This window comes from Pseudomonas poae (assembly GCA_028869255.1).
Classification (GTDB): domain Bacteria; phylum Pseudomonadota; class Gammaproteobacteria; order Pseudomonadales; family Pseudomonadaceae; genus Aquipseudomonas; species Aquipseudomonas poae_C.
This window is the reverse complement of the sequence record CP110972.1, coordinates 6,040,255-6,501,627: the sequence shown is the minus strand read 5'-3', so window position 1 is coordinate 6,501,627 and position 461,373 is coordinate 6,040,255. Positions and strand designations below refer to the sequence as shown.

The 461,373-nt window shown below is 61.0% G+C and carries 377 protein-coding genes, 7 tRNA genes, 3 rRNA genes, 1 other RNA gene, 45 pseudogenes and 1 riboswitch (2 of these 434 cut by a window edge); of the genes and pseudogenes, 192 read left to right on the top strand and 241 right to left on the bottom strand.

The features are described 5' to 3' along the window. The 30 genes and pseudogenes from rplB to tyrS all read right to left on the bottom strand — a co-directional run. A protein-coding gene (gene rplB, locus LRS56_29515; GenBank protein WDU65836.1) for a 50S ribosomal protein L2 crosses the window boundary here: on the bottom strand, window positions 1–621 show its 5' portion. The gene continues 135 nt to the left of window position 1, outside the view; only the first 621 of its 756 coding nucleotides appear in the window; the start codon lies at window positions 619–621; its stop codon lies off the left edge, out of view. An 83-nt stretch (window positions 622–704) separates the two neighbouring features. Then, window positions 705–1,004 (bottom strand): 50S ribosomal protein L23, encoded by a 300-nt coding sequence (gene rplW, locus LRS56_29510; protein ID WDU62775.1) that lies wholly within the window; start codon window positions 1,002–1,004, stop codon window positions 705–707. Next, on the bottom strand, window positions 1,001–1,603 hold the full coding sequence (rplD, locus tag LRS56_29505; GenBank protein WDU62774.1) for a 50S ribosomal protein L4: 603 nt from the start codon (window positions 1,601–1,603) through the stop codon (window positions 1,001–1,003). Before rplD ends, rplW begins: the two co-directional genes overlap by 4 nt. 12 nt (window positions 1,604–1,615) lie before the next feature. After that, window positions 1,616–2,251, bottom strand: a complete 636-nt coding sequence (rplC, locus tag LRS56_29500) for a 50S ribosomal protein L3 (GenBank protein WDU62773.1) — start codon at window positions 2,249–2,251, stop codon at window positions 1,616–1,618. An 81-nt stretch (window positions 2,252–2,332) separates the two neighbouring features. Then, window positions 2,333–2,644 (bottom strand): 30S ribosomal protein S10, encoded by a 312-nt coding sequence (gene rpsJ, locus LRS56_29495; GenBank protein WDU62772.1) that lies wholly within the window; start codon window positions 2,642–2,644, stop codon window positions 2,333–2,335. 158 nt (window positions 2,645–2,802) lie between these two features. Beyond that, entirely contained in the window at window positions 2,803–3,996 is a 1,194-nt protein-coding gene (tuf, locus tag LRS56_29490) for an elongation factor Tu (protein WDU62771.1), read from the bottom strand. Between the two features lie 30 nt (window positions 3,997–4,026). Beyond that, window positions 4,027–6,132, bottom strand: a complete 2,106-nt coding sequence (gene fusA / locus LRS56_29485; GenBank protein ID WDU62770.1) for an elongation factor G — start codon at window positions 6,130–6,132, stop codon at window positions 4,027–4,029. 30 nt (window positions 6,133–6,162) lie between these two features. Continuing rightward, window positions 6,163–6,633 carry a 30S ribosomal protein S7 gene (gene rpsG, locus LRS56_29480; GenBank protein ID WDU62769.1) on the bottom strand — a complete coding sequence of 157 codons (471 nt, stop codon included), beginning with the start codon at window positions 6,631–6,633 and terminating at the stop codon, window positions 6,163–6,165. A gap of 118 nt (window positions 6,634–6,751) precedes the next feature. Further along, window positions 6,752–7,123, bottom strand: a complete 372-nt coding sequence (gene rpsL / locus LRS56_29475) for a 30S ribosomal protein S12 (GenBank protein ID WDU62768.1) — start codon at window positions 7,121–7,123, stop codon at window positions 6,752–6,754. Window positions 7,124–7,339: 216 nt separating this feature from the next. Further along, window positions 7,340–11,538 (bottom strand): annotated as a pseudogene (gene rpoC, locus LRS56_29470) (DNA-directed RNA polymerase subunit beta'). Between the two features lie 64 nt (window positions 11,539–11,602). After that, a pseudogene (gene rpoB, locus LRS56_29465) lies at window positions 11,603–15,675 on the bottom strand (DNA-directed RNA polymerase subunit beta). A 219-nt stretch (window positions 15,676–15,894) separates the two neighbouring features. Then, window positions 15,895–16,260 carry a 50S ribosomal protein L7/L12 gene (gene rplL / locus LRS56_29460; protein WDU62767.1) on the bottom strand — a complete coding sequence of 122 codons (366 nt, stop codon included), beginning with the start codon at window positions 16,258–16,260 and terminating at the stop codon, window positions 15,895–15,897. Window positions 16,261–16,338: 78 nt separating this feature from the next. Further along, window positions 16,339–16,839, bottom strand: coding sequence for a 50S ribosomal protein L10 (gene rplJ, locus LRS56_29455; GenBank protein WDU62766.1), 501 nt, complete (start codon window positions 16,837–16,839; stop codon window positions 16,339–16,341). A 199-nt stretch (window positions 16,840–17,038) separates the two neighbouring features. Then, window positions 17,039–17,735: pseudogene (rplA, locus tag LRS56_29450) on the bottom strand (50S ribosomal protein L1). Continuing rightward, window positions 17,735–18,166, bottom strand: a complete 432-nt coding sequence (gene rplK, locus LRS56_29445; GenBank protein ID WDU62765.1) for a 50S ribosomal protein L11 — start codon at window positions 18,164–18,166, stop codon at window positions 17,735–17,737. The pseudogene rplA and the gene rplK overlap by 1 nt, the downstream one beginning before the upstream one ends. A gap of 117 nt (window positions 18,167–18,283) precedes the next feature. Beyond that, the gene (gene nusG, locus LRS56_29440) at window positions 18,284–18,817 is read right to left on the bottom strand and encodes a transcription termination/antitermination protein NusG (protein WDU62764.1); all 534 of its coding nucleotides are present in this window, start codon (window positions 18,815–18,817) and stop codon (window positions 18,284–18,286) included. 9 nt (window positions 18,818–18,826) lie between these two features. Beyond that, window positions 18,827–19,195 carry a preprotein translocase subunit SecE gene (secE, locus tag LRS56_29435; GenBank protein ID WDU62763.1) on the bottom strand — a complete coding sequence of 123 codons (369 nt, stop codon included), beginning with the start codon at window positions 19,193–19,195 and terminating at the stop codon, window positions 18,827–18,829. Window positions 19,196–19,240: 45 nt separating this feature from the next. Further along, window positions 19,241–19,315 (bottom strand) — tRNA-Trp (locus tag LRS56_29430). Between the two features lie 161 nt (window positions 19,316–19,476). After that, window positions 19,477–19,552: transfer RNA gene (locus LRS56_29425), tRNA-Thr, on the bottom strand. A gap of 26 nt (window positions 19,553–19,578) precedes the next feature. Further along, window positions 19,579–19,652, bottom strand: a tRNA-Gly gene (locus LRS56_29420). A gap of 24 nt (window positions 19,653–19,676) precedes the next feature. Beyond that, window positions 19,677–19,761: transfer RNA gene (locus tag LRS56_29415), tRNA-Tyr, on the bottom strand. Between the two features lie 142 nt (window positions 19,762–19,903). Then, window positions 19,904–20,350 carry a hypothetical protein gene (locus LRS56_29410; GenBank protein ID WDU62762.1) on the bottom strand — a complete coding sequence of 149 codons (447 nt, stop codon included), beginning with the start codon at window positions 20,348–20,350 and terminating at the stop codon, window positions 19,904–19,906. Window positions 20,351–20,357: 7 nt separating this feature from the next. Next, window positions 20,358–21,108: pseudogene (locus LRS56_29405) on the bottom strand (pantothenate kinase). After that, window positions 21,098–22,057, bottom strand: a complete 960-nt coding sequence (birA, locus tag LRS56_29400; GenBank protein WDU62761.1) for a bifunctional biotin--[acetyl-CoA-carboxylase] ligase/biotin operon repressor BirA — start codon at window positions 22,055–22,057, stop codon at window positions 21,098–21,100. Before birA ends, LRS56_29405 begins: the two are co-directional and overlap by 11 nt. Before the next feature lie 158 nt (window positions 22,058–22,215). Next, window positions 22,216–22,331 (bottom strand): 5S ribosomal RNA (gene rrf, locus LRS56_29395). A gap of 156 nt (window positions 22,332–22,487) precedes the next feature. Next, window positions 22,488–25,380: ribosomal RNA gene (locus tag LRS56_29390) — 23S ribosomal RNA — on the bottom strand. A gap of 248 nt (window positions 25,381–25,628) precedes the next feature. Continuing rightward, window positions 25,629–25,704 (bottom strand) — tRNA-Ala (locus LRS56_29385). A gap of 30 nt (window positions 25,705–25,734) precedes the next feature. Further along, window positions 25,735–25,811 (bottom strand) — tRNA-Ile (locus LRS56_29380). 82 nt (window positions 25,812–25,893) lie between these two features. Continuing rightward, window positions 25,894–27,430, bottom strand: a 16S ribosomal RNA gene (locus LRS56_29375). The 16S, 23S and 5S rRNA genes sit together here with 2 tRNA genes alongside, the layout of an rRNA operon. Window positions 27,431–27,983: 553 nt before the next feature. Continuing rightward, the gene (tyrS, locus tag LRS56_29370) at window positions 27,984–29,183 is read right to left on the bottom strand and encodes a tyrosine--tRNA ligase (GenBank protein ID WDU62760.1); all 1,200 of its coding nucleotides are present in this window, start codon (window positions 29,181–29,183) and stop codon (window positions 27,984–27,986) included. A gap of 209 nt (window positions 29,184–29,392) precedes the next feature. Between tyrS and LRS56_29365 the strand changes: the two genes are divergently transcribed. Continuing rightward, complete coding sequence (locus LRS56_29365) at window positions 29,393–30,811, top strand: peptidoglycan DD-metalloendopeptidase family protein (protein ID WDU62759.1); 1,419 nt, start codon at window positions 29,393–29,395, stop codon at window positions 30,809–30,811. A 3-nt stretch (window positions 30,812–30,814) separates the two neighbouring features. After that, the gene (locus LRS56_29360) at window positions 30,815–31,906 is read left to right on the top strand and encodes an anhydro-N-acetylmuramic acid kinase (GenBank protein ID WDU62758.1); all 1,092 of its coding nucleotides are present in this window, start codon (window positions 30,815–30,817) and stop codon (window positions 31,904–31,906) included. A 66-nt stretch (window positions 31,907–31,972) separates the two neighbouring features. Here the strand turns inward: LRS56_29360 and erpA are convergent, their stop codons facing one another. Further along, window positions 31,973–32,323, bottom strand: a complete 351-nt coding sequence (erpA, locus tag LRS56_29355; protein ID WDU65835.1) for an iron-sulfur cluster insertion protein ErpA — start codon at window positions 32,321–32,323, stop codon at window positions 31,973–31,975. A gap of 154 nt (window positions 32,324–32,477) precedes the next feature. Then, window positions 32,478–33,512 (bottom strand): N-acetyl-gamma-glutamyl-phosphate reductase, encoded by a 1,035-nt coding sequence (gene argC / locus LRS56_29350; protein ID WDU62757.1) that lies wholly within the window; start codon window positions 33,510–33,512, stop codon window positions 32,478–32,480. 136 nt (window positions 33,513–33,648) lie between these two features. Here argC and hemJ point away from each other — a divergent pair, with 136 nt between their 5' ends. The 6 genes from hemJ to coq7 all read left to right on the top strand — a co-directional run bounded on the left by hemJ (window position 33,649) and on the right by coq7 (window position 38,096). Continuing rightward, complete coding sequence (gene hemJ / locus LRS56_29345; protein ID WDU62756.1) at window positions 33,649–34,077, top strand: protoporphyrinogen oxidase HemJ; 429 nt, start codon at window positions 33,649–33,651, stop codon at window positions 34,075–34,077. Between the two features lie 24 nt (window positions 34,078–34,101). Continuing rightward, the gene (locus LRS56_29340) at window positions 34,102–35,064 is read left to right on the top strand and encodes a nitronate monooxygenase family protein (protein WDU62755.1); all 963 of its coding nucleotides are present in this window, start codon (window positions 34,102–34,104) and stop codon (window positions 35,062–35,064) included. Window positions 35,065–35,132: 68 nt separating this feature from the next. After that, window positions 35,133–36,095, top strand: a complete 963-nt coding sequence (locus LRS56_29335; GenBank protein ID WDU62754.1) for a DUF805 domain-containing protein — start codon at window positions 35,133–35,135, stop codon at window positions 36,093–36,095. Between the two features lie 62 nt (window positions 36,096–36,157). Further along, the gene (locus tag LRS56_29330; protein WDU62753.1) at window positions 36,158–36,946 is read left to right on the top strand and encodes an SDR family oxidoreductase; all 789 of its coding nucleotides are present in this window, start codon (window positions 36,158–36,160) and stop codon (window positions 36,944–36,946) included. Window positions 36,947–36,992: 46 nt separating this feature from the next. After that, window positions 36,993–37,331, top strand: a complete 339-nt coding sequence (locus LRS56_29325; protein ID WDU62752.1) for a histidine triad nucleotide-binding protein — start codon at window positions 36,993–36,995, stop codon at window positions 37,329–37,331. Window positions 37,332–37,448: 117 nt separating this feature from the next. Continuing rightward, window positions 37,449–38,096, top strand: coding sequence for a 2-polyprenyl-3-methyl-6-methoxy-1,4-benzoquinone monooxygenase (gene coq7 / locus LRS56_29320; protein ID WDU62751.1), 648 nt, complete (start codon window positions 37,449–37,451; stop codon window positions 38,094–38,096). Between the two features lie 54 nt (window positions 38,097–38,150). Here the strand turns inward: coq7 and LRS56_29315 are convergent. Next, window positions 38,151–38,572: pseudogene (locus LRS56_29315) on the bottom strand (OsmC family protein). Between the two features lie 246 nt (window positions 38,573–38,818). Here LRS56_29315 and crp point away from each other — a divergent pair. Continuing rightward, entirely contained in the window at window positions 38,819–39,463 is a 645-nt protein-coding gene (gene crp / locus LRS56_29310; GenBank protein ID WDU62750.1) for a cAMP-activated global transcriptional regulator CRP, read from the top strand. On the opposite strand, the gene LRS56_29305 is transcribed toward crp, so the two are convergent. The 14 genes and pseudogenes from LRS56_29305 to LRS56_29240 all read right to left on the bottom strand — a co-directional run bounded on the left by LRS56_29305 (window position 39,460) and on the right by LRS56_29240 (window position 54,662). Beyond that, window positions 39,460–40,155: a lipoate--protein ligase family protein gene (locus tag LRS56_29305; protein ID WDU62749.1), complete on the bottom strand. Its 696-nt coding sequence runs from the start codon at window positions 40,153–40,155 to the stop codon at window positions 39,460–39,462. The two genes, crp and LRS56_29305, sit on opposite strands and share 4 nt — an antisense overlap. 161 nt (window positions 40,156–40,316) lie before the next feature. Continuing rightward, window positions 40,317–41,153 carry an indole-3-glycerol phosphate synthase TrpC gene (gene trpC / locus LRS56_29300; protein WDU62748.1) on the bottom strand — a complete coding sequence of 279 codons (837 nt, stop codon included), beginning with the start codon at window positions 41,151–41,153 and terminating at the stop codon, window positions 40,317–40,319. Beyond that, window positions 41,150–42,199 carry an anthranilate phosphoribosyltransferase gene (gene trpD, locus LRS56_29295; GenBank protein ID WDU62747.1) on the bottom strand — a complete coding sequence of 350 codons (1,050 nt, stop codon included), beginning with the start codon at window positions 42,197–42,199 and terminating at the stop codon, window positions 41,150–41,152. The genes trpC and trpD overlap by 4 nt, the downstream gene beginning before the upstream one ends. A 9-nt stretch (window positions 42,200–42,208) precedes the next feature. Next, complete coding sequence (locus tag LRS56_29290; GenBank protein WDU62746.1) at window positions 42,209–42,802, bottom strand: aminodeoxychorismate/anthranilate synthase component II; 594 nt, start codon at window positions 42,800–42,802, stop codon at window positions 42,209–42,211. A gap of 9 nt (window positions 42,803–42,811) precedes the next feature. After that, a complete protein-coding gene (trpE, locus tag LRS56_29285; GenBank protein ID WDU62745.1) occupies window positions 42,812–44,293 on the bottom strand; it encodes an anthranilate synthase component I in 1,482 nt (493 codons plus the stop codon). Between the two features lie 68 nt (window positions 44,294–44,361). Continuing rightward, window positions 44,362–45,180: a phosphoglycolate phosphatase gene (locus LRS56_29280; protein WDU62744.1), complete on the bottom strand. Its 819-nt coding sequence runs from the start codon at window positions 45,178–45,180 to the stop codon at window positions 44,362–44,364. Next, window positions 45,177–45,851 (bottom strand): ribulose-phosphate 3-epimerase, encoded by a 675-nt coding sequence (gene rpe, locus LRS56_29275; protein ID WDU62743.1) that lies wholly within the window; start codon window positions 45,849–45,851, stop codon window positions 45,177–45,179. Before rpe ends, LRS56_29280 begins: the two co-directional genes overlap by 4 nt. Before the next feature lie 84 nt (window positions 45,852–45,935). After that, window positions 45,936–47,083 (bottom strand): annotated as a pseudogene (locus LRS56_29270) (iron-containing alcohol dehydrogenase). A 215-nt stretch (window positions 47,084–47,298) separates the two neighbouring features. Next, entirely contained in the window at window positions 47,299–48,123 is an 825-nt protein-coding gene (locus LRS56_29265; GenBank protein ID WDU62742.1) for an ABC transporter permease, read from the bottom strand. Between the two features lie 12 nt (window positions 48,124–48,135). After that, entirely contained in the window at window positions 48,136–49,383 is a 1,248-nt protein-coding gene (locus LRS56_29260; protein ID WDU62741.1) for an ABC transporter permease, read from the bottom strand. A gap of 209 nt (window positions 49,384–49,592) precedes the next feature. Further along, complete coding sequence (locus tag LRS56_29255; GenBank protein ID WDU62740.1) at window positions 49,593–50,633, bottom strand: ABC transporter substrate-binding protein; 1,041 nt, start codon at window positions 50,631–50,633, stop codon at window positions 49,593–49,595. Window positions 50,634–50,677: 44 nt separating this feature from the next. Beyond that, on the bottom strand, window positions 50,678–51,790 hold the full coding sequence (locus LRS56_29250; GenBank protein ID WDU62739.1) for an ABC transporter ATP-binding protein: 1,113 nt from the start codon (window positions 51,788–51,790) through the stop codon (window positions 50,678–50,680). Window positions 51,791–52,020: 230 nt separating this feature from the next. Further along, window positions 52,021–52,650, bottom strand: coding sequence for a response regulator transcription factor (locus LRS56_29245; GenBank protein WDU62738.1), 630 nt, complete (start codon window positions 52,648–52,650; stop codon window positions 52,021–52,023). 18 nt (window positions 52,651–52,668) lie between these two features. Continuing rightward, window positions 52,669–54,662, bottom strand: a pseudogene (locus LRS56_29240) (transporter substrate-binding domain-containing protein). Window positions 54,663–54,739: 77 nt separating this feature from the next. Between LRS56_29240 and LRS56_29235 the strand changes: the two are divergent. Beyond that, on the top strand, window positions 54,740–55,714 hold the full coding sequence (locus LRS56_29235; protein ID WDU62737.1) for an alpha/beta hydrolase family protein: 975 nt from the start codon (window positions 54,740–54,742) through the stop codon (window positions 55,712–55,714). 480 nt (window positions 55,715–56,194) lie between these two features. Here LRS56_29235 and LRS56_29230 read toward each other — a convergent pair whose 3' ends face one another. Genes LRS56_29230 through LRS56_29220 form a run of 3 tightly spaced genes read right to left on the bottom strand, consistent with a single transcriptional unit; the run spans window position 56,195 to window position 58,660 of the window. Next, on the bottom strand, window positions 56,195–56,962 hold the full coding sequence (locus LRS56_29230) for a TerB family tellurite resistance protein (protein ID WDU62736.1): 768 nt from the start codon (window positions 56,960–56,962) through the stop codon (window positions 56,195–56,197). Between the two features lies 1 nt (window position 56,963). After that, entirely contained in the window at window positions 56,964–57,638 is a 675-nt protein-coding gene (locus LRS56_29225) for a nucleotidyltransferase family protein (GenBank protein ID WDU62735.1), read from the bottom strand. After that, window positions 57,635–58,660 carry a phosphotransferase gene (locus tag LRS56_29220; protein ID WDU62734.1) on the bottom strand — a complete coding sequence of 342 codons (1,026 nt, stop codon included), beginning with the start codon at window positions 58,658–58,660 and terminating at the stop codon, window positions 57,635–57,637. The genes LRS56_29225 and LRS56_29220 overlap by 4 nt, the downstream gene beginning before the upstream one ends. Window positions 58,661–58,790: 130 nt before the next feature. Here LRS56_29220 and LRS56_29215 point away from each other — a divergent pair, with 130 nt between their 5' ends. The 11 genes and pseudogenes from LRS56_29215 to LRS56_29165 all read left to right on the top strand — a co-directional run bounded on the left by LRS56_29215 (window position 58,791) and on the right by LRS56_29165 (window position 72,836). Continuing rightward, on the top strand, window positions 58,791–61,604 hold the full coding sequence (locus LRS56_29215; GenBank protein ID WDU62733.1) for an LPS-assembly protein LptD: 2,814 nt from the start codon (window positions 58,791–58,793) through the stop codon (window positions 61,602–61,604). Further along, window positions 61,579–62,919, top strand: coding sequence for a peptidylprolyl isomerase (locus LRS56_29210; protein WDU62732.1), 1,341 nt, complete (start codon window positions 61,579–61,581; stop codon window positions 62,917–62,919). Before LRS56_29215 ends, LRS56_29210 begins: the two co-directional genes overlap by 26 nt. Then, window positions 62,916–63,905, top strand: a complete 990-nt coding sequence (pdxA, locus tag LRS56_29205; protein ID WDU62731.1) for a 4-hydroxythreonine-4-phosphate dehydrogenase PdxA — start codon at window positions 62,916–62,918, stop codon at window positions 63,903–63,905. The genes LRS56_29210 and pdxA overlap by 4 nt, the downstream gene beginning before the upstream one ends. Then, window positions 63,902–64,715: pseudogene (rsmA, locus tag LRS56_29200) on the top strand (16S rRNA (adenine(1518)-N(6)/adenine(1519)-N(6))-dimethyltransferase RsmA). Before pdxA ends, rsmA begins: the two are co-directional and overlap by 4 nt. A 103-nt stretch (window positions 64,716–64,818) precedes the next feature. Continuing rightward, entirely contained in the window at window positions 64,819–65,199 is a 381-nt protein-coding gene (gene apaG, locus LRS56_29195; GenBank protein WDU62730.1) for a Co2+/Mg2+ efflux protein ApaG, read from the top strand. Further along, complete coding sequence (locus tag LRS56_29190) at window positions 65,199–66,047, top strand: symmetrical bis(5'-nucleosyl)-tetraphosphatase (protein ID WDU62729.1); 849 nt, start codon at window positions 65,199–65,201, stop codon at window positions 66,045–66,047. Before apaG ends, LRS56_29190 begins: the two co-directional genes overlap by 1 nt. A gap of 9 nt (window positions 66,048–66,056) precedes the next feature. Further along, window positions 66,057–66,386, top strand: coding sequence for a thiosulfate sulfurtransferase GlpE (gene glpE / locus LRS56_29185; protein WDU62728.1), 330 nt, complete (start codon window positions 66,057–66,059; stop codon window positions 66,384–66,386). A 283-nt stretch (window positions 66,387–66,669) separates the two neighbouring features. Then, window positions 66,670–68,592, top strand: a complete 1,923-nt coding sequence (locus LRS56_29180) for a PrkA family serine protein kinase (GenBank protein WDU62727.1) — start codon at window positions 66,670–66,672, stop codon at window positions 68,590–68,592. A gap of 117 nt (window positions 68,593–68,709) precedes the next feature. Then, window positions 68,710–69,981, top strand: coding sequence for a YeaH/YhbH family protein (locus LRS56_29175; GenBank protein WDU62726.1), 1,272 nt, complete (start codon window positions 68,710–68,712; stop codon window positions 69,979–69,981). Then, window positions 69,978–71,543: a SpoVR family protein gene (locus LRS56_29170; GenBank protein WDU62725.1), complete on the top strand. Its 1,566-nt coding sequence runs from the start codon at window positions 69,978–69,980 to the stop codon at window positions 71,541–71,543. The genes LRS56_29175 and LRS56_29170 overlap by 4 nt, the downstream gene beginning before the upstream one ends. 63 nt (window positions 71,544–71,606) lie before the next feature. Next, window positions 71,607–72,836, top strand: a complete 1,230-nt coding sequence (locus LRS56_29165; protein WDU62724.1) for a multifunctional CCA addition/repair protein — start codon at window positions 71,607–71,609, stop codon at window positions 72,834–72,836. A gap of 34 nt (window positions 72,837–72,870) precedes the next feature. Here the strand turns inward: LRS56_29165 and folK are convergent, their stop codons facing one another. Further along, window positions 72,871–73,389 (bottom strand): 2-amino-4-hydroxy-6-hydroxymethyldihydropteridine diphosphokinase, encoded by a 519-nt coding sequence (gene folK / locus LRS56_29160; protein ID WDU62723.1) that lies wholly within the window; start codon window positions 73,387–73,389, stop codon window positions 72,871–72,873. Further along, a pseudogene (folB, locus tag LRS56_29155) lies at window positions 73,380–73,732 on the bottom strand (dihydroneopterin aldolase). Before folB ends, folK begins: the two are co-directional and overlap by 10 nt. Window positions 73,733–73,804: 72 nt before the next feature. On the opposite strand from folB, the gene plsY reads away from it, so the two are divergent. Next, window positions 73,805–74,374, top strand: a complete 570-nt coding sequence (gene plsY / locus LRS56_29150) for a glycerol-3-phosphate 1-O-acyltransferase PlsY (protein WDU62722.1) — start codon at window positions 73,805–73,807, stop codon at window positions 74,372–74,374. A 32-nt stretch (window positions 74,375–74,406) separates the two neighbouring features. Here plsY and tsaD read toward each other — a convergent pair whose 3' ends face one another. Beyond that, window positions 74,407–75,432: a tRNA (adenosine(37)-N6)-threonylcarbamoyltransferase complex transferase subunit TsaD gene (gene tsaD, locus LRS56_29145; protein WDU62721.1), complete on the bottom strand. Its 1,026-nt coding sequence runs from the start codon at window positions 75,430–75,432 to the stop codon at window positions 74,407–74,409. A 203-nt stretch (window positions 75,433–75,635) separates the two neighbouring features. Here tsaD and rpsU point away from each other — a divergent pair, with 203 nt between their 5' ends. The 14 genes and pseudogenes from rpsU to pqqE all read left to right on the top strand — a co-directional run bounded on the left by rpsU (window position 75,636) and on the right by pqqE (window position 93,107). Further along, the gene (gene rpsU, locus LRS56_29140; protein ID WDU62720.1) at window positions 75,636–75,851 is read left to right on the top strand and encodes a 30S ribosomal protein S21; all 216 of its coding nucleotides are present in this window, start codon (window positions 75,636–75,638) and stop codon (window positions 75,849–75,851) included. 444 nt (window positions 75,852–76,295) lie between these two features. Beyond that, window positions 76,296–78,266, top strand: coding sequence for a DNA primase (dnaG, locus tag LRS56_29135; protein ID WDU62719.1), 1,971 nt, complete (start codon window positions 76,296–76,298; stop codon window positions 78,264–78,266). Between the two features lie 67 nt (window positions 78,267–78,333). Further along, the gene (gene rpoD / locus LRS56_29130) at window positions 78,334–80,184 is read left to right on the top strand and encodes an RNA polymerase sigma factor RpoD (GenBank protein ID WDU62718.1); all 1,851 of its coding nucleotides are present in this window, start codon (window positions 78,334–78,336) and stop codon (window positions 80,182–80,184) included. A gap of 122 nt (window positions 80,185–80,306) precedes the next feature. Continuing rightward, a complete protein-coding gene (locus LRS56_29125) occupies window positions 80,307–84,050 on the top strand; it encodes an EAL domain-containing protein (GenBank protein ID WDU62717.1) in 3,744 nt (1,247 codons plus the stop codon). A gap of 17 nt (window positions 84,051–84,067) precedes the next feature. Then, window positions 84,068–84,144, top strand: a tRNA-Ile gene (locus tag LRS56_29120). An 88-nt stretch (window positions 84,145–84,232) separates the two neighbouring features. After that, a pseudogene (locus LRS56_29115) lies at window positions 84,233–84,678 on the top strand (Lrp/AsnC family transcriptional regulator). A gap of 168 nt (window positions 84,679–84,846) precedes the next feature. After that, window positions 84,847–86,529 carry an FAD-dependent oxidoreductase gene (locus LRS56_29110; GenBank protein ID WDU65834.1) on the top strand — a complete coding sequence of 561 codons (1,683 nt, stop codon included), beginning with the start codon at window positions 84,847–84,849 and terminating at the stop codon, window positions 86,527–86,529. 10 nt (window positions 86,530–86,539) lie between these two features. Next, window positions 86,540–87,334, top strand: coding sequence for a carbon-nitrogen hydrolase family protein (locus LRS56_29105; GenBank protein WDU62716.1), 795 nt, complete (start codon window positions 86,540–86,542; stop codon window positions 87,332–87,334). A 48-nt stretch (window positions 87,335–87,382) separates the two neighbouring features. After that, complete coding sequence (gene pqqF, locus LRS56_29100; GenBank protein ID WDU65833.1) at window positions 87,383–89,731, top strand: pyrroloquinoline quinone biosynthesis protein PqqF; 2,349 nt, start codon at window positions 87,383–87,385, stop codon at window positions 89,729–89,731. Window positions 89,732–89,890: 159 nt separating this feature from the next. Further along, entirely contained in the window at window positions 89,891–89,965 is a 75-nt protein-coding gene (gene pqqA, locus LRS56_29095) for a pyrroloquinoline quinone precursor peptide PqqA (GenBank protein ID WDU65832.1), read from the top strand. A gap of 71 nt (window positions 89,966–90,036) precedes the next feature. After that, complete coding sequence (pqqB, locus tag LRS56_29090; protein WDU62715.1) at window positions 90,037–90,948, top strand: pyrroloquinoline quinone biosynthesis protein PqqB; 912 nt, start codon at window positions 90,037–90,039, stop codon at window positions 90,946–90,948. Between the two features lie 11 nt (window positions 90,949–90,959). Beyond that, complete coding sequence (gene pqqC, locus LRS56_29085) at window positions 90,960–91,712, top strand: pyrroloquinoline-quinone synthase PqqC (protein WDU62714.1); 753 nt, start codon at window positions 90,960–90,962, stop codon at window positions 91,710–91,712. Next, entirely contained in the window at window positions 91,709–91,984 is a 276-nt protein-coding gene (pqqD, locus tag LRS56_29080) for a pyrroloquinoline quinone biosynthesis peptide chaperone PqqD (GenBank protein WDU62713.1), read from the top strand. Before pqqC ends, pqqD begins: the two co-directional genes overlap by 4 nt. Further along, window positions 91,956–93,107 (top strand): pyrroloquinoline quinone biosynthesis protein PqqE, encoded by a 1,152-nt coding sequence (pqqE, locus tag LRS56_29075; GenBank protein WDU62712.1) that lies wholly within the window; start codon window positions 91,956–91,958, stop codon window positions 93,105–93,107. The genes pqqD and pqqE overlap by 29 nt, the downstream gene beginning before the upstream one ends. Window positions 93,108–93,112: 5 nt before the next feature. Here the strand turns inward: pqqE and LRS56_29070 are convergent, their stop codons facing one another. Beyond that, entirely contained in the window at window positions 93,113–93,271 is a 159-nt protein-coding gene (locus LRS56_29070) for a YqaE/Pmp3 family membrane protein (GenBank protein ID WDU62711.1), read from the bottom strand. A 182-nt stretch (window positions 93,272–93,453) separates the two neighbouring features. Beyond that, window positions 93,454–94,716, bottom strand: coding sequence for an aminotransferase class III-fold pyridoxal phosphate-dependent enzyme (locus LRS56_29065; GenBank protein ID WDU62710.1), 1,263 nt, complete (start codon window positions 94,714–94,716; stop codon window positions 93,454–93,456). Between the two features lie 209 nt (window positions 94,717–94,925). Here LRS56_29065 and LRS56_29060 point away from each other — a divergent pair. Continuing rightward, a pseudogene (locus tag LRS56_29060) lies at window positions 94,926–95,826 on the top strand (LysR family transcriptional regulator). Window positions 95,827–96,052: 226 nt separating this feature from the next. On the opposite strand, the gene LRS56_29055 reads toward LRS56_29060, so the two are convergent. The 3 genes from LRS56_29055 to LRS56_29045 form a co-directional block, all read right to left on the bottom strand. Beyond that, entirely contained in the window at window positions 96,053–97,831 is a 1,779-nt protein-coding gene (locus LRS56_29055; GenBank protein ID WDU62709.1) for an acyl-CoA dehydrogenase C-terminal domain-containing protein, read from the bottom strand. 247 nt (window positions 97,832–98,078) lie between these two features. After that, complete coding sequence (locus LRS56_29050; GenBank protein ID WDU62708.1) at window positions 98,079–99,848, bottom strand: acyl-CoA dehydrogenase C-terminal domain-containing protein; 1,770 nt, start codon at window positions 99,846–99,848, stop codon at window positions 98,079–98,081. Window positions 99,849–99,938: 90 nt separating this feature from the next. Then, complete coding sequence (locus LRS56_29045; protein WDU62707.1) at window positions 99,939–101,228, bottom strand: GGDEF domain-containing protein; 1,290 nt, start codon at window positions 101,226–101,228, stop codon at window positions 99,939–99,941. 306 nt (window positions 101,229–101,534) lie between these two features. Here LRS56_29045 and LRS56_29040 point away from each other — a divergent pair, with 306 nt between their 5' ends. Further along, the gene (locus LRS56_29040; protein ID WDU62706.1) at window positions 101,535–103,130 is read left to right on the top strand and encodes a hypothetical protein; all 1,596 of its coding nucleotides are present in this window, start codon (window positions 101,535–101,537) and stop codon (window positions 103,128–103,130) included. Between the two features lie 75 nt (window positions 103,131–103,205). Here the strand turns inward: LRS56_29040 and LRS56_29035 are convergent. The 7 genes and pseudogenes from LRS56_29035 to bioB all read right to left on the bottom strand — a co-directional run bounded on the left by LRS56_29035 (window position 103,206) and on the right by bioB (window position 110,335). Then, a pseudogene (locus tag LRS56_29035) lies at window positions 103,206–105,010 on the bottom strand (phenylacyl-CoA dehydrogenase). A gap of 348 nt (window positions 105,011–105,358) precedes the next feature. Then, window positions 105,359–105,640 carry a pyrroloquinoline quinone biosynthesis protein PqqE gene (locus LRS56_29030; GenBank protein WDU62705.1) on the bottom strand — a complete coding sequence of 94 codons (282 nt, stop codon included), beginning with the start codon at window positions 105,638–105,640 and terminating at the stop codon, window positions 105,359–105,361. 120 nt (window positions 105,641–105,760) lie between these two features. Further along, on the bottom strand, window positions 105,761–106,441 hold the full coding sequence (bioD, locus tag LRS56_29025; protein ID WDU62704.1) for a dethiobiotin synthase: 681 nt from the start codon (window positions 106,439–106,441) through the stop codon (window positions 105,761–105,763). After that, a pseudogene (gene bioC, locus LRS56_29020) lies at window positions 106,438–107,249 on the bottom strand (malonyl-ACP O-methyltransferase BioC). Before bioC ends, bioD begins: the two are co-directional and overlap by 4 nt. After that, window positions 107,242–107,973 carry an alpha/beta fold hydrolase gene (locus LRS56_29015; protein WDU62703.1) on the bottom strand — a complete coding sequence of 244 codons (732 nt, stop codon included), beginning with the start codon at window positions 107,971–107,973 and terminating at the stop codon, window positions 107,242–107,244. Before LRS56_29015 ends, bioC begins: the two are co-directional and overlap by 8 nt. Beyond that, window positions 107,966–109,135 carry an 8-amino-7-oxononanoate synthase gene (gene bioF, locus LRS56_29010; protein WDU62702.1) on the bottom strand — a complete coding sequence of 390 codons (1,170 nt, stop codon included), beginning with the start codon at window positions 109,133–109,135 and terminating at the stop codon, window positions 107,966–107,968. The genes LRS56_29015 and bioF overlap by 8 nt, the downstream gene beginning before the upstream one ends. Before the next feature lie 144 nt (window positions 109,136–109,279). Beyond that, a complete protein-coding gene (gene bioB / locus LRS56_29005; protein WDU62701.1) occupies window positions 109,280–110,335 on the bottom strand; it encodes a biotin synthase BioB in 1,056 nt (351 codons plus the stop codon). 92 nt (window positions 110,336–110,427) lie between these two features. Here bioB and LRS56_29000 point away from each other — a divergent pair, with 92 nt between their 5' ends. The 5 genes from LRS56_29000 (at window position 110,428) to rarD (ending at window position 116,159) form a co-directional block, all read left to right on the top strand. Beyond that, window positions 110,428–111,165, top strand: coding sequence for a ComF family protein (locus LRS56_29000; GenBank protein WDU62700.1), 738 nt, complete (start codon window positions 110,428–110,430; stop codon window positions 111,163–111,165). Window positions 111,166–111,222: 57 nt separating this feature from the next. Beyond that, window positions 111,223–111,987: a TOBE domain-containing protein gene (locus LRS56_28995; protein ID WDU62699.1), complete on the top strand. Its 765-nt coding sequence runs from the start codon at window positions 111,223–111,225 to the stop codon at window positions 111,985–111,987. Between the two features lie 79 nt (window positions 111,988–112,066). After that, on the top strand, window positions 112,067–113,965 hold the full coding sequence (locus LRS56_28990; GenBank protein ID WDU62698.1) for a PhoX family phosphatase: 1,899 nt from the start codon (window positions 112,067–112,069) through the stop codon (window positions 113,963–113,965). Window positions 113,966–114,126: 161 nt separating this feature from the next. Further along, entirely contained in the window at window positions 114,127–115,101 is a 975-nt protein-coding gene (locus LRS56_28985) for a serine/threonine protein kinase (GenBank protein WDU62697.1), read from the top strand. Window positions 115,102–115,274: 173 nt separating this feature from the next. Next, entirely contained in the window at window positions 115,275–116,159 is an 885-nt protein-coding gene (gene rarD / locus LRS56_28980; protein WDU62696.1) for an EamA family transporter RarD, read from the top strand. Window positions 116,160–116,382: 223 nt separating this feature from the next. On the opposite strand, the pseudogene LRS56_28975 reads toward rarD, so the two are convergent. Continuing rightward, window positions 116,383–116,896, bottom strand: a pseudogene (locus tag LRS56_28975) (glycine cleavage system protein R). Between the two features lie 266 nt (window positions 116,897–117,162). Between LRS56_28975 and LRS56_28970 the strand changes: the two are divergent. Beyond that, window positions 117,163–119,340 (top strand): malate synthase G, encoded by a 2,178-nt coding sequence (locus LRS56_28970; GenBank protein ID WDU62695.1) that lies wholly within the window; start codon window positions 117,163–117,165, stop codon window positions 119,338–119,340. A gap of 90 nt (window positions 119,341–119,430) precedes the next feature. Here LRS56_28970 and LRS56_28965 read toward each other — a convergent pair whose 3' ends face one another. After that, a complete protein-coding gene (locus tag LRS56_28965) occupies window positions 119,431–119,877 on the bottom strand; it encodes a response regulator (protein WDU62694.1) in 447 nt (148 codons plus the stop codon). A 246-nt stretch (window positions 119,878–120,123) separates the two neighbouring features. Between LRS56_28965 and LRS56_28960 the strand changes: the two genes are divergently transcribed. From LRS56_28960 to LRS56_28925, 8 genes are all read left to right on the top strand, one after another. Beyond that, window positions 120,124–122,046, top strand: coding sequence for a DUF294 nucleotidyltransferase-like domain-containing protein (locus LRS56_28960; protein ID WDU65831.1), 1,923 nt, complete (start codon window positions 120,124–120,126; stop codon window positions 122,044–122,046). After that, complete coding sequence (locus LRS56_28955; protein ID WDU62693.1) at window positions 122,043–122,750, top strand: 3'-5' exonuclease; 708 nt, start codon at window positions 122,043–122,045, stop codon at window positions 122,748–122,750. The genes LRS56_28960 and LRS56_28955 overlap by 4 nt, the downstream gene beginning before the upstream one ends. Window positions 122,751–122,845: 95 nt before the next feature. Further along, window positions 122,846–123,364: an RNA polymerase sigma factor gene (locus tag LRS56_28950; GenBank protein ID WDU62692.1), complete on the top strand. Its 519-nt coding sequence runs from the start codon at window positions 122,846–122,848 to the stop codon at window positions 123,362–123,364. Then, a complete protein-coding gene (locus LRS56_28945) occupies window positions 123,361–124,329 on the top strand; it encodes a FecR family protein (GenBank protein ID WDU62691.1) in 969 nt (322 codons plus the stop codon). The genes LRS56_28950 and LRS56_28945 overlap by 4 nt, the downstream gene beginning before the upstream one ends. A gap of 207 nt (window positions 124,330–124,536) precedes the next feature. Beyond that, on the top strand, window positions 124,537–126,975 hold the full coding sequence (locus LRS56_28940; GenBank protein WDU62690.1) for a TonB-dependent siderophore receptor: 2,439 nt from the start codon (window positions 124,537–124,539) through the stop codon (window positions 126,973–126,975). Window positions 126,976–127,036: 61 nt separating this feature from the next. Beyond that, window positions 127,037–128,140, top strand: coding sequence for a PepSY-associated TM helix domain-containing protein (locus LRS56_28935; GenBank protein ID WDU62689.1), 1,104 nt, complete (start codon window positions 127,037–127,039; stop codon window positions 128,138–128,140). Next, window positions 128,137–128,319 (top strand): hypothetical protein, encoded by a 183-nt coding sequence (locus tag LRS56_28930; protein ID WDU62688.1) that lies wholly within the window; start codon window positions 128,137–128,139, stop codon window positions 128,317–128,319. Before LRS56_28935 ends, LRS56_28930 begins: the two co-directional genes overlap by 4 nt. Window positions 128,320–128,483: 164 nt before the next feature. Next, window positions 128,484–129,113, top strand: coding sequence for a glutathione S-transferase N-terminal domain-containing protein (locus LRS56_28925; GenBank protein ID WDU62687.1), 630 nt, complete (start codon window positions 128,484–128,486; stop codon window positions 129,111–129,113). Between the two features lie 233 nt (window positions 129,114–129,346). On the opposite strand, the gene creD is transcribed toward LRS56_28925, so the two are convergent. The 4 genes from creD to LRS56_28905 are packed head-to-tail and all read right to left on the bottom strand — an operon-like array spanning window position 129,347 to window position 133,389. Then, window positions 129,347–130,720, bottom strand: a complete 1,374-nt coding sequence (gene creD, locus LRS56_28920) for a cell envelope integrity protein CreD (protein WDU62686.1) — start codon at window positions 130,718–130,720, stop codon at window positions 129,347–129,349. 51 nt (window positions 130,721–130,771) lie between these two features. Then, window positions 130,772–132,211: a two-component system sensor histidine kinase CreC gene (gene creC / locus LRS56_28915; protein ID WDU62685.1), complete on the bottom strand. Its 1,440-nt coding sequence runs from the start codon at window positions 132,209–132,211 to the stop codon at window positions 130,772–130,774. Further along, window positions 132,211–132,879, bottom strand: a complete 669-nt coding sequence (gene creB / locus LRS56_28910) for a two-component system response regulator CreB (GenBank protein ID WDU62684.1) — start codon at window positions 132,877–132,879, stop codon at window positions 132,211–132,213. Before creB ends, creC begins: the two co-directional genes overlap by 1 nt. Before the next feature lie 9 nt (window positions 132,880–132,888). Then, on the bottom strand, window positions 132,889–133,389 hold the full coding sequence (locus LRS56_28905; protein ID WDU62683.1) for an ATP-dependent zinc protease: 501 nt from the start codon (window positions 133,387–133,389) through the stop codon (window positions 132,889–132,891). Between the two features lie 171 nt (window positions 133,390–133,560). Between LRS56_28905 and LRS56_28900 the strand changes: the two genes are divergently transcribed. Then, a complete protein-coding gene (locus LRS56_28900; GenBank protein WDU62682.1) occupies window positions 133,561–134,448 on the top strand; it encodes an acyltransferase in 888 nt (295 codons plus the stop codon). On the opposite strand, the gene LRS56_28895 is transcribed toward LRS56_28900, so the two are convergent. Continuing rightward, the gene (locus LRS56_28895; GenBank protein ID WDU62681.1) at window positions 134,445–135,017 is read right to left on the bottom strand and encodes a DUF2780 domain-containing protein; all 573 of its coding nucleotides are present in this window, start codon (window positions 135,015–135,017) and stop codon (window positions 134,445–134,447) included. The two genes, LRS56_28900 and LRS56_28895, sit on opposite strands and share 4 nt — an antisense overlap. 150 nt (window positions 135,018–135,167) lie before the next feature. On the opposite strand from LRS56_28895, the gene LRS56_28890 reads away from it, so the two are divergent. The 4 genes from LRS56_28890 to LRS56_28875 all read left to right on the top strand — a co-directional run bounded on the left by LRS56_28890 (window position 135,168) and on the right by LRS56_28875 (window position 137,407). Next, window positions 135,168–135,794 carry a sigma-70 family RNA polymerase sigma factor gene (locus tag LRS56_28890; protein ID WDU62680.1) on the top strand — a complete coding sequence of 209 codons (627 nt, stop codon included), beginning with the start codon at window positions 135,168–135,170 and terminating at the stop codon, window positions 135,792–135,794. Then, a complete protein-coding gene (locus tag LRS56_28885; protein ID WDU62679.1) occupies window positions 135,791–136,468 on the top strand; it encodes an anti-sigma factor in 678 nt (225 codons plus the stop codon). The genes LRS56_28890 and LRS56_28885 overlap by 4 nt, the downstream gene beginning before the upstream one ends. A 139-nt stretch (window positions 136,469–136,607) precedes the next feature. After that, a complete protein-coding gene (locus LRS56_28880) occupies window positions 136,608–137,009 on the top strand; it encodes a DUF3757 domain-containing protein (GenBank protein WDU62678.1) in 402 nt (133 codons plus the stop codon). Window positions 137,010–137,194: 185 nt separating this feature from the next. Beyond that, window positions 137,195–137,407: a hypothetical protein gene (locus LRS56_28875; GenBank protein WDU62677.1), complete on the top strand. Its 213-nt coding sequence runs from the start codon at window positions 137,195–137,197 to the stop codon at window positions 137,405–137,407. A 53-nt stretch (window positions 137,408–137,460) separates the two neighbouring features. On the opposite strand, the gene fdhA is transcribed toward LRS56_28875, so the two are convergent. The 8 genes from fdhA to LRS56_28835 all read right to left on the bottom strand — a co-directional run bounded on the left by fdhA (window position 137,461) and on the right by LRS56_28835 (window position 147,428). Next, complete coding sequence (fdhA, locus tag LRS56_28870; protein ID WDU62676.1) at window positions 137,461–138,660, bottom strand: formaldehyde dehydrogenase, glutathione-independent; 1,200 nt, start codon at window positions 138,658–138,660, stop codon at window positions 137,461–137,463. Between the two features lie 174 nt (window positions 138,661–138,834). Further along, window positions 138,835–139,692 (bottom strand): formyltetrahydrofolate deformylase, encoded by an 858-nt coding sequence (gene purU, locus LRS56_28865; protein ID WDU62675.1) that lies wholly within the window; start codon window positions 139,690–139,692, stop codon window positions 138,835–138,837. Window positions 139,693–139,848: 156 nt separating this feature from the next. Continuing rightward, window positions 139,849–140,481, bottom strand: a complete 633-nt coding sequence (soxG, locus tag LRS56_28860; GenBank protein WDU62674.1) for a sarcosine oxidase subunit gamma family protein — start codon at window positions 140,479–140,481, stop codon at window positions 139,849–139,851. A 122-nt stretch (window positions 140,482–140,603) separates the two neighbouring features. Beyond that, on the bottom strand, window positions 140,604–143,621 hold the full coding sequence (locus LRS56_28855) for a sarcosine oxidase subunit alpha (protein ID WDU62673.1): 3,018 nt from the start codon (window positions 143,619–143,621) through the stop codon (window positions 140,604–140,606). Continuing rightward, window positions 143,618–143,920 carry a sarcosine oxidase subunit delta gene (locus LRS56_28850; protein WDU62672.1) on the bottom strand — a complete coding sequence of 101 codons (303 nt, stop codon included), beginning with the start codon at window positions 143,918–143,920 and terminating at the stop codon, window positions 143,618–143,620. The genes LRS56_28855 and LRS56_28850 overlap by 4 nt, the downstream gene beginning before the upstream one ends. A 15-nt stretch (window positions 143,921–143,935) precedes the next feature. Beyond that, the gene (locus LRS56_28845; GenBank protein ID WDU62671.1) at window positions 143,936–145,186 is read right to left on the bottom strand and encodes a sarcosine oxidase subunit beta; all 1,251 of its coding nucleotides are present in this window, start codon (window positions 145,184–145,186) and stop codon (window positions 143,936–143,938) included. A 22-nt stretch (window positions 145,187–145,208) separates the two neighbouring features. Then, the gene (locus LRS56_28840) at window positions 145,209–146,462 is read right to left on the bottom strand and encodes a serine hydroxymethyltransferase (GenBank protein ID WDU62670.1); all 1,254 of its coding nucleotides are present in this window, start codon (window positions 146,460–146,462) and stop codon (window positions 145,209–145,211) included. A 237-nt stretch (window positions 146,463–146,699) separates the two neighbouring features. Then, window positions 146,700–147,428 (bottom strand): TraX family protein, encoded by a 729-nt coding sequence (locus tag LRS56_28835; GenBank protein ID WDU62669.1) that lies wholly within the window; start codon window positions 147,426–147,428, stop codon window positions 146,700–146,702. A 90-nt stretch (window positions 147,429–147,518) separates the two neighbouring features. Here LRS56_28835 and LRS56_28830 point away from each other — a divergent pair, with 90 nt between their 5' ends. Continuing rightward, entirely contained in the window at window positions 147,519–148,559 is a 1,041-nt protein-coding gene (locus tag LRS56_28830; protein ID WDU62668.1) for a low specificity L-threonine aldolase, read from the top strand. Window positions 148,560–148,717: 158 nt separating this feature from the next. Here LRS56_28830 and gbcB read toward each other — a convergent pair whose 3' ends face one another. Then, window positions 148,718–149,818, bottom strand: a complete 1,101-nt coding sequence (gene gbcB / locus LRS56_28825; protein ID WDU62667.1) for a glycine-betaine demethylase subunit GbcB — start codon at window positions 149,816–149,818, stop codon at window positions 148,718–148,720. Between the two features lie 282 nt (window positions 149,819–150,100). On the opposite strand from gbcB, the gene gbcA reads away from it, so the two are divergent. Beyond that, entirely contained in the window at window positions 150,101–151,396 is a 1,296-nt protein-coding gene (gene gbcA, locus LRS56_28820; protein WDU62666.1) for a glycine-betaine demethylase subunit GbcA, read from the top strand. A gap of 54 nt (window positions 151,397–151,450) precedes the next feature. Here gbcA and LRS56_28815 read toward each other — a convergent pair whose 3' ends face one another. The 8 genes and pseudogenes from LRS56_28815 to LRS56_28780 all read right to left on the bottom strand — a co-directional run bounded on the left by LRS56_28815 (window position 151,451) and on the right by LRS56_28780 (window position 161,883). Further along, window positions 151,451–152,230 carry a hypothetical protein gene (locus tag LRS56_28815; GenBank protein WDU62665.1) on the bottom strand — a complete coding sequence of 260 codons (780 nt, stop codon included), beginning with the start codon at window positions 152,228–152,230 and terminating at the stop codon, window positions 151,451–151,453. Between the two features lie 72 nt (window positions 152,231–152,302). Then, a complete protein-coding gene (locus LRS56_28810; GenBank protein ID WDU62664.1) occupies window positions 152,303–153,076 on the bottom strand; it encodes a hypothetical protein in 774 nt (257 codons plus the stop codon). 1,004 nt (window positions 153,077–154,080) lie between these two features. After that, window positions 154,081–154,851, bottom strand: a complete 771-nt coding sequence (locus LRS56_28805) for an electron transfer flavoprotein subunit beta (protein ID WDU62663.1) — start codon at window positions 154,849–154,851, stop codon at window positions 154,081–154,083. A gap of 10 nt (window positions 154,852–154,861) precedes the next feature. Next, window positions 154,862–156,081 (bottom strand): annotated as a pseudogene (locus LRS56_28800) (electron transfer flavoprotein subunit alpha/FixB family protein). Beyond that, complete coding sequence (gene dgcB / locus LRS56_28795) at window positions 156,081–158,024, bottom strand: dimethylglycine demethylation protein DgcB (GenBank protein WDU62662.1); 1,944 nt, start codon at window positions 158,022–158,024, stop codon at window positions 156,081–156,083. Before dgcB ends, LRS56_28800 begins: the two are co-directional and overlap by 1 nt. 218 nt (window positions 158,025–158,242) lie before the next feature. Next, window positions 158,243–160,302: pseudogene (gene dgcA / locus LRS56_28790) on the bottom strand (dimethylglycine demethylation protein DgcA). Window positions 160,303–160,318: 16 nt separating this feature from the next. Then, entirely contained in the window at window positions 160,319–160,849 is a 531-nt protein-coding gene (locus LRS56_28785; GenBank protein WDU62661.1) for a DUF5943 domain-containing protein, read from the bottom strand. Window positions 160,850–160,905: 56 nt separating this feature from the next. Beyond that, complete coding sequence (locus LRS56_28780; protein WDU62660.1) at window positions 160,906–161,883, bottom strand: dipeptidase; 978 nt, start codon at window positions 161,881–161,883, stop codon at window positions 160,906–160,908. 218 nt (window positions 161,884–162,101) lie between these two features. Here LRS56_28780 and LRS56_28775 point away from each other — a divergent pair, with 218 nt between their 5' ends. From LRS56_28775 to LRS56_28765, 3 genes are read left to right on the top strand one after another with little or no spacing between them, the layout of a single operon-like run. Further along, on the top strand, window positions 162,102–162,503 hold the full coding sequence (locus LRS56_28775; GenBank protein WDU62659.1) for a DUF1311 domain-containing protein: 402 nt from the start codon (window positions 162,102–162,104) through the stop codon (window positions 162,501–162,503). Between the two features lie 39 nt (window positions 162,504–162,542). After that, complete coding sequence (locus tag LRS56_28770) at window positions 162,543–163,025, top strand: hypothetical protein (protein ID WDU62658.1); 483 nt, start codon at window positions 162,543–162,545, stop codon at window positions 163,023–163,025. 40 nt (window positions 163,026–163,065) lie between these two features. Beyond that, window positions 163,066–163,482: a DUF3010 family protein gene (locus LRS56_28765; GenBank protein ID WDU62657.1), complete on the top strand. Its 417-nt coding sequence runs from the start codon at window positions 163,066–163,068 to the stop codon at window positions 163,480–163,482. A 124-nt stretch (window positions 163,483–163,606) separates the two neighbouring features. On the opposite strand, the gene LRS56_28760 is transcribed toward LRS56_28765, so the two are convergent. Both LRS56_28760 and LRS56_28755 read right to left on the bottom strand, forming a co-directional pair. Further along, on the bottom strand, window positions 163,607–164,785 hold the full coding sequence (locus tag LRS56_28760) for a hypothetical protein (GenBank protein WDU62656.1): 1,179 nt from the start codon (window positions 164,783–164,785) through the stop codon (window positions 163,607–163,609). 68 nt (window positions 164,786–164,853) lie between these two features. Next, window positions 164,854–165,798, bottom strand: a complete 945-nt coding sequence (locus LRS56_28755; GenBank protein WDU65830.1) for a GlxA family transcriptional regulator — start codon at window positions 165,796–165,798, stop codon at window positions 164,854–164,856. Between the two features lie 193 nt (window positions 165,799–165,991). Between LRS56_28755 and LRS56_28750 the strand changes: the two genes are divergently transcribed. From LRS56_28750 to LRS56_28730, 5 genes are all read left to right on the top strand, one after another. Then, window positions 165,992–166,936 carry a choline ABC transporter substrate-binding protein gene (locus tag LRS56_28750; protein ID WDU62655.1) on the top strand — a complete coding sequence of 315 codons (945 nt, stop codon included), beginning with the start codon at window positions 165,992–165,994 and terminating at the stop codon, window positions 166,934–166,936. 73 nt (window positions 166,937–167,009) lie between these two features. After that, on the top strand, window positions 167,010–167,897 hold the full coding sequence (locus LRS56_28745) for a 3-keto-5-aminohexanoate cleavage protein (protein ID WDU62654.1): 888 nt from the start codon (window positions 167,010–167,012) through the stop codon (window positions 167,895–167,897). Between the two features lie 145 nt (window positions 167,898–168,042). Next, entirely contained in the window at window positions 168,043–169,008 is a 966-nt protein-coding gene (locus LRS56_28740) for an L-carnitine dehydrogenase (GenBank protein WDU62653.1), read from the top strand. Between the two features lie 116 nt (window positions 169,009–169,124). After that, complete coding sequence (locus tag LRS56_28735; protein WDU62652.1) at window positions 169,125–169,601, top strand: thioesterase family protein; 477 nt, start codon at window positions 169,125–169,127, stop codon at window positions 169,599–169,601. 409 nt (window positions 169,602–170,010) lie between these two features. After that, entirely contained in the window at window positions 170,011–170,274 is a 264-nt protein-coding gene (locus LRS56_28730; protein WDU62651.1) for a hypothetical protein, read from the top strand. Window positions 170,275–170,359: 85 nt separating this feature from the next. Here the strand turns inward: LRS56_28730 and LRS56_28725 are convergent, their stop codons facing one another. Both LRS56_28725 and LRS56_28720 read right to left on the bottom strand, forming a co-directional pair. Continuing rightward, window positions 170,360–171,463, bottom strand: coding sequence for a GlxA family transcriptional regulator (locus LRS56_28725; protein ID WDU62650.1), 1,104 nt, complete (start codon window positions 171,461–171,463; stop codon window positions 170,360–170,362). 562 nt (window positions 171,464–172,025) lie between these two features. After that, the gene (locus LRS56_28720; protein WDU62649.1) at window positions 172,026–173,402 is read right to left on the bottom strand and encodes an L-serine ammonia-lyase; all 1,377 of its coding nucleotides are present in this window, start codon (window positions 173,400–173,402) and stop codon (window positions 172,026–172,028) included. A 416-nt stretch (window positions 173,403–173,818) separates the two neighbouring features. Here LRS56_28720 and LRS56_28715 point away from each other — a divergent pair, with 416 nt between their 5' ends. The 3 genes from LRS56_28715 (at window position 173,819) to choV (ending at window position 176,852) form a co-directional block, all read left to right on the top strand. Continuing rightward, on the top strand, window positions 173,819–174,766 hold the full coding sequence (locus tag LRS56_28715; GenBank protein ID WDU62648.1) for a choline ABC transporter substrate-binding protein: 948 nt from the start codon (window positions 173,819–173,821) through the stop codon (window positions 174,764–174,766). Window positions 174,767–174,831: 65 nt separating this feature from the next. Next, on the top strand, window positions 174,832–175,677 hold the full coding sequence (gene choW / locus LRS56_28710) for a choline ABC transporter permease subunit (GenBank protein ID WDU62647.1): 846 nt from the start codon (window positions 174,832–174,834) through the stop codon (window positions 175,675–175,677). After that, window positions 175,674–176,852 carry a choline ABC transporter ATP-binding protein gene (gene choV / locus LRS56_28705; protein WDU62646.1) on the top strand — a complete coding sequence of 393 codons (1,179 nt, stop codon included), beginning with the start codon at window positions 175,674–175,676 and terminating at the stop codon, window positions 176,850–176,852. The genes choW and choV overlap by 4 nt, the downstream gene beginning before the upstream one ends. A gap of 169 nt (window positions 176,853–177,021) precedes the next feature. On the opposite strand, the gene LRS56_28700 is transcribed toward choV, so the two are convergent. Further along, window positions 177,022–178,956 carry a BCCT family transporter gene (locus LRS56_28700; protein WDU65829.1) on the bottom strand — a complete coding sequence of 645 codons (1,935 nt, stop codon included), beginning with the start codon at window positions 178,954–178,956 and terminating at the stop codon, window positions 177,022–177,024. Window positions 178,957–179,345: 389 nt separating this feature from the next. Between LRS56_28700 and betI the strand changes: the two genes are divergently transcribed. From betI to yccS, 10 genes and pseudogenes are all read left to right on the top strand, one after another. Then, window positions 179,346–179,939: a transcriptional regulator BetI gene (gene betI / locus LRS56_28695; GenBank protein WDU62645.1), complete on the top strand. Its 594-nt coding sequence runs from the start codon at window positions 179,346–179,348 to the stop codon at window positions 179,937–179,939. Window positions 179,940–180,048: 109 nt separating this feature from the next. Beyond that, window positions 180,049–181,521, top strand: a complete 1,473-nt coding sequence (gene betB, locus LRS56_28690; protein ID WDU62644.1) for a betaine-aldehyde dehydrogenase — start codon at window positions 180,049–180,051, stop codon at window positions 181,519–181,521. A gap of 143 nt (window positions 181,522–181,664) precedes the next feature. Further along, window positions 181,665–183,368, top strand: coding sequence for a choline dehydrogenase (gene betA, locus LRS56_28685; GenBank protein ID WDU62643.1), 1,704 nt, complete (start codon window positions 181,665–181,667; stop codon window positions 183,366–183,368). A gap of 229 nt (window positions 183,369–183,597) precedes the next feature. Next, the gene (locus LRS56_28680; GenBank protein WDU62642.1) at window positions 183,598–185,040 is read left to right on the top strand and encodes a TldD/PmbA family protein; all 1,443 of its coding nucleotides are present in this window, start codon (window positions 183,598–183,600) and stop codon (window positions 185,038–185,040) included. After that, a complete protein-coding gene (locus LRS56_28675) occupies window positions 185,040–186,356 on the top strand; it encodes a TldD/PmbA family protein (GenBank protein WDU62641.1) in 1,317 nt (438 codons plus the stop codon). Before LRS56_28680 ends, LRS56_28675 begins: the two co-directional genes overlap by 1 nt. A 285-nt stretch (window positions 186,357–186,641) precedes the next feature. Next, window positions 186,642–187,533 (top strand): annotated as a pseudogene (locus LRS56_28670) (alpha/beta hydrolase). A gap of 36 nt (window positions 187,534–187,569) precedes the next feature. Next, window positions 187,570–188,997: a multidrug transporter subunit MdtD gene (mdtD, locus tag LRS56_28665; GenBank protein ID WDU62640.1), complete on the top strand. Its 1,428-nt coding sequence runs from the start codon at window positions 187,570–187,572 to the stop codon at window positions 188,995–188,997. Window positions 188,998–189,195: 198 nt separating this feature from the next. Further along, window positions 189,196–190,533 (top strand): ATP-dependent RNA helicase DbpA, encoded by a 1,338-nt coding sequence (dbpA, locus tag LRS56_28660; protein ID WDU65828.1) that lies wholly within the window; start codon window positions 189,196–189,198, stop codon window positions 190,531–190,533. A 161-nt stretch (window positions 190,534–190,694) separates the two neighbouring features. Continuing rightward, window positions 190,695–191,873 carry an NAD(P)/FAD-dependent oxidoreductase gene (locus LRS56_28655; GenBank protein WDU62639.1) on the top strand — a complete coding sequence of 393 codons (1,179 nt, stop codon included), beginning with the start codon at window positions 190,695–190,697 and terminating at the stop codon, window positions 191,871–191,873. A gap of 228 nt (window positions 191,874–192,101) precedes the next feature. Further along, complete coding sequence (gene yccS, locus LRS56_28650) at window positions 192,102–194,285, top strand: YccS family putative transporter (protein WDU62638.1); 2,184 nt, start codon at window positions 192,102–192,104, stop codon at window positions 194,283–194,285. Window positions 194,286–194,380: 95 nt separating this feature from the next. Here the strand turns inward: yccS and LRS56_28645 are convergent, their stop codons facing one another. Continuing rightward, a complete protein-coding gene (locus tag LRS56_28645) occupies window positions 194,381–195,118 on the bottom strand; it encodes a transporter substrate-binding domain-containing protein (GenBank protein ID WDU62637.1) in 738 nt (245 codons plus the stop codon). A gap of 202 nt (window positions 195,119–195,320) precedes the next feature. On the opposite strand from LRS56_28645, the gene LRS56_28640 reads away from it, so the two are divergent. After that, window positions 195,321–195,773, top strand: a complete 453-nt coding sequence (locus tag LRS56_28640) for a GNAT family N-acetyltransferase (GenBank protein ID WDU62636.1) — start codon at window positions 195,321–195,323, stop codon at window positions 195,771–195,773. Window positions 195,774–195,938: 165 nt separating this feature from the next. Here LRS56_28640 and LRS56_28635 read toward each other — a convergent pair whose 3' ends face one another. From LRS56_28635 to LRS56_28625, 3 genes and pseudogenes are all read right to left on the bottom strand, one after another. After that, the gene (locus tag LRS56_28635; protein WDU62635.1) at window positions 195,939–196,235 is read right to left on the bottom strand and encodes a winged helix-turn-helix domain-containing protein; all 297 of its coding nucleotides are present in this window, start codon (window positions 196,233–196,235) and stop codon (window positions 195,939–195,941) included. Between the two features lie 18 nt (window positions 196,236–196,253). Next, window positions 196,254–196,754: a M48 family metallopeptidase gene (locus tag LRS56_28630; protein WDU62634.1), complete on the bottom strand. Its 501-nt coding sequence runs from the start codon at window positions 196,752–196,754 to the stop codon at window positions 196,254–196,256. Between the two features lie 42 nt (window positions 196,755–196,796). After that, window positions 196,797–198,901, bottom strand: a pseudogene (locus tag LRS56_28625) (EAL domain-containing protein). A 310-nt stretch (window positions 198,902–199,211) separates the two neighbouring features. Between LRS56_28625 and LRS56_28620 the strand changes: the two are divergent. Beyond that, window positions 199,212–199,876 (top strand): annotated as a pseudogene (locus tag LRS56_28620) (polysaccharide lyase family 7 protein). Window positions 199,877–200,334: 458 nt separating this feature from the next. After that, window positions 200,335–200,628 (top strand): fructose-bisphosphate aldolase, encoded by a 294-nt coding sequence (locus tag LRS56_28615; protein ID WDU62633.1) that lies wholly within the window; start codon window positions 200,335–200,337, stop codon window positions 200,626–200,628. Window positions 200,629–200,687: 59 nt separating this feature from the next. Here LRS56_28615 and fba read toward each other — a convergent pair whose 3' ends face one another. From fba to tkt, 6 genes and pseudogenes are all read right to left on the bottom strand, one after another. Beyond that, complete coding sequence (gene fba / locus LRS56_28610) at window positions 200,688–201,752, bottom strand: fructose-bisphosphate aldolase class II (protein WDU62632.1); 1,065 nt, start codon at window positions 201,750–201,752, stop codon at window positions 200,688–200,690. A 272-nt stretch (window positions 201,753–202,024) separates the two neighbouring features. Next, window positions 202,025–202,356: pseudogene (locus LRS56_28605) on the bottom strand (MliC family protein). A 62-nt stretch (window positions 202,357–202,418) separates the two neighbouring features. Further along, a complete protein-coding gene (locus LRS56_28600; protein WDU62631.1) occupies window positions 202,419–202,646 on the bottom strand; it encodes a hypothetical protein in 228 nt (75 codons plus the stop codon). Between the two features lie 29 nt (window positions 202,647–202,675). Continuing rightward, window positions 202,676–203,839, bottom strand: coding sequence for a phosphoglycerate kinase (locus LRS56_28595; GenBank protein WDU62630.1), 1,164 nt, complete (start codon window positions 203,837–203,839; stop codon window positions 202,676–202,678). A gap of 26 nt (window positions 203,840–203,865) precedes the next feature. Continuing rightward, window positions 203,866–204,921 (bottom strand): erythrose-4-phosphate dehydrogenase, encoded by a 1,056-nt coding sequence (gene epd, locus LRS56_28590; protein ID WDU62629.1) that lies wholly within the window; start codon window positions 204,919–204,921, stop codon window positions 203,866–203,868. A 142-nt stretch (window positions 204,922–205,063) separates the two neighbouring features. Continuing rightward, window positions 205,064–207,061 (bottom strand): transketolase, encoded by a 1,998-nt coding sequence (gene tkt, locus LRS56_28585; protein ID WDU62628.1) that lies wholly within the window; start codon window positions 207,059–207,061, stop codon window positions 205,064–205,066. Window positions 207,062–207,334: 273 nt separating this feature from the next. Here tkt and LRS56_28580 point away from each other — a divergent pair, with 273 nt between their 5' ends. The 5 genes from LRS56_28580 to LRS56_28560 all read left to right on the top strand — a co-directional run bounded on the left by LRS56_28580 (window position 207,335) and on the right by LRS56_28560 (window position 212,331). Then, window positions 207,335–208,330: a metalloregulator ArsR/SmtB family transcription factor gene (locus tag LRS56_28580; protein WDU62627.1), complete on the top strand. Its 996-nt coding sequence runs from the start codon at window positions 207,335–207,337 to the stop codon at window positions 208,328–208,330. 19 nt (window positions 208,331–208,349) lie between these two features. Beyond that, window positions 208,350–209,540 (top strand): methionine adenosyltransferase, encoded by a 1,191-nt coding sequence (metK, locus tag LRS56_28575; GenBank protein WDU62626.1) that lies wholly within the window; start codon window positions 208,350–208,352, stop codon window positions 209,538–209,540. A 214-nt stretch (window positions 209,541–209,754) separates the two neighbouring features. Continuing rightward, window positions 209,755–210,105, top strand: a complete 351-nt coding sequence (locus LRS56_28570) for a hypothetical protein (GenBank protein WDU62625.1) — start codon at window positions 209,755–209,757, stop codon at window positions 210,103–210,105. A gap of 95 nt (window positions 210,106–210,200) precedes the next feature. Then, on the top strand, window positions 210,201–211,865 hold the full coding sequence (gene ligB / locus LRS56_28565; GenBank protein WDU62624.1) for an NAD-dependent DNA ligase LigB: 1,665 nt from the start codon (window positions 210,201–210,203) through the stop codon (window positions 211,863–211,865). Between the two features lie 70 nt (window positions 211,866–211,935). Then, complete coding sequence (locus LRS56_28560) at window positions 211,936–212,331, top strand: DUF1090 domain-containing protein (protein WDU62623.1); 396 nt, start codon at window positions 211,936–211,938, stop codon at window positions 212,329–212,331. Between the two features lie 5 nt (window positions 212,332–212,336). Here the strand turns inward: LRS56_28560 and LRS56_28555 are convergent, their stop codons facing one another. Then, complete coding sequence (locus tag LRS56_28555; GenBank protein WDU62622.1) at window positions 212,337–212,786, bottom strand: cytochrome c; 450 nt, start codon at window positions 212,784–212,786, stop codon at window positions 212,337–212,339. A 128-nt stretch (window positions 212,787–212,914) separates the two neighbouring features. Here LRS56_28555 and LRS56_28550 point away from each other — a divergent pair, with 128 nt between their 5' ends. Further along, window positions 212,915–214,096: a murein transglycosylase A gene (locus LRS56_28550; protein ID WDU62621.1), complete on the top strand. Its 1,182-nt coding sequence runs from the start codon at window positions 212,915–212,917 to the stop codon at window positions 214,094–214,096. Window positions 214,097–214,295: 199 nt separating this feature from the next. Here LRS56_28550 and LRS56_28545 read toward each other — a convergent pair whose 3' ends face one another. After that, the gene (locus LRS56_28545; protein ID WDU62620.1) at window positions 214,296–214,682 is read right to left on the bottom strand and encodes an MAPEG family protein; all 387 of its coding nucleotides are present in this window, start codon (window positions 214,680–214,682) and stop codon (window positions 214,296–214,298) included. A gap of 179 nt (window positions 214,683–214,861) precedes the next feature. On the opposite strand from LRS56_28545, the gene LRS56_28540 reads away from it, so the two are divergent. Next, complete coding sequence (locus tag LRS56_28540) at window positions 214,862–216,121, top strand: sodium:proton antiporter (GenBank protein WDU62619.1); 1,260 nt, start codon at window positions 214,862–214,864, stop codon at window positions 216,119–216,121. On the opposite strand, the gene LRS56_28535 is transcribed toward LRS56_28540, so the two are convergent. From LRS56_28535 to LRS56_28525, 3 genes and pseudogenes are all read right to left on the bottom strand, one after another. Continuing rightward, complete coding sequence (locus LRS56_28535; GenBank protein WDU62618.1) at window positions 216,115–217,002, bottom strand: formate/nitrite transporter family protein; 888 nt, start codon at window positions 217,000–217,002, stop codon at window positions 216,115–216,117. The two genes, LRS56_28540 and LRS56_28535, sit on opposite strands and share 7 nt — an antisense overlap. 71 nt (window positions 217,003–217,073) lie before the next feature. Further along, window positions 217,074–218,991: pseudogene (locus tag LRS56_28530) on the bottom strand (patatin-like phospholipase family protein). A gap of 97 nt (window positions 218,992–219,088) precedes the next feature. Next, window positions 219,089–219,502: pseudogene (locus tag LRS56_28525) on the bottom strand (acyl-CoA thioesterase). A 189-nt stretch (window positions 219,503–219,691) separates the two neighbouring features. Then, a riboswitch (S-adenosyl-L-homocysteine riboswitch) is annotated at window positions 219,692–219,798 on the top strand. Between the two features lie 21 nt (window positions 219,799–219,819). Between LRS56_28525 and ahcY the strand changes: the two are divergent. The 5 genes and pseudogenes from ahcY (at window position 219,820) to LRS56_28500 (ending at window position 226,382) form a co-directional block, all read left to right on the top strand. After that, the gene (gene ahcY / locus LRS56_28520; protein ID WDU62617.1) at window positions 219,820–221,229 is read left to right on the top strand and encodes an adenosylhomocysteinase; all 1,410 of its coding nucleotides are present in this window, start codon (window positions 219,820–219,822) and stop codon (window positions 221,227–221,229) included. 173 nt (window positions 221,230–221,402) lie between these two features. Further along, window positions 221,403–222,248 carry a methylenetetrahydrofolate reductase [NAD(P)H] gene (gene metF, locus LRS56_28515; GenBank protein ID WDU62616.1) on the top strand — a complete coding sequence of 282 codons (846 nt, stop codon included), beginning with the start codon at window positions 221,403–221,405 and terminating at the stop codon, window positions 222,246–222,248. An 82-nt stretch (window positions 222,249–222,330) separates the two neighbouring features. Next, window positions 222,331–223,412: pseudogene (locus LRS56_28510) on the top strand (hypothetical protein). A 63-nt stretch (window positions 223,413–223,475) separates the two neighbouring features. Beyond that, on the top strand, window positions 223,476–224,267 hold the full coding sequence (locus LRS56_28505) for a transporter substrate-binding domain-containing protein (protein ID WDU62615.1): 792 nt from the start codon (window positions 223,476–223,478) through the stop codon (window positions 224,265–224,267). A 222-nt stretch (window positions 224,268–224,489) separates the two neighbouring features. Beyond that, a complete protein-coding gene (locus LRS56_28500; protein ID WDU62614.1) occupies window positions 224,490–226,382 on the top strand; it encodes a DEAD/DEAH box helicase in 1,893 nt (630 codons plus the stop codon). A 226-nt stretch (window positions 226,383–226,608) separates the two neighbouring features. Here LRS56_28500 and LRS56_28495 read toward each other — a convergent pair whose 3' ends face one another. Together LRS56_28495 and LRS56_28490 are read right to left on the bottom strand one after the other, a co-directional pair. Beyond that, the gene (locus LRS56_28495; protein ID WDU62613.1) at window positions 226,609–227,187 is read right to left on the bottom strand and encodes a YceI family protein; all 579 of its coding nucleotides are present in this window, start codon (window positions 227,185–227,187) and stop codon (window positions 226,609–226,611) included. Between the two features lie 32 nt (window positions 227,188–227,219). Then, a pseudogene (locus LRS56_28490) lies at window positions 227,220–227,772 on the bottom strand (cytochrome b). A gap of 273 nt (window positions 227,773–228,045) precedes the next feature. Here LRS56_28490 and LRS56_28485 point away from each other — a divergent pair. Further along, a complete protein-coding gene (locus LRS56_28485; protein ID WDU62612.1) occupies window positions 228,046–229,452 on the top strand; it encodes an adenosylmethionine--8-amino-7-oxononanoate transaminase in 1,407 nt (468 codons plus the stop codon). 189 nt (window positions 229,453–229,641) lie between these two features. Beyond that, window positions 229,642–230,361: a 16S rRNA (uracil(1498)-N(3))-methyltransferase gene (locus LRS56_28480; GenBank protein ID WDU62611.1), complete on the top strand. Its 720-nt coding sequence runs from the start codon at window positions 229,642–229,644 to the stop codon at window positions 230,359–230,361. Window positions 230,362–230,461: 100 nt separating this feature from the next. Here the strand turns inward: LRS56_28480 and LRS56_28475 are convergent, their stop codons facing one another. After that, window positions 230,462–231,079 carry a hemolysin III family protein gene (locus LRS56_28475; protein ID WDU62610.1) on the bottom strand — a complete coding sequence of 206 codons (618 nt, stop codon included), beginning with the start codon at window positions 231,077–231,079 and terminating at the stop codon, window positions 230,462–230,464. A gap of 144 nt (window positions 231,080–231,223) precedes the next feature. On the opposite strand from LRS56_28475, the gene LRS56_28470 reads away from it, so the two are divergent. Beyond that, window positions 231,224–232,144 carry a LysR substrate-binding domain-containing protein gene (locus tag LRS56_28470; protein WDU62609.1) on the top strand — a complete coding sequence of 307 codons (921 nt, stop codon included), beginning with the start codon at window positions 231,224–231,226 and terminating at the stop codon, window positions 232,142–232,144. A gap of 106 nt (window positions 232,145–232,250) precedes the next feature. Here LRS56_28470 and madM read toward each other — a convergent pair whose 3' ends face one another. From madM to pilG, 19 genes and pseudogenes are all read right to left on the bottom strand, one after another. Next, the gene (gene madM, locus LRS56_28465) at window positions 232,251–233,015 is read right to left on the bottom strand and encodes a malonate transporter subunit MadM (GenBank protein WDU62608.1); all 765 of its coding nucleotides are present in this window, start codon (window positions 233,013–233,015) and stop codon (window positions 232,251–232,253) included. A 1-nt stretch (window position 233,016) separates the two neighbouring features. Further along, window positions 233,017–233,430, bottom strand: coding sequence for a malonate transporter subunit MadL (madL, locus tag LRS56_28460; protein ID WDU62607.1), 414 nt, complete (start codon window positions 233,428–233,430; stop codon window positions 233,017–233,019). A 67-nt stretch (window positions 233,431–233,497) separates the two neighbouring features. Then, complete coding sequence (gene mdcH / locus LRS56_28455) at window positions 233,498–234,397, bottom strand: malonate decarboxylase subunit epsilon (GenBank protein ID WDU62606.1); 900 nt, start codon at window positions 234,395–234,397, stop codon at window positions 233,498–233,500. After that, complete coding sequence (locus LRS56_28450) at window positions 234,394–234,990, bottom strand: malonate decarboxylase holo-ACP synthase (protein ID WDU62605.1); 597 nt, start codon at window positions 234,988–234,990, stop codon at window positions 234,394–234,396. The genes mdcH and LRS56_28450 overlap by 4 nt, the downstream gene beginning before the upstream one ends. Next, the gene (gene mdcE, locus LRS56_28445; GenBank protein ID WDU62604.1) at window positions 234,984–235,754 is read right to left on the bottom strand and encodes a biotin-independent malonate decarboxylase subunit gamma; all 771 of its coding nucleotides are present in this window, start codon (window positions 235,752–235,754) and stop codon (window positions 234,984–234,986) included. The genes LRS56_28450 and mdcE overlap by 7 nt, the downstream gene beginning before the upstream one ends. Continuing rightward, window positions 235,751–236,593, bottom strand: a complete 843-nt coding sequence (locus tag LRS56_28440; GenBank protein WDU62603.1) for a biotin-independent malonate decarboxylase subunit beta — start codon at window positions 236,591–236,593, stop codon at window positions 235,751–235,753. Before LRS56_28440 ends, mdcE begins: the two co-directional genes overlap by 4 nt. Next, on the bottom strand, window positions 236,586–236,885 hold the full coding sequence (locus tag LRS56_28435; GenBank protein WDU62602.1) for a malonate decarboxylase subunit delta: 300 nt from the start codon (window positions 236,883–236,885) through the stop codon (window positions 236,586–236,588). The genes LRS56_28440 and LRS56_28435 overlap by 8 nt, the downstream gene beginning before the upstream one ends. Then, entirely contained in the window at window positions 236,885–237,718 is an 834-nt protein-coding gene (locus LRS56_28430) for a triphosphoribosyl-dephospho-CoA synthase (GenBank protein ID WDU62601.1), read from the bottom strand. Before LRS56_28430 ends, LRS56_28435 begins: the two co-directional genes overlap by 1 nt. Further along, the gene (gene mdcA, locus LRS56_28425; protein WDU62600.1) at window positions 237,719–239,389 is read right to left on the bottom strand and encodes a malonate decarboxylase subunit alpha; all 1,671 of its coding nucleotides are present in this window, start codon (window positions 239,387–239,389) and stop codon (window positions 237,719–237,721) included. It lies immediately after the preceding gene. Between the two features lie 449 nt (window positions 239,390–239,838). Continuing rightward, complete coding sequence (locus LRS56_28420) at window positions 239,839–240,258, bottom strand: hypothetical protein (GenBank protein ID WDU62599.1); 420 nt, start codon at window positions 240,256–240,258, stop codon at window positions 239,839–239,841. Next, on the bottom strand, window positions 240,236–240,619 hold the full coding sequence (locus LRS56_28415; GenBank protein ID WDU62598.1) for a polymorphic toxin type 44 domain-containing protein: 384 nt from the start codon (window positions 240,617–240,619) through the stop codon (window positions 240,236–240,238). The genes LRS56_28420 and LRS56_28415 overlap by 23 nt, the downstream gene beginning before the upstream one ends. Window positions 240,620–240,775: 156 nt before the next feature. After that, window positions 240,776–240,973, bottom strand: a pseudogene (locus LRS56_28410) (hypothetical protein). Further along, a pseudogene (locus LRS56_28405) lies at window positions 240,936–241,268 on the bottom strand (nucleotidyltransferase domain-containing protein). Before LRS56_28405 ends, LRS56_28410 begins: the two co-directional pseudogenes overlap by 38 nt. 574 nt (window positions 241,269–241,842) lie before the next feature. Continuing rightward, the gene (locus LRS56_28400) at window positions 241,843–242,298 is read right to left on the bottom strand and encodes a chemotaxis protein CheW (protein WDU62597.1); all 456 of its coding nucleotides are present in this window, start codon (window positions 242,296–242,298) and stop codon (window positions 241,843–241,845) included. Next, window positions 242,291–248,109 (bottom strand): annotated as a pseudogene (locus tag LRS56_28395) (Hpt domain-containing protein). Before LRS56_28395 ends, LRS56_28400 begins: the two are co-directional and overlap by 8 nt. Before the next feature lie 176 nt (window positions 248,110–248,285). Beyond that, on the bottom strand, window positions 248,286–250,337 hold the full coding sequence (locus LRS56_28390; protein WDU62596.1) for a methyl-accepting chemotaxis protein: 2,052 nt from the start codon (window positions 250,335–250,337) through the stop codon (window positions 248,286–248,288). Beyond that, window positions 250,334–250,858, bottom strand: coding sequence for a chemotaxis protein CheW (locus tag LRS56_28385; GenBank protein ID WDU62595.1), 525 nt, complete (start codon window positions 250,856–250,858; stop codon window positions 250,334–250,336). The genes LRS56_28390 and LRS56_28385 overlap by 4 nt, the downstream gene beginning before the upstream one ends. Before the next feature lie 12 nt (window positions 250,859–250,870). Next, window positions 250,871–251,236, bottom strand: a complete 366-nt coding sequence (gene pilH, locus LRS56_28380; GenBank protein ID WDU62594.1) for a twitching motility response regulator PilH — start codon at window positions 251,234–251,236, stop codon at window positions 250,871–250,873. Between the two features lie 46 nt (window positions 251,237–251,282). Beyond that, window positions 251,283–251,690, bottom strand: a complete 408-nt coding sequence (gene pilG / locus LRS56_28375) for a twitching motility response regulator PilG (GenBank protein WDU62593.1) — start codon at window positions 251,688–251,690, stop codon at window positions 251,283–251,285. 238 nt (window positions 251,691–251,928) lie between these two features. On the opposite strand from pilG, the gene gshB reads away from it, so the two are divergent. The 7 genes from gshB to LRS56_28340 all read left to right on the top strand — a co-directional run bounded on the left by gshB (window position 251,929) and on the right by LRS56_28340 (window position 257,989). After that, a complete protein-coding gene (gene gshB / locus LRS56_28370; GenBank protein ID WDU62592.1) occupies window positions 251,929–252,882 on the top strand; it encodes a glutathione synthase in 954 nt (317 codons plus the stop codon). Between the two features lie 77 nt (window positions 252,883–252,959). Continuing rightward, window positions 252,960–253,865, top strand: coding sequence for an energy transducer TonB (locus LRS56_28365; protein WDU62591.1), 906 nt, complete (start codon window positions 252,960–252,962; stop codon window positions 253,863–253,865). A 241-nt stretch (window positions 253,866–254,106) separates the two neighbouring features. After that, window positions 254,107–254,676, top strand: coding sequence for a YqgE/AlgH family protein (locus LRS56_28360; protein WDU62590.1), 570 nt, complete (start codon window positions 254,107–254,109; stop codon window positions 254,674–254,676). Beyond that, window positions 254,676–255,113, top strand: coding sequence for a Holliday junction resolvase RuvX (gene ruvX, locus LRS56_28355; protein WDU62589.1), 438 nt, complete (start codon window positions 254,676–254,678; stop codon window positions 255,111–255,113). The genes LRS56_28360 and ruvX overlap by 1 nt, the downstream gene beginning before the upstream one ends. Window positions 255,114–255,185: 72 nt before the next feature. After that, window positions 255,186–255,692 carry a bifunctional pyr operon transcriptional regulator/uracil phosphoribosyltransferase PyrR gene (gene pyrR, locus LRS56_28350; protein ID WDU62588.1) on the top strand — a complete coding sequence of 169 codons (507 nt, stop codon included), beginning with the start codon at window positions 255,186–255,188 and terminating at the stop codon, window positions 255,690–255,692. A 24-nt stretch (window positions 255,693–255,716) separates the two neighbouring features. Continuing rightward, the gene (locus tag LRS56_28345; protein WDU62587.1) at window positions 255,717–256,721 is read left to right on the top strand and encodes an aspartate carbamoyltransferase catalytic subunit; all 1,005 of its coding nucleotides are present in this window, start codon (window positions 255,717–255,719) and stop codon (window positions 256,719–256,721) included. Next, complete coding sequence (locus LRS56_28340) at window positions 256,718–257,989, top strand: dihydroorotase (GenBank protein WDU62586.1); 1,272 nt, start codon at window positions 256,718–256,720, stop codon at window positions 257,987–257,989. Before LRS56_28345 ends, LRS56_28340 begins: the two co-directional genes overlap by 4 nt. A 135-nt stretch (window positions 257,990–258,124) precedes the next feature. Here LRS56_28340 and LRS56_28335 read toward each other — a convergent pair whose 3' ends face one another. Further along, on the bottom strand, window positions 258,125–258,553 hold the full coding sequence (locus LRS56_28335; GenBank protein ID WDU62585.1) for a TM2 domain-containing protein: 429 nt from the start codon (window positions 258,551–258,553) through the stop codon (window positions 258,125–258,127). A 249-nt stretch (window positions 258,554–258,802) separates the two neighbouring features. On the opposite strand from LRS56_28335, the pseudogene LRS56_28330 reads away from it, so the two are divergent. Next, window positions 258,803–259,441: pseudogene (locus LRS56_28330) on the top strand (C40 family peptidase). A gap of 78 nt (window positions 259,442–259,519) precedes the next feature. Here LRS56_28330 and LRS56_28325 read toward each other — a convergent pair. Continuing rightward, entirely contained in the window at window positions 259,520–260,554 is a 1,035-nt protein-coding gene (locus LRS56_28325; protein WDU62584.1) for a type IV pilus twitching motility protein PilT, read from the bottom strand. A gap of 57 nt (window positions 260,555–260,611) precedes the next feature. Here LRS56_28325 and LRS56_28320 point away from each other — a divergent pair, with 57 nt between their 5' ends. The 9 genes and pseudogenes from LRS56_28320 to LRS56_28280 all read left to right on the top strand — a co-directional run bounded on the left by LRS56_28320 (window position 260,612) and on the right by LRS56_28280 (window position 267,279). After that, window positions 260,612–261,298 carry a YggS family pyridoxal phosphate-dependent enzyme gene (locus LRS56_28320; protein ID WDU62583.1) on the top strand — a complete coding sequence of 229 codons (687 nt, stop codon included), beginning with the start codon at window positions 260,612–260,614 and terminating at the stop codon, window positions 261,296–261,298. A gap of 33 nt (window positions 261,299–261,331) precedes the next feature. Continuing rightward, entirely contained in the window at window positions 261,332–262,150 is an 819-nt protein-coding gene (gene proC / locus LRS56_28315; GenBank protein ID WDU62582.1) for a pyrroline-5-carboxylate reductase, read from the top strand. A 24-nt stretch (window positions 262,151–262,174) separates the two neighbouring features. Then, window positions 262,175–262,762, top strand: a complete 588-nt coding sequence (locus tag LRS56_28310; GenBank protein WDU62581.1) for a YggT family protein — start codon at window positions 262,175–262,177, stop codon at window positions 262,760–262,762. Window positions 262,763–262,920: 158 nt separating this feature from the next. Next, window positions 262,921–264,060 (top strand): homoserine O-acetyltransferase, encoded by a 1,140-nt coding sequence (locus LRS56_28305; protein ID WDU62580.1) that lies wholly within the window; start codon window positions 262,921–262,923, stop codon window positions 264,058–264,060. A 7-nt stretch (window positions 264,061–264,067) separates the two neighbouring features. Beyond that, window positions 264,068–264,689: pseudogene (metW, locus tag LRS56_28300) on the top strand (methionine biosynthesis protein MetW). Window positions 264,690–264,710: 21 nt separating this feature from the next. Continuing rightward, complete coding sequence (locus tag LRS56_28295; protein ID WDU62579.1) at window positions 264,711–265,148, top strand: DUF4426 domain-containing protein; 438 nt, start codon at window positions 264,711–264,713, stop codon at window positions 265,146–265,148. Continuing rightward, window positions 265,145–265,738: an RdgB/HAM1 family non-canonical purine NTP pyrophosphatase gene (gene rdgB / locus LRS56_28290; GenBank protein WDU62578.1), complete on the top strand. Its 594-nt coding sequence runs from the start codon at window positions 265,145–265,147 to the stop codon at window positions 265,736–265,738. The genes LRS56_28295 and rdgB overlap by 4 nt, the downstream gene beginning before the upstream one ends. Continuing rightward, window positions 265,735–266,937 (top strand): radical SAM family heme chaperone HemW, encoded by a 1,203-nt coding sequence (hemW, locus tag LRS56_28285; protein WDU62577.1) that lies wholly within the window; start codon window positions 265,735–265,737, stop codon window positions 266,935–266,937. Before rdgB ends, hemW begins: the two co-directional genes overlap by 4 nt. 18 nt (window positions 266,938–266,955) lie before the next feature. Beyond that, the gene (locus tag LRS56_28280) at window positions 266,956–267,279 is read left to right on the top strand and encodes a DUF3392 domain-containing protein (protein ID WDU62576.1); all 324 of its coding nucleotides are present in this window, start codon (window positions 266,956–266,958) and stop codon (window positions 267,277–267,279) included. 137 nt (window positions 267,280–267,416) lie between these two features. On the opposite strand, the gene trmB is transcribed toward LRS56_28280, so the two are convergent. The 4 genes and pseudogenes from trmB to LRS56_28260 form a co-directional block, all read right to left on the bottom strand. Continuing rightward, complete coding sequence (gene trmB / locus LRS56_28275; GenBank protein WDU62575.1) at window positions 267,417–268,142, bottom strand: tRNA (guanosine(46)-N7)-methyltransferase TrmB; 726 nt, start codon at window positions 268,140–268,142, stop codon at window positions 267,417–267,419. A gap of 9 nt (window positions 268,143–268,151) precedes the next feature. Next, window positions 268,152–268,945, bottom strand: a pseudogene (locus LRS56_28270) (thiazole synthase). 49 nt (window positions 268,946–268,994) lie between these two features. Next, entirely contained in the window at window positions 268,995–269,195 is a 201-nt protein-coding gene (thiS, locus tag LRS56_28265; GenBank protein WDU62574.1) for a sulfur carrier protein ThiS, read from the bottom strand. A 71-nt stretch (window positions 269,196–269,266) separates the two neighbouring features. Beyond that, window positions 269,267–269,644: a DUF423 domain-containing protein gene (locus LRS56_28260; GenBank protein WDU62573.1), complete on the bottom strand. Its 378-nt coding sequence runs from the start codon at window positions 269,642–269,644 to the stop codon at window positions 269,267–269,269. A gap of 74 nt (window positions 269,645–269,718) precedes the next feature. Between LRS56_28260 and mtgA the strand changes: the two genes are divergently transcribed. Then, window positions 269,719–270,441, top strand: a complete 723-nt coding sequence (mtgA, locus tag LRS56_28255) for a monofunctional biosynthetic peptidoglycan transglycosylase (protein ID WDU62572.1) — start codon at window positions 269,719–269,721, stop codon at window positions 270,439–270,441. A 184-nt stretch (window positions 270,442–270,625) separates the two neighbouring features. Here mtgA and rpoH read toward each other — a convergent pair whose 3' ends face one another. The 4 genes from rpoH to ftsY form a co-directional block, all read right to left on the bottom strand. Beyond that, complete coding sequence (rpoH, locus tag LRS56_28250) at window positions 270,626–271,480, bottom strand: RNA polymerase sigma factor RpoH (protein WDU62571.1); 855 nt, start codon at window positions 271,478–271,480, stop codon at window positions 270,626–270,628. 129 nt (window positions 271,481–271,609) lie between these two features. Next, window positions 271,610–272,635, bottom strand: coding sequence for a permease-like cell division protein FtsX (gene ftsX / locus LRS56_28245; GenBank protein ID WDU62570.1), 1,026 nt, complete (start codon window positions 272,633–272,635; stop codon window positions 271,610–271,612). Next, complete coding sequence (gene ftsE / locus LRS56_28240; protein ID WDU62569.1) at window positions 272,632–273,303, bottom strand: cell division ATP-binding protein FtsE; 672 nt, start codon at window positions 273,301–273,303, stop codon at window positions 272,632–272,634. Before ftsE ends, ftsX begins: the two co-directional genes overlap by 4 nt. Beyond that, window positions 273,300–274,664, bottom strand: a complete 1,365-nt coding sequence (ftsY, locus tag LRS56_28235) for a signal recognition particle-docking protein FtsY (protein WDU62568.1) — start codon at window positions 274,662–274,664, stop codon at window positions 273,300–273,302. The genes ftsE and ftsY overlap by 4 nt, the downstream gene beginning before the upstream one ends. A gap of 232 nt (window positions 274,665–274,896) precedes the next feature. Here ftsY and LRS56_28230 point away from each other — a divergent pair, with 232 nt between their 5' ends. The 4 genes from LRS56_28230 (at window position 274,897) to LRS56_28215 (ending at window position 279,605) form a co-directional block, all read left to right on the top strand. Then, a complete protein-coding gene (locus LRS56_28230; protein ID WDU62567.1) occupies window positions 274,897–276,252 on the top strand; it encodes a pitrilysin family protein in 1,356 nt (451 codons plus the stop codon). Continuing rightward, window positions 276,245–277,735 carry a pitrilysin family protein gene (locus LRS56_28225; protein ID WDU62566.1) on the top strand — a complete coding sequence of 497 codons (1,491 nt, stop codon included), beginning with the start codon at window positions 276,245–276,247 and terminating at the stop codon, window positions 277,733–277,735. The genes LRS56_28230 and LRS56_28225 overlap by 8 nt, the downstream gene beginning before the upstream one ends. Continuing rightward, the gene (rsmD, locus tag LRS56_28220; protein WDU62565.1) at window positions 277,735–278,352 is read left to right on the top strand and encodes a 16S rRNA (guanine(966)-N(2))-methyltransferase RsmD; all 618 of its coding nucleotides are present in this window, start codon (window positions 277,735–277,737) and stop codon (window positions 278,350–278,352) included. The genes LRS56_28225 and rsmD overlap by 1 nt, the downstream gene beginning before the upstream one ends. Window positions 278,353–278,609: 257 nt before the next feature. Further along, window positions 278,610–279,605: a hydrolase gene (locus tag LRS56_28215; GenBank protein WDU62564.1), complete on the top strand. Its 996-nt coding sequence runs from the start codon at window positions 278,610–278,612 to the stop codon at window positions 279,603–279,605. Between the two features lie 103 nt (window positions 279,606–279,708). Here LRS56_28215 and LRS56_28210 read toward each other — a convergent pair whose 3' ends face one another. Together LRS56_28210 and LRS56_28205 are read right to left on the bottom strand one after the other, a co-directional pair. Further along, on the bottom strand, window positions 279,709–280,563 hold the full coding sequence (locus LRS56_28210) for a sulfurtransferase (protein WDU62563.1): 855 nt from the start codon (window positions 280,561–280,563) through the stop codon (window positions 279,709–279,711). Window positions 280,564–280,596: 33 nt separating this feature from the next. Continuing rightward, window positions 280,597–281,268: a TetR/AcrR family transcriptional regulator gene (locus LRS56_28205; GenBank protein ID WDU62562.1), complete on the bottom strand. Its 672-nt coding sequence runs from the start codon at window positions 281,266–281,268 to the stop codon at window positions 280,597–280,599. 146 nt (window positions 281,269–281,414) lie between these two features. Between LRS56_28205 and LRS56_28200 the strand changes: the two genes are divergently transcribed. The 5 genes from LRS56_28200 (at window position 281,415) to LRS56_28180 (ending at window position 286,346) form a co-directional block, all read left to right on the top strand. Then, on the top strand, window positions 281,415–282,842 hold the full coding sequence (locus tag LRS56_28200; protein WDU62561.1) for a coniferyl aldehyde dehydrogenase: 1,428 nt from the start codon (window positions 281,415–281,417) through the stop codon (window positions 282,840–282,842). A 28-nt stretch (window positions 282,843–282,870) separates the two neighbouring features. Continuing rightward, window positions 282,871–283,416: a twin-arginine translocation pathway signal protein gene (locus LRS56_28195; protein WDU62560.1), complete on the top strand. Its 546-nt coding sequence runs from the start codon at window positions 282,871–282,873 to the stop codon at window positions 283,414–283,416. Window positions 283,417–283,562: 146 nt separating this feature from the next. Then, window positions 283,563–285,158 carry a GMC family oxidoreductase gene (locus LRS56_28190; protein WDU62559.1) on the top strand — a complete coding sequence of 532 codons (1,596 nt, stop codon included), beginning with the start codon at window positions 283,563–283,565 and terminating at the stop codon, window positions 285,156–285,158. A gap of 114 nt (window positions 285,159–285,272) precedes the next feature. After that, a complete protein-coding gene (gene coaD, locus LRS56_28185) occupies window positions 285,273–285,752 on the top strand; it encodes a pantetheine-phosphate adenylyltransferase (protein ID WDU62558.1) in 480 nt (159 codons plus the stop codon). 342 nt (window positions 285,753–286,094) lie between these two features. After that, window positions 286,095–286,346, top strand: coding sequence for a YfhL family 4Fe-4S dicluster ferredoxin (locus tag LRS56_28180; protein ID WDU62557.1), 252 nt, complete (start codon window positions 286,095–286,097; stop codon window positions 286,344–286,346). 123 nt (window positions 286,347–286,469) lie between these two features. On the opposite strand, the gene mutM is transcribed toward LRS56_28180, so the two are convergent. Continuing rightward, window positions 286,470–287,282 (bottom strand): bifunctional DNA-formamidopyrimidine glycosylase/DNA-(apurinic or apyrimidinic site) lyase, encoded by an 813-nt coding sequence (gene mutM / locus LRS56_28175; protein WDU62556.1) that lies wholly within the window; start codon window positions 287,280–287,282, stop codon window positions 286,470–286,472. 9 nt (window positions 287,283–287,291) lie between these two features. Continuing rightward, window positions 287,292–288,104 carry an HDOD domain-containing protein gene (locus LRS56_28170; protein WDU65827.1) on the bottom strand — a complete coding sequence of 271 codons (813 nt, stop codon included), beginning with the start codon at window positions 288,102–288,104 and terminating at the stop codon, window positions 287,292–287,294. A 276-nt stretch (window positions 288,105–288,380) separates the two neighbouring features. Here LRS56_28170 and LRS56_28165 point away from each other — a divergent pair, with 276 nt between their 5' ends. The 3 genes from LRS56_28165 (at window position 288,381) to LRS56_28155 (ending at window position 293,290) form a co-directional block, all read left to right on the top strand. Then, the gene (locus tag LRS56_28165) at window positions 288,381–289,577 is read left to right on the top strand and encodes a class I SAM-dependent rRNA methyltransferase (GenBank protein WDU62555.1); all 1,197 of its coding nucleotides are present in this window, start codon (window positions 288,381–288,383) and stop codon (window positions 289,575–289,577) included. Between the two features lie 332 nt (window positions 289,578–289,909). Beyond that, window positions 289,910–291,751: a dihydroxy-acid dehydratase gene (ilvD, locus tag LRS56_28160; protein WDU62554.1), complete on the top strand. Its 1,842-nt coding sequence runs from the start codon at window positions 289,910–289,912 to the stop codon at window positions 291,749–291,751. A 117-nt stretch (window positions 291,752–291,868) separates the two neighbouring features. Next, window positions 291,869–293,290, top strand: coding sequence for a hypothetical protein (locus LRS56_28155; GenBank protein ID WDU62553.1), 1,422 nt, complete (start codon window positions 291,869–291,871; stop codon window positions 293,288–293,290). A 198-nt stretch (window positions 293,291–293,488) separates the two neighbouring features. On the opposite strand, the gene LRS56_28150 is transcribed toward LRS56_28155, so the two are convergent. The 4 genes from LRS56_28150 to LRS56_28135 all read right to left on the bottom strand — a co-directional run bounded on the left by LRS56_28150 (window position 293,489) and on the right by LRS56_28135 (window position 298,814). After that, the gene (locus LRS56_28150; protein WDU62552.1) at window positions 293,489–295,936 is read right to left on the bottom strand and encodes a TonB-dependent siderophore receptor; all 2,448 of its coding nucleotides are present in this window, start codon (window positions 295,934–295,936) and stop codon (window positions 293,489–293,491) included. A gap of 130 nt (window positions 295,937–296,066) precedes the next feature. Further along, complete coding sequence (locus tag LRS56_28145; GenBank protein ID WDU62551.1) at window positions 296,067–297,023, bottom strand: FecR family protein; 957 nt, start codon at window positions 297,021–297,023, stop codon at window positions 296,067–296,069. Beyond that, a complete protein-coding gene (locus LRS56_28140; protein ID WDU62550.1) occupies window positions 297,020–297,553 on the bottom strand; it encodes an RNA polymerase sigma factor in 534 nt (177 codons plus the stop codon). The genes LRS56_28145 and LRS56_28140 overlap by 4 nt, the downstream gene beginning before the upstream one ends. Window positions 297,554–297,755: 202 nt before the next feature. Further along, complete coding sequence (locus tag LRS56_28135; GenBank protein ID WDU62549.1) at window positions 297,756–298,814, bottom strand: haloacid dehalogenase-like hydrolase; 1,059 nt, start codon at window positions 298,812–298,814, stop codon at window positions 297,756–297,758. Between the two features lie 242 nt (window positions 298,815–299,056). Between LRS56_28135 and LRS56_28130 the strand changes: the two genes are divergently transcribed. Then, window positions 299,057–300,448 carry an L-cystine transporter gene (locus tag LRS56_28130; protein ID WDU62548.1) on the top strand — a complete coding sequence of 464 codons (1,392 nt, stop codon included), beginning with the start codon at window positions 299,057–299,059 and terminating at the stop codon, window positions 300,446–300,448. A gap of 107 nt (window positions 300,449–300,555) precedes the next feature. Here LRS56_28130 and LRS56_28125 read toward each other — a convergent pair whose 3' ends face one another. Then, entirely contained in the window at window positions 300,556–301,068 is a 513-nt protein-coding gene (locus LRS56_28125) for a dihydrofolate reductase (protein WDU62547.1), read from the bottom strand. A gap of 90 nt (window positions 301,069–301,158) precedes the next feature. On the opposite strand from LRS56_28125, the gene LRS56_28120 reads away from it, so the two are divergent. Both LRS56_28120 and LRS56_28115 read left to right on the top strand, forming a co-directional pair. Beyond that, window positions 301,159–302,538 carry a DUF2868 domain-containing protein gene (locus LRS56_28120; GenBank protein ID WDU62546.1) on the top strand — a complete coding sequence of 460 codons (1,380 nt, stop codon included), beginning with the start codon at window positions 301,159–301,161 and terminating at the stop codon, window positions 302,536–302,538. Then, window positions 302,531–303,898 (top strand): DUF3482 domain-containing protein, encoded by a 1,368-nt coding sequence (locus LRS56_28115; GenBank protein WDU62545.1) that lies wholly within the window; start codon window positions 302,531–302,533, stop codon window positions 303,896–303,898. The genes LRS56_28120 and LRS56_28115 overlap by 8 nt, the downstream gene beginning before the upstream one ends. On the opposite strand, the gene LRS56_28110 is transcribed toward LRS56_28115, so the two are convergent. The 7 genes from LRS56_28110 to LRS56_28080 all read right to left on the bottom strand — a co-directional run bounded on the left by LRS56_28110 (window position 303,895) and on the right by LRS56_28080 (window position 312,914). After that, window positions 303,895–304,449: an HD domain-containing protein gene (locus LRS56_28110; protein WDU62544.1), complete on the bottom strand. Its 555-nt coding sequence runs from the start codon at window positions 304,447–304,449 to the stop codon at window positions 303,895–303,897. The genes LRS56_28115 and LRS56_28110 overlap by 4 nt on opposite strands. Further along, window positions 304,446–305,573 carry a TIGR03364 family FAD-dependent oxidoreductase gene (locus LRS56_28105; protein ID WDU62543.1) on the bottom strand — a complete coding sequence of 376 codons (1,128 nt, stop codon included), beginning with the start codon at window positions 305,571–305,573 and terminating at the stop codon, window positions 304,446–304,448. The genes LRS56_28110 and LRS56_28105 overlap by 4 nt, the downstream gene beginning before the upstream one ends. 117 nt (window positions 305,574–305,690) lie before the next feature. Continuing rightward, window positions 305,691–306,713, bottom strand: coding sequence for a putative 2-aminoethylphosphonate ABC transporter substrate-binding protein (locus tag LRS56_28100; protein ID WDU62542.1), 1,023 nt, complete (start codon window positions 306,711–306,713; stop codon window positions 305,691–305,693). Window positions 306,714–306,733: 20 nt separating this feature from the next. After that, complete coding sequence (locus LRS56_28095; GenBank protein ID WDU62541.1) at window positions 306,734–308,440, bottom strand: putative 2-aminoethylphosphonate ABC transporter permease subunit; 1,707 nt, start codon at window positions 308,438–308,440, stop codon at window positions 306,734–306,736. Between the two features lies 1 nt (window position 308,441). Continuing rightward, window positions 308,442–309,506 carry a putative 2-aminoethylphosphonate ABC transporter ATP-binding protein gene (locus tag LRS56_28090; GenBank protein ID WDU62540.1) on the bottom strand — a complete coding sequence of 355 codons (1,065 nt, stop codon included), beginning with the start codon at window positions 309,504–309,506 and terminating at the stop codon, window positions 308,442–308,444. Between the two features lie 281 nt (window positions 309,507–309,787). After that, the gene (locus tag LRS56_28085) at window positions 309,788–310,651 is read right to left on the bottom strand and encodes a LysR family transcriptional regulator (protein ID WDU62539.1); all 864 of its coding nucleotides are present in this window, start codon (window positions 310,649–310,651) and stop codon (window positions 309,788–309,790) included. Window positions 310,652–310,667: 16 nt separating this feature from the next. Next, entirely contained in the window at window positions 310,668–312,914 is a 2,247-nt protein-coding gene (locus LRS56_28080; protein ID WDU62538.1) for a heavy metal translocating P-type ATPase, read from the bottom strand. Between the two features lie 84 nt (window positions 312,915–312,998). On the opposite strand from LRS56_28080, the gene cadR reads away from it, so the two are divergent. Beyond that, window positions 312,999–313,448: a Cd(II)/Pb(II)-responsive transcriptional regulator gene (gene cadR / locus LRS56_28075; protein WDU62537.1), complete on the top strand. Its 450-nt coding sequence runs from the start codon at window positions 312,999–313,001 to the stop codon at window positions 313,446–313,448. Window positions 313,449–313,534: 86 nt separating this feature from the next. On the opposite strand, the gene LRS56_28070 is transcribed toward cadR, so the two are convergent. From LRS56_28070 to LRS56_28060, 3 genes are all read right to left on the bottom strand, one after another. Continuing rightward, the gene (locus tag LRS56_28070) at window positions 313,535–314,506 is read right to left on the bottom strand and encodes a thymidylate synthase (GenBank protein WDU62536.1); all 972 of its coding nucleotides are present in this window, start codon (window positions 314,504–314,506) and stop codon (window positions 313,535–313,537) included. A 51-nt stretch (window positions 314,507–314,557) separates the two neighbouring features. After that, window positions 314,558–315,370 carry a prolipoprotein diacylglyceryl transferase gene (gene lgt, locus LRS56_28065; protein ID WDU62535.1) on the bottom strand — a complete coding sequence of 271 codons (813 nt, stop codon included), beginning with the start codon at window positions 315,368–315,370 and terminating at the stop codon, window positions 314,558–314,560. A 64-nt stretch (window positions 315,371–315,434) separates the two neighbouring features. After that, the gene (locus LRS56_28060; GenBank protein WDU62534.1) at window positions 315,435–316,217 is read right to left on the bottom strand and encodes a sulfite exporter TauE/SafE family protein; all 783 of its coding nucleotides are present in this window, start codon (window positions 316,215–316,217) and stop codon (window positions 315,435–315,437) included. 121 nt (window positions 316,218–316,338) lie between these two features. On the opposite strand from LRS56_28060, the gene LRS56_28055 reads away from it, so the two are divergent. Further along, a complete protein-coding gene (locus LRS56_28055; protein WDU62533.1) occupies window positions 316,339–317,085 on the top strand; it encodes an NRDE family protein in 747 nt (248 codons plus the stop codon). 97 nt (window positions 317,086–317,182) lie between these two features. Here the strand turns inward: LRS56_28055 and ptsP are convergent, their stop codons facing one another. Continuing rightward, on the bottom strand, window positions 317,183–319,462 hold the full coding sequence (ptsP, locus tag LRS56_28050) for a phosphoenolpyruvate--protein phosphotransferase (protein ID WDU62532.1): 2,280 nt from the start codon (window positions 319,460–319,462) through the stop codon (window positions 317,183–317,185). A 22-nt stretch (window positions 319,463–319,484) separates the two neighbouring features. Further along, window positions 319,485–319,964: an RNA pyrophosphohydrolase gene (locus tag LRS56_28045; GenBank protein WDU65826.1), complete on the bottom strand. Its 480-nt coding sequence runs from the start codon at window positions 319,962–319,964 to the stop codon at window positions 319,485–319,487. Window positions 319,965–320,108: 144 nt separating this feature from the next. Between LRS56_28045 and LRS56_28040 the strand changes: the two genes are divergently transcribed. Then, the gene (locus tag LRS56_28040; protein WDU62531.1) at window positions 320,109–320,765 is read left to right on the top strand and encodes an HAD-IB family hydrolase; all 657 of its coding nucleotides are present in this window, start codon (window positions 320,109–320,111) and stop codon (window positions 320,763–320,765) included. Window positions 320,766–320,858: 93 nt separating this feature from the next. Here the strand turns inward: LRS56_28040 and LRS56_28035 are convergent, their stop codons facing one another. Both LRS56_28035 and ilvA read right to left on the bottom strand, forming a co-directional pair. Then, the gene (locus LRS56_28035; GenBank protein WDU62530.1) at window positions 320,859–321,272 is read right to left on the bottom strand and encodes a DUF2269 family protein; all 414 of its coding nucleotides are present in this window, start codon (window positions 321,270–321,272) and stop codon (window positions 320,859–320,861) included. A 40-nt stretch (window positions 321,273–321,312) separates the two neighbouring features. Continuing rightward, window positions 321,313–322,827 (bottom strand): threonine ammonia-lyase, biosynthetic, encoded by a 1,515-nt coding sequence (gene ilvA / locus LRS56_28030; GenBank protein ID WDU62529.1) that lies wholly within the window; start codon window positions 322,825–322,827, stop codon window positions 321,313–321,315. A gap of 136 nt (window positions 322,828–322,963) precedes the next feature. Between ilvA and rpiA the strand changes: the two genes are divergently transcribed. Continuing rightward, window positions 322,964–323,635, top strand: coding sequence for a ribose-5-phosphate isomerase RpiA (gene rpiA, locus LRS56_28025; protein WDU62528.1), 672 nt, complete (start codon window positions 322,964–322,966; stop codon window positions 323,633–323,635). 111 nt (window positions 323,636–323,746) lie between these two features. Here rpiA and LRS56_28020 read toward each other — a convergent pair whose 3' ends face one another. The 4 genes and pseudogenes from LRS56_28020 to LRS56_28005 form a co-directional block, all read right to left on the bottom strand. Then, the gene (locus tag LRS56_28020) at window positions 323,747–324,658 is read right to left on the bottom strand and encodes an SdiA-regulated domain-containing protein (protein WDU62527.1); all 912 of its coding nucleotides are present in this window, start codon (window positions 324,656–324,658) and stop codon (window positions 323,747–323,749) included. 120 nt (window positions 324,659–324,778) lie between these two features. Next, window positions 324,779–325,706 (bottom strand): annotated as a pseudogene (locus LRS56_28015) (SdiA-regulated domain-containing protein). A gap of 229 nt (window positions 325,707–325,935) precedes the next feature. Next, on the bottom strand, window positions 325,936–326,601 hold the full coding sequence (locus tag LRS56_28010) for a fumarylacetoacetate hydrolase family protein (GenBank protein ID WDU62526.1): 666 nt from the start codon (window positions 326,599–326,601) through the stop codon (window positions 325,936–325,938). A 22-nt stretch (window positions 326,602–326,623) separates the two neighbouring features. Next, entirely contained in the window at window positions 326,624–328,018 is a 1,395-nt protein-coding gene (locus tag LRS56_28005) for an FAD-binding oxidoreductase (GenBank protein ID WDU62525.1), read from the bottom strand. Between the two features lie 205 nt (window positions 328,019–328,223). Between LRS56_28005 and serA the strand changes: the two genes are divergently transcribed. After that, window positions 328,224–329,453: a phosphoglycerate dehydrogenase gene (serA, locus tag LRS56_28000; protein WDU62524.1), complete on the top strand. Its 1,230-nt coding sequence runs from the start codon at window positions 328,224–328,226 to the stop codon at window positions 329,451–329,453. A gap of 62 nt (window positions 329,454–329,515) precedes the next feature. Here the strand turns inward: serA and LRS56_27995 are convergent, their stop codons facing one another. Then, window positions 329,516–329,956 (bottom strand): DUF4399 domain-containing protein, encoded by a 441-nt coding sequence (locus tag LRS56_27995; GenBank protein WDU62523.1) that lies wholly within the window; start codon window positions 329,954–329,956, stop codon window positions 329,516–329,518. 134 nt (window positions 329,957–330,090) lie between these two features. On the opposite strand from LRS56_27995, the gene LRS56_27990 reads away from it, so the two are divergent. Next, the gene (locus tag LRS56_27990; GenBank protein ID WDU62522.1) at window positions 330,091–330,564 is read left to right on the top strand and encodes a transporter substrate-binding domain-containing protein; all 474 of its coding nucleotides are present in this window, start codon (window positions 330,091–330,093) and stop codon (window positions 330,562–330,564) included. A 43-nt stretch (window positions 330,565–330,607) separates the two neighbouring features. Here LRS56_27990 and LRS56_27985 read toward each other — a convergent pair whose 3' ends face one another. Both LRS56_27985 and LRS56_27980 read right to left on the bottom strand, forming a co-directional pair. Continuing rightward, complete coding sequence (locus tag LRS56_27985) at window positions 330,608–331,093, bottom strand: DUF523 domain-containing protein (protein ID WDU62521.1); 486 nt, start codon at window positions 331,091–331,093, stop codon at window positions 330,608–330,610. A 2-nt stretch (window positions 331,094–331,095) separates the two neighbouring features. Further along, window positions 331,096–331,728 carry a 2OG-Fe(II) oxygenase gene (locus LRS56_27980; protein ID WDU65825.1) on the bottom strand — a complete coding sequence of 211 codons (633 nt, stop codon included), beginning with the start codon at window positions 331,726–331,728 and terminating at the stop codon, window positions 331,096–331,098. A 131-nt stretch (window positions 331,729–331,859) separates the two neighbouring features. Between LRS56_27980 and LRS56_27975 the strand changes: the two genes are divergently transcribed. Continuing rightward, window positions 331,860–332,612 (top strand): DUF2059 domain-containing protein, encoded by a 753-nt coding sequence (locus tag LRS56_27975; protein ID WDU62520.1) that lies wholly within the window; start codon window positions 331,860–331,862, stop codon window positions 332,610–332,612. A 105-nt stretch (window positions 332,613–332,717) separates the two neighbouring features. Here the strand turns inward: LRS56_27975 and LRS56_27970 are convergent, their stop codons facing one another. Beyond that, window positions 332,718–333,659, bottom strand: coding sequence for an alpha/beta hydrolase (locus tag LRS56_27970; GenBank protein WDU62519.1), 942 nt, complete (start codon window positions 333,657–333,659; stop codon window positions 332,718–332,720). A gap of 99 nt (window positions 333,660–333,758) precedes the next feature. On the opposite strand from LRS56_27970, the gene LRS56_27965 reads away from it, so the two are divergent. Next, the gene (locus tag LRS56_27965) at window positions 333,759–334,334 is read left to right on the top strand and encodes a DUF6436 domain-containing protein (GenBank protein WDU62518.1); all 576 of its coding nucleotides are present in this window, start codon (window positions 333,759–333,761) and stop codon (window positions 334,332–334,334) included. A gap of 28 nt (window positions 334,335–334,362) precedes the next feature. After that, window positions 334,363–336,717: a penicillin acylase family protein gene (locus tag LRS56_27960; protein ID WDU62517.1), complete on the top strand. Its 2,355-nt coding sequence runs from the start codon at window positions 334,363–334,365 to the stop codon at window positions 336,715–336,717. A gap of 6 nt (window positions 336,718–336,723) precedes the next feature. On the opposite strand, the gene LRS56_27955 is transcribed toward LRS56_27960, so the two are convergent. Continuing rightward, window positions 336,724–337,689, bottom strand: a complete 966-nt coding sequence (locus tag LRS56_27955) for a GlxA family transcriptional regulator (GenBank protein ID WDU62516.1) — start codon at window positions 337,687–337,689, stop codon at window positions 336,724–336,726. Window positions 337,690–337,930: 241 nt separating this feature from the next. Here LRS56_27955 and LRS56_27950 point away from each other — a divergent pair, with 241 nt between their 5' ends. Further along, on the top strand, window positions 337,931–338,572 hold the full coding sequence (locus LRS56_27950; GenBank protein WDU62515.1) for an HD domain-containing protein: 642 nt from the start codon (window positions 337,931–337,933) through the stop codon (window positions 338,570–338,572). A 131-nt stretch (window positions 338,573–338,703) separates the two neighbouring features. Here the strand turns inward: LRS56_27950 and LRS56_27945 are convergent, their stop codons facing one another. From LRS56_27945 to LRS56_27915, 7 genes and pseudogenes are all read right to left on the bottom strand, one after another. Further along, window positions 338,704–339,588 (bottom strand): ABC transporter permease subunit, encoded by an 885-nt coding sequence (locus LRS56_27945; GenBank protein ID WDU62514.1) that lies wholly within the window; start codon window positions 339,586–339,588, stop codon window positions 338,704–338,706. Then, window positions 339,585–340,505: an ABC transporter permease subunit gene (locus tag LRS56_27940; protein ID WDU62513.1), complete on the bottom strand. Its 921-nt coding sequence runs from the start codon at window positions 340,503–340,505 to the stop codon at window positions 339,585–339,587. The genes LRS56_27945 and LRS56_27940 overlap by 4 nt, the downstream gene beginning before the upstream one ends. Then, window positions 340,502–341,644: pseudogene (gene potA, locus LRS56_27935) on the bottom strand (polyamine ABC transporter ATP-binding protein). Before potA ends, LRS56_27940 begins: the two are co-directional and overlap by 4 nt. A 63-nt stretch (window positions 341,645–341,707) precedes the next feature. Further along, complete coding sequence (locus LRS56_27930) at window positions 341,708–342,802, bottom strand: polyamine ABC transporter substrate-binding protein (GenBank protein ID WDU62512.1); 1,095 nt, start codon at window positions 342,800–342,802, stop codon at window positions 341,708–341,710. 147 nt (window positions 342,803–342,949) lie between these two features. Continuing rightward, window positions 342,950–344,059, bottom strand: coding sequence for a polyamine ABC transporter substrate-binding protein (locus LRS56_27925; GenBank protein WDU62511.1), 1,110 nt, complete (start codon window positions 344,057–344,059; stop codon window positions 342,950–342,952). Window positions 344,060–344,226: 167 nt separating this feature from the next. After that, window positions 344,227–345,591 (bottom strand): aspartate aminotransferase family protein, encoded by a 1,365-nt coding sequence (locus LRS56_27920; protein WDU62510.1) that lies wholly within the window; start codon window positions 345,589–345,591, stop codon window positions 344,227–344,229. A 59-nt stretch (window positions 345,592–345,650) separates the two neighbouring features. Continuing rightward, complete coding sequence (locus LRS56_27915) at window positions 345,651–347,009, bottom strand: glutamine synthetase family protein (GenBank protein WDU62509.1); 1,359 nt, start codon at window positions 347,007–347,009, stop codon at window positions 345,651–345,653. A gap of 608 nt (window positions 347,010–347,617) precedes the next feature. On the opposite strand from LRS56_27915, the gene LRS56_27910 reads away from it, so the two are divergent. Together LRS56_27910 and LRS56_27905 are read left to right on the top strand one after the other, a co-directional pair. Continuing rightward, entirely contained in the window at window positions 347,618–348,994 is a 1,377-nt protein-coding gene (locus tag LRS56_27910) for a glutamine synthetase family protein (protein ID WDU62508.1), read from the top strand. Between the two features lie 285 nt (window positions 348,995–349,279). Beyond that, window positions 349,280–349,909: a TetR/AcrR family transcriptional regulator gene (locus LRS56_27905; GenBank protein ID WDU62507.1), complete on the top strand. Its 630-nt coding sequence runs from the start codon at window positions 349,280–349,282 to the stop codon at window positions 349,907–349,909. Window positions 349,910–350,014: 105 nt separating this feature from the next. Here the strand turns inward: LRS56_27905 and LRS56_27900 are convergent, their stop codons facing one another. The 8 genes from LRS56_27900 to LRS56_27865 form a co-directional block, all read right to left on the bottom strand. Further along, window positions 350,015–350,230 carry a TOBE domain-containing protein gene (locus tag LRS56_27900; protein WDU62506.1) on the bottom strand — a complete coding sequence of 72 codons (216 nt, stop codon included), beginning with the start codon at window positions 350,228–350,230 and terminating at the stop codon, window positions 350,015–350,017. Between the two features lie 28 nt (window positions 350,231–350,258). Beyond that, window positions 350,259–351,065 (bottom strand): aliphatic sulfonates ABC transporter ATP-binding protein, encoded by an 807-nt coding sequence (gene ssuB, locus LRS56_27895; GenBank protein ID WDU62505.1) that lies wholly within the window; start codon window positions 351,063–351,065, stop codon window positions 350,259–350,261. Then, the gene (gene ssuC / locus LRS56_27890) at window positions 351,062–351,850 is read right to left on the bottom strand and encodes an aliphatic sulfonate ABC transporter permease SsuC (GenBank protein WDU62504.1); all 789 of its coding nucleotides are present in this window, start codon (window positions 351,848–351,850) and stop codon (window positions 351,062–351,064) included. Before ssuC ends, ssuB begins: the two co-directional genes overlap by 4 nt. Window positions 351,851–351,859: 9 nt before the next feature. After that, window positions 351,860–353,008, bottom strand: coding sequence for an FMNH2-dependent alkanesulfonate monooxygenase (gene ssuD / locus LRS56_27885; protein ID WDU62503.1), 1,149 nt, complete (start codon window positions 353,006–353,008; stop codon window positions 351,860–351,862). A 25-nt stretch (window positions 353,009–353,033) separates the two neighbouring features. Beyond that, the gene (locus LRS56_27880) at window positions 353,034–354,002 is read right to left on the bottom strand and encodes a sulfonate ABC transporter substrate-binding protein (GenBank protein WDU62502.1); all 969 of its coding nucleotides are present in this window, start codon (window positions 354,000–354,002) and stop codon (window positions 353,034–353,036) included. Window positions 354,003–354,096: 94 nt separating this feature from the next. Continuing rightward, window positions 354,097–354,690 carry an NADPH-dependent FMN reductase gene (gene ssuE / locus LRS56_27875; protein ID WDU62501.1) on the bottom strand — a complete coding sequence of 198 codons (594 nt, stop codon included), beginning with the start codon at window positions 354,688–354,690 and terminating at the stop codon, window positions 354,097–354,099. Between the two features lie 317 nt (window positions 354,691–355,007). Further along, entirely contained in the window at window positions 355,008–355,646 is a 639-nt protein-coding gene (locus LRS56_27870; protein WDU62500.1) for a peroxiredoxin, read from the bottom strand. Window positions 355,647–355,936: 290 nt separating this feature from the next. Continuing rightward, complete coding sequence (locus LRS56_27865; protein WDU62499.1) at window positions 355,937–357,307, bottom strand: OprD family porin; 1,371 nt, start codon at window positions 357,305–357,307, stop codon at window positions 355,937–355,939. A 370-nt stretch (window positions 357,308–357,677) separates the two neighbouring features. On the opposite strand from LRS56_27865, the gene tauA reads away from it, so the two are divergent. After that, window positions 357,678–358,664: a taurine ABC transporter substrate-binding protein gene (tauA, locus tag LRS56_27860; GenBank protein ID WDU62498.1), complete on the top strand. Its 987-nt coding sequence runs from the start codon at window positions 357,678–357,680 to the stop codon at window positions 358,662–358,664. Window positions 358,665–358,797: 133 nt separating this feature from the next. Here tauA and argA read toward each other — a convergent pair whose 3' ends face one another. Further along, window positions 358,798–360,096 (bottom strand): amino-acid N-acetyltransferase, encoded by a 1,299-nt coding sequence (argA, locus tag LRS56_27855; GenBank protein ID WDU62497.1) that lies wholly within the window; start codon window positions 360,094–360,096, stop codon window positions 358,798–358,800. A 133-nt stretch (window positions 360,097–360,229) separates the two neighbouring features. Further along, a complete protein-coding gene (argE, locus tag LRS56_27850; protein ID WDU62496.1) occupies window positions 360,230–361,378 on the bottom strand; it encodes an acetylornithine deacetylase in 1,149 nt (382 codons plus the stop codon). A gap of 158 nt (window positions 361,379–361,536) precedes the next feature. On the opposite strand from argE, the gene LRS56_27845 reads away from it, so the two are divergent. Next, complete coding sequence (locus tag LRS56_27845) at window positions 361,537–362,904, top strand: CYTH domain-containing protein (GenBank protein WDU62495.1); 1,368 nt, start codon at window positions 361,537–361,539, stop codon at window positions 362,902–362,904. A gap of 64 nt (window positions 362,905–362,968) precedes the next feature. Here LRS56_27845 and LRS56_27840 read toward each other — a convergent pair whose 3' ends face one another. Further along, window positions 362,969–363,439 carry an Lrp/AsnC family transcriptional regulator gene (locus tag LRS56_27840; protein ID WDU62494.1) on the bottom strand — a complete coding sequence of 157 codons (471 nt, stop codon included), beginning with the start codon at window positions 363,437–363,439 and terminating at the stop codon, window positions 362,969–362,971. Between the two features lie 127 nt (window positions 363,440–363,566). Between LRS56_27840 and LRS56_27835 the strand changes: the two genes are divergently transcribed. The 7 genes and pseudogenes from LRS56_27835 to LRS56_27805 all read left to right on the top strand — a co-directional run bounded on the left by LRS56_27835 (window position 363,567) and on the right by LRS56_27805 (window position 369,637). Further along, on the top strand, window positions 363,567–363,905 hold the full coding sequence (locus tag LRS56_27835; GenBank protein ID WDU62493.1) for a hypothetical protein: 339 nt from the start codon (window positions 363,567–363,569) through the stop codon (window positions 363,903–363,905). An 83-nt stretch (window positions 363,906–363,988) separates the two neighbouring features. Further along, window positions 363,989–365,668, top strand: coding sequence for a GspE/PulE family protein (locus LRS56_27830; protein WDU62492.1), 1,680 nt, complete (start codon window positions 363,989–363,991; stop codon window positions 365,666–365,668). A 77-nt stretch (window positions 365,669–365,745) separates the two neighbouring features. After that, window positions 365,746–366,666, top strand: a pseudogene (locus LRS56_27825) (SPFH/Band 7/PHB domain protein). 10 nt (window positions 366,667–366,676) lie between these two features. After that, entirely contained in the window at window positions 366,677–367,123 is a 447-nt protein-coding gene (locus tag LRS56_27820) for an NfeD family protein (GenBank protein WDU62491.1), read from the top strand. Window positions 367,124–367,189: 66 nt separating this feature from the next. Beyond that, the gene (locus tag LRS56_27815; protein ID WDU65824.1) at window positions 367,190–367,510 is read left to right on the top strand and encodes a DUF2388 domain-containing protein; all 321 of its coding nucleotides are present in this window, start codon (window positions 367,190–367,192) and stop codon (window positions 367,508–367,510) included. Between the two features lie 159 nt (window positions 367,511–367,669). Continuing rightward, a complete protein-coding gene (locus tag LRS56_27810; protein ID WDU62490.1) occupies window positions 367,670–368,335 on the top strand; it encodes an outer membrane beta-barrel protein in 666 nt (221 codons plus the stop codon). Window positions 368,336–368,494: 159 nt separating this feature from the next. Next, a complete protein-coding gene (locus LRS56_27805; GenBank protein WDU62489.1) occupies window positions 368,495–369,637 on the top strand; it encodes a DegT/DnrJ/EryC1/StrS aminotransferase family protein in 1,143 nt (380 codons plus the stop codon). Between the two features lie 112 nt (window positions 369,638–369,749). On the opposite strand, the gene gcvH is transcribed toward LRS56_27805, so the two are convergent. The 9 genes and pseudogenes from gcvH to LRS56_27760 form a co-directional block, all read right to left on the bottom strand. After that, the gene (gene gcvH, locus LRS56_27800; GenBank protein WDU62488.1) at window positions 369,750–370,133 is read right to left on the bottom strand and encodes a glycine cleavage system protein GcvH; all 384 of its coding nucleotides are present in this window, start codon (window positions 370,131–370,133) and stop codon (window positions 369,750–369,752) included. Window positions 370,134–370,182: 49 nt separating this feature from the next. Then, window positions 370,183–371,266: pseudogene (gene gcvT / locus LRS56_27795) on the bottom strand (glycine cleavage system aminomethyltransferase GcvT). A gap of 156 nt (window positions 371,267–371,422) precedes the next feature. After that, window positions 371,423–373,041 (bottom strand): annotated as a pseudogene (locus tag LRS56_27790) (iron ABC transporter permease). A gap of 161 nt (window positions 373,042–373,202) precedes the next feature. Next, entirely contained in the window at window positions 373,203–374,207 is a 1,005-nt protein-coding gene (locus LRS56_27785; GenBank protein WDU62487.1) for an extracellular solute-binding protein, read from the bottom strand. Window positions 374,208–374,516: 309 nt separating this feature from the next. Further along, window positions 374,517–375,734, bottom strand: a complete 1,218-nt coding sequence (locus tag LRS56_27780; protein WDU65823.1) for a 2-octaprenyl-3-methyl-6-methoxy-1,4-benzoquinol hydroxylase — start codon at window positions 375,732–375,734, stop codon at window positions 374,517–374,519. A 9-nt stretch (window positions 375,735–375,743) separates the two neighbouring features. Further along, on the bottom strand, window positions 375,744–376,229 hold the full coding sequence (locus LRS56_27775) for a DUF4442 domain-containing protein (protein ID WDU62486.1): 486 nt from the start codon (window positions 376,227–376,229) through the stop codon (window positions 375,744–375,746). Then, the gene (ubiH, locus tag LRS56_27770) at window positions 376,222–377,409 is read right to left on the bottom strand and encodes a 2-octaprenyl-6-methoxyphenyl hydroxylase (protein ID WDU62485.1); all 1,188 of its coding nucleotides are present in this window, start codon (window positions 377,407–377,409) and stop codon (window positions 376,222–376,224) included. Before ubiH ends, LRS56_27775 begins: the two co-directional genes overlap by 8 nt. Then, complete coding sequence (gene pepP / locus LRS56_27765) at window positions 377,406–378,728, bottom strand: Xaa-Pro aminopeptidase (GenBank protein ID WDU62484.1); 1,323 nt, start codon at window positions 378,726–378,728, stop codon at window positions 377,406–377,408. Before pepP ends, ubiH begins: the two co-directional genes overlap by 4 nt. A gap of 37 nt (window positions 378,729–378,765) precedes the next feature. Beyond that, window positions 378,766–379,323 carry a YecA family protein gene (locus LRS56_27760; GenBank protein WDU62483.1) on the bottom strand — a complete coding sequence of 186 codons (558 nt, stop codon included), beginning with the start codon at window positions 379,321–379,323 and terminating at the stop codon, window positions 378,766–378,768. A gap of 138 nt (window positions 379,324–379,461) precedes the next feature. Between LRS56_27760 and LRS56_27755 the strand changes: the two genes are divergently transcribed. From LRS56_27755 to LRS56_27740, 4 genes are all read left to right on the top strand, one after another. After that, the gene (locus LRS56_27755; GenBank protein WDU62482.1) at window positions 379,462–379,671 is read left to right on the top strand and encodes a TIGR02449 family protein; all 210 of its coding nucleotides are present in this window, start codon (window positions 379,462–379,464) and stop codon (window positions 379,669–379,671) included. Further along, complete coding sequence (locus tag LRS56_27750; protein WDU62481.1) at window positions 379,668–379,985, top strand: cell division protein ZapA; 318 nt, start codon at window positions 379,668–379,670, stop codon at window positions 379,983–379,985. The genes LRS56_27755 and LRS56_27750 overlap by 4 nt, the downstream gene beginning before the upstream one ends. Before the next feature lie 30 nt (window positions 379,986–380,015). After that, a non-coding RNA gene (ssrS, locus tag LRS56_27745) (6S RNA) lies at window positions 380,016–380,194 on the top strand. A gap of 57 nt (window positions 380,195–380,251) precedes the next feature. After that, window positions 380,252–380,881 (top strand): 5-formyltetrahydrofolate cyclo-ligase, encoded by a 630-nt coding sequence (locus tag LRS56_27740; protein ID WDU62480.1) that lies wholly within the window; start codon window positions 380,252–380,254, stop codon window positions 380,879–380,881. A gap of 7 nt (window positions 380,882–380,888) precedes the next feature. On the opposite strand, the gene LRS56_27735 is transcribed toward LRS56_27740, so the two are convergent. After that, window positions 380,889–381,038 (bottom strand): hypothetical protein, encoded by a 150-nt coding sequence (locus LRS56_27735; GenBank protein ID WDU62479.1) that lies wholly within the window; start codon window positions 381,036–381,038, stop codon window positions 380,889–380,891. Window positions 381,039–381,234: 196 nt separating this feature from the next. Between LRS56_27735 and LRS56_27730 the strand changes: the two are divergent. From LRS56_27730 to LRS56_27715, 4 genes and pseudogenes are all read left to right on the top strand, one after another. Next, a pseudogene (locus tag LRS56_27730) lies at window positions 381,235–381,683 on the top strand (EVE domain-containing protein). Between the two features lie 140 nt (window positions 381,684–381,823). After that, window positions 381,824–382,789 (top strand): efflux RND transporter periplasmic adaptor subunit, encoded by a 966-nt coding sequence (locus LRS56_27725; GenBank protein WDU62478.1) that lies wholly within the window; start codon window positions 381,824–381,826, stop codon window positions 382,787–382,789. Then, window positions 382,786–385,502, top strand: a pseudogene (rbbA, locus tag LRS56_27720) (ribosome-associated ATPase/putative transporter RbbA). The gene LRS56_27725 and the pseudogene rbbA overlap by 4 nt, the downstream one beginning before the upstream one ends. Then, complete coding sequence (locus LRS56_27715) at window positions 385,502–386,620, top strand: ABC transporter permease (protein WDU62477.1); 1,119 nt, start codon at window positions 385,502–385,504, stop codon at window positions 386,618–386,620. Before rbbA ends, LRS56_27715 begins: the two are co-directional and overlap by 1 nt. A gap of 217 nt (window positions 386,621–386,837) precedes the next feature. Here LRS56_27715 and LRS56_27710 read toward each other — a convergent pair whose 3' ends face one another. Beyond that, entirely contained in the window at window positions 386,838–387,245 is a 408-nt protein-coding gene (locus tag LRS56_27710) for a flagellar basal body-associated protein FliL (protein ID WDU62476.1), read from the bottom strand. A gap of 150 nt (window positions 387,246–387,395) precedes the next feature. Between LRS56_27710 and LRS56_27705 the strand changes: the two genes are divergently transcribed. After that, a complete protein-coding gene (locus LRS56_27705) occupies window positions 387,396–388,373 on the top strand; it encodes an NADPH:quinone oxidoreductase family protein (GenBank protein ID WDU62475.1) in 978 nt (325 codons plus the stop codon). A gap of 273 nt (window positions 388,374–388,646) precedes the next feature. After that, entirely contained in the window at window positions 388,647–389,984 is a 1,338-nt protein-coding gene (gene glpT / locus LRS56_27700; GenBank protein ID WDU62474.1) for a glycerol-3-phosphate transporter, read from the top strand. Here glpT and LRS56_27695 read toward each other — a convergent pair. Then, complete coding sequence (locus LRS56_27695; protein ID WDU62473.1) at window positions 389,981–390,634, bottom strand: gamma-glutamylcyclotransferase; 654 nt, start codon at window positions 390,632–390,634, stop codon at window positions 389,981–389,983. The genes glpT and LRS56_27695 overlap by 4 nt on opposite strands. A gap of 27 nt (window positions 390,635–390,661) precedes the next feature. Continuing rightward, complete coding sequence (locus tag LRS56_27690; protein ID WDU62472.1) at window positions 390,662–393,049, bottom strand: TonB-dependent receptor; 2,388 nt, start codon at window positions 393,047–393,049, stop codon at window positions 390,662–390,664. 325 nt (window positions 393,050–393,374) lie between these two features. Here LRS56_27690 and LRS56_27685 point away from each other — a divergent pair, with 325 nt between their 5' ends. Continuing rightward, entirely contained in the window at window positions 393,375–393,857 is a 483-nt protein-coding gene (locus LRS56_27685; protein WDU62471.1) for a sn-glycerol-3-phosphate transporter, read from the top strand. A gap of 55 nt (window positions 393,858–393,912) precedes the next feature. On the opposite strand, the gene LRS56_27680 is transcribed toward LRS56_27685, so the two are convergent. The 5 genes from LRS56_27680 to LRS56_27660 all read right to left on the bottom strand — a co-directional run bounded on the left by LRS56_27680 (window position 393,913) and on the right by LRS56_27660 (window position 399,146). Beyond that, the gene (locus LRS56_27680) at window positions 393,913–394,881 is read right to left on the bottom strand and encodes a CDP-6-deoxy-delta-3,4-glucoseen reductase (GenBank protein WDU62470.1); all 969 of its coding nucleotides are present in this window, start codon (window positions 394,879–394,881) and stop codon (window positions 393,913–393,915) included. Further along, window positions 394,881–396,347, bottom strand: a complete 1,467-nt coding sequence (gene ubiD, locus LRS56_27675) for a 4-hydroxy-3-polyprenylbenzoate decarboxylase (protein WDU62469.1) — start codon at window positions 396,345–396,347, stop codon at window positions 394,881–394,883. The genes LRS56_27680 and ubiD overlap by 1 nt, the downstream gene beginning before the upstream one ends. 158 nt (window positions 396,348–396,505) lie before the next feature. After that, complete coding sequence (rho, locus tag LRS56_27670; GenBank protein ID WDU62468.1) at window positions 396,506–397,765, bottom strand: transcription termination factor Rho; 1,260 nt, start codon at window positions 397,763–397,765, stop codon at window positions 396,506–396,508. A 233-nt stretch (window positions 397,766–397,998) separates the two neighbouring features. Next, window positions 397,999–398,328 (bottom strand): thioredoxin TrxA, encoded by a 330-nt coding sequence (gene trxA, locus LRS56_27665; protein WDU62467.1) that lies wholly within the window; start codon window positions 398,326–398,328, stop codon window positions 397,999–398,001. 122 nt (window positions 398,329–398,450) lie between these two features. After that, window positions 398,451–399,146, bottom strand: coding sequence for an FCD domain-containing protein (locus tag LRS56_27660; protein WDU62466.1), 696 nt, complete (start codon window positions 399,144–399,146; stop codon window positions 398,451–398,453). 255 nt (window positions 399,147–399,401) lie between these two features. Between LRS56_27660 and LRS56_27655 the strand changes: the two genes are divergently transcribed. Genes LRS56_27655 through LRS56_27640 form a run of 4 tightly spaced genes read left to right on the top strand, consistent with a single transcriptional unit; the run spans window position 399,402 to window position 402,241 of the window. Next, entirely contained in the window at window positions 399,402–400,187 is a 786-nt protein-coding gene (locus LRS56_27655) for a transporter substrate-binding domain-containing protein (GenBank protein WDU62465.1), read from the top strand. Between the two features lie 14 nt (window positions 400,188–400,201). Continuing rightward, complete coding sequence (locus LRS56_27650) at window positions 400,202–400,870, top strand: amino acid ABC transporter permease (protein ID WDU62464.1); 669 nt, start codon at window positions 400,202–400,204, stop codon at window positions 400,868–400,870. Beyond that, the gene (locus LRS56_27645; protein ID WDU62463.1) at window positions 400,867–401,517 is read left to right on the top strand and encodes an amino acid ABC transporter permease; all 651 of its coding nucleotides are present in this window, start codon (window positions 400,867–400,869) and stop codon (window positions 401,515–401,517) included. Before LRS56_27650 ends, LRS56_27645 begins: the two co-directional genes overlap by 4 nt. Next, the gene (locus LRS56_27640) at window positions 401,504–402,241 is read left to right on the top strand and encodes an amino acid ABC transporter ATP-binding protein (GenBank protein ID WDU62462.1); all 738 of its coding nucleotides are present in this window, start codon (window positions 401,504–401,506) and stop codon (window positions 402,239–402,241) included. The genes LRS56_27645 and LRS56_27640 overlap by 14 nt, the downstream gene beginning before the upstream one ends. Here the strand turns inward: LRS56_27640 and LRS56_27635 are convergent. From LRS56_27635 to LRS56_27625, 3 genes and pseudogenes are all read right to left on the bottom strand, one after another. Next, entirely contained in the window at window positions 402,213–402,764 is a 552-nt protein-coding gene (locus tag LRS56_27635; GenBank protein ID WDU62461.1) for a hypothetical protein, read from the bottom strand. The genes LRS56_27640 and LRS56_27635 overlap by 29 nt on opposite strands. Then, a pseudogene (locus tag LRS56_27630) lies at window positions 402,748–405,169 on the bottom strand (fimbria/pilus outer membrane usher protein). The gene LRS56_27635 and the pseudogene LRS56_27630 overlap by 17 nt, the downstream one beginning before the upstream one ends. A 94-nt stretch (window positions 405,170–405,263) precedes the next feature. After that, window positions 405,264–405,868: pseudogene (locus tag LRS56_27625) on the bottom strand (fimbria/pilus chaperone family protein). Between LRS56_27625 and LRS56_27620 the strand changes: the two are divergent. Then, window positions 405,797–405,946: a hypothetical protein gene (locus tag LRS56_27620; protein ID WDU65841.1), complete on the top strand. Its 150-nt coding sequence runs from the start codon at window positions 405,797–405,799 to the stop codon at window positions 405,944–405,946. The pseudogene LRS56_27625 and the gene LRS56_27620 sit on opposite strands and share 72 nt — an antisense overlap. A gap of 138 nt (window positions 405,947–406,084) precedes the next feature. On the opposite strand, the gene LRS56_27615 is transcribed toward LRS56_27620, so the two are convergent. Continuing rightward, the gene (locus LRS56_27615) at window positions 406,085–406,732 is read right to left on the bottom strand and encodes a DUF1120 domain-containing protein (protein WDU62460.1); all 648 of its coding nucleotides are present in this window, start codon (window positions 406,730–406,732) and stop codon (window positions 406,085–406,087) included. Window positions 406,733–407,212: 480 nt separating this feature from the next. Between LRS56_27615 and ppx the strand changes: the two genes are divergently transcribed. Beyond that, a complete protein-coding gene (ppx, locus tag LRS56_27610) occupies window positions 407,213–408,715 on the top strand; it encodes an exopolyphosphatase (GenBank protein ID WDU62459.1) in 1,503 nt (500 codons plus the stop codon). Window positions 408,716–408,843: 128 nt separating this feature from the next. On the opposite strand, the gene ppk1 is transcribed toward ppx, so the two are convergent. Together ppk1 and hemB are read right to left on the bottom strand one after the other, a co-directional pair. After that, window positions 408,844–411,066, bottom strand: coding sequence for a polyphosphate kinase 1 (ppk1, locus tag LRS56_27605; protein WDU62458.1), 2,223 nt, complete (start codon window positions 411,064–411,066; stop codon window positions 408,844–408,846). 18 nt (window positions 411,067–411,084) lie between these two features. Continuing rightward, the gene (gene hemB, locus LRS56_27600) at window positions 411,085–412,098 is read right to left on the bottom strand and encodes a porphobilinogen synthase (protein ID WDU62457.1); all 1,014 of its coding nucleotides are present in this window, start codon (window positions 412,096–412,098) and stop codon (window positions 411,085–411,087) included. Between the two features lie 207 nt (window positions 412,099–412,305). Here hemB and LRS56_27595 point away from each other — a divergent pair, with 207 nt between their 5' ends. Beyond that, on the top strand, window positions 412,306–412,941 hold the full coding sequence (locus LRS56_27595; protein WDU62456.1) for a DedA family protein: 636 nt from the start codon (window positions 412,306–412,308) through the stop codon (window positions 412,939–412,941). Here LRS56_27595 and LRS56_27590 read toward each other — a convergent pair. Then, the gene (locus LRS56_27590) at window positions 412,922–414,157 is read right to left on the bottom strand and encodes a sterol desaturase family protein (GenBank protein ID WDU62455.1); all 1,236 of its coding nucleotides are present in this window, start codon (window positions 414,155–414,157) and stop codon (window positions 412,922–412,924) included. The two genes, LRS56_27595 and LRS56_27590, sit on opposite strands and share 20 nt — an antisense overlap. Window positions 414,158–414,273: 116 nt before the next feature. On the opposite strand from LRS56_27590, the gene elbB reads away from it, so the two are divergent. Beyond that, window positions 414,274–414,939, top strand: coding sequence for an isoprenoid biosynthesis glyoxalase ElbB (gene elbB / locus LRS56_27585; protein ID WDU62454.1), 666 nt, complete (start codon window positions 414,274–414,276; stop codon window positions 414,937–414,939). A gap of 197 nt (window positions 414,940–415,136) precedes the next feature. Here elbB and LRS56_27580 read toward each other — a convergent pair whose 3' ends face one another. Then, complete coding sequence (locus tag LRS56_27580) at window positions 415,137–415,592, bottom strand: YaiI/YqxD family protein (protein WDU62453.1); 456 nt, start codon at window positions 415,590–415,592, stop codon at window positions 415,137–415,139. Window positions 415,593–415,594: 2 nt separating this feature from the next. Beyond that, a pseudogene (locus LRS56_27575) lies at window positions 415,595–417,489 on the bottom strand (FTR1 family protein). 260 nt (window positions 417,490–417,749) lie between these two features. Between LRS56_27575 and LRS56_27570 the strand changes: the two are divergent. From LRS56_27570 to LRS56_27555, 4 genes and pseudogenes are all read left to right on the top strand, one after another. Continuing rightward, window positions 417,750–419,145: pseudogene (locus tag LRS56_27570) on the top strand (hypothetical protein). Between the two features lie 10 nt (window positions 419,146–419,155). Continuing rightward, complete coding sequence (locus LRS56_27565) at window positions 419,156–419,527, top strand: YcfL family protein (protein ID WDU62452.1); 372 nt, start codon at window positions 419,156–419,158, stop codon at window positions 419,525–419,527. 23 nt (window positions 419,528–419,550) lie between these two features. Then, window positions 419,551–420,138: a penicillin-binding protein activator LpoB gene (gene lpoB, locus LRS56_27560; GenBank protein WDU62451.1), complete on the top strand. Its 588-nt coding sequence runs from the start codon at window positions 419,551–419,553 to the stop codon at window positions 420,136–420,138. Between the two features lie 3 nt (window positions 420,139–420,141). Further along, on the top strand, window positions 420,142–420,882 hold the full coding sequence (locus LRS56_27555) for a penicillin-binding protein activator LpoB (GenBank protein ID WDU62450.1): 741 nt from the start codon (window positions 420,142–420,144) through the stop codon (window positions 420,880–420,882). Window positions 420,883–421,021: 139 nt separating this feature from the next. On the opposite strand, the gene LRS56_27550 is transcribed toward LRS56_27555, so the two are convergent. The 3 genes from LRS56_27550 to LRS56_27540 all read right to left on the bottom strand — a co-directional run bounded on the left by LRS56_27550 (window position 421,022) and on the right by LRS56_27540 (window position 424,206). Next, window positions 421,022–421,654 (bottom strand): LysE family transporter, encoded by a 633-nt coding sequence (locus tag LRS56_27550; protein ID WDU62449.1) that lies wholly within the window; start codon window positions 421,652–421,654, stop codon window positions 421,022–421,024. Between the two features lie 69 nt (window positions 421,655–421,723). Next, window positions 421,724–422,296 (bottom strand): mechanosensitive ion channel family protein, encoded by a 573-nt coding sequence (locus LRS56_27545; protein ID WDU62448.1) that lies wholly within the window; start codon window positions 422,294–422,296, stop codon window positions 421,724–421,726. Next, window positions 422,296–424,206, bottom strand: a complete 1,911-nt coding sequence (locus tag LRS56_27540) for an ATP-binding cassette domain-containing protein (protein WDU62447.1) — start codon at window positions 424,204–424,206, stop codon at window positions 422,296–422,298. The genes LRS56_27545 and LRS56_27540 overlap by 1 nt, the downstream gene beginning before the upstream one ends. Window positions 424,207–424,256: 50 nt before the next feature. Here LRS56_27540 and LRS56_27535 point away from each other — a divergent pair, with 50 nt between their 5' ends. Then, window positions 424,257–424,724 (top strand): TIGR02444 family protein, encoded by a 468-nt coding sequence (locus LRS56_27535; GenBank protein ID WDU62446.1) that lies wholly within the window; start codon window positions 424,257–424,259, stop codon window positions 424,722–424,724. Here LRS56_27535 and LRS56_27530 read toward each other — a convergent pair. Next, on the bottom strand, window positions 424,721–425,854 hold the full coding sequence (locus LRS56_27530) for an AlgP family protein (protein WDU62445.1): 1,134 nt from the start codon (window positions 425,852–425,854) through the stop codon (window positions 424,721–424,723). The genes LRS56_27535 and LRS56_27530 overlap by 4 nt on opposite strands. 192 nt (window positions 425,855–426,046) lie before the next feature. Between LRS56_27530 and LRS56_27525 the strand changes: the two genes are divergently transcribed. Beyond that, the gene (locus LRS56_27525; GenBank protein ID WDU62444.1) at window positions 426,047–426,724 is read left to right on the top strand and encodes an FKBP-type peptidyl-prolyl cis-trans isomerase; all 678 of its coding nucleotides are present in this window, start codon (window positions 426,047–426,049) and stop codon (window positions 426,722–426,724) included. Window positions 426,725–426,778: 54 nt separating this feature from the next. On the opposite strand, the gene rsd is transcribed toward LRS56_27525, so the two are convergent. The 7 genes and pseudogenes from rsd to LRS56_27490 form a co-directional block, all read right to left on the bottom strand. Next, window positions 426,779–427,237: a sigma D regulator gene (gene rsd / locus LRS56_27520; GenBank protein WDU62443.1), complete on the bottom strand. Its 459-nt coding sequence runs from the start codon at window positions 427,235–427,237 to the stop codon at window positions 426,779–426,781. Window positions 427,238–427,446: 209 nt separating this feature from the next. After that, window positions 427,447–427,959: a disulfide bond formation protein B gene (locus LRS56_27515; protein ID WDU62442.1), complete on the bottom strand. Its 513-nt coding sequence runs from the start codon at window positions 427,957–427,959 to the stop codon at window positions 427,447–427,449. Between the two features lie 236 nt (window positions 427,960–428,195). Next, window positions 428,196–429,437 carry a heme biosynthesis protein HemY gene (locus LRS56_27510; GenBank protein WDU62441.1) on the bottom strand — a complete coding sequence of 414 codons (1,242 nt, stop codon included), beginning with the start codon at window positions 429,435–429,437 and terminating at the stop codon, window positions 428,196–428,198. A gap of 5 nt (window positions 429,438–429,442) precedes the next feature. Continuing rightward, window positions 429,443–430,569: pseudogene (locus LRS56_27505) on the bottom strand (uroporphyrinogen-III C-methyltransferase). 18 nt (window positions 430,570–430,587) lie between these two features. After that, window positions 430,588–431,346 (bottom strand): uroporphyrinogen-III synthase, encoded by a 759-nt coding sequence (locus LRS56_27500; protein ID WDU62440.1) that lies wholly within the window; start codon window positions 431,344–431,346, stop codon window positions 430,588–430,590. Next, complete coding sequence (gene hemC / locus LRS56_27495; GenBank protein ID WDU62439.1) at window positions 431,343–432,284, bottom strand: hydroxymethylbilane synthase; 942 nt, start codon at window positions 432,282–432,284, stop codon at window positions 431,343–431,345. Before hemC ends, LRS56_27500 begins: the two co-directional genes overlap by 4 nt. A 136-nt stretch (window positions 432,285–432,420) precedes the next feature. Then, window positions 432,421–433,167, bottom strand: coding sequence for a LytTR family DNA-binding domain-containing protein (locus tag LRS56_27490; GenBank protein WDU62438.1), 747 nt, complete (start codon window positions 433,165–433,167; stop codon window positions 432,421–432,423). Window positions 433,168–433,673: 506 nt separating this feature from the next. Between LRS56_27490 and argH the strand changes: the two genes are divergently transcribed. Then, window positions 433,674–435,068: an argininosuccinate lyase gene (gene argH, locus LRS56_27485; protein ID WDU62437.1), complete on the top strand. Its 1,395-nt coding sequence runs from the start codon at window positions 433,674–433,676 to the stop codon at window positions 435,066–435,068. A gap of 107 nt (window positions 435,069–435,175) precedes the next feature. Here the strand turns inward: argH and LRS56_27480 are convergent, their stop codons facing one another. Next, window positions 435,176–435,835, bottom strand: coding sequence for a glutathione S-transferase (locus LRS56_27480; GenBank protein ID WDU62436.1), 660 nt, complete (start codon window positions 435,833–435,835; stop codon window positions 435,176–435,178). 126 nt (window positions 435,836–435,961) lie between these two features. Here LRS56_27480 and LRS56_27475 point away from each other — a divergent pair, with 126 nt between their 5' ends. The 3 genes from LRS56_27475 to LRS56_27465 all read left to right on the top strand — a co-directional run bounded on the left by LRS56_27475 (window position 435,962) and on the right by LRS56_27465 (window position 439,665). Beyond that, window positions 435,962–436,249 carry a hypothetical protein gene (locus tag LRS56_27475; GenBank protein ID WDU62435.1) on the top strand — a complete coding sequence of 96 codons (288 nt, stop codon included), beginning with the start codon at window positions 435,962–435,964 and terminating at the stop codon, window positions 436,247–436,249. Between the two features lie 152 nt (window positions 436,250–436,401). Beyond that, the gene (locus LRS56_27470) at window positions 436,402–436,656 is read left to right on the top strand and encodes a TIGR02647 family protein (GenBank protein WDU62434.1); all 255 of its coding nucleotides are present in this window, start codon (window positions 436,402–436,404) and stop codon (window positions 436,654–436,656) included. 168 nt (window positions 436,657–436,824) lie between these two features. Further along, complete coding sequence (locus LRS56_27465) at window positions 436,825–439,665, top strand: class I adenylate cyclase (protein ID WDU62433.1); 2,841 nt, start codon at window positions 436,825–436,827, stop codon at window positions 439,663–439,665. A 10-nt stretch (window positions 439,666–439,675) separates the two neighbouring features. On the opposite strand, the gene rnk is transcribed toward LRS56_27465, so the two are convergent. The 3 genes and pseudogenes from rnk to cyaY form a co-directional block, all read right to left on the bottom strand. Then, the gene (gene rnk, locus LRS56_27460) at window positions 439,676–440,089 is read right to left on the bottom strand and encodes a nucleoside diphosphate kinase regulator (GenBank protein ID WDU62432.1); all 414 of its coding nucleotides are present in this window, start codon (window positions 440,087–440,089) and stop codon (window positions 439,676–439,678) included. A 131-nt stretch (window positions 440,090–440,220) separates the two neighbouring features. Next, a complete protein-coding gene (locus LRS56_27455) occupies window positions 440,221–440,439 on the bottom strand; it encodes a DUF1289 domain-containing protein (protein WDU62431.1) in 219 nt (72 codons plus the stop codon). Between the two features lie 2 nt (window positions 440,440–440,441). Then, window positions 440,442–440,790, bottom strand: a pseudogene (gene cyaY, locus LRS56_27450) (iron donor protein CyaY). 238 nt (window positions 440,791–441,028) lie between these two features. On the opposite strand from cyaY, the gene LRS56_27445 reads away from it, so the two are divergent. From LRS56_27445 to LRS56_27420, 6 genes are read left to right on the top strand one after another with little or no spacing between them, the layout of a single operon-like run. Further along, window positions 441,029–441,196, top strand: a complete 168-nt coding sequence (locus tag LRS56_27445) for a lipoprotein (GenBank protein ID WDU62430.1) — start codon at window positions 441,029–441,031, stop codon at window positions 441,194–441,196. 9 nt (window positions 441,197–441,205) lie between these two features. Then, window positions 441,206–442,453, top strand: coding sequence for a diaminopimelate decarboxylase (lysA, locus tag LRS56_27440; GenBank protein ID WDU62429.1), 1,248 nt, complete (start codon window positions 441,206–441,208; stop codon window positions 442,451–442,453). Between the two features lie 3 nt (window positions 442,454–442,456). Continuing rightward, window positions 442,457–443,287 (top strand): diaminopimelate epimerase, encoded by an 831-nt coding sequence (gene dapF, locus LRS56_27435; GenBank protein ID WDU62428.1) that lies wholly within the window; start codon window positions 442,457–442,459, stop codon window positions 443,285–443,287. A 13-nt stretch (window positions 443,288–443,300) separates the two neighbouring features. Beyond that, on the top strand, window positions 443,301–444,017 hold the full coding sequence (locus tag LRS56_27430; GenBank protein ID WDU62427.1) for a DUF484 family protein: 717 nt from the start codon (window positions 443,301–443,303) through the stop codon (window positions 444,015–444,017). Between the two features lie 2 nt (window positions 444,018–444,019). After that, entirely contained in the window at window positions 444,020–444,919 is a 900-nt protein-coding gene (xerC, locus tag LRS56_27425; protein ID WDU62426.1) for a tyrosine recombinase XerC, read from the top strand. After that, complete coding sequence (locus LRS56_27420) at window positions 444,916–445,611, top strand: HAD family hydrolase (protein ID WDU62425.1); 696 nt, start codon at window positions 444,916–444,918, stop codon at window positions 445,609–445,611. The genes xerC and LRS56_27420 overlap by 4 nt, the downstream gene beginning before the upstream one ends. A 193-nt stretch (window positions 445,612–445,804) precedes the next feature. Here LRS56_27420 and LRS56_27415 read toward each other — a convergent pair whose 3' ends face one another. From LRS56_27415 to glnK, 4 genes are all read right to left on the bottom strand, one after another. Further along, window positions 445,805–446,131 carry a hypothetical protein gene (locus LRS56_27415; GenBank protein WDU62424.1) on the bottom strand — a complete coding sequence of 109 codons (327 nt, stop codon included), beginning with the start codon at window positions 446,129–446,131 and terminating at the stop codon, window positions 445,805–445,807. 101 nt (window positions 446,132–446,232) lie between these two features. After that, window positions 446,233–446,658, bottom strand: a complete 426-nt coding sequence (locus LRS56_27410; protein WDU62423.1) for a secondary thiamine-phosphate synthase enzyme YjbQ — start codon at window positions 446,656–446,658, stop codon at window positions 446,233–446,235. Window positions 446,659–446,868: 210 nt separating this feature from the next. Further along, entirely contained in the window at window positions 446,869–448,206 is a 1,338-nt protein-coding gene (locus tag LRS56_27405) for an ammonium transporter (protein ID WDU62422.1), read from the bottom strand. Window positions 448,207–448,240: 34 nt separating this feature from the next. Then, the gene (gene glnK, locus LRS56_27400) at window positions 448,241–448,579 is read right to left on the bottom strand and encodes a P-II family nitrogen regulator (protein ID WDU62421.1); all 339 of its coding nucleotides are present in this window, start codon (window positions 448,577–448,579) and stop codon (window positions 448,241–448,243) included. A gap of 421 nt (window positions 448,580–449,000) precedes the next feature. Between glnK and LRS56_27395 the strand changes: the two genes are divergently transcribed. After that, the gene (locus tag LRS56_27395; protein ID WDU62420.1) at window positions 449,001–449,261 is read left to right on the top strand and encodes an accessory factor UbiK family protein; all 261 of its coding nucleotides are present in this window, start codon (window positions 449,001–449,003) and stop codon (window positions 449,259–449,261) included. 226 nt (window positions 449,262–449,487) lie between these two features. Beyond that, window positions 449,488–450,983, top strand: a pseudogene (locus LRS56_27390) (YifB family Mg chelatase-like AAA ATPase). Window positions 450,984–451,041: 58 nt separating this feature from the next. On the opposite strand, the gene LRS56_27385 reads toward LRS56_27390, so the two are convergent. Together LRS56_27385 and LRS56_27380 are read right to left on the bottom strand one after the other, a co-directional pair. After that, window positions 451,042–453,018 (bottom strand): methyl-accepting chemotaxis protein, encoded by a 1,977-nt coding sequence (locus tag LRS56_27385; GenBank protein WDU62419.1) that lies wholly within the window; start codon window positions 453,016–453,018, stop codon window positions 451,042–451,044. A 178-nt stretch (window positions 453,019–453,196) separates the two neighbouring features. After that, a pseudogene (locus LRS56_27380) lies at window positions 453,197–454,116 on the bottom strand (LysR substrate-binding domain-containing protein). Between the two features lie 152 nt (window positions 454,117–454,268). Here LRS56_27380 and LRS56_27375 point away from each other — a divergent pair. Next, a complete protein-coding gene (locus tag LRS56_27375; GenBank protein WDU62418.1) occupies window positions 454,269–455,672 on the top strand; it encodes a NorM family multidrug efflux MATE transporter in 1,404 nt (467 codons plus the stop codon). 122 nt (window positions 455,673–455,794) lie between these two features. On the opposite strand, the gene LRS56_27370 is transcribed toward LRS56_27375, so the two are convergent. Next, the gene (locus LRS56_27370) at window positions 455,795–457,459 is read right to left on the bottom strand and encodes a bifunctional diguanylate cyclase/phosphodiesterase (protein ID WDU62417.1); all 1,665 of its coding nucleotides are present in this window, start codon (window positions 457,457–457,459) and stop codon (window positions 455,795–455,797) included. 268 nt (window positions 457,460–457,727) lie between these two features. Here LRS56_27370 and rep point away from each other — a divergent pair, with 268 nt between their 5' ends. Continuing rightward, the gene (gene rep / locus LRS56_27365; GenBank protein ID WDU62416.1) at window positions 457,728–459,737 is read left to right on the top strand and encodes a DNA helicase Rep; all 2,010 of its coding nucleotides are present in this window, start codon (window positions 457,728–457,730) and stop codon (window positions 459,735–459,737) included. A gap of 58 nt (window positions 459,738–459,795) precedes the next feature. Further along, window positions 459,796–460,368 carry a xanthine phosphoribosyltransferase gene (locus LRS56_27360; GenBank protein WDU62415.1) on the top strand — a complete coding sequence of 191 codons (573 nt, stop codon included), beginning with the start codon at window positions 459,796–459,798 and terminating at the stop codon, window positions 460,366–460,368. 52 nt (window positions 460,369–460,420) lie between these two features. On the opposite strand, the gene LRS56_27355 is transcribed toward LRS56_27360, so the two are convergent. Continuing rightward, window positions 460,421–461,373: the final stretch of an acetyl-CoA hydrolase gene (locus LRS56_27355; GenBank protein ID WDU62414.1), read on the bottom strand. The gene runs 970 nt beyond the window's last position; only the last 953 of its 1,923 coding nucleotides appear in the window; the start codon falls outside the window, past its right edge; it ends in the stop codon at window positions 460,421–460,423.

Sequence of the window (461,373 nt, the reverse complement as noted above, 5' to 3'; positions counted from 1 at the left end):
GTCAACCGGGTTCATGGCAACACCACGAACGGTTGGGCGAACGCCACGCCAGCGTTTGGCACCAGCTTTACCCAGCGAACGCAGGCTGTGCTCGGAGTTCGAGACTTCACCCAGGGTCGCGCGGCATTCAGCCAGCACTTTACGCATCTCACCAGAACGCAGACGCAGGGTCACGTAGACACCTTCACGAGCGATCAGCTGAGCCGAAGCACCAGCGGAACGAGCGATTTGCGCGCCTTTACCTGGCTTCAATTCGATGCCGTGTACGGTGCTACCAACTGGAATGTTACGCAGTTGCAGAGCGTTGCCCGGCTTGATCGGTGCCAGAGCACCTGCGATCAGCTGGTCGCCAGCACTCACGCCTTTAGGGGCGATGATGTAGCGACGCTCGCCATCTGCGTACAGCAGCAGAGCGATGTGAGCAGTACGGTTTGGATCGTATTCGATACGCTCGACAGTGGCAGAGATGCCATCTTTGTCGTTGCGACGGAAATCGACCAGACGATAATGCTGCTTATGGCCACCACCGATGTGACGAGTGGTAATACGACCATTGTTGTTACGACCACCAGTCTTCGATTTTTTCTCGAGCAGCGGTGCGTGAGGAGCGCCTTTATGCAGCTCCTAGTTGACCACCTTGACCACAAAACGGCGGCCAGGGGAAGTCGGTTTGCATTTAACGATTGCCATGATGCACCCCTTCCTTACTCAGCACTGCTGCTGAAATCGAGATCTTGGCCTGGCTGAAGGGAGATAACTGCCTTCTTCCAGTCATTACGCTTGCCCAGACCGCGAGCAGTGCGCTTGCTCTTACCCAGAACATTCAGGGTAGTAACACGCTCTACTTTCACGCTGAACAGGCTTTCGACGGCCTTCTTGATTTCCAGCTTGGTTGCGTCAGTTGCAACCTTGAAAACGAACTGGCCTTTCTTGTCAGCCAGAACCGTAGCCTTTTCGGAAACGTGCGGGCCAAGCAGAACTTTAAATACGCGTTCCTGGTTCATCCCAGCAGCTCCTCGAATTTCTTCACGGCCGACACGGTGATCAACACCTTGTCGTATGCGATCAGACTAACTGGATCGGAACCTTGCACGTCACGTACATCAACGTGTGGCAGGTTACGAGCAGCCAGGTACAGGTTCTGATCAACAGCTTCAGACACGATCAAAACGTCGGTCAGGCTCATGTTGTTCAGTTTGCCCAGCAGATCTTTGGTTTTTGGACTTTCAACAGCGAAGTCCTGAACCACGACCAGACGATCAGTACGCACGAGTTCAGCAAGGATGGAGCGCAGTGCTGCGCGGTACATCTTCTTGTTGAGCTTCTGGGTGTGATCCTGTGGACGAGCTGCGAAAGTGGTACCGCCGCCACGCCAGATTGGGCTACGGATAGTACCGGCACGAGCACGGCCAGTGCCTTTCTGACGCCAAGGGCGCTTACCGCCACCACGTACGTCGGAACGGGTCTTTTGCTGCTTGCTACCTTGACGGCCGCCGGCCATGTAGGCCACGACTGCTTGGTGAACCAGCGTCTCGTTGAATTCGCCGCCAAATGTCAGTTCGGAAACTTCGATCGCTTGAGCGTCATTTACATTTAATTGCATGTCAGCTTCCCCTTAACCGCGAGCCTTGGCCGCTGGACGTACAACCAGGTTGCCGCCAGTAGCGCCAGGAACAGCACCCTTGACCAACAACAGATTGCGTTCAGCGTCGACGCGCACTACTTCGAGGGACTGCACGGTCACGCGCTCAGCGCCCATATGACCGGACATTTTTTTGCCCTTGAATACACGACCAGGAGTCTGGCACTGGCCAATAGAGCCCGGGACGCGGTGGGAAACGGAGTTACCGTGAGTGTTGTCTTGGCCACGGAAATTCCAACGCTTGATCGTACCCTGGAAGCCTTTACCCTTGGACTGACCGGTTACATCAACCAGTTGACCAGCGGCGAAGATTTCAGCGTTGATCAGATCGCCAGCCTGGTAGTCGCCATCTTCAAGACGGAACTCCATAACAGTGCGACCAGCTGCAACGTTTGCTTTAGCGAAGTGACCTGCTTGAGCAGCAGTCACACGCGAAGCACGACGCTCGCCGACAGTGACTTGCACTGCACGATAGCCATCGGTTTCTTCAGTTTTGAACTGGGTGACGCGATTCGGTTCGATCTCAATGACCGTGACCGGAATGGAGACACCTTCTTCGGTGAAAATACGGGTCATACCGCATTTACGACCGACTACACCAATAGTCATGTTGTAAACCTCATGAGTGTACGGGGCTTTCACCCGCTATGGCCGCCCATTTCAGAGCGTTACACGACTAAGACCCAAGTCTTAGCCGAGGCTGATCTGTACTTCCACACCGGCCGCCAGATCAAGCTTCATAAGTGCATCAACGGTTTTATCCGTTGGCTGGACGATGTCCAGTACGCGCTTATGAGTACGGATCTCGTACTGGTCACGCGCGTCTTTGTTGACGTGCGGGGAGACCAGAACGGTGAACCGCTCTTTACGGGTAGGCAGTGGAATTGGACCACGCACTTGAGCACCAGTACGTTTCGCGGTTTCCACGATTTCCTGGGTGGATTGGTCGATCAGGCGATGGTCAAAAGCCTTCAACCTGATACGGATTTGCTGATTTTGCATTGGATTTCAGACTCCGGCTGCTATTCCCAGCGAGCGCAATACGCCCGTTAAAAGGAGGCGCAATTCTATAGACGGCCCTGATAGGTGTCAACCCAATAAAAAAGGCCCCCGCTGAGCGGGGCCTTTTCAAAACATCAGAGCTATCTCAGAAGAGATAATTACTCGATGATTTTAGCTACAACGCCAGCACCAACGGTACGGCCGCCTTCACGGATTGCGAAACGCAGACCGTCTTCCATAGCGATGGTTTTGATCAGGGTGACAACCATTTTGATGTTGTCGCCTGGCATTACCATTTCTACGCCTTCCGGCAGTTCGCAGTTACCAGTAACGTCGGTAGTACGGAAGTAGAACTGTGGACGGTAGCCTTTGAAGAACGGAGTGTGACGACCGCCTTCTTCTTTGCTCAGCACGTACACTTCAGCTTCGAACTTGGTGTGCGGCTTAACCGAACCTGGCTTAACCAGAACCTGGCCACGCTCAACGTCGTCACGCTTGGTACCACGCAGCAGAACGCCGCAGTTCTCGCCAGCACGACCTTCGTCGAGCAGTTTACGGAACATTTCAACACCGGTGCAGGTGGTGACAGTAGTGTCACGCAGACCAACGATTTCCAGTGGATCTTGAACCTTAACGATACCGCGCTCGATACGACCAGTCACAACAGTACCGCGACCGGAGATCGAGAATACGTCTTCGATTGGCATCAGGAACGGCTTGTCGATAACACGAACTGGATCTGGGATGTAGCTGTCCAGAGTCTCAACCAGTTTACGAACGGACGTGGTGCCCATTTCGTTGTCGTCTTTGCCTTCCAGAGCCATACGAGCAGAACCGATGATGATCGGAGTGTCGTCGCCTGGGAAGTCGTAAGTGCTCAGCAGATCGCGCACTTCCATCTCAACCAGTTCCAGCAGCTCAGCGTCGTCTACCAGGTCAGCCTTGTTCAGGTAAACCACGATGTACGGAACGCCAACCTGGCGGGACAGCAGGATGTGCTCACGGGTTTGTGGCATCGGACCATCAGCGGCCGAGCAAACCAGGATTGCGCCGTCCATTTGAGCAGCACCGGTGATCATGTTCTTCACATAGTCAGCGTGACCTGGGCAGTCAACGTGAGCGTAGTGACGGATCAGCGAGTTGTATTCAACGTGCGCGGTGTTGATGGTGATACCACGAGCTTTTTCTTCTGGTGCGCTGTCGATTTTATCGAAATCAACGATTGCGGAACCGAATACTTCGGAGCAAACGCGAGTCAGAGCAGCAGTCAGAGTGGTTTTACCGTGGTCAACGTGACCGATGGTGCCAACGTTGACGTGCGGTAGGGAACGATCAAATTTTTCTTTAGCCACGACAATTAACTCCTTGCCTAAAGGACTGAATCAGCCTTGTTTTTTGGATACAGTTTCAGCGATGTGCGCCGGAGCTGTGTTGTATTTTTTGAATTCCATAGAGTAGCTTGCGCGACCCTGGGACATGGAGCGAACGTCGGTCGCATAACCGAACATCTCACCCAACGGAACCTCGGCGCGAATCACTTTGCCGGAAACCGTGTCTTCCATACCCAAGATCATGCCGCGACGACGGTTAAGGTCGCCCATGACATCACCCATATAGTCTTCAGGTGTAACAACTTCTACCGCCATGATTGGCTCAAGCAACTCACCACCGCCCTTCTGGGCCAGTTGCTTGGTTGCCATGGAAGCAGCCACCTTAAACGCCATCTCGTTGGAGTCGACGTCGTGGTAAGAACCGTCAAAAACGGTTGCTTTCAGGCCGATCAGCGGATAGCCGGCAACAACACCGTTCTTCATCTGCTCTTCGATACCCTTCTGGATAGCCGGGATGTATTCCTTAGGAACAACACCACCAACTACTTCGTTCACGAATTGCAGACCTTCCTGACCTTCGTCAGCAGGAGCAAAACGGATCCAGCAGTGACCGAACTGACCACGACCGCCGGACTGACGAACGAACTTGCCTTCGATTTCACAGTTCTTCGTGATGCGCTCACGATAGGAAACCTGAGGCTTACCGATGTTGGCTTCGACGTTGAACTCACGGCGCATCCGGTCAACCAGGATGTCCAGGTGCAGCTCGCCCATGCCGGAGATGATCGTTTGACCAGTCTCTTCATCAGTTTTGACGCGGAAAGATGGATCTTCCTGAGCGAGCTTGCCCAGAGCGATACCCATTTTTTCCTGGTCATCCTTGGTCTTAGGCTCAACGGCAACCGAAATAACCGGCTCCGGGAAGTCCATACGAACCAGGATGATTGGCTTGTCAGCGTTGCACAAAGTCTCACCAGTGGTGACGTCCTTCATGCCGATCAAGGCCGCGATGTCACCAGCGCGTACTTCCTTGATCTCTTCGCGGGCGTTTGCGTGCATTTGCACCATACGACCCACTCGCTCTTTCTTGCCTTTAACCGAGTTGATCACGCCGTCGCCGGAGTTCAACACGCCCGAGTAAACGCGGACGAAGGTCAAGGTACCCACGAATGGGTCAGTGGCAATTTTAAATGCCAGAGCGGAGAACGGTTCTGCGTCGTCTGCATGACGCTCCAGCTCGATAGTCTCGTCATCCGGGTCAGTACCCTTGATGGCAGGAATATCCACTGGTGCCGGCAGGTAGTCGATCACAGCATCGAGAACCAGGGGAACGCCCTTGTTCTTGAACGAGGAACCGCAAACAGCCAAGACGATCTCACCAGCGATAGTACGCTGACGCAGAGCGGCCTTGATTTCCACGTTGGTGAGTTCTTCACCTTCGAGGTACTTGTTCATCAGCTCTTCGTTGGCTTCGGCCGCAGCTTCAACCATGTTGTTGCGCCATTCGTCAGCCAGCTCCTGCAGTTCTGCAGGGATAGGCTTGCGAACAGGAACCATACCTTTGTCAGCATCGTTCCAGTAAACAGCTTCCATGGTCAGCAGATCGATCTGGCCCTGGAAGTTGTCTTCGGAACCGATAGCCAACTGGATTGGCACCGGGGTGTGACCCAGGCGCTGCTTGATCTGACCGATCACGCGCAGGAAGTTGGCACCAGCACGGTCCATCTTGTTTACGTAAACAAGACGTGGAACGCCGTATTTGTTGGCTTGACGCCATACGGTTTCCGACTGAGGCTCAACACCCGAGGTACCGCAGAACACAACGACAGCGCCGTCGAGTACGCGCAGGGAACGTTCAACTTCAATGGTGAAGTCTACGTGGCCTGGGGTATCGATTACGTTGAAGCGGTGCTCATCTTTGTACTGCTTCTCGGAACCTTTCCAGAAGGCGGTAATAGCAGCAGAAGTAATGGTAATACCACGCTCCTGCTCCTGAACCATCCAGTCTGTGGTCGCGGCGCCGTCATGCACCTCGCCCATCTTGTGACTTTTGCCGGTGTAAAACAGTACGCGCTCGGTGGTGGTGGTTTTACCAGCATCCACGTGAGCAACGATACCGATGTTACGGTAGCGGCTAATCGGAGTAGTACGAGCCATAAAGCCCTCGCAAAATTAGTGAAGCTAAGATTAGAAGCGGTAGTGCGAGAAAGCTTTGTTAGCTTCAGCCATACGGTGCACGTCTTCACGCTTCTTAACAGCAGCACCTTTACCTTCAGCAGCGTCCAACAGTTCGCCAGCCAAACGCAGGGCCATAGACTTCTCGCCGCGCTTACGGGCGAAGTCTACCAACCAGCGCATTGCCAGGGCGTTACGACGGGACGGACGAACTTCGACCGGAACCTGGTAAGTAGCACCGCCTACACGGCGCGACTTCACTTCGACCAGCGGAGCGATGGCGTCGAGAGCTTTCTCGAAGATTTCCAGGGGGTCGCTGTTCTTGCGTTCTTTAACCTTTTCCAGCGCGCCATAAACGATACGCTCGGCAACGGCTTTCTTGCCGCTTTCCATCACGTGGTTCATGAACTTGGCCAGAATTTGGCTTCCGTATTTTGGATCGTCAAGCACTTCGCGCTTGGCTGCTACGCGTCTTCTTGGCATGGATAAGCCCTCAAACGGTCTTCAGGTTCGCTCGGAATCGGTGCCCTTGCGGGACGCCTCCGACCTTACTCTTATCGACTCAGAAAATAAGATGATTCAGTTTTACAAAAAGCCGCTACTACTTAGGCTTCTTGGTACCGTACTTCGAACGACCCTGGTTACGACCTTTAACGCCGGAAGTATCCAAGGAGCCGCGTACGGTGTGGTAACGAACACCTGGCAAGTCTTTTACACGACCGCCGCGGATCAGTACCACGCTGTGCTCTTGCAGGTTGTGGCCTTCACCACCGATGTACGAGGAAACCTCGAAACCGTTGGTCAGGCGCACACGGCATACTTTACGCAGTGCCGAGTTAGGTTTTTTCGGCGTAGTGGTATACACGCGAGTGCATACGCCACGACGTTGCGGGCAGTTCTGCAGCGCAGGTACGTCGGATTTCTCGACGATACGCTTACGCGGCTGACGTACCAGCTGGTTGATAGTTGCCATCTACTAGCTCCACTGTTGTCTTGCGACGCTATTGTCTTGCAAGAAAAGCAAAATGGCAGGAACGAATTCCCGCCAAATTTAGGGGTACAAGAGTCTAAAGAGGATCTTGCCCCCAGTCAAGGCAAGGCCCCGACATCCCCACTCACCGAACCGGGGCAAAAATGCCTCGATCCGACGAATGGGGCTGCCGGGGCCCAGACTTATCTAGTGCAGAACTCAGTTACCGCTAGAGTTCAGCGCTTCGGTCAGTGCAGCTTCCACTTCACTGGCGCTTACGCGCAGCGGCTTGTCAGCATCACGGCGACGCTTACGCTCGCTGTGGTAAGCCAAACCGGTACCGGCCGGGATCAGACGACCCACGACCACGTTTTCTTTCAGGCCGCGCAGGTAATCGCGCTTGCCGGTTACCGCTGCTTCGGTCAGTACGCGAGTGGTCTCCTGGAAGGAGGCCGCCGAGATGAACGACTCAGTGGACAACGACGCCTTGGTGATACCCAGCAACACACGAGTGAACTTGGAGACAAATTTGTCTTCCGCGCCCAGACGTTCGTTTTCTACCAGTACGTGAGTCAGTTCCATCTGGTCGCCCTTGATGAAACTGGAATCGCCGGATTCAGCGATTTCAACTTTACGCAGCATCTGACGCAGGATGGTCTCGATGTGCTTATCGTTGATCTTCACGCCTTGCAGACGGTAAACGTCCTGGATCTCGTTAACGATGTACTTGGCCAGCGCACTCACACCCAGCAGACGCAGGATGTCGTGTGGATCGCTTGGGCCGTCGGAGATAACTTCGCCGCGGTTTACCTGTTCGCCTTCGAAGACGTTCAGGTGACGCCACTTCGGAATCAGCTCTTCATACGGATCGCTACCGTCGTTCGGGGTAATAACCAGACGGCGCTTGCCTTTGGTTTCCTTACCGAACGCGATGGTGCCGCTGACTTCAGCCAGAATCGACGCTTCTTTCGGACGACGCGCTTCGAACAAGTCGGCAACACGCGGCAGACCACCGGTGATGTCACGGGTCTTCGAAGTTTCTTGCGGGATACGCGCGATAACATCACCGATCGCGATCTTCGCACCATCCGCTACACCGACCAGGGCGTTGGCTGGCAGGAAGTACTGAGCGATAACGTCAGTGCCTGGCAGCAACAGATCCTTGCCGTTGTCATCGACCATCTTCACGGCAGGACGGATGTCTTTACCGGCAGCTGGACGATCTTTCGCGTCGAGTACTTCAATGTTGGTCATACCGGTCAATTCGTCTGTCTGACGCTTGATCGTGATGCCCTCTTCCATGCCCACGTAGGTCACGGTACCTTTCATTTCGGTAACGATTGGGTGAGTGTGCGGATCCCACTTGGCCACGATTGCGCCAGCGTCGACCTTGTCACCTTCTTTAACCGAAATCACAGCACCGTACGGCAGCTTGTAACGCTCACGCTCACGACCGTAGTCATCAGCGATTGCCAGCTCACCGGAACGGGACACAGCAACCAGGTGGCCATCCACTCGCTCAACGTGTTTCAGGTTGTGCAGACGGACGGTACCGCCATTCTTCACCTGAACGCTGTCGGCTGCGGAGGTCCGGCTTGCCGCACCACCAATGTGGAACGTACGCATGGTCAGCTGGGTACCCGGCTCACCGATGGACTGGGCAGCGATAACGCCGACCGCTTCACCGATGTTCACCTGGTGACCACGAGCCAAGTCACGGCCGTAGCACTTGGCGCAAATGCCGTAGCGGGTTTCGCAGCTGATCGGCGAGCGAACGATCACTTCGTCGATGCTGTTGAGTTCGATGAACTCGACCCACTTCTCGTCAACCAGGGTGCCGGCAGGAACGATAATTTCCTCGGTACCTGGCTTGAATACGTCACGGGCAATAACACGACCCAATACGCGCTCACCCAGCGGCTCTACAACGTCACCGCCTTCAATGTGCGGAGTCATCAGCAGGCCGTGCTCGGTGCCGCAATCGATCTCGGTTACAACCAGATCTTGTGCAACGTCTACCAGACGACGAGTCAGGTAACCGGAGTTAGCGGTTTTCAACGCGGTATCCGCCAGACCTTTACGAGCACCGTGAGTGGAGATGAAGTACTGAAGTACGCTCAAACCTTCACGGAAGTTCGCAGTAATCGGCGTTTCAATGATGGAACCGTCCGGCTTGGCCATCAGGCCACGCATACCGGCGAGCTGACGGATCTGCGCAGCAGAACCCCGTGCGCCCGAGTCGGCCATCATGTACATCGAGTTGAAGGATTCATGGTCGACTTCGACGCCATGACGGTCGATGACTTTCTCTTTCGAGAGGTTGGCCATCATCGCCTTGGACACTTCGTCGTTCGCCTTGGACCAAAGGTCGATCACCTTGTTGTACTTCTCGCCCTGGGTTACCAGGCCGGAGGCGTACTGGCTTTCGATCTCTTTCACTTCGTCAGTGGCAGCACTGATGATGCGGGCTTTTTCATCCGGGATAACGAAGTCGTTAACACCGATGGAAACGCCGGAAATGGTCGAATAAGCAAAACCGGTGTACATCAACTGGTCAGCGAAGATCACGGTCTCTTTCAAACCAACCACGCGGTAGCACTGGTTGATCAGCTTGGAGATCGCCTTTTTCTTCATCGGCAGGTTGACGACATCGTACGACAGACCTTTTGGAACAACTTGATACAACAGCGCACGGCCGACAGTGGTGTCGACAATACGGGTGTTGCTCACGCTGCCGCCATCACGGTCGTTGACGGTTTCGTGGATCCGCACTTTGACCTTGGCGTGCAGTGCGGCTTCGCCGGCACGGAACACACGGTCAACTTCTTGCAGGTCAGCGAACACACGACCTTCGCCCTTGGCGTTGATCGCTTCACGGGTCATGTAGTACAGACCCAATACAACGTCCTGCGACGGAACGATGATTGGCTCACCGTTGGCTGGCGACAGAATGTTGTTGGTCGACATCATCAACGCACGCGCTTCCAACTGAGCTTCCAGTGTCAGCGGTACGTGCACGGCCATTTGGTCGCCGTCGAAGTCGGCGTTGTACGCAGCACAGACCAGAGGGTGCAGCTGGATAGCCTTACCTTCGATCAGTACCGGTTCAAACGCCTGGATACCCAGACGGTGAAGAGTCGGTGCACGGTTGAGGAGAACCGGGTGTTCGCGAATCACTTCAGCGAGAACGTCCCAAACCTCTGGCAGCTCGCGCTCGACCATTTTCTTGGCCGCTTTGATGGTGGTCGCGAGACCGCGCATTTCCAGCTTGCCGAAGATGAATGGCTTGAACAGCTCAAGTGCCATCTTCTTGGGCAGACCGCACTGGTGCAGACGCAGGGTCGGGCCTACGGTAATTACCGAACGACCGGAGTAGTCAACACGCTTACCGAGCAAGTTCTGACGGAAACGACCTTGCTTACCCTTGATCATGTCAGCCAGGGATTTCAGAGGACGCTTGTTGGAACCGGTGATAGCGCGGCCACGACGACCGTTGTCGAGCAAGGCATCGACGGCTTCCTGCAACATACGCTTTTCGTTGCGCACGATGATGTCCGGAGCGGACAGATCAAGCAGGCGCTTCAAGCGGTTGTTACGGTTGATCACGCGACGGTACAGGTCGTTGAGGTCGGAAGTCGCGAAGCGACCGCCATCCAACGGTACCAGCGGACGCAGGTCTGGCGGCAGAACCGGCAGAACGGTCAGCACCATCCACTCTGGCAAGTTGCCGGAACCCTGGAAGGCTTCCATCAACTTCAGACGCTTGGACAGTTTCTTGATCTTGGTTTCGGAGTTGGTTTGCGGAATTTCTTCGCGCAGACGGCCAATCTCGTGTTCCAGTCGATAGCGTGCAGCAGTTCACGGACAGCTTCGGCACCCATACGGGCATCGAAATCGTCGCCGAACTCTTCCAGCGCTTCGAAGTACTGCTCGTCGTTCAGCAGCTGACCTTTTTCAAGGGTGGTCATGCCTGGGTCGATAACGACATAGCTCTCGAAGTAGAGAACGCGTTCGATATCACGCAGGGTCATGTCCATCAGCAAGCCGATACGCGACGGCAGCGATTTCAGGAACCAGATGTGGGCAACCGGCGAAGCCAGTTCGATGTGCGCCATGCGCTCACGACGAACCTTGGCCAGTGCGACTTCAACGCCGCACTTCTCGCAGATCACACCACGGTGCTTCAAGCGCTTGTACTTACCGCACAGGCACTCGTAATCCTTTACCGGGCCAAAGATCTTGGCGCAGAACAGGCCGTCACGCTCAGGTTTGAACGTACGGTAGTTGATGGTTTCCGGCTTTTTAACTTCACCGAACGACCACGAACGGATCATCTCAGGCGATGCCAACCCAATACGGATGGCGTCGAACTCTTCGACTTGACCCTGGTTTTTCAGCAAATTCAGTAGGTCTTTCAAGGCCTTTCCTCCTGGCGGAGCAGAGAGCGGGCTAAGCAGCCCCGCTCTCGATTCGCGTCACGTGTTATTCGGTTTCCAGATCGATATCGATGCCGAGGGAACGAATTTCTTTGATCAACACGTTGAAGGACTCGGGCATGCCCGGCTCCATACGGTGATCGCCGTCCACGATGTTTTTGTACATCTTGGTACGACCGTTCACATCGTCCGACTTCACTGTGAGCATTTCTTGCAGAGTGTAAGCAGCACCGTATGCTTCCAGTGCCCAGACCTCCATCTCCCCGAAACGCTGACCACCGAACTGAGCCTTACCACCCAGCGGCTGCTGGGTAACCAGGCTGTACGAACCGGTAGAACGAGCGTGCATCTTGTCGTCTACCAAGTGGTTCAGCTTCAGCATGTACATGTAGCCAACAGTAACCGGGCGCTCGAACTTGTTGCCGGTACGGCCGTCGAACAGCTGCATCTGGCCGCTTTCTGGCAGGTCTGCCAGTTTCAGCATGGCCTTGATTTCGCTTTCCTTGGCACCGTCGAACACCGGGGTAGCCATTGGAACGCCGCCGCGCAGGTTCTTCGCCAGGTCCAGGATTTCCTGGTCGGAGAAGGTGTCCAGCTCTTCGTTGCGACCGCCGATCTCGTTGTAGATCTCGTGCAGGAACTTACGCAGGTCTGCGACCTTGCGCTGCTCTTCGATCATACGGTTGATCTTCTCGCCCAGACCTTTGGCCGCGAGGCCCAGGTGGGTTTCGAGGATCTGACCAACGTTCATACGCGAAGGTACGCCCAACGGGTTGAGGACGACGTCGACCGGGGTGCCATTGGCATCGTGCGGCATGTCTTCAACCGGCATGATCACGGAGACCACACCTTTGTTACCGTGACGACCGGCCATCTTGTCGCCCGGCTGGATGCGGCGACGGATTGCCAGGTAAACCTTGACGATTTTCAGCACGCCTGGAGCCAGGTCATCGCCCTGCTGCAGTTTGCGCTTCTTGTCTTCGAACTTGTCGTCCAGCAGACGGCGGCGATCAACGATGTAGGCCTGGGCCTTCTCGAGCTGCTCGTTCAGAGCATCTTCAGCCATGCGCAGTTTGAACCACTGGCCATGCTCAAGACCGTCGAGAACTTCGTCGGTGATGTCCTGACCTTTCTTCAGACCTGCGCCGCCTTCAGCCTTGTGGCCTACCAGAGCGGAACGCAGACGTTCGAAAGTCGCGCCTTCAACGATACGGAACTCTTCGTTCAGGTCCTTGCGGATCTCGTCGAGCTGGGTCTTCTCGATGGACAGTGCACGAGCATCACGCTCAACGCCGTCACGGGTGAAGACCTGTACGTCGATGACAGTGCCCTTGGTACCGGTAGGTACACGCAGGGAGGTGTCTTTAACGTCGCTGGCTTTTTCACCGAAGATCGCACGCAACAGCTTCTCTTCCGGAGTCAGTTGAGTCTCGCCTTTCGGAGTGACCTTACCCACCAGAATGTCGCCAGCGCCAACTTCAGCACCTACATAAACGATACCGGCTTCGTCCAGTTTGTTCAGTGCAGCTTCACCCACGTTCGGGATGTCTGCAGTGATTTCCTCCGGCCCAAGCTTGGTGTCACGTGCCACACAGGTCAGTTCCTGAATGTGGATCGTGGTGAAGCGGTCTTCTTGAACAACACGCTCGGACAGGCAGATGGAGTCTTCGAAGTTGAAGCCGTTCCATGCCATGAACGCGATGCGCATGTTCTGACCCAGTGCCAGCTCACCCATATCGGTGGACGGGCCGTCGGCCATGATGTCGCTACGCTGAACGCGATCACCCTTGCTCACCAGCGGACGCTGGTTGATGCAGGTGTTCTGGTTCGAGCGGGTGTATTTGGTCAGGTTGTAGATGTCGACACCGGCTTCGCCAGTTTCAACTTCGTCATCGGCAACACGAACCACGATACGGCTGGCATCAACGGAGTCGATCACGCCGCCACGACGAGCCACGACGCAAACGCCGGAGTCACGCGCTACGTTACGCTCCATGCCGGTACCTACCAGCGGCTTGTCAGCACGCAGGGTGGGTACAGCTTGACGCTGCATGTTGGAACCCATCAACGCACGGTTGGCGTCATCGTGCTCCAGGAACGGGATCAGCGACGCTGCAACCGAAACTACCTGCTTCGGCGAAACGTCCATCAAGGTGACGTCTTCCGGCGCCTTGACGGTGAACTCGTTCAAGTGACGAACAGCTACCAGCTCGTCGATCAGGACTTTCTTGTCGTTCATCGTGGCCGAAGCCTGAGCGATCACGTGATCAGCTTCTTCGATGGCGGACAGGAACACGATCTCGTCGGTGACCAGAGCGTCTTTCACAACTCGGTACGGGCTCTCGAGGAAGCCGTACTGGTTGGTGCGCGCATAAGCGGCCAGGAGTTGATCAGACCGATGTTCGGACCTTCCGGCGTTTCGATCGGGCAAACACGACCGTAGTGCGTCGGGTGTACGTCACGCACTTCAAAGCCTGCACGCTCACGGGTCAGACCGCCCGGGCCCAGTGCAGAAACACGGCGCTTGTGGGTGATCTCGGAGAGCGGGTTGTTCTGGTCCATGAACTGCGAGAGTTGGCTGGAACCGAAGAACTCTTTCACCGCCGCAGCCACTGGCTTGGCGTTGATCAGGTCTTGCGGCATCAGGCCTTCGCTTTCAGCCATCGACAGACGCTCTTTGACCGCACGCTCAACACGTACCAGGCCAACGCGGAACTGGTTCTCGGCCATTTCGCCTACGCAGCGAACACGACGGTTACCCAGGTGGTCGATGTCATCGACGATGCCTTTACCGTTACGGATGTCGACCAGAGTCTTCAATACCGCGACGATGTCTTCCTTGCACAGCACGCCCGAACCTTCGATTTCGGTACGACCGATACGACGGTTGAACTTCATCCGGCCGACCGCAGACAGGTCATAGCGCTCAGGGCTGAAGAACAGGTTGTTGAACAGGGTCTCGGCAGCGTCTTTGGTTGGTGGCTCGCCAGGACGCATCATGCGATAGATCTCGACCAGCGCTTCCAATTGGTTGCTGGTGGAGTCGATCTTCAGTGTGTCGGAGACGAACGGACCACAGTCGATGTCGTTGGTATACAGGGTCTCGATGCGAACAACCTGGGCCTTGGCGATTTTGGCCAGGATCTCGGTGTTCAGCTCAGTGTTGCACTCAGCCAGGATTTCGCCTGTAGCCGGGTGAACGATGACCTTGGCGGTCGTGCGACCCAGGACGTAGTCCAGAGGCACTTCCAGCGACTTGATACCGGCTTTTTCGATCTGGTTGATGTGGCGCGCAGTAATACGGCGACCAGCCTCAACAATGACCTTGCCATTTTCGTCCTGGATGTCCAGAACGGCAATTTCACCACGCAGACGCGATGCGATCAGTTCCAGGCTGAGGGTTTCATCCTTCAGGCTGAATACGTTGGTGGTGTAGAAAGCGTCCAGCACTTGCTCAGTGGTGTAACCGAGCGCGCGCAGCAGTACCGAGGCCGGCAGCTTGCGACGACGGTCGATACGCACGAACACGCAGTCTTTCGGATCGAACTCGAAGTCCAACCACGAACCGCGGTACGGAATGATCCGCGCGGAGTACAGGAGCTTGCCGGAGCTGTGCGTCTTGCCGCGGTCGTGGTCGAAGAACACGCCCGGGGAACGGTGCAGCTGGGAAACGATAACACGCTCGGTACCGTTGATAACGAAGGTACCGTTTTCAGTCATCAGTGGGATTTCGCCCATGTAGACTTCTTGCTCTTTGATGTCCTTGATCGCTTTGTTCGACGACTCTTTGTCGAAAATGATCAGACGGACTTTTACCCGCAAAGGTACGGCGTACGTAACACCGCGCAACACGCATTCTTTGACATCAAATGCCGGTTCGCCCAGGCGATAACCGACGTACTCCAGCGCAGCATTGCCGGAGTAGCTGATGATCGGGAAAACGGATTTGAAGGCCGCATGCAGGCCCACGTCGCGGAACTGATCTTTGGTCGCTCCCGCCTGCAAGAATTCACGATACGAATCCAGCTGGATAGCCAGAAGGTACGGGACATCCATGACGTCCGGCAACTTGCTAAAGTCCTTGCGGATACGTTTTTTCTCAGTATATGAGTAAGCCATCAGCGTTCCCCAGCTTGGTCACCTGCTTGTTTGGCCCCTCCGACGGGAGCAGCCAGAAAATCTTGCAAACCCCATGGTTTGCACCACCGCTTCGGGTGGCTACAGCGCGTTAATGGCGGCGACCGAGTCGACAGCCAAGAACGGAAAAAGGCCGGTGGCAAGAGCCACCAGCCATCAGCCTTCAGCTTAACGCTTGGGCTGGAGACGCAAGGTCGATGCTTACTTCAGCTCGACTTTAGCGCCTGCTTCTTCCAGAGTAGCTTTGGCTTTGTCAGCTGCGTCTTTCGACACTGCTTCCAGAACCTGGGCAGGAGCGCCGTCAACTACAGCCTTGGCTTCTTTCAGGCCCAGACCGGTCAGTTCACGTACTGCCTTGATCACGTTTACTTTCTTCTCGCCAGCTTCCAGCAGCATGACGTTGAATTCGGTTTGCTCTTCAGCAGCAACAGCAGCAACAGCTGGGCCAGCGGAAGCAGCGGCAGCGGAAACGCCGAATTTTTCTTCGAAAGCTTTGATCAGCTCAACAACCTGCAGAACCGACATTTCAGCTACGGCGTTGAGGATATCGTCTTGGGAGATAGACATTGCTGTATTTCCTGAATTGGGGGACGGCCTACGCGGCCATCGAAATAAACAAAAAAACGCGAGAGAAGTTGCTCAGCCTCAGGCTGCTGCAGCTTCTTTTTGCTCGCGAACTGCGGCCAGAGTACGAGCCAACTTGCTGGTAGCGCCTTGAATCACGCTCATCAGCTGAGAAATAGCTTCGTTACGGGTCGGCAGTGTTGCCAGTACGTCGATTTGGTTAGCTGCGAGGAACTTGCCCTCGAACGCAGCTGCCTTGATCTCGAACTTATCCTGACTCTTGGCGAATTCCTTGAACAAACGGGCAGCAGCGCCTGGATGTTCTTTGGAGAACGCGATCAGAGTCGGGCCGGTGAACACGTCGTTGAGGACACTGTATTCAGTGTCAGCAACAGCGCGCTTGAGCAGGGTGTTACGTACAACACGTACGTATACGCCAGCTTCACGAGCCTCTTTACGGAGTCCGGTCATAGCGCCTACTGTCACACCACGGGCATCAGCCACGACAGCGGACAGAGCAGCTTTGGCAGCCTCGTTGACTTCAGCGACGATGGCCTTCTTGTCTTCGAGATTAATTGCCACGGGTTTAACTCCTGCTTGTTACCGTTTCATCTGGCCGAAGCCGGATGTCGTTTTGGTGTCTGATTCGGTAAGGAACCGGGAGCACCATCTGCGTAGGCTTATGGTTTAAGACTTGCGTCGCCTACGGTCTTGGATAGCCCCCGCCAGGCAGGGACCCCAATTTTTTCAATTGGCGCAATCGCTTGCGCCAATCTGTGTCTTATACGTCCAGCGAGCCTTGGTCGATGACCAGACCTGGGCCCATAGTGGTGCTCAGGGTAACGCGCTTGACGTAGATACCTTTCGAGGAAGCCGGCTTGATACGCTTCAGATCAGCGATCAGGGCTTCAACGTTTTCCTTCAGCTTGACGGCATCAAAGCCGACTTTGCCAACGGAGGTGTGAATGATGCCGTTTTTGTCGGTGCGATAACGAACCTGACCAGCCTTGGCGTTTTTAACCGCGGTAGCTACGTCTGGGGTTACGGTGCCGACTTTAGGGTTAGGCATCAGGCCACGTGGACCCAGGATCTGACCCAGTTGACCTACAACGCGCATTGCATCCGGGGAGGCAATAACTACGTCATAGTTCAGGTCGCCGCCTTTCATTTCGGCAGCCAGGTCGTCCATGCCAACGCGATCAGCGCCGGCGGCCAGAGCAGCTTCAGCTGCTGGGCCTTGGGTGAAGACAGCAACACGTACAGTCTTGCCAGTACCGTGTGGCAGCACAGTAGCGCTACGAACGACCTTGGTCGGATTTACGTGGGTCAACACCCAGGTTTACAGCAACGTCAACGGACTCGCTGAACTTGACAGTCGACAGCTCGGTCAGCAGGGCAGCAGCGTCTACAAAGTTGTAGGCCTTGCCTGCTTCGATTTTGCCGGCGATAGCCTTTTGGCGCTTGGTCAGCTTAGCCATTACACACCCTCCACGTTAAGGCCCATGCTACGAGCAGAACCGGCGATGGTACGCACGGCTGCATCCATATCAGCTGCAGTCAGATCCGCGTTTTTGGTTTTCGCGATTTCTTCCAGCTGAGCACGAGTTACGGTGCCAACCTTAACGGTGTTAGGACGAGCGGAACCGCTAGTCAGACCAGCAGCTTTCTTCAACAAAACCGAAGCCGGGGTCGACTTGGTTTCGAAAGTGAAGCTACGGTCGCTGTATACAGTGATGATCACTGGAGTCGGCAGACCTGGCTCAAGACCCTGAGTACGGGCGTTGAAGGCCTTGCAGAACTCCATGATGTTCACGCCATGCTGACCCAGAGCTGGACCGACGGGTGGGCTAGGGTTGGCCTGAGCGGCCTTCACTTGCAGCTTGATGTAAGCGGTAATCTTCTTGGCCATGAGGCACTCCAATTACGGGTTCGAACGCCTCGAAAGGCTCCCCGGTTACTTGCGCGTTTATCCCAGTGACGACAAAACCCCACAGCCTAAGGCTGCGGGGTTGGGATGCTTGCTCAGCTAGACCTTCTCGACCTGGCTGAACTCCAACTCTACCGGAGTAGAGCGACCGAAAATGAGCACTGCCACTTGGATCCGGCTCTTTTCGTAGTTAACTTCTTCGACGGTACCGTTGAAATCAGCAAACGGACCATCCGTGACACGAACAACCTCACCCGGCTCGAACAATGTCTTCGGCTTAGGCTTGTCGCTACCGTCAGCAACACGACGCAGAATTGCTTCCGCCTCTTTGTCAGTGATCGGAGCAGGTTTATCAGCGGTACCGCCGATGAAACCCATGACACGAGGAGTGTCCTTGACCAAGTGCCAAGTACCTTCATTCATGTCCATCTGAACCAGCACGTAGCCAGGGAAGAACTTGCGTTCACTCTTGCGCTTCTGGCCATTCCGCATTTCAACCACTTCTTCAGTGGGAACCAGAATTTCGCCGAAGCCATCTTCCATGCCTGCGAGCTTTACGCGCTCCAGCAAAGAGCGCATAACATGCTTCTCGTAACCCGAGTAAGCATGCACAACGTACCAACGCTTAGCCACGGGACACCCTTAGCCAACAATCAAGGAAACAAGCCAGCCGAGCAGGGAATCAAGCCCCCACAACAGCAACGCCATAACCAGAACAACAGCCACAACAATCAACGTGGTCTGCGTGGTTTCTTGGCGAGTCGGCCAAACGACTTTACGGATTTCGGTGCGAGCTTCCTTTACCAGGACTGCGAACGACTTGCCTTTGGCAGTCTGCAGGCCTACAAAGGCAGCTACAGCAGCAAGAGCAAGCAAAGCGAGTACGCGGTACAGGATCGGCGAAGCAGAGTAGTACTGGTTGCCAACAACGCCTACGACCACCAACGCGACTACAGCGAGCCACTTGACGAGATCGAAACGAGAGCTTTGAGCTTCAGCCTTAGGAGTCATCTATGAAGATCCTGTGAAAAGAAAGCCAGACACACCACGTGAATCTGGCAGGTCAGGAGGAATCGAACCCCCAACCTACGGTTTTGGAGACCGTCGCTCTGCCAATTGAGCTACTGACCTAAAACAAAATCAGGCCGACCATTATGCAGGCCTGAAAAAGACTTTACAACAACCAACCCCACTAGACTTGAAATCACCTGACGACAAAGCCAGATACAACACCATCAAGCCGAGGTAGCTGTTAAAACAAAGGCAGATATTTTCATATCTGCCTTGTTATATGGAGCTCTTGAGCGGATTTGAACCGCTGACCTCACCCTTACCAAGGGTGTGCTCTACCAACTGAGCTACAAGAGCGAAACACCGTGCACAACCTGCAAACTTGGAGCGGGTAGCGGGAATCGAACCCGCATCATCAGCTTGGAAGGCTGAGGTTCTACCACTAAACTATACCCGCGGAGCTTGCAGCTCACGCTAAAAATGGTGGAGGGGGAAGGATTCGAACCTTCGAAGTCGTAGACGTCAGATTTACAGTCTGATCCCTTTGGCCGCTCGGGAACCCCTCCTAAGCGAGCCGGCATTCTACATCACGCCGGCCTTCTGTCAAGCATTTTCTCATTAAAAATATGAGGTTAGCTGCGTTGACCTTTGCTTCACCCTTCAGACCGTAAAGGTCTTCACTGCGAAGCGGGCGCCATTCTATGCAAACTATTCGACAGTTGCAACGCCTTCGCACAACATTATTTTATGTTTTAACTCATTGAATTCCTTAGCAAGGTTCTCAAACGGCAGATCATCAGCCAGGCGTCGGCTTTCTGGGGCCACTCGAAGCCAGTAACCCCAGGCATCAGGCGTGTTCAGCAATAGGACCTTGACCTTGATATCCAGGCTCGTGAGACGCTGCTCGACCGACTGCGCCTGGCGCTGATCCGCAAAACCACCGATGTATAAGCAGGTATTCGACGCATCAGACGCTTTTGCCCGATCCCTACGCACCACGGCGTCGGCAGACTCACTCAGCAGGCGGATATCCTGCTGCGAGCCTCGATAGAGACTTAGAGGCGTTACATCCTTGGCCCGCAACGGGGCCTCTTGCTGATGCCATATGTAGTAGAAAGCGTTGAGGACAAGTAGAAGCAAAAACAGCCAACGCATAATCACCTCAAGATAAAGGGCACGCCATCGCCAACCCCACAAACACCAGGTCAGGCACAAGTCGAGCCTGCGGCACCGCATCCGATACCAGCTCAGCATCCCCGCCGGTCAGGAATACACTGAAGTCATCACCCCAGTAGGTTCGAGCCAGCTCAAGCTGGGTCAGCACAAACCCTCTGAGCATCAACGTGCAGCCGCGCTCTACCGCCTCCACAGTCGAACGACCTGGGGCGAGGCGCTCCAGAGCCCTTTCGGCAGAGACATCGTCGTAGCGTATCTTGCGCGTATGGGTGCGCAGTTGGTTACGCATCAGAGGCATACCTGGACAGATGAAGCCACCCAAGTGCTGACCGTCCGCAGCAATGAAATCTGCAGTCGCTGCCGTACCGAAATCAAGCACCAGGCAAGCGCCTGATGCCAATTTGAATCCACCCAGCATCGCCAACCAGCGATCAAGCCCCCAGACGCTCGAAATCTTCATAGCCGTTGCGCACTCCCGCCATTTCACGCGCAGAAGCTGCGCAAGAAACGACAACGCCAAAAGCCTCCACCAACGCGCTGACCAGCTTGGTCGTTTCTTCCTGAGCACGAACACTCACCAATCGGCAGCGCGTCAGCAACAAGCCGGGCAGCGCGACCAAGCTTTCAATCAATGCGCTATCCGAACCTACGACACCTTCCGCGGAGGCGTTCGCCAGGTCCGAATCGAGTACCCGCCACTTGATAAAGCTATTCCCACAGTCGAGCTCAAGAATCATCACGCAACCTCAGGCTTAACTCACCACCACTGTATATTTTCTCAACCCCATCAACACTTAAACGCAACGCGCCTTGACGGTCGACCCCCAGCACCACGCCATCCACCTGGTTGACACCCGCTATAAGGGATACCGCCCTGCCCTGCCATGCGTGATTCTGCTCCCACTCCTCTTGAAGCTCTGCAAAGCCGGTCGCGCGATGCCGGTCCAGGTAGCCTTGCAACTGCAGGCCCAATTGCGCCACCAGCGCATTACGATCGACAGGAGAGCCCGTTTCGAGCTGCACAGAGGTCCATTGTTGATCGACCTCATCAGCCTTCTGCATATTCACGTTGATACCTATTCCAAGGACAACGTGGCAGATGTCAGCAGGATCGCCTACCAACTCCAGCAAAATCCCGGCAATTTTTTTGTGCCCCACCAAGACGTCGTTTGGCCACTTCAAGGCCGCACCCTGCACACCTGACTCGCGCAGGGACTGCATGACGGCCAGACCGACAACGAGGCTCATTCCCTCCAGCTGCCGAAGACCGCCCTCAATTCGCAGCACAAGGCTGTAATACACGTTCTGGGCGAAGGGGCTGACCCACTTGCGACCGCGCCTGCCTCTTCCTGCTGTTTGCTGTTCCGCAAGCACCAGGAACGGCGCCGCACACCCACTATCAACAAGGCGCAAGGCCTCGGCGTTAGTGGAGTCAATGGAATCGGAGATATGAACGGGCCAGCCCAAGCAAGGCGCATTCCGCTCAATGTCATCAGCGTTCAGAAACACCAGCGGCGACGCCAACTGATAGCCCTTGCCACGGATCTTATGGATGGGCAGATTCAATTCAGCCTCAAGGTGCTGGAGCTGCTTCCAGACAGCACTGCGACTAACGCCAAGGGCAGCGCCAAGTGCTTCTCCAGAGTGGAAGCGGCCATCTTTTAGAAGTTCTAACAACGTCAGCATGCAAGTATCGCCTCACAATGAGGCACGCATGATAGCCATGCGCAGGGTCATTGCATAGAAAGGCGGGACTTTAGGCACTGAAGGGGCCCTTAGCACTTTCCGACCGCCCAAAAACAAAACCCCTGTTTGCGTTAGCAAACAGGGGTTCTGGAATTTAATCTTGACGATGACCTACTCTCACATGGGGAAACCCCACACTACCATCGGCGATGCATCGTTTCACTACTGAGTTCGGGATGGGATCAGGTGGTTCCAATGCTCTATGGTCGTCAAGAAATTCGGGTACTGAGTCGTGACCAGCTGGCCTCGCTTCAGCAAATTGGGTATGTGATAGCTTTCGGTGTTTGTGAACGTCGAACTTTCGGTTCATTTCGTCTTCACACACCGCAATCTGGTGCCTTCTCAGGTCAGCAAATTGCTTGGGTGTTATATGGTCAAGCCTCACGGGCAATTAGTATTGGTTAGCTCAACGCCTCACAGCGCTTACACACCCAACCTATCAACGTCGTAGTCTTCGACGGCCCTTCAGGGAACTCAAGGTTCCAGTGAGATCTCATCTTGAGGCTAGTTTCCCGCTTAGATGCTTTCAGCGGTTATCTATTCCGAACATAGCTACCCGGCAATGCCACTGGCGTGACAACCGGAACACCAGAGGTTCGTCCACTCCGGTCCTCTCGTACTAGGAGCAGCCCCTCTCAAATCTCAAACGTCCACGGCAGATAGGGACCGAACTGTCTCACGACGTTCTAAACCCAGCTCGCGTACCACTTTAAATGGCGAACAGCCATACCCTTGGGACCGGCTTCAGCCCCAGGATGTGATGAGCCGACATCGAGGTGCCAAACACCGCCGTCGATATGAACTCTTGGGCGGTATCAGCCTGTTATCCCCGGAGTACCTTTTATCCGTTGAGCGATGGCCCTTCCATACAGAACCACCGGATCACTAAGACCTACTTTCGTACCTGCTCGACGTGTCTGTCTCGCAGTCAAGCGCGCTTTTGCCTTTATACTCTACGACCGATTTCCGACCGGTCTGAGCGCACCTTCGTACTCCTCCGTTACTCTTTAGGAGGAGACCGCCCCAGTCAAACTACCCACCATACACTGTCCTCGATCCGGATAACGGACCTGAGTTAGAACCTCAAAGTTGCCAGGGTGGTATTTCAAGGTTGGCTCCACGCAGACTGGCGTCCACGCTTCAAAGCCTCCCACCTATCCTACACAAGCAAATTCAAAGTCCAGTGCAAAGCTATAGTAAAGGTTCACGGGGTCTTTCCGTCTAGCCGCGGATACACTGCATCTTCACAGCGATTTCAATTTCACTGAGTCTCGGGTGGAGACAGCGCCGCCATCGTTACGCCATTCGTGCAGGTCGGAACTTACCCGACAAGGAATTTCGCTACCTTAGGACCGTTATAGTTACGGCCGCCGTTTACCGGGGCTTCGATCAAGAGCTTCGCGTTAGCTAACCCCATCAATTAACCTTCCGGCACCGGGCAGGCGTCACACCCTATACGTCCACTTTCGTGTTTGCAGAGTGCTGTGTTTTTAATAAACAGTCGCAGCGGCCTGGTATCTTCGACCGGCATGAGCTTACGGAGCAAGTCCTTCACCCTCACCGGCGCACCTTCTCCCGAAGTTACGGTGCCATTTTGCCTAGTTCCTTCACCCGAGTTCTCTCAAGCGCCTTGGTATTCTCTACCCAACCACCTGTGTCGGTTTGGGGTACGGTTCCTGGTTACCTGAAGCTTAGAAGCTTTTCTTGGAAGCATGGCATCAACCACTTCGTTAACTAAAAGTTAACTCGTCATCAGCTCTCGGCCTTAAGATCCCGGATTTACCTAAGATCTCAGCCTACCACCTTAAACTTGGACAACCAACGCCAAGCTGGCCTAGCCTTCTCCGTCCCTCCATCGCAATAACCAGAAGTACAGGAATATTAACCTGTTTTCCATCGACTACGCTTTTCAGCCTCGCCTTAGGGACCGACTAACCCTGCGTCGATTAACGTTGCGCAGGAAACCTTGGTCTTTCGGCGTGGGTGTTTTTCACACCCATTGTCGTTACTCATGTCAGCATTCGCACTTCTGATACCTCCAGCAAGCTTCTCAACTCACCTTCACAGGCTTACAGAACGCTCCTCTACCGCATCACTTACGTGATACCCGTAGCTTCGGTGTATGGTTTGAGCCCCGTTACATCTTCCGCGCAGGCCGACTCGACTAGTGAGCTATTACGCTTTCTTTAAAGGGTGGCTGCTTCTAAGCCAACCTCCTAGCTGTCTAAGCCTTCCCACATCGTTTCCCACTTAACCATAACTTTGGGACCTTAGCTGACGGTCTGGGTTGTTTCCCTTTTCACGACGGACGTTAGCACCCGCCGTGTGTCTCCCATGCTCGGCACTTGTAGGTATTCGGAGTTTGCATCGGTTTGGTAAGTCGGGATGACCCCCTAGCCGAAACAGTGCTCTACCCCCTACAGTGATACATGAGGCGCTACCTAAATAGCTTTCGAGGAGAACCAGCTATCTCCGAGCTTGATTAGCCTTTCACTCCGATCCACAGGTCATCCGCTAACTTTTCAACGGTAGTCGGTTCGGTCCTCCAGTTAGTGTTACCCAACCTTCAACCTGCCCATGGATAGATCGCCCGGTTTCGGGTCTATTCCCAGCGACTAGACGCCCTATTAAGACTCGCTTTCGCTACGCCTCCCCTATTCGGTTAAGCTCGCCACTGAAAATAAGTCGCTGACCCATTATACAAAAGGTACGCAGTCACCCAACAAAGTGGGCTCCCACTGCTTGTACGCATACGGTTTCAGGATCTATTTCACTCCCCTCTCCGGGGGTTCTTTTCGCCTTTCCCTCACGGTACTAGTTCACTATCGGTCAGTCAGTAGTATTTAGCCTTGGAGGATGGTCCCCCCATATTCAGACAAAGTTTCTCGTGCTCCGTCCTACTCGATTTCATGACTAAGAGATTTTCGCGTACAGGGCTATCACCCACTATGGCCGCACTTTCCAGAGCGTTCCGCTAATCTCAAAGCCACTTAAGGGCTAGTCCCCGTTCGCTCGCCACTACTAAGGGAATCTCGGTTGATTTCTTTTCCTCAGGGTACTTAGATGTTTCAGTTCCCCTGGTTCGCCTCTTGCACCTATGTATTCAGTACAAGATAACCATCTTATGATGGCTGGGTTCCCCCATTCAGACATCTCCGGATCAAAGTCTGTTTGCCGACTCCCCGAAGCTTTTCGCAGGCTACCACGTCTTTCATCGCCTCTGACTGCCAAGGCATCCACCGTATGCGCTTCTTCACTTGACCATATAACCCCAAGCAATCTGGTTATACTGTGAAGACAACATTCGCCGAAAATTCGAATTTCTCAACTAAGAGAACTCACAAATTTTACCTTAGCCTGATCCGTTACCAGTGAAAGTAACGTTCAGTCTATCTTTCTATCACATACCCAAATTTTTAAAGAACGATCTAATCAAAGACTAGAAATCAACATTCACCATCAACCTTATGGAATGCTCATTTCTAAGCTTTCAAAACTTCAGAAGCAGTAGTGGTGGAGCCAAACGGGATCGAACCGTTGACCTCCTGCGTGCAAGGCAGGCGCTCTCCCAGCTGAGCTATGGCCCCGTATTTCTACAGGCGTTTCCCACACAAAATTGGTGGGTCTGGGCAGATTCGAACTGCCGACCTCACCCTTATCAGGGGTGCGCTCTAACCAACTGAGCTACAGACCCAATTTCGGGCTGCTTCTTATCGTCTTCTTCAATGAATCAAGCAATTCGTGTGGGAACTTATGGAGCAGCTGATGTCGTCGATTAAGGAGGTGATCCAGCCGCAGGTTCCCCTACGGCTACCTTGTTACGACTTCACCCCAGTCATGAATCACACCGTGGTAACCGTCCTCCCGAAGGTTAGACTAGCTACTTCTGGTGCAACCCACTCCCATGGTGTGACGGGCGGTGTGTACAAGGCCCGGGAACGTATTCACCGCGACATTCTGATTCGCGATTACTAGCGATTCCGACTTCACGCAGTCGAGTTGCAGACTGCGATCCGGACTACGATCGGTTTTATGGGATTAGCTCCACCTCGCGGCTTGGCAACCCTCTGTACCGACCATTGTAGCACGTGTGTAGCCCAGGCCGTAAGGGCCATGATGACTTGACGTCATCCCCACCTTCCTCCGGTTTGTCACCGGCAGTCTCCTTAGAGTGCCCACCATTACGTGCTGGTAACTAAGGACAAGGGTTGCGCTCGTTACGGGACTTAACCCAACATCTCACGACACGAGCTGACGACAGCCATGCAGCACCTGTCTCAATGTTCCCGAAGGCACCAATCTATCTCTAGAAAGTTCATTGGATGTCAAGGCCTGGTAAGGTTCTTCGCGTTGCTTCGAATTAAACCACATGCTCCACCGCTTGTGCGGGCCCCCGTCAATTCATTTGAGTTTTAACCTTGCGGCCGTACTCCCCAGGCGGTCAACTTAATGCGTTAGCTGCGCCACTAAAAGCTCAAGGCTTCCAACGGCTAGTTGACATCGTTTACGGCGTGGACTACCAGGGTATCTAATCCTGTTTGCTCCCCACGCTTTCGCACCTCAGTGTCAGTATTAGTCCAGGTGGTCGCCTTCGCCACTGGTGTTCCTTCCTATATCTACGCATTTCACCGCTACACAGGAAATTCCACCACCCTCTACCATACTCTAGTCAGTCAGTTTTGAATGCAGTTCCCAGGTTGAGCCCGGGGATTTCACATCCAACTTAACAAACCACCTACGCGCGCTTTACGCCCAGTAATTCCGATTAACGCTTGCACCCTCTGTATTACCGCGGCTGCTGGCACAGAGTTAGCCGGTGCTTATTCTGTCGGTAACGTCAAAACAATCACGTATTAGGTAACTGCCCTTCCTCCCAACTTAAAGTGCTTTACAATCCGAAGACCTTCTTCACACACGCGGCATGGCTGGATCAGGCTTTCGCCCATTGTCCAATATTCCCCACTGCTGCCTCCCGTAGGAGTCTGGACCGTGTCTCAGTTCCAGTGTGACTGATCATCCTCTCAGACCAGTTACGGATCGTCGCCTTGGTGAGCCATTACCTCACCAACTAGCTAATCCGACCTAGGCTCATCTGATAGCGCAAGGCCCGAAGGTCCCCTGCTTTCTCCCGTAGGACGTATGCGGTATTAGCGTCCGTTTCCGAACGTTATCCCCCACTACCAGGCAGATTCCTAGGCATTACTCACCCGTCCGCCGCTCTCAAGAGAAGCAAGCTTCTCTCTACCGCTCGACTTGCATGTGTTAGGCCTGCCGCCAGCGTTCAATCTGAGCCATGATCAAACTCTTCAGTTCAAACATCTTTGGGTTTTTAAGAAACCCTAAACTTGGCTCAGCAATCGTTGGTTACATCTTTGATTTCTCGCGGAGTAACTTGTGATGCTGATAATCTTGTTGACTATAAGTCTGACTCCACAAGCACCCACACGAATTGCTTGATTCAGTTGTTAAAGAGCGGTTGGTTAAGATCTTTCGTCTCAACCGAGGCGCGCATTCTACAGCAGCCTCATTTGCTGTCAAGTGATTATTTTCAGAAGTTTTCGAAGATTTCTTCAACAACTTCAACCACTTGCGCTTCCGATCTCTCGTTAGCGGGAGGCGAATTCTACAGCGTTACACGCTGCTGTCAACACCTCTTTTTCTCCGCTTTCGACCGAGAAGATCGAAACGTTAATAGAGCCAAACAACACCGCTCTACCAACTCCTTCTGGGCTTCGATGAACTGAAGCATCTCGCTGTCGAATCTCGCATAACTCTTTGTTTACCAAGGAGTTTTCCGTTTCGACTGCGCCGGAAGTGGGGCGAATTATAGACAGATATAAATCGCCGTCAACACTTAATTTCAGGTTTATTCGGATTTGAGCGTAATACGCGCAAATGCCTTCTTCCCGGCCTGGCAAACGTGGGTAGCGCCCAGTTCGTATATAAAGGTGCGATCAACAACCTCACCATCTATACGCACACCGCCGGAACCAAGGAGATCACGCGCAACCGCCGAATTCTTCACCAGGCCCGCCTTATTAAGGACAGCCGCGATCGGCATCGCCTCGGCAGCAGTCAACTCGATCTCCGGCAGATCATCCGGCAGCTCGCCATCCTTCATACGGTTGCCGGCCGCACGGTGAGCACTGGCCGCAGCTTCTTCACCATGGAAGCGCGCAACGATCTCTTCCGCCAGCTTGATCTTCACATCACGCGGGTTGGCACCCGCCTCGACGTCGGCACGCAGCGCATTGATCTCATCCATCGAGCGGAAGCTCAACAGCTCGAAGTAGCGCCACATCAATGCATCAGGAATCGAAACCAGCTTGCCGTACATCACGCCCGGTGCTTCCTGGATACCGACATAGTTACCCAGAGACTTGGACATCTTCTTGACGCCATCCAAGCCTTCCAGCAACGGCATGGTCAGAATGCATTGGGCTTCTTGCCCATACGCACGCTGCAGCTCACGCCCCATCAGCAGGTTGAACTTCTGGTCGGTACCGCCCAGCTCAACGTCCGCGCGCAGCGCCACCGAGTCATACCCCTGAACCAGCGGGTAAAGAAACTCGTGGATCGCGATTGGTTGATTGGTGGAGTAGCGCTTGTCGAAGTCATCACGTTCAAGCATACGTGCCACGGTGTACTGGGAAGTCAGGCGAATGAAGTCCGCCGGCCCCATCTGGTCCATCCAGGTGGAGTTGAAGGCCACCTCGGTTTTAGCCGGGTCGAGAATCTTGAACACCTGAGTCTTGTAGGTCTCGGCATTCTCCAGGACCTGCTCACGAGTCAGCGGCGGGCGCGTGGCGCTTTTGCCGCTCGGATCACCGATCATCCCCGTGAAGTCACCTATAAGGAAGATGACCTGGTGCCCCAGTTCCTGGAACTGGCGCAGCTTATTAATAAGCACGGTATGACCCAGGTGCAGATCCGGCGCCGTCGGATCGAAGCCAGCCTTAATACGCAGGGGCTGACCACGCTTGAGCTTCTCGATCAGCTCAGCTTCGACCAACAGTTCTTCCGCACCACGTTTTATCAGCGCTAGCTGCTCTTCAACCGACTTCATAACAGACCCGCAAGGCTCAGATTCAAAAGGGAACCAACCATACAAGATCAGGGACTAATTACAAGTTTTGCCCTGCGCACGGACACCGTTCAGCAAGCCCAGCGTTCGCGAGCTTGCGCCACAGATGATTTGGTTATATTTTATACAGTTATTTCATCTTCATCATGTCATTCATCTTTTCCAATTCATCTTCAAAGTCAAAATTACTTATGACCACTGAACCGTCTAAAGCGCCGCCGCTTTACCCGAAGACCCACCTGCTCGCCGCAAGTGGTATCGCCGCTCTTCTCAGCCTGGCACTCCTGGTATTCCCTTCCAGTGACGTAGAAGCCAAACGAACATCCCTGAGCCTTGACCTGGAAAGTCCGGTTGAGCAACTGACACAAGATCAAGACGCTTCCGACGCGCAACAAGCCACAAATGCCCCCGTCGAGTCGCCGTTCGCGCAGATAGAAAACAGCCCGGAAGACACCCAGCAAGCCGCCCAGGCCCAGCCTGCTCCTGCTGCCGACGCCGCCAAGAACCCTCTGCACCGCGAAGTGGTCGTGGCCAGGGGCGACACGCTGTCGACCCTGTTCGAAAAGGTCGGCCTCCCCGCCGCCACGGTTAACGACGTGCTGGCCAGCGACAAGCAAGCCAAGCAATTCACCCAGCTCAGGCACGGCCAGAAGCTTGAGTTCGAGTTCACCCCCGACGGCCAGCTGAACAACCTGCACAGCAATGTCAGCGACCTCGAAAGCATCACCCTGACCAAGGGCGCCAAAGGCTTTGCCTTCAACCGCATCACCACCAAACCGGTAATGCGTTCGGCGTATGTGCACGGCGTGATCAACAGCTCGCTGTCGCAATCCGCCGCTCGCGCCGGCTTGTCCCACAGCATGACCATGGATATGGCCAGCGTGTTCGGCTACGACATCGACTTCGCTCAGGACATCCGCCAGGGCGACGAATTCGATGTGATCTACGAGCAGAAGGTCGCCAACGGCAAAGTGGTCGGCACCGGCAACATTCTCTCTGCGCGCTTCACCAACCGCGGCAAGACCTACACCGCCGTGCGTTACACCAACAAACAAGGCAACAGCAGCTACTACACGGCCGACGGCAATAGCATGCGCAAAGCCTTTATCCGCACGCCGGTTGACTTCGCCCGTATCAGTTCGCGCTTTTCCATGGGCCGCAAGCACCCCATTTTGAACAAGATCCGCGCCCACAAAGGCGTTGACTATGCAGCCCCTCGCGGCACCCCCATCAAGGCTGCCGGTGATGGCAAGGTACTGCTGGCCGGGCGTCGCGGCGGTTACGGCAACACCGTGATCATCCAGCACGGCAACACCTACCGCACGCTGTATGGCCACATGCAGGGCTTCGCCAAGGGCGTGTCGACCGGCAGTAACGTGAAACAGGGCCAGGTCATTGGCTATATCGGCACCACCGGCCTGTCCACCGGCCCGCATTTGCACTATGAGTTCCAGGTGAACGGCGTCCACGTCGACCCACTCGGCCAGAAGCTGCCAATGGCCGACCCGATCGCCAAAGCCGAACGCGCACGCTTCCTGCAACAGAGCCAGCCGCTGATGGCGCGCATGGACCAGGAGCGCTCTACCCTGCTTGCCTCGGCGAAGCGTTAACACATGTCTCTCTATATAGGCGTGATGTCCGGCACCAGCCTCGATGGCCTGGACATCGCCCTGATTGAGCAAACCCCGGCAATCAAACTGCTGGCCACGCACTACATCCCCATGCCGAGCGCACTGCGCACCGAGCTGCTTGGCCTTTGCGCCAGCGGCCCGGATGAGATTGCACGCTCGGCCATTGCCCAGCAGCAGTGGGTGCAGCTCGCTGCGCAAGGTATTCACGCCCTGCTTGGCCAGCAAAACCTCAAGCCCCAGGATATCCGCGCCATTGGCAGCCATGGCCAGACCATCCGCCACGAACCGGCGCGAGGCTTTACCGTACAGATCGGCAACCCCGCCCTACTCACTGAGCTGACAGGCATTACCGTGGTCAGTGATTTCCGCAGCCGCGACGTGGCTGCCGGTGGCCAGGGCGCGCCATTGGTGCCTGCATTTCATGAAGCATTGTTTGGTGAGCGCACGGGCAACCGCGCCGTATTGAATGTCGGAGGTTTCAGCAACCTCAGCCTGATCGAAACCGGCAAGCCTGTAGCCGGCTTCGACTGTGGCCCGGGCAATGTGTTGCTGGACGCGTGGATTCACCTGCAACGTGGCGAACACTTTGATCGCGATGGCCACTGGGCCGCCAGCGGCACGATAGAGCCCCAGCTACTCAATGCGCTGCTGGGCGATCCATTCTTCCTGACCAAGGGCCCTAAAAGCACCGGGCGTGAAGTGTTCAACCTGCAGTGGCTACAGCAGCACCTGAGCCAACTACCCGCGTTCGCGCCCCAGAACGTTCAGGCTACGCTGCTGGAACTGACCGCCCTGACCATCAGCGAGTCCCTGCAAACCGCACAGGGCCAGACAGAAACCCTGCTGGTCTGTGGCGGCGGCGCCCACAACGGCACGCTGATGAGCCGCCTGGCCGCCCTGCTCCCTGCCACCCAGGTCAGCAGCACCGCCACTTACGGCGTGGACCCCGATTGGGTCGAAGCCATGGCCTTCGCCTGGCTGGCCCATTGCTGCCTTGAAGGCATCGCCGCCAACCGCCCGAGCGTCACCGGCGCACGCGGGCTGCGCGTACTGGGCGCGATCTACCCGGCCTGAGCCCCAGACAGCAAAACGCCGCTTGGCCTATCAAAGCCAAGCGGCGTTTTTTTTGCCCGTTGCCGATCAGATCGAGAACGAAGACCCGCAACCACAGGTAGTGGTGGCGTTAGGGTTCTTGATCACGAAACGCGAACCTTCCAGACCTTCCTGGTAATCCACCTCGGCACCTGCCAGGTATTGGAAGCTCATCGGGTCCACGACCAGGCTCACGCCCTCGCGCTCGACGATGGTGTCGTCATCGGCCACATCTTCATCGAAGGTAAAACCGTACTGAAACCCTGAACAACCGCCGCCCGTAACGAATACGCGCAGCTTCAAGCGATCATTACCCTCTTCATCGACCAGGCTCTTCACCTTGTGCGCAGCACCGTGGGTGAATTGCAAAGCCGTGGGGGTGAAGGATTCAACGCTCATGCTGATAATCTCCCGGCGTAGCGTCGCCATATGCGTAATGGCGGGCATTATCCGCTTCTCCTAGAAAAGCGGTCAACTATTAAGGGAGCAGCGGCAAGCTTCTAGCCGGCAAGCTCCAAGCTTGCCGCTGACAACTTGAAGCTCGTAGCTGCTTTTAAGGCAGCATGCCCGCGTGGGACAAGCCCAGCTTTTCATCCAGGCCAAACAGGATGTTCATGTTCTGTACCGCCTGACCCGACGCGCCCTTGACCAGGTTATCGATCACCGAAAGCACCACGACCAGGTCGCCATCTTGTGGACGATGCACGGCAATGCGGCACACATTGGCGCCGCGCACGCTGCGGGTTTCCGGGTGGCTGCCGGCAGGCATTACATCGACGAACGGTTCATTGGCATAGCGCTTTTCAAACAACGCCTGCAGATCGACCGAGCGGTCCACCACGGTTGCGTACAACGTGGAGTGAATCCCACGGATCATCGGCGTCAGGTGCGGCACGAAGGTCAGGCCCACGTCCTTACCCGCTGCACGACGCAGCCCCTGGCGGATTTCCGGCAGGTGGCGATGCCCTTTTACTGCATACGCCTTCATGCTTTCCGACGTCTCGGAGTACAGCGAACCTACAGCAGCCCCACGACCAGCGCCGCTCACGCCCGACTTGCAATCGGCGATCAGGCGCGAAGCATCCGCCAGCCCGGCTTCGAGCAATGGCAGGAAACCCAGTTGTGTTGCGGTCGGGTAGCAACCCGGCACCGCAATCAGGCGCGCTTGCTTGATCTGTTCACGATTGACTTCCGGCAGGCCATACACCGCCTCTTCCAACAGCTGCGGGGCACCGTGCGGCTGGCCGTACCACTTGGCCCACTCATCGGCATCCTGCAAACGGAAGTCGGCCGACAGGTCGATCACCTTGGTGCCGGCGGCCAGCAGCTCACCGGCCAGCGCATGGGCAACGCCGTGCGGCGTGGCAAAGAACACCACATCACAGGCGCCCAGGGTCTTGATGTCCGGAACGCTGAATGCCAGGCCATCGTAGTGGCCTCGCAGGTTCGGGTACATATCGGCCACGGCCAGCCCGGCCTCGGATCGGGAAGTGATCACCACCACCTCAGCTTGCGGATGCTGAGCCAACAGACGCAGCAATTCGACACCGGTGTAACCCGTGCCGCCGACGATACCGACCTTGACCATAAACCTGCCCTCAACGAACCCACTGGAAAGCCGTCGATAATAGGGGCCGTATCGTCCTGCGACAACCGTCAACGTGACGTACGGGCGCATGAGCCACTACTATCTTCAGTTACCGTGAACCTGGGAATAACTAGAAATGCTCTATCTATGGGTCAAAGCCTTCCATATCGTCAGTCTCGTCTGCTGGTTTGCCGCGCTGTTCTACCTGCCACGACTGTTCGTCTATCACGCCCAAAGTGAAGACACCGTCAGCAAAGAACGCTTCAGCATCATGGAGCGCAAGCTCTACCGCGGCATCATGGGCCCGGCGATGGTTGCCACCCTGATATTTGGCGGCTGGCTGATCTACCTCAACCCCAGCATCTTTCAAACCGGCGCGTGGATCCACGCCAAGCTGACCCTGGTGGTGCTGCTGATCGGCTATCACCACATGTGCGGCGCGCAGGTAAAACGTTTCGCCCGTGGCGAAAACACCCGCAGCCATGTCTTTTATCGCTGGTTCAATGAAGTGCCCGTTCTGATATTGCTGGCTATCGTAATTTTGGTCGTGGTTAAACCGTTCTAATTTCAATGACTCGGGGTACCTCCAATGTCGCTGCCCGCTTTGCTCGAACAACGTCTGCGCCTGCCCGTGGTGGCTGCGCCGATGTTTCTGATTTCCAACCCGCAACTGGTCCTGGCGTGTTGCCGTAACGGGGTGGTCGGGAGCTTCCCGGCGCTCAACCAGCGCGAAAGCAGCGGCTTCAAAGCCTGGCTGGAAGAGATCGAAGCGGGCCTGGCGCAGCTGGACAACCCAGCGCCGTATGCCGTCAACCTGATCGTGCACAATAGCAACCCACGTCTGCAAGCCGACTTGGCGATCTGCGTCGAGCACAAAGTGCCGATCGTCATTACCAGCCTGGGGGCGGTCAAGGAACTGGTGGATGCTGTGCACGGCTACGGAGGCCTGGTGTTTCACGATGTCACCACCCGGCGCCATGCAGAAAAAGCTGCCGAAGCCGGGGTCGACGGCCTGATCGCTGTGGCGGCAGGCGCCGGTGGGCATGCCGGCACCTGGAGCCCATTCGCACTGATCGCCGAGATTCGCCAGTTTTTCGATAAAACCCTGCTGCTGGCCGGCTGCCTTAACCATGGGCATGAGATACTCGCCGCCCAACTGCTGGGGGCAGACCTGGCTTACTTCGGCACGCGTTTTATCGGCACCACTGAAAGCCACGCCCCGGATGCGTATAAAGAGATGCTGCTCACATCGCGTGCCGCCGACATCGTGCACACTCCTGCTGTCTCCGGTGTGCCCGCCAGTTTTATGCGCCAGAGCCTGGAAAACGCCGGTTTCGACCTCGCTGCGCTGCAAGGCAAAGGCGACGTCAACTTCGGTTCCAAGCTCAAGCCGTTGAGCGACGAAGCCAAAGCCTGGAAGACCGTATGGTCCGCCGGCCAAGGCGTCGGAGAGATTGATGATTTGCCTGGCGTCGATGAACTCGTTGCACGCCTGGATGCCGAATACCGCAAGGCTCGCGAGCAGGCTGCAGACTTGCGCTGGCCACGCTGACCCAACGCAGGGCCTGCCGATTGAGCGGGCCTGCACAACCTTCCTGAATTAGTGACAAGGATGCCTGCATGAGCGACAACCGTTTCAAGATTGTGTTTGATGGAGCCCTGCTCCCTGGGGTCGAAAGCACCACCGCCAAACTGAATCTGGCCGAGCTGTTCAAGAGTGATGTCGATGCCATCGAGAAGCTCTTTACCGGCCGCCCGGTCGCCTTGAAGCGCGACTTGTCCCGCCCCGATGCCGAAACCTACCTCACCGCGCTGAAAAACGCCGGGGTCGATGCGCGTATCGAAGCCGAACAGCCCGTGGCCTTCAGCCTCGCCGAAACCCATGAGACGGAATCCGCCAGCGCTGACTTCTCGCGCCCGGCCGCCTCGCCTTACGCGCCACCACGCGCCGCCGTGGGCGATGACCTGCCGGAGTACGCCACCCTCAAGGTGTTTACCCTGCACGGGCGTATCGGCCGCTTGCGGTATCTGGCCTGGACGCTGGTATTGACCCTGGCAATGCTGGTTGCCGGTGGCATCATCAGCACCGTCAGCTTTGCCGTGGCCACCGCCTCGCCGACGCTTGGCACCATCATCGGTGTACTGCTGGGTCTGGCGTTGTTTGTTGCGCTGGTCTGGGTCAGCGTGCAGATCGGTGTGCAGCGCCTGCATGACCTCGGCTGGTCCGGCTGGCTGTATTTCCTCAACCTGGTGCCGCTGGTTAACAGCGTGTTCCCGATCCTGTTGCTGGTATTGCCGGGTAATGCAGGCGCCAACCAGTACGGCGCACCACCACCGCGCAACTCCACGGCGGTCAAAGTGCTGGCTACCCTGTGGCTGGCGTTTATTCCGGTGATGCTCGCCATCGTGGTGACGCTGGGCATGAACGGCTACCTCAACCAGCTCGAAGCCAATATGGACAGCAGCTACGAAAGCAGCTCCATCACCTCCGATGAAGACGCCGATCAAGCCACCACCGTCGAGGAAGACGACGCGCAAAGTGCTGACGAAGCGGGCGAACCTGTAGACTCTCCGGAACAGTAAAGAAACGCCCGCCGCCTGTGATGCCTCCATCACAGGCCGGTGGCGTTGCGATGGAGAAAGGCATGACCCGTTACGCTCTGATCACCGGCGCCTCCAGCGGCATCGGCCTGGCCCTGGCCGAAGCATTGGCCCGTCGCGGCCGCAGCTTGATTCTGGTGGCCCGCCAGCGTGATCAGTTGGAAAGCATTGCAATCGAATTGACCCAACGCTTTGGCGTCGAGGTGCTGTTTCGGGCCTGCGACCTGGGCGAGCCGCTGCGTTTGTCCGGGTTCCTGCTGGAGCTAGAAGAGGGCGAACGCCAGATCGACCTGCTGGTGAACTGCGCCGGCATCGGCACCAGCGGGCCGTTCCTGGCCCAGGACTGGATGACCGAACAGGACCTGATCGAAGTCAACGTCCTGGCCCTGACCCGCATGTGTCACGCCCTGGGCAATGCCATGGCGCTGCATGGCGGTGGGCAGATTCTCAATGTGGCATCGGTTGCGGCTTTCCAGCCCGGCCCGTGGATGAGCAGCTATTACGCCAGCAAAGCCTACGTACTGCATTTTTCCGAAGGCCTGCGCGAAGAACTCAAGACCTGCGGCATCAAGGTCTCGGTACTTTGCCCCGGCCCGACACGCACCGCCTTCTTCGGCACGGCGCAGATGGACACCGCCAAGCTTGAACGCAGTGACAAACTGATGAGCCCCGAAGAAGTGGCGCTGTACACCGTGCGCGCACTCGAAAAGAACCAGGCCATCATCATTCCCGGCCGGCGTAATCGCTGGCTGGCCTTCAGCCCGCGTTTCAGCCCACGCTGGCTGACGCGCAAGATCGCCGGGGCCATCAACAAGGCCTATTGCCCGCGCTGACGGGCTGAGTACACTCACTCTGCACTTTATTAATGGAGAAACAGCTGTGGATACTCTGTTCACCAAGATCATCAACAGAGAAATACCCGCGGATATCATCTACGAAGATGATCAAGTCCTTGCCTTCAAGGACATCAACCCGGCGGCGCCTGTGCATTTCCTGGTCATCCCGAAGAAACACATCCCTACCCTCAACGACCTGACCGAAGAAGACAAAGCCCTGGCCGGTCATATTCTGTTCACCGCCCAGCGCCTGGCCATAGAGCAGGGTTGCGAGGAAGGTTTCCGGGTGGTGATGAACTGCAACCCGAAAGGCGGGCAGACCGTTTATCACATCCATATGCATGTGTTGGGTCAGCGCCAGATGAACTGGCCGCCGGGCTGATCGGCCTTGCCGCAAGGGTCGCGGCGCCAGGCTGCGACCCCATGCCCCTGACTCAGCGCAAACGCTTGCCCCTCTCTTGCGGTAAACTGGCCGCCGAGATTCTTCCCGGAGGTCAGCATGACTACCCAACGTCACTACTCGCCGATTGACCGTCTGTTGCTGCAAGCCGACATGGCCATGCGCACACTGCTGCCCTTCAGCGGCCAACCGTATCGCCCGTCACCCGCCATCGTGCAGCCCGACGCACAGATGAGCGAGACCGATACCCGCCACGTCGCCGGCCTGATGCGCATCAACCATACCGGCGAAGTCTGTGCCCAGGCGCTGTACCAGGGCCAGGCCCTGACCGCCAAGCTGCCGCAGGTACGTGCAGCCATGGAACACGCGGCCGAGGAAGAAATCGACCACCTGGCCTGGTGCGAGCAACGCATCCGCCAACTGGGCAGCCACCCCAGCGTGCTGAACCCGCTGTTCTATGGTTTGTCGTTTGGTATCGGCGCCGCTGCCGGCTTGATCAGCGACAAGGTCAGCCTCGGTTTTGTCGCAGCAACCGAACATCAAGTGTGCAAGCACCTGGATGAGCACCTGGAGCAACTGCCGGCCGAAGACGAAAAGTCCCGGGCGATTCTTGAGCAGATGCGCATCGATGAAGAACACCACGCAGAAAGCGCATTGGATGCCGGCGGGTTCCGCTTCCCGGCGCCGGTGCGATTTGGCATGAGCCTGCTGGCCAAGGTCATGACCAAAAGTACGTATCGAATCTGAGCCACAAAAAAGGGCGCTTTCAAAGCGCCCTTTTTTTGTCAGCCGATCCTGGGATCAACCCAACTCGATGATTTCGTAATCATGGGTGATAGCCACACCGGCCGCGCCCAGCATGATCGACGCTGAGCAATACTTCTCCGCCGACAGCTCGATGGCGCGCTTTACCTGGGCTTCTTTCAATGCCCGGCCTTTCACCACGAAATGCATGTGGATCTTGGTGAACACCTTGGGGTCTTCAGTGGCGCGCTCGGCTTCAGGAACGCTTCGCAGCTTTCCACGGCCTGACGGGATTTCTTAAGGATGCTGACCACGTCGAAATTGCTGCAACCGCCGACACCCAGCAGGAGCATTTCCATCGGGCGTACGCCCAGGTTACGGCCACCGGCTTCCGGCGGGCCGTCCATGACCACCACATGGCCACTGCCCGACTCACCGAGGAACATGGCTTCGCCCGCCCATTGGATGCGTGCCTTCATCGCCCAGACTCCACTGCTAAAAAAGGGTCGCCAGCTTAGCACAGGGCCTGGGCACGGCAGCGTTTCCCATGAAAGCGATCAATAGCAGGCTTTCCCCGGCAAATTGGCTAATCGAGACAGGATGTGTCTGTTAAGCTGGCGCCAAATCGATGGCGTATTGCCACCCTTTATACAACGTGTATCAATGCCGATACCTCTGAACACAATAACTCTAACCACTTCGCGCTGCCTTTTCGGGATACAACCATGGTTGCTCTTACTCCCATACCCAAGATCAAGAATCTCGACAAATTGTTGATGCACTGCCAGCGCCGGCGCCACCCGGCCAAGCACAACATCATCTGTGCCGGCGAGCGCTCTGAAACACTGTTCTTCATTATCAAAGGCTCGGTCACCATCCTGATCGAGGACGAAGACGGCCGCGAAATGATCATCGCCTACCTGAACACCGGAGATTTCTTTGGCGAACTGGGGCTGTTTGAGCAAGCCGGCAAGGAGCAGGAACGCAGCGCCTGGGTACGCGCCAAGGTCGAGTGCGAAGTGGCCGAGATCAGCTACGCCAAGTTTCGCGAACTGGCCCAGCACGATCCCGATATCCTCTACGCCCTGAGCGGCCAGATCGCCCAGCGCCTGCGGGACACCACGCGCAAGGTCGGTGACCTGGCATTCTTCGACGTCACCGGTCGCGTAGCCCGTTGCCTGCTGGAGCTGTGCAAGCAACCCGACGCCATGACCCATCCCGACGGCATGCAGATCAAAGTCACGCGCCAGGAAATCGGGCGCATTGTCGGCTGTTCGCGAGAGATGGTCGGCCGGGTGCTCAAGGACCTGGAAGAGCGCAACCTGGTGCACGTCAAAGGCAAGACGATGGTGGTGTTCGGTACCCGTTAACCCGGCAGGAAGCTGGCCAGCAGTTGACGGTACAGGGTGTCCAGCCGACTGATCGCGTGCGGCGCGGCAAAGGCTTCATGCAGCGCGATATGGCTATCGGCCCGTACCCGCTGCTCGAGACCGCAGGCTTGATTGAAGCGGTTGACCGCCGCGATCAATTCCTCACGGTCGTTTTCCAGCAGCAACGCACCGTGCACCAACCCCACCGGGCGTCCACCGCTCTGGCGCCAGCGCTGAGCCGTACCGACCATTTTGCGGCCGTTGAGGTTGACGTTGTATCGACCGTCACAAAACGCCCCGTCGATCTCGCCGACGGAGGCATCCCCGCCCAACTCGATCAGCATGTCGCAAATCGGCTGGCACAGGCGCTGGTAGCCGGTTTCGATACGTCCCTGATCGCCCTCACTGCGCGGCGGCGCGTAGACCAGGGCGATATTGACCGTGGCATTCGACTGCGGGACCGGCTCACCACCGGTTTCGCGCAGCAACACCGGCCAACCGGCGTCGGCCGAAACTTGGCTGGCGGTTTCGAACGCCGGCAACCGACTCAACCGGCGCGGCATGACCAGGGCTTGATCGCTGGGCTGCCAGAACAGCAGGCCGAATTCCTGATCACCGGCGCAAACGGCGGCCAGTAAAGCTTGTTCGGCGGCAAGGCCTGCTTCAACAGTCATCATTACCGGCTGAGTCATCTAACACCTACCTATCTGGATAAACACAGAACCAAATGTGGGAGCGGGCTTGCTCGCGAAAGGGCTGTGTCAGTCACCACATGTACTGGCTGATCCACCGCATTCGCGAGCAAGCCCGCTCCCACATTTAAACCGTATTCCAAATGTTGACCGCGGTTTATTCAGTCCAGGGTCGAACCGCTGACCGCCACGCCACGCTCCGGGAAGAACAGGCGCTGCAACTCAGCCCCCGGGTTCTCGGCGCGCATGAAGGTCTCGCCCACCAGGAACGAATACACCCCGCTGATTTCCATCAGTTCCACATCGGCACGGTTGACGATGCCACTCTCTGTGATCACCAAGCGGTCACGCGGAATACGCGGCAGCAGGTCGAGGGTGTTTTCCAGGCTGACTTCGAAGGTGTGCAGGTTACGGTTGTTAACCCCCACCAGCGGTGTGTCGAGGGTTTTCAGTGCACGCTCCAGCTCATCGCCGTCGTGCACTTCCACCAGCACGTCCAGGCCAACACTTTTGGCCACGGCCGCCAGTTCGGCCATCTTCACGTCATCCAGTGCGGAGACGATCAACAGCACGCAGTCCGCGCCCAAGGCTCGCGCTTCGACGATCTGGTACGGGTCAACCATGAAATCCTTGCGGATCACCGGCAACTTGCACGCGGCGCGGGCTTGCTGCAGGAACAGGTCGGCACCCTGGAAGTAGTCGATATCGGTCAGCACCGACAGGCAAGTCGCTCCGCCCTTCTCATAGCTCTTGGCGATGTCCTCGGGGATGAAAATCTCGCGAATCACACCCTTGCTCGGCGAAGCCTTCTTGATTTCAGCAATGACCGCCGGCTGCTTGAGTTTGGCCTGAGCGATCAACGCGCTGGCAAAACCACGCGGTGCATCGGCAGCCTTCGCCTGGCTTTCCAGCTCGGCGAGGCTCACGCGGGCGCGGCGCTCGGCGACTTCTTCGGCCTTACGGGCCAGGATCTTTTCCAGAACGGTCGGCACACTCATCCTTCATTCTCCATCTTGAATACGGCGGTGAATGCTCCCAGCTCTTCGAGCTTTTCGCGAGCCAGACCGGTGTGCAGCGCGTCGTGAGCCAAAGCGACACCTTCCTTGAGACTATAGGCATGGTCGGCCGCATAAAGTGCCGCGCCAGCATTCAGTACAATCATTTCCGCAGCTTTTTGACCGTTCTCGGTCTTGCGACGCCCCAGGGCATCGCGAATCAGTTCGAGTGAAGCGGCCGGGCTTTCCACCGCCAGGCCGTGCAGGCTCTGGCTCTTCATGCCGAGGTCTTCAGGCTCGACCCAATATTCAGTGACCTGGTCATTTTTCAGCTCCGCCACAAAAGTCGGGGCCGCCAGGCTGAATTCGTCCAGGCCGTCCTTGGAATGCACCACCAGCACATGCTTGCTGCCCAAGCGTTGCAACACTTCTGCCAATGGCCGGCACAGCGCCTGGCTGAACACACCCACCACCTGGTGCTTCACACCGGCCGGATTCGTAAGCGGGCCGAGCATGTTGAACAGGGTACGCAGGCCGAGGTCCTTGCGCGGGCCGGCGGCGTGCTTCATCGCTCCATGGTGGGATTGGGCAAACATAAAGCCGATCCCCACGTTGTCGATGCAGCGCGCCACTTGTACCGGGGTCAGGTTCAGGTAGATACCGGCCGCTTCCAGCAGGTCGGCACTGCCGCTCTTGCCGGACACCGCACGGTTACCGTGCTTGGCCACGGTGCAACCGGCCGCCGCGACCACAAAAGAAGCCGCCGTAGAGACGTTGAAGATATTCGCACCGTCGCCGCCGGTGCCGACCACATCCACCACGCCGTCGAGGGTCTTGAGCTCAACCTTGTCCGCCAGCTCGCGCATCACCGATACGGCGCCGACGATCTCGTCGATGCTCTCGCTCTTCATGCGCATCGCCATCATGAACGCGCCGATCTGCGCGTCGGTGCATTGGCCGGTCATGATCTCGCGCATCACATCGCTCATTTCAGCGGTGCTCAGGTCCAGATGGCCGACGATACGGCTCAGGGCAGTCTTGATATCCATGGAAAGTCCTTAGCGCGTGCCGCCGCTCTGCTTGAGAAAGTTGGCGAACAGCTCGTAGCCCTGCTCGGTCAGGATCGACTCGGGGTGAAACTGCACCCCTTCGATATTCAGTGTCTTGTGGCGCAGCCCCATGATCTCATCGACCGAGCCGTCTTCCAGCTGGGTCCAGGCGGTCAGCTCCAGGCAGTCCGGCAGGGTCTCGCGCTTGACCACCAACGAATGGTAGCGGGTCACGGTCACCGGCAGGTTCAGGCCATGGAACACACCCAAATCCTTATGGAACACCGGGCTGGTCTTGCCGTGCATCACTTGGCGCGCACGCACCACATCGCCGCCAAAGGCCTGGCCGATGGACTGATGCCCCAGGCACACGCCCAGGATCGGCAGTTTGCCGGCGAAAAATTTAATCGCTTCGAGGGAAATACCCGCCTCGGTCGGCGTGCACGGGCCCGGCGAGACCACAATGCGCTCCGGGTTGAGCGCCGCGATTTGCGCCACGCTCAGTTCGTCGTTGCGCACCACCTTGACCTCGGCACCCAGCTCGCCCAGGTACTGCACCACGTTGTAGGTAAAGGAGTCGTAGTTATCAATCATCAGCAACATGGGGAAACCTCAAGAATTAGGGGTCTGTTCAGCCAGCGCAACGGCGCGGAACATCGCGCGGCGCTTGTTCAGGGTTTCTTCCCATTCGAGGGCCGGCACCGAGTCGGCGACAATCCCGCCCCCCGCCTGCACATGCAATTCCCCGTCCTTGATCACTGCGGTGCGGATCGCAATCGCGGTGTCCATGTTGCCGTTCCAGGCGAAATAACCCACGGCGCCGCCGTAGACACCACGCTTGACCGGCTCCAGCTCGTCGATGATTTCCATCGCACGGATCTTCGGCGCGCCCGACAAGGTGCCCGCCGGCAGGATCGCCCGCAGTGCGTCCATCGCCGTCAGCCCGGCTTTCAGCTCGCCGGTGACGTTGGACACAATGTGCATCACGTTGGAATAACGCTCGATCACCATCTTCTCGGTGAGCTTCACCGAACCGATCTCCGAGACCCGCCCGGTATCGTTGCGGCCCAGGTCGATGAGCATCAGGTGTTCGGCGATCTCTTTGTCGTCGCTCAGCAGGTCTTCTTCGAGCGCCAGGTCCGCCTCTTCGGTCGCGCCACGCGGGCGGGTACCGGCAATCGGGCGCACGGTGATCAGGTTGTCTTCGACGCGCACCAGCACTTCCGGCGAACTGCCCACCACGTGGAAATCGCCAAAGTTGAAGAAGTACATGTACGGCGTCGGGTTGAAGCAACGCAGCGCACGGTACAGGTCAATCGGCGCAGCCTTGAAGTCGATGGACATACGCTGCGACGGCACCACCTGCATGCAGTCACCGGCAAGGATGTATTCCTTGATGGTATCGACTGCGCGCTCGTAGTCATCCTGGGTAAAGCTTGAACGAAAGATCGGATCAGCAGCTGGCGGACGGCTGAGGTCCAGGCCGCGACGCGGAGTGATCGGCTGGCGCAGTTTTTCCAGCAGCGCTTCGAGGCTGGCCAGGCCGTGCTCGAAGGCGTCGGCCTGGGATGGGTCGGCCAGCACAATTGCGTGCATCTTGCCGGCGAGGTTGTCGAACACCACCACGGCATCGGAGACCATCAGCAGAATGTCCGGCACGCCCAGCGGGTCGGGGTTCGGGCACTTGCCCAGGCGTTTTTCCACGTAGCGCACGCAGTCGTAGCCGAAGTACCCCACCAGGCCACCGTTGAAACGCGGCAGGCCGGGGATGGTCGGTACGTTATAGCGCGCCTTGAAGGTTTCGACGAAGGCCAGCGGGTCTTCTACGTCGTGGCTTTCGATCTCGACGCCATCATGGGTGATGCTCACATGATGGTCGTGCACCCGCAGCACGGTGCGGCACGGCAGGCCGATGATCGAGTAACGGCCCCACTTCTCGCCGCCCTGAACCGACTCCAGCAGGTAGGAATTGGGCTCGTCGGCCAGTTTCAGGTAGATCGACAGCGGCGTATCGAAGTCGGCCAGGGTTTCGCAGGCCAGGGGAATGCGGTTATAGCCGGCAGCGGCCAAACGCAGGAATTCTTCGCGGGTCATGATGTGCCTCGTGGCGTGAGGGTCTAACAGTCAGGTATGCAAACGTGCCGCAGCGCGGCCAGGATCAGTCAGGCGCGCCAACGCCAGCGGGCCAGGGCCTTGATGACTTTCATCCAGAGTTTGCGAGTGACCACCACGATGGAATTTCCAGAAGGGGACGGATCGATATCGGGCAACGTTATCTCAGCGCCAGCTCCCAAGCAACCGGGGATTAGCAGTCGCAGGTCATCAATCACCAGCGCCGGCGACTCTTCGGCGATCGGCCGACCATGGTTATAGCCGTAACTCAAGGCCACGCACTGCACGCCAGCGGCCTTCGCGGCCAACACATCACTGCGCGAATCGCCGACAAACAACGACTGCGACGCCGGGATATTGGCCATTTTCATCACGAAAAACAGCGCCGCCGGGTCGGGTTTCTTCTGCGGCAGGGTATCGCCGCCAATGATCCAGCGGAAATACCGGCCGATTTTCATCTGGTCCAACAGCGGCGCGACGAAGCGCTCCGGTTTGTTGGTGATCAGGGCCATTTCCACGCCCTGCTTGCTCAGCCATTTGAGGGTGTCGCGCACGCCGGGGTAGACCACGGTGAGTTCGTGGCCATCTTCGTAGGCGGCGTTGAACAATTCCAGGGCATGCTCGGCCTCGACCTCATCCACGCCCTCGGCGTCGATGTGGTTGGCCAGGGCCCGGCGCACCAGCATCTGCACGCCGTTGCCGACCCACTCACGCACCGACTCGATGCCCGCCGGCTTGCGCCCCAGCTTGAGCAGCATGTGGTCCACCGCCGCCGCCAGGTCTGGCACCGAATCGATCAACGTACCGTCCAGATCGAACATCACCAGCCGTGGCAGTTTGCCGGGGAACAGCTGCTCGAAGCCGCTCATGGACGCGCCAGCGCCAGTTCTGCACGCATCTTGTCGATGACTTCCTGGTAATCCGGGGCGTTGAAGATCGCCGAGCCGGCCACAAAAGTGTCGGCACCGGCGGCGGCGATTTCACGGATATTGTTGACGTTGACCCCGCCGTCGATTTCCAGGCGGATATCGCGGCCCGAGGCGTCGATCAGTGCGCGGGCTTCGCGCAGCTTGTTCAGGGTGCCGGGAATGAACTTCTGCCCGCCAAAGCCTGGGTTGACGCTCATCAGCAGCACCATGTCGACCTTGTCCATCACGTACTCAAGCACGCTCAGCGGGGTGGCCGGGTTGAACACCAGGCCCGCCTTGCAGCCACCTTCGCGGATCAGTTGCAGGGTGCGGTCCACGTGCAGCGTGGCTTCCGGGTGGAAGGTGATGTAGGTCGCGCCGGCTTCGATGAAGTCGCCGACGATGCGATCCACCGGGCTGACCATCAGGTGCGCATCGATCGGCGCAGTGATGCCGTACTTGCGCAGCGCCGCGCAGACCATCGGGCCGATGGTCAGGTTAGGCACGTAATGGTTGTCCATCACATCGAAGTGCACGAAGTCGGCACCGGCGGCCAACACCTTGTCCACTTCCTCACCCAGGCGGGCGAAATCGGCGGAGAGAATCGATGGAGCAATAACGAAGGGCTGCATGACGCACCTTTTTTGAGCTAAATCACGATGGCGCGCATTGTATACCTCATGCTTTGCTGCGCGCACCGTGACCTGGCTCAATGGCTAGAACGCGGCCCGGTAGATTTTCTCGATATCCGCCGCGCTGAGCTTGCGCGGGTTGTTTCGCATCAGGCGTTCGATACCCGCCGCTTCGATGGCCATGGCGGGGATCGCATCCTCGGGAACCCCGAAGCTGCGCAGCCCTGCCGGGATCTCTACGGCGGCACATAGTCGCGTCATCGCCTCAACGGCCTGGTCGGCGGCATCGTTGGTACTCAACCCGGTGACATTCACGCCCATGGCTTGTGCAATATCCTGCATACGCTCCACGCACGCTAATTTGTTCCAGTGCATTACATAGGGCAGTAACAGCGCATTACTTACGCCGTGGGCGATGTTGAAACGCCCGCCCAGCGGGTAGGCCAAAGCGTGCACCGCGCCCACCCCGGCATTCCCGAAGGCCATGCCGGCCATCAGGCTGGCGGTGGCCATGTCATCGCGGGCCTGCAGGTTGGCCGGGTTGGCGTAGGCTTTGGGCAACGCTTTGGCAATCAGTTTGATCGCACCAATGGCCAGCGCGTCGGTGATCGGCGAGGCGTTCAGCGACAGGTAGGACTCGATGGCGTGCACCAGCGCATCCACGCCACTGGCGGCGGTGACACTGCGCGGGCAGGTCAGGGTCATTTGCGGGCTGATCAGCGCGACATCCGGCAGCAGGTAATCGCTGACGATACCTTTTTTCAGTTGCGCGGCCTTGTCGGAGAGGATCGCCACATTGGTCACCTCCGAACCGGTGCCGGCCGTGGTGGGGATGGCGATCAGCGGCGGGCCCTTGCGTGGTACCTGGTCGACGCCGAACAAGTCCGCCAGCGCGCCGTGGTAACCGGCATAGGCCGCCACGCTTTTGGCGATATCAATGGCGCTGCCGCCCCCACGCCGATCAGGCCGTCATGCCCGCCTTCGCGGTACACACGCATGCAGTCTTCGACGATGGCGATTTCCGGGTCGGGCAGTACACGGTCAAAGATTTCGTAAGTGCGATCACCCAGATGCGCCAGCGCCAGCGCCACAGTGCCGGACTTGACCAGCGCGGCATCGGTGACGATCAACGGGTTATCCACATCCAGGCGCGTGAGTTCAAAGGCCAGTTGCTCGATGGCACCGGCGCCGGTCAGCAGTTTGTGGGCGATCTTGAATGAGGAGGTACTCATGTGCGCGGCCTCTTATTAGTGATGGGCTGGCACAAGAGTAGCTGGGGAAAATGGGTTGTCTCCCATTCAGCAGCTGAATGGTCACTCTTTGGATGAACACAAACCAATGTGGGAGCGGGCTTGCTCGCGAAAGCGCTGGATCAGCCAGTGCATCTATGACTGACACTCCGCTTTCGCGAGCAAGCCCGCTCCCACATGTTGATCTCTGCTTGGCTTCAGATTTGCGCGGTACGCAGTTTTTCGCTACGCCCGCGCAGCCATTCCAGGGTCAGCAACAGCAACACCGAGAACGCAATCAGCAAGGTCGCGGCGGCGGCAATGGTCGGGCTGAGGTTCTCGCGGATACCGCTGAACATCTGGCGTGGCAGGGTCGCTTGCTCGGGGCCGGCGAGGAACAGCGTCACCACCACCTCATCGAACGAGGTGGCAAAGGCGAACAGCGCCCCGGAAATCACGCCCGGCGCGATCAACGGCAAGGTCACCCGACGAAATGCGGTCAACGGCGAGGCGCCCAGGCTGGCCGCGGCCCGCACCAGGTTATGGTTGAAACCCTGCAAGGTCGCCGAAACAGTGATGATCACAAACGGCACGCCAAGCACCGCATGCACCACGATCAGCGAGAAAAAGCTGTTGCCCAGCCCCAACGGCGCAAAGAACAAGTAACTGGCCACGCCGATAATCACCACCGGCACCACCATCGGTGAAATGACCAGCGCCATGACCAGCGCCTTGCCGGGGAAATTCCCGCGGGTCAGGCCGATGGCCGCCAAGGTGCCGAACACCATGGCCAGCACCGTGGCCGCCGGGGCGACGATGATGCTGTTCTTCAGCGCACGCATCCATTCGGCCGAGTTGAAGAAATCCTGGTACCAGTGCAGCGAGAAGCCCTGCAGCGGGTACACCAGGAAACTGCCGCTGTTGAACGACAGCGGGATGATCACCAGCACGGGCAAAATCAGGAACAACAGGATCAAGCCGCACAAAATCCGCAAGCTGTAGAACCACACCCGTTCCACCGGTGACATATAAGGGCTCAGCATCGCAAGGTCTCCTCAGCTCAGGCGCAGGCGACTGGCGCCCACCAGCCGGTTGTAGATCAGGTACAGCACCACCGTCGCCAGCAGCAGCAAACCGCCCAAGGCCGTGGCCATGCCCCAGTTGATGCTGGTGTTGGTGTAGAAGGCCACGAAGTAGCTGACCATCTGGTCGTTCGGGCTGCCCAGCAATGCCGGGGTGATGTAGTAACCAATTGCCAGGATGAACACCAGCAGGCAACCGGCACCGACCCCGGCATAGGTCTGCGGGAAGTACACACGCCAGAAACTCGCGAACGGGTGGCACCCCAGGGAAATCGCCGCTCGCATGTAGGTGGGCGAGATACCTTTCATCACGCTGTAGATCGGCAGAATCATGAACGGCAGCAGGATGTGCACCATGGAGATGTAGACCCCGGTACGGTTGAACACCAGCTCCACCGGCTTATCGATCAGACCCATGCCCATCAGGGCGCTGTTGATCAGCCCGCCGGACTGCAGCAGCACGATCCACGCCGCCACCCGCACCAGGATCGAGGTCCAGAACGGCAGCAGTACCAGAATCATCAGCAGGTTGCTTTTGCGCGCCGGCAGGTTGGCCAGCAGGTACGCCAGAGGATAGGCCAGCAGCAGGCACACGGCGGTGATCACCAACCCCATCCAGAAGGTGCGGGCGAAGATATCCAGGTAGATCGCCTGGTCCGGGGTGGCCGGGGCCACTTCACCGAGGTCATCGATACGGTGGTCGACGGCCGCCAGCAGGTAATACGGCGTGAGGCTGCTGGTATTGCGCCGGATCGCCTGCCAGTACGCCGGGTCGCCCCAGCGTTCGTCGAGGTTTTCCAGCGCTTGTTTATAAGAGCCAGGCGCTTCGGTAAACGGCAACGCCCGCGCGGTTTTGGTCAGCAGGCTGCGATAGCCGGCCAGTTCCATGTTCAAGCGTTTGGACAGGTCGCCCAGGGTCTGGTTTTTGCGCGCCTCGCCCAGGTCTTCGCTGAGGGCCTGATACACCGGTTCACCCGGCAGACCACGGCCGTCCCAGGTCTTTACTGCCACCACGGTACGCGGCAAACCGCCCACCACTTCCGGGTTGCCGACACTCTTGTAGAGCAGCGCCACAATTGGCACCAGGAACACCAACAGCAAAAACAGCACCAGCGGCGCAATCAGGGCCTGGGCCTTCCAGCGATTGAGCCGCTCGGCACGCGCCAGGCGCTGCTTGAGGGTGGGGCTGTTGACCTCGTTGGAGGGAACGGCAATGGCCATGGCTGACTCCGGAAATACTGAAAAAAGACAACAGTCTTGCGCTATACGACAAAGCCTGTGGCGAGCGGGCTTGCCCGCGTTGGGCTGCGCAGCAGCCCCAAAACCAGGCGCCGCGCTGTATCGGTGAATCGTGGTGACTTCACTGGGGTCGCTTCGCAACCCAACGGGGGCAAGCCCCCTCGCCACAAAAGCTCAACTGCAATGAGCTATTACTTGGCCGCCCACGAATTGAAGCGCTGCTCCAGTTGCTCGCCGTTATCCGCCCAGAAGCTCACATCGATCTGCACCTGATTGGCGATGTTTTCCGGGGTGGTCGGCATGTCCTTCAGCACATCCTTGGCCAGCAGCGGCACGGCTTGGGTATTGGCCGGACCGTAGGCGATGTTTTCCGAGTAGATCTTCTGCTGCTGCGGTGCGACCGAGAAAGCGATGAATTTCTTCGCTGCTTCGGCACGGTCCTTGGCCAACCCTTTTGGAATAGCCCAGGCATCGAAGTCGTAGATGCCGCCGTTCCACACCACTTTCAGGTTGCTCTCTTTCTGCACAGCGGCGATGCGGCCGTTGTAGGCCGAGCTCATCACTACGTCACCCGAGGCCAAGTACTGTGGCGGTTGCGCGCCGGCTTCCCACCACTGGATCGACGGCTTGAGTTCGTCGAGCTTCTTGAACGCACGGTCCTGGCCATCTTTGCCGGCCAGCACTTTGTAGACGTCTTTGGGCGCCACGCCATCGGCCATCAAGGCGAATTCCAGAGTGTATTTGGCGCCCTTGCGCAGGCCGCGTTTGCCCGGGAATTTCTTGGTGTCCCAGAAATCCGCCCAGCTGGTCGGTGCCGAGGTCAGCTTGTCGGCGTTGTACGCCAGCACGGTCGACCATACGAAGAAGCCCACGCCGCACGGCTGGATCGCCCCCTTCACATAGTCGGCGGTGTTGCCGAACAGTTTCGGGTCCAGCGGTTCGAACATGTCTTCGTCGCAGCCACGGGACAGTTCCGGCGATTCCACTTCCACCAGGTCCCAGGACACGCTCTTGGTGTCGACCATGGCTTTGACCTTGGCCATTTCACCGTTGTATTCGCCGGCGACGATCTTGCCGTTGCCCGCGCTCTCCCACGGTGCATAGAAGGCTTTGACCTGGGCCGCCTTGTTGGCGCCGCCAAAGGACACGACTGTCAGGTCCGGGCCGGCCATGGCCTGTGTCGCGCCCATCAAGCTCAATGCCAGAACGGAATATTTCAAGGTACTCAACATTGTTGTTCTCTCCACGTGCAGGGTTGGTGAAGCCATGGGGGCGATTAATTCGCCTCTAGAAGTGGGTCGAGTGCGCGAACGTGCTCGACTTGCCAGCCAATCGGTACCACGTCGCCAACCGCCAATGCTGGGTCCAGCTCGGCAATCGGTTGTTTCACAAAAAAATCGGCCTTGCCGCAGACTTCCAGGCGCACACGCACGTGGTCGCCCAAGTAGATAAATTCCGCCACTCGCCCGGAGAAGCGGTTGACGCAGCTTTCGCTGGAGCCATTGAGGCTCACTCGCTCCGGTCGCACCGACAGGGTCACCGGGCCGCCAACCTGGCCGACGTTCACCGCCAGCGCCTCGACCTTCTCGCCGCGTGCCAGCTCGACCACGCAGCGGTCGCCGGTGTGGCTGTGCAGGCGGCCATTGAGGCGGTTGTTCTCACCGATGAAGTTGGCGACGAAGGTGTTCTTCGGCTCTTCATACAAGGTGCGTGGCGCGGCGATCTGCTGGATCTCGCCCTGGTGGAACACCGCCACCCGGTCGGACATGGTCAAGGCTTCGCCCTGGTCGTGGGTCACGTACACCACCGTCACGCCGAGGCGCTGGTGCAGGTGTTTGATCTCCATCTGCATGTGTTCGCGCAGCTGCTTGTCGAGGGCGCCGAGGGGTTCGTCCATCAGCACCAGCTGCGGCTCGAACACCAGCGCCCGGGCCAAGGCCACGCGCTGTTGCTGGCCGCCGGAGAGCTGCGCCGGGTAGCGCTGAGCGAAGGCGTCGAGCTGGACCATGCTCAGCACGCGTTTGACCCGCTCGCTGATATCGGTCTTGCTAAGGCCGCGCACCGACAGCGGGAACGCCAGGTTCTCGGCGACCGTCATGTGCGGGAACAATGCGTAGTTCTGGAACACCATGCCGATGTCACGCTTGTGCGGCGGCACGTTGTTGATGGAGCGCCCGGCCAGCTGGATTTCACCGGCGGTCGGCGTTTCAAAGCCGGCGAGCATCATCAGGCTGGTGGTCTTGCCCGACCCGGAAGGCCCGAGCAGGGTGAGGAACTCGCCCTTGCGAATCTCCAGGTTGAGGTCCTTGACGATCAGGTTCTCGCCGTCGTAGCTCTTCTGCACGCCACGAAAGCTGACCAGCACATCATTTGAATCCACCTCGCTCATACCCGCACCTTTGTGTTTTGGACTGCTGTGGCACAAGCGTAGTCCAGGCGCGAGCCCCCGGAAATCGGGGGCCGGGAGAGAATTGCATCAGCCGGATGGAAGGTTGGGGGTAGGGATCGCCCTACACGGATGGCGGGCATGGGACAGTGCAGCCACAAGTAGCGAGCTGCAAGCGGCAAGTAATGGGCATCGACCTGCGAGCCACCTGTCGCTAACAGACATGCGGCCCCCTACAGAAGTTTGTGTTCCATGGCGTACTTCACCAACTCGGCCAGGGAGGTGATATTGAGCTTTTGCATCAGCCGCGCCTTGTGGGTGCTGATGGTCTTGCTGCTCAGCGCCAGTTGCTGGGCGATGTCATTCACGTTGGCGCCCTGGGCCAGGCGCTCGAACACCGAGAACTCACGCTCCGAGAGTAACGAATGCAGCGGGCGCGTATCGGTGAGGCCGACTTCGAAGACCATGCGGTCGGCCAGGTCCGGGTCGATATAACGCCCGCCCGCCGCCACCTTGCGAATCGCCGTGAGCAACAGTGCCGGGTCGCTGTCCTTGGTTGCATAACCGGCGGCGCCCACCTTCAAGGCACGCGCAGCCATTTGCGCCTCGTCGTGCATCGACAGCACCAGGATCGCCGGCGGATTGCTCAAGGCACGAATCCGCGCAATCGCTTCCAGGCCGTTGACGCCGGGCATCGAGATATCCAGCAACACCACCTCGCACGGCACATGGCGCAGGGTCTCGAGCAACTGCTCGCCATTACTCGCCTCCCCCACCACCAGCAGGTCCTTGGCCAGGCCGATCAATTGCTTGATGCCTTCTCGAACAATGGTGTGGTCTTCGGCTACCAGTACGCGGATCACAGGGGTTTCCTCTTATCGTTATGCATCCAGCGGCACCGTGACACTCAGGGTCGTGCCCTCACCCAATTCGCTGTCCAGGCTCAGTTGCCCACCCATGATCAGCACCCGCTCGCGCATGCCTACCAGGCCGAACGACACCGGGCGGCCTTTGGCCTGGACAAAGCCTACGCCGTCATCGCTGATGGTCAGCCGCAAGTCGCGGCCTTCCACCGCCAGCGTCAGCTCCACAGTATGCGCCTGGGCATGGCGCATCACATTGGTCAGCGCTTCCTGCAGGATGCGGAACAGGCCGATGGCCTTGGCGTCACTCAGGGCCGGCAGGTTATCCGGAACCTGCACCAAACAGGGATTTGCGTGCGCGCTTCAAAACGCCGCGCCTGCCACTCGATGGCCGAGGCGATCCCGGCGTCGAGAATCGGCGGGCGCAGCGCGGTTGCCACGTCCCGCACCAGTTGGAACAGCTGGGCGATCAGGCGCTTCATGCTGTTCAGGCGCTCGTGCAGGCCAGGGTCCAGCTGCGCGTAGGCCAACTCGCACATGGAGGTTTCCAGCTTGAGCACGGTGAGCATCTGCCCGAGTTCGTCATGCACTTCCCGGGCGATGCGTGCTTTTTCTTCTTCGCGCACGGTTTCCAGGTGGGCGGACAGCTCGCGCAGTTGCGCCTCACTTTGCACCAGGGCGGCCAAGGTGCGGCGCAGCTCGGTGACGTCGTTGAGATAGACCACCAGGTATTCGGCTTTGGCAAACCGCAGAAAGCTCAAGGACACGTTGGCCGGCAGAATACTGCCATCGGCCCGCAGGCAATCGGTGGCGAAATTCTGCGGGCCGTCGTCGCTGGCTCGGGCGCGCTTCCACAGGTTGAGCCAGCGGTCCATGTCCAGGCTGGGGTCGAGGTCCACCAGTGGCCGCTCGATCAATGCGCCCGGGTCATAGCCGAGCATGCTTTCGGCGGCGCGGTTGGCGTAGCGCACATGGCTGTCCCAGTTGACCCACAGGATGCCGACGGTGCTCTGGTCGATGGAAAACTGGGTCAACCGCAGCGCTTCGGCACCGGCGGCGCGGGCCGCGCTTTCTTCGCGGGCGGCCAGCAGGTCGTGTTCCAGCACGCGTTGCTGGCGGCGCTGCCAGAACACGATGGCCAGGCTGGCGAGCAGCAACAGGCTCAGCAACAGGCTGAGGTTCTGCCACAGGCCAGGGGACTCCGACAGCCGTGGGTATTTGGGTTGCAGCCAGCGGTTGTGCAGTTGGTCCAGGTCGCGGGCGGGGATCGCACGCAAAGCGCTTTGCAGGATGCCAGCCAATTCCGGCCATTCGCGGCGCGTGGCCACCCGCAGCAATTGCGGCAAGCCGATGTCCCCCACCACCGCCAGCGCGGCGAATTCCGCTTCGCCGGACAACCGGCTCAACTGCGCTTCATCCACCACGGCGTACCGCGCCTGCTGGCTCACCAGCAACTGCAGCGCATCACGCTCCATCGGCACGCCTTGCAGATTAAGACCCGGGTAGGTGCTGCGCAGGTAATCGGCCACGGCGCTGGGCATACGCACGGCGACGCGGGACTTATCGTCGAGTTTCTCCAGCTCTACCGCGCCGCCGCCGTCACGGATGCCGACGATGTGCTGGGGCACGCGCATATACGGGTCGGTGAATAACCACAGGCGCAAACCGGCCGGGGTTTGCTGCAGACCGGGGGCGATATCCACTTCGCCCTCGCGCACGGCGGCTTCCAGCTGCTCCTGGTTGGGGAAGTTGCGCCAGGTCAGCTCGATATTCAGCGCCTTGGCCAGCCACTGCATCAACTCCACATTGGCCCCGGACAAGCGCTGCAGGCGCCGGTCGTATTGCGCGTAAGGCGCCTGCAACACCAGGCCCACACGCAGCTCCGGGTGCGCGGCCAGCCATTCGCGTTGCTGCGCAGTGAGTTGCGCCTGGGGGGCGGCAGGCGCAGGGGCGGCATTTGCCATCAAGGCAAAGCACAAACAGCCGATAACCAGCAGACAGCGAAAACCCATGATCCACGTCTCACATCACTGACAAATACTGACCAACCCATTAGGCTGCTGGAATCACTTCTGGCCGGGAATTAACGATGCTCTTTCTCCACCGTTCGGCACTGCCAGCATTGTGCCTGTCGCTGCTCTTTACCAGCGCCTTTTCTGTTCAAGCCGCGGACGCACCCGCGCCCGCCGCCGAAAAACCGCTTGAACGCCAACCGTTGCCCGAGCGCAGCCAGGAAGAAACCAGCGCCCTGGAACGCACAATCCCGCAACAGGAACAGCAACAGTTGCAGGCCGGCAGTGATTCATTCCTCGCCCTGTGGAAACCGGCCAACAGCGCCGAGCCCGAGGGCGTGGTGATTATCGTACCCGGCGCCGGCGAAAATGCTGACTGGCCGCAAGCAATCGGCCCGTTGCGTCGCAAATTGCCGGATGCCAACTGGGGCAGCCTTAGCCTGTCGCTGCCGGATATCAGTGTGGACACCCTGCCGCCGCGTGCGATGGAAGCGCCCCAGGCGAGCGTCGACACCAGCAGCAAAGACGCCAGCACCGCCGACAAACCGATCGAGCAAGCCGCCAGCGCTGAAGCCGAAGGCACCGACCCGGCGGTGGTCCCCGGCGCCGACGAGCAAGACAAAACCGATGCTTCGCGCATCTTTGCGCGCATCGACGCCGCCGTGGCCTACGCCCAAACCCAGGGTGCGCGCAGCGTCGTGCTGGCCGGTCATGGCACTGGCGCCTGGTGGGCCGCCCGTTACTTGAGCGAGAAACAACCGTCCCAAGTGCAGAAATTCGTGATGATCGCCGGCAAAACACCAACGGCGCGCAAACCGGACCTGCAGCAACTGGCGCCGACCTTGAAAGTGCCGACGGCGGACGTGTTCTACCAGGACGCTGCCCAGGATCGCAAAAACGCGCAGGAGCGCGCCCAGGCGGCCAAGCGGGCGAAGAATGACGGCTACAAGCAGGTTTCGCTCAAGACCCTGCCGGGCAACAGCGCGGCCGAGCAGGAACAGCTGTATCGCCGGGTTCGCGGGTGGTTGAGCCCGCAGGCAACTGCCGACTGAAGATAAGAACCCGATCAAGTGTGGGAGCTGGCTTGCCTGCGATGACGGTGGATCAGTTAAGAATGCTGTAACTGAAAGAACGCTATCGCAGGCAAGCCAGCTCCCACAGTCGATTGGGTTTCCAACGCAACCCAGGTGCGCGCCGTTACCGGCAGGCAACTGCCGACTGAAGATAAGAACCCGATCAAGTGTGGGAGCTGGCTTGCCTGCGATGGCGGTGGATCAGTTAAGAATGCTGTAACTGAAAGAACGCTATCGCAGGCAAGCCAGCTCCCACAGTCGATTGGGTTTCCAACGCAACCCGGGTGCGCGCCGTTACCGGCAGGCAATTGCCCACTGAAGATAAGAACCCGATCAAGTGTGGGAGCTGGCTTGCCTGCGATGGCGGTGGATCAGTTAAGAATGCTGTAACTGAAAGAACGCTATCGCAGGCAAGCCAGCTCCCACAGTCGATTGGGTTTCCAACGCAACATCGGGTGGCTAGCGAAAATCCCGGCGCTCGCGAATCAACGCATAGGCATTGTGCAACTCGCGGGTGCGCTCGGTGGCCTCCAGCACTTGCGCGGGCGTGGCGCCGCTGCCGGCGATCTTGTCCGGGTGGTGGCGGCTGAGCAGGCGGCGATAGGCGCGCTTGATCACCGACGGTTCGGTGGTGGGCGTCACGCCCAGCAACCGCAAGGCATCCTGGTAGCTGCCGCCGCGGTTTGCCAGTGGCTTGCGCTCCGGCGTGTAGTCAGCAGCCAGGGCCTGGAGTTGTTGCGGCGTCCAGCCCAGCCATTTGCCCCACAGGTCGATCAGGTCGCGCTCGGCGTCATCCGCCTTGCCGTCCGCCCAGACCATCCGCCAGCATGCACGCAACACACCTTCCGCTGCATGGGGTTGGGCCTTGAGCACACGCAGGTAGCGGCGCACCCGGTCGGAGCCGGACTTGCCACGATTGAACGCCGCAATCGCCCGGCGCTGGGCCGAGTCGGTCATCTCCAGCGAGCGCATCTCCTGGCGCGCCTGCTGGATATGCCCATCCACCACGCGGCCATTGCTTTTGGCCAGGCGCCCCAGCAACACAAACAGCAACTCGTCATTGCGCAGCGCCGGGCGCCCGCCCAGGCGCTCGCGCAATTGCGCCCAACTCTGCAACTGCATTCGGCGATCCAGTGCCTGCCCCAATAACGCGCCCAACAAGGCCCCCGGAATGCTGGCAATGGCAAAGCCAGCCCCGGCGCCGATCAGCGTCCCTGGCCACAACATGCTACTGCCCCGCTGTCAGCAGGGTTTCGACTTGCGCCAGGCGCTCCAGCGTGCCGACATCAATCCAGCGTCCCGCCATGTGTTCCCCCGTTACCAAACCTTTCGCCATCGCCGCACGCAGCAGCGGCGCCAGCTTGAAGGCACCCGCGCTGCAACCCGAGAACAACTTGGGGTCGAGTACTGAAATGCCACTGAAGGTCAGGTTATCGGCACCGGGCGCCGCATCATGAAGCAAGCCCTGCTCAAGGTAGAAATCACCGCCCGAGGGGTGATGCGCCGGGTTGTCGACCATCACCAGGTGCGCCAGGCCCTGGAGCGGTTGCTTGAGTTGGGTGAAGTCGTAGTCGGTCCAGATATCGCCATTGACCACCAGAAAAGGCTCATCGCCCAACAATGGCAACGCCTGGAAGATCCCGCCGCCGGTTTCCAACGGCTCGCCTTCGGGGGAGTAGCGAATACGCAAGCCGAACTGCGCGCCATCGCCCAGGTAGCTTTCGATCTGCTGGCCCAGCCAGGCATGGTTGATCACGATCTCGGTGAAGCCGGCCTTGGCCAGCGCCTCCAGGTGATACTCGATCAGGCGCTTGCCGCCGGCCTGCACCAGCGGCTTGGGCGTGTGCAGGGTGAGCGGGCGCATCCGCTCGCCTTTGCCCGCCGCCAGGATCATCGCCTTCATACGCTGACCTCGGCGGGTTGGCGCAGGCTGGTCAACAGCTCAGCCAGTTCGCTCAACTCCGGGCGGTCGGCCAGCACCGCGTCTATATAAGCAAAGAAGCGCGGCACGTCGGCCAGGTAGCGTGGCTTGCCGTCGCGATGGCAGATACGCGCAAAGATGCCGATGACCTTGAGGTGGCGCTGCACGCCCATCAGGTCGCTGGCACGCAGGAAGTCCTCGAAATCGGCCTGCACGGGAATCCCGGCTTGGCCCGCACGCTCCCAGTAACCGCGCTGCCACTCCCGCACGCGGGCCTGGGGCCAGCTGAGGAAGGCGTCCTTGAACAGGCAGGTGATGTCGTAAGTCACCGGGCCATACACCGCGTCCTGAAAATCCAGCACGCCAGGGTTCGGCTCGCTGATCATCAGGTTGCGCGGCATATAGTCGCGATGCACCAGCACTTTCGGCTGCGCCAGGGCGCTGTCGATCAGTTGGTCACTGGCGCGCTGCCAAAGCGCTTGCTGGCGTGTATCAAGTTCGATACCCAGATGCCGGCGCACGTACCACTCGGGAAACAATTCCAGCTCGCGGCGCAGCAAGGCCACGTCATAGCTGGGCAGTGGCGCGTCCATCGGCAATTGCTGAAAAGCCAGCAAGGCATCGATGGCATCGGCAAATAATTGATCGGCGTTTTGCGCGTCAATCACGTCCAGATAGGTTTTTCGGCCCAGGTCATTGAGCAAAAGAAAGCCTCGCGGCAAATCTTCTGCATAAATTTTTGGAACATTTATTCCTGACTTTGCCAATAAATGGGCGATATCGACGAAAGGTTTGCAGTTTTCCTGGGGGGGTGGGGCGTCCATTACCACGAATGTTCGACCGCCGCCCTCCCAACGGAAATAGCGCCTGAAACTCGCGTCGCTGCTGGCCGCGGTCAATGTGGCCGGGGGTACGGCGCCCCAATCCTGAGCGTTGAAAAGGATCGGCAACTGCTCATCCAGCCAGACTTCCAGCTGTTGTAAACGTAGATCTTGCTCGGGCATTACAAGGGTCTCCGACGGCGCTAGCCGTCAAGCGGGTCATGCTTTATTATCACGCATCTTTTTCAGACCATCGAGAGGCGTGCGGCCCACACCGCGGGCAGATGGCACGCAGGAAGCCCGGACTAATAAGATGGCATTGAAATCCCCCGCGTTTCGTAGAAAATTTCCGTTGCTGGTAACCGGCAGTCTGCTGGCCATGCAACCCTTCGCCACCTCATTCGTGGTCGCCGCGGAACAGTATGACTGCTCAGTCTCTGCTTCGGGTGCCTGGGATTGCGCGCCGAAAACCGCCGCCGCCCCATTGCCACCGCGCCCGGTGCATGACGGCGCGGCCATCAGCTCGACCGACAGCACACCGCAAGGTGAAGCTGGCGGCAAAGCCGAGGCCGTACCGCAGACCGCACTGGTCACCGACTCCAAGGGCCGTGGCCTGCGTTCGCGCAGTGCCGACTACAGCCACCTGGACTGGGTGCCTCGCGAAAAGCTGACCGCAGCCCAGTTGGCTGAAACCGGTCCTTACTGCGGCGGTGCGTACATCGAGCCGATTCGTCCTGGCATGAACGACAAGACGAACAAGAGCGATGCGCCCACCTTCATCGGTGCCAAGGCCTCTCGTTACGAGCAGGAACAACAAGTCGCAACCCTGGCCGGTGACGTCGTCATGCGCCAGGGCAGCATGCAGCTTGAAGCCGAAGAAGCCAGCCTGTACCAGGCCGAAAACCGCGGCGAGCTGAACGGCAATGTGCGCATGCGCGACAACGGTGCCCTGATCGTCGGCGACCACGCCGAGGTCCAGTTGGACACCGGCGCCGCGCAGGTCGACAACGCCGAATACGTGCTGCACAAGTCGCGCATCCGCGGTAACGCGCTGTACGCCAAGCGTGCCGAAAACGCGATCATCCGTCTCAAGGACGGTACGTACACCACCTGCGAGCCGGACAGCAACGCCTGGCAGCTCAAGGGCAACAACATCACGTTGAACCCGGCCACCGGTTTCGGTACGGCCACCAACGCGACGTTGCGGATCAAGAACATTCCGATCCTGTACACCCCGTACATCTATTTCCCGATCGACGACCGTCGTCAATCCGGCTTCCTGCCACCGAGCTTCAGCAGCGGCAGCGAAACCGGCTTTACCCTGGTTACGCCGTACTACTTCAACCTGGCGCCAAACTACGACGCCACGTTGTACCCGCAATACATGACCAAGCGCGGCATGATGATGGAAGGCGAATTCCGCTACCTCACCAAGTCCAGCGAAGGCCAGTTCGGCGGCGCGTACCTGAACGACGACAACGACGAGCGCAAGCGTCAGACCGATTACGAAAAAACCCGCTACATGCTCAACTGGCAACACAAGGGCGGGCTGGATTCGCGTGTACTGACCCAGGTCGACTACACCACGATCAGCGACCCTTACTACTTCCAGGACCTCAAGTCCTACCAGGAAGGTGTTGAGAGCCGCGACTACATCAACCAGCAGGGCTCCGTGACGTATCGCGGCGACTCCTTCCAGGCTCGTCTGAACCTGCAGGCGTACCAGCTGGCAACGATTTCCCAGGTCACGCCGTACGACCGCCTGCCGCAGATCACCTTCAACGGTACCCTGCCGTACCACCCGGGCGGTGTGAACTTCAGCTACGAGACCGAAGCCGTGCGCTTCGACCGTGACTTGGAGAACGGCAACTTCATCAATGAAAACGGTGATTCCGAGCGTCGCCTGGACACCTACGTACGCGGCCTGACCCGTGCCAACGGTACCCGTCTGAACGTAGCGCCGGCCGTCGATTACCCGATGAACTGGACCTACGGCTTTGTGACGCCGAAGCTCAAGTACGTCTACACCAAGTACGACCTGGACCTGGACAACATCGGCAAGAACCAGATCATTGCTGATCAGGCTGCCGCTGCTACAGCAGGCACTCAATACGCAGACGGCACCTTCAAAAGCTCCCAGGACCGTGCGGTTCCGATTGCCAGCGTCGACAGCGGCCTGTACTTCGATCGCAATACCAACTGGTTCGGCACCAACTATCGCCAGACCCTTGAGCCGCGTGCGTTCTACCTGTACGTACCGAACAAGGACCAGTCTGATATCCCGGTATTCGACACCAGCGAGTACTCGTTCAGCTACGCGTCGTTGTTCCGTGACAACCGCTTCAGCGGCTCCGACCGTATCGGCGACGAAAACAAACTGTCCCTGGGCTTGACCAGCCGCTGGATCGAAGACAACGGCTTCGAACGTCAGCGCGTATCCGTCGGCCAGGCGCTGTACTTCAAGGATCGTGAAGTTCAACTGCCGGGCATCCTGGCTTCCGACCGTGCCGATGCACAGTCCGATGTGTCGCCGGTTGCCCTGGACTACGAGTACCGCTTCAACCGCGACTGGCGCGCCACTGCCGACTACAACTGGGACACCGAGGAGCACAGCCCTCGCTCCGGCAGCGCGATGCTCCACTACCAGCCGGAAGACAACCCGAACAAGATCATCAACGTCGGCTATCGCTATCGTAACGACCAGGTCGTCTACAACCAGCTGACCGGCAAATGGCAGTTCGGTGGTGACTACGGCCAGCCAGGCGATCCGAACTTCGTGAAGGATTACTACAAAATCCAGCAACACGATTTCTCGATGATGTGGCCGATCATTCCTCAGTGGAACCTGATCACCCGCTGGCAGTATGACTACGCTCGCAACCGTACCCTGGAAGCCTTCGGTGGTTTCGAGTACGACAACTGCTGCTGGAAACTGCGTGTCATCAACCGTTACTGGGTTTCCAACGACGAATACAGCCAGATCGCCCCGCTTAACGAAAAGGGTGACCACGGGCTCTTCCTGCAAATCGTCCTCAAAGGACTCGGCGGCCTGACCGGCGCCAAGGTAGAGAGCTTCCTCGACAAAGGCATTGAAGGTTATCGTGAACGTGAAGACCAAGCTTTCTGATTGTCTGCGCCCGCTAGTGCTGGGCGCGCTGTTCCTGGGTACCGCGTCGGCTCACGCCGCGGTTCAAGAACTGGATAAAGTAGTGGCCATCGTCGATAACGACGTGATCATGCAGAGCCAACTGGACCAGCGCGTCAAGGAAGTTCAGCAAACCATCGCCAAGCGTGGCGGTGGTGTGCCACCTACCAGCGTCCTGGACCAACAGGTGCTGGAGCGCCTGATCGTCGAAAACCTGCAACTGCAGATCGGCGATCGTTCCGGCATCCGTATTTCGGACGAAGAACTGAACCAGGCCGTAGGCACCATTGCCCAGCGCAACAACATGAGCATTGACCAGTTCCGCGCCGCCCTGGCCCACGACGGTTTGTCCTATGAGGACGCCCGTGACCAGATCCGCCGTGAAATGATCATCAGCCGCGTACGTCAGCGCCGTGTGGCCGAGCGGGTTCAGGTCTCCGAGCAGGAAGTGAAGAACTTCCTGGCATCGGACCTGGGCAAGATGCAGCTTTCCGAAGAACTGCACCTGGCCAATATCCTGATCCCAACCCCGGACAGCGCCAACTCCGAGCAGCTCAATGCCGCTGCGGCGAAAACCCAGGCTGTATATGACCGCCTCAAGGCCGGTGCCGACTTTGCCCAGACGGCCATCGCCGTGTCCGGCAGCGACAACGCCCTCGAAGGCGGTGACATGGGCTGGCGTAAAGCCGCCCAGCTGCCACCTCCGTTCGACCGCGAGTTGAGCGCCATGGAAGTCGGCGGTATCACCCAGCCCGCCCGCACCCCGGGTGGTTTCATCATCCTGAAGCTGCTGGAGCGTCGCGGTGGCGAGACCTCGCTGAAAGACGAAGTGCATGTTCGTCACATCCTGGTCAAACCAAGCGAAATTCGCACCGAAGCTCAAACCAAGGAGCTGGCCCAGAAGATCTATGACCGCATCGAAAGCGGCGAAGACTTCGCAACCCTGGCCAAGAGCTTCTCGGAAGACCCGGGTTCTGCCCTCAACGGCGGCGACCTGAACTGGATCGACCCGAAAGCCCTGGTGCCGGAGTTCCAGCAGGTGATGGCCGATACCCCGCAAGGCGTATTGTCCAAGCCGTTCAAGACCCAATATGGCTGGCACGTGCTGGAAGTCCTTGGCCGTCGCGCCACCGACAACACCAGCCAGGCCCGCGAGCAACAAGCGCTGAACGTACTGCGTAACCGCAAGTACGACGAAGAGCTGCAAACCTGGTTGCGTCAGATCCGTGACGAAGCCTACGTAGAAAACAAGCTGCCAGGCGCCGAGCAAACAGGCACCGACCAGGCACCTCAGTGAAACCCCAGCGTTTCGCGGTGACACCCGGCGAGCCGGCCGGCATTGGTCCAGACCTGTGCCTGCTGCTCGCCTCGCAACCCCAGCCACACCCCCTGATTGCCATTACCAGCCGCGACCTGCTCCTTGAGCGGGCCGCGCAACTGGGTGTGGCCGTCACGTTGCTGGACGCGGCACCGGGCAACTGGCCCGACCTGCCAGCCCCTGCCGGCAGCCTGTATGTGTGGGACACCCCGCTTGCGGCCAAGGTGGTTGCCGGGCAACTGAACAAGGCCAATGCCGCGTTTGTGCTCCAAACCCTGACCCGTGCCGGCCAAGGCTGTATCGACGGCGACTTCGCCGGCATGATCACCGCACCGGTACATAAGGGCGTGATCAACGAATCCGGTATCGCCTTTTCCGGCCATACCGAATTCCTCGCCGAACTGACCCACACCGAACAAGTCGTGATGATGTTGGCCACACGCGGCCTGCGGGTCGCCCTCGTGACCACGCACCTGCCACTGCGCGAGATTGCCGACGCCATCACCACCGAGCGTGTAGAACGCGTCACGCGCATCCTGCATGCCGACCTGCAACAGAAATTCGGCATCGCCCAACCGCGCATCCTGGTCTGCGGGCTCAACCCCCACGCCGGTGAAGGCGGCCATTTGGGCCGTGAAGAAATCGACATCATCGAACCAACCCTGGAGCGTCTGCGCCAAGAAGGCATGGACCTGCGCGGCCCACTGCCGGCGGACACTCTGTTTACCCCCAAATATCTGGAGCACTGCGACGCAGTGCTGGCGATGTACCATGACCAGGGGCTGCCGGTGCTCAAATACAAAGGCTTCGGCGCCGCAGTCAACGTGACACTGGGCCTGCCGATCATCCGTACCTCCGTCGACCATGGCACCGCCCTGGACCTGGCGGGCAGCGGCAAGATCGATACCGGCAGCCTGCACGTGGCCCTGGAAACCGCCTATCAGATGGCCGAGACCCGTATATGACCGAGCATTACCAACACCGGGCGCGCAAGCGCTTCGGGCAAAACTTCCTGCACGACGCCGGCGTGATCGACCGCATCCTGCGCTCCATCCATGCCAAGCCCGAAGACCGTCTGCTGGAAATCGGCCCGGGCCAGGGCGCGCTGACCCAGGGCCTGCTGGCCAGTGGCGGCCAGCTGGATGTGGTGGAGCTGGACAAGGACCTGATCCCGATCCTCAACCAGCAGTTCGCCGGCAAATCCAACTTCAACCTGCACTCAGGGCGATGCGCTGAAGTTCGACTTCAACAGCCTCAACGCAGCGCCTAACAGCCTGCGCGTGGTGGGTAACCTGCCGTACAACATCTCTACACCGCTGATTTTCCACCTGCTGAACAACGCAGGGATCATCCGCGACATGCACTTCATGCTGCAAAAGGAAGTGGTAGAGCGTCTGGCTGCGGGCCCGGGCGGTGGTGACTGGGGTCGTCTGTCGATCATGGTCCAGTACCACTGCCGCGTGGAACACCTGTTCAATGTCGGCCCCGGTGCGTTCAATCCGCCGCCCAAAGTCGACTCGGCCATCGTGCGCCTGGTGCCTCACGCCGTGCTGCCGCACCCGGCCAAGGATCACAAGTTGCTGGAGCGCGTGGTACGCGAAGCGTTCAACCAGCGCCGCAAGACCCTGCGCAACACGCTCAAGGCGCTGCTGAGCAACGCTGAAATCGAAGCCGCCGGCGTCGATGGCAGCCTGCGCCCCGAGCAACTGGACCTGGCCGCGTTCGTGCGCCTGGCCGACCAGCTTGCCATCCAGCCAGCGCCCGCCGCCGACTGAAGCACCCGGGCATGGCCAGACACATGTCTGGCCTAGTGCCCACCCTTTGGCCTAGACTGATCCGCATCTGCTGTCCCCCGCTTTTGCTTTTAAGGCCTCTTGCATGTCCGATCCTCGCTACCAGATCGACGTCAGCGTCGTGACCCGCTTCCTGGCGGACCAATCGCAACCTGAACAAAACCGCTTCGCCTTTGCCTACACCATCACGGTGAAAAACAACGGGCTGGTCCCGGCCAAGCTGCTCTCACGCCACTGGGTGATCACCGACGGTGACGGTCAGGTCGAGGAAGTTCGCGGCGCCGGCGTGGTCGGCCAGCAGCCCTTGATCGACATCGGCGCCAGCCATACCTACAGCAGCGGCACGGTCATGACCTCCAAGGTCGGCACCATGCAAGGCTCCTATCAGATGAAAGCCACCGATGGTCAGTTGTTCGACGCCATCATTGCGCCCTTCCGCCTGGCGGTGCCCGGAGCCCTGCACTGATGGCGACCTACGCGGTCGGTGACCTGCAAGGCTGCCTGGAACCCCTCAAGTGTCTGCTGGAACGCGTTGCCTTCAACCCGGCGAGCGATCGCCTGTGGCTGGTCGGTGACCTGGTCAACCGTGGCCCCGCCTCCCTGGAGACCCTGCGCTACCTCTATAGCCTGCGCGACTCGCTGGTGTGCGTGCTGGGCAACCACGACCTGCACCTGCTGGCAGTCAGCAAGAACATTGAGCGCCTGAAAAAGGGCGACACCCTGCGCGAAATCCTTGAAGCGCCAGACCGCACCGAGCTGCTGGACTGGCTGCGCCGCCAAAAGCTCATGCATTACGACGAAGGCCGCAACATGGCCTTGGTCCATGCGGGCATCCCGCCGCAGTGGACACTGAAAAAAGCCCTCAAGTGCGCCGCCGAAGTCGAAACCGCCCTGGCCGATGACAACCTGTACACCGCCTACCTCGACGGCATGTATGGCAACGAGCCGGTGAAGTGGGACAACGACCTCACCGGTGTCGCGCGCCTGCGGGTGATCACCAACTACTTCACCCGCATGCGCTTTTGCACCGCCGAGGGCAAGCTCGACCTCAAGAGCAAGGAAGGCGCCGACACCGCGCTGCCCGGCTACAAACCCTGGTTCGCCCACAAGGAGCGCAAGGCCCGTGACACGAAGATCATCTTCGGCCACTGGGCGGCCCTCGAAGGCAAGTGCGACGAACCCGGCGTGTTCGCCCTCGACACCGGTTGCGTGTGGGGCGGCGCCATGACCCTGATGAATATCGACACCGGCGAGCGCGTAAGCTGCCAGTGCGAACCGCCCCTTTCCACGACACAGCCGGCAGCCAAGCCATAGGAGCCCGCCATGAGCGAATTCAAACGTATCCCCCCCGAACAAGCCCAGGCCCTGCGCGAACAAGGCGCCGTGGTGGTCGACATCCGCGACCAGCCAACCTATGCCGCGGCCCACATCAGCGGCGCACAGCATTTGGACAACACCAACATTGCCGACTTCATCCGCGCTGCCGACCTCGATGCGCCGGTGATCGTGGCCTGCTACCACGGCAATTCCAGCCAGAGCGCGGCGGCCTATCTGATCAGCCAGGGGTTCTCGGACGTCTATAGCCTGGATGGTGGCTTTGAGCTGTGGCGTGCGACGTATCCTGCAGAAATCGCCTCGGACGATTCGCAATAATTTTTTCACACCCCGCTACCCCGCGTGACGCTTGGGCTCGCGCCGTTTCTGACGAACGGCGCGGGCAAAGTAATCGCCTCTTGCGCCTTGACCTCCCCGATTCCGACTATCCTTAAGCGCAGGCCATCCGAATCAGGGGAGAGCCGGTACACCGGCGTGCGGGTCATCGGTAGCGTTTCAGGGTGTTCTGGGGGGAAAACGGCCATTGGCGTTCGTCAATGTCTGCCAGCATCGACTGATTGATCCGGCGTCGGCTCCACGTATCGAGCGAGGTGACGACGTCATGAGTATTTTTAGCCACTTCCAACAACGCTTCGCATCCACACAGCAGGAAGAACTCACGCTGCAAGAGTATCTCGAGCTGTGCAAACAGGATCGAAGCACCTACGCATCTGCTGCCGAACGCCTGCTCTTGGCAATTGGCGAGCCGGAGCTGGTGGAAACCGCGAATAATTCGCGGCTGTCGCGAATCTTCTCCAACAAGGTGATCCGCCGCTACCCGGCCTTTGAAGACTTCCACGGAATGGAAGAATGCATTGACCAGATCGTCTCCTACTTCCGCCATGCCGCTCAGGGCCTGGAAGAGAAGAAACAGATCCTCTACCTGCTCGGCCCCGTCGGCGGCGGTAAATCGTCCCTGGCTGAAAAACTCAAACAGCTGATCGAGAAAGTGCCCTTCTACGCCATCAAGGGCTCACCGGTCTTCGAGTCGCCCCTGGGCCTGTTCAACGCCACGGAAGATGGCGCGATTCTCGAAGAAGATTTCGGCATCCCACGGCGCTACCTCAATACCATCATGTCGCCCTGGGCCACCAAGCGCCTGGCCGAGTTCGGCGGTGATATCAGCCAATTCCGCGTGGTGAAACTCTATCCGTCGATCCTCAACCAGATCGGCGTGGCCAAAACCGAACCGGGGGATGAGAACAACCAGGATATTTCGGCATTGGTGGGCAAGGTCGATATCCGCAAACTGGAAGAATTCCCGCAAAACGACGCCGACGCCTATAGCTACTCAGGCGCACTGTGCCGGGCCAACCAGGGCCTGATGGAATTCGTCGAGATGTTCAAGGCCCCAATCAAGGTGCTGCACCCGCTGCTGACCGCCACCCAGGAAGGCAACTACAACAGTACCGAAGGCTTGGGCGCGATTCCGTTTACCGGGATTCTGCTGGCCCACTCCAACGAATCGGAATGGCACACCTTCCGCAACAACAAGAACAACGAAGCCTTCATCGACCGGATCTACATCGTCAAGGTCCCGTACTGCCTGCGGGTCAGCGACGAGATCAAGATCTACGACAAGCTGCTGTTCAACAGCTCCCTGGCCAAGGCCCATTGCGCACCCGACACCCTGAAGATGCTCGCCCAGTTCACTGTGCTGTCGCGCCTCAAGGAACCGGAGAACTCGAATATCTATTCGAAAATGCGGGTGTACGACGGCGAAAACCTCAAGGACACCGACCCCAAGGCCAAGTCGATCCAGGAATACCGCGACACCGCGGGTGTGGATGAGGGCATGAACGGCCTGTCCACTCGGTTCGCGTTCAAGATCCTGTCCAAGGTCTTCAACTTCGACCCGCACGAAATCGCCGCCAACCCGGTGCACTTGCTCTATGTGCTGGAACAGCAGATCGAACAGGAACAATTCCAGGCCGAAACCCGCGAACGCTACCTGCGCTTCCTCAAGGAATACCTGGCACCGCGCTACATCGAGTTTATCGGCAAGGAAATCCAGACCGCTTACCTGGAGTCCTACAGCGAGTACGGCCAGAACATCTTCGACCGCTACGTGCTGTACGCCGACTTCTGGATTCAGGACCAGGAATACCGCGACCCGGAAACCGGCGAGATCCTCAACCGCGTGGCCCTCAACGAGGAACTGGAGAAAATCGAAAAACCCGCCGGCATCAGCAATCCGAAGGATTTCCGCAACGAAATCGTCAACTTCGTACTGCGTGCCCGCGCCAACAACAACGGCAAGAACCCTACCTGGCTCAGCTACGAGAAGCTGCGGGTGGTCATCGAGAAGAAAATGTTCTCCAACACCGAGGATCTGCTGCCGGTCATCAGCTTCAATGCCAAGGCCAGCAAGGAGGATCAGCAAAAACACAACGACTTCGTCACACGAATGGTCGAGCGTGGCTACACCGACAAACAGGTACGGCTGCTCTCCGAGTGGTATCTGCGGGTTCGTAAATCGCAGTGAGAGAAGCAGCTGCAAGCTTCTAGCTTCAAGCCGCAAGAGAAGAGCCACTGAGCCCGGCACGTACGGGCTCTTTCTTGCAGTTTGCAGCTTACGACTTGAAGCTCCCCGGAGGGGCCTATGAGCTATGTGATCGACCGACGCCTCAATGGCAAGAACAAGAGCACGGTAAACCGCCAGCGTTTCCTGCGGCGTTACCGTGACCACATCAAAAAGGCCGTTGAAGAGGCCGTCAGCCGCCGCTCCATCACTGACATGGAGCATGGCGAGCAAATCAGCATTCCCGGACGCGACATCGACGAACCGGTGCTGCACCACGGCCGGGGCGGCAAACAGACCGTTGTGCACCCGGGCAACAAGGAATTCACCACCGGCGAACATATCCAGCGCCCCCAGGGTGGGGGTGGCGGCAAAGGCCCAGGCAAGGCCGGCAACTCCGGCGAAGGCATGGATGAGTTCGTGTTCCAGATCACCCAGGAAGAATTCCTCGAGTTCATGTTCGAGGACCTGGAACTGCCCAACCTGGTCAAACGCAACCTGACCGGCACCGATACCTTCAAGACCGTGCGCGCCGGGATCAGCAACGAGGGCAACCCGTCGCGGATCAACATCATCCGCACACTGCGCTCAGCCCACGCCCGGCGCATCGCACTGTCCGGCAGCAGCCGCGCCAAATTGAAAGAAGCCAAGGAAGAGCTGGCGCGCTTGAAGCGTGAAGAGCCGGATAACTTCGGTGATATCCAGCAAATAGAAGCCGAAATCGAGAAACTCAGCGCACGGATTCACCGCGTGCCGTTCCTCGATACTTTCGACCTCAAATACAACCTGCTGGTCAAGCAACCCAACCCCAGCTCCAAGGCCGTGATGTTCTGCCTGATGGACGTCTCCGGCTCCATGACCCAGGCCACCAAGGACATCGCCAAGCGCTTCTTCATCCTGCTGTACCTGTTTTTGAAGCGCAATTACGACAAGATCGACGTGGTATTCATCCGCCATCACACCAGCGCCCGGGAAGTGGACGAAGAGGAGTTTTTCTATTCGCGGGAAACCGGCGGCACCATCGTGTCCAGCGCGTTGAAACTGATGCAGGAGATCATGGCCGAGCGCTATCCGGCCAATGAATGGAATATCTACGCGGCCCAGGCGTCTGACGGCGACAACTGGAACGATGACTCGCCGATCTGCCGCGACATTCTGATCAACCAGATCATGCCGTTCGTGCAGTACTACACTTACGTTGAAATCACCCCCCGTGAGCACCAGGCCCTGTGGTTCGAATATGAGCGCATCGGCGAAGCCTTTGCCGACACTTTCGCCCAGCAGCAACTGGTCTCGGCCGGCGATATCTACCCGGTCTTCCGTGAACTCTTCCAGCGCAGGTTAGTGACATGACCGCCAAAAAAGAGACTAAGCGCCAACCCATCTCAACCGGGTCCGAATGGACCTTTGAACTGATCCAGGCCTATGACCGGGAAATCAGCCGTATCGCGGCGGGTTATGCCCTAGACACCTACCCCAACCAGATCGAAGTGATCACCGCCGAACAGATGATGGATGCCTACGCCTCCGTCGGCATGCCCCTGGGCTATCACCATTGGTCCTACGGCAAGCACTTCCTCAGCACCGAAAAGTCCTACACCCGCGGCCAGATGGGCCTGGCCTACGAGATCGTGATCAACTCCGACCCGTGCATCGCCTACCTGATGGAAGAAAACACCATCTGCATGCAGGCGCTGGTAGTGGCCCATGCCTGCTATGGGCATAACAGCTTCTTCAAGGGCAATTACCTGTTCCGTACCTGGACCGACGCCAGCTCGATCATCGATTACCTGGTGTTCGCCAAGCAGTACATCATGCAATGCGAGGAACGCCACGGCATCGACGCCGTGGAAGACCTGCTCGACTCCTGCCACGCGCTGATGAACTACGGGGTCGATCGCTACAAACGCCCGTATCCGATTTCTGCCGAGGAAGAACGCCTGCGCCAGAAGGAGCGCGAGGAGCATTTGCAGAAACAGATCAACGACCTGTGGCGCACCATCCCCAAACGCGCCGGCAAAAACAGCGACAAGGACAATGCACGCTTCCCCGCTGAACCTCAGGAAAACATCCTGTATTTCCTGGAAAAACACGCACCGTTGCTGGAGCCGTGGCAGCGCGAAATCGTGCGCATTGTGCGTAAGATCGCCCAGTATTTTTACCCGCAGCGTCAGACCCAGGTGATGAACGAGGGCTGGGCGACGTTCTGGCACTACACCCTGATGAATGACCTGTACGACGAGGGCCTGGTCACCGACGGCTTCATGATGGAATTCCTCACCTCCCACACCAGCGTGGTGTTCCAGCCGGGCTTCGACAGCCCCTACTACAGCGGCATCAACCCTTACGCGCTGGGCTTTGCCATGTACCGCGACATCCGGCGCATGTGCGAACACCCGACCGAAGAAGACCGCCGCTGGTTCCCGGAAATCGCCGGCAGCGATTGGCTGTCGACCATCAAGTTCGCCATGAGCAGCTTCAAGGATGAGAGTTTTATCCTGCAGTACCTGTCACCCCAGGTGATTCGCGACCTCAAGCTGTTCAGCATCCTCGATGATGACCTCAAGGATGACCTGGTGGTGCCGGCGATCCACGATGAACCCGGCTACCGCACCATCCGTGAGACCCTGGCGGCGCAGTACAACCTGGGCAACCGCGAGCCTAACGTGCAGATCTACAGCATCGATGTGCGCGGCGACCGCTCGCTGACCTTGCGTCACCAGCAACATGACCGCAAACCCCTGGGCGAATCCACTGAGGAGGTACTCAAGCACCTGCATAGGCTATGGGGTTTTGATATCCACCTGGAAACCCTGCAGGGCGATCAGGTGATGAAGACCCACCACGTGCCGCCCCGCGGCGATCACAACGACGGCGACTACGGCCGCCTGGACCTGGCTGTCGTTCACCTCTGAAACAGCAAAGCCTCCATTGGCCAGGCACAGGCGGTATCCTGTGCTGCTAATGGAGGCTTTTTCATGAAAATCTACACAGTCGGCGGCGCCGTACGTGACCGCCTGCTGGGCATCCAGGTCACCGATATCGACCGTGTTGTCGTCGGCGCAACGACCGAAGAGATGCTCGCCAAAGGCTACAAGCCGGTGGGTGCTGACTTCCCGGTATTCCTGGACCCGAAAAACGGCGACGAATACGCCCTCGCCCGCACCGAGCGCAAGAGCGGCCGGGGTTACGGCGGCTTTGTGTTTCATGCCAGCCCCGAGGTCACCCTGGAAGAGGACCTGATCCGGCGCGACCTGACCATCAATGCCATGGCGGAAGACGATCACGGTAACCTGACCGACCCCTACCACGGACAGCAAGATCTGGAATCGCGCATTCTGCGCCACGTTTCCCCGGCGTTCGCCGAAGATCCGCTGCGTGTGCTGCGTGTTGCGCGCTTTGCTGCGCGCTACGCGTACCTTGGTTTTAGGGTAGCCCCCGAGACACTCGAACTGATGCGCCAGCTCAGCGACTCCGGTGAACTGGAGGCCCTGACGCCCGAGCGCAGCTGGAAAGAAATCTCGCGAGCCCTGATGGAAGATCAGCCTCAGGTGTTTATCCAGGTCCTGCGCGACTGCGACGCTCTTAAAACCTTGATACCGGAAGTGGACGCGCTGTTCGGCGTGCCGCAGCCCGAAGCCCATCACCCCGAAATCGATACCGGCGTGCACACCTTGAGCGTGCTGGAACAGGCCGCCCTGCATAAACAGCCGCTGACTGTGCGTTGGGCTTGCCTGCTGCATGATCTGGGCAAGGGCCTGACACCTGTGGATAAGTTGCCGCAGCATATTGCCCACGAACACCGGGGCCTGAAGCTGATCAAGGCGGTGAATGAACGCTTCAAGGTGCCCAAGGATTGCCAGGAATTGGCGCTGCTGGTCGGCCAGTATCACACCCATGGCCACCGCGCCCTGGAGCTGAAAGCCTCGACATTGCTGGAGTTGCTGCAGAGTTTTGACGTGTATCGTAGGCCGCAGCGCTTTGAAGAGTTCGTTGTCGCCTGCGAGATGGACGCCCGAGGCCGCAAGGGTCTGGAGCAAAGAAGTTATCCACAGGCGGATTATTTGCGTGGGGCGGCGAAAGCGGCTCGCGAGGTGCCCGTGGCGCCGCTTCTGGAGAAAGGCTTCAAGGGCCCTGAGCTGGGTGAGGCGCTGAAGCGTGAACGGCTCAAAGCGCTGAAGGCATACAAAGAACACCACATCAGCTAGATACCCGCTTTTTGTGGCGAGGGAGCATTCGCAGTTACAGGAGATTCGTCGGAGTGAGTTGCAGGCCCTGCCACTCGAAGCCGACAGGCGCCAGCACCTGGTCGATCTGTGCATCGCGCCACAGCTCGGCCAGCGTCTTGCCCACCTCCGGGTGCACGCGATCCGGCGCCATCAACGACAGCGGCCACAGCACAAACGCGTTCTTCAGGATTTCCGCACGCGGCAGAACCAAACCATCGAAATTGCCCACCAGGTCGCCATACAGCAGCACATCGATATCCAGCGGCAGCCCCTTGCGGTCCGGCGCATAGCGGCCATTGTCGGCCTCGATGAATTTCAACCGGCGATCCAGCTCCATCAATGGCAGCTCGGTATAGGCCGACACCACAAGATTGAAGAACGGCCCGCTCTTGATCCCCACCGGCTGGCTTTCGAAGACCGGCGAGCAGCGCACATCGGTCAAAAAGCTCGCGAGCGCATCCAGGCCGGCGCGCAAATGCGTTTCGCGCTCGATATTGCTGCCAAGACCAAGGTAAACCTGAGTTAGCGACATCCGCGCTCTATCTCCACGCCCACGCCTTTGGCAGCCGGCACGGCCCCGGCTTGGTCAGCTTGAGGTGCAGCCAGGGAATCTGGAATTCACTCATCAGCACTGCGGCCAGGCGCTCGGCGAAGGTTTCCACCAGTTGGTACTGGGATTGCTCGGCGAAAGCCTGGATACGTGCGGATACGCTGGCGTAATCCAGCGCCAGGGTCAGGTCGTCACCGGCGGCGGCCGGGCGGTTATCCCAGGCGAAGCTCAGGTCCAGGCGCAGGCATTGCTTGATGCCGCGCTCCCAGTCGTAGGCCCCGATCACGGTGTCGACTTCCAGGCCTTCGATAAACACTCTGTCCAAGCTCTTCTCCGCAGCACGACAAGGGCGCGATGCCCCGTTAGAATCAGGGCGTCCTCGCCCGGAATAGTTAGCATGTTTTGGTCACTGGCGATTCTCGCCTACCTGCTCGGCTCGCTGTCCTTCGCCATTTTGCTCAGCCGCCTGACGGGAAACCCCGACCCGCGAATGAGTGGCTCCGGCAATGCCGGCGCCACCAATATGTTGCGCCTGGCCGGCAAAAAGCTCGCCGTACTGACGCTGCTGGGCGACGTCTGCAAGGGCCTGTTGCCCGTGCTGATCGCCAGCCTCGCCGGCCTTACCCTCCAACAGCAGGCTTGGGTGGGCGTGTGCGCCGTCCTGGGCCATCTGTTTCCACTGTATTTCCGCTTTCGCGGCGGCAAGGGTGTTGCCACGGCGGCCGGCATGCTGCTGGGGATCTACCCTCCGGCAGCATTGCTGGCCGTACTTGCCTGGCTGCTCACGTTCTACCTGACCCGCACCAGCTCGCTGGCCGCATTGATCGCCACCCCGCTCACCCTGCCGTTGCTGGCCTGGCAGGAACCGGCGGCGTTGCTGCCGATGAGCGTGCTGACACTGCTGATCGTCTGGCGCCACCGGGGCAATTTACGCGACCTGTTTGCCGGGCGCGAACGGCATTTTTAAATACCCGCGATGAGCCCGGCTCACGTTACGGCCTACAACGGTGACAACTGCTCCATCGGCCAGCGCGCCTGTACGCTGATCGCCAGGCTTTCATGCTGCCCGGCCTGCAGGCGCTGGCAACCGGCGTAAGCGATCATCGCGCCGTTGTCGGTGCAGAACTCCGGGCGGGCGTAGAACACATCGCCGCGCATGTCGCCGAGCATTTTCTCCAGCGAAACACGCAACGCCTTATTGGCGCTGACGCCGCCAGCGATCACCAGACGCTGCATGCCCGCCTGCTTCAGGGCGCGCTTGCACTTGATGGTCAAAGTCTCCACCACGGCCTGCTGGAACGCCAGTGCGATGTCGCAACGGGCTTGCTCACTGTCGTCCCCGGCGCTGACGCTCTGCTGCCAGGTGTTCAGCGCGGAGGTTTTCAAGCCGCTGAAGCTGAACATCAGGCCAGGGCGATCACACATCGGACGCGGAAAGGTGTAACGGCCCGGCACGCCTTTTTCGGCCAGACGCGCGATTTCCGGGCCACCCGGATAATTGAGGCCCATCATCTTCGCGGTCTTGTCGAATGCTTCACCGGCGGCATCGTCCAGGGACTCGCCCAACAGCGTGTATTGGCCAATCCCATCGACCTGAACCAGCTGCGTATGCCCACCCGAAACCAACAAAGCGACGAACGGGAACTGCGGCGGTGTTTTTTCCAGCATCGGCGCCAGTAAATGGCCTTCCATATGGTGCACACCCAGGGCCGGAATGCCCCAGGCAAACGCCAGCGCCTGGGCGCAAGAGGCCCCAACCAGCAGGGCTCCGACCAATCCGGGGCCCGCGGTGTAGGCAATCGCGTCGATCTCGGTCGGCACGCAGCCGGCCTCGTCCAGCACCTGGCGAATCAACGGCAGCATGCGCTTGACGTGATCACGGCTGGCCAGCTCCGGCACCACGCCGCCATAGGCGCGGTGCAGGTCGATCTGACTGAACAGTGCATCGGCCAGAAGCCCGCGTTCACTGTCGTAAAGTGCGACACCGGTTTCGTCGCAGGAGGTTTCAAGTCCCAGTACTAGCATGGGTTTGCGCCTTGTAGAGGCTGAATTCGAAGGCGCGCATAATAGTCGCCACTCCCCCTCCCGACTAGCGGTTTTCGATCAGAGGCTTTGCATTCCGGGCAATGAGGGGTTAACATCCGCAACCCTTAAAAACCGACGACCTCAGCCGCGAATTTTTTGCGACGAGAACGTTGATTCCCGGTAATGAAAGAAGGTAGCTCTGGATGCCAGCCGTCAAAGTAAAAGAGAACGAACCCTTCGACGTAGCTCTGCGTCGTTTCAAGCGCTCCTGCGAAAAAGCCGGTGTTCTGGCTGAAGTTCGTAGCCGCGAATTTTATGAGAAGCCAACTTCTGAGCGTAAGCGCAAAGCAGCAGCCGCTGTTAAGCGTCACGCCAAGAAAGTTCAGCGCGAACAGCGCCGCGCCGTTCGTCTGTACTAATACACAGACTTACGTAGCAAGCTTCTGCCAAGCCCGGCCCTCAGCCGGGCTGTTGGCATTTGCGGATATCGCTTGATGCTTCACCGTCGACGCCGCACACGCGACCGAGACAACTGCTTTACACGTCAGGACTGGCTTTTTGCCAGCGGTGCGCGTCTCTTCTGACGAGCCTAACAAGGCTACTGACGAGCACACTCATTCTGTAAACAGGCGACCCACTGTGTCGACTGTGCCCAACGAGGCGTTTCCGAGGCCCGCCATTGGCCAAGACCGGACGCCGGGGCAACATTTCTACACCGATGACTGATTAGAAACTAACGTCAGTGAATATTCGGCAGATACACTTCCGTACACCCCATGCAGACGCTAGATGCTCGAGCACTCGATACGTGCGCTTGAACACTTCACGGGCCCTCATTTACACGCAGTGATGACGAGAACGCCATGGCCGGGCTAATTCCCCAGAGCTTTATTGACGACCTTCTGAACCGCACCGACATCGTCGATGTTGTCAGCTCGCGCCTGCAAATGAAAAAGGCTGGCAAGAACTACACCGCCTGCTGCCCGTTTCACAAAGAAAAAACGCCCTCGTTCAGCGTCAGCCCCGACAAGCAGTTCTACTACTGCTTCGGCTGCGGCGCAGGCGGCAATGCCCTCGGCTTCATCATGGACCACGACAACCTGGACTTCCCCCAGGCAGTCGAGGAACTGGCCAAAGCCGCCGGCATGGAAATCCCCCGCGAAGAAAGTGGCCGCCCGCACAAACCGCGGCAACCCACCGATTCGCCGCTGTACCCGCTGCTGACGGCCGCTGCCGACTTCTATCGCCAGGCGCTTAAAAGCCATCCGCAGCGCAAGGCCGCCGTCGACTACCTCAAGGGTCGCGGCCTGACGGGTGAAATCGCCCGTGACTTCGGCCTCGGTTTCGCCCCACCAGGCTGGGACAACCTCTACAAGCACTTGAGCAGCGACACCCTGCAGCAAAAAGCCATGATCGATGCCGGCCTGCTGGTGGAAAACGCCGAGACTGGCAAACGCTATGACCGTTTCCGCGACCGCGTGATGTTCCCGATCCGCGACAGCCGTGGGCGCATCATCGCGTTCGGTGGCCGCGTGCTGGGTGACGACAAGCCCAAGTACCTGAACTCCCCGGAAACCCCGGTATTCCATAAGGGCCAGGAGCTTTACGGGCTGTTCGAGGCGCGCAAGAACAATCGCAACCTCGATGAAATTATCGTGGTTGAAGGCTATATGGACGTGATCGCCCTGGCCCAACAAGGCCTGCGCAACGCCGTGGCCACGCTGGGCACCGCGACCAGCGAAGAACACATGAAGCGCCTGTTTCGCGTAGTGCCCAGCGTGCTGTTCTGCTTCGACGGCGACCAGGCCGGCCGCAACGCCGCCTGGCGTGCGCTCGAGGCCACGCTGTCGAGCCTGCAGGACGGGCGTCGTGCACGCTTTCTGTTCCTGCCCGAGGGCGAAGACCCGGACACCTTGGTCCGCTCCGAAGGCACCGACGCGTTCCGTGCGCGCATCAATCAACATGCGCAGCCGCTGGCGGACTATTTCTTCCAGCAACTGACTGAAGAAGCCGACCCGCGCTCCCTCGAAGGCAAGGCCCACATGGCCACCCTCGCCGCGCCGCTGATCGACAAAGTCCCAGGCGCGAACCTGAAGTCGCTGATGCGCATGCGCCTGCTGGAAATCACCGGTTTGAGCGGTGAAGCCGTCAGCCAGCTGGTGCACAGCGCGCCGCAGGATGCGCCACCCGCCTACGACCCGGGCATGGATTACGACGCCATGCCGGACTATTCCGACTTCCACCAACCGCAGGACGCCTTTGCGCCCCAGCAGGACTGGACGCCGAAGAAACCGGGGGCCGGTGGCAAGAAATGGGACAAGAAACCCTGGAGCAAGAACGGCAAACGCGGTGATCGCGATGAGGCTTACGCCCCGCGCACTCCGGTTGCTGTGGAGGCTCCGACGCTGATCGCCCTGCGCACGCTCATCCACCACCCGCAATTGGCGGGCAAGGTTGAAAGCGCTGAGCATTTTGCCAACGAAAGCAACACCTACGCTCAGGTGCTGATTGCCCTGATCGAAGCCGTGCAGAAAAATCCTAAGCTAAACTCCATTCAGCTGATGGCTCGTTGGCATGGCACCGAACAAGGCCGCTTATTGAAAGCACTCGCGGAAAAGGAGTGGCTAATTGACGGCGATAACCTTGAACAACAGTTTTTAGACACCATTACTAGGTTATCCGCGGGTCAGCACACGCAGACCCTCGATGAACTCATCAAGAGAGCAAGACAGCCGGGATTATCGGCTGAAGAGCAAATTCAGATAGCAAAACAGATGCGCGACCTCTTAAAACAGAATGTTTCCGCATCAAACCCGACCTCAGCTGGCGTGTGAGGTCATAGCTCGGGTATAATCCTCGGCTTGTTTTTTGCCCGCCAAGACCTTCAGTGGATAGGGTGTTATGTCCGGAAAAGCGCAACAGCAGTCTCGTATCAAAGAGTTGATCACCCTTGGTCGTGAGCAGAAGTATCTGACTTACGCAGAGGTCAACGATCACCTGCCTGAGGATATTTCAGATCCAGAGCAGGTGGAAGACATCATCCGCATGATTAATGACATGGGGATCCCCGTACACGAGAGTGCTCCGGATGCGGACGCCCTTATGTTGGCCGACGCCGATACCGACGAGGCAGCCGCTGAAGAAGCAGCTGCCGCGCTGGCAGCGGTGGAGACCGACATCGGTCGCACGACTGACCCTGTGCGCATGTATATGCGTGAAATGGGTACCGTCGAGTTGCTGACGCGTGAAGGCGAAATCGAAATCGCCAAGCGTATTGAAGAGGGTATCCGTGAAGTGATGGGCGCAATCGCGCACTTCCCTGGCACGGTTGACCACATTCTCTCCGAGTACACTCGCGTCACCACCGAAGGTGGCCGCCTGTCCGACGTCCTGAGCGGTTATATCGACCCGGACGATGGCATTGCGCCGCCTGCTGCCGAAGTACCGCCGCCTGTCGATGCGAAAGCCGCGAAAGCGGACGACGACGCCGAAGACGACGACGCCGAAGCCAGCAGTGACGACGAAGATGAAGTCGAAAGCGGTCCAGACCCGATCATCGCGGCCCAGCGTTTCGGCGCGGTTTCCGATCAAATGGAAATCACCCGCAAGGCCCTGAAAAAGCACGGTCGTGGCAACAAGCAGGCAATCGCCGAACTGTTGGCCCTGGCTGAGCTGTTCATGCCAATCAAGCTGGTTCCGAAGCAATTCGAAGGCTTGGTTGAGCGTGTTCGCAGTGCCCTTGAGCGTCTGCGTGCCCAAGAGCGTGCAATCATGCAGCTCTGCGTCCGTGATGCGCGCATGCCGCGTACCGACTTCCTGCGCCAGTTCCCGGGCAACGAAGTTGACGAAAGCTGGACCGACGCATTGGCCAAGGGCAAGGCGAAATACGCCGAAGCCATTGGTCGCCTGCAACCGGACATCATCCGTTGCCAGCAGAAGCTGACCGCGCTTGAGACCGAAACCGGCCTGACGATTGCCGAGATCAAGGACATCAACCGTCGCATGTCGATCGGTGAGGCCAAGGCCCGCCGTGCGAAGAAAGAGATGGTTGAAGCGAACTTGCGTCTGGTGATCTCCATCGCCAAGAAGTACACCAACCGTGGCCTGCAGTTCCTCGATCTGATCCAGGAAGGCAACATCGGCTTGATGAAGGCGGTGGACAAGTTCGAATACCGTCGTGGTTACAAGTTCTCGACTTATGCCACCTGGTGGATCCGTCAAGCGATCACTCGCTCGATCGCCGACCAGGCCCGCACCATCCGTATTCCGGTGCACATGATCGAGACCATCAACAAGCTCAACCGTATTTCCCGGCAGATGTTGCAGGAAATGGGTCGTGAACCGACGCCGGAAGAGCTGGGCGAACGCATGGAAATGCCTGAGGATAAAATCCGCAAGGTATTGAAGATCGCTAAAGAGCCGATCTCCATGGAAACGCCGATTGGTGATGACGAAGACTCCCATCTGGGTGACTTCATCGAAGACTCGACCATGCAGTCGCCAATCGATGTGGCCACTGTTGAGAGCTTGAAAGAAGCGACTCGCGACGTACTGTCCGGCCTCACTGCCCGTGAAGCCAAGGTACTGCGTATGCGTTTCGGCATCGACATGAATACCGACCACACCCTTGAGGAAGTCGGTAAGCAGTTTGACGTGACCCGCGAGCGGATCCGTCAGATCGAAGCCAAGGCGTTGCGCAAGTTGCGCCACCCGACGCGAAGCGAGCATCTGCGCTCCTTCCTCGACGAGTGATACCAGAACCCCCGGCCCAGGCCGGGGGTTTTGTTTTGTATCGATAAAGCCCTTCGCAACACCCCCTCCCCCGAAATGCCCGTCTACACTCGAAACATTCCCCGTGCCATAACGAGACCGTTATGCCCAGATTGCCGACTGTGTTGCTGCTGTCGCTGCTGACCTGGACCGCAACGGCTGGCGCGTTGACTCTTACTGATGATGAGCGTGGCTGGCTGGCGGACCATCAGGAGCTGCGCCTGGGGGTGGACGCCTCTTGGCCACCCTTCGAATACCGTGATGAAAATGGCCGCTACCAGGGCTTGTCGGCGGATTACGTGCGCCTGATCCAGGACCGCCTGGGCGTCAGGGTCAAGCTGATCGAACCGCCAAGCTGGGGCGCCGTGCTGGAAATGGCACGAAGCAACCAGCTGGACCTTATCCCCAGCATCATGTCGACCCCAGAACGCCAGAATTACCTGGCCTTCACCCGGCCTTATATCGACTTCCCAATGGTGATTCTGGCCCACGAAGGCGGCGCACGGCCGCGTAATCTCAAGGACCTTTACGGGTTGAAGATTGCCGTGGTGGAAAACTACGCACCTCATGAGCTGCTGCGCACCCACCACCCGGACCTCAACCTGGTGGCCCTGCCCAACGTCAGCTCCACACTGCAAGCCCTGGCCACCGGCGAAGTGGATGCCGTAGTCAGCGACTTGGCGTCCAGCGTCTGGAGCCTGCGCGAACTCAAGCTCGACGGCCTGTACGTCAGTGGCGAGACACCCTATCGCTATCAATTGGCGATGGGCGTGCCGCGTGACGACAAGATGCTGGTCGGCATTCTGGACAAGGTGCTGGCCGACCTCAGCCCGCAGGAAACCGAGGCCATCCAGCAACATTGGGTCGGCAGCTTTACCGATCACCGTACATTCTGGACAGACTTGCTGATGTACGGCCTGCCCGCAGTGCTGTTACTCAGCACCGTTTTAGCCATCGTAATTCGGATCAATCGCCGCCTCAGCTCGGAAATTTCCCGCAGGGTTGCCCTCGAACAGGAACTGCGCAGCAGCGAATACCACTATCGCGGCCTGGTGGAGAGCCTGTCCGCCATCGCCTGGGAAGCCAGCATTAGCGACTTTACCTACAGCTACGTGTCACCGCATGCCGAGGAGTTGCTCGGATACCCGCGGGCGCATTGGCTGATCCCAGGCTTCTGGCGCAACATTATTCACCCCGCCGACCTGACACGCACCGAAGCCTATTGCTACCGCGAAACCCGCGCCAACCGCGATCACAGCATCGATTACCGCGTGATCACCGCCGACGGCCGCTGCCTGTGGGTGCGCGACATTGTCAGCCTGATCGAACACGGGCATGAGCCCGTGCTGCGCGGCTTGATGATCGACATCAGCGAAGCCAAGCGCACCGAAGAAGCACTGCAGCTGTCCGAGCAGAAGTTTGCCTCGGTGTTCCAGCAGTGCCCCGACATTCTGGTGATCGCACGGCTATCCGACGGCTGCCTGCTGGAGGTTAACAAGGCGTTCGAGGACCAGGTTGGCCTCAGCGCCGAAGAGGTGGTCGGCAAAACCGCGACCGCGCTGAATATCTGGGGCCTTCCGGGCATCGGCCCCGACCTGTTGAAACGGGTGCAGACCACCAGCATTCGCAACCTGGAAATGCCGTTCCTGCGCAGTAACGGCCAGGCGTTTACCGGGTTGCTCTCGGCCGAGCCCTTTCAGCTCGACACCACCGAAGCCCTGGTGGTGGTGGTGCGCGACATCACCCAACTGAAGGAAACCCAGCAACAACTGCAAACCTCCGAAGAGAAATTCGCCAAAGCCTTCCATGCCTCCCCTGACGGCTTGTTGCTAAGCCGACAGCGTGATGGCCTGCTGATTGAAGTCAACGATGGCTTCAGCCGCATCACTGGCTTCAACAGCGCGGCGTCCCTCGACCAGTCGACCCTGGACCTGGGCATCTGGGTCGACCTCAACGAACGCAAGCACATGCTCGAACTGATGCACCGGGATGGCTTTGTACGGGATTTCATCTGCCATATACGCCGCAGCGACGGGCAGATACGGCTGTGTGAAGTGTCCAGCCGCCCCCTGCCGATCGCCGGTGAGGACTGCATGCTGACCATCGCCCGCGACATCACCGAACGCCAACTGATGCAGGAAAAACTGCAACAGGCCGCGACCGTATTCGAAAGCACTGCCGAAGGTGTATTGATCACCGACACCCGGCAGCACATCAGCGCCGTCAACCGTGCCTTCAGCGAAATCACCGGCTACAGCGAAGCCGAAGCCCTCGGCAATACGCCGCGCCTGCTTGCCTCCGGCCTGCATGACAGCGCGTTCTATGCGGCCATGTGGCACCAACTGACGGCCCAGGGCCACTGGCAGGGCGAGATTTCCAACCGGCGCAAGAACGGCGAGCTGTACCCCAGCTGGCTGACCATCAGCGCCGTACGCAACCGCGACCAGATGATCACGCACTTCGTCGCCGTGTTTGCCGACATCTCCAGCCTCAAGCTGGCCCAGGCGCGGCTCGACTACCAGGCCCACCACGACCCACTCACGGGCCTGCCCAACCGCACGCTGTTTGAAAGCCGCTTGCAGGCCGCCCTAAATGGCCATCAGGAAACCGGCAAACAAGGCGCCGTGCTGTTTCTCGACCTGGACCGTTTCAAACACATCAATGACAGCCTGGGCCATCCGATTGGCGACCTGCTGCTCAAAGACATTGCCGTTCGCCTCAAGGAGCAGCTGCGCGATATCGACACCGTCGCGCGCCTCGGTGGCGACGAATTCATCATCCTGCTCCCCGGCCTGCAACACGCCAGCGACGCCCAGCACCTGGCGAATAAACTGCTGGCCTGCTTCACCCCACCCTTCCAGGCCGGCGAACACGAGTTTTTTATCAGCGCCAGTATCGGCACCAGCCTGTACCCCGAGGACGGCACCGACGTAGCCACCCTGGTCAAAAACGCCGACGCCGCCATGTACCGCTCCAAGGCCAAGGGGCGTAACCGGGTCGAAAGCTATACCCGCGACCTGACCGCCCAGGCCAACGAACGCGTGGCACTTGAACATGAACTGCGCCGCGCCATCGAACGCAACGAGCTGAGCCTGTTTTTCCAGCCCAAACTGAGCCTCAAGACCCAGGAACTGATCGGCGCCGAAGCGCTGATCCGCTGGCGCCACCCCACCTTTGGCGACGTGCCCCCCGAACACTTCATTGCCCTGGCCGAAGAGAACGGCATGATCCTGCAGATTGGCGACTGGGTACTGGAACAGGCCTGTCGACAAATGCACGCCTGGCAAACCACCTTCGATGACTTCGGCCCGCTGTCGGTCAACCTGGCCGGCGCGCAACTACGCCACCCCGGGTTGCTGGCTCGCGTCGAACAGCTATTACACGACTACGACCTCGACCCCGGCTGCCTGCAACTGGAAATCACCGAAAACTTCATCATGAGCCAGGCCGAAGAAGCGCTGGAAGTGTTGCACCAACTCAAACGCCTGGGCGTACAACTGGCGATCGATGATTTCGGCACCGGCTATTCATCCCTCAGCTACCTCAAGCGCCTGCCGCTGGATTTCCTCAAAATCGACCAATCCTTCGTCCGCGGCCTGCCCGACGACCCCCACGACGCCGCCATCGTGCGCGCAATCATCGCCTTGGGCCAAAGCATGCAATTCACCATCATCGCCGAAGGCGTGGAGAACGCCGCGCAACAAGCATTCCTCACCGCCGAAGGCTGTGAACAGATGCAGGGTTACATCGTCAGCCTGCCGCTACCGCCGGAGCTTTTTGCAGCGACGTTTCTTCGTATAAGCATTGAGGATTTTTCGGATAGCACAGCGGGGAAACCATCGTTATAATCCGCGACCTGTTACAAGGGCCTATAGCTCAGTTGGTCAGAGCAGAGGACTCATAATCCTTTGGTCCACGGTTCAAGTCCGTGTGGGCCCACCAACTTAAAATGCCGCGCATTGCGCGGCATTTGTGTGTCTGGAAGCCTGTAACATACGCCCCCATTGCCGCCAGCACTGGAGCCCTGCCCTTGCCCGTCCTTGATGAAATCGACCGCCAACTGATCGCCGCCCTGCAGATCAACGCCCGCGAAAGCGTGGCCATGCTCGCCCGGCAGTTGGGCATTGCGCGTACCACGGTAACGTCGCGCCTGGCGCGGCTGGAAAAACCCAGGTGATCACAGGGTATGGCGTGCGCCTCGGGCAGCGTGTGGTCGATGGCGGTTTGCAAGCGTACGTAGGGATCACCGTGCAGGCGCGCTCGGGCAAGGAGGTGCTGCGCAGGTTGAGTGCCATGGCCCAGGTGCAGCAGTTGTGCGCGGTGAGTGGTGAGTTCGATTACGTGGCCTGGCTGCGCACCGATTCGCCGGAGCAGCTTGATCAGTTGCTGGACCAGATCGGCAGCGTCGACGGTGTGGAGAAAACCACCACCTCGATCATCCTTAGTAACAAATTGGATCGTGGCCAGCCAGTCTGACCAGCAGGTTCGTCACTCTGACTAAAAACAATTCAATCCGACGACACTTTGCGTCTTATTAACGAACGCTACGCTCCCTAAACTGGCTGCCATCTTTTCCTATACTCAGCGGGTCACGTCCTGCCGAGTCGTCAGCAAGGGTCAGCCATGAGCATTCCGTCCAGCACCATCAGCAAGACCAATCGCCACCCCGCAGACGGTAAGAAACCCATCACCATCTTCGGCCCGGATTTCCCGTTTGCCTTTGATGACTGGATCGAGCACCCGGCGGGCCTGGGCAGCATTCCGGCCGCCAACCATGGCGCCGAGGTGGCGATTGTCGGTGCCGGGATCGCGGGGCTGGTGGCCGCCTACGAGTTGATGAAACTGGGCTTGAAGCCGGTGGTATACGAAGCCTCGAAGATGGGCGGCCGCTTGCGCTCCCAGGCCTTTGAGGGCGCTGAAGGCATCATCGCCGAGCTGGGGGGCATGCGTTTCCCGGTGTCGTCTACCGCGTTCTACCACTATGTGGACAAGCTGGGCCTGGAGACCAAACCCTTCCCCAACCCTTTGACCCCGGCCTCTGGCAGCACAGTCATCGACCTGGAAGGCCAGACCCACTACGCACAAAAACTTTCCGACTTGCCGGTGCTGTTTCAGGAAGTCGCCGACGCCTGGGCCGATGCGCTGGAGGCCGGCTCGCAGTTCGGCGATATCCAGCAAGCCATCCGCGACCGTGACGTACCGCGCCTCAAAGAGCTGTGGAATAAGCTGGTGCCGCTGTGGGACGACCGCACCTTCTATGACTTTGTCGCTACCTCCAAGGCGTTCGCCAAGCTCTCGTTCCTGCACCGCGAAGTGTTTGGCCAGGTTGGTTTCGGCACCGGCGGCTGGGACTCGGACTTCCCCAACTCGATGCTGGAAATCTTTCGCGTGGTGATGACCAACTGCGACGACCACCAGCACCTGGTGGTCGGCGGCGTGGCCCAGGTGCCCATGGGCATCTGGCGCCATGTGCCGGAGCGTTGCGCTCACTGGCCGGCCGGGACCAGCCTCAGTTCGTTGCACAGAGGTGCGCCACGGGCGGGTGTGAAACGCATTGCGCACGCCCCCGACGGCCGCTTTGCGGTCACCGACAATTATGGCGACACCCGCGAGTACGCGGCGGTGCTCACCACTTGCCAGAGCTGGCTGCTGACCACCCAGATCGAATGCGACGAAACCCTGTTCTCGCAAAAGATGTGGATGGCCCTGGACCGCACGCGCTACATGCAGTCATCGAAAACCTTTGTAATGGTCGATCGCCCGTTCTGGAAAGACAAAGACCCGCAAACCGGCCGCGACGTGATGAGCATGACCCTCACCGATCGCCTGACCCGTGGCACCTACCTCTTCGACAACGGCGACGACAAGCCGGGGGTGATTTGCCTGTCGTACTCGTGGATGAGCGACGCGTTGAAAATGCTCCCGCAACCCATCGACAAGCGGGTGAAACTGGCCCTGGATGCACTGAAAAAGATCTACCCGAAAGTCGATATCAAAGCGCGCATCATCGGTGACCCGATCACCGTATCGTGGGAGGCCGACCCGCACTTCCTCGGTGCCTTCAAAGGTGCGTTGCCCGGGCACTATCGCTATAACCAGCGGATGTATGCGCACTTTATGCAGAAGGACATGCCCGCCGAACAACGCGGGATCTTTATCGCGGGCGACGACGTATCCTGGACCCCGGCCTGGGTCGAAGGCGCGGTACAGACCTCGCTGAACGCGGTGTGGGGCATCATGACCCACTTTGGCGGCAGCACTCACCCCGAGAACCCGGGGCCGGGTGATGTGTTTGATGAAATCGGGCCAATCGCCCTGGCCGATTAAGGAGTTCAACATGCGCGTCGCCCTGTACCAATGCCCGCCGCTGCCGCTGGATGTGGCCGGCAACCTCAAGCGTCTGCACCAGTTGGCGCATGAAGCGTCGGATGCCGATGTGCTGGTGCTGCCGGAGATGTTCCTCAGCGGCTACAACATTGGCGCCGAGGCGGTGGGCGCGCTGGCCGAGGCGCAGGATGGCGAGTCGGCACAGGCGATTGCCGAATTGGCGCAAAGTGCCGGCCTGGCGATTCTGTATGGCTATCCGGAGCGCGCCGAGGACGGGCAGATCTACAATGCCGTGCAACTGATCGACGCCCACGGCCAGCGCCTGTGCAACTACCGCAAAACCCACTTGTTCGGCGATCTGGACCACTCGATGTTCAGTGCCGGGGGCGATGACTTCCCGCTGGTGGAGCTGAACGGCTGGAAGCTCGGGTTTCTGATCTGTTACGACCTGGAGTTCCCCGAAAACACCCGGCGCCTGGCCTTGGCCGGTGCCGAACTGATCCTGGTGCCCACCGCCAATATGGTGCCGTTCGACTTCGTGGCCGACGTGACCGTGCGGGCGCGGGCCTTTGAAAACCAGTGCTACGTGGCATACGCCAATTACTGTGGCCACGAAGGCGACATTCAATACTGTGGGCAAAGCAGCATCGCCGCGCCGGATGGCCAACGCATTGCGCAGGCGGGTCTGGATGAAGCCTTGATCGTCGGCACGCTGGAGCGCCAGTCAATCATCGATGCGCGCGCCACCAACCACTATCTGCAAGACCGCCGCCCCGAGTTGTACGCAGCGCTGCACAAGCCCTGATCCAGCCGGTTTGGTAACATGGCCACATCCCACGTTTCGGAAGTGCCCATGCCTGCGCCGGCCCACGCTCATCACCTTCATCTGACCCTGGCCAACGGCTTGCGGGTTTCCTTGCAGCATGCGCCGCGTTTGAAGCGTTGCGCAGCAGTGCTAAGGGTGGCGGCCGGCAGCCATGACGCGCCACTCACCTGGCCAGGGCTGGCACATTTCCTCGAGCATCTGCTATTCCTCGGTACCGAGCGTTTTCCCACGGGCGAAGGGCTGATGACCTACGTACAACGCCATGGCGGCCAGGTGAATGCCAGCACCCGTGAGCGCACCACGGACTTCTTCGTTGAGCTGCCGGTTGCAACGTTTGCCGGTGGGCTGGAGCGACTGGCGGACATGCTGACCCACCCGCGCCTGACGCTGGAGGACCAACGGCGCGAGCGCGAAGTGCTGCACGCGGAGTTTGTCGCCTGGTCGCAGGATGCCAAGGCGCAGCAGCAAGTCGCGCTGCTGGAAGGCTTGGCGGCGGATCATCCGCTGCGCGGCTTCCACGCGGGTAACCGCGACAGCCTGCCGGTGGAGCGTGAGGCATTTCAGCAGGCGTTGCGCGAATTCCACACGCATTTCTATCAAAGCGGCCAGATGACCTTGAGCCTGGCAGGCCCGCAGCCACTGGAAGAACTGGAAGGCTTGGCACAGCGCTTCAGCGAGCAACTGACCTCAGGGCCCCTACGACCACAACACGCGCCACCGGCATTGATGCAGGGTCAGGCACTGAGCTATCAGCACATCGCCCATGATCACCTGCATCACGTCCTCACGTGCAACGCGCCCCGTGAAGCACTGGAATTCCTCTGCACGTGGCTTAACGCCGCGACACCCGGCGGGTTACTGGCTGAACTGAAAGCACGACAACTGGGCAGCGCCCTGCAGGCGTCGGTGCTGTATCACTTCGCCGGTCAGGCGGTATTGGATATCGACTTTACGCTCAATGGTCCCGTTGAATCAGCGACACAGATCGAGGCGTTGCTGCACGACTGGTTGAGTTTTTTCGCACACAGCAACTGGGCATTATTGCGAGAAGAATTCGCCTTGCTGGCGGCTCGCCAACAGCAGGCCCAAGGTGCCCTCGCACTGGCTCGACACGACAGCGAAGCACTCTCGGAACCGGCTGTCGTCGCCCTCAAGAGCATGCTCGACTCACTTTGCCTGCCGCCCTCCCGGCATGCCTGGCAGCTACCGCCGCCCAACCCATTCCTGCGCCCGCCCGCCAAGGAAGAGCGCGCCGGCCTGATCCGCGGCCAGACCAGCGCCCACCGAGGCTTGCGCACCTTTGCCCAGGATCGCTCCAGAGGGCGTCGTGACGTATCGGCGCTGGCCTTCAGCCAGGCATTGGCGGATGACGGTGATGAAGCTGCCCTGTATCTGCAATGGCAGTCTGCCCCGTCCGGCCTGGAAAGCGCAGTGCAGTCACTGTGCGAAACTGCACGTCAGGCGGGCGTCGAGTTGTCATTCGAACCCTTGGGCAATGACGGACGGGTGAAAATGGTCGGGCTACAGGAGCCCATCCCAGCCGTGCTGGATGGGTTAGCGCAACGCCTGAGCGAACCGCAGGCAGCCCCAGCCGCCTCGCCACCCATGATTGCCATCCGAGAATTGCTCAAGGCGCTGCCCGCTTGCTGCACCCCTGCCACACCCGAATCGGCATCCTGGGCCACTGCGCGCTGGCATGGCCTGGGGTTGGGTTTCTCTCCTGCGTACGAAGCTGCGATCAAAACCGCAGCGGCCCGCCTGCCAGGGCAGCCTTCGAACCTCAACCACGTACAGCCATCGCTCAGCGGCCAGCGTATCTGGCATGCGCTTGAAATCGACTCTGGCGAAGCCGCATTGCTGCTCTTTTGCCCAACGCCAAGTCTGTCCCTGGCGGACGAGGCCGCCTGGCGACTGCTCGGCCATCGGCTCCAAGCGCCGTTTTACCAACGCCTGCGGGTAGAGCTGCAAATCGGCTACGCCGTGTTCAGCGGCATCCGACAGATAAACCGGCAGACCGGCCTGCTATTGGGCGTGCAGTCCCCCAGCGCATCCTTGGAAGGCATCGCCGATCATCTGCAAACCTTCCTGAAGCAACTGCCGGCGCTGATCGATAGCCGCGACGAGTTGGGTAACCAGGCGCTGGCACAGCAGTTCTCGGCACAGACGCTGCCCACCGCACAAGCCGCCGAACTGCTCTGGCACGCGCATCTGGCGGGCCATCCGTCGGATTACCTCACGCAGCTCCAACAGGCGATCCAGGCCTGTACACGCGAAGACCTGCAACACGCCGCGCAGCAGTTGAACGACGCTGCAGGCGGCTGGCACTGTGTCGCCAACGGCCCGTGCAGCAACGATTGCTGGCAAACGGCAGGCTGATCATTGCCGCCCCTGCAAAAGGCTTTTTCCTTCAAGACAGCGCTAACTTGAAAAGAATTGCGTAACATTCCCTAGCACACCTCTGAACATCTGCGACTGGAGGTGGACTATATGTATTACTTGGTAGTGAACGTCCCATCCCTTGGTAGGAGTATGAATATGACCTGGTCCAAACCTGCTTACACTGATCTGCGCATTGGTTTCGAAGTCACCATGTACTTCGCCAGCCGGTAATCCGCTGGGTAATACAACGCCTCGGTTCGCCCGGGGCGTTTTTGTTTTGAGTTTTGCTTGATGGAGTGGCCATGTTTGTCCAGATTCTAGGTTCCGCCGCCGGCGGTGGTTTCCCACAGTGGAACTGCAACTGCGTGAACTGCGCAGGTTTTCGTGACGGCAGCCTGCGAGCCCAGGCGCGCACCCAGTCGTCCATCGCGATTTCCGACGACGGCGTGAATTGGGTACTGTGCAACGCGTCGCCGGATATTCGCGCACAACTCCAGGGTTTTGCACCGATGCAACCCGGCCGCGCCCTGCGCGATACCGGCATCAGCGCGATCATCCTGATGGACAGCCAGATCGACCACACCACCGGCCTGCTGAGCCTGCGCGAAGGCTGCCCGCACCAGGTGTGGTGCACCGACATGGTCCATGAAGACCTGAGCACCGGTTTCCCGCTGTTCAGCATGCTCACTCACTGGAACGGCGGCCTGGCCTGGAACCGTATCGAGCTGGACGCCAGCTTCACCATCCCGGCCTGCCCCAACCTGCGTTTCACCCCACTGCCGTTGCGCAGCGCCGCGCCGCCCTACTCGCCGCACCGCTTCGACCCGCACCCGGGCGACAACATCGGCCTGATCGTCGAAGACCTGCGCACCGGCGGCAAGCTGTTCTACGCGCCGGGCCTGGGCAAGGTCGACGCGCCGTTGCTGGAGATCATGGCCGGCAGCGACTGCCTGCTGGTGGACGGCACGATGTGGGACGACGATGAAATGCAGCGCCGTGGCGTCGGCACCCGCACCGGGCGCGAGATGGGCCACCTGGCGCAAAACGGCCCAGGCGGCATGCTCGAAGTGCTGGAGCAACTGCCCGAGCAGCGCAAGGTGCTTATCCATATCAACAACACCAACCCGATCCTCGATGAAGACTCCCCCGAGCGGGCCGAGTTGGTGCGGCGCAATGTCGAAGTAGCTTACGACGGCATGAGCATTGAATTGTAGGAGCAGACGAAATGACTGACACACCGCTGACGCCCGTCGAATTCGAAGCGGCCCTGCGAGCCAAGGGCGCCTTCTACCATATTCATCACCCTTACCATGTGGCGATGTACGACGGCCGCGCCACCCGCGAGCAGATCCAGGGCTGGGTTGCCAACCGTTTCTACTATCAGGTGAACATCCCCCTGAAGGACGCCGCGATTCTGGCCAACTGCCCGGACCGCGAGATCCGCCGCGAGTGGATCCAGCGCCTGCTCGACCATGACGGCGCACCCGGTGAAGACGGCGGTATCGAAGCCTGGCTGCGCCTGGGCCAGGCGGTCGGCCTCGACCCGGACCAACTGCGCTCCCAGGAGCTGGTGCTGCCCGGCGTACGTTTTGCGGTGGATGCCTACGTCAACTTTGCGCGCCGTGCCAGTTGGCAGGAAGCCGCCAGCAGCTCACTGACCGAATTGTTCGCGCCGCAGATCCACCAGTCGCGACTCGACAGCTGGCCGCAGCATTACCCGTGGATCGATCCGGCCGGCTACGAATATTTCCGCACCCGCCTGGGCCAGGCTCGGCGCGATGTTGAACACGGTTTGGCGATCACGCTGCAGCACTACACCACCCGTGAGGGCCAGGAGCGCATGCTGGAAATCCTCCAGTTCAAACTGGACATCCTGTGGAGCATGCTGGACGCCATGAGCATGGCCTATGAACTGAAACGCCCGCCCTATCACAGCGTGACCGAGCAGCGGGTATGGCATAAAGGGATCACCCTATGAGCTTTGATCGCAGCAGAACACCGACCTGGCGCCCGGGCTATCGCTACCAGTACGAGCCCGCGCAAAAAGGCCATGTGTTGCTCTACCCCGAAGGCATGATCAAGCTCAATGACAGCGCCGCGTTGATTGGTGGTTTGATCGATGGCGAGCGCGACGTGGCGGCCATCATCGCCGAGCTGGATAAGCAATTCCCCGGCGTGCCTGAGCTGGGTGATGACATCGAGCAATTCATGGAGGTCGCCCGTGCTGAGCACTGGATCACCCTTGCCTGAAAAGCCGGCCATTGGCCTGCCGCTGTGGCTGCTGGCCGAGCTGACCTACCGCTGCCCGTTGCAGTGCCCGTACTGCTCCAACCCGCTGGATTTTGCCGAGCAGGGCAAGGAGTTGAGCACCGAACAGTGGATCAAGGTATTTCGCGAAGCCCGGGAAATGGGCGCTGCGCAGCTGGGGTTTTCCGGCGGTGAACCGCTGGTGCGTCAGGACCTCGCAGAGCTGATCGCCGAGGCGCGCAAGCTGGGCTTCTACACCAACCTGATCACCTCCGGCATCGGCCTCACCGAGCAGAAGATCAGCGACTTCAAGAAGGCCGGCCTGGACCATATCCAGATCAGCTTCCAGGCCAGCGACGAACAGGTGAACAACCTGCTGGCCGGCTCCAAAAAAGCCTTCGCGCAAAAGCTGGAAATGGCCCGCGCAGTGAAGGCCCATGGCTACCCGATGGTGCTGAACTTCGTGACCCATCGGCACAATATCGACAAGATCGACCGCATCATCGAACTGTGCATCGCGCTAGAAGCAGACTTTGTCGAACTCGCCACCTGCCAGTTCTATGGCTGGGCGCAGCTCAATCGTGTGGGGTTGTTGCCGACGCGGGAGCAACTGGTACGCGCCGAACGCATCACCAACGAATACAGGGCCAAGCTCGAAGCCGAAGGCCACCCGTGCAAGCTGATATTCGTTACGCCGGATTACTACGAAGAACGCCCGAAAGCCTGCATGAACGGCTGGGGCAGTATCTTTCTTACAGTGACGCCGGACGGCACCGCCCTGCCCTGTCACGGCGCCCGACAGATGCCGGTGCAATTTCCCAATGTGCGCGAGCACAGCATGCAGCACATCTGGTACGACTCGTTTGGCTTCAACCGCTTTCGCGGCTACGACTGGATGCCCGAACCGTGCCGTTCCTGCGACGAAAAAGAGAAAGACTTCGGCGGCTGCCGCTGCCAGGCCTTCATGCTCACGGGGGATGCGAGCAACGCCGACCCGGTGTGCAGCAAGTCCGAGCAGCACGGCATCATCCTCAAGGCGCGGGAAGAAGCCGAACATGCCACTCAGACCATCGAGCAACTGGCCTTTCGCAATGAGCGCAACTCACGGCTCATCGCAAAAGGCTGACCGCCTCAGCGCTTGGCGATGATGTACACGGCGTGAATGATGCCGGGGAAGTAACCGCACAGGGTCAGCAGGATATTCAGCCAGAACGCGCCGGCAAAACCCACTTGCAGGAACACACCCAGTGGCGGCAGCAGAATGGCGATGATGATACGAATGATGTCCATGGGTAAGCTCCAAAAAATCGGCTCGTGTGAGCCGTGTAGCTAATCGACCTTGGCCGTTCGTGAGGGTTCAGTGGAATCTGGCACTGGGCCACCCTGAAGTGAGCAAACAAAAAAACGCCCCCAGCCAAAAGAATCAGGCTGGAGGCGCCGCGTATGCCGCGAGACGGTTCAGGAATAAGAGGTTAAACGGCGATGCCCTTGCGGCATTGCAGTTGCGCGGTGCGCACGCGTGAGAAGGCGCGGGCCAGGCGCAGGAGCATTTCGTCGATGTTGCTTTTGCTCACGGTCAGGGCCGGGGTAAAACGCAGGCAGTTGGGTTGTGGGGCATTGAGGATCAATCCCTCGTGCAGCGCGGCTTTTACCACCGCATCGGCAGAATCATCCGACAACGTCAGGCCCCACATCAGGCCGTGGCCGCGCAATTGCCCGTGGTCGTAGCGATAGGCCAGGCGTGCCAGGCCTTCGCCCAGGTGCAGGCCGGTCTCACGTACGTGTTCCAGAAAGCCGTGCCCGAGCACGCTATCGAGTACCGCCAGCCCGGCCGACGCCATCAGCGCGTTGCCATGATGAGTGCCTTCCAGGTCGCCCACTTCAAAACAGCAGGCTTTGCCACGCGCCAGCAGTGCCGCCAGTGGCACGCCGCCGCCCAGGCCCTTGCCGAGGGTGATGATGTCGGCGCGCACGCCATACTGCTGTTCGGCGAGCAAGGTGCCGCAACGGCCGAGGCCGGTTTGTACTTCGTCGAGGATCAGCAGAATCCCCAGTTCGCGGCACAGGCGCTCGACCCCTTTGAGGTAGTGCTCGGTCGCGGGAATCACCCCGGCTTCGCTCTGGATCGGCTCCAGCATGATGGCGACGGTTTGCGCATCCACGGCGGCATGCAGCGCCGGCAGGTCGTTGAACGGCACATGGCTGAAGCCCGGAAGCTGCGGCTCGAAGCGGTTTTCGCAGGCACTTGCCGAGGCGGCCATCGCGGCAAAGCTACGGCCATGGCAGCCGCTGCTGGCGCTGATAATGCGATAAGCGCCGCCGCGATGCAGCTGGCCCCACTTGCGCGCCAACTTGATGGCCGCTTCGCAGGCTTCCGCGCCGCTGTTGAGCAGGTAAGCCTGGTCGCTGCCGGTGCGGTGGCTCAGGCGTTCGACGAGGTTGAGTTGGGAGCGGTTATGCAAGCCCATACCCGGATTGATCAGTGCCTGGGTCTGGTCACCCAGGGCTTTGATCAACACCTGCGGGCTGTGGCCGAGGCTGTTGGCGGCATTGCCCTGGCTGAAGTCCAGGTAGGCGCGGTCTTCGCTGTCCCAGAGCCAGGAGCCCTGGCCGCGCACGAACACCTGGGCAGGCTTGGCTACGGTGGGCATCAGGGATTCACTGGAGGGATCGGCGTACGGCGCGTCGAGGATCAAATCGTCGAGGCTCGGGGCAGGACGACGGAACAGGTTCACAGCTCACCCCCGATGGCAACCGGACCTTGGTCGGTTGCCTGTGCACGGAATGCCTTGAGGTTTTTTGACTTGCCTATGTAAACGCCATCAACATACACGCTATTCATTGCCCGATCCGGCCCTGTAAGCCCTGCGAATAGGCGCTAGACTAGGCGTCTCGGGGGCCAACAGCCATTTCGATTTTCCAGCTTTTTCGATAAGTAAGTCTTATGGATTTCAAGCAACTGCGTTATTTCGTCGCGGTGTATGAGGAGGGCCATGTAGGCCGTGCCGCTGAACGCCTGTCGATCTCCCAACCGGCGTTGTCGCAACAGATTCGCCAGTTGGAGCAGAACCTGGATGTCAGCCTGTTCGAGCGCAGCAGCAAACGCCTGCTGCCTACCCTGGCCGCCCACACCCTGTATAACCACGCCTTGCCGCTGATCGATGGCCTGCAACAGGCCGTCGAAGCCTTGCGCAACTTCAAGGGCCAGGCCATGCGCACCCTGGCCATCGGCGTGCTGCAAACCGTACACACCAGCCTGGTGCCGCAAATGCTCGAGCGTGTGCGCAAGGCGCAGCCACATCTTGTGGTGCAGATCTACGAATTGACCGGGCTGGAGATTGAACGCCGGCTGCTGAACGGCTCGCTGGATATCGGCATCAGCTACTTGCCGCCACGCCAGCCGGGGCTGCACGGGGGTGCTGCTGTACGAAGATGAGTTGAAAGTTGTCATCCCTGAAGACCACCCGCTGCGTGAATTCAAGAAAGTCTCGCTGAAACAGGCGGCCGAGTTGCCGATGTTGCTGCTGGGGGAGGAGTTTCAGGTTCGGCAGATCTGGCAGGGGCAGTTGGCTAACCTAGGGCGGCGCCCGCAGGTGCAGGCGGAGCTGAACACCATGGTCGGGATTCTCGACAGCTTGCCCCATACCCAGTTGGCCACCGTATTGCCGGGGCGCTCCCAAGACCAGCACAACAGCCAGTTGCTGCTGTGGAAACCCTTGAGTGAACCCAGGGTGCCGTTGAAAGTGGGGTTGGTATGCCGCGACGTGCAGCGCCAGCAGGCGACGGTGGCGTTGCTGCGCACCTTGCTGGAAGACGTGATGAATGCCCCGCAGGCACAACCCTGACTTTTTCGCGAGCAAAAGAAAACCCCGCCGAAGCGGGGCTTTGCAGACTGTTTCCCTGACATCCATTTCACTCCGCCATCCTGGCAGAATCCTACGTGTCCGTGTTGTTGCTTTGCGCTTCCTGCGCGACGTCCATGTGAAGTAGATTATCCGTGGATCCAATTTAGCGATAGAGGACGAATAGCAGTACGTCATGTAAGAGAATGCTTACACGCCCTCCAAGCCCTTAGAACAGTGCTTCATCCAGCAAAAACAACGATTCGCTACCGGCTTTTACCGACGCACTCAGCGACTGAATACGTGGCAACAGGCGGGCAAAGTAGAAACGCGCCGTGCCCAGCTTGCTGGCGTAGAAGTCTTCTTCAGCCTCTTTTCCCCACGCCGCCTTGGCCATGCGCGCCCACATATAGGCATACGCCATGTAACCAAAGGCATGCAGGTACTCCACCGACGCCGCGCCGATTTCATTCGGGTTGGTCTTGGCGCGGTCCAGCACCCAGGCGGTCAATTCATCCAGGTTATCCACCGCAGCGTTGAGCGGCTTGGTGAACTCGGCCAGCTCGGCCCCCGCCGTAGCGGTGAATTGGCGGATCTCGTCGGCAAACAAGGTATAGAAGGCGCCGCCGCTGCCGACGATCTTGCGCCCCATCAAGTCCAGCGCCTGGATGCCGTTAGTGCCTTCGTAGATCTGGGTGATGCGCACATCACGCACCAATTGCTCCTGGCCCCACTCCCGAATGTAGCCATGGCCGCCAAACACTTGCTGACCAAGCACGGTGGTTTCCAGGCCCAGGTCGCTGAGGAAAGCCTTGGCCACCGGGGTCAGCAGTGCCACCAGGTTGTCGGCACGCTCACGGGCTACGGGGTCTTCGCTGAACTTGGCGATGTCCAGTTGCGTGGCCACATAGGTGGAGAACGCACGGCCGCCTTCGTTGGCGGCTTTCATGGTCAGCAGCATGCGGCGCACGTCAGGGTGGACGATGATCGGGTCGGCCACTTTGTCCTTGGCCTGAGCGCCCAACGGCGAACGGCTTTGCAGGCGGTCACGCGCATATTCAATGGCGTTCTGGTAAGAGCGCTCGCCGGACGCCAGGCCCTGAATACCCACGCCAAGCCGCTCGTAGTTCATCATGGTGAACATCGCCGCCAGGCCACGGTTGGGCTCGCCCACCAGGTAGCCTACAGCTTGGTCGAAGTTCATCACGCAGGTCGCGGACGCCTGGATGCCCATCTTGTGCTCGATGGAGCCACAGGTCACCGGGTTGCGCGCCCCCAGGCTGCCGTCGGCATTGACCATGAATTTCGGCACCAAAAACAGCGAGATGCCCTTGGGGCCAGCCGGCGCGTCCGGCAGCTTGGCCAGTACCAAGTGGATGATGTTTTCGGTGAGGTCGTGTTCGCCGCCGGTGATGAAGATCTTGGTGCCGCTGATGATGTAGGACCCATCCGCCTGCGGCTCGGCCTTAGTGCGAATAATCCCCAGGTCAGTGCCGGCATGCGCTTCGGTCAGGCACATGGAACCGGCCCACTCACCGGAATACATCTTCGGCAGGTAGGTGGCCTTGAGTGCTTCGCTGGCGTGGGTGTTGATCGACACGCAGGCCCCGGACGTCAGCATCGGGTACAGGCCGAACGCCAGGCTCGACGAGTTGATCATCTCTTCCACCTGCGCCGAGACTGCCTTGGGCATGCCCATGCCGCCGAAGACCGGATCACCGCCTACACCCACCCAGCCACCTTCGGCGTAGGTTTTGTAGGCTTGTGGATAACCATCGGGCGTGGTGACGACGCTGTCTGCCCAACGGCAGCCTTGTTCATCGCCACCGCGACTGAGCGGTGCGATGGATTTGGCGGTGACTTTGCCGGCTTCTTCGAGGATTGCCTCGCAGGTGGAGGCGTCAACGGTGTCTGCCAATGCCGGCAATTGGGCCCAAGTGGTGGCGACCTCAAAAACTTCGTTGAGGACGAAGCGCATATCACGCAGCGGCGCTTTGTAATCAGCCATGGCAAACCTCGTGAGAACGTGAAAAGTGATTCGATAGGGTCGGCTTTACAGGCTTCGAGTGTACCCGAACAACTTTTCAGACACATAGGGTCCGTTCGTGACTATTAAGTATTTATAAGTCACACACAGATCCAATGTGGGAGCGGGCTTGCTCGCGAAAGCGTAGTGTCAGTCAGCTGATTTGTTTCTGACACAACGCCTTCGCGAGCAAGCCCGCTCCCACATTCAGACCGTGGAGAGTCAGGGTCTATAGGGCAAACAGCTGAGCAGGCAGACTCATCAGGCATTCGCTGCCAGCCTCCACAGCGGAGCGGTGGCTGGCGGTACGCGGCAGCAGGCGCTGGAAGTAGAACTCGCAGGTCGCCAGCTTGGCCTTGGCAAACTCGGCATCGTCGTGGCTGTGCGCCGCAATGGCCATGCGCAGCCACAGATAAGCCAGGATCACATAACCGCTGTACATCAAGTAATCCACAGCCGCTGCGCCGACTTCATCAGGGTTTTTCATCGCGGCCATACCGACCTTGGTCGTCAGCTCGCCCCATTCCTGGTTCAGTTGGTTGAGCTGCGCCACATAAATCTTGAGCTGTGGATGCTCGGCATTCGACGCACAGAACTTATGCACGATTTTGGTGAAACCACGCAGCAACTTGCCCTGGCTGCCCAGCACCTTGCGCCCCAGCAGGTCGAGGGCCTGGATGCCGTTGGTGCCTTCATAGATCGGCGCAATCCGCGCATCGCGGGCCAGTTGCTCCATGCCCCATTCACGAATATAGCCATGGCCGCCAAAAACCTGCATGCCGTGATTGGTCACCTCAAGGCCGGTGTCGGTCATAAAGGCTTTGCAGATCGGTGTGAGGAACGCCAGCAGGTCTTCGGCCTCCTGGCGCTGCGCGGCGTCGCTGCTCAGGTGCGCGGTGTCGAGCAATTGCGCGGTGAAATAGGTCAGCGCCCGGTTGCCTTCGTTGAAGGCTTTCATGGTGAGCAACATGCGGCGCACGTCAGGGTGCACAATGATCGGGTCGGCGGCTTTCTCCGGGGCCTTGGCACCGGTGAGCGAGCGCATTTGCAGGCGGTCGTTGGCGTATTTGATCGCGCCCTGGAAACTCGCTTCACCGTTGCACAGGCCCTGCATACCGGTGCCCAGGCGTGCGTGGTTCATCATGGTGAACATGCAGTTGAGGCCTTTGTTGGCCTCGCCAATCAAAAAGCCCTTGGCGCCGTCGAAGTTCAGCACGCAGGTGGCTGAAGCCTTGATACCCATTTTGTGTTCGATGGAACCGCAGTGCACCGCGTTGCGTTCGCCGGAATCCGTATGGAACTTGGGCACGATAAACAACGAGATACCTTTGGTGCCCGCCGGCGCGTCCGGCAGCTTGGCCAACACCAGGTGGATGATATTGGCGCTCATGTCGTGCTCGCCGGCCGAGATGAAGATCTTGCTGCCGGTGACCGCGTAGCTGCCGTCCGCCTGGGGCACGGCGCGGGTCTTGATCAGGCCCAGGTCGGTGCCGCAATGGGCTTCGGTCAGGCACATGGTGCCGGTCCATTCACCGGCGGTGAGTTTGCTGAGGAACGTGGCTTTCTGCTCCTCGGTGCCGTGGGCATGGATCGCCGACATCGCGCCGTGAGTCAGGCCCGGGTACATGCCCCAGGAGGTGTTGCTGGAGCCGATCATCTCGCTCAGCACCAGGCCCAGGGAGTGCGGCAAGCCCTGACCACCGTAGGCCGGGTCTGCCGCAACGCCGTGCCAGCCGCCTTCCACGTACTGGGCGAAGGCTTCCTTGAAGCCTTTGGGTGTGGTCACCACGCCATTGTCGAAATGGCAGCCCTCTTCGTCACCGCTGCGGTTGAGCGGCGCGAGCACGTTTTCGCAGAATTTGGCGCCTTCTTCGAGGATCGCACCGACCATGTCCGGGCTGGCGTCGGTCGCGCCGAGGGCGGCGTAGTGGCCGTGGAAGTCAAATACGTTGTCGATCAGAAAGCGCATGTCGCGCAGGGGTGCTTTGTATTCAGGCATGACAGTTTCTCCGGCAGCAGATGGTTTCAACCTACTGCCGGCTGGTGCCTCAAACAATCACTGTAGAACCGCTGAATACACCGCCATCACTCAACCGGCAGCGCTCGCCATGCGCACCGCGCCGCGCCGGGTTTGCCCGGCCGCGACCACACAGTTGCGCCCTGCGCCCTTGGCGGCATACAGCGCCTGGTCGGCGGTCTTGAGCACTTCTTCGGGCGTGCGATGCTCGATCTGGCGTTCGGCCACTCCGATGCTGATGGTCACCGAGACACTCGATGCACCACTGCCGGCGCGGCGTTGACGGCCCTGCTGGTCGTCTTGCGGGCGATCCGAGTTGCGCAGCTTGATGTCGTAGTCGGCGATGATCTCGCGAATTTCCTCCAGGTACGGCATGCACTCATCCAGGGTCTTGCCGGCGAACACCACGGCGAACTCTTCACCGCCATACCGGTAGGCGCGCCCGCCACCGTTGACCTTGGACAATTTGCTGGCCACCAGCCGCAGCACCTGGTCACCCACGTCGTGGCCATGGGTGTCGTTGAAGCGCTTGAAGTGGTCGACGTCGCTCATCGCCAGCACATAGTTGCGCCCCAGCCGCTGCATGCGCTCGTTGAGGGCACGGCGCCCCGGCAGGCCGGTCAGCTCGTCACGAAAGGCCATTTGATAGGCCTCGTGGGCCACACCGGCGGCGATCATCAGCATCACCTGGCTGCACATGATGTTCAAGGTAAACGGCAGGATGAAGGTTTGCGGCAACATCCAGAACATCCCCAGCAATCCCACCAGTTGCGCCGCATGCAACGGGCGCGGCTGATACCAATACTGGGCGGCCAGAGTCAGGAAACCGATCAGGAACATCGGGTATGACAGCTGGATCAGACTCATCCAACGGCCGTGCAAGGCCGGCCAGCGAATCTCCGCCAGCCAGTTGAGCACGGCTTCGGGATAACTTTGCTCCAGCGCCAGCGCCACGCTGCCTACGGCCAGCAATACCGCGCCGCGTGCGACAAAGTCACGGAACAGGTGGGTCTTCTCCTGCCAGAGCGCGTAAATGCTGAACAACAGCGGCAATAACAGGCAACACAAGTGAAACACCACGGCGGCGTCTTCACGTACGCGGCCATTGTCGCGGTAGAAGTCGGTCTGGGTGTCGAGCAGGAAGTAGGCGATATACACCGTGATCATCAGGAACAGTTCACGCTGGCGGCGATACACCGCGCAATACGAGCCGCCGAGCAACAGCACCAGGGTCGGCAGCACATTGAACAGCGATGTAAAGAACACGTTGAGATCTTTGACATACGCAGCCGAGAGCCCAGCCAGCAACAGCAGCAACGAAGGGAAAAAATGACTGAAACGTACAGCGGACACGCGTGACAAGGGTAAAACTCCGACCCGCAAAAAGTGATGGCACTGTGCCTTTACGCAGACAGTTAAGCACAGCCTGCCTGCCATGTATCACATTGCCATCACTTTAACGGCCGAGCGGCCCAATCCCTGAGTGTCACGCTGTGGTTTTTTTATCGCACACCTGAAGACAGCAGCGCTGTCGGCCATCTCGTACTGTCAAGGTTGACAGTATTCAGCCAAGGTTTTGCTGTGTTTACTCGCGTATACCACTCAGTACCATCCAGCCGGTTTTCGGGAGAAACAAGGAGTGCCCTTTACACAACGGGAATGACGATTATGGAAACCTCGGAAAACGACCTGGTGCGCACAAGTTCACTGTTCTTGATTCGTAACGCACAACCCCGATTACAGCCGCTGATCGTGGTGGATGCCATCCCCAACGCCGGCGGCCTGGTCCCCCTGTCTACGGCAGCCAATGACCTGCGCATCCGCATTCCGGTACCGCCGCAACCCGGGCCTCCCGGATCTCGTGCCACGATCAGGGTGTACGCCGAATTACCGCCGCCGGCTGAATACGAGGTGCTGTCCTACCAGCAATTGCCGACGTATCCCACGGCAGCGGTCGACATCACCGTGCCGCGCCGCCTGGTGGGCAGTGAAGGCGACTACCAACTCACCTATATCCTGGACGACGGCAGTAACGTGCTGCGTGCGACCGCCAGTACCCCCTTGCGGGTCCAGAAAACCCCACCGTTTGGTTACTTGACTATCACACCGCCGCGCCCACTGCTGCCGGCAAACCTGGCGACGCCTCTGATTACCGAAGAATACCTGGCCAACAATGACCCGGTCCTGTTTCGGATTCCTGAGCATGCGGAAATCAACAACGAGATCGCCCTGCGTGCCGTTGTCTACTACGGCAACACCGACAGCCACATGGAGGTGGCGTACGCCGTACCGCCCGTGACCGCCCTGCCCGACTTCCCGGCTGTGCGTCTTATACCGGTACCTGCGGCCATTATTCGCGCCCGCGGCAATGGCCCGCAGCAGCTGACCTATCGCTGTCTCGACCGAGAAGGCAACCGCGCTCGGGACTCGTTGATTCTTGAGGTCAGGGTGGCGCTGCGCATCACCCCTTCGAACATTGCCATCCCACGCGTGACTCAGGCGATTGCGCCCGATAACACAGTGACGCTTGGGGATATCACCCAGGGTGGGCAGGGCGGGATGGAGGTGTGGCTGGACAGCGTCGACGGTTTGCAAATCGGCGACGTGGTGGGCGTTACGCTTGGCGCCGCCTCCATGCCGACGTCCTTGATTTACGCCGGGCAACCGTTACCGTTACGCTTTATTGTCACCACGGCGCAAATCCAGGCCGCGCTTGCGGGAGCCGCCAACAATGACACGACGACTGCGGTGGGGTTCAGAATCATCAGCGGCGGGGTTGTCTTCAATGGGCCAGGCAGAACCCTGACCTTTAACCTGTCGACCTTGATGACGCTGGCGCTGCCGATCGTGCAAAACCTGAACAGCGAGGGCAACCTCAACTGCAACTCGCCGCAACCCTTGAACGCACCCTACCCGAACCGTTCTATTGCGGTGTTTATCCCACCTTCAGCCGCTTTGATTCCCGGCCGGACGTTGACACTGACCTGCGCATTGAGCCGGCAGGACAATGGTTCAAACCCGATTGTTCCAGCCGTCACGGTCTCTACAGTGCTGGCGGCCGATGCTCCAACACTGGGCCTTACCTTGAACCTGCCTTACACGACCACCATGAGGGTAATCGGCAGAGGCGTGATGTATTTCAGCTATTCGATGCTCAACAACGCCAACCAGCTGCTTCGATCTGCGCCGGTGGCCATTGGGGTCAGGGGTGTTTTGGCCGGCAACGTTTATTGCGACGGAACGCCGTTCACCCCGACACCTTGAGTGCGTTGGCTGCACACATAAAAAAACCGCCGCACCCCAAAGGGCCCGGCGGTTTTTGAGAGAACCCGGTAAGGCTTAGTAAGCCAGGCCGAAGTCTTCTTCTTTCATGTCCATCAGGTTGTTGGCGCCCGACAGCATGGTGGCTACGTGAGTACGGGTACGTGGCAGGATGCGCTGGAAGTAGAAGCGTGCGGTTTGCAGCTTGGCGGTGTAGAACGCCTCTTCGGTGGTACCGGCAGCCAGTTTCTCGGCAGCCAGGCGCGCCATGTCGGCCCAGAAGTACGCCAGGCAGGCATAACCGGAGTACATCAGGTAATCCACCGAAGCGGCACCGACTTCTTCACGGTCTTTCATCGCGGCCATGCCGACCTTCATGGTCAACTCGCCCCACTCTTTGTTGAGTGCAGCCAACGGTGCAACGAACTCTTTAACCGCCTCAACGCCTTCGTTGGCCTGGCAGAACTTGTGCACGATCTTGGTGAAGCCCTTGAGCGCTTCGCCTTGGGTCATCAGCACTTTACGGCCGAGCAGGTCCAGCGCCTGGATGCCGGTGGTGCCTTCGTACAGCATCGAAATGCGGCTGTCGCGAACGTTCTGTTCCATGCCCCACTCGGCGATAAAGCCGTGGCCGCCGTAGATCTGCACGCCGTGGTTGGCCGACTCAAAACCGACTTCGGTCATGAACGCCTTGGCGATCGGGGTCATGAAAGCCAGCAGGCCATCTGCCTGTTTCTTGGCTTCGTCGTCGGTGCCGTACTTGACGATATCCACTTGCTTGGCGGTGAAGTACACCATCGCACGGTTGCCTTCGGCGAAGGCTTTCATGGTCAGCAGCATGCGGCGCACGTCAGGGTGCACGATGATCGGGTCGGCGGCTTTTTCCGGGGCTTTCGGGCCGGTCAGGGAGCGCATTTGCAGGCGGTCACGCGCATATTTCAGGCCGCCCTGAAGCCGATCTCGGCGTGCGACAGGCCTTGCAGCGCGGTACCCAGGCGAGCGGTGTTCATAAAGGTGAACATGCAGTTCAGGCCTTTGTTCGCCGGGCCGATCAGGAAACCGGTGGCCGCGTCGAAGTTCATCACGCAAGTGGCGTTACCGTGGATGCCCATTTTGTGTTCCAGGGACCCACAGGTCACGGCATTGCGCGCGCCGATCGAGCCGTCTGCGTTCGGCAGGAATTTAGGCACGATAAACAACGAAATACCTTTGGTGCCGGCCGGTGCGTCCGGCAGGCGGGCCAGTACGATGTGGACGATGTTGTCGGCCATGTCGTGTTCACCGGCCGAGATGAAGATCTTGGTGCCGGAGACTTTGTAGGAACCGTCGGCCTGAGGCTCGGCCTTGGTGCGCAGCATGCCCAGGTCGGTGCCGCAGTGCGGCTCGGTCAGGCACATGGTGCCGGTCCATTCGCCCGAGACCAGTTTGGTCAGGTAGGCGTTTTGCTGTTCCGGGGTGCCGTGCTCGGAGATGGTGTTCATCGCACCGTGGGACAGGCCCGGGTACATGCCCCACGACCAGTTGGCGGCGCCAACCATTTCGCTCACGGCCAGACCCAACGATTCCGGCAGGCCCTGGCCGCCGTGCTCCACGTCGTGGGCCAGGCTTGGCCAGCCGCCTTCGACGAACTGTTTGTAGGCTTCTTTGAAACCAGTAGGGGTCTTAACGCCTGACTCGCTCCAGGTGCACCCTTCGATGTCGCCCACGCGGTTCAACGGTGCCAGCACTTGCTCACAGAACTTGGCGCCTTCTTCGAGAATGGCGTCAACCATGTCCGGGGTAGCGTCCTGGCAAGCCGGCAGGCTCTGATAGTGCGCTTCATAACCAAGCAGTTCGTCACGAACGAAGCGAATATCACGCAAGGGGGCCTTGTAGTCAGGCATAGCGATAAACCTCTGCTGATGAATCTGGAATGAACAACCGCGTGGATTTGTTGTGGCGGTCAAACAGGTGTTTGAAACATACGTTTACGACCTGGGGTTGTCAAGCATCCCACCGAAGCCGTTTGTCATGACATGAATCAACCCCAGGCACGGCAAGGCCTGCGACGGGATGCCACGTTACAAAGGAGTTTAGGAGTTCAGCGGGGTGACGCAGGACAAAGGTGGGAGCCGGCTTGTGGTACGCAGCATCGCTGCGATGCAGACGCCGCGGTGTATCAGGAGGATTGAGTCGCTGCCATCGCAGGCAAGCCAGCTCCCACATAAAGTGAGAGCCAGCGCATAGGCAGGTTAAGCGTAGGTGTCGATCAAGGTGCCGAGCATTTCATCCGCAGCCTTGGCGACTTTTACGCCCAGCTCCACTTGAAACTTGCCTTCGGCCATTTCGACCATATTGCTGGCCGAGTTGGAAGGCTGGGCACGGTCGTTGGCGCGAAGACGGTCAACCTGCGCATCTGACGGCTGGGTAGTCGCGGCGCTGGCGATCTTGCCGGCGGCCTCGTCGACACGGTTCTGCCCGGTCTGAATGGTACTCAGGCCCGAATAAAACGCGCTGCTTCCAGAGATGTCCATGGCGTAAGCCTGCCTTTAGAGAATCGTGAACGCTGATTGAAGCAGAGATTGGGGCAAAACACCCGTCAAAAACACTAATGGCATAATGCCTTAGCGATAGCCAAAATCAGTCAAGCGCCTTCAGTCCAGTAGGTCCAATTGCAGGTATTGCGCCACCGCTTCCGCCCCGGCGTGCTTGAGTTTCGGCACGCGGCCCAGGCACGGCGCGGGCAGGCGCTCGGCCAGGGTGGCGAGGTTTTCTTCCAGGCGTGAGGTCTTGGGCTCGATGATATTCGCCACCCAGCCCGCCAGCGGCAAGCCGTCACGGGCAATGGCTTCGGCGGTGAGCAAGGCATGGCTGATACAGCCCAGGCGCACGCCCACCACCAGGATCACCGGCAGCTTGAGCGCCATGGCCAGGTCCGACAGGTTGGCCTGATCAGCCAGCGGCACCCGCCAGCCGCCGGCGCCTTCGATCAGGGTGAAATCCGCCTGCCGGGCCAGGATCTGCTGCATGGGTTTGAGCAGTGATTGCACCGTCAGCGCCACGCCAGCCTCCCGTGCGGCCAAATGCGGGGCAATGGCCGGCTCGAACGCCACCGGGTTGACCTCGGCGTAGCTCAGCGGCAGCGAACACTCAGCCAGCAGTGCCAAGGCGTCGGCATTGCGCAAGCCTTTGGGGGTGACCTGGCAACCCGAGGCCACCGGCTTTCCGGCGGCGGTGCTTTTACCGGCCTGGCGTGCGGCATGCAGCAGGCCGGCGGCGATGGTGGTCTTGCCTACATCGGTGTCGGTGCCGGTGATGAAATAGGCAGCGCTCATAGAGGTTTCTCCAGCACGGCATACACCACTTGGTAGGTCGCCGGCAGGCCTGGGCCTGGCGGAACCGCTCATACGCATGCACCAGTGCAGCAATCCGTGCGCGCCCCGTCAAGCCTCCCGGGCGACCGGGGTTGAGGTTATGCGCGCCCAGCGCCTTCAACTCATGGGTCAGGCTGCGTACGTCCGGGTAATGCAGCACGTGGGGCCGGCGCTCCAGGCTCACCAAGCGCAAGCCGCTGGCCGCACACAGTTGCTGATAGGCCTCGAAGGTGCGAAAGCGGTTAACGTGAACCAGGCCGTCCGCGGCGCGCCAGCTTTCGCGCAACTCCGCAAGCGTACCCACGCACAGGCTTGCAAACGCCAACACCCCACCCGGTTGCAGCACGCGATAAGCCTCGCTGAGCACCACGTCGAAGTTCGCACACCATTGCACGGCCAGGCTGGAGAAAATCAGCCCGCAGCTGGCCTCCTTTAACGGCAGGCGTTCGGCATCACCGGCGATAAAGTGCTCGGCGCCACCCAGGGGTTGTGCGTGATTGAGCATGCCTTCGGCAATGTCCAGCGCCACGCCCTGGCTGGCCGGCAGCCTCTCGCCCAGCACGCGGCTGAAATAACCCGTGCCGCAGCCCATATCCAGCCAGCGCCGAGGGGCAATTGCAGCTGGCAGACGCGCCAGCAGCTCGTGGCCCACCGCCCGCTGCAACTCGGCCACGCTGTCATAACTGGCCGCCGCACGCGAAAACGAAGCCGCCACCTGGCGCTTGTCCGGCAAGGCGCCTGGCAGTGGGGGCTGGGAGAGATCAGTCATCAACACACTCATGCAAAAAAGCCTGGATGGCCCCCGCGACACCGTGCGGGTCCTCCAGAAGAAAAGCGTGACCGGCCTGTTCAATCAGGCCGATTTCCACATCGGGCAGCAGGGTCAGCAGGTCAGCGGCCGCCTCGGCGGGCACCAAACCATCCAGCCCGGCAAACAGATGCAACTGCGGCCCGCGAAAGGCCAGCAAGGCTTCGCGGGTATCCAGTTGGGCCAGCAGCTCAAGGCCGGTCATCAACACACTGGAGGGCGTATTCGGCGCCCCGCTGACCAGCAAACGCGCCAGCCCGCGTGGGTCTTCGGCGCCCTTGGCGCACAGCAGGCCGAAGCGTTTGAGGGTGACTTGGGAGTCGGCATGACACCCGGCGAGAAACGCATCGAAGGTCTCGGCGGGCATCGCGCTGGGCCAGCCGTCATGGGCGACAAAACACGGATTGCTCGCCAGCGTCAGCAGGCCGCAGCAGCGTTCACCGCGCCGCGCCGCCAGCTCCGATGCGAGCATGCCGCCCAGAGACCAACCGCCCAGCCAGGCGTTGTCGGGCAACGTGGCATCGAGTTCGTCGAGCCATTCGGCCAGATCGCTGGAGGCCAGTAACGGCAGCGGCTCGATCTGCACCTGCAGGTGTTCATCCAGGCCCTGCAGGGCGGCGGCCAGAGGCTCCAGCGGCGACACGCCGAGGCCCCATCCGGGCAGCAATATCAATCGATCACGCATGGTCGGGCTCCAGGCGCAAACACGCCTCCAATGCGTTTAACAATAGCTGCACCTGCGCCTCGCTGTGGGCGGCCGTCAAGGTCACGCGCAAACGGGCGCTGCCGGCGGGCACGGTCGGCGGGCGAATCGCAGTCACCATCAGCCCGTGTTCACGCAACCGCTGCGACAGGCGCACGGCCTTGGCGCTGTCGCCGATCAGGATCGGCTGGATCGGCGTAAAGCTGTCCATCAAGTCCAGCCCAAGCTGCTCGGCGCCCTGGCGGAACTGGCGGATCAGGCCATTGAGGTGCTCGCGCCGCCAATGCTCGGTGCGCAGCAACTCCAGGCTCTTGAGGGTGGCGCAGGCCAGCGCCGGCGGCTGGCTGGTGGTGTAGATGTAGGGCCGGGCGAACTGGATCAGGCTTTCGATCAGTTCTTCACTGCCCGCCACAAACGCACCGGCCGTGCCGAAGGCTTTGCCCAGGGTGCCGACCAGCACCGGCACGTCGTCCTGGCTCAGTCCGAAATGCTCGACGATGCCCGCGCCGGTGGCCCCCAACGGGCCGAAACCATGGGCGTCGTCCACCATCAGCCAGGCGCCTTTGGCCCGCGTTTCACGGGCCAGCGCAGGTAGGTCGGCCAGGTCGCCGTCCATGCTGAACACGCCATCGGTGACCACCAGCGTATTGCCGCTGGCTTTCTCCAGGCGCTTGGCCAGGCTGGCCGCGTCGTTGTGCAGGTAGCGGTTGAAACGCGCGCCGGACAGCAGCCCCGCATCCAGCAAGGAGGCGTGGTTGAGACGGTCTTCGAGCACCGTATCACCCTGCCCCACCAATGCCGTGACCGCACCGAGGTTGGCCATGTAGCCGGTGGTAAACAGCAAGGCACGCGGGCGACCGGTGAGGTCGGCCAGGGCTTCTTCCAGTTCATGGTGCGGCGTGGCGTGCCCGACCACCAGGTGCGACGCACCGCCGCCCACGCCCCAGCGGGACGCACCAGCGCGCCAGGCTTCGATCACTTGCGGGTGATTGGCCAGGCCCAGGTAGTCGTTGTTGCAGAACGCCAGGAGCGCCTGGCCATCCACTACCACCTGCGGGCCTTGGGGACTCTCGAGCAGCGGGCGTTGGCGATAAAGGTGTTCGGCACGGCGGGCAGCAAGGCGCGCGGCGAGATCGAAAGACATGCATGCCTCAGTCAAGCGGGGTGAACACGGTTAGACATGTGGGAGCGGGCTTGCTCGCGAAGGCAATTCTTCAGCCAACACTTCAGCTGACTGACCCACCGCGTTCGCGAGCAAGCCCGCTCCCACATTTGAATTACATTCCAATCAGACGACAGCGTTATAGAACTGCTCGCTGCTCTTTTGCTCCACCAGCGCCTGCTCGATCGCGGCCTGATGCACTTCATCGGCGTGTTCTTCGCGGGCTTCCGGCAAAATCCCCAGGCGCGAGAACAGTTGCATGTCCTTGTCGGCCTGCGGGTTGGCAGTGGTCAGCAGTTTGTCGCCGTAGAAAATCGAGTTGGCACCGGCAAAGAACGCCAGGGCCTGCATCTGCTCGTTCATCGCTTCACGGCCGGCCGACAGGCGCACATGCGATTGCGGCATCAGGATGCGCGCCACGGCCAGCATGCGGATGAAATCGAAGGGGTCGATGTCTTCGGCGTTTTCCAGCGGCGTACCGGCGACTTTCACCAGCATGTTGATCGGCACCGACTCCGGGTGCTCCGGCAGGTTGGCCAGCTGGATCAGCAGGTTGGCGCGGTCGTCGAGGGACTCGCCCATGCCGAGGATGCCGCCCGAGCAGATCTTCATCCCCGAATCACGCACGTAGGCCAGGGTTTGCAGGCGCTCGCTGTAGGTGCGGGTGGTGATGATGCTGGCGTAGAACTCCGGCGAGGTATCCAGGTTGTGGTTGTAGTAATCGAGACCAGCCTGGGCCAGGGCCTCGGTCTGGTCCTGGTCGAGACGGCCGAGGGTCATGCAGGTTTCCAGGCCCATGGCCTTCACCCCTTTGACCATCTGCAGCACGTACGGCATGTCTTTGGCCGACGGGTGCTTCCAGGCGGCGCCCATGCAGAAGCGCGTCGAACCGATGGCCTTGGCGCGGGCGGCCTCTTCGAGGACCTTCTGCACTTCCATCAGCTTTTCTTTTTCCAGGCCGGTGTTGTAGTGGCCCGACTGCGGACAATATTTGCAATCTTCCGGGCAGGCGCCGGTTTTGATCGACAGCAAGGTCGACACCTGCACGCGATTGGCGTCGAAGTGCGCACGGTGCACGGTCTGCGCCTGGAACAACAGATCATTGAACGGCTGCACGAACAACGCTTTGACTTCGGCTAGGGACCAATCGTGACGCAAAGTGGCGGTGGTGCTGGCGCTCATGGGCGATTCCTTGATTATGCTTGGGCAAGCGCTGCGGGAACGGCAATACCCACAGGCGCGACACGGATGCTTGGCATATTTAAGGAAGATTCATGCACTGTCAACCTGGATACAAACACCAAGTTTACATCTGGTTAAAAAACACTCAGACGTGTTTAATCTGCGATGAAGCAACGGAATCGGCCGATTGTGTGTGCAACGCCTGCGAAACCGAGCTGCCCTGGCTGATGGAGCACTGCGACGTGTGCGCCCTGCCCTTGCCGATGGCGGGCCTGATATGCGGGCAATGCCAGAAACAGCCACCGGCCTTTAAACAGGTGATCGCGCCCTGGACGTTCAGCTTTCCGGTCGACACCCTGATCAGCCGCTTCAAGCATCAGGCGCGCTGGCCGCTTGGGCATCTGCTGGGCCGCCTGCTGGGGCACCACCTGCGCCATCGCTTCGACAATCACGAACTGACCCGCCCCGACTGCCTGCTGCCGGTGCCCATGGCCCCCAGGCGCCTGCGCGAACGCGGCTATAACCAGGCCCTGATGCTGGCGCGTTGGCTCAGTCACGACCTCGCCATCGAACACGATGAACACCTGTTGTTACGCCCCCATGAAACCGTCGCCCAGCAAGCCCTCGACGCCAAGACCCGCCAACGCAACCTGCTCGGCGCCTTTGCCCTGGCACCCGGCGCCCCGGTGCAGGATCGGCACTTTGCATTGGTCGACGACGTACTCACCACCGGCGCCACCGCCCATAGCCTGGCGCGCCTGTTGATGCGCGCCGGGGCGCGGCAGGTCGACGTCTACTGCCTGGCCCGCACACCCAAACCGGGCGCCTGACTTGACGCGCGCGCGCCGGGGCTGCAACGTCGACGCATCTTATTCAAGCGTATCGCCATGTCTCTGCCGACGTCCCTCAGCCAACACATCATCCGCCGCCCGCAACGCATCGCGTTGCTGGGGCATATTGCGCAACAAGGTTCCATCACCCGCGCCGCCAAAAGCGCCGGCCTGAGTTACAAGGCTGCCTGGGACGCCATTGATGAACTGAACAATCTGGCGCAAAACCCGCTGGTGGAGCGCAGCGTCGGCGGCAAGGGCGGCGGCGGGGCCAAGCTGACGGCCGAGGGCGAGCGCGTGCTGCGCCTTTACCAGCGCCTGCAAGTGTTACAGGCCGAGGTGCTGGGCTCGGATGAAGCCGCCAGCGACTTCAACCTGCTGGGCCGCTTGATGCTGCGCACCAGTGCGCGCAATCAATTGCACGGCCAGGTCCTGGCGATTGAAAGCCATGGCCGCAACGACTTGATCCGCCTGCAACTGGCCGGCGGGCTGACCCTGCAAGCACAGATTACCCACGACAGCACCCAACGCCTGGAACTGGAAACCGGCGTAGAAGTGGTGGCACTGATCAAGGCCGGCTGGCTGGAATTGCTCGCGCCGCAGCAGCTCGCAACACCTGGACACAATTGTATAAGCGGCACGGTCGACGCCATTCTCGACGCCGACGATGGCCCCAGCGAAGTGCGGATCGCCCTGCCCAATGGCCTGGTTTTATGCGCGCTGGCGCAGCCCGAGGCGCTCACGGCTCTGGGCGCGGCCGAGGGCCAGGCGATCCAGGTGCAATTCTCACCGAGCAATGTGCTGCTCGGCACACCGGTTTAGCCGCCGCCCATCTTCTAACTGCAACAATTTCGTCACGCCCGCTCCTTATGGTGTCTGCAAAAACCGCAGGGAGCCTGATATGAGCCTATTAGAAGAAAACCAAGCCACCGACCTCGAACAAATGGTCGGCCTCACCCGTCGTCGCTTTATCGGCGCCGGTGCCCTGTGCGGTGCCGCGATGTTCCTCGGCGGCAACCTGCTGACCCGCAGCGCGCTGGCCGTCAACGCTGCCACGGCCAGCCCGTTGCTGGGCTTTGCCAGCATCGCCGCCGCCACCAGCGACGCCATTACCCTGCCGCCAGGCTATAGCGCCTCGGTGCTGATCAGTTGGGGCCAGCCGTTGAGCAAGAGCGCGCCGGCCTTCGACCCTTCCGGCAACGGCACGGCCATCGCCCAGGAACAGCAGTTCGGTGACAATAACGACGGCATGAGCCTGTTCGCCTTCCCCGGCGATGACAACCGCGCCCTGATGGCGATCAACAACGAATACACCAATTACCGCTACCTCTACGCCCACGGCGGAGCACCGCAATCGGCCGAAGACGTGCGCAAGGCCCTGGCCAGTGAAGGCGTGTCGGTGATCGAAGTGCGGCGCAAGGGCGACACCTGGCAGTTCGTCCAGGACTCGCGCTACAACCGGCGCATCCACGGCAACTCGCCGATCCGCGTCAGCGGCCCCGCGGCCGGCCATGCGTGGATGAAAACCAGCGCCGACAAAACCGGTAAAAAAGTCCTCGGCACCTTCCAGAACTGCGCCAACGGCAAGACGCCGTGGGGCACTTACCTGACGTGCGAAGAGAACTTCACCGACTGCTTCGGCAGCAGCAACCCACAACAAACCTTCGATGCCGGGCAGAAGCGCTACGGCGTGGTAGCGGCCAGCAAGGAGATCAACTGGCACCCGCACGACCCGCGTTTCGACATCGCCAAGAACCCCAATGAACTCAATCGCCATGGCTGGGTAGTGGAAATCGACCCGTTCGACCCGCAATCCACACCCGCCAAGCGCACGGCCCTGGGCCGCTTCAAGCACGAGAACGCGGCCCTGGCCGAAACCCGCGACGGCCGCGCCGTGGTGTACATGGGCGACGACGAGCGCGGCGAGTTCATCTACAAATTCGTCAGTCGCGACAAGATCAATCACAAGAACCCCAAGGCCAACAAAGACCTGCTCGACCACGGCACCTTGTACGTGGCCATCTTCGACGCGGGCGACGGCAACGCCGACCACCCCAAGGGCAAGGGCCACTGGGTCGAGTTGACCCACGGCAAAAACGGCATTGACGCCAGTACCGGCTTCGCCAGCCAGGCCGAAGTGCTGATCCACGCCCGCCTGGCTGCCAGTGTGGTGAAGGCCACGCGCATGGACCGCCCGGAATGGATCGTGGTCAGCCCCAGCGACGGCCAGGTCTACTGCACCCTGACCAACAACGCCAAGCGCGGTGAAGACGGCCAGCCGGTGGGCGGCCCCAACCCCCGTGAGAAAAACATCTACGGCCAGATCCTGCGCTGGAAGGCTGACGCCGATAACCACGGCGCCACCGAGTTCACCTGGGACCTGTTTGTCGTGGCCGGCAACCCCGGCGTGCATGCCGGCACGCCCAAAGGTGGCTCGTCGAATATCAACCCGCAAAACATGTTCAACAGCCCCGATGGCCTGGGTTTCGACAAAGCCGGGCGCCTGTGGATTCTGACCGACGGCGACTACAGCAACGCGGGCGACTTCGCCGGCATGGGCAATAACCAGATGCTGTGCGCCGACCCGAGCACCGGGGAAATCCGGCGCTTCATGGTTGGGCCGGTGGCCTGCGAGGTCACGGGTATCAGCTTCTCGCCGGATCAGAAAACCCTGTTCGTGGGGATTCAGCACCCGGGCGAAACCGGCGGTTCGACCTGGCCGGAGCACCTGCCCAATGGCAAGCCGCGTTCGTCGGTGATGGCGATTCGGCGGGATGATGGCGGGATAGTCGGCGCCTGACAGGCCCTCATCGCAGGCAAGCCAGCTCCCACACTTGAACGTATTCACCTTTCAAACTGTGGGAGCGGGCTTGCCCGCGAAGGCGTCCGCACAGCCACCGCCTATCTATGCTGTTACCATACCCGGCCGGACGCGGCGCCCTGCTGCGCGCAGGAGTTCGCATGGCTCACCCGTTTGAAACACTCACCCCCGACCTGGTACTCGACGCCGTCGAAAGTATCGGTTTTCTCAGCGATGCTCGCGTTCTGGCGCTCAACAGCTACGAAAACCGCGTGTATCAAGTGGGCATCGAAGACTCCGAACCGCTGATCGCCAAGTTCTACCGCCCCCAGCGCTGGACCAACGAAGCGATCCTCGAAGAACACCGCTTCACCTTCGAATTGGCCGAATGCGACGTACCAGTGGTCGCACCGATGATTCATAACGGCGAAAGCCTGTTCGAACACGCAGGTTTCCGCTTCACCCTGTTCCCTCGCCGTGGCGGCCGTGCGCCGGAGCCGGGCAATCTGGATCAACTCTATCGCCTCGGGCAGTTGCTTGGCCGTTTGCACGCGGTGGGGTCCACCCGCCCGTTCGAACACCGCGAAGCCTTGGGGGTGAAGAACTTCGGTCACGACTCCCTCAACACCTTGCTCGAAGGCAATTTCATTCCCAAGAGCCTGCTGCCGGCCTATGAGTCGGTCGCCCGCGACCTGCTCAAGCGCGTGGAAGAGGTGTACAAGGCCACGCCACACAAGAACATCCGCATGCACGGCGATTGCCACCCCGGCAACATGATGTGCCGCGATGAGATGTTCCATATCGTCGACCTGGACGACTGCCGCATGGGCCCGGCCGTGCAGGACCTGTGGATGATGCTCGCCGGTGATCGCCAGGAGTGCCTGGGCCAACTCTCGGAATTGATGGACGGCTACCAGGAATTCCATGATTTCGATCCCCGCGAACTGGCGCTGATCGAACCCCTGCGCGCCTTGCGCCTGATGCACTACAGTGCCTGGCTGGCGCGGCGTTGGGATGACCCGGCGTTCCCCCACAGCTTCCCGTGGTTCGGCAGCGAGCGGTATTGGGGTAATCAGGTGTTGGCGTTGCGTGAGCAGCTGTCGGCGCTCAACGAAGAACCGCTGAAACTTTTCTGACGCACCTCACCCTTGTAGGAACCGGCTTGCCGGCGATCAGGTCCTTGAGATCAATGTTGATCGTTCGCACGCCATCGCCGGCAAGCCGGCTCCTACATGATTTTTCAGCACACATCCCCTGACAAAAATCCTTACAATTGCGCTTTGTTAGCTGCCTAAGCAAGGATTCTGCAATGCACGCCGCCAACCCCCGCAAGGGGTACATCCTGGGCCTGAGTGCCTATGTCATCTGGGGCCTGTTCCCGCTCTACTTCAAAGCCATCGCCAGCGTACCCGCCGCCGAAATCATTGTTCACCGCGTACTCTGGTCGGCACTGTTCGGCGGTTTGCTGTTGATGGTGTGGAAACACCCTGGCTGGTTCCGCGAACTGCGTGACAACCCCAAACGCCTGGCGATCCTGGCCCTCAGCGGCTCGTTGATTGCAGCCAACTGGCTAACCTATGTGTGGTCGGTGAACAGCGGGCGCATGCTGGAAGCGAGCCTGGGTTACTACATCAACCCGCTGGTGAATGTGTTGCTGGGTATGCTGATCCTCGGCGAACGCCTGCGTCGTTTGCAGTGGGTGGCCGTGGGCCTGGCAGCGGTGGGCGTAGCGCAACAGGTGTGGCAGGTGGGCAGCTTGCCGTGGGTGTCGCTGGTGCTGGCGCTGACCTTCGGTTTTTACGGCCTGATCCGCAAGCAGGCGCCGGTCAAAGCATTGCCCGGGCTGGTGGTGGAAACCTGGATGCTGGTGCCGATTGCCGTGGCGTGGTTGCTGTTCAACCCGTCGGCGCACAGTGCACAGCTTGAATTCTGGAGCACGTCCGAAGCCTGGTGGCTGGTGGCGGCAGGCCCGGTGACGCTGATTCCGCTGGTGTGTTTCAACGCTGCCGCCCGGCATTTGCCCTACACCGCGCTGGGCTTTTTGCAGTACGTGGCACCGACTCTGGTGCTGCTGGAAGCGGTGCTGCTGTTCGGCGAACACTTGGCAACGAGCACCCTGATCGCCTTCGCGTTTATCTGGGCCGGCCTGGTGGTTTACAGCCTGGATGCGTGGCTGAGCGTGCGCAAACGCTGATCAAATAACGTACAAACCTCTGCAAGCCACAGCGCGCGTGGCTTGCAGACATCCACCCCAAGGTTATCCACAACCTGATCCCCGCCATTTGTGCACAAGCCCTTGAAACTGCTCGTTTTTTGCTCAAACAGCGCACAAGCCCGGCCCGCGTGGCCTAGGGCCGGGTCTCTACAGGTTATCCACAGGCCCATGCAAGATTTCCATGCATAACCGTGTGGGCAGATTATTCCTCGTGGTGCAGCTCTACCATCAAGTCGTCGGCCAAGGTCTCGAGGGACAGCTGCAAGGTATCCAGGGGTAACGCTGCCGGCACCCGCAACAGTGCCTCAGCGGTAAACAATGGATCACCACTCATGGGCGCCGGGCGCACATCGGTGCTCAGGCTCTCCAGGTTCACGCCCTGCTTGCTCAGCAGCGCCGTGATCTCGCGCACGATGCCCGAGCGATCATTGCCCACCAGCGTCATTACAATCGACTTGGAGGCCGAAGCCTGCCCCCGTGCTGCCCTCGCCCACCAGCACGCGAATACCGTGTGTGGATAAGTCCTCCAACGCGCCGACCAGCGCCTGACGCTGTTCGGTCGGCACACTGACCCGCAGGATCCCGGCAAACTGCCCGGCCATATGCGCCATACGGCTTTCCAGCCAGTTGCCGCCGTGGGCCGCAATGTTCTGCGCGATGCGTTCAACCAGGCCGGGTTTGTCGGCGGCGATAATAGTGAGTACAAGATGGTCCATGGCGAAGCCCTCTGAATTCAATCTACAAGGTGGACTCGCAAGCCCCTTAAAACAAATCGTGTACCATTTTTATATTTATCTGGAACAATCCAATAGTTTTTTGAGAACATCCAAGGCTCTACTGTGACCGTACGACCAAAGTGGGTCGCTAAACGACGTATTTAGTCTAATTTTCACAACCGCAAGTCATCATGTAGTATGCCCAACCGTGCACTACATAATGAAAATCTGAAAAAGCGCATAAGCTCCGCAGAGTGAGGCAAGCAATGACTGAACACGTTCAAGTCGGTGGCCTGCAGGTCGCCAAAGTCCTGTTCGACTTCGTGAATAACGAAGCCATTCCCGGTACCGGCATTACTGCCGACCAGTTCTGGGCCGGCGCCGACAAGGTCATCCACGACCTGGCACCGAAGAACAAAGCCCTACTCGCCAAACGCGACGATTTCCAGGCGCGGATCGACACCTGGCACCAGACCCACGCCGGCCAGGCGCACGACCCGGTGGCCTACAAAGCCTTCCTGCAAGACATCGGATACCTGCTGCCAGAAGCCGCAGACTTCCAGGCCTCGACCCAAAACGTCGATGACGAAATTGCCCGCATGGCCGGCCCGCAGCTGGTAGTGCCGGTGATGAACGCCCGCTTCGCCCTCAACGCCTCGAATGCACGCTGGGGTTCGCTGTACGACGCGCTGTATGGCACCGACGCGATCAGCGAAGCCGACGGCGCCGAGAAGGGCAAGGGCTACAACAAAGTGCGTGGCGACAAGGTCATCGCCTTCGCCCGCGCCTTCCTCGACGAAGCCGCGCCGCTCAGCGCCGGCAGCCACGTCGATTCCACCGGCTACAAGATTGTCGACGGCATGCTGATCGTCAGCCTCAAGGGCGGCAGCAACAGCGGCCTGCGCGACGATGCCCAGTTGATCGGTTTCCAGGGCCCTGCGGCCGAGCCGATTGCGATCTTGCTGAAACACAACGGCCTGCATTTCGAAATCCAGATCGACGCCGCCACCCCGGTCGGCCAGACCGACGCGGCCGGCGTCAAAGACGTGCTGATGGAAGCCGCGCTGACCACCATCATGGACTGCGAAGACTCCGTCGCCGCCGTCGATGCCGATGACAAAGTGGTGATTTACCGCAACTGGCTCGGCCTGATGAAGGGCGACCTGGCCGAAGAAGTGGCCAAGGGCGGCAAGACCTTCACCCGCACCATGAACGCCGACCGCGTCTACACCGGCGTAGATGGCCAGGACGTGACGCTGCACGGTCGTTCGCTGCTGTTTGTGCGCAACGTTGGCCACTTGATGACCATCGACGCGATCCTCGACAAAGACGGCAACGAAGTGCCGGAAGGCATTCTCGACGGCTTGCTTACCAGCCTGGCGGCGATCCACAGCCTCAACGGCAATAGCAGCCGCAAGAACAGCCGCACCGGTTCCGTGTACATCGTGAAACCGAAAATGCACGGCCCCGAAGAAGCGGCGTTCACCAACGAGCTGTTCGGCCGCATCGAAGAGGTGCTGAACCTGCCGCGCAACACCCTCAAAGTCGGGATCATGGACGAGGAGCGCCGCACCACGGTCAACCTCAAAGCTTGCATCAAGGCGGCCAGCGAACGTGTGGTGTTTATCAACACCGGCTTCCTCGACCGTACCGGCGACGAGATCCACACCTCCATGGAAGCTGGCGCGATGGTGCGCAAAGCCGCCATGAAGGCCGAGAAGTGGATCGGTGCCTACGAAAACTGGAACGTCGATATCGGCTTGAGCACCGGCCTGCAAGGCCGTGCGCAGATCGGCAAAGGCATGTGGGCCATGCCCGACCTGATGGCGGCGATGCTCGAACAGAAAATCGCTCACCCACTGGCCGGCGCCAACACCGCCTGGGTGCCTTCGCCAACCGCCGCCGCGCTGCACGCGTTGCACTATCACAAGGTCGACGTCTTCGCCCGCCAGGCCGAACTGGCCAAGCGCGAGCGTGCGTCGGTGGACGATATCCTGACGATTCCTCTGGCCAGCAACACCGATTGGTCCGACGAAGAAATCCGCAATGAGCTGGACAACAACGCCCAGGGCATCCTCGGCTATGTCGTGCGCTGGATCGACCAGGGCGTGGGCTGTTCAAAGGTGCCGGACATCAACGATGTGGGCCTGATGGAAGACCGCGCCACCCTGCGCATCTCCAGCCAGCACATTGCCAACTGGCTGCGCCACGGCATCGTCAATGAAGCCCAGGTGATGGAAAGCCTCAAGCGCATGGCGCCGGTAGTGGACCGTCAAAACGCGGGTGACGCGCTGTACCGCCCACTGGCACCGGATTTCGACAGCAACATCGCGTTCCAGGCGGCGGTGGAGTTGGTGATAGAAGGGACCCAGCAGCCGAATGGCTACACGGAGCCGGTGTTGCATCGCCGGCGTCGGGAGTTCAAGGCTAAAAACGGCCTGTAAATAGAAAGGCCCTGATCGAGAGATCAGGGCCTTTTTACTTTTGTGGTGACTGGGCCGGCGCTTTCGCGAGCAAGCCCAATCACTGCAAAATCAGGAAGCCATCCCCAGTTCACGCTTCACCATCTTCGCCAGCTTCACGCTATCAATCGGCTTGAGCAAAAAGTCCACCACGCTCAAATGCATCGCATCAATCACATCCGGCGCTTCGGCGTCCCCCGACATGATGATGATCGGCAACGCCGCCCGGGTGGAGCCGCGTACTTTTCGGATCAGCTCCAAGCCATTGCTCGGTGCCATGCGCAGGTCGGTGATCAGCAAACCAATGGAACTGCTGGAGCTCAACAACTCCCAGGCTGACTTGCCGCTGTCGGCGGTCATGCAGCGAATACCGTCCAGACCCAGGATCTCCGCCAGCAGTTCACGCGCGTCCTTGTCGTCGTCAACAATCAACACGCGTTGTGGCGGTAAATCAGGTTCCAGCATGACGGCGCTTAGCGCCTCGCGCTCGGCATCACTCAAAATATCGTGGTCGGACATACGGTTCTCAGCAGTTCTCATCAATCTCCCAGCACACTCGTCAGACATCTGCGGAAGGGCGAACAATGTGCACTTCGTCGGAAAGTTTGACTAGTGGGTGTTCTACGGGGTTTGGACGATAGTCATGTAAGGTTTTTCCTTAGTTTTGCGGCGTGTTCATCGACCTAGACTTACGTCCAATGGGCACCCGCCGCTCAGGAGTCGACCATGCAGGACGATAAAGACAACAAAAATGCGGTCACTGTTATGAGTAAAGCTGATGCCTTCGCGCAGGCGGGGAAAACTGCCGTATTGCAGAACATTCACGGCACCCTGCAGTTCCTGCAACGTTTCCCGCCGTTCAACCAGATGGAACACGCGCACCTGGCGTTTCTGGTGGAACAGTGCCAACTACGCTTCTTCGGCCCCGGCGACAGCATCCTCAAGCCGTCGGGCGGGCCGGTCGAGCACTTTTACATCGTCAAGCAGGGCCGTGTGGTGGGAGAGCGGCCGGATTCAACACAAACCACCTTCGAAATCACCACCGGCGAATGCTTCCCCCTGGCGGCGCTATTGGGTGAGCGGGCGACCCGCACCGAGCACAAGGCCGCCGAAGATACCTTCTGCCTGCAACTGAACAAGCCGGCCTTTATCAAGCTGTTCGCGCTGTCCAGCCCGTTTCGCGACTTTGCCCTGCGTGGCGTCAGCAGCCTGCTCGACCAGGTCAACCAGCAAGTGCAGCAAAAAGCCGTGGAAACCCTCGGCACTCAATACTCCCTGAACACTCGCCTGGGTGAATTGGCCATGCGCCACCCGGTCACCTGCAGCCCGCAAACACCGCTGCGCGAGGCGGTGACGCTGATGCACGAGCAGCAGGTCGGCAGCATTGTGATCGTCGACGAGCATAAGGCGCCGCTGGGAATTTTCACCCTGCGCGATCTGCGCCAAGTGGTGGCGGACGGCACCGGCGATTTCAGTCAGGGCATCGACGGCCATATGACCCAGGCGCCGTTCTTTCTGACCCCGGACCACAGCGCCTTTGACGCCGCGATCGCCATGACCGAGCGGCATATCGCCCACGTCTGCCTGGTCAAGGACCAGCGCTTGTGTGGCGTGGTGTCCGAGCGCGACCTGTTTTCCCTGCAACGGGTCGACCTGGTGCACCTGGCCCGCACCATCCGCAATGCACCCCGGGTGGAAAACCTGGTGGCGCTTCGCGGCGAGATCGGCCAGTTGGTGGAGCGCATGCTCGCCCATGGCGCGTCGTCGACCCAGATCACCCACATTATTACGCTGCTCAATGATCACACGGTATGCCGGGTGATCGAGCTGACCCTGGCCGAAAAAGGCGACCCGGGCGTGCCGTTCAGTTGGCTGTGTTTCGGCAGCGAGGGCCGGCGTGAGCAGACGCTGTACACCGACCAGGACAACGGCATCCTGTTCGACGCCAAGGACGCCGTCGAAGCCGCGATGATCCGTGGGCGTCTGTTGCCCCTGGCGCAGCAGATCAACCAGAGCCTGGCGTTGTGCGGCTTCAGCCTGTGCAAGGGCAATATCATGGCCGGCAACCCCGAACTGTGCTTGTCACGGGCCGAGTGGGCGCGGCGTTTCGGGGCGTTTATCCGCGAGGCAACCCCGGAAAACCTGTTGAGCTCCAGCATCTACTTCGACTTGCGCGTGGTGTGGGGCGATGAACGCGGCTGCGAGCAACTGCGCCAGGGGATTCTCGACCAGGTAGCGGATAACCGCCTGTTCCAACGCATGCTGGCCGAGAACGCCTTGCGCCAGCGCCCGCCGGTGGGGCGTTTTCGCGAGTTTGTGCTGACGCGCAAGGGCGGCGAGAAGGCCACCCTCGACCTCAAGGTGCAGGGCCTGACGCCGTTTGTGGATGGTGCGCGGTTGCTGGCGCTGGCCAATGGCATCCACGCCAACAACACCCTGGAGCGCCTGCGCCAGCTAGTGGTCAAGGAAGTCATCGAGCCGCTGGACGGCGCGGCCTATGAAGAGGCTTACCACTTTATCCAGCAGACCCGCATGCAGCAGCACCAGTTGCAGAGCCGCGAAAACCAGGCGTATTCCAACCGCGTCGACCCCGACAGCCTTAACCATCTGGACCGGCGCATCCTGCGTGAATCGCTGCGCCAGGCCCAGCGCCTGCAAAGCAGCCTGACCTTGCGGTACCAGCTGTGAGCCTGTTCGGCTGGCTGCGTGCGGCCAAACCCGGGCTCGACGCCACGCAACAACGGCGTCTGGAGCAACTGCCCAAGCCTGCGACGTTGGGGGACGGGCTGCTGCAAAGCCAGCGCTGGGTGGTGGTGGACCTGGAAACCAGCGGCCTGAACCTCAACCGCGACCAGGTGCTGTCCATCGGCGCGGTGGTGATCGAGGACGGCGCGGTGGATTTTTCCCAGCTGTTCGAACGCACCCTGCACCGCGCCGAAACCAAACTCAGCCCCAGCGTGCTGATCCACGGCCTGGGGCCCAGCGCGATCGCCGCTGGCAGCGACCCGGCCGAGGCGTTGCTGGACTTTATGGCGTTTGTCGGCGACAGCCCGCTGCTGGCGTTTCATGCGCCGTTCGATCAACACATGCTGTGCCGGGCGCTCAAGGACAGCCTGGGTTACCGCCTGACCCATCCGTTTCTTGATGTTGCCGAGATCGCCCCGCTGGTGTGCCCCGAGGCGCATATCCGCGAGGCCGGGCTGGACGACTGGATCAACCACTTCAACCTGCAAGTGGGTGAGCGCCATCACGCCAGCGCCGATGCCCTGGCCACGGCAGAGCTGATGCTGATCCTGTTCAGCCGTGCGCGCCGCCAGCAAATCGATACGCCTCAGGCGTTGCAGGAGCGTTTGAGCCAATGGAAACGGCGTAAACAAGCGCCATCGTTTTAATGCCATCTCCCGACAGACGCCAATTGCGCCCATTCCCGCCCTCTGACACAATCGCGAATAATTCTCGTTAGTTTAAACTTTTATTCGGTGATGCCTTGTCGTCGGTCCAGAACCCACACAGTGAGCTTGTTGGAGCGTTGTATCGCGACCATCGCGGCTGGCTGTTGGCCTGGCTGCGGCGCAATGTGGCCTGCCCGAGCCGCGCCGAAGACCTGAGCCAGGACACCTTCATGCGCCTGCTGGGCCGTGACGAGCTGCGCGAACCTCGCGAGCCACGGGCGTTTCTGGTGGCCATCGCCAAAGGCTTGCTGTTCGACTACTTCCGCCGCGCCGCCCTGGAACAGGCCTACCTCACCGAACTGATGCTGATCCCGGAAAGCGAACACCCCTCGCCGGAAGCACAGCAGCTGATCCTCGAAGACCTCAAGGCCATCGACCGCTTGCTCGGCAAGCTGTCGAGCAAGGCCCGCGCCGCGTTCCTGTATAACCGCCTCGACGGCCTGGGCCACGCGCAAATCGCCCAGCGCCTGGGCGTGTCCGTGCCACGCGTGCGGCAGTACCTGGCGCAGGGCATTCGCCAGTGCTACATCGCCCTGTATGGCGAACCGCAATGACGGTGATCAGTTCCAAGCCGGTGTCGGCCCGTGTGCTGGATGCGGCGATTGCCTGGCAGTTGTCGCTGGATTCGGGCGACGGCGGCGCGGTAGAGCGCGAAGAATTCAGCAAGTGGCTGGCCAGCAACGAAGAGCATGCCCGCGCATGGCGCCAATTGGGCATGCTCGACCAGCGTTTCAGCGTGGCTTCGGGCCCGGCGCGGGCGGCGCTGCTGCAGTCACGCGAAGGCATTCGCCAGCGTGTGCGCAAAATGGGCAGCGGTCTGGCGAGTATCGCGCTGGTGATTGGCCTGGCGTTGTTTGCCGGCGAGCGCTACCTGCCGATCCACTACTGGCTGGCCGACCAGCGCACCGCCACTGGAGAGCAGCGCACGCTGAAGCTGGCGGACGGCACGCTGATCAACCTCAATACCCACAGTGCCATCGATGTGCGTTTTGATGAAAAGCGTCGGCTGATCGTGTTGCAGGAAGGCGAAATCCTCGTCGAGACCGGCCACAACGATGCGCGCCCGTTCTATGTACAAACCCGCGACGGCAGCCTGCGGGCGCTGGGCACGCGGTTTATCGTCAAGCGCGAAGACCACGCCACACGCTTGAGCGTGTTGCAATCGGCGGTGGGCGCCCAGCCCGAGGCGCTGCACCAGGAACAGATCTTCAAGGAAGGCCAGCAAGTGCTGATGCGCAGCGATGGCCTCGGCCCTGTGCTGGCCGTCACCCCGGCCACCGACGCCTGGACACGCGGCATGCTGGTGGTCGACAACGCCCGCCTGGGCGATGTGGTGGCGGAACTCGGCCGTTACCGCACCGGCCACCTGGGTGTGGATAAACAGGTGGCCGACCTGCGTATCACCGGCAGCTTCCCGCTGCATGACACCACGCTGGCGCTCAACGCCCTGTTGCCGACCCTGCCGGTGCAGATCGAGCAGCACACGCCGTGGTGGGTGACGGTTAGCGCCAAGCCTTAGGTTTGGTGGTGCTTGGGCGATTGCTATCGCAGGCAAGCCAGCGCCCACATTTGACCGTGTTCACACATCAAACGGTGGGAGCTGGCTTGCCTGCGAAGCGGCACTCAGGAACACCCCGGAAAAAATATTTTCATCCGGCCCTATCACTTTTTGAATCTCGCTCGGCACATAGGCAATTGCGAATTACTTCCATTCAGGAGCCGCCCTATGTCCCGCACGCTAGACACCTTGTTGCGCCCCAGCCTGTTAGCCGTGGCCATTGCCCTCAGCGCCCCGCTGGCCAGCACCGCGCTGATCGCCGCCGAACAGGCGTCCAGCGTGCGCGCCTACAACCTGCCGGCCGCGCCACTGGCCAGCACCCTGAACCAGATCGCCAGCCAGGCCGGCCTGGCACTGACCCTCAACCCGGCACTGGCATCGGGCAAGACCTCGGCACCGGTCCAGGGCCAGTTCGACCCGCAGGGCGCGCTGCGTGAGGCGTTGCGTGGGACGGGGTTGCAGCTGGAGCAGAGCAGTGCCGGGACGTATTCGCTGGTGGCGGTTCCGGAGGGCGTGATGGCGCTGCCGGTGACCAATATCACCGGCCAAGGCAGTTATGAAAGCGCCTGGGGCCCGGTGGACGGTTATGTAGCAACCCGCACAGCCGCCGGCACCAAGACGGATACACCCATTGCCGAACTCCCTCGTTCAGTCACGGTGATCACCCGCAAACAAATGGAAGACCGCTCAGTTCTTAACCTCAACGATGCGCTGCGCTACACCGCTGGCGTGCAGAGCTCTGGTTATGGCTCAGATTCGCGCAGTGACTGGCTGCTGGTACGCGGTTTTGTCCCAACGCAATTCCTCGATGGCCTGCCACTGCCCAAAGGCAACTACGCGACACCGAAGATCGACACCTGGAACCTTGAGCGTATTGCTGTCCTGCGCGGCCCGGCGTCGTCGGTTTACGGGCAAACCCCTCCAGGCGGCTTGCTGGATATGGTCAGCCGTCGCCCCCAGGCTGAAAGCTCAAACGAAATCGAGGTGCAGGCCGGTAGCAACAACCACAAGCAGATCAACTTCGACAGCACCGGCAAGATCGACGACGAAGGCCAATTCCTGTATCGCGTCAGCGGCGTGGTGCGTGACAGCAACACCCCGGTGGATCACATCCCGGACAAGCGCTACAACGTCGCCCCAAGCCTCACTTGGAATATCAACGACGACACCAAGCTGACGCTGCTGACCCAGTTCACCCGTGACGATACCGGCATCACCGGGCAGTTCCTGCCATTACAAGGCACAAAATTGAGTTCGCCGGCCGGCAAGATCTCCCACCACAAGAACCTGGGCGATCCGGACTGGGAATTCTACGATCGCACTTACTACGCGCTGGGCTACGCCTTTGAAACGCGATTGAACGACACCTGGCAGTTCCATCAAAACCTGCGCTACACCAAGAACGACCTGTCGTTTCAAGGTATCACCGCCGGTGGTGCGTTCTTCCCGAATGGTCCTGAGGTCGCGGTGGACGCCGATGGCAACGTCAGTCGTTCTGCCGGTAAGGTGGATGAAAACATCGGCCAGTTCGCCGTCGACAACAACTTCCAGGCCGACTTCCAGACTGGCGCTGTGAGCCACACGCTGTTACTGGGCCTCGACCATCAGCGCTCCACCAGCGATGCGCGCTGGTTGTGGGGTTCGGCAGGCGTGCCGACCATCAACTTCAACCGTCCGGTGTATGGGCAGGACTTCTCCAACGTCCAGTATTTCACTATGTACGACTATACCCAGAAGACCCAGCAAACCGGTCTGTACGTTCAGGACCAGATGGCCTTGGACAACTGGCGTCTGACGCTCGGCGGGCGTGAAGATTGGGTACATACCGGCACCACTTTCCACAACGCGAATGACGCCACTAACACCCAGCGCGACAAACACTTCAGTGGCAACGCCGCACTCAGCTATGTGTTCGATAACGGCATCACGCCTTACTTGTCCTATGCCGAATCCTTCCAGGCAGGCTCCGGCACCCAAGTGGGTACTACCGGGGCATTCAAGCCGACAGAAGGCAAACAGTATGAGGCGGGAATCAAATATCAGCCGCCGGGCACCAAGGCCCTGTTTACGGCTGCGGTATTCGATCTGACCCAACAGAACTCCACAGTGACCGAGGGCAGCATCACTCGGCAAGTCGGTGAAGTGCGCGTTCGCGGCCTGGAACTGGAAGCCAGCGCCGATGTTACCGAAAGCCTGAAGCTGGTGGGTTCGTATACCTATAACGACAGCGAAATCACCAAGGGCGCAGCCGGTGAAGAAGGCAATCGTATGAATCAGCTGCCACGCAACCAAGCCACAGGCTGGGCCGACTACACCTGGCGCAGCGGCCTGCTGGATGGGTTCGGGGTTGGAGCGGGCGTACGCTACGTCGGCGACACTTACGGCAACGCCACCAACACCGACCTTGGTCATGTAGGTTCCTACACTGTTTACGATGCCTCGGTGCACTACGACCTTGGCCGTGTGAACAGCTCCATGAAGGGTGTAACCGTGGCAGTCGACGCCAAGAACATCTTCAACAAGGACTACCTGTCTACCTGCGACGGGTTCTACTGCTACTACGGTGACCAGCGTAACGTGGTCGCCAGCGTGAACTACAAATTCTAAGACGGTAAAACCGCTTACGAAGGGCCGCCTGAACCGCGGCCCTTTTGCCTTTGGAGCCGTGATGAAAAGCAAAACCATCCGCCGCTGGTCCTTCATCCACACCTGGACCAGCCTGATCTGCACGGTATTCCTGCTGCTGCTCGCCCTGACCGGCTTGCCGCTGGTGTTTCATCACGAGATCGACCACCTGCTGGGCAACGAGCCTGAGCTGGCGCAAATGCCCGCCGATACTCCCCAACTGAATCTTGAGCAACTGGTGGCCAAGGCCCAGGCCCATCGCTCCGGCGAGGCCATGCAATACCTGGCCTGGGACGAAGACGACCAGAACGGCGTGATCGCGATCATGGCCGCCACGGCCGGCACCGAACCCAATTCGTCGCACACCTTCATGCTCGATGCCCGCACCGGGGATGCCGTAGAAATGCCATCGGCGAATGGCGGCTTCACGCTGTTCCTGTTGCGCCTGCATGTGGATATGTTCGCCGGCCTGCCGGGCAAGTTGCTGCTGGCGTTCATGGGCATTCTGTTTGTGGTGGCGATTGTCTCGGGCACGGTGCTGTACCTGCCGTTTATGCGTCGCTTGAAGTTCGCCACCGTGCGCCAAGGCAAATCCACCCGCCTGCGCTGGCTCGACCTGCATAACCTGATCGGTGTGGTCACCCTGACCTGGGCACTGGTGGTGGGCGTGACCGGGGTGATCAGTGCCTGCGCCGACCTGATCATCGCCGCCTGGCGCCAGGACAGCCTCAGCGCGATGATCGAGCCCTACAAAAATGCGCCGCCGCTGACCCAACGCGCACCGGCCACCGAGTTGCTGAGCATCGCCGCCAAGGCCGCACCCGGCATGCAGCCGGACTTTATCGCCTTCCCCGGTACGCGGTTTTCCAGCGAGCACCATTACGCGGTGTTCATGAAGGGCAGCACCCACCTGACCTCGCACCTGCTCACGCCGGTGTTGATCGACGCCCGCACCCTGGCCGTCACCGCCATTGCCGAACGGCCGTGGTACATGGACGCCATGGGCATGTCCCAGCCGTTGCACTTTGGCGATTACGGCGGCATGCCGATGAAAATCCTCTGGGCGGTGCTGGATGTGCTGACCATCATTGTGCTGGGCAGCGGGGTTTATCTGTGGATAGTCCGGCGCAAGGCGGCCAAGGCATGAAGCCGCGTCAGTCGAGTTTCTGGAAGGTATTCGGGATTCCGCTGGGGATTGGCCTGCTCAGCGCGGCCGGCCTGTTTGCCGCGCTGCTCGGGGATGGCGGGTGGGATTCGCTCAGTTGGGTCGGGCTCGGGATACCCGCGGTAATCGGTGTATGGGGGCTGGTCAAGCGGCGCGGCTGAGGACGCCATCGCGGGCAAGCCCGCTCCCCCATTTGACTGTGTTCACACATCCAACTGTGGGAGCTGGCTTGCCTGCGATAAGGTCCTCAAAAACACCGCGATGCCCCCTCGCCAGCCACCGTGCAACCCTCTAGGCTAGCCACAGTCCATTTCGAGGAATGCCCATGTCCGCCCCCAGCATGACCTTGTTCCACAACCCTGCTTCACCCTTTGTGCGCAAAGTGCGCGTGCTGCTGATCGAGACCGGTCAACAGGATCGCGTGGCCCTGCAAAACTGCACGCCGACACCGGTCAACCCGGATACGCACGTGGTGCAAGGCAACCCCGTGGGCAAGATCCCCGCCCTGCGCCTGGCCGACGGCAGCGTATTGCATGACAGCCGCGTGATCCTCGACTACTTCGACCACCAGCACGTCGGCAACCCGCTGATCCCCCGCGACGGCTCCGCCCGCTGGCGGCGCCTGACTTTGGCGTCGATGGCCGACGGCATCATGGACGCCGCCGTGCTGGTGCGTTATGAGTCGGCCCTGCGCCCGGTGGAAAAACACTGGGATCAGTGGCTCGAGGAGCAGCGCAACAAGATCCGTCGCGCCCTCGCCGAGCTGGAACAGGAGGCCATCGTCGAGCTGACCAGCCGCTTTGATGTCGCCTCGATCAGCGTCGCCTGCGCCCTGGGCTACCTCGACTTCCGCCACCCGGATATGCAATGGCGCACCGATAACCCACAGCTTGCGGCCTGGTACGCCGAGGTCAGCCAGCGGCCTTCGATGCTGCAGACCCAGCCTCCGGCATAACTGACAAAGCGAATCCCCTGTGGCGAGCGGGCTTGCCCGCGTTGGGCTGCGCAGCAGCCCCTAGCCCATACACCGCGGTGCTTCAATTAGAACGGTGCTGGCTGGTTTTGGGGCAGCTTCGCAGCCCAACGCGGGCAAGCCCGCTCGCCACAAAAGCCTGCTTTCCACGGGAAACAGCAGGTTGATCCTCGCCACCAGCTGTGCCTTCATTTGTTGATCTTCACGCAAGCCGATCATTGCACCGCCTCCAGGTCAAATTGCAGCGGCTCGGCCGCCTTGCGCTTGCCCACGCCGTACCAATCCAGCTTGCGGGTCAGCACCATCACGGTACCCAGCAGGCCGAACAGCAGCAGCGAGCCCATCAACAGTGCGTAATCCTCGGCACTCAGCAGCCCGTACAACAAGCCATATAACGCCGTCAGCCCCGCCGAGAAACCCAGGCCATGGGCGACGCTGCGCAGCACGTGGCACACGTAGAAACCAATCAACAGCACACAGGCACTCGCGGAGATGAGGTAAGCCAGGGCAAAACCCAGGTGCTCGGACAACGACAACAGCAACAGGTAGAAGAACGCCAGCGCAAAGCCCACCAAGGCATATTGAATCGGGTGCACCGCCAGGTTCTTCAGCACTTCGAAGAGGAAGAAGCCGGCAAAGGTCAGGGCGATAAACAGCAGCGCATATTTGATCGCACGGTCGCTCTTGAGGTACTGGTCCACCGGGTCGATGAAGTTCACGCCGAAGCTGCGATTGTTGAAACCGTCGCAGCCCTGCCCGTCCAGGCAGGTTTGCAGGGCCTGTTCGAGGTTGGTGGAAAAGAACGTGGTCTGCCAGTTGGCGGTAAAGCCGCTATCGGTGACGTCACGTTGCGCCGGCAGAAAGTTGCCGATAAAGCTTGGGTGTGGCCAGTTGGAAGCGAGTGACACCTGGCTGGTCTTGCCCACCGGCACCACTTGCAGTTGTTCGGTGCCTTGCAGGCGCAGGTCGAAGGCGAAGTCCACCACGGCCGGCTTTTTGCTGTCCTGCTCCGGCAGCGCCACATGCACGCCCTCCCCCAGCCAGTCCACTTGAGTACCCGGTGAGAACTCCACGCGTTGGTTACCCAGCTCAAGCATCAGCGCGTTTTCAATGCCCCGAATATCGCTGATGCCCACCGCCAGAAACGCCGGTTCAAAGCGGTAATCGGCAAAGTTTTCGCTGATCCCCAGCTGCGCAGGCAACTCGAAACGCCCGCTGATGCGGTTGTCGGCATGGAACAGCCGCGCCTGGTAAATGCCGCGTGCACGCAGTTCGGTTTGCACCTTGCCGTCGAGTTCAAAACGGTCCGGCAGGAAATACAGACGACCGCGCTCTTCACGGGTTTCCTCGTAGCGTTTGTTGAGCTTTTCATTGAGTTTCCACTCGCGCACGGTCTTGCGGTACGGCACCACCATCACCGGGCCGGTAAGTCGCTGGGCAAAGCTTGAACTGCGGGCGATGTCCGTCAGCACCTGGTCGCGAGTGAATTGGCGGTCGGCGATGATGCCGTTGATCATCAGCAACGGAATCAGCAACAGCAGGATCAGCAGCGCAATCGCGCCAAGTTTGAAAAGCAGGCTGCGGTTCATGGGTCTCTCCCTGTTTTGATGGGGAGAGTCTGCGCAGCGCGTGTGGGGGATTTATGTGGGCAATGTGGAGACTGTGTGGAGATGCAGCACCACTTGCACCCCGCCCGGTACGTTGCCGATCTGCAACGCGCCGCCGTGCAGCTTCATCACTTCCTCGACAAAGTTGAGGCCCAGGCCGGTGCTTTTGCGCCCGCTGGCCGGGCGCGGCAGCGAGTAGAAGCGCTCGCTCAGGCGCGGCAAGGCATAGTCGGGAATCGGCGCGGCCTGGTTGAACAGGCTGACCTGCACATCGCTGTGCCGGGTGTGTGCGCTGAAGGTGAGTACGCCGCCGGGCGGGGTGAAATCCAGGGCATTGTCCAGCAGGTTGCCCAACGCCTGGCGCAACAGGAAGGGTTCGCCGAACACGTTCACCTCGCGGCCAATCGCCTGCTCGACCTGCAAGCCGGCCCCTTCGATGCGCGCACATTGGGCCTTGAGTACCTCCTCGACCAAGGCCGCCAACGGGATACTCGCCTGCTCTTCGAGGCCCTGGCGCTGTTCCACCTGCGCCAGGTTCAGCAGACGTTCGATCAGCTGTTGCAGGCGCGCACTTTCGCTGTCGATATTGCCCACAAAGCGCTGCTGCTGCTCGCGGCTCATCTCCCCCTGAAGCAGCTCCGCCGCGCCGCGAATCGCCGCCAGCGGGCTTTTCAATTCATGGGTCAGGGTGTGCACGTAATGCTCGACGTAAGCCTTGCCCTCCAACTGCGTGCGCATGTGCTCCACGGCGGTGGACAACTGCTTGAGTTCACCGCCGCGGTAATGCGGCAGCTCAGCGCGGCGGCCCTCGCTGACGGCTTCGGCATAAGCGGTCAATCGCCTCAGCGCAACGCTCAGCCACCACGACAGCAGCGCGCCGAGCAACAGGCCGAGGATCACCAGACCGGCGCCGTACCACAGCAGGCGGCGTTCAGTGCGGTCGACATAAGGCTGCAACGAGCTGTTGGGCTTGGCCACCGTGACCACGCCGATGATCTGGCCGTTTTCGCGGATCGGCGCGCCCACGTGCATCACCGACGAGGTCGGGTCATCCAGCTCGCTGCGGGTGGAACGCGCGCCGTATTCGCCGCGCAGGGTCAGGTACACGTCGTTCCACTTGGAGTAGTCCTGGCCCACCGCCTCGCCCGTGGAGTCGAGCAACACCCTGCCCTGGGCGTCGGTGACGTAGATACGGTGGTTGACCTGGTTTTTCGGCAAGCCCCAGATGGTCGCCCCCGGCTGGCGATTGCCGTAGGCCTTGAGCAGTTCGGGCCAGTGGCTCTGGCCAAGGGTGTGGTTTTTTACATCATCGCGCAGGATTTCGGCCAGCAGGTTGGCGGTGTCCACCAGGGTTTCTTCGGTGGACTGGCGCACGCCGGGGCGGATTTCCTTCATCACGGTGTTGAGCACAAAGTAGCCGGTCAGGCCGATAAACAGCGCGTACACCAGGAAAATCCGCAGCCCCAGGCGCATCAGCTGTTGCTCGGGCTGTAGCTGTAGCCGAGGCCACGATGGGTCTGGATCGGCTCGGCATCCGCCGCCACGCTGCGCAATTTGCTACGCAGGCTTTTGATATGGCTGTCGATATTGCGCTCGTAACCGGCGTCAGCGGGCACACCGACCGCGTCCAGCAATTGCTCGCGGCTGAATACCCGCTCGGGCTGCTCGAGCAGGCTTTGCAGCAAGCGGAATTCATGGCGCGTGAGGCTCAGGGCTTGGCCACGATAACTGATCTGCATACGCTCCAGGTCCACCTGGAACACCGCCGGGGCCGTTCCCGGCCCTACCCGTTTAAGGATCGCCCGTACCCGCGCCGCCACTTCGCGTGGGCTGAACGGTTTGACCACATAGTCGTCGGCGCCGATCTCCAGGCCCACCACGCGGTCGATTTCAGCATCCCGGGCACTCAGGAACATCACCGGTACTTCGCTGAAACGGCGCAGTTGCTTGCAGGTTTCAAAACCGCTGATATCCGGCAGGCCGATGTCGAGGATGATCAGATCGGCCGGGGTCTGGCGCTGATGGGCCAGCGCCTCCTGGCCGAGGCTCAGCCAGGTGGTGGTAAAGCCCTCGCCTTGCAAGGCGAATATCAGCGTGTCGGCTATTGCCGCTTCGTCTTCGACAATCAGGATATGCGGCATGGGGGTCCGTCAGCAGTCCGGTTTGTCGGCAGTGTAACGGCGAGCAGGGTTTACCGCCGCGCCAAATTCGCGCAGGGCCTTGGCGCCGATCAGCAGCGGGTAGTTGAAGCTGCTACGGTCGGTAAGGTTGACCTCGACGGTGCGCTTGACGTCGCCCAGGCACATTTCCAGGTCGATCACCGGGCGCTTGGCCACGCTGGCTTCGTCCTTGTCGTCGTCCTCGTCGGCGCGGCTCTTGATTTTGCTGATGCGCGACACTTTGTGCTCGTAGACCTTGTTGGTCGCGTCCTTGCCGCCGAGGCGGAAGCGCACCCAGTCGTCGCCGTCACGGGTGAAGGTTTCGATATCACGGGCCGAGAGCGAGGCGGTCAGCGCGCCGGTGTCCATCTTGGCCTTGAAGGTTTCGCCGATCTCCGGCAACTGGATGTATTCGTAGCGACCGTAAAGGGTCGGTTCGGCGGCCATGACCGGCAGGGCCGCCAGGGCGAGGGAGGCAAGGAGCAGTTTCACGAAGTGATTTCCTCGGAAAGAAGTAGGCGGATTCTAGACCGCAAAAGCCATGGTTAGTTAGTTCTCAACCCTATCAGGCACATTGTGAAACATTCGTCCGGCGATTTGCGATTTGGCCTCTGGACGCGCCTTGCTTATCATGGCCCGCCCACAAGATTCCAAGAGTTACTTATGCGCCGCCTGCTCACCGGCTGTTTCGTCTCACTGCTGTTGTTGCTCAACACCCTGGTCTTGATCGGGCCATTGATGGTGTTTGCCCTGCTCAAGCTGGTGGCGCCCGGCCGCTATCGGGACTACGCGTCCTGGGCGGTGATGTGGATCGCCGAGACCTGGGCTGAAATCGACAAGCTGATTTTCTCGCTGTGCATTCCGACGCAATGGGACATTCGCGGCGGCGGTGACCTGCGCGGCGACACCTCCTATCTCGTGATCAGCAACCACCAATCCTGGGTCGATATCCCGGCGCTGATCCAGGCGCTCAACCGGCGCACGCCGTTCTTCAAATTCTTCCTGAAAAAAGAGCTGATCTGGGTGCCCTTCCTCGGCCTGGCGTGGTGGGCGCTGGATTACCCGTTCATGAAGCGTTACACCAAGGCGTTCCTGGCCAAGCACCCGGAGCTGGCGGGCCAGGATTTGAAGATCACCAAGGAGGCTTGCGAGTTGTTCAAGCGCCAGCCGGTCACGGTGGTCAATTACCTGGAAGGCACTCGGTTCAACGCAGCCAAGCACAAGCAGCAGGGCTCGCCCTTTGCGCGCTTGCTCAAGCCCAAGGCCGGTGGCGTGGCGTTTGTACTGGCGGCGATGGGTGAACAGCTGGATGCGGTGCTCGACGTAACCGTGGTCTATCCGCAACAGAAAATCCCGGGGTTCTGGGATTTGATCAGCGGCGCGGTGCCCAAGGTGATCATTGATATCCGCACCCGCGAGCTGGACCCGGCTTTGTGGCAAGGGGATTACGAGAACGATCCGGCCTTTCGCCAGACCGTCCAGAACTGGGTCAACCAGCTCTGGAAGGAGAAGGATGCGCGCATCGAACAATTGCGCGCCGAGCGGCCTTAACTGCCGGTGCCCCAGGCCTGAGCCAGCTTGCCCAGCACCGAGCTGCTGGCGCCCTGGCCACCCAGGTATTGCAGGATCACCGGGGCAAACTGGCCGACCATGCCACTGTCCATGCCCAGCGCGCTGAACGCCGTGTTCAGGTCATTGGTGTTCTTCACATTCCCCAGCAGGCCGTCCAGGCCGCTGGTTTTGCTGCCGCCGGTCTGGCCGAGCATCCCGCTCAAGGCCCCGAGGCTGCCCAACGCATTATTGCCCGACAGCTGGTCCAGGCCGGGCACGCTTTTGCCCAATTGCGAATAGTCGTTACCGCTCAGTTGGTTCTTGGCCAACCCGAGCATGGCGCCGGTGCCGCCGACGGCTTGCTCGGGGGTGACGTTCAGTTGCGAGGTCAATGCGCTCAGCAGCCCGGCCGTCTCGGACGACGGTGCTGCGGCTGCGGCCTTGTTGTTGCCCCCTTGCATGCCGGAGATGGCATTGGCCGCGTCGCCAAGGCTGAACCCAGCGGCAAACACCGGGGTGGCGGCCAGGCTCATCAGGCAGGAAAGGGCGAAACCGCGTGAAATCTTCATCGAAACAACCTCTGGGTGTAGGTGTGAAAGCAGGCGTTTGACTGACCGTCCGGAAAGAATGTTCCCACACCCGGATGAGTTCGGATTTTTCTGCATCCGAATCACCTCGCCCCGCGTATATCCAACATGCGCCGCCCGGAGTTGGATGGAATGAATGCCCAAGCTGAACTACCCTCTGCCTACCGTGCGCAGTCCCGTCGCCCTCGTATGAGAGCCTGGAGAAGCCCTATTTCCATCAACGATGCTGACCCGTTGCGGCCTTTGCTGGCCCAGTGCGCGCTGGGCAATCGCCAGGCGTTCGAAACCCTCTACCGCAGCGTGTCCCCGCGGCTGCTCGGTGTGGCGTTTCGCTTCATGGGCCGTGCGGATCTGGCTGAAGAGGTGCTGCAGGAGGCCTTTGTGCGCATCTGGTACAACGCTTCGCGCTACGAACCGCACCTGGCAGCGCCAATGACCTGGATGGTCAACATCACCCGTAACCTGGCCATCGACCAACTGCGCAAACGCCGCGAACAGCCCCTGGCCGACGGCCAGCAGGAGTCCCTGCTTGACGATAGCCCCAGCGCCCACGAACAACTCGACAGCGAGCGCGCAGCCCACGCCCTGAACCGTTGCCTGGAGACCCTCGACGGCATGCAGCGCCAGTCGATCAGCGTGGCTTACTTTCAAGGCCTGACGTGCACGGAATTGGCCGAGCATTTGGCGGCGCCACTGGGCACGGTCAAATCCTGGATTCGGCGCGGCATGGAACGCCTGCGCAGGTGCCTTGAATCATGAACTACCAAACCACCACCCTGCGCCGTGCCCTCGCTGCCGATTACGCCATCGGCCTGATGCCCCCCACCGCCCGGCGCCGCTTCGATGCCCTGTTGCTGGACGACGCCGCGCTGCGCGTGGAGCTTGGTCATTGGCAGGATGCGCTCGCCAGCCTCACCGGCACCCTGCCCGAACGCCCGGTGCCCGATCACGTATGGGCCGGCATCAAGGCGCGGATCGAGCCGCAGGTGCTGCATGTGCCGGCGACGAAACCGTTCTGGATGAATTTTCGCCTGCTGGCCGCCGCGTGCGCGGTAGTGGTCGCGGTACTGGTGGGCGTGCTGTATCAACGCGAGATCGGCGCCGAGTACAACGCCACACTGGTGGCCGCCAACCAGCAACCGGCGCTGCAGATCCGGGCGTTTGGCGATCACCTGCAAATCGAGCCGCTGACGCTGGCCGCTGTAGAGCCGACACGCGATCTGGAGTTGTGGGTCATCCCACCTGGCGGCAAACCAATCTCCCTGGGCCTGCTGCCCGCCGCCGGCAAGGGCCGGATCCAGCTGAGCGAAGCGCAGCGGGCACTGCTCAGCGCTCCACTGACCCTGGCCGTGAGTCTGGAACCACGCGGCGGTTCACCCACCGGCCAACCCACCGGGCCAGTGCTGTACCAAGGGGCGCTGGCAGCTCGCTGAGCCATCGGCATGCAGCTATCGAAATGACAGGCCGCTTGTTTATCGCAACTCTTTCTAACGCACTGTTACTTCTAACAGTAGTCGAGGACCGGAAATCACCCGCAGCATGAAACCTCTCAGGCAGCACAGGAGGTGAGCCATGAACAGCGCAATGCTTGCAGGTGTGTTCGCAATCACGGCAATGATGAACCACGCCCAGGCAGCAACCTCAACCTGCCCTCCAGCCCAGAGCATCAAACAAACGGCGCTGGCCAACGGAGGCTACCACTACGAAGCGTCATTGCCCGATGGACGCACCTGGGCCGGTGACAACCCGCTGGCTCCAGCGTCGTATCTTACGGACGCCACGTTTCACGATGCCCGGTACGATGCATCGAACAAAGCCGTAACCTGCACCTACAAAGGGCCGATGAATAACGACGCGAGTTTTTCGGTAACGCTCAAACCCGTCTCGGGTTGGAACCTTATCCCGACTGCCCACTGGAGAGGCACCTATTGCGAAGACGCGGATATTGCCAAGTGTGCATTTACCCACCAATAAAAAGGGCGACTCGAAGTCGCCCTTTCCGTTACGCCCACGTTAACCCAGGATCAGCATTGGCAATAAACGCCGCTGCCTTTATTCGAACTCACTCTTTAACCCTGTTATTTCTCACAGTAGACGGGCATCAGAAACCTCCCCAACCTTGATCACAAACCACGCGGCGCTCAAAAGAGGACAGGAAAATGCCTATCTACAAATTTACCGCCAACGCGACCGATAGCGATGACGCCTCACAGACAGGGGAAATTACCGCAGACGATCCGGCAGAAGCGGCACGACTGGTCAAAGACAAGTACAGCTATAGAGTCAAAGTGACCCTGGTAGGGTTCGCACCCGACCCGCGTTCGCCGGGAAGAGGCATTATGGTCGAACAACTGGTATTGGTTGACGGCTGATAGACCTCTCAATAAGGGCGACCCCGGGCCGCCCTTATTGTTTGGAACGTTACTCAGGCCGCGCTGAACAACTTATGCGGATCAATCACAAACTTCTTCGGTACACCCGCATCAAACTCGCCATAACCACGTGGCGCATCATCCAGGCTGATCACCTGCACGCCGACAATTTCAGCGATGTTGATGCGGTCCCACATGATCGCCTGCATCAGTTGGCGGTTGTACTTCATCACCGGGGTTTGCCCGGTGTGGAAGCTGTGGGATTTCGCCCAGCCCAAACCAAAGCGAATGCTCAGGCTGCCCATTTTCGCCGCCGCGTCGACCGCGCCCGGGTCTTCGGTCACGTACAGGCCGGGGATGCCGATCTTGCCCGCCACGCGCACCACGCCCATCAGCGAGTTGAGGACGGTGGCCGGGGCCTCCGCCTTGGCGCCTTCATGGCCGTGACCACGGGCTTCAAAGCCTACGGCGTCGACGGCGCAGTCGACTTCCGGCTCGCCGAGTAACGCGGCGATCTGTTCGTGCAATGGGGTGTCCTTGGACAGGTCGGCAATTTCAAAACCCTGGGCCTTGGCGTGGGCCAGTCGCACTGGGTTGACGTCGCCGATGATCACCACCGCCGCGCCGAGCAGGCGTGCGGAAGCCGCAGCGGCCAGACCGACCGGGCCGGCACCCGCGATGTACACGGTGCTGCCTGGGCCGACGCCGGCGGTAACGGCACCGTGATAGCCGGTGGGGAGGATGTCGGAGAGGCAGGTCAGGTCGCGGATTTTCTCCATGGCCTTGTCGCGGTCCGGCAGTTTCAGCAGGTTGAAGTCGGCGTACGGCACCAGCACGTACTCGGCCTGGCCGCCAGTCCAGTCGCCCATGTCGACGTAGCCGTAGGCGCCACCGGCACGGGCCGGGTTGACGGTGAGGCACACGCCGGTGTGTTGCTCTTTGCAGGAGCGGCAGCGGCCGCACGCCACGTTGAACGGCACCGAGACCAGATCGCCGATTTTCAGGTTTTCGACGTCGCTGCCCTTCTCGATGACTTCGCCGGTGATTTCATGCCCCAGCACCAGGCCGGTCTGGGCAGTAGTGCGGCCGCGCACCATGTGTTGGTCGGAGCCGCAGATGTTGGTGGAGACCACGCGCAGGATGACGCCGTGCTCAATCTTCCTGCCACGGGGGTCCTGCATTTTGGGATAGTCGATTTTCTGTACTTCGACCTTGCCGTTGCCGAGATACACGACACCACGATTACCAGACATGCTTTCACCTCGCTGTTGTTTTTATGGAACCGCGTCGCCCAGGCAGGCGGCGCGTAAAGTGCTCGGGTACAGATGCTGTTTTTGCGTTGTTGCTGATGGCCTCATCGCAGGCAAGCCAGCTCCCACATTTGGAATGTATTACCCTGTGGGAGCTGGCTTGCCTGCGATGGCGATCTAAAGAACGACCGTGCGATTGGCGTTCAAAAACACCCGCCGCTCAATGTGATACCCCACCGCCCGGGCCAATGTCAGCCCTTCGATATCCCGCCCCTTGGCGATCAAGTCCTCGGGATAGTGGCTGTGATCCACCACCTCCACACCCTGGGCGATAATCGGGCCTTCGTCCAGGTCGTTGTTGATGTAATGCGCGGTCGCCCCCACCAGTTTCACGCCCTTGTTGTAGGCCTGGTGATACGGCTTGGCACCCTTGAACCCCGGCAACAGCGAGTGATGGATATTGATCGCCTTGCCATCCAGTTTGCGACACAGCTCCGGCGACAGCACTTGCATGTAGCGCGCAAGGATCACCAGTTCGGCGCCGGTGTCTTCCACCACTTGCCACACCTGACGCTCCTGGGACGGTTTGTCGTTGGGGTCCAGGGGGAAATGGTAGTAGGGAATCTGGTGCCAGTCGGCCAACGGTTTCAAATCGGGGTGGTTGGACACCACCGCCACCACGTCCATCGACAATTGGCCGATGCGCTGGCGGTACAGCAGGTCGTTGAGGCAGTGATCGGCCTTGGAGACCATGATCACCACTTTTGGCCGGTAGTTCGGCGCCGTCAGCTCGAAGATCATGCCAAAGGCTTCGCCGCGAGTGGCCAGCCCATCGCGGAACGCCTGCTCATCAAAACCGTCGGGCTGGCGGAATTCCACGCGAATAAAAAACCGGCCCGAGAGGCGGTCATCGAACGAGTGGTGCTCGGTGACATAGCAGCCCTGCTCGAACAGGTAGCGGGTGACCGCGTCCACCGTGCCGAGCACGCTGGGGCAGTCGGCAGTCAAAATCCATGTATCGGGTGCGCGGCTCATAATCGAATCCTCATGCCTTTGTGGCGAGGGGCTTGCCCCCGTTGGGCTGCGAAGCAGCCCTGAAATCAGCCAAGCGGTTCTTTCATTGGGACCGCTGCGCGATCCAACGGGGGCAAGCCCCCTCGCCACAACAGCCCCCTCATCACAAATGCCGGGTCAGGCTTGGACGCTCAGGCCAAATTCGGCCGAGGCATCCTGCAGCCACAACCACCAGTAATCCGAGAAGCTGCGGCGAATCACCAGCTCCCAGGTGTCTTCAGCCGTGTGGCGGATCACCAGTTGCGACTTGGCGAACACCGTGCCCACCGCCTTGCCCACCGGGAAGGTGTTGGGGTGCACGTCGTAGCTGGTGGATTTCATCAGCACATCGCGCACGTTCGGGCCGCTGAGTTCGAGGATCTGCTGGCCGCCACTGACGTTGACGATCTGGATATGCAGGTCGCCCAGGGCGGCCCGCAGGTTTTGTTCGGCGGCGAATTCTTCCCCGCTTGGCACGATCAGCAGCCACTCATCCGGGCCGAGCCATTGCAGGCTGGTTTCGCCTTTGACGATCACCTGCAAGGCGCCGGGCAACTCGATGCCGAGGGCCTTGTGCACGCCGGCGGCGAACGCTGCATCGTGGCCATCGCCACGAAGGGTCAGGTGGCCCAGGAGTTTCTTTTCGCGCACGGTCACGCCGGCGTTTTTGCGGCCCTTGCCGACCAGGCTGGCGAGGTCGGCATGGTGCAGCGACGACTCGGCCTTGGCGCCGGTGGTGGGGCGTTGTTGGTACACATTGGCTGCTGTCATAAAGCACCTTTCCTAATTCTGTTGTGCGGCTACTGGCGTCTTCGCGAGCAAGCCCGCTCCCACATTTGGAATGCATTCCCCTGTGGGAGCGGGCTTGCTCGCGAAGGCCGCGACTCGGTCTATCAGATGTTCTGCCGCTCACCTTTCGGGTCAAAGAACACCGAAGACACAATCTGCGCTTCGATCACGCTGCCATCCGCCTGCGGTGAAAACACTCGCTCGCCGATGCGCTTCAAGCCGCCCTTCACCACCGCCATCGCAAACGAATAGCCCAGCGAGTTATGCGCATAGCTTGAGGTGACGTGGCCGACCATCTTCATCGGAATCGTTTGCTTGGCGTCAAACACCAGCTGCGCGCCTTCCGGCAGCCACACTGTCGGATCAATCGGCTTGAGCCCCACAAGCTGCTTGCGCTCCTCACGCACGCAGTCTTCACGGTTCATCCCGCGCCAGCCGATCCACGAGAACGGTTTGGTGCGGCCTACGCACCAGCCCATGTTCAGGTCGTCCGGGGTCATCGAGCCGTCGGTGTCCTGGCCGACGATAATGAAGCCCTTCTCGGCCCGCAGTACGTGCATGGTTTCGGTGCCGTACGGTGTCAGGTTGTACTTTTTGCCGGCCTCGACGATTTGCTCCAGCACGCCCATGGCGTAGTCGGCCTGCACGTTGACTTCATACGACAGCTCACCGGTAAACGAAATACGGAACACCCGCGCCGGTACACCGCCGACCAGGCCTTCCTTCCAGGTCATGAACGGGAAGCCGTCCTTGTCCAGGTCGATGTCGGTAACTTCCGCCAGCAGCTTGCGGCTGTTGGGGCCGGACAGGGTCATGGTCGCCCAGTGGTCGGTGACCGAGGTGAAGTACACCTTGAGGTCCGGCCATTCGGTCTGTTGGTAGATTTCCAGCCACTGCAATACGCGGGCGGCGCCGCCGGTGGTGGTGGTCATCAGGAAGTGGTTATCAGCGAGGCAGGCGGTTACGCCGTCGTCGAAGACCATGCCGTCTTCCTTGCACATCAGGCCGTAGCGCGCCTTGCCCACGTCGAGTTTGGTCCAGGCGTTGCTGTAGATGCGGTTGAGGAACTCGCGGGCATCCGGGCCTTGAATGTCGATTTTGCCGAGGGTGGAGGCATCCAGCAGGCCAACGCTATCGCGCACGGCCAGGCATTCGCGTTTTACCGCGGCGTGCAGGTCTTCACCGTTGCGTGGGAAATACCATGGGCGTTTCCACTGGCCGACGTCTTCAAACTCGGCGCCATTTTTCACGTGCCAGGCTTGCAGGGCGGTGTAGCGCACCGGCTCGAAGATGTGCCCACAGTGACGGCCCGCCACTGCGCCGAAAGTGACCGGCGTGTAGTTGGGGCGGAACATGGTGGTGCCCATCTGCGGGATGGTCACGTTCAGCGAACGGGCGGCGATGGCCAGGCCGTTGACGTTACCCAGTTTGCCCTGGTCGGTGCCGAAGCCCAGCGCGGTGTAGCGTTTGACGTGCTCGACCGACTCGAAACCTTCACGGGTCGCCAGTTCGATGGCGGCGGCGGTCACGTCGTTTTGCAGGTCGACAAATTGCTTCGGTGCGCGTGCAGTGGCTTTTTCGTGGGGCACCTGGAACAGCGCCAGCGTCGGCTCCTCCAGGCGGCTCAAGGCTTTCGGCAAGGTGCCTTCCACCGGTGCAAAACCGCCTTCGCTGGCGGCGCGCACGCCACCTTCAAAACCATCCGCCAGGGAATCGCCAAGGCCGTAGACGCCGTTGATACCGCCCACGCACACGCGTTTTTGCGGTGCTTCGCCCGGTACAAAACCGAGGATATCTTCACGCCAGGTCGGCTTGCCGCCCAAGTGCGAGGCCAGGTGAACCACCGGGCTGTAGCCACCGGAACTGGCGACCAGGTCGCACTCCAGCCACTCGCCTGGGCTGGTGACTTTATGGGCTTTGACGTCGATGGCGGCCACGCGGGCGCCAGTGACGTGCTTGCTGCCGCGGGCTTCGATCACGGCGCTGCCGGTGAGGATGCGGATACCTTTGGCGCGGGCTTCTTCCACCAGCGCGCCACGTGGGTTGTGGCGGGCGTCAGCCACGGCCACCACTTGCAGGCCCGCGTCGAACCAGTCCAGAGCCACGCGGTAGGCGTGATCATTGTTGGTCGACAGCACCAGTTTTTTGCCTGGCGCCACGCCATAACGGCGTACGTAAGTGGAGACTGCTCCCGCCAGCATGTTGCCCGGCACATCGTTATTGCCGTACACCAGCGGGCGCTCGCAGGCACCGGTGGCCAATACTACGCGCTTGGCACGTACGCGGTGGATACGCTGACGCACCACCCCAATCGGCGCACGGTCGCCGAGGTGATCGGTAAGGCGCTCGTGAATGGTCAGGAAGTTATGGTCGTGATAGCCGTTGACGGTGGCGCGGGGCAGCAGCACCACGTCCGGCAGGGCTTTCAATTCGGCAATTACACTGGCGACCCACTCGGTCGCGGGCTTGCCGTCGAGGCTTTCGCGTGAATCGAGCAAGGAGCCGCCGAACTCTTCCTGCTCGTCGGCGAGGATCACACGGGCACCGCTGCGCGCCGCCGCCAGTGCAGCGGCCAAACCGGCAGGGCCTGCGCCCACCACCAGCACGTCGCAGTGACGGTTGAAGTTGTCGTAGGTGTCCGGGTCGTTCTCGGTCGGCGAGCGACCAAGCCCGGCAGCCTTGCGGATGTACTTCTCGTACGTCATCCAGAACGACTGCGGGTACATGAAGGTTTTGTAGTAGAAACCCGGCGGCATCAGCTTGCCGCCAACCTTGCCCAGAATGCCCATCACGTCATTGTTGACGTTCGGCCAGCCGTTGGTGCTGGTGGCGACCAAACCCTGGTACAGCGCCTGTTGCGTGGCGCGCACGTTGGGAATCTGGGTGGCTTCGGTGGCGCCGATCTGCAGCACCGCGTTCGGCTCTTCAGCACCTGCGGCAAAGATGCCGCGTGGGCGCGAATATTTGAAGCTGCGGCCGATGATGTCGACACCGTTGGCCAGCAAGGCGGCGGCCAGAGTGTCGCCCTCAAAGCCTTTGTAACTCTGGCCGTTGAAGGTAAACGTCAGGACCTTGTTACGGTCGATGCGACCACCGTTGGACAGGCGATTGATCTGGCTCATACCTTCTCTCCAGAAGCCTTGGCGGTGAATTGCGGCTTGCTGCCAATCTTGTAGGTTTCAAGAATTTCGTAGGTCAGGGTGTCACGGGTCGCGTTGAAATACTGGCGGCAACCGGCGGCGTGAATCCACAGTTCGTGGTGCAGGCCACGCGGGTTGTCGCGAAAGAACATGTAGTCGCCCCACTCTTCATCGGTGCAGGCATTCGGGTCCAGCGGGCGCGGGATGTGCGCTTGGCCGGAGGCGTGGAATTCCTCTTCGGAGCGCAGTTCGCCACAGTGAGGACAGAAGATATGCAACATAAGGAGTTTCTCCTGTTAGTGGGCGACGGCCGCAGCGCCGTGTTCGTCGATGAGCGCACCGTTGTGGAAACGGTCGATGGAGAATGGCGCGGCCAATGGGTGCATTTCGCCCTTGGCCAGGCTTGCGGCAAACACGTTGCCTGAGCCCGGCGTGGCCTTGAAGCCACCGGTGCCCCAACCGCAGTTGAAGAACATGTTCGGCACCGGAGTCTTGGAGATGATCGGGCACGCATCCGGCGTGGTGTCGACGATGCCGCCCCATTGGCGATTCATGCGCACGCGCGACAGCACCGGGAACATCTCGACGATGGCCTGGATGGTGTGTTCGATCACCGGGTACGAGCCGCGCTGGCCGTAGCCGTTGTAGCCGTCGATACCGGCGCCGATCACCAGGTCGCCCTTGTCGGACTGGCTGATGTAACCGTGCACGGCGTTGGACATGATCACGCTGTCGATAATCGGCTTGATCGGCTCCGACACCAACGCTTGCAGCGGGTGGGATTCGATCGGCAGGCGAAAGCCCGCCAGCGAGGCCATATGGCCCGAGTTACCGGCCGTGACCACACCGACGCGCTTGGCGCCGATAAAGCCCTTGTTGGTTTCCACGCCGATGCACACGCCGTTTTCCTTGCGAAAGCCGATCACTTCGGTCTGCTGGATCAGGTCCACGCCGAGGGCGTCGGCGGCGCGGGCAAAGCCCCAGGCCACGGCATCGTGACGGGCCACGCCGCCGCGCCGTTGCACGGTGGCGCCGAGTACCGGGTAACGGGTGTTTTTCGAGCAGTCGAGGTAGGGAATTTCGTCGGCCACTTGCTTGGCATTCAGCAGTTCGCCGTCCACACCGTTGAGGCGGTTGGCGCTGACGCGACGCTCGGAATCACGGATGTCCTGCAAGGTGTGGCACAAGTTGTAGACGCCGCGCTGGGAGAACATCACGTTGTAGTTCAAATCCTGGGACAAACCCTCCCAGAGTTTCATCGCATGTTCGTACAGGTGCGCCGACTCGTCCCACAGGTAGTTGGAACGCACGATAGTGGTATTGCGCGCAGTGTTACCGCCGCCCAGCCAGCCTTTCTCGACCACGGCGACGTTGGTGATGCCGTGCTCTTTGGCCAGGTAATAGGCGGTCGCCAGACCATGCCCGCCGCCGCCGACGATAACCACGTCGTAGACCTTTTTAGGGGTCGGCGTGCGCCACATCTTCTGCCAGTTTTCGTGGTGGCTGAGTGAGTGCTTGAAGAGGCCGAAGCCCGAGTAGCGTTGCATAGTCATTACTCCAAAACCGCGCTCAGCGATAAACCGGGAAATCAGCGCACAGGGCAGACACGTGCTTGGCCACGTTGGCCTCGACATCGGCGTCGCCGAGGTTGTCGAGGATGTCGCAGATCCAGCCGGCCAGCTCAATGCACTGCCCCACTTTGAAACCTCGCGTGGTCACCGCCGGGGTGCCGATGCGCAGGCCCGAGGTCACGAACGGCGACTGCGGGTCATTCGGCACCGCGTTTTTGTTGACGGTGATGTGGGCGCGGCCGAGGGCGGCGTCCGCCTCTTTGCCGGTGAGGCCCTGACGGATCAGGCTGACCAGGAACAGGTGGTTATCAGTGCCGCCGGACACCACATCGTAGCCGCGGTTGATAAACACCTCGGCCATGGCCTGGGCATTGTCGATCACTTGCTGTTGATAAGCCTTGAAGCCCGGTTCCAGCGCTTCCTTGAAGCACACGGCCTTGCCGGCGATCACATGCATCAGCGGGCCACCCTGGGCGCCGGGGAACACAGCGGAATTGAGCTTTTTCTCAATCTCTTCGTTGGCCTTGGCCAGAATCAAACCACCCCGCGGACCGCGCAGAGTCTTGTGGGTGGTGGTGGTGACCACATCCGCATACGGCAGCGGGTTCGGGTACAGGCCAGCGGCGACCAGGCCGGCAACGTGGGCCATGTCGACGAACAGCAGCGCACCGACCTTGTCGGCGATCTGACGGAAACGTGGGAAATCCAGAGTCTTGGAGTAGGCCGAAAAACCGGCGACCACCATCTTTGGCTTGTGCTCCACCGCCAGGCGCTCGACTTCGTCGTAGTCGATCAGGCCGGTGTCGGTGTTGATGCCGTACTGCACGGCGTTGTACAGCTTGCCCGAGGACGAGACTTTGGCGCCGTGGGTCAAATGGCCGCCGTGGGCCAGGCTCATGCCCAGGATGGTGTCGCCGGCGTTCAGCAGCGCCAGGTACACCGCGCTGTTGGCGGAGGAGCCGGAGTGCGGCTGCACGTTGGCGTAATCGGCGCCGAACAACTGCTTGGCGCGCTCGATGGCCAGCACTTCAACCTTGTCCACATGCTCGCAGCCACCGTAGTAGCGCTTGCCTGGGTAGCCTTCGGCGTACTTGTTGGTGAGGCCGCTGCCCTGGGCTTGCATCACGCGTTTGCTGGTGTAGTTCTCTGACGCGATCAGCTCGATATGATCTTCCTGACGCTGCTCTTCGGCATTCATCGCCGCCAGCAATGCGTCGTCATATCCCTGGATCTGGTCTTTTTTGCTGAACATCGCGTCTCTCCCAGCCTTTCGTATTGTTGAGGCCCGTGCAGGGCCCTTTGATGCGATGGTAGGGCTGGCGCCGGCAGGTCAAATGCCTACGGACGCCACGCAAAGGTGCGTTTACGACATTCCATGAGCGACACGAAACAAATGTGGGAGCGGGCTTGCTCGCGAAGGCGGTGGGCCAGCCAACACATGTGCAAGCTGACCCACCGCATTCGCGAGCAAGCCCGCTCCCACAGGGGGTTAGGCGATGATCTGGCGCACGAGTAGCAGCAACAGGAAATGCACGGGATAGAGGGTGTAGGCCCAGCGGCGCATGGCCGGTGGCGAGACGTTTTGCCCATGTCGCAACAAGACCAATCCTGCCAATGGCGCGATCAGGCATGCGGCTAATCCCAATATCGCCACGAGCGTGCCGCTGCTGAGCAAAATCTGCCATTGATTCGCAGCGACACACACCAAACCCGGCAACACGCTGAAATACCATGGGCGGCTGAACACCAACAGCATTGCCAGCGGCATTAACACACCAAAAAAACCGAACATCAGATGCGTGGAAAATACAGCCCCTGCTACCAGGGCGATCACCGCCAATCCTCGATCAAAAAGCGCCTTTTGCTGCCATCCTCTGGCAACCAGCAAGCCCAGCGCCAAGGTCGGTAACACGTTCAACGTATCGGCATCGTCGATAAACATCCGATAGGGCACTTCGCTGATCACACTGAACAGCAGCAACCAGCCCAGGTAGCGCCATTGGCCGGTCACCGGTGCATGGGCGACCCGGTGCAAATTGGCCGCAATCGCCAGGCAAAACCACGGGAACGCCAGGCGCCCCGGCACGTACAGGCCGTCCAGGCTCACACCGACATAACGCAAGTGGTCCAGCACCATGCTCAGCAGCGCCAGCCACTTGAGCAAATCCAGGGCGCCATCGCGGACGCGTCCGACAGGAATCGTTTCAGTACCGTGCATAATTCCCCAGTGACTTTGCATTTACAGTGCGTGCGCACGCCCGGCAATCTTGGTTACAGTGCGCACCAACATCGACCACAGGAATGGGCCATGACCGACAAGAGCCAACAATTCGCCAGCGACAATTATTCCGGCATCTGCCCGGAAGCCTGGGCCGCCATGGAACAAGCCAACCAGGGCCATCAACGCGCCTACGGCGATGATGAATGGACCCACCGCGCCGCCGACGGTTTCCGCAACCTGTTCGAAACCGACTGCGAAGTGTTCTTCGCCTTCAACGGTACGGCCGCCAACTCCCTGGCGCTGTCCTCGCTGTGCCAGAGCTACCATAGCGTGATTTGCTCGGAAACCGCCCACGTCGAAACCGACGAATGCGGCGCGCCGGAGTTTTTCTCCAACGGCTCCAAGCTGCTCGTCGCCCGCACCGAAAACGGCAAGCTGACCCCGGACTCGATCCGCGAGATCGCCCTCAAGCGTCAGGATATCCACTACCCCAAGCCACGCGTGGTGACCCTGACCCAAGCCACTGAAGTCGGCAGCGTGTACACCCCGGAAGAAATCCGCGCCATCAGCGTGACCTGCAAGGAACTGGGGCTGAACCTGCACATGGACGGCGCACGCTTCTCCAACGCCTGCGCGTTCCTCGGCTGCTCGCCGGCCGACCTGACCTGGAAAGCCGGGGTGGATGTGCTGTGTTTTGGCGGCACTAAAAACGGCATGGCGGTGGGTGAGGCGATCCTGTTCTTCAACCACAAGCTGGCTGAAGACTTCGACTACCGCTGCAAACAGGCCGGCCAATTGGCCTCGAAAATGCGCTTCCTGTCCGCGCCGTGGGTGGGCCTGCTGGAAAACGACGCCTGGCTCAAACACGCACGCCACGCCAACAGCTGCGCACAATTGCTGAGCAGCCTGGTGGCGGATATTCCTGGCGTGGAATTGATGTTCCCGGTACAAGCCAACGGCGTGTTCCTGCAACTCTCGGAAGCCGCCATCGAAGCGTTGACGGCCAAGGGCTGGCGCTTCTACACCTTCATCGGCAAAGGCGGCGCACGCTTCATGTGTGCGTGGGACACCGAGGAAGAGCGCGTGCGCGAATTGGCGGCGGATATTCGCGAAGTGATGGGCGCCTGACAGCTACCCAGCCATCACTGATGTTCACCGAGCAAATTGTGGGAGCGGGCTTGCTCGCGAAAGCGGCGTGTCAGTCACTGACGATGTTGACTGATACATCGCTTTCGCGAGCAAGCCCGCTCCCACATTGGGCCCTGCCCGCTTGAGAGAGTGCTCGATCAGAACTCGATGCGCACGTCGCCCTTCGGCACGCTGCAGCACGACAGGATGTAGCCTTCGGCTTCGTCTTCCTCGGTGATCCCGCCGTTGTGGTCCATCTCGACCTCCCCGCCCAGCTTCATCACCTTGCACGTACCGCAAATGCCCATGCCGCAGGCTTTCGGGATCAACAGGCCAAGTTTGGCGGCGGCGGCGTGCACGGTTTCGCCCGGTGCCACGCGGATACTTTTCCCCGAGGCAATAAATTCCACCTGGTGCAGATCCGCCAGGTCGATTTCCGGCGCGTCGGCAGCTTGCTCGGCTTGCTCCACCGCATCCGCACGCGCTTCCGGCGGCGTGGCGCCAAAGGACTCCTCGTGGTAGCGCGCCATGTCGAAACCGGCCGCTTCCAGCAGGCGCTTTACCGCGTTCATGTACGGCGTGGGGCCGCAGCAGAACACTTCGCGCTCCAGGAAGTCCGGCACCATCAGTTCCAGCATCTTGTGGTTCAGGTAACCGCGATAACCGGCCCAGGGTTCGCCCAGGCCATGCTTCTCGCAAATCAGGTGCAGGCTGAAGTTGTCGATCCGCGACGCCATGTGCTCCAGCTCGCGGTGATAGATGATGTCTTTGGGCGAGCGGGCGCTGTGGATAAATGTCATGTCGACATTCGCGTTGGTGTCGTAATACCAACGCGCCATGGACATCACCGGCGTGATACCCACGCCGCCACTGAGGTACAGCACCTTCGGGTTGCTGAAATCGATGGCATTGAACAGCCCGACCGGCCCGTGCACCGCCAGCTCCTGGCCTTCGTGAAGGGTATCGTGCAGCCAGTTGGACACCTTCCCGCCCGGCACACGCTTGATCGTCACCGAAAAGCTGTACGGCACCGACGGCGAACTGGAAATGGTGTAGGAACGCATGATCGGCTGACCGTCGATTTCCAGCTCCAGGGTGACGAACTGCCCCGGCTTGAAAAAGAACAGGATCGGCTGGTCGGCCATGAAGCAGAAGGTGCGCACATCCCAGGTTTCCTGGATGACTTTGACGCAACGGACGATGTGCCGACCATTGGCCCAGGTCTGGGTGGTTACCGGATTCAGGAAGCTGTTGGACATGCTGTTCTCCGCAGCCGTATATCGGCCTGATGGTGGCGATTCTGCGTAACGCGAGAACCGCCCATTTACCTATCTGCGACATTCACATACTTATCGCGACCAGCCCCCATACCACGGGGGTTGCGCGTCGGGATCAGAGTGGGCCATGTCGCTCATGGATAAGGTTCGGCGCATCGGCGGCCCCACACTCGCTCCCAACAACGACGCTTTCTTTACGCCTTGCTGCAAAACCTGATTAGCCACTTATCGCGGCCACACAGAATGGCCATGAGGACACACACGATGGACGTCACCGCAACCTTAAGCTTGGGCGATCCGCTGGAACCCGCACGCAAGGCCACCGCGCAAATGCTGCAAGAGCGCGAGCGCACGTTTTCGCTGCCGCAGCCGTTCTACTCTGACGAGCGGCTGTTTGATATCGACATGCAGGAGATCTTCCAGAAAGAGTGGTTGATCGCCGGCATGACTTGCGAGATTCCCACCAAGGGCAACTACCTGACCCTGCAAGTGGGCAAGAACCCGATCATCGTGATCCGTGGCGCCGAAGGCGTGGTGCATGCGTTCCACAACGTGTGCCGCCACCGCGGTTCACGCCTGTGCACCAGCGACAAGGGCAAGGTTGCCAAACTGGTGTGCCACTACCACCAGTGGACCTACGAGCTGGACGGGCGCCTGCTGTTCGCCGGCACCGAGATGGGTGCCGACTTCGACATGAAGCAGTACGGCCTCAAGCCTGTGAACGTGAAGACCGCCGGCGGCTATATCTTTATCAGCCTGGCGGAGAACCCGCCGGCCATCGATGATTTCCTGTCGACGCTGAACCACTACATGGAACCCTACGACATGGAAAACACCAAGGTGGCGATCCAGACCACCTTGTTCGAAAAAGCCAACTGGAAACTGGTGCTGGAAAACAACCGCGAGTGCTACCACTGCAACGCGTCGCACCCGGAGCTGTTGAAAACCCTGCTGGAATGGGACGACGTGACCGACCCACGCGCCGACCAGGCGTTCAAGGACCACGTAGCCGCCTCGGCCGCCGCCTGGGACGCGGAGAAGATTCCCTACGCTCACGCCAGCTTCGGCCTGCGCAACCGTATCGTGCGCATGCCGCTGCTCAAGGGCACCGTGTCGATGACCATGGACGGCAAACAAGGCTGCGCCAAACTGATGGGCCGCATCAAGAACCCGGACCTGGGCTCGATGCGCATCCTGCACCTGCCGCACTCGTGGAACCACTGCATGGGCGACCACATCATTGTGTTCACCGTGTGGCCGATCAGCGCGCAGGAAACCATGGTCACCACCAAGTGGATCGTGCACAAGGACGCGGTAGAGGGTGTGGACTACGATGTAGAGCGCATGCGCAAAGTGTGGGACGCCACCAATGACCAGGACCGTCGCCTGGCCGAAGAGAACCAGCGCGGTATCAACTCCACGGCTTACCAGCCTGGCCCGTATTCCAAGACGTATGAGTTCGGTGTGGTGAACTTTGTGGATTGGTACAGCGAGCGGATGTTGAACAACCTGGGCGCGGCACCGGCGCCTTACCTCAAGGGTGTGCCGGTTCAAGGCTGAAGTGCCGAATGATCGAAAAAAGGGTGCATGCACCCTTTTTTTGCGCCTGGCGGATCAGATCTCCAAGGCTTCGAGAAACTGCCGGGCACCTGCGTGGGGCGTGCCTTGCAGGGCAACGGGGCGGTCCGCGATCAACCAGATGTTTTCACGAATGTTGGCGGCGCCCAACTTGTCCTTGATTTGCTGACGGATGCCTTCGTAACTGGTTTCCAGCAAATTCGCGTCGAAAGAACTCACGCTGATATTGCCCAGCAACTCCCGAACCTTGAACTTCTGATTGAACAGATCGTGGCCCACCGGCTCCGCTGTCTTGAAGTAAACACTGCACACCGAAACCGCCGTATCGTCGTGGGCCACACTGATCTGCAGATTGATCACCGACTCGCACGGCGTATCGAAACTTGAGCGGACATCTTTTGTAAATTGAACATGGCTCTTGGCATTAAACAGCAGAGACCCCGGGCTGGTGATGGGCTGTTCCATCAACAGTTCGATATCCGCTTCGAGCTGATGCCGAAGGTCCCGATCCAGTGCTTTGAAAAACGTCTGCTCCAGTATGCCCATCACACTCACCGAGCGAATCAGCGGCGGCACGGGATAACTGACCGTATGGGAGTTGCTGATTTTCCAGAACACCTTGCCGAGGGAAGTGCGATAAAAGTCCAGCCAGGCCGCCGGATCAATAAATCGCGAGCCAAACTTCTTGTCGGCCGCCAGTTGGCATAACAGGTTGGAATCGAGCATATCGTCCAGCACGGTGGGGCTCGCGACCGAGGGCGCCGCCGATATCAGGTTGCCCGAAACTACATACACTTCTGGGGCAAGCAAACTCATCGCTCATACTCCTTGAGCCAGTAAACAAAAGGGAACACCCGACGCCAGGCGCCGGGCTCCCATTCGGTTCAGTTAAATATCCAGACCATCAATAAAGTCTTCGGCGTTCTTGCCGAGCTTGTTGATTACCGCCTGGCGCACGGTGGCGTAGACATTTTCGTTGAGGACGGTTTGCTGCGCCGCCCGATACATCCAGGCATCCGTCTTGCTCCAGCTCCAGAACAGGAAACTGCCCTTTTGCACGGTGGTGCTGGCGTTGACGGTGGTCAGCACCATGACCACGTTGCCGTCCTTGTCCTGCATGACCGGCAGGATCTGGAAGGTGCCGATATTGTTGCGCGTGGTGCTGGTATCGAACAACTTCAGCGCATCCTTGTTAGCCGGGTTGTTCTTCAGCGCCTCGAAGGTTTTTTCGGTGATCTTGTACAGCGCGCTCTGGGAGCTGACCACCGCACTCACAATCTCCAGCACCACCTGGTCCATGGTGACGTTGGTATTGCTCGGCTTGTAGTCCTGATAGAACGACGACACCCGCCCCCAACCCAGGTTGGCCAGACCATCGGTGTAGAACTTGAACCACTCTTCACGCTGCGTATCGGGGTTGTACTTTTTATCCGCCGCCAGTTGCATCAACAGTGTGCTGTTTTGCACATCGTCACGCGCCTGTGGCGTCAGGCCGGTGACAAACGAGGTGACGCTGCCTCTGACCACTGCTGCGCCATCATCGTCACCGCTGGCGGCACGCCGTACGGCAGACTTTTTGCGGACGGCAGAAGCCGAAGGCTTCGGAACATCCAGCGCTTGAACCCAAGCCAACAGTTTTCCATGTTCGGTAATAGACCCCATGAGGGAACTCCTTGTTTTTCATAGGTGAGATACAACAACAGTGTTGCGCGGGCGAGCCTCGCCCGAAGGCAATCTTCAGGCGGTTACGGGCTCAAAGGGTTTGAACGACCTACAACATCCGCCACTTGAGAAAGGGCGAACTCGGTGCTTCAGGCGGGGGGGTAAACAGACCGGCGTGGGGGAAGTGGCGCATCATCCATAACTCCTTGGATATGACGAGATCGCACCAGCATCCTTGCAATGCGTGTTATGGAGTCACAGTGAAGTTGTGGAAAACAGCACTGTCAAACCCGGCATTTAGATCCAAATGAACTTGGGGCTATTCCCTATCGCAATAATGGTCACTGCACATTTTTTGTACAACTCTCTGAAAGCCTTGCGCTGCGTCGCTTGTGGCCCAGCACCAACATCTTATCCACAGAACCAACCACAGAGTTTGTGGGCAACTGCATGACGCACTGTGGAAAACCTCATGCTCCGTGGAAAAAACCCATACCCGGGGCGATTGATCATATTTTGATCATATCTACGCAAGCCTTTGTTTATAGGGCCTGCAGCCGCTAGCGAACATGTTATCCACATATCCACCAACAGACTTTGGGGGCAACTTTAGGTTGTTTGTGGAAAACCGCCTCAACACCTTGAAAATCAAGGTTCTCGTGGGGATTTTCATCGCCACAAGGTGCGATTGATCAAATTTCAACCAACACACTGAAAGCCTTTGTTTATAAGGCCTGTAGCCGATAGCGAACATCTTATCCACAGAAGCGCCAACAGACTTTGGGGGCAAGTCTGCTCCGAAAAATGCTCTTGCCCATGGAAAAACCCAGGAAAAACCGTCAGTTAGGCTGGTTGTTTTTCGTACAGAGGGCTGCAGGGCTTGATTTAACGGGGCTGTGGACAACCGCGAACAGGTTATCCACAGACGGGTCAACAGGGATTGTGGGTAAGCCCGCAAACACTGCAGATCCAATGTGGGAGCAGGCCCGCTCCCACACTTTGAATCAGCGTACTACGCCCTCTTCTATCAGCAGCTTGAGAATGGCCTCGGCGCCCGCCTCCGGGCTGAGCCCCTTAAGCACCTGCCCGCCGCCACCGCTGGCCTTGGCCGTTGCGGCCTTCATGCGGTCAGCGCCGCTCTTGGCCTTGATCACCTTGAGGCGCTTGGGGCGTGGCTTGGCCGGTTGCAGCAGCGCGTCGGTGAATAATGCGTCCGGCTCAATTTGCACTTCATGGGCCGCCAACTCCCCGCGCTGTGCAGGCCCGTAGGCGCTTTGCCGGGGTTTGGGCGCGGCGTTATCCACCGTTGCCAGAAACGGCAGGCGCACCTTCAAGCGGCGCCGCTGCCCGCGAGGCAGGGCCTGCAGCACGTGCGCCACGCCGCCCTCGATAGACTCCACTTGCGCCAGGCCCACAATCAACGGCCAGCCCAATTGCTCGGCCAGCAGGAACGGCAACATGCCCGAGCCTTCGCCGGTTTCCGCCTGGCTGCCGGTAAGCACCACCTGGGCACCCGCCTCGCGCAAGTAGTCACTGAGCACCGGCAAGGCATCAGCGCCGGCCGGCTGTTCCAGCACCTGCAATTGCGGCAAGCCCATGCCCAGGTAGCTGCGCAACGTCGGTTCGTTAATGTCGCCGGCGTGCAGCACCTGCAACTTATCCCCAGCCATTTGCAGGCCCAGTTCCACGGCGCGGGCATCCTGCTCCGCACGGCGCGGGCGCCCGGAAGTCGGGTGGGCGCCGATGGAGACCAGGCTGATTACAGTCGTCGTCATGGCCATATCCTTAAGCAGCATCGCGCTTGGCGCCGTTGCGGTAAACCTGCACCGCATCGATCAAGGCTTGCAGAATCGCGGCGCTGTCGCCGATTACCGACAAGTCAGCACGCTTGATCATGTCGCAGCCCGGGTCGAGGTTGATCGCCACCACCTTGTCGCAGGCACCGATGCCTTGCAGATGCTGGATCGCCCCGGAAATCCCCACGGCCACGTAAACCCGTGCAGTCACCCAGGTGCCGCTGGCGCCGACCTGGCGATCGCGCGCCATAAAGCCATCGTCCACCGCCACCCGCGAGGCGCCTTCGGTGGCGCCCAGGGCGGCGGCGGTCTGGTGGAACAGGGCCCAGTCCTTCACGCCATTGCCGCCGGAGAAAATAAACTCCGCCTCGGCCATGGGAATGGCCGCCGGGTCCACCGCCACTGCACCAAGATCCTCGATACGCGGCAGGCTACGAGCCAGGGCTGTGGATAACTCCACGGGCAATACTTCGTGACGTGTATCGCTGACCGGCTCGGCACATTCAGCGGCGGCCAGAATCAGGCGTGGCAGCGGCCGCGCCAAATCCTCCTGGCCCGCACCGGCACGGCCGATGCACTCCTCTCCCTTGATCTGCCACACCCGGGTGGCTGGGCGCTCTTTAAGGCTCGCGGCAAAACGTCGACCCAGCTCGCCCCCCCGCTGCGGCTATCGGGCAGCAACCAGTGACGCGGGTTGAACTGGTTATCCACAGCGCGCAGGCCCTGAACGCGTTGCTCCGGTGCATAACCTTCGAACTCATGGCCTTCCAGCACCAGCAGACGGTCGACCCCAGCCGTGGCAAACGCGCTTTCCTTATGCTCACCAAACACCACCGCCAGCACTGCGCCGTCGCTGCCCGCCAGTTGCCGTGCCAAGCCGAGCAAATCGCGGTCGTGGCTGCTCAGGCGGCCGCCGACCATGTCCGGCACCACGTTGATATAGAACGCTGGCGCCGGCACCTGATGCAGCGGCAACTGCACTTGCACCGCCGCCGTGCGCTTGGCCGCGCCGCCCTGCTGGGCGCCGCTGCGGTCGATACGCTTGATGCCGTTGGGGCCGATAAAACCGACGCCGTGCACGTTTTTGCGCAGGATGCCATTCGGTCCCATCCAGCTGTGGACTGCCGGCTGCATCGCCGCATGCAGCGGATGCAAGCGGTTACGGGCGATCCATTCGGCCCGTGGGTCGCGGCGGATAATCTCGCTCATTAATGCACCTCCGCAGGTTCACGCTTGATGGGCGCTTTCACTGGCGTGGCGTCTTCGAGCAACGCGTCGGCCACAAGCTCAGCGATGTCCTTGATCAGCGGGCGCGGTTCGACCACGCCTTCGAGCATCGCGGTGCACTGCGGGCAACCCACGGCCACCAACTCGGCACCGGTTTCGCGGATGTCTTCCATGCGCATGTCCGGGATACGTTGCTTGCCGGGGATGTCGGTAATCGGCGCGCCGCCACCGCCACCACAGCAGCGCGAACGAAAGCCCGAGCGTTGCATCTCCTTGACCTCGATCCCCAACGCCCGCAGCACTTGGCGCGGCGCTTCGTATTCGCCGTTGTAACGGCCTAAATAGCACGGGTCGTGATAGGTCACGCTGTTGCCTTTGTGCTGGCCCAGGTTCAGTGCGCCGTCGCCAATCAGCTCCGCCATAAAGGTGCTGTGATGCTGCACCACATACTCACCGTTGAACGCCCCGTACTCGTTTTTCAGCACATGGAAACTGTGGGGGTCGCACGTAACGATGCGCTTGAAGCTGTACTTGGCCAGGGTCTGGATATTGCGCGTGGCCAACAGCTGGAAGGTGGCTTCATCGCCCAGACGGCGGGCAACGTCGCCGCTGTCGCGCTCTTCCAGGCCGAGCACGGCGAAGTCGACCTTGGCGGCTTTGAGCACTTTGACGAACGCACGCAGGGTGCGCTGGTTGCGCATGTCGAAGGCACCATCGCCGACCCAGAACAGCACTTCGCAGCTGCCTTTTTCACTGAGCAACGGCAGGTTCAAATCCGCCGCCCAGTTCAGCCGACCACCCGGAGCAAAGCCGCCTGGATTGTCGGTGGCGATCAGGTTTTCCAGGACTTCGGCGCCCTTGTTCGGCGTCGCGCCTTTTTCCAGGGTGAGGTGACGGCGCATATCGACGATGGCGTCCACGTGCTCGATCATCATCGGGCACTCTTCCACGCAGGCGCGGCAGGTGGTGCAGGACCACAGGGTTTCGGCGTCAACCAGGCCGTTGACGATCGGCTGGTGCGGGTTGCCACTGTGTTCGCCCACCGGTTTGCCGGGATACGGGCTGCCGGCAAACTTGGCATCGGTGCCGCCGGCCAGGCCGACCACCATGTCCTGGATCAGCTTTTTCGGGTTCAGCGGCTGGCCGGCGGCGAACGCCGGGCACGCGGCTTCGCACTTGCCGCACTGCACGCAGGCGTCGAAACCGAGCAGTTGGTTCCAGGTGAAATCCTTGGGTTTTTCAACGCCCAATGGTGCGGTTTTATCGCTGAGGTCCAGCGGCTTCAGGCCCGTGGAACGGCCACCGCCGAAGCGTTCGGCGCGACGGTGCCAGGCCAGGTGCAAAGCACCGGCGAACGCGTGTTTCATCGGGCCGCCCCAGGTCATGCCGAAGAACATCTCGGACACGCCCCACAACACGCCCACACTCAACAATGCCGCGAGCAGCCAGCCGCCGAAGTCAGCCGGCAGAATCCCGGCTACCGGCAAGGTCACCACAAAGAAGCTCACCGAGAAGGCCATCAGGCTTTTCGGCAGGCGCATCCACGGGCCTTTCGACAGGCGTGACGGCGGGTTGCGCCGACGCAGATACACGAAGGTGGCGCCGACAAACATCAGCACCGAAGCCAGTAGCAGCGCATAGCCGAGGACACGGTTATGCAGGCCGAAACCGTGCACCAGAATTGCCAGCAGCGCCGACAGCACAAAGCCCAGGGCCGTGGCGACGTGGGTGTTGGCGATATATTTGTCGCGGGCGACCACGTGGTGCAGGTCGACCATGTAACGCTTGGGCATGGCCAGCAGGCCGCCCAGCAGGTCGACCTTGGAGGCGCGGCCGCGGCGCCACATGTTTACCCGGCGCAGGGCGCCGAGGACAGCGAGGCCCAGGGCGGCAAACAATAGAATAGGCAGCAAGGTGTTCAACATGGTGAAGCTCCCACAGACCACACAGGTCTTGTATGGGAACCGGTTCAATGTGGGACCTGGCTTGTGTGGGAGCTGGCTTGCCTGCGATGGCATCAGCGCGGTCTTTCTCTAGACCGAGTTGCCTGCATCGCGGGCAAGCCCGACTCCCACAGAAAAGCTAGCTACCACACTGATCAGTTCCCACATTCAGACCGAGTCCACATTGGTTCGGTGTCGGGTCAGAAATCCTTGCACAGGCGCAGGGCGTCATAGATCGCAGCGTGGGTATTACGCTGCGCCACACAGTCACCGATGCGGAACAGCAAGTACCCGTCACCCGGCTCGCTCAAGCACGGCTGCGGCTTGATCGCGAACAAGGCTTCGATGTCCATCTGGCCCTTGTTGCGCGATGCGCCCTTCAGTGCGTAATAGATTTCTTCATCCGGACGCACGCCGTTCTCGACCACCACCTGGTCCACCACCCGCTCCTCTTTGGCGCCGGTGTATTCGTTCTCCAGCACCGCTACCAGCTTGTCGCCTTCGCGGTAGACCTTTTCCAGCATCATGTCGCCGGTCATGATCACTTCCTTGGGGTACATGCTGCGGTAGTAAGTCGGGAACGACGTACCGCCCACGGCCACACCCGGCTTGATATCGTCGGTGACGATCTCGACCTGGCTGCCCTTGTCCGCCAAAAAGTCCGCCACCGACATGCCGGTGAACTCGCAGATGGTGTCGTACACCAGTACGTTTTTGCCCGGCGCGACTTTGCCGTCGAGCACGTCCCAACTGCTGACCACCAAGCCCTCTGCCGCGCCCCAGTGTTCGTTCTGCTCCAGGAACGGGTGCCCACCCACCGCCAGCACCACCACATCGGGGCGCAGGTCGAGGATTGCATCGGCATTCGCCGCCACACCCAGGCGCAGGTCGACGTTCAGCCGCGCCAGCTCCAGCTGGAACCAGCGAGTGATCCCGGCAATCTGGTCGCGTTGCGGGGCTTTGGAGGCGGTGGTGATTTGCCCACCGATAAACTCTTTTTCTCGAACAGGGTCACGTCATGGCCCCGCTCGGCGGCCACGCGTGCGGCTTCCATCCCGGCAGGCCCGGCACCCACCACCACGACTTTGCGCTTGGGCCCGGTGGATTTCTCGATGATGTGCGGCACGCCCATGTATTCACGCGAGGTCGCGGCGTTCTGGATGCACAGCACGTCCAGCCCCTGGTACTGGCGGTCGATGCAGTAGTTGGCGCCGACGCACTGCTTGATCTGGTCGATCTGGCCCATCTTGATCTTGGCGATCAGGTGCGGGTCGGCGATGTGCGCACGGGTCATGCCGACCATGTCCACATAGCCGCCTTCCAGAATGCGCGTGGCCTGGTTCGGGTCCTTGATGTTCTGCGCGTGCAGCACCGGGGCCTTGACCACTTCCTTGATGCCGGCGGCCAGGTGCAAAAACGGCTCCGGTGGGTAACTCATGTTCGGGATTACGTTGGCCAGGGTGTTGTGGGTGTCGCAACCCGAGCCGACCACGCCGATAAAATCGAGCATGCCGGTGTCGTCGTAGTACTTGGCGATCTGTTTCATGTCCTCGTGGGACAGGCCGTCCGGGTGGAACTCGTCACCGCACAAACGGATGCCGACGCAAAAGTCAGGCCCCACTTCAGCCCGCACGGCCTTCAGCACTTCCAGGCCGAAGCGCATGCGGTTCTCGAAGCTGCCGCCCCATTCATCCGTGCGTTTGTTGACGCGAGGGCTCCAGAACTGGTCGATCATGTGCTGGTGCACCGCCGACAGTTCCACGCCGTCCAGGCCACCGGCCTTGGCGCGGGCCGCAGCGGTTGCGTAGTTGCCGATCACCCGCCAGATTTCTTCCGGCTCGATGGTTTTGCAGGTCGCACGGTGCACCGGCTCGCGGATGCCCGAGGGCGACAGCAGGGTCGGCCAATGCTCGCCGTCCCAACGCGAGCGGCGGCCCATGTGGGTAATCTGGATCATGATCTTGGCGCCATGCTTGTGCATCGCATCGGCCAGGTTCTGGAAGTGCGGGATGATCCGGTCATCCGCCAGGTTCACCGATTTCCACCAGCCTTGCGGGCTGTCGATGGCCACGCTGGAAGACCCGCCGCAGATCGCCAGGCCGATCCCGCCCTTGGCTTTCTCTTCGTAGTACTTCACATAGCGGTCGGTGGTCATGCCGCCGTCGGTGGCATACACCTCGGCGTGGGCGGTACTGAGCACGCGGTTGCGAATGGTCAGTTTGCCGATCTGGATCGGCGCGAACATTGCTTCGAAAGCCATGGCAGGGTTCCTCGACTTACAACGGCTTGACGGTGAACAGGCCGTCGTCATGGCCCTCTTCGGAGCCGCCGTAGACTTGCTCGGCTACGGTGCGGAGCTTGCTGCCGCGCGCCTCGAGAATCTGGTCCATGGCACCGGCAAACCAGCCGGTGAACATGTAGTCCACTTTGCGCCCGACCTTGCCGTACACATAGACGAAGGCCGAATGCTCGAGCTTGACGCTGGCGGTGCCTTTGTCGAGGTCGATGTCCTGGATCTTGAACAGGCCCCAGCCACGTTGCGACAGGCGCTTCATGTAGTGCTCGAACACCGCCACGCCTTCCAGGCCGTGGCATTCGGCTTCTTTTTCACACCAGTGCCAGGCGGATTTGTAGCCGGCTTTGTAGAGGATCTCGGCATAGGCTTCGGCGCCCAGCACTTCTTCGATACCGATGTGGTTGTTGACGAAAAAGTGGCGCGGCACATACAGCATCGGCAGGGCGTCGGAGGTCCAGACACCGGTTTCGCTGTCGACTTCGATTGGCAATTGCGGGGCGATCTTGGCCATGGAAACTTAACTCCAGAAAAATTCGTTGTGATGATGTTCCGCAGTCGTGCGGTGGCTTACTCGCCCCAGACGTCCTTCAAGACGTTGACCCAGTTTTCGCCCATGATCTTGCGCACCACGCGCTCGGGATGGCCGCGCTTGAGCAGGGTCTCGGTGAGGTTGGGAAACTCGCCCACGGTGCGGATGCCCAGCGGGTTGATGATCTTGCCGAAGCTGGTCAGGCGGCGGGCGTAGCCCTTGTCATGGGTCAGCATTTCGAAGAAATCCTGGCCATGGCCCTGGGTGAAGTCGGTGCCAATGCCGATGGCGTCTTCGCCAACGATGTTCATGGTGTATTCGATGGCTTCGGCGTAGTCGTCGATGGTCGAATCGATGCCCTTGGCCAGGAACGGCGCGAACATGGTCACACCGACAAAACCGCCGTGGTCAGCGATGAACTTCAGTTCTTCATCGGACTTGTTGCGCGGGTGCTCTTTGAGCCCGGACGGCAGGCAGTGGGAGTAGCACACCGGCTTCTTCGATTCGAGGATGACTTCTTCGCTGGTTTTGGAGCCTACGTGGGACAGGTCGCACATGATCCCGACGCGGTTCATCTCGGCCACGACTTCGCGGCCGAAGCCCGACAGGCCGCCGTCGCGCTCGTAGCAACCGGTGCCGACCAGGTTCTGGGTGTTGTAGCACATCTGCACCACGCCCACGCCGAGCTGCTTGAAGATCTCGACGTAGCCCAGTTGGTCTTCAAACGCGTGGGCGTTCTGGAAGCCGAAGATGATGCCGGTCTTGCCCTGCTCCTTGGCCTTGCGGATGTCGGCGGTGGTTTTCACCGGGATCACCAGGTCGCTGTTCTCGCGGATCAGGGTCTGGCTGGCGACAATGTTATTGATCGTGGCCTGGAACCCTTCCCATACCGACACGGTGCAGTTGGCGGCGGTCAGGCCACCTTTACGCATGTCCTCGAACAGGTCGCGGTTCCACTTGGCAATAATCAGCCCGTCGATAACGATGCTGTCGGCGTGCAATTCGGCTGGGCTCATCAGGCGTCCCCTTATTGGCGATTCATGCGCCGAATCGTCTGCCGGCGCTTTGGGGCCAGCATATGCCCAGGGGCAACCCGAGCCGGGTGCAAAAACGACAGGGGAATTGCCGAAAGCGTCAATCCACGACAAAGGCGGTGATCACAGGTCCGACGGGCGACTGTTCTTTGTCGTACGCTTGAGCCAGAATTCCGCATCACCTGATATGAGACGGCGCAATGAAATCGATTTTCCTGGCTTTGGCACTCATCGCAACCGGCGTCCACGCGGCCGAAGACACCGACAGCACGCCGTGCGATGGCATCGAAAACGACAAGCAAACCCTGGAATGCGCCACCTATAACAAAACCACCGCCGAGCAATTGCTCAAGGACAACTATCAGGGCTTGCTGGAACGCATGGGGTCGACCTATGGCAGCAACAAGTCGCAACTAGCTGACATTACCGCTCGTCTGAAGGATGCCCAGCAGAAGTGGGAAAAATTGCGTGACGCCGATTGCGCAGTGGACACCTTCCCGGCGGTGAATGGCAGCAAGGCCTACGCGATTGCGCAGAATGACTGCCTGGCGCGGATGAGTGATGAGCGGTCAGAGTTTTTGGAGTCGATCGGGCAGGAATAAGCCGGCTTAATCGTTAAAAATCATCGAAAAGGACGTCACATGTATTACCCACGCGAAGCGGAAAGGGATTTCCTCTACACGCGCGCAGCGCTGTTGTTTTTGGCCACGTTGATACTCTCGCTGATGCTGAGCTTGTCCGTGAGCCGGGGTGCACCTATTGCACTGATAAAGGCGGCGCCCGTAGAAACCATCGGACAAATCACCCAACTGGAAAAGCTCAGCGCCTGGGCCTCAAGTACCAACGTGTATTACGCGTTCGAGCATGAGGGCCAACGCATCGAAGGTATGGTGAACAACAGCAGCTACGTCGAAGACCCTGGCTACGAAGTGGGCAACCCGGTCCCCGTGGTGTACTCGAAATGGTTTCCGACGGTGCATAACATCACAGCGAACTTTAAGTCGAGTTCGCCTAACTTCTACGTCATGAGCGTAAGCGTCGGCTTGATGCTTGTGTTCTTGATACTGATGCTCTGGACGGCGAACCAGATCTATCGGCATAAAGACGAAGACCGGCATTACTGATCCCCGCGACTGCGCCCTCTCCCTCTCAATAGGTTATTGAATGACCATCTGCGGCATCGAAATCAAAGGCAGCGAAGCCATTATCGCCGTTGCCTCGCTCGACAACCCGGCGCTGACCCACGTCGCCCTGGCCACCAAGAAAATCGCCCTTGAAGACGACGACGAGGCAGCCAATGTCAAAGCCTTCGCGGCGCAGGTGAAGGCGTTCGTGCAGGAAAACGCCATCACCCGTATCGCGATCAAGAAACGCAGCAAGAAAGGCGAGTTCGCCGGTGGCCCGACCACCTTCAAGATTGAAGGGGTGTTTCAGTTGCTGGATGGGGTTGAGGTGATGCTGTTGTCGCCGCAGACCATCAATGCGCAGAACAAGAAGCACACCTTTGATCTGCCGGCGACGCTGAACAAGTATCAGCATGAAGCCTACAAAGCGGCGTGTTCGGCGCTGGTAAAGAAGTAAACAACACTCTCATTCAATGTGGGAGCGGGCTTGCTCGCGAATGCGCGGCATCAGTCAGCACATGTGTTGACTGACACACCGCATTCGCGAGCAAGCCCGCTCCCACATTTGATTTGTGGTGCGTTTAGCCCGGTGTACGGCGTTTGTGCAACAGCCAATCGCCGAAGGTTTTGTCCTCCAGGGCATAACCGCCCCGGCTCGACTTCCACACCAGTTCCTTGTCGCGCAGCGCATCGATGCAGGCCTGGATGGTTTGGGTGCCGGGCACCACTTCGCTGCCCATGTCCTCCAGTGCCTTGCTGACCGCCGTGAGGGTGCTGTCGGTAAACGGCGCGAAAGGTTCGTTGTGCTGCGAGCGCTCCACCATCACTTCCAGCACGGCACGCTGGGGAATGGTGAGGTTGTTCCAGGCACTTTCGAATTCGGTCCACACGCCGGCACGCAGCAACTCGGCACGGCTGTGCAGCAACTGGCCCAGGTTACTTGCCTCGCCCAGTTCCAGGGCCACTTCACCGATGATGGTGCGCAGCATCTCGGGCCGACGCCCGACCAACTCAAACGCTTCATCAATATCGGCAGCGTTGAATTGATTGGTGTTGGCCAAGTGCGCGTTGAGGTGCAGGGTGTAAGCCTGGGTGAACTCTTTGCCGAGCAAGGGGAACGGCGTGATGCTGGAGCCGAAGAATGGTTGGCTCTTGCCGAGCACCAAATGCGCCAGCTTGTCGCGATTGGAACCGGTGAACACCAGATGCAAACCACTGCCGTCCTCGTCACGCCCTTGGTTGAGCTGATCCCGGGCGGCCTTCAGCGCGAACATTGCGTTGATACCTGAATCGCTGGTCAGGGCGTGCTGTGCTTCGTCAATCACCAGGACAACAGGTTTGTCGGCCGCGCGGTGGAGCAACTCCAGGGCCTGGGTCAACGTTGCGCCAACAGGCAATTGAGGCTTGCTGAAGTCCCAGGACAGGGTACGCAGAAAGCTTAATTTTTCGATTCCAATGTTTTTGGCCAGCTTGCGAATGCCCTTTTCATAGGGAACCAACGCTGCGGCAATAGCGCTGGCGATCAACTCTGCCGGATCTTTCTCTTTGTCCGCCCACAGGTCGACATATACGGTAAGCCAGCCACGGAGCTGACACTCCGGGATCAGATCTTCACGCAAAAAAGTACTTTTGCCTGTGCGACGCGGCGCCGCGAGAAACAGGCCGGAAGTGAAATCCTGAATACCGGCCCCCACCAGGCCGTCGGCAATGCTGCTTGCCAGAGTAGGGCGGCGGAATACAAAACCGCTGGGCTTGGACATGGTTTTATACTCGATTATGGATACGACTATAAATTATAGTACTGAGTATAATTTACTATAATTGCTCGTCACACAACCTCCCGTCGCCGATCTTCGCGCGGACATTTCGCAAACCGCGCCCGATAACTCCTGGTGAAATACGACGGCGATTCAAACCCGCACGCGATACTCACTTCCAGCACACTCATATCGCTCTGGCGCAGCAACTGCCTGGCTTTCTCCAGGCGCAGGCCGAGGTAGAAGTTGCTCGGGGTGTCGTTCAGGTGCAGGCGAAACAGCCGCTCCAGTTGGCGCCGCGTGACCTTGATCGCTTCGGCCAGAGCCAGGGTGCTCAAGGGCGGCTCAGTGTGCTGCTCCATTTCGCCGATCACTTGCACCAGTTTTTTGTTGTTGATGCCGTAGCGCGTGGCGATCTGCATGCGCTGGTGGTCTTTGCGCGGGCGGATGCGGCCCAGCACGAATTGTTCGGACACCTGGATCGCCAGGTCCGGGCCGTGGGCCTGGGCGATCAGGTCGAGCATCAGGTCGATGGAGGCGGTGCCGCCGGCGCAGGTGATGCGGCGGCGGTCGATTTCAAACAGTTCCTGGGTCACGCTCAGGTGCGGATACGACTCCTTGAAGGCGTCGATGGCTTCCCAGTGCAGGGTCAGGCGGTGGCCGTCGAGCAGGCCCGCCTCGGCCAGCACGCAGGCGCCGGTGTCGATTGCGCCGAGGGTCACGCCGTCGTGGTCGAGACGGCGCAGCCAGTGTTCCAGGGCGGGTGTGGCGAACTGCAGCGGTTCGAAGCCTGCGACCACCAATAACGTCGCGCCCTTTTTCAACGGTTCCAGCGCCGCATCGGCATTGACCGACATGCCATTGCTCGCCAGCACCGCGCCGCCATCGGCGCTCAGCACGTGCCAGCGGTATAGCTCGCCACGAAAGCGGTTGGCCACCCGCAGCGGCTCAAGGGCAGAGATAAAGCCGATGGCCGAGAAACCCGGCATCAGCAGAAAGTAGAAATCCTGGGACATGGTGGCGCTCTCGTCGGACGGGCAGCGTGGCACTGTGATACTCCCGTTCTCGGGTGGATTCAAGGGGGCAGGTCGCTGCAGTGCAAGAGCTGGTCGCCGCCGTGCGTTTTGTCGGCCCCCAAGCTGCGTAATTTGATCCCACGGCGCACAAAGACGCCGGACCCCACAATAACGACCTGCCGAGGGACCCACCATGAATCGACTGATCAGCCGCTGTGTGCTCGCACTCAGCGCCAGCGCCATCTTGAGCACGAACGTACTGGCTGCCGACGCGGCCTCCTGCCAGAACGTGCGCATGGGCGTGGTGAACTGGACCGACGTGATCGCCACCAGCGCCATGACCCAAGTGTTGCTCGACGGCCTCGGCTACAAGACCAAACAGACCAGCGCTTCCCAGCAAATCATCTTCGCCGGCATCCGCGACCAGCGTCTGGACTTGTTCCTCGGTTACTGGAACCCGCTGATGACCCAGACCATCACCCCGTTTGTCGACGCCAAACAAGTCAAAGTCCTCGACAAGCCTAGCCTGGAAGACGCCCGCGCCACCCTGGCCGTGCCGACCTACCTGGCCGACAAGGGCCTGAAAACCTTCGCGGATATCGCCAGGTTCGAAAAAGAGCTGGGCGGCAAGATCTACGGGATCGAGCCGGGCTCGGGCGCCAACACGCAGATCAAGGCGATGATCGCCAAGAACCAGTTCGGCCTGGGCAAGTTCCAACTGGTGGAGTCCAGTGAGGCCGGCATGCTCGCCGCCGTCGACCGCGCCGTGCGCCGCAAGGAAGCCGTGGTGTTCTTCGGCTGGGCGCCGCACCCGATGAACGTCAACGTCGCCATGACTTACCTCACCGGCAGCGACGGCGCACTGGGCCCGAACGAGGGCATGGCCACCGTGTGGAGCGTCACCTCGCCGACCTACGCCGAGCAGTGCCCCAACGTGCACAAGTTGCTCACCAACCTGACCTTCACCGCCGCCGACGAGAGCCGGATGATGCAGCCGTTGCTGGATCACAAAGACGCCCTCGAATCGGCCAGGCAGTGGCTCAAGGATCACCCGCAGGACCAGGCTCGCTGGCTCGAAGGTGTGACCACTTTCGACGGCAAACCGGCTGCGGCCAACCTGCAATTGACCAGCAAGTAAACCCAGTTCAATCACCGTTTCGCGGCCACTTTCGACCGCGAACGGCATCACCACGCCTGTAAGGAACCGCCTCATGAACCACGACGTCATCATCACCTGCGCACTCACCGGTGCTGGCGACACGACCAGCAGAAGCCCGCACGTGCCGGTCACCCCCAAACAAATCGCCGCAGCCGCCGTGGAAGCCGCCAAGGCCGGCGCCACCGTGGTGCACTGCCATGTGCGCGACCCAGAGACCGGCAAGTTCAGCCGCGACGTCGCCCTGTACCGTGAAGTGATGGAGCGCATTCGCGAGGCGGATATCGACATCATCGTCAACCTCACCGCCGGCATGGGCGGCGACCTGGAGATCGGCGGCGGCGAGCACCCGATGGAGTTCGGCCCCAACACCGACCTGGTCGGCCCGCTGACCCGCCTCGCCCACGTGGAAGAGCTGCTGCCGGAAATCTGCACCCTGGACTGCGGCACCCTGAACTTCGGTGATGGCGACACCATTTACGTGTCCACCCCGGCGCAGTTGCGTGCCGGCGCCAAGCGTATCCAGGAGCTGGGGGTTAAAGCCGAGCTGGAAATTTTCGACACCGGCCACCTGTGGTTCGCCAAGCAGATGATCAAGGAAGGCTTGCTCGACAACCCACTGTTCCAACTGTGCCTGGGCATCCCATGGGGCGCGCCGGCTGACACCACCACCATGAAAGCCATGGTCGACAACCTGCCCGCCGACGCGGTGTGGGCCGGCTTCGGCATCGGCCGCATGCAAATGCCGATGGCGGCGCAAGCGGTGCTGCTGGGCGGCAACGTGCGGGTCGGGCTGGAAGACAACCTGTGGCTGGACAAAGGCGTGCTCGCCACCAATGGCCAGTTGGTGGAGCGCGCGAGTGAAATCCTCAGTCGCCTGGGTGCCCGGGTCATGACCCCCGCCGAAGGCCGCGTGAAGATGGGCCTGACCAAGCGCGGCTAAACCCCTGCCGAAATCGAATTAAAAATGTGGGAGCGGGCTTGCTCGCGAATGCGGTGAATCAGTCACCGAATGCGTCAACTGACCCACCGCATTCGCGAGCAAGCCCGCTCCCACAAGAGCTAACCGAACTCTTTAGGAATTTGCCATGAGCTTTATCACCGAAATCAAAACCTTCGCCGCCCTCGGCAGCGGCGTGATCGGCAGCGGCTGGGTGTCCCGCGCCCTGGCCCATGGCCTGGATGTGGTCGCCTGGGACCCGGCGCCCGGCGCCGAAGCCGCCCTGCGCAAACGCGTGGCCAACGCCTGGGGCGCCCTGCAACAGCAAGGCTTGGCGCCAGGCGCATCGCAAGACCGCCTGCGCTTTGTAGCCACGATTGAAGAGTGCGTAAAGGACGCCGACTTCATCCAGGAAAGCGCCCCGGAACGCCTGGAGCTGAAGCTGCAATTGCACAGCCAGATAAGCGCAGCGGCCAAGCCGAATGCGTTGATTGGATCGAGCACCTCGGGGCTGTTGCCGAGCGAGTTCTACGAAGGTTCTACCCACCCGGAGCGCTGCGTGGTGGGCCACCCGTTCAACCCGGTTTACCTGCTGCCGCTGGTGGAAGTAGTCGGTGGCAAAAACACCGCGCCGCAAGCGATTCAGGCCGCGATCAAAGTGTATGAATCCCTCGGCATGCGCCCGCTGCATGTGCGCAAGGAGGTCCCCGGCTTTATCGCTGACCGCCTGCTCGAAGCCCTCTGGCGGGAGGCGCTGCACCTGGTGAATGACGGCGTGGCGACCACCGGCGAAATCGACGACGCGATCCGTTTTGGCGCAGGCTTGCGCTGGTCGTTCATGGGCACCTTCCTCACTTATACCCTCGCGGGCGGTGATGCCGGGATGCGGCACTTTATGGCGCAGTTCGGCCCGGCGCTGCAGTTGCCGTGGACCTACCTGCCGGCGCCTGAGTTGACCGATAAATTGATCGACGATGTGGTCGACGGCACCAGTGACCAATTGGGCGCACATAGCATTTCGGCGCTGGAGCGCTATCGTGATGATTGCCTGCTGGCAGTGCTGGAGGCGGTGAAAACCACCAAAGCCAAACACGGTATGACCTTCGCCGAATAACGGCTGTTGATCTCTGTGGGAGCTGGCTTGCCTGCGATAGCGGTGGTGAATCTTGCATCGCCATCGCAGACAAGCCAGCTCCCACAATTGACCGAGTAATAATCCGGAATCCAGACATGCCTGCACTGACGACCTACACCACCCAAGTCCAACCGGACTGGGTGGACTACAACGGCCATCTGCGCGACGCGTTCTACCTGCTGATCTTCAGCTACGCCACCGACGCGCTGATGGACACGCTGGGCCTTACCAGTGAAAACCGCGAAGCCAGCGGGCACTCACTGTTCACCCTGGAGCTGCACCTCAACTACCTGCACGAAGTGAAACTCGGCGCCCAGGTGCAGGTGCGCACCCAGTTGATCGCCCACGATGCCAAGCGCCTGCACCTCTATCACAGCCTGCATCTGGCGGGAGAGGAGAAGGAACTGGCGGGCAACGAACAGATGCTGTTGCACGTCGACCTCGCCGGGCCGCACTCGACGCCGTTCACCGAGGCAATGCTGGAAAAACTCGCCGCCATCAGCGCTGAGCAGGCCGACCTGCCCCGCCCCGCCCTCCTCGGCCGAGTGATTGGATTACCGTCCAAAAAGTAACAAGGCATCACCACGCAAAACGCTGCTGCTGCCGATTTCCGTACTTACCCGAAGGTCAGCGACATTCGCAGGCAAGCCAGCTCCCACAGGGGAATGCTTTCCAAATGTGGGAGCTGGCTTGCCTGCGATAGGGCCGATAAAACCACCACAAATCCCAGCAAAAAAAGCCCCGATCCAGCCGTGACGGGATCGGGGCAGAGCGCTTTGTGTGAGCCGTACATCCCGAGGGTGACCAAACCTTCAAGCTGCGTGCCTGGCATTCAGTGTGCCTATTACTTCTGTGTGTAAATGACCCGAAAACGACATGCTCATAGCCATCTGAGCCATTCATGCATTCTGCCCTTGCCGACCGGCCAGGGGCCTACCAGAATCGAAGTCAGTCCCCGCTCCCTAGACCAGGATAAACGTCATGATGCACGCGGATTTGATTGACCAGGATGACCTGCTGAGCCAACTGCGCTCGCTAGGTTTCGAGGTGTCCAGCGGTGCCACCGCCGAGCAAGCCTGCGAGTGCGCGGTACGCGGTTTGAGTGCAGCGCGGGCCAAGGCGCTCAAAGGCATGGTGGAACAGATGTACACCGGCAGTGCGACGATTTTGCCGGCGGTGCGGCAGGCGATCGATAAGCAGTTGTTGCCGGCTTTGGTGCAGTTCAAGCAGAACTCTGGCGCCTGATAGATCGCTTTCGCAGGCAAGCCAGCTCCCACATTCACAAATCAAAATGTGGGAGCTGGCTTGCCTGCGATGAAGCCAACTCGGTCTAGAGCCTTACACTCGCAAACGTCGACTCATTCCTGGCCTGGCTCAGCGCCGACATTGGCCCCGACAACGGCGACAACACCAACGCCTGCGGAATCGGCATCATCGCCACCTGTTGGGTGGTGTTGGAGCCTACGCGCTCATCGCGTGGCGGAATGCCGAAATATTCGCGGTAGCACTTGGAGAAGTGCGGCGTGGACACAAACCCGCACACCGACGCTACTTCGATGATCGACATCGGCGTTTGCTTGAGCAGCTGCCGCGCACGGATCAGGCGCAGCTTCAGGTAATAACGCGACGGCGAGCAGTGCAGGTATTTCTGGAACAGCCGCTCCAGCTGGCGCCGCGACACGGCGACGTACACCGCCAGCTCATCCAGGTCGATCGGCTCTTCGAGGTTGGCTTCCATCAGCGCGACGATTTCCTGCAGCTTCGGCTGGTTGGTGCCGAGCATGTGCTTGAGCGGCACGCGCTGGTGATCCTGTTCGTTGCGGATGCGCTCGTACACAAACATCTCGGAGATCGCCGCCGACAGTTCACGGCCGTGATCGCGGCTGATCAGGTGCAGCATCATGTCCAGCGGCGCGGTGCCGCCGGAGCTGGTGAAACGGTTGCGGTCGAGGGTGAACAAACGGGTGCTCATCGAGACACGCGGGAAGGCTTCCTGCATCGATGCCAGGCATTCCCAGTGCACGCTGCAATCAAACCCGTCGAGCAAACCGGCGCAGGCCAGCGCCCAACTGCCGGTGCACACCGCGCCGAGGCGGCGGGACTGGCGCGCCTGGCTTTGCAGCCACGACACATGTTCACGGGTAACGGTGCGCTGAATACCCACGCCGCCGCACACGATCACCGTGTCCAGGGCCGGGGCTTTGTGCATGGAGGCATCGGGGGTGATTTGCAGACCGTCGCTGGCCCACACCTGGTTGCCATCGACGCTCAAGGTGGTCCAGCGATACAGCTCGCGGCCGGACAACTGATTGGCCATGCGCAGCGGTTCCACTGCCGAAGCCAGGGAAATCAGCGTGAAATTGTCCAGCAGCAGAAAGCCGATGGATTGAGGCGCACGGTTCTGGGGTTGGGCCCCTGAGTTGAACGACGTCATCGCGGTATCTCCTCACACAAAGCGGGTGATGGCCTCAGGCGAGGCTCTTGTTATTGCGCTCGTCTCTGATACAGAGCGAGGCTTTGAATTGATAGAGCAAATGCCATGCCTAAATTTGAATGGCCATTCAATAACTCCTGAAAACGACCTGATGACGCGTCTATATAAGCCCGCGCAGGAAGTGCGGGATATGCCCCGAAAAAGGCCTGGGAGTGAGCCCGCTTACGGGGTGTGAGCAGATCGGTAGCACTTGTGGGAAGGCGCTTTGAGGGCGTGGGAAAAGTCTGTCACCACACGCACGGGTGACGGGTGGTCGAGGGGCAAATCGTTTGCGAGCTACTTATCTGTTTGCGACGCGCTAAAAGGTGGCGCTTTTGGGTTCGGGTGTTCACTTTATGAGCAATGTTGCCCATCAACCTGATGTGGCGAGCGGGCTTGCCCGCGTTGGAGTGCGCAGCGCTCCCAGGTTTTTGGGGCCGCTACGCGACCCAACGCGGGCAAGCCCGCTCGCCACATCAAGCCCGCTCGCCACATAAGCGCTCGCCACAGTAGAGCGATCAGGTCAGCACTCTACGGCGCTGACGGCCAACCCACCCCGCGAAGTCTCTTTGTACTTGTCATGCATATCCGCGCCGGTATCGCGCATGGTGCGGATCACCCGGTCCAGCGAGATAAAGTGCTGACCATCCCCCCGCAGTGCCATCTGCGCCGCGTTGATCGCTTTCACCGCGGCAATCGCGTTGCGCTCGATGCATGGCACTTGCACCAACCCGCCTACCGGGTCGCAGGTGAGGCCGAGGTTGTGTTCCAGGCCGATTTCGGCAGCGTTGCACAGCTGCTCAGGCGTGGCCCCGAGAATCTCCGCCAGCCCCGCCGCCGCCATGGCACAGGCCGAACCCACCTCGCCCTGGCAACCGACTTCGGCACCGGAAATCGAGGCGTTCTTCTTGCACAGAATCCCCACCGCCGCCGCACCCAGCAGGTAGTCGACCACGTTGGCTTCGGTGACTTCTTCGCTGAACTTCATGAAGTAGTGCAGCACCGCCGGGATGATCCCCGCCGCGCCATTGGTAGGCGCAGTGACCATGCGCCCACCCGCCGCGTTTTCTTCGTTTACCGCCAGGGCGAACAGGTTGACCCATTCCATCGCGCTCAAGGTCGAGCCGATCACATTCGGTTTGCCAAGCTCCTGCAAACTGCGGTGCAGCTTGGCGGCGCGGCGCCGCACGTTCAGGCCGCCAGGCAGGATGCCTTCGTGTTTGAGGCCCTGCTCCACGCAATCTTGCATGGCACGCCAGAGCTTCATCAGGCCGCTGCGGATGTCCTCTTCGGAACGCCAGACTTTTTCATTCGCCAGCATCAGCTCGGCGACACGCAGGTTGTGGGTCTTGCACAGCTGCAACAGCTCTACCGCGCTGGAAAAATCATACGGCAACTGAGTGCGGTCCATGTCCGCCACGCCGCTCTGCGCCTGGGCCTCATCCACTACAAAACCGCCGCCGACTGAATAGTAAGTGTCGCGATGCAACTCGCCGTCATCGCCGAACACCACCAGGGTCATGGCGTTGGGGTGGAACGGCAGGTTTTCGTCGAGCAGGCGCATGTCACGGGCCCAGACAAAGGGCACCGGCAAATGGCCGTCGAGCAATAGCGTGTCGGTCTCGCGCAGGGTGTGGATACGCAGGCCGATTTGCGACGGATCAATCGCGTCCGGCCACTCGCCCATCAGGCCCATGATGGTCGCGGTGTCGCTGCCGTGACCGATGCCGGTGGCCGACAATGAGCCGTAGAGCTGAACTTCGACGCGCCTGACCTGTTCCAACAGTTCACGTTCACGTAATGCCTGGACGAATAACGCTGCGGCGCGCATGGGGCCGACGGTGTGAGAACTAGAAGGCCCGATGCCGATCTTGAACAGGTCGAAAACACTGATAGCCATTGCGGTAGAACTCCTCGATAAGCACGGCCAGGCTTGAACGAGGTGCTACGCTCAGATCGCCCAGATGGCGGCATCATCAAGCTTTTATCCGCCCTCACGGCGTCTCACACCGACGCACCCATGCTCACCAGCGTCGCCCGCGTGCGATCCGCTGTTTTGGCCGTTTTTAGCGGTGCAGATGGGCAAAAACTGCAGTTTTGCCTTTGGAAAAATCTGTAAGCGACGTCACCGACACTGGATACGACCATCCCTGTACTGGATACGACGCCCCCTGTAGGCGTCAGATTTTCACTGGTACATGATCAGTCTCGACTCGTTTGCAAGGCACCGTGCCAGAGCATCAACGCACGCCCCAACCGCAACACTTATAAAGCGCGGCGAATGCCGCCAGAAAAAAGACACAGGAGTCTACCCAGATGAAAGGTTCACCCTCGTTGTTGTTGGCCGCCATGCTGAGTCTGCCAGTCCTGGCACACGCTGCAGAACCGGAACAGTGCAAGACCGTCAACTTCTCCGATGTCGGCTGGACCGACATCACCGTCACCACCGCGACCACCAGCGAAGTCCTCAAGGGCCTGGGCTACAAGCCGCGCACCACGATGATTTCGGTACCAGTGACCTACAAGTCCCTGGCCGACGGCAAGAACATGGATATCTTCCTCGGCAACTGGATGCCGACCATGGAAAACGACATCAAGCAGTACCGTGATGCCGGCACCGTGGAAACCGTGCGCGCCAACCTGGAAAACGCCAAGTACACCCTGGCCGTCCCGGAAGCGCTGTACAACAAGGGCCTGAAAGACTTCGCCGATATCGCGAAATTCAAGGATGAGCTGGGCGGCAAAATCTACGGCATCGAGCCGGGTAACGACGGCAACCGCACCATCCAGACGCTGATCGACAAAGACGCTTTCGGCCTGAAAACCGCCGGATTCAAAGTGGTCGAGTCGAGCGAAGCCGGGATGCTCTCGCAAGTGGAACGCGCCTCCAAGCGCGACCAGGCCATTGTGTTCCTCGGCTGGGAACCGCACCCGATGAACACCCGCTTCAAGATGAAGTACCTGACCGGCGGTGACGACTCGTTCGGCCCCAACTACGGCCAGGCCACTATCTACACCAACGTTCGCAAGGGCTATACCCAGGAGTGCAGCAACGTGGGCCAGTTGCTGAAAAACCTGTCGTTCACCCTGAACATGGAAAGCACCCTGATGGGCAACGTCCTGGACGACAAGATGAAGCCCGATGCCGCGGCGAAAGCCTGGCTGAAGAAGAACCCGCAAGTGCTCGACACCTGGCTTGCCGGTGTCACCACCGTCGATGGCAAACCCGGTCTGGAGGCCGTCAAGGAATACCTCGCCAAGTAAGAGCTGACCCCGGGCCGGTGCGCTGGCCCGGGATGTTTTCCCTTCGCATGTGGACATTCACTACCATGCTGACTGAACAGAAAATCCCACTAGGCCAGTACATCGCTGCCTTCGTCGAATGGTTGACCCAACACGGCGCCAACTACTTCGACGCAATCGCATCGACCCTGGAAACGATGATCCACGGCGTGACGTTTGCGCTGACCTGGTTCAATCCGCTGGCATTGATCGGTCTGATTGCGCTGCTGGCTCACTTTATTCAACGTAAATGGGGCCTGACCGTTTTTGTCATCGCCTCCTTCCTGCTGATCCTGAACCTGGGGTACTGGCAGGAAACCATGGAAACCCTCGCGCAGGTGTTGTTCGCCACCCTGGTCTGCGTGGTCATCGGTGTGCCGCTGGGCATTGTTGCCGCGCACAAGCCGATGTTCTACACCCTGATGCGGCCGGTGCTCGATCTGATGCAGACCGTACCGACCTTCGTCTACCTCATCCCTACCCTGACCCTCTTCGGGCTGGGTGTGGTGCCCGGGCTGATTTCCACGGTGGTGTTCGCGATTGCCGCGCCGATCCGCCTGACCTACCTGGGCATCCGTGATGTACCGCAAGAGTTGATGGACGCCGGCAAAGCCTTTGGCTGCTCGCGCCGTCAGTTGCTCTCGCGCATTGAACTGCCCCACGCCATGCCGAGCATTGCCGCCGGCATTACCCAATGCATCATGCTGTCGTTGTCGATGGTGGTGATCGCGGCCCTGGTGGGCGCTGACGGCCTCGGCAAGCCGGTGGTCAACGCGCTGAACACCGCCGATATCGCCCTGGGCTTCGAAGCCGGCCTGGCGATCGTATTACTGGCCATCATGCTCGACCGCATCTGCAAACAACCCGACGCCAAAGTAGGGGGTGATGCATGAGCATTATCCGATTCGACAATGTCGATGTGATCTTCTCCAAAGACCCGCGCGAAGCACTCAAACTGCTCGACCAGGGCATGCACCGCAACGAGATCCTGAAAAAGACCGGGCAGATTGTCGGCGTTGAAAAAGCCAGCCTGGATGTTGAGAAAGGCGAGATCTGCGTGTTGATGGGCCTGTCCGGTTCCGGCAAATCCAGCCTGCTGCGCTGCATCAACGGCCTCAACACTGTCAGCCGTGGCCAGCTGTTTGTGGAGCACGAAGGGCGCCAGATCGACATCGCCTCCTGCACCCCTGCCGAGCTGAAAATGATGCGCACCAAGCGCATTGCCATGGTGTTCCAGAAATTCGCCCTGATGCCTTGGCTGACGGTGCGCGAAAACATCAGTTTCGGCCTGGAAATGCAGGGCCGCCCGGAGAAAGACCGACGCAAGCTGGTGGATGAAAAACTCGAGCTGGTGGGCCTGACCCAGTGGCGCAACAAGAAGCCGGACGAACTGTCCGGCGGCATGCAGCAACGCGTCGGCCTGGCGCGTGCGTTGGCGATGGACGCCGACATCCTGCTGATGGACGAACCCTTCTCCGCCCTCGACCCGCTGATCCGCCAGGGCCTTCAGGACGAGTTGCTGGAGCTGCAACGCAAGCTGAGCAAAACCATTGTGTTCGTGAGCCACGACCTGGACGAAGCACTCAAACTCGGCAGCCGTATCGCAATCATGAAAGACGGCAAGATCATCCAGTACAGCGTGCCGGAAGAGATCGTGCTGAACCCGGCGGATGACTATGTGCGCACCTTCGTCGCCCATACCAACCCGCTGAACGTACTGTGCGGCCGCAGCCTGATGCGCACCCTGGACAACTGCACGCGTGTGAATGGTTCGGTGTGCCTGGACCCGGGTGGCGACTCGTGGCTGGACCTGGCCGAAGGCAACACCATCCAGGGCGCCCGCCAGAATGGCGCGGTGATGAACCTGCAGAACTGGGCACCGGGGCAATCGGTGGAAGGTCTGGGCCGGGTACCGACGCTGGTGGATTCGAATATCGGCATGCGCGATGCGCTGCAGATTCGTTATCACACCGGGAACAAGCTGGTGTTGCATGACAACAACCAGGTGGTGGGGATTCTGGGGGACAGTGAGCTTTACCATGCCCTCTTAGGCAAAAACCTGGGTTAAGGCACTACACAGATCCAACTGGAGAAACTGGGTCAATGTGGGAGCTGGCTTGCCTGCGATAGCGGTGGTGAACTCACTAAAGCTATCGCAGGCAAGCCAGCTCCCACATTTGATCGCTGTTTCTACAGTGGACAAGCGGCGCCAGTGAGGGCGCCGCTGCGCTCACCTATCAGCTATAGACACGGCCAAGGAGCTGCCGATGGCTTTCAAACTGATCGAGCACGTCCCGGGTGATCTGCTCCTGGGTGAAGCCCATCAGGTCGTACTCCTGAGGCCCGTTGTGCAGGTACACCTCGGCGCGGTAGTAGCGCGTGCGCTCTTCCTCAGGCAAGTCGCTCGGTGCCGACGAATAAGCATCCAGGCTCACTTCGTAGACAAACGGGTTGCCCTCTTCCATCTCGATCCGCACGCCGATACAGCGCTTGGATTTACCGAGCAGCGTCTGCACTTCCAGTCCCTGATCACGCAATGCAGTGGCGGCTTCTTCAAGCGCCGGCGTTACATGCTTGTCCATAAAACGCTGCACGGTGCCCTGGCTCGGTTGCAGGTCGAGCGCGGTCAGGCGCTCGCTGAAACCACGGCGACCACGCTCGGCCAATTGCGCCTGCTCAAGCTCGATCGCCACATCCTGGCGCATCGCCTTGTGCAAACCGAACATAAAGAAAACAAGCACCACCGAGAACGGCAGCCCCGCCAGCACCACCATGGTTTGCATGGCTTCGAAGTTACCGGCAAACAGCAGGCCGATGGTCACCAGGGTGATCACCGCCGACCAGAAGATCCGCAGCCAGTGCGGCGCATCTTCATCCACGTTGCCGCCCTTGCAGGAAAGATTCGCCATCATCACCGCGCCGGAATCCGCCGGGGTCAGGAACAGCACGAAGCCCACAAAGATCGACACACCGATGACGATTTTCGACGCCGGGTAATGCTCAAGCAATTGGTAGATCGCCATGGAAGGCTGTTCCAACGCCGTCTTGCCCAACTCCACCGCACCGTGGTTGAGCACCAGGTCCAGGGCCGAGTTACCGAAGATCGACAGCCACGCCAGGGTAAAGCCCAGCGGGATCAGCAACACGCCGGCTACCAGTTCACGCACCGTGCGACCACGGGAAATACGCGCGATGAACATGCCCACGAATGGCGCCCAGGAAATCCACCAGGCCCAGTAGAACAGCGTCCACAGGCCCATCCAGCGCTCGGTCTTGTCGGCGTCGCCTTCATACACGTACAGGTCGAAGGTTTTCAGGATGATGCCGTTGAGGTAGTCACCGGTGTTCTGCACCAGGCCGTTGAGCAGGTGCAAGGTCGGGCCAAACAACAGCACAAAGATCAGCAAGCCACTGAACAGCACAATGTTGAGGTTGGACAGGCGGCGAATGCCGTTCTCCACCCCCGACACGGCGGCGATGGTCGCCACGGTGCTCATCACGATGATCACGATCAGCAAGTTGGTGTTGCTGTGCTGCATGCCGAACAGGTTTTCCAGCCCGGACGACACTTGCATCGAACCAATCCCCAGGTTGGTCACCAGGCCCAGCAGGGTCACGAACATGCCGAAGCCGTCCACCGCATGCCCGGCCGCGCCCTTCACCCAACGCTCGCCCACCAGCGGGTACAACGCCGAACGCAAGGCCAGCGGCTGGTTATGCCGGTACGCGAAGTACGCCACGGCCAGGCCAACCAACGCGTAGATCGCCCAGCCGTGCAGGCCCCAGTGCAGGAAGGTCAGTTGCAGCGCCTGGCGTGCCGCGCCATTGCTGGCGGCTGCGCCTTCGGGTGGGTTGAAGTAGTGGTCCAGAGGCTCGGAAGCACCGAAGTACAGCAGCGAAATGCCGATACCCGACGAGAACAGCATGCCGGCCCAGGCGCCGTAGCTGAAGTCCGGGGTGTCGTCCTTGCTGCCCAGTTTCAACTTGCCGTAGGACGAAAACGCCAGGCCCACCACGAACACCAGGTAAGCAGCGATGACCACCATGTAGTACCAGCCGAAGCTTTTGGAAAGCCAGGCTTGTGCAACACCGAGCATGCGCCCGGCCTCCTGCGGGGCGATGATCAGAATGGCGGTCAACAACAGAATCAGCGCGGTGGAGGTGTAAAACACCCAACCGTTAACCCGTACCTTTTCCGGCGGGGTCTTTATAAGAGAGGCAGAACTCATGGCGCAGATGCTCCGGGCAGTGCGAGAGAGAAACACAAGGCAACGGTTATCCCGGGACATCGATTTTTCGGCAGTCGACGGACGGGTGTTATAAAGACACCCCGAAAATTCCTGAACCCGCCGAAACGGTGGCCAGGCCCTGATACGGCCTGTTTCAAGGGTTTTTGCAGGTGTCAGATGTCACCGCCCACACGTAGGAAATACCTGTAGGCAGCGACCATTTGTCGCAGAGCTTATTCTTTGTTGATTGAACGCTCAATCAAAACAAAATAGACTGGCCACCAAGTCGACGAACGTTCATCGCCCGTCGCAGGCCTAAGGAGAGGTGCTACATGCCCAAGGTCGGTATGCAACCCATACGCCGCCAGCAGTTGATCGAAGCCACGCTAACGGCCATCGATCAGGTCGGAATGGGGGATGCCAGCATTGCGCTGATCGCTCGTTTGGCTGGCGTTTCGAACGGCATCATCAGTCACTACTTTCAGGACAAGAACGGCCTGATCGCCGCAACGATGCGGTACTTGATGAATGTGCTGATCGAGAACGTCCACGAACGCCGGCTGGCGCTTACGGACGACAGCCCACGGGCACATCTTCAGGTGATCATCGAGGGCAACTTCGACGCCAGCCAGGTCAACGGACCGGCAATGAAAACCTGGCTGGCCTTCTGGGCCACCAGCATGCATCACCCGTCATTGCACAGGTTGCAGCGGATCAACGATCAACGTCTGTATTCCAACCTGTGCTGCCAGTTCCGCCGAGTGCTACCGCTGCCGCACGCACGCAAAGCAGCCCGAGGCCTGGCGGCCCTGATCGACGGTTTATGGTTGCGCGGCGCTCTGTCGGGAGACGCTTTCGACACGAAGCAGGCGCAACGGATCGCTTACGAATACATGGATTTCCAATTGGCCAAGCAGGTGAGTTAGAGCCCTTATAAATGCTCAACCCCTGAACGTCTGCCGCTCAGTGTTGCCACACCCTTATGGCTCACTTTCGGCGGGTAACGCCAACCACTTATGCACTTGCGAGGACTTTATGGCCCGTTTCGACCTGCAAAAACTCTACATTGACGGCGGCTACAGCGACGCTGGCAGCGATGCCACCTTCGAAGCCATCAACCCGGCTAACGGTGAAGTTCTCGCCCAAGTGCAACGCGCTACCAAGGAAGACGTTGAACGTGCCGTGGTCAGCGCTGAAAAAGGCCAGAAAATCTGGGCCGCGATGACCGCCATGGAGCGTTCGCGCATCCTGCGTCGTGCCGTCGACATCCTGCGCGAACGCAACGATGAACTGGCCGCCCTGGAAACCCTGGACACCGGTAAAGCATTCTCCGAAACCCAATACGTCGACATCGTCACCGGCGCCGACGTGCTGGAATACTACGCAGGCCTGGTGCCGGCCATCGAAGGCGAGCAGATCCCGTTGCGCGACACTTCGTTCGTCTACACCCGCCGCGAGCCGCTGGGCGTGGTGGCCGGTATCGGCGCGTGGAACTACCCGATCCAGATCGCCCTGTGGAAATCCGCTCCGGCCCTGGCTGCCGGTAACGCGATGATCTTCAAGCCGAGCGAAGTGACCTCGCTGACCACCCTGAAACTGGCCGAGATCTACACCGAAGCCGGCGTTCCAGCAGGTGTGTTCAACGTACTGACCGGCAGCGGTCGTGAGGTCGGCACCTGGCTGACCGAGCACCCGCGCATCGAGAAAGTCTCGTTCACCGGCGGCACCGACACCGGCAAAAAAGTCATGGCCAGCGCTTCCAGCTCGTCGCTCAAAGAAGTGACCATGGAACTGGGCGGCAAGTCGCCGCTGATCGTGTTCGAAGACGCCGACCTGGATCGCGCCGCCGACATCGCGATGATGGCCAACTTCTACAGCTCCGGCCAGGTCTGCACCAACGGCACTCGCGTGTTCGTGCCCAAGCACCTGCAAGCGGCTTTCGAAGCCAAGATCGTTGAGCGTGTTGCGCGCATTCGCGTCGGCAACCCGCAGGATGAGAACACCAACTTCGGCCCGCTGGTCAGCTTCGCCCACATGGAAAGCGTGCTCGGCTACATCGCCCAAGGCAAAGAACAAGGCGCCCGCGTGCTGTGCGGCGGCGACCGTCTGACCGATGGCGAATTCGCCAAAGGCGCCTACGTGGCTCCGACCGTGTTCACCGATTGCACCGACGAGATGACCATCGTCCGTGAAGAAATCTTCGGCCCGGTGATGAGCATCCTCACTTACGAGACCGAGGAAGAAGTGATCCGCCGCGCCAACGACACCGACTTCGGCCTGGCTGCCGGCCTTGTGACCAAAGACCTGAACCGCGCCCACCGCGTGATTCATCAGTTGGAAGCGGGTATCTGCTGGATCAACGCCTGGGGCGAGTCCGACGCCAAGATGCCAGTTGGCGGCTACAAGCAATCCGGTGTGGGCCGTGAGAACGGCATCAGCTCGCTGAACAACTTCACCCGCATCAAATCGGTACAGGTTGAGCTGGGCGATTACGCCTCAGTGTTCTAAGAACCCGGGCCTTGTATTGCCTGTGAGGCCGCCATCGGGGGCGAGCCCCCTCCCACATTTTGAATTGTGAATGCCTTCAAATGTGGGAGGGGGCTTGCCCCCGATGAGGCCCGACCTGACCACACTTCAAAGAGGGTGCATTTATGTCCCAAGAATACGATTACATCATTGTGGGTGCCGGCTCCGCCGGTAACACCCTGGCGACCCGTCTGACCGAAGACGAAGGCGTCACCGTTTTGCTGCTGGAAGCCGGTGGCCCGGACTACCGCCTCGACTTCCGTACCCAAATGCCGGCCGCCCTGGCGTTCCCGCTGCAAGGCCGCCGCTACAACTGGGCCTACGAAACCGACCCTGAGCCACACATGGACGGCCGCCGGATGGAATGCGGTCGCGGCAAGGGCCTGGGCGGTTCCTCGCTGATCAACGGCATGTGCTACATCCGTGGCAACGCCATGGACTACGACAACTGGTCGAAACTACCGGGTCTGGAAAACTGGACCTACCTCGACTGCCTGCCGTATTTCCGCAAGGCCGAAACCCGTGACATCGGCCCGAACGATTGGCACGGCGGCGATGGCCCGGTCAGCGTGACCACGCCAAAAGCCGGCAACAACCCGCTGTTCCACGCCATGGTTGAAGCCGGCGTACAGGCCGGTTACCCGCGCACCGAAGACTTGAACGGCTACCAGCAGGAAGGCTTTGGCCCGATGGACCGTACCGTCACGCCGAACGGCCGTCGCGCCAGCACCGCACGCGGTTATCTGGACACCGCTAAAAAGCGTTCGACCCTGACCATCGTCACCCACGCCCTTACCGACAAAGTGTTGTTCGAAGGCAAGCGTGCGGTTGGCGTGCGTTACCTGATCGGCGCCGCCGAAGAGCGCGTTGAAGCCCGCGCCCGTAAGGAAGTCCTGGTGTGCAGCGGCGCCATCGCATCGCCGCAGCTGCTGCAACGCTCCGGTGTGGGCCCGGCCAAACTGCTGGAAAGCCTCGACATCCCGGTGGTCCACGACCTGCCGGGCGTCGGCGAAAACCTGCAGGACCACCTCGAGCTGTACCTGCAATACGCCTGCACCCAACCGGTGTCGCTGTACCCGTCGCTGCTCTGGTACAACCAGCCGGCGATCGGTGCCGAGTGGCTGTTCAACGGTACCGGTATCGGCGCCAGCAACCAGTTCGAAGCCGGCGGTTTTATCCGTTCGCGCCCGGAATTCGAATGGCCGAACATCCAGTACCACTTCCTGCCAGTGGCGATTAACTACAACGGCAGCAATGGTGTGAAAGAGCACGGTTTCCAGGCACACATGGGCTCCATGCGTTCGCCAAGCCGTGGCCGCGTGCAACTGAAGTCGAAGAACCCACGGGACTACCCGAGCATCCTCTTCAACTACATGGCCACCGAGCAGGACTGGCAGGAATTTCGCGACGGCATCCGCCTGACCCGTGAAATCATGCAGCAGCCGGCGCTGGATCAATACCGTGGCCGCGAAATCAGCCCAGGTATTGAAGTGCAAACCGATGAGCAACTCGACAAGTTTATCCGCGAACACGCCGAAACCGCGTTCCACCCGTCGTGCTCCTGCAAAATGGGCACCGACGAGATGGCCGTCGTGGATGGCGAAGGCCGCGTGCATGGCATGCAGGGTCTGCGTGTGGTGGATGCGTCGATCATGCCGATCATCACCACCGGCAACCTGAACGCGCCGACGATCATGATCGCCGAGAAAATCGCCGACAAGATCCGTGGCCGCCAGCCGCTGCCACGCAGCACCGCCGACTACTACGTGGCAGGCGATGCGCCGGTGCGTGGCAAGCCGATGCGTGAAGTGGGCCCGACCGCGCAATAACTGAAACACTTTGTGGCGAGCGGGCTTGCCCGCGTTGGACTGCGTAGCGGCCCCAAAAATCTTGGGAGCGCTTCGCTCTCCGACGCGGGCAAGCCCGCTCGCCACAAAAGCGCGTTCGCCACAGACAGCAAGCCCCTTCAATACAAATGGTTGCCTCTCCTTGATCAGCTCCAAGCCCGGGCCTACTCTGTTTGCCTGCCCGCGCTGAGCCGCCCACAAGGAAGGCCCCATGTTCGACTACCACGCCACACTCAAGAAACAGTTCAGTGCCCTGCGCACCACCGCCGATTTCTTCTCCCTGCGTTACCTGCGCGAATCCGGCCAGTACCTGTCGGTGCGCAAAAACGTCGCCGAACCGCCACACCTGAACCACGACGAAGGCGCGATGCTCACCGTGCGTGTCAACGGCGTGGAAGCCTACGCCGCGACCCACGATATTTCCCTGCGCGGCCTGCAAGCCGCACTCGAGCGTGCCGAACAGCAAGCGCGCCTGATCAAGCCCCATGCCTTGCTCGACCTGCGCGATCAACAGGTGTCCAGCGACGTCGCCGACTACCTGTCCCCCAACCTTGAGCAAACCTTTCCGTCCTTGAGCGACTGCTACCAATTGCTCGGCGACGAATCAGCCGCCGTGCCCCAGGACGAGCGCCTGGTGAACTGGGAAGTCAGCCTCGGCCTGACACACGTGGAACAGATCTACCTCAACAGTGCCGGCGCCGAATTGCGCCAGGCCCAGCGCTTTGTGTTCCCCGGCGTGAATGTCACGGCCTACGACGGCAACGACAGCCAATCGCGTACCCTGGGCGGCAGCAACTTCGGCCAGCAAGGCGGGTTTGACGTGATCAACCGCTTCGGCCTGGTCGGCGCCGCGCCGCGCATCGCTGACGAAGCCCTGCAACTGCTGCTCGCACCGAACACCCCCCAGGGCACACGTGACCTGCTGCTGATGCCCGATCAGATGATCCTGCAGATCCACGAATCCATCGGCCACCCGCTGGAGCTGGATCGCATCCTGGGCGATGAGCGCAATTACGCCGGCACCAGCTTCGTCAAGGCCGAGGACTTCGGCCACCTGCAATATGGCTCCAAACTGCTCAATGTGACGTTCGACCCGGACATCCCCGAACAACTCGCCAGCTACAGCCATGACGACGATGGCACCCACGCCAGCAAGCAGTTCCTGATCCGCGAGGGGCTGCTGCTCAAGCCTTTGGGCGGTGCGTTGTCGCAATTTCGCTCGGGCATGAGCGGGGTGGCCAACAGCCGCGCCAGCAGTTGGAACCGCCCACCGATCGACCGCATGGCCAACCTGAATATCGAGGCCGGCGACCAGAGCCTGGCGCAACTGATTGGCGGTATCGAAAACGGCATCCTGATGTCGACCAACCGTTCGTGGTCCATTGACGATGCGCGTAATAAATTCCAGTTCGGCTGCGAATGGGGCCAACTGATTGAAAACGGTGAGCTGAAGGGCGTGGTGAAAAACCCCAACTACCGGGCGATTTCCGCGCAGTTCTGGCGCAACCTCAGCGCGGTGGGCGACGCCAGCACCTTCAAGGTACTGGGCACGCCGAACTGCGGCAAAGGCGAACCCAACCAGGTGATCCGCGTAGGCCATGCATCGCCGGCCTGCGTATTCAGCAACGTTGACGTATTTGGGGGAGATGCCTGATGCAGAATTTCAAGGCATTGGTGGAGTGGCTCAAGCAGGCCATCACCGACAAGGAACAATTTCACCTCGGCTACGCGGACGAGTCCTCCGAATTCGTACGCTTGAACCACGCCAAGGTGCGCCAGGCCGGCCAGGTGCAGCAGGCCAGCCTCACCCTGAAGCTGATCAACGACGGGCGCCATGCCGACCTCGGCATCACCCTCGCCGGTGAGCCCGAGCTGGACCGCCAGCGCCTCGCCGACGGCTTGCAGCAACTGCGCGAAACCTTGCCGCTGCTGCCCCATGACCCGTACCTGTTGCTTAACCACAACGCCTGGCAAAGCCACAACGAACAGGCTCGACCGCTGCCCGAACTGGCCCAGGTACTCGAGGAAATCAGCCAGGCGGCAGAGGGTGTCGACCTGGTCGGTTTCTATGCCGCAGGCCCTATCAGCCGTGGCTTTGCCAGCTCGAACGGGGCGTTCGGCTGGCATCAGGCCAACAGCTTCAACTTCGATTTCAGCCTGTTCCACGCCAATGGCGAGGCGGTGAAAGCCAGCTACGCCGGTGATGAATGGAACAGCGTCGAGTTCGCCCGCCGCTTCCAGCTGGCCCGCGAACAGTTGGAATTCCTCGGCCGCCCATTGCACACACTGGCGCCCGGGGAATACCGCGCCTACCTGGCACCGGCCGCGCTGGAAGAGATCATCAGCATCATCACCTGGGGTGGGTTTTCCGCCCAGGCCATCGCCAGCAAAGGCAGCGCCTTGCAGCGGCTGTACGCCGGTGAGCAGCACCTCAGCCCGCTGGTGACGGTGAAAGAACAGATCAGCGGTTCCCTGAGCCAGGCGTTCTCCAGCGAAGGCTACCCGCGCAACGATGTGACGCTGATCAATGCCGGCACTGCCTGCGGCCAACTGGTGAATTCGCGCAGCGCCGCCGAATATGGCCTAAGCGCCAACGGCGCCAGCAGCGACGAGTCCCCCAGCGCCTTGCAGATGGCGGCGGGCGAGCTGGCCCAGGCCGATATCCTCAAGCAACTGGGCACCGGGCTCTACATCAGTAACCTGTGGTACCTGAACTACTCCGACCTGCCCGCAGCGCGGCTGACCGGCATGACGCGCTTCGCCACGTTCTGGGTGGAAGACGGCGTGATCAAGGCACCGGTCAGCACCATGCGCTTCGATGACAGCGTCTACCAACTGCTGGGTTCGCAGCTGGAAGCACTGACCGCTGATCGGGAACTGCTGCTGTCGGCCAGCACGTACGGCCAGCGCAACACCGCGTCCAATCTGCTGCCGGGCGCCCTGGTAAAACGCCTTACCCTCACCTTATAAGCACCGCTACTCCCGTGTGGGAGCTGGCTTGCCTGCGATGGCATCACTGCGGTGTAACTGATACACCGAGGTGTCTGCATCGCAGGCAAGCCAGCTCCCACATTGTCTTGTGTTGTTTTCAGACGCCTCGCCTCGCCCCTTCCTACCGCTAAATCTCATATCAAACGGCTCTCCCCACGGCCTGTTGTCGCCCGCAAAAAACCTCGCTATAAGGGTTAGTGGCATCCCGCCACCCTACCAACCAGAGCACGACCTTGCCCGGGAAGGGCAAGCTGGAGCGTTGACATGAACCATGGAAGTTTTGTCATAGAGAAGCTGTTCAAGCACTACAACGTTCATGTTGAGCAACTGGGTACAGACCCGCAAAAAAAAACCGTGCTGATGGTCAATGGCGCGCTGTCCACCACACGCTCCTTTGCCCGCACCAGCAAATGCCTGGCCGAGCACTTCAATGTGCTGCTGTTCGATTTGCCGTTCTCCGGCTATTCACGCGAACACAATACCGACCTCGACCTGGTGACCAAGGACGACGAAGTGCAGATCCTGCGGGCGCTGGTGGAGCGCTTTCAGGTCAACCATCTGGTATCGGCCTCCTGGGGCGGCATCTCCACGTTGCTGACCCTGGCGCACAACCCGCCGTCCATCGAAAGCTCGGTGGTGATGGCCCTGGCACCCAACCTCAACCAGGCCATGCTCGATTATGTGGAGCGCGTGCGCGTGCTGATCGAGGCCGATGACAAATCCGCCGTCGGCCATCTGCTCAACGAGACCGTCGGCAAATACTTGTCGCCGCGCCTCAAGCGCAATAACCATCGCCACCTGTCGAACATGGCCACCACCGAGTACCGCCAGGCGCGCTTTCATATCCACCGAGGTACTGGCCCTGGGCGATGGCAACTACCTGCCGGCGCTCACCCGGATTGAAACCCCGGTGCACTTCCTCAACGGTACGCTGGACGAATACACCCCCGCCGCCGATGCCCAGCTGTTCAAACAATACGTAGGCCGCAGCAGCTTTGCCGTGGCCGAACACACCGGTCATCTGCTGGACCTGGAGTCCCGCGAGGCGGCCCTGGCGGTGCACCGTGCGTTGTTGGATTTCCTGGTGGGCGAGCACGCAACGGTGTCGGAATTAGACGAACAGCCTGTGGGAAAAGGAGCGACGAATGGCGCATAATCGCCGACACATAGCCTGCTAACAAAAAGGTAACCCATGCCCAATCGTGCCCCCCTCGATGCCAAGACCGCCCGCTGGCTGCCCTGGGTGGTCGCGATTGCCTTCTTTATGCAGTCGCTGGATGGGACGATTCTCAACACGGCACTGCCGGCCATGGCCCGAGACCTGGCGGAAAACCCACTGCGCATGCAAGGGGTGGTGATCGCCTACATGCTCACCGTGGCCTTGCTGATCCCGGCGTCGGGCTGGGTCGCTGACCGCTTCGGCACCAAAAAAATCTTCTTCGGCGCGATCATGCTGTTCAGCATCGGCTCCTTGCTGTGTGCCTTGTCCAGCAGCCTCACGATGCTGGTCGGCGCACGGGTGATCCAGGGCCTGGGCGGTGCGCTGATGCTGCCGGTCGGCCGGCTCGTGGTACTGCGCGCCTACCCCCGCTCCGAACTGGTGCGGATCATGGGTTTTATCACCATCCCCGGGCTGCTCGGCCCGTTGCTCGGCCCGACCATGGGCGGCTGGATGGTGCAATACCTGACCTGGCACTGGATCTTCCTGATCAACCTGCCCGTGGGCATGATCGGCTGCTACGCCGTGTGGAAACTGATTCCCGACCTGCGCGGCAGCGAGCGGACGCGGTTTGACAGTGTGGGGTTTGTGCTGTTCGGCGCGGCGATGGTGCTGATCACCATCGCCATGGAGGGCCTGGGCGAACTGCACCTGCCGCACCTGCGGGTGATGTTGCTGCTGTTCGGTGGGCTGGCGTGCCTGGCGGCGTACTGGCTGCGTGCCGGGCATATCGATAACCCGCTGTTTTCGCCGGTGCTGTTCAAGACCCGCACCTTTGCGGTGGGCATCCTCGGCAACCTGTTTGCGCGCCTGGGCAGTGGCGCGCTGCCGTTTCTGGTGCCGCTGCTGCTGCAGGTGGCGCTGGGTTATTCACCCTCGGAAGCCGGCATGAGCATGCTGCCCCTGGCGGCGGCGGCGATGTTTGCCAAGTCCATTGCACGGCCACTGATCGAACGCCTGGGCTACCGCATTGTGCTGACCGGCAACACCCTGGCGCTGGGCATCATGCTGGCCAGTATGGGCTTGGTCAGCGAGCACACGCCCTACCCGCTGCTGCTGTGCATGCTGGCGATCCTGGGGGCGATCAACTCGCTGCAATTTACCGCGATGAACACCGTCACCCTGATTGACCTCGACGACGCCCAGGCCAGCAGCGGCAACAGTCTGCTCTCGGTGGTGGCGCAATTGTCCCTGAGCCTGGGGGTGGCCTGCGCCGGTGCACTGCTGGGCGGGTTCACCGCTGAGGCGGGCAATGACGGGGTGGACAGCGTGCTCGGCGCCTTCCAGCTGACCTTCCTCACCGTGGGCATCATGGCGATGCTGGCGGCGGCGATCTTCCTGCAATTGTCGCCAAAAGACGGCAAACGCGTGGTCAGTCGTGAGCACGACATTGAGCATTGAAGCAGCTGCAAGCCCCAAGTTATTAGCCTCAGGCTTGCGGCTTGAAGCTGATAACTTGAGGCGGCCCCTCTACTCCTCGTCGAGAACATACAAAGAAACCCTAGGGGGCCTGCTACACTGCGCGACATTTTGTTTTGCAGAGCCAGTCCCGTGACTACCATCGCCACCGCTTTTAATACTTTGCCGCTCTCCGCCGCCATGCTGGCTAACCTCGACTCGCTGGGTTATGTCGAGATGACGCAGATCCAGGCGCAAAGCTTGCCGGTGATCCTCAAGGGGCTGGACCTGATTGCCCAGGCCAAGACCGGCAGCGGCAAGACCGCCGCCTTCGGCATCGGCCTGCTGAACCCGATCAACCCGCGCTATTTCGGCTGCCAGGCCCTGGTCATGTGCCCGACCCGCGAGCTGGCCGACCAGGTGGCCAAGGAAATCCGCCGCCTGGCCCGCGCCGAAGACAACATCAAGGTGCTGACCCTGTGCGGCGGCGTGTCCCTGGGCCCGCAGATCGCCTCGCTGGAGCATGGCGCCCACGTCATCGTCGGCACCCCGGGCCGCATCCAGCAGCACCTGCGCAAAGGTTCGCTGGTGCTGGACGGCTTGAACACGCTGATCCTCGATGAAGCCGACCGCATGCTCGACATGGGTTTCTACGACGCCATCGAAGACATCATCAGCAAGACCCCGGCCCGTCGCCAGACCCTGCTGTTCTCGGCCACCTACCCGGTGAGCATCAAGCAGCTGGCGTCCAAGTTCATGCGTGCGCCGCAGCAAGTGAAGGCCGAAGCCTTCCACTCCGACGACCAGATCGAGCAGCGTTTCTACGAGATTTCCCCGGAAGAGCGCATGGACGCGGTGACCAAGGTCCTGGCGCACTTCCGTCCGGCTTCCTGCGTGGCCTTCTGCTTTACCAAGCAGCAAGTGCAGGAAACCGTGGATCACCTGACTGCCAAGGGCATTTCCGCGGTTGGCCTGCATGGCGACCTGGAACAACGCGACCGTGACCAGGTGCTGGCGATGTTCGCCAACCGTAGCACCTCCGTACTGGTGGCCACCGACGTCGCCGCCCGTGGCCTGGACATTGACTCGCTGGACATGGTGATCAACGTCGAACTGGCCCGCGATTCGGAAATCCACATCCACCGTGTAGGCCGTACCGGCCGTGCCGGTGAGACCGGTATCGCGATCAGCCTGGTGGCACCGTCCGAAGCGCATCGCGCCCAGGCCATCGAGCAACTGCAGAAGTCGCCGCTGAACTGGGACCAACTGGACAACCTCAAGCCGCAAAGCGGTGGCCCGTTGTTGCCGCAGATGAGCACCCTGTGCATCGCCGCCGGCCGTAAAGACAAGGTTCGCCCGGGCGACATCCTCGGCGCGTTGACCGGTGAAGCCGGCATCCCGGGTGCCCAGGTCGGCAAGATCGCGATCTTCGACTTCCAGGCCTTCGTGGCCGTGGAACGCGGCATCGCCAAGCAGGCGTTGCAGCGTTTGAACGACGGCAAGATCAAAGGCCGTTCGTTGCGCGTGCGGATCCTGTAAAGATCTCAAGCTATACAGAGATCAAAAAATGTGGGAGCGGGCTTGCTCGCGAATACGGAGTGTCAGTCACCGAATCTGTCGACTGATACACCGCATTCGCGAGCAAGCCCGCTCCCACATTTAACTGTATTCCAATTCAGAATTTGTATGAGGACACCGTTTTGCGCTCGACCGAAGTTGTGATCATTGGCGCCGGCGCCGCAGGCTTGATGTGCGCGCTGACCGCCGCTGGGCGGGGGCGCAAGGTGATGTTGATCGACCATGCGAACAAGGCCGGCAAAAAGATCCTGATGTCGGGCGGTGGCCGCTGCAATTTCACCAATATGTACACCGAGCCGGCCAACTTCCTCTCGCACAATGCGCACTTCTGCAAGTCGGCCCTGGCGCGCTATACCCAATGGGATTTTATCGGGCTGGTGGCCAAGCACGGCGTGCCGTACCACGAGAAGAAACTCGGCCAGCTGTTCTGCGATAACAAATCCAGCGACATCCTCGGCATGCTGCTGGACGAGTGCATCCAGACCGGCGTAAGCCTGCACCTGGACACCTCGATCGAGGAAATCGCCAAAGTCGACGGCGGCTATCAGTTGCAGACTACCCTGGGTGAACTGCGCTGCGAATCGCTGGTGATTGCCACCGGTGGCCTGTCAATTCCTACGCTCGGCGCTACCGGTTTTGGTTACCAGGTGGCCAAGCAGTTCGGCCATGAACTGCTGCCGACCCGCGCCGGGCTGGTGCCGTTCACCATCACCGACCAGCTCAAGGAAGTGTGTGGCGAGCTGTCCGGCACCTCGGTCGATTGCCTGGTCAGCTGCAACAACCAGAGCTTTCGCGAAAACATCCTGTTTACCCACCGTGGCCTCAGCGGCCCGGCGATTTTGCAGATTTCCTCATACTGGGAACCCGGCGACACGCTTGAAATCAACCTGCTGCCCGACCACGACGCGCACACCTGGCTGCAACAGCAACAGGTCGAACGCCCTAACAGCGAGTTGAAAACCCTGCTGGGCGAGATCTTCACCAAGAAGATGGCCAATCTGCTGGCGGAGACCTGGTTCGCGTCCAAGCCGATGAAGCAGTACACCCACGCCGAAGTGGCCGATATCGCGCAAAAACTGGCGAGCTGGCAACTGGTGCCGGCGGGCACCGAGGGTTACCGCACGGCGGAGGTGACATTGGGCGGGGTGGACACGCGGGAAGTGTCGTCCAAGACCATGGAATCGCTGAAAAGCCCTGGTTTGTACTTTATCGGCGAAGTGCTGGATGTGACCGGTCACCTCGGCGGGTTCAATTTCCAGTGGGCGTGGGCTTCCGGCTACGCGGCCGCGCAATACGCCTGATACAAACCTCAAACTTGAAGTGTAATTCCCTGTGGGAGCTGGCTTGCCTGCGATAGCGGTAGTGAATCCAACATCGCTATCGCAGGCAAGCCAGCTCCCACACTAGTTTTGTGGTGGTCTGTAGACAGTGGCGGGAATAAATTTCGCTGCTGGATGTGATCGCCACGCTTGCCGTGACGTCCTTGATAGCTCAATTTAACGGCATCGTCCCGGAAGACTCCAGACTTCATGTCATCGACCTCGTTCAAGCAGTCCATGCGGCGCCTGTGGGCGCTGGATAAATTCAGTTACAGCGTACGGGTATTCATCGCCCTCACCGGCAGCATGGCGCTGTGCTGGTATCAGGATGAAATGACGCTGCTGATCCCGTTGTTCCTGGGGATTATCGCCAGCGCCCTGGCCGAGACCGATGACAGCTGGCAAGGCCGCCTGAATGCCCTGGCGGTGACACTGGTGTGTTTCAGCATCGCCGCGCTGTCGGTGGAGCTGCTGTTCCCTTACCCCTGGATCTTTGCGATCGCCCTGGCCCTGGCCAGTTTCTGCCTGACCATGCTCGGGGCGCTGGGCGAGCGCTATGGCGCGATTGCCTCGGCGACACTGATCCTCTCGGTGTACACCATGATCGGCGTGGACCAGCGCGGCGGCGCGGTCTCGGACTTCTGGCACGAACCCCTGCTGCTGGTGGCCGGCGCCGCCTGGTATGGGGTGCTCTCGGTGCTGTGGCAGGCGTTGTTTTCCAATCAGCCGGTGCAGCAGAGCCTGGCGCGGTTGTTCCGCGAGTTGGGGCGTTACCTCAAGCTCAAGTCGTCGCTGTTCGAGCCGATCCGCCAGCTGGATGTGGAAGCACGCCGCCTGGAACTGGCCCAGCAGAACGGCCGCGTGGTGGCGGCGCTGAATGCCGCGAAGGAAATCATCCTGCACCGCGTAGGCAATGGTCGCCCAGGCTCGAAGGTCAGCCGCTACCTGAAGCTGTACTTCCTGGCCCAGGACATCCATGAGCGCGCCAGTTCCTCCCATTACCCCTACAACGCACTGGCCGACGCCTTCTTCCACAGCGATGTGCTGTTCCGCTGCCAGCGGCTGCTGCGCCAGCAAGGCAAGGCGTGCCAGACCCTGGGCGAGTCGATCCAGCTGCGCCAGCCGTTCATTTATGACGACAGCTTCGCCGAAGCCCTGGGCGACCTGAACGCCTCGCTGGAACACCTGCGCATCCAGAGCAACCCGGCCTGGCGCGGCCTGCTGCGCTCGTTGCGCGCCCTGGCGGCCAACCTGTCGACCCTTGACCGCCTGCTCGGCGACGCCAGCAACCCCGACGCCCTGGCCGATGCCACCGACAGCAACCTGCTGGACCGCGCCCCGCGCAACCTCAAGGAAATGTGGACCCGCCTGCGTACGCAGTTGACGCCGACCTCATTGCTGTTCCGTCACGCCTTGCGCCTGGCCCTGGCGCTGACCGTGGGTTACGGCACCCTGCACGCGATCCACGCGTCGCAGGGTTACTGGATCATCCTCACCACGCTGTTTGTGTGCCAACCGAACTACGGCGCGACCCGGCGCAAGCTCGGCCAGCGGATTATCGGCACCGCCATCGGCCTGACCGTGGCCTGGGCGCTGTTCGACCTGTTCCCAAGCCCGCTGGTGCAATCGATGTTCGCCATCGCCGCCGGCCTGGTGTTCTTTATCAACCGCACCACCCGCTACACCCTGGCCACGGCCGCGATCACCCTGATGGTGCTGTTCTGCTTCAACCAGGTGGGCGATGGCTACGGGCTGTTCCTGCCGCGCCTGTTCGATACCTTGCTCGGCAGCCTGATCGCGGGCCTGGCGGTGTTCCTCTTCCTGCCGGACTGGCAAGGCCGACGCCTGAACAAAGTGCTGGCCAACACCCTGACCTGCAACAGCATCTACCTGCGACAAATCATGCAGCAATACGCCGCCGGCAAGAGCGATGACCTGGCCTATCGCCTGGCCCGGCGCAACGCGCACAACGCCGATGCGGCGCTGTCCACCACGCTGGCGAATATGCTGATGGAGCCGGGGCACTTCCGTAAGGAAGCGGACGTGGGGTTCCGCTTCCTGGTGTTGTCCCACACCTTGCTCAGCTACTTGTCCGGCCTGGGCGCGCACCGCGAAACCCAACTGCCGGCCGAGGTGCGCGAGCACCTGATCGACGGCGCCGGGAATAGCCTGGCGGCGAGCATTGATGAAATCGCCACGGGGCTGGCGAACAAACAGCCGATTGCGATCCAGAGCGATGCCGAGGAAGCCCTGGCGGCGGACCTGGAACAGATGCCGGATGAGATTGATGAAGGCCAACGGTTGGTGCAGACACAGTTGGCATTGATTTGCCGGCAGTTGGGGCCGCTCAGGACGTTGGCGGCGCATCTGATCAAGGACACCAGCGCGGCTTGAATCGCCATCGCAGGCAAGCCAGCTCCCACATTTTTGAATTGCGAATACCTTCAAGTGTGGGAGCTGGCTTGCCTGCGATGGGGCCCCTAACAACCCTACATCCCATGCTGCTTCATCAACCGCTGATAACTGCCGTCCTCCTTCATCCTGGCAATCTCACGATCGAAGCTGGCGACGATCTGTTCGTGCTGTGGGTTCTTCAGGCTGACCAGAATATGCAGGCTGTTTTCGCTCAGCGGTGTGGGTAAAAACTCCACCGCATTGCGCACCCGCGCCGATTCACGCGCCAGGTAATAGCGCGCCACATATTCATCCTCCAGCGTCAGCCGCACCCGCTGCGCCGCGAGCATGCGCACGGCCATGGCGAAGTTATGCACAGGGACTTTCTGCAACTGCGCATCCGCATCGAAGGCCGCCGAATACGCATACCCGCGCACCACCGCGATGGGGGCATCGTGCAATTGCGCAAGGTTCTGGAATTCGATGGGGTCGTCACGCCGCTTGATGAACCGCACGCGGTTAAGCAGGTATTCGCTGGAGAACTGGCCCAGCTGCGTACGTGCATCGTCGTACCAGGCGTTGATCAGCACGTCATAGCGCCCGTCGCCAACGCCCATCAGCGCCCGGGCCCAGGGCACCTGCTCGAAATCACTGGCGTAGCCCGCACGAGCCAGGGCCGTGCTGACAATGTCGGTGGCCAGGCCGCCATTGATCAGGGTGGAATCGGTAAAGGGTGGCCACGCATCCGCTACCAGGCGCAAACGCTGTGCGACAGCAGGCTGGGCCAGCAATAACACTCCAATCAAAGCAACGGCACGAGAGAATCGCGGCATGCTCAAAGTCCTTGGCAGGCAGGCGGTGGCCTTAACTCAGGCGGCACCTGAGGTGTTAACAGTAGCTCAGATTACACAAAGAAACGGGTGGCGAACCCACACAATGATGGCAAATTGATTTCACTCACAAAAATAGCTGATTTTAGACAGCGTTGCCCGCCACGCTTACTATCGGCAACAGACATTTACGCGAGAACACAGCATGGCAGTCGATTGGGTTTGCAAACATCACGATGACCTGGGCAAGGAGCAGCTCTATGCCATTTTGCGCCTGCGCAACGAGGTCTTTGTGGTGGAACAGAAATGCCTGTATCAGGACCTCGACGGGCAGGACCTGTCCGGCGACACCCACCACTTGATGGCCTGGCAAGACAATGAATTGGTGGCGTACCTGCGCCTGCTGGACCCGCAATCCCAGGGCGGCGATGTGGTGATCGGCCGGGTGATCGTCGCGCCGGTGGCACGCGGCACCGGGCTGGGGCATCAGATGATGAACGAGGCGCTTAAGCAGATTGAAAAAATCTGGCCCGAAACGCCGATCTTTCTGTCAGCCCAGGCGCACCTGCAGGGGTATTACGGGCGGTACGGGTTTGTGGTGGCGGGTGAGGAATACCTGGAGGATGACATTCCACACATCGGTATGCGCCGGATTTAATCAATCTCCCGACAACTGAGGCCCTCTGTGGCGAGCGAGCTTGCTCGCGTTGGGCCGCGAAGCGGCCCCATTGGGGCCAACGCACTGTGCCAGGCATTACCAGGCGCCTGGTTTGGGGCTGCTGCGCAGCCCAACGCGAGCAAGCTCGCTCGCCACATGAAGCCTTCAGGGGTAGTCCAGGACGTGCTTGATCGCCGCCAGATTAGCCTCGATCCAGCGCCGGTCAATCGCCCCCCAGTCACGAATCCGATAGTGCCCCGCATGGTTGCGGGCACCGTCTTGCTGCTCGAACTCACACACGATGTCCAGGTCGGCCAACGCCGCAATCGTGTCCTGTGCCGTGCGCCGGGGCATGCCGGTGGCATCGGTCAGCGCCGGCACACTGTTGGCGTGGCCGCTGTCGATCAGGTAGGCCACGTACAGGCGGCGGTAAAAGCTGCTTTTGGTCTTGCTCACATCCATGGTGGTCGCCTTGTGCGGTCAGGGCTTGCCCTGCAGGTCGCGATACGTGAGGTACACCCGCAGGTCGAATTCCACCTGATGGTAGCCGGGCATCATGTAGTCGCAGAGTTTGTAGAACGCCTTGTTGTGGTCCGATTCCTTGAAGTGCGCCAGCTCATGCACCACGATCATGCGCAGAAATTCCGGCGCGGCCTCCTTGAACAACGCGGCGATACGGATCTCTTTCTTGGCTTTGAGGTTGCCGCCCTGCACCCGGGAAATCGTGGTGTGCAGGCCCAGGGCGCGGTGGGTCAGGTCCAGGCGGTTATCGAACAGCACCTTGTCGATGGCCGGCGCGTTGCGCAGGTGTTCCTGTTTCAAGGCCAATGCGTAGGCATACAGCGCTTTGTCGCTCTGCACGGCGTGGCGTTCAGGATAACGCTGGTCCAGGTAGGCGCCCAACTGGTCCTTGGCGATCAGTTGGCGCACTTGCTCCTGAAGGGCAGCGGGGTAGGCCTGGAGGTATTTCAGCGCGGTCATGGGGTCTGCAACAGGGTTCGAATGGGCGCCAGTGTAGCGAATTCAGCGCAGGCGGGCGCGTGACCAGTCGGCGATTTCCTCGGCCATCAACGGTTGCGCCGCCCAGGGCCCTGGATAAACGGGCAACCATTGGCCTTGAGCCACTGGGCTTGCTCAGCGGTTTCCACGCCCTCGGCCACCACCAGCACATCAAAATGCCCGCACAGCTCGATAATGCTGCGCGCCATCGCCGCATCCCGCGCCGAGCCCGGCAGGCGCGCAACCAATCGTGGGTCAAGCTTGAGGGTGTCGAACGCCAGATCGCGCAGATGGGCCAGGGAACACGAGCCCATCCCAAAGTCATCCAGGGCGATACGCACCCCGACCCGGCGCAGTAAATTGAGCTGTTTGGCCGCATCTTCCAGGTTGCTCATCAGGCAGTCTTCGCCGATTTCCACCTCCAGCTGCCGGGGCTGCAGCCCATGCCGCTCGAGCACTTGCGCCAACTGGTTGGCCAGGTTGGGCATATTGAACTGGCTGCTGCTCAGGCTCACGCTCAACACCAGCTCCGCATCGAAGGTGGTTTGCCATGCCTGACGCTGGGCGGCGACCTGCTGATAGATCCAGGCGCTCAATTGGCTGATCAGCCGCGCCTCTTCCAGCAGCGGCAAAAACAACCCTGGTGGCACGTCACCGACACTGGGATGCTGCCAGCGCAACAGCGCTTCGACCCCACGCAAGCGCCCGTCCGCAAGAGCCACCTGGGGCTGGTACACCAGCGTGAAGTCCTTGTTTTGAATCGCTGTGCGCACACTGTCTTCCAGCATCAGCCGCGAGCGGGCGCGGCCGTTCATTTCCTGATCGTAATAGCGATATTGCTGACGGCCCGCACGCTTGGCTTCGTACATGGCGATATCGGCGGCGCGCAGCAGGCCATTCAAGTCCGAACCACAGTCCGGAAAGGTCGCGATGCCGATGCTGACGCCGAGCATCACATCCAGCCCATCCACCTGTTGGCAGATCGACACGCGCTCGATCAGTTTTTCCGCGACCTTTGCCGCCTGCTCCGGGAATTCCAGCGCCAGCAACGCGGTAAACTCATCCCCCCCCATGCGGCCCAGGATATCGCCGGCCCCCAGGCAACCCTGCAATTGCTCCGAGACCCAGCGCAGCACGCGGTCGCCAGCATCATGCCCCAGCGAATCGTTGACCCGTTTGAAGCCATCCAGGTCCAGGTAAAGCAGCACCAGTGACGGCTCGCCGCGCTCGCTGCGCAGCAGGATGTGCTCGACCGCCTGATAGAAACCGCGTCGGTTCAACAGCCCGGTCAGCGGGTCGGTAACCGCCTGGAACTCCAGCTGCTGATGCAGGTGCCGCACCTCGGACATGTCCAGCACCGTGACCACCATAGCCTTCTGCTCGGCCGGCAACGGCGCGCACGACAAGGCCACCGGCACCTGCTGGCCACGGCCGGTGCGCAAGATGGCGTCATGCAGGCGCCAGGTCTCGCCTTTGCGAAACCCTTCGTACATCTGCGAGCCGGGCCAGGCGGGGACGTGGGGCTTTTGCAGGAAACCTAGAAACTCCTGGCCCTGCAACTCCTGGATCGTGGCATTAAGCAGGCGCGAGATCGCCGGGTTGGCGTATTCGATCACGCCGTCCTCACTCACCACCAAAATGCCCTCGGCGGCATTGTCCAGCACCGAGGCGTTAAAGGCCCGGGCGGATTCCAGGTCATGGCTCAGGCGCTGCAACGCCCGGCGATTGCGCTGATGCTCGAGCAAGGCCTGGACCTTGGGCTTGAGAATATGCGGGTCGAAGGGTTTAAACAGGTAATCGATGGCGCCGCTGGCGTAGCCTTCCAGCACTGCCGCCGGTGACTGGGCATTGGCACTCAGAAAAATGATCGGGGTCATGTGCGTGCGCTGGCTGCCGCGCATCAGGCGGGCCACTTCGAAGCCGTCCATACCGGGCATCATCACGTCGAGCAGTACCAGGTCGACCTCATGCAGCAGCAACAACTCCAGGGCTTCCAGGCCGGAGCCGGCCGTCACCACGTGCCAGTCTTCACGCTGCAAAAGCGCACGCATGCTGATCAAGTTTTCCGGGTAGTCATCAACCACCAGAAGAACCGAGCTGCCATCGCCGTGGTGTGGAGCGCATTCCATGCTACGTCTCTTCCTTAGGACTATTCCGGTCATTTCTGACAGAACATCCGGACAAACATTGAGGGCTCACTCTATCCCCGGTTCTGAAAAATCAGAAGTAACCTCACTGCCATCATTGCGCCAAAGTTCAGGAAGCCGACTAACGGTCAGTGCCTGTAGGCCCCGCCCCATGGGCAACATGGCTTTTTGGCACTATTTTGACGCCAAACATTTGCCAGGCATTAATTAACAAGTGCGTGACGACCGCCTATAAAGAACCTGTCTGGCCCAAGGGCCATAGCCTACACCCCTCTGTAAAAAGGCCTACGCCATGATCGACCTTTCCACCTGGAACCTGAGCATTCCCGTTGGCTCGCCCCCGCGACCATCGACACCCCGAAACTGCTTAGCGGCTTCAAGGACCAATATTTCCAGGCCGAAGGCAGCAACGTGCAATTCTGGACACCCGTGACCGGTACCCGCACCGAAAACGCCGTTTACCCACGCAGCGAACTGCGCGAGACCTACGCCGACGGCCGCCTGCGCAACTGGACCTACGCCGACGCCGACAACTTCCTGCGCGCCACCCTGGCCGTCAACCAGGTGCCCTCCAGTGGCAAGATCGTAATTGGGCAGATTCACGCGTATGACAGCCAGAAGCCACTGATCAAGCTGGAGTATCAATTCAAGGAAAAAACCCAGACCGGCAATATCGTTGCCAAAGTGCGCATGCGCCCCGATGAGGACGAAGGGCGGGTGATCACCGTCGCCTCCAATGTGCCGCTGGAGAAAACCTTCACCTATGTGATCAACCTCAACAAAGCCGGGCTGCTGAGTGTGTACGCCGCCGACGGCGAGTGGAACGAACGCATCGGCGCGGCATGGGGCGCCAAGCCGCTGTACTTCAAGGCCGGCGCGTATGTGCAGGACAACAGTGGCAACAGCAAGGAAGGCGCACGGGTGACGTTTGCCAAGCTGGATATTGATCACGACTGAGCATCGCCTCATATCGTGTAGGCATTGTCCTGACGAGCCCGGGGATCATTCCACGCCAACGATCCCTGTGGGAGCCGGGCTTGCCCGCGATGGCGGCGTATCAGTCGGCGGATAGTTTGGCTGATACACCGCCATCGCGGGCAAGCCCGGCTCCCACAGGGGTTCGGTGTCCTACAGGGCCGTTGCGGTGAGCCAATACCACGCTTATAGTTCGCCCCGTCGCCGGTATTGAACGGCGATAGGGTTTCGCAGCCCTAACGATACGTGTGTAACCAAGCATCATGAATACAACGATGAGCGCTTCGGCGCCCTTCGTCTGTTTTATGGTGGCTGTGTGTGGGAGATCTTCGGATCTGCCGGGTTCCTCGTATCCTCGGTCTGCGAACCCGCACACAGCTACCACCCATTCGTTTCGCAGCGAGCGGCGGTAGTCCTTTTAGATACGAGGAATATTTGCCATGACGCAACAGTCACCGCCCCGCCGCTTCTACCCTTGCGCCGAAAACGCTACCGACCACCCCGTCCTGTTGATCGACAGCGAAGCCCCACTGCCGGACCTGCACGCCTGCCTGCGCGAACGCCTCAACGCCGCCCTCGAACACCTCACCCTGATGGCCTGCTCCAGCCTGCCGGACTTTGCCGAGCGCGACCTTAACAACGTGGCCAATACCGCACGCATTCTTGTGCAGGACGTGAGTGATGTTTTCCGCGTGATCGAACATCGTGGTTTTGATACGCCCAACGCCGCCTGATCAAATCCCGCCCACAAAAAAGCCCGCATCGCTGCGGGCTTTCCATTAACGCCTGAGGCTTAGTTGACCTTGGCGTTCAATTCACCTTTCAGGTAACGCTGGTACATCGCTTCCAACGAGATCGGCTTGATCTTCGAACCATTACCGGCAGTACCGAATGCTTCATAACGCGCGATACAGACATCACGCATCGCAGTCACGGTAGCGCCGAAGAATTTACGCGGGTCGAATTCGCTCGGGTTGGTGGCCATCAGGCGACGCATCGCACCGGTGGACGCCAGGCGCAGGTCGGTGTCGATGTTGACCTTGCGCACGCCGTACTTGATGCCTTCAACGATTTCTTCAACCGGTACGCCGTAGGTTTCTTTGATGTCGCCGCCGTACTGGTTGATGATCGCCAGCCACTCTTGCGGTACCGAGGAAGAACCGTGCATCACCAGGTGGGTGTTAGGGATGCGCTTGTGGATTTCCTTGATGCGGTCGATGGCCAGCACGTCGCCGGTAGGCGGCTTGGTGAACTTGTAGGCGCCGTGGCTGGTGCCGATGGCGATGGCCAGGGCGTCAACCTGGGTCTTCTTCACGAAGTCCGCAGCTTCTTCCGGGTCGGTCAGCATCTGGCTGTGATCCAGCACGCCTTCGGCGCCGATGCCGTCTTCTTCACCGGCCATGCCGGTTTCCAGCGAACCCAGGCAGCCCAGCTCGCCTTCAACCGATACGCCACAGGCGTGCGCCATGGCCACGGTTTGTTGGGTAACGCGTACGTTGTACTCGTAGTCGGTCGGGGTCTTGCCGTCTTCGCCGAGGGAGCCGTCCATCATCACCGAGCTGAAGCCCAGCTGGATGGAACGCTGGCACACGTCCGGGCTGGTGCCGTGGTCCTGGTGCATGCACACCGGGATATGTGGGAATTCTTCGATTGCCGCGAGGATCAGGTGACGCAGGAACGGCGCACCGGCGTATTTGCGGGCACCGGCCGAAGCCTGGACGATCACTGGGGAGTCGGTCTTGTCAGCGGCTTCCATGATGGCGCGCATCTGCTCAAGGTTGTTGACGTTAAAGGCTGGGACGCCGTAGCCGAACTCGGCTGCGTGGTCCAGCATTTGACGCATGCTGATAAGTGCCATTGTGTTGTCTCTCCCGGTCGAGGGTCGTTAATCGTGCAAGCCTGCCGTAGCGGCGGCTGCTATTCAAGTTATTGCAGGTCAGGGTTCGTGCATCTGACGTGCTGAATCGTTATTGCAGTGTCCGATTAAAAATCTATGTCACTTTGAAACCGGATCTACGGTGGGAGCGGGCTTGCTCGCGAATGCGGTGTATCAGCTACCTGAAGCATGACTGGCCCACCGCATTCGCGAGCAAGCCCGCTCCCACATTGGATCTCATCAAATTTGAGACCCTACTGGGCTTTACAGCCCCGCCCGATCAAATCATCGGTGGCTACCCAGTAAACCAGGCCTTCCTCGCCTTTTGTGTGAAACGCCAGCTGGTCGTTGCTGTACAGCACACCGGAGGCGGCAACCTCCTGTTTAAGGCGATAAACCTGGTCCGAGCCACCGAGGCGTACATCCACTTCGGAACGGGCCTGATTGGCAAAACGCCAATTGACCTCAGCCTTGCTGTCGCAGGTCCAGGTGGTCCATTTATCGGCAGGCTCTGCCTTGTTGAACAGTTCATGCTGCTGCAACCGGCCAACAGGGCCAGGGCTGCCAGGGCGAAAACGCCTTTCATTGCCAATCCTCGAACGAGGGCCCCAAAGGCCCCCACTGCAGTCGGTTAGTTGATCAGACCCGTCAAGGGCAACCCTGTTCCTGACCGTTGGGCGCGGAGTCGTATTTCTCCAGCCGTTCATTGCCGATGCGCTTGTTGATCACCGGCATGGTCTCGGCTTGCCAATCGGCCTGGTAGCAGCTTTTATTCGGCGCCGGCCGAGGCTTCCCGGGTTCCGGCGTCGCGCTGGGCGTGCTGCCGCAGCCGGCCAACACGCCCGCTGCAATTACCAATGCCAACGACTTGATCATGGGAATACTCCTTTTCCGGATCACGAGCCTTAGCCTTTGGCTCGGGTTTCCAGCACTTCAACGGCCGGCAGGACTTTGCCTTCGACGAACTCAAGGAACGCGCCGCCACCGGTAGAAATGTAGGAGATCTGGTCAGCAACGCCATATTTATCGATGGCCGCCAAGGTGTCGCCGCCGCCGGCGATGGAAAATGCCGAGCTTTCGGCAATCGCCTTGGCCAGCACTTTGGTGCCATTGCCGAACTGGTCGAACTCAAACACGCCGACCGGGCCGTTCCACAGGATGGTTTGCGAGGCTTTCAGCAGTTCAGCGAAGTTGGCTGCAGTTTGCGGGCCAATATCCAGGATCATGTCGTCGGCAGCTACGTCAGCGATCAGCTTGACGGTGGCTTCCGCGCTTTCGGCGAATTCCTTGGCAACCACCACGTCCACCGGCAGCGGCACACTTACTTTTGCGGCGATGGCGCGGGCGGTGTCCAGCAGGTCCGGCTCGTACAGCGACTTGCCCACCGGGTGGCCGGCTGCGGCCAGGAAGGTGTTGGCAATGCCGCCACCGACGATCAACTGGTTGCAGATCTGGCTCAGGCTGTTGAGCACGTCCAGCTTGGTCGACACCTTGGAGCCGGCAACGATAGCGGCCATCGGTTGCGCCGGAGCACCCAGGGCCTTGCCCAGAGCGTCCAGTTCAGCGGCCAGCAACGGGCCGGCGGCGGCGACTTTGGCGAACTTGGCCACGCCGTGGGTCGACCCTTCGGCGCGGTGCGCGGTGCCGAAGGCGTCCATCACAAACACGTCGCACAGGGCTGCGTATTGCTGGGCCAGTTCGTCGCTGTTCTTTTTCTCGCCTTTGTTGAAGCGCACGTTTTCGAACAGCACGATGTCGCCGGCTTTCACGTCCACACCACCCAGGTAGTCAGCCACCAGCGGCACGTCGCGGCCCAGGGCTTTGCTCAGGTAGTCGGCTACAGGCTTGAGGCTGTTTTCAGCGGAGAACTCACCTTCGGTCGGGCGACCCAGGTGGGAGCAGACCATCACGGCCGCGCCTTTTTCCAGGGCCAGCTTGATGGTCGGCAGCGAGGCCAGGATTCGCGCATCGCTGGTGACAACACCGTCCTTGACTGGGACGTTGAGGTCTTCGCGAATCAGTACGCGCTTACCTTGCAGATCGAGGTCGGTCATCTTCAACACGGTCATGGGTCGCAGTTCCTGAATTGTCTGATTTAAAGGGCAGATTTAGCAGAGGCGGTGTGCAGATAATGTTCCGCAACATCCAGCATTCGGTTGGCAAACCCCCATTCGTTGTCGAACCAGGCCAGGATGTTCACCAGCCTCGGGCCGGAAACGCGGGTCTGGCTGGCATCGACAATCGCCGAATGCGGGTCATGGTTGAAATCACAACTGGCGTGCGGCAACTCGGTGTAGGCCAGCAAGCCTTTGAGCGGACCGCTGGTGGCGGCGTCGCGCAGGATCCGGTTGACCTCAGCCGCATCAGTGTCGCTGACGGTTTGCATAGTGATGTCCAGGCAGGACACGTTCACCGTCGGCACCCGTACGGCTTTGGCCTGAATTCGCCCGGCAAGTTCCGGTAACAATCTTTCGATGCCGCGGGCCAGGCCGGTGGACACTGGAATCACCGACTGAAACGCCGAGCGTGTACGACGCAGGTCTTCATGATGATAGGCGTCGATGACCGGCTGGTCGTTCATCGCCGAGTGGATCGTGGTGATCGACACATAATCCAGGCCGATCGCCTGATCCAGCAGGCGCAACAGCGGCACGCTGCAGTTGGTGGTACAGGAAGCGTTGGACACCAGCAGCTCGTCGCCGGTCAGGCAATCCTGGTTGATGCCATAGACGATGGTGGCGTCGACATCCGTCTCGCTGGCCATCGGCTGGGAAAACAGCACACGCGGTGCGCCGGCGTCGAGAAAACGCTGGCCATCGGCACGGGTGTGATAGGCACCGGAGCATTCCAACACCAGGTCGACGCCCAGCGCCGCCCAGTCGATGCCCTCGGGGGTGGCACTGCGCAGTACTTTTACGCAGTCGCCGTTGATATGCAGACAATCGCCTTCCACTCGCACTTCGCCGGGGAAGCGGCCGTGGGTGGAGTCAAAGCGTGTCAGGTATTCAATGCTGGCCATGTCGGCCAAATCGTTGATCGCGACAATCTCGAAACCGGCTGCCGCCCCTCGCTCAAACAGAGCACGCAAGACGCAACGACCAATACGGCCGTAGCCGTTGAGTGCAACTTTGTAGGGACGCGGTTGAGGCATGGGGTTCTCGATTACCTTGGGTAAAGGGGTGAATGTGCCGCCGCCTTCGCGAGCAAGCCCGCTCCCACCTTTGAAATGCATTCCAAAGGTGGGAGCGGGCTTGCTCGCGAAGGCGTCAGTACAGCCACCTCAATCTACAGCCTTAGTCTTCCAGCAGCTCTTCAGCCTGACCCAGGATATTTTCCAGGGTGAAACCGAACTCTTCGAACAACGCTGGCGCCGGCGCCGACTCACCGTAGGTGGTCATGCCGATCACGCGGCCTTCCAGGCCCACGTACTTGTACCAGTAGTCGGCGTGCGCCGCTTCGATGGCGATACGTGCGCTGACCTGCAACGGCAGCACCGATTGCTTGTAGCCGGCGTCCTGGGCTTCGAACACGCTGGTGCACGGCATGGACACAACGCGCACGTTACGGCCTTGCTCGGTCAGCTTGTCGTACGCCTGAACGGTCAGGCCCACTTCGGAACCGGTGGAGATCAGGATCAGTTCCGGCTCGCCGATGCAGTCTTTCAACACGTAACCGCCACGGCTGATGTCGGCGATCTGCGCATCGGTACGCACTTGGTGCTGCAGGTTCTGACGCGAGAAGATCAGCGCCGAAGGGCCGTCCTTGCGCTCGATCGCGTGCTTCCAGGCCACGGCGGATTCCACCGCGTCGGCTGGGCGCCAGCAATCCAGGTTCGGCGTGGTACGCAGGCTGGTCAGTTGCTCGACCGGCTGGTGCGTCGGGCCGTCTTCACCCAGGCCGATGGAGTCGTGGGTGTACACATGGATCACGCGCTTCTTCATCAGCGCGGCCATACGTACGGCGTTACGGGCGTATTCCATGAACATCAGGAAGGTCGCGCCGTAAGGCACCAGGCCGCCGTGCAGGGACACGCCGTTCATGATGGCGCTCATGCCGAACTCGCGCACGCCGTAGTACATGTAGTTGCCGCTGGCATCTTCAGCCGACACACCTTTGCAGCCTTTCCACAGGGTCAGGTTGGAACCGGCCAGGTCAGCCGAACCGCCGAGGATCTCAGGCAGCAGCGGGCCGAACGCGTTCAGGGTGTTCTGGCTGGCTTTACGGCTGGCGATGGTCTCGCCTTTGGCCGCGACTTCGGCGATGTAGGCCGAGGCTTTTTCCGAGAAGTCAGCAGGCAGGTCACCGGCCAGGCGGCGTACCAGTTCGTTGGCCAATTCCGGGAATTCGGCGGAGTAGGCAGCAAAACGCTGGTCCCACTCGGCTTCGGTCGCCAGGCCTTTTTCCTTGGCGCTCCACTCGGCGTAGATGTCAGCCGGGATTTCGAACGGGCCGTGGTTCCACTTCAGCGCTGCGCGGGTCAGGGCGATTTCCGCGTCACCCAGCGGGGCGCCGTGGCAGTCTTCTTTACCTTGCTTGTTCGGCGAGCCGAAACCGATGGTGGTCTTGCAGCAGATCAGGGTCGGTTGCTCGCTCTTGCGGGCGGTGTCGATAGCGGTCTTGATCTCTTCCGGATCGTGGCCATCAACGTTGCGGATCACCTGCCAGTTGTAGGCTTCGAAACGCTTCGGCGTGTCGTCGGTGAACCAGCCTTCGACTTCGCCGTCGATGGAAATGCCGTTGTCATCGTAGAAAGCAATCAGCTTGCCCAGGCCCAAAGTGCCGGCCAAGGAAGCGACTTCGTGGGAAATGCCTTCCATCATGCAGCCATCACCCAGGAACACGTAGGTGTGGTGGTCGACGATGTTGTGACCAGGGCGGTTGAACTGCGCGCCCAGCACTTTTTCAGCCAGGGCGAAGCCCACGGCGTTGGCCAGGCCCTGACCCAGGGGACCGGTGGTGGTCTCGACGCCTGGGGTGTAGCCGAACTCCGGGTGGCCCGGGGTGCGGCTGTGCAGCTGGCGGAAGCTTTTGAGGTCATCGATGGTGACGTCGTAGCCGGTCAGGTGCAGCAGCGAATAGATCAGCATCGAGCCGTGGCCGTTGGACAGCACGAAGCGGTCGCGGTCGGCGAACGACGGGTTGCTCGGGTTGTGTTTCAGGTAGTCACGCCAAAGTACCTCGGCGATATCCGCCATGCCCATCGGGGCACCGGGATGGCCGCTGTTGGCTTTTTGCACGGCATCCATGCTGAGGGCACGAATGGCGTTGGCACGCTCACGACGGCTGGGCATCGCTGTTCTCCTGAGGATTCTGAAATAGAGAGTGAATAAAAGAAACGGAAAAAAGGACCGGCATTTTCCCTCAGCCACCGCCTGCGGGCAATGACAGATAGTCACTTGCAGGTGTTTTTCCTGCCGTTTGCCCGGCAATCGCTTGCAGAAAACGCCTACCGGTTCGTCTAAAGGTTATAGCGGCTGCTTATAACCACCGATTATCGACCAATATCAAAACTTTTTGATATTGGCCTTGCAGGGATTTCGCCCCGTCTCTAGACTGCTGGCCTTATGAACTTACCCGTGCCCTCCCTGCGTCCCGACGACGGCGATGAGCTGGCTGCCTTGTGCAAGGCCGCTGGTGATCCGTTGCGCCTGAACGTATTGCGCGCACTGGCCAACGACTCCTTCGGCGTGCTGGAGCTGGCGCAGATCTTCGCCATCGGCCAGTCGGGCATGAGCCACCATCTCAAGGTGCTGGCCCAGGCCGACCTGGTGGCCACCCGCCGTGAAGGCAATGCGATTTTTTACCGCCGCGCCCTGCCCCACACCGAGTTGCTCGGCGGCAAGCTGCACGCCGCCCTGCTCGACGAAGTGGACAACCTGGGCCTGCCCGGCGACGTGCAGTCGCGCATCGGCCAGGTCCACGGGCAGCGCGCCGCCGCGAGCCAGGACTTTTTCGCACGGGTGGCCGAGAAGTTTCGCGCCCAGCAGGACCTGATCGCCGGCTTGCCTCAATACCGCGACAGCGTACTGGCGCTGCTGGACAAGCTGAGCTTCAGTAATGAGGCGACGGCGCTGGAGGTCGGCCCGGGGGACGGCGGTTTTCTGCCGGACCTGGCGCGGCGTTTCAAGCAGGTCACGGCGCTGGACAACAGCCCGGCGATGCTCGAACTGGCCCGCCAGCTGTGCGAACGCGAAGCGCTGGGCAATGTGCGCCTGCAGTTGGCGGACGCGCTTAATCACAACAACCTGCAGGCCGACTGCGTGGTGCTGAATATGGTGCTGCACCATTTTGCCGCCCCCGCTGACGCCCTCAAGCAGATGGCGAATTTGCTGCAACCCGGCGGTAGCCTGCTGGTCACAGATTTATGCAGCCACAACCAGAGTTGGGCCAAGGAGGCCTGCGGTGATCTCTGGTTGGGTTTTGAACAGGACGATCTGGCCCGTTGGGCCACCGCTGCGGGGCTCGTCCCCGGGGAAAGCCTCTATGTAGGTTTACGTAATGGTTTCCAGATCCAGGTCCGCCATTTTCAGCGACCGACTGGCGACACTCACCATCGGTAAATATCAGGAAAACATCGAGATGAGCGAATACTCCCTTTTCACCTCCGAGTCCGTGTCTGAAGGGCATCCGGACAAAATCGCCGACCAGATTTCTGACGCGGTGCTGGACGCCATCATTGCTGAAGACAAGTTCGCCCGTGTGGCGTGCGAGACTCTGGTGAAAACGGGCGTGGCGATCATCGCCGGTGAAGTGACCACCACCGCCTGGGTCGATCTGGAGCAGATCGTCCGTGACGTGATCACTGACATTGGCTACAACAGCTCCGACGTCGGTTTCGACGGCGCCACCTGTGGCGTGATGAACATCATCGGCAAGCAATCGCCCGACATCAACCAGGGTGTTGACCGCGCCAAGCCTGAAGATCAGGGCGCCGGCGACCAGGGCCTGATGTTCGGCTACGCCAGCAACGAAACCGACGTGCTGATGCCGGCACCGATCACCTTCTCGCACCAGTTGGTGCAGCGCCAGGCGCAAGCGCGCAAAGACGGCCTGCTGCCTTGGCTGCGCCCGGACGCCAAGTCCCAGGTGACCTGCCGTTATGAAGGCGGCAAAGTTGTGGGCATCGACGCTGTCGTACTGTCGACCCAGCACAACCCGGACGTTTCCTACGCCGATTTGCGCGAAGGCGTGATGGAGCTGATCGTCAAGCACGTACTGCCTGCCGAACTGCTGAGCAAAGACACCCAGTTCCACATCAACCCCACCGGCCAGTTCATCATCGGTGGCCCGGTGGGCGACTGCGGCCTGACCGGCCGTAAGATCATCGTCGACAGCTACGGCGGCATGGCCCGTCACGGCGGGGGTGCGTTCTCCGGTAAAGACCCGTCCAAGGTGGACCGTTCGGCCGCCTACGCCGGTCGTTACGTGGCCAAGAACATCGTCGCGGCCGGCCTGGCCGAGCGTTGCGAGATTCAGGTTTCCTACGCAATTGGCGTGGCCCAGCCTACGTCGATCTCGCTGAACACCTTCGGCACCGGCAAGATCAGCGACGACAAGATCGTCAAACTGGTGCGCGAAATCTTCGACCTGCGCCCGTACGCGATCACCACCATGCTCGACCTGCTGCACCCGATGTACCAGGAAACCGCAGCCTACGGCCACTTCGGCCGTACCCCTGCGCAGAAGACTGTCGGCGACGATACCTTCACCACCTTTACCTGGGAAAAGACCGACCGCGCCAACGACCTGCGCACCGCCGCCGGCCTGTAAGCACGCGTTGCACCCAAAGCCCCGCCGGGTTCGCCCGGCGGGGCTTTTTTATTGCCCAAGGGACGACCTTCACACTTTTTGGATCCAAAGCTTGCAGGCCAAATAATGGCCCACTAGAATCCGCGCCCTCTCGGGCCCTCTACCTTACTTGGATATTGCCCTGCGCCAGCCCGGGATAGACACGCGCGCAGACAATCGTACATTGAGGTTTTTCATGCGCATCTCCACGCTCGCCCCTGCCGCCCTTCTGCTCAGCCTGTTCGCCGTGCCGGCCCAGTCCGCCGACCTGAGCGCACTGAGTGGCGCCCTGAGTTCCCAGCTGGGTGGCGGCAATTCCGGCGACTGCCAGAAGCAATCGGCAGACCTGCAAACCAAGATCGATGTAGCCGAAGCCCAGAAGGACGCCCTGAAAGTGAAGGCTTTCAAAGCGGCGCAGGAGCAGATCAACAAAGGCTGTAACAAACTTGCTGAAACCCAGGCCAAAGTCGACGCCAAGCAGCAAACCCAGGAGGCCAAGGCCGATAAGAATGATGCCGTGAAAGCCTTGGGCGGCCTGTTCAAGTAATTCGAAACACCCCGTAAAGAGCCCCGCACCGTCGGGGCTTTTTTGTGGGCAAGGGAATCCCTTAGGCTGGGCTCCCTTTTCGAGCAAGGATGCTCATGATGCGCTTCCTGATTGCCCTCCTGTTCAGTGCCCTGCCCCTTTGGGCGTGGGCCGAAAGTTGCCCCGATGCGGCCCGTACACAGGTCGACGCCCTGGCCGGGCAGATCCGCCAATGGGATGACAGCTACCATCGGCTCGGCCAGTCCCCCGTCAGCGATGAACTCTACGACCAGGCCCGCCAGCGCCTTGCGCACTGGCGTAAATGTGTCGCCCAACCCGCTACGGCGCCCGAAAACCCGCTGGCCGGTGCGCGTGGCACGCTGCTACATCCCGTGGCCCACACCGGCCTGGAGAAACTCGCGGATGAGCCAGCAGTCAGTGCCTGGCTGGGCAGCCGTCAGGATGTCTGGGTTCAACCCAAGGTCGACGGCGTGGCGGTGACCCTGGAATATCGCGGGGGCCGGTTGAGCCAAGTGATCAGCCGTGGCGATGGCGTGCTGGGCCAGGACTGGTCAGCCTCCGCGCGCAAGCTCCCCGGCATTGTCCAACAGCTGCCGGAGCCTATCGACCTGGTGCTGCAGGGCGAACTCTATTGGCGCCTCGACGGCCATGTGCAATCAGCACGCGGCGGGCTCAATGCCCGCAGCAAAGTGGCCGGGCTGATGAACCGCAAACAGTTGAACGACACCGAAGCGGCGGGCATCGGCCTGTTCGTCTGGGCCTGGCCCGAAGGCCCTGCGTCATATACCGAGCGGCTGGCCAGCCTCGCACGCTGGGGCTTCACCGACAGCCAGCGCTACAGCCAACCCATCCAGGACATTACCCGGGCCGTACACTGGCGCACCTATTGGTACAACCACCCGCTGCCCTTCGCCAGTGACGGCGTGGTGCTGCACCAGGCCCAGCGCACCCCCGCCAAACGCTGGCAGGCCAGCACACCCTATTGGGCCGCAGCCTGGAAGTACCCGCCGGCCAAAGCCCTGGCGCTGGTGCGCGACGTGCACTTCAAAATCGGCCGCAGCGGGCGCATCACGCCCGTGCTGGAACTGGAGCCGGTGCGGCTGGACGACCGGCAAATCAGCCGCGTCAGCGTCGGCTCCTTGCAGCGCTGGCAAACGCTGGATATCCGCCCTGGCGACCAGGTGTCCATCAGCCTTGCGGGCCAGGTGATCCCCCACCTGGATCAGGTGATCCTGCGCGCCGGCACCCGGGCCGACCTGCAAGTTCCCGACCCGCTGGACTTTCACGCCTTGAGTTGCTGGCAACTGGATCCCGGCTGCGAAGAACAACTGCTGGCGCGCCTCACCTGGCTGAGCGGCAATCAGGGCCTGGCCTTGCCCCATATCGGGCGCGAGACCTGGAACATATTGATCCAGGCCGGTCTAATCGCAGGCTTTCTCGATTGGTTGACCCTGGATGCGGCAGAGCTTGCTAACATTGATGGCTTCGGCGAACGCAGCCGTGCACGGGTACTCGACAGCCTTCGCAGCGCACGGCAACGGCCCTTTGCCCAATGGCTCAAGGCCCTGGGCATACCGCCTGCGGCGCGCAACGACCTGGAAGGCGGCTGGCAGACGCTGGCAGCCAAAGACACCCAAGCCTGGCTGGCCATTGACGGCATCGGCCCGGGCCGTGCGGCGCGACTGAGCGCTTTTTTTCGCGACCCGCAAATACAGGCGTTGGCTGAAACATTACACGTGGCCGGCGTAGACGGGTTTTGAACCCGGCTCCACCCCCTTTGAACTGCGGCAGAATTCACCCTGCCATCCGATTGCGACTTTGGAGTTCCCTATGAAATTTCTAGCCCCCTTTGCCCTGCTCACCGTCGCAAGCTTTATGGCCACGCCGTTGCTGGCGGCCGAAGAAACCCCGCCACTCACCGGCTGCGCCGCCAAGCGCCAGGCCATCAGCACTCAAATTGAACAGGCCAAGGCCCATGGCAACAGTGCACAACAGGCCGGCCTGGAAAAAGCCCTCAGCGAAGTCACCGCCAACTGCACCGACGCCTCGCTGCGCAAGGAGCGGGAAAACAAGGTGCTCGACGCCAAGCACGAAGTTAGCCGCCGTCAGGCCGACCTCGACAAGGCCATGAAAAAAGGCGACGCGGACAAGATCAACAAGCGCAAGGACAAGCTCGCCGAGTCGCGCAAGGACCTGCAGCAAGCCGTTGAAGAACTCGACCAGTAACCCCGTCAGTGGTCCCGGAACTGCTTATGGCAGGCGCTGCACGCATCTTCGACTTTCTGCACCGCCAGCCCCAGGTTGCTCGCCTGGTAAGGCTGGACTTTGCTGGCGATCACCAATTCACCGGTGGCCGCCTCAAGGTTGCGGGCCAATTCCTGGAAACGTGCCTGTTGTTGCCAGACATCGTCCTTGGCGCTGGTGTGGTCCTCTTCGCGCACGCTCGGAAAATGCTGCCACGGTTTATGGGACAACGTATCCAGTTTTACCGCGCCTTCAGCGAACTTCGCGCCGTCGAACGGGATGCGCCCACGCAGCATGCCGCCCAGGTCTTCGCCGGTCTTGAGCATCTGCTTGAAAATGGCCTTGCGCTGGCCCAGCGGGGAATTCGGATCGACACCGCCGCAGGCGGACACGGCCAGGCAGGCCAGCAATACAACCGTCAGTTTTTTAAAAGTCATGATGGCTCAGGGTCACGGAAAACGGCGGCCAGTATCCTCGCCCGGCCCGTAAAGACCAATAGCCCTATTAATAATAAGGGTTGCCCAAAAGCGCTACGTCACGGGCAATCGCTTCAGGAATTGTTTGTATGAATGTCACCTTGAAACCCTGGAGCCGCCTGGCGTGGGCTCTGCCGATGATCGCGCTGCTGGCCGGTTGCGATGGAGGCAAAGACGCCGGTAAAGATGAACCTGCCAAACCCCACGCCGTTGCCACCTATGTGAACGCACCGTGGGAAGCGCTGCCAACAGTTTCCGACAGCGACCTGCTGGCCGGTTTTGAATCCTGGCGCAGCGCCTGCCAACGCCTCAAGGCCGACCCGGTATGGGGCGCCACCTGCGCGGCGGCGGCCACGGTGCCGGGTGATGCCGTGGCCGTGCGCGGTTTCCTCAAGGAGCGCCTGGATGTGTTCGGCCTGCGCTCTGCCGACAACACCGCCAACGGCCTGATCACCGGCTACTACGAGCCGGTCTACCCCGGTAGCCTGACCGAAACCGCCACCGCCCATGTGCCGGTGTACGGCGTGCCGGATGACCTGATCATCGTCAACCTGGAAAGCATCTACCCCGAACTCAAAGGCAAGCGCCTGCGCGGTCGTCTGGAAGGGCGCGTGCTCAAGCCGTACGACGACGCCAGCACCATCAACGGCCAGGGCTCCACCGCCAAGCCGATCGCCTGGCTGACCAACCCGATGGACCTGCAGTTCCTGCAGATTCAGGGCTCGGGCCGGATTCAGCTCAAAGGCGGGCGCCAGCTGCGTGTCGGCTATGGCGACCAGAACGGCTACCCCTACCGCCCTATCGGCCGCTGGCTGGTGGAGCAAGGCGAGTTGAAGAAAGAGGACGTGACCATGGGCGCCATCAGCGCTTGGGCCAAGGCCAACCCGCAACGTATCCCACAGTTGCTGGCCAGCAACCCCAGCTACGTATTCTTCAGTGCCCGCCCCGACAGCAATGAAGGCCCGCGTGGCTCACTGAATGTGCCATTGACTGCCGGTTATAGCGTGGCAGTGGACCGCAAGGTGATTCCGCTGGGTAGCCTGCTGTGGCTCTCGACCACCAAACCGGATGGTTCGCCGATTGCCCGGCCGGTCGCGGCGCAAGACACCGGCGGGGCAATTACCGGCGAAGTGCGCGCGGATCTGTTCTGGGGCACCGGTGATGCCGCCGGGGAGCTGGCGGGCAATATGAAGCAACAGGGGCAGATCTGGATGCTGTGGCCTAAAGGCGCAGCGTTGCCGCACGTGCCGGATGCGCCTGCCGGCACTTGAAGCGCAGCTTCGTTGTGCCAAGCGGGCTTTTTGTGGCGAGCGGGCTTGCCCGCGTTGGGTGGCGAAGCCGCCCCCGGCTCAGTCAACGCGGTGTCACAGTAGAAACCGCAGTGTAGGGTTTGGGGCTGCTGCGCAGCCCAACGCGGGCAAGCCCGCTCGCCACATTAACCCCCCTAAAACAAAAATTCCGTGTCAGGCCTCAGATCGAGACAAAGAAGAAACTCGCAATCAACGCCATGCCCACCGCCCAGACCAGCGAGCGCAGCATCGCCCAATCCGCCAGGTAGCAAATGATGTACAGCAGGCGGCTGGTGATAAACAACACGGCCAGCACATTGATGGTCACCAACTCGGCCGTGCCGGCCAGGTGCGCGATAATCACCGCCGCCGCAAATGCAGGGGTTACTTCAAAGCCGTTGAGCTGCGCACTGTGGGCTCGCTTGGCGAACCCGTCGAGAGTATCCAGGAATGCACGCGGGTCATGGTTGTGCCGAGGCCCGAATCTGCCGCCACTGAATTTGGCCACCCCCGTGCACAGGTAAGGCAGAAAAATTGCGATCAACACACACCAGAAAGCCACCGTCATCACTGATTCCTTTTTTAGTTTGAGGCACAAATTAGAGTTCTAGCACTAAACCCATCAAGCCGCACTTAACGGCTATGAGCGCGCCGCGCACCGAAAGGTTCTATCGCGTCGTGCAACATCGGGTCGCCAGTGCGGTCCATCACCCCATTAACCACCTTCCCTTCTTCCAAGGACCCCGGATGCTTGAGCTTGTCGCCGCCTTCATTTGCCTTACCACCCTGCTCACCTATGTGAACTTCCGTTTTATCGGCCTGCCGCCCACCATCGGTGTGATGGTCACAGCCTTGCTGTTTTCGCTGATCCTGCAAGGCTTGAGCTTTCTCGGCTACCCAGGCCTGGAGGAACGTATCCAGCAACTGATCGGCCAGATCGACTTCGGCGATTTGCTGATGAACTGGATGCTCTCGTTCCTGCTGTTCGCCGGCGCATTGCACGTCAACCTCAATGACCTGCGCAGCTATCGCTGGCCCATCGGCCTGCTGGCGACCTTTGGCGTATTGATCGCCACCGTGGTGATCGGCAGCCTGGCGTACTACATCTTTGCCCTGTTTGGCTGGCACGTCAGTTTCCTTTACTGCCTGCTGTTCGGCGCGCTGATCTCGCCCACCGACCCGATTGCGGTATTGGGCGTACTGCGCACCGCCAACGCCTCCAAGCCACTGAAAACCACGATCGTCGGCGAATCGTTGTTCAATGACGGCACGGCGGTGGTGGTGTTTACCGTGCTGCTGGGCATCGCGCAGTTGGGCGAAACACCCACCGTGGGCGCCACGGCCATGCTGTTTGCCCACGAGGCGATTGGCGGCGTGGTGTTTGGTGGCCTGATCGGCTACCTGGTGTACCTGATGATCAAGAGCATCGAGCAGTACCAGATCGAAGTGATGCTGACCCTCGCGCTGGTCATCGGCGGCTCGGCAATGGCCACCGAACTGCACGTCTCCGCGCCGATTGCGATGGTGGTGGCCGGGCTGATCATCGGCAACCTTGGGCGCAAGCTGGCGATGAACGACATGACCCGACGCTACCTGGACGGCTTCTGGGAATTGCTCGACGACATGCTCAACGCGCTGCTGTTCGCACTGATCGGCATGGAGCTGCTGCTGTTGCCGTTCAATTGGCTGCATGTGTTCGCTGCCAGTTTGCTGGCGGTGGCGATCCTGCTGTCACGCTTGCTGACGGTGGCCCCGGCGATCCTGTTGCTGCGCCGCTGGCGCACGGTGCCACGCGGTACCATCCGCATCCTGACCTGGGGTGGTCTGCGCGGCGGCGTTTCGGTGGCATTGGCACTGGCCTTGCCGTTGGGCCCGGAGCGTGATTTGTTGCTGAGCATCACCTACATCGTGGTGCTGTCGTCGATCCTGTTACAGGGTTTGACCATCGGCAAACTGGTCAAACGCGTGACCCGGGACGAGCCCCAGGCCACGCCTGAACATCACTGATCCTTGTTGATCTGCTGCGGATGCCTCGGGTCCGCAGCTTGCTTGCCCGGCAAGCTGCTTTCGCTGCGAATCTGCGCATGGCTGATCAGCGCAAAGATAAAGCTGCCACCGATGATGTTGCCGGCCAGGGTCGGGCCGGCGAACACCAGCCAGAAGTCCCTCCACGGCAACTCACCGGCAAACACCAGATAAGACACTTCCGCCGAACCGACGACGATGTGGGTGAAATCCCCCAGCGCCATCAGGTAGGTGATCAGGATGATGATGAACATTTTCGCGCTTTCCATGGAGGGGATCATCCACACCATGGTGGCAATCATCCAACCGGAAATAATGCCCTTGGCAAACATCTGGCCGGGGTCGTTTTCCATGACCTTGCGGCCGATTTCGAGAAAGGCCATGTCGGTCTTGGTATCGAAGATCGGCAGGTGCAGCATCACGTAAGCCACGAGCAACGTGCCGCACAGGTTACCCACCAGCACCACCGACCACAGACGCAGCAGACGCCCGGCATTGCCCAGGGTCGGCTTGCTCATTACCGGCAGCACGGCAGTCAGGGTGTTTTCGGTGAACAGTTGCTGACGCGCAAGGATCACCGCCAGAAAACCCGCGCAGTAGCCGAAGCTGGCGATGACCTTGAACCCCTCGCCGTCCGGCAGGCGTGAATTAAGCAGGCCCATGCCCATCAGCGACAGGCCCATGGTCAGGCCGGCGGCCAGCGCCGACCACCACAAGGCCGCCACATTGCGCTCCAGTTCCTGGTCGCCCTGGGTGCGGATGATTTCATGCAATACCGCCGCACGGGGCGGCTGGTTTTTGTCGACGTCGTGCTGTTCTTCCTGCGACAGGTTGGGGGTCTTGCCGTCTGTTTGAGTCGCCATGATGTACCAGAGTCCGAGGGGTGCCTGTAGCTACGACACGCCGCGGCAGTGGCTGTTCAGTGGCCACGCAACTAAACCGGGATGCGCCAGGCCTTTGCCGCCTCCACAGTGGTGGAGCTGAACGGGCCATCCCAGGGTTTATTGCGCGCCTTGTAATACTTGACGATGCCGTCGAGCACGTTGTTGAACGCCTGCGGCGTCTCGGCATCGGCCACATCACGCACGGCACGTCGCAGCAACTCGACGTTGGCCGCCGGTTGGCCCGGCCGGTAGAGCGACGGGTAAATGACTTCCCGCGTGAAATTTTCGGCTTTTACCGCAATATCACGCCTTTTCATTTGCGCAACCGCGAGGGTCACGACCTTCGACATTGTCAGGTTCTTGCCAGATGGCTGCTCGCTCATCACTTGCAGGAGCTGCTGAAAATTAGCGCTGCCGGTTGCATTAAGACACCGTCCCAGCCACTCGACATGCTCGGGGCGGCGCGCCAGCCCATCCAGATTCCGCAATGCCGCCGCCACCTTCGGTGTCACCGTCAGTTTGTCACTGGCCTGATTGGCTTCAGTAATGGCCGCCTCCAACGTTTGCAAGGCTTGCTGTGCACTCTTGCGAAACATCAGCACATCGTTGGCGGCGGGGTCCTTCTTCAGATCATGCTCCACGCTCGCCAGCATTTTTTCGTCCATGGCTAACACGGCTTCGTCCAATGACCGAAACTGATAGCGCTCACGTAAGTCGGCGCGCTTTTCCAAGTGCGCGCTGACTGCCGTACGCGCCGACGCCTGCAGATGCTTTTTCTGATCGTCGGTCATGGTGAAATTAACCGTACCGCCCAGCAGGCCGCGAAAATCGCCCTTTGCAGACTTCAGCGGTAACACGACGGTCTGATCCGCTTGCGCCTTGAGCTTGTCGTCCTGGTACCCACCGGCAGCCGCATGCGCAACGCCGATGAGCTTATCGACCACGCTGCTCTTAACACTGCCACCCTTTGCAGGCCCCGGGTTTTCTGACTCGAACGTGATAACCAATGACTCGGTCTTGCTCAGGGGGCTTGCTGGAAAAGGCGGGTCAATCACTGCAGAGGACGGTGTATTGACCAGCAGCCCGCCGTCCTGAAATGCCGTGTGCTCAGCGTGCTCCTGAAAGGCATGACCCTCCTCCTTCGGGTTTTTGAACAACCCTGGCAATGAGCCGGATACATGCGCCGCCCGGGCAATGTCCATGTCCGGGGTGGTGCTGGCATTGAACACCACCAGCTGCGGTCGGCCATTGAACATACCGGTACCGGTGATGTTGAGCTGCTTGACCGCTGGAATGTGACGGCTCAACACCTCAAGGTCACGAAAAGTCGGCCCTTTCCCTTCGCTGAGCCGGTCTGCGATCTTCATAACGTCGGCTGGCCGGTTTTCCCGACGGGTTTCGGCGATCTGGGCCAGTAGCGACTTGCGCGCCTCATTGCCGATCAAGTCTTCAAGCGGTTGCGCTTCGGTTTGCAGGCGCGGCACCAAGGTGAACAGTAATTGCGCAATGTTGCCGGCCGCCCCCGGCAAGCGCCCCCGCCAGTTTGCCGATTTCAGCACTGGCATTCTGCAACTTTGCAATCATGGGATTTTGGCTGTTGAGCAATTCAGGCAACTTGAGGCTGTTCGACAGCTTTTCAAAGGCCTTGGCCCCCGTGCCACTGGCGAGCAGCGCGGCGGAGATCGCACCGGCGGAGGAGCCGGAAATCACCTTGATACCTGGCAGCGTGCTGGCGTCTTCGAGTGCCTGCACCATCCCCGGAAACGCGATGCCCTTGGCCCCGCCTCCGCTGAGTACCAGATGGGTCGGCGGGGGCGGTGACAGCACCACCTCCACTTGCCCGTCGCCTTGACGGTAGAGGCTCAGCTTGCGCTCACCCACGCCTTTGACCAGAGGCGTCTTGAGGTCCTGGTCGATTTTCTGAGGCAATGGAGGCTGAATCTGTACAACCGGACTGGATACTTTCATACATGGGCTCTCTCTACAGGGTGTAGTCCTGAGTGACGAGAGAGCCCGAATAAAATCCGTCCGGAAGGATCCGGTAAAGAATTAAACCGGCGTCGGGTTATTCGCTGATGCCATCTTCCTGAAACTGGTCCTTCACGTATTTGATCTCGGTACGCCCGTGCGGCGCAGGCAGGCCGTCTTCACCGAGGTTGACGAATACCATTTTTTCCACAGTAAGGATGCTTTTACGGGTGATTTTGTTGCGCACTTCACAGGTCAGGGTGATGGAGGTGCGGCCGAACTCGGTGGCGGTGATACCCAGTTCGATGATGTCGCCCTGGCGCGAGGCGCTGACGAAGTTGATTTCGGAGATGTACTTGGTCACCACCCGCTGGTTGCCCAGTTGGACAATCGCGTAGATGGCCGCTTCTTCGTCGATCCAGCGCAGCAAGCTGCCACCGAACAGGGTGCCGTTGGGGTTGAGGTCTTCAGGTTTTACCCATTTTCGGGTGTGGAAGTTCATGGTCACTCCAAAGCGTCTTGCGAAATGATGGGCAACATCATGGCAGAGCGCAGGCCCAAGCTCTATGCGCCATTGCCTATCAAGCCCATGCGCAATCTTCATGCGGCCGACAGAAAGGCTTGGGAAGTGCGGCGCACACGGCTATAATCGCCCCCGCTTCAAAACGGTCATCTTCGATTGGTACCGTTCTCCCGCCACCTGTCCGAGGGGCGCTGCAGCAGGTTCAACCTGTCAGGCTCGGATGGGGCGTTGTCTGGCCTGGTTAGTCTGGCCGGATACTAAACGCACAACGGCGCCCATTCGCACACTACGAATGGAGGCTCTTCATGAGCGCTGTAATTACGCCTGCAGATTTCAACGACTACAAAGTCGCCGACATGTCCCTCGCCGCCTGGGGCCGTCGCGAAACCTTTATCGCCGAATCCGAAATGCCAGCCTTGATGGGCTTGCGTCGCAAGTACGCCGCTGAGCAGCCGCTCAAAGGCGCGAAGATCCTCGGCTGCATCCACATGACCATCCAGACTGCCGTACTGATCGAAACCCTGGTTGCCCTGGGCGCCGAAGTACGTTGGTCGTCCTGCAATATTTTCTCGACTCAAGACCAGGCCGCTGCTGCTATCGCCGCCGCCGGTATCGCTGTTTACGCCTGGAAAGGCGAGACCGAAGAAGAGTACGAGTGGTGCCTGGAGCAAACCATCCTGAAAGATGGCGCGCCTTGGGATGCCAACATGATCCTCGACGACGGCGGTGACCTGACCGAGCTGCTGCACAAGAAATACCCGGCCATCCTCGACCGCGTCCACGGCGTGACCGAAGAAACCACCACCGGCGTGCACCGCCTGCTGGACATGCTGGCCAAGGGCGAGCTGAAAATCCCGGCCATCAACGTCAACGATTCGGTGACCAAGAGCAAGAACGACAACAAGTACGGCTGCCGTCACAGCCTGAACGATGCCATCAAGCGCGGCACCGACCACCTGCTGTCGGGCAAGCAAGCCCTGGTGATCGGCTACGGTGACGTGGGCAAGGGTTCGTCGCAGTCCCTGCGTCAGGAAGGCATGATCGTTAAAGTCTCCGAAGTTGACCCGATCTGCGCCATGCAAGCCTGCATGGATGGCTTTGAAGTGGTTTCGCCGTTCATCGACGGCCAGAACGACGGCACCGAAGCGAGCATCGACAAGGCCCTGCTGGGCAAGATCGACCTGATCGTGACCACCACCGGTAACGTGAATGTTTGCGATGCAAACATGCTCAAGGCCCTGAAGAAGCGCGCCGTGGTATGCAACATCGGCCACTTCGACAACGAAATCGACACCGCTTTCATGCGCAAGAACTGGGCATGGGAAGAAGTGAAGCCACAGGTGCACAAGGTTCACCGTACCGGCGCCGGTGCTTTCGACGCGCAGAACGACGACTACCTGATCCTGCTGGCTGAAGGTCGTCTGGTTAACCTGGGCAACGCCACTGGCCACCCAAGCCGCATTATGGACGGCTCGTTCGCCAACCAGGTGCTGGCGCAGATCTTCCTGTTCGGCCAGAAATACGCCGACCTGTCGCCTGCCCAGAAAGCCGAGCGCCTGACCGTGGAAGTACTGCCGAAGAAACTCGACGAAGAAGTGGCCCTGGAAATGGTCCGCGGCTTCGGCGGCGTGGTGACTCAACTGACCAAGACCCAGGCCGACTACATCGGCGTCACGGTTGAAGGTCCGTTCAAGCCGCACGCTTACCGCTACTGATCGACCAGTTGCCCGCTCTCATTGTAGAGCGGGCTTGTGTGGAGAGGGCTTGCTCGCGAAAGCGGTGTGTCAGTCACCGTAATTGATGACTGATTCACCGCTTTCGCGAGCAAGCCCGCTCCCACATTGACGGTGTACACACTTCGGTATTCTGAGTTTCAAAGGGTATTACCATGTCCCAAGACCGTCGCTACAGCTTCGAGTTCTTCCCCACCAAGACCGATGCTGGGCATGAAAAACTGATGGCGACTGCCAAGCAGTTGGCCAGCTACAACCCCGACTTCTTCTCCTGCACCTACGGTGCCGGCGGTTCGACCCGTGATCGCACGATCAACACCGTGTTGCAGCTGGAAAGTGAAGTCAAAATTCCCGCCGCTCCGCACCTGTCGTGCGTGGGTGACAGCAAAGCCGACCTGCGCGGCCTGCTGACCCAGTACAAGCAAGCCGGCATCAAGCGCATCGTCGCCCTGCGTGGCGACCTGCCATCCGGCATGGGCATGGCCAGCGGTGAGCTGCGCTACGCCAATGACCTGGTGAGCTTCATCCGTGAAGAAAGCGGTGATCACTTCCATATCGAAGTAGCGGCTTACCCGGAGATGCACCCCCAGGCCCGCAATTTCGAAGACGATCTGCAGAATTTCGTGCGCAAGGCTAACGCCGGCGCCGACAGCGCGATCACCCAGTACTTCTTCAACGCCGACAGCTACTTCTACTTCGTCGAGCGTGTACGGGCCATGGGTGTAAATATCCCGATCGTGCCGGGCATCATGCCGATTACCAACTACAGCAAGCTGGCGCGTTTTTCCGACGCCTGTGGTGCCGAGATCCCACGCTGGGTGCGCAAACAACTGGAAGCCTACGGCGACGACGTCAAAAGCATCCAGGCGTTCGGCGAACAGGTCATCAGCAAAATGTGTGAAGAATTGTTGCAAGGTGGCGCGCCAGGCTTGCACTTCTATACCCTGAACCAGGCTGAGCCGAGCCTTGCAATCTGGAACAACCTCAAGCTGCCGCGCTGAGGTCTGTCCAAGCAGCATTCAGGCCCTCGTTTATACGGGGGCTTTTTTTGTTCACATATCCCGGAATGGAAGCCAGCAGTAAATGAATACAGCGTCCCCGACTCCCCGCCCGCAGCTGGTTTACCTGGTATTCGGCGCCGAGACCTATCATCAGGAAGCGGTATTCAGCATCGCCAGCGCCCTGGCCCATCTGGGAGGCCCCCAGGATATGCCGCTGGACATCCAGGTGTTCAGCGACAACCCGGCCCCCTATGACGGCCTGCCGGTGCACGTGCACACGCTGGACGACGCCACGCGCAGACGCTGGAGCGAACCTCACGGCTACCATTTCCGCACCAAGCACGTGCTGTTGCGCCAGGTGCTGGAAACAGCGGAACGGGCACTGCTGATCGACACCGACACATTCTTCCACGACTCGCCCATGGCGCTGTTTGAGCGCGTCGCGCCCGGCACTGTGCTGTGCAACGCCTTCCATGCCAAGTACGGCGATAACCGCGAAAGCGTGCTGTATGAATCCCTGGCCAAGCACCTGGCCGAGCGAGGCCTGGCCGACGACAATATGTGGCTGCTCAATTCCGGCGTCATGGGCCTGGCCCGGCAAGACGCGCACCTGCTGGACCGCTCGATCGAGCTGATGGACGAACTGTTCCCGATAGCCCGCGGTGCCTACACACTGGAGGAGTTCTGCCTGTCGGTGGCGACCTACCGCACGGTCAACGTGCGCCAGTGCCCTGACCTGATCCACCACTACTGGAGCCGCAAGCAGCTGTTCCGGGCCAAGGTCAAGGCGTGGATCGCCAAGCACGCCGCCGCCCCCTCTGCGACCAGGCCCTGGCCGACACGCGCAAGGTTTCCGCCCACCTGCCGCGCCCGCCGCGCCTGCAACGCCTGATGTACAAGCTGATCACGCTGGCCCTGCCCAAGCGCAAGCAGCAATTTATCCGCGAGATTCTCTACGGCTGCTACGAGCACGAAAACGAGTTCGACCAGGCGTGTGGCCCGGTTTGGTGGGACAAGGCACGGCAAAATCAGGAAGAACGTCAGAAATGCCCGGTGGACGCGCACCAACTGGAGCACTGGTTCGCCAACCCCTTGGTGCGCCTGATCCTCGGCGAGCGGCGCGCCGCCATCTACGAGCACCTGATGACCTCGCAAACAAAATAGCGCCGCCCGCAAAGGCGTGGGCCAGAGCTTCTCTTTAGCGCAGTAGCGTCGTAACCTCAGGGTATGCCCGTGATCCTGAAGCTTGCGACCGCTGCCCTTTTCACTTGCCTTAGCCTGGCCGCTTATGGCGAGAAATTGCGCATTGTCACCGAGCCCTGGGCACCCTATGTGTTTGAGGACCGCGGCGCCATGCAGGGCCTGGACTTTGAGGCCACGGTGATCGTGTTCCAGCGCTTGGGCGTCGAGGTGCAATGGCAGTTTCTGCCCTGGAAGCGTTGCCTGGCCATGCTCGACCAGGGCCAGGCCGATGGCGCGCTGGATATTTTCCACAGCCATGAGCGCGATGCCTTGCTGCTCTACCCCAGCGAGCCGCTGTCGGAAGTCGAGTTCACGCTGTTTTACGCCAACGAGCGCCCCCATGCCGCACAAACCCTGGACGACCTGCACGGCCTGACCGTCGGCACCTCGCCGGGTTACCTGTACGGCGCGTCCTTCAGCGATTCGCCGCTGTTCAACCGGGAAGCGGCCCCCAGCCACGAGGCGAATTTCGGTAAATTGATGCTCGGCCGCATCGATCTGGTGATCACCGACCGCCGAGTGGGCCAGCATGTGATCAAGGCGATGGGCCTGGAAGGCAAAGTCAGCCAGACGCCGCTGGTGGTCAGCCGCCAGCAGCAGTTCCTTGCCGTACGCCGTGGCGCGGGCATGGACCTGCTGGTGCAGCGCTTTGCCGCCGAACTCAAGCGCTTCAAACAAGAACCGGCCTATGCCGCCTTGAGCGCCAAATACGGCGCAATTCCAGCCATTACGGCCACAGGAGGCACCGTTGAGCAGCAGGAAAGCAGCGCGCAGTGATTGCTCTGTTATACTCCGGCCTTTCCGCCAGGCTTACGCCCGGCCGCTGAGGTCTTGAAAAAGGCACCTAACCCCGCTACTGCGCAGCTTTAAGCCCCGCGCGAGCCGGTGGAGTGCCCGCCAGACGCAGCAGGACCGGACGGGATTGCGCTCCCCTAAGCGCCATTCGCGCCCGGCAAGATTATCCCTTTGGGCCAAGCCCTAACTAAAACAGGATTACTCATGTCCTTTGCTTCCCTCGGTCTCTCCGAGGCTTTAGTCCGCGCCATCGAGGCAGCGGGCTATACCGAGCCTACTCCGGTGCAACAGCGGGCCATTCCCGCCGTGTTGCAAGGTCGCGACCTGATGGTTGCGGCTCAGACAGGTACTGGTAAAACCGGTGGCTTCGCCCTCCCGATTCTGGAGCGGTTGTTCCCCAACGGTCACCCGGACAAATCCCAGCGTCACGGCCCACGCCAACCGCGTGTACTGGTCCTGACCCCTACCCGCGAACTCGCAGCCCAGGTGCACGACAGCTTCAAGCTGTATGCCCGTGACTTGAAGTTCGTCAGCGCCTGTATCTTCGGCGGCGTTGGCATGAACCCACAGGTTCAGGCCATGTCCCGTGGTGTTGATGTGCTGGTGGCGTGCCCGGGTCGTTTGCTCGACCTGTGCGGCCAAGGCAGCGTCGACTTGTCCCACGTGGAAATCCTGGTGCTGGACGAAGCCGACCGCATGCTCGACATGGGCTTTGTCCATGACGTGAAAAAGGTCCTCGCCCGCCTGCCGGCCAAACGTCAGAACCTGCTGTTCTCGGCAACGTTCTCCCAGGACATCACTGCCCTGGCCGGCAAGCTGCTGCACAACCCGGAGCGCATCGAAGTCACGCCACCGAACACCACGGTCGAGCGTATCGAGCAACGCGTCTTCCGCCTGGCCGCCAGCCACAAGCGTGCGCTGCTGGCGCACCTGATCACCGCTGGCGCCTGGGAACAGGTGCTGGTGTTTACCCGCACCAAGCACGGCGCCAACCGCCTGGCCGAGTACCTGGACAAGCACGGCCTCACCGCCGTCGCCATCCACGGCAACAAGAGCCAGAACGCGCGCACCAAAGCGCTGGCCGACTTCAAGGCCGGCTCCGTGCGCATCCTGGTTGCCACCGATATCGCCGCCCGCGGCCTGGATATCGACCAATTGCCACACGTGGTCAACTTCGAGCTGCCGAACGTCGATGAAGACTACGTGCACCGTATCGGCCGTACCGGCCGTGCCGGTCGTTCGGGCGAGGCCATTTCCCTGGTCGCACCGGACGAAGAAAAACTGCTGAAAAGCATCGAGCGCATGACCAAGCAGAAAATCGCCGACGGCGACCTGATGGGCTTCGATGCCAGTGCTGTGGAGGCCGAGAAGCCTGAAGCACGCGAGCGTCCGGACGTGCGTAACCCACGCAACCCACGCGGTCCGAAGGGCGATGGCCCGAACGGCGGCGGTGGTGGCGGTGGTCGTCGCGACAAGGGCAAAGACAAGGGCGGCAAGGAAAAAGCGCCTACCAACGGCCGTGGCGAACGCCCGGCCCGCGAGCAGAAGCCCCGTGAAGGCACCCCGGCCCGCGAACAGCGCCAGCCGAGCCAGCCACCACGTGCCGCCGCCGACCGCGCCCCGGACGAGTTCCTCGACGACGACGTGGATAACTTCGGCAACCGCGTCGACTACGTGCCCCAGGCCAAACCGGCCCAAGGTCGTGGTCGTCGCCCTGGCGCTCCAGCCCAGGGCGCAGGCGCCGGCAGCGGCGCGCCACGTGGCGGCCAGCCACAGGGGGGTCGTCAGAACGGCCCGCGCAACAGCAGCGGCGGCACCACCGGCACTCCACCTGCCAAACGCAGCGGCCCACGCAATGGCGCCCCGCGTGACGGCCAGGCGCGTCGTGAAGACTCGCGCAGCAACAACCGTCGCCCGTCCCGTGACGACCAGCCGCGTTTGTCCGAGCCAGCCGTGCAGAACCCACGCGGTGGCCCGGCGCCGAAAATCATCCACAAGGAGTCGAAAGCAGACCGCTTCCCGACACCTGAGCAGTTGGACCAACTGCCAGGCCGTCCTCGTGGTGAAAAACCAGCGCTGCTGACCCGCAACCGCTGAGTTTCAAAGCGCCATAGAAAATGCCCCGCCTCTTTCGAGGCGGGGCATTTTTTTTGACTCAACACAGTTCAACTGTGGGAGCTGGCTTGCCTGCGCTTGCATCGACTCGGTGTGCCTGATGCTCCGAGGTGCCCGCATCGCAGGCAAGCCAGCTCCCACATTGAGTGCATTCCAGGCATAAAAAAACCGGATCTCAGGATCCGGTTTTTTCGTGTAAAAACAGAAATTATTTCTGTTTGACACCTTCCAGCGAGATGTCCAGGTCCACGGTCTGGGAAGACGGGCCTGGGCCTTTGATGCCAAAGTCGTTCAGGTTCAGCGTGGTGGTGGCGTTGAAGCCAGCACGTTCACCGCCCCATGGATCCTTGCCTTCACCGTTGAAAGTAGCCTTGAAGACCACAGGTTTGGTCACGCCGTGGAACGTCAGGTCGCCGGTCACATCAGCGGTTTTTTCGCCGGTGGATTTAACGGCAGTGGAAACGAACTTGGCGTCTGCAAACTTGCCAACATCCAGGAAGTCCTTGCTGGCGATGTGCTTATCACGCTCTGCGTGGTTGGACCACAGGCTGGCGGTTTTCACGTCGACCGCGATTTTGCTGGCTTCAGGCTTGGCGGCATCCCAGCTGAAAGAACCATCCCAGTCCTTGAAGGTACCGTGGATATAGCTGTAGCCCAGGTGGCTGATTTTCCAGTCGATGAAGGCGTGCTGGCCTTCTTTGTCGATCTTGTAGTCAGCGGCCATCACCTGACCGGCAGACAGCAGAGCGGTACCGATTGCCAGAGCGGCGAGCGTCTTTTTCAACATGCTTTCTATTCCTTGTGAGTCGAGGTTGAACATCAGGCTTTGCGCCCCAGCATTCGTGTAAGGGTCGCATCACGATCGATAAAGTGGTGTTTCAACGCAGCCACGCCGTGCAAGCCGGCGAAGACTACCAACACCCAGGCGAGGTACAGGTGCACCAAGCCGGCGTTGTTCTGCCTGGTCCGGTAGCCCGGAAACCACGGCAGGAATTTCAAACAGGCCAAACACCGGGATACCGACACCGTCGGCGGTGGAAATCAGGTAACCGGCAATCATCACGGCAAACAGCCCGAGATAAAGGAACGCATGGCCAAATGCGGCACCGATGCGAGTCATGCGGCTGTAGCTGGCAAGGGGCGGCGGCGGCGGACTGAGCAGACGCCAGACGATGCGCACCAGCATGACGGCAAACAGCGTGATGCCAATGCTCTTGTGCAATTCAGGCCCATGTTTGCGCCAGCCGTCGTAATAGTCGAGGCCGACCATCCACAGGCCGAGGCCGAACAGACCAAACACCACCAAAGCCACGCCCCAGTGCAAAATAACGCTTATCCAACCATAGCGGGTCGGTGAGTTCTGTAGCTGCATTCCTAAGATCCTGTAAGAACTGTGCCCAAGACTAGCGATTTACCTATCGAATTAAAGCCGAAAATTTCGCTTTGAAATATCGAGAAATACGATCTTGAGAGTATGCACAGTACGTTAACAATGGATTAAGGACTATTCCTGAGAAACGTGACAGTCCGTCCTGTCTTTACCTCCAATTCATCCGCAATGGGTTGTGGCATAGCCGCCCATTGCATAGGCTTGCGCGATTGTTTCGCCTGCGCCCGCCGCAGGACCGCTTCGAGGAGATAACCGATGGGCTTGAACAACCAGTGGATGCAACGCGACCTCGCCGTGCTGTGGCATCCCTGCACCCAGATGAAAGACCACCAGCAACTGCCGCTGATCCCGATCAAACGCGGTGAAGGCGTATGGCTGGAAGACTTCGAAGGCAAGCGCTACCTCGACGCCGTCAGCTCCTGGTGGGTCAACGTGTTCGGCCACGCCAACCCGCGCATCAACCAGCGCATCAAGGACCAGGTCGACCAGCTGGAACACGTGATCCTCGCCGGTTTCAGCCACCAGCCGGTGATCGAGCTGTCCGAGCGCCTGGTGGCGATGACGCCCGAGGGGCTGACCCGCTGCTTTTACGCCGATAACGGGTCATCGTGCATCGAAGTCGCGTTGAAGATGAGCTTCCACTATTGGCTCAACCGTGGCCTGCCGAACAAAAAGCGCTTCGTCACCCTGACCAACAGCTACCACGGCGAAACCATCGCCGCGATGTCGGTGGGCGACGTGCCGTTGTTTACCGAAACCTACAAGGCGCTGCTGCTCGACACCCTCAAAGTGCCAAGCCCGGATTGCTACCTGCGCCCCGAAGGCATGAGCTGGGAAGAGCATTCGCGCACTATGTTCCTGGCCATGGAACAGACCCTGGCCGAGAACCACGACACCGTCGCCGCGGTAATCGTCGAACCGCTGATCCAGGGCGCCGGCGGCATGCGCATGTACCACCCGGTGTACCTCAAGCTGCTGCGCGAAGCCTGCGACCGCTACGGCGTGCACCTGATCCACGACGAGATCGCCGTAGGCTTCGGCCGCACCGGCACGATGTTCGCCTGTGAGCAAGCCGGCATCCGCCCGGACTTCCTGTGCCTGTCCAAGGCCCTGACCGGCGGCTACCTGCCGCTGGCGGCCGTGGTCACCACCGACGACGTGTACGACGCCTTCTACGACGACTACCCGACCCTGCGCGCCTTCCTGCACTCCCACAGCTACACCGGCAACCCGCTGGCGTGCGCGGCGGCCCTGGCGACCCTGGATATCTTCGAAGAAGACAACGTCATCGAAAACAACAAGGCCCTGGCCCAGCGCATGGCCACGGCCACCGCGCACCTGGTGGACCACCCGCACGTCTCGGAAGTGCGCCAGACCGGCATGGTGCTGGCCATCGAGATGGTCCAGGACAAAGCCACCAAAACCGCCTACCCGTGGCAGGAGCGGCGTGGCCTGAAGGTGTTCGAGCACGCACTGGAACGCGGCGCACTGTTGCGGCCGTTGGGCAGCGTGGTGTACTTCTTGCCGCCGTATGTGATTACGCCGGAGCAGATCGACTTCCTCGCCGAAGTCGCCAGCGAAGGAATCGACATCGCCACCAACAGCAGGGTCAGTGTGGCGGTGCCGAAAGATTTCCACCCAGGCTTCCGCGATCCCGGCTAAACACGCGCTTGTGGCGAGCGGGCTTGCCCGCGTTGGGCTGCGCAGCAGCCCCAGCAAGAGCACCGCAATCCGTCAGATAAAACGCGATAGCCAGTTTGGGGGCTGCTTCGCAGCCCAGCGCGGGCAAGCCCGCTCGCCACAATTAGTCAGTAAGCCCCATAGGCTTCGTACTTTTTCCAGAGAACAGAAATGAGACTGTCCCGCTTCTTCACCGACACCCCGCTGAGCCTCGGCGACCATGAATTACCCGAAGCCCAGGCGCACTACATCAGCCGCGTGTTGCGCATGGTTGAAGGCGACGCCGTGCAGCTGTTCGACGGCTCCGGCCAGGAGTTCCTGGGCAGCTTGCTGGAAGTCGGTAAAAAACGCGTCACCGTGCAACTGACGCAAAGCTTCGCCGGCCAGACCGAATCGCCGCTGCACATCCACCTCGGCCAGGGCCTGTCCCGGGGCGAGCGCATGGACTGGGCGATCCAGAAAGCCACTGAGCTGGGCGTGAATGCAATCACGCCGATTTTCAGCGAGCGCTGCGAAGTCCGCCTGAAAGACGAACGCGCCGACAAACGCCTGCTGCACTGGCGCCAGGTGGCGATCAGCGCATGCGAGCAATGCGGGCGTTCGACAGTGCCGGTGATCCACCCGCCGCTGTTGCTGGCGGACTGGCTGAAGCAGGCCGAGGCGGATTTGAAGCTGGTGCTGCACCCGGTGGCCGAGCCGATGGTCAGCCACGCCAAGCCTGCGAGCCTGGCCTTCCTGATCGGGCCTGAGGGTGGGCTGACCGATGGGGAAGTCGAAGCGGCTCAAGGCGCCGGCTACCATGCCGCCCGCCTCGGCCCGCGCGTTTTGCGCACCGAGACGGCGCCGGTGGTGGCGTTGGCAGTAGCCCAGCAACTCTGGGGCGACTTCTAACCCAGCGTTGCAAACCCATTCCAATGTGGGAGCTGGCTTGCCTGCGATGCAGGCGGCTCGGTCGAGGCGATGCTATCGCAGGCAAGCCAGCCCCCACAGGTCAGAGCACGTAGTGCATGATCGCCACAAAGTGCAGCAGGCTCCCGCCGATCACGAACAAATGCCAGATCCCATGGGAATGCCGCAAGCGGTCCTCCAAGGCAAAAAAGATAATGCCGACGGTGTACAACACCCCGCCCGACGCCAGCCACACAAACCCTGCCGTACCCAGCGCAGCGATCAGCGGCTTGACCGCCACCAGCACGATCCAGCCCATCACCGCGTAGATCACAATCGACAAAATCCGCGCCTCGGAACGCGGCTTGATCTCCTGCAGGATGCCGATCACCGCCAGCCCCCACACAATTCCAAACAGCGTCCAGCCCCACGGGCCTCTTAAGGTCACCAGGCAAAACGGCGTGTAACTGCCGGCGATCAGCAGGTAGATCGAAAAGTGATCAACCTTCTGCATGATCTCTTTTCGCCGCCCCTGCACGCTGTGGTACACGGTGGAGGCGCTGTACAGCACCATCAACGTAAAGCCATAAATCGCCACGCTGACGATTTTCCAGGGGCTGCCATCCAGGCTCGCGACCACCAACATCCACACGGCGCCAATACACGCCGCGACTGCACCGAGCAAATGGCTCCAGGCGTTGAATCGTTCCCCGTGGTACATCTGTCACTGACCTCCCGTAACCGTTAAGTTCAGGTTGGCAAGCGTCCAACCTTGCGCATAAGAGTGCAAGCGGCTTATGACGTTCCGAGGACGCCAAGCAGTTTTGCGGGCACAATCGACGGCATTCGAACAAGAGCCACGGCCATGCTGATCGACGAAGAATTCACTCTCAAGAAACTGGAAATCTTCCTGGCGTTCATGCGCACCGGCAACCTGGCCCGCGCCGCCGCCGAGTTGCAAACCAGCAACGTCAGCGTGCACCGCGCCATCCACTCCCTGGAAAACGCCCTGCGCTGCCCGCTGTTCAAACACGAAGGGCGCAACCTCACGCCGCTGGAAAGCGCTTATGTGCTGGAAGAGCGCGCACAAAAGCTCGTCGCCGATGTGGTCGACAGCGTGCGCCTCACCCGCGAGGCCGCCGGGTTCTCCGCCGAACGTTTCAAGCTCGGCTCGCTGTATTCGCTCACGGTAAAAACCGTGCCGCAACTGATCATGGGCCTGAAAATCAGGCGCAGCGAACTGAATATCGACCTGATCCTGGGCTCTAACTTCGACCTGCTCTACAAACTCAAGAACATGGAGGTGGACGCGATTCTGATCTCCCTCGACGAACACGCCAACGACCCCGACTGCGAACAGATCGCGCTGTTCTCGGACGACATCTTCCTCGCCACGCCGGCCGACTCACCGTTCGACCGCGAGCAGCAAATCGACCTGGCCGACGTGCGCGACGCCACCTTCATCACCCTCACCCAAGGCTTCGCCACCCACCAGGATGGCAACCGTGTGTTCAAGCAGGCGGGGTTCGAGCCGAAGGTGGCGATGCAGGTGAATGACATTTTCACGCTGTTGAGCATGGTCAGTTCGGGGGTGGGCTATGCGCTGCTGCCGGGAAGGATTGCGGCGGTGTATGAAAACCGCGTGAAGCTGATACCGCTGCAACCGAGGTACAGGTTGCAGCAGCATATTGGTGTGGTGTTCTTGAAGGCCAAGGAGCGCGATCCAAACTTGCTGGCGTTGCTGGCAGAGTGTCGGATGTATGCCAACCGGCAAGTGACAGTCTGAAAAACCGCTTTCGCGAGCAAGCCCGCTCCCACATTTGAAATGCATTCCAACTGTGGGAGCGGGCTTGCTCGCGAAGACGCCAGACCAGACAACCCTGTATCGGGGGTTAACCGACCAGCCCACGCACAATAAAGTACAGCAGCGAAGGCCCAAGCAAACACCCAAGCCCGGTGTGGAACGTCGCCGTCAGCGCGCCATACGGCACCAACCGCCGATCCGTCGCCGCCAGCCCGGCCGTCACCCCACTCACCGTGCCGGCCAGCCCACCAAACACCATCGCCGAACGCGGGTTGTCCAAGCCCATCCAACGCGCCGCCACGGGCGTGCCGACCATCACCAGAATCGCCTTGATCAACCCGGTGGCAATCGACAGCGCCATCACATCCGAGGTCGCGCCAATCGCCGCGCCGGTCACCGGGCCAACAATGTAGGTCACGGCGCCCGCGCCGATGGTGGTCATGCTGATTGCATCGCGATAACCAAACACCCAGGCCATGCTCGCGCCGACGATAAACGGCAGGATCGTGCCCAGCAGCAGCGCGATCACACCAATCATCCCGGCTTTGCGCGCCTCGGTGGCTTGCACCTCAAACGCCGTGGCCACGATGGCGAAGTCACGCAACATGGCGCCGCCCATCAAGCCGATGCCGGAGAACAGCGCCAGGTCGGCCAGGCCTTTTTGCCCGCCAGTGATCGTGCCGCCAACCCAGGCCAGTACCAGGCCGATCACGATGGCAATTGCCGAGCCGTGAATGCGCCCGAAGGTCAGGCGCTTGGACAGCACCACGGAAATCCACATCACCACGCCAACGAAGGCAAACGCGGTGATCAGGCCGTTATGTTCCAAGCCTTTTTCGATGAGATCCCACATATCAGCGGCCTCCCACGACAGGCGTCGGTGTGATCAGCGGCTCTTCATCGGGCAACGGCTCGCCCTTGTGAGTGCGGCTGATCAGGGCGATGGTGCAACCACACACCACCACCGAACCAATCGCCGCGAGCACCGCAACCGGGCCGCCGTGCAGGGCCGTCACCACGTTTTGCTGCGCGGCCATCGCGACCACCACGGGGATGTACATCGCGCCCCAGAAGCCCACGCCCATTTCGCAATCCTTGGTCATGCCGCCGCGTTTTTGCATCCACAGGCGGGCGCAGATCAGCAGGATCATCGCGATGCCTACACCGCCCACGTTGGATTTGACGCCGAGCAACACGCCAAGCATGTCGCCCATGATCACGCCCGCGAGCGTGCAGATCGCCAGCAATGCCACACCGTAAATAATCATTGTTGTTGTCCTCAAAGTGCTCGATCGAAATTGTTGTTTTTGTGCTTCGAAAGCCTTGGGTGGTGCTTTATCGGTGGCGGTGTTCCTCCTCTTGAAGCAGGGCCTGCAAGGTGTCCAGGCGCGCACCTTCGCAGGCCATCACGGTGCCTTGTTCAAACACCCGGCGTGACAGGCCGGTGAGCACGCTGCCCGGCGGCAGTTCGATCTGCAGGCGCACGCCGCGCTCATAGGCGCTTTGCACGGTGCCGCGCCAGTCAACGATGCGGCACATGTTGAAGGCCAAGTCATCGCGCAGCTGTTCGGGGTTGTGGATCGGCCGCGCACGCGTGCTGCTCAGGTAGGTGACGCGCGGTGCTTTGAGCGTTACAAAGGCTTGCGCCAGGGCCTGTGCCGACGCGTCCAGCAGCGCGCAGTGGGACGGCACGCTGACGGCCAGGCGCTTGGCGACCCCGTTGCCCTTGATGCGTTCTGCAACACGCTGCATCGCCGCGTTGCTGCCGGCGATCACGGTCTGGTTATCGGCATTGATATTGGCCAGGTACACCGGGGTGTCGGGGCTGTGGGTTTCGGCCAGCAACGATTCGACGGTGGATAACGCCGGGCCGATGATCGCGGTCATGCCGTAGCCGTGTGGATAAGCGTTTTGCATCAGTTCGCCACGCAAGCTGACCAGTTTCAGCGCGTCGGCAAAGTCCAGGGCACCGGCGATGACCGCTGCCGGATAGGCGCCGATGGACAGGCCCGCCACGTAATCGGGCGTGTGCTGCAACTGGCGGGCGTGGGCCACGCCGGTGATCAACAGGCACAGCTGAACAGCGCGGGTACTCGCCAGGGCCTCAGCCGAATCCAATGCGCGAACGTCTTCACCCAACACCTCACTGGCGTGCTCCAGCACAGCGGCCGGCAACGCCCGGAGCATGCCCGGCCGTTGCGCGCCCTGCCCGGGAAACACCAGAAGGCTGCTCATGCCACCGCCTGCCAAGGGTTGAGCACAAGGTGCGCGCCGCTGGCGGTTTTCAGCAGCACGCGGCGTGACCCACCGGCCCATTCGCGCAAGGCAACGGCGCCAAACGGGGTTTGCAGTTGCAGGTCCACGGCGCACTCTGCCGTGTCCAGAATCGCCAGCAGAGCTTGCGCATCACCTCGGGCCAACGGCTCGGGCGTGCGCAAAATCAAATCCAGATCACTCATGGCATGCAGGGCTTCGACCCCGCTGGCCAACTCGAAACCCGCGCTGCCCGTGACGCCCCAGGCCTCCTGCGCCAGCACCGGCCGCAGGGCGGCGAGTGCGCGCAACGCCGGCAAATCCCGTGACGTCACCACACCGCGCAAGGCTTCCGGCGCCACGCGCCGTTGCACCGCCGCACTGGGCATTACCGCCGCCAAGCGCTGCTCGCGCAAACGCCCGCGCACCCCGACCGCCACATAGCCCGGCTCGGCGAGGGCGCGGCGCACCACCACCGGGTGGCCAGCGCCAATCGCTTCCACCGCCCAGGCCGGAGCCTCGGCAGGCAGATGCGCCGGGGCCATGCCCCAGAGCAAATCGTGGGCGTTCACCATTGCTCCCGCAGCAGTTGGCGTACGTGACTGGAAGCTGCGCGATTGGTTGCACCGAGGCGTCCGCTCAGGTCAGTGCTGCCGATATCAGTGATCGCGTGCAGCAAGCAGTCGCTGACCCGCGCCACATCGTCCGCCGTGGGCTGTTCAATCCGGCTGACCGACAAGGTCTCCCAGAGCAAACCGAGGCTGGCGTAGCTGTCGATGTCATAGGCCATCGGCGGCACGCTGGCGGCCAGGGCTTCCAGCTCTTCGACACTGCGCAGGGTCACCCGCGCCGCCGACGCCTTGCCCATGGCGTGCACCATTACACCGGGGTCACGCAGGGCGATCAGGCGGTTGGCCTGATAACCGTGGGCCAAAAACGCACCGGACATGGCCTTGCCCACCAGCAACGCGATCACCGGGTGCCCGGCCAAACGTGCGCGGGCGTAGCTGTCGGCGGCCGCGGCCAGCGCCTGGTGAATGCCCAGGGCTTCTTCGCGACGGCCGTAGGCCTGGCTCGGCACATCAACGACGGCAATGATCGGGCGCTTGTCGCCTCGGGCGATGGCTTGATCCACGGCCTTGGCCAGGCCCCAGCCTTCGAGCAGGCCGACTTCGCCGTTGCGGGCACGCGGGAAGCGGTTGTGCGGGTCGGTGACCACGGCGATAAAGCGCACGGCCTGTTCACCCAACACGCCGTCGGCGACTTTCAGCGAGTCGGGCAACCCGGCGACAGGCGTTGCACCGGCGCTCAATGCGTTGAACCACTGCAAGCCTCTCATGAGCGTTCTCCTTGATACAGGTCGCGCACCGTCGCCGGGTCGATTTGCGGCGTGGCGTCCAGTTGCGCCAGGCGCGTCAGGTACAAATCGGCTTGGCGGCTGCGTTGTTGCGCGGGCACGCCTTGCTGCAACAGCGCGCTGACGGTCTGCTGGAGCTGCACCACATCGTCCGCCACATAGCGGTCGGCCAAGCCGCTGTTGAAACGCTGCTCGCCGCCGGTGAGGCTCCAGATAAACGGCCGGTCGCGGGAGTCGTACTCTTCCAGCCCGGCTTCCTGTTCGATTACTTGCGGGCCATTCAGGCCCAGCCGTGCTTCGCGGGTGACAACCAGGTAGCTGCACAGCCCCGCCGCGATGGACATGCCGCCAAAACAACCGACACTGCCCGCCACCACACCGATCACCGGTTGGTACTGGCGCAGGTCGACAATCGCCGCGTGGATATCGGCAATCGCGGCCAGGCCCAGGTTAGCTTCCTGCAGGCGCACGCCGCCGGTTTCCAGCAGCAACACCGCGCAGGTCGGGATGCCTTTGCGGTTGTCTTCGGCCGCCAGCTCCAAGGCACCGGCGATTTTTGCGCCGCCGACTTCACCGAGGCTGCCACCCTGGAAGTTGCCCTCGATAGCGGCCACCACCACCGGCAACCCGGCGATGCTGCCTTTGGCGATCACCACACCGTCATCGGCCTGGGGCACCACGCCTTGACGGCTGAGCCAGGGCGACATCACCCGCTGGAACGGGTCGATCAGTTCGCGGTAAGTACCGGCATCCAACAACGCCTTGGCCCGCTGCCGTGCGCCGAGTTCGACAAAGCTGTGTTTGCTGAGCAAGTCAGTCATGGCCGATCTCCTCGAAACCCTGCTCCAGGCGCAAACGCACCACGCCGGGCGTGGCGCCGAAATCGTGGATATCAATCTTCAACGCCGGTGGCGTGTGCTCTTGGAAGATCCGCTCGAACAGGTGCTGCCAGCGTTGTTCGGCGCCATTCACCGAGGTCTGCACCTGAATGGTCAACGTGCCCGGCGTGCCCGGTTCCAGCAGCACCTCCAGGTCACCGGAGCCGACACACCCCACCAGCGCACGACCTTCAGGCGGCTGCCCGGCGGGGAATTCAAAGGATAAGGTTTCCATCACAACGCTCCGTCGAGGCGGTCGATTAACAGGCAGGCGGCCAACAGGTCGGCGGCGCCGCCAGGGGAGGCATTCAGGGCCAGCAGTTGCTGGTCGAGTTCATGCAGGTGGCGGCGACCGCCGAGGGTGGCGCTGCCGCCGGCATCCAGCACCGCCTGGGCACCGCGCTGCATGGCTTGCAAGCCTTCGGTGCCTGCGCGGTAGAGCACGCAGGTATCGGCGAGGTCGGTCATGATCGCGAGCAAGGCATCCAGGCGGGCGTTCTGCTCACCGGCGTTTTGCCGACGGCTTTTATGCAGTTGCGGCAGGCCGCGTTGCACCACAGACGGGAAGCCCAGTTGCGCTTCCTCACGCGCACCGCGGGCGCCGTAGCGTTGCGCGACTTGCGCACCGTGGCTCATGGGCTGCGGGGCGTAGCGGTCGTTGAGCAAGGCCAGCTTGGCCGCCGTCAGGGTGACGGCACGTGGTGCCAGGGCGGCGGCGGCGGTAAGCAAGCCGAGGGCCCAGATCGCGCCGCGATGGGTATTCACGCCGTTGGTGGTGGCGAGCATTGCCTCTTCACCCTCGCGCCCAATACGCCCGAGGGCTTCACGCAGCGGCAAACCGACCTCACCGCACTCAATCGCCGCTTCGGCCATTTCCTTGAACATCGGCCACAACGACAGCGCCGAGGCGTGCATCAGGCCCAGGTGCAAATCGCTGTGGGCGCCGTTGCCGCGACGGTCCACCAACGCGGGTTTGGGTGATAAGTCAGCCTCATCAATCAAAGCGTCTACAGCCATATCCGCCAGGCGATCGGCGAGGCTCAGTTCATGCAATTTAAGGGCGCGCATTTACCAGCTCCTGAACTTGGCGGGCGGGTTATACAAACCACCGGACCAGTCCACCAGGTCGGCCACGCTCTTGGCGGCCAACAGCTCGCGGGTGGCGTCGGTGCGGCGGATGCCCAAGTCTTCGGGCAAGGCGATCAAACCTTCGCGGCGCATACGCGCAGTGTCCTTGGGGTTGTGGCGCATGCCGATGGCAGTCACCCCGGCGACGGCGGCGATCATTGCCTGGCGCTCCTCCAGGGAGCGCGCCTTGTACAGGTAGGCAATGCCTTCTTCGGTGAGCAGGTGGGTCACGTCGTCGCCGTAGATCATGATCGGCGCCAGCGGCATGCCGCTTTTGCGCGCCACTTCCACCGCGTCGAGGGTGTTGACGAAGGTGGGTTTGCCGCCTTCCTGGAAGGTTTCGACCATTTGCACCACGAGCTTTTTGCCGCGTTCCAACAAGGCTTCGGGGGCATCGTCGTGGCGCATATCGAGCCAGGCCGGTGTGCCATGACGACGGCCGCGTGGGTCATGGCCCATGTTCGGCGCGCCGCCAAAACCGGCGAGGCGGCCACGGGTCACGGTGGAGGAATGCCCGTCGCCGTCCACTTGCAGGGTGGCGCCGATAAACAGGTCCACCGCATATTGGCCGGCGAGCTGGCAGAACATCCGGTTGGAGCGCATCGAGCCATCGCGACCGGTGAAGAACACGTCCGGCCGTGCGGCGATGTAGCTCTCCATGCCCAATTCGGTGCCGAAGCAATGCACGCTTTCCACCCAGCCGCTTTCAATCGCAGGGATCAGCGTGGGGTGCGGGTTGAGGGTCCAGTTGCGGCAGATTTTGCCTTTGAGGCCCAGGGATTCGCCGTAGGTGGGCAGGATCAATTCGATGGCAGCGGTGTTGAAACCAATACCGTGGTTGAGCGACTGCACGTTGTGTTTTTCGTAGATTCCACGGATCGCCATCATCGCCATCAGCACATGCACCGGCTTGATATGGCGTGGGTCGCGGGTGAACAGCGGTTCGATATAGAACGGCTTGTCGGCCACCACCACAAAATCCACCCAGCTCGCCGGGATGTCGACGCGGGGCAAATCGGTGACGTCATCCACCAACTGGTTGACCTGCACGATCACGATGCCATCGCTGAAGGCGGCAGGCTCGATCAGCGCCGGAGTGTCTTCGGTGCTGGCGCCGGTGTAGATATTGCCGGCGCGGTCGGCCATGAACCCGGCGGAGAGCACCACGTTGGGGATCAGGTCCACCACCAGCCGTGCATAGAGTTCGATGTAAGTGTGAATCGCGCCGATTTCCAGCAGGCCATCTTCGAGCAACTGGCTGATACGCAGGGATTGAGTGCCGGCGAACGAGAAGTCCAGCTTGCGGGCGATGCCCTTTTCAAACAGGTCCAGGTGCTCTGAACGCCCAACACTGGGCATGATCATGTGCAAATCGTGGAGCTTGGCCGGGTCGGCCCTGGCCAGGGAGCGCGAGAGGAAATCGGCCTGCTTCTGGTTATTCCCCTCCAGCACCACGCGGTCGCCGGGGAGGATCAGCGCCTCAAGGGCTTCAACGATTCTGTCACTGGGCAGCACCGCCCCGTCTGCGTATTGCTTGACCAGCCCGAGCCGCCGCTGCTTCTCGTCGCGCCGCCGCGTCCAGCGCGAGTCGGGGGTGATGGTTGTTGTCATGGTCGCTCCACGGGGTTTGCTGTCGTGGGGCTAACCTTAGGAGTGAAACGAGGGGGTATCAATCAAGCTCAGCGGCAGATCGTTACGGCTGGAGTAACGGACTCTAAGCAAACGCGGGCTTGAGCTGAAAAAAACTAAAATGTGGGAGCTGGCTTGCCTGCGATAGCGGTGGGTCAGCTGTAAATATATCGACTGACAGCCCGCCATCGCAGGCAAGCCAGCTCCCACATTTGCTCAGTGGCGCTTCGGTGTTTTGGTGGGGGTTAACGGTGAAGAGGGTCGGATTCGGGGTAGGTTTAGTCATGATTTACAGTTCCGATAGGTAACCGGACTTGCACGTCCGTGTCACCGCTTTTCGATGACAGGACGAAAACTAGGCCCCCCAGACCGCACCCCACAAGTTCATGCACGGCCCAAAATCTTGCAGGAAAAATCCGAAGGCTGGTCCGTCACAACGCCATCTCTACCTTGACTGCTCCAAGGCCCTCAAGGGCATAGCTATGATACTCATACACCTCCCCCTGAATATCCAAAACAAGCACACCTTCATGCTTGCTCACCTGAACAAAAGGCTCTTTGGTTTTCAAAAAGGGATGCGCCAATACCAAGGCCGAGAGTGCTTCCTGATCACTCCCAAAGTCCTTATGAACGTAGTACCTGTAGGAAAACCCCACCGTTGCGCCACCTTGACCGTCTCGCGCACCATAGATCGACGTGCCGTTGCCCAGGGAATGCTTCAACACCACTTCATCCAGGTCCGGCGTACCGGGTGACAGGATCCAACTGCCGCCGATATAGATCAGGCAGACCACAAGCAGGCAATTACGCAGAACAGGAATGAAGCGCTCAGTGGCCTTGCGAAATTGCATATTCAATACCTCTTCTTATCCAATACTGGTCGCGTGGGTCATCACCGAAAGGCTCTGCGCCCCACCATGATCCAAAATCTGGACGAGTAGTTTTTGCGACGGTTTGAGCCACACCAGCGGCTCGCAACAACATATGCTCTGGAATACCCAGCACCGTGCCCGTGGCACCGTAATTGAAGTTACCAAAAGCTTCATACTGACGCCCCCGCTTCTTATAATTCCAAGGGCCGGCCGCACGGACCTGGGAGTAAAACCAGGAATAGGCAAATGCCGAACCGGGCTTGAGATGAATGCGTTTGCATTGGGATATCGCCATGTTTTCCAGAATTGAAACACCAGGCGGCATTAACGGTACGGCCATTTGCGGATCCTTGCTGGCAGTGAGGAGCGCAGAAACTAGCCACTCCTATCACGCCTGAAAACCCGCTTAACCCAAATGCAGAACTCGCCTACAGCAAACCCATCCCATTCCGACATTAGTGCGATCGATCTGCATCATGATGCAGACCCGAAATGGCAAGGCCGTGAGCGCGATAGCATGTGCAGCGTTGTATGCCAGGTCGAAACGACTGGCGAACGACAACAGTGGATTGCCCGCGTCCCTTAACCGGTCCCGGGCCGAGCGCATCAGTCCATCACACTCCTTGCGATCCGGTGGCTCTGCCTTCAAACCACCGCTACGTTGCAGATTCTCCAGATTTGCCTTGCTGTCCATCCGTGGATTCCAGGGGGTTGCCCCCGATTAGATTGATCTTGTCCTGCTGCACGACCCGCTGCACAAAACTGTTCCCGGCATTCCATTTGCCGATCCAGTCTTCAGGGGTGTAAAGCGTCGGGTTGATGGTGCGGCCCAGCTGCTCTTCCAGCGGCATGAGCTGCTCCATGACCTCACTGTAGTTGAGGCTTTCGCCAATCAGCATCAGATCTATGTCACTGGATGAGTGCGCCTCGACTTTGGCGATGGAGCCGTAGATAAAGGCCCAGGTTATGTGCGCGGCGAACGGTGCCAAGACCGGGCATATCGGACCCCGGCAGACCCCAAGGGATCTCCCGCGCACAGCCGCCATAACAAATACAGCGGGCATAAAAAACGCCCGTTGAATGGCTATGGACGTTGGTGCGCCGATAGGTAACCGGACTTGCACGTCCGTGTCACCGCTTTTCGATGACAGGACGAAAACTAGGCCCCCAGACCGCACCCCACAAGTTCATGCACGGCCCAAAATTTTGCAGGAAAAATCCGAAGCCGCCTCAAAGGTGAACACGCTTTTTGTGGCGAGCGGGCTTGCCCGCGTTGGGTTGCGAAGCGACCCCAGCAAGATAAACGCGGTGCATCAGATACACCGCGTCGGTAGGTCTTGGGGCTGCTGCGCAGCCCAACGCGGGCAAGCCCGCTCGCCACAGAGAATATTCCGACAAAATATTCAGGTTGTTGCTTGGAACCCGCCCCTCTAGTCTTTTTTCCTCCATGCCGTGAGGCTGGAGCGGCAGGCCGAGCATCGGGAGCAACCGGTGATTGAGCGGTTTGCGCGGATTGATTGAGGTCGGGAGCCGAACGCGATTCAGTGTGGGAGGGGCTTGGGGTCAGGCCAGGCCCGACTCCACCAACAGCGCCTCCAGCCCCATCAAATCCGGCACCTTCGCCACATGCTCGCCCACTTGCACCGCCGCCAACTCCAGCGGGCACAGCGGCACGTCCACATAGCTCAATTCGCTATCGAGCTTGTATGACCGGGGAATCCCCTGGATCACCAGCGCAATAAACTTCAGCGTCGGCCGCCCGCCCAGCGCATTCAGCACCACGATCCGCGAGCGTTCGCCGGTCACGCTGGCCTCGCCGCAAGCCGCTTCAAAGCTGATCAAGGGTATTTGCCGATCCCGCCAGGTCACTTGCCGCAGGTACCACGGCGGTGCGTCGCTGGCCGGTTCGCCGCGCTGGAAGTCGATGAGTTCGGCGATGGCGACGTTGGGCAGCACCAGATGACGGTCGGCCAGCGGCAGCAGCAGGCCGGTGAGTTGGCTGGTGCGGTGGTCAAGCATGGGACTTGCTCCAATAGGCGATGCTTTCCAGCAGCACCGACTCTTGATACGGCTTGCCGAGGTAGTCGTTGACGCCGATGGCCATGGCGCGGTCGCGGTGTTTCTGGCCGGTGCGCGAGGTGATCATGATGATCGGCAGGCGCATCAGCCGGGGGTCGTTGCGCACCTGGATCGCGACTTCGAAGCCGTCCATGCGCGGCATTTCGATGTCGAGCAGCATCAGGTCCGGGGTGTGTTCTTCGAGCACGGCGATGGCGTCGATGCCATCTTTGGCGGTGAGCACGTTCATGCCGTTGCGCTCCAGCAGGCGGCTGGTGACTTTGCGCACGGTGACCGAGTCGTCCACCACCAGCACCAGCAGCGGGCGCTTTTTCAGCGGGTCATTGAGGATCAGCGGCGCGTCAACCGCCTGGGCCGGCAAAGCCGGTTGCCGGGCACGGATATGCGCCAGCAAGTCGATGATCAGCACCACTCGGCCGTCGCCCAGGATGGTCGCGCCGGACACGCCCTGCACCCCGGCAAACTGCGGCCCCAGGCCCTTGACCACGATTTCCCGCGTACCGGCCATGGCGTCCACGTGTACGGCCACGCGCCGCTCGTTGCTGTGCACCAGCAGCACCGGCACCGGCTGATATTGGCCAAGCAGTTTTGGGCGGGCGACGGTGTGCAACAGGTCGCCCAGGTAGAACAGCTCGTAGCGCTGGCCGGCATATTCATAGCGCGGCGGGTCTTGCTGATAATGCCCGGCCAGCTCATGGGGCAGCACGCGCACCAACCCTTCGATGGTGTTGAGCGGGATCGCGTATTGGTCGTCCGCGCATTGCACCATCAGCGCCCGGTTGACCGACACGGTAAAGGGCAGACGAATGCGAAAGTGCACGCCCTCGCCCGGCGTCGAGTCGATGAACATCGAGCCGCCCAGTTGGCGCACCTCTTCATGCACCACGTCCATGCCCACGCCGCGCCCGGAAATCTGGGTGATTTTTTCCGCCGTGGAGAAGCCCGGCTGCAGGATGAACTGCAACACGTCGCGGTCGCTAATCTCTTGGTGGGGGGCGAGCAGGCCACGCTTGATCGCCTTGCGTCGCACCGCTTCCAGGGCACGCCGGCGCCGTCGTCGCGCATGTCGAAGATGATATCGCCGCCTTCGTGGGTCAGGTCCAGGGTGATGCGGCCCTTCTCCGGCTTGCCGGCCAGCAGCCGCGCATCGCGGGACTCCAGGCCGTGGTCGACGGCGTTGCGCAGCATATGCTCCAGCGGCGCCGCCATGCGCTCCAGTACATTGCGGTCCATCTCGCCCTCGGCATTGCCGACGATGAATTCCACATCTTTGCCCAGCTCACCCGCCACCTGACGCACGATACGTTTGAGGCGCGGCAGCATGCGTTCGAACGGCACCATGCGCGTGCGCATCAGGCCCTCCTGCAACTCGGTGTTGATGCGTGCCTGCTGCTGCAACAGATCGTGGGCGTCCTGGTTGCGACGCTCGAGGGTGTCCTTGAGGTCCAGCAGGTCGGAGGCCGATTCGGACAGCGCACGCGACAGCTGTTGCAACTGTGAATGGCGGTCCATCTCCAGCGGGTCGAATTCTTCATAGCCCAGGCGCTCGGCCTCGGCCTGCTGGCGGCTGAGGATGCGGCCCTGGGTTTCGGTGTCGAGGCGGCGCAGTTGATCGCGCATGCGCTCGATGGTGGTTTCGACTTCGCTCAACGCGATCCGCGCATCATTGACCTGTTGCTCGATTCGGCCACGGAAGATCGAGGTTTCGCCCGCCAGATTGACCAGGTCATCCAGCAAGTCGGCAGAGATTTTCACCATGTCGGCAGCCGGATCAACCACCGCTTCGGCCTTGCCCGCCGGCAATGCCACCGACACCACCGGCTCATCGCTGGGGTGCACCAGGCTTTTGATCCGCCCGATCAGCTTGTCCACCGAGCCCACCGGCAAGCCATCGGCCACCGCGTCGATCATCTGCGCCAGGCGGTCGTGGCAGCCTTGCAGCAGTGAAAACAGTTCCGCGGACGGCGCCAGCAAACCGGCAGACAGCCCTTCATATAGAAACTCAAGCTCATGGGCCAAGTCGCCAATCGGCCCGATCTCGACCATGCGCGCACCGCCCTTGAGGGTGTGCAGGTCGCGCAGCAGGGTTTCGACTTCCTGGCGATTGTTCGGCTCAGCCTGCCAACGCAGCAAGGCGCTGCCTGAGCTGTCGAGAATATCGGCGGCTTCTTCGAGGAAGATATCCAGCAGTTCCGGGTCGGCACTCGACGCTGGTGCAGCAGGGGCCGCCGCTGCGGGGGTGCCGCTGTGACGCAGCGCCCGCACCTTGGCCACCAGCTCGGCGCTGTCGCTCAAGGGCTGATGCTGTTGCAGCTCTTCAAGCTGCAACGCCAGCCGTTCATGGCTGGCCATCAGCACCTGGGACAGCTCGGGGGAATAGCTGTAGCGCCGGTCCACCAAGCCTTCGTAAAGGCATTCCAGCTCATGGGCCAGCTCGCCGATCGGGCCGATCTCGGCCATGCGGGCCCCACCCTTGAGGGTGTGCAAATCGCGCTGCAATGAAGACAACGGCGCGGCGCTGTCGGGCTCCAGCAGCCAACGTTTGAGGGACTGCCCGGCGCTGTCGAGGATATCCACCGCTTCTTCGAGAAAGATCTCGACGATCTCGTCATCCATTGCCGTTTCACGATCCAAGCGGGCCGTGGCGGCACCCAGCTCGGAGATGCTCAGGGCGCGGCTGCCGTCGCTTTTGATCAGCCCGGTGGCGGATGGGTCAAGGGCTTCGTCCAGCAATTCGCGCAGGGCCTGGACCCGTGCCGGTGCTGCGTTGATTTCCTGCCCGGCGGCCAGTTGGTCGAGCATGTTGATCAGTGCTTCGTGGGCCTGTTCGGCCTCATGGAAAAACCGTTCGCTGACCGCCAGGCTGCTCTCTTCCACCGCGCCATACAGGTCGAGCAAGGCTTCACAGAGTTCGTCGATGGCGTGCAGGTCGGCGACGTGCGCGCCCTCCCCCAGGGTGGTCAGTTCGTCGAGCAACGCGGTGAGTTCCTGGCGCTCGCCGGGGTGTTGCTGCCAACGGCGCAGCAGGCTTTCGGCGTCCAGCAGAATATCCATGCCCTGGGCCAGGAAGCTGGCGATCAGTTGCGGGTCACGCTTGATCCGCAGGCCGGTACTAGGGGCATCGAGCAGGGCTTGGAGCTGCTGGTCGAGCAGGCTTTGGGTACGGCTGATCAGGTCCGGCGCGCCCTTGATCGGCACCAGCGGGTCGCTGTCCAGTTGACGCAGCCCGCGCTGGAACAACGCTTCGGCTTCGAGCAGCAACTCCACTTCATCCAGGTCCAGCGGCAGGCGGTGGGCCTTGTACTCGCGGGTCAGGTGGTCGAGCGGGCGCGCCAGCTCGGCGATGGGCAACACGCCCGCCATATAGGCACTGCCCTTGAGGGTGTGCAGGGCGCGTTGCAGTTCATCACTGACTTGCAGCGGCACCTGTTCGGCGGCTTGTTGCAGGAAGTGGTTGAGGCTGTCCAGGTGGCTCTGGGCTTCGTTGCGGAAGATCTCCAGCAGCATCGGGTCATGGGGTTCGGCGGCCGCCACTTGAGTGCCGCTGGCCAGGGCGTGGGCACGGGCGGCCAGGGCGTCGACTTCGTCGCGCTGGCGTTGGTCGTCGATGGCAAAGTCAGCGATCAGTTCCGGCAGCAGGGCCACGGCCTCATCCAGCACCTGTTGCACCTCGGGGCCAAGGGTCACACTGTGCTCCAGCACGCGGTTCAGCAGGTTTTCCACAGCCCAGGCCAGCTCGGCCAGCACCAGGGCGCGCACCATGCGGCCGCTGCCTTTCAAGGTATGAAAGGCCCGACGCATTTCGCCCTGGGCGGTTTTGTCCGCGCTGCTCGGCAGGTAGCGGTGCAGCACCTCGAGGACTTCGTCGGTTTCTTCGAGGAAGACTTCGCGCAGCTCATCGTCGATCGGTTCTTCACCCGGCGGTGGCGGCAGCAGGCTACCGGGGCGGTGCAAGGCGGGCGGGTTCAGGCGCGAGGCGGGGCTGGCCAGCGCATCGAACTGGGATTGGCTCGGTGTGGCCTCGGTCGAGAGCACCCCATCGGGTGCGACCAGCGCCTGGCGCCAGGGCTTTTCGGCGGGCAGGTAACCCAGCACGGCCAGACCCTGGGTGGCCAGTTCCAGCACGCGTTCACCTGCGGCGTCGGGGTCCTGGAGCATGCGCTCCAGGTAATATTCCAGGCCGCTGATCACGTCGGCAAAGTGCGCCAACTGTGCCTCGGACGGCGGGCTGTCGTGGCTCATCAACTGTTCGTCGACGTAATCGGTACAGCCGCGCATCAGGCTCGCCGCACGGGGCAAGGGGATCATCGCGAGTGCGCCGCGCACTTGGCTCAGCAGCTCCGGCAGCGACTCCAGCCGCTGGCGGTCCCAGTGGGCTTCGATGCAGTCGATCACCAGCTCTTTGGCCTGGCGCAGGCACTGGCAGGACTCACGGATCACCAGTTGATGAATCTGCGTCAGGTCGGTGGTGGGCAGGCGGCTTTCTTCGCGGCTTTCCGGCTCGACGGTGCCGACCATCCCTGCCAGGGTCGCCTCGACGTAGAGCAAGGCGCCGGCGACGTCCATCAACACCGCGTCATTCGGTTCGCGCTGGCCCTGGGCCAGGCTCAGCACCACGGCGAGCTGGTCGATGATCACTTTGCGCGGCTGGCCGAAGCCCAGCACGGCCAGGGTGTCGGCGATCTGTCGCAAGGGGGCGAGCAACGCGTCGAGGTCGCTGGTGTGTTGACGGTCGCTGCGCACGAACAGGTCGAGGCGCTCTTTTACCCGCACCAGTTCCTCGCACAAGGCGCCGAGCACCGAGCCCATGGCATTACGATCCGGCCCGGCCAGGCGCGCACGTTCGGCGTCGACCACCGCACTGTCGGGCAACGCTTCATCCAGGCCGTAGCGTTCCTTGAGGCTTTGCATGCGCGGCGTCGGCCGGGTGACCTTGGCGACGTAGAACAGCAGGCTTTTGAGCAATTCATCCGGCGCCGCCTGGTTGATGCCGCCGATGCCCTGGGCCAGCAGGCGCTTGAGTTGCTTGTCACTGGCCTTGAGCAGGCTGCGCAACGCCGGGCTGTTGGCGATCACGCCGGTGAGCATGCCCTCGACCAACGCCGAGGTGACTTGCCACAACGGTAACAGCGGCGCGCCTTGGCACAGCGCTTCGAGGCGGGCGAAGACCCGCGCCATGTCTTCGAGGTTGCTCGGCCCGTGATCTTCGCGCAGCAGCCCGGCCAGGGCTTGTTGCAGCAACTGGTGCCACCGGCGCAGTTGCTCCGCAAGGTCCGTCACCGCACGTTGGGCCAGGGCTTCGTCGGGCAAGGGCGCAATCGACAGCAGTTGCGGGCTGAACAGGCTGGTTTCCGACAGCAGGCTTTCACCGCGTGCGCTACGCAGGTCGTTGAGCAGCGGCAACACCACCAGCGGCAGGTCGCGGCGCGCGCTGTGCACGCGGTCCAGGTACAACGGCAATTGGCTGAGGGCTTGTTGCAGCAGGCGAATGCTCTCATCGCGCTGGCTGACGCGCCCGGCTTGCAGGGCCAGCGCCAGTTCTTCGATTTCTTCGGCCAGCAGGGCCGCGCCGTAGAACTCGACCATCTGCAGCGCGCCATGCACCTGGTGGATGCCGGCCAGGCACTCGCCGATGGCATCGCCGTCGTGGGTTTCGACAAATGTGTCCAGCGCCGAACGGGCCTGTTTCAGGGTTTCGGCAATGTCGCCCTTGACCCATTCGAGGGCCACGTAGTCGTGCCGATCAACCATAACTGCTCCGCTAAAAATTCGTGGGTTGCTGGTGTAGCCAAGAACAATCGAGATCAACTGTGGGAGCTGGCTTGCCTGCGATGGCCGCGGGTCAGCAACACATCTGAATCTGACAGACCGCTATCGCAGGCAAGCCAGCTCCCACAGTTGGACGGTGGTGTTCTTTAGATAGCATTTCAATCATCGAGCTGCTTGGGCGGCGGCAAGGTGAAACCTGATACCGACCTGCGCAACTGGCTGGCCATTTTCGCCAGATTGCCGATGCTTTCGGCCGTGGCCGTAGAGCCCGACGACGTCTGCGTGGTGATCTGCTGGATCACGTTCATCGTCAACGAAATCTGCCCCGCCGATGATGTTTGTTGCTGCGCCGCATTCGAGATGCTCTGAATCAGCGCCGCCAGGGTTTTCGATACGCCTTCAATTTCTTCCAGCGCCACCCCGGCATCCTGGGCCAGCCGAGCGCCGCGTACCACTTCGGTGGTGGTCTGCTCCATGGAGATCACGGCTTCGTTGGTGTCGGTCTGGATCGCTCGCACCAGGGTTTCGATCTGCCGGGTGGCGGCGGAGGAACGCTCGGCCAGCCGTTGCACTTCATCGGCCACCACCGCAAAACCGCGCCCGGCGTCACCGGCCATGCTCGCCTGGATCGCAGCATTGAGGGCGAGGATGTTGGTCTGCTCGGCAATGTCGTCGATCAGGCTGACAATATCGCCAATTTCCTGGGACGACTCGCCCAGGCGCTTGATGCGCTTGGCGGTGTCCTGGATCTGTTCGCGAATGTTGTCCATGCCGTGGATGGTGTTGTGCACCACCTCGTTGCCCTTGTTGGCGATTTCCACCGAGCGCTCCGCCACGGCAGAAGACTCGGCGGCGTTGGCCGACACCTGGTCGATGGACTGGGCCATCTGGTTGATCGCGGTGGAGGCTTCGGCGATCTGCTGGGCCTGATGCTCCGAAGCCTGGGCCAGGTGCATGGCTGTGGCCTGGGTGTCCTGCACCGCGCCGGCGACTTGCCCGGCGGTGAGGTTGATGGTGGCGACCAGATCGCGCAGTTGGTCCACGGAATAATTGATGGAGTCGGCGATGGTGCCGGTGAAGTCTTCGGTGACCGAGGCGGTTACGGTGAGGTCGCCGTCGGCCAGGTCTTCGATTTCATCCAGCAGGCGCATGATCGCGTTCTGATTGCGCTCGTTCTTCTCGGCGGTTTCATGCAGCTGGCGGTTGGTTTCGCGCACCATCACCAGGCCGATCAGGATGATCGAGGTCAGCGCCAACAGGCCCAGCACATAGCCGCCGATGGTGTCGAAGCTGCGCCCGCTGGCGAGGTTCTCAAAACCGGTGGCCAGGTGCGAGGCTTCATCGAGCAGGGTTTGCGACAGGTTGAAGATATTGCTCGCCGAGGCGCGCACCTGGAACAGTTGCGGCGAGGTCTCGAGGATTTCATCCACGGAGCCGGAGACAAACTCGAACAGTTCGGCGATTTCCGCCAGCCGTGCGCGAGCGTCACGGTCTTCGACCTGGCTGATGCGCAGCCCGGCGTTGCCCTGGAGCATGCCATTGAGTACCTGGCCGAAGCGGTTGGCGTCGCGGCCAAAGGTATCGGCGGCCTGCACTGAGGTTTCGTCGCCGGCCAGCACCGTATTCACCGCGCCGAGGATACGTTCCGCCAGCAGCGATTGGCGCTGGGCCAACACCACTTGGCTGGCCGGGGCGCCGCGCTGCAACAGGATGTCGACGACCTTTTCCGACTCCATCTGCAACTGCGGCACGGTTTCGGCGAGGGTCGCGGCCACTTGGTGCAGGGACAGCACGGTCTGTTCGCTGGCGAGGATCGCGTCGGTGTTTTTCAGCAGCGCTTCCCAGTCGGTCTGCACCGCACGCATTTCTGCGCGTACCGCGTTGGGCGCGGCGGGCAGGCCGGTTTCCGGGTCACCCTTTTTCAGGTAGCCCCAGCGCTGGGCAAAGTCGTTGCGCGCGTCGCTGAGCAATTTGAACGCGGCCGCCTTGCCGGCAGCGGCTTCTGTGGCGTTCTTGGCGATGCGCTGGGACAAGACACGCAGCTCACCGGCATGGCCGATGTACTGCTTGTCGTAGGTGGACTGGGTGTTGAGGTACGCAAAGTTGGCGAACAACAGCATGATGAACACGATCAACGCGATAAACAGCACGATGATCTGCGAACGGCTGCGTGAACCGGCCTGCGGCTTGGGGGTGGTAGCGGTGGTCATGCGGCAACATCCATGAAGCCTGGGGCCTGGGCCAGAGCGAAGGGGCTGAAGACCTGCCATTGCTGGGCGCCGTCGAACCGGCCCTGAATAAACGGCGCGCCGGGAGCGGCGCTCCCCAGCAATGCGTCTTGTGCAAAATGCTGCATGCCCACTACCTCGTCTACCAGCAGCCCGACAAACAGGTCGTTGTATTCCACCACCAGCACCCGCCGCTGCTTGCGCGCCTGGGACAGCTCAAGGCCAAGGAACCCGCCCAGGTCCATCACCGGCAGCAGTCGCCCACGCAGGTTGGCCACGCCCTTGACCCAGGGTTTGACCCCGGGCATCAAGGTACAGCGCGGCTCATGCAACACCTCGGCGACTTCACCCATGGGCGCCACATACCAATGCTGCCCCAGGCGAAAGCCGATCCCGCTCCAACGCTGCAGGCTGGCCTCCTGGGACGGCAGGTCGGCGGCCAGCAGGCGGCAGCGGCGGTCGATGTCCAGCAGCAGCTCGAAGGCGGTTTGCGACTCGGTCATGATGGCGAACCGTCAGCCGGCCAGCACCTTGTTCAGGGTGGCGATCAGGGTTTCTTCATCCACCGGCTTGGTCAGGTAATCCTTGGCCCCCTGGCGTGCGCCCCAGATCTTGTCGGTTTCCTGATCCTTGGTGGTGATAATGATGATCGGGATGCCGTTGGTCTCCGGCTCTTTGGAGAGCTGGCGCGTGGCCTGGAAGCCATTGAGGCCCGGCATCACGATGTCCATCAGCACAGCGTCGGGTTTTTCCTGGCGGGCCAGGGCCACGCCGTCCGCGCCGTTTTCGGCCTTGAGGACCTGGTGACCGTGCTTTTCCAGCATGCCGGTCAGTTTGTACATTTCAGTCGGCGAATCGTCGACGATCAGAACGCGTGCCATGGTTTTCCCCACTACATTGGTCGGCGCCGGCCCTTGTGAGGCGGCGTCAGTGTGCTTGTTCTACTGCAGCGAAGCCGGGCACGTAGGCCTTGATCGCGCTCAGCAGTTCTTCCTTGCTGAAAGGCTTGGTCAAAAACTGATCGACACCAACGATGCGCCCCTTGGCCTTGTCGAACAGGCCATCCTTGGAGGACAGCATGATCACCGGGATCGACTTGAACGCCGGGTTGTTCTTCACCAGGGCGCAGGTCTGATAGCCATCCAGGCGCGGCATCATGATGTCGACAAAGATAATGTGCGGGTGATGATCAACAATCCGGGCCAGGGCATCAAAACCGTCGATGGCCGTGATCACCTCGCAGCCCACGTTCTTCAACAGGGTTTCGGCGGTGCGGCGGATCGTTTTCGAATCGTCGATCACCATCACTCTCAAGGCGTTGGAATGCTGTTCCATATCTGCTCTACCATCGCCACAGCGAATCGGTTTTCGGTGTGTACTGCCTGATGTTGCACAGGATGAGCCCCGCAAGCCTTGGAATTCAAGGGCTGCTGCGCCGTGGGAGTCTTTTTAGCACAGTCTCGGGGAGCAATCTATCGAGCGGCCTGCCCGGTGGTTTTTCCTTGACCCACAACAGCCACAGCGCCACTCTGACGCCACTTTTATGCGCCCTAATTTGCTAGAGGAAATCCCCATGAGCGTTCGCGTCGGCATTGTCATGGACCCTATCGCCAGCATCTCCTATAAAAAGGACAGCTCGCTGGCCATGCTCCTGGCCGCCCAGGCCCGCGGTTGGACGTTGTTCTATATGGAACAGCCGGATCTTTACCAGGGTGACGGCGAAGCCCGGGCACGCATGCGCCCGCTGCAGGTGTTCGCCAACCCTGAGAAGTGGTTCGAGCTGGCGGATGAAATCGACAGCCCCTTGAGCGATCTGGACGTGATCCTGATGCGCAAGGACCCGCCGTTCGACATGGAATTCGTCTACTCCACCTACCTGCTGGAGCAGGCCGAGCGCGCCGGCGTGCTGATCGTCAACAAGCCGCAGAGCCTGCGTGACTGCAATGAAAAGCTGTTCGCCACCCTTTTCCCACAATGCACGCCGCCTACCGTGGTCAGCCGCCGCGCCGATGTGCTGCGTGAATTCGCCGCCAAACACGGCGACGTGATCCTCAAGCCGCTGGACGGCATGGGCGGCACCTCGATTTTCCGCCACCGCGCCGGTGACCCGAACCTGTCGGTGATCCTGGAAACCCTGACCGCGCTGGGCACCCAGCAGATCATGGGCCAGGCCTACCTGCCGGCGATCAAGGACGGCGACAAGCGCATCCTGATGATCGACGGCGAGCCGGTGGACTACTGCCTGGCGCGTATCCCGGCAGCCGGCGAAACCCGGGGCAACCTGGCGGCCGGTGGTCGGGGTGAAGCACGACCTTTGTCGGACAAGGACCGCTGGATCGCCTCCCAGGTCGGACCAACCCTGCGGGAAAAGGGCCTGCTCTTTGTAGGACTTGACGTTATTGGTGAGAACCTCACCGAGATCAACGTCACCAGCCCAACCTGTATTCGTGAGATTGACAATGCATTTGGCACGAACATCGGCGAAATGCTGATGGCGGCCATTGAACGCAAGCTACAAGCCAAGTGACATAGAACAGCCGGACACGCACCAACATTGCGTTATCATGCGCCACCTGTGAAACGCGCGATGTTGGTTTTCTTGTCATGACACTCCCGTCCGATCTGCCCCCCGAACTCTCCCACAGCGGCGTGCGCCCGGCTGATCGGCTCGGATTTACCCTGTTCCTGGCGGCCCTGATCCACCTTGCCTTGATCCTCGGCCTGGGCTTTACCTTCGTCGAACCCAAGCAGATCACCAAGACTCTGGAAATTACCCTCGCCACGTTCAAAAGCGAAAAGCCGCCCGAAAAGGCCGACTTTCTTGCCCAGGACAACCAGCAGGGCAGCGGCACCCTGGACAAAAAGGCGGTGCCCAAGACCACCGAAGTGGCGCCGTTCCAGGACAACAAGGTGAATAAAGTCACCCCGCCGCCGGCGCCCAAGCCCGAGGTCAAGCAGGCCGCGCCCAAGGCTGCGGTGGCCACCGTCGCACCCAAACCGCAGAAAGTCCCGACCCAGCGCGAAAAAACCAAGACCGAGCCGCAACCCGAGCCGGTGAAGCCGGCGCCGACCTTCGACAGCTCACAGCTCTCCGACCAGATCTCCAGCCTCGAAGCGGAACTGGCCAACGAACAACAGCTGTACGCCAAGCGCCCGCGCATCTACCGGCTGAACGCGGCCTCGACCATGCGCGACAAAGGCGCCTGGTACAAGGACGAGTGGCGCAAGAAGGTCGAGCGCATCGGCAACCTCAACTACCCGGATGAAGCGCGGCGCCAGCAGATCTATGGCAATTTGCGCTTACTGGTGTCGATCAACCGCGACGGCACGTTATATGAAGTGCAGGTGCTGGAATCCTCCGGCCAGCCGCTGCTGGACCAGGCCGCCCAGCGCATCGTGCGCCTGGCCGCGCCTTTCGCGCCGTTTACCGGCGACCTGAACGACGTCGACCGCCTGGAAATCATTCGCACCTGGAAGTTCGCCAGGGGCGACCGCCTGTCCAGCAACTGACCACACCCGCCTAACAAGCGGGCTTGTGTGATGAGCCGGCTTCTGCAGCAAGCGGGCTTGTGTGGCGAGCGGGCTTGCCCGCGTTGGGCTGCGCAGCAGCCCCAGCAAGTCAATCTCGGTGCCGGTTAGGCCTGCTACGCGCCCCAACGCGGGCAAGCCCGCTCGCCACAAGAGCCCACAAGCCATAATTAGGGCGTACCGCAGCTTGTCAGTTCGCCCCTCCAACGCCACACTAGCGGACATGAAAAATGTCAGCCCGACCTACCTCAAGCACCAATTCCTGATCGCCATGCCCCATATGGCCGACCCGAACTTTGCGCAGACCTTGACCTACATCGTCGAGCACACGGCCAATGGTGCCATGGGGTTGGTGGTCAACCGCCCGCAAGAGCTGAACCTGGCGGATATCCTTGAGCAGTTGCGCCCCGAAATCGACCCGCCGGCACGTTGTCAACACGTGCCGATCTACATCGGCGGGCCGGTGCAGACCGATCGCGGTTTTGTACTGCACCCGACCGGGCCGAAGTTCCAGGCCACGGTGGACCTGGAGGGTGTGTCGCTGTCCACTTCCCAGGACGTGTTGTTCGCCATCGCCGACGGCGTCGGCCCTGAGCAAAGTGTGATCACCCTCGGCTACGCCGGTTGGGAAGCCGGGCAACTGGAGGCCGAACTGGCCAGCAATGCCTGGCTGACCTGCCCGTTCGACGCCGACATCCTGTTCAACACCGCCAGCGAACTGCGCCTGGAAGCGGCCGCCGCCAAGCTGCGGGTCAACCTCAGCCTGTTGACCAGCCAGGCGGGGCACGCCTGATGGCCTTGCGTTTGATCCTCGGGTTTGACTACGGCACCAAACAGATCGGCGTAGCCGTCGGCCAGGTGATTACCGGCCAGGCCCGCGAGCTGTGTACTTTGAAGGCCCAGAACGGCGTGCCGGACTGGAACCAGATCGAAGCCCTGATCAAGGAATGGAAGCCCGACGCCGTGGTGGTCGGCCTGCCCCTGAACATGGACGGCACCCCCAGCGACATGTGCCTGCGCGCCGAAAAGTTCGCCCGCCGCCTCAATGGCCGCTACAACCTGCCCTTCTATACCCACGACGAACGCCTGACCACCTTTGAGGCCAAGGGTGAGCGCCGCGACCGTGGCGGGCAAAAAGGCAGCTACCGCGACAACCCCGTGGACGCCATCGCCGCCGCCTTGCTGTTGCAGGGTTGGCTGGACGAAAACACCGCTTTATTTGAATCCTGACTGACGCGGCTTGCCGCGTCTTTTTACGTTTGAGCCCGGACCTTGCCTGCGCGAGGCCCTGAAGGAGCCACCATGAGCCTGCCCAATCCCGCCGAACTGATCAGCCAGATGGCCAAGAGCCTCACGACCCATCTGCAACACCGCGCCATCAACGAGCCGCGCTTTATCGGCATTCGCACCGGCGGTGTGTGGGTGGCCCAGGCGCTGCTGGAAGAACTGGGCAGCGATTCGCCCCTGGGCACCCTGGACGTGTCCTTCTACCGTGACGACTTCAGCCAGAACGGCCTGCACCCGCAAGTGCGCCCTTCGGCCCTGCCGTTTGAGATCGAAGGCCAGCACCTGGTGCTGATCGACGACGTGCTGATGAGCGGCCGCACCATCCGCGCCGCCATGAACGAGTTGTTCGACTACGGCCGCCCAGCCAGCGTGACCCTGGTGTGCCTGCTGGACCTGGACGCCGGTGAATTGCCGATCAGCCCGGATGTGGTCGGCGCCACCCTGTCGCTGCAAGCCCACCAACGGGTAAAATTGTCCGGTCCCACGCCGCTCGAACTCGAACTGCAAGACCTTGCCCTTTAAACCGCCTTGTAAAGAGTCCCCGCGATGACGCCTCTAGATGCCAAGCGCCCGCTGCAGCTCAATGCTCAGGGTCAGTTGCAACATTTCTTGTCCCTCGACGGTTTGCCCCGCGAACTGCTCACCGAAATCCTCGACACTGCCGATTCGTTCCTCGAAGTCGGCGGCCGCGCGGTGAAGAAGGTGCCGCTGTTGCGCGGCAAAACCATCTGCAACGTGTTCTTCGAGAACTCCACGCGCACCCGTACCACCTTTGAGCTGGCGGCCCAGCGGCTGTCAGCCGACGTGATCACGCTGAACGTGTCCACCTCGTCGGCGAGCAAGGGCGAAACCCTGCTCGACACCCTGCGCAACCTGGAAGCCATGGCGGCTGACATGTTCGTGGTACGCCACGGCGACTCTGGCGCTGCGCACTTCATCGCCGAGCACGTGTGCCCGCAGGTGGCAATCATCAACGGCGGCGACGGCCGCCACGCCCACCCGACCCAGGGCATGCTCGACATGCTCACCATCCGTCGGCACAAGGGCGGCTTTGAAAACCTTTCGGTGGCCATCGTCGGCGACATCCTGCACTCGCGGGTCGCGCGCTCGAACATGCTGGCCCTGAAGGCCCTGGGTTGCCCGGACATCCGCGTGATCGCGCCGAAAACCTTGCTGCCGATCGGCATCGAGCAATACGGCGTAAAGGTCTACACCGACATGGCCCAGGGCCTTAAAGATGTGGACGTGGTGATCATGCTGCGCCTGCAGCGCGAGCGCATGGCCGGTGGCCTGTTGCCGAGCGAGGGCGAGTTCTACCGCCTGTTCGGCCTGACCACTGCGCGCCTGGCCGGCGCCAAGCCGGACGCTATCGTGATGCACCCGGGGCCGATCAACCGTGGCGTGGAGATTGAGTCGGCGGTGGCCGACGGCCCGCAATCGGTGATCTTGAACCAAGTGACCTACGGCATCGCCGTCCGCATGGCCGTGCTGTCCATGGCCATGAGCGGGCAAACCGCACAACGTCAATTCGAGCAGGAGAACGCCCAGTGAAGCTCAGCATTCTCGGCGCCCGAGTCATTGATCCGGCCAGCGGCCTGGATCACGTTACCGATCTGCATCTGGAAGCCGGCAAGATCATCGCCATCGGCGCCGCACCCGCAGGCTTCAGCGCCAGCCAAACCATCGACGCCAATGGCTTGGTGGCCGCGCCTGGGCTGGTGGACCTGAACGTCGCCCTGCGCGAGCCGGGCTACAGCCGCAAAGGCAACATCACCAGCGAGACCCGCGCCGCCGCGGCCGGTGGCGTGACCAGCCTGTGCTGCCCGCCGCACACCAAGCCGGTGCTGGACACCTCGGCCGTGACCGAGCTGATCCTCGACCGCGCCCGCGAAGCCGGCAATTGCAAAGTGTTTCCCATCGGCGCCCTGAGCAAAGGCCTGGAAGGTGAACAACTGGCCGAGCTGATCGCCCTGCGCGACGCCGGTTGCGTGGCCTTCGGCAATGGCCTGGAAAGTTTTCGCAGCACCCGCACCCTGTGCCGTGCCCTGGAATATGCGGCGACTTTCGATTTGACGGTGATCTTCCACTCCCAGGACCGCGACCTGGCCGAAGGTGGCCTGGCGCATGAAGGTGCAGTCGCCAGCTTCCTCGGCCTGCCGGGCATTCCGGAAACCGCTGAAACCGTGGCCCTGGCCCGTGACCTGCTGCTGGTGGAGCAAAGCGGCGTGCGTGCGCACTTCAGCCAATTGACCAGCGCCCGCGGTGTGGCCCTGATCGCTCAAGCCCAGGCCCGTGGCCTGCCGGTGACGGCGGATGTGGCGCTGTACCAACTGATCCTGACGGATGAGGCGCTGATCGACTTCTCCAGCCTGTACCACGTGCAGCCGCCGCTGCGCACCCGCGCCGACCGCGACGGTTTGCGCGCGGCCGTGAAGTCGGGTGTGGTTTCGGCGATTTCCAGCCATCACCAGCCCCACGAGCGGGATGCCAAGCTGGCACCGTTCGGCGCGACTGAGCCGGGCATCAGCAGCGTCGAGCTGTTGCTGCCGTTGGCGATGACGTTGGTTGAAGATGGCTTGCTGGACTTGCCGACCTTGCTGACACGCCTGAGCACCGGCCCGGCCGAGGCCCTGCGCCTGCCGGCAGGGAAGCTGGCGGTGGGTTCGGCGGCGGATCTGGTGCTGTTTGACCCGGCCAGCTCCACGGTTGCCGGGGAGCGCTGGTTGTCCAAGGGCGAAAACTGCCCGTTCATCGGCCACAGCCTGCCGGCGACGGTGCGGTACACGCTGGTGGACGGGCGGATCAGCTATCAGGCCTAAAGCTGTAAGCGGTTAATGTGGGAGCTGGCTTGCCTGCGATAGCATCACCTAGGTCTGGTTGAGAGACCGAGGTGCCTGCATCGCAGGCAAGCCAGCTCCCACACAAGCCATCTCCCGCACTTGGCTCGTACAGGTTCAACGCCCGTCATTGCGCTCGGCATTGCGGATCGAAATCTGCGTATTCAACGTCCAGAAGTCGTACAGCACGCCCACCAGGAACAAGCCACCGGTCAGCAGGTAGATCAGGCCGGTGATCCATTTGCCTTGGTACATGCGGTGCACGCCGAAAACCCCAAGGAACGCCAATAGAATCCAGGCCACGTTGTATTCAATCGGCCCGGCGGTAAAGCGCAGGTCCGCTTCACGGTCCATGGCCGGGATCAGGAAGAAGTCGATCAGCCAACCGATGCCCAACAGGCCCAAGGTGAAAAACCAGATCGTACCGGTCACGGGTTTGCCGTAATAGAAGCGATGCGCCCCGGTAAAACCAAAAATCCAGAGCAGGTAACCGATCACCTTGCTGTGGGTGTCTTGCTGCGTAACATCCTGTCGATAGGTGTTCATGGAGTACCTCTTTTGCCTCGATAGATAAATTTTTTCATTTTCTTTGTGACTTTTTTACGGGCGCCCGACGCACGGCAAATGGTATCTTCCCTCCCGCAAAGCCTTATGCCATCTGACTTCTGTAGGACAATAGCGACAATTCGTCGCGCTTTTCCTGAATTTGACCCCAGGGTTCAGTCGACAAACGGCCTAAGACCGACACAAAAAGCTGTTATAAAGTTGCGCGCAAACCAAAAAGAGCCACGCCTAATGCGACCATTTTTCAAGACATGGCTAACCATTTGCCTATTAATGCCACTGGCCGCCCACGCCACCAATCGTGAGCAACGACTTCCTAACGTTAACGGTTTCACCCCTAAAGTTCACAGCACGCCAAGCACCGCCAAATCGGTAAAGCTGACCGTCAACCGCCCGACTCAACTGAGCAAGGCCCACGGTAAAGCAACTCCCGGCCTGATGGCAGTCAACACCAAACAAAGCAGCAACGTCCTCAGCCGCGCCGTCAACGTGCTCGGTACCCCTTATCGTTAGGGCGGCAGCAGCCCAAGTAAAGGGTTCGACTGCAGTGGTTTGGTGAAATATGCGTTTAACGACGTAGCCGCCGTGGATTTACCGCGCACCTCCAACGCCATGGCCGCAGGCCACGGGCAGAAAGTTGAGCGCAAGGATTTGAAGCCGGGCGACCTGTTGTTCTTCAAACTGAAGAGCCGCCAGGTCAACCACGTTGCCATCTACCTGGGCAACGACCGTTTTATCCACGCGCCGCGTCGTGGCAAGTCGGTGAGCATCGACACGCTGAAAAAGCCGTTCTGGGACAAGAACTACGTGATTGCCAAGCGGGTTCTGCCGAAAGAGCAGAACAGCAACCTGCGGGTTGTGCAGCGCTGATTTCAGGCTGAAATGCGTTAAACAATGTGGGAGCTGGCTTGCCAGCTCCCACATTTGATTTGCATTGCCCGCAAGCCCTCAAATATCTGTCGGCACCCTCGCCTGCCCCCGTGCATCCTCCCGGCTGATCAGCCCCTGCGCGACCAACGCCTTCAAACTCATGTCGAGCGTCTTCATCCCCAGCGCACCACCGGTCTGAATCGTCGAGACCATCTGCGCCGCTTTGTCCTCGCGTATCAAATTGCGGATGGCCGGCGTGCCCAGCATGATCTCGTGAGCCGCCACCCTACCACCGCCGATCTTCTTTATTAGCACTTGGGAAACAACCGCCTGCAATGACTCCGACAGCATGGAGCGCACCATGGCCTTTTCTCCTGCCGCGAACACATCCACCAGCCGGTCTACGGTCTTTGCCGCCGACGTGGTGTGCAAGGTGCCGAACACCAGATGCCCGGTCTCCGCCGCCGTGAGCGCCAGGCGGATGGTCTCCAGGTCGCGCAATTCCCCAACCAGAATCACATCCGGGTCTTCGCGCAGGGCCGAGCGCAAGGCGGTGGAAAAACCATGGGTATCGCGATGGACCTGACGCTGGTTGATCAGCGCCATTTTTGGCGTGTGGATAAATTCGATCGGGTCTTCAAGGGTGAGAATGTGCTGGCGCCGATTGCGATTGAGAAAATCGATCATCGCCGCCAGGGTGGTGGACTTGCCGGAGCCGGTGGGTCCGGTCACCAGCACCAGGCCCCGCGGCAATTGCGCGATACGCTGGAACACCTCGCCCAGCCCGAGGTTTTCAAGGCTTTGTATCTGCGCAGGAATGCTGCGAAACACCGCGCCCATGCCGCGATCCTGGCGGAACACATTGGCGCGAAACCGCGCCACGCCGGGCAGCTCGAAGGCAAAATCCGCTTCAAGAGATGTTTCGAAATCCTTTTGTTGGTGCTGATTCAGCAGCGGGCTCAATAAGTCCGCAACTTGCGGGGGTGAAAGCACCGGCCAATCCAGCGGCCAGACTTCGCCATCAACGCGCAGCATCGGTGCCAGGCCGGCGGACAGATGCAGGTCGGAGGCGCCACGGCGCACGCTGACCGTCAGCAATTCAGTGATATCCATAGGGCTTTCCATTTCCAGTAGAATGCCGCGGACTCCATATCCACGGGCGCATCTTGAATGTCGACGATAGCAGACAACATCGGCCAGGTTAGCCAGCGCATCCGCGCCGCAGCCGACGCCGTGCAACGTGACGCAAGCAGCATCCACCTGCTGGCCGTGAGCAAGACCAAACCCGCGCAGGCCGTACGCGAGGCCTATGCCGCCGGGATGCAGGATTTTGGCGAAAACTATCTGCAGGAAGCCCTCGGCAAACAGGCCGAATTAACCGACCTGCCCTTGAGTTGGCACTTCATCGGCCCCATTCAATCGAACAAGACTCGTGCGATTGCCGAGAATTTCGCTTGGGTGCATTCCGTGGACCGTCTGAAAATTGCTCAACGCCTGTCCGAACAACGTCCGGCCGACCTGCCACCGCTGAATATCTGCATCCAGGTCAATGTCAGCGGCGAAGCCAGCAAGTCCGGCTGCACACCCGCCGACCTGCCGGCGCTGGCCACTGCGATCAGCGCCCTGCCGCGCTTGAAGCTGCGTGGCCTGATGGCAATCCCCGAGCCGACTGAAGATCGCAGCGCACAAGACGCAGCGTTCGCCAGGGTGCGCGACCTGCAGAACAGCTTGAACCTGGGGCTCGACACACTTTCCATGGGCATGAGCCACGACCTTGAGTCGGCCATCGCCCAAGGCGCCACCTGGGTGCGGATCGGTACCGCCCTGTTTGGCGCCCGCGACTACGGCCAGCCCTGAAATGGCTGACTTCCCTCTGAGTAAGGACCTGTCATGAGCAACACGCGTATTGCCTTTATCGGCGCCGGCAACATGGCGGCCAGCCTGATCGGCGGCCTGCGGGCCAAGGGCCTGGAAGCCGCGCAGATCCGCGCCAGCGACCCGGGCGCCGACACCCGTGCCCGCGTCAGCGCCGAGCATGGCATTGAAACCTTTGCCGATAACGCCGACGCCATCCACGGTGTCGACGTGATCGTGCTGGCGGTCAAGCCACAGGCCATGAAGGCCGTGTGCGAAAGCCTGCGCCCGAGCCTGCAGGCGCATCAACTGGTGGTGTCGATCGCCGCTGGCATCACCTGCGCCAGCATGGCCAACTGGCTCGGCGCCCAGCCGATCGTACGCTGCATGCCCAACACCCCGGCGCTGCTGCGCCAGGGCGTGAGTGGCCTGTATGCCACCGCCGAAGTCAGCGCCGAACAGCGCGAGCAGGCCCAGGAACTGCTGTCCGCCGTGGGCATCGCCCTGTGGCTGGAACAGGAGCAACAACTGGACGCGGTCACCGCCGTGTCCGGCAGCGGCCCGGCGTACTTCTTCCTGCTGATCGAGGCCATGACCGCCGCCGGCGTGAAGCTGGGCCTGCCGCATGAAGTCGCCGAGCAACTGGCCGAGCAAACCGCACTGGGCGCCGCGAAGATGGCCGTGGGCAGCGAGGTGGATGCTGCAGAGCTGCGCCGTCGCGTGACCTCACCGGGCGGCACCACACAGGCCGCCATCGAATCGTTCCAGGCCGGGGGCTTTGAAGCCCTGGTGGAAAAAGCGCTCGGCGCCGCTGCGCACCGCTCGGCCGAGATGGCCGAACAACTGGGCCAATAGTCGACCCTTACAAAGGAATTAATGATGCTTGGACTCAATGACGCTGTCATTTTCATCATCCAGACCTTGGGCAGCCTGTACCTGCTGATTGTGCTGATGCGTTTTATCCTGCAACTGGTGCGGGCGAACTTCTACAACCCACTGTGCCAGTTCGTGGTGAAAGCCACGCAACCGCTGCTCAAGCCGCTGCGCCGGGTGATCCCGAGCATGTTCGGCCTGGACATGTCCTCGCTGGTGCTGGCGCTGCTGCTGCAGATCCTGCTGTTCGCCGTGATCCTGATGCTCAAGGGCTACGTGCCCGCCACGCTGCTGTTGCTGCCATGGGCATTGATTGGCGTGTTCTCGCTGTTTTTGAAGATCCTGTTCTGGTCGATGATCATCAGCGTGATCCTGTCGTGGGTGGCACCGGGCAGCCGCAGCCCGGGTGCAGAGCTGGTGGCCCAGATCACGGAGCCGGTACTGGCGCCGTTTCGCCGCTTGATCCCCAACCTGGGCGGCCTGGATATCTCGCCGATCTTCGCGTTCATCGCGATCCAGCTGCTGCAAAGCTGGGCGATTCCGTACCTGGCGGACTACGTGGCCATGCCGCCGCTGTTGTTCGGCCTGATCTGAAACACGGTAAAAAAATCTGGGAGGGGGCCAGTCGAATCGTCGCACTGCCCCTCCCACATTTTGTATCTGTGTATTGAATTGAATCCGCGTAGGCCTTTGCTTGCCGCTAGGGGCAGTGGTCTTTAGACTTACGCCTCATTTAAACGAGAGCAGGGTCGATGCCAGCTGCCTTCCCCCCCGATTCTGTTGGACTGGTCGCGCCCCAAATGGCGCACTTCAGCGAACCGCTGGCCCTGGCCTGCGGCCGCTCGCTGCCCGCCTACGACCTGATCTATGAAACCTACGGCCAACTGAATGCCACGGCGAGCAACGCCGTGCTGATCTGCCACGCCCTGTCCGGGCATCATCACGCCGCAGGTTTCCATAGCGTTGACGAGCGCAAGCCCGGCTGGTGGGACAGCTGCATCGGGCCCGGCAAACCCATCGACACCAACAAGTTCTTTGTGGTCAGCCTGAACAACCTCGGCGGCTGCAACGGTTCCACCGGCCCCAGCAGCCTCAACCCGGAAACCGGCAAGCCGTTCGGCGCCGACTTCCCGGTGCTCACCGTGGAAGACTGGGTGCACAGCCAGGCCCGCCTCGCCGACCTGCTGGGCATTCGCCAGTGGGCCGCCGTAATCGGCGGCAGCCTGGGCGGCATGCAGGCCCTGCAATGGACCATCACCTACCCGGATCGCGTACGCCACTGCCTGGCCATCGCCTCGGCCCCCAAGCTGTCGGCGCAGAACATCGCCTTCAACGAAGTGGCGCGCCAGGCGATCCTCACCGACCCCGAGTTCCACGGCGGTTCGTTCCAGGAAGCGGGCGTGATCCCCAAGCGCGGCTTGATGCTGGCGCGGATGGTCGGGCATATCACTTACCTGTCCGATGACTCCATGGGCGAGAAATTCGGCCGTGGGCTCAAGAGCGAAAAGCTCAACTACGACTTCCACAGCGTCGAGTTCCAGGTCGAAAGCTACCTGCGTTATCAGGGTGAGGAGTTCTCCGGGCGTTTCGATGCCAACACCTACCTGTTGATGACCAAGGCTTTGGACTACTTCGACCCGGCCGCCAACTTTGACGACGACCTGGCGAAAACCTTCGAAGGCGCCATGGCCAAGTTCTGCGTGATGTCGTTCACCACCGACTGGCGCTTCTCGCCGGCCCGCTCCCGTGAGCTGGTGGATGCCTTGATGGCCGCCCGCAAAGACGTGTGCTACCTGGAGATCGATGCACCGCAAGGCCACGACGCCTTCCTGATCCCGATCCCGCGTTATCTGCAGGCTTTCAGCAATTACATGAACCGCATAACTTTGTGAGAACGCCATGAGAGCCGACCTGGACATCATCCAAGACTGGATCCCCGCCGGCAGCCGTGTGCTCGACCTTGGCTGCGGCGATGGCGAACTGCTGAGCTGGCTGCGTGACAACAAGCAAGTCACCGGCTATGGCCTGGAAAACGACCCGCAAAACATCGCCCAATGCGTGGCCAAGGGCATCAACGTAATCGAGCAGGACCTGGACAAGGGCCTGGGCAACTTCGCCAGCAACAGCTTCGATATCGTGGTCATGACCCAGGCCCTGCAAGCCGTGCACTACCCGGACCGCATCCTCGACGAAATGCTGCGCGTAGGTCGCCAGTGCATCATCACCTTCCCCAACTTCGGGCATTGGCGCTGCCGCTGGTACCTGGCCACCAAGGGCCGGATGCCGGTCTCGGACTTCCTGCCCTACACCTCGGTACAACACGCCGAACATCCACTTCTGCACCTTCGAAGACTTCGAAGCCCTGTGTGGCGAGCGTGAAGCCAAGGTGATCAACCGCCTTGCGGTCGATCAGCAACATCGCCACGGTTGGGCGAGTAAGCTATGGCCCAACCTGTTGGGCGAAATCGGTATTTACCGGGTCAGCAGCCCTGGCCTGACGGACCACAAGATTGCCGTCTAATTATCTTCAAGAGGGACGATCATGAGTCGCCTGGCTATTTTTCTACTCACCGCCTGCCTGGGCACCAGCGCCATGGCAGCAGACACCGTAGACGGTAACCGCCAGAAAGAATTTGGCGATATCACCGTGCACTACAACACCTTCACCTCCAGCTTCCTGCAGCCGGAAACCGCCCAGGCTGCCGGTATCGTACGCAGCAATGAAAAGGGCCTGATCAATGTGTCGGTGATCAAGGGCGTGACGCCAGTGGCCGCGCAAGTCACCGGCACGATCAAGGACTTGAGCGGCAAGAGCGAAGTGCTGACGTTCAAGCAGATTACTGAAAAGGGCGGAATCTCGTACCTGGCCCCCTACTCGGTCACACAGCAGGAATACCGGACGTTTACCATCAACGTTGAAACCGGCGGCAAAGCCCATGGTTTCAGCTTCGTCCAAGAACTCTTCCCAGGCACCAAATGAACCTGACACAACTCGTACTGGCCAGCCATAACGCCGGCAAACTCAAAGAACTCCAGGCGATGCTCGGCGACTCCGTGCAACTGCGCTCGATTGGCGAGTTCAGCCAGGTGGAGCCGGAGGAGACCGGCCTGTCGTTCGTCGAGAACGCCATCCTCAAGGCGCGCAATGCCGCACGCATCTCTGGCCTGCCGGCGCTGGCGGATGATTCGGGGCTGGCGGTGGATTTTCTCGGCGGCGCGCCGGGTATCTACTCGGCACGCTATGCCGACGGCAAGGGTGACGCAGCCAACAACGCCAAGCTGCTGGACGCCCTCAAGGACGTGCCGGACGCGATGCGCGGCGCGCAGTTCGTCTGCGTGCTGGCACTGGTGCGGCATGCCGATGACCCGCTGCCGATCCTCTGCGAAGGCTTGTGGCACGGGCGCATCCTGCATGCGGCCAGCGGCGCACATGGTTTTGGCTACGACCCGCTGTTCTGGGTGCCGGAGCGCAATGTCTCCAGCGCCGAACTGAGCCCGGCCGACAAGAACCAGATCAGCCACCGCGCCCGCGCAATGAATTTGCTGCGCCAGCGTCTGGGCCTGAAATGACCCAGAACACCTCTGCGCAGCCGCTGATCCACGGCGGCGCGCAAACACCTCGGGCGGCGCTGCCGCTGCTGCCGCCCCTGGCGCTGTATATCCATATCCCGTGGTGCGTGCGCAAGTGCCCTTATTGCGACTTCAACTCCCACACCGCCAGCCAAGTACTGCCGGAAGAAGAGTACGTGGACGCGTTGCTGGCTGACCTCGATCAGGACCTGCACGCCGTGTATGGTCGCGAATTGAGTTCGATCTTTTTCGGCGGCGGCACGCCGAGCCTGTTCAGTGCACAGGCGCTGGGCCGTCTGCTCAAGGGCGTGGAAGCGCGCATTGCGTTTGCCGCTGATATCGAAATCACCCTGGAAGCCAACCCCGGCACCTTCGAACAAGAGAAGTTCGTGGCGTACCGCAAGCTTGGGATCAACCGCCTGTCGATTGGCATCCAGAGTTTCCAGCAGCAAAAGCTGGAGGCCCTGGGCCGCATCCACAATGGCGACGAAGCCGTGCGCGCCGCCGGCATGGCGCGCCAGGCCGGGTTCGACAACTTCAACCTGGACCTGATGCACGGCTTGCCCGATCAGTCCCTGGACGATGCCCTGAGCGACCTGCGCCAGGCTATCGCACTGCAGCCGACACATTTGTCGTGGTACCAGTTGACCCTGGAGCCCAACACAGTGTTCTGGAACCAGCCGCCCGCGCTGCCGGAAGACGACACGTTGTGGGATATCCAGGAAGCCGGCCAGGCCCTGCTGGCTGAACACGGTTACGCGCAATATGAGGTGTCGGCCTATGCCCAACCGGGCCGCCCGGCGCGGCATAACCTGAACTACTGGAGCTTCGGCGACTTTATCGGCATCGGCGCCGGTGCCCACGGCAAACTCAGCCATCCGGACGGGCGCATCGTGCGCACCTGGAAAACCCGCGCACCCAAGGACTACCTCAACCCGGCCAAAAGCTTCCAGGCGGGCGCGAAAGAGCTGACCAACGAAGAACTGCCGTTCGAATTCCTGATGAACGCCCTGCGCCTGACTGAAGGCGTCGATGCCAAGCTCTACGCCGAACGCACCGGCCTCGACCTGGCGAGCCTGGATGAGGCGCGGCGCGAGGCAGAACAAAGTGGCTTAATGCAGGTCGAACCGTCACGCCTGGCGGCCACCGACCGTGGGCAACTCTTTCTCAATGACCTGTTGCAGAAGTTTTTGAGCTGATCGCTCTAAGGAAATCGAATGGATTTGGTACTCGACCTGCTCGCCACCGTATCCCGCTGGAGCCGTAGCAACCTGTCAGAAATCTCCCTGGCCCTTGTCGGCTGCTTGCTGGTGCTGTTCGGCGCCGACATCAAAGGCTGGATCGAAGCACGCCTGGGCAGCATCGCCGGCGCGCTGCGCGTGCCGTTGATGGCGTTGGTGTGCATGATCGGCAGCGGCGCGGCGTTGATCTACGCCACACCGTGGATTGTGCGGGGGTTGAGCCAGTTCAATAACTACAGTTTGGCGCCGGTGCTGGTGGTGGTGCTGGTGTTGATTGGTGTGGTCGCCGACCGCCGCTGATTTAAAGCCCAACACAAAACAAATGTGGGAGCTGGCTTGCCTGCGATGCAGACACCTCGGTATATCAGTGATATCCAGGTGATGCATCGCAGGCAAGCCAGCTCCCACATTTGATTGCATTTCAAGTCGAGAACGCGTTACGCCAGCTTCTCAAACTTCAAATCCCAAACCCCATGCCCCAAGCGCTCGCCGCGGCGCTCGAACTTGGTGATCGGACGCTCTGCCGGGCGCGGCACGCATTTGCCGTCTTCGGCCAGGTTGCGGTAGCCGGGGGCGACGTTCATCACTTCCAGCATATATTCCGCGTAGGGTTCCCAGTCGGTGGCCATGTGCAGGATGCCGCCCACCTTGAGCTTGCTGCGCACCAACTCCGCGAAGGAGGCCTGGACGATGCGGCGCTTGTGGTGGCGGGCTTTGTGCCATGGGTCGGGGAAGAACAGCATCAGGCGGTCGAGGCTGTTGTCGGCGATGCAGCGGTTGAGCACTTCGATCGCGTCGCAGTCGTAGACCCGCAGGTTGGTCAGGCCCTGCGTCAGCACGCCATTGAGCAGCGCGCCAACACCCGGGCGGTGCACTTCCACGCCGATAAAATCCTGTTCCGGCGAGGCCGCAGCCATTTCCAGCAGGGAGTGGCCCATGCCAAAACCGATTTCCAGGGAGCGCGGGGCCGAACGGCCGAACACCTGGTCATAATCCACCGGCGCATCGGCCAGGGGCAGGACGAACAGCGGCGTGCCCTGCTCCAGGCCCTTTTGCTGGCCTTCGGTCATGCGACCGGCGCGCATCACAAAACTCTTGATGCGGCGGTGCTTGGACTCGTCGCCTTCTTCCACGGTGTTCGGCGTTTCGTTTGATTCAGTCATCAATAGCTCTTACTTGATCAGACCATCCAGCGGCGAGGAGGCGCTGGCGTATAGTTTTTCGGCATGCGCCCGGCGAGGTAGGCCAGGCGGCCCGCGACGATGGCGTGGTGCATGGCTTCAGCCATCAGGATCGGCTGCTGGGCATGGGCGATGGCCGAGTTCATCAGCACCGCGTCGCAACCCAGCTCCATGGCGATGGTGGCGTCGGAGGCAGTGCCCACGCCCGCATCCACCAGCACCGGAATCCTGGCTTCTTCGAGGATGATCTGCAGGTTGTACGGGTTGCAGATCCCCAGGCCACTGCCGATCAGCCCGGCCAGCGGCATGACGGCGATGCAGCCGATTTCGGCCAACTGGCGGGCGATGATCGGGTCATCGCTGGTGTAGACCATCACGTCGAAGCCTTCCTTGACCAGTGTTTCTGCGGCCTTGAGGGTTTCGATCACGTTGGGGAACAGGGTTTTCTGGTCGGCCAGCACTTCCAGCTTCACCAGGTTGTGGCCGTCGAGCAGCTCACGTGCCAGGCGGCAGGTGCGCACGGCTTCGATGGCGTCGTAGCAACCGGCGGTGTTCGGCAAAAAGGTGTAGCGGTCCGGCGACAGCACTTCGAGCAGGTTCGGCTCGCCTTCGATCTGGCCGAGGTTGGTGCGGCGCACGGCGAAGGTCACGATCTCGGCACCCGAGGCTTCGATGGCCAGGCGGGTTTCTTCCAAGTCGCGGTACTTGCCGGTGCCGACCAGCAGACGGGACTGGTAGGTACGACCGGCCAGGACGAAGGGCTTGTCGCTACGAACGATGCTCATGGGAAATCCTCGTAATGGGGTGAGGTTCTGCAGAATCCGGGGTAGGCGACTAGCCGCCGCCGATGGCGTGGACCACTTCGACCTGGTCACCTTCGGTGAGGGCGGTTTCGGCGTGCAGGCTACGCGGGACGATATCCAGATTGAGTTCTACTGCGACACGACGCCCGGTCAAATCCAGACGGGTCAGCAGGGCCGCAACGGTTTCACCGTCGGGCAGTTCAAAGGATTCGCCGTTCAACTGAATGCGCATGCCACGGGCCGCCATCGTTTTTAGGGGCCCGCATTCTAGCCCGATTGGGGTTGTGGGCCCAAGCCCCCCGGTCAGATGGCCTGCAAGCGCCAGGCAGCCAGGCCGAGGAAAAACCAGCCGAGCAGAAACGCCAGCCCGCCAAACGGCGTGATGATGCCGAGTTTGCTGATACCGGTCATGGTCAGCACATACAGGCTGCCGGAGAACAGCACAATGCCGACGGTGAACGAGATGCCCGCCCAGGTAACCAACCGTCCAGGAATATGCGCCGCCAGCAACGCCACGCCGAACAGCGCCAGGGTGTGCACCAGTTGATAGGTCACGCCGGTATGAAAGATTGCCAGGTACTCGGCGCTCAGGCGGTTTTTCAGGCCGTGGGCGGCGAAGGCGCCGAGGGCGACACCGGTGAAGCCGAAAAACGCGGCCAGCATCAGAAAGCTACGCAGCATGAGGAACTCCAGTCAGACTCATCGGGCAGGGTCTGTATAATGGCCCGCTCAACGGGTTCGGCCAAGCCATCTCTATGCTGCGTCTCCTCTTCAAACGCTTTCTCCAGGTCGTGAAATGGTTTGCCATCGGCAGTGTGCTGCTGGTGCTGCTGTTTCGCGTCGTGCCGCCGCCGTTCACCGCGCTGATGGTGGAGCGCAAGGTCGAATCCTGGTTCGACGGCGAGCCAATTGACCTGCAACGCACCTGGGTGCCGTGGGATGAAATCTGCGACGACCTCAAAGTGGCCGTGATGGCCGGCGAAGACCAGCGCTTCCCGCAGCATTGGGGTTTTGACTTCGGCGCGATCCAGGCGGCGATCCTGCACAACGAGCGCGGGGGTTCGATTCGCGGCGCCAGTACATTGAGCCAGCAGGTATCGAAAAACCTGTTCCTGTGGGCCGGCCGCAGTTATTTGCGCAAAGGCCTGGAAGCCTGGTTTACCGGGTTGATCGAGGTGTTATGGCCCAAGCAGCGAATTCTTGAGGTATACCTCAACAGCGTGGAATGGGATGAAGGCGTGTTTGGCGCAGAGGCTGCGGCGCGGCACCACTTTGGGGTGAGTGCCAAGGGGCTGTCCCGGCAGCAGGCCAGCTATCTGGCGGCGGTGCTGCCTAACCCACGGGTGTGGAGTGCCAGCCATCCAACCGCCTATGTGGCGCGGCGGGCAGCGTGGATTCGCCAGCAGATGAGCCAGTTGGGTGGGGATGGTTACTTGGTCGAACTGAACAACTCTCGAAAAGCACCCTGGTCCGACTGACACACTGTGGGAGCTGGCTTGCCTGCGATGAGGCCGTTTCAGCCAGCGCCTCTGCAAACTGACACACCGCTATCGCAGGCAAGCCAGCTCCCACAGTTGAACGCGTTAAGCTTGAAATTTGTTGGCGCAAACAAAAATGCCCCGATCTCTCGATCAGGGCATTTTTTTGGTTTATCGCAGCGTTTTAGGCGGCGATCGACAACTTCAGCTTGTTCATCGCGCTTTTCTCAAGCTGACGAATCCGCTCGGCCGACACGTTGTACTTCTGCGCCAGGTCGTGCAGCGTGGCTTTTTCTTCCGCCAGCCAGCGCTGGTAGAGGATGTCACGGCTGCGGTCGTCCAGCACTTCCAGCGCTTCGTGCAGGTTGTGGTTGGAGTTGTCGCTCCAGTCGGCGTCTTCCAGTTGACGCGCCGGGTCGTACCGGTGGTCTTCCAGGTAGTTGGCCGGCGATTGGAAAGCGCTGTCGTCGTCCGCTTCAGCGGCCGGGTCGAAGGCCATGTCATGGCCGGTCAGGCGACTTTCCATCTCGCGCACTTCACGCGGCTCCACGCCGAGGCTTTCGGCCACGCGGTGGACTTCCTCGTTGTTCAGCCACGCCAGGCGTTTTTTCTGGCTGCGCAGGTTGAAGAACAGCTTGCGCTGGGCCTTGGTGGTCGCGACTTTCACGATGCGCCAGTTGCGCAGGATGAACTCGTGGATTTCCGCCTTGATCCAATGCACGGCAAACGACACCAGACGCACACCCATCTCAGGGTTGAAGCGCTTTACAGCCTTCATCAGGCCGACGTTGCCTTCCTGAATCAGGTCAGCCTGGGCCAAACCGTAGCCGCTATAGCTACGGGCGATATGTACGACAAAACGCAGGTGGGCGAGCACCATCTGCCGAGCCGCCCCCAAATCCTGCTCATAGTAGAGACTCTCGGCCAGTTCACGCTCCTGCTCGGGCGTCAGCAATGGAATGCTGTTGACCGTGTGCACATAGGCTTCCAGGTTCGCACCCGGGACCAAGGCATAAGCAGGTTGCAAAGAAGTGGTCATACGAAAAAACCTCCGACTCACATAACTCGTGCAGTTCAGCACTGCGAAAATTGACCGGGAACCGTAGGACAAGTTCCCTAAACCACTAATACGGTCAATACAAACGAAACCACATTACCGTGACATTAACTACTTCGGTGCCAGCTCGCGTAAATGCCGTGCGACCGCAATCCAAGCACCGATATACCCCAACAGGACTGCGCCAAGCAAGAGTGACAGACCATCGGCCACCGGCACGCCGGCCAGGGCGAAATCGCTGCCGTACAAACCGGCAAGCCCCACAACCGCGTCGTTCAGCCAGTCCAGGCCAAAAGCCAGCACTCCCCAGGACAAAATCCCGGCACCAAAGCCATACAACGCGCCCATGTACAGAAAAGGACGACGCACATAGCTGTCCGTGCCGCCGACCAGTTTAATCACTTCTATCTCGGTGCGACGGTTTTCAATATGAAGACGAATGGTATTACCTATCACCAAAAGTAATGCAGACACCAACAACACCGTCAGGCCGAACACAAAGCGGTCGCCCAGCTTGAGAATCGCGGCCAGGCGCTCTACCCAGACCAGATCAAGCTGTGCCTGCTGCACCTTGGGCATCTCTGCGAGTTTTTGTCGCAGGGCCTCAAGCGCCGGCTTATCGACTTCGTTAGGAGTGACCAGCACCACGCCCGGCAGCGGGTTCTGTGGCAGCTCTTTAAGCGCCTCGCCCAGGCCGGACTGCTGCTGGAACTCTTCCAGCGCCTGATCGCGGCTGATGTACTCGGCATCCGCCACGCCCGGCAGGTTCTTGATGTCGTCGCGCAGGGTCTCGCCGTCTTTGGCGCTGGCGTCGAGGTTCAGGTACAGGGAAATCTGCGCCGCACGCTGCCAGGAGCCACCCAGGCGCTCCACATTATTGAGCAGCAGCGACAAGCCCATCGGCAGGCTCAGGGCCACGGCCATCACCAGGCAGGTAAAAAAGCTGCCGATCGGCTGCTTGCCCAGGCGGCGCAGGCTGTCGAGCAGGCTGGCGCGATGGCTTTCGATCCACGCGCGCAGCAGGGTGCTGAAGTCCGGGCCGTCGTCATCGTGATCGTGTTTTTTCTTCTGCGGTTGCGGGTCGGCCGGTTTCGGCGCCACGCGCTCGGAGACTTTCGGGCTGCGGGTCGCACTCATACGCCGGCCTCCCCGTCGCCGATCAGGCGGCCGCGTTGCAGGGTCAGCATGCGGTGGCGCATACGGGCGATCAGCGCCAGGTCGTGGCTGGCGATCAGCACGCTGGTGCCCAGGCGATTAATGTCTTCGAATACGCCCATGATCTCGGCTGCCAGGCGCGGGTCAAGGTTACCGGTAGGTTCGTCCGCCAGCAGCAGGGCCGGGCGGTGGACGATGGCGCGGGCGATGCCGACGCGCTGTTGCTGGCCGGTGGACAGGTCACCGGGGTAGAGATCGGTTTTATCCGACAACGCCACGCGCTCCAGGGCCGAATCCACACGCTTGACGATCTCGGCCTTGGACAACCCGAGAATCTGCAACGGCAGCGCAATATTGTTGAACACCGTGCGATCGAACAGCAGTTGGTGGTTCTGGAACACCACGCCGATCTGGCGGCGCAGGAACGGAATCTGCGCATTGCTGATGGTGGCCAGGTCCTGGCCCGCCAGCAAAAGCTTGCCGGTGGTCGGGCGTTCCATGGCCAGCAGCAGGCGCAACAGGGTACTTTTGCCGGCCCCGGAGTGCCCGGTCACAAACAAGAACTCGCCACGACGCACTCGAAAGCTCAGCTCATGCAAGCCCACATGCCCGTTGGCGTAGCGTTTACCGACCTGTTCGAATCGAATCATGAACGCTCCCGCTCGGCAAACAGTGCCTGTACAAAGGGTTCGGCTTCAAAAGTGCGCAGGTCGTCGATGCCTTCACCGACGCCGATATAACGAATCGGCAACCCGAACTGTTTGGCCAGGGCGAAAATCACGCCGCCCTTGGCCGTGCCGTCGAGCTTAGTCAATGCCAGGCCGGTCAGTTGCACCGTCTGATTGAATTGTTTGGCCTGACTGATGGCGTTCTGCCCAGTACCCGCATCCAGTACCAGCAGCACTTCGTGCGGGGCGTCTGCGTCGAGCTTGCCGATCACCCGACGGACTTTCTTCAGCTCTTCCATCAGGTTGTCTTTGGTGTGCAGGCGACCGGCGGTGTCGGCGATCAGCACATCAATGTTACGGGCCTTGGCAGCTTGCACCGCGTCGAAGATCACCGAGGCGGAATCGGCACCGGTGTGCTGGGCGATCACCGGGATCTTGTTGCGCTCGCCCCACACTTGCAGTTGTTCCACGGCAGCGGCGCGGAAGGTGTCGCCGGCGGCGAGCATGACTTTCTTGCCTTCCGATTGCAGCTTCTTCGCCAACTTGCCGATGGTGGTGGTTTTGCCGGCGCCGTTGACGCCGACCACCAGGATCACGAACGGCTTGTTCGGAGTGATAACCAGCGGCGCTTCCACGGGCTTGAGCATGGCGGCCAGCTCGGCCTGCAAGGATTTGTACAGCGCATCGGCGTCGGTCAGCTGCTTGCGCGCAACCTTCTGGGTCAGGCTCTGGATGATCACGGCGGTGGCTTCAACGCCCACGTCAGCGGTCAACAGGCGTGTTTCGATGTCTTCCAGCAGCTCGTCATCGATCACCTTCTTGCCGAGGAACAGGCTGGCCATGCCCTCGCCGATACTGGCGCTGGTCTTGCTCAGGCCCTGCTTGAGGCGGGCGAAGAAACCGGTTTTGCCGGTTTCGGCAGGCTCTACGATGACCGCGGGAGCCGCAATCTCAACGGCAACCGGTACGGGCTCGATCGCAAGCGGTGCCGGCGCTTCGACAACCACCGGAATCGGCGGCGCCACGTGCTCGGCCTGTACATCTTCCACCAGCGCCACGGGTTCTTCGGCCACCGGCAGTTCCGGCCACGGCTTATGCTCGGGCTCAGGTCGCGGCGCGGCCTCGACGACCGGCTGCAATATCGGTTCCGCCATCGGCAACACCACCGGCGCCGGTGTTTCGGCAACCGGTTCGGCGTCTACCAGGGGTTCGGGGATCGGTTCAGCTTGAACCTGCGGCTGTTCGACGACGGTGTCCTGCGGTTTTTTGCGCAGCCATCCGAACAGGCCTTTCTTCTCGCCAGCCTCAGCTGGGGTCTTCTTGTCGTCGTTGGAACCAAACATGGAGACGGCTATCTCAAGGTAGCGACGCGCCAAGGGGCGCGTCGGTAAATAAAATTCGATGCGTAACAGACTGTTTTTTAGCCAGCTCGTTCATGCGCAACATTTTGTAAGGCCTAAATAGGGCCTTAACACGACTGCCGCAGTGGCCGTCCGTAAATCCGATCAGTATCCTAGCACCTCCTCGCCCGCCGACGCTAAGACCAAGCGGGCAGCCCAACAGGTTTAAAAACGAATGAATGCTCTAGCCCGCCGCGCCGCAGGCCTGCTGTTCAGCACAGTTTGTCTGCCTCTTTCAGCCTTGGCTGCCGATCCACAACCCACCCACGAATTCACCCTGGATAACGGCCTCAAGGTGGTCGTGCGCGAAGACCATCGCGCGCCGGTGGTGGTTTCCCAGGTCTGGTACAAGGTCGGTTCGAGCTACGAAACCCCGGGCCAGACCGGTTTGTCCCATGCCTTGGAGCACATGATGTTCAAGGGCAGCGCCAAGGTCGGCCCCGGCGAAGCCTCGCTGATCCTGCGCGACCTCGGCGCCGAAGAAAACGCCTTCACCAGCGACGACTACACCGCCTATTACCAAGTGCTGGCCCGCGACCGCCTGGGCGTGGCCTTCGAGCTGGAAGCCGACCGCATGGCCAGCCTGCGCCTGCCGGCCGATGAGTTCAGCCGCGAAATCGAGGTCATCAAGGAAGAGCGCCGCCTGCGCACCGACGACAACCCGATGTCCAAGGCCTACGAACGCTTCAAGGCCATGGCCTACCCGGCCAGCGGTTACCACACACCGACCATCGGCTGGATGGCCGACCTGGACCGCATGAAGGTCGAAGAGCTGCGCCACTGGTATCAGTCCTGGTACGTGCCGAACAACGCCACGCTGGTGGTGGTCGGCGATGTGACCCCGGACGAGGTGAAAACCCTGGCCCAGCGCTACTTCGGCCCGATCCCCAAGCGTGAAGTGCCGCCGGCCAAGATCCCGATGGAGCTGGCCGAACCCGGCGAGCGCTTGCTGACGATGCATGTGCAGACCCAATTGCCGAGCGTGATCCTGGGCTTCAACGTGCCCGGCCTGGCCACCGCTGAAGACAAGCGCTCGGTACAAGCCCTGCGCCTGATCTCGGCGCTGCTGGATGGCGGCTACAGTGCGCGGATTTCGGAACAGTTGGAGCGTGGCGAAGAGCTGGTTTCCGATGCTTCCACCAATTACGACGCCTACACCCGAGGTGACACGCTGTTCATGCTGACGGCCACACCCAACCAGCAGAAGAAAAAGACCATCGCCCAAGCCGAAGCCGGCCTGTGGCGCCTGCTGGACGAGTTGAAGGCCAAACCGCCGAGCGCCGAAGAACTGGAGCGTATCCGTGCCCAGGTCATTGCCGGCCTGGTCTACCAGCGCGACTCCATCACCAGCCAGGCCACGGCCATCGGCTCGCTGGAGACCGTGGGCCTGTCCTGGAAACTCATGGACAGCGAATTGGCTGACTTGCAAAGCGTGACCCCGGAAGATATCCAGAAGGCCGCACGTACCTATTTCACCCGCGAACGTCTGAGCGTCGCCCATGTTTTGCCTGAGGAGACCGCTCATGAGTGATCGCAAAAGCAGCCGCCTGATCTTCCCCGGCCTGGTCGTCGTTACCCTGATTGCGGCGAGTGCCGTGTATCTGCTGCGCCCGAGCGACTCCGTGGCCAGCCAGGCGCTGGAAAAGGCCCAATCGGCCAACAAACTGCAATCCCTGGCGGAGCTGGACGGCAAGGCGCCGACCAACCGCAAGCTCGACGTGCAAACCTGGACCACCGCCGAAGGCGCCAAGGTGCTGTTCGTCGAAGCCCACGAACTGCCGATGTTCGACGTGCGCATCCTGTTCGCCGCCGGCAGCAGCCAGGACGGCAACGTCCCGGGCCTGGCGCTGATGACCAACGCCATGCTCAACGAAGGCGTTCCGGGCAAGGATGTCAGCCAGATCGCCAGCGGTTTTGAGGGCCTGGGCGCCGACTTCGGCAATGGCGCTTATCGCGACATGGCGCTGGTGTCCCTGCGCAGCCTGAGCGCCAGCGATAAACGCGACGCGGCCCTGGCGCTGTTCGATGACGTGATCGGCAAGCCGACCTTCCCCGCCGACTCTCTGGCGCGGATCAAAAACCAGATCCTCGCGGGCTTTGAGTACCAGAAACAGAACCCCGGCAAACTGGCAAGCCTTGAGCTGTTCAAGCGCCTGTACGGCGACCACCCTTACGCGCACCCGAGCGAAGGCACGCCAGACAGCGTTCCGAAGATCACCCTCGCGCAGTTGCAGGCGTTCCACGCCAAGGCTTACGCGGCGGGCAATGCGGTGATTGCGGTGGTCGGCGATTTGACCCGCGCCGAGGCTGAAGCCATGACGGCCAAGGTCTCGGCGTCGCTGCCCAAGGGCCCGGCACTGGCGAAAATCGCCCAGCCGACCGAACCCAAGGCCGGCCTGAGCCATATCGAGTTCCCGTCCAAGCAGACGCACTTGCTGTTCGCCCAATTGGGCATCGACCGCGCCGACCCGGACTACGCAGCCTTGTCCCTGGGCAACCAGATCCTCGGCGGCGGTGGTTTCGGCACGCGATTGATGAGCGAAGTGCGCGAAAAACGCGGCCTGACCTACGGTGTGTACTCCGGCTTCTCGCCGATGCAGGTACGCGGCCCGTTCATGATCAACCTGCAAACCCGCGCCGAAATGAGCGGCGGCACCTTGCGTCTGGTCGAGGACGTACTGGCCGACTACCTCAAGACCGGCCCGACGCAAAAGGAGCTGGATGACGCCAAGCGCGAGCTGGCCGGCAGCTTCCCGCTCTCCACCGCGAGCAACGCGGATATCGTCGGGCAACTGGGCGCCATGGGTTTCTACAACCTGCCGCTGAGCTATCTTGAGGATTTCATGAAACAATCCCAGGCCCTGACCGTAGAGCAGGTCAAGGCTGCCTTGAACAAACACTTGAGCGCCGACAAGATGGTCATCGTGACCGCCGGCCCAACGATTGCGCAAAAGCCACTACCGCCCCCCACTGATAAACCCGCCGAGCAGCCGCTCGGGGTTCCGGAGCATTAATGGCCAGTTCATCTCGCCCGAAAAAACCTGTCCACAACGTGCATAACGGTGTGGGCCAACTGCGCATCATTGGTGGCGAATGGGGCAGCCGCAAGCTGAGCTTCCCCGACGTCGTCGGCCTGCGCCCCACGCCGGATCGCGTACGTGAAACCCTGTTCAACTGGCTGGCGCCGTATATCGGCGGGGCCAAGGTGCTGGACCCGTTTGCCGGCAGCGGCGCGTTGTTCCTCGAGGCGTTGTCCCGTGGCGCGGCCCAGGCCCAGGCACTGGATGCCAGCAATGTGGCGGTTTCCAGCCTCAAGGAACACCTCGGCACCCTGCGCTGCACTAACGGCCAGGTGCAGACCGCCGACGCGTTGCGCTACCTGGAAACCCAGGCGGCCAGTGAATACGACGTAGTGTTCCTCGACCCGCCGTTCAACCAGAACCTGCTGCCAACCGTGTGCACCTTGCTCGAGGAGCGCCAGTGGCTGGCACCGGACGCATGGATCTACACTGAAAGCGAGACCGCACCGTCGACCCTCGGCCTGCCGGGCGCCTGGCGCCTGCATCGGGAGCAGAAGTCCGGTCGAGTGTATTACGCGTTGTGGCACCGTTTGGTCGAAAGCGCTGCTTAAACCTCTGCCCGCCTGGCCTCTGTGCCAAACGGGCTTTTATGGCAAAAGGGCTTGTTGTGGCAAACAGGCTTGCTGTGGCGAGCGGGCTTGCCCGCGTTGGGCTGCGTAGCAGCCCCATCAAGACCACCTCAGTGTGTCAGGCATACCGAGTCGCCTGGCTTTGGGGCTGCTTCGCACCCCAACGCGGGCAAGCCCGCTCGCCACAAGCCACAATAAGCACGCTCGCCACAGTCAGGTAACTCATCACCGAGATCTTCATGATCCCTTCCTCCGACCTGTTCACCCCCGCCTTCGGCCTCGGCAACCCCCACTTGCAAACGCTGTGGGGCCCGCTATGGCGCCCCACCACCCATATCGAACGCCAACGCGAACGCCTGTGGCTGGAAGACGGCGACTTTCTCGACCTCGACTGGCATGGCCCGCATGACGCGCAAGCCCCGTTGGTGCTGGTGTTGCACGGGCTGACCGGTTCCTCCAACTCGCCCTACGTGGCCGGCCTGCAAAAAGCCCTCGCCGCCCAAGGCTGGGCCAGTGCAGCGCTGAACTGGCGTGGCTGCTCGGGCGAACCGAACCTGTTGGCGCGCAGTTATCACTCGGGGGCCAGCGAAGACTTGGCCGCAGCGATTGCCCATCTAAAGGCCAAACGACCGTTGGCGCCGTTGTACGCGGTGGGTTATTCGTTGGGCGGCAATGTGCTGCTCAAGCACCTGGGCGAAACCGGCCAAGCATCAGGGCTACAAGGCGCCGCGGCAGTCTCGGTGCCGTTTCGGCTGGATCAATGTGCTGATCGCATCGGGTTGGGCTTTTCGCGGGTTTATCAAAAGCACTTTATGCGCGAGATGGTGGCGTATATCCGCGTCAAACAGAGCCGTTTTGTGCAGGACGGTCGCGCTGAAGGGCTAAAAACCCTGGAATCACTGGGCTCTCTGGAAAAAATGCGCACGTTCTGGGACTTCGACGGGCGGGTGACCGCACCGCTGCACGGTTTTCTCAGTGCCGAGGACTATTACCGTCGCGCCTCAAGCCGTTATTACTTGGGTGATATCCGTACGCCAACCCTGATTATCCAGGCCGCCGATGACCCGTTCGTGTTCGCCCACAGCCTGCCTGAGGCGAGTGAACTGTCGACATGCACCGAGTTTGAGTTGCTGGCCAAGGGCGGGCATGTGGGGTTTGTCGACGGGTCGCTGAAACGCCCCGGTTACTACCTGGAGCGTCGAATCCCGCAATGGCTGCTGGCACAACGCGGTTAAACAGGTGGGAGCTGGCTTGCCTGCGATAGCGGTGGCACATTCAACACCGCTATCGCAGGCATGCCAGCTCCCACATTTTGATCGGGTTTACACGGCCGATAAATCAGTCGCCGGTAGCAATTGCCCGCGCCGGGTCGGTAATCCACTCGCTCCACGACCCCGCATACAGCTTGCCCAGCGGGTAACCGGCCAGGCTCAAGGCGAACAGGTTATGGCAGGCCGTCACGCCCGAACCGCAATACGCCACCAGCTCATCCGGCGAGCGCCCCTGCAATTGGGCGGCGAAACGCTGCTTGAGCTGGTCGGCCGGCAAGAAGCGGCCGTCACTGCCAAGGTTTTCATTAAACGCCGCGCACTGCGCGCCGGGAATGTGCCCGGCGACCGGGTCAATCGGCTCCACCTCGCCGCGAAAACGTGCTTGGGCGCGAGCATCGATCAGGGTCAGGCCAGGTTGGCCCAGGCGCTTTTGCAGGTGTTCGGCGTCCAGCACCAGGCGATTGTCGGGCGCACCGGCAAAGGTGCCGGGCTCAATCACCGGCGCATCCAGGCTCAGCGGGAAACCAGCCGCGTGCCAGGCCTTGAGGCCACCGTCCAGAATAAACACGCCATCGCGCTTGCCCAGCCAGGCCAGCAACCACCAGGCACGGGCGGCGTAGGCGCCGGGGCCGTCGTCATACAGCACAACATCGGTGTCGGCGCTCACGCCCCAGGCCCGCAGCTGCTCGGCGAAGGTATTCGCCGCCGGCAACGGATGACGCCCGGTCACGCCCTTGGTCACCGGACCACTGAGATGGCGCTCCAGGTCGGCATATTGCGCACCTTCGATATGTCCTTCGGCGTAACTGCAAAGCCCGTAGTCCGGGTCTTCCAGGGCAAAACGGCAATCGAGGATCACCAGCCCGGCCAACTTCTGGCGCTCGGCCAATTGCTGGGGGCTGATCAGTTGGGCAAGCGGCATGACGGACTCCTGTGAACAGATTCGGGAAAGGTCCTACTTCACTTCTTCCAGTGCCTGATTCAACGGCACGTAAAACTCTTTGAACAACGCGTCCACCGCGTCTTTCGCCTGGGGCGTGACAAACCCCGCCTCCAGCACCAACACCTGGTACACCCCGCGCTTGATGGCTTCGGCGCTCAAATGCGCGGAATTTTCATTGGTGGTGCACAAGAACCGCACCCAGGAGGTGAGGATGATCCAGGCGTTGAGGGTCAGCGCTTCGGTTTGTACCGGGTTCATATTGAGAATGCCGGCATCGACAAACCCTTGGTAAATGGCGTTGCCCTGGATCAGGCAGCGCTGGGAAAACCGCCGATAGCCGGTGGCCAGTTCCGGATCGCTTTCCAGTAGGTGTTCAAGGTCGCGGTGCAGGAAACGGTAGCGCCACATGCCGGCCAGCACGGCCTGCAGGTAGAAACGCTTGTCTTCGACGGTCACGGCTCGGCCTTGGGGCGGGCGCAGAAAGCTGTCCACCAGGGCTTCGTATTCGCGAAACAGCACGGCGATGATCGCCTGCTTGTTGGGGAAGTGGTAGTACAGGTTGCCCGGCGAAATTTCCATATGGGCGGCAATATGGTTGGTGCTCACACTGCGCTCGCCCTGCTGGTTAAAAAGCTCCAGGCTGGTTTGCACAATGCGCTCGCTGGTCTTTACTCGTGGTGCCATAGGGGATCAGCTTCTAAACACGTGATGGGGCATCTTACGACCTATCCTTGCCATGATAAATCTGGATGTTGCTGCAATGACATTTGACAATTTAGAGTAATGACTCTAAAAATCCACGCAGACCTATAACAATCGGGAACTGCGCCATGTCTGCCAACGTTGCCTACCTGCAAGATTCCCAGGCGCTGGATCAACTCCAGGACCTGTTCGACGCCCAACGCCGCGCCTACGCCGCCAACCCGATGCCGCCGGCCGCGCAACGCCAGCAATGGCTCAAGGCGCTGCGGGACTTGCTCAGCGACGAACGCCAAGCGCTGATCGGCGCCATCAGCCAGGACTTCAGCCACCGCAGCGCCGACGAAACCCTGTTCGCCGAGCTGATGCCCAGCCTGCACGGCATTCACTACGCCAGCAAACACCTTAAGAGCTGGATGAAACCTTCCCGCCGTGCTGTAGGCATTGCCTTCCAACCGGCCTCGGCCAAAGTGATTTACCAGCCGCTGGGTGTGGTCGGGGTGATCGTGCCCTGGAACTACCCGCTGTACCTGGCTATCGGCCCATTGGTCGGGGCGTTGGCCGCCGGTAACCGGGTGATGCTCAAGCTCAGTGAATCCACGCCCGCCACGGGTGAATTGCTCAAGACGCTGCTGGCGAAGATTTTCCCCGAGGACCTGGTGTGCGTGGTGCTCGGTGAGGCTGAGGTGGGCATGGCGTTTTCCAGGCTGCGCTTCGATCACCTGCTGTTTACCGGCGCCACCAGCATCGGCAAGCACGTGATGCGTGCCGCCGCCGAACACCTTACGCCGGTGACCCTGGAGCTGGGCGGCAAGTCGCCGGCCATCGTTTCCGCCGACGTACCGCTCAAGGACGCCGCCGAACGCATCGCCTTCGGCAAAGCCCTGAACGCCGGGCAAACCTGCGTAGCGCCGGACTACGTGCTGGTGCCGGAAGACCGCGTCGAGGGTTTCGTCGACGCCTACACGCAGGCAATTCGCGGGTTCTATCCGACCTTGAATGACAACCCGGACTACACCGCCATCATCAACGAGCGGCAGTTGGCCAGGCTGAATGCCTACATCAAGGACGCCACAGAAAAGGGCGCGACCCTGATCCCGCTGTACGACCAGGGCCAGGCACGGCGCATGGCCCACAGCCTGCTGCTGAATGTCAGCGACGAAATGACCGTGATGCAGGATGAAATCTTCGGCCCGCTGCTGCCGATCGTGCCGTATCGCGGTCTTGACCAAGCGTTCGCCTACATCAACCAGCGCCCTCGCCCACTGGCCCTGTATTACTTCGGCTACAACAAGGGCGAACAGTATCGCGTACTCCACGAAACTCACTCGGGCGGCGTGTGCCTGAACGACACCCTGCTGCATGTGGCCCAGGACGACCTGCCCTTTGGCGGCATCGGCCCGTCCGGCATGGGCCACTACCACGGCCACGAAGGGTTTCTCACGTTCAGCAAAGCCAAGGGTGTGCTGGTGAAACAGCGCCTGAACGCGGCGAAATTGATCTACCCGCCTTACGGCAAAGCCATCCAGAAACTGATCCAGAAGCTGTTTGTCCGCTGATACCGCCACCCACGGGATAACAATAACAATGAACCCCAGCCTTACGGATTCACCCGCGCTGTCGCGGCGCGGCGTGTTGAAAATCGGCCTGTGCGCCAGCGCCTTCCTGGCCACGGCCGGCCTCGGCGCCAGCCTCAGCGGTTGCTCCAGCAGCACCCCGGCGAGCGGCTTTGCCATGCTGCGCAGCAGTGATTTGCCGTTCCTGCGCGCCGTCATTCCGGTGTTGCTGGAAGGGGTAGCCAGTACCCAGGAAGTGGTCAGCGGGATTGAAGACACCCTGAAAAAACTCGACTACAGCCTGCAGCATCTGTCGCCGGAGATGTTCAAGCTAACCCAGCAACTGTTCGACGTATTGGGCATGGGCATCACCCGTGGCCCGTTGACCGGGATCTGGGGCAGTTGGGAAAACGCCAGCGCGGAGCAGGTCCGCAACTTCCTGCAGCGCTGGGAAAACAGCTACTTGAATCTGCTGCGCATGGGCCAGGGCTCGCTGCTCAAACTGGTGATCATGGCCTGGTACTTCCGGCCGCAGTCCTGGGCCCATTGCGGCTATCCCGGCCCGCCAAAAATCTAGACTTGATAACCCCATCAAATGTGGGAGCTGGCTTGCCTGCGATAGCGGTGGATCAGCCATAAATGCACTGGCAGACAGACCGCCATCGCAGGCAAGCCAGCTCCCACATGGACCGCAACTTCGTACAAAAATAAGAGTGCATTTCTATGCCCGTACCCGATCTGTTCCGCGATGGCCTGGCCCGTGGCTGGAAAACCCACAATGGCGCCGCCCTCGACCATGACCTGACCCTGGAAGCCGACGTGGCGATCATCGGCAGCGGCGCCGGTGGCGGCACCACCGCCGAAATCCTCAGCGCCGCCGGCTACAAGGTGTTGTTGATCGAAGAAGGCCCGCTCAAGACCAGCAGCGACTTCAAGCTGCTCGAAGACGAAGCCTACGCCAGCCTGTACCAGGAAGGCATCGGCCGCATGAGCAAGGACGGCGCGATCACCATCCTGCAAGGTCGTGCGGTGGGCGGCACCACGCTGATCAACTGGACCTCGAGTTTTCGCACGCCCGACGCGACCCTTTCCCACTGGGCCAGCGAATATGCAGTGAAGGGCCACAGCAGCGCCGAAATGGCGCCGTGGTTCGAAAAAATGGAGCAACGCCTGGGGATCGCGCCCTGGGCCCTGCCGCCCAACGCCAACAATGATGTGATCCGTAAAGGCTGCGAAAAACTCGGCTACAGCTGGCATGTGATCCCACGCAATGTGCGCGGCTGCTTCAACCTGGGGTATTGCGGCATGGGCTGCCCGGTCAACGCCAAGCAGTCGATGCTGGTAACCACCATCCCGTCCACCCTGGAGCAAGGCGGCGAGCTGCTGTACCTGGCCCGCGCCGAACGGCTGGTGTACAGCGGCGACCACATCAGCAGCCTGGAATGTGTGGCCATGGATGAACGCTGCGTGGCACCGACGGGGCGCAAGGTCACGGTCAAGGCCAGGCATTACGTGCTGGCGGGCGGCGGTATCAATAGCCCGGCGCTGCTGATGCGCTCGAACGCCCCGGACCCACACTCGCGCCTGGGCAAGCGTACCTTTTTGCACCTGGTGAATTTCTCCGCCGGGCTGTTCGACGAGGTGATCAACCCGTTCTACGGCGCGCCGCAGTCGATTTATTCGGACCACTTCCAATGGCAGGACGGCACCACCGGCAAAATGTCTTACAAGCTCGAAGCACCGCCCTTACACCCAGGATTGGCCAGCACCTTGTTCGGCGGTTACGGCACGCAAAACGCCCTGGACATGAGCCGCTTGCCCAATACCCACGCGATGCTGGCCCTGTTGCGGGACGGCTTCCACCCCGACAGCCCGGGCGGGACGGTGGACTTGCGCGGGGACGGCACGCCGGTGCTCGACTACCCAGTGTCGCCTTACGCCTGGGACGGCCTGCGTCGCGCCTTCCACAGCATGGCCGAGATCCAGTTCGCGGCGGGCGCCAAGTCGGTGAAGCCGCTGCATCACGATGCGCGGTTCGTGAACAGCCTGGCCGAGGCGCGCAGCCTGATTGACGGTTTGAGCCTGGAACTGCATCGCACCACGCTGGGCAGCGCCCATGTGATGGGCGGTTGCGCGATGGGTGAAGAGCCGAAAAACGCGGTGGCCGACAGCCTCGGTCGCCACCACCAGTTGCGTAACTTGTCGATCCACGATGGCTCGTTATTCCCCACCAGCATTGGGGCTAACCCGCAATTGTCGGTGTACGGTTTAACGGCGCAACTGGCAACGGCATTGGCCGAACGTCTGAAAACGGCGTGAAAAAACACGCTATTCGTGCTGTCTATAGTGCTTTCTTCTGCATAAGTTGACTTGGCCGACCGGGATGGCTGCGATACCATCCGGTTCCCCAACGGACTCCGCCAGGACGACGCGATGAACCGAGTGTTGTACCCAGGTACCTTCGACCCGATTACCAAAGGCCATGGCGATCTGGTCGAACGTGCCTCACGCTTGTTCGACCATGTGATCATCGCGGTCGCGGCCAGCCCCAAGAAAAACCCGCTGTTTCCCCTGGAACAGCGCGTGGAGCTGGCGCGTGAGGTCACCAAGCACCTGCCCAACGTGGAAGTGGTGGGCTTTTCGACACTGCTGGCGCACTTCGCCAAAGAGCAGAACGCCAATGTGTTCCTGCGCGGCCTGCGTGCGGTGTCGGACTTCGAATATGAATTCCAGCTGGCCAACATGAACCGCCAACTGGCGCCGGACGTGGAAAGCCTGTTCCTCACGCCGTCGGAACGTTATTCGTTCATTTCCTCGACGTTGGTCCGTGAAATCGCCGCATTGGGCGGGGATATCACCAAGTTCGTGCACCCGGCCGTGGCAGACGCGCTGACGCTGCGCTTCAAAAAGTAACTCTCAGTAGCGAGCGGGCTGTCGTGACAAGCGGGCGTGTCGTGACGAGCGGGCTTGTGTGGCGAGCGGGCTTGCCCGCGTTGGGCTGCGCAGCGGCCCTTAACAAGGCCACCGTTTTTTTAACTGAAACTACGCGGCGGCTGTATTGGGGCCGCTTCGCAGCCCAACGCGGGCAAGCCCGCTCGCCACATAAGCCCGCTCGCCACAACCACAACTACAGTCCCAACCACAACAAGCCCGCTCGCCACAGGTCAGACCTGCTCGCACTGCGGGCGCCAATGCGGCACAATTGCGCGCATTCGTTTTCAGATGCCCTGGCTGACAGCCCTGGCAGGAGTTTCCATGTCCCTGATCATCACCGACGATTGCATCAACTGCGACGTCTGCGAACCCGAGTGCCCGAACGCTGCGATTTCCCAGGGCGAAGAGATCTATGTGATCGACCCCAACCTGTGCACCCAATGTGTCGGTCACTACGACGAGCCTCAGTGCCAGCAAGTGTGCCCGGTGGATTGCATTCCGCTGGATGAAGCCCATCCGGAGACTGAAGAGCAGTTGATGGATAAATACCGGAAGATTACCGGTAAGGCTTGAGGTTTCGCGGCGCCTGTAAGGGCCTCATCGCAGGCAAGCCAGCTCCCACACTTGAATGTATTCACACATCCAAATGTGGGAGCTGGCTTGCCTGCGATGGCAATATCAGCCATCACCCAGCAATCAGCTCTGGCACTTGGGGCAAAACACACTCGCCCGCTGCCCCAGCACCACATTGCGTAACTCGCTCCCACAGACCTTGCACGCCTCGCCTCCCCGGCCATAGACGAACAGTTCCTGCTGGAAATACCCCGGCTGCCCATCGCCGCCGATAAAGTCGCGCAACGTGGTGCCGCCGCGTTCGATGGCGGCTGCCAGGATGCGCTTGATCTCGATGGCCAGCTTCAGGTAACGCCCACGGGAAATCCCCTTGGCTTCCCGGCGCGGATCAATCCCCGCCGCAAACAGCGCTTCCGTCGCATAGATATTGCCCACCCCCACCACCACCGCGTTGTCCATGATGAACGGCTTGACCGCCATCGAACGGCCACGGGACAGTTGGAACAAACGCTCGCCATCAAACAGATCGGTCAACGGCTCCGGCCCCAGACGAAGCAGCAGCTCGTGGTTGTGCGGGTCCTGGCTCCAGAGCATCGCGCCAAAACGCCGAGGGTCGGTGTAACGCAGGGCCAGGCCCGACTCAAGCTCGATATCCACATGCTCATGCTTGGCCGCCGGCATGCCGACTTCCACCAGGCGCAGGTTGCCCGACATGCCCAAGTGGCTGATCAACGTGCCCACTTCGGCATTGATCAGCAGGTACTTGGCCCGCCGCTCCACCAGCACGATGCGCTGCCCCGACAGGCGCACATCCAGGTCTTCCGGGATCGGCCAGCGCAGGCGGCGCTCACGCACCACCACGCGGCTGACGCGCTGGCCTTCGAGGTGCGGCGCGATGCCACGCCGGGTGGTTTCGACTTCTGGTAACTCGGGCATGTGTACCTCTCAGTGCGCGCCCAGCTCGCGGATCGACAACTTCAGGCTTTCAAAGTCGTAGTCCGACAGGCCCACGTAGTCCAGCACCAGATGGCCGATCGCATTCCACTCATGGTCGACCGCCTGGTTGCCCAGCACCCGATAGGACGAGCAGATGTGCTCGGCCATTTTCAGGATCGCCAGCAGGTTTTTCAGTTGGGAATTGCGCGACGTCTCATCGCTGAAAATCGCCAGGGCATTGTGGTGGTTGGCGATGGCGTCGGTCACATGCTCCGGCAGGCGCCAAGACTTCGCAGTGTAGTAGCCGACCACCGCATGGTTGGTGTTGAACGCGTTGTTTTCGGTGTCGACCACCCGGCAGTCGGGGCCGGCGTTGGCGTAGGCCTGCTCCAGCACGGCCATGTAGTTGGGGAACCGCTTGAGCATCAGCGGCACGCCGCAATCGTGGAACAGCCCCAGGGCATAGGCCTCGTCCACCGCCTGGGCGCCGGTACGCTTGGCCAGGGTCAGGCAGGTCATGGCCACGTCCTGGGCGGTGTCCCAGAAGCGGTTGAGGGTGACGATGGTGTCATCGCTCATCTCGCCTTTGATCGACAGGGCGTTGATCAGGTTGATGATCGAACGGCTGCCCAGCAGGTTCACCGCGCGCTGGATCGAGGCGATTTTGTTGCTCAGCCCGTAATACGACGAGTTGACGATCTTCAGCAATGCGCCGGACAGCCCCGGGTCCTGGGAGATCAGCCGTGCGATCACTTCCAGGTCCGGGTCGGGCATGTATTGCTCCATCTGCAAATCCACCATGATTTGCGGCTGGGGCGGCACGCTGATGCCCTGCAGGGCCTGTTGGATCTGTTCGGCGGAAAGCTCTTGGGACATAAGTACATACTCTGGGCTAGGCGGGGATTCTAACCTCTAAGCAAACTCGACCGACACCCAAATGCCCGATTGAAATCGGACTAAATGTGGGAGCTGGCTTGCCTGCGATAGGATCACCGCCGTACGTCAGATACACCGCGCCGACTGCATCGCAGGCAAGCCAGCTCCCACATGAACCGGTGCGCAAAGGGTATACTCCCGCTCTTTTTCCGGAGCGACGTCATGTCCCTGCCAAGCCTGCGTCTCAAAGCCAACGCCGATCGTCGTTTGCGCAACGGCCACCTGTGGGTCTACAGCAACGAAATCGACGTGGCCGCCACCCCACTTCACGGCTTCCAGGCAGGCGACCAGGCCATCCTCGAAGCGGCCGGCGGCAAGACTTTGGGCATCGTGGCCATGAGCCCGAACAACCTGATCTGCGCGCGCCTGCTGTCGCGTGACATCAAGTTGCCGCTGGACAAGTCGCTGCTGGTGCATCGCCTGAACGTCGCCCTGTCGCTGCGTGATCGCCTGTTCGACAAGCCGTTCTACCGCCTGGTCTACGGCGATTCCGACCTGTTGCCGGGCCTGGTAGTCGACCGTTTCGGCGACATCCTGGTGGTGCAGATCGCTTCGGCGACCATGGAAGCCCATAAGGAAGACGTGATCGCCGCGCTGACCCAAGTGCTCAAGCCGAGTGGCATTCTGTTCAAGAACGACTCTGCCGCACGTGACGCCGAGGGCCTCAACCGCTACGTCGAAACCGTGTTCGGCCTGGTGCCGGAGTGGGTCGCGCTGGAAGAAAACGGTGTGAAATTCGAAGCCCCGGTGATCCAGGGCCAGAAAACCGGCTGGTTCTACGACCACCGCATGAACCGTGCGCGCCTGGCCCCGTATGCCAAAGGCAAGCGCGTGCTGGACCTGTACAGCTACATCGGCGGCTGGGGCGTGCAAGCTGCGGCCTTCGGCGCCAGTGAAGTGTTCTGCGTCGACGCCTCGGCCTTCGCCCTTGACGGCGTAGAGCGCAACGCCGCGCTGAACGGTTTTGCCGAGAAGATGACCTGCATCGAAGGCGACGTGTTTGAAGCCCTCAAAGAGCTTAAAGCCAGCGAAGAACGCTTCGACGTGATCGTCGCCGACCCACCGGCCTTCATCAAACGCAAAAAAGACATGAAAAACGGCGAAGGCGCCTACCGCCGCCTGAACGAGCAAGCCATGCGCCTGCTCAGCAAGGACGGCATCCTGGTCAGCGCCTCGTGCTCCATGCACCTGCCGGAAGACGACCTGCAAAACATCCTGCTGACCAGCGCCCGCCACCTGGACCGCAACATCCAGATGCTCGAACGCGGCGGCCAAGGCCCGGACCATCCGGTGCACCCGGCAATTGCCGAGACGCGCTACATCAAGAGCATTACCTGTCGGTTGCTGCCGAACAGCTAAGTAACATGCCGATCAAAGGTGGGAGCTGGCAAGCCAGCTCCCACCTTTTTTGTGTTGTGTCAGAACGATTGTTCCTACCGCCACAAACCACCACACATCCCGTAAGCGCTGTCTCCACGCTTACGGCCATTCCCTCCAGCCGCCAGCGGTGTAGAATCGGCCCTATTCATCGCCAGTCATCCCCCGGCGGGTTTATGAGCTCAAGGCCACTGCGCACGGCGATCCCGTAACGTTTGCGGCAACTTCCGGACACCAGGGCCATTTTTCGGGTGTTCCAGACGTCAATAGAAGCTCACTCCCTTTTGATACCGATTAGCCGCCCGGAGTGCTCCATGCCAGATTACCGCTCGAAAACATCCACCCACGGCCGCAACATGGCCGGCGCGCGCGCACTGTGGCGTGCCACGGGGATGAAAGATGACGACTTCAAAAAGCCGATCATCGCGATTGCCAACTCGTTTACCCAGTTCGTACCGGGCCACGTCCACCTCAAGGACCTGGGCCAACTGGTCGCCCGCGAAATCGAACGCGCTGGCGGCGTGGCCAAGGAATTCAACACCATCGCCGTGGATGACGGCATCGCCATGGGCCATGACGGCATGCTGTATTCCCTGCCGAGCCGCGAGATCATCGCTGACTCCGTGGAATACATGGTCAATGCCCACTGCGCCGACGCCATTGTGTGCATCTCGAACTGCGACAAGATCACCCCCGGCATGCTGATGGCCGCGCTGCGCCTGAACATCCCGGTGATCTTCGTGTCCGGCGGCCCGATGGAAGCCGGCAAGACCAAGCTCGCCTCCCACGGCCTCGACCTGGTGGATGCCATGGTCATCGCCGCCGATTCCAGCGCCTCTGACGAGAAGGTTGCGGAATACGAGCGCAGCGCCTGCCCTACCTGCGGTTCGTGCTCCGGCATGTTCACCGCCAACTCGATGAACTGCCTGGTCGAAGCCCTGGGCCTGGCCTTGCCGGGCAACGGTTCGACCCTGGCCACCCACAGCGACCGCGAACAGCTGTTCCTGCAGGCTGGCCGTACCATCGTCGAGCTGTGCAAGCGTTACTACACCGAGAACGATGAGTCGGTGTTGCCGCGCAATATCGCCAACTTCAAGGCGTTCGAAAACGCCATGACCCTGGATATCGCCATGGGCGGTTCCACCAACACCATCCTGCACTTGCTGGCCGCGGCCCAGGAAGCCGAGATCGATTTCGACCTGCGCGACATCGACCGTCTGTCCCGCCACGTGCCGCAACTGTGCAAAGTCGCGCCGAACATCCAGAAGTACCACATGGAAGACGTGCACCGCGCCGGCGGGATCTTCTCGATCTTAGGCTCGCTGGCCCGTGGCGGCCTGCTGCACACCGACCTGCCGACCGTGCACAGCAAATCCATCGCCGAAGGCATCGCCAAGTGGGACATCACCCAGACTGACGACGAAGCCGTGCACACCTTTTTCAAGGCCGGCCCGGCGGGCATCCCGACCCAGACCGCGTTCAGCCAGTCGACCCGTTGGGACACCCTCGACGACGACCGTGAAAACGGCTGCATCCGCAGCGTCGAGCACGCCTACTCGCAAGAAGGCGGCCTGGCCGTGCTGTACGGCAACATCGCCCTCGACGGCTGCGTGGTGAAAACCGCCGGTGTGGATGAGTCGATCCACGTCTTCGAAGGTCGCGCCAAGATCTACGAAAGCCAGGACAGCTCGGTCCGCGGCATCCTCGCCGACGAAGTGAAAGAAGGCGATATCGTGATCATCCGCTACGAAGGCCCGAAAGGCGGCCCGGGTATGCAGGAGATGCTCTACCCCACGTCCTACCTGAAGTCCAAGGGCCTGGGCAAAGCCTGCGCCCTGCTGACCGACGGCCGTTTCTCCGGCGGCACCTCGGGCCTGTCCATCGGCCACGCTTCGCCTGAAGCCGCTGCCGGTGGCGCCATCGGCCTGGTGCAGGACGGCGACAAGGTGCTGATCGACATTCCGAACCGCTCGATCAACCTGTTGATCAGCGATGAAGAGCTGGCTGCGCGCCGGGTCGAGCAGGACAAGAAAGGTTGGAAGCCGGTGGAGAAGCGTCCGCGCAAGGTCACGACCGCGCTCAAAGCCTATGCCCTGCTGGCCACCAGCGCCGACAAGGGTGCCGTGCGTAACAAGGCGATGCTCGACGGCCTGTAAGCCTCGCGCATAAAAATGCCCCGCCCTGTGCGGGGCTTTTTTTGGGGCGTGCACGCTATTGTGTTTTATCCGCAGGCCGATACAGTCCGCGACTGAATTATCAAGGACCGTATCCGCATGGACTCCCGCTCGACCTTTCTTCGTCCGACTGCCCTGGTTTTCTCGCTGCTGGCCCTCGCGGCTTGCAGCTCCACGCCAAAGCCTCAGCCCGACCCTGGCCCGGAACTCTTCAACGAGGCCCTGACACTGCCGGCACTCGAGCACTCCATCGTGCGCGAAGGCGACAGGGTCATGTACGCCGTGGAATTGAAGCAAAAGCCCGTCACCCTTCGATTTGACGCTTCGTGCGCGCAAGGCCCGGCGAGGATGTTCTATCCCACCTCAACCAGCCTCAGGCCCTTTACCGACCCACAGGGCACGGGTTCCGATCTGCCGGCGCTGCAAGCCCAACAGTTGCAGCAAAGCGCCCAGTTGCAAAGTATTTGCAAAGCACGCCCTGCGCCGGACTGGCGGACACTGGCAGCGCCCGCAGACCAGGACTGGTTGCTGATTGATCGCAACAGCCTGGAACAACGCGCCGGCCAGGTGTATGTGTGGGCCGCTACCGACTTTCGGCACTATCACATCAGCAAAGGCGGCTCACTGGTGGCTCAGGAGCAGCAGCGGCTGGCCCTGGATTGCCCACAGCGCAGCGTCACGCTGCTGAGCCAATTCAACATCGATGATGCCCGCCAGGCGATCAACGGCGAAATCCAGCGACAACTCAAGCCGCAAACGCTGAATCAGGCGTCAGCCGACCATGTGCGCATCTTCAATGCGGTCTGCCCGGCGCCGGATGCACTGGCCCAACTGCCCGTCTTCAAGGCCCGCCAGGCACTCGCGCCGGTCATCCGCACACCAGCTGTCCAGCCGGCGGTGGTGGCCGCGATCCAGGCACTTGGCCTGCCCAAGCCGGCACGCGCCCTTAGCCAACTGAACTACGACTATGACGCGTTGCTTTTCAACAAAACCCGCGTCGGCGACCAGACCAAAAAGACCTCGATCAGTATCGACGGCGCGTCTGGCCAAACGCTGGTGCAAACCCAGGACTCGGCGCTGGGCTACAGCCTCGACCTGACATTCAGGGGCCTGTTCGACCTCGCCAGCCAGCGTATCGATCGCAAGACCGGCAATGAAAAAGCGCAGACACGCGTGCTGACGGCTTTGAGCTTTCAAGGTGACTGGCACAGCTTGCCGCCAGGCAGTGAAGTCAGCTACACCGAGACCTGGTCAAAGTCGGTCAACCCGGATGGCAGCCCGTCCACCGACACCAACGAGCCCAGGACTGTGACCTGCAAAGTAACCAGGGAACTGGCGGCCGGCAGCCTGCTCCCGGACCTGCAGGGCCAGGCCAAGGTACTCGACTGCCTGATGCTGAGCACCCGCAAACCGACCTGGACCGTCCAGTCGGTGTACCTGGCTGACTACGGCCTGTTCATCAAAGTGCGCGAGGACGCGATCGTGGCGCTGTGGAACTGGCATCTGAAGTCGGTGAAGTAAAGTACGGCTGAGGCTTGCGCCACGACAAAGCCCCGCCAAGTGCGGGGCTTTTTTTGCCTGGAGAAAAGCAGGAGAACAACGGGTACGGTCAAAATGTGGGAGCTGGCTTGCCTGCGATGACGATGGACCTTTCAGCAAATCATTGCCTGGCACACCGCCATCGCGGGCAAGCCCGCTCCTACAGAGATTGTGTAGTGCTTAGAACTGCGGCGTGTAGGTCATGCTGAACATCACATTGCGCGGATCGCCATAGTAGTTACTGCCCCAGGTCGCGTTATACGCCGGGATGTAGTACTTCTTGTCGAACAGGTTGTTCAGGTTCGCCGCCACGGTGAATTCCTGGTTGATCTTGTAGGCCACCCGCGAGTCCCATAGCGCATTACCCGGCACGCTGAAGTTGCGGTCATAGGCTTCGGTGCTGCTTTGCGCGGTCACGCCGGCGCCGACGCTGACGTTGTGCCAATCCCCCGGCAACTGGTAATCACCCCAGACCTTGAGCAGGTGCTTGGGGGTCCAGGTGCTGAAGATCTTGCCTTCGTAGGTGTCGTCCTTGAGGAATTTGGTGGTGTTGTAGGTGTAGCTGGAGACCAGTTGCAGGCCCGGCAGCACTTCGCCGCTCAACGTGGCTTCGAAGCCTTGGCTGCGCACCTTGCCGGAGGCGAGCGAGCAGTACCAGCCGCCGCAGACTTTGCCGCCCTGCAGGTCTTGGGCCGCCCGGTTTTCCTGGTCATAGCGGAACACCGCGAACGAGGTATTGAGGCGACCGTCAGCCAGTTCGCCCTTCAGGCCCAGCTCGTAGTTCTGGCCCTCGATGGGCTTGAGCACGGTCAATGAGGTGGTCAGGCTGGTTTGTGGCTCAAAGGCGTCGGTATAGCTGGCATAGGCTGACCATTGCTCATTGAGCGCGTAGACCAGCCCAGCGTAGGGCGTGACGTGGCCATTGCTTTGCGTGGTGCTGCTGGTAGGGTCGCCGTACACACCCTGGAAACCGCTCTCGTCCTTGTAGGAATAGTCATACCAACTGGTGCGCGCACCAAGGATCAACGTCAGCGGGTCCACTAGTTGGACGCGCCAGGTGCCATAAATCCCCTTCTGACGGATGTCATACCAGCTCTTCGTAGCACTACCCGCCTGGAATAACTGGTTCCTGTCGCGCTGCACACGGTTGTGGTCGATGTTGAAGATATCCGCACCCGCCGTGGCCGCACGCGCCCAAAAATCATCCGTGGTGAGTTTGGAATAGTTGGCGCCCAGTACCATCTCCTGCCGCAAACCCAGGCCTTCGAATTTGCCGTCGACGTAAACATCAACACCGCGGCTCTTGGTATTGAAGTCGGTGACCCAGTCCACGTAGCGAACATTGCCTGTCGTCCCCGGGTTGGGGATCTCGTCCCACGTCGCCTGGTAGGTCGCGTCGTTGTGCTCGTCCATGGCAACCAGGGCGGCTTTCAACTTCCAGTCATCGTTGAAACGATGCTCGATGTCGGCAAACACCTGGGTCTGGTTGTTGACGCTGCGGTTCCAGCTGGCACCCACGAAGGTCGAGCGGGGCAGGCCGATATCGTTGCCATTGGCATACCGGGGCAGGGACATGAAGTTGGGCCGGGTGTGGCCTTTTTGGTTGCTGATGCCCACGCCCACGGTGGTATCCGGGGTGAAGTCGTAGTCGACGGCGGCATACACCGTCTGGTTCCAACCGCCGACATAGTCGATAAAGGAGTTGGTGGTGTCGTAATCCGCCACGAAGCGGCCGCGCAGGGTGCCTTCGGCGTTGAGCGGGCCACCGGCGTCGACCTGGGTGCCGTAATGGTCCCAGGAGCCGGCCTTGGCGGTGATGGCCACGGTTGGCGCCTGCTGGCCGCGCTTGCGCACCAGGTTCATGGTGCCGCCCGGGCTGTTGGCGCCTTGCAGCAACGCGGCCGGGCCGCGCAGGGTCTCGACACGGTCGTAGATCGCCATGTTCTCGGTGAGGTAGCTGCCCAGCGCGTAGGTATTACGCGGCAGGCCGACCCCGTCGTATTGCAGGGTGCCGATCTCGAAACCACGGGAGAAGATGAACATGCCGGGGCCAGGGGATTTGGTCGCGGTCAGGCCAGGCGTGCGCTTGACCACTTCAGACAGCTTGGTGGTGTTCTGGTCATCCATCTGCTTGCGGGTCATGACGCTGACCGATTGCGGGATGTCCTTGAGCTTCTGTTCGCCCTTGCCGATCGTCACCGCACCCGTGGTGTAGGAGCCGCTGCCCTCGGTGGTCGCCCCCAGGCGTTCGGCGCTGATGGTGGTGGCGCCAACCTCCAGCGCCGCGCCGGTTGCCACGCGCTTTTCCAGGGTGACCGTGTCGGCATTGATGAACGCTGCGCTCAACCCGGTCCCGCCGAGCAGTTGCCCCAAGGCTTCACGCTGGCCCAGGTTACCGCTCACGCCCGGCGACACCACCCCTTGGGTCAACTCACCACTGACCAGCACCTGCACCCGCGTCACCGCCGAAAACGCCGCCAGTGCGCCGTCGAGGCTTTGCCCCGGGATATCAAAACGGTACGTCTGGGCCTGGGTGGTCTCAGCGGCCTGCAAGTACAGCGGCGCAGTGCCGCAGGCCATGGAAATGGCCAGTGCCAGCAAGGGCTGTGCGGCGAATCGGTGTGCCATGGATGGTGCTCCCCGGTGCAAAAGTCTGTGATCGGCGCCGCACTACTTGAGAGTGCTTACTATTTACGCCTCAGTGATCAAGGACGACCGCCTGCGGGGAAACCCTGAAAGTTTTTTCAAAAATGTGCGATTACGACGCCTTACCTTCACGCAACACCAGCAAATACGGGGTGTAATGCTCGGCGCGCAGGTTGAGGGTGTATTCCAGCGCCTTGATCACGGCGTCGGGTTTGTCGATTTCGAAGACGCCGGATACCACCCGGTTGCGCAGTGCATCGCCCAGCACGAAGGTCGTGCCAGGCCAGTAGCGGTTCAACTCGCTGACCACTTCCGACAACGGCTGCTGACGAAACACCAGTTGGCGCTGGCGCCAGGCAAAGCCACTGGCCGGGTCAAAACCGTGGGCCTCGGCCAATTGCCGGCCCTGATACTCCACGGCCCGCCCCGGCTCCAGGTACACCGGCGCGCCGCTGCCGGCGCTGACCTGCACCTTGCCCTGCGCCACTTGCACTCGCGTCTGGGCATCGCGCCGCGCCACGCTGAATTGCGTACCGACCACCCTCACCCAACCCTCGCCGGACTGCACCACAAAGGGCCGCGTCGGGTCCTTGGTCACCTCGAAAAAGCCTTCGCCACGCAACAAGCGAACCTGCCGCTCACCCGCGCTCATACGGATTTGCACCGCGCTGTCGGTATTGAGTTGCAAGTGGGAACCGTCGGCCAGTTCGATGGTGCGCGATTCGCCGGTGCCGGTGGCGTAGTCCGCACGCAAACGGTCCAGCCAGGGGGTGTTGGGTAGCGTGAGCCCCACCGCCAGCAACACGGCGGCCGCGCACGCCCAGCGCCGCCAGCGCAGGGCCGGTTTGCGCCAGGCGGCTTGTTCGGCACGACGCACCTGCCGTGCCGGTTCGCGCAGGCCGCCGAGCATCGCCTGCACTTCCTGCCAGGCTTCATCCTGGGCCTGGCCCTGGCCCAGCCAAGCGGCGAAGGCGTCCATTTCGGCGGCAGTCACGTCCTCGGCCTGCAGGCGGAAATACCAGCCGGACGCCTCTTCGAACAATGCGTCGGCAGTGGGTGTGGCAGTCATGACCGACGTCCTTGTTCATCGCAGGCAAGCCGCGTCTTGATGTAGGCGCGGCATTCAATCAAGGCCCGACGCAATTGGTATTCCACACTGCGCGCAGTGATCGACAGGCGTTCGCCAATCTCGCGGTAGGAAAGTTCGTCGACATGATAAAGCAGGAAGATCTGCCGAGTCGCTTCGGGCAGCGCCAGGATCGCGTCCTGCATCAGCTGTTCCTGCTGGTAGGCGGCCAATTGTTCGTCGGCACCGGGGTTGGTGCAGGGCAGTTCTTCGCTGGGCTCGCCCGCATCCAGGCGCTCACGGCGGATGGCCTGGCGCTGGTGATCGCGCACCAGGTTGCTGGCGATGGTGAAGAGAAAGGCCGGGAGGTTATCGATTTTCTCGCCGGAGTCCAGGCGCGCCAGGCGCAGGAACGATTCCTGGGTCAGGTCGGCGGCCACCTGGGCGCTGCCGGTGCGGCGAGTGACGAAGGCTTCGAGGGCTTTCTTCTGCTCCGCGAACAGGCGCGCGATCTGCAAATTCCAGGAGAGCACAGCACTACCTTGAGAGGAAGGAGTGCGCACGCTAGCAGAGGATGAGATTGGTTCGCAATTGATATCTATTTTTGCTGGGGTTTATGCAGTGTTCTTCAGGCCGCTTTCGCGAGCAAGCCCGCTCCCACATTCGACCGCATTCGCAGGTTGGAACTCGGTCAAGTGTGGGAGCGGGCTTGCTCGCGAAGCAGGCAACTCAGTCTTACTGAATCTCCTCCGGCTTGACGATCACCCAGTTCTTGTCCGCCGTCACCGGCAGCCCTTCCTTGGCCTGCGCCGCCGCATGCTTGGCCATCATGCCGTTAAGCTGGGTCATGTATTTGTCCTTGCGGTTGATCCACAGGTGGATGCCGCCTTTGGCCACGTCCACATCGTGGAACAGCATGTAACCGTCGCTGGTCGGTGTGTCGCCGCCGACGATCACCGGTTTTTTCCATTCGTCGATATAGGTCAGGATCGCCGCGTGCTTGCCGGCCATCCAGGTCGCCGGGGTCCACAGGTAGGGCGTCAACTCCAGGCCGAGGTTGGCTTTCTCGTCATATTTGCCGGCGGCGATCTGTTTGCGTGCGGTGGTCAGCTCGCCGGTCTTGCGATCCTTGAGCAGGGTGGTCACGCCAATGACGTTTTCAGGTTTGACGTTGTAGCCATACTTCGGATCGGCGGCGACCATGCGCACCAGCTCTTCCGAGGCGGCGGTCATGACGTAGACCTCGATGCCGTTTTCCATCAGCTTGTTGTACAGCTCAGCCTGGCCGGTGAAGACCTTGGGCGGCTGCACCTCGGAGTTTTTCACCACGTCGCCTTCAAAATAGGTGACCGGCACCGGTTTGCCGGAGGCCATCAACTCGTCAACCTGGACCTTCAGTTCCTTGAGGGTGAAGCCTGAAAAAATCTGCGCGACCCACGGGTAGCAGACCATGTCATCCACTTCGCACAGGCGATAGTAGTAGCTGAACAGGCTTTCCTTGTGGTCGGCGGTGTCTTTGAACGGGATCAGCTTGAGGGACGGGTCCATGCTGTCCCGGGTGATCAGGCCCTTGTTTTCCATGTACGGCAGCAAGGATTCTTCGAGGTCGTAGCGGTAGCTGGTGTTGTCCATGTCGAACACCGCGAAGTTACCCTTGTTGGCGTTGGCGGCGATCATCTTGTTCAACTGCTCGGCGGCGGGCGCCGGCCAGTGTTTCAACTCGGTGGCGGCAAATGCCTGGCCGGCGAGGCCGAGGCAGAAGGCGGCGGCAAGTAAAGTTGGCGCGAGCTTCATAAGCGTTTTCTCCCTGAGTGAAAGACATCGACGCTAACAAATCCCTGTGACAGTTCCCACATTGAGCACGACCGCGTGCGTCCTGATCCCGCCACGGGCATGCGCCTGAGCGTCAAACGCTTATTCCAAAAACGACAGTCACCATTCCATATTGGTATTAAATCATTATATTTCAAGCTGTTACGCTTCGCGGTTCGCAATCGCAGGCTCACGCGATTGGCTGCCTTCTCAACGGAGCTTCAATGAATCTGCCCCTGATTCTCAACTTGCTGGTGTTCGTGGCCCTGTTGCTGGGCCTGGCACAAACCCGTCGTACTCACTGGAGCCTCGCCAAGAAGGTGCTGTTTGCCCTCGTGCTCGGCGTGCTGTTTGGTACGGCGCTGCACACGATTTATGGCGACGGTAACCCGGTGCTCAAAGCCTCCATCGGCTGGTTCGACCTGGTCGGTAATGGCTATGTGCAACTGCTGCAAATGATCGTGATCCCGCTGGTATTTGCCTCGATCCTCAGCGCCGTTGCGCGTCTGCATAACGCCTCGTCCCTGGGCAAGATCAGCTTCCTGACCATCGGCACGCTGTTGTTTACCACTGCAATCGCGGCGCTGATCGGTATCGGCCTGACCAACCTGTTCGGCCTCACCGCCGAAGGCCTGGTGGCCGGCACCCAGGAAATGGCGCGCCTGCAAGTGATCCAGAGTGATTACGCGGGCAAGGTGGCCGACCTGAATATCCCGCAATTGCTGCTGTCCTTCGTGCCGGCCAACCCGTTTGCCGACCTGGCCCGGGCCAAGCCGACGTCGATCATCAGTGTGGTGATTTTTGCCGCATTCCTGGGGGTTGCCGCGCTGCAACTGCTCAAGGACGACGTGGAAAAAGGCCAGAAAGTCCTGAACGCCATCGACACCCTGCAAGCCTGGGTGATGCGCCTGGTGCGCCTGGTGATGAAGCTGACCCCCTACGGCGTGCTGGCGCTGATGACCAAGGTGGTCGCCGGTTCCAACCTGCAAGACATCATCAAGCTCGGCAGTTTTGTGGTGGTGTCATACCTGGCGCTGGGCCTGATGTTTGTGGTGCACGGCCTGCTGCTGTCGCTGGCCGGGATCAACCCATTGCGGTTCTTCCGCAAGGTGTGGCCGGTGCTGACATTCGCCTTCACCAGCCGCTCCAGCGCGGCGGCGATCCCGCTGAGCATTGAAGCGCAGACCCGTCGTTTGGGGATTCCGCAATCCATCGCCGGGTTTGCCGCCTCGTTTGGCGCGACCATCGGCCAGAACGGCTGCGCTGGCCTCTACCCTGCGATGCTGGCGGTAATGGTCGCGCCGACCGTGGGCATCAACCCGCTGGACCCGCTGTGGATCGCGACCCTGGTGGCGATTGTGACCTTGAGTTCGGCCGGTGTGGCTGGCGTGGGCGGTGGTGCAACCTTCGCCGCGCTGATCGTGCTGCCCGCCATGGGCTTGCCGGTGTCACTGGTGGCGCTGCTGATTTCCGTGGAGCCGCTGATCGACATGGGCCGCACGGCGCTGAACGTGAATGGTTCGATGACGGCGGGTGCGATTACCAGCCAGATCATGGGGCAGACGGACAAGGCGCTGTTGGATGCCGATGAGCATGCTGAACTAGCGCAGGTTTAGCGGCGCCTGTCAGATGGCCTTCGCGAGCAAGCCCGCTCCCACCTTTTGACCGCATTCTCATGTTGGAACTCGCTCAAAATGTGGGAGCTGGCTTGCCTGCGATGCTCTTAGGCCTTTTCCCAAACTTCGAAGTTGTAAGCCGGCTTATCCCCTTGCGCCGGATTCTGCAGATTTGAAACCAGCTTCCACTGGCCCACATCAAACTGCGGAAACCAAGCATCCCCATCCGGGCTCAGCGCCACCCGCGTCAAATACAGGCGATCCGCCTGCTCCAGCCCCTGCGCATACAGCTGCGCGCCACCGATCAGCATCAGCTCATCCACGCCCTGCTCCAGCGCCCAGGCCTCGGCCCGCTCAACCGCCGCGTCGAGGGACGGAAAAACTTCCGCACCTTCAAGCGCCAAACCGGTCTGACGGCTAACCACCAGGTTCAAGCGCCCCGGCAGCGGTCGGCCCAGGGAATCCCAGGTCTTGCGCCCCATGATGATCGGCTTGCCCAAGGTGGTGGCCTTGAAATATTTGAAATCCCCCGGCAAATGCCAGGGCATGCTGTTGTCGACGCCGATCACACGGTTTTCACCGAGGGCTGCGATCAGGCTTAAAGGGAGAGTTTTTTTCATGGCGACGAGAATACCAGAGCCCCGCGCAGCTTTCCCCAACAGGCTGCGCAGCGGTTATGCTCCAAACTCACTGGCTCAACAGGACGGCGCGTGACTGCACTAACCCCCCTGCAAAAACTCTGGCTGACGGAAACCGTACGCTTGCGTGAAGAACACGCCGGCCCCCTGGAAGACCTGGAAGCCAACCGCCTGGCCCGCACGGCCGGTGGCGATCTGCCGACGCGCATCCAGCAGCGCGCCCTGCACCTGGCCGAGCGCGATGGCCTGACCGGCGCCCTCACCCGCTGGCTGCAAGGTGCCCGTCTGGCACTGGTGCTGCTGGCGATAGTCGCCGTCGTCAGCGGCGCCGGCCTGGCCTTTGCGGCACTGGGCAATGGCCTGACGCCGGTGAATGTGTTCTGGGCCCTGGGCAGCCTGCTCGGCGTGAACCTGATCCTGTTGATCAGTTGGGCGCTGGGCCTGCTGTTTGCCGGCGAGCACGGCGCCAGCCTCGGCCGCCTGTGGTTGTGGCTCAGTGAAAAATTCGCGCGTGACGCCAAGGCCGCGCAACTGGCCCCCGCGTTGCTGCTGTTGTTGCAGCGCCAGAAACTCAATCGCTGGGCCGTGGGCGTGCTGGTCAATAGCCTGTGGTTGCTGGCCTTGCTCAGCGCCTTGGTGATTCTGCTGACACTGCTCGCCACCCGCCGTTACGGCTTTGTGTGGGAAACCACCATTCTCGGCGCCGACACCTTTGTCGCCGTGACCCAAGCCCTCGGCAGCCTGCCCGCCTTGCTTGGCTTCAACGTGCCGAGCGTCGAGATGATCCGCGCCAGCGGCGATTCCGCGCTGAATATCGACAGCGCCCGCCAGGCCTGGGCGGCCTGGCTGGTCGGCGTGCTGCTGGTCTACGGCCTGCTGCCGCGCTTGATCCTCGCGCTGCTGTGCCTGTGGCGCTGGAAACGCGGGCGCGCCGCTTTGCGCCTGGACCTCAACCTGCCCGGCTACAGCCAACTGCGCGAGCGCCTGATGCCCAGCAGCGAACGGCTTGGGGTCAACGATGCCGCGCCGCAGCAGCTGCACCAAGTCAGCGGCGGCATCAGCGAGCTGGACAGCGACGGCGCTCTGCTGGTCGCCATTGAGCTGGACGAGCAACACCCGTGGCCGCCCAAGCTGCCGACCCAGGTGAAAAACGCCGGCATCCTCGACAGCCGCGAGTCACGCAACAAACTGCTGGAGCAACTCACGCGCTTCCCACCCGCCCGGCTGGCCATCGCCTGCGACCCACGCCGCTCGCCCGACCGTGGCAGCCTGGCGCTGATCGCCGAGCTGGCGCGCAGCGCCACGGCCACCCGCGTGTGGCTGCTGCAAGCCCCGCCCGGCCAGGCGCTGGATGCCGAGCGGCTGGGCGATTGGCACGCGGCGCTGCAACAGCTGGACCTGCCGTTCGCCGACTGCGCGCCGCTGAATTGGTTGGAGACCGGTCATGACTAAACCGCTGAAACTCGCCGTGGTCGGCCACACTAACGTCGGCAAAACCTCGCTGCTGCGCACCCTGACCCGTGACGTTGGCTTCGGCGAAGTCTCCCATCGCCCCAGCACCACACGGCATGTGGAAGGTGCACGCTTGTCGGTCGACGGCGAAGCCTTGCTGGAGCTGTACGACACGCCCGGCCTGGAAGATGCCATCGCCCTGCTCGACTACCTGGAGCGCCTGGATCGCCCCGGCGAACGCCTCGACGGCCCGGCACGCCTGGCGCGCTTTTTGGACGGCAGTGAAGCCCGCCAGCGTTTCGAACAAGAAGCCAAAGTGCTGCGCCAACTGCTGGCCTCGGACGCCGGGCTGTATGTGATCGACGCCCGCGAGCCGGTGCTGGCCAAGTACCGCGACGAGCTGCAAGTGCTGGCCAGTTGCGGCAAACCGTTGTTGCCGGTGCTCAATTTTGTCAGCAGCAGCGACCACCGCGAGCCGGACTGGCGCGAAGCCCTGGCCCGCCTCGGCCTGCATGCGCTGGTGCGCTTCGACAGCGTGGCGCCGCCGGAAGACGGTGAACGCCGCCTGTATGAAAGCCTGGCCTTGCTGCTGGAGAACGCTCGGCCGCAACTGGAACGCTTGATTCTCGACCAGCACGCTCAACGCCAGGCCCGCCAGCAAAGTGCCGCCCGCTTGATCGCCGAGCTGCTGATTGACTGCGCCGCGTGCCGGCGCAGTGTGGTCACCGAAGATGAGCAGCAAGCCATCGGCGATCTGCGCAAGGCGGTGCGCCAACGTGAACAAAAGTGTGTAGAGGCATTGCTCAAGCTGTTCGGCTTCCGCCCGCAGGACGCCGCTGCCAGTGATTTGCCGCTGCTGGACGGGCGCTGGGGCGATGACCTGTTCAACCCCGAAACCCTCAAGCAACTCGGTGTGCGGGTCGGCGGCGGGATCGCTGCCGGTGCGGCCGCCGGCGCCGGTGTGGATTTATTGGTCGGCGGGCTGACCCTCGGCGCCGCCGCACTGGCCGGCGCGATTGCCGGTGGCGCACTGCAAACCGCACGCAGCTACGGCAGTCGCCTGCTGGGCAAGATCAAGGGCCAGCGCGAGCTGACCGTCGACGACAGCGTGCTGCGCCTGCTGGCCCTGCGCCAACGCCAATTGCTCAAGGCCCTGAACCTGCGCGGCCATGCGGCGCTGCACAGCATCAAAGTCGACACGCCCCAGGACAAGACCTGGCGCGAAGGCAAATTGCCCGACGCCTTGCACAAGGCCCGCGCTCACCCACAGTGGTCGTCGCTCAACCCCCACGCCAAACTGAGCCAGGCCGAGCGCCAGGAACAGGTCGAAGCCCTGGCCCAGCGCCTCGACGAAACCTAAGCCGCCAGCACCCGCCGGGCCTTGGCCTTGAGCACTTCAAGGTCGAGTACCGGCACCTGCAGGTCCTTGGCCTGTTCATCCCAGTGGCGCATGCGAAGGCTGATCGCGCAGAGCGGGTCCTGCTCGAAAGCCCGGGCCTCCTCGGCCGTCATCACACCGCCCTGATACGCCAGGGTACGGCGGCTGGCTTCACTCAAGCGGGCGTAGTAGTCCGGTTGGCTGAAGGTCAGGTAACGCTTGGCTTGCACGTGATACTCCACGAGTTTGGCCATGCGTTCGCTGAAGCCCGCCCGGCGCAAGTAATCCGCACCCAGCCGCTCGTGGCTGACCACGCCATACCCGCCCATGTTGTCGCCGCCGTGACCGCAGAGATGCCCGATATCGTGAAAAAACGCCGCCAGCACCACCTCATCGTCGTAGCCTTCGGCCATGGCCCACTGCGCGGCCTGGGACATGTGTTCGATCTGCGACACCGGCTCGCCGATGTAGTCCGCCGTGCCGTGCTGTTCGTACAAGCCGAACACTTCGGCAATCGCCTGTTCCGGGCTCATCCCGCCTCTCCCCACAAGGTGCTGATATTTCGCTCGGCCAGCGCCGGCCCCACGCTCATGCCCACGCCGGTGTGCATCAAGGCCGCACTTACGCCCGGCGCTGCCCGCAGGAATGAGAACGGCCCCGGCCCGCGTGAACCGTAAACACCCTGCCAACGCTCGACCACCTGGACCTTGCAGCCCAGGGTCTGCTCGGCCAGCTCGATCATCCAGTTGTCAACCTGCTCGGCGTTGAAGGGCGATGGGTCAGTGCCGTAGTCATGAGAATCCCCAATAATCAGCTCGCCATGCGGCGTTGGGCTGATCAGCAGGTGAATCCCGTGCGCATGCAGGTGCGGCGCTTCGCGCAGGATTTGCGCCTGCACCGGTGCAGCTTCCGGCAAATCGGCGAAGGCGCCGTAATGCACGCAGCTCAGCCCCGTGAGCAAGGCGTGTTGCAGGTTCAGGTTGACCGCAGGCCGGGCGCGCAGCATTTGCAGGCGGCAGATGCTCGGGTTGAGCTCGGCAATCGAGTGCACCAGCAAGGTTTGGTAGTCATGGCCGGAGCAAACGATGATTTGTTCGCCACGGAAGCTGCCCGCCGTAGTGTGTACCTGGCCGGGTTCAACGTCGCGCACCAGGGTGGAGAAGTGGAACTCCACATTCAGTTCACGGCGAAGGTAGTTGATCAACGCCGGGATCGCCTCGCGGGAATACAGCTGCTGATCGTCCTTGCCATGCAGCGCGGCGCGGTGATGGCGGAATTGGCCGCCGTATAAATGCTTCAGCGCCGCGCCTTGCAGCAGCTCGACGTTGTAGCCGTGCTCCCGAGCGCGACCTGCGCAAAAAGCTTCCAGCAAATGTTCTTCCGCTTCGGTGCGGGCAAACAAGTAGGAGCCGTTGCGCTTGAGCTGGATACCGGCCACTTTTGCCCATTGCCCCCAGATAGCGCGGCTTTCCCTAGCCAGATCAAGCATCGGTCCCGGTGGTTGCCCGGTGACCAGGGCCTGGCCGAAGTTGCGCACCGAGGCGCCGAGCGGCGTGACACTGCGCTCGAACACCTTGACCTTGAGGCCGCGTTTGGCGGCGGCGTAGGCGTGGGACAGGCCGAGGATGCCGGCGCCGATGATCAGCAGTTGTGTCATGGAGTGTTGTCCTGAATTTGAAGCCGCTATCGCCGGCAAGCCAGCTCCCACACTTGAAATGCATTCGAATGTGGGAGTGGGCTTGCCCGCGATGAGGCCATCAGCCTTGATAAAAACCTACTGTCCCGCCACCTTCTCCGACTTGCCGTCATACCGCTTACGCCACTCGGTCAGGATGTTGTCGCGGTTTTTCGAGGCCCAGGCGAAGTCGTTCTTGATCAGGCGTTGTTCGTAGTCAGCCGGCAGTTCGGTCTGCGGCTTGGCGATACCCGGCTGGGCGAGCACGGCGAAGTTGTCTTTGTACAAATCCATCGCCGCTGCGCTGGCGGAGAAATCGGCGAGCTTTTTAGCCGCGTCGGCATGGGCGGTGCCCTTGATCACGGCCGTGGCTTCGATGTCCCAGCCCAGGCCCTCTTTGGGCAGGATGATGTCCAGCGGCGCGCCCTGGCGTTTGAGCTGCACGGCCGGGTATTCAAAGGAAATACCAATCGGGAATTCACCCGAAGCCGCCAGCTTGCACGGCTTGGAACCGGAGTGAACGTACTGGCCGATGTTCTGGTGCAGGTCGTCCATGTACTGCCAGCCCTGCTTCTCGCCGAAGGTCTGCAACCAGGCGCTGACATCCAGGAAGCCGGTGCCGGACGACGCCGGGTTAGGCATCACAATCTTGCCCTTGTACTCGGGCTTGGTCAGGTCTTGCCAACTCACCGGTTTGGTCAGGCCCTGTTTCTCGGCTTCGACGGTGTTGAAGCAGATCGTGGCGGCCCATACGTCCATGCCGACCCAGGCCGGTGGGTTGGCGGCGTCGCGGTAGTTTTTGCCGATCTTGTCCAGGTCCTTCGGTGCGTAGCTCTCCAGCATGCCCTGCTGATCGAGGATCGCCAGGCTCGAGGCGGCCAGGCCCCACACCACGTCGGCTTGCGGGCGGGCTTTTTCGGCCAGCAGCTTGGCGGTGATGATGCCGGTGGAGTCGCGCACCCATTTGATCTCGACGTCGGGATTGGCCTTTTCGAACGCCTGTTTATAGGTTTTCAGCTGTTCGGCTTCGAGGGCCGTGTACACGGTCAGTTCGGTCTTGGCGAAGGCATTCAGGCTGAATGCAGTCATTACGGCAGCGACCAGCGCCAGGGGCTTGAACATGGAACACCTCCTTCAGGATGTTATTGGCCGGGCGCGGTCTGGCGCCAGGCTTGGGAACGGCGCAACGCGCCACGTGAAGCCCACGCCAGCAGCAGCGAGACGCCGCCTGAGGTGAACAGGATCAGGGTCGACATGGCCGCCGCGCCGCCCACATTGCCGGCGTCGTCCATGTTCAACACGGCGACGGCGGCGAGGATGGTGTCGGGGCTGTAGAGGAAGATGGCGGCCGACACGGTGGTCATCGCCGACACAAACAGGTAGCGCACGATGTCCAACAGCGCCGGCAGGCAGATCGGCACGGTCACGCGCAGATAGTGGCGGTACAGCGGCGCCTTGAGCGACAGCGCGGCGGCCTCAAACTCACTGTCCAGCTGGCGCAGCGCGGTGGTGGCGGTCATCTGTGCGGTGGTCAAATAGTGCGCAATGGTGCACACCACCAGCAGGGTCATGGTTGCGTAGAACACATGCAGCGGGTTGCCGTTGAGGTTGAAAAAGAACACGTAGCCCAGGCCCAGCACCAGACCCGGCACGGCCATCGGCACGAAGCTGAGCATGCGCAGCGCCAGGTTCAAGCCCTTCTGGCCCTTGGTCTTTTCCATCAGGTAGGCGCCGGTGAAAATCAGCACGCTGCCGACCAGCGCTGTGCACAGGGCCATGGTCAGGCTGTTGCGATAGGCCAGCCAGCCACCGCCGGCCGTGTCTTCAAACTGGTAGTGGTTGAGCGACAGCGACAGGTTGTACGGCCAGAATTTCACCAGCGACGAATACACCGCCATACCGAACACCAACAGCAACACCGCGCAGATCAGCAATACGAAGGCCAGATAGCAGCCGTCTCGTACGCGCGAGGATGCCGGTTGGAACACCTGGGCGCGGCCGCTCATGGAATCGCCATGCCGCCGGCGCAACCAGGCATCCACGCCAAAGCTGAACAGCGCCGGCAGCAGCAGCACCATGCCGATCAACGCGCCACGCCCGAACTGTTGCTGACCGACCACCGCCTTGTAGGCTTCCAGCGCCAGCACCTGATAGTCGCCGCCCACCACCACGGGCACGCCGAAGTCGGTGATGGTCAGGGTGAACACCAGGCAAAACGCGGCGAATACCGCCTGGCGCGTGGCCGGCCAGGTGATGCTGCGAAACGCCCGGGCCGGGCTGGCGCCCATGCTCGACGCGGCATCGAATAGCCGGGCATCCGCCAGGGACAGCGCCGACAGCAGAATCATCAAGGCGTGTGGGAAGGTGTAGATCACCTCACCGAGCACAATCCCCCAGAAGCCGTAGATATTGTCCGAGAGCAACCCGCGCAGCATGCCCTGGTTGCCGAACAGATAGACCAGCGCAATCCCCGGCAACATCGACGGCGCCATCAAGGGCAACAGTGACAGGCCGCGCCAGACCGCCTTGCCGGGGATCAAGGTGCGTTGCAGAGCGTAGGCAAACAGGTAGGCCAGCGGTACGACGATGGCCGCCACGCTGAGGGAAACTTTCAGGCTATTGCCCAGCAGCCAATGGAAGTTGGCGCTGGTGACCAGCTCCCGCGCCGCGACCAGGCCACCGCCCTGCCCGGCTTCACTGCTGAAGCCGCGCCAGAAGATCGCCAGCAAGGGCAGCAACACGGCGATACCCAGCAGCAATAGCCACAGCAGTTTGCCGCCGACCACGAAAATCCGGTCGCCCATTTCAGCGCGGGACACCTGGCGCGACAACGTCATCACAGCGGCCATCTCAGGCAAACACCTGCAGGCTACGCGGCGGCAAGGCGACCCAGATATTCTGGGCGCCCAGGCGCGGCATCGCCTCCGGGGCGAGTTCGGCCAACAGCGGATGGCCGGGCAGTTGTTCCAGTTCAAAGCTCATGCGGCAGCGGTTGCCGAGAAAGGTGATCTCGCGCACTTTGGCCGGGAACAGGTTTTCTTCATGCACCGGCGGGTTGACGCTGATCGCTTCCGGGCGGCAGAACAGGCGGCCGGACCTGGCCACGCCGGCATCGTCGGCCAGGCGCAGATTCATCCCGCCGACCTGGGCATGGCTGGCACTGTTGCGGCTGAACGGCAGCCAGTTGCCCTGGCCGACAAATTCGGCCACAAACGGTGTGGCCGGGCGGTCGTAAATCTCCTGAGGCGTGGCGTATTGCTCGACCTTGCCGTTGTTCATCACGGCGATGCGGTCGGCCATCAGCATGGCCTCGTCCTGGTTGTGCGTAACCATCAGCGTGGTGATACCCAGGCGCCGCTGCAATTGGCGCAGCTCGGTGCACAGGTGTTCGCGCACACGGGCGTCAAGCGCCGACATCGGCTCGTCCAGCAGTAACAGCGAAGGCGCCGGCGCCAGGGCACGGGCCAGGGCCACGCGTTGCTGTTGGCCGCCGGAGAGTTGGCCCGGGTATTTCTTTTCGCTGCCGACAAGGCCCACCAGTTCGAGCATCTGGCCGACGCGCTGGCGCACTTCATCGCGACCGCTGCCGGTGAGGCCGTAGCCGATGTTCGCTTCAACGGTCAGGTTGGGAAACAGCGCGTAGGACTGGAACAAAATCCCGTAGTCCCGCGCCTGGGGAGGCAGTAGGGAAACATCGCGGCTGCCCAGGTAAAGTTCGCCACTGTCCTGACGCTCGAGGCCGGCGATGCAGCGCAGCAAGGTGGTCTTGCCGCAGCCGGACGGCCCCAGCAGGCACACCAGCTCGCCGGCGGCGACGTCCAGGGACACATTATCCAGCGCGGTAAAGGCACCGAAGCGTTTCTGGATACCGCGCACCTTCATTGGCGCGCCGGGTTGGGTCATGGCTGTGTTCATGGAGGCACCTCATCAAACTGATGAAGGCCATGCTAGGCAGCCAATGCGTCCCTCTCGTGGCAGAAAGGCAAAAGGGAGCGATAGTGGTATTGGTGGATTTGGGTAGGACAGCCGAATGAGACCATGTGGCGAGCGGGCTTGCCCGCGTTGGGGCGCGCAGCGGCCCTAAAACAGGCGACCCAAGCCTATCTATAGGAATGCGGCGGCCTTATGGGGCTGCTTCGCAGCCCAACGCGGGCAAGCCCGCTCGCCACAACAAGCCCGCTGGCCACAAAAAAGTATTACAGCGGCGACATTTCCTGCGCCAACCCCAGAAACGCCGCCGGCAGCCGGGCGTTTTTTCTTTCCTTGAGGCAGTACAGATACTCCGGGATCTGCGGCGCATTCTCGATGGTCAGCACCCGCAACTGCGGGTCATGCGGTACTTCCTGACGGGCGATGATGCTGATGCCGATATTGCGCAACACCGCTTCGCGAATGGATTCGCGGCTGCCGATTTCCAGCAGCGGGCCGTAATTCACACTGGCGCCCTGCAGCATGTCTTCGGTCAGGCGCCGCGTGGTAGAGCCCGCCTCACGCATCAACAGGGTATGCCCGGCCAGCGCGCTCAACGGCACGTGATCGAGCTTGGCCAAGGGATGATTGCGATGCACCGCCAGCACCAGAGGGTCGGTGCCCAGCACGCGGCGGATCAGGCGCGGGTCTTCCAGCAGTTGTGAGGAGGCGGCGACATCCACACGGTAGTCATCCAGCGCTTCGAGCACCTGTTGGGAGTTGCCGATTTCCACCGACACTTCCACCTGGGGCAGGCGTTCACGGAAGGCTTTGACCAGGTCGAGAATGTAGTACGGCGCCGTGGCGGCAATCCTCAGGGCGCCTTGGACCTGGCCGCTGTTGCGCAGGAAAAACTCGATATCCGCTTCCTGCTGCAGCAGCGTCTTGACCATCGGCAGCAGGCGTGCGCCCTCGTCGCTGACGGTGAGGCGGCGCCCGCCACGGTAGAACAGCTCGACGCCGTAGTGGCTTTCCAGGTTGCGAATCTGGGTGGTGACCGTGGGCTGGCTCAGGCCGAGTTTCTTCGCCGCCTGGGTAATGCTGCCCAGGCGGGCGACCATAAAAAACGCCTTCAGCTCGGCACTCAGCACACCACCCTCTCATCGTCTATTTGCGCAACAGGCGCAGGCCATTGAATACCACCAGCAGGGCCACGCCCATGTCGGCGAACACCGCCATCCACATGGTGGCCAGGCCCAGGAAGGTGACCACCAGGAAGATCGCCTTGATCACCAACGCCAGGGCGATGTTCTGCTTGAGGATACTCGACGTTTGCCTGGAGAGCCGAATGAAAGCCGGGATCTTGCGCAAATCATCGTCCATCAGCGCCACGTCAGCGGTCTCGATGGCCGTGTCGGTACCCGCCGCGGCCATCGCAAAACCGATTTCGGCACGAGCCAGGGCCGGGGCGTCGTTAATGCCGTCGCCGACCATGCCCACGCGGTGGCCCTGGCCGTAGAGGGTTTCGATGGCGTGCAGTTTATCGGTGGGCAACAGGTCGCCCTGGGCCTGGTCGATGCCGACCTGGGCGGCAATCGCCTGGGCGGTGTGGGTGTTGTCGCCGGTGAGCATCAGGGTCTTGATGCCCAGCTCGTGCAGTTGCGCGATGGCTTCGCGGCTGCTGTCCTTGACCGTGTCGGCCACGGCGAACAGCGCCAGCGGGCCGGATTGGTCGAGCAGCAGCACCACGGACTTGCCTTGTTTTTCCAGGGCGAAGAGTTTTTCTTCCAGCTCCGGCGAGCACAGGCCCAGGTCTTCCACCAGGCGGTGGTTGCCCAGGTGGTAGGTTTGGCCATTGATATCGCCGCGCACCCCACGGCCGGCCAGCGCCTCGAAGTTATCCACAGCGTGGGCCGCCAGGTTTTTATCCACAGCCGCATTGGCAATCGCCAGTGACACCGGGTGGTCGGAGCGACCTGCCAGGCTGGCGGCCAAGGCCGGCGCGCTGTCCTCAACATTGGGAAACAGCGCCAGGTAATCGGTTTGCACCGGTTTGCCGTGGGTGATGGTGCCGGTCTTGTCGAGGGCCAGGTAGTCGAGCTTGTAACCGCCCTCCAGGTACACGCCGCCCTTGATCAGGATGCCTTTGCGCGCCGCCGCCGCCAGGCCGCTGACGATGGTCACCGGGGTGGAAATCACCAGCGCGCAGGGGCACGCAACCACCAGCAGCACCAGGGCGCGGTAGATCCAGTCGAACCAGGCGCCAGCCATGAACAGCGGTGGAATCAGCGCCACGCCCAAAGCGAACAGGAACACGGCCGGGGTGTAGATTTTCGAGAAACTGTCGACAAACCGCTGGGTCGGCGCCCGTGCGCCCTGGGCCTGTTCCACGGCGTGAATGATCCGCGCCAGGGTGGAATTGTTCGCGGCGGCAGTGACCTTGTACTCCAGGGAACCGGCCTGGTTGATGGTGCCGGCGAAGACTTTATCGCCCACTGTCTTTTCAATCGGCAGGCTTTCACCGGTGATCGGCGCCTGGTCGATGGTGGATTGGCCGCCGGTCACTTCACCGTCCAGGCCGATACGCTCGCCGGGTTTTACCCGCACGATCGCCCCAAGTTCGACGCTTTTAACTTCCTGCTCAAGCCAACTGCCATCAGCTTGCCGCACCGTGGCCTGTTCCGGGGTCATCTGCATCAAGCCGCTGATCGCATTGCGCGCACGGTCCAGGGACTTGGCTTCGATCAACTCGGCCACGGTGAACAGGAACATCACCATCGCCGCTTCCGGCCATTGGCCAATCAACACGGCGCCGGTGACCGCGATGCTCATCAGCGCGTTGATGTTCAGGTTGAGGTTTTTCAGGGCGATCCAGCCCTTTTTATAGGTGGTGAGGCCGCCGCTGAAGATCGAAATCAGCGCGACCACGGCAATCACCCAGGTCGGCGCGGCACTGGTGAAGTGCAGCACCTCGGCGCCCAACGCGCCCACGCCGGACACCGCCAGCGGCCACCAGTGCTTCTTGGCAGGCGGCGCGGGGGCGGGGGCGCCTTCTTCGATGGGGTCGGCCTGCATGCCGATGGATTTGATCGCGTCGATGATCGGCGCCGTGCTCGGCAAGTCATGGGTGACGCCCAAGATACGGTTGATCAGGTTGAATTCCAGCTGCTGCACGCCGGCCAGCTTGCCCAGTTTGTTCTGGATCAGCGTCTGCTCGGTGGGGCAGTCCATGGCTTCGATGCGGAAGGTGCTCAGACGCGAGCCGGCGGTGGGCGCTTCTCTCAGTTGCACCAACGCAGGCGCGGGCGTGCCGGAACAGCAGGAACCGCCGTGGCCGTGGTTATGCACGGGCGTGAGTTTGCGGGGGCCATGATCGTGGTCGTGCTTGTGCGGGGTGTGAATAGAGTCGCTCATCAGGTCGCGTCCGTAAGGTGCCTGTTGCCAAGTAAAGACCCTGTAGCCACTATAGGGTCAAGCACCCATTTGGAGATTGCTGCGATGAAGATCGGCGAACTGGCCAAACTGACCGACTGTCAGGTGGAAACCATCCGTTATTACGAGAAAGAGGGCCTGCTGCCGCCCCCGGCGCGCACCGATGCCAACTACCGGGTGTACACCCAGGCGCACACCGAGCGGCTGATCTTTATCCGCAACTGCCGCAGCCTGGACATGACCCTGGAGGAAATCCGCAGCCTGCTGGGGCTGCGCGACAGCCCTCAGGACCAGTGCGAAAGCGTGAATGCGCTGATCGACGAACATATCCACCACGTAAAAGCGCGGATCGACGGGCTATTGGCCTTGCAGGAACAGTTACTGGACCTGCGCCAACGCTGCGGCGGCGGGCCGGATCTGGATCAGTGCGGGATTTTGCAGCGGCTGGAAGTCAGCGGCAGCGTGGCGGCCAGTGAGGCTGAGCCTTCGCATGTGGGCAGGAGCCACGGGCATTAGGCATGTAGCGCCTGGGCGAACGCCATCGCGGGCAAGCCCGGCTCCCACAGGGGAATGCATTCCAGATGTGGGAGCTGGCTTAACGGTCAAACCGCCATTGGTGCCGTCAACGGTGCATGGTGCTCATAGCCTTCGAGCGAAAAATCGCTCGGCTCGATCAACTCCAGCCACTGCGGCTCATACACGCCGGTTTTGGCAAACTCCGGCACACGCTCATTGATCACCAGCTTCGGCGCCGCAAAGGGTTCGCGCTTCATCTGTTCGTTGAGCATGTCCAGGTGGTTTTCATAGACATGGGCATCGCCGATGAAATAGGTGAACCAGCGCGGCGTATAGCCGGTCAGGCGACCGATCAGGCTTAGCAGCGCGGCACCTTCGGTCAGGTTGAACGGTGTGCCCAGGCCCAGGTCATTGGAACGGATATAGAGGGTCAGGGAAATTTCCCGGGTCTCGACATTCGGGTGGAACTGGTACAGCAAGTGGCACGGCGGCAGGGCCATTTCGTCAAGCTGTGCACAGTTCCAGCCGTGGAACAGGATACGGCGGCTGCCCGGGTCCTTGATGATGGTGTCAACGCACTGACGAATCTGGTCGATGGCCTTGTACAGCACCACATAAGCCTGACCATCTTCTTCGCCTTCGGCGATCTGGCGGTAGCCTTGGGCCAATGTCTGCTCGATGGCTGCCGGGTTGCTCAGGGGAATCTGTTTGTACGCTGGCCATTTGCGCCATTGCACACCGTAGATCTCACCCAGGTCGTCCTCGCCCTGGCGGAACGGGTTGGCCAGCCACTGTGCGTTTTCGTTGGCGTTCTGGTCCCAGACTTTACAGCCCAGGGCACGGAATTCGGCAGCGTTGTTCACTCCACGCAGGAAGCCGACCATCTCGCCAATCGCCGATTTGAAGGCCATTTTGCGGGTGGTGATCGCCGGGAAACCTTCCAGCAGGTCAAAGCGCAACATCGCACCGGGAAAGCTGATGGTGTTCACGCCAGTACGGTTGGCCTGCTTGGTGCCGTTCTTGATGACGTGGGAAACCAGGTCGAGATATTGCTTCATGTGAGTACCCGTATCGTTGAAGCCGAGGCATGCGCACCTCGGCGTTCGAATTTAAAGCGCGGTGTTCTTGATGCCTTGCGGGCGATTGTAAGCCCACCACAGCAAGCCCAGGCCGCCAAGAATCATCGGCAAGCTAAGGATCTGGCCCATGGTCACCCAGCCAAACGCCAGGTAGCCCAACTGTGCATCCGGCACACGCACGAACTCGACGATGAAGCGGAAGATCCCGTAGAACAGCGCGAACATCCCCGACACAGCCATGGTGGGGCGTGGCTTGCGCGAGAAGATGTACAGAATCAGGAACAGTGCCACACCTTCCAGTGCGAACTGATACAGCTGCGACGGATGGCGCGGCAGTTGTGCCGGGTCGCTGAACGGCGGGAACACCATGGCCCACGGCACGTCGGTCGGCTTGCCCCACAATTCGGCGTTGATGAAGTTACCGATACGCCCGGCGCCCAGGCCGATCGGCACCATCGGCGCGACGAAGTCCATCAGCTGGAAGAATGACTTGCCGTTGCGCCGGCCAAACCACCAGGCGGCGATCATTACGCCGATAAAGCCACCGTGGAAGGCCATGCCGCCCTTCCACACTTCGAAGATCAGCGTGGGGTTGGCGATGTACGCGGACAGGTCGTAAAACAGCACATACCCCAGGCGCCCGCCGACAATCACCCCCATCGACAGCCAGAACACCATGTCGGAGAGTTTCTCCTTGGTCCAGGTCGGGTCGAAACGGTTCAGGCGCCGGGAAGCCAGCAGCCAGGCACCGCCGATGCCGATCAGGTACATCAACCCGTACCAGTGGATTTTCAGCGGACCGATGGCCAGGGCCACCGGGTCGATCTGCGGGTAAGGCAGCATTGCGACTCCTCGTTAATCATTCGTTATAGCGACCGGACCATGCCCGGGCGCGATTAAGCCTGCATTACAACAAAAAGTTTAAACCGACACAGAACAGCAGCCCGGCGAACAGCCGCTTGAGCAAACGCGGCGACAATCGATGCGCCAGGCGTGCACCGAAGCGGGCAAACACCATGCTGGTCAGGGCAATGCCCAACAGTGCCGGCAAATACACGAACCCTAGACTATGAGCGGGCAACAACGGGTCATGCCAGCCCAGAATCATGAAACTTAATGCACTGGCCACGGCGATCGGCAGGCCACAGGCCGATGAGGTGGCCACCGCCTGCTGCATCGGCACGCTGCGCCAGGTCAAAAACGGCACGGTCAGCGAGCCGCCGCCAATCCCGAAAATCGCCGAAGCCCAGCCGATCACCGTACCGGCCAGGGTCAGCCCGACCTTGCCCGGCACCGTGCGACTGGCCTTGGGTTTGACCTCCAGGGCCAACTGCACGGCCACCAGCAGGGCAAACACGCCAATGATCCTCTGCAAATGCGGGCCGGAGATTGCCTCGGCGGTCAGCGCCCCAAAACCGGCGCCGATCAGGATGCCCAGGGTCATCCACATAAAAATCGGCCAACGCACCGCGCCACGCCGGTGGTGCTCACGCACGGCATTGATCGAGGTAAAAATAATGGTCGCCAAAGAGGTGCCCACGGCCAGGTGGGTCAGCACCTGCGGGTCAAAGCCCTGCAAGGTAAAGCTGAACACCAGCACCGGCACAATGATGATCCCGCCACCCACGCCAAACAGCCCGGCGAGCACGCCCGCACAGGCGCCGAGCAGCAAATACAGCAGAAATTCCATGGGAGCCCCCAAATCAAGTCCGGCATGTTAACGGATGGAAGGCATGCGACCCAACTGGATACGATGGAACGCCCCTGCCTGAGTGGGTAGAGTGGCAAGAAACACAAAAGGGAATCGCCTGATGTGCCTGATTGTTTTCGCCTGGAGGCCGGGCCATGCCCAACCGCTGATCGTCGCGGCCAACCGCGATGAGTTCTACGCCCGCCCCAGCCTGCCGCTGGCCCAGTGGCCGGATGCGCCACAGGTCTACGCCGGTCGCGACCAGGAAGCCGGTGGCACCTGGCTGGGGGTGAATGCCGATGGGCGCTTTGCCGCCCTGACCAATATTCGCGACCCGCACCAGCCGCCGGCACGCAAGTCCCGCGGGGAACTGGTGGCGCGGTTTCTCAACGGTTCACTGCCGATTGATCAGTATTTAGCCGACGTTAATGGCCGTTCGATTGAATATGCCGGGTTTAACCTGCTGGTCGGCACGCGGGATGAACTGTGGCATTACAACGCCAATCACACCGAACCCACGCAGTTGAAGGCCGGGGTGTATGGCCTATCCAACGCCGGGCTGGATACGCCGTGGCCCAAGCTGCTCAAGGCCAAGGCGGCGTTGAGCAAATTGCTGGAAGATCCGCAGCCGCAAGCCTTGCTGGAAATCTTGAGCGACCCGCAAACGGCGCCGTTTGCGGACCTGCCGGATACCGGCGTGGGATTGGCGACGGAAAGCCTTTTATCCAGCGTGTTTATTGCCAGCCCCAGTTATGGGACGCGGGCGAGTACGGCGCTGATTGTGAATGCCGATGGGACGCGGCAAATGCTGGAGCGCAGTTTCGGGCCGCACGGTGGGCGGTTGGGCGAGGTAGAGCTCAGGATTTAGCGGTGTTTGAACCGGCGCCATCGCAGGCAAGCCAGCTCCCACATTGGAATGCATTTCAAATGTGGGAGCTGGCTTGCCTGCGATGGATACACCTCGATTAGAGGGTTTTTGCCGAGGCCGGGTTGATCATCCGCGTCAGCCCCAGGTTTTTCAGGGCCAATTGCAGCGAGCTGTGGATAACTTGCGGGTTGTCGATGGTCATCAGCTCGGCCAACAGGTCCTTGGCCATGCTCAATTCAACCTGGCGCAGCATCCACTTTACCTTCGGCAAGTTGGTGGCGTTCATCGACAGGCTGTCAAAGCCCATCGCCATCAACAGCACCGCTGCCGCCGGGTCACCGGCCATTTCACCGCAGATGCTCACCGGCTTGCCTTCGGCATGGGCGTCGCGCACCACGTGTTGCAGGGCTTGCAGCACCGCCGGGTGCAGGTAGTCGTAGAGGTCGGCCACCCGCGGGTTGTTGCGGTCCACGGCCAGCAGGTATTGGGTCAGGTCGTTGGAGCCCACCGACAGGAAGTCCACCTGCCGCGCCAGCTCCTTGGCCTGGTACACCGCCGCCGGGATTTCGATCATCACGCCAATCGGCGGCATCGGCACGTCGGCGCCTTCGTCACGCACTTCGCCCCAGGCGCGGTGGATCAGGTGCAGCGCCTCTTCCAGCTCATGGGTGCCGGAGATCATCGGCAGCAGAATGCGCAGGTTGTTCAGGCCCTCGCTGGCCTTGAGCATGGCGCGGGTCTGCACCAGGAAAATTTCCGGGTGGTCGAGGGTCACGCGAATGCCGCGCCAGCCAAGGAAGGGGTTGTCTTCCTTGATCGGGAAATACGACAGCGACTTGTCGCCGCCGATGTCCAGGCTGCGCATGGTCACCGGCAGCGGGTGGAAGGCGGACAGTTGCTCGCGATAAATCGCCAGTTGCTCCTTCTCACTCGGGAAACGCTGGTTGATCATAAACGGCACTTCGGTGCGGTACAGCCCCACCCCTTCGGCGCCGCGCTGTTGCGCACGGGCCACATCGGCGAGCAGGCCGGTGTTCACCAGCAGTGGCACGCGGTGGCCGTCGAGGGTCACGCAGGGCAGCTCGCGCAACGAATCGAGGCCCAGCGCCAGTTGTTTCTCTTCTTCCACCACCTCGGCGTATTGCTTGCGCAGCAATTCGCTGGGGTTGGTAAAGACTTCGCCGCGATGGCCATCGACGATCATGTCGATGCCGTCGACCTTGGAATACGGCAGGTCCACCAAGCCCATTACCGTCGGAATGCCCATGGCCCGGGCCAGGATCGCGACGTGGGAGTTGCCCGAACCCAATACCGAGACCAGGCCCACCAGTTTGCCTTCCGGCACCTCGCCGAGCATGGTGGCGGTCAGCTCTTCACTGATCAGGATGGTGTTGTCGGGGTAGACCAGGTTGGTGGTGCGGTCTTCCTGCAGGTAGGCCAGCAGACGGCGACCGAGGTCACGCACATCCGAGGCACGCTCACGCAGGTAGGCGTCGTCCATCAATTCGAAACGGTTGACGTGATCGGTAACCACCTGGCGCAGCGCGCCCTGGGCCCACTGGCCGGTCTTGATCACGGTTTTGACTTCGTTACCCAGCGACGCGTCGTCGAGCATCATCTGGTACACATCGAACAGTGCACGCTCTTCAGGGCGCAGTTGCGTGGCCAGCTTGGTCGACAGGTTGCGCATGTCGGCCCGCACGCCTTCCAGAGCGGTCTTGAACAGTTTGATTTCCGCGTCGATGTCATCGACGGTCTTGTCCGGTACCACATCGAGGTCGGCCGGCGGCAGCATGACCACGGCCGTACCGACGGCAGCACCCGGCGAGCCCGGCACGCCGACGAACTTGGCTTCCTGGATGCCCTTGCCCTGGCGGCCCAGGCCGCGAATCGAGCCGGTGGCTTCGGCGTGGGCAATAACCCCGGCAAGCTGCGCGCTCATGGTCACGAGGAAGGCTTCTTCACCCTCGTCGAACTGGCGGCGCTCTTTTTGCTGGATGACCAACACGCCGACGACGCGGCGGTGGTGAATGATCGGTGCGCCGAGGAACGAGGCGTAACGCTCTTCGCCGGTTTCGGCAAAGTAGCGATAACGCGGGTGATCGGCCGCGTTTTCAAGGTTCAGGGGTTCTTCACGCGTCCCCACCAGGCCCACCAGACCTTCATTGGGCGCCATGCTGACCTTGCCGATGGAGCGCTTGTTCAAGCCCTCGGTGGCCATCAGCACAAAACGGTTGGTCTCGGGGTCCAGCAGGTAAACCGAGCAGACCTGGCTGCCCATGGCTTCCTTGACGCGCAACACAATAATCCCCAACGCCGCCTTGAGATCCTTGGCGGAGTTAACTTCCTGGACGATCTTGCGCAGCGTATTGAGCATGGCTCGGGGTCGAACTCCGTCGTCAGTCGCGCGCTAAAAGGCGCGGGGCAAGCTCTTTGAGAGCGCGACGATAAACCTCGCGCTTGAATGTCACCACCTGGCCCAACGGGTACCAATAGCTGACCCAACGCCAGCCATCGAACTCCGGTTTACCGGTCAAATCCATCCGCACCCGCTGCTCGTTGGAGATCAGGCGCAGGAGAAACCATTTCTGCTTCTGGCCGATGCACAGCGGTTGGCTGTGGGTACGCACCAGGCGTTGCGGCAAACGATAGCGCAACCAGCCGCGGGTACAGGCCAGAATTTGCACATCTTCGCGCTCAAGGCCGACTTCTTCATTCAACTCACGGTACAAGGCGTCTTCAGGGGTTTCATCGGGGTTGATTCCGCCTTGAGGAAACTGCCAGGCATCTTGGTTGATTCGGCGAGCCCATAGCACCTGTCCGGCATCATTCGTAAGAATAATCCCGACATTTGGACGGAAACCATCGGGGTCGATCACGGCAACAACCTCGCAAACGCATGTCGCCGCATTGTTCCACAAAGGTTGTTCCAGCGGCAACGAGGCTTCTTACCTTATGTGCACTCTTGTGAAAAGACCGTATTCTGGACGCCTTTTTTACAGACTTTTCAGCGAGTAACTGCAATGCGCCTGGCTTTATTCGACTTGGACAACACCCTTCTCGGCGGGGACAGCGACCACGCCTGGGGCGATTACCTCTGCGAACGCGGGATTCTCGACCCGGTGGCCTACAAGGCCCGCAACGATGAGTTCTACCAGGACTACCTGGCCGGCAAGCTGGACAACGCCGCCTACCTGAACTTCTGCCTGGAAATCCTTGGTCGCACCGAGATGGCCCAACTGGACGAATGGCACAACGACTATATGCGCGACTGCATCGAGCCGATCATGCTGCCGCTGGCCGCAGAACTGCTGGCCAAACACCGCGCCGCCGGTGACAAGCTGGTGATCATCACCGCCACCAACCGTTTCGTCACCGCGCCGATTGCCGCACGCCTGGGCGTGGAAACCCTGATCGCCACCGAATGCGAGATGGAAAATGGCCGCTACACCGGGCGCAGCACCGATGTGCCGTGCTTTCGCGAGGGCAAGGTGACACGCCTGAACCGTTGGCTGGAGGAGACCGGCTACACCCTCGAAGACAGCTACTTCTATAGCGATTCGATGAACGACCTGCCGCTGCTGGAGCAAGTGACCCACCCGGTGGCGGTGGATCCGGACCCGAATCTGCGGGCTGAGGCCCAGAAGCGAGGCTGGCCGGTAATTACTCTGCGCAGCTGATGAGGCTATCGCAGGCAAGCCAGCTCCCACATTGGAATGCATTCCCCTGTGGGAGCTGGCTTGCCTGCGATGAAGGCGACTCAGCCTAAAGCCCTAAACCGGCTTGGCGCCCATCAACCCCGCAATCGCCACAAACCCCAGCAGGCTGACCACCGCCAGCACCAGGGTGAAATTCAGGCTGCCGCCCTCGCCTTTGCGCAGGCGATTAAGCCGCGCCACCAGCCAGAACCAGGCCAGCGCCGCCACGGTGTAGATAATGCTGGAACCCAGAATCCAGGTCTGCCCCAGCGGCCAGCCGACCAGGTGCGCCAGCCACCAGCCGGTAAACGGCATGCTCACCACGCAAACCCCCATCAGCAACCACACGAACACCCATGGGCGTTGCACGGTCACCGCCGGGCCGGCGCTGCGTTTGCGCCAGGCCAATAGCGCCAGGCCAAGGCCGCTGAGCAGCAGCAACACGGTGGCGGCTATGTGGATAACCTTGAGGGTGGTCAGCGTTTCCATGGTTTCAATTCCTTAGTGGCCGCCCAATCAGCGTAGTCGTTCAACCGAGGAACAGCTGGTAAGCCGGATTTTCGCTTTCATCCCAGTACGGGTAGCCAATCTCGGCCAAGGCTGCCGGTACCAGGTGGCGCTCATCCGCCGGCACTTGCAGGCCCGCGACCACTCGGCCATCGGCAGCGCCGTGGTTGCGGTAGTGGAACATCGAGATATTCCAGCGCCCGCCCAACTTGTTGAGGAAGTTGAACAGCGCGCCTGGACGCTCAGGGAATTCGAAACGAAACACCAGCTCATCGCTGACCTTGGCCGCATGCCCGCCGACCATATGGCGAATGTGCAACTTGGCCAGTTCGTTCTCGGTCAAGTCCAGCACCGGGAAACCCTGGCGGGTAAGGCTGGCGATCAGCGCGCTGCGCGGGTCGTTTTCCGGGTGGGTCTGCACGCCGACAAAGATGTGCGCCTCGCTGCCGGAGTGGTAGCGGTAGTTGAATTCGGTAATCTGGCGCTTGCCCACCGCCTCGCAGAACGCCTTGAAGCTGCCCGGTTTCTCGGGGATGGTCACGGCGATGATGGCTTCGCGGCCTTCACCCAGCTCGGCGCGCTCGGCCACATGGCGCAGGCGGTCGAAGTTGACGTTGGCGCCGGAGTCGATGGCCACCAGGGTCTGCCCGGTAACGCCACGGGTCTCCACGTATTTCTTGATCCCCGCCACGCCCAGCGCGCCGGCCGGCTCGGTGATGGAGCGGGTGTCGTCGTAGATGTCCTTGATCGCTGCACAGATTTCATCGGTGCTCACGGTGATCACTTCATCCACATAGTCTTTGCAGATATCGAAAGTGTGCTGGCCGATCTGCGCCACTGCCACCCCGTCGGCAAAAATCCCCACGGTCGGCAGCACCACGCGCTCCCCCGCAGCCATGGCGGCTTGCAGGCAGTTGGAGTCGTCCGGCTCGACGCCGATGATCTTGATTTCCGGGCGCAGGTATTTCACGTAGGCCGCGATGCCGGCGATCAGCCCGCCGCCGCCCACCGGTACGAAAATCGCGTCCAGCGGCCCTGGATGCTGGCGCAGGATTTCCATCGCCACGGTGCCCTGCCCGGCAATGGTGTGCGGATCATCGTAGGGGTGAATGTAGACATAGCCTTTTTCGTCGACCAGTTTCAGCGAGTAGGCCAGGGCTTCCGGGAAGGAGTCGCCGTGCAGTACCACTTTGCCGCCACGCGAGCGCACGCCTTCGACCTTGATCTCCGGTGTGGTCTTGGGCATCACGATCGTGGCCTTGACCCCCAGCACCTTGGCCGCCAGGGCCAGGCCCTGGGCGTGGTTGCCCGCCGAAGCGGTGACCACACCGCGTGCACGCTCCTGCGCCGTCAACTGCGTCAGCTTGTTATACGCGCCGCGAATCTTGAACGAGAACACCGGCTGCAAGTCTTCGCGCTTGAGCCAGACCGTGTTGCCCAGGCGCTCGGAGAGCTGGCGGGCGGTCTGCAGCGGGGTTTCTACGGCAACGTCGTAAACGCGCGAGGTGAGGATCTTTTTGACGTACTGTTCAAGCATCGGCAGGCATCACTGGGCGGGTTGGGCAGGACCAAGGAGTCTAACCCAGCGTTTGGCCGGGAGACCACACGAATCCCAAGGTTTGTTGGGGTATACTCGCGCGCCTCAATAACTCCCCGCCCGTTCCGGAGCCCGCATGACCCAGGATCAACTCAAACAGGCAGTGGCCCAGGCCGCCGTCGATTTAATCCTTCCCAAACTCGACGACAAGAGCATCGTCGGTGTCGGCACCGGCTCCACCGCCAACTGCTTTATCGATGCGCTGGCCCAGCACAAGGGCGCGTTCGACGGCGCCGTGGCCAGTTCCGAAGCCACCGCCGCACGCCTCAAGGGCCATGGCATTCCGGTGTACGAGCTCAACACCGTGAGCGACCTGGAGTTCTACGTCGACGGCGCCGATGAAAGCGACGAGCACTTGAACCTGATCAAAGGCGGCGGCGCCGCCCTGACCCGCGAGAAGATCGTCGCGGCCGTGGCCAAGACCTTCATCTGCATCGCCGACGCCAGCAAGCTGGTGCCGGTGCTCGGCGCCTTCCCGCTGCCGGTGGAAGTGATCCCGATGGCCCGCAGCCACGTGGCCCGCGAGCTGGTGAAACTGGGCGGCGACCCGGTGTACCGCGAGGGCGTGTTGACCGACAACGGCAACATCATCCTTGATGTGTTCAACATGCAGATCACCAACCCGGTCGAGCTGGAAACGCAGATCAACGCGATCGTCGGCGTGGTCACCAACGGCCTGTTCGCGGCGCGCCCGGCGGATGTGTTGCTGCTGGGCACTGCCGAAGGCGTCAAAACCCTGAAAGCTTAAGAACGCCACATTCTAAATGTGGGAGCGGGCTTGCTCGCGAATACGGTGTGTCAGTCAGAGAGCCTCCATCTGATCCACCGCATTCGCGAGCAAGCCCGCTCCCACATTGGTTCAGTGGTGTTTCTTGAACACGTAAAACAGGTTCGGCTCGCTGACCAGGTACAACGTGCCCTGGTCATCCATGGCGATCCCTTCGGCCTGCGGCACCCGCTTCGTCAGGCCATGGCGCCCGTTGAGCAGCGACAGACTGCTCAGCGGGCGACCGTCGATATCCAGCTCCAACACCAGAAACGACTCATCCGACAGCGCCAGCAGATGGCCGCTGCGCTCGTCGTACTGCAGGCTCGACAGGTCGCGCACAAACAGCCCGGCGTCACGCTTGGGGTTGTTGATTACATGCACCGAGTAGGTTTTTTCCGGCTTGAAATGAGGAAACCCGTGGACCTCGTAGATCAGCATCGGGTCGCGCTCCTTGGCCACAAACAGGCGCTTGCCCACTGAGTCATAGGCCAGGCCCTCGAAGCCCTTGTTGCCGCCCACGTGCAGGCCCAGGGTCATCTGCTCCGCATCGGCGGCGTCGAGAAATTGCGTTTCGTCGTCCACATGCACCTTGATCAGCCGCTGCTGGTGCTCATCACTGATGACATAAATGTTGTCGCTGATAAATTCCACCGCCTCGGCGTCACCAAACCCCACCAGGGGGATGCGCCGCAGGATCTTGCCCTCCAGGGACAGCTCGATCAGTTCGGCGTTTTTATTGGTGACGGTAAACAGGCTTTTGCGCACCGGGTCGTAGGTGAGGGCAGAAACGTCGTCATCCAGCCCCTCGATCACCTGGGCCTCCAGGGCCACCCGGTAATCCGCCAGGCCGATGGAGCGCTCATCCGCCGGCTGTCGCCACGCCTGCCAGTTGAACCAGGCGCGCTCGAACAGGCGAAAGTGCTGCGCAACGGCCCCGGCGCTGACCAGGGCGATCAGCACAAGTATTAAGAAGACGGGTTTGGGGCGGGTTAGTCGTCGCATCGGGCGGGCTCAAAGTCAGAAGTGGCGAATGAATATCACGCCTGTCTGAATTTAAACTTAAACGCGCCCCGATGTCTGGCGAATGCCGCTCACAGCGACATCGCCGACGTAATCGGTGGGCTATTTCTGCTTTTCGAACCGATAGAACAGGTTGGGCTCACTGACCAAGGTACAGGTTGCCCTCCTCGTCCATGGTCACCCCTTCCGCACGCGGAATGGTCTTGTTGAGCCCGTTGAAACCGCCGAGCAGGGTCATGAAACTGACCTGCTCGCCCTTTTCATCCAACTCCAGCAGCAGGTGGGAGTCCGCCGAGAGCACCAGCAAGTGCCCGGTACGCGGGTCTACGGCCAGGGCCGAAAGGTTACGCATGTCCAACGCTTTGCTGGCCAGCTTTTGTTTATCGCCAGCCAGGGTCTGGCCACCGTCGCTTTTCCAGGTGAACAACGCGGGCGGGCGCTCCTCGCCGAACACCAGTTGCTGGTTGCGCTTATCCCAGGCCACGGCTTCAAACGCTTTGTTTTGATCCTTGGACGGGCCCAGGTCGTAACTCGGGAAGTCGGCCTTGTTCAATTGCTGGGTGGTGGCGTCGACCTTGACGAGGCTGACCGTGTGCTGGCGCTCATCGACCACCGCGATCAGGCCGTTTTCCATCACCGTCACGCCTTCCGGGTTATCCCAGCCGTTAAGCGGCATCTTGCGCAGCACATCGCCTTGCAGGCTCAGCTCAACGAGGAACGGGTTTTTGCCCATCACGGAAAACAGGGTTTTGGTCTGCGGGTTGTAGGAGACGTCGGACGCTTCATCCTTCTCCATGCCCGGCAGCACTTTGGCGTCGATCACCGCATGATAGTCCGGCAGCCATACACTTTCCTGGCGCTCGGCGGGCGTTTCAAACCGCTCCAGGAGCCACAACACACCGCGATCGTCCCAGTGCATGACCCACGCAATGCCATACACGATGGCGCCGGCGAGAAACAGCCAGGAGTACCAGCGCAGGGCAAAACGCGAACGCGGCTTGGGTGTAGCGGAGGGCAGGGGCACGGCCATTGGGCGCTTTTTCCAGGGAAGTCAGCGTTAGGGGATAGCACAGGATCAATGGGCTCGTGTGCTGGAGGCCAAGGATTATCCGGATGGTGTGTGAAAAAAATGCAAAAAACCGAGATCCAGAATGTATGAATATCCAATGTGGGAGCGGGCTTGCTCGCGAATGCGGCAGATCAGCCATGAACTTGTTGACTGACACACCGCCTTCGCGAGCAAGCCCGCTCCCACAAGGTCAGCGAACGCTGCTTTCGAAGCGGTTCACGCCACTCAGCTCCAGCACCAACTCATCGCCCACATTCAGCGGGCCCACGCCGGCCGGGGTGCCGGTGAGGATCACGTCGCCGGCCTGCAGCGAAAAGCAGCCGGCCATGTGCTGGATCATCGGGATGATCGGGTTGAGCATCTGCGCGCTGTTGCCGTCCTGGCGCACTTCGCCGTTGATGCTCAGGCGAATGCCGATATCGGTCACATCGGCAAAGGTACTGCTCACCACAAACGGTGCGATCACTGCCGCGCCGTCGAAGGACTTGGCGATTTCCCACGGCAGGCCCTTGGCTTTCAGCTCGGCCTGCTTGTCGCGCAGGGTCAGGTCCAGGGCCGGGGCGAAGCCGGAGATCGCGTCCAGCACTTCTTCACGGCTGGGCTTGGTCGACAGCGGTTTGCCGATCAACACCGCGATTTCCGCCTCGTAATGCACCGAACCGCGCTCGGTCGGGATGCTGAAACCGCCTTCAAGCGGCACCACGCAACTGCCCGGTTTGATGAACAGCAACGGTTCGGTCGGCACCGGGTTGTCCAGTTCCTTGGCATGTTCGGCGTAGTTACGCCCAATGCACACCACTTTACCGACAGGAAAGTGGATGTTGGTGCCGTCGACATACTTGTGCTGGTAGCTCATGGAACGACTCCTTCAGGGGCGGTTAAACAGCGAAGATCTTGCCAGGGTTCATGATCCCGTTCGGGTCGAACACCGCCTTCACTGCCTTCATATATTCGATTTCAACCGGGGAGCGGCTGTAGGTCAGGTAATCGCGTTTGGTCATGCCCACGCCGTGTTCGGCGGAGATCGAGCCGTTGTACTTCTGCACGGTCTCGAACACCCACTTGTTGACGGTGGCGCACTTGGCGAAAAACTCGTCCTTGCTCAGGTTTTCCGGCTTGAGGATGTTCAGGTGCAGGTTGCCGTCGCCGATATGGCCGAACCAGACAATTTCGAAGTCCGGGTAGTGTTCGCCGACGATCGCATCAATTTCCTTCAAAAACGCCGGCACTTTGGAGACAGTGACCGAGATATCGTTCTTGTACGGCGTCCAATGGGAAATGGTCTCGGAGATGTATTCGCGCAGCTTCCACAGGTTGTGCAGTTGGGTTTCGCTCTGGCTCATCACGCCGTCCAGCACCCAACCCTGCTCGACGCAGTGCTCGAAGGTTTCCAGAGCGTGGTTGGCGACTTCTTCGGTGGTGGCTTCGAATTCCAGCAGCGCGTAGAACGGGCATTCGGTCTCGAACGGTGCCGGCACATCGCCGCGTCCCAGGACTTTGGCCAGGGCCTTGTCGGAGAAGAATTCGAAGGCCGTCAGGTCGAGCTTGCTCTGGAAAGCGTGCAGCACCGGCATGATCGAGTCGAAATCGGTAGTGCCGAGCACCATCGCGGTAAGGTTTTTCGGCGCCCGGTCCAGGCGCATGGTGGCTTCCACCACAAAGCCCAAGGTGCCTTCGGCGCCGATGAACAGTTGGCGCATGTCGTAGCCGGTGGCGTTTTTGATCAGGTCACGGTTCAGTTCCAGCACATCACCCTTGCCAGTGACGACTTTCATGCCCGCCACCCAGTTACGGGTCATGCCGTAGCGAATGACCTTGATCCCGCCGGCATTGGTGCCGATATTGCCGCCAATCTGGCTGGAACCTGACGAGGCGAAGTCCACCGGGTAGTACAGGCCTTTTTCTTCGGCGACGTTCTGCAATTGCTTGGTGACCACGCCCGGCTGGCACACGGCGGTGCGGTCGGTGAGGTTAACGTCGAGGATCTGGTTCATGTAGTCGAACGACACCACCACTTCGCCATTGGCCGCAACGGCAGCTGCCGACAGGCCGGTACGACCGCCGGACGGCACCAGCGCCACCTTGTGTGCATTGGCCCAACGGACGATGGCCTGCACCTGTTCAGTGGTCTTGGGGAACACGATGGCGGTGGGCGCAGGTGCGAAGTGCTTGGTCCAATCCTTGCCGTAAGCCTCCAGGGAGTCTGCATCGGTCAGCACTTTGCCGGGCTCAACCAGGGTCTTTAGCTCATCAATCAGGGCAGGATGGGTCATCGACAGAACTCTCGAACAATTCATGGTCATCCTGAGAACGCTTCACGTCGCAGGAATGAGTGTTTAGCGGGGCGCGTATGCTGGCATACCGCCCCCGCAGGACAGAGCCCAAGGGCGTTTCTGCGGTGACGGCTTTCCTGCCGTCCGGGTCAGCTTGCGCTGCTCGACTCCCTGCCAATTTTCTCCGGGATACAGGTTTACGCAGATGAGCAAGACTTCTCTCGATAAGAGCAAGATCAAGTTCCTTCTTCTGGAAGGCGTCCACCCATCGGCTGTCGACGTTCTGAAAGCCGCTGGGTACTCCAGCATTGAGTACATCACCAGTTCTCTGCCGGAAGCCCAGTTAAAGGAAAAGATCGCCGACGCGCACTTTATCGGCATTCGCTCCCGCACTCAGCTGACCGAAGAGATCTTCGACCACGCCAAGAAGTTGGTGGCTGTCGGCTGTTTCTGCATCGGCACCAACCAGGTCGACCTCAACGCAGCGCGCGAGCGCGGCATCGCGGTGTTCAACGCACCGTACTCCAACACCCGTTCCGTTGCGGAGCTGGTGCTGGCCGAGGCCATCCTGCTGCTGCGCGGCATCCCTGAGAAGAACGCTTCCTGCCACCGTGGCGGCTGGATCAAAAGCGCGGCCAACTCCTTCGAAATCCGCGGCAAGAAGCTGGGCATCGTCGGTTACGGTTCGATTGGTACGCAGTTGTCGGTCCTGGCCGAAGGCCTGGGCATGCAGGTGTTCTTCTACGACACCCTGACCAAGCTGCCATTGGGCAACGCCACCCAGGTATCGAGCCTGACCGAACTGCTGGGCATGTCCGATATCGTGACCCTGCACGTTCCGGAAACCGCTGAGACCCAGTGGATGATCGGCGAGAAGGAAATCCGCGCCATCAAGAAAGGCGGCATTCTGATCAACGCTGCACGCGGCACCGTGGTTGAGCTGGACGCCCTGGCCGACGCGATCAAGGACAAGCACCTGATCGGCGCCGCAATCGACGTGTTCCCGGTGGAGCCACGCTCCAACGACGACATCTTCGAAAGCCCGCTGCGTGGCCTGGACAACGTGATCCTGACCCCGCACATCGGCGGCTCCACCGCTGAAGCCCAAGCCAACATCGGCCTGGAAGTGTCGGAGAAGCTGGTCAAGTACAGCGACAACGGTACTTCGGTATCGTCCGTCAACTTCCCGGAAGTGGCCCTGCCGGCTCACCCTGGCAAGCACCGCCTGCTGCACATCCACCAGAACATCCCTGGCGTGATGATGGAGATCAACAAGGTGTTCGCGGAAAACGGCATCAACATCTCCGGTCAGTTCCTGCAGACCAACGAGAAGGTCGGCTACGTGGTCATCGACGTCGACGCCGAGTACTCGGACCTGGCGCAAGAGAAGCTGCAGCACATCAACGGCACCATTCGTAGCCGCGTGTTGTTCTAAGGTTTCAACCGCACCATGAAAAAGGGAGCCCTCGGGCTCCCTTTTTTACATCTGAACAAATCTTACTTGACGTTAACCGTGATGACTTTCGAGGCTACAGTCGGGTTGAACTGCATGTGCAGTTTGTCGCCGGCCACCAGTTGCAAGGTGTGCTTGCCGGGGGTGAGGGTCAGTTCGGTTTCGGTCTGCGCCTTGCCGTAGTGGATCACGGTGTCGGTGGCCGGAATCGGCACGCTGGCGTCAGGCAATTCTTTCTGGTCGATCAGCAGGTGGTGGTGACCGGTACCTGGATCCTGGCTGGTGGCCGGGGCCAGTTTCAGGCCTTCCATACCGAATTTGACGGTGAAGGTCTTGTCGACGGTAGCGCCGTCTTTGGGCGACACGATAAACACCTTGGCACCTTCGGGTGGAGCACTGCGTGGGATGCCGTCGGCGGCGGTGGCCAACATCGAAGCACCCAGCAGCAGGGAGGCCAGGGTGGCACGGGACAAAAAGGCTTTCATTCGCTTCTCCAGTTTTTCCAGGAAATCTGTAGGTTCATGACAACTTCGCGACAAATTGCTGTCCAAGGCACTCAACACCATAGCAAAGCGATGCTGAACGGCGCCTCGCACATTCGAATTCTTTAGGAGTGACCATGCGCTTTTCGCCTGGCCTGTTACTGCTGCTTCCCCTCCTGAGCCCCTTGGCTCACGCCGAACTGGTCGATGATGTCTTCGACCGTGGTGAACTGCGCATCGCCCTCGAAGCCAACACCCCGCCGTTCAACTTCAAGGAAGGCGACAAACTCACCGGTTTCGAAGTGGAACTGGGCGAGCAACTGGCCAAAGAGATGGACGTGCGCCCTTCGTTTATCACCACCGATGACACCGACCTGCTGCCAGGAGTGGAAAGCGGCAAGTACGACGTGGCCATCAACCATATCGCTATGACTGCCGAGCTGCAGGATCGGTTCGATTTCAGTGAGGCTTATAACGAGAAGCCGGAGCTGGCGATCCCGTTCCAGAAGGGTAATCCGGCGTTCAAGAGCAGTTTGGACAAGGCGTTGCAGCAGGTGAAGGCCGATGGCCGCTTGAAAGCGTTGGCGCAGAAGTGGTTTAAGCCTGAGTAAATGCGGTCAATGTGGGAGCTGGCTTGCCTGCTCCCATTTTGATCTAGGCAAGGCTTGAGAGATGCAGTGCCGCTTCGGCCAGCTCAAGCTCACTGAACACCAGCACGCCATGCTGCCTGAGCAACGCCGCCGTCACCCCCTCTCCGCTGACCTTCACACCGCTGAACGTGCCGTCATAGGTCAGCAGGTTGCCGCAGGACGGGCTATTGGCCTTGAGGATGGCGATGCGAATGCCATGGCGCTGCACCAGCGCCAACGCCTGGCGGGCGCCGTCGAGAAAGGCGGCGCTGAAATCTTCGCCCTCGGCCGTCAGCACTTGTGCACGACCTTCCCACACATCGATGCCCTGCCCGCCGGGAATCTCGGCAGATGGCCTTGGCGTCGGCAAACCGCCCGCCACTTCCGGGCAGATCGCAATCACACGGCCTTCGGCCTGCCACACTGCCAATTGGTCGAAGGGCCCGCTGGCGCCACCGTCGTAGCGCACCTTGTGCCCGAGCAGGCAGCGGCTGATCAGAATCTTTTGCATGCTTAAAACGGCTCGTTGCCCCGCCGCCGAAACCAGCCGGTGAGGGACAGGCGTTCGCGCGTGGCGGGCATGACTTCGTGGGGCACCTCGCCCGACAGGAACACCACCAGGCAACCGCCGGTGGGCACCACATCGTATTCGACGCCGCCCTTGAGGTACATGCGCAACTGGCCGCCGTGCTCGGGCAGCCAGGCGTCGTTCAAGTAGATCACCGCCGAGACCATGCGCCGGTCATCGTCACGGAAGCGGTCGAGGTGCTTGAGGTAGAACGCCCCGGGCGGGTACATCGCGAAATGGCTTTCGAAGTCTTCCAGGCCGAGGAACAGCCCGCGGTTCATCGCCAGGCGCAGGCTGTCCATCAACGCCATATAGCTCTCGCAGACCGCCGCGTCGCCCTCTTCCAGCCATTGGATATGATCCCCGCGAATGCCCTCGCGGATCTCCTGAGCCGGCCCACGCCCCACCGCTGCCGGAGCCAATTCCCCTTCGGCCGCACGTTTACGGCACTCAGCCGCCAGTTCCAGGGTCAGAGCCTGGGGCAGGAAGCCGTTCTGCTGCGACCAGCCTTTTTCGGCCAGGTCGTCGACGATGCGTTGCAGCAGGGGGTGATCAAGGGGTATTTGCATGGCGCGCATAGTATCCATACGCCTGTGAATCCGACAGAGCCGCCGAGCGTCTGAGTTAACTTTAGTCAGACGACTGATAGGATTTCTCGACAAATCCTACGCCCGACACGGACAATAGTGGCCGACTGACAGGAGTCCATATGCGTCGTTTGTTTTTTTCCTTGCTGATGTTCTGCGTTTTGCCCGCCTGGGCAGACAGCCATGACCAGTTGTACAAGGTCGCCGGCTGGGCCGAACAACGTGCGCATTTCAATGACGCCCTCAGTGCCGCCCAACAACGCTACCGCAACAGCCTGCCGCCGGCGGTGTACCAGGCGCTGGTGGACAACAGCAATAAACGCTTTGCGGCCCAGGCCATGGACCAGCGTGCCGAGGCGCAATTGCGCAAGAACCTGGCGGACCCAAAACCGGCCCTGGCGTTTTTCCAATCGCCCCTGGGCCGCAAGATTGTCGCCGCCGAGTTGCTGGCCACGCGCCGCGACCAACTGGCGAAAAACGCCCAGGGCCTGCCACATATCGAAGCCGACGCCACCCGCAGCCTGATCATCGGCCACCTGGCCCAGGCCCTGCCGGCCCGCGAAGCCGGTGCGGAAGTCAGCCTGGCCATCGCCGGCGTGGCGGCCGACAGCTTGAGCCAGATGATCCCCGGCTTGCTGGGCGGCGGTCAGGCCCAAGGTATGTTGAATGGCCAGCGTGAGCGGCTGATGCAGCAGATCGATAAGGATCTGAGCAACACGCTGCTGTACGTCTATCGCGACTTGTCTGACCCGGAGCTGGAAGAATTCGCTACGTTTGCGGAGTCGCCGGAGGGTAAGGCGTATTACCAGGCGGCGCTGGCAGCGATTCGTGCAGGCTTGGCAGTCGGCCAAAGCACCTCCAGCCTGGCGCAGTAACCAATGTGGGAGCGGGCTTGCTCGCGAATGCAGTGTGTCAATCAGCAACTTAGTTGACTGACACTCCGCATTCGCGAGCAAGCCCGCTCCCACATTCGGACTGTGTTACTTCAGTTGATCCGTGAGGAAACTGAAGTACTCTTCACGAATCTCGGAAATCTCATTCGCCAGGTGATGCCTGCCACGCGGCACCATCAACACCTCAGGCTGATCGAACTTGCCCCGCAGCACCCGCAAGTTGTGCTGCCAGTCCACCGTCATATCTTCCTCACCCTGCACGATCACCGGCCGCCTTGCACTGCGCGGTGCGGCTTCGATGCGCTTGATCCAGCGCGCCAGCGCGCCTACCCAGGCGGTGGGCAGCTGGCGCGGCTGCAGCGGGTCGGCTTCCAGGAACGGTTTGAACGCCGGGTCGTGGGTGTTCTCGCTGAACCGCCGGGCAATACCTTTGACGAACGGCCGCAGCAGGTAATAGCTGACTTGCGACCAACCCCAGGCACGTGGACGCACCAACGGAGAAAGCAGAAAAGTCCTACCCTGGGCCGGACTGTCGGTGCCATGGTTGAGCAAGTGATCCACCACCACCGCGCCGCCGGTACTCTGCCCGAACAAGTGCCAGGGCTGCGGTAATTGCAGCGCCAGGGCCTGGGCGAACAACGCCTGCACCACGTCTTGATACACCGCAAAATCATCAATACTGGCGCGTTCGCCACTGGATAAACCATGGCCCGGCAAGTCGCAGGCGATCACCACAAAGCCCTGGTCCAGCGCCCAGTCCACCACATGGCGATACAAACCCATATGGTCGTAGAAGCCGTGAAACATGAACAGCGTCGCCACCGGTTCAGGCGGCCACCACACCTGGGCGACCACCTCGAACCCATCCACCTCAAAACGCCCCAGGCGGCTCACCGCCGGCACTGTGCGTGCGGCCAGGTCCAATCCGTAGAAACGCTGGTAGACCCGCGCCTCGGCGCTCAGCGGTTGGGCATCCACCAGAGGCCGCAAGCTTTCGCGCAGATGATCGGGGTCAAAGGTAACGGGCATAAAGGGTTCCACACTTACGGCGAAGATGAATATCGAGCTGCGATATTCATCTGTCAGGACAAGCATGGCAAGCTACGCGACCTGCGAGGATACCTCTGAATGCGTCAGCCCTACCGTACCGCCCTGTTCGCGAGCCTGATCCTGATCATCTGCGCCAGCGTGCTGTGGGCGGCGTATGACTGGTTCCAGGGCCGCTACCTGCGCGCCTTCAGCGAACACACAGCGGTATTTTCCGGCGACGCCCTGCGCCTGCCCGCCGAACTCTCGGGCCCCGGCCCGATCCGCCTGGTGCACTTCTGGGACCCGGCCTGCCCGTGCAACGTCGGCAACGGGCAACACCTGGGCGAACTGATCGAACACTACGCGCCCCAAGGCGTCGAGTTCTACGCCCTGCAAAAATCCGGCAGCCACGGCCGGTTGCCCGACAACCTGCGCACGATGAAAACCCTCGCGGCCCTGCCCGGCGCCGACCAAGTGCCGGCCAGCCCGGCCGTGGGAATCTGGGATCGTTCGGGCAAGCTCGCGTACTTCGGGCCCTACAGTGAAGGGCTGACGTGCAATTCCAGTAACAGTTTTATCGAGCCGATTTTGCAGGCGCTTGAGGCTGGGCGCGAGGTGAATGCCACGCACACGCTGGCGGTGGGCTGCTATTGTTCGTGGTCAAAAGATAAGTAGCTCGCCCCCCCCCTCTTAAGGAATGTTCATGAAGCGCGTCTTGCAGGTTCTCGCGGTTCTGCTGGTACTGATCGCCCTAGGCGCCGGCTGGTACGTCTACAGCAAGCAACCGACCCGCCAGGGCACGGTAGAACTGGCGAACCTGCAAGGTTCGGTCACGGTGCGTTATGACGACCGTGGCGTGCCGCACATCCGCGCCGAAAACGAGACCGACCTGTATCGCGCCCTGGGCTATGTGCATGCCCAGGACCGGCTGTTCCAGATGGAGATCATGCGGCGCCTGGCCCGTGGCGAGCTGGCCGAGGTGCTCGGCCCCAAGCTGCTCGACACCGACAAGTTGTTCCGCAGCCTGCGCATTCGTGAGCGCGCCTTGAGTTACGTGGAACAGATCGACCATGACTCGCCGGCATGGAAAGCCCTGCAAGCCTATCTGGACGGCATCAACCAGTACCAGGACAGCCACGCCAGCCCGATGGAGTTCGACGTGCTGGGCATCCCCAAGCGGCGGTTTACCGCTGAAGACACCATCAGCGTCGCCGGCTACATGGCCTACAGCTTTGCCGCTGCGTTTCGTACAGAGCCACTGCTGACTTACGTACGCGACCAGTTGGGCAGCGACTACCTGAAAGTCTTCGACCTGGACTGGCAACCCAAAGGCGCGCTCAACCTGGCCGCGAGTGACTGGCGAACGCTTGGCGCCCTCGCGTCCCTCAGTGAACAGGCCCTGGCCGACAACGGCTTGCCGCAGTTCGAGGGCAGCAACGCCTGGGCCATCAGCGGCAGCCGCACCAAAAGCGGCAAGCCGCTGCTGGCGGGTGACCCGCATATCCGCTTCTCGGTGCCGTCGGTGTGGTACGAGGCGCAACTCTCGGCGCCGGGCTTCGAGCTGTACGGTTATCACAACGCGCTGGTGCCGATGGCGTTCCTGGGGCACAACCTGGATTTCGGCTGGAGCCTGACCATGTTCCAGAACGATGACCTCGACCTGATCGCCGAAAAGGTCAACCCGGGCAATCCCAACCAGGTCTGGTACCACGGCCAGTGGGTCGACATGACCAGCAGCGAACAACAGATCGCCGTGAAGGGCCAGGCGCCGGTTACCCTCACGCTGCGCCGGTCACCCCACGGCCCGATCATCAATGACGTGCTCGGCGAGAACGCCGGCAGCACTCCGATTGCCATGTGGTGGGCGTTCCTCGACACCCAGAACCCGATCCTCGAAGGTTTCTACCAGCTCAACCGCGCCGACACGCTGGCCAAGGCCCGCGCTGCGGCCGCCAAGGTGTCGGCGCCGGGGCTGAATATCGTGTGGGCAAATGCCAAGGGCGATATCGGCTGGTGGGCGGCCGCGCAGCTGCCGATTCGCCCGGCCGGCGCCAACCCCGGTTTTATCCTCGATGGCAGCACCGCCCAGGCCGACAAACTCGGCTTCTACCCCTTCAGCGCCAACCCCCAGGAAGAAAACCCGGCGCGTGGCTATGTGGTGTCGGCCAATGCCCAGCCCGTGTCGCCCACCGGCATGGAGATCCCCGGTTATTACAACCTGGCCGACCGTGGCCAGCAGTTGAACGCGCAGTTGAGCGACAAAAGCGTGAAGTGGGATGTGAACAACAGCCAGGCCCTGCAACTGGGTACCACCACCGCCTTCGGCCCGCGCCTGCTGGCGCCGCTGTTGCCGGTGCTGCGTGAAGTAGTCAAGGACCCGGCGCAGCTGAAACTGGTGGAACAGCTCGCAAGCTGGAAAGGTGACTACCCGCTGGACTCCACCAGTGCCACGCTGTTTAACCAGTTCCTGTTCAACCTGGCCGATGCGACCTTCCACCCGAAACTGGGTGACGCGATGTTCAAGACTCTGCTCAGCACCCGCGTCATCGATGCCGCCTTGCCCCGCCTGGCTGCCGCTGCGGACTCGCCGTGGTGGGACGGCAAGCGCGCCGAGCGGGTGAAGCTCGCCTGGGACAACAGCCTCGCTCACCTCAAGGCCACCTTCGGCGATGACCCGACGCAATGGCAGTGGGGCAAGGCCCACACCCTGACTCACGGCCACCCGCTGGGCTCGCAAAAGCCGCTGGACCTGATCGTCAACGTCGGCCCGTTCCCGGCCCCGGGCACCCATGAAGTTCCGAACAACCAGTCGGCAAATATCGGCCCCGCGCCGTGGCCGGTGACGTACGGCCCGTCGACCCGCCGCCTGATCGACTTCGCCGATGTGGCGCACGCCCTGACCATCAACCCAGTCGGGCAAAGCGGCGTACCGTTCGACAAGCACTATGACGACCAGGCGCAAACCTACATCGAAGGTGGTTACGAGCAGGCGCATTTCAGTGATGAGGAAGTGACGGCGAATACGCGTGGCACGCTCAAACTATTGCCTGCCCGGTAACCTGAGCTACACCGGCGCCGCAAAGTTGAGCCGGAACTGTTGCGGCGTCACGCCCAGCCGGCGGTTGAACACACTGCGCATGTGCTGGGCATCGCGAAACCCGCATTGATAGGCCACAGTCTTCAGCGGCGCCTGGCTGCTTTCGAGCATTACCCGCGCCGCGTCCACCCGCGCCCGCTCGACAAACTCGGCAGGCGTTATCCGCGCTTCACGGGCAAACACCCGGGAGAAATTCCGCGCACTCATGTTGGCGGCCTTGGCCAGGTCGGCAATGGTCAGGTCACCCGTCAGGTTTGCCAGCACGTACAGCTGCACCAACGCCACCGCCGAGGTGGTTTCGGCGTGGGGCGTAAGGAACGGGCTGAACTGCGACTGCCCGCCCGCACGCTGGGTGAACACCACCAGGCGCTTGGCCACGCTCAGCGCCACTTCCGGGCCGTGATCCTGGGCCAGCAGGTACAGCGACAAGTCGATCCCCGCCGTGACCCCGGCCGAGGTGTAGAGGTTGCCGTCCTGCACGTACAGGCGGTCAGCCTCGACTTGGGCAGAGGGGCACAGGCGCGCCAAATCAGCCGCATCGTTCCAATGGGTAGTGACGGTTTTTCCTTCCAGCAAGCCGGCGCGAGCCAACATGAAGGCGCCGTTGCAGATCGAGCCGAAGCGTTGCGCACGCGCAGTAGCGCCACGCAGCCAATCATCAAACGGCGCGCCGAAATCTTCGAACGGCAACTGCGGGCCGCCGGCGACCAGCAGCAGGTCATAGCCTTGCAGGGCGTCGCTGTAATGCCGGTGAGCCTGCAATGACAGGCCGTTGGAGGCGGCCAGGATGCCATGGGCCAAACCAATCACTTCAAGCTGGTAATGGTCCTCGGGCGCCAGGAAACGGTTGGCCTCGCAGAACACATCCATGGGCCCGGTCACATCCAGTGACTGGACGCCGGGGAAGATCAGGATGCCGACGGTTTTGCCCATGGCTACAGACTCCTTTTCCTAGCTGAATAAATACAACTCCCTGTGGGAGCTGGCTTGCCTGCGATGGCACCACCCCAGTCTAACTGACAGACCGAGTCGCCAGCATCGCAGGCAAGCCAGCTCCCACATTTGACCGCATCTGGCGTGATATCGAGGCACATTGGCCGACATCGCACCCTCGCCGCGATAGCCCGGTGGCAGGCACGCGACCAGACTGGAGCCTTCCCACAGGAGAACCACCATGACCACCACCATCGCCGGCATCCAGATCCCCGACAGCGCCCTCGCCAAGGCCACCACTGAATATATCCGCGACGTCGAATCCGACCTGCTCTACCACCACTCGCGCCGGGTGTTTCTGTTCGGCGCGTTGAGCGGTGAGCGCAAGCAACTGGCCTTTAACCCGGAGCTGCTCTACGTCGGCGCGATGTTCCACGACCTCGGCCTGGTGGCAGGCCATCGCAGTGACGAGGAGCGTTTCGAAGTGGACGGTGCCAATGCGGCCGCAGCCTTCCTCAAGCCTTATGGGCTGAGCGATGACGATATCGAACAGGTGTGGCTGTCTATCGCCCTGCACACCACACCGGGCGTGCCGCAGCATTTGCGCCCGACCGTGGCGCTGGTGACCGCCGGTGTCGAGATGGATGTACTGGGCATGGACTACGCCGCGTTTTCCAGCGTGCAGCGCGAAGCCGTGGTGCATGCGCATCCACGCGGGGAAGGGTTCAAGGAGTGCATCATCTGCGCGTTCGCCGACGGCTTGCGCCATCGCCCGCAGACCACGTTTGGCAACGTGAAAACCGATGTGCTGGTGGATCAGGAGCCGGGGTTCAAACCGATGAATTTTGTGGAGGTGATTCGCAAGTCACCGTGGGCTGCGTAGTTGACTTGAAACCCAATCAACTGTGGGAGCTGGCTTGCCTGCGATGAGGCCCTGTCAGCCGACTTTTCTGTCGACTGACACACCGCTATCGCAGGCAAGCCAGCTCCCACATTTTTACTGCATTCCGGCAGTTAGACCGGAGCCGGCGCCCGACGCTTGTCCGGCTGCTGCCAGCCATCGGCGGCGGCTTCTTCAATCGCTTGCTGGATGGCCTTCTTGCGGTGTTCTTCGGCACGCCGGCTGAAGAACCACACCAGGAAGGTCACCAGCGACACCGCCAGCAGAATCAGGCTGGCCACGGCGTTGATCTCGGGTTTGACCCCCAGACGCACCGCCGAGAACACTTCCATCGGCAAGGTGGTCGAGCCCGGGCCCGACACGAAGCTGGCCAGCACCAGGTCATCCAGCGACAGCGCGAACGACATCATGCCGCCCGCCGCCAGCGACGGCGCGATCATCGGGATGGTGATCAGGAAGAACACCTTCCACGGCCGTGCGCCCAGGTCCATGGCCGCTTCTTCGATCGACAGGTCCAGCTCACGCAAGCGCGCCGACACCACCACCGCCACGTACGCCGCACAGAAGGTGGTGTGGGCGATCCAGATGGTGACGATGCCACGCTCCTGGGGCCAGCCGATCATCTGCGCCATCGCCACAAACAGCAGCAACAGCGACAGACCGGTGATCACTTCCGGCATCACCAACGGCGCGGTCACCAGGCCGCCGAACAGCGTGCGGCCCTTGAACTGGCTGATGCGCGTCAGCACGAATGCCGCCAATGTACCCAGCGCCACTGCGGCCACCGCCGTGTAGCAGGCGATTTCCAGGGAGCGCGCCACCGAGCCCATCAGTTGAGTGTTGTCCAGCAGGCCCACGTACCACTTGATCGACCACCCGCCCCACACCGTCACCAGTTTGGATTCGTTGAACGAGTAGATCACCAGGATCAGCATCGGCAGGTAGATAAACAACAACCCCGCCACCAGCATGAAGCTGGAGAAACTGAAGCGCTTCATATTTTGCCCTCCATCTCTTTGGCTTGGCTGCGGTTGAACAGGATGATCGGCACAATCAGGATCGCCAGCATCACCACCGCCAGGGCAGAGGCCACCGGCCAGTCACGGTTGTTGAAGAATTCTTGCCACAACACTTTACCGATCATCAGGGTTTCCGGGCCGCCCAGCAGTTCCGGGATCACGAACTCGCCCACCACCGGGATAAACACCAGCATGCAGCCGGCGATGATGCCGTTCTTGGACAGCGGCACGGTGATTTTCCAGAAGCTGTTGAAGGTGCTTGAGCCCAGATCCGACGCGGCTTCCAGCAGGCTCTGGTCGTGCTTCACCAGGTTGGCGTACAGCGGCAGGATCATGAACGGCAGGTACGAATAGACCACGCCGATGTACACCGCAATGTTGGTGTTGAGGATCTGCAGCGGTTCGTTGATCAACCCCATGGACATCAGGAAACCATTGAGCAGGCCGTTGTTGCTGAGGATGCCCATCCACGCATACACGCGGATCAGGATCGCGGTCCAGGTCGGCATCATGATCAGCAGCACCAGCACGGTTTGCATCTCCTTGCGCGCACTGGCAATGGCGTAGGCCATCGGGTAGCCGATCAGCAGACACAAAATCGTGCTGAAAAACGCCATCTTCAGCGAGCCCAGGTACGCGGCGATGTACAACTCGTCGTCGCCGAGCATCGCGTAGTTGCCCAGGTTCAGCACCAGCTGGAGTTTCTGCTCAACGAAGGTGTAGATCTCGGTGTAAGGCGGGATCGCCACATCGGCCTCGGCAAAGCTGATCTTCAAGACGATAAAGAACGGCAGCGCAAAGAACAGGAACAGCCACAGGAAGGGAATACCAATGACCGCGTGACGGCCACTGGGGGTTATTCGTTGCAGGCGGCGCTTGAGCTTCTTCATGTTCATGAGCGCAGTACCACGCCGCTGTCGTCTTCCCACCACACGTAAACCTGGTCGCCCCAGGTCGGACGCTGCCCACGGCGTTCAGCATTGGCCACGAAGGACTGCACCAGCTTGCCGCTCGGCAGTTCCACGTAGAACACCGAGTGCCCGCCGAGGTAGGCGATGTCATGCACCTTGCCGCTCGACCAGTTGTGCTCGCAGGTCGGCATTTCGGTGGTCACCAGCAGTTTTTCCGGGCGAATCGCGTAGGTCACCGACTTGTCTTCCACCGACGTGGCGATGCCGTAGCCCACGTAGATGTCGCGGTCGAGGTCGGCGCACTTGAGCACGGCGTGGCCTTCGGCGTCGTCCACCACCTGGGTGTCGAAGATGTTGACGTTGCCGATGAACTCGCACACCAGGCGGCTGGTAGGGGTTTCGTAGATGTCGATCGGGCTGCCGATCTGGGCGATCCAGCCCAGGTGCATGATCGCGATGCGCTCGGCCATGGTCATGGCCTCTTCCTAGTCGTGGGTCACCATCACGCAGGTCACGCCGACGCGCTCGATGATCTCCACCAGCTCCAGCTGCATCTGCGAGCGCAGTTTCTTGTCGAGGGCGCCCATCGGCTCATCGAGCAGCAGCAGTTTCGGGCGCTTGGCCAGGGAGCGCGCCAAGGCCACACGCTGGCGCTGGCCACCGGACAGTTGGTGCGGCTTGCGCTTGGCGTACTGGCTCATCTGTACCAGCTTGAGCATCTCGGCCACGCGAGCGTCGACTTCAGCCTTGGGGATCTTGTCCTGTTGCAGGCCGAAGGCGATGTTCTGCGCCACGGTCATGTGCGGGAACAGGGCGTAGGACTGGAACATCATGTTAATCGGCCGCTCGTAGGGCGGCATATCGGTGATGTCCACACCGTCGAGGTAGATGCGGCCTTCGGTCGGCCGTTCAAAGCCCGCGAGCATGCGCAGCAAGGTGGATTTGCCCGAACCCGAGCCGCCGAGCAAGGCGAAGATCTCGCCTTTCTTGATTTCCAGGGACACGTCGTCCACGGCAATCGTCTCGTCGAACTTCTTCGTGACCCGGTCGATTTTGACCAGCACCTTTTTCGGTGTCTGGTCGCCCTCGAGGGCTTTCTTATAGGCGCCGGAGGCAACTGCCATTTACGAAACTCCCAAAAAGAGTGCAGCTCGCCCAATACGGGCCAGCCTTGGATAGTTTTAGCCTTACTTGCCCGTCTTGACCTTGGTCCAGCTACGGGTCATTAAACGTTGCACTTTCGGGGGTAGCTCGAAGTTGACAAATGTCCGGTCGAGAACCGCCTGCGGTGGGTAAACCGCTTCGTCGGTGCGTATCGATTGCTCCATCAGTTTGTCCGCCCCCGGGTTAGGGTTGGCGTAACCGACGTAATCACTGACCTGGGCGATCACCTCAGGTTGCAGCAAATAGTTGATAAAGGCGTGGGCCTCTTTGACGTTGGTCGCATCCTTGGGAATCGCCAACACGTCAAACCACAAGTTGCCGCCTTCTTTCGGAATCGCGTAGGCGATGTTCACGCCCTTGCCCGCCTCAGCCGCACGGGCCTTGGCCTGGAACACATCACCGGAGAACCCGGCAGCCACGCAGATGTTGCCGTTGGCCAGGTCGGAGATGTACTTGGAAGAGTGGAAATACGTCACGTAGGGCCGCACTTTCAGCAGCTTTTCTTCGGCCTTCTTGTAGTCTTCAGGGTTGGTGCTGTTGGGGTTCAGGCCCATGTAGTTGAGCACCGCCGGCAGCATTTCATCCGCCGAGTCCATGAACGACACACCGCAACTCGCCAGCTTCTTCATGTTCTCTGGCTCGAACAGCACAGCCCAGGAGTCGATATGGTCGACACCGAGCACTTCTTTCACTTTATCGACGTTGTAACCGATGCCATTGGTGCCCCACAGGTACGGCACGGCGTACTGGTTGCCCGGGTCGTTCTTTTCCAGGCGCTTGAGCAACGCCGGGTCGAGGTTGGCGTAGTTGCTCAGCAATGACTTGTCGAGTTTCTGAAACGCCCCGGCCTTGATCTGCTTGCCGAGGAAATGGTTGGACGGCACCACCACGTCGTAGCCGGTACGCCCGGCGAGCAACTTGCCTTCCAGGGTTTCATTGGAATCAAACACGTCATACACGGGCTTGATGCCAGTGGCCTTTTCGAAGTCGGCCAGGGTTTCGGGGCCAATGTAGTCCGACCAGTTATAAACATGCACCGTCGATGCGGCCTGCACGCTGACAGCCAGCGTGATACCTGCACCCACCAGCAAGGCTTTGCGAAATAAAGAAAATGGCAAGTGGAGGTCCTCTTAAATAGTTGGGCCCGAAGTTGTTGCCCGGCAACAAAACCGGCGCGCAACTTACCCTCGATAAACCGATCCGGCAAAACTTTTTGTCATTTAATTTGTGGGAGGGAGCAAGCCCCCTCCCACAGGTTTCAAGGCTTATTTGCCCGATTTGATCTTGGTCCAGCTGCGTGTCATTTCACGCTGGGTCGCAGCCGGCAAGTCCGCAATGGCGTAGAGCTTGGCTTGCACATCCGCTGGCGGGTAGATGCCCGGGTCGCTGGTGATGTCTTTGTCGACCAGAGCGGTGGCTTTCTCGTTACCGTTCGGGAAGTGCACGCTGTTGGTGATCTCGGCCATCACTTGCGGCTTGAGCAGGTAGTTCATGAACTTGTAGGCGGCGTCGACGTTTTCGGCGTCTTTAGGGATGGCGACCATGTCGAAGAAGCTGCCAGCACCTTCTTTCGGAATGTCGTAGGCAACCTTGACCTTGCCACCGGCTTCAGCAGCGCGGGATTTGGCTTGTTCAATGTCACCCGAGTAACCCACGGCGACGCAGATGTTGCCGTTGGCCAGGTCCGAGATGTACTTGGACGAGTGGAAGTAGCCGATCGAAGGGCGCAGCTTGAGGAACAGGGCCTCGGCTTGCTTGAGGTCTTCTTTCTTCTGGGTGTCGGTCGGCAGGCCCAGGTAGTGCAGCGCCACCGGCAGCATTTCGGTTGGCGAATCGAGGAAGCTCACGCCGCAGCTTTTCAGCTTGGCGATGTTTTCCGGCTTGAGCAGCACGTCCCAGGAATCGATCTTGTCCACGCCCAGCGCGGCCTTGACCTTCTCCGGGTTGTAACCGATGCCGATCGAGCCCCACATGTACGGGAAGGCGTGCTTGTTGTCCGGGTCGCTGACCGACACGGCTTTAAGCAGGGACTTGTTCAGGTTGTCGTAGTTGGACAGCTTGGACTTGTCCAGCTCCTGATAAACACCGGCCTTGATCTGCTTGGCGAGGAAGTTGTTCGACGGCACGACAATGTCGTAGCCGGACTTGCCTGCCAGCAACTTGGCTTCCAGGGTCTCGTTGCTGTCAAACACGTCGTACACCACTTTGATGCCCGACTCTTTTTCAAAGTTGGCGATGGTGTCCGGTGCAATGTAGTCGGACCAGTTATAGACGTGCAGCACTTTATCGTCAGCCTGGGCCGCGCCCGCCATTGCGCCCATCAGGGACAAGGCGAGGAGGGTCTTGCCAGCGTTCTTCAAACCTAATGCCTTCATTTGGTGATGCTCCAATTTTTTCTTTTTTGGGCCACGTTCTTTATCGTTTCACGGCCCTTCCAGAGGGCAACAAAACAGGGCGACAGTCTGGCAAGTTCAGGGGCCGGCTTTCAACCAAAGCCCCTACATTTATAACTGCCCAGTGCGCTTGGCACTGAGCCTAGCATTTAGCCCTGCAATGCCGCCAAAGTCAGGTCCAGGCACGTACGCGCCTTGGTCACCAGCTCGTCGATTTCAGCCTTACTGATCACCAGCGGCGGCGAAATGATCATGGTGTCGCCCACGGCGCGCATGATCAGGCCGTTGTTGAAGCAGAAGTTGCGGCAAATCATGCCCACGCCCTTGCCTTCATAACGCTTGCGAGTGGCCTTGTCCTGCACCAGTTCAATGGCACCGAGCATGCCCACACCGCGCACTTCGCCCACCAGAGGGTGATCCGCCAGTTCCCGCAGACGTTTCTGCAAATACGGTGCCGTTTCGTCGTGCACGCGGTTAACGATTTTTTCATCGCGCAGGATGCGGATGTTTTCCAGGGCCACCGCCGCTGCCACCGGGTGGCCGGAGTAAGTGAAGCCGTGGTTGAAGTCGCCGCCTTCATTGAGCACCTCGACCACTTCGTCGCGCACGATCAAGCCGCCCATAGGGATGTAACCCGAGGTCAGGCCCTTGGCGATGGTCATCATGTGCGGCTTGAGGTCGTAGAAATCACTGCCGAACCACTCGCCGGTACGGCCGAAACCGCAGATCACTTCGTCGGCGACAAACAGGATGTCGTACTTGGCGAGGATTTCCTTGATGCGCGGCCAGTAGGTGGCGGGCGGCACGATCACGCCGCCGGCGCCCTGGATCGGCTCGGCAATAAAGGCACCGACGGTGTCCACGCCCAGCTCCAGAATCTTCTCTTCCAGCTGGTTGGCGGCCCACACGCCGAATTCTTCGGGGCTCATGTCGCCGCCCTCGCCAAACCAGTACGGCTGGGCGATATGGGTGATGCCCGGGATCGGCAAATCGCCCTGTTCATGCATATAGGTCATGCCGCCCAGGCTGGCACCGGCCACGGTGGAACCGTGGTAGCCGTTCTTGCGGGCAATAATGGTTTTCTTGTTTGGCTGGCCCTTGATCGCCCAGTAGTGGCGGACCATACGCAACATGGTGTCGTTGCCTTCGGAGCCGGAACCGGTGAAGAACACGTGATTCATGCCGGCGGGCGCGATGTCGGAAATGGCCTTGGCCAATTCCAGCACCGGCGGGTGAGCGGTCTGGAAGAACAGGTTGTAGTACGGCAGTTCTTTCATCTGCTTGGCGGCAGCGTCAGCCAGTTCATCGCGACCGTAACCGATCGCCACGCACCACAGGCCGGCCATGCCGTCGAGGATCTTGTTGCCTTCGCTGTCCCACAGGTAAACGCCATGGGCTTTGGTGATGATCCGTGGGCCTTTCTCTTTCAATTGCTTGAAGTCGCTGAACGGCGCCAGGTGGTGATCGCTGCTCAAAGCTTGCCATTCACGGGTTTGCGGGTTGTTGCTGGACATACCAATCTCCTAGACTTTTCAGTGAAGGGCGCGCCGTTTCACCCGGCGCGCCCGGCGCATCAGACGGCGAAGAGCAGGAATTCCCGCTCCCACGAACTGATCACGCGCTTGAAGTTTTCATGCTCGGCCCGCTTGACCGCGACGTAGCCTGTGATGAATTTCTGACCCAGGTATTTCTCGATGGTCTTGCTGTTTTCCATGCGCTCCAGGGCGTCTTCGATGGTCAACGGCAGGCGCAGGTTGCGCCGCTCGTAACCACGGCCCACCACCGGCGCACTCGGGTTATGGCCTTCGACCATGCCGATGTAGCCGCACAGCAAGCTGGCGGCAATCGCCAGGTACGGGTTGGCGTCGGCGCCCGGCAGGCGGTTTTCCACACGACGGTTCTGCGGGCCGGCATCCGGTACGCGCAGGCCGACGGTGCGGTTTTCTTCGCCCCACTCCACGTTTACCGGCGCCGAGGTATCGGGCAGGAAGCGGCGGAATGAGTTCACGTTGGGGGCAAACAGCGGCAGCAACTCCGGGATGAATTTCTGCAGGCCGCCGATGTGGTTGAGGAACAGTTCGCTCATGGTCCCGTCTTCGTTGGAGAAGACGTTCTTGCCGGTGGCGATGTCGATGATGCTCTGGTGCAAGTGCATCGCGCTGCCGGGCTCGCCGGTCATCGGCTTGGCCATAAAGGTGGCGGCCACGTTGTGCTTGAGCGCGGCTTCACGCATGGTGCGCTTGAACACCAGAATCTGGTCGGCCAGCGACAGGGCATCACCGTGACGGAAGTTGATCTCCATCTGCGCCGTGCCGTCTTCGTGGATCAGGGTGTCGAGGTCCAGCTCCTGCAGTTCGCACCAGTCATAGACGTCTTCGAACAGCGGGTCGAATTCGTTGGCCGCTTCTATAGAGAAGGACTGGCGACCGGTCTCCGGGCGACCGGAACGGCCGATGGGCGGTTGCAGCGGGAAGTCCGGGTCTTCGCAGCGCTTGGTCAGGTAGAACTCCATCTCCGGCGCCACGATGGGCTGCCAGCCTTTGTCGGCGTAGAGCTTGAGGACTTTCTTGAGTACGTTGCGCGGCGACAGCTCGATCGGGTTGCCTTGCTTGTCGTAGGTGTCGTGGATCACCTGCGCGGTGGGCTCGATGGCCCAGGGCACCAGAAACACCGCGTTCTGGTCGGGGCGGCAGATCATGTCGATGTCGGCCGGGTCGAGCAATTCGTAATAGATGTCGTCTTCGACATAGTCGCCGGTCACGGTCTGCAACAGAACGCTCTCGGGCAGGCGCATGCCTTTTTCGGCGATGAACTTGTTGGTCGGCGAGATCTTGCCCCGGGTGATGCCGGTGAGGTCGCCAATCATGCATTCGACTTCTGTGATCTTGTGGTCTTTCAACCAATCGGTGAGCTGGTCGAGGTTGTTACTCATAAATGCCTCTGGGCTGGGTTTCCTGGCATCCATTAAAGGCCAGGCGTTGGTTGACGCAGCATCCGCGTCGTTTTGTCGTTCAGGGTAGGAGCTTACCTGCCATTTGCTGCAGCGTTGCATTCCTCAAGCCAAAGTCGTGCAGAATCATGAGCAGCTCCTGGCGCGGGAACCGTTCAGCGGCAAATTCGAGGGCAGTGCAGAGGCAAAGAAGAGATCGGCCTGGGCGTCAAGAATATTGGCCGGGGCACAGCCGTTCACGCAGGACGAGTGAGCGGATGACACAGCCTGTCTGGAGCAGGCCAAGACGCCAAGTGGCGGCAGGAGACACATGAAGCACCCCGGTATTATTGCTGTTATGGGTTTGAATCGAGCTTAGCCTTGTTCATTTTTTTACACAACACCCCCGTAAAAAATACAACACGGCCCGCTCAAGCCTGCGAGTCCCAAGCGCATCAAACCCAAAAAACCGCCCCAAAAAGCCCCAAAAAAGCCTTTGCAGCGCTTTTTTAGGGCAAAAAATGCCTCGCTTGACTTCGGCATGCCGTTCGGGTTGACTGAAACCAGAAAAGATCAATGATTGATATTTTTAACAACAAAGGTGTTGCATCATGTCGGTACCCCCGCGTGCCGTTCAGCTTAACGAAGCGAACGCGTTCCTTAAGGATCATCCTGAGGTTCTGTACGTAGACCTTCTAATTGCGGATATGAATGGTGTGGTGCGCGGCAAGCGCATCGAACGCACCAGCCTCCACAAGGTTTACGAGAAGGGCATTAACCTGCCTGCCTCTTTATTTGCCCTGGATATCAACGGCTCAACGGTGGAAAGCACCGGCCTGGGTCTGGACATCGGTGATGCTGACCGAATCTGTTATCCGATCCCCGACACCCTGTGCAATGAACCCTGGCAAAAGCGCCCTACCGCGCAACTGCTGATGACCATGCACGAACTTGAAGGTGAACCTTTCTTCGCCGATCCTCGCGAAGTGCTCCGCCAAGTTGTAAGCAAATTTGACGACCTCGGTCTGACCATCTGCGCCGCCTTCGAACTTGAGTTCTACCTGATCGACCAGGAGAACGTGAACGGCCGCCCACAACCGCCCCGCTCGCCGATTTCCGGCAAACGCCCGCACTCGACACAGGTCTACCTGATCGACGACCTCGACGAATACGTCGACTGCCTCCAGGACATCCTGGAAGGCGCCAAAGAGCAAGGCATCCCGGCCGACGCCATCGTCAAGGAAAGTGCCCCGGCGCAGTTCGAAGTGAACCTGCACCACGTGGCCGACCCGATCAAGGCCTGCGACTACGCCGTACTGCTCAAGCGCCTGATCAAGAACATCGCCTACGACCATGAGATGGACACCACCTTCATGGCCAAGCCTTACCCAGGCCAGGCAGGCAACGGTTTGCATGTACACATCTCGATCCTGGACAAAGACGGCAAGAACATCTTTGCCAGCGAGGATCCCGAGCAGAACGCCGCATTGCGTCACGCGATCGGCGGTGTGCTCGAGACCCTACCCGCCCAAATGGCGTTCCTGTGCCCTAACGTCAACTCCTACCGCCGTTTCGGCGCACAGTTCTACGTGCCGAACTCGCCGTGCTGGGGCCTGGATAACCGCACCGTAGCGATTCGCGTACCCACCGGCTCGTCCGATGCCGTACGTATCGAACACCGCGTGGCCGGCGCCGACGCCAACCCTTACCTGCTGATGGCTTCGGTCCTGGCGGGTGTGCACCACGGTCTGACCAACAAGATCGAGCCTGGTGCTCCGGTGGAAGGCAACAGCTACGAGCAGAACGAACAGAGCCTGCCAAACAACCTGCGTGATGCATTGCGTGAGTTGGACGACAGCGAGGTGATGGCCAAGTACATCGATCCTAAATACATCGATATCTTCGTTGCCTGTAAGGAAAGTGAGCTGGAAGAGTTCGAACACTCCATCTCCGACCTTGAGTACAACTGGTATCTGCATACCGTGTAAGCGGTTGCAGGGCTCAGGCTCGTTATGCCGAACGGGCTTGTTGTGCAGAGCGCGCTTGTTGTGGCGAGCGGGCTTGCCCGCGTTGGGCTGCGAAGCAGCCCCAAACCCTGCCCCCTAGTTGTATCTGGAAAAACGCGGCGGCCTTAATAGGGCCGCTTCGCGCCCCAACGCGGGCAAGCCCGCTCGCCACAACAAGCCCGCCCGCCACAAAAGCCCCGCTAGCGACACCCTATGGACCATCCTCAGGCTCTGCGTACAATGCGCTCTGCCTTGTAGGAGACTTCCATGACCACCCGCCCCGCCGCCCCTCGCAAACCCCGCGCCCGCAGCCAGGCCCGGATCGACGCGATCCTCGACGCCGCCCGCACCTTGCTGGCCGCCGAAGGCGTAGCCGGTTTGTCGATCTACAGCGTGGCCGAGCGGGCGCAGATTCCGCCGTCGTCGGTGTATCACTTTTTCGCCAGTGTGCCGGCGCTGCTGGAGGCGCTGACCGCTGACGTCCACGCGGCATTCCGCGCAGCCATCCAGGCGCCTATCGAACACACCTCACTCAAGCACTGGCGGGACCTGTCCTGCATCGTCGAGCAACGCATGCTCACCATCTATGACCAGGACGCCGCCGCACGCCAGTTGATTCTGGCCCAGCATGGGCTCACCGAGGTGACTCAGGCCGACCGCCAGCATGATCTGGAGTTGGGGGATTTGATGCTGGAAGTGTTCAACCGCCATTTCGAAGTGCCGACGCTACCCAGCGATGTGGACGTGTTTGCACTGGCCCTGGAACTGAGCGACCGCGTGTATGCGCGTTCGGTGCATCAGCATGGGCAGATTACGCCGCGCATGGCGGAGGAAGGAATGCGGGTGTTTGATGCGTATGTGGGGCTGTATTTGCCGCCGTACTTGCCCAAGCGTTAAGTGGGCCGGCCTCTTCGCGGGCAAGCCCGCTCCCACATGTTGACCTGTGAACACATTCAAATGTGGGAGCTGGCTTGCCTGCGATAGCGGTTTGAAGGCCACCAATCACAACTTGGCGATCGACACCTCGGTGGACTTGACGAAGGCAATCACTTCGCTGCCAATCACCAGTTCCAGCTCTTTGACCGAGCGGGTGGTGATCACGGACGTCACGATGCCGGACGCGGTCTGCACGTCGATTTCCGACAGCACATCGCCTTCGACGATTTCCTTGATGGTACCTTTGAATTGGTTACGCACGTTGATGGCTTTAATAGTCATGTTGTTCTTCCTTCATGGGACAAGTGAGTTATTGCGCCCAACGCAATTGCGTAGGCAGCGGTGAAACAGGTTCGGGTTCCGGCGGCGTGCCGGGCAACGACAACACACGGTTAAGCACTTCGGCTTCCAGCGCAGCCAGGCGATGTGAGCCCCGGGCACGCGGGCGCGGCAGGTCGACGATCAGGTCGAGGCCGATTTCGCCGTCTTCGATCAGGATCACACGGTCGGCAATCGCCACGGCTTCGCTGACGTCGTGGGTGACCAGCAGCACGGTAAAACCGTGCTTCTGCCAGAGGTTCTCGATCAGTTGCTGCATCTCGATGCGGGTCAGGGCATCCAGTGCGCCCAACGGCTCATCCAGCAGCAACAGGCGCGGTTGGTGGATCAGCGCACGGGCCAGGGCCACGCGTTGCTTCTGGCCACCGGACAGGGCCGCCGGCCACTCATTGGCGCGCTCGGCCAGGCCGACCGCCTCCAGGGCTTCCAGCGCTTTGGGGCGCCAGTTGCCTTTGAGGCCCAGGCCCACGTTGTCGATGATCTTTTTCCACGGCAGCAGACGTGCTTCCTGGAACATCAACCGCGTGTCTTCAATCGCTTCGCTCAGGGGCGCGGAACCGGCCAGCAACTCGCCGCCGCTGGCTTTGTCCAGCCCGGCCAGCAGGCGCAGCAAGGTACTTTTGCCGCAACCGCTGCGACCGACCACAGCCACAAACTGACCTGCCGGAATATGCAGATCGATTTCCTTGAGCACTTCCCGCGCACCAAAGGCTTTGCGCAGCTTGCGCACCGCCAGCGGGATCCCTTTGAGCAGGCGCGGAGGTTGTTGAGCGGTCATGCCGCACCTCCTTTATTCACTTGGTAAGCCGGGTGCCAGCGCAGCCATACACGCTCCAGGCCACGAGCGGCCAGGTCGGCCAGCTTGCCGAGGATGGCGTACATGACGATGGCCAGCACCACTACGTCGGTTTGCAGGAATTCACGGGCGTTCATCGCCAGGTAACCGATACCGGAGCTGGCCGAGATGGTTTCCGCCACGATCAGCGTCAGCCACATAAAGCCCAGGGCAAAACGCACGCCCACCAGGATCGAAGGCAGCGCGCCCGGCAGGATCACCTGACGGAACAGGCTGAACCCGGACAAACCGTAGCTGCGCGACATCTCAACCAGCGCCGGGTCGACGTTGCGGATGCCGTGGTAGGTGTTCAGGTAGATCGGGAACAGCGTGCCAAGGGCGACCAGGAAAATCTTCGCGGTCTCGTCAATCCCGAACCACAGGATCACCAGCGGAATCAGCGCCAGGTGCGGCACGTTGCGGATCATCTGCACCGAGCTGTCCAGCAGGCGCTCGCCCCATTTCGACAGGCCGGTGATAAAACCCAACGCCAGGCCGATGCTGCCGCCGATCACGAAGCCCAGGCCGGCACGCCAGCCGCTGATGGCCAGGTGCGTCCAGATTTCGCCGCTGGCCACCAGGTTGATCCCGGCCTCAATCACCGCACTCGGTGCTGGCAGGATGCGCGTCGACAACCAGCCCGCCGACACCGACAACTGCCACACCGCCAGCAATAAAACCGGCAGGACCCAGGGCGCCACACGGTGGCTTAATTTTTCGAAGTTCATGGCGTCACCTCAACTTTGTGACGCAGCTTTGGGAAGGATGTCGTTGGCGACCATTTCACCAAACGGGCTGACGTACCCGGCGCTTTTCGGCAGCTCGAAACGTTCGATATCCAGGTGCGGGAACAGCAGTTCCGCGACGCGATACGACTCTTCCAAATGCGGATAACCGGAGAAAATAAAGGTGTCGATGCCCAGGTCCGCGTATTCCTTGACCCGCGCCGCAACCGTCGGGCCATCGCCCACCAGCGCGGTGCCTGCGCCACCGCGCACCAAGCCGACGCCAGCCCACAGGTTGGGGCTGACTTCGAGGTTGTCGCGGTTACCGCCGTGCAAGGCGGCCATGCGCTGCTGGCCGACGGAATCGAAGCGCGCCAGGGAGGCCTGGGCACGGGCGATGGTGTCGTCGTCCAGATGGGAGATCAGTTTGTCGGCGGCTTTCCACGCTTCATCGTTGGTTTCACGCACGATCACATGCAGGCGAATGCCGAAACGCACGGTTCGCCCGAGTTTGGCGGCCTTGGCCCGCACCTGCGCGATTTTTTCCGCGACCGCGGCCGGTGGCTCGCCCCAGGTCAGGACCATTTCCACCTGTTCGGCTGCCAGGTCCTGGGCCGCTTCGGAGGAACCACCGAAGTACAGCGGCGGACGCGGTTGCTGGATCGGCGGGTAAAGCAGCTTGGCGCCTTTGACGCTGATGTGTTCGCCGTCGTAATCCACGGTTTCGCCTTCCAGCACACGGCGCCAGATGCGGGTGAATTCCACCGACGCCTGGTAGCGCTCTTCATGGCTGAGGAACAAACCGTCGCCGGCCAGTTCTTCCGGGTCACCCCCAGTCACCAGATTGAACAGCGCACGCCCACCGGACAAACGGTCCAGGGTCGCAGCCTGACGCGCAGCCACCGTCGGGGAAATGATCCCGGGGCGCAGTGCAACAAGGAATTTCAAACGCTGGGTCACCGGGATCAACGAGGCAGCCACCAGCCACGAGTCTTCGCAAGAGCGCCCGGTAGGGATCAGCACCCCGCCGAAACCCAGGCGGTCTGCAGCCTGGGCCACTTGTTGCAGATAACCGTGATCAACGGCGCGAGCGCCTTCGGCGGTGCCAAGGTAATGGCCGTCGCCGTGGGTAGGCAGGAACCAGAAAATATTGAGGCTCATGGAGTTGTCTCCTGAAGAAGTCGGATTACGGCGCTTTGGCTACGGCGGCGGGCGGCGTCCAGATCACGTCCTTGATGTTCAAGGGTTTGGGGATCAATTTGAGTTGGTAGAAGCTGTCAGCGATTTTTTGCTGCGCGGCGACCACTTCCGGGGTCAGGAACAGCGCGCCGTAGCCTTGGCGTTTCACCGAGGTCAGGGTGATATCAGCCGGCAGGCCGAGCAGCGGTGCCACTTGTTCGGTGACTTCCTGCGGATTGGCCTTGGACCATTCGCCCACGGCGCGCACTTCTTCGATCAACGCCTTGACCACTTCCGGATGCTTTTCGGCGTACGGCTTGGTGGCCAGGTAGAACTGGTGGTTATCGGCGATGCCGGTACCGTCACGCAGGGTGCGCGCTTGCAGTTGTTTCTCGGCGGCGGCCTGGTACGGGTCCCAGATCACCCACGCATCCACGCTGCCACGCTCGAACGCGGCGCGGGCATCGGCGGGCGGCAGGAATACGGTCTGCACGTCGGTGTATTTCAGGCCGGCATCTTCCAGCGCACGCACCAGCAGGTAGTGCACGTTGGAGCCTTTGTTGAGCACGACTTTCTTGCCTTTGAGCTCAGCCACGGATTTGATCGGCGAGTCTTTCGGCACCAGGATCGCTTCGCTGGTCGGCGCCGGTGGCTCGTAGGCCACGTAGAGCAGATCGGCACCGGCCGCCTGGGCGAACACCGGCGGGGTCTCGCCGGTGACGCCGAAGTCGATGGAGCCGACGTTCAGGCCCTCAAGCAGTTGCGGGCCGCCGGGAAACTCGGTCCATTGCACCTGTACGCCCTGGGCGGCCAGGCGTTTTTCCAGGGTGCCCTTGGCCTTGAGCAGCACCAGGGTGCCGTACTTCTGATAACCGATACGCAGGGTTTCGGCAGCCTGGGCTTGAACCATGGCGCCGAAGGACACAGCCGCAGCAAACAGTGCGACCAGACCACGACGCAAGATGACAGTGCGCATGGCGCTCTCTCCAAATAGTGCGATTAGGGGGTTGGCTGCACCTGCTTGGCCGTTGGCGGCTGAGTAAGGTGAGTACTACAAAATCCGGTAAGGCTTAAATGCTCCAGCGAGCACTCAACAAACGTTCATTCAACACATGGGGGTCCAGCGGTTTCGGGCGACGCGCCATGGCGCCGTAAAGGGTTTCCAGGGCCTCATGCAAGCGATGCTCAAGCACCGGCACCAGTTGCGCCTGTGCGCTGCCTTCGCCGTAAGCGATCTGGCTGTCCTCGGCAAAGATGCCGTGCAGCAATTCCTGGGCTTTCAGCGCCGACAGCACCGGTTTCAACGCGTAGTCCACCGCCAGCATGTGGGCGATGCTGCCACCGGTGGCCATCGGCAACACGATCTTGTGGGCCAGGGCGCGCTCGGGCAGCAGGTCCAGCACGGTTTTCAGCGCGCCGGAGAACGACGCCTTGTACACCGGCGTAGCGATTACCAGGCCATCCGCGTTAGCCACTTGCTGCAGCAGGTCAATGACCTTGGGGCTGTCGAAGCGGGCGTGCAGCAGGTCTTCAGCCGGGAAGTCCCGTATCTGGTAACTCACCACTTCTACGCCTTTGTCTTGCAACCACTGACGGGTTTTATCCAGCAACACCCCGGAGCGGGAACGCTGGCTGGGACTGCCTCCAAGTGTTACGACCAGCATGTAGGAAATTCCTTGAGCAAGTGTCGGCGGTTCGCTGTGTGGCGATGGCGCCAAGATGGAACAGACCCTATCAGCATATTTATATATCTTTAAATCTTATTTTTTCATTTGTTTATTCCATGAAAGAATATGCGAATCAAGAATCGCCAGGCGAAAAAAAAGGCCGTCGAAACGGCCTGAAAACCCTTGCATTGTGATTCGGTGCCAACTCAAATTCTTTGGGGCCTGTACCGCCGCTATCGCGGGCAAGCCCGGCTCCCACAGGGGAATGCGGTCAACTGTGGGAGCCGGGCTTGCCCGCGATGGCGGTATGCGCCTCAGCGGTTGGGCTGGGGGGTAAGCCGCAGGTACGGCTTCACCGCACGGTAACCCTTCGGAAAGCGCTTCTTGATCTCTTCCTCATCCTTGAGCGACGGCACAATCACTACCTCATCACCGTCCTGCCAGTTGGCGGGGGTGGCGACCTTGTGGTTGTCGGTCAGCTGCAGCGAGTCGATAACCCGCAGGATTTCATGGAAGTTGCGGCCGGTGCTGGCCGGGTAGGTGATGGTCAGGCGAATCTTTTTGTTCGGGTCGATCACGAACAAGGAACGCACGGTGAGGGTGTCACTGGCGTTCGGGTGGATCAGGTCATACAGGTCGGAGACCTTGCGGTCGGCATCGGCCAGGATCGGGAAGTTGACGAGGGTGTTCTGGGTTTCATTGATGTCTTCGATCCACTTGTGGTGCGAGTCCACCGGGTCCACCGACAGGGCGATGGCCTTGACGCCGCGTTGGGCGAATTCGTCCTTGAGCTTGGCGGTAAAGCCCAGCTCGGTGGTGCACACCGGGGTGAAGTCTGCCGGGTGGGAAAACAACACACCCCAGCTGTCGCCCAGCCATTCGTGGAAGCGAATCTTGCCGGCGCTGGAATCCTGTTCAAAGTCGGGGGCGATGTCGCCCAGTCTTAGGCTCATGGTGTGGCTCCTGGTGAGTGCTTATGGAGCCCACTGTGCATGGATTACCGATTATTTAAAAAGAATAAATATCGATTTATCTAGACGATAAAGGAATATTAAAAATCTGTTCATTGGACGCGGGAACCGGCGAGGAGCACCATCGTTTCCAAGGTTCGAGAAGGCCTTGAGACGCTGTACAAAGAGGGGTTCAGGAAGGGCTTGCGGGGGTTTAGCCCGACTTGAAAGTAAAACACCTTGCCCGGCATTGCGCCGGGCAAGGTTTACAGTCTTACAACAGCTTCACGCTACTAGAACAGTGGCAGCGAGTAGCTGACGATCAGACGGTTTTCGTCCTGGGAACGGGTGTTCGCCAGGTCGGTACGCCACATCGCGTTTTTCCAGGCAACACCGAGGTTTTTCAGCGGGCCTTCTGGGATCACGTAGGCAACGGTGATGTCGCGTTCCCACTCGGACTGGCCGGTGGTTTCAGCACGACCAGCGTTGTTGGCGATGGTGTCGATGTCGCTACCCTTGAGGTATACAACACCGGCCGTCAGGCCTGGTACGCCAACTTTGGCGAAATCGTAAGCGTAACGTGCCTGCCAGGTACGCTCGCCGGCGCGGGCAAACTTCTGGATCTGCATGTCGGTAGTGATGTAAGCCGACGAGCCGTCACCCTGGTTCAACCAAGGGAAGTCGCTGCTGCCATTGCTGACCTGATAACCGCCACCGAAGGTGTGACCGGCAACGGTGTACAGGAACAAGCCGCTGTACAGGTTGTTGTCGACCTTGCCTTTACCGGCGTTGAAGTTGTTGTAGTTACCACTGGAGAAGTAGGCAGCGGTATCGCCGTTCTTACCATCATCCGAGCTGTTGAAATAACGCAGGTCAGACTTCAAGACGCCCGGGCCGATTGCCCAGTTGTGGGTCAGACCCAGGAAGTGCTGTTTGTAGAAGTCTTCCAGATTGCCGTAGTAGTACTGGGCAGTCAGGTCCTTGGTCAGCTTGTAGTCACCACCGGCGTAGTAGAACTTGTTGGTGAACTTGCCAGCGTTGTAGTTCGAGCTACCGTTGGCACCGCCGATCGACAGGTTTTCGTTGTTGCTGGAGTTACGGCCCTTGGCCTTTTCCACCTGGCCGGCAACCAGAGTCAAATCCTTGATGTCGTTGGTGGTGATCTGGCCACCTTGGAACGTTTGAGGCAGTAAACGACCATCGTTCGTCACAATAACTGGCAGCTTAGGCTGCAGAGTGCCCAGCTTCAGTTCGGTTTGCGAGACTTTGACCTTACCTGTTACACCAAGGCTGGCGTAATCGTTGACAGCCTTGTTGCCGTCGCTTGGGAACACGGTGCCGCCGGAAGCAGTGCCGGTGTAGTTACCGTGATCAGCACGGCTTGAATCCAAACGCACGCCGTACAGACCGATCGCATCAACACCGAACTGAACGGTACCTTGGGTGTAGCCCGAGATGAAACGCAGGTCGAAGCCTTGGCCCCATTCAGCGTTTTTGCTACGGGTGTTGGAAGTGGCACTAGGGTGGCCGTCACGGTTATCGGTGTTGATGTAAAAGTTACGCAGACCCAGTGTGGCCTTGCTGTCTTCGATGAAACCGGCAGCGCCTGCTTGCTGGGCGATTGCGCCCAACGCTACAGCCAATGCCAAGGTGGACTTCTTCATGTACCGCTCCTCTCGTTTCTAATTTTTGTATTTCTTTGGTCTCGGGTCTGACGCCCTCGATCCACAGATGCGCGATTAGCACCGGATAGTGACTGACAAGTCAATCGTAACCTTGTGTGTCTACTACCTTCGTCTAACCACCGTTGATTTGGTCCCTGCAGGGTAATGAGTTTTTCATACACCCAAAAAGAATTGTTTCATTCTTTTTCATACGATTCAGGAATAAGCCTTTTCATGAGGCGAGCCCGTCAGCATAGACAAGACGCTCCATAAGCTAATTCCTAAAGGGTATTTGTTAGCGCTTTTTTATATCGATTAGTGTGGCCGTACCGCTGCATACGTCACCCACGATCAAAAAGGCGACGCCATCATGGCTAAAGGCACATCCTCCCGTCAATTTGTTACAGTTTTTGTGTCACTAATACTTTCTTTTGGTGTCAAAGCCGCCGATTTAACCATCGGCTACCAAACCGGCATCGATCCCAGCAAGGTCCCCCAGGCCGATGGCCTGTATGAAAAAGCCATTGGTGAGAAAATTGCCTGGCGCCGATTCAACAGTGGGCCGGAAGTTGTAACCGCAATCGCCTCGGGTGATGTGCAAATCGGCAACCTCGGTTCCAGCCCTCTCGCCGCAGCCGCTTCGCGCAATCTGCCTATCGTCGCGTTTATCGTATCGGCGCAGATCAACACTTCTGAAGCGTTGGTGGTGCGCAATGGCAGCGGTATCGACAAACCGCAAGACCTGGTGGGTAAAACCATCGCCACGCCCTTTGTCTCAACCTCTCATTACAGCCTGCTCGGCGCGCTGAAGCATTGGGGTCTGGACACTAAGAAAGTCAAAGTGGTGAACCTGCAACCCGCCGAAATTGCCGCCGCATGGAAACGCGGGGATATCGACGGCGCCTTTGTGTGGTCACCGGCATTGGGCGAGATCCGAAAAACCGGCAAGACCCTGACAGACGCGGCCCAAGTGGGTCAGTGGGGCGCACCGACGTTTGAAGTGTGGGTGGCACGCAAGGATTTTGCGGAAAAACATCCTGACGTAGTGGCCAAGTTTGCCAAGGTCACCCTGGACTCGTTCGCCGACTATGCCGCCCATAAAGACAGCTGGACGATGGATTCGGAGCCAGTGCAGAAAATCGCCAAACTGACAGGTTCGAATGCCTCAGACATTCCTGAGCTGCTGGCCGGCACCACATTTCCGGATGCCCAGGCACAGCAAACCGACGCACTGCTGAAAGGCGGCACGGCGAAGGCGATTGCGGAAACGGCGAAATTCTTGAAGGAACAGGGTAAGGTCGAGACGGTGCTGCCGGACTATTCGGCGTTTGTGACCGACAAATTTATCAAAGAATAAACACATTCCAATAATGTGGGAGCGGGCTTGCTCGCGAAGACGGTGTATCAGCCACACATGTATTGACTGATACTCCGCTTTCGCGAGCAAGCCCGCTCCCACATTTGGAGCAGCTTCACTTGCGAAACAGCGTTTAGAGAGCCTTCTCGAAAATCTTCGAATTACGCTGATAGTTGTACAGCGACGCCCGCGCCGATGGCAGGCGATCCACGCTGCTCGGCACAAACCCGCGCTCACGGAACCAGTGGGCGGTCCGCGTGGTAAGCACGAACAGCGTCTTCAAACCCTGGGCCCGCGCACGGGTCTCGATGCGCTCCAGCAGCTCATCACCGCGCCCGCCATGGCGGTATTCCGGGTTCACCGCCAGGCACGCCAGCTCGCCAGCGTCCGAATCGGCGATCTGATACAACGCCGCACAGGCGATGATCATGCCTTCGCGCTCCACCACGCTGAACTGCTCGATCTCACGCTCCAGCACCTCCCGCGAGCGGCGTACCAGGATGCCCTGCTCTTCCAGTGGGCTGATCAGGTCGAGCAAACCGCCGACGTCTTCAATCGCCGCTTCACGCACCAGCTCGAATTGTTCCTGGGCCACCAGCGTACCGCCGCCGTCCCGGGTGAACAGCTCGGTGAGCAAAGCGCCATCTTCGGCGTAGCTGACAATATGGCTGCGCCCTACCCCGCCACGGCAGGCCTCGGCGGCGGCATCCAAAAGCTCGGCTTGATAGTTGTTGCCCAACCGCTGCAGATGCGCCGGCACTTGCTGCGGGCGCAGTTCACGCACCAGGCGGCCGTTTTCATCAATCAGGCCCAGGTCGGCGCCGAACAGCAGCAGCTTGTCAGCGCCCAGGTCGATGGCGGCGCGGGTGGCGACGTCCTCGCAGGCCAGGTTGAAGATCTCACCGGTAGGCGAATAGCCCAGGGGCGACAGCAACACAATGGAGCGCTCGTCCAGCAGGCGATTGATGCCCTTGCGGTCGACCCGACGCACTTCGCCGGTGTGGTGGTAATCCACGCCTTCGAGCACGCCGATCGGCCGCGCCGTAACCAGGTTGCCGCTGGCCACCCGCAGGCGCGAGCCCTGCATCGGCGACGAGGCCATGTCCATGGACAGGCGCGCCTCGATAGCAATGCGCAAGTGGCCGACCGCGTCGATCACACATTCCAGCGTTGCAGCATCGGTGATGCGCAAGCCTTCGTGGTAAGCCGGGGTCAGACCGCGCGCTTCAAGGCGCGCCTCGATCTGTGGGCGCGAACCGTGCACCAGCACCAGCCGCACGCCCAGGCTGTGGAGCAGCACCAGGTCGTGGACGATGTTGCCGAAGTTCGGGTGTTCCACACCATCGCCGGGCAGCATGACCACAAAGGTGCAGTCGCGGTGGGCGTTGATGTAGGGCGAAGCATGACGAAGCCAATTGACGTATTCGGGCATGGAACCTGGGCCTGTAATAAAAAGCAGCCGAAAAAGGATGAGTCGTGAAAACGCACAGCGGGCTGATGGTTATCGTCGGAACAGGCTTGGCGACACGCTCGCTCTCCTTATGTACGAATGGGCAGGGGTTAATTTATGCAGGTTTCAGGCAGTAATGTTCGATCAGTTCCCGCAATAGACGCACTGTAGGCGTCAAGCGTGACATTTCGAGGTACTCGCCCGGCTGGTGAGCGCAGGCGATATCGCCGGGGCCCAGCACCAGGGTTTCACAACCGAGGCGCTGAAGATAAGGCGCTTCGGTGCCGAACGCTACTGCTTCGGCACGATGACCGGTCAATCGTTCCGCTACCCGCACCAACTCGGCATCTTCGGCTTGCTCGAACGGCGGCACTTCGGGGAACAGCGGCGCATAGTCGATCTTCACTTTATGACGCTCGGCCAAGGGTTCGAGCTTCTGCCGGATGGCGGCGCGCAGCACCTGCGGGTCCATGCCCGGCAGCGGGCGCAGGTCGAACTCCAGGGAACATTGGCCGCAGATTCGGTTGGGGTTATCGCCGCCATGGATGCAGCCGAAGTTCAGGGTCGGTTGCGGCACACTGAATTGCGGGTTGCGGTATTCGCGTTGCCAGGCCAGGCGCAGGCCGCGCAGTTCGCCGATGGCGTCATGCATGGCTTCGAGGGCGCTATGGCCCAGGCTTGGGTCCGACGAATGGCCGCTTTGGCCGAGGATGTCGATACGCTCCATCATCACGCCTTTATGCAGGCGGATCGGCTTGAGGCCGGTCGGCTCGCCGATCACCGCCGCACGGCCCAGCGGCCGGCCCGCCTCGGCCAGCGCACGGGCGCCGGACATCGAGCTTTCTTCATCGCAGGTGGCGAGGATCAGCAAGGGCTGCTTGAACGGCTGGTTCAGCAGCGGCAATACCGCTTCAATCGCCAAGGCGAAAAAGCCCTTCATGTCGCAACTGCCCAATCCTACCCAACGGCCGTCGACTTCCGTCAGCTTGAGCGGGTCGGTCTTCCACAACGCGGCGTCATACGGGACGGTATCGCTATGCCCGGCCAGCACCAGGCCACCGGGGCCACTGCCGAAGCTGGCCAGCAGGTTGAACTTGCCTGGGCTGACTTGCTGGATATCGATGGCGAACCCCAGGTCGCCCAGCCAACCGGCGAGCAGGTCGATCACCGGGCGGTTGGTCTGGTCGAGAGACGCTTGGGTGCAACTGACCGAAGGCGCGGCAATCAGCGCGGCGAACTGCTCTTTCATGGACGGTAACGGCATGCGCGGTCTCTCAACTTCACGGATGAGCCCCACTATAGAGCCATCTGCACGACACAATAAACCGTTGCGGCGCGTTGCCGGGCTCAGTCCTGTACACTGCACGACCTTGGCAGCCACTCTTTTCCCCGGCTGCGCTCCCGATCCTGGATTTTCCGGCCATGCAGAAAGAAACCGAAATCAAGCTCCGCGTCAGCCGCGAAACCCTCGCCGCGCTGCGTGAGCACCCGTTACTGAAAAAACGCAACAAAAGTGGCTGGGAACGCCGTGAGTTGATGAACCAGTATTTCGACACCCCTGAACGCGACCTGGCCCAGGCCAAAGTCGCCCTGCGTTTGCGCAAGGACGGTGACGACATCATCCAGACCCTCAAGACCCGTGGACAGAGCGTCGCCGGCTTGTCGGAACGTAACGAATACAACTGGGACTTGCCCAAAGCCAAGCTCGACGTGAAGAAACTCGACGGCGAATGCTGGCCCGAGCAACTGGCTGAGCTGGACAAAAAGACCCTCAAGCCGATCTTCACCACCGACTTTGTGCGCGAGCGCGCCGAAATCGCCTGGGGCCGTGGCAAGGCCAAGGTCGTGATCGAAGCCGCCCTGGACCTCGGCCACGTAGTGGTCGGCAAGCAGAAAGAAGAAATCTGCGAGCTGGAACTGGAACTGCGCGAAGGTGAACCGGCTGCCCTGCTGGAACTGGCCGCCGAACTGGCCGCGACCCTGGCGCTGATGCCATGCGATATCAGCAAGGCCGAGCGCGGCTACCGTCTGTACGACGCCAGCAGCTACTCCCTGAGCCTGCCGGCGCCGCAGATCCACGCCGAAATGCCGCTGGACGACGCCTTCGCCGCGATCATGTGGCACCTGCTGGGCAGCAGCCAGCGCCTGGCCGAACAATACCGTTTCAATGGCCACTGGCGCCTGTTGCAAGACTGGGTCGACAACCTCGGCGAACTGCGTGCCCTGATCGGCAGCCTCGGCCAGGCGGCGCCGCGTCAATCCACCAGCGAACTGCGCAGCGCACTGGATGCCCTGCTGGAAGACTGGCGCCCACTGGTGCAAGCCGGTGACGACGACGAGGACATCCGCAAAGCCGCGCCGGAGCAGTTCGCCGAAGAATTGGACGACGTGCGCTGGGGCCTGTTCTCACTGAACACTTCGCGCTGGCTGCTGGCCCGCACCTGGACCGCCGACCGCAACGTGCGGGGCAACCGCCAGGGCGCAGCACAGATCACCAACTGGCTGCCGCGCCTGCTGGCCGACGATGCCGTCGCCCTGCAACTGCCGCGCTACCAGCAACAACCGGAAGACCTGGCCGAGCAGCTGCCGCGCATCGAACGCATCCAGGCCTGGCTGCACCATGCGCGCCAGGTGGTGGACATTCCGGAACTGGACCGCCTGTACGGCGAGCTGAACAAGCTGGTGCAACTGGCCAACCAGCCGATCACCGATGAGTCGCTGGATGCGCGTATGCACCAGGCGATTGCGGTGTATCAGAACCGTGCGTGGAAGACCCTTCTGCGTCTGTGATATGGCCATCGCGGGCAAGCCCGGCTCCCACAGGGGAATGCATTCCAATGTGGGGGCGGGCCAGTCAGCGCAATATTGGCAGGCTGGTGGTCGACTTGATCTCGGATAACGCCACGATCGAGTTCACCTCCTGAATCCCCGGCACCATCGACAGCTTCTCGAAGAAAAACCGCTCATACGCCTCAATATCCGAGGTGACGATGCGCAGCAGAAAATCCACCGCCCCCATCAGCACATAACACTCCAGCACCTCCGGAAACCCGCGAATCGCTTCGGTGAACTCCGTGAAGTTGGATCGGCCGTGGGCGTTGAGTTTGACCTCGGCAAAAATCTGCGTGTTGAGGCCGATTTTTTTGCGGTCGAGCAACGTAACCTGGCCGCGAATCACGCCCTCTTCCTTGAGCCGCTGGATGCGCCGCCAGCACGGCGACTGGGACAGGCCGACCTGTTCGGCGATCTGCGCGCTGGAGAGCGAGGCGTCCTCTTGCAACAGGGCCAGGATGCGGCGGTCGTAGGCGTCCAACTCGCTGTGCATAGAATTACCTTAAAGGGTGACCATCTTGAATTGTATGATTCGAATAATCGCAAAACTGGTCCATTTTAGATAAGAAATCTCCCGAGACGCATGTAAAAATTTCTACAGTCGAATCTGGAGAGTCAGCATGCACGCCGTCGAAACCACTCACCCTGCCACCCGCGTCGATGCATGGGCCGTCAACAGCGCCCATTGCCAGGCGCATTATCAGATCGTCGCCGAAGCCGAACCCGACGTGCTCTGCCGGGTACTCAATTTTTTTGCCCTGCAGTTCCTGACACCCCGGCAGGTCTCGGTGAACCGCCAGGAAGACCTGCTGTACCTCGATATCCTGATGGATGGCCTGAGCTGGCACCGCGCCCAAGTGATCGGTGAAAAGATTCGAAACCTGATCAGTGTGTGCACGCTGGAGCTGCGACCCGCTGATTCCATGGGGCTTCAGGCGCTGACGGCGGCGGCGCGGTAAAAGCCTGCAATACACGCGCAAAGGACGATATTCAGGACCTGGCTAGCCTGGGGTTTACACCCGAGGCCACCCAGGAAAGGTTCATGCCCGTTGATCAACGATTGGAACTGCATCAACTGTTACCGGCTTTGGTCGACGACGGGCTGATCACACCGGATGTCGCACAGCGCGTGTCTGCCCTGCCGACCGACCCCGGCCGCCATCCACTGGAACGCATCGCTGCCGAAGGCCCTTGCCTGGAAACCCTGACCCAATGGCTGGCCCGGCATGCCGGGCAACCTTACCTGCGTATCGACCCGCTGAAGATCGACGCGGCGGCGCTGGTGCCGCTGATGTCCTACGCGTTTGCCCAACGCCACGCCATCCTGGCGGTCGCCGTGGACGCGCAGACCGCTACCGTCGCCAGCGCCCAGCCCCATGTCACCGGCTGGGAGGCCGGGCTGGCGCAGGTGCTCAAGCGTTCGATCAAACGCGTGGTTGCCAACCCACAGGATATCCAGCGCTGTATCGGCGAGTTCTACCGGGTGGCCAAGTCCGTCAGCGGTGCTGATCAAAAGGTGGCGGCGCCCGGCAGTGTCGAACTGCTCAACCTCGGCGCCGGCGATCAGGAACCGGATGCCAACGACGCGCATATCGTCAACATCGTCGACTGGCTGCTGCAGTACGCCTTCGGCCAACGGGCCAGTGATATCCATATCGAGCCGTGCCGCGAACAGGGCCGCGTACGCTTTCGCATTGATGGGCTGCTGCACGATGTTTATCAGTTTCCACCCCAGGTCACGATGGCCGTGGTCAGCCGCCTGAAAAGCCTGGGCCGCATGAACGTGGCGGAAAAACGCAAACCCCAGGACGGCCGGGTCAAAACCAAAAGCGCTGGGGGTGCCGAAGTGGAACTGCGTCTTTCAACCTTGCCCACCGCCTTCGGCGAAAAACTGGTGATGCGGATTTTCGACCCCCAGGTGCTGCTCAAGGGCTTTGATCAGTTGGGTTTGTCGGTTGACGACCAAGCGCGTTGGCAATCCATGACGCGCCAGACCCACGGCATCATCCTGGTCACCGGGCCCACCGGCTCGGGCAAGACCAGCACCCTCTACACCACGCTCAAGCAACTGGCGACCCGCGAGGTCAACCTGTGCACGGTGGAAGACCCGATCGAGATGGTCGAGCCGGCGTTCAACCAGATGCAAGTGCAACACAATATCGACCTGACCTTTGCGGCCGGCGTGCGCGCCCTGCTGCGCCAAGACCCGGACATCATCATGATCGGCGAGATCCGCGACCAGGAAACCGCCGAAATGGCGATTCAGGCCGCACTCACCGGGCACTTGGTGCTGTCGACCCTGCATACCAGCGATGCCCCCGGCGCCATCAGCCGCCTGCAGGAACTGGGTATTGCGCATTATTTGATCAAGGCCACGTTGCTGGGCGTAATGGCGCAGCGCCTGGTGCGGCTGTTATGCCCTCACTGCAAGCGCGCAGGCGGTGACGGCCATGAGGCCGTTGGGTGCATGGAATGTCGAAACAGCGGTTATCGGGGGCGCGCCGGGGTCTACGAGATCATGCTATTGAACGAGGAGCTCAAGGCGCTGATCACCCCTGGGGCCGAGGTGCAGGCTCTGCGCCAGGGCGCCATTGGCCAGGGCATGTGCAGCCTGCGCATGGCCGGCCTGCACAAGGTAAAAGCCGGGCTGACCACGATGGCGGAAGTATTACGGGTGACGCCTGGGGATTCGGTAACAAATCCTTTGGTGGTTGGGCGCTGAATCCGTTCTTATCGGTGACAACACCGTTACAATCGGGCCAATGTCTTTTCACTGACACCATAAGATAAGGAATCGCTATGCAGATCGGAACCGTACTGCTTCTTTTCGTGGGCTTGGCCATCGCCATCCTGTTCATGGGCTTCAAGGTCGTGCCTCAAGGCTACCAGTGGACCGTCGAGCGTTTCGGCCGCTACACCAACACCCTCAAGCCTGGCCTGAACATCATTATCCCGGTCATGGACCGCATCGGCCGCAAGATCAACGTGATGGAAAGCGTGCTGGATATCCCGCCGCAGGAAGTCATCACCGCCGACAACGCCACCGTGCAGATCGACGCCGTGTGCTTCTTCCAGGTGGTCAATACCGCCCAGGCCGCCTACGAGGTCAACAACCTCGAACACGCCATCCGCAACCTGCTGCAAACCAATATCCGTACGGTACTCGGCTCCATGGAGCTGGATGCCATGCTCAGCCAGCGTGACGGCATCAACGAAAAACTCCTGAGAACCGTGGACGAAGCCACGGCGCCCTGAGGGATCAAGATCACCCGTATCGAGATCAAGGACATCAGCCCGCCCGCCGACCTGATGGCCGCCATGTCCGGCCAGATGAAAGCCGAGCGGATCAAGCGTGCGCAAATCCTCGAGGCCGAAGGCCTGCGGGCGTCTGCGATCCTCACGGCTGAAGGCAAGAAGCAGGCACAGATCCTTGAAGCGGAAGGTAGCCGTCAGGCCGCCTTCCTGGAGTCCGAGGCCCGCGAGCGTCAGGCCGAAGCGGAAGCCCGTGCCACACAGGTGGTGTCGGAAGCAATCGCGTCGGGCAACGTGCAGGCGGTCAACTATTTCGTCGCACAAAAATACATCGATGCCCTGGGCAAGCTGGCTTCGGCCAACAACAGCAAGGTCATCCTGATGCCGTTGGAAGCCAGCCAGGTGATCGGTGCGGTCGGCGGTATCGGCGAGATCGTCCGGGCAACGTTCGACAGCAAGAAAGGCTGAGGCCATCGCCATGTGGGATTTCCTGCAGCATTTGTCATTCTGGGATTGGTTGGCGCTGGGCACGGTGCTGTTGATACTTGAGGTGTTCGGCGCCGGGGGTTACCTGCTGTGGATGGGTATCGCAGCGGCCGCCGTGGGCGTGATCAAGTTTTTGGTTCCACCCCTGGGGTTGGAATGGCAACTGCTGCTGTTTGCGGTGTTGTCGATACTGACCGCGGTGTATTGGTGGAAACGCCAACGCAGCAGCGCCAAAGCCAGTGACCAGCCGGGGCTGAACGAACGCGGTTCGGAGTTGATCGGCCGCACGTTTGTGGTGCATCAAGCAATCGTGGACGGCCGAGGCAAGGTGAAAGTGGGCGATGGCGTCTGGATGGTCACCGGCCCGAATAGCCCTGTAGGCGCTCAAGTACGGGTGGTTGGCCAGGAGGGAGTGGTGTTAAAGGTTGAAACTGTTTAGTCAGTGATGGAACTCGGTTGGGCTATCTACAATCATAAAGTACAGATAACCCACCCGGAGTCACCCATCATGCGTCTCAAATATGCTGTCGCAACCCTAGCTGTGCTTTCCCTCCCTGTCGGTTCAGCGATGGCCGACAGCTTCTGGCGCAATGTCATCTCGTCGGGCGCCACTACCGGCTCGACTTACCTGACCTTCAAGGACCACAAGCTGGTGGTCGCCGCACAAGACGACGCAGGCAGCTTTGTAGCCAGCGACGGCGGCATCCGCGGACCATACCTGGAAGCCGCGATGCAGAAAGTGCGTGCCGACAACCCTGGCCTGCAAGCCACGGACATGGAACTTGCTAACGCCATTCTGGCGAAAAATGCCATCGCTTCCGAGTAAAACTGCCTGACAAAAGCCGCTCCTTGGGAGCGGCTTTTTTGTGATTTTTCCTACAGTGCCGGCGCGAGAGTTGACGTTCAAACAGGAAAAGTCCTCTCGATCACTTCACTAGCCGACAACAAGCTATCGATTCCTTTTTTACCCAGTGAATCGATAACAATGCGTAAACACTCTGCCCTCCTGCTACTTGCCGCTATCGCCACACCTTATGCTCAAGCAGAAGGCTGGTACGGCTCGGCCAAGCTCAACAGCGCCCGCCAGAATCTCTCCAGCGCACTGCTGACCAGCCCACGCGTCACCAACCGAATAGAAGCGCCGGACGCCAACAAATCATTCACCGGCTCGTTTGCCGCAGGTTATGCCTTTACCGATGGCTGGCGCCTGGAAGCTGAATACACCACACGCAACAGCTCGACATTCGACTCCTATTGGTCGCCGTTCAATGCCAACGTCAACCGCCTTGAAACCGAAAGCCAACGGTTGATGCTCAACGGTTACAAAAACATCCCGATCAATGATTGGCTGTCGTTCTACGGCATGGCCGGGGTGGGCGTGGCGCAAATCGATGCCGAGGGCTATCAGAGCAACAACACCCGCCGCTTCGCCAACAACCGCCAGAACAATTTCACCTACAGCGTGGGCCTGGGCCTGGATGCCAAGGTCAGCGAAAAGGTCACGGTGGGCGCCGGTTGGCGTTATGTAGACATGGGCGACGTCGAGACCGGCTACAACACCTTCGTCAACCGGATCAACGCCCGCGATGAACAGCTCAAAGGCAAGCTCAAGGAGCAGAATGTGTTTCTTGAGGCGCGCGTGTCCTTCTGACACCCAATAGAAAATGCCGCTGATAAAGCGGCATTTTTTTGCCCGTAACATGACATTTCATTCACGCATGACAGGCTATATTCAGTCGAGCCGTGCAAGCATGCTTGCAGTGACACCTCGCTTATTCATCGCCAATCTGAAACGGATGCCTTCGTCGTTATGAGCCAACAGCCCTTTCTGCCGTTTTCCAAACCTACCATCGATGAAGCCACCATCTCCGCAGTCGGCGATGTACTGCGCTCGGGCTGGATCACCAGCGGGCCGAAAGTGCAGGCATTCGAGGCACAGTTATCGGAGTACTTTGGCGGCCGGCCGGTGCGCACGTTCAACTCGGGCACCTGCACCATGGAGATTGCCCTGCGCATCGCAGGTATCGGGCCGGGCGATGAAGTGATCACCACGCCGATCTCCTGGGTCGCCACGGCCAACGTGATCCTGGAAGTGGGCGCCACGCCGGTGTTCGCCGATATCGACCCGGTCACGCGCAATATCGACCTGGCCCAAGTGGAGGCTGCAATCACCCCGCGCACCAAGGCGATCATTCCGGTGTACCTGGCCGGCCTGCCCCTGGACATGCCAATGCTGTACGCACTGGCCAACAAGTACAACTTGCGCATTGTCGAAGACGCCGCTCAGGCACTGGGTTCCAGCTGGGATGGCGAGCGCATCGGCGCGACCGGTGACTTCGTCTCCTTCAGCTTCCAGGCCAACAAGAACATCACCTCTTCCGAAGGCGGTTGCCTGGTGTTGAACAGTGCCGAAGAAGCACGCCTGGCGGAAAAATACCGCCTGCAGGGCGTGACCCGCACCGGCTTCGACGGCCTGGATGTGGACATGCTGGGCGGCAAGTTCAACATGACCGATATCGCCGCCGCCATCGGCCTGGGGCAGTTCGCGCATATCGAGAAGATCACCGCACATCGCCAGCACCTGGCGCGCCACTACTTCAAGTGCTTTGGCAGTGACTTTGAGGAAAAATACGGCGCACAACTGCCGCCGGCAGATTTCGAAAACAGTAACTGGCACCTGTTCCAACTGGTGCTGCCAGAGCGCCAGGACGGCCTGCCGGCGCGTGCTACGTTCATGGAGCAGATGCAGGCCCACGGCGTCGGCATTGGCTATCACTACCCGCCGATCCACCTGCTGAGCCTGTATCGGGCACAGGGGTTCAAGGAAGGCATGTTCCCGGTGGCAGAGCGTGTGGGGCGTTTGATCGTGTCGTTGCCGATGTTTACGGCGATGACGGAGGCGGATGTGGAGCGGTCAGTGGCGGCGGTGAAGGCAGTATTGAACGCGGGCTAAACACTCAATTCAATGTGGGAGGGGCTTGCCCCCGATGGCGGTGGATCAGTCACTGATTAGTAGACTGACACTCCGTCATCGGGGGCAAGCCCCTCCTACATGGGTTCTGCGTTTACTCGCCGATGGCGGCTTTGTAGCCCGCAGCATCCAGCAGTTTGTCCAGGTCAGCCGGGTTGCCTGGCTTGAGCTTGAAGATCCACGCACCGTACGGGTCGGAGTTCAGCAGTTCAGGGCTGGCACTCAGCTCCTCGTTGACGGCAATAACTTCGCCGGCAACCGGGGAGTAGATGTCCGAAGCGGCTTTCACCGATTCAACCACCCCAGCCTGCCCTTCAGCGTCAAACTTGGCGCCGACTTCGGCCAATTCAACAAACACCACATCACCCAAAGCTTCCTGAGCATGGTCGGAAATACCGACGGTCACGGTGCCGTCAGCTTCCAGACGAGCCCACTCGTGACTTTCGGCAAAACGCAGGTCGGCAGGGATATTGCTCATAGTCTGTGTCCTCAAGAATTGTCAGCGGCCTCTGGCCTGCCGGAAATAGTTAGATCAAGGTTTTGCCATGGCGCACAAAGGTCGGTTTGACCACTCGAACCGGGTACCACTTGCCGCGGATTTCCACTTCGGCCCGATCGGCAGTCGCCGTCGGTACACGCGCCAGGGCAATGGATTTGCTCAGCGTAGGAGAGAAACTACCACTGGTGATCTCTCCTTCGCCAACATTGGCGATACGAACCACCTGATGAGCACGTAAAACCCCGCGCTCTTCCAGCACCAGCCCCACCAGCTTGGACTGCACACCCGCCGCCAGCTCTGCCTCGAGTGCCGCCCGCCCGATGAAATCGCGCTCGGCAGGCTCCCAGGCAATGCTCCACGCCATGTTGGCGGCCAAGGGTGAAACATCCTGATGGATGTCCTGGCCGTACAGGTTCATACCGGCTTCCAGGCGCAGGGTATCGCGGGCGCCGAGGCCGATGGGCGAAATACCCGCGCCCACCAGGTCGTTGAAGAAACCGGGCGCCTGGTCGGCAGGCAGCACGATTTCCAGGCCGTCTTCACCGGTATAGCCGGTGCGGGCGATAAACCAGTCACCGTCGGCCTGGCCCTCGAAGGGCTTGAGCCGGTGGATCAGGGTGGCACGCGACTGTGTCACCAGCTCGGCTATCTTTTGCCGGGCATGCGGGCCTTGAATCGCCAGCATGGCCAACTCGGGACGTTCATGCAGTTGCACCTGGAAGTCGCCCAACTGCGCCTGCATCCAGGCCATGTCCATGGTCGCGGGTGGCGGCGTTGACCACCAGCCGGTAACCGGCTTCGGTGCGATAGACGATCATGTCGTCCACCACGCCGCCCTGCTCGTTGAGCATCGCGCTGTAGAGCGCACGGCCGCAGCCATGCAAACGATCGACGTCATTGGCCAGCAGGTGCTGGAGCCATTCCTTGGCCTGGGGGCCGGTGACGTCAATCACGGTCATATGAGATACATCGAACACCCCGCAGTCGCGTCGCACCTGATGGTGCTCTTCAACTTGCGAGCCGTAGTGCAGAGGCATATCCCAACCGCCAAAATCGACCATTTTCGCGCCGAGGGCGAGATGCAGGTCATACAGAGGCGTACGCTGTCCCATGGGTTTCTCCTTCCGGGCTTGGCGAAGGTGCGCAGCGTTGCCGTTTGCGCTGAACACCTTGAGTTACAAGGCTTGCAGCCACGCACAGTAACCCGATCCGAAAGACGGACCGCACCGAATGCCGCGCATTGTAGCCTCAAGCCGTAGGACTGGCACCTAACCGATTTGACGGGCAGAGCGTCGGATCAGCCCGATCACTGGCAGCAGGCCCACTAACACCAGCGTCAGGGCCGGCAATGAAGCCCGCGCCCACTCACCCTCGCTGGTCATTTCGAAAATCCGCACCGCCAGGGTGTCCCAGCCAAACGGGCGCATCAGCAGGGTCGCGGGCATTTCCTTGAGTACGTCGACGAACACCAGCAGCGCGGCGCTCAGGGTGCCCGGCAGCAATAACGGCAGATACACTTTGCAAAACAGTCGTGGGCCGCTCACCCCAAGACTGCGCGCCGCTTCGGGCAAAGAGGGACGAATTCGCGCCAGGCTGTTTTCCAGCGGCCCATAGGCCACCGCCAGGAAACGCACCAGATAGGCCAGCACCAACGCCGACAGGCTGCCCAGCAGCAGGGGTTTTCCCGCGCCGCCGAGCCACCCCGACAGCGGCACCACCAGTTCGCGGTCCAGGTAACTGAACGCGAGCATGATCGACACCGCCAGTACCGAGCCCGGCAGGGCATAGCCGACGTTGGCCAGGCTGATGCCGGAACGAATGGCGCGGGTCGGCGCCAGGCGGTTGGCGAAGGCCAATAGCATCGCCACGCTGACGGTAATCAGCGCCGCGATACCACCCAGGTAGAGGGTGTGGACGATCAGGCCGGAGTAACGCTCATCCAGGTCGAACCTGCCGCGCTGCCAGAACCAGACGACCAATTGCAGCATCGGAATCACAAAGGCACAGGCGAACACCAACCCACACCGAGGTACTGGCCGCCGCCGCCTTGAAACCGCGCAGGTGGTACAGGGCCTTGCCGCGTGGCCGTTCGTTGCTTGGGCGGCTGGCGCCCCGGGCACGCCGTTCGCCATACAGCACCAGCATCACCACCAGCAGCAACAGGCTGGCCAGTTGGGCTGCGCTGGAGAGGCTGAAAAAGCCGTACTCAGGTCTTGTAGATGGCGGTGGTGAAGGTATCGAAGTTGAAGACCGAGACCGCGCCGAAATCTGCCAGGGTCTCCATCAACGCCAAGGCCACGCCGGCACCAATCGCCGGCCGTGCCATGGGCAGGGCCACGCGCCAGAAGGCTTGCCAGGGCGATTGCCCGAGCACACGCGCAGCCTCCATCAGGCCTTTGCCCTGGGCCAGGAACGCGGTGCGCGCCAGCAGGTACACATAGGGATAGAACACCAGCACCAACACGATGATCACGCCGCTGGTGGAACGCACCCGTGGCAGGCGCAAACCGCTGCCGAACCACTCACGCAGCAGGCTTTGCACCGGGCCCGCAAAGTCCAGCAGGCCGACAAACACAAAAGCCAGCACGTAGGCCGGAATGGCGAAGGGCAGCATCAACGCCCAATCCAGCCAGCGCCGGCCGGGGAATTCGCAGAGGCTGGTCAGCCAAGCCAGGCTTACACCCAGCAGGGTTACGCCGACGCCGACGCCCAGCACCAGGGTCAGGGTGTTGCCCAACAGGCGCGGCATCTGGGTTTCCCACAGGTGCGACCAGATTTGCGGGTCGATGCTTTGCCAGGACAGCAACAGCACGCTCAGCGGCAGCAGCACCAGGGCGGCGACGGTGAAGACCGGCAGGTACCAGCGGCGTTGGGCGGGGTGGGCCAAGGATCGGATCTCTGGGGATAATATGTTGAGCCCACCACAAAACAGTGTGGGAGCCGGGCTTGCCCGCGATGCAGGCACCTCGGTGTTTCAATCACACCGTGGTGATGCTATCGCAGGCAAGCCAGCTCCCACACTGTCTTGCGGTGCTTTGATGAATGTACTTAGTTCCAGCCCGCCCGGTCCATCAACCGAATCGCCTCAGCCTGGCGCTTGCCCGCGACTTCCACCGGCAAGGTATCGGCCACGAACTTGCCCCAGGTCGCCACTTCGGCCGACGGCGGTACCGCCGGGTTGGCCGGGAATTCCTGGTTCACGTCGGCAAAGATCTTCTGCGCCTCAGGCGTGGTCATCCATTCCACCAGCGCCTTGGCCGCTTCCGGGTGCGGCGCGTGTTTGGTCAGGCCGATGCCCGACAGGTTCACGTGCACGCCACGGTCGCCCTGGTTCGGCCAGAACAGCTTCACTGCCAACGCCGGGTTCTGCTTGTGCAGGCGGCCATAGTAGTAGGTGTTGACGATGCCCACGTCGCATTGCCCGGCGTTGATCGCCTCCAGTACCGCAATGTCATCGGAGAACACGTCGGTGGACAGGTTGTTCACCCAACCCTTGACGATTTCTTCGGTCCTGGCCGCGCCATGGGTTTCGATCAACGTGGCGGTCAGCGACTGGTTGTAGACCTTTTTCGCCGTGCGCAGGCACAGGCGGCCCTCCCACTGTTTATCGGCCAGGGCCTCGTAAGTGGTCAGGTCTCCCGGTTTTACCCGGTCGGTGGAATAGGCGATGGTTCGCGCGCGAAGGCTCAAGCCGGTCCAGGCATGGGCCGATGAGCGGTATTGCAGGGGAATGTTCTTGTCGATCACTGCCGAGGTAAACGGCTGCAGGATACCCATCTGCTCGGCCTGCCACAGGTTGCCGGCATCGACGGTCAGCAGCAGGTCGGCGGTGGCGTTTTCGCCCTCGGCCTTGATGCGCTGCATCAGCGGGGCTTCCTTGTCGGTGATGAACTTCACCTGCACGCCGGTCTTTTTGGTGTAGGCGTCGAACACCGGCTTGATCAGTTCGTCGATGCGTGAGGAGTAGACCACCACCTCGTCGGCTGCCTGCACGGTGGTGCTGCCGATCAGGGTGAGTGCCAGGGCAGTCAGGAGGCGCTTGGGTGCCAACATGGGTGCGGTCTCTCATTTGCAAAAGAGGGCAAATGATAAGGACTCACATTTGGTCGCGCTCGGTGGAGGCGTTACCAGATGTTGCATAGTTGGGATTTGCGCTGGATGGGCTGACACATTCCCCTGTGGCGAGCGGGCTCGCCCGCGTTGGGCTGCGAAGCAGCCCCAAAACCAGGCGCTGCGGTTTTTCCGGAAAAAACTCAGTGACTTTATTGGGGCTGCTGTGCAGCCCAACGCGGGCAAGCCCGCTCGCCACGGCAGCCACGACAGCCACAAAAGCCCATCTGCCTATCGGGAGCGTATTTCAATTCAGGGTTTGGCGAGGTCTGGCAGGTCGCCGGTGAGGCCGAGGGCCTGGCGCACAAACACCGCCTTGGCTTCCGGCAGCTGGTCGACCAATTTCAACCCGGCATTGCGCAGCCAGCGCAACGGCAGCTGATCGGCCTGGAACAGGCGCTCAAAGCCCTCCATCGCCGCCATCAACGCCAGGTTATGCGGCATGCGCCGACGCTCGTAGCGGCTCAGCACTTTCACGTCCGCCAGGCGCTCACCACGCTCGGTGGCCGCCAGCAGCACCTCGGCCAGCACTGCGGCATCGAGGAAGCCCAGGTTCACGCCCTGCCCCGCCAACGGGTGGATCACGTGGGCCGCGTCGCCGATCAACGCCAGGCCCTCGGCCACATAGCGTTTGGCGTGACGTTGACGCAAAGGCACGCACACACGTGGGTCGGCGCTGACGACCGTCCCCAGGCGTCCTTCAAAGGCGCGTTCGAGTTCACGGCAGAAGCTTTCGTCATCCAGCGCCATCAGGCGTTCGGATTCAGCCGGCGTGGTCGACCAGACGATCGAACACCAATCCTCCTGGCCATCGCGCACCAGCGGCAAAAACGCCAGCGGGCCGGTGTCGGTGAAGCGCTGCCACGCCGTTCGCTGGTGCGGTTGACTGCTGCGCACGCTGGTCACGATGGCGTTATGCAGATAGTCCCATTCGCGGGTCGCGGTGCCGGTCAGGCGGCGTACGGCGGAGTTCGCGCCATCGGCAGCCACCACCAGCGGCGCACGCAGCTTGCGGCCATCGGCCAGGGTCAGCAGCCAGTCATCACCGGAGCGGCGCATCTGCTCCAGGCGCGCATTGGCCAAAAGGCCGAGGTCGCAGTCATGCAGGCGGTCGAGCAAGGCATCCTGCACCACACGGTTCTCGACGATATGCCCGAGCACGTCGGCATGCACGCTGGCCGCCGAAAAGTGGATCTGCCCGGTGCCGCTGCCGTCCCACACCTGCATCTCGCCGTAAGGGCTGGCGCGCCGCGACACAATGCCGTCCCACACGCCCAGGCGCTCAAGGATGCGCTGGCTGGCGGCCGACAAGGCGCTCACGCGGGGCTCGAAGGCCGCCTCGCGGTCGAACGGCTTGACACTGAGCGGGCTGCCGTCAAGCAGCAGCACCTGCAGGCCACTGCCCTGCAGCGCCAGCGCCAGGGCGCTTCCGACCATTCCGGCCCCGACGATCAGCACATCTGCGCGCATGTCCATGCTTTAAGCCTGCTTTGCTGGCGGCTTGCGCCGCACGTAAAGGGTTTTGTCGACCCGCGCCACCAGGGTGCCGGAGCCGTCATGAATCTGGACCTTGAGGTGAGGCAGATATTTCTCGCCACCTGCGGTCTGTTGACGGACCTCGTCCAGCAAGGCCTCGTCGATGGAAAATTCGGCGTACACCGGGCCCTTGCCCGGCGACACGAAGTCGATGCTCGCGGCCTTGTCCCATACGATGTAGTCGCGACCCAGGTTCTCCATCAGCATCAACATGTAGAACGGGTCGACCATCGAATACAGGCTGCCGCCAAACTGCGTGCCGACATAATTGCGGTTGTACCAGCCCAGGCCCATGCGCACTTTCACATGCCGAAAATCGGCACTCATGTGCTGCACGCTGACACCGGCGCCCAGATACGGCGGGTACAGGGTCATGATCCAGCGCAACAGCCGCGCCTTGCCCAGGCGCTCGATCAACCACTTACGCATCGGGACGCGTGCCCAGGCCCATGGCCTGACGGGCGAACCAGCGCTTGGCCGGTGGCAATAGGTCCAGGCCCAGCAGGCCCATATTGCGGCCCAGCGCAACCAGCGGCTGGGCGCTGCCAAACAGGCGCGTGACCTGATCGGAGAAGCCCACGGTCAATTTCTGATCAAGGCGCTGGCGCTCGCGATAGCGTTGCAAGGTCGCCAGGTCACCCGGTACTTGCGGCCCGGCCAGCAAGGCTTCGGCCAAAGCGTTGGCGTCGCGCAGGGACAGGTTGAACCCCTGCCCGGCAATCGGGTGCAGGCTGTGGGCGGCATTGCCGAGTACCACCAGGTGCGAGCGCACTTGTTCTTCGGCTTCCACCAGGGTCAGCGGATATAAGTGACGGGCGCCGACTTGCTTCAGGGTGCCCAGGCGGTAGCCGAACACGCCCTGCAACTCGCTCAGGAAACTGCGCTCGTCGAGGCTGGCCAGCCGTTGGGCGTCCATGCCGATGCGGGTCCAGACCAGCGCGCAACGGTTGTCCGGCAGCGGCAGCAGGGCCATCGGGCCTTCATCGGTGAAGCGCTCGAAGGCTTCGCCGTTGTGGGCTTCGCTGGGGGTGATGTTGGCGATCAGCGCGCTCTGGTTGTAAGGGCGGGTTTTTACCCCGATACCCAGTTGCTCACGCAAGCCGGAGCGGCCGCCATCGGCCAACACCGCGAGGTCGCACTCCAGCACGGTTTCATCGTTGAGCGTCAGGCGGTAGCCGTCGGGCAGCGGCTCCATGCGCGAGACTTCCGCCGGGCAGCGCCAACTGACGACGTCTTTATCCAAACCCTGCCACAGGCACTGCCCCAGCCAGGCGTTTTCTACCACGTAACCGAGGGCCGGCACGCCTTCTTCCATGGCGGACAAACGTGCGGTAGAAAAGCGCCCACGGTCCGACACATGAATCTGCTTGATCGGCTCGGCGCGGCGCGAGATGTCCTGCCAGATGCCCAGGCGCTGGTAAATCTGCCGAGCGCCAAAAGACAGCGCCGACGAGCGCGCATCGTAGCTGGGCTGGTAACTGTCGCCCGGCGCGAAGGGTTCGATCAGCACGATTTTCCAGCCACGCGCCTTGGCCCCGGCCTGCAAGGCCAGCGCCAGGCTGGCGCCCACCAGGCCGCCGCCGATAATCGCCAGATTGACCCGGCTCATCGGGCAGCCGCCATCAGCGCTTCAATCTCGGCGACAGCCTTGGGCACGCCGCCGGTCAGAATTTCACAGCCTTGCTTGGTCACCACCACGTCGTCCTCGATGCGCACGCCAATGCCGCGCCATTTCTTCGCCACGCTCTGGTTGTCCGGCGAAATGTAGATCCCCGGCTCCACGGTCAGCGCCATGCCGACTTCCAGCACACGCCACTCACCGCCCACCTTGTACTCGCCCACATCGTGCACATCCATGCCCAGCCAGTGGCCGGCGCGGTGCATGTAGAAGGTGCGGTAGGCTTCGCTGGCGATCAACTCGTCGACATCACCTTGCAGCAACCCCAACGTCACCAGCCCGGCGGTGATGACTCGCACGGTCGCCTCATGGGCCTGGTTCCAATGTTTATTCGGCGCGATCTCGGCAAAGGCGGCTTCCTGGGAGGCCAGCACAATCTCGTAGATCGCCTTCTGTTCCGGCGAAAACTTGCCGTTGACCGGCCAGGTGCGGGTGATGTCGCTGGCGTAGCAGTCGATTTCGCACCCGGCGTCGATCAGCACCAGGTCACCGTCCTTGAGCACCGCGTCATTCTGCTGGTAATGCAGGATGCAACTGTTGCGCCCGGCGGCGACGATGGAGCCATAGGCCGGCATCTTGGCGCCGCCCTTGCGGAACTCGTAATCCAGCTCGGCTTCCAGGCTGAACTCATGCAAACCGGCGCGGCTGGCTTGCATCGCCTTCACGTGGGCCGCGCAGGAAATTCGCGCCGCCTCGCGCATCACCTTCACTTCTGCCGCCGATTTATACAGGCGCATGTCGTGAAGCAGATGATCCAGGGCAACAAATTCGTTCGGCGGCTGGGCGCCGAGGTGCGCTTTAGAGCGGATTACGTTGATCCACTCCATCACATGCCGGTCGAATTCGGCATTGCTGCCCATGGCCGAATACACCCGGTCGCGGCCTTCGATCAGGCCGGGCAGGATGTCGTCGATATCGGTGATGGGGAACGCGTCGTCGGCGCCAAAGTCACGGATCGCACCTTCGGTGCCGGCGCGCAGGCCGTCCCACAGTTCGCGCTCGGCATTGCGTTCGCGGCAGAACAGCACGTATTCACCGTGCAGGCGACCGGGCATCAGCACAATCACCGCTTGCGGCTCGGGGAAACCGCTCAGGTACTGAAAGTCGCTGTCCTGGCGATACACGTGCTCGACATCCCGATTGCGGATGGCCACGGCGGCGGCCGGCAGGATCGCGATGCTGTTGGGTTCCATCTGCGCCATGAGCGCCTTGCGGCGCCGGGTGTATTCCGCTTTGGGGATATGGATCATGGGCAGATGGGTTTCCTTGCTTAGTGCAGCGACGGCCTTAGTGCAACGACGGCTTGAGAGCGGCGGGTTCAGCGGACTTTCGGGTCTCGGTGAACAGCAGCAGTGGCGCGACGCGCAGGTATTCCATGACTTCCATGTAATCGCTTTCGCCGTCTTCGGACTCCTCCAGGGCGTCTTGCACCTGAGAGATGGCAGCCAAGTCCTGCAACACTTCCTGGGCATCGGTGCTCAGGTCGAGGCCGCCGGCGTTCACGCCGAAGCCATGCAGAAAGCCTTGGCACCACTGGCCCAGTGCGGCGGCGCGGTCGGCGAGCGGCGCGTCATCGGTCGGCAGCAGCAGGACCACGGTGACGTCATCACCGGTCAGTTCGCCCTTGACCATTTCCTGCAGGCCGATCAGCGCGGCGCGCACATTATCTTCTGGTTCCTTTTCCAGCAGCTCGGCCACATCGGCCAGCCAGTTGTCGGCGTCAAAGCCAACACCGGTGCAACTGCGGCCCAGCAACACGCCGTGCAGTTCGGCAGGCGAGCATGGGTGGCCGCTGGTGCTCAGCAGTTTGGAAAAAGCGTCGTACGGGGAGTTCTGAATGGGCATGGTGAGCTAGGCGCCAGACGGCGCAATGTCTAGAATGGAGCGCTGTATCCTAGCACCGGCAGACGTACCAAGACTATCAAGGGCGTCAGATCGTTTATCCTGCAGTTGCCATTCATCAGACAAATCCAGTGGAACCCAATGGAAGACACCGACCTGCAAGCGCTGATGGCCAGACTCGAATTGCTAATTACTCGGGTCGAGCAACTTAAGAGTCAAAACGGACTCCTATTAGCTCAGGAAAAGACCTGGCGCGAGGAACGCGCTCACCTCATTGAAAAAAACGAAATCGCCCGGCGTAAGGTCGAATCGATGATTTCGCGCCTGAAGGCCCTGGAGCAAGACTCATGAGTTCAAGCAATAGCGTCACCGTGCAGATCCTCGACAAAGAATATTCGATCATCTGCCCCCAGGAAGAGCGCAACAACCTGGTGAGCGCCGCCCGCTACCTGGATGGCAAGATGCGTGAAATCCGCAGCAGCGGCAAAGTCATCGGCGCCGACCGCATCGCTGTGATGGCCGCGCTGAATATCACCCATGACCTGCTGCATAAGCAGGAACGCCCCGACGTGCAGGCCAGCGGCTCGACGCGTGAGCAGGTGCGTGACCTGCTGGAACGTGTTGATCTGGTACTTTCGAGCGACTCAGACGCACCCAAGGGCTGATTGCCGAGACTGTTTAAGGTATACTCGCCCCACTCCCTGGCGTGCTTGCCAGTCGGCGATGTCCCGGAGCCGATTCGCACTACCCTGGAAGTTGCACGTTGGGCTGGTGTGCATGTCCGCTAGACGGAAAGCCTTAAAGCCTACTGCTTCTTCCACCTTGAACTTTCGGGTTCAAGGGCTTAGTCGACAGCGGTTCTGTCGGGGAGCCTGAATTCCCAAACTCAATGCCAGTCCTCGGACTGGCATTGTTTTATGAGCCGAAAACCATGACCGAACCTGCGCCGCTTTCCCGTCCGCACCTTCGACGCATGTTGCGCCAGGCCCGCCGCGCCCTCACCCCGAGCGAGCAGCGTAAGGCGGCCCATGGCCTGTATCGGCAACTGGCACAGCACCCGCTGTTTCGCCGGGCCAGACATATCTCTTTGTATCTACCGACGGACGGTGAAATCGATCCGCGCTTGCTGCTGCGCGCTGCCCAGCGTCGAGGCAAGGCCACCTATCTGCCGGTGCTCAGCGCCTGGCCGCGAACCAAGATGGTGTTCCAGCGCGTGCGCCCCGGGGAAAAGCTTTTGCCCAACCGTTTTCGCATCCTGGAGCCACGGGTGAATATCAGCCGACAACGCAAGGTCTGGGCGCTGGACCTGGTGCTGCTGCCGCTGGTGGGGTTTGATGATGCCGGTGGGCGACTGGGCATGGGCGGCGGCTTCTATGACCGCAGCCTCGCCTACCTGGCGCGACGCCAAAGCTGGCGCAAGCCGACCCTGCTGGGCCTGGCCCATGAATGTCAGAAAGTCGAACGACTGGTGCAAGCGAGCTGGGATGTGCCGTTGGCAGGCACCGTCACTGACAAACGATGGTATATCGCACAGGCGCCACTGGAATCAGCGGCGCCTTGAAGAAGGGTTAACGCTTGAACGGTTGCGGCTGTTGCTGAGCCAGCTCAACAGGGGCATCGGTTTTGTTCGACCACAAGCTTTGTGCATACCCGGTGGTCACGACACCCAGACCAAACAAAATCACCAAAATCCATAGTAAATCCGGCTTACGTTGCATCGATTGCCCCCCTTCAGGCACCTCGTACACGATGTTAACAACGTTCCTAAAGTAGCCCGTTGCAGCAGTGTCAAGCTTAAAATCCCGGCATTCTGCGTTAACGTGAACCAACACGCAAACCTTGACGCCAACCGACTGTCGGTTTGTCATAAAATTGCCGGACAACTTGCCCAATGCCTTTTTCAGGAGCCCCAAAATGGCCTACTGGCTGATGAAATCAGAGCCCGACGAACTCTCCATCAAGGGCCTGGAAAAGCTTGGCGAAGCCCGCTGGGACGGGGTTCGCAACTATCAGGCGCGCAATTTTTTGCGCGCCATGGCCGTGGGTGACCAATTTTTCTTCTACCACTCCAGTTGCCCCGAGCCGGGCATTGCCGGGATCGGCAAAATCGTCGAGGCCGCCTACCCGGACCCCACGGCGCTGGAGCCGGACAGCCACTATTTCGACGCCAAGGCCAGCCCGGAAAAAAATCCATGGAGTGCGATCAATGTGGCGCATGTCCAGACCTTCCCCAAAGTGCTGGGCCTCGGCTATCTGAAACAACAGACGGCACTTGCCGAACTGCCCTGGTACAAAAAGGCAGCCGCCTCTCGGTGATGCCGGTCACCGCCGAGCAATGGGCGGCGGTGCTGGCACTGCGCTGAAAAGGCAGAACCCTGCGGTCACACTTTTGCCGCATGCATCTGCGTGCCAAGCGGGTTAGGCTTGCGCTTCATTTGACCGGCATCAAGGGCCTTCGGGCTATATCGGTCAAACTGGGACGCTAATGCCGCAGGATGCAGCCATGTCTACGAACCATCATATGTCCCGCCTTTTCGCCATCGCCCTGATCGCCCTGTTGCTGGGTGCCGGTGGCTTCGGTTACTGGCGGTCGACACAGGACCGCCTGCCCGAAGGCTTGAGCATGGGCAACGGCCGCCTGGAATCCACCGAAGTGCAGATCGCCGCCAAAATCCCCGGGCGTCTGGCCGAAGTGCGTGTGGATGAAGGCGACAACGTGCTCAAGGGCCAACTGCTGGCCCGCATGGACACCCGCACCCTTGAGGCCCAGCGCGCCCAGGCCGAAGCCGAAGTGCTGCGCGCAAAGGAAAATTTCGCCTCCGCCGAGGCCAATGTGCAACTGCGCCAGAGTGAGCAATTACTGGCCAACCAAGAGCTCAAGCGCACCCAGGAGCTGTACAAGCGCGGCTTCGCCAGCAGCCAGTTGATCGACCAGCAACAGGCGCGCCAAAACACCGGCAATGCGGCAGTGATCGCTGCGCAAGCCCAAGTCAACTCGGTGAAAGCTGCGATTGGCGCGGCCCAGGCCCAGGTCGCCCAGCTCACCAGCGAAATCGATGACAGCAGCCTGCGGGCGCCCATCGACGGGATTATCCAGCTGCGCCTGGCCGAACCCGGCGAAGTGCTCGGCGCCGGTGGCCGCGTGCTGTTGCTGATCGACCCACAAGATCAGTACATGAACCTCTACCTGCCAGCGTCCGTGACCGGTCGACTGACTGTCGGCAGTGAAGCGCGGGTGCTCCTCGACGCCCTGCCCGACCAGTCGTTGCCGGCCAAGATCAGCTTTGTCGCGGCCAAATCCCAGTTCACCCCCAAGGAAGTGGAGACCCGCGACGAACGCCAGAAGCTGGTGTTTCGGGTAAAACTGCACCTGACCCAACCCAGCGCCGTGCCCCAGGCCAAACCCGGCATGCCCGGTGCCGGCTATGTGCGCACGGCTGACATCGACTGGCCGGCCAACCTGCAATGACCGTCCTGGCGCTGCACGCCACGGGCATCCACCACCGCTACGGCCAGCAACAGGCACTGGTCGACATCGCCTTCAGCCTGCCCGCCGGCACCCGCTGTGGGCTGATCGGCCCGGATGGCGCGGGCAAGTCGAGCCTGCTGGGGCTGATCGCCGGGGTCAAAAAGCTGCAGGACGGCCAGCTGGAGGTGCTCGGCGGCTCCATCGCAGACCGCCGCCACCGCAACCGCCTGTACCCGCGAATCGCTTTCATGCCGCAAGGCTTGGGCGGCAACCTGTACCCCGAGCTGTCCATCAGCGAAAACATCCGCTTCTTTGCCACGCTGTTCGGGCTGTCGAAAGCCGACTGCGACCAGCGTATGCACAACTTGCTGCTGGCCACTGACCTCGCACGCTTCGCCGAACGCCCGGCCGGCAAGCTGTCCGGGGGATGAAGCAGAAGCTCGGCCTGTGCTGCGCACTGATCCACGACCCGGACTTGCTGATCCTCGACGAACCCACCACCGGCGTCGACCCGCTGTCACGCCGGCGCTTCTGGGAACTGGTCGAAACCGTACGCAGCGAACGCCCACAACTGACGCTGCTGGTGGCCACGGCCTACATGGAAGAGGCCGAGCAATTCGAACATTGCCTGATGCTCGACCGTGGCAAGCTGATCGCCGATGGCCTGAGCCGCGAGCTGGCGGCCGCCACCCCCAGCGGCAAGCTGGATGAAGCATTCACCCACTTCCAGGGCGACAGCGCCCACAACAACCAGCCGCTGGTAATCCCGCCCAGGGCCAACGCCACCGCCGATATCGCCATCGAAGCCCACGACCTGACCCTGCGCTTCGGGGATTTCACCGCCGTAAACAAGGTCAGTTTTGCTATCGGTCGAGGCGAGATTTTCGGCTTCCTCGGCTCCAACGGCTGCGGCAAGACCACCACCATGAAAGTCCTCACCGGGCTGATGCCGGCCACCGAAGGCAGCGCCACGCTGCTGGGTAACCCGGTTAACGCCAAGGACCTGGCCACCCGCAAGCGCGTGGGCTTCATGTCGCAAAGTTTCTCGCTGTATGGCGAGCTGAGCGTGCGCCAGAACCTGGTACTCCATGCGCAACTGTTCGACCTGCCCAAGGCCGACAGTGGCGCACGCATTGATGAACTGGTCCAGCGCTTCGACCTCGGTGACGTCGCCGAGCAACCGTCCGGCGAGCTGCCGCTGGGCCTGCGTCAGCGTCTGTCCCTGGCGGTTGCGGTGCTGCATCGCCCCGAAGTGCTGATCCTCGATGAACCGACCTCGGGCGTCGATCCGGCGGCGCGGGATGACTTCTGGCGGCTGCTGATCGAACTGTCCCGCGAGCAAGGGGTGACGATTTTCCTGTCTACCCACTTTATGAACGAAGCCCAACGCTGCGACCGCATCTCCTTGATGCACGCGGGCAAGGTGCTGGCCTGCGATACGCCGAATGCGCTGCAACAGCAATTTCATGGCGACACCCTGGAGGCTGCGTTCGTCACCTGCCTGGAACAGGCCCAGGGCGACCCCGAGCCTGCCGCAACCGCCAAAACCGTCAGCGAAACCAGCGCGCCGCCCGTCAACAAACGCGGTTTCAGCCTGACCCGCCTGCTGGCCGTGGCCAGCCGTGAAGGCAAGGAACTGCTGCGCGACAAGGTGCGCATGGCTTTCGCTCTGCTTGGCGCGATGTTCATGATGGTGATCTTCGGCTACGGCATTTCCCTGGACGTGGAAAACCTCGCTTTCGCCGTGTACGACCAGGACCAGACCCCACAAAGCCGCGCCTACCTGGAAGCCTTTCGCAGCTCGCGGTATTTCGCCGAGCAGCCGGCCATCCGCGACTCAACGCAATTGCACCGGCGCCTGCAACGTTCGGAAATCAAATTGGCCCTGGAAATCCCGCCGGGTTTCGGCCGCGACCTCTACGCCGGTCGCCAACCCACCGTGGCCGCGTGGCTCGATGGCGGCATGCCGTTTCGCGCCGAAACCAGCCGCAACTATGTAGAGGCGGTGCACCAGGGCAACCTCACGCAGCTGGCCGAATTGAGCAGCCTGCCGCGCAGCAACCAGGCCGCCGCCAAGCTGGAAACACGCTTTCGCTATAACCAGGACGTGGTCAGCGTGAATGCCATCGGTCCGGGGGTGATGGCACTGATCCTGGCGTTTATCCCGGCGATGCTCACCGCGCTGGGCATCGTGCGCGAAAAAGAGCTGGGCTCGATCACCAACTTCTACGCCACACCGCTGACCCGCCTGGAGTTCCTGCTGGGCAAACAGGCGCCGTACCTGGCGGTGAGCCTGGTCAACCTGGCGCTGCTGGTGGCAATGAACCGCTGGCTGTTCGGCGTGCCATTCAAGGGCAGCGGCCTGACCCTGGCCTTCGGCGGTCTGCTGTACGTGCTGGCCACCACCAGCATGGGCCTGCTGATTTCCGCGTTCACCCGTACCCAGATCGCGGCGATCCTCGGCACCATGATCATCACCAGCCTGCCGACCATCCAGTTCTCCGGGCTGATCGTGCCACGCTCGTCCCTGGAAGGCGCGGCGGCGCTGATGGGCATGCTGTTTCCCGCCGGGCACTTCCTGGATATCGCCGTGGGCACTTTCACCAAGGCTCTGGACCTGCGCCAGTTGTGGCCGCAATGCCTGGCGCTGTTCGGGTTTTTCGTCGGGTTTACCGGGTTGAGCCTGGTGATGCTCAAGAAACAGGAGGCCTGATGCATACGCTTGCGCATATCTTGCGGCTGGGCCTCAAAGAACTCACCAGCCTGCGCCATGACAGCGTGCTGCTGCTGTTTTTGTTCTACGCCTTCACCGTGGCCATCTACATGCCCGCCGCCGGCTCGGTGATTGGTGTGCACAACGCCAGCGTAGCGTTTGTCGATGAAGACCACAGCGCACTCTCCCGGCAAATGGCCGAGGCGCTGCAGCCGCCCGAGTTTCAGCCACCCGCGCCGCTGGCCTACGACCAGTTGGACAAGGTCATGGACAGTGGCGAATACACCTTCGTGATCAACGTGCCAGCGAACTTCCAGGCCGACCTGTTGGCCGGCCGCCAGCCCGCTGTGCAGGTCAACGTCGACGCCACGGCGATGAGCCAGGCGTTCATGGGCGCAGGCTACATCGGGCGGATTCTCCAGCGCGAGCTGCTGACCTACAGTGGGCAAACCGATGTGGCCAGCCAAGCACCGGCCCTGCTCACGACCCGGGCCCTGTTCAACACCAACCTGGAGGGCGGCTGGTTTCTGGCGGTGATCCAGATCATCAACAACATCACCATCCTCGCCATCGTCCTGACCGGCACCGCGCTGCTGCGCGAACGCGAGCACGGCACCCTCGACCACCTGCTGGTGCTGCCGCTGACTGCGCTGGAAATCATGCTGGCAAAAATCTGGAGCAATATGCTGGTGGTGGTGCTGTGTACCTGGCTGTCGTTGGAGGTGGTGGTCAAAGGGCTGCTCGGCGTGCCGCTGGCCGGGTCGCTGAGCCTGTTTCTGTTCGTCACGGCGCTGTACCTGTTTGCCAGCACCGCGTTGGGGATCTTCCTCGCGACCCTCGCCCGCTCCACCCCGCAGTTCGGCTTGCTGGCGATCCCGGTGATTATCCCGATGCTGTTGCTGTCAGGCGGCAGTACGCCGTTGGACAGCATGCCCGAATGGTTGCAATGGGTGATGCAGGGCTCGCCGTCGACGCATTTTGTGAGCTTGAGTGCGGCGATTTTGTTCAGGGATGCCGGGGTGAGCGTGGTGTGGCCGGATTTGCTGGCGCTGGCGGGGATCGGGCTGTTGTTTTTTGCGGTGGCATTGGCCAGGTTTCGCAAAAGCCTCGCGTCTTGATCGATGTGAGCGGGGGCTCGTTGTGGTGGGAGGGGGTGTTGTGGCGAGCGGGCTTGCCCGCGTTGGGCTGCGCAGCAGCCCCATCCTGGTCCACCACATTTTTTCAGGCGCACCGCGGCGTTTGGTTTTGGGGCGGCTTCGCCGCCCAACGCGGGCAAGCCCGCTCGCCACAACAGCCCCGCTCGCCACATAAGCCCCGCTCGCCGCAGAAACAGGCTTACTGGATGATCAGGTTGTTGAACAGCAGGTCTTCCACCACCGGCTTGCCGGTCTCGTCGTTCATCACTTGTTGGGTTTGCTTGAGGGCTTCCTGGCGCAGTTTTTCCTTACCGTCGACGGTGCTCATGGTTTCGTTGGTCTGCTGGGTGAACAGCGCCACCAGTTGGTTACGAATCAAGGGATCGTTGGCTTTGACCGCCGCAGCCGCTTCGGTGCCGGTCACGCGCAGGGCGATGTCGGCCTTGAACACTTTGAGTTTCCCCGTGCCGTCCAGGCCATAGTTGCCCACGAACGGCGGGCTCAGGCTGATATAGCTGACTTTCGGCGCCTCGCCTTCTTTGGCCTCTTCGGCCTGGGCTGCCATCGGCAAGGTCAGGGCCAGCATCAACAGGATCCACGCTTTCACAGTTCATTCCTCACATTCGGTTGCCAGGTAGCATAACGCTAGCAAGGCTGAGCACAAGCTTATGGCGACTTATCAGGCCCGGGCATGCTCGTTGACCCACGGGCGTACCCTCCTACACTTATCGGCCACGACGCCAAAAGGAATAGTCCGATGAAAGCTGTGCTGTGCAAAGCCTTCGGCCCCGCCGAAACCCTGGTGCTGGAAGAGATCGCAAGCCCGGCGATCAAGAAGAACGAAATCCTGCTGGACGTGCATGCCGCCGGGGTCAACTTCCCGGACACCCTGATCATCGAAGGCAAGTACCAGTTCAAGCCGCCCTTCCCGTTCTCGCCGGGTGGCGAAGCGGCGGGCGTGGTCAGTGACGTGGGGGAAAAGGTCAGCCACTTGAAAGTCGGCGACCGGGTCATGGCCCTGACCGGCTGGGGCAGCTTTGCCGAACAGGTCGCGGTGCCGGGCTACAACGTGCTGCCGATCCCACCGAGCATGGACTTCAACACCGCCGCCGCCTTCAGCATGACCTACGGCACCTCGATGCACGCGCTGAAACAACGGGCCAACCTGCAACCGGGTGAAACCCTGTTGGTGCTCGGCGCCTCCGGTGGCGTGGGCCTGGCTGCGGTGGAAATCGGCAAGGCCATGGGCGCGCGCGTAATCGCCGCCGCCAGCAGCGCCGACAAGCTGGCCGTGGCCAAGGCCGCCGGGGCCGATGAGCTGATCAACTACAGCGAAACCAGCCTGAAAGACGAGATCAAGCGCCTGACCGACGGCAACGGCGCCGATGTGATCTACGACCCGGTGGGCGGTGATCTGTTCGACCAAGCCATCCGTGCCATCGCCTGGAATGGCCGCTTGCTGGTGGTCGGTTTTGCCAGCGGGCGCATTCCGGAGCTGCCGGTGAACCTGGCACTGCTCAAGGGCGCGGCGGTGGTTGGGGTGTTCTGGGGTTCGTTTGCGCAGCGCCAGCCACAGGATAATGCGGCGAACTTCCAACAATTGTTCAGTTGGTATGCCGAGGGTAAGTTGAAACCGTTGGTGTCTCAGGTGTATCCGCTGGAACAGGCGGCACAGGCAATCAATGATTTGGGGCAGCGCAAGGCGGTGGGCAAAATCGTCGTGCAAACCCGCTAGCCGATTTGAAATGAAATCAATGCGGGAGCTGGCTTGCCTGCGATAGCGGGTTGGCAGACAGACCGCCATCGCAGGCAAGCCAGCTCCCACATTGGATCCTCAGTGGCCTTAAGCACTGCTCACGACCATCACTTATCTATTAGCGACATGTTCATAACAGAACATGCGATTGCTCCCATTTCCTGTGTTTGCGGATAAGAGGCGATGCTATTTTCGGTAACGAAACTGTAACATTCGCATCCGCAGTCAAAACAAGAAATTTGGAGCTCTTGAATGTTTGCTTTCTTTCGTCCTGCCGCACACCAGGCGCCCCTGCCTGAAGAAAAAATAGACAGTACCTACCGACGGCTGCGCTGGCAGATCTTCGCCGGTATTTTCTTCGGCTATGCCGGCTACTACCTGCTACGCAAAAACTTCTCGCTGGCCATGCCCTACCTGATCGACGAGGGTTACACCCGTGGCGAGCTGGGCCTGGCGATGTCGGCGATTGCGATTGCCTACGGCCTGTCCAAGTTTCTGATGGGGCTGGTGTCCGACCGCTCCAACCCACGCTACTTCCTGCCCTTCGGCCTATTGGTGTCGGCGGGGGTGATGTTCATTTTCGGTTTCGCACCTTGGGCCACGTCCAGCGTGACCATGATGTTCATTTTACTGTTCATCAACGGCTGGGCTCAGGGCATGGGCTGGCCGCCAAGTGGGCGGACCATGGTGCACTGGTGGTCGCAGAAAGAACGCGGCGGCGTAGTGTCGGTATGGAACGTGGCGCACAACGTCGGCGGCGGCCTGATCGGCCCGCTGTTCCTGCTGGGCATGGCCTGGTTCAACGACTGGCACGCGGCATTCTACGTACCGGCCACCGTGGCCTTGCTGGTGGCGGCGTTTGCCTTCATCACCATGCGCGACACCCCGCAATCGGTGGGCCTGCCGCCGATTGAGAAGTACAAGAACGACTACCCGGAAGGCTACGACGCCAGCCACGAAGACGAATTCAGCGCCAAGGAAATCTTCGTCAAGTACGTGCTGCGTAACAAAATGCTGTGGTACATCGCGTTTGCCAACGTGTTCGTCTACCTGCTGCGCTACGGCGTGCTGGACTGGGCACCGACCTACCTCAAGGAAGCCAAGCACTTCACGGTCGACAAGTCGTCCTGGGCGTACTTCTTCTACGAGTGGGCGGGTATTCCGGGCACGCTGCTGTGCGGCTGGATGTCGGACAAAATCTTCCGTGGCAACCGTGGCCTGACCGGCATCGTGTTCATGGCACTGGTGACCGTGGCGACCCTGGTTTACTGGCTCAACCCGCCGGGCAACCCGATGGTCGACATGATCGCGCTGTTCTCGATCGGCTTCCTGATCTACGGCCCGGTGATGCTGATCGGCCTGCAGGCCCTGGAATTGGCGCCGAAGAAAGCCGCCGGTACCGCTGCGGGTTTCACCGGTCTGTTTGGTTACCTGGGCGGTTCGGTAGCCGCGAGTGCGGCGATGGGCTACACCGTGGACCATTTCGGCTGGGACGGCGGTTTTGTACTGCTGATTGGCGCGTGCCTGCTGGCTATCGCGTTCCTGATCCCAACGCTGTGGCACACCAACAGCGTCAGCTCGGCGCGTTAACCGCCTGAGCAATCCTTGGCACACCGCTTGAGCCGCGCCTCCAGATTCTTGTCTGGCATGGCGTGGCTACGCAGGGCGTTGACGGTCTGCTCGACATAATCGCGCGTAGTGCCGTAACGCCCGCAAGCGCTTTCCAGCACATGATTGAGTACCGCGTCGGGCAAGTTGCCGGCGTAGCTGGGCAGGTGCCGCTCCAATACAAACCCCAACGCCTGTACCTGACTGCCATCTTCCAGACGGCAGCTGAGCCAATGTGGCCGGTAGGAGGGGTACGGCATTTCGCGACGCCACAACGCGTAAAGCGAAGCTTCCAGCTGATCTTCCGGCAGGCGGTAGGCAAACCCACTGCAGGAGCCGCCGCGATCCAACCCGAACACCAACCCCGGCAGTTCCGGCGTACCCCGATGCTCGTGGGACCACAGGTACAGGCCGCGGTGATAGCCGTGCACCCGTGCCCGCACCCGCTCGGTCGACGAGCATTCAGGGCGCCAAATCAGCGAACCGTAAGCAAATAGCCAGACCGGCCCACCCTTGTGCCGGCCCATGGTGGCCTGCATCGAGCTCAATAACTGTTCGTGAGTGAGTTGCGGCCCCAGATCGAGCCGCGGAGGGTAAGCCAATTGCAAAAGATCGGATTCAATGGCGGTCATGGCGAAAAGCGGTGCGCCTCCTGTGTGTTACCAGTTGTAAGCAACTTTACCGTAATAAAACGCGCCGCTGTAACCGTACGGCGAAAAAGTGCTATAGGCCAAATTGCCACCACTGCTGGCAAAGGCGTTGACCTTCTCCGGGTATTTATCGGTAACGTTGTCGCCGCCCAGGGTGAAGGTCCAGTTCTTCAGCTTGTAGTCCGCCGATAAATCCAGCACCCAGGCTGCCTTGAAGGTCTGGTCGTTGGCCTTGTCCGCCTGATAGCTGGTGAATTCACCATAGCGCACCAGGTTGCTGTGCAGTGCCCAATTGCCGAATGTGAAGTCGTTACCCAGGGTCAACTTGTGTTCAGGCGTGGTATCCCCCAGCAAGCCGCTTTTTTCACGACGGTCCACCCGCACCAGGTTTGCCCCCAGGCTGTCGAGAATGGCCGGGTTGGGCTTCACATCCGTCACCTTGGTGTGGTTGTAGTTGTAGCCCACCGTGCTGCTCCAGCGGATGCCGTTATCGAACTGGTAGCGATAGTTGGCCACGAAGTCGACGCCGTCGGTGCTGGTGTCAGTGGCGTTGGTGAAGTAGCGGGCAGTGGTGTAATTGATATTGCCCACACCGTTGGCACGCAGATAGGCCTGGGTTGCCGGGTCCAGGTTGAGGTTGGACGACAGGCTGATACGGTCGCGAATGTCGATGCGGTACACGTCCACCGTCACGGTCAAGTCATCGGCGGGCTCCAGTACCAGGCCGAGGCTGTAGTTACGCGACTTCTCGGCCTTCAGGTCGTCCGCGCCGAGCAAGCGGGCGACCTGGCTTGAGGCTGGGAAAGTGCCGGCCTCGCGAATGTCGCTGCCAATCAACTGTGACGAGGTAAACGCAAAGTTCTGCTGGGCCAGGGACGGTGCGCGAAAGCCATTGGAAATGCTGCCGCGCAAGGCCACCTGTGGGGTGAAGTCGTAGCGGGCCGACAGCGAGCCGCTGACGTTGGAGCCAAAATCACTGTAGTCCTCATGCCGCACGGCGGCCGAAGCGCTGAGTTTTTCGGTGAAGTTGGTTTCCAGGTCCAGGTACTGCGCCCAGTTGTGACGCGAGCTGCTGCCGGCGTCGGCATCACGGAAGCCACCGAGGCCGGAACTGCCGGTCTGGAAATAGGAGGCCGGCTCCCCGGCTTCGATTTCATAGCCCTGGTGCAGGTATTCACCGCCAAACGCCACCGAAACCGGGTAAGGCAGCCAACCCACGTCGAACTCACGGGACAGGTCCAGGCTGACTTGCTTCTGGTCATTGCTCAGGGTGCCGTTGTCGAACTTGCGCGGCGTGGCCAGGCCAAGCGAGGTGTTGATGGTTTCGGTGCTCAGCGCGTACTGGTTTTTGCCGTAGTTGGCCGACAGGTCGTAATGCCAGTCGTAGGCCAATAAACCGCGCAGGCCTACCACCAACGAGGTGTCTTCGAGGTTGCCTTTGATCAGCGGCAAGTAGCCATTGGGGTTGAGCGCCGCGATGTTGTTGCTCGCGTTACTCGCACGGTAGAACGCTGCCGTCTCGCCGCGTCGCTTGCTATAGCCGCCAAAGGTGTAGAACTCCAACCCATCGCTGAAGGCGTATTCGGAGTTGAACGCCAGCTTGCCCTCGTTAGTCGCCGGCTCGCCCTGGCGAAACACCTGCTGGCCGTAGGTGGTGGAACCTACGCTGGCGGGTCGGAAATCTTTACCGGCGCGGTTGGTGTAATCGTTGTCGGCGCCTTCGGCCGACAGGTTGATAAAACCGTTGTCGCCCAAGGCCAGGCCGGTGTTGCCACTGACGTTGCGCTGGATGCCATCGCCCTTCTTGTATTCGCCGAACTTGGTCGAGATCGAGCCGCCATGGTCGGCGTGCTTGAGGATGACGTTGATCACGCCAGCAATCGCATCCGAGCCGTAGCGCGCGGAAGCGCCGTCGCGCAGCACTTCGATATGGTCCACCGCCGACAGCGGGATTGCATTCAGGTCCGCCGGTGCCGAGCCACGGCCCACCGCCCCGCCGAGATTGACGAAGGCACTGGTGTGACGGCGCTTGCCATTGACCAGCACCAGTACCTGATCCGGCGACAGGCCGCGCAACTGCGCAGGGCGCACCAACTCGGCACCGTCCACCAGGCTTGGGCGCGGGAAGTTGATCGACGGAATCAGCCGAGCCAGCACTGCCCCCAGCTCATCGGAGCCGGTGCTGCGCAGGCTGTCGCCGGAAATCACGTCGATGGGTGACAGCGACGCGCTGGCCGTACGCTCCTGGGCGCGGGTGCCGGTGACGATCACAGTGTCGAGTTTAGGTGCATCGACGGCGGACGTTTCGGCCGCCAGGACGGGATTAAAGCTCACGGCGGTCAGCAAATTGGCCGACAAAATCGCTGTGTACAGCGCGTGTTTCTTGTAGCTCCCCATACCGCTCCCCTTGGATTCAACTCAGAACGTCATGTTTTGAGTTGGTTAGATCGATCCGGCTGGCGGGCGGTGGCGGTCAGTTATTGGTTGTTGGAAGAAGATCGGTAGTCCGTTGAGATATAGCTTAAAGATATTTATGTAACAAATTAAATACTTTTAAGGAATAAGCAAAAGCATAAGCACAGCGAGCCTTTCGTCAGGATTGCGCGGGGCAATCCCGATAGTTTCAGCGCCGGTTCAGCCTGGGGACGCGCCCAGCCGTCAAAATGGCGCGCACATACGACCCACCTAGCCGCCCATCAAACCGACTATCGAGGTCGCACCCATGAAAAAATTTCGACTGCCTGGCCTGTTGTTCCTGGCCCAGGCCACCACCGCACTGGCGGGCGAAACAGCGCCTGCCGAGGATGGCAAAGGCTTCTGGTATGCGCAGACCAGCGTCTACACCCGGCACTTCGCGCCCGACCCGGACCACAACAACAACCAGGACTTGATCGGCCTGGAACGTAATGAGGCATCAGGCTTTGTGTATGGCGGGGCGACGTTTCGCAACTCGTTCAGCCAGCGCTCGTACTACGCCTATGCCGGCAAGCGCTATGACATGACGGACTACCCGGTGTACCTGAAGCTGACAGGCGGGGCGATCCAGGGCTATCGCGGCAAGTACCGCGACAAGATCCCTTTGAACCGCTTCGGCGTGGCGCCAGTGATTATTCCGTCCGTGGGCGCCCACTACGGGCCGGTGGCGGCGGAGCTGGTGTTGCTGGGGTTCAATGCGGCGATGGTGACGACCGGCGTACGCTTCTGACACTGACACGGCACAATCCAATGTGGGAGCTGGCTTGCCTGCTCCCACAGTAGATTCAGGGCCGTGGCGCGTAGGCGAACACGTCGGCGCGCATCTGGTGCGCGTCCATGCCAGCGTCCACCAGTGCATCCAGGGTGCCGTAGATCATCGCCGGTGAGCCGCTGGCGTAGACGTGCACCGTCTTGAGGTCGGCGATGTCTTCGCACACGGCTTCATGGAGCAACCCGCAACGCCCTTCCCAGCCGCACAGATCGCTGACCACTTTGTGCAGGAACAGGTTGGGCAATTGCAGCCATTGGTCCCAGTGTTCGATGTCGTAGAAGTCTTCCGGGCGACGCACGCCCCAGTACAGATGCACCGGGTGCTTGAAGCCGGTCGCACGGCAGTGTTCGATCAGGCTGTGCATCTGCGCCATACCAGTGCCGGCGGCGATCAACACCAGCGGGCCGTCCGGCAGCTCGGCCAGGTGGGTGTCGCCGAACGGCAGTTCCACACGCGCCATCTGGTTGCGCTGCAGTTGCTCCAGCAGGCTGCGCGCACTGTCCTCGCGGGCCAGCACATGCAATTCCAGCTCGCGCCCGGCGTGGGGTGCCGAGGCCAGGGAAAATGCGGACTTCTCGCCGTTTTCCCGTTCGATCATCAGGTATTGCCCGGCGTGGTAGCGCACCGCCTTGCCGGCCGGAGCCCGCAGGCGTACGCGCCACACATCGCCACCGACTTCCACGCATTCACTCAATTGGCACGACAACTTGCGCAACGGCAACTCTCCCGGCGCCAGCACGCCATCCCACAACACAATGCAATCTTCCAGCGGCTCGGCGATGCAGGTGTAGAACTCACCGTGGTCGCGCACCTCACCGGCCTGCTGCACCCGGCCTTCCACCAGCAATGCAGCACACACATGGCACACGCCATTGCGACATGCCTGAGGGCACTCGTAGCCCAGGCGGCGTGCGCCTTCGAGGATTCGCTCGCCAGGGACCAGCTCCAATACGGCGCCGGAAGGTTGCAGGGTTACACGCATCAATCTATTCCCAATTCTTTCCAGATCGCATCGACACGCGCCGTCACGGCTTCATCCTTGACGATCACCCGGCCCCACTCGCGGGTGGTTTCACCCGGCCATTTGTGGGTGGCATCCAGGCCCATTTTTGAGCCCAGCCCCGACACCGGCGAGGCGAAGTCGAGGTAGTCGATCGGCGTGTTGTCGATCATCACCGTGTCGCGCTTGGGGTCCATGCGCGTGGTGATGGCCCAGATCACGTCGTTCCAGTCCCGAGCATTGATGTCGTCGTCGGTGACGATAACGAACTTGGTGTACATGAACTGTCGCAAAAACGACCACACACCGAGCATTACCCGCTTGGCATGGCCGGGATACGACTTCTTCATGGTCACAATGGCCATGCGGTACGAGCAGCCTTCGGGCGGCAGGTAGAAGTCGGTGATTTCCGGGAACTGCTTTTGCAGGATCGGTACGAACACTTCGTTCAGCGCCACCCCGAGAATCGCCGGCTCATCGGGCGGGCGGCCGGTGTAGGTGCTGTGGTAAATCGGCTTGATCCGGTGGGTGATGCGCTCGACGGTGAACACCGGGAAGCTGTCGACTTCGTTGTAATAGCCGGTGTGGTCGCCGTAAGGGCCTTCATCGGCCATTTCGCCGGGATGAATCACGCCTTCGAGGATGATTTCGGCGGTGGCCGGCACTTGCAGGTCGTTGCCGCGGCACTTCACCAACTCGGTACGGTTGCCACGCAACAGGCCGGCGAAGGCGTATTCGGACAGGCTGTCCGGCACGGGGGTGACGGCGCCGAGGATGGTCGCCGGGTCGGCGCCGAGGGCCACAGAAACCGGGAATGGCTGGCCGGGGTGCTTTTCGCACCACTCACGGAAGTCCAGTGCGCCGCCACGGTGGCTCAGCCAACGCATGATCACCTTGTTGCGGCCGATCACTTGCTGGCGGTAGATACCGAGGTTCTGGCGGTCCTTGTTCGGGCCTTTGGTGACGGTCAGGCCCCAGGTGATCAGCGGGCCAACGTCGCCGGGCCAGCAGGTTTGCACCGGGAGCATGGCGAGGTCGACGTCATCACCTTCGATGACCACCTCCTGACACACCGCGTCCTTGACCACCTTGGGCGCCATGGCAATGATCTTGCGGAAGATCGGCAGCTTCGACCAGGCATCCTTCAAGCCCTTGGGCGGCTCGGGCTCCTTGAGGAAGGCCAGCAGCTTGCCGATCTCGCGCAGCTCGCTGACCGACTCGGCGCCCATGCCAAACGCTACGCGCTCGGGGGTGCCGAACAGGTTGCCGAGCACCGGGATGTCAAAGCCCGTCGGTTTCTCGAACAGCAACGCCGGGCCCTTGTTGCGCAGGGTACGGTCGCAAATCTCAGTCATTTCCAGCACCGGGGAAATCGGCATCTGGATACGTTTCAACTCTCCGCGCTGCTCAAGTTGCTGCACGAAATCCCGAAGATCCTTGAATTTCATTAACCATGCCACCCGTAAAATAGGCGTACATCCTACCTGCTCTGAACGCGGCTGGCAGCCTTATCGCGGCGCAATTGCGCGCCAGGTGTCGTTAAAAATTGCGCGCAAAAAAAATGGCGCCCCGCAGGGCGCCATTCTTTCGGACCGCAAACGTCGTATTACTTACGTTTCATCGACAAGAAGAACTCGTCGTTGGTCTTGGTGGTTTTCAGCTTGTCGATCAGGAACTCGATGGCGGCAACTTCGTCCATCGGGTGCAGCAGCTTGCGCAGAATCCACATGCGCTGCAGTTCGTCGTCGGCGGTCAGCAACTCTTCGCGGCGAGTGCCGGAACGGTTGATGTTGATCGCCGGGAACACGCGTTTTTCCGCGATACGACGGTCCAGGGGCAGTTCCATGTTGCCGGTACCCTTGAACTCTTCGTAGATCACTTCATCCATCTTCGAGCCGGTTTCAACCAGCGCGGTGGCGATGATGGTCAGCGAGCCGCCTTCTTCGATGTTCCGCGCAGCACCGAAGAAACGCTTCGGTTTCTCCAGGGCGTGGGCATCGACACCACCGGTGAGTACCTTGCCGGAGCTTGGGATCACGGTGTTGTAGGCACGGGCCAGACGGGTGATGGAGTCGAGCAGGATCACCACGTCCTTTTTGTGTTCGACCAGGCGCTTGGCCTTCTCGATCACCATTTCGGCAACCTGCACGTGGCGGGTTGGCGGCTCATCGAACGTGGAGGCAACCACTTCGCCGCGCACGGTGCGCTGCATTTCGGTTACTTCTTCCGGACGCTCATCGATCAGCAGCACGATCAGGTGAACTTCAGGATTGTTACGCGCAATGTTCGCTGCAATGTTCTGCAGCATGATGGTCTTACCGGCTTTCGGCGGTGCGACGATCAGGCCACGTTGGCCTTTACCGATAGGTGCGCACAGGTCGATCACACGACCGGTCAAGTCTTCGGTGGAACCGTTACCGGCTTCCATCTTCATGCGCACGGTCGGGAACAGCGGCGTCAAGTTCTCGAAGAGAATCTTGTTTTTCGCGTTCTCCGGGCGATCGAAGTTGATCGTGTCGACCTTGAGCAGGGCGAAATAACGCTCGCCTTCCTTCGGAGGGCGGATCTTGCCAACGATGGTGTCACCGGTGCGCAAGTTGAAGCGACGGATCTGGCTCGGCGAGACGTAGATATCGTCTGGGCCGGCGAGATAGGAAGCGTCTGCAGAGCGGAGGAAGCCGAAGCCGTCCTGGAGAATCTCCAGCACGCCATCACCGGAGATTTCCTCGCCGCTTTTCGCGTGCTTTTTGAGCAGGGAGAAAATCACGTCCTGCTTGCGCGAACGGGCCATATTTTCTATGCCCATTTCTTCGGCCAATTGGAGCAGGTCGGTAATCGGCTTTTGCTTGAGTTCAGTCAGATTCATATAGGAATGACGTAATCATTTATGGAGGGGGAAATTAAGCTTTTGGCTTAATGAGGCCGCGCCGCAGAGAAGGCGACAGGATCGCGTACTAATCGAAAAGGAATGCGTCGGCGACGGCTTGCAGGGGGCAGTGGAGAAACCAGTGCGGGGCCGAATGTACCACCTGAGTTTCGGAGCGTCTAGCCCTGTTTCACGAAAAAGCCCCGCAATTTGCGGGGCTTTTTTGACGACGCTTAGATGTTCGCGTCGAGGAATGCAGCCAGCTGCGACTTCGACAACGCACCCACTTTGGTGGCTGCGACTTCGCCGTTCTTGAACAGCATCAGCGTAGGGATACCACGCACGCCATGCTTGGCCGGGGTTTCCTGGTTCTCGTCGATGTTCAGCTTGGCAATGGTCAGCTTGCCTGCATAGGTGCCGGCAATTTCGTCCAGGACCGGGGCGATCATTTTGCAAGGACCACACCACTCGGCCCAGTAATCAACCAGGACAGGGCCGGAAGCCTTGAGTACATCAGCGTCGAAGCTAGCGTCGCTAACGTGTTTGATAAGATCGCTGCTCATGGAAGTCTCCAGGTTTGTAAGCAAAAAAAACGTGGCCCATCATAGCCGCCCTTCCCCCGTTCAGGAAGCCGCCTATGATTGAGTCTTCCTATGATGGCCCATGACTTTGGGTATTGCTCAACTCAGGGCGTTACGGGAGTCACAAAGGCAATGCCGGTGCGCAACGCCGCATTGCGCACGTGTTCCTGCATGGTTTTCTGCGCCGCCGCGCTGGCGCGACGGGCCAGGGCGCGCAGAATTTTGCGGTGTTCCTGCCAGGTTTCCATGGCCCGTTCCGGCCGGATGAACGGTAGTTTCTGGCTCTCCAGGAACACCTCGGCGCTGGCACTCAGGATGCTCACCATCGCCTGATTACCGCTGGCCAACAGAATACGTTGATGAAATTCGAAATCCAGCCGGGCAGCCGCTTCGAAGTCACCGGCCTTGAGCACTTTGCGCATCGCCTCAACGTTGTCTTCCAGGCGGTCCAGCTCATCGATAGTCAAGGTGACGGCCGCCAAACCTGCCGCAAACCCTTCAAGGGCGTAGCGCAACTGGAAGATATCCAACGGCGTGGCCTGGGCTGCGAAGGGCCAGGCAAACCCCGGCGCCTCATCGACCGCCTGCACGAACACGCCTTTACCCGGCTGCACACTGACCACACCCAGAGCACTCAAGGACGATAACGCCTCGCGCAGCGACGCCCGGCTCACGCCCAACTGCACCGCCAGGTCGCGCTGGGACGGCAGTGCATCGCCCGCTGCGAAACCCTGTTCCTTGATCAGTTTGCGGATGGCCTGCAGGGCCGCTTCCGGTACGGCTTGGGCGATGGAATTCATAAAAAACTCAAGGTTCCAGTCAACTGAGCGGCTAGTTGTAAAGCTATTCGCAGCTGGCGGCAAGCCACGCCCCAAAGGGGCTCGCCGGGTTTTACCGACGCTCGAAAAGGGTGCGAAAAACCCAACCACTGTTCAGACCAGTAAGACCACCGCACCTCAACAAATCCCAGCGTTGCAGAGGTTCCTGGCGATGCTGGCATGGGCTGTGCACTGAGCAAACTCAGAAAATTCCTTCGCCCTTCTCGGAGAGTTGCCATGACCAAGCGCTACAGCGCCCTGCTCACTGCCCTGTTTGCCAGCCTGATGCTGAGCCAGGCACCCGCCCAGGCCAACGGTCTGGACGATATCGTCGCCCGTGGCACCCTCAAGGTCGCGGTGCCCCAGGACTTCCCGCCGTTCGGCTCGGTCGGCCCCGACATGAAGCCACGCGGCCTGGACATCGACACCGCGAAGCTGCTGGCCGACCAGCTCAAGGTCAAGCTGGAGCTGACCCCGGTCAACAGCACCAACCGTATCCCGTTCCTTACCACCGGCAAGGTCGACCTGGTGATCTCCAGCCTGGGCAAGAACCCCGAACGCGAGAAAGTCATCGATTTCTCCAAGGCCTACGCACCGTTCTACCTGGCCGTGTTCGGCCCGCCTGACGCGGCCATCAGCACCACCGACGACCTCAAGGGCAAGACCATCAGCGTGACCCGTGGCGCCATCGAAGACATTGAGCTGACTGCGGTAGCGCCCAAGGAAGCCACGATCAAGCGCTTTGAAGACAACAACTCGACCATCGCCGCCTACCTGGCCGGCCAGGTCGACTTGATTGCCAGCGGCAACGTGGTGATGGTCGCGATCAGCGAGCGCAACCCGAAACGCGTACCGGCCCTGAAAGTGAAACTCAAGGATTCGCCGGTGTATGTGGGCGTGAACAAGAACGAACCGGCGTTGCTGGAGAAGGTTAACCAGATCCTCGTCGCGGCCAAGGCCGATGGCAGCCTGGAAAAGAACGCGATGCAGTGGCTCAAAGAACCACTGCCTGCCGACCTCTGAAGCGGAGCTGATTGATGGCCTATCAATTCGACTTTGTGCCGGTGCTGGCCAATACCGACCTGCTGTTGCGCGGCGCGTTGTTCACCCTTGAGCTGACAGCCATCGGCGCGATCCTGGGGGTCGCCCTGGGCACCGTCGGCGCCGTGGTACGGGCGTGGAAGATCCAGCCGTTTGCGTGGTGCTTCGGGGTGTATGTCGAGTTGATCCGCAACACGCCGTTCCTGGTGCAGCTGTTCTTCATCTTCTTCGGTCTGCCGTCCCTGGGGCTGAAAATCACCGAGTGGCAAGCCGCCGTGCTGGCGATGGTGATCAACCTGGGGGCTTACTCCACCGAGATCATCCGCGCTGGCATCCAGGCCATCCCGCGTGGCCAGTTGGAGGCCGCAGCCGCGCTGGCGATGACGCGTTTCGAGGCGTTCCGCCATGTGGTGCTGCTGCCGGCGCTGGGCAAGGTTTGGCCGGCACTGAGCAGCCAGATCATCATCGTGATGCTCGGCTCGGCGGTGTGCTCGCAGATCGCCACCGAAGAACTGAGCTTTGCCGCCAACTTTATCCAGTCGCGCAATTTCCGTGCGTTTGAAACCTACGCACTCACCACCTTGGTGTACTTGTGCATGGCGCTGATGATTCGTCAGTTGCTCAACTGGATTGGCCGCCGGTTTGTGATGAGGAACAGCCGATGAGTGATTTTTCGTTCTGGGACATCGTGCGCAACCTGCTCACTGGCCTGCAATGGACGCTGTTGCTGTCGCTGGTGGCGTTCGTCGGCGGCGGCCTGATCGGCTTGCTGGTGATGACGATGCGCATCAGCCGCAAGGCCTTTGCGCGCAATGTCGCCCGCACCTATATCGAACTGTTCCAGGGTACGCCGCTGTTAATGCAGCTATTCCTGGTGTTTTTCGGCATCGCCCTGCTGGGGGTGGATATTTCGCCCTGGCTGGCGGCGGCGATAGCCCTGACCCTGTTTACCAGTGCCTACCTGGCCGAGATCTGGCGCGGCTGCGTCGATTCCATCGCCCACGGGCAATGGGAAGCCTCGGCCAGCCTGGCGCTCAACCCGCTTGAACAACTGCGCTACGTGATCCTGCCCCAAGCCCTGCGGATTGCCGTGGCACCTACCGTGGGTTTCTCGGTGCAGGTGGTCAAAGGCACCGCCGTGACCTCGATTATCGGCTTCACCGAACTGACCAAGACCGGCGGCATGCTCGCCAACGCCACCTTCGAACCCTTTATGGTCTACGGCCTGGTGGCCCTCGGTTATTTCCTGCTCTGCTACCCCTTGTCCCTCAGTGCGCGCTATCTGGAAAGGAGACTGCATGCCTCTGCTTAGAATTTCCGCCCTGCATAAGTATTACGGCGATCACCATGTACTCAAGGGCATCGACCTGACGGTGGAAGAAGGCCAGGTGGTGGCCATCGTCGGCCGCAGCGGATCGGGCAAATCCACCTTGTTGCGAACCCTCAATGGCCTGGAATCGATCAACGACGGCGTGATCGAAGTCGATGGCGAATACCTCGACGCCGCTCGCGCCGACCTGCGCAGCCTGCGGCAGAAAGTCGGCATGGTGTTCCAGCAGTTCAACCTGTTCCCGCACCTGACGGTGGGCGAAAACGTGATGCTCGCCCCGCAAGTGGTGCAAAAAGTGCCCAAGGCCAAGGCGGCCCAGTTGGCGAAGCAGATGCTGGAGCGCGTCGGGCTGGGCGAGAAATTCGATGCCTTCCCCGATCGACTGTCCGGCGGCCAGCAACAGCGGGTTGCCATTGCCCGCGCCCTGGCCATGTCGCCCAAGGTACTGCTCTGCGATGAAATCACCTCGGCCCTGGACCCGGAACTGGTCAACGAGGTGCTCAGCGTGGTGCGTCAATTGGCCAAGGACGGCATGACCCTGATCATGGTGACCCACGAAATGCGCTTTGCCCGGGAAGTCGGCGACAAGCTGGTGTTCATGCACCAGGGCAAGGTGCATGAGGTGGGCGACCCCAAGGAGCTGTTCGCCAACCCCCGGACGCCCGAGTTCGCCAACTTCATTGGCTCGGTGGAACAGCCGGGCTGATCAGTTCGAAACTGCCCTGCCCCTCCAGGTGCGTCTCGCTGCGCACGTTCAGGGCGTCAGCGGGCAGTTCGGTGTCTATATCGACCTGGGCGCTCAGGCGTCGGCCTGTCAGCGGCACCCCTGCGGCTCGCGCCACCAGAATCTGGCCGGGCAGCAACAGCCCGCTGGCGGACTCGCCGGGTAAATGCGTGGCCGCCCAGCTGACCGCACGGCCATCCACCTGGGCGTGCTTGAGGCTCAAGCGAAAACGCCCTTGGTGTCCAAAGCGGAACCCCTGCTCGTCGGCGGCAACCCCGATAAAACGCAGCGCCATTGCAGCGGGCTCGGCGCAGACAATGCTCAGGGTCAACGTGCGGGTACCGAGGGTCATTTGGGTGCCTTGCATCAGCACATCCCTGCGCATGGCGCCATAGTCGATGCGCGGCTGGTTCAGCGACAACCGACAGTTGTCAGCCCGTGCCTGGGGCGCTGCCAGCAGCGTGCCGAGCAATGCCAGAGACAGGATTTTATGCTTGGCGGCCATGGCACACCGCCGACGTGGTTTCATAGAACTTGTCATTGTCAGCCTTGGGCTCGAGGTTGATGCGCAACTGGCAGGTCGATGAGTTCGGCAATGAAACCCGCAAACTTTGCGAGTCATCGACGTCGTTCAGGAAAATCATGCCCTCACCCGCCACGCTGGTCAGGAAGCGATTGTCTTTGCCGAAGACCGCGGCGCCCTGAGGCAGTGGCCGGCCCTGCTCATCATGGGCGGTGAGCAACACGCGGCGCACTTTCACCACACCGAACTCCACGGTAGTGAAGGAACCACGGCCCGCAGCAAGCACCTGGGTGCCGTTTTTCAGGTCGACGCGCCTGGGCAGGGACTTGGTCTGCACTTCGACGCGGCTGTTGGTGTAGGCCGGCAAGCTTGCGATCACCGCTTGCCCGGTGAAGTCGGTCCACACCGGGCCTTGCGGGGTCTCGACCTTTGCAGAGCCGATATCCCCCACCGACACGATGCCGAACGTGTCCTGCACGGGATAAGGCGTGAAGGTCACCCCCTCCTTCGTGAGCCACTACGCCGCCTTGCAACTGCCCGTTATAGCTGTTGCCCAGCGGGTCACGACTGACCCCCAGGCCGACCCGGGCATAACGTGGCAGCAGGTCCACCTGCGCACGAACGGATTGCTCGCGGGCCCTGAGGTCGCGTTCGAACCCGACTTCGTAGTTCACATAGTCGTTGACCCGTTCGCTGAGCGCCGTACCGGCAGTGAACTGGTCGCCACGGCGGCTGCTGTAGCTGTTCAGCCGTCGATCAACGCCCAGAGGCACGCTGACCTGCAGCCGCACGGACAGCTCATTATCCACCGGCCTGTCGCGCCGGTTGCCACCTGGGGTGGCGCCGGGGACCGTGCGGGTGCCGCCCACCTGGGAATCCGCGATCAACGCTACGTCGGCGTGGCTGAATGACTTGTTCCATGAGGCAAACACGTGTTCCGACGTTTGCCGGTCAAATTGCGAACTGCGGGTATAGCCCACGGAGAAGACCCCCAGCGAAGGATCAGCCCAGCTCATGCCTGCCGTGTACTGATTTTTGAACCGTGAACTCAGCACATCGCCCTTGAAAGACCGGCCTGCTTCAATGACCTCGCGATACCCCTGTGTCTGGGTGGTCGCGCTGACGTTGACGTCGATGGTGGCGGACACCGGGCTGCTCACCGACACACTGCTGCGCGCCCCGGACACGGCGTTTTTACTGTCCCGAGACAAGTTATGACGCGCGCTCACGGCAACCCGCTGGAAAAACATGCTGCTCAGGGTGCCGCCCGCCGCGCCATATTCATTGGTGCTCAACAAGCCGAAGCCCGCCGACGAATCGCGCCCCAGCCCCCAGGTGCCGCTACCCATGGCAACCGGCGATGACGGGATGTCTTCACCCGCACTTGCGCGCAACCTGCCCACCGAAAAATAGTAACCGGGTGCCGTCGGAACAGCCCCCGCGAAGGAAGCTGCCGGCACCACAAAACTGCGCCTGGCGCCCCGTACATCAATCACGCTGACTTCAAGGTCACTGGTCCCATTGAGCAATGGCAAACCCGTCAGCCGAAAAGGCCCTTCGGGCACCAGCGTGCTGTGGATCAATACGCCGGACTGACGAACCTCAATCCGCGACTGGCTCTGGGCCAGGCCCTCGACCACCGCGTTGTTGCTGCTCGCCGGTGCGCGTGATTGGCCATCGGGGGAAAACTGCACACCGGACAACTGGATGCCGCCAAACAACGGGTTGTTACTGGAAATCTGGCCGACCTGGAACGTCGAACGCAACGCGGCAAGATCCCGCTGGGCGTAGGCGTAGAGGTGCTCGGTGCGCGCCTTACCGTTGTCGGACACATAGAACTGGCGACTGCGCACAATCCAGTCTTCAAGGTTAAAGCCCGCCTCGGTGTAGGCCGACACAAATCGACTCGGCCCACTGCGCGAGCGGCTGTCGAACCCCAGCACGTCGTAGTTGAACAACGCCGCTGTCCCGCCCCTGGAAAAATTTGCGGCGGCCCATTCGGGCTCACGCAAGGATTGGGTCGGCACCACCAGCGCCACCTCGTCCGTGCCGGGATGCAACCTGACCATGGTTGTCGGGAATGCCCCGAGGAAGTCGTGGCAGGACTGATCCGGCGTGGCACCTTCACGGATGAGCCCGCGGGGTTCGACCAACCCGGCTTTCTCCAACAACCCAGGGGTGAAACACAATCGGCCGTCTTGGTCGAAGCGTGCGTCCACCAGCCCAAGCGGGTTGCCGTTGACCCGCAGCCCCACCACCTGCACGCCTTCGCGAAAGCGAGCTGCGCTACGAAAGTAGTCGGAGACCTTGGGGTCTATCCCGTGAGCGGTCAGCGCTGCGAGGTCGAAACCCTCGCCAAGCTCCAGCGCAGATGCCAAGCCGGGCATACCCCATAGCGTCGCGAAGCCAATCAGCAGCGTGGGCCTGCAGAGCCGCAAAGATGCCACAACGGTGTCAGTCGAAGGGGTTGTCATGAACCGATCAACCCTCATTGGGACTGATTGGCGTGCGGTAGTTGTCTGCCGAGAACCCATAGACCGTAGCCGGTTCAATCTCGACCTCAGCAACCCCGGCCAACGGACTATCGACCTTCAGCGCCAGCACCTCACCCGGCAAGATGTAACTACGCGGCAACGTGGCCAGGATGCCTTGGGGTAGCAATCGCACATCCGGCGCCAGGCGCACAACGTAGGCACTGTCGTTATGGACCGTGAGACGCTCCCCGCCCGCTTCCACTGCAGCAACTCCCACGGAGTGTGATGCCGAGGCAAGCCTTGCGGGTGCAGGATCAGCGGTAAATTCTGTCGAAGCGTGATCCCGATGGTCGCGCCACCTTCAGGGCGCGCCTGGGGAATCCCCTCGAAGGACACACGCTTGAGCCGTTGAGTCTTGAGCGGCGCCTTCAAAGTGCTGATGAAACGCACCAACTGCGTGTCGCCCGCCTCCACACGCATGATGGGCGGTGTGACAATCAGTAGCGGCTCCAGGTCCTCGGGTACGTTCTCGACAACCGAATGAAGCAACGCGGGCTGCGCATCCGTATTTTTGATGTTTATCGTGGCTTCGCCGTCTTCTTCATAAAGCACCACCACGGTGGTTTCTGGCTGCATGCCATCGGCGACGGCCGCAGCGGTAAAAAACACACAAACAGTCGCGCTCCATAACAACGCACTACTTATTATTGAAAAACCACGCACGCGATATTCCCCGCAACCCGTTAAGTTGGCTATTGACAACCAAGCGCCCACAGAAAACAGCCAATTAAGAAACGTTGGTTTCTTGATCAGCTGTTTTCGGTTGTTTTAGATGTAACTCAATACGAGCGTGGCGCGCCCATCAAGAGAGATATCGCGGCTCAGGTCCAGATCCGCCGCCCGGTTAATCACCGCCCTCACCGCAAGTGTGCCGGTAAACTGACTAATAAGGGCGGGGGTAAGCACCGTGCCATCGCGCCAGGAATACTGGCTTGGCGTTTGAGCGACTCGGCCATCGCTGGACTGCCAGGCCCCGGTACCCGTACGCACAATGGGGTTAAGTGTGACACCGGAAGCCCGCAGGTCCCTGAGCGTGACCGAATAGCCACCGGTTCGCCGGGTGCCCACAGCCCCCAGACCAAAGTTCTGCGCTTCAGTAAAACCGGCGCCCAGGATACCTGTGACCTTGCTGCCCGCTTGCAGGTCGGTGAAGGTGATCCCGAACCGGGCGGGTGTCGTGCCGCAATTGACGATCAGGGAAGTGGTTCGCTCTTCACGCGGGGTGAATGCCGTCTGGGACAATTCGTTGGAGCGAATCGTGCCGTAATCGATAATGCCGCTGCCAGCCAGGCTGAGGTTACAGGCTGCCGGGGTAATCGTGCCCCTGACCACCAATTGGGCACTGGTGTTTGCATGGGCACTTACCGCCGCAGCCAGGCACGCGATACCGAGGGTCAAGCCAACAATTTTTTTCATATTTGTCCTGTCACTAAAAAGTCATCAGGCGTTTTTTATATGTGTCTTGGCGATTCCGTCGCCCTGCTCTTTATCTTCCGGGACATACATAACAATAAATAAATAACACCCAGGCAGAATTGCCGGGTGACAGTCTGGCGCTTTGACAGGTCATTAAAGAATCAGACAACACACAATTGATTGTGGGAGCCGTTAAAATAAGCAGTCGCTATAACTCCATAACAATATAGTCATGACTAAGATAATGAACAGACAATTGCTCACTTACTGTAGGAAACTATCCTGGCTTTATTACTACAATACATAGTTAAACGCCCTACTGCAGCGAGGGCCTTATTCCCTAGACCTTACAAAACAGCCCTACATTTCCCACAAGAATTCCCCACAGACAGCCTCCGGGAAATTACTGAAGCACAACGCGTTGGCGTCAGCGGTCGATCGTGGCACGATGGTCGGGTTATCGACCGAGACCCCCAAACCATGCCGCAATCCCAAGCCAAGAATCTGTCCCTGATCGCCGCCATCGACCTGGGCTCCAACAGCTTTCACATGGTCGTGGCCAAGGCCCAGAACGGCGAAATCCGTATCCTCGAACGGCTCGGCGAAAAAGTGCAACTGGCTGCCGGGATCGACGACGAGCGCCAGCTCAATGAAGAATCAATGCAGCGCGGCCTCGATTGCCTCAAGCGCTTTGCCCAACTGATCAACGGCATGCCCCTGGGCGCCGTGCGAATTGTCGGCACCAACGCCCTGCGTGAAGCACGTAACCGTGGCGAATTCATCCGCCGTGCCGAGGAAATTCTCGGGCACCCGGTAGAAGTCATCTCCGGCCGCGAAGAAGCACGCCTGATTTACCTGGGGGTGTCCCACACCCTGGCAGACACCCCCGGCAAGCGCCTGGTGGCGGACATTGGCGGGGGCAGTACCGAATTCATCATCGGCCAAAGATTCGAGCCACTGTTGCGCGAGAGCCTGCAGATGGGCTGCGTCAGCTTCACCCAACGCTATTTCAAGGACGGCAAGATCACCCCGGCACGCTACGCCCAGGCCTACACGGCGGCGCGGCTGGAGATCATGAGCATCGAACACGCCCTGCATCGCCTGACCTGGGATGAAGCCATCGGCTCATCGGGCACCATCCGCGCCATCGGCCTGGCGCTGAAAGCCGGCGGGCATGGCACCGGAGAGGTCAACGCCGAGGGCCTGGCGTGGCTCAAGCGCAAGTTGTTCAAGCTGGGCGATGTCGAGAAAATCGACTTCGACGGTATCAAACCTGACCGCCGTGCCATCTTCCCGGCCGGCTTGGCGATTCTCGAGGCGATCTTCGACGCCCTCGAACTGCAACGCATGGACCACTGCGACGGCGCCCTGCGCGAAGGTGTGCTGTATGACCTGCTGGGTCGCCATCACCACGAAGACGTGCGTGAGCGCACCCTCACTTCGCTGATGGAGCGCTACCACGTTGACCTGGAACAGGCGGCACGTGTGGAGCGCAAAGCCCTGCACGCTTTCGACCAGGTCGCCGAAGACTGGGACCTGGAAGACGGTGTATGGCGCGAACTGTTGGGCTGGGCGGCCAAGGTGCATGAAGTGGGCCTGGATATCGCCCACTACCATTACCACAAGCACGGCGCCTACCTGATCGAGCACTCGGACCTCGCCGGCTTCTCCCGCGAAGACCAACAGATGCTCGCCCTGCTGGTGCGCGGCCATCGCCGTAACATCCCCAGGGACAAGTTCGCCGAATTCGGCGACGAAGGCATCAAGCTGATTCGCCTGTGCGTGCTGCTGCGTTTTGCGATCCTGTTCCACCACATCCGTGGCACCCAGGAAATGCCCCAGGTGACCCTGCGCGCCAACGGCGACAGCCTGGACGTGGTGTTCCCCAAAGGCTGGCTGGATGAAAACCAGCTGACCCAGGCGGACTTCGCCCAGGAAGCGGAATGGCTGACGCGGGTGGGGTTCAGCCTGAACCTGCGCTAAAGAACACTGCAAAACCAATGTGGGAGCGGGCTTGCTCGCGAAGGCGGTGGGTCAGTCGATGAATCTGTTGACTGACACTCCGCCTTCGCGAGCAAGCCCGCTCCCACATTAGCCCGCGTGTACCTTGATTAATTCACTGTCAGAATCGGGCTACCCAACTTCTCCAGCAACGTCGCCTGCGCACTGCGCGGGTTCTGGTTACCGGTTGGCGTGTTGCGCACGTAGCGGCCGTCCGACTGCAGGCTCCAGCTGTGGGTGTTGTCGGTGAGGTAGCTTTCCAGCTCCTTCTTGACCCGCATGATCAGCTTCTTGCCTTCCACCGGGAAACAGGTCTCCACACGTTTGTCGAGGTTGCGCTCCATCCAGTCGGCACTGGAGAGGAACATCTGCTCTTCGCCGCCGTTGAGGAAGTAGAACACCCGCGTGTGCTCCAGGAAGCGTCCGATGATCGAGCGCACATGGATGTTATGCGACACGCCGACAATACCCGGACGCAGGCAGCACATGCCGCGCACCACCAGGTCGATACGCACACCGGACTGGCTGGCCTTGTACAGCGCACGGATGATCTTCGGATCGGTCAGCGAGTTGAACTTGGCGATGATGTGCGCCGGTTTGCCATCGAGGGCGAACTGGGTCTCGCGGGCAATCATGTCGAGCATGCCCTTTTTGAGCGTGAACGGCGCGTGCAGCAGCTTCTTCATGCGCAAGGTCTTGCCCATGCCGATCAACTGGCTGAATAACTTGCCGACGTCTTCGCACAAGGCGTCGTCGGAGGTCAGCAGGCTGTAGTCGGTGTAGAGCTTGGCGTTGCCGGCGTGGTAGTTGCCGGTGCCCAAGTGGGCGTAACGCACGATCTCACCGGCTTCACGGCGCAGGATCAGCATCATCTTGGCGTGGGTCTTGAAGCCGACCACGCCATAGATCACCACCGCACCGGCCGCTTGCAGGCGGCTGGCCAGTTGCAGGTTGGACTCTTCGTCGAAGCGCGCACGCAATTCAATCACCGCGGTGACCTCCTTGCCGTTACGCGCAGCGTCTACCAGGGCATCGACGATTTCCGAGTTGGCGCCGGAGCGGTACAGGGTTTGGCGCACGGCCAATACGTGCGGGTCCTTGGCGGCCTGGCGCAACAGGTCGACCACCGGGGTGAAGGACTCGAACGGGTGCAGCAGCAGGATGTCCTGCTTGCTGATCACGCTGAAAATATTCTCGCTGTTTTGCAGCAGTTTCGGGATCTGCGGGGTGAACGGCTTGTATTGCAGCTCCGGATGGCTGTCCAGGCCGGTAATGCTGAACAGGCGCGTCAGGTTCACCGGGCCGTTGACCTGGTACAACTCGGTCTCGCCCAGGTTGAACTGCTTGAGCAGGTAGTCCGACAGGTGTTTGGGGCAGGTGTCCGCCACTTCCAGGCGCACCGCGTCACCGTAGCGCCGCGAGAACAGCTCGCCACGCAGAGCACGGGCCAAGTCTTCGACGTCTTCGGAGTCCAGCGCCAGGTCGGCGTTACGGGTCAGGCGGAACTGGTAGCAGCCCTTGACCTTCATGCCCTGGAACAGGTCATCGGCGTGCGCGTGGATCATCGACGACAGGAATACATAGTTGTCGCCAGGCCCGCCCACCTCTTCCGGGACCTTGATGATGCGTGGCAACAGACGCGGTGCCGGGATGATCGCCAGGCCCGAATCGCGACCGAAGGCATCGATACCTTCCAGCTCGACGATAAAGTTGAGGCTCTTGTTCACCAGCAACGGGAACGGGTGCGTCGGGTCGAGGCCGATCGGGGTGATGATCGGCGCGATTTCGTCGCGGAAATAGCGGCGCACCCAGGTTTTGATCTTGGTGGTCCACTGACGGCGACGAATGAAGCGGACCTGATGTTTCTCCAGCTCCGGCAGCAGGATGTCGTTGAGGATCGCGTATTGGCGGTCCACGTGGCCGTGTACCAGTTCGCTGATGCGCGCCAGCGCCTGATGCGGCTGCAGGCCGTCGGCGCCGGCTTGCTCACGGGCGAAGGTGATTTGCTTTTTGAGGCCGGCAACGCGGATCTCAAAGAACTCGTCCAGGTTGCTGGAGAAAATCAGCAGGAATTTCAGCCGCTCCAGCAGCGGGTAGGACTCATCCAGCGCCTGTTCCAGCACGCGGATGTTGAATTGCAGTTGTGACAGCTCGCGGTGGATGTACAGGCTGCTGTCATCCAGGTTGGTCACGGCAGCTACCGGGGCCGGCGCGGGCGCCTCGACCACTGCGGCAGCCGGCGCTGGTTCCAGCTCCGGCGGGGTCTCGGTGACTTGTTCCACCACTGGGTGAGCGTCTTTTACGGCAACTTCTGAGAGTCCTTCGGTATTCATCGAGTGTTCCTGTGAGGGCTATTGTTGCTCTCTAAGCAATTGGGCGGCGCGGACGGCGAAGTAGGTCAGAATGCCATCGGCGCCGGCACGTTTAAAGGCGGTCAGGGATTCGAGGATTACCCCTTCACTCAACCAGCCATTCTGTATTGCAGCCATGTGCATGGCGTATTCGCCACTGACCTGATAGACAAAGGTCGGCACTTTGAATTCGTCTTTGACCCGGTACAGGATGTCGAGGTACGGCATCCCGGGCTTGACCATCACCATGTCGGCGCCTTCGGCCAGGTCAGCCGCCACTTCGTGCAGGGCTTCGTGGCTGTTGGCCGGGTCCATCTGGTACGAAGCCTTGTTGGCCTTGCCCAGGTTCAGCGCCGAGCCCACCGCATCGCGGAACGGGCCGTAGTAGGCGCTGGCGTATTTGGCCGAGTAGGCCATGATCCGCACATTGACGTGGCCGGCCAGCTCCAGGGCTTCACGAATCGCCTGGATGCGACCGTCCATCATGTCCGACGGCGCAACCACCTGGGCGCCTGCTGCCGCGTGGGACAACGCCTGTTTGACCAGCGCATCGACGGTAATGTCGTTCTGAACATAGCCTTCTTCGTCAAGAATGCCATCCTGCCCGTGGGTGGTGAACGGGTCCAACGCCACGTCGGTGATCACCCCCAGCTCCGGGAAACGCTCGCGCAACGCACGCGTGGCACGCTGGGCGATCCCTTGCGGGTTCCAGGCTTGCGCAGCGTCGAGGGACTTGAGTTCAGGCGGCGTGACCGGAAACAACGCCAGCGCCGGAATCCCCAGCGCGACCCAATGAGCGGCTTCTTCAAGCAGCAGATCAATGGTCAAGCGCTCCACACCCGGCATCGACGCCACCGCTTCCCGACGGTTTTCACCGTCGAGTACAAACACCGGCAGAATCAAATCATTGGTCGTCAGCACGTTTTCACGGACCAGACGGCGAGAAAAATCATCACGACGATTGCGACGCAGACGGGTGGCGGGGAACAGGCGATTGGCAGGGGTAAAGCTCACGACAGACTCCTGAGCCCGCGTTTACGGGCGAGTGTTGCAGTTATAAGCGGCCATTATGACGAAGGAATGACAGTTGTGCTTATCGACGCGACCTGTAGTCGCATTCGTCGTTTATGTAGGAATTGTTCACTTCGTGACACATCTCGATACTTTCATGAATGTTCACGAAGGCGTAGGCTGCGCGTTCATTTCGCCAGCACCCAGACCATGCTTCAACAATTTCTGCATGACTTCGGCTACTTTGCCCTCTTCCTAGGCACGTTCTTCGAAGGCGAAACCATCCTGGTTCTCGCAGGCTTCCTGGCGTTCCGTGGATACATGGATATCAACCTGGTGGTGGTCGTTGCCTTTTGTGGCAGCTACGCCGGCGACCAGCTGTGGTACTTCCTGGGGCGCAAGCACGGCCGCAAACTGTTGGCGCGCAAACCGCGCTGGCAATTGATGGGCGACAAAGCCCTGGAACATATCCGCAAGCATCCGGATATCTGGGTGCTGAGCTTCCGCTTTGTCTACGGATTGCGCACGGTGATGCCGGTGGCGATTGGCTTGTCGGGCTACCCGCCAGTGCGCTACCTGATCCTCAACGGGATCGGCGCCGCGGTCTGGGCGGCAGCGCTGGGCGCAGCGGCGTATCACTTCGGCGCGGTGCTGGAAGGCATGCTGGGCAGCGTCAAGAAGTACGAGCTGTGGGTGTTGGGCGCGTTGTTGCTGCTGGGCTTTGGCCTGTGGCTGCGCCGCCGGTTCAAGAACGCCCGTATCGCCCGCCAGGCGTGCGCCGATGCCAAGGCCCGGCTCGCCGCCGAGCCGGCCCCGGTCGAAACGCCTAAGACACCAGTCGAGTAAGCCGGCTTCTACAGCAGTAGAGGCCAATTCCGCTGAGCAGGCTGTAACACACCAGGCCCAGCCAGCCCAAACTGCTGGCCGGCCACAGCCCGACCAGCGGTGCCAGCCATACCAACGGCAGATTCAGCGCCAGGCGCAGCAGCTCCGCTTTAAAGGCCCATGGGCGATTCTCCAGGGCTACGCCCAACGTAAACAGCCCCAACGCCATCGCACTCCAGCCCAGGACCCGTGCCGCCGTAGGCAAACCCTCGCCGAAATTCATCAAATAACTGCCAAACCCCACGTACGCCGCAAATTGCAGGGCGATATACACCTGCTGCCGCGCGTCCAGCGGCACCTCGAATTTGCGGAACTGGCTTAAATCCGGTTTGGCCAGCGGGTACTTGGCCTGCACGTCCGCCGGGCGCCAGCCGGTGCGCATGAACCAGATGCGCAGCTTGTCCCACCAGCGCTCGGTGCGGCGCGCATCACTCCATAACTGCGCATAAAACTGCAGGTTGGCCCACAACGGGTTCCAACTGGCCAGGGGCGTGGTCACGCCGAAGATCACCGGTTCGTTATCGTCTTCTTCCTGAAAGCTGCCGAACAAGCGGTCCCAAATAATGAACACCCCGCCGTAGTTGCGATCCATGTAGAGAGCGTTCTGTGCATGGTGGGCCCGATGATTGGACGGCGTGACGAAGAACCATTCGAACCAGCCCAGCTTGGGCACATGCCGGGTGTGCACCCAGAACTGGTACAGCAGGTTGAGCGAGGCCACACTGATAAACACCACCAGCGGCACGCCAAGCACGGCCAGGGGCAAGTAGAAGATCCAGCTCAACAGAAAGCCAGTGCTGGTCTGGCGCAGGGCGGTGGTGAGGTTGTAATCCTCGCTCTGGTGGTGCACCGAGTGCGCGGCCCACAGGATGTTGCGTTCATGGCCGCAGCGATGCAGCCAGTAGTAGCAGAAGTCGTAGAAGACGAAGGCGAACACCCAGGTCCAGACGCTGTTGGCAGGCAGCTCGATCACAGCCAGGTGCTTGAGGGCGAATGCATAGGTCAGCAGCCCCACGCCCTTGGTCAGCAGGCCCGTGGTGGTAGACAGCACACCGGTGCTGAGGCTGTTGATGGCATCCGCCACACGATAATTGCGCTCGCCGCGCCAGCGGTCGGCCAGCAGCTCCACCACGATCAAGGCAATGAAAAACGGTACCGCGTAAGGCACGAAGTCCATGGGCTAGTCCGAACTATTTTTGTTACATCAAGATTAGGTGCAGCGACGCGAGATCCCATTGGCAACAGCTTACAAATTAGTAGACATTTAACGCCAAGACCCCAGGAGAAATGCCCATGAGCAAAAAAATTGCAGTGATCCTTTCAGGCTGTGGCGTGTACGACGGCGCAGAGATCCACGAAAGCGTGATCACGCTGCTGCGCCTGGATCAGCGCGGCGCTCAGGTCCAATGTTTTGCCCCCGATATTGCGCAATTGCATGTGATCAACCACCTCACCGGGGAAGAAATGCCCGAGTCGCGCAACGTGCTGGTGGAATCGGCGCGCATTGCCCGGGGTGAAGTGAAGAACATTCAGGAAGCCAACGCCGACGAGTTCGATGCGCTGATCGTGCCCGGCGGGTTTGGCGCGGCGAAAAACCTGTCGAACTTTGCCGTGGAGGGCGCGGGCTGCAGCGTCAACCCGCAGGTGCTGGCGCTGGCTGAAGCCTTTGCCGAAGCGGGCAAGCCGGTGGGGCTGATCTGCATCTCGCCGGCGCTGGCCGCGAAGATCTACGGCCCGGGCGTGACCTGCACCATCGGTAACGACGCCGACACCGCCGCCGCCCTCGACAAAATGGGCGCCACCCATCACGAGTGCACAGTGGAAGAAATCGTCGAAGACAAGGCACGCAAACTGGTGAGCACCCCGGCTTACATGCTGGGAAAGAACATCAGCGAGGTCGCGACAGGCATCAACAAGCTGGTGGACCGGGTGCTGGAGCTGACCCACGAGAATGACTGACGCTGATAAATGAGCGGTTGTGGTGTTGTGGCGAGCGGGCTTGTTGTGGCGAGCGGGCTTGCCCGCGTTGGGTGGCGAAGCCGCCCTAATTCAGACGACAAGATGGTTCAGTCAAAACACGGTTGCAGGTTTTGGGGCTGCTACGCAGCCCAACGCGGGCAAGCCCGCTCGCCACAACAAGCCCGCTCGCCACAAGGTCAGGTTTGGCGCATTAACCGGGTCAGTATCCTGTCGAGGGAGTTGGCAAACGCTTGCTTGTCCTTTTCCCCATGGGGCGGTGGCCCGCCACCCATCTGGCCTTGCTCGCGCAGGTCGGTAAACAGGTTGCGCACCGCCAGCCGCTCGCTCATGTTCGCCGGGCTGAATTCCTTGCCCCGAGGGTCGAGGGCCGTCACGCCCTTTTTCACCAGGCGGTCGGCCAGGGGCACGTCGCTGCAGATCACCAGCTCGCCGGGCACGGCGTGCTCCACCAGGTAGTCATCCGCCGCGTCCGGGCCGCTGGGCACTACGATCAGTTTGACGCACGAGAAGCTCGGCTTGATCTGACTCTGCCCGGCCACCAGCACTACCTCGAACTGGCGCTTGAGGGCGAACTTGACCACCTGGTCCTTGGCTGCCCGCGGGCAGGCGTCGGCATCGATCCAAACGCGCATGCCTATGCCGCCACTCGGCGTTTTTCGGCCAGGCGGCTGCGGCCGTAGAGCACCACAATCGCCAGGATCGCCACGGCTTGCGCGCTCAACGAGTAGGCATCGGCGTGAATGCCCAGCCAGTCGAAGTCAAAAAACGCCACTGGCCGCGTGCCGAAGATGCCGGCTTCCTGCAACGCTTTCACGCCATGCCCGGCGAACACCACCGACAGCGCGCACAGCAACGCCGCGTTGATCCCGAAGAACAGCGCCAGCGGCAGCCTGGCCGAGCCGCGCAGGATCACCCAGGCCAGGCCCACCAGCAGCACCAGCGCCGTGGCGCCACCGGCCAGCACCGCGTTGTGCCCGGCCGGGCCGGCTTGCAGCCACAGGGTTTCGTAGAACAGGATCACTTCGAACAACTCGCGGTACACCGAGAAAAACGCCAGCATCGCAAAACCAAAGCGCCCACCGCCGCCCACCAGGCTGCTCTTGATGTAGTCCTGCCAGGCCGCCGCGTGGCGGCGGTCATGCATCCACACGCCCAGCCACAGCACCATCACACTGGCGAACAGCGCCGTGCAGCCTTCCAGCAGTTCACGCTGGGCACCGCTCACGTCAATCACATACGCGGCCAACGCCCAGGTCGCCAACCCCGCCAACAACGCCAGGCCCCAACCCACGTTGACGCTGCGCACCGCCGACTGCTGGCCGGTGTTACGCAGGAACGCCAGGATGGCCGCCAGCACCAGGATTGCTTCCAGACCTTCACGCAGCAGAATCAACAGGCCGGAGATGTAACTCAACGACCAGCTCAAGCCATCGCTGCCCAGCAAGCCGGCGGATTCGCTGAGCTTGCCCTTGGCCACGTCCAGGCGCTGCTGCACCTGCTCGATCGGCAGGCCATCCTGCAACGACTGACGGTAAGCCATCAGGGCTTTCTCGGTGTCCTTGCGCACGTTGGCATCGACGTTATCCAGCGAGCTTTCCACCAGCTCGAAGCCTTCCAGGTAAGCGGCCACCGACAGGTCGTAGGCTTGTTCGTGGTCACCGTTGCGAAATGCGGCGAGGCTCTTGTCCAGCGTGGTCGCGGTGTAGTCCAGCAACTGCGCCGGGCCGCGCTTGACCTGCGGCGGTTGCGCACGCTGAGCGCGGAAGGTCGCCGCTGCGGCAGGGCCACTTGCGGCGAGCACCTCATTGGGGGTCTGGCGGGCCAGGTCGGCGAGGTTAAAGGGCTGTTCACTCTTCGCCGCGGCCGGGTCGGCGGTGAAGCCGGCGATGTAGGTGGCCAGGTCCCAGCGCTGGCGGTCATCCAGTTGGTCGGCGAAGGACGGCATATCAGTGCCTTCGACGCCCAGGCCGAGGGTGTTGTAGATCGCATAGAGGCTCAGGCGATCCAGGCGCGCCGCATCCCGCAGGTTGGCCGGTGGCGGGGTCATGCCCACGCCCGCCGGGCCATCACCGGCGCCGGCAGTGCCGTGGCACACCGAACAGTGCTGGGCATACAGCGGTGCGCCACGGCTGGGATCAGGGGTAATCGCCGGGGCCTGGCTCACTTCATACGCCACGGCCAGCTTGGCGCCCAACTGACGGGCCTGGCGGGCGACGGTCGCGCCGTCCTGACGCGCCGATACAGCCGCTGACAATTGCGCGATGCCCCTGATCAACTCAGCGCGCTCCGGCCTTGGCGGCAGTTCTGCGACCAAGCCCTGCAGCACGCCGAGAAACTCCAGCTGTTCGCGGTATTCGGATTCATCGATGACCTTGCCCGCCTCCACCGCCTGCGGGTAGTCAGCGCCGATGTAGTCCAGCAAATGCAGGGCTTGGGGGCGCCCTCGGCAGTTGCGGCCAACAGGTTGAAGCTGCACGACATCAGCGCCGGCAGCAGCAGCCAGGCGAGAAAACGAAAGGGGGCAGTCATGAATGAATCTCAAAGGGAAATACGAAGTAACACATTGTTAAGGCTTAAAGGGTTTGACTCAAGGCGTAAGTGATTTGGTGTTTGGGCGAGCGGTGCATTTTTAGGAGCAGATGGTGGCGTTTCTGTCGACTGTTTCACATCAAAAAGCCATTGTTTAGCCAGCAATGGCGCTTATAATGCCGCGCCCTGTTAGTGCGAAAGGGAATTTCGTTCCTCGTTTTTATGAGGAATTACCACAATACTTTCAGGGAAGAAGTTGCATGGCATTTCGCGCCTTACCTCCGCTCGCGCTCGTGGCGGTGACCTTGCTGTCCGGTTGTTCGATGTTCCGCAGCTACGACACCGAGCTGCAAGCCACTAACCAGCAATTGACCTCCGGCAATGTCGACGGAGCACTGACGCTGTTGGAAAAGAACAACACCGGCGACGACAAGGACCTGCTCTATTTCTTCGAAAAGGGCGAGTTGCTGCGGGCCAAGGGTGACCTCACCGGCAGCCAGACCGCCTGGCGCAGCGCCGACCTGCAAGTCTACAAGTGGGAAGAGTCGGTCAAGTTCGACAGCGAAAAGTACCTCTCCCAGTTCGGCAGTTTCCTGGTCAACGACAAGGTGCGCCGCTACGAAGGCTATGACTACGAAAAGGTCATGCTGACCACGCAGATGGCCCTGAACCTGCTGGCCCTGAATGATTTCGACGGCGCCCGCACTGAAATCAAGAAGACCCACGAGCGCGAAGCGGTGATCGCCGACCTGCGCGACAAGGAATACCTCAAGCGCGAGAACGAAGCCCAGCGCGAAGGCGTGACCACCCAGATGAAAGACCTCAGCGGCTACCCGGTGGAAGCCCTGAACGCGCCGGAAGTGGTCGGCCTGAAAAACAGCTACCAGAGCGCGTTCAGCCATTACCTGGCCGGCTTCGTCTACGAAGCCCTGGGTGAAAAAGACCTGGCCGCTCCCGGCTACCGCAAGGCTGCCGAGTTGCGCCCCAACACCCCGCTGCTGGAGCAGGCCCTGAAGGACCTGGACAAATCCAAGGTTGGCGCGGATGAAACCGACGTGCTGATCGTGGTCCAGAGTGGCCTGGCACCGGCCCGCGACTCGATTCGCCTGCCACTGCCGATCCCGATCAATGGCAACCTGGTGATCACTCCACTGTCGTTCCCGGTGATCAAAGCCGACACCTCCACCGCGACCTTCGCCCAGATCGGCGTGGACGGCCAGCAACAGAACCTCACCGCACTCAACAGCACCACGGCCATGTCGCGCCGCGCCCTGCGCGATGACATGCCAGGCATCATCCTGCGCACCACCGTGCGTGCGGTCAGCCGTGGCGTGGCGCAAAACAACCTGAACAAGACCAACCCCATGGCTGGCCTGGTGCTGGGTATCGCCTCGGCCGTGACCGAAGGCGCCGACACCCGCACCTGGCGCACCCTGCCGGACATGACCCAAGTGACCCGCCTGCGCCTCAAGCACGGCGAACACCAGGTCAGCCTGCCCAACGCCCTGGGCGGCACGCTGGTGACGGTCAAGGCCGATCAGCGCTACCAAGGTGATTACCTTGCGCGTGGTCGGTAACCAGGTGTTCGCCGGCGGCCTCGCGGCCCATGTGGTGCCGAGCCCCGCCACCCAAGCCATCGCCCTCAAACAACCTTAAGGAGCACGCTATGCGTCATTTAATCCTCGGCGCCCTGGCGCTGGTCCTGCTCGCCGGCTGCGCCACCCCGCCGCCGCCGGAACCCGGCAGCGCCGCGAGCAAAATCGTGGTCATGGGCAAGTTCAAGGGCATCGCCGTCGGCGCCATTCGCGTGGCCCGCGAGAACGGCTTCCTCACCGCCAAGGTGCAGTTGAGCAACATCACCAGCAGCAACCAGATGATGTATTACCGCTTCGCCTGGCTGGGCGCCGACGGTTTCCCGGTGGGCGATGAAGAAACCTGGAAAGTGCTGAACCTGTACGGCAACCAGGCGACCTTCCTGCCGGCCATCGCCAATTTGCCCCAGGCCGCAGACTTCCGCCTTGAAGTTAAAACCCCTTAATTCTGTTGCAGAGAGACATCATCATGTTTGCACGCTTCTCGATTCTCGCCGTGGTTGCCCTTCTGGCCAGCGGTTGCGCCAACACCTCGCCGGTACTGGGCGGTAAAAACATCAGCTACGGCGACACCAAGGCCGTGGAGCTGGTAACCAACGAGTTCGGCTCCACCGACCTGCAGATGATCGCCGAATCCATGACCCGCTCCCTGGCCCAGTCCGGCATCCTGCAAGGCCGCCCGGTGGTGCAGGTGTACGACGTGAAGAACAAGACCAGCGAGTACATCGATACCCGCGAGATCACCACCTCGATCAAGACCCAGCTGATGAAGACCGGCACCGCCCGCTTCGCCAGCGACAACACCGACATGCAGAGCCAGGTCGACCAGCTCAAGCTGCAGAACCAGAGCGGCCTGTACAAGAAGTCCACCGTGAGCAAGACCGGCAACATGGTCGCCGCCAAGTACCGCCTGGAAGGCTCCATCAGCTCCATCGTCAAACGCAGCTCGGACTACAAGGACGTGTTCTACAAGTTCAGCCTGCAGCTGATCGACGTCGAGAGCGGCCTGGCCGAATGGATGGACGAAAAAGAAATCCGCAAGACCACGGAGCGCTAAGCAATGCGTGCATGGATCGGCATGATCGGCCTGCTGTGCGCCTTTGGCGCCTCGGCCGCCCCGAAGATCGCGGTGACCGACCTGGCCTATGAGGCGCGGGTCGAGGAGTACATCCACCAGGTCTCGGCCAGCAACAATTTCCAAGCCAGCGCTTACCACGTCAGCGGCGCGTCGAACTACAGCGAGTACGAAAGCCGTACCAGCTACATCGAGCAGACCGAACTGCGCAAATTCAGCGGTGATATCAAGGGCGAGATCCTCAAGTCCCGCCAGTTCCAGCTGGTGCAGGGCACGCCCTACACCGCCGATGCCAAGGGTGACGTTTATGACGTGATCAAGCGCATCAAGGCCGGCAACTTCAAGGGTGCGGACTACGTGCTGTTCGGCACGCTGTCGGACATCGACTTCACCCAGGACATCAACGCCCTGGACCACACCAACAGCTATTCGGCGGTGCTGGGCCTGACGCTGGTGGCGGATTTCAGCCTGATCAATACCCGCACCTTCGAGATCACCTCGGCGTTTACCGCCATGGGTGAAGGCCAGGACACCAAACTGGTGAACAGCCGCGACGTACGCGTGAGCCTGAACCGTCCCCGCGTCGTGAAGGAAGTGTCGAAAGCACTGGGTGAGGATGTAGCGCGGCAGTTGGCGGAGCAGTTGGGCGGCGGCTATCAAGAGCCTGGCCAGCCTGCGTTGCGCAACAACCTGCCGAGGGATGAGGCGCCAAAGATCCTGCGCTGAAACGCGAAGGTTCGGCTGGCACAAATCAATGTGGGAGCTGGCTTGCCTGCGATGCGAGCACCGCGGTGTAACTGATACACCGCGGTGATGCTATCGCAGGCAAGCCAGCTCCCACATTTTTTCGGGTCCGTTTCTTCAGTTACGCCGTGGCGCGATGCAAACTGGCCAGGAAACCCGCCGCGCCCACAAACAACCCGGCAAACGTACGGTTCATGCGTTTCTGCTGCTTGGGCGTGCGCAACAGGCGCAACACCTTCGACGCCAGCCCCGTATACCCCGCCATCACGATCATATCGACGCTGATCATCGTCGCGCCCAGTATCAGGTACTGGATCAGCAACGGCGCCTGCGGGTTCACGAACTGCGGCAGCACCGCCAGCATGAACACCAAAGCCTTGGGATTGCTGGCGTTGACCAGGAAACCTCGGAACATCATCGCCATCGGTTTGCCGATCGGACGGATCGCCGCGTCGTCGCTCATGTCCATCGGCAAGGCACGCCATTGCTTGATCGCCAAGTACACCAGGTACGCCACGCCAAACCATTTGATCGCATAGAAGGCGGTGGAGGATGCCGCCAGAATGGCACCCAGCCCGCCCGCCACCACGGCAATCTGCATCGCCAGGCCCAGTTGCAGGCCGATGGCGTTCCAGTAGCCGCGCAGGAAACCGTATTGCAGGCCGCTGGACATCGAAGCGATGGCGCCGGCGCCAGGGGAAAGGGAGATGATCCAACTGGCCACGAAAAAGGCCAGCCATGTATCGAGTGCCATTACACACCTCAGGTTTGCGGTTGTGCCGTTAAGCTAACTCCGCCGACCAAAGGCTGGCTATAGATTTTTTCAGCGGTCGCCCGGAAACACGTGGGTCCCTGGCCAACGCCGCACCGAGCGCTGGAAGAACAAGCTGTTCGGCACTTGCACCATCGCGCTGTCGGTTCCGGCCTCTGCCACCTCGACCAGCGTGGTATAGAGCAGATTGATCGCCACGACGCGGCCTTTCACGCCCGGCTTGTCGACGGTGTCCACCAGCTCAACGATGTCTCCAAGGCGGAACGGCCCTACGGTAAAGATCAAGATGGCGCACAGCAGGTTGGACAACACCGACCACATGGCGAAGAACGCCACGGCAGCCACTGCAACAAACCCCGACAGCGCCGTCCACAGCACCGTGGCGGACACACCCAGGCGGCCCAGCACGAAAATCAGCGCACTGCCCATGATCAGCCAACGCAGGCCGCCACGCAGCGGCATCAGCAGTTGTGGCGGGAACGGGTAGCGCTCACCCAGGCGGGTCAGGCCCTTGGCGACGAACCGCTGCGCCAGGTAACCCGCCAGCAGGATCAACAGGATTTGCACGCCGACCCACACGGGTTCGACCCATTGCGTCGGTATCGGCAGCTGCAAGGCTTCCATCAGGACAGCGCCTCCAGCTCCGCTTGCAGGCTTTCGAGCAGTTCGAGGGCCTCCATCCAGGTTTCCTCCAATTGCCCTTCACGCACCTTGAGCTTGGCTTGTTCAGCCAGCAGGTCGCGCAACTCGTCCTTACGCGCCGCCTCGTACACGGCGCTGTCGCCCAGGCTGGCTTCGATCTTGGCCAGGCGCTCGTGCACCTTGCCCAACTCGGCTTCCAGCTTGTCGGCTTCACGCTTGTGCGGCGCCAACTGCTGGCGCAGTGCAGCGGCGGCCTGACGCTGGGCTTTTTTGTCGGTCTTGTCCGGGTTGACCGGGCTGTTGCTGACCGGCGCGTTGCGCAGGCGGTAATCGGTCAGCCAGCGGGCGTAGTCGTCCAGGTCGCCGTCGAACTCTTCGACTTTGCCGTCAGCCACCAGCAGGAAGTTGTCAGTGGTGCTCTTGAGCAAGTGGCGATCGTGAGACACCACCAGGACCGCACCGCTGAATTCTTGCAGGGCCATGGTCAGCGCCAGGCGCATCTCGAGGTCCAGGTGGTTGGTCGGTTCGTCGAGCAGCAGCAGGTTCGGGCGGTCCCAGGCGATCAGGGCCAGGGCCAGGCGGGCTTTTTCGCCACCGGAAAAATTCAGCACGGGCTCATCGATGCGCGCACCACGGAAGTCGAAACCACCGAGGAAGTCGCGCAGGGTCTGCTCGCGCTCGGTCGGCGCCAGGCGCTGCAAATGCAGCAACGGGCTGGCCTTGGAGTCGAGGGAGTCCAGCTGGTGCTGGGCGAAGTAGCCCACCACCAGGTTCTCGCCACGGGTCAGGCGGCCGGCCAGGGGTTGCAGTTCACCCGACAGGTTCTTGATCAGCGTCGACTTGCCCGCGCCGTTAGGGCCGAGCAAACCGATGCGCGCACCCGGCGTGAGCTGCAGCTTGACCTTCTCCAGGATGGTTTTGTCGCCATAACCCAGGCGCGCATCCGAAAGGTCGAGCAACGGGCTGGAGATTTTCACCGACTCGCGGAACACAAAGTCGAACGGTGAATCGACATGGGCCGCCGACAGCTCTTCCATGCGCTCCAGGGCCTTGATCCGGCTCTGGGCCTGACGGGCCTTGGTGGCCTGGGCCTTGAACCGGGCGATGTAGCTTTCCATGTGCGCACGTTGCGCCTGCTGCTTCTCAAACGCCTGCTGCTGCTGGGCCAGACGCTCGGCACGCGCCCGTTCGAACGCGGTGTAGCCACCACGGTAGAGGGTGATTTTCTTCTGTTCGACGTGAGCGATGTTGTCGACCACGGCGTCGAGGAAATCCCGGTCGTGGGAAATCAGTAGCAAGGTGCCCGGGTAGCTCTTGAGGAAATCCTCCAGCCACAGGATCGCATCGAGGTCCAAGTGGTTGGTCGGTTCGTCGAGCAGCAACAGGTCCGAGGGGCACATCAGCGCCTGGGCCAGGTTCAGGCGCATGCGCCAGCCACCGGAGAAGTCGGCGACCGGGCGGTCCATCTGCTCGTTGGTAAACCCGAGGCCGGCGAGCATCTTGCGAGCGCGGGCGTCGGCGGTGTAACCGTCGGCACTGTCGAGTTCCGAGTGCAAGCGGGCCTGCGCGGCGCCGTCCTGGGCGTTCTCGGCCTCGGCCAGGTCGTGTTGCACCTGGCGCAGGCGCAGGTCGCCATCGAGCACGTAGTCGATCGCGATGCGGTCCAGGGTGTCGATCTCCTGGCGCATATGGGCGATGCGCCAATCGGCCGGCAGCAAGCAGTCCCCGGAATCCGGGGTCAGCTCACCCAGCAACAGGGCGAACAACGTGGATTTTCCGGCGCCGTTGGCACCGATCAGGCCGGCTTTGTGACCGGCGTGCAGGGTCAGCTCGGCGTCTTCAAGAAGACGTTGCGGGCCACGCTGTAATGTTAGGCTTTGAAGTCGGATCATAATGGCGGCGGAGTCTACCAGCTTCGTTGCCCGCTGGCTTGGGTGTGAATATGTGCGCTGACCTGTGGAGCTTTGCCCTCTCGACTTACGCCCGCTCGGGGTGCAAAGCCGCTTGCCTGCGCTTGCAGGAACAAGGCGCAGATGTGTGCCTGTTGCTCTGCGGCGCCTGGCTGGAACAGCGCGGTGTGGCGCCGACCCCTGAACGCATACAGGCGCTGAAACAACTTGCCGGCCCCTGGCAGACGCAAGTCGTCGACCCATTGCGACAGGTACGCACGCGATGGCGGGCCATGGCGCAGCAGGATGCGTCATTGGCGGCGTTGCGCGAACGGGTCAAGGCCCTGGAGCTGGAAGCAGAACGAGAATTACTGGCGCGCCTGGAAGCACTGGCGCAGGCATGGCCTACAGGTGAGGTGGCGAATCAACCGGCGTGGCTGGAAGGACTGGCGGCTGAGGATGCCGCCAACCTTGACCACGACGCGCTGCAACAGCTGCGCGTCGTGGCCACCGGCACTTAGGAAGCGCTGGTTGGCGTGGTGCTTGGCGCTACCGGTGCAGGCGTGCTGCTGGCCGGTGCGGTTGGAGCGGTGGACGCTGCCGGGGTAGCAGCCGGGGCGGCTGGCTTGGCCGGGGCTGGTTTTGCAGCGGCTGGCTTGGCCGCTGGCTTAACGGCCGGCTTGGCAGCGGGTTTAACGGCCGGCTTTGCAGCAGCTGGTTTGGCGGCTGGTTTTGCAGCAGCGGCTTTAGCAACTGGCTTGGCGGCTGGTTTTGCAGCAGCGGTTTTAGCAGTTGGCTTGGCGGCTGGTTTTGCAGCAGCCGTTTTAGCAACTGGCTTCGCGGCTGGTTTTGCAGCAGCCGTTTTAGCAACTGGCTTCGCGGCTGGTTTTGCAGCAGCCGTTTTAGCAGCTGGCTTCGCGGCTGGTTTTGCAGCAGCGGTTTTAGCAACTGGCTTGGCGGCTGGTTTTGCAGCAGCGGTTTTAGCAGCTGGCTTGGCGGCTGGTTTTGCAGCAGCGGTTTTGGCAGCTGGCTTGGCGGCTGGTTTTGCAGCAGCGGTTTTGGCAGCTGGCTTGGCGGCTGGTTTTGCAGCAGCCGTTTTAGCAGCTGGCTTGGCGGCCGGTTTTGCAGCAGCGGTTTTAGCGGCTGGTTTCGCAGCAGCGGTTTTAGCAGCTGGCTTGGCGGCCGGTTTCGCAGCAGCAGCTTTAGCGGCCGGCTTTTTCGCCGCGCTCGCTGCAACGGCTTTTGCAGGCGTACGAGCGCCCAACACCTTAGCTACGGCTTCCTTCACACGACCAACGCCCTGGGCCAGTTTCAGGCTTTCTTGAGCATCTTTTTTGAGTTGGGAAATGTAGGTGCGGGTTTCAGCCTGGCGATCCTTGAGGGCGTCCAGCAGGTCCTCAAGTTCTTTAACGGCGTCTTTGGCTTTGGCTTGTGCCTTGGCCTTGCCGGCGGTGGCGGCGTCTTGCAGTTTGGTGCGGGATTTGTGCAGCTTTTCTTGCGCTTTACCGCGTTGTTTTTCCAGCTTGGCGAGCAGTTTTTCTGCATCGGCCAACGCTTGGGAACATGCGCTTTCCAGATGTTCGAGCAAGCTGCCCGAAAGTTGTTGGAGTAAATGCAACGGGGTATTAACAGGCTTCTGTTTGGCCGACATGGTTTACCTCCTGGCTGACGTGGGTGCGGCTCATACTAGCCCTCTGCTCTTACCGCCGCTAGGGCATGTTGACAGTATCGTTTGCCTCGCGTTGCACCGTACGAAAATTCTTATCGATATAACGAAAATACGCGGCACTTTTTACGCCGTCACACTGGCATAATCCGTCGCACTTTCGGCGGGAGGATGCCCATGTCGCGTTACCTTTTTCTTGTGCTTGGCCTGGCGATTTCAGTGGCCAATGCGAGCGAGCAATCGCCGTCCAAAACCACTGATCAGGACCCGCACGACCTCGCCTACAGCTTGGGTGCGAGCCTTGGTGAGCGCCTGCGCCAGGAGGTTCCCGACCTGCAGATCCAGGCCCTGATCGATGGCCTAAAGCAAGCCTATCAAGGCAAACCGCTGGCGCTGGATAACGCACGCATCGAACAAATTCTGGCGCAGCACGAAGCGCAGAGCGAAGCCGATGCGCGGGCACCACACAGCGAAAAAGCACTCGCGGCAGAACAGCAATTTCTGAGCAGGGAAAAAGCCGCAAAAGGTGTGCGCGAACTGGCGGACGGAATCCTGCTCACGGAACTCACGCCGGGCACCGGCAACAAACCGACGGCCAGTGACCAGGTTCAGGTGAAATACGTGGGGCGCCTACCCGACGGCACTGTGTTCGATCAGAGCACGCAGCCCCAATGGTTTCGGCTGGACAGTGTGATCAGCGGCTGGCGCAGTGCGTTGCAGCAGATGCCGGTGGGCGCAAAATGGCGCCTGGTGATTCCATCGGCCCAAGCCTATGGCGCCGACGGTGCCGGTGAGTTGATCCCGCCCTATACGCCGCTGGTTTTCGAGATCGAATTGCTCGGCACCCGCCACTGAGCCAATAAAAAACGGTGCGTCATGCGCACCGTTTTTTGTAGGGCTTTCGCGAGATCAAGCCTGGGTCGCAGGCTCTTCCTTGTGAGCGTTGTGCAGCACTTCGATCAAGCAGTCTTCCAGCTCGAAACGCTCGTGCAGCAATGCGCCCAACTCTTTGAATTTTTCAGCAACACAGTTTCCGGCATCACACAGGTCGGTGAAAGCGAGCAGCTTTTCAGTGATCACATCGATACGCGGATAAAGGGTCTCGGCCAAGTCCAGACCACGCTGATCATCGAAGGCTTCCGCCTCCTTGGTCAGTTGCTCGTAGACACCGAAATGGCCGGCCGACACGTAGTCCACCAACACTTCGCAGAATTCTTGCAACGGTTTGCGATTCTCAGCCAGTGCCTCAGGCTTGGCGCCGAGAGCATCAAAGGCCCGAACCAGTTCGTGACGTGCCTTCAACCAGCTGTCGATCAGCTTGTGCACCCCACCCCAGCGTTCCTGAGCATTCTGACAACTTTCCAGCATGATGATCTCTCTTCCCTATAGGGGCGCTGCCGCCTCGTGCCCGCACAACACTTCAAGGTTAAAGCGGCAGCCGGACAAGGCCGCATCTGACAAACGGTTTTAATAACGCGTGCGGGCCAGATTATGCCCGCATGACTATGGCTTCAAGGTACGCAGGACAGAAAGTTCATACAAGTGTTTAATCCCGTCCTACAAACCGCTCCTGATGTTCAGCGCCTTGCCGGGCGCAAACGCCGGCTCATAAACAGTCGCGAAAACTGCAGGATGCCTAACATCAACATCCCCAGGAAGAACAGCAGGCTCCATTCCGGAAGGCTCAGATCAAAGAGCGTCCAGTTGATTTCCACGCAATCGACAGTGCCTTTGACGGTCGCTTGCAGCGCCTGCCAAAGCGACAGGTTTTGGATCATGTGGTGCAGGCTGGGCAAGCAATCGACCTGGTCCGATGCAACATTTTGCAGCAACACCTGACGTACAGCGGTGATGGCGCCAAGCAGCGCGCAGCCCATGCTTGCCAGCCCGTACAGCACGGAACGCCTGGGGTTATGGAGGGCGGCGAGCAGATTGATCAACATGAAGGCCGCCAGGAAGACCCGTTGCATCTGGCACAGGAAACAAGGCCTTAGCGACGCACCGAACTCCAGGTAAAAAGACGCACCCAACGTCAGCGCACCCGCCAGGAACGCAAGGAAAAACAAGGAACGTGAAGGGGCAAAAGACATGCTTTATCCGCACCGCGAAATATAGATCAATACGGTAGAGGAAAGGACTGACCCCTTTCAATACACGCCACAGCAGACGATTCTGCGAGATCGTAAGGACAAGCCGTCAGAACATGGAAGACTTGGAGCCACCAGACGTAGGAGCACACCTGTAAGCGCTCTGGCCTGGTCATTTGCGAGACGTTGAAGGGTTGGCTCTCAGAAACGTCCGAACCAACCCTACAGTCTTTCCTACGTCAAACCCGCGCAGGAACAGGCAACGGCGACGCCAGCAAGCGGTTATCCAGCAGCCCCAGCCCCTCCTGAAACAACTGGTTGCTGCGCTCGGTGTCCCCCAACTGCGCCAGCAGGCGCGCCAACTCGGCACACGCCTCAGGGTTGCGCTGCACTTGCAGGCTACCCTCCAGGTAATCCCGCGCCTTGCCCCACAAGCTGTTTTGCAGGCACAGGCGACCCAGCGTCAGCAGCAGGCTGGCATCGCCGGGGTGATCCTTGAGCCACCCTTCGGCAAACTTCAATTGCTTGGCCGGGTCACTGCCGCGCAACAGGCCGTAGAGACGGATCAAGTGGCTGTCGTAGCCGCGCTTGATCGCGCCCCGCAACGCTTCTTCAGCCTTGGCATCGGCGCCCAGTTGGCGCAACTGCTCGGCATACGCCAAGACCAATTGCGGCTCCTGGCGCTGCGCGGACGTGAGTTGTTGCCAGGCCCGCTCCAGGGACTGCAAGCCTGCTTCGCCCTGCTCTTCGCGCTGGGCAGCCAGGCTCAGGTTCTCACCCCAGGCGCGCCGCTCAAGCTCGGCCAGTTCGCCAGCAGGCAGCACCTTGTCTTTGCGCAGCTCCGGCAGCAGGCGGATCACTGAAGACCAGTCGCCCCGCTGCTGATGCAGACGCTGCAACTGGCGCAGCACCTGGGCATTGTGAGGATGACGCTCGTGCATCGCCTGCAGGGTGATCAACGCGCCGTCAGTATCGCCACGGTCCAATTGCAGTTGCGCATGGCTTAAGGCAACCGCCAGCTCAGCCTGGGGTTGGCGCTCAAGCGCACGCTCGAGCAGGCCGTCGGACTCTTCATAGCGCCCCTGTTCATTGGCGGCACGCGCCGCGCCGAGGTAGTACAGCAATGGCTGGCGCTCGGCTTCGGCGGCACGGTGCAGGTGACGTTCGGCGCTGGCCCAACGGCCCTCGGCGAGATCCATCTGGCCCTGCTCGATGGCGATCTGCACCCGGCGGCTGCGGTTACGGCGCGACCACGGGTTGACCACGCCACCGGAGGTGGAGACCAGCCCCAGCAGCACGCGGATCAAGTAGATCGCCAGGGCGATGGCGGCAATCGCCACCACGGTCGCCCACAGGCTCGACTCGTAATGCAGCACATGCGGGTAGGTAATCAGCACATAGCCGGTGTGTTTCGAAATGCCTACGGCCAGTGCCAAGGCGATCGCAATTGCCAGCACCAGGATCACATAGAAACGCTTCATCGGCTCTACTCCTGCTTCGCCGGGGTAGCCGCTGGCGTACCCGCCGCCGCCTTGGCTTCGTCGGCAGACAAGTGACGACGTTCAAGGTACGCCTGCACGGCTGCCAGGCTCGCCGCCAGGTCCGGTGTCACCACCGAGACGGCCTTGGGCTCAAGCTCGGCGATACGCGCCAGCATCGCCTTGCTTTGCGGGTTGTCCTGGTTGAAGTTGTCCTGCAGCACGCTACGCGCCTCACCCAGAGAGCGGCTGTACACCGCCGTTTCACCATTGAGCGCTGCCCATTGCGCCTGCTCCAGGGCCAGGCTCAGGGCCAGGCGCACCTGGTTCAGGCCTTGGCCGGCCAGCAGCGGACGGATGTTGTCATCCGGGTTGAAGTCGATGCGGAAGTAGCGCGAAATCTGCTCCCACCACTGGCGCCATCGGCTGTCCGTATCGGTGCTTTGACGGCCTTGGGATGCCGGATCGGTGAGTTGATATTCAGGCGCGATGGCCGCCAGTTGCACGACCTGATCACGCAAGGCCGCCAATTGCAGGTACAGCCCGGTGCGGTCCGGCTGTTCGGTGCTGCGCAGCGCGGCCAGGCTCTTGGCGAGTTGCTCACGGGCGGCGTAGGAACCCGGGTCGCTCTGCTCGCGCAGAATCTCGTCGGCCCCTGGACCAGCGCCTGGGCGCTGTTGATATCTTGCAGGGCAGACAGTCGCAGGCTCGCCAGACGAATCAGATGCTCGGCCTCGGCCAAACGCCAATCCTGACGGCTGGCCCCCAGCACGGTTTCCAGGCGCTGGCTCAAGCGCTGTTGATCACCCTGCAATTGGGCCACCAGACGGCGGCGCTCCTCAAGCTCGTCCGCGCCCGGCAACTGGGCCAGGCGCGCCGCCAATTGCTGCTGGCTTTGCTTGAGGGTCTGGGACTGGTCATCGAGGGTCTGCACCTGGCCCAGCTGTTGCTGGCTGCTGGCTTGCAGGGCACGGACCTGCCAGATCCCCCAACCACCAGCGGCAACACCGGCGGCGCCCAGCAGCAGGGCGACGATTGCCAGGCCATTGCCACGGCGCGGCGCAGTGACCGGTGACTCAACCGGCGCATCGAGTGCGGGTTGGGTTTCATCTTTAGGCAAGGCTGTTTCGCTCACGTATCCGTCCTTTGCGTATCAGAGAGTGGGAACGGTATAGCTCCGTATCGCCACTAACAAAGCCGCGGCACTCGCGCCGCGACAATCCACAACTTTTTCTGCACCAGCCGCTCGCGCCATCTCATAGACTCGCGGGCTCGGCACGAACAACGGCAGCCGTGCCAACTGGGGCCAATCGGCGCCGGCCAGGGCTTGCAGATGTAAAAAACCCTGCCCACTGCTGACCACCAGGCCGTTCAGGCGTTCCAACTGGATGCGCTGCATCAGAGCACCGGCGTCGTAGGCCGGAAGGAAACGCCGGTACAACTCCACGTAGTCGACACTAGCAGCTTGCTCGCGCAAACGCTCAGCCAGCAGCTCCCGGCCGCCCTCACCGCGCAGGATCAGCACCCGTGCATCGGGCTGTGCGATAGCCTCGCGCAACGCAGGCAATTGAAGCAAGGCTTCGCTGTCGTCGCCCGTTTGCGGATAGTGGACGTTCAGCCCGTGATCAGCCAGTACCTGAGCCGTGGCCGCGCCGACGCTGAACCAGGGCAACTGCGGCCAGGCTCGAGTCAGCTGTTGTACGGCAAGACGCGCAGCCGGCTTGCTGACCACGATCACCGCGCAATAGCGGCCAATATCGCCGAAGATGGCTTGTTGCTCGGGGGTAACGGGCAGCGGCTCGGTGTCCAGCAACGGCAAGCTGCTGCTGAAAATGCCGGCATCGGACAATACCGCCGCCACGGCCGCCGATTCCTCGGCAGGCCGCGTCAGCAGCACGCGCCAGTCGGTCACTGCGGGCCGGCCTCGCCGTAGACTTTTTGCAGAATGGCGCCAGCGCCCTTGCTTAACAACTCTTCAGCCACCTGAATACCCAGCGCCGTGGCATCGCGCTGCGGGCCACGCACTTCGGCGGTCAGCAGGGTGCCACCCTCCGGGTCGCCCACCAGGCCACGCAGCCACAGGTTTTCACCTTCGAGCACGGCATAGCAGGCGATCGGCACCTGGCAGCCACCATTGAGGTGCTTGTTCAGGGCCCGTTCGGCCGTGACGCGCACTTCGGTGTCGTGGTGGTCCAGGGGTTTGAGCAGCGCGTGGATTTCACTGTCGGCGGTGCGGCATTCAATGCCTACGGCGCCCTGCCCGCCAGCTGGCAGGCTGTCCTCGACACTGATGGCCGAGGTGATGCGGTCTTCGAAGCCCAGCCGGATCAACCCGGCCGCGGCGAGGATGATCGCGTCATATTCACCGGCGTCCAGCTTGGCCAGACGGGTATTGACGTTGCCGCGCAAAAAGCGGATCTGCAGGTCCGGGCGGCGCGTCAACAGCTGTGCCTGGCGACGCAGGCTGGACGTACCGACGATGCTGCCCAAGGGCAACTCATCCAGCGAGGCATAGGTGTTGGACACGAAGGCATCGCGCGGGTCTTCACGCTCGCAGATGCAAAACAGGCCCAGGCCTTCAGGGAAGTCCATGGGCACATCTTTCATTGAATGCACGGCGATATCGGCTTCGTTTTCCAGCAGCGCGGTTTCCAGCTCCTTGACGAACAGGCCCTTACCGCCAATTTTCGAGAGTGGCGAGTCCAGCAGCTTATCGCCGCGACTGACCATGGGCACCAGGGTCACCGTGAGGTCCGGATGGGCCTGCTCAAGGCGGGCTTTGACGTATTCGGCCTGCCACAAGGCCAAGGCGCTTTTACGGGTGGCGATGCGGATTTCGCGAGAGGACATGGATCAATCCGTACTGAATAGATACGGCAGATAATAACAGCTCAAGCAAATACGCTTTGATTTGAATCAGCAAGTGCGGGGCCTCCTGGCCACGTCGCACCGGGATAAGGAACGCAGCCGCGCCACAGCCCTTGAGCTACAGCTGCTGCATCATCTTGCGCACGCCGGCGACATGGCGGCGGCTGACGATCAACGCATCGCCGTTAAGCCCTTTAAGGAACAATTGAAAATGCCCCAGAGGCGTGCGCTGCAGGCGTTCGATACGCTCGCGGGCCACCAGCGCGTTGCGGTGGATACGCACGAAACGGTCGCCGAACTCATCCTCAAGGGCCTTGAGCGGCTCATCGAGCAAGACTTCGCCAGCCTCGTGGCGCAGGGTTACATACTTGTGGTCGGCGATAAAATAGACCACCTCGCCCAAGGGGATCAGTTCGATGCCTTTGCGGGTGCGTGCGCTGATATGGCTGCGTGGCCCGTTACCGCTTTGGGCGGCGGGCTGGGTCAGCGCCGCAAGCTGGACACGGTTAGGGCGCTCGGCCTTTTTAAGCGCTTTAAGCAGCGCCTCGCCCGCCACCGGCTTGGTGAGGAAGCTGACACCGCTGGCGTCGAGCGTGTCTGCGGAAAACTCTTCCTGGGCAGCACACAACACCACGGCCGGCGGCGATTCTCGCTCACTCAGGCGGGCGGCGACTTGCAGGCCATCAAGGCCCGGCATGCGGATATCGAGCAACACCACATCCGGCTTGAGGCTGTCGATCAGCGTCAACGCCTCCTCGCCGGTGGTGGCGCTCGGTTCAAGGACTGTATAACCCTCGAGTTCACTGACCAAACGGCTCAGTCGCTCGCGGGCTTGGGGTTCGTCATCAACGATCAGGACATTCATATTGCGCTGGATTCCTGCGTGAGTCTCGCACAAGGATAGCGTAGACAGGTGCGGTGACTTGCGTCACAGCGATCCACGCTAAGACTAGCGCGAGCGGCAAAAAGTGCCCCGACGGCGGCACCCATATTTACCCGGACTTGTTCAATAGCGCCCAAGACCGGCTGCCTGCGGGCATCGTCGTAGGGTTTGCTGATACACAATCCGAATACCCCCCTTTTAAAAATGGATAGTCTGGGCTATGACCGCATCACCCGACTTTGGTGCATTCACACACTATCAGTCCAACTGTAGACGCTCGCTGAGACGACATTGCTCAATCGACAAATATCGTTTCAATAAGCCCCTGGCTCCAGTCTCGTCCCGGACGCGACCGACGGCAAGGCACTTAGCCATCCTTTGCACAAATAAAAATGCCGACGACCCACAGCACCGCCTCCCCGGGCAACCCTGTTATTATCGCCGGCAGACTTCCATGCCTCTTTATTAAGCAGATCACGAGCGAATCCATGAGCACCGACAAGACCAACCAGTCCTGGGGCGGCCGCTTCAGTGAACCCGTCGACGCCTTCGTCGCCCGCTTCACCGCCTCCGTCACCTTCGACCAGCGCCTGTACCGCCACGACATCATGGGCTCCATCGCCCACGCGACGATGCTGGCCAAGGTCGGCGTGCTGACCGACGCCGAGCGCGACAGCATCATCGACGGCCTGACCACCATTCGCGGTGAAATCGAAGCCGGTACGTTCGACTGGCGCGTCGACCTGGAAGACGTGCACATGAACATCGAGGCGCGCCTCACCGATCGCATCGGTGTTACCGGCAAGAAGCTGCACACCGGTCGCAGCCGTAACGACCAGGTGGCCACCGATATCCGCCTGTGGCTGCGCGATGAAATCGACCTGATCCTGGCCGAAATCACCCGCCTGCAAAAAGGCCTGCTGGAGCAGGCCGAGCGTGAGTCGGACACCATCATGCCCGGCTTTACCCACCTGCAAACCGCACAGCCCGTGACCTTCGGCCACCATCTGCTGGCCTGGTTCGAAATGCTCAGCCGCGACTACGAGCGCCTGGTGGATTGCCGCAAACGCGCCAACCGCATGCCGCTTGGCAGTGCTGCGCTGGCCGGCACCACCTACCCGATCGACCGCGAATACACCGCGCAACTGCTGGGTTTTGACGCCGTGGGCGGCAACTCCCTGGACGGCGTATCGGACCGTGACTTCGCCATCGAATTCTGCGCCGCCGCCAGCATCGCGATGATGCACCTGTCGCGTTTCTCCGAAGAACTGGTGCTGTGGACCAGCGCGCAATTCCAGTTCATCGACTTGCCGGACCGCTTCTGCACCGGCAGCTCGATCATGCCGCAAAAGAAAAACCCCGACGTACCGGAACTGGTGCGTGGCAAGAGCGGCCGCGTGTTCGGTGCACTGATGGGCCTGCTGACCTTGATGAAGGGCCAACCGTTGGCCTACAACAAGGACAACCAGGAAGACAAAGAGCCGCTGTTCGACGCCGCCGACACCCTGCGCGATTCGCTGCGTGCCTTTGCCGACATGATCCCGGCGATCAAGCCCAAGCACGCGATCATGCGTGAAGCGGCGCTGCGCGGGTTCTCCACCGCGACCGACCTGGCGGACTACCTGGTGCGCCGTGGCCTGCCGTTCCGTGATTGCCACGAAATCGTCGGCCATGCCGTGAAATACGGCGTGGACACCGGCAAAGACCTGGCGGAAATGAGTCTGGAAGAACTGCGCCAGTTCAGCGACCAGATCGAGCAGGATGTATTTGCCGTGCTGACCCTGGAGGGCTCGGTGAATGCCCGTAACCACGTCGGCGGTACTGCGCCGGCGCAGGTGAAGGCTGCTGTAGTACGCGGCCAGGCACTACTCGCCAGTCGCTAAAGCCTAAAAGCATCGCAGGCAAGCCAGCTCCCACATTTGAATGGGTTCACACATCAAAATGTGGGAGCGGGCTTGCTCGCGAAGGCGTCAGCTGTAGCGCCGAAGTTCTACTTCTTGGCAGCAACCATCGCCATAAACGCCGGCATCGCCGCCTCCCTGTCCGCCGCCACCCTCTGGGCGTTGGGCATGGCATGCAACCGGTCCAGCAACGCCTTGGCCGCCGGCATTTCAGCCAACAGGTCCAGGCCAAACAGCTTCTCGCCCACCGCACAGGCGAGGTTCACGCTGTACATGAAATACAGATCGGCAATCGTAAAATGCTCCCCGGCCACATAAGGCGCGAACTTGCCGTGCCTGCCCAATGAACCAAACCCCAACAGCAACTCGGCCTTGGACTTCTCCTTGATCGCGTCCGGCACCGGCATGCCAAAAAACGCCTCGGCGAAACACGCACGGGCGGGCAATTCGATATACAGCTCGATTTCCCGGCACAGCGCCAGCACTTGCGCACGCTGAAACGGCTCGGCCGGGAGCAGCGCAGGCCCCTCCTGGGTGTGCTCGATGTATTCGAGGATCACGCTGGTCTCGTTGATAAAGCCCTGCTTCACGCCCAGCACTGGCACCTTGCCACGCGGGCTCACGGCCAGCGCTTCAGGGGTTTGCCCGGCATAAAAAGGCACCTCTTCGAAAGACAACCCCTTCTCCAGCAACGCCAGTTTGACCATGTTGTAGTAGTTGCTGACCGAAAATCCGTAGAGCTTGAGCATTACCGTTGCCTCCAGGCCGGGTATGGGGTGGGCTGCAAGCGTTATAGCTCCCAGGACCTGGCCTTGCCAGCAGCATCACCTGCCTGAATGGGGGTAGACTGGCGCCCTTTCCTTGAGGAGCCTGCCATGAGCGAGCCAACCCATAGCAACGACGACGACGAAGAAGAGTTCACCGAAAGCACGCTGACCCAGGCCATCGAAAACCAGATCGAAAGCGACAACCCGCCTGCCGCCAAAGCCACCTTCAACAAGCTGACCCTGGTGGGCTACGAGCGCGACGACATTCTGAACCTCATGGCCCATGTGCTGGCCGTGGAAATCGACAAGATGCTCGAAGAAGACCGCGCCTTTGATACCGAATGGTATGAAACAGCGCTGCGAGCACTGCCCGAACTGCCACCCGAAAACGACTGAATCGGGCACCTGCGTGGCCTGGAAGCCTGCTTCCTCGCCACAAAACTGCGCCATATCAAGACCCAAGAGTTTCTCACTGGACAGCCCGGCAAAGTGCGTTCACCTTATGCCCTGCTAGCCTCTAATAAATTCTTAGAAAGTCTGGAGTCCTTATGTCGTATACCCCTGAGTTGGTTGCCGAACTGGAAATCCTTGCACTCTTCAACCTGGGCAGCTCCCAGGAAGGTCTGAAAGTCCACCAGACCGCCGCCCCCACTGCCATCGCCGCGGCCAAACGCCTGTTCGAGAAAAAACTGATCGACCAGCCGGACGGAGGCTACCTGACCAGCCTGGGCCGGGACGCTGCAGAGCAGGCCCAAACCCTGCTGACCATTTTGAGCACCGCCACCACCCAAGAAGCTGCCTGATACCTGATACCGCCCATGGAGTCCGCCCAGCGCGGATTCCGAGGGCGTTGCCGTGCACGCCACAAAATTCTGACGCCAAAAACCATTTCCCTCTAAACCTCCTACGCTACTGGCTGTAAACTCCGAGACGGCCGCCCACGTCGGGCCCTGCGAGCCACCGAGTTCGACATGACCCGCACCCATGAAATCCGCCCCGACCTGGACGAAGGCATCGACCGCAAGGTATTGGCCCAGTTGCGCGCGCGCTTCATGGCCCTCAATGAAGGCCGCATGGCCCGGGCCGTCGAGGGGCTGACGCCACGCCAGCAAAGCGTGCTGAGCCTGTTGCCGCTGTTTTTTCACGTCAATCACCCGCTGCTGCCAGGCTATGTCTCGGGCAGCACACCGGCGGGCCTGTCGAATTTCGAACCCGACGCCCAAGCCCTGACCGAAGCACAGCGCCTGACCCGCTCGTTTTCCTACAAGCCACGCCATGGCAACCCGCCGTTGCCGATCCATGGCCTGTTCCTGATGGGCAGCCTCGGCACCCTGGCCCAGGCGGACCAGAGTGATATGGACGTGTGGGTGTGCCACGCGCCGGACCTCGGCGAAGCCGAGCTGACCGAACTGCGCAAGAAATGCCAACTGCTGGAAGCCTGGGCCCTGAGCATGGGCGCCGAAGCGCACTTCTTCCTGATCGAACCGACGCGCTTTGTGCTCGGCGAACGGGACACACAACTCAGCTCCGACGACTGCGGCACCACCCAGCACTACCTGCTGCTGGATGAGTTCTACCGCACCGCCATCTGGCTGGCAGGGCGCACGCCGATCTGGTGGCTGGTGCCCGTGTATGAAGAAACCCGTTATGCGGAGTTCACCCACACGCTGATTTCCAAACGGTTTATCCGCGCCGATGAAACCCTCGACCTCGGTCACCTGGCGCGTATCCCCCCGGGCGAGTTTATCGGGGCCGGCTTGTGGCAACTGTTCAAGGGCATCGAGTCGCCCTACAAGTCGGTGCTCAAGCTGCTGCTGACCGAGGTCTACGCCAGCGAGCATCCGAACGTGCACTGCTTGAGCCTGCGCTTCAAGCGCGCAGTATTCGCCAACCAGATGGACCTGGACGAGCTGGACCCGTACATCGTGGTGTACCGCCGTATCGAGGAATACCTCAAGGCGCGCAACGAGCCGGAACGCCTGGAACTGGTACGGCGTGCGCTGTACCTGAAGGTCAACCGCAAGCTCACTGCCGGCCAGCGCGGTACCGGCTGGCAGCGGCTGTTGCTCGAGCGCCTGGCCCATGAGTGGGGCTGGGACCAACGCCAGCTTGCGCTGCTGGACAGCCGCAGCCAGTGGAAGGTGCGCCAGGTGGCCTCCGAACGGCGCGCCCTGGTCAATGAGCTGAATTACAGTTATCGCTTCCTGACCCAGTTCGCCCGCACCGAACAGACCGTCAGCCTGATCAACAAGCGCGACCTCAATGTGCTCGGCCGGCGCCTGTATGCAGCCTTTGAGCGCAAGGCCGGCAAGGTCGAGTTCATCAACCCCGGCATCGCCCCGGACCTGGCCGAAGACACCCTGACCCTGGTGCAATCGCCTAACCGCAAGGAGCCTGGCCAACACCATTGGGGCCTGTACAACGGCAACCTCACGGCCCTGGAATGGGAGCACTTTGCGCCGATAAAACGCAGCCGCGATCTGCTGGAAATGCTCACCTGGTGCCACCGCAACGGCGTAATCGACAGCAGCACCCGCCTGGCCCTGCACCCGGGCACCAGCGACATGACCGAGTTCGAGCTGTTCAATCTGCTGGGCAGCCTGCAGCAGAGCATCGCCCTCCCCCTGGCCAGCGTCGATGAAGAACGCTTGCTACGCTCGGCGGTGCCAGAAGAGGTGTTGTTGCTGATCAACGTCGGCGTCGACCCGCTCAAGCACCACCGCGACCTGAATATCCTGATGACCACCGAGCGCACCGACTCCCTGAGCTACGCCGGTGTGCGCGACAACCTGGTGCTGACCCTGGACCAGGTCACGCTCAACAGCTGGAACGAGGTGATGGTCAGCCGCTATGACGGCCCCCATGCCTTGCTCGACTGCCTGCGCGACTACCTCAACCAGTTGCCGCCGGACCATCTGCCACGGCTGCGGGTGCGCTGCTTCTGTCACAACCGTGCGCAGTTCATTGCCCAGCGCGTGGAGGAAATCTTCGACACCGCGCAAAACCTGCTGCTGGGCCAAGGCAATCACCGTTACTTGCTCCAGGTGCAGCAGCACTACCACGTGATGGAGTTGGTGCCAGGCCAGGCCACCCATGTGTCGCTGGCGACCCAGGAGGCGCTGATCGCCTACCTCAGCGAAGAACTCGCCAGCTACAGCCCGTTGCACCTGGACGCCATGGCCCTGGAGGACCACGACCTGGCACTGTTGCTGCCCATGGGCCTGGCCGATTGCGTGCAGGTGTTCTACCGGGTCAACGAAGGCTTCGCCGAGCTGTACGTGCTGGATGAGTTCAATGCGCTATGGCAGCAGCGCCTGCCGTTTCATGATGAGCAGAGCCTGTTGGCGCCGTTGCAGCGCTTTCTGCAGTCGGTCATTTATCGCCGGGATGCGCTGTCGCCGCTGGACGCACAACAACCCCGGGGCGAAGTGCAAACCTTGTATTACCAATTGTTACCATCAGGCAGCAATCGCGCACGCAGCATTGAGTCGCGGCCGGCGCCGCTGAACCCGGCGAACAAACCGTTTTACGACGTGCAGGCAATTATCGGCAAAGCAGCACCGGGCCAAGTGGGCATCACCCTGTACTGCAATCAGCGGGAATTTAGCGAACTGGAATTCGGCGACCAGCTGTTTGCAGTGGTCGCCCAGGAAATCGTCGGGCAGCGCCGGGAAACCGAGCGCTACCGCTGCTACATCACCGACCTGGACCTGTCCGGACTGCTCGGCGATGTGCAAAGCCCGAGCAATCTGTACCTGCGCTACAAGGCCGAACTGGAGCTGTCGCTCAATGAGGCACTGAGCCAGATTTAGCGCGGTTTTTTTAAAGCGAGAACGCGCCGCCGTCTTTGGGCTGGCCTTCAACGCTGAGCAATTCAAGCTTGAGGGTCTTGCCGCCGGGGGCCGGCCAGTCGATGTGCTGGCCCACCTGCAGGCCCAGCAAAGCGCTGCCCACCGGCGCCAGGATAGAGATCTTGCCTTCGTCCGCGTTCGCGTCCTTGGGGTAAACCAGGGTCAGGTGATAGTCCTTACCACTGCCTTGCTCACGGCAATGCACGCTGGAGTTCATGGTCACGACACCCGCAGGCACTTCATCGTGGCCAACCACTTCTTCGGCGCGGTCGAGTTCGGCTTGCAATGCTTCGACGCCAGGAGCCTCGTCGCCCAGGCGGTCGATCAATTGCTCCAGACGCTGCACGTCAAGGCGGGTGAGGATGATGGACGGTGCGGTGGTCATGATTCAGGCAGACTCCTTTTTTCTGCACAAAAAAGCAAAACCCCGCCAGAAAAAGGCGGGGTTCTCACGGGCCTCGATGAGTTGAGGCGTACCCGGACACTACCACAGCACCGCAAATAAACAAGGCGGGCTCAAGGCGCGGCCTTGCGTTGCTCGGCCTGCGCGACGATCACTCGGCGCCGCTGATCATCGGCAGAGCGCCATTCCCGGATGTCTTCCACGTGGCGGAAGCAGCCGCGGCAGACTTTCTGCTCGTCCAGGCGACACAAACTGATACAAGGTGACGGCACCGCCGGGCTGACATTACTGAACAGCGGCTTGGGCGGGCGTACAGGTGCAGGCTGGGTCACAATCAGTTCTCGTCGGGGTTCAGCTCATCGAAGCCCAGCTCCACACCGGCTTGTTCCTGGACCAGGCGTGCGAGCATTTCGCTCAGCAGCTCATCGCTGGTATCGCACTGCCAATTGTTGTCTTCTTCGTTGTAATCGAAGTGAAAACCACCCGAACGTGCAGCCAACCACAGCTGACGCAAAGGTTCCTGGCGGCTGAAGATCAGTTGAGTGCCGTTCTCGAACTTGACGGTCAGCACGCCGGCCGAGTTTTCCAGGTCCACGTCCAGGCCGCTGTCGTCGAAAATATCTTCCAGCGCCTGCTGGGTCGAATCCACCATGGTCGTGAAAACGGGCTTCGGTCAAACTCATTGTGGCAACCTCAAAAGTGTCTGGTTTTGCTCAAGCGCCGCACGATACGGACGAGCCCCGCTGATTGCAAAGGATACCGATTTCATCACGACTGACGGAATGAAATATCCCCGAATAGCGTAGGACGTTTCCCTAGCGTCTCGCCAAACCCCCGCCAGACGGGTATTCCAGCGCATAGGCAAGCTGGCGGGTGGTCGGTATACTCGGGCGCAATTAATGCATATTCAAGGATTTCGCCATGAAGCGCCTGATCTCGTCCCTTGCTGCGCTCGTCGCGGTTGCCTGCCTCGTTAGTGCCTGTGGTCAAAAAGGCCCGCTGTACCTGCCCGATGACAGCAAAGACCCGAATGAACAGGCGCAATCATCGCAAAAGCCCACCAAAGCGCATAAGCACGACACCTACTAAGGGAACCCCATGGACGCTTTTAACTACCGGGACGGCGAGCTGTTCGCGGAAGGCGTGGCGCTGTCTGTGATTGCCGAGCGCTTTGGCACCCCGACCTACGTGTACTCCCGTGCCCATATCGAAGCCCAATACCGCAGCTTTTCGGATGCGCTGCAAGGCATCCCGAGCCTGGTGTGCTACGCCGTCAAGGCCAACTCCAACCTGGGTGTACTGAACGTATTGGCACGCCTGGGCGCCGGTTTCGACATTGTGTCCCGTGGCGAGCTGGAGCGTGTACTGGCCGCCGGCGGCAAGGCTGACAAGATCGTATTCTCCGGCGTCGGCAAGAGCCGCGAAGACATGCGCCGCGCCCTGGAAGTCGGCGTGCATTGCTTCAACGTCGAATCCACCGATGAGCTGGAACGCCTGCAGGTTGTGGCCGCCGAGATGGGCGTGCGTGCGCCGATCTCCTTGCGCGTCAACCCGGACGTCGACGCCGGCACTCACCCGTACATTTCCACCGGTCTCAAAGAGAACAAGTTCGGCATCGCCATTGCCGACGCCGAAGACGTGTACATCCGTGCCGCCCAGTTGCCGAACCTGGAAGTGCTGGGTGTCGACTGCCATATCGGCTCGCAACTGACCAGCCTGCCACCGTTCCTCGATGCCCTCGACCGCCTGCTGGCGCTGATCGACCGCCTCGGCGAATGCGGCATCTACCTGCACCACATCGACCTCGGTGGTGGCGTGGGCGTGCGTTATCGCGATGAAGAGCCACCGCTGGTGGCCGACTACATCAAGGCCGTGCGCGAGCGCATCGAAGGCCGCGACCTGACGCTGATGTTCGAGCCGGGCCGTTATATTGTCGCCAATGCCGGCGTGTTGCTGACCCAGGTCGAGTACCTCAAGCACACCGAGCACAAGGATTTTGCCATCGTCGATGCGGCGATGAACGACCTGATCCGCCCGGCGCTGTACCAGGCATGGATGAATGTCACCGCCGTGACGCCTCGCGACAGCGAAGCCCGCGCCTATGACATCGTCGGCCCGATCTGCGAAACCGGCGACTTCCTGGCCAAGGATCGTCAGTTGGCCCTGGAAGAAGGCGACCTGCTGGCCGTGCATTCGGCCGGTGCCTACGGGTTTGTCATGAGTTCCAACTACAACACCCGCGGGCGTACCGCCGAGGTGCTGGTGGACGGTGATCAAGCGTTTGAAGTGCGTCGCCGCGAGACGGTAGCCGAGTTGTATGCTGGCGAAAGCCTGCTGCCGGAGTAAGCCATGCTGCTGCGTTTTACCAAAATGCACGGGCTGGGCAATGACTTCATGGTCCTCGACCTGGTCAGCCAGCACGCGCACATCCTGCCCAAACACGCTAAACAGTGGGGCGACCGCCACACCGGGATTGGCTTCGACCAATTGCTGATCGTTGAGGCGCCGAGTAACCCGGAGGTGGATTTCCGTTATCGGATCTTCAACTCCGACGGTTCCGAAGTGGAACAGTGCGGCAACGGTGCGCGCTGCTTCGCACGCTTTGTGCTGGACAAGCGGCTGACCGCCAAGCGCCAGATCCGCGTCGAGACCAAAAGCGGCGTGATCGAGCTGGATATCCGCAGCGACGGCCAGATCAGCGTCAACATGGGCGCGCCGCGCCTGGTGCCGGCGGATATTCCGTTCCAGGCCACCGAGCAGGCAACCAGCTATGCGGTGGATGTCGACGGCAAAACCGTCGACCTGGCCGCGGTGTCCATGGGCAACCCCCATGCCGTATTGCGCGTCGACGACATCAATAACGCGCCCGTGCATGAATTGGGGCCGAAAATCGAACACCACCCGCGCTTTCCTGCACGGGTCAATGTGGGTTTCCTACAGGTGATCGACCGTTCCCGCGCACAATTGCGCGTATGGGAACGCGGCGCCGGCGAAACCCAGGCTTGCGGCACCGGTGCTTGCGCCGCTGCCGTGGCCGCGATCAGCCAGGGGTGGATGGATTCGCCGCTGTTGATCGACCTGCCCGGTGGACGCCTGTCCATCGAATGGGCAGGCCCTGGCCACCCGGTGATGATGACCGGGCCGGCCTCGCGCGTATACGAAGGACAGGTCCGTCTATGAGTGAGCAAAGCTAATGACTGATAAGCCTCAAGTACCCGCACAAGCTACCCCGAGCGAAAGTCTGGAGGCCGCTGCTGTCGCGGCGTACCTTGAGGCTAATCCGGACTTCTTCGTCGAACACGAAGAACTGCTGCCTGCCCTGCGCATCCCCCACCAGCGCGGCGATACCGTGTCGCTGGTGGAGCGGCAGATGAAAATCCTGCGCGAGCGCAATATCGAAATGCGCCACAAGCTCTCGCACCTGATGGACGTGGCCCGCGACAACGACCGTCTTTTCGACAAAACCCGCCGCCTGATTCTTACGTTGATGGACGCCAGCAGCCTGGAAGAAACGGTGATTGCCGTGGAAGACAGCCTGCGCCAGGACTTCCAGGTCCCCTTTGTGAGCCTGATTCTGTTCAGCGACAACCCGATGCCGGTGGGTCGCTGGGTCAGCGGTGGCGACGCGCAAACCGCGATTGGCGGCCTGTTGTCCGAGGGCAAGACCATCAGCGGCACCCTGCGCGAGCATGAGCTGGACTTCCTGTTCGGTGCCGAACAGCGCAAGCAGATCGGCTCTACCGCTGTGGTCGCCCTCAGCCATCAGGGGCTGCATGGCGTACTGGCCATCGCCAGCCGCGACCCTGCGCACTACAAAAGCTCGGTGGGCACCTTGTTCCTGACCTATATCGCCGAAGTGCTGGGCCGCGTCCTGCCGCGCTTCACCACTGCCCTGCGCGCGGTGCGCTAGCCATGGAACGGCAACTGGACGCTTATTGCGCTCACCTGCGCAACGAGCGCCAGGTGTCGCCCCATACCCTGGAAGCTTACCGACGGGACCTGAACAAAGTCCTGGCGTACTGCGAAAAACACCAGATTGGCAGCTGGAAGGCCCTGGACATCCAGAGCCTGCGCAGCCTGGTTGCGCGCCTGCACCAGGCTGGCCAGTCGTCGCGCAGCCTGTCGCGCCTGCTGTCGGCGGTGCGCGGCCTTTATCACTACCTCAACCGCGAGGGCCTGTGTGACCACGACCCAGCCAACGGCCTAGCCCCGCCCAAGGGCGAACGGCGCCTGCCCAAGACCCTGGACACCGACCGCGCCCTGCAATTGCTCGATGGCGCGGTAGAGGATGACTTCCTGGCCCGTCGTGACCAAGCGATTCTTGAGCTGTTCTACTCCTCAGGCTTGCGCCTGTCAGAGCTGACCGGCTTGAATCTTGATCAACTCGACTTGGCGGACGGCCTGGTACAAGTGCTCGGCAAGGGCAGTAAAACCCGCGTGCTGCCGGTGGGCAGGAAAGCCCGGGAGGCCTTGGAACTGTGGCTGCCACTGCGCCTGTTGACCAACCCCGCAGACGATGCGGTATTTGTCAGCCAGCAAGGCCGGCGCCTTGGGCCACGGGCGATCCAGGTCCGAGTGAAGGCCGCCGGCGAACGCGAGCTGGGCCAGAACCTGCACCCGCATATGCTGCGGCACTCCTTTGCCAGCCATATGCTTGAATCGTCCCAGGACCTGCGGGCGGTACAGGAGCTGCTCGGCCACTCCGACATCAAGACCACGCAGATTTACACCCACCTCGACTTCCAGCACCTGGCTACGGTGTACGACAGTGCCCATCCACGGGCCAAACGCATCAAGGGCGGCGACTCATGAGTATCAAGCTGATCACCTTCGACCTGGACGACACACTCTGGGATAACGTACCCGTCATCATCAGCGCCGAAGCGTCGATGCGCGAATGGCTGGCGGTTAACGCCTCCAAGGTCGGCGACCTGCCGCTGGAGCATTTCGGCCGCCTTCGCCAGCAGGTGCTGGAGCGCCATCCCGAGCTGAAACACCGCATCAGTGTGCTGCGCCACCGCGTGCTGATGCACGCTTTCGAAGAGGCCGGTTATCCACAGCCCGAGGCCTCGCAAATGGCCGATGTGTGCTTTGAGGCGTTCATTCACGCACGGCACCAGCTCACTCCATTTCCGGAAGCCGAACCGATGCTGCGGGCGCTGCGCCAGCATTTCCTGCTGGGCGTCATCACCAACGGCAATGCCGACGTGCAGCGCGTGGGCCTGGCGGACTATTTCCACTTTGCCTTGCGCGCCGAAGATATCGGTATCGCCAAGCCGGATGCACGATTGTTTCAGGAAGCGTTGCAGCGTGGCGGCGTGGATGCCTCTGCGGCGGTGCATATCGGCGATCACCCAGGCGATGACATTGCCGGGGCACAAGCGGCGGGGCTGCGCGCAGTGTGGTTCAACCCGACGGGCAAGGCGTGGGAAGGGGAAAAGCGCCCGGATGCGCAGATTCGCAGCCTGACGGAGTTGCCGCCGTTGCTTCGCAGTTGGCAGTAACATCGAAGATCAAAATGTGGGAGCGGGCTTGCTCGCGAAAGCGGTCTGTCAGTTGATGAATATGCTGACTGATCCACCGCTTTCGCGAGCAAGCCCGCTCCCACATTTGATTGATGGCGACCTGCAAGCTTTGTTACAGGCATGAAAAAGCCCGCAGCGACGGCGGGCTCTCTCAGCAAGCATGTGGCTGACCTCAGATAGGTCGGCTACCGTACTTGTTGTCCGGCTTCTTCGGTGGATCTGCCACCACGTTTGCCTCGACTTCCTGCACTTTGCCGCCTTTAGCGAGGAATTCTTCCATCGCACGGGCCAGAGCATCGCGCTCTTTGTTCTTGGCCTCAACGCTCGGCAGTTCGTCTACCGAAACAGCAGCCTTGGCCTTGCCTTTGGCAGCCGGAACAGGCGCATCATCGCCACCGTCGTCGTCAGCAACGTCTTCCGCCGCCGCTTCAAGACCTTCTTCGGTGTCGTCTTCGTCACCTACTTCCAGTTCGTCGTTTTCCAGATCATCGTCGCTCATGTTCTACCTCATGACTTGCGAAAAGCAGATTAGTTATAGCCCAGCCTCACCCTCTGTCGAGGTCGCCGGAAAAAAATCACATCCACCGGATTTCCAGTGGCTTATGCCCCATCACCGTGCAAGGTGGCGAGGACTTTACGAGCACCGCCATGGTCACGGTGCTCGCCCAGATAAACACCTTGCCATGTCCCCATTGCCAAGCGGCCGGCCTTCACCGGCAAACTCAGCTGGCAGCCCAGGAGACTGGCCTTGAAGTGCGCCGGCAGATCATCCGGGCCTTCGTCGTTGTGCTCGAATCCTGCCCGGCCTTGCGGCACCAGCGAATTGAAGAAACGCTCGAAGTCACGACGAACCGCCGGGTCGGCATTCTCGTTGACGGTCAACGAGGCCGAGGTGTGCTGCAACCACAGATGCAACAGGCCCACACGACACGCCTTCAATTCAGGCAGGCCGGCAAGCAACTCGTCCGTTACCAGGTGAAAGCCCCGGGGCTTGGCCCGCAGGGTAATCAGGGTCTGTTGCCACATACAGTTCTCCGCCCATCGGCGCGCATTCTAGCGCGCTCTGGGAAAAAACAAAGTGCCGAATACGCCTACATGCCTGTAAGACATTCGCACCCCCTAAAAGTGCCGCATGGATCCCATCACAAAGTCGACGCAAAACCCATACACCTTTAGCCACAGACAAACACCAGACAAAAAAATGCCCGGCAAGCCGGGCATCTTTTTTTCGCATGCTTACAAGTTGTAGCCACGCTCGTTGTGTTGCGCCAGGTCGAGGCCCACAGCCTCTTCTTCTTCGGTAACCCGCAGGCCCATGACCATGTCCAGCACCTTGAGGATGATGAAAGTCACGATAGCCGTGTAGATCACGGTGAAGCCGACGCCTTTGGCCTGGATCCAGACCTGTGCAGCCACGTCAGTCACGGTGCCGAAGCCGCCCAGAGCAGGCGCCGCAAACACACCCGTGAGGATCGCACCAACAATACCGCCGATACCGTGCACGCCAAACGCGTCCAGGGAATCGTCGTAGCCCAGCTTGCGCTTGAGGCTGGTGGCGCAGAAGAAGCAAACCACACCCGCGACCAGGCCGATCACCAGGGCGCCCATCGGGCCCACGGTGCCAGCGGCTGGGGTGACGGCTACCAGGCCGGCCACCACACCCGAGGCGATGCCCAGTGCGCTTGGCTTACCGTGGGTGACCCACTCGGCGAACATCCAGCCCAGTGCCGCAGCAGCGGTAGCGATCTGGGTAACCAGCATCGCCATACCGGCAGTGCCGTTGGCCGCAGCGGCGGAACCGGCGTTGAAGCCGAACCAGCCAACCCACAGCATGGCCGCACCGACCAGGGTGTAACCCAGGTTGTGAGGCGCCATCGGTGTAGTCGGGAAGCCTTTACGTTTGCCGAGCACGATGCACGCCACCAGGCCAGCCACACCGGCGTTGATGTGCACTACGGTGCCGCCGGCGAAGTCCAGCACGCCCCAGTCGCCCAGCAACGAACCCGGACCGCCCCATACCATGTGGGCAATCGGCGCGTAGACCAGGGTGAACCAGACGCCCATGAAGATCAGCATCGCGGAGAACTTCATACGCTCGGCGAAGGCACCGACGATCAGCGCAGGGGTAATGATCGCGAAGGTCATCTGGAAGGTGACGAACACCGCCTCAGGGAACAGAGCCGCCGGGCCGGTGATGCTCGCCGGGGTCACACCCGACAGGAACAGCTTGGACAAGCCGCCCACGAACGAGTTGAAGTTGACGACGCCTGCTTCCATCCCGGTGGTGTCGAACGCCATGCTGTAGCCGTAAACGAACCACAAGATGGTGATCAGGCCGGTGATGGCGAAGCACTGCATCATCACGGAAAGAATGTTTTTGGAGCGCACCATGCCGCCGTAGAACAGCGCCAGGCCTGGAATAGTCATGAACAGCACCAGCGCGGTGGATGTGAGCATCCATGCGGTGTCGCCGGAATTGAGGACTGGAGCAGCCACTTCGTCTGCCGCCATGGCCAGGCTTGGCATTACGATGGACAACAGGGCTCCGAGCCCTGCGAATTTACGCAGAGTCATATTGTTTTCTCCTGGGGCGTTGGGGTTTGGCGGCTTAGATTGCGTCGGTATCGGTTTCGCCGGTACGGATGCGAATAGCCTGTTCCAGATTGACCACGAAGATCTTGCCGTCACCGATCTTGCCGGTGTTGGCGGCCTTGGTTATCGCCTCGATAACCCGGTCAAGATCCTTGTCGTCAATGGCGACATCAATCTTCACCTTCGGCAGGAAATCGACCACGTATTCCGCGCCGCGATACAGCTCGGTGTGACCCTTCTGCCGACCGAAGCCTTTGACCTCAGTAACGGTAATGCCCTGCACGCCGATCTCGGACAACGACTCGCGTACATCGTCTAACTTGAACGGCTTGATGATGGCAGTGACTAGCTTCATGAAAACTCTCTCCCGAATTGGTGGACTTGCCCCAGGAAAACAAACCCGTCTCAAGTCTAAGCGCAGTGCCTGGCTTTGTAACGCGTCGTCGCAGGCAGTTGCCTTGGCGACGCCAGCGAACCACTGGTGACGAAACCTGTACCCCTGATCCGTCGGCGCACTGCATTCGTCACAGCGACTGCATCAGTGCATGGGTCATGATCGTCTAAGCAGAAACCTTGCCAGCTCCGTAAAAATCACTGAAATCAGCCCTTTGCCCACTGAAGCCCACCTGCGGGGCCGGCTGGCGACCGCAATGCGCACAAAAATAGTGCGCCACCGCCCAGCCCCATGCGCGAAAAGCGTGCGCGTCTAGCCGTGAAAAAGACTATAGACGCTGCGTGATACACTGCCCGCCAACAGTTTTTCCGGAATGTTTCCCATGCTTGCGCCCAAAGACCTCCTCGACGCCCTGAGCGGCCACGCCTCTCGCCTGTTCAGCGGCGACACCCCGCTGCCCCGCAATGAAATCGAAAGCCAATTCAAGGCGTTGCTGCAAAGCGGTTTCAGCAAGCTCGATCTGGTGAGCCGCGAAGAGTTCGATAGCCAAATGGTCGTGCTGGCCCGCACACGTGCGCGATTAGAGAGCCTGGAAGCGAAGGTGGCGGAGTTGGAAGCGCGGTTGGCACCTACTGCCGAGTAACTGTCACAACTCTGTCAAAACGTGGGAGCGGGCTTGCTCGCGAATGCAGTCTGTCAGGCACATAGATGCTGACTGACCCACCGCATTCGCGAGCAAGCCCGCTCCCACATTTGTTTTGCGTTGCACCACGGATACGTTCTGTAAAACCTCCCCCGCCTCGCTCTTCCCCACCTCGTCTACCCTTGAAAAACCCGCAGGAAGCGGCCCCCTCTCTCAAGGAACGAGCATGTCCCTCGCCATCGTCCACAGCCGCGCCCAGATCGGCGTTGAAGCCCCAGCCGTCACCGTCGAGGTGCATATGGCCAATGGTCTGCCGTCCCTTACGCTGGTGGGTTTGCCGGAAACGGCGGTCAAGGAGAGCAAGGACCGTGTGCGCAGCGCCATTCTCAACTCGGCCCTGCAATACCCAGCCCGCCGCATCACCCTTAACCTCGCGCCCGCCGACCTGCCCAAGGACGGCGGGCGTTTTGATCTGGCGATTGCCCTGGGGATTCTGGCGGCAAGCGTGCAAGTGCCGGCGTTAATGCTCGATGACGTGGAATGCCTGGGGGAATTGGCGCTGTCGGGCGCAGTGCGGGCAGTAAAAGGCGTGTTGCCGGCCGCGCTGGCGGCACGCAAAGCCGGGCGCACCGTGATAGTGCCCAGGGCCAATGCCGAAGAGGCCTGCCTGGCGTCGGGCTTGAAGGTGATTGCGGTGGATCACTTGCTGCAGGTGGTGGCGCACCTGAATGGGCTGGTGCCGATTGAGCCTTACAAGTCCGATGGCTTGCTGTACCTGAACAAGCCGTACCCGGACCTGAGTGAAGTACAGGGCCAGTTGGCGGCCAAGCGCGCCTTGCTGATTGCCGCAGCAGGCGCGCATAACCTGTTGTTCAGCGGGCCACCCGGCACCGGCAAGACCTTGCTCGCGAGCCGCCTGCCGGGGTTATTGCCGCCGCTGAGCGAGCAGGAAGCCCTTGAAGTCGCCGCGATTCAATCGGTGGTCAGCCTGGCGCCCTTGAGCCATTGGCCCCATCGGCCGTTTCGCCAGCCGCACCACTCGGCATCAGGCCCGGCACTGGTGGGTGGCGGCTCGAAACCGCAGCCGGGGGAAATAACCCTGGCCCATCATGGCGTGCTGTTTCTGGATGAGTTGCCGGAATTTGATCGCAAGGTACTGGAGGTGCTGCGAGAGCCGCTGGAGTCGGGGCATATCGTGATTTCCGCGCGCGCGACCGGGTGAGTTTCCCCGCACGCTTTCAGCTGGTCGCGGCGATGAACCCCTGCCCCTGCGGTTACCTGGGCGAACCCAGCGGGCGATGTCGCTGTACGCCGGAGCAGATCCAGCGCTATCGCAACAAGCTCTCCGGCCCCTTGCTGGACCGCATCGATTTGCATGTGACGGTCGCCCGGGAGACCACCGCACTGAACCCCACCCAACAGGATGGAGATAACACGGCGAAAGCCTCGGCAGAGGTGGCCCAGGCGCGGGAGTGCCAGTTGCGGCGTCAGGGGTGTGCGAATGCGTTCCTGGATCTGCCGGGGCTGCGCAAGCACTGCAAGCTGACGAAAGTCGATGAACGCTGGCTGGAGACCGCCTGCGAACGGCTGACGCTGTCGCTACGGGCGGCCCATCGACTGCTCAAGGTGGCACGCACGCTGGCGGACCTGGAACAGCTGGACGCCATCGCTCGCCACCATCTGCAGGAAGCCCTGCAATACCGCCCCGCGGCAATCACTTGAGCAGGGTGCAGAGCAAAATGTGGGAGGGGCAAGCCCCCCCACACTGGACGGTCGGATCTCAGCGGAACCGATCTACCTCATGACGCAAGCTTGCCGCCAAGGTTTCCAGCTCTTTGGCGGTGATCGCCAGGTTCGACACCACTTCACGCTGCTCGCTGTTGGCCAGCGCAATGCTTTGCAGGTTGCTGCTGAGCAAGGTCGCGGTGCTGCTTTGTTCCTGGGTCGCCGTGGTGATTGCGGCGAACTGCTGACCCGCCGAGCGGCTTTGCTCGTCGATCCGCGCCAGCGCCGAGGCTACGTCGGCGTTGCGCGACAGCCCTTCCTGCATCAGCACGTTACCGTGCTCCATGGTGCTGATGGCATTGCCGGTTTCCTTCTGGATGCTCTGGATCATCCCGGAAATTTCATCGGTGGCCTCACGGGTACGCGACGCCAGGTTGCGCACTTCGTCGGCAACCACGGCAAAACCACGGCCTTGCTCACCGGCGCGTGCGGCTTCAATGGCGGCGTTGAGTGCCAGCAAGTTGGTCTGCTCGGCAATCGAGGTAATCACGCCGACGATGCCGCCGATCTCCTGGGAGCGCTGGCCCAGGGTGTTGATCACGGTGGCGGTGCTGTTAAGCGCAGCCGCGATATGTTCCAGCGACGACGACGCTTCTTGCATCGAGGTGCGGCCAATACGCGTCTGCTGGGCGTTTTCCTGGGCCAGGCGCTCGGTATTGCCCATGTTGTCGGCAATGTTCAGCGAGGTGGCGCTGAACTCTTCCACCGCGCCGGCCATGCTGGTGATCTCGCCGGACTGCTGCTCCATGCCTTCATAGGCACCGCCGGAAAGACCCGACAACGCCTGGGCACGGCTGTTGACCTCTTCGGCCGCCTTGCGGATATGCGAGACCATGGTCGACAGCGCTTCACCCATCTGGTTGAAACTGCGCGCCAGTTGGCCGATTTCGTCATGGCTGGAGACATTCAAGCGTGCGCTCAAATCGCCCGCGCCCAGGGCCTCGGCCTGCCGCACCAGGTCACTCAGGGGCTGCAACTTGCTGCGCAGCAGCCAGACCGTGGCACCGACCGCCAGCAACATCGCCAGTATGCTGCCGATCACCAGGCGAATACCGACCGACCAGGTGACTGCGCGGATTTCGGCTTTCGGCATGCTCGCGACCACGGCCCAGGGGCCACCCTCGAACGGCACCGAAACGCTGTAGAAGTCTTCGTTCTTGTCGCTCCAGAAGCGGCCTTTGCCGGGTGTCTTGGCCAGGTCCAGCATCACTGGAACCGACTGGTCCAGCGCCTGCACACCGGCCGGCGGCACCAGCCAGCGCTTTTGCTCGTCGAGCAACGCCAGGGAGCCAGTCTGGCCGATGCGGAAGCGCTTGAGGTTTTCAAACTGGGCGGCCTGCGCGTCGGTGTAGTCAAAACCGATGAACAGCACGGCAATCACTTTGCCGCTGCTGTCCCGTACGGGGCTGTACTGGGTCATGTAGGAGCGATCGAACAACACGGCGCGCCCGATATAAGCCTGGCCACCGAGCACACGCTGGTAGGCCGGGCCCTGGCGGTCAAGCACAGTACCGATGGCACGGCTGCCGTCCTGCTTGGTCAGGGAAGTGCTGACACGGATGAAGTCCTCACCGCTGCGCACAAACACCGTGGCCACACCACCGGACATCTGCTTGAACTCGTCAACTTCGGTGAAGTTGTTGTTGAGCACTTCACCGCCCAACAGCAGGCTCGGTGTCTGCACTCCGGCCACGGTGACCAACTGATCGGCCTGCACGCTCAAACCGGCGCTGAAGCGCTTTTCAAACAGCCCCGTCAGGCGCTGAGTGCTCTCGCGCAAGGTGCTGTGGAACGTATTGAGCTGGTCGGCGAGCAAGCGCGCCTCGCTGGCCAAGTGTTCCTCGCGGGTGTCGAGGTTGGCGGAGTCGAGGGAACGCAAGGCAAATACCGTACTGCCGCTGATGACGACAGCCAGTATCACGGCTAACGCGATGCCTAACTGGGAGGCTATTCGGGCGCGAGGTTGAGACATGAAGGCTCCTGACCGAGGCCAGGATCATCCTGATCTCATAGCGCTGCTCGGCAAATTATCTGGTAGGAAACGTTGGAGCACGATGGTCCCAACACCCCTACTTCGGCGGGCGGAGCTAATACTTGAGCAATTCACAGGGGCTTCGCGCAAACGCTTGCGCACCAGCACCTCAAACCCTTCAATCCAGGCGTTCTACCGCAGGCAACACCATCGCTTGCACCTCGCCCTGGAGGAAATCCGCCAAGCGTCGCAGACGCTCGCCACCGGGACGGGTTTTCGGCCATACCAGGTAATAACTTTCCCCGCTGGCCACAGCAGTAGGCCACGGCAGGCTCAAGCGACCCTGGGCCACGTCTTCAGCGACCATCAGCAAATCGCCCATGGACACGCCGTACCCCGCGCAGCGGCGATCATGCCCAGCTCAAGGGTGTCGAAGACCTGCCCGCCCTTGAGCGATACCTGAGAGGACAGCCCCATACGCTCCAGCCAATTGCGCCAGTCCCGCCGGTCGGGCGTGGGGTGCAGCAATTCGGCGGTGGCCAGCCGCGAGACATCCCATGGCCCATCTTCCAGCAGGTTGGGCGCGCCGACGGGAATCAATAGTTCGGGGAACAGGTAGCAGGCTTCCCAGTCAGCGGGGAAATGCCCGTAGCTCAGCAGCACCGCGCAGTCGAAAGGCTCCTGATTGAAGTCCACCTCGTCCACGTTCATCCAGGCGCTGGTCAGTTGCACCTCATTGCCCGGCTGCAGATGCCGAAAGCGGCTGAGGCGCGCCAACAGCCAACGCATGGTCAGGGTCGACGGCGCTTTCATACGCAGGATGTCATCTTCGGCGTTCAGGGTATGGCAGGCCCGCTCCAACGCGGCAAAGCCCTCGCGCACGCCGGGCAACAGCAGGCGCGCCGCTTCGGTGAGTTGCAGGTTGCGCCCGCTGCGCTGGAACAGGCGGCAGGCGAAATGCTCTTCAAGCGTGCGGATATGCCGGCTGACCGCACTTTGGGTAATCGACAACTCTTCTGCCGCACGGGTGAACGAGTTGTGCCGGGAAGCCGCCTCAAAGGCGCGCAAGGCATACAAAGGAGGAAGACGACGGGACATTGGGAAAGCTCCGACAGCGCAATTTTGAAACCCTATCAGAATCCAACAGGCATGAGTTTTAATCATGCGAGCGATCGCTTTTATCCTTTTGTGCAATGGACTGAAAGCGCCGAGAATCAACCCTCCCCCAACCCTCTGACTTTTTGAGTGTGATGATCATGCAGCATCCGGCACGTACCGAACTCTGGGCCATTCTGCGGCTGTCAGGGCCGTTGATTGCCTCACAGTTGGCGCACATGCTGATGGTGTTGACCGACACCCTGATGATGGCGCGCTTGAGCCCCGAAGCCCTGGCTGGTGGCGGGCTGGGCGCGGCCAGCTATTCCTTTGTGTCGATTTTTTGCATCGGCGTAATTGCCGCGGTGGGCACCTTGGTCGCGATCCGTCATGGCGCGGGCGATATCGAAGGCGCCACTCGCCTGACCCAGGCCGGGCTGTGGCTCGCCTGGCTGATGGCCCTGGTGGCCGGGTTGCTGCTGTGGAATCTCAAACCGCTGCTGCTGCTGTTTGGCCAGACCGAAACCAACGTGCACTCGGCGGGGCAGTTCCTGACGATTCTGCCGTTCGCCCTGCCGGGTTTCCTGAGCTTCATGGCCCTGCGTGGCTTCACCAGCGCGATTGGCAAGGCGCAGCCGGTAATGGTCATCAGCCTCGGCGGCGCGGTGGCCAACTACCTGCTCAACCATGCGTTGATCGAAGGCATGTTCGGCCTGCCGAAACTCGGCCTGATGGGCATTGGCCTGGTGACGGCCGTCGTCGCCAATGGCATGGCCCTGGCGCTGATGTGGTACATCCACCGCAACCGCGCCTACGCCGCCTACCCGCTGAGCACCGGCCTGCTACGCCTCAACACCCAGTATTTGCGCGAGTTGTGGCGCCTGGGCCTGCCGATTGGCGGCACCTATGCGGTGGAAGTCGGTTTGTTTGCCTTCGCGGCGCTGTGCATGGGCACTATGGGCAGCACGCAATTGGCCGCGCATCAGATCGCACTGCAAATCGTGTCGGTGGCGTTTATGGTGCCGGCGGGGATGTCCTACGCGGTGACCATGCGCATCGGCCAGCATTACGGCGGCGGGCAGTTGTTGCAGGCGCGCCTGGCTGGGCGCGTCGGCATAGGCTTTGGTGCAGCGGTGATGTTGGGTTTTGCCGCGGTGCTGTGGCTGTTTTCCGACCCTTTGATCGGACTGTTCCTCGACCATAACGACCCGGCATTTCACGATGTGATTGTGCTGGCGGTCAGCCTGCTGGCCGTGGCGGCCTGGTTCGAACTGTTCGACGGCGTGCAAACCATCGCCATGGGCTGCATTCGAGGGCTCAAGGATGCCAAGACCACTTTTCTGGTGGGGCTCGGTTGTTATTGGCTGATCGGTGCCCCATCCGCCTGGCTGATGGCCTTCACCTTGGGCTGGGGGCCGACCGGTGTGTGGTGGGGTTTGGCGCTGGGCCTGGCCTGTGCGGCGGTCAGCCTGACTTGGGCGTTTGAGGCGAAAATGAAGCGGATGATTCGCCAGGAGCCGCATACCTACAGCAATTTGCAGGCTGCCCAGCCGGATTGAAGAAGGTACCCGGTCAATGTGGGAGCTGGCTTGCCTGCGCTGCAGACGCCTCGGTACATCAAACACTGCGAGGTGATGCTATCGCAGGCAAGCCAGCTCCCACAGTTGATCGGGTTCGCAGTTCAACCCAATAGCACCTGCTGGCTTTTGCCGAACGTCAGGTACTCCACCAACTCCGGCAACGGCAACGGCTTGCTGATCAGGTAACCCTGGGCCTGGTCGCAGCCGAACAAGCGCAACAGCGCCAGTTGCTCAGGCGTTTCTACGCCTTCGGCCACCACTTCCAGGTTGAGGTTGTGCGCCAGGTTGATCATGGCGTGCACCAGTTTGCGGTTCTCCTCGCGCTCCTCCATGCCGCCGACAAAACTCTTGTCGATCTTCAACAAGGCGATCGGCAGGCTGTTGAGGTGCACGAACGACGAAAAACCAGTGCCAAAGTCATCCAGGGAAAACCGCACACCCAAACGGCCAAGGGCGTCCATGGTCTGCTTGACCAGGTCACTGCGGCGCATCACGGCGGTTTCGGTGAGTTCGAACTCCAGCCATTGCGCTTCCACACCCCGCTCGGCAATCAGCCGACTCAGTGTCGAGAGCAGTTGGCTGTCCTGGAACTGACGGAACGACAAATTGACCGCCATATGCAACGGCGGCAAGCCGCGCTCGCGCAGGTCCTGCATATCGCGCAGGGCCCGGGAAATCACCCAGTAACCCAGCGGCACGATCAGGCCACTCTGTTCGGCCAGGGGCACGAACTCACTGGGCGGCAACAGGCCGCGCTCGCCATGGCGCCAGCGCACCAGGGCTTCCAGGCCGACGATATGCCCGTCATCCAGGTCCAGGCGCGGCTGGTAATGCAGCTCCAGCTCATCACGGCGCAAGGCGCGGCGCAGCTCGCTTTCCAGGTCGGCCAGGCTGCGTGCGTTGCGGTTGATGCGCTCGTTGAAGATATGAAAGGTGCAGCCCTGGGTGCTTTTGGCTTGCTGCATGGCGATATGCGCGTGCCACATCAGCGGGTCAGCGCCGGCGCGGGCGCGGGCATGCGCCACCCCCAGGCTACAGCCGATCAGCAGGCTTTCGCCATCGACCCAGTAGGGTTCGGACATCACTTCGGTGATGCGCTCGGCCATCCACTCGGCACGCTGGGGTGCACGGCGGGTGTCGATCAGCAAGGCGAATTCGTCGCTGCCCAGGCGCGCCAGTTGGTCCCCGGCCTCAAGCTGGCTCTTGAGCCGCGAGACCACTTGCAGGATCAGCCGGTCGCCGGCCTGGTGGCCGAGGGCGTCATTGGCGTGACGAAAATTGTCGAGGTCCAGATGGCCGAGGGCCACGCCACGCCCGTCATTCTCGGCCAGCCGCGCCGTCAGCAGGGTCTGGAAGCCCTGGCGGTTGGCGATACCGGTCAACGGGTCCTGCTCGGCGAGGCGCTGCAGGGTGTTTTCCAACACGCCGCGTTCACGCACATGGCGCAGGCAACGGCGTAGGGTATCAGCGTCCAGAACATCCCGGACCAGCCAATCACTGACGCCCAGCGGAGAAACCAGCGGTTCCTGCTCCAACAGCAACACGCACGGCAAACTGCACCGGCCAGGCCCGGGTTGCAGGCTGGGTATGGTCAATAGCACCGCGCTGTGGTCATCATCGAACAGACGACTTACGGATTCCCAGTTTGGTGCGCTGATCAGCACAGCCCCATCGCCCATCGGCGCCAGGCACTCGCGCAACAACGCTGCCCACTCAGGCGTATCGGCCAGCAGCAGCAAACGCAAGGGTTCGACAGGCGTAGACAAGCTAGCTCCCTAGACTCTGCAAAATATCGGTGGCGGCGGGCATTATGACGTGCGGCCTGATAATCACCAATGATAGGGGTTATCAAATACGCTGGCTGTAAGCATTTAGCTCAGCTTTAATTACGAGAAGCCCGGACATCCTGCGGCAAAGTAGCAAAACCGGCAAATTTAGATCGAGCGGTACGTCACACTGTCGTTCTGACAGAGCAGAATCCTGCCAGCCTGTTAAAATGCCCGCCCTTTTGAACAATGACTCCCTGAACTCTGTATGTCCCGACTCAATCCCCGGCAGCAAGAAGCCGTGAACTACGTCGGCGGCCCTCTATTGGTGCTCGCCGGTGCAGGCTCCGGCAAGACCAGCGTGATCACCCGCAAGATCGCGCACCTGATCCAGAGCTGCGGCATCCGCGCCCAGTACATCGTCGCCATGACCTTTACCAACAAGGCGGCGCGGGAAATGAAAGAGCGTGTCGGCACCCTGCTCAAGGGTGGCGAAGGGCGTGGCCTCACTGTGTGTACCTTCCACAACCTGGGGCTGAACATCATCCGCAAGGAGCATGTGCGGCTGGGCTACAAGCCGGGCTTCTCGATCTTTGACGAGACTGACGTCAAGGCGCTGATGACCGACATCATGCAAAAGGAATACGCGGGCGACGACGGCGTCGACGAGATCAAGAACATGATCGGCTCGTGGAAAAACGACCTGATCCTGCCCGCCGAAGCCCTGGAAGCCGCACGCAACCCCAAGGAACAAACCGCCGCCATCGTCTACACCCACTACCAGCGCACGCTCAAGGCGTTCAACGCGGTGGACTTCGACGACCTGATCCTGCTGCCGGTAAAGCTGTTCCAGGAACACGCCGACATCCTTGAAAAGTGGCAGAACAAAGTCCGCTACTTGCTGGTGGACGAATACCAGGACACCAACGCCAGCCAATACCTGCTGGTGAAGCTGCTGATCGGCAAGCGGAACCAGTTCACCGTGGTGGGCGACGATGACCAGTCGATCTATGCCTGGCGCGGCGCCCGCCCGGAAAACCTGATGCTGCTCAAGGACGACTACCCGTCCCTGAAGGTGGTGATGCTGGAGCAAAACTACCGCTCCACCAGCCGCATCCTGCGTTGCGCCAACGTGCTGATTTCGAACAACCCCCACGAGTTTGAAAAACAGCTGTGGAGTGAGATGGGCCACGGCGATGAGATCCGCGTGATCCGCTGCCGCAACGAAGACGCCGAAGCCGAGCGCGTGGCCGTCGAATTGCTCACGCTGCACTTGCGTACCGACCGGCCCTACAGCGACTTTGCGATCCTGTATCGCGGTAACTACCAGGCCAAGTTGATCGAGCTGAAGCTGCAGCACCACCAGATTCCCTATCGCCTGTCCGGGGGCAACAGCTTTTTCGGACGCCAGGAAGTGAAAGACCTGATGGCCTACTTCCGGCTGATTGTAAACCCGGATGACGACAACGCCTTCCTGCGTGTGATCAACGTCCCACGCCGGGAAATCGGTTCGACTACCCTGGAAAAGCTCGGCAACTACGCCACCGAACGCAAAATCTCGATGTACGCCGCCACCGATGAAATCGGCCTGGGTGAGCATCTGGACACGCGTTTCACCGATCGCCTGTCGCGTTTCAAGCGCTTTATGGACAAGGTGCGCGAGCAATGCGCCGGTGAAGACCCGATCAGCGCCCTGCGCAGCATGGTCATGGACATCGACTATGAAAACTGGCTGCGCACCAACAGCTCCAGCGACAAGGCCGCGGATTACCGCATGGGCAACGTCTGGTTCCTGATCGAAGCGCTGAAGAACACCCTGGAAAAAGACGAAGACGGCGAAATGACCGTCGAAGACGCCATCGGCAAGCTGGTGCTGCGCGACATGCTCGAGCGCCAGCAGGAAGAGGAAGACGGCGCCGAAGGGGTGCAAATGATGACCTTGCATGCGTCCAAGGGCCTGGAATTCCCCTACGTGTTCATCATGGGCATGGAAGAGGAAATCCTCCCGCACCGCTCCAGTATCGAAGCCGACACCATCGAAGAAGAACGGCGCCTGGCCTACGTGGGCATTACCCGTGCGCGTCAGACCCTGGCCTTCACCTTTGCCGCCAAGCGCAAGCAATACGGCGAGATCATAGATTGCGCCCCCAGCCGGTTCCTGGATGAGCTGCCGCCGGACGACCTGGCCTGGGAAGGCAATGATGACACCCCGACCGAGGTCAAGGCCGTTCGCGGCAACACCGCACTGGCGGATATACGCGCGATGTTAAAACGCTAGAATCGACTACTTTTTAATCTACTTTCGGCGCACAACGCGCCATTAGAGGAAGCTTTCCGTGGAAGCACTGCACAAGAAAATTCGCGAAGAAGGCATCGTGCTTTCCGATCAGGTACTCAAGGTCGACGCCTTTTTGAACCACCAGATCGACCCGGCGCTGATGAAACTGATCGGCGACGAATTCGCCGCGCTGTTCAAGGACTCGGGCATCACCAAGATCGTCACCATCGAAGCCTCGGGCATCGCCCCGGCGATCATGACCGGCCTGAACCTCGGCGTGCCGGTGATCTTCGCCCGCAAGCAGCAGTCCCTGACCCTGACCGAAAACCTGCTGTCGGCGACGGTGTATTCCTTCACCAAGAAAACCGAAAGCACGGTGGCGATCTCCCCGCGCCACCTGACCAGCAGCGACCGTGTGCTGGTAATCGACGACTTCCTGGCCAACGGCAAGGCGTCCCAGGCGCTGATTTCGATCATCAAGCAGGCCGGCGCAACCGTTGCCGGTTTGGGAATTGTGATCGAGAAGTCGTTCCAGGGTGGCCGTGCGGAGCTGGATGCGCAGGGTTATCGGGTGGAGTCGCTGGCGCGGGTGAAGTCGCTGGCCGGTGGCGTGGTTACCTTCATCGAGTAATCACTAAATGTGGGAGCTGGCTTGCCAGCTCCCACAATGATTTTGGAGTTTGTCAGTGCGCGGTGGCCTGTAGGCCCGCGAGCAATAAACGCTGATACAGATCCTCTTTCAGCCCCTGCGGCTTATCCAACCGCATCCGCTTCAAATGCTCTGGAAACGCCTCCGGCTCCGGTGCGTCCAACGCTGCCTTGCCCAACTCCAGAATCTCCGTCAGCTTGAATTTGCTCTTGAGCCAGTTCAACGCCCGCAACAGATCCCGCTCTTCATCCGTGAAGTCCGTGCCCAGCGGATACTCCGGGAACAACCGGCGATGGCGCGCTTGAATACCCTGTAACCGCTCCGGCGTATTGTCTGCAAAGCGCGGGTCCAGCTTGAAATCCTTGGATAACTTGCCGGCCTTTTGCGCCTGCTCGATCAAATCGCCCTGGAACCTTGAGTCGGTGATATTGAGTAACGCCTCGATCACCTTGGCATCCGTCTGGCCACGCAAATCGGCAATGCCGTACTCGGTAATGACAATATCCCGCAGGTGCCGAGGAATTGTGCAGTGGCCGTATTCCCACACGATATTGGAACTGACTTCACCCGCCGACTCGCGCCAGCTGCGCAGGATCAGGATCGAACGCGCGCCCTCCAGCGCATGCCCCTGGGCCACGAAGTTGTACTGGCCGCCCACGCCACTGAGCACCCGGCCATCTTCCAACTGGTCGGCCACACCGGCGCCGAGCAACGTCACCATGATCGCGCTGTTGATAAAGCGTGCGTCCAGGCGCTGCAGGCGTTTGAGTTCTTCCTGGCCGTACAGCTCGTTGATGTAGCTGATGCGCGTCATGTTGAATTCAAGACGCTTGGCGTGGGTCATTTCCTGCAAGCGTTGGTAAAAACTACGCGGCCCCAGGAAAAAACCGCCGTGGATCGAAATGCCATCGGGCTGCGCGGTATCATCGATAAGCCCGGCGTTGGCCTGTTCCTGGGTCGCCACGTCCGGGTACACCTTGCGTCGCA

Bases quoted from the DNA above. Each gene is read 5' to 3' on its own strand.
- metK (WDU62626.1), top strand. From the start codon at position 208,350: ATGAGCGAATACTCCCTTTTCACCTCCGAGTCCGTGTCTGAAGGGCAT.
- rpoH (WDU62571.1), bottom strand. From the start codon at position 271,480: ATGACCACTTCTTTGCAACCTGCTTATGCCTTGGTCCCGGGTGCGAAC.
- LRS56_27685 (WDU62471.1), top strand. From the start codon at position 393,375: ATGAAAAAATTTCGACTGCCTGGCCTGTTGTTCCTGGCCCAGGCCACC.
- LRS56_29040 (WDU62706.1), top strand. From the start codon at position 101,535: ATGGAAACCTCGGAAAACGACCTGGTGCGCACAAGTTCACTGTTCTTG.
- LRS56_28615 (WDU62633.1), top strand. From the start codon at position 200,335: ATGACGCAACAGTCACCGCCCCGCCGCTTCTACCCTTGCGCCGAAAAC.
- LRS56_27945 (WDU62514.1), bottom strand. From the start codon at position 339,588: ATGAAGCGCTTCAGTTTCTCCAGCTTCATGCTGGTGGCGGGGTTGTTG.
- LRS56_28090 (WDU62540.1), bottom strand. From the start codon at position 309,506: ATGAACACAGCCATGACCCAACCCGGCGCGCCAATGAAGGTGCGCGGT.
- LRS56_28385 (WDU62595.1), bottom strand. From the start codon at position 250,858: ATGACCGAGTCGCAAACCGCCTTCGAGCTGCTGCTGGACATCGACCGC.
- LRS56_28180 (WDU62557.1), top strand. From the start codon at position 286,095: ATGTCCCTGATCATCACCGACGATTGCATCAACTGCGACGTCTGCGAA.
- LRS56_27635 (WDU62461.1), bottom strand. From the start codon at position 402,764: ATGGCCGCCAAGCATAAAATCCTGTCTCTGGCATTGCTCGGCACGCTG.
- LRS56_28190 (WDU62559.1), top strand. From the start codon at position 283,563: ATGCCCGTACCCGATCTGTTCCGCGATGGCCTGGCCCGTGGCTGGAAA.
- argA (WDU62497.1), bottom strand. From the start codon at position 360,096: ATGCCCGAATACGTCAATTGGCTTCGTCATGCTTCGCCCTACATCAAC.
- tyrS (WDU62760.1), bottom strand. From the start codon at position 29,183: ATGAAGTCGGTTGAAGAGCAGCTAGCGCTGATAAAACGTGGTGCGGAA.
- LRS56_27780 (WDU65823.1), bottom strand. From the start codon at position 375,734: ATGCGCGCAGATGTGCTGATCGTCGGGGCCGGAATGGTCGGAAGCGCC.
- LRS56_29030 (WDU62705.1), bottom strand. From the start codon at position 105,640: ATGGACATCTCTGGAAGCAGCGCGTTTTATTCGGGCCTGAGTACCATT.
- dgcB (WDU62662.1), bottom strand. From the start codon at position 158,024: ATGTTGAACACCTTGCTGCCTATTCTATTGTTTGCCGCCCTGGGCCTC.
- ssuD (WDU62503.1), bottom strand. From the start codon at position 353,008: ATGAGCCTCAATATTTTCTGGTTCCTGCCTACCCACGGCGACGGCCAT.
- LRS56_29000 (WDU62700.1), top strand. From the start codon at position 110,428: ATGCACTGTCAACCTGGATACAAACACCAAGTTTACATCTGGTTAAAA.
- LRS56_28295 (WDU62579.1), top strand. From the start codon at position 264,711: ATGAGTCGCCTGGCTATTTTTCTACTCACCGCCTGCCTGGGCACCAGC.
- LRS56_27430 (WDU62427.1), top strand. From the start codon at position 443,301: ATGACTGATAAGCCTCAAGTACCCGCACAAGCTACCCCGAGCGAAAGT.
- LRS56_27980 (WDU65825.1), bottom strand. From the start codon at position 331,728: ATGCGCGCCATGCAAATACCCCTTGATCACCCCCTGCTGCAACGCATC.
- xerC (WDU62426.1), top strand. From the start codon at position 444,020: ATGGAACGGCAACTGGACGCTTATTGCGCTCACCTGCGCAACGAGCGC.
- LRS56_28840 (WDU62670.1), bottom strand. From the start codon at position 146,462: ATGTTCAGCAAAAAAGACCAGATCCAGGGATATGACGACGCATTGCTG.
- LRS56_27565 (WDU62452.1), top strand. From the start codon at position 419,156: ATGCGTCATTTAATCCTCGGCGCCCTGGCGCTGGTCCTGCTCGCCGGC.
- betB (WDU62644.1), top strand. From the start codon at position 180,049: ATGGCCCGTTTCGACCTGCAAAAACTCTACATTGACGGCGGCTACAGC.
- LRS56_27910 (WDU62508.1), top strand. From the start codon at position 347,618: ATGTCGGTACCCCCGCGTGCCGTTCAGCTTAACGAAGCGAACGCGTTC.
- hemC (WDU62439.1), bottom strand. From the start codon at position 432,284: ATGTCCTCTCGCGAAATCCGCATCGCCACCCGTAAAAGCGCCTTGGCC.
- pqqC (WDU62714.1), top strand. From the start codon at position 90,960: ATGACTGACACACCGCTGACGCCCGTCGAATTCGAAGCGGCCCTGCGA.
- LRS56_28645 (WDU62637.1), bottom strand. From the start codon at position 195,118: ATGCCGCGATTCTCTCGTGCCGTTGCTTTGATTGGAGTGTTATTGCTG.
- bioB (WDU62701.1), bottom strand. From the start codon at position 110,335: ATGAGCGCCAGCACCACCGCCACTTTGCGTCACGATTGGTCCCTAGCC.
- LRS56_29250 (WDU62739.1), bottom strand. From the start codon at position 51,790: ATGAGCGAGGTGGATTCAAATGATGTGCTGGTCAGCTTTCGTGGCGTG.
- LRS56_27920 (WDU62510.1), bottom strand. From the start codon at position 345,591: ATGTCCAGCAACAACCCGCAAACCCGTGAATGGCAAGCTTTGAGCAGC.
- LRS56_27925 (WDU62511.1), bottom strand. From the start codon at position 344,059: ATGAAGGCATTAGGTTTGAAGAACGCTGGCAAGACCCTCCTCGCCTTG.
- LRS56_28730 (WDU62651.1), top strand. From the start codon at position 170,011: ATGATGCACGCGGATTTGATTGACCAGGATGACCTGCTGAGCCAACTG.
- LRS56_27915 (WDU62509.1), bottom strand. From the start codon at position 347,009: ATGAGTAACAACCTCGACCAGCTCACCGATTGGTTGAAAGACCACAAG.
- LRS56_28965 (WDU62694.1), bottom strand. From the start codon at position 119,877: ATGTCCGACCACGATATTTTGAGTGATGCCGAGCGCGAGGCGCTAAGC.
- gshB (WDU62592.1), top strand. From the start codon at position 251,929: ATGAGCGTTCGCGTCGGCATTGTCATGGACCCTATCGCCAGCATCTCC.
- LRS56_29180 (WDU62727.1), top strand. From the start codon at position 66,670: ATGAGTATTTTTAGCCACTTCCAACAACGCTTCGCATCCACACAGCAG.
- LRS56_28845 (WDU62671.1), bottom strand. From the start codon at position 145,186: ATGCAACGCTACTCGGGCTTCGGCCTCTTCAAGCACTCACTCAGCCAC.
- LRS56_28115 (WDU62545.1), top strand. From the start codon at position 302,531: ATGACTAAACCGCTGAAACTCGCCGTGGTCGGCCACACTAACGTCGGC.
- LRS56_28815 (WDU62665.1), bottom strand. From the start codon at position 152,230: ATGAGTTTGCTTGCCCCAGAAGTGTATGTAGTTTCGGGCAACCTGATA.
- lpoB (WDU62451.1), top strand. From the start codon at position 419,551: ATGTTTGCACGCTTCTCGATTCTCGCCGTGGTTGCCCTTCTGGCCAGC.
- LRS56_27940 (WDU62513.1), bottom strand. From the start codon at position 340,505: ATGAACATGAAGAAGCTCAAGCGCCGCCTGCAACGAATAACCCCCAGT.
- LRS56_27395 (WDU62420.1), top strand. From the start codon at position 449,001: ATGCTTGCGCCCAAAGACCTCCTCGACGCCCTGAGCGGCCACGCCTCT.
- madM (WDU62608.1), bottom strand. From the start codon at position 233,015: ATGTGGGATCTCATCGAAAAAGGCTTGGAACATAACGGCCTGATCACC.
- ftsY (WDU62568.1), bottom strand. From the start codon at position 274,664: ATGTTTGGTTCCAACGACGACAAGAAGACCCCAGCTGAGGCTGGCGAG.
- LRS56_28150 (WDU62552.1), bottom strand. From the start codon at position 295,936: ATGGCACACCGATTCGCCGCACAGCCCTTGCTGGCACTGGCCATTTCC.
- LRS56_27615 (WDU62460.1), bottom strand. From the start codon at position 406,732: ATGAAAAAAATTGTTGGCTTGACCCTCGGTATCGCGTGCCTGGCTGCG.
- LRS56_28500 (WDU62614.1), top strand. From the start codon at position 224,490: ATGTCCTTTGCTTCCCTCGGTCTCTCCGAGGCTTTAGTCCGCGCCATC.
- LRS56_28005 (WDU62525.1), bottom strand. From the start codon at position 328,018: ATGACCCATCCTGCCCTGATTGATGAGCTAAAGACCCTGGTTGAGCCC.
- creC (WDU62685.1), bottom strand. From the start codon at position 132,211: ATGCGCCTGGGGCTGCGGATTTTCCTGGTGTACGCGCTGTTTATCGGC.
- LRS56_29290 (WDU62746.1), bottom strand. From the start codon at position 42,802: ATGTTGCTGATGATTGATAACTACGACTCCTTTACCTACAACGTGGTG.
- glnK (WDU62421.1), bottom strand. From the start codon at position 448,579: ATGAAGCTAGTCACTGCCATCATCAAGCCGTTCAAGTTAGACGATGTA.
- LRS56_28060 (WDU62534.1), bottom strand. From the start codon at position 316,217: ATGGAATTTCTGCTGTATTTGCTGCTCGGCGCCTGTGCGGGCGTGCTC.
- LRS56_27865 (WDU62499.1), bottom strand. From the start codon at position 357,307: ATGAAGAAGTCCACCTTGGCATTGGCTGTAGCGTTGGGCGCAATCGCC.
- gbcA (WDU62666.1), top strand. From the start codon at position 150,101: ATGGACGTCACCGCAACCTTAAGCTTGGGCGATCCGCTGGAACCCGCA.
- mdcH (WDU62606.1), bottom strand. From the start codon at position 234,397: ATGAGCAGCCTTCTGGTGTTTCCCGGGCAGGGCGCGCAACGGCCGGGC.
- trmB (WDU62575.1), bottom strand. From the start codon at position 268,142: ATGACTGAATCAAACGAAACGCCGAACACCGTGGAAGAAGGCGACGAG.
- LRS56_27490 (WDU62438.1), bottom strand. From the start codon at position 433,167: ATGAATGTCCTGATCGTTGATGACGAACCCCAAGCCCGCGAGCGACTG.
- LRS56_27385 (WDU62419.1), bottom strand. From the start codon at position 453,018: ATGTCTCAACCTCGCGCCCGAATAGCCTCCCAGTTAGGCATCGCGTTA.
- LRS56_27960 (WDU62517.1), top strand. From the start codon at position 334,363: ATGAAGCGCGTCTTGCAGGTTCTCGCGGTTCTGCTGGTACTGATCGCC.
- serA (WDU62524.1), top strand. From the start codon at position 328,224: ATGAGCAAGACTTCTCTCGATAAGAGCAAGATCAAGTTCCTTCTTCTG.
- yccS (WDU62638.1), top strand. From the start codon at position 192,102: ATGTCATCGACCTCGTTCAAGCAGTCCATGCGGCGCCTGTGGGCGCTG.
- elbB (WDU62454.1), top strand. From the start codon at position 414,274: ATGAGCAAAAAAATTGCAGTGATCCTTTCAGGCTGTGGCGTGTACGAC.
- LRS56_27375 (WDU62418.1), top strand. From the start codon at position 454,269: ATGATCATGCAGCATCCGGCACGTACCGAACTCTGGGCCATTCTGCGG.
- folK (WDU62723.1), bottom strand. From the start codon at position 73,389: ATGTCGCTAACTCAGGTTTACCTTGGTCTTGGCAGCAATATCGAGCGC.
- LRS56_28545 (WDU62620.1), bottom strand. From the start codon at position 214,682: ATGACGGTGGCTTTCTGGTGTGTGTTGATCGCAATTTTTCTGCCTTAC.
- creD (WDU62686.1), bottom strand. From the start codon at position 130,720: ATGAACCGCAGCCTGCTTTTCAAACTTGGCGCGATTGCGCTGCTGATC.
- metF (WDU62616.1), top strand. From the start codon at position 221,403: ATGTCCCAAGACCGTCGCTACAGCTTCGAGTTCTTCCCCACCAAGACC.
- coaD (WDU62558.1), top strand. From the start codon at position 285,273: ATGAACCGAGTGTTGTACCCAGGTACCTTCGACCCGATTACCAAAGGC.
- dapF (WDU62428.1), top strand. From the start codon at position 442,457: ATGCTGCTGCGTTTTACCAAAATGCACGGGCTGGGCAATGACTTCATG.
- LRS56_27650 (WDU62464.1), top strand. From the start codon at position 400,202: ATGGCCTATCAATTCGACTTTGTGCCGGTGCTGGCCAATACCGACCTG.
- LRS56_28035 (WDU62530.1), bottom strand. From the start codon at position 321,272: ATGGAAACGCTGACCACCCTCAAGGTTATCCACATAGCCGCCACCGTG.
- LRS56_27645 (WDU62463.1), top strand. From the start codon at position 400,867: ATGAGTGATTTTTCGTTCTGGGACATCGTGCGCAACCTGCTCACTGGC.
- birA (WDU62761.1), bottom strand. From the start codon at position 22,057: ATGCTGACGTTGTTAGAACTTCTAAAAGATGGCCGCTTCCACTCTGGA.
- LRS56_27510 (WDU62441.1), bottom strand. From the start codon at position 429,437: ATGAAGCGTTTCTATGTGATCCTGGTGCTGGCAATTGCGATCGCCTTG.
- lysA (WDU62429.1), top strand. From the start codon at position 441,206: ATGGACGCTTTTAACTACCGGGACGGCGAGCTGTTCGCGGAAGGCGTG.
- LRS56_29360 (WDU62758.1), top strand. From the start codon at position 30,815: ATGTCTCTCTATATAGGCGTGATGTCCGGCACCAGCCTCGATGGCCTG.
- LRS56_27660 (WDU62466.1), bottom strand. From the start codon at position 399,146: ATGAATTCCATCGCCCAAGCCGTACCGGAAGCGGCCCTGCAGGCCATC.
- LRS56_28070 (WDU62536.1), bottom strand. From the start codon at position 314,506: ATGAAGCAATATCTCGACCTGGTTTCCCACGTCATCAAGAACGGCACC.
- LRS56_28555 (WDU62622.1), bottom strand. From the start codon at position 212,786: ATGACTTTTAAAAAACTGACGGTTGTATTGCTGGCCTGCCTGGCCGTG.
- fdhA (WDU62676.1), bottom strand. From the start codon at position 138,660: ATGTCTGGTAATCGTGGTGTCGTGTATCTCGGCAACGGCAAGGTCGAA.
- LRS56_28720 (WDU62649.1), bottom strand. From the start codon at position 173,402: ATGGCTATCAGTGTTTTCGACCTGTTCAAGATCGGCATCGGGCCTTCT.
- LRS56_28740 (WDU62653.1), top strand. From the start codon at position 168,043: ATGAGCTTTATCACCGAAATCAAAACCTTCGCCGCCCTCGGCAGCGGC.
- ahcY (WDU62617.1), top strand. From the start codon at position 219,820: ATGAGCGCTGTAATTACGCCTGCAGATTTCAACGACTACAAAGTCGCC.
- LRS56_27640 (WDU62462.1), top strand. From the start codon at position 401,504: ATGCCTCTGCTTAGAATTTCCGCCCTGCATAAGTATTACGGCGATCAC.
- LRS56_28195 (WDU62560.1), top strand. From the start codon at position 282,871: ATGAACCCCAGCCTTACGGATTCACCCGCGCTGTCGCGGCGCGGCGTG.
- LRS56_28105 (WDU62543.1), bottom strand. From the start codon at position 305,573: ATGACACAACTGCTGATCATCGGCGCCGGCATCCTCGGCCTGTCCCAC.
- LRS56_28110 (WDU62544.1), bottom strand. From the start codon at position 304,449: ATGAGCCCGGAACAGGCGATTGCCGAAGTGTTCGGCTTGTACGAACAG.
- LRS56_28715 (WDU62648.1), top strand. From the start codon at position 173,819: ATGAAAGGTTCACCCTCGTTGTTGTTGGCCGCCATGCTGAGTCTGCCA.
- LRS56_28935 (WDU62689.1), top strand. From the start codon at position 127,037: ATGAAAAGCAAAACCATCCGCCGCTGGTCCTTCATCCACACCTGGACC.
- LRS56_28855 (WDU62673.1), bottom strand. From the start codon at position 143,621: ATGAGCCAGATCAATCGCCTGTCCAACGGTGGTCGCATCGACCGTAAC.
- LRS56_29235 (WDU62737.1), top strand. From the start codon at position 54,740: ATGCTCTTTCTCCACCGTTCGGCACTGCCAGCATTGTGCCTGTCGCTG.
- mdcE (WDU62604.1), bottom strand. From the start codon at position 235,754: ATGAGAGGCTTGCAGTGGTTCAACGCATTGAGCGCCGGTGCAACGCCT.
- cadR (WDU62537.1), top strand. From the start codon at position 312,999: ATGAAGATCGGCGAACTGGCCAAACTGACCGACTGTCAGGTGGAAACC.
- epd (WDU62629.1), bottom strand. From the start codon at position 204,921: ATGCCTCAACCGCGTCCCTACAAAGTTGCACTCAACGGCTACGGCCGT.
- LRS56_29170 (WDU62725.1), top strand. From the start codon at position 69,978: ATGACCGCCAAAAAAGAGACTAAGCGCCAACCCATCTCAACCGGGTCC.
- LRS56_29070 (WDU62711.1), bottom strand. From the start codon at position 93,271: ATGGACATCATTCGTATCATCATCGCCATTCTGCTGCCGCCACTGGGT.
- LRS56_27725 (WDU62478.1), top strand. From the start codon at position 381,824: ATGTCTACGAACCATCATATGTCCCGCCTTTTCGCCATCGCCCTGATC.
- LRS56_28630 (WDU62634.1), bottom strand. From the start codon at position 196,754: ATGACCGCGCTGAAATACCTCCAGGCCTACCCCGCTGCCCTTCAGGAG.
- LRS56_27470 (WDU62434.1), top strand. From the start codon at position 436,402: ATGTCGTATACCCCTGAGTTGGTTGCCGAACTGGAAATCCTTGCACTC.
- LRS56_28680 (WDU62642.1), top strand. From the start codon at position 183,598: ATGTTCGACTACCACGCCACACTCAAGAAACAGTTCAGTGCCCTGCGC.
- LRS56_28940 (WDU62690.1), top strand. From the start codon at position 124,537: ATGTCCCGCACGCTAGACACCTTGTTGCGCCCCAGCCTGTTAGCCGTG.
- LRS56_29255 (WDU62740.1), bottom strand. From the start codon at position 50,633: ATGTTGAGTACCTTGAAATATTCCGTTCTGGCATTGAGCTTGATGGGC.
- LRS56_28745 (WDU62654.1), top strand. From the start codon at position 167,010: ATGAACCACGACGTCATCATCACCTGCGCACTCACCGGTGCTGGCGAC.
- soxG (WDU62674.1), bottom strand. From the start codon at position 140,481: ATGACAGCAGCCAATGTGTACCAACAACGCCCCACCACCGGCGCCAAG.
- LRS56_27620 (WDU65841.1), top strand. From the start codon at position 405,797: ATGAAGCAACGCGGGCTGCGCATCCGTATTTTTGATGTTTATCGTGGC.
- rdgB (WDU62578.1), top strand. From the start codon at position 265,145: ATGAACCTGACACAACTCGTACTGGCCAGCCATAACGCCGGCAAACTC.
- LRS56_27590 (WDU62455.1), bottom strand. From the start codon at position 414,157: ATGGACTTCGTGCCTTACGCGGTACCGTTTTTCATTGCCTTGATCGTG.
- rplK (WDU62765.1), bottom strand. From the start codon at position 18,166: ATGGCCAAGAAGATTACCGCTTACATCAAGCTGCAAGTGAAGGCCGCT.
- LRS56_28400 (WDU62597.1), bottom strand. From the start codon at position 242,298: ATGCTTGACCACCGCACCAGCCAACTCACCGGCCTGCTGCTGCCGCTG.
- LRS56_27985 (WDU62521.1), bottom strand. From the start codon at position 331,093: ATGCAAAAGATTCTGATCAGCCGCTGCCTGCTCGGGCACAAGGTGCGC.
- pqqB (WDU62715.1), top strand. From the start codon at position 90,037: ATGTTTGTCCAGATTCTAGGTTCCGCCGCCGGCGGTGGTTTCCCACAG.
- LRS56_28230 (WDU62567.1), top strand. From the start codon at position 274,897: ATGAATGCTCTAGCCCGCCGCGCCGCAGGCCTGCTGTTCAGCACAGTT.
- LRS56_28755 (WDU65830.1), bottom strand. From the start codon at position 165,798: ATGTCCCAGGATTTCTACTTTCTGCTGATGCCGGGTTTCTCGGCCATC.
- LRS56_29175 (WDU62726.1), top strand. From the start codon at position 68,710: ATGAGCTATGTGATCGACCGACGCCTCAATGGCAAGAACAAGAGCACG.
- LRS56_28835 (WDU62669.1), bottom strand. From the start codon at position 147,428: ATGCACGGTACTGAAACGATTCCTGTCGGACGCGTCCGCGATGGCGCC.
- madL (WDU62607.1), bottom strand. From the start codon at position 233,430: ATGATTATTTACGGTGTGGCATTGCTGGCGATCTGCACGCTCGCGGGC.
- LRS56_27785 (WDU62487.1), bottom strand. From the start codon at position 374,207: ATGTTGGCACCCAAGCGCCTCCTGACTGCCCTGGCACTCACCCTGATC.
- LRS56_28325 (WDU62584.1), bottom strand. From the start codon at position 260,554: ATGGATATCACTGAATTGCTGACGGTCAGCGTGCGCCGTGGCGCCTCC.
- LRS56_27695 (WDU62473.1), bottom strand. From the start codon at position 390,634: ATGACCGCCATTGAATCCGATCTTTTGCAATTGGCTTACCCTCCGCGG.
- LRS56_29335 (WDU62754.1), top strand. From the start codon at position 35,133: ATGAGCGACAACCGTTTCAAGATTGTGTTTGATGGAGCCCTGCTCCCT.
- LRS56_29230 (WDU62736.1), bottom strand. From the start codon at position 56,962: ATGTTGTGGCCAGGGACGCTGATCGGCGCCGGGGCTGGCTTTGCCATT.
- LRS56_28810 (WDU62664.1), bottom strand. From the start codon at position 153,076: ATGGGGTCTATTACCGAACATGGAAAACTGTTGGCTTGGGTTCAAGCG.
- LRS56_28485 (WDU62612.1), top strand. From the start codon at position 228,046: ATGGGCTTGAACAACCAGTGGATGCAACGCGACCTCGCCGTGCTGTGG.
- mdtD (WDU62640.1), top strand. From the start codon at position 187,570: ATGCCCAATCGTGCCCCCCTCGATGCCAAGACCGCCCGCTGGCTGCCC.
- mdcA (WDU62600.1), bottom strand. From the start codon at position 239,389: ATGACAACAACCATCACCCCCGACTCGCGCTGGACGCGGCGGCGCGAC.
- LRS56_28310 (WDU62581.1), top strand. From the start codon at position 262,175: ATGCTTGGACTCAATGACGCTGTCATTTTCATCATCCAGACCTTGGGC.
- LRS56_28475 (WDU62610.1), bottom strand. From the start codon at position 231,079: ATGTACCACGGGGAACGATTCAACGCCTGGAGCCATTTGCTCGGTGCA.
- LRS56_29105 (WDU62716.1), top strand. From the start codon at position 86,540: ATGCGCGTCGCCCTGTACCAATGCCCGCCGCTGCCGCTGGATGTGGCC.
- LRS56_27965 (WDU62518.1), top strand. From the start codon at position 333,759: ATGCGTCAGCCCTACCGTACCGCCCTGTTCGCGAGCCTGATCCTGATC.
- LRS56_28895 (WDU62681.1), bottom strand. From the start codon at position 135,017: ATGAAGATTTCACGCGGTTTCGCCCTTTCCTGCCTGATGAGCCTGGCC.
- LRS56_27845 (WDU62495.1), top strand. From the start codon at position 361,537: ATGCAGAAAGAAACCGAAATCAAGCTCCGCGTCAGCCGCGAAACCCTC.
- LRS56_27820 (WDU62491.1), top strand. From the start codon at position 366,677: ATGTGGGATTTCCTGCAGCATTTGTCATTCTGGGATTGGTTGGCGCTG.
- LRS56_27555 (WDU62450.1), top strand. From the start codon at position 420,142: ATGCGTGCATGGATCGGCATGATCGGCCTGCTGTGCGCCTTTGGCGCC.
- LRS56_28735 (WDU62652.1), top strand. From the start codon at position 169,125: ATGCCTGCACTGACGACCTACACCACCCAAGTCCAACCGGACTGGGTG.
- LRS56_28280 (WDU62576.1), top strand. From the start codon at position 266,956: ATGGATTTGGTACTCGACCTGCTCGCCACCGTATCCCGCTGGAGCCGT.
- crp (WDU62750.1), top strand. From the start codon at position 38,819: ATGGTTGCTCTTACTCCCATACCCAAGATCAAGAATCTCGACAAATTG.
- LRS56_27905 (WDU62507.1), top strand. From the start codon at position 349,280: ATGACCACCCGCCCCGCCGCCCCTCGCAAACCCCGCGCCCGCAGCCAG.
- ppk1 (WDU62458.1), bottom strand. From the start codon at position 411,066: ATGAATACCGAAGGACTCTCAGAAGTTGCCGTAAAAGACGCTCACCCA.
- trpD (WDU62747.1), bottom strand. From the start codon at position 42,199: ATGGATATCAAGACTGCCCTGAGCCGTATCGTCGGCCATCTGGACCTG.
- LRS56_28775 (WDU62659.1), top strand. From the start codon at position 162,102: ATGAAATCGATTTTCCTGGCTTTGGCACTCATCGCAACCGGCGTCCAC.
- dnaG (WDU62719.1), top strand. From the start codon at position 76,296: ATGGCCGGGCTAATTCCCCAGAGCTTTATTGACGACCTTCTGAACCGC.
- LRS56_27410 (WDU62423.1), bottom strand. From the start codon at position 446,658: ATGTGGCAACAGACCCTGATTACCCTGCGGGCCAAGCCCCGGGGCTTT.
- LRS56_28040 (WDU62531.1), top strand. From the start codon at position 320,109: ATGCGCCTGGCTTTATTCGACTTGGACAACACCCTTCTCGGCGGGGAC.
- erpA (WDU65835.1), bottom strand. From the start codon at position 32,323: ATGAGCGTTGAATCCTTCACCCCCACGGCTTTGCAATTCACCCACGGT.
- LRS56_29215 (WDU62733.1), top strand. From the start codon at position 58,791: ATGGCATTGAAATCCCCCGCGTTTCGTAGAAAATTTCCGTTGCTGGTA.
- LRS56_28960 (WDU65831.1), top strand. From the start codon at position 120,124: ATGAGTAAAGCTGATGCCTTCGCGCAGGCGGGGAAAACTGCCGTATTG.
- proC (WDU62582.1), top strand. From the start codon at position 261,332: ATGAGCAACACGCGTATTGCCTTTATCGGCGCCGGCAACATGGCGGCC.
- gcvH (WDU62488.1), bottom strand. From the start codon at position 370,133: ATGAGCAATATCCCTGCCGACCTGCGTTTTGCCGAAAGTCACGAGTGG.
- LRS56_29410 (WDU62762.1), bottom strand. From the start codon at position 20,350: ATGCGTTGGCTGTTTTTGCTTCTACTTGTCCTCAACGCTTTCTACTAC.
- tsaD (WDU62721.1), bottom strand. From the start codon at position 75,432: ATGCTAGTACTGGGACTTGAAACCTCCTGCGACGAAACCGGTGTCGCA.
- rplC (WDU62773.1), bottom strand. From the start codon at position 2,251: ATGACTATTGGTGTAGTCGGTCGTAAATGCGGTATGACCCGTATTTTC.
- rpe (WDU62743.1), bottom strand. From the start codon at position 45,851: ATGCAGCCCTTCGTTATTGCTCCATCGATTCTCTCCGCCGATTTCGCC.
- LRS56_28130 (WDU62548.1), top strand. From the start codon at position 299,057: ATGAATCTGCCCCTGATTCTCAACTTGCTGGTGTTCGTGGCCCTGTTG.
- LRS56_28335 (WDU62585.1), bottom strand. From the start codon at position 258,553: ATGAACACCTATCGACAGGATGTTACGCAGCAAGACACCCACAGCAAG.
- LRS56_28750 (WDU62655.1), top strand. From the start codon at position 165,992: ATGAATCGACTGATCAGCCGCTGTGTGCTCGCACTCAGCGCCAGCGCC.
- LRS56_29365 (WDU62759.1), top strand. From the start codon at position 29,393: ATGACCACTGAACCGTCTAAAGCGCCGCCGCTTTACCCGAAGACCCAC.
- LRS56_27740 (WDU62480.1), top strand. From the start codon at position 380,252: ATGACCGAACCTGCGCCGCTTTCCCGTCCGCACCTTCGACGCATGTTG.
- LRS56_29260 (WDU62741.1), bottom strand. From the start codon at position 49,383: ATGGCCATTGCCGTTCCCTCCAACGAGGTCAACAGCCCCACCCTCAAG.
- LRS56_28875 (WDU62677.1), top strand. From the start codon at position 137,195: ATGCCTATCTACAAATTTACCGCCAACGCGACCGATAGCGATGACGCC.
- rplD (WDU62774.1), bottom strand. From the start codon at position 1,603: ATGCAATTAAATGTAAATGACGCTCAAGCGATCGAAGTTTCCGAACTG.
- LRS56_29265 (WDU62742.1), bottom strand. From the start codon at position 48,123: ATGCTGAGCCCTTATATGTCACCGGTGGAACGGGTGTGGTTCTACAGC.
- LRS56_29340 (WDU62755.1), top strand. From the start codon at position 34,102: ATGTCGCTGCCCGCTTTGCTCGAACAACGTCTGCGCCTGCCCGTGGTG.
- hemW (WDU62577.1), top strand. From the start codon at position 265,735: ATGACCCAGAACACCTCTGCGCAGCCGCTGATCCACGGCGGCGCGCAA.
- LRS56_28210 (WDU62563.1), bottom strand. From the start codon at position 280,563: ATGCCGCTTGCCCAACTGATCAGCCCCCAGCAATTGGCCGAGCGCCAG.
- LRS56_27840 (WDU62494.1), bottom strand. From the start codon at position 363,439: ATGCACAGCGAGTTGGACGCCTACGACCGCCGCATCCTGGCCCTGTTG.
- LRS56_29305 (WDU62749.1), bottom strand. From the start codon at position 40,155: ATGACTCAGCCGGTAATGATGACTGTTGAAGCAGGCCTTGCCGCCGAA.
- rpiA (WDU62528.1), top strand. From the start codon at position 322,964: ATGACCCAGGATCAACTCAAACAGGCAGTGGCCCAGGCCGCCGTCGAT.
- LRS56_28725 (WDU62650.1), bottom strand. From the start codon at position 171,463: ATGACGTCGTTCAACTCAGGGGCCCAACCCCAGAACCGTGCGCCTCAA.
- LRS56_28450 (WDU62605.1), bottom strand. From the start codon at position 234,990: ATGGTGAACGCCCACGATTTGCTCTGGGGCATGGCCCCGGCGCATCTG.
- LRS56_27445 (WDU62430.1), top strand. From the start codon at position 441,029: ATGAAGCGCCTGATCTCGTCCCTTGCTGCGCTCGTCGCGGTTGCCTGC.
- LRS56_27990 (WDU62522.1), top strand. From the start codon at position 330,091: ATGCGCTTTTCGCCTGGCCTGTTACTGCTGCTTCCCCTCCTGAGCCCC.
- LRS56_28830 (WDU62668.1), top strand. From the start codon at position 147,519: ATGACCGACAAGAGCCAACAATTCGCCAGCGACAATTATTCCGGCATC.
- gbcB (WDU62667.1), bottom strand. From the start codon at position 149,818: ATGTCCAACAGCTTCCTGAATCCGGTAACCACCCAGACCTGGGCCAAT.
- pqqF (WDU65833.1), top strand. From the start codon at position 87,383: ATGCCTGCGCCGGCCCACGCTCATCACCTTCATCTGACCCTGGCCAAC.
- LRS56_27970 (WDU62519.1), bottom strand. From the start codon at position 333,659: ATGCCCGTTACCTTTGACCCCGATCATCTGCGCGAAAGCTTGCGGCCT.
- LRS56_28430 (WDU62601.1), bottom strand. From the start codon at position 237,718: ATGCGCGCCCTTAAATTGCATGAACTGAGCCTCGCCGATCGCCTGGCG.
- LRS56_27515 (WDU62442.1), bottom strand. From the start codon at position 427,959: ATGTCTTTTGCCCCTTCACGTTCCTTGTTTTTCCTTGCGTTCCTGGCG.
- LRS56_27775 (WDU62486.1), bottom strand. From the start codon at position 376,229: ATGCGTAAGTGGTTGATCGAGCGCCTGGGCAAGGCGCGGCTGTTGCGC.
- pyrR (WDU62588.1), top strand. From the start codon at position 255,186: ATGAGCCTGCCCAATCCCGCCGAACTGATCAGCCAGATGGCCAAGAGC.
- LRS56_28155 (WDU62553.1), top strand. From the start codon at position 291,869: ATGGACTCCCGCTCGACCTTTCTTCGTCCGACTGCCCTGGTTTTCTCG.
- LRS56_28900 (WDU62682.1), top strand. From the start codon at position 133,561: ATGCGCCGCCTGCTCACCGGCTGTTTCGTCTCACTGCTGTTGTTGCTC.
- LRS56_28890 (WDU62680.1), top strand. From the start codon at position 135,168: ATGAATGCCCAAGCTGAACTACCCTCTGCCTACCGTGCGCAGTCCCGT.
- hemJ (WDU62756.1), top strand. From the start codon at position 33,649: ATGCTCTATCTATGGGTCAAAGCCTTCCATATCGTCAGTCTCGTCTGC.
- LRS56_28020 (WDU62527.1), bottom strand. From the start codon at position 324,658: ATGCGACGACTAACCCGCCCCAAACCCGTCTTCTTAATACTTGTGCTG.
- creB (WDU62684.1), bottom strand. From the start codon at position 132,879: ATGCCGCATATCCTGATTGTCGAAGACGAAGCGGCAATAGCCGACACG.
- LRS56_28970 (WDU62695.1), top strand. From the start codon at position 117,163: ATGACTGAACACGTTCAAGTCGGTGGCCTGCAGGTCGCCAAAGTCCTG.
- tauA (WDU62498.1), top strand. From the start codon at position 357,678: ATGGCTAAAGGCACATCCTCCCGTCAATTTGTTACAGTTTTTGTGTCA.
- rpsL (WDU62768.1), bottom strand. From the start codon at position 7,123: ATGGCAACTATCAACCAGCTGGTACGTCAGCCGCGTAAGCGTATCGTC.
- ilvA (WDU62529.1), bottom strand. From the start codon at position 322,827: ATGCTTGAACAGTACGTCAAAAAGATCCTCACCTCGCGCGTTTACGAC.
- LRS56_27535 (WDU62446.1), top strand. From the start codon at position 424,257: ATGTGCGCTGACCTGTGGAGCTTTGCCCTCTCGACTTACGCCCGCTCG.
- LRS56_28550 (WDU62621.1), top strand. From the start codon at position 212,915: ATGAATGTCACCTTGAAACCCTGGAGCCGCCTGGCGTGGGCTCTGCCG.
- glpT (WDU62474.1), top strand. From the start codon at position 388,647: ATGTTTGCTTTCTTTCGTCCTGCCGCACACCAGGCGCCCCTGCCTGAA.
- ubiD (WDU62469.1), bottom strand. From the start codon at position 396,347: ATGAAATTCAAGGATCTTCGGGATTTCGTGCAGCAACTTGAGCAGCGC.
- pqqD (WDU62713.1), top strand. From the start codon at position 91,709: ATGAGCTTTGATCGCAGCAGAACACCGACCTGGCGCCCGGGCTATCGC.
- LRS56_28930 (WDU62688.1), top strand. From the start codon at position 128,137: ATGAAGCCGCGTCAGTCGAGTTTCTGGAAGGTATTCGGGATTCCGCTG.
- LRS56_28345 (WDU62587.1), top strand. From the start codon at position 255,717: ATGACGCCTCTAGATGCCAAGCGCCCGCTGCAGCTCAATGCTCAGGGT.
- pepP (WDU62484.1), bottom strand. From the start codon at position 378,728: ATGATCCATATCCCCAAAGCGGAATACACCCGGCGCCGCAAGGCGCTC.
- LRS56_28260 (WDU62573.1), bottom strand. From the start codon at position 269,644: ATGCTGCGTAGCTTTCTGATGCTGGCCGCGTTTTTCGGCTTCACCGGT.
- ssuB (WDU62505.1), bottom strand. From the start codon at position 351,065: ATGACCGCTCAACAACCTCCGCGCCTGCTCAAAGGGATCCCGCTGGCG.
- LRS56_28580 (WDU62627.1), top strand. From the start codon at position 207,335: ATGAACTTACCCGTGCCCTCCCTGCGTCCCGACGACGGCGATGAGCTG.
- LRS56_27750 (WDU62481.1), top strand. From the start codon at position 379,668: ATGAGTTCAAGCAATAGCGTCACCGTGCAGATCCTCGACAAAGAATAT.
- LRS56_28390 (WDU62596.1), bottom strand. From the start codon at position 250,337: ATGACCACCGCTACCACCCCCAAGCCGCAGGCCGGTTCACGCAGCCGT.
- LRS56_27580 (WDU62453.1), bottom strand. From the start codon at position 415,592: ATGCGCGTTTGGATCGATGCCGACGCCTGCCCGCGGGCAGCCAAGGAC.
- bioF (WDU62702.1), bottom strand. From the start codon at position 109,135: ATGTCTTTCGATCTCGCCGCGCGCCTTGCTGCCCGCCGTGCCGAACAC.
- LRS56_27475 (WDU62435.1), top strand. From the start codon at position 435,962: ATGAGCGAGCCAACCCATAGCAACGACGACGACGAAGAAGAGTTCACC.
- betI (WDU62645.1), top strand. From the start codon at position 179,346: ATGCCCAAGGTCGGTATGCAACCCATACGCCGCCAGCAGTTGATCGAA.
- mtgA (WDU62572.1), top strand. From the start codon at position 269,719: ATGCTGCGTCTCCTCTTCAAACGCTTTCTCCAGGTCGTGAAATGGTTT.
- LRS56_27680 (WDU62470.1), bottom strand. From the start codon at position 394,881: ATGCGTGTAACCCTGCAACCTTCCGGCGCCGTATTGGAGCTGGTCCCT.
- rplL (WDU62767.1), bottom strand. From the start codon at position 16,260: ATGTCTATCTCCCAAGACGATATCCTCAACGCCGTAGCTGAAATGTCG.
- rsmD (WDU62565.1), top strand. From the start codon at position 277,735: ATGGCCAGTTCATCTCGCCCGAAAAAACCTGTCCACAACGTGCATAAC.
- ptsP (WDU62532.1), bottom strand. From the start codon at position 319,462: ATGCTCAATACGCTGCGCAAGATCGTCCAGGAAGTTAACTCCGCCAAG.
- LRS56_27420 (WDU62425.1), top strand. From the start codon at position 444,916: ATGAGTATCAAGCTGATCACCTTCGACCTGGACGACACACTCTGGGAT.
- LRS56_28055 (WDU62533.1), top strand. From the start codon at position 316,339: ATGTGCCTGATTGTTTTCGCCTGGAGGCCGGGCCATGCCCAACCGCTG.
- LRS56_28880 (WDU62678.1), top strand. From the start codon at position 136,608: ATGAACAGCGCAATGCTTGCAGGTGTGTTCGCAATCACGGCAATGATG.
- LRS56_28415 (WDU62598.1), bottom strand. From the start codon at position 240,619: ATGGCCGTACCGTTAATGCCGCCTGGTGTTTCAATTCTGGAAAACATG.
- LRS56_28470 (WDU62609.1), top strand. From the start codon at position 231,224: ATGCTGATCGACGAAGAATTCACTCTCAAGAAACTGGAAATCTTCCTG.
- LRS56_27870 (WDU62500.1), bottom strand. From the start codon at position 355,646: ATGAGCCTAAGACTGGGCGACATCGCCCCCGACTTTGAACAGGATTCC.
- argH (WDU62437.1), top strand. From the start codon at position 433,674: ATGAGCACCGACAAGACCAACCAGTCCTGGGGCGGCCGCTTCAGTGAA.
- LRS56_27995 (WDU62523.1), bottom strand. From the start codon at position 329,956: ATGAAAGCCTTTTTGTCCCGTGCCACCCTGGCCTCCCTGCTGCTGGGT.
- ligB (WDU62624.1), top strand. From the start codon at position 210,201: ATGATGCGCTTCCTGATTGCCCTCCTGTTCAGTGCCCTGCCCCTTTGG.
- LRS56_28320 (WDU62583.1), top strand. From the start codon at position 260,612: ATGTCGACGATAGCAGACAACATCGGCCAGGTTAGCCAGCGCATCCGC.
- LRS56_28535 (WDU62618.1), bottom strand. From the start codon at position 217,002: ATGGCGACTCAAACAGACGGCAAGACCCCCAACCTGTCGCAGGAAGAA.
- LRS56_28505 (WDU62615.1), top strand. From the start codon at position 223,476: ATGCCCGTGATCCTGAAGCTTGCGACCGCTGCCCTTTTCACTTGCCTT.
- LRS56_28135 (WDU62549.1), bottom strand. From the start codon at position 298,814: ATGAAGCTCGCGCCAACTTTACTTGCCGCCGCCTTCTGCCTCGGCCTC.
- LRS56_28010 (WDU62526.1), bottom strand. From the start codon at position 326,601: ATGAGCTACCAGCACAAGTATGTCGACGGCACCAACATCCACTTTCCT.
- LRS56_27900 (WDU62506.1), bottom strand. From the start codon at position 350,230: ATGACTATTAAAGCCATCAACGTGCGTAACCAATTCAAAGGTACCATC.
- LRS56_28420 (WDU62599.1), bottom strand. From the start codon at position 240,258: ATGCAATTTCGCAAGGCCACTGAGCGCTTCATTCCTGTTCTGCGTAAT.
- LRS56_27465 (WDU62433.1), top strand. From the start codon at position 436,825: ATGACCCGCACCCATGAAATCCGCCCCGACCTGGACGAAGGCATCGAC.
- mutM (WDU62556.1), bottom strand. From the start codon at position 287,282: ATGCCCGAGTTACCAGAAGTCGAAACCACCCGGCGTGGCATCGCGCCG.
- LRS56_27735 (WDU62479.1), bottom strand. From the start codon at position 381,038: ATGCAACGTAAGCCGGATTTACTATGGATTTTGGTGATTTTGTTTGGT.
- LRS56_28200 (WDU62561.1), top strand. From the start codon at position 281,415: ATGTCTGCCAACGTTGCCTACCTGCAAGATTCCCAGGCGCTGGATCAA.
- LRS56_27950 (WDU62515.1), top strand. From the start codon at position 337,931: ATGACCACCACCATCGCCGGCATCCAGATCCCCGACAGCGCCCTCGCC.
- LRS56_27540 (WDU62447.1), bottom strand. From the start codon at position 424,206: ATGATCCGACTTCAAAGCCTAACATTACAGCGTGGCCCGCAACGTCTT.
- argC (WDU62757.1), bottom strand. From the start codon at position 33,512: ATGGTCAAGGTCGGTATCGTCGGCGGCACGGGTTACACCGGTGTCGAA.
- trxA (WDU62467.1), bottom strand. From the start codon at position 398,328: ATGAGCAGCGATCTTATCAAACACGTTAGCGACGCTAGCTTCGACGCT.
- argE (WDU62496.1), bottom strand. From the start codon at position 361,378: ATGCCGTTACCGTCCATGAAAGAGCAGTTCGCCGCGCTGATTGCCGCG.
- LRS56_28765 (WDU62657.1), top strand. From the start codon at position 163,066: ATGACCATCTGCGGCATCGAAATCAAAGGCAGCGAAGCCATTATCGCC.
- LRS56_28990 (WDU62698.1), top strand. From the start codon at position 112,067: ATGAGCCTATTAGAAGAAAACCAAGCCACCGACCTCGAACAAATGGTC.
- LRS56_29050 (WDU62708.1), bottom strand. From the start codon at position 99,848: ATGCCTGAATACAAAGCACCCCTGCGCGACATGCGCTTTCTGATCGAC.
- apaG (WDU62730.1), top strand. From the start codon at position 64,819: ATGTCCGATCCTCGCTACCAGATCGACGTCAGCGTCGTGACCCGCTTC.
- ftsX (WDU62570.1), bottom strand. From the start codon at position 272,635: ATGAGTGCGACCCGCAGCCCGAAAGTCTCCGAGCGCGTGGCGCCGAAA.
- LRS56_29280 (WDU62744.1), bottom strand. From the start codon at position 45,180: ATGAGCGGCTTCGAGCAGCTGTTCCCCGGCAAACTGCCACGGCTGGTG.
- dbpA (WDU65828.1), top strand. From the start codon at position 189,196: ATGCTGGCTAACCTCGACTCGCTGGGTTATGTCGAGATGACGCAGATC.
- LRS56_27975 (WDU62520.1), top strand. From the start codon at position 331,860: ATGCGTCGTTTGTTTTTTTCCTTGCTGATGTTCTGCGTTTTGCCCGCC.
- LRS56_28215 (WDU62564.1), top strand. From the start codon at position 278,610: ATGATCCCTTCCTCCGACCTGTTCACCCCCGCCTTCGGCCTCGGCAAC.
- LRS56_28995 (WDU62699.1), top strand. From the start codon at position 111,223: ATGTCTCTGCCGACGTCCCTCAGCCAACACATCATCCGCCGCCCGCAA.
- LRS56_29125 (WDU62717.1), top strand. From the start codon at position 80,307: ATGCCCAGATTGCCGACTGTGTTGCTGCTGTCGCTGCTGACCTGGACC.
- pilG (WDU62593.1), bottom strand. From the start codon at position 251,690: ATGGAACAGCATTCCAACGCCTTGAGAGTGATGGTGATCGACGATTCG.
- LRS56_29220 (WDU62734.1), bottom strand. From the start codon at position 58,660: ATGCCCGAGCAAGATCTACGTTTACAACAGCTGGAAGTCTGGCTGGAT.
- ruvX (WDU62589.1), top strand. From the start codon at position 254,676: ATGGCCTTGCGTTTGATCCTCGGGTTTGACTACGGCACCAAACAGATC.
- LRS56_27755 (WDU62482.1), top strand. From the start codon at position 379,462: ATGGAAGACACCGACCTGCAAGCGCTGATGGCCAGACTCGAATTGCTA.
- rho (WDU62468.1), bottom strand. From the start codon at position 397,765: ATGAATCTGACTGAACTCAAGCAAAAGCCGATTACCGACCTGCTCCAA.
- LRS56_28885 (WDU62679.1), top strand. From the start codon at position 135,791: ATGAACTACCAAACCACCACCCTGCGCCGTGCCCTCGCTGCCGATTAC.
- LRS56_28560 (WDU62623.1), top strand. From the start codon at position 211,936: ATGAAATTTCTAGCCCCCTTTGCCCTGCTCACCGTCGCAAGCTTTATG.
- LRS56_28985 (WDU62697.1), top strand. From the start codon at position 114,127: ATGGCTCACCCGTTTGAAACACTCACCCCCGACCTGGTACTCGACGCC.
- LRS56_28570 (WDU62625.1), top strand. From the start codon at position 209,755: ATGCGCATCTCCACGCTCGCCCCTGCCGCCCTTCTGCTCAGCCTGTTC.
- LRS56_27955 (WDU62516.1), bottom strand. From the start codon at position 337,689: ATGGGCAAAACCGTCGGCATCCTGATCTTCCCCGGCGTCCAGTCACTG.
- LRS56_27415 (WDU62424.1), bottom strand. From the start codon at position 446,131: ATGAGCGACGATGATCTGGAAAACGACGAACTGGAAGTAGGTGACGAA.
- LRS56_28675 (WDU62641.1), top strand. From the start codon at position 185,040: ATGCAGAATTTCAAGGCATTGGTGGAGTGGCTCAAGCAGGCCATCACC.
- LRS56_28095 (WDU62541.1), bottom strand. From the start codon at position 308,440: ATGGCCGCTGTGATGACGTTGTCGCGCCAGGTGTCCCGCGCTGAAATG.
- LRS56_28850 (WDU62672.1), bottom strand. From the start codon at position 143,920: ATGTTGCATATCTTCTGTCCTCACTGTGGCGAACTGCGCTCCGAAGAG.
- plsY (WDU62722.1), top strand. From the start codon at position 73,805: ATGTTTTGGTCACTGGCGATTCTCGCCTACCTGCTCGGCTCGCTGTCC.
- LRS56_27830 (WDU62492.1), top strand. From the start codon at position 363,989: ATGCCCGTTGATCAACGATTGGAACTGCATCAACTGTTACCGGCTTTG.
- glpE (WDU62728.1), top strand. From the start codon at position 66,057: ATGAGCGAATTCAAACGTATCCCCCCCGAACAAGCCCAGGCCCTGCGC.
- LRS56_28640 (WDU62636.1), top strand. From the start codon at position 195,321: ATGGCAGTCGATTGGGTTTGCAAACATCACGATGACCTGGGCAAGGAG.
- rpsJ (WDU62772.1), bottom strand. From the start codon at position 2,644: ATGCAAAATCAGCAAATCCGTATCAGGTTGAAGGCTTTTGACCATCGC.
- ftsE (WDU62569.1), bottom strand. From the start codon at position 273,303: ATGATTCGATTCGAACAGGTCGGTAAACGCTACGCCAACGGGCATGTG.
- LRS56_28785 (WDU62661.1), bottom strand. From the start codon at position 160,849: ATGGCCAAGATCGCCCCGCAATTGCCAATCGAAGTCGACAGCGAAACC.
- LRS56_29190 (WDU62729.1), top strand. From the start codon at position 65,199: ATGGCGACCTACGCGGTCGGTGACCTGCAAGGCTGCCTGGAACCCCTC.
- LRS56_27595 (WDU62456.1), top strand. From the start codon at position 412,306: ATGCTTCAACAATTTCTGCATGACTTCGGCTACTTTGCCCTCTTCCTA.
- LRS56_28360 (WDU62590.1), top strand. From the start codon at position 254,107: ATGAAAAATGTCAGCCCGACCTACCTCAAGCACCAATTCCTGATCGCC.
- LRS56_28540 (WDU62619.1), top strand. From the start codon at position 214,862: ATGCTTGAGCTTGTCGCCGCCTTCATTTGCCTTACCACCCTGCTCACC.
- LRS56_28440 (WDU62603.1), bottom strand. From the start codon at position 236,593: ATGACTGACTTGCTCAGCAAACACAGCTTTGTCGAACTCGGCGCACGG.
- LRS56_28495 (WDU62613.1), bottom strand. From the start codon at position 227,187: ATGTTGAAAAAGACGCTCGCCGCTCTGGCAATCGGTACCGCTCTGCTG.
- choV (WDU62646.1), top strand. From the start codon at position 175,674: ATGAGCATTATCCGATTCGACAATGTCGATGTGATCTTCTCCAAAGAC.
- fba (WDU62632.1), bottom strand. From the start codon at position 201,752: ATGGCACTTATCAGCATGCGTCAAATGCTGGACCACGCAGCCGAGTTC.
- purU (WDU62675.1), bottom strand. From the start codon at position 139,692: ATGAGCCGCGCACCCGATACATGGATTTTGACTGCCGACTGCCCCAGC.
- LRS56_27690 (WDU62472.1), bottom strand. From the start codon at position 393,049: ATGGGGAGCTACAAGAAACACGCGCTGTACACAGCGATTTTGTCGGCC.
- LRS56_28165 (WDU62555.1), top strand. From the start codon at position 288,381: ATGTCCCTGCCAAGCCTGCGTCTCAAAGCCAACGCCGATCGTCGTTTG.
- LRS56_28595 (WDU62630.1), bottom strand. From the start codon at position 203,839: ATGACCGTGTTGAAGATGACCGACCTCGATCTGCAAGGTAAGCGCGTA.
- LRS56_27525 (WDU62444.1), top strand. From the start codon at position 426,047: ATGTCGCGTTACCTTTTTCTTGTGCTTGGCCTGGCGATTTCAGTGGCC.
- LRS56_28780 (WDU62660.1), bottom strand. From the start codon at position 161,883: ATGAGCCCAGCCGAATTGCACGCCGACAGCATCGTTATCGACGGGCTG.
- betA (WDU62643.1), top strand. From the start codon at position 181,665: ATGTCCCAAGAATACGATTACATCATTGTGGGTGCCGGCTCCGCCGGT.
- LRS56_28435 (WDU62602.1), bottom strand. From the start codon at position 236,885: ATGGAAACCTTATCCTTTGAATTCCCCGCCGGGCAGCCGCCTGAAGGT.
- LRS56_27880 (WDU62502.1), bottom strand. From the start codon at position 354,002: ATGCGCACTGTCATCTTGCGTCGTGGTCTGGTCGCACTGTTTGCTGCG.
- rep (WDU62416.1), top strand. From the start codon at position 457,728: ATGTCCCGACTCAATCCCCGGCAGCAAGAAGCCGTGAACTACGTCGGC.
- LRS56_27550 (WDU62449.1), bottom strand. From the start codon at position 421,654: ATGGCACTCGATACATGGCTGGCCTTTTTCGTGGCCAGTTGGATCATC.
- lgt (WDU62535.1), bottom strand. From the start codon at position 315,370: ATGCTGCCTTACCCGCAGATCGACCCGGTGGCCCTGGCCATCGGTCCG.
- coq7 (WDU62751.1), top strand. From the start codon at position 37,449: ATGACTACCCAACGTCACTACTCGCCGATTGACCGTCTGTTGCTGCAA.
- LRS56_28100 (WDU62542.1), bottom strand. From the start codon at position 306,713: ATGTTCAAGCCCCTGGCGCTGGTCGCTGCCGTAATGACTGCATTCAGC.
- LRS56_28480 (WDU62611.1), top strand. From the start codon at position 229,642: ATGAGACTGTCCCGCTTCTTCACCGACACCCCGCTGAGCCTCGGCGAC.
- LRS56_29225 (WDU62735.1), bottom strand. From the start codon at position 57,638: ATGAAGGCGATGATCCTGGCGGCGGGCAAAGGCGAGCGGATGCGCCCG.
- secE (WDU62763.1), bottom strand. From the start codon at position 19,195: ATGACTCCTAAGGCTGAAGCTCAAAGCTCTCGTTTCGATCTCGTCAAG.
- LRS56_28925 (WDU62687.1), top strand. From the start codon at position 128,484: ATGTCCGCCCCCAGCATGACCTTGTTCCACAACCCTGCTTCACCCTTT.
- ubiH (WDU62485.1), bottom strand. From the start codon at position 377,409: ATGAGCCGGGTCAATCTGGCGATTATCGGCGGCGGCCTGGTGGGCGCC.
- LRS56_28225 (WDU62566.1), top strand. From the start codon at position 276,245: ATGAGTGATCGCAAAAGCAGCCGCCTGATCTTCCCCGGCCTGGTCGTC.
- choW (WDU62647.1), top strand. From the start codon at position 174,832: ATGCTGACTGAACAGAAAATCCCACTAGGCCAGTACATCGCTGCCTTC.
- LRS56_27655 (WDU62465.1), top strand. From the start codon at position 399,402: ATGACCAAGCGCTACAGCGCCCTGCTCACTGCCCTGTTTGCCAGCCTG.
- LRS56_28205 (WDU62562.1), bottom strand. From the start codon at position 281,268: ATGGCACCACGAGTAAAGACCAGCGAGCGCATTGTGCAAACCAGCCTG.
- LRS56_27715 (WDU62477.1), top strand. From the start codon at position 385,502: ATGCATACGCTTGCGCATATCTTGCGGCTGGGCCTCAAAGAACTCACC.
- fusA (WDU62770.1), bottom strand. From the start codon at position 6,132: ATGGCTCGTACTACTCCGATTAGCCGCTACCGTAACATCGGTATCGTT.
- rnk (WDU62432.1), bottom strand. From the start codon at position 440,089: ATGACCACCGCACCGTCCATCATCCTCACCCGCCTTGACGTGCAGCGT.
- trpC (WDU62748.1), bottom strand. From the start codon at position 41,153: ATGAGTGTGCCGACCGTTCTGGAAAAGATCCTGGCCCGTAAGGCCGAA.
- LRS56_27760 (WDU62483.1), bottom strand. From the start codon at position 379,323: ATGCCCATTCAGAACTCCCCGTACGACGCTTTTTCCAAACTGCTGAGC.
- LRS56_28125 (WDU62547.1), bottom strand. From the start codon at position 301,068: ATGAAAAAAACTCTCCCTTTAAGCCTGATCGCAGCCCTCGGTGAAAAC.
- rpoD (WDU62718.1), top strand. From the start codon at position 78,334: ATGTCCGGAAAAGCGCAACAGCAGTCTCGTATCAAAGAGTTGATCACC.
- LRS56_28805 (WDU62663.1), bottom strand. From the start codon at position 154,851: ATGACGACGACTGTAATCAGCCTGGTCTCCATCGGCGCCCACCCGACT.
- LRS56_27805 (WDU62489.1), top strand. From the start codon at position 368,495: ATGAGCCAACAGCCCTTTCTGCCGTTTTCCAAACCTACCATCGATGAA.
- LRS56_29015 (WDU62703.1), bottom strand. From the start codon at position 107,973: ATGCGTGATCGATTGATATTGCTGCCCGGATGGGGCCTCGGCGTGTCG.
- LRS56_28365 (WDU62591.1), top strand. From the start codon at position 252,960: ATGACACTCCCGTCCGATCTGCCCCCCGAACTCTCCCACAGCGGCGTG.
- trpE (WDU62745.1), bottom strand. From the start codon at position 44,293: ATGACCCGCGAAGAATTCCTGCGTTTGGCCGCTGCCGGCTATAACCGC.
- rsd (WDU62443.1), bottom strand. From the start codon at position 427,237: ATGCTGGAAAGTTGTCAGAATGCTCAGGAACGCTGGGGTGGGGTGCAC.
- LRS56_27810 (WDU62490.1), top strand. From the start codon at position 367,670: ATGCGTAAACACTCTGCCCTCCTGCTACTTGCCGCTATCGCCACACCT.
- LRS56_28305 (WDU62580.1), top strand. From the start codon at position 262,921: ATGCCAGCTGCCTTCCCCCCCGATTCTGTTGGACTGGTCGCGCCCCAA.
- ssuE (WDU62501.1), bottom strand. From the start codon at position 354,690: ATGCTGGTCGTAACACTTGGAGGCAGTCCCAGCCAGCGTTCCCGCTCC.
- ssuC (WDU62504.1), bottom strand. From the start codon at position 351,850: ATGAACTTCGAAAAATTAAGCCACCGTGTGGCGCCCTGGGTCCTGCCG.
- LRS56_27530 (WDU62445.1), bottom strand. From the start codon at position 425,854: ATGTCGGCCAAACAGAAGCCTGTTAATACCCCGTTGCATTTACTCCAA.
- LRS56_27545 (WDU62448.1), bottom strand. From the start codon at position 422,296: ATGGAAGCCTTGCAGCTGCCGATACCGACGCAATGGGTCGAACCCGTG.
- tkt (WDU62628.1), bottom strand. From the start codon at position 207,061: ATGCCCAGCCGTCGTGAGCGTGCCAACGCCATTCGTGCCCTCAGCATG.
- LRS56_28635 (WDU62635.1), bottom strand. From the start codon at position 196,235: ATGGATGTGAGCAAGACCAAAAGCAGCTTTTACCGCCGCCTGTACGTG.
- LRS56_27480 (WDU62436.1), bottom strand. From the start codon at position 435,835: ATGCTCAAGCTCTACGGATTTTCGGTCAGCAACTACTACAACATGGTC.
- ilvD (WDU62554.1), top strand. From the start codon at position 289,910: ATGCCAGATTACCGCTCGAAAACATCCACCCACGGCCGCAACATGGCC.
- ppx (WDU62459.1), top strand. From the start codon at position 407,213: ATGCCGCAATCCCAAGCCAAGAATCTGTCCCTGATCGCCGCCATCGAC.
- bioD (WDU62704.1), bottom strand. From the start codon at position 106,441: ATGAGCGCTGCCTATTTCATCACCGGCACCGACACCGATGTAGGCAAG.
- LRS56_29055 (WDU62709.1), bottom strand. From the start codon at position 97,831: ATGGCTGATTACAAAGCGCCGCTGCGTGATATGCGCTTCGTCCTCAAC.
- LRS56_27705 (WDU62475.1), top strand. From the start codon at position 387,396: ATGAAAGCTGTGCTGTGCAAAGCCTTCGGCCCCGCCGAAACCCTGGTG.
- rpsU (WDU62720.1), top strand. From the start codon at position 75,636: ATGCCAGCCGTCAAAGTAAAAGAGAACGAACCCTTCGACGTAGCTCTG.
- pilH (WDU62594.1), bottom strand. From the start codon at position 251,236: ATGGCACGCGTTCTGATCGTCGACGATTCGCCGACTGAAATGTACAAA.
- LRS56_29330 (WDU62753.1), top strand. From the start codon at position 36,158: ATGACCCGTTACGCTCTGATCACCGGCGCCTCCAGCGGCATCGGCCTG.
- rarD (WDU62696.1), top strand. From the start codon at position 115,275: ATGCACGCCGCCAACCCCCGCAAGGGGTACATCCTGGGCCTGAGTGCC.
- LRS56_27405 (WDU62422.1), bottom strand. From the start codon at position 448,206: ATGACTCTGCGTAAATTCGCAGGGCTCGGAGCCCTGTTGTCCATCGTA.
- LRS56_28080 (WDU62538.1), bottom strand. From the start codon at position 312,914: ATGAGCGACTCTATTCACACCCCGCACAAGCACGACCACGATCATGGC.
- LRS56_28770 (WDU62658.1), top strand. From the start codon at position 162,543: ATGTATTACCCACGCGAAGCGGAAAGGGATTTCCTCTACACGCGCGCA.
- LRS56_29165 (WDU62724.1), top strand. From the start codon at position 71,607: ATGAAAATCTACACAGTCGGCGGCGCCGTACGTGACCGCCTGCTGGGC.
- LRS56_28145 (WDU62551.1), bottom strand. From the start codon at position 297,023: ATGACTGCCACACCCACTGCCGACGCATTGTTCGAAGAGGCGTCCGGC.
- rplW (WDU62775.1), bottom strand. From the start codon at position 1,004: ATGAACCAGGAACGCGTATTTAAAGTTCTGCTTGGCCCGCACGTTTCC.
- rpsG (WDU62769.1), bottom strand. From the start codon at position 6,633: ATGCCAAGAAGACGCGTAGCAGCCAAGCGCGAAGTGCTTGACGATCCA.
- LRS56_28600 (WDU62631.1), bottom strand. From the start codon at position 202,646: ATGATCAAGTCGTTGGCATTGGTAATTGCAGCGGGCGTGTTGGCCGGC.
- LRS56_27835 (WDU62493.1), top strand. From the start codon at position 363,567: ATGCACGCCGTCGAAACCACTCACCCTGCCACCCGCGTCGATGCATGG.
- LRS56_28760 (WDU62656.1), bottom strand. From the start codon at position 164,785: ATGTCCAAGCCCAGCGGTTTTGTATTCCGCCGCCCTACTCTGGCAAGC.
- LRS56_28945 (WDU62691.1), top strand. From the start codon at position 123,361: ATGACGGTGATCAGTTCCAAGCCGGTGTCGGCCCGTGTGCTGGATGCG.
- thiS (WDU62574.1), bottom strand. From the start codon at position 269,195: ATGCGCATTCAGTTGAACGGCGAATCCTTTGAACTGCCCGACGGTGAA.